384 protein-coding genes, 2 tRNA genes, 13 pseudogenes and 6 riboswitches (1 of these 405 cut by a window edge) are annotated in these 461,373 nt (G+C 61.7%); of the genes and pseudogenes, 209 read left to right on the forward strand and 190 right to left on the reverse strand.

What is annotated here, in order from left to right:
- The 10 genes from O987_RS11410 to O987_RS11455 all read right to left on the reverse strand — a co-directional run.
- A protein-coding gene (locus O987_RS11410) for a nitrite reductase (RefSeq protein ID WP_235214346.1) crosses the window boundary here: on the reverse strand, positions 1 to 469 show its beginning. It extends 803 nt beyond the left edge of the window; the window shows 469 of its 1,272 coding nt (coding positions 1-469); its start codon is at positions 467 to 469; the stop codon falls past the left edge of the window.
- 197 nt (positions 470 to 666) lie between these two features.
- Positions 667 to 906, reverse strand: a riboswitch (cobalamin riboswitch).
- Positions 907 to 1,081: 175 nt separating this feature from the next.
- The gene (locus O987_RS11415) at positions 1,082 to 1,669 is read right to left on the reverse strand and encodes a vWA domain-containing protein (protein WP_043372278.1); all 588 of its coding nucleotides are present in this window, start codon (positions 1,667 to 1,669) and stop codon (positions 1,082 to 1,084) included.
- A 77-nt stretch (positions 1,670 to 1,746) separates the two neighbouring features.
- Entirely contained in the window at positions 1,747 to 3,057 is a 1,311-nt protein-coding gene (locus O987_RS11420) for an ATP-binding protein (protein ID WP_043372280.1), read from the reverse strand.
- The gene (gene cobN, locus O987_RS11425) at positions 3,054 to 6,878 is read right to left on the reverse strand and encodes a cobaltochelatase subunit CobN (RefSeq protein WP_043372282.1); all 3,825 of its coding nucleotides are present in this window, start codon (positions 6,876 to 6,878) and stop codon (positions 3,054 to 3,056) included. Before cobN ends, O987_RS11420 begins: the two co-directional genes overlap by 4 nt.
- Before the next feature lie 64 nt (positions 6,879 to 6,942).
- On the reverse strand, positions 6,943 to 7,998 hold the full coding sequence (cobW, locus tag O987_RS11430; RefSeq protein WP_043372284.1) for a cobalamin biosynthesis protein CobW: 1,056 nt from the start codon (positions 7,996 to 7,998) through the stop codon (positions 6,943 to 6,945).
- A gap of 33 nt (positions 7,999 to 8,031) precedes the next feature.
- Positions 8,032 to 8,853, reverse strand: a complete 822-nt coding sequence (locus O987_RS11435; RefSeq protein ID WP_043372286.1) for a (2Fe-2S) ferredoxin domain-containing protein — start codon at positions 8,851 to 8,853, stop codon at positions 8,032 to 8,034.
- Positions 8,850 to 9,920, reverse strand: a complete 1,071-nt coding sequence (locus tag O987_RS11440; protein WP_043372288.1) for an ABC transporter substrate-binding protein — start codon at positions 9,918 to 9,920, stop codon at positions 8,850 to 8,852. Before O987_RS11440 ends, O987_RS11435 begins: the two co-directional genes overlap by 4 nt.
- Entirely contained in the window at positions 9,920 to 11,944 is a 2,025-nt protein-coding gene (locus O987_RS11445; RefSeq protein WP_235214348.1) for a TonB-dependent receptor, read from the reverse strand. The genes O987_RS11440 and O987_RS11445 overlap by 1 nt, the downstream gene beginning before the upstream one ends.
- Positions 11,945 to 12,195: 251 nt before the next feature.
- A riboswitch (cobalamin riboswitch) is annotated at positions 12,196 to 12,454 on the reverse strand.
- A 49-nt stretch (positions 12,455 to 12,503) separates the two neighbouring features.
- Complete coding sequence (locus O987_RS11450) at positions 12,504 to 13,301, reverse strand: ABC transporter ATP-binding protein (RefSeq protein ID WP_019044132.1); 798 nt, start codon at positions 13,299 to 13,301, stop codon at positions 12,504 to 12,506.
- Positions 13,298 to 14,362 (reverse strand): FecCD family ABC transporter permease, encoded by a 1,065-nt coding sequence (locus O987_RS11455; protein WP_043372294.1) that lies wholly within the window; start codon positions 14,360 to 14,362, stop codon positions 13,298 to 13,300. Before O987_RS11455 ends, O987_RS11450 begins: the two co-directional genes overlap by 4 nt.
- A gap of 236 nt (positions 14,363 to 14,598) precedes the next feature.
- Positions 14,599 to 14,843: riboswitch (cobalamin riboswitch) on the reverse strand.
- Between the two features lie 313 nt (positions 14,844 to 15,156).
- On the opposite strand from O987_RS11455, the pseudogene O987_RS11460 reads away from it, so the two are divergent.
- Both O987_RS11460 and O987_RS11465 read left to right on the forward strand, forming a co-directional pair.
- Positions 15,157 to 15,652, forward strand: a pseudogene (locus O987_RS11460) (DUF2721 domain-containing protein).
- Positions 15,653 to 15,666: 14 nt separating this feature from the next.
- The gene (locus tag O987_RS11465; protein ID WP_003055871.1) at positions 15,667 to 15,996 is read left to right on the forward strand and encodes a hypothetical protein; all 330 of its coding nucleotides are present in this window, start codon (positions 15,667 to 15,669) and stop codon (positions 15,994 to 15,996) included.
- A 1-nt stretch (position 15,997) separates the two neighbouring features.
- On the opposite strand, the gene O987_RS11470 is transcribed toward O987_RS11465, so the two are convergent.
- Positions 15,998 to 16,918 (reverse strand): HTH-type transcriptional regulator ArgP, encoded by a 921-nt coding sequence (locus O987_RS11470; protein ID WP_043372296.1) that lies wholly within the window; start codon positions 16,916 to 16,918, stop codon positions 15,998 to 16,000.
- A gap of 91 nt (positions 16,919 to 17,009) precedes the next feature.
- On the opposite strand from O987_RS11470, the gene O987_RS11475 reads away from it, so the two are divergent.
- Positions 17,010 to 17,660: a LysE/ArgO family amino acid transporter gene (locus O987_RS11475; protein ID WP_043372297.1), complete on the forward strand. Its 651-nt coding sequence runs from the start codon at positions 17,010 to 17,012 to the stop codon at positions 17,658 to 17,660.
- 58 nt (positions 17,661 to 17,718) lie between these two features.
- Here the strand turns inward: O987_RS11475 and O987_RS11480 are convergent, their stop codons facing one another.
- Complete coding sequence (locus O987_RS11480) at positions 17,719 to 18,027, reverse strand: hypothetical protein (protein ID WP_003055867.1); 309 nt, start codon at positions 18,025 to 18,027, stop codon at positions 17,719 to 17,721.
- Between the two features lie 155 nt (positions 18,028 to 18,182).
- Positions 18,183 to 18,659 carry an Lrp/AsnC family transcriptional regulator gene (locus tag O987_RS11485; protein WP_003055864.1) on the reverse strand — a complete coding sequence of 159 codons (477 nt, stop codon included), beginning with the start codon at positions 18,657 to 18,659 and terminating at the stop codon, positions 18,183 to 18,185.
- A gap of 88 nt (positions 18,660 to 18,747) precedes the next feature.
- Here O987_RS11485 and O987_RS11490 point away from each other — a divergent pair, with 88 nt between their 5' ends.
- The 4 genes from O987_RS11490 (at position 18,748) to O987_RS11505 (ending at position 25,006) form a co-directional block, all read left to right on the forward strand.
- Positions 18,748 to 19,647: an EamA family transporter gene (locus O987_RS11490; RefSeq protein WP_043372299.1), complete on the forward strand. Its 900-nt coding sequence runs from the start codon at positions 18,748 to 18,750 to the stop codon at positions 19,645 to 19,647.
- Positions 19,648 to 20,109: 462 nt separating this feature from the next.
- On the forward strand, positions 20,110 to 22,032 hold the full coding sequence (locus tag O987_RS11495) for a PrkA family serine protein kinase (RefSeq protein WP_003055859.1): 1,923 nt from the start codon (positions 20,110 to 20,112) through the stop codon (positions 22,030 to 22,032).
- 74 nt (positions 22,033 to 22,106) lie between these two features.
- Positions 22,107 to 23,375 (forward strand): YeaH/YhbH family protein, encoded by a 1,269-nt coding sequence (locus O987_RS11500; RefSeq protein ID WP_003055857.1) that lies wholly within the window; start codon positions 22,107 to 22,109, stop codon positions 23,373 to 23,375.
- The gene (locus O987_RS11505) at positions 23,372 to 25,006 is read left to right on the forward strand and encodes a SpoVR family protein (RefSeq protein ID WP_043372302.1); all 1,635 of its coding nucleotides are present in this window, start codon (positions 23,372 to 23,374) and stop codon (positions 25,004 to 25,006) included. Before O987_RS11500 ends, O987_RS11505 begins: the two co-directional genes overlap by 4 nt.
- Before the next feature lie 198 nt (positions 25,007 to 25,204).
- Here O987_RS11505 and O987_RS11510 read toward each other — a convergent pair whose 3' ends face one another.
- Complete coding sequence (locus O987_RS11510; RefSeq protein ID WP_003055852.1) at positions 25,205 to 25,990, reverse strand: MetQ/NlpA family ABC transporter substrate-binding protein; 786 nt, start codon at positions 25,988 to 25,990, stop codon at positions 25,205 to 25,207.
- A 157-nt stretch (positions 25,991 to 26,147) separates the two neighbouring features.
- Here O987_RS11510 and O987_RS11515 point away from each other — a divergent pair, with 157 nt between their 5' ends.
- Entirely contained in the window at positions 26,148 to 26,387 is a 240-nt protein-coding gene (locus O987_RS11515) for a DUF3820 family protein (protein ID WP_003055849.1), read from the forward strand.
- A gap of 87 nt (positions 26,388 to 26,474) precedes the next feature.
- On the opposite strand, the gene O987_RS11520 is transcribed toward O987_RS11515, so the two are convergent.
- Entirely contained in the window at positions 26,475 to 28,304 is a 1,830-nt protein-coding gene (locus tag O987_RS11520; RefSeq protein ID WP_043372305.1) for a sensor domain-containing diguanylate cyclase, read from the reverse strand.
- A gap of 400 nt (positions 28,305 to 28,704) precedes the next feature.
- Here O987_RS11520 and O987_RS11525 point away from each other — a divergent pair, with 400 nt between their 5' ends.
- The 6 genes and pseudogenes from O987_RS11525 to O987_RS11550 all read left to right on the forward strand — a co-directional run bounded on the left by O987_RS11525 (position 28,705) and on the right by O987_RS11550 (position 35,336).
- The gene (locus tag O987_RS11525; RefSeq protein ID WP_003055845.1) at positions 28,705 to 29,211 is read left to right on the forward strand and encodes a sigma-70 family RNA polymerase sigma factor; all 507 of its coding nucleotides are present in this window, start codon (positions 28,705 to 28,707) and stop codon (positions 29,209 to 29,211) included.
- Positions 29,212 to 29,217: 6 nt separating this feature from the next.
- Entirely contained in the window at positions 29,218 to 30,171 is a 954-nt protein-coding gene (locus tag O987_RS11530; protein ID WP_043372307.1) for a FecR domain-containing protein, read from the forward strand.
- A gap of 109 nt (positions 30,172 to 30,280) precedes the next feature.
- Entirely contained in the window at positions 30,281 to 32,722 is a 2,442-nt protein-coding gene (locus O987_RS11535) for a TonB-dependent siderophore receptor (protein WP_043376366.1), read from the forward strand.
- 286 nt (positions 32,723 to 33,008) lie between these two features.
- Positions 33,009 to 33,299, forward strand: coding sequence for a DUF3649 domain-containing protein (locus O987_RS11540; protein ID WP_043372309.1), 291 nt, complete (start codon positions 33,009 to 33,011; stop codon positions 33,297 to 33,299).
- A gap of 2 nt (positions 33,300 to 33,301) precedes the next feature.
- Positions 33,302 to 34,989: pseudogene (locus tag O987_RS11545) on the forward strand (PepSY-associated TM helix domain-containing protein).
- A complete protein-coding gene (locus O987_RS11550; protein WP_043372311.1) occupies positions 34,986 to 35,336 on the forward strand; it encodes a DUF3325 domain-containing protein in 351 nt (116 codons plus the stop codon). Before O987_RS11545 ends, O987_RS11550 begins: the two are co-directional and overlap by 4 nt.
- Positions 35,337 to 35,565: 229 nt before the next feature.
- On the opposite strand, the gene O987_RS11555 is transcribed toward O987_RS11550, so the two are convergent.
- The 6 genes from O987_RS11555 to mfd all read right to left on the reverse strand — a co-directional run bounded on the left by O987_RS11555 (position 35,566) and on the right by mfd (position 43,372).
- Positions 35,566 to 36,039, reverse strand: coding sequence for a hypothetical protein (locus O987_RS11555; RefSeq protein ID WP_043372312.1), 474 nt, complete (start codon positions 36,037 to 36,039; stop codon positions 35,566 to 35,568).
- Between the two features lie 315 nt (positions 36,040 to 36,354).
- Complete coding sequence (locus O987_RS11560; protein ID WP_043372314.1) at positions 36,355 to 36,912, reverse strand: NADPH-dependent FMN reductase; 558 nt, start codon at positions 36,910 to 36,912, stop codon at positions 36,355 to 36,357.
- Positions 36,913 to 37,055: 143 nt separating this feature from the next.
- A complete protein-coding gene (gene serB / locus O987_RS11565; protein ID WP_019044125.1) occupies positions 37,056 to 37,769 on the reverse strand; it encodes a phosphoserine phosphatase SerB in 714 nt (237 codons plus the stop codon).
- 158 nt (positions 37,770 to 37,927) lie between these two features.
- Positions 37,928 to 38,950 carry a Bug family tripartite tricarboxylate transporter substrate binding protein gene (locus O987_RS11570; protein WP_043372316.1) on the reverse strand — a complete coding sequence of 341 codons (1,023 nt, stop codon included), beginning with the start codon at positions 38,948 to 38,950 and terminating at the stop codon, positions 37,928 to 37,930.
- Between the two features lie 168 nt (positions 38,951 to 39,118).
- Positions 39,119 to 39,790: a hypothetical protein gene (locus O987_RS11575; protein ID WP_043372318.1), complete on the reverse strand. Its 672-nt coding sequence runs from the start codon at positions 39,788 to 39,790 to the stop codon at positions 39,119 to 39,121.
- A 90-nt stretch (positions 39,791 to 39,880) separates the two neighbouring features.
- Positions 39,881 to 43,372, reverse strand: a complete 3,492-nt coding sequence (gene mfd / locus O987_RS11580; protein ID WP_003055830.1) for a transcription-repair coupling factor — start codon at positions 43,370 to 43,372, stop codon at positions 39,881 to 39,883.
- A 276-nt stretch (positions 43,373 to 43,648) separates the two neighbouring features.
- On the opposite strand from mfd, the gene ispD reads away from it, so the two are divergent.
- Positions 43,649 to 44,416, forward strand: coding sequence for a 2-C-methyl-D-erythritol 4-phosphate cytidylyltransferase (ispD, locus tag O987_RS11585; RefSeq protein WP_003055828.1), 768 nt, complete (start codon positions 43,649 to 43,651; stop codon positions 44,414 to 44,416).
- A 122-nt stretch (positions 44,417 to 44,538) separates the two neighbouring features.
- A complete protein-coding gene (ispF, locus tag O987_RS11590; RefSeq protein ID WP_003055826.1) occupies positions 44,539 to 45,021 on the forward strand; it encodes a 2-C-methyl-D-erythritol 2,4-cyclodiphosphate synthase in 483 nt (160 codons plus the stop codon).
- A 34-nt stretch (positions 45,022 to 45,055) separates the two neighbouring features.
- Here ispF and O987_RS11595 read toward each other — a convergent pair whose 3' ends face one another.
- The 3 genes from O987_RS11595 to ompR form a co-directional block, all read right to left on the reverse strand.
- Positions 45,056 to 45,451: a GFA family protein gene (locus O987_RS11595; RefSeq protein WP_043372320.1), complete on the reverse strand. Its 396-nt coding sequence runs from the start codon at positions 45,449 to 45,451 to the stop codon at positions 45,056 to 45,058.
- Positions 45,452 to 45,512: 61 nt separating this feature from the next.
- Positions 45,513 to 47,015, reverse strand: coding sequence for a sensor histidine kinase (locus tag O987_RS11600; protein ID WP_003055822.1), 1,503 nt, complete (start codon positions 47,013 to 47,015; stop codon positions 45,513 to 45,515).
- Positions 47,016 to 47,203: 188 nt separating this feature from the next.
- Positions 47,204 to 47,935, reverse strand: a complete 732-nt coding sequence (gene ompR / locus O987_RS11605) for a two-component system response regulator OmpR (protein ID WP_003055820.1) — start codon at positions 47,933 to 47,935, stop codon at positions 47,204 to 47,206.
- A 312-nt stretch (positions 47,936 to 48,247) separates the two neighbouring features.
- On the opposite strand from ompR, the gene O987_RS11610 reads away from it, so the two are divergent.
- Positions 48,248 to 48,997, forward strand: a complete 750-nt coding sequence (locus O987_RS11610; RefSeq protein WP_043372322.1) for an SIMPL domain-containing protein — start codon at positions 48,248 to 48,250, stop codon at positions 48,995 to 48,997.
- A gap of 147 nt (positions 48,998 to 49,144) precedes the next feature.
- Here O987_RS11610 and O987_RS11615 read toward each other — a convergent pair whose 3' ends face one another.
- Entirely contained in the window at positions 49,145 to 49,927 is a 783-nt protein-coding gene (locus tag O987_RS11615) for a 3-hydroxybutyrate dehydrogenase (protein WP_043376368.1), read from the reverse strand.
- 75 nt (positions 49,928 to 50,002) lie between these two features.
- Between O987_RS11615 and O987_RS11620 the strand changes: the two genes are divergently transcribed.
- The 14 genes from O987_RS11620 to O987_RS11685 all read left to right on the forward strand — a co-directional run bounded on the left by O987_RS11620 (position 50,003) and on the right by O987_RS11685 (position 64,553).
- Complete coding sequence (locus O987_RS11620) at positions 50,003 to 51,019, forward strand: alpha/beta fold hydrolase (protein ID WP_200879599.1); 1,017 nt, start codon at positions 50,003 to 50,005, stop codon at positions 51,017 to 51,019.
- Entirely contained in the window at positions 51,016 to 53,247 is a 2,232-nt protein-coding gene (locus O987_RS11625) for a RelA/SpoT family protein (RefSeq protein ID WP_003055808.1), read from the forward strand. Before O987_RS11620 ends, O987_RS11625 begins: the two co-directional genes overlap by 4 nt.
- 105 nt (positions 53,248 to 53,352) lie before the next feature.
- Positions 53,353 to 53,429 (forward strand) — tRNA-Val (locus tag O987_RS11630).
- Positions 53,430 to 53,770: 341 nt separating this feature from the next.
- The gene (locus tag O987_RS11635; RefSeq protein WP_043372325.1) at positions 53,771 to 54,703 is read left to right on the forward strand and encodes a LysR substrate-binding domain-containing protein; all 933 of its coding nucleotides are present in this window, start codon (positions 53,771 to 53,773) and stop codon (positions 54,701 to 54,703) included.
- A 165-nt stretch (positions 54,704 to 54,868) separates the two neighbouring features.
- A complete protein-coding gene (locus O987_RS11640; protein WP_043372326.1) occupies positions 54,869 to 55,870 on the forward strand; it encodes a Bug family tripartite tricarboxylate transporter substrate binding protein in 1,002 nt (333 codons plus the stop codon).
- The gene (locus tag O987_RS11645) at positions 55,863 to 56,282 is read left to right on the forward strand and encodes a Zn-ribbon domain-containing OB-fold protein (protein WP_003055801.1); all 420 of its coding nucleotides are present in this window, start codon (positions 55,863 to 55,865) and stop codon (positions 56,280 to 56,282) included. The genes O987_RS11640 and O987_RS11645 overlap by 8 nt, the downstream gene beginning before the upstream one ends.
- Complete coding sequence (locus O987_RS11650; RefSeq protein ID WP_043372328.1) at positions 56,279 to 57,442, forward strand: thiolase; 1,164 nt, start codon at positions 56,279 to 56,281, stop codon at positions 57,440 to 57,442. The genes O987_RS11645 and O987_RS11650 overlap by 4 nt, the downstream gene beginning before the upstream one ends.
- A gap of 13 nt (positions 57,443 to 57,455) precedes the next feature.
- Positions 57,456 to 58,142, forward strand: a complete 687-nt coding sequence (locus O987_RS11655) for a 3-oxoacid CoA-transferase subunit A (RefSeq protein ID WP_043372330.1) — start codon at positions 57,456 to 57,458, stop codon at positions 58,140 to 58,142.
- On the forward strand, positions 58,139 to 58,798 hold the full coding sequence (locus O987_RS11660) for a 3-oxoacid CoA-transferase subunit B (protein WP_043372332.1): 660 nt from the start codon (positions 58,139 to 58,141) through the stop codon (positions 58,796 to 58,798). Before O987_RS11655 ends, O987_RS11660 begins: the two co-directional genes overlap by 4 nt.
- Before the next feature lie 81 nt (positions 58,799 to 58,879).
- The gene (locus O987_RS11665) at positions 58,880 to 61,000 is read left to right on the forward strand and encodes a 3-hydroxyacyl-CoA dehydrogenase NAD-binding domain-containing protein (protein WP_043372335.1); all 2,121 of its coding nucleotides are present in this window, start codon (positions 58,880 to 58,882) and stop codon (positions 60,998 to 61,000) included.
- Positions 60,997 to 61,410, forward strand: a complete 414-nt coding sequence (locus tag O987_RS11670; RefSeq protein WP_043372337.1) for a PaaI family thioesterase — start codon at positions 60,997 to 60,999, stop codon at positions 61,408 to 61,410. Before O987_RS11665 ends, O987_RS11670 begins: the two co-directional genes overlap by 4 nt.
- A gap of 137 nt (positions 61,411 to 61,547) precedes the next feature.
- On the forward strand, positions 61,548 to 62,720 hold the full coding sequence (locus tag O987_RS11675; protein ID WP_043372339.1) for a CaiB/BaiF CoA transferase family protein: 1,173 nt from the start codon (positions 61,548 to 61,550) through the stop codon (positions 62,718 to 62,720).
- 71 nt (positions 62,721 to 62,791) lie between these two features.
- Positions 62,792 to 63,769: a Bug family tripartite tricarboxylate transporter substrate binding protein gene (locus tag O987_RS11680; RefSeq protein WP_043372340.1), complete on the forward strand. Its 978-nt coding sequence runs from the start codon at positions 62,792 to 62,794 to the stop codon at positions 63,767 to 63,769.
- A gap of 10 nt (positions 63,770 to 63,779) precedes the next feature.
- Positions 63,780 to 64,553 carry an enoyl-CoA hydratase gene (locus O987_RS11685; protein ID WP_043372342.1) on the forward strand — a complete coding sequence of 258 codons (774 nt, stop codon included), beginning with the start codon at positions 63,780 to 63,782 and terminating at the stop codon, positions 64,551 to 64,553.
- A gap of 179 nt (positions 64,554 to 64,732) precedes the next feature.
- Here the strand turns inward: O987_RS11685 and O987_RS11690 are convergent, their stop codons facing one another.
- The 4 genes from O987_RS11690 to O987_RS11705 all read right to left on the reverse strand — a co-directional run bounded on the left by O987_RS11690 (position 64,733) and on the right by O987_RS11705 (position 69,986).
- Positions 64,733 to 67,282, reverse strand: coding sequence for a TonB-dependent siderophore receptor (locus O987_RS11690; protein ID WP_043372345.1), 2,550 nt, complete (start codon positions 67,280 to 67,282; stop codon positions 64,733 to 64,735).
- Between the two features lie 140 nt (positions 67,283 to 67,422).
- Complete coding sequence (locus tag O987_RS11695; RefSeq protein ID WP_003055771.1) at positions 67,423 to 68,376, reverse strand: FecR domain-containing protein; 954 nt, start codon at positions 68,374 to 68,376, stop codon at positions 67,423 to 67,425.
- 1 nt (position 68,377) lies between these two features.
- Entirely contained in the window at positions 68,378 to 68,857 is a 480-nt protein-coding gene (locus tag O987_RS11700) for a sigma-70 family RNA polymerase sigma factor (protein WP_050785846.1), read from the reverse strand.
- 199 nt (positions 68,858 to 69,056) lie between these two features.
- Positions 69,057 to 69,986 carry a LysR family transcriptional regulator gene (locus O987_RS11705; protein WP_235214352.1) on the reverse strand — a complete coding sequence of 310 codons (930 nt, stop codon included), beginning with the start codon at positions 69,984 to 69,986 and terminating at the stop codon, positions 69,057 to 69,059.
- Positions 69,987 to 70,054: 68 nt separating this feature from the next.
- Between O987_RS11705 and O987_RS11710 the strand changes: the two genes are divergently transcribed.
- Positions 70,055 to 71,056: a tripartite tricarboxylate transporter substrate binding protein gene (locus O987_RS11710; protein ID WP_043376375.1), complete on the forward strand. Its 1,002-nt coding sequence runs from the start codon at positions 70,055 to 70,057 to the stop codon at positions 71,054 to 71,056.
- Between the two features lie 29 nt (positions 71,057 to 71,085).
- Positions 71,086 to 72,711 (forward strand): FAD-dependent monooxygenase, encoded by a 1,626-nt coding sequence (locus tag O987_RS11715; RefSeq protein ID WP_043372347.1) that lies wholly within the window; start codon positions 71,086 to 71,088, stop codon positions 72,709 to 72,711.
- A 160-nt stretch (positions 72,712 to 72,871) separates the two neighbouring features.
- On the opposite strand, the gene O987_RS11720 is transcribed toward O987_RS11715, so the two are convergent.
- Positions 72,872 to 74,128, reverse strand: a complete 1,257-nt coding sequence (locus O987_RS11720; protein ID WP_043372349.1) for a hydantoinase/carbamoylase family amidase — start codon at positions 74,126 to 74,128, stop codon at positions 72,872 to 72,874.
- Positions 74,125 to 74,796 (reverse strand): orotate phosphoribosyltransferase, encoded by a 672-nt coding sequence (locus tag O987_RS11725; protein ID WP_003055759.1) that lies wholly within the window; start codon positions 74,794 to 74,796, stop codon positions 74,125 to 74,127. The genes O987_RS11720 and O987_RS11725 overlap by 4 nt, the downstream gene beginning before the upstream one ends.
- 175 nt (positions 74,797 to 74,971) lie before the next feature.
- Here O987_RS11725 and O987_RS11730 point away from each other — a divergent pair, with 175 nt between their 5' ends.
- Positions 74,972 to 75,892 carry a LysR family transcriptional regulator gene (locus O987_RS11730; RefSeq protein ID WP_043372351.1) on the forward strand — a complete coding sequence of 307 codons (921 nt, stop codon included), beginning with the start codon at positions 74,972 to 74,974 and terminating at the stop codon, positions 75,890 to 75,892.
- Positions 75,893 to 75,966: 74 nt separating this feature from the next.
- On the opposite strand, the gene O987_RS11735 is transcribed toward O987_RS11730, so the two are convergent.
- The 3 genes from O987_RS11735 to O987_RS11745 are packed head-to-tail and all read right to left on the reverse strand — an operon-like array spanning position 75,967 to position 77,190.
- Positions 75,967 to 76,386, reverse strand: a complete 420-nt coding sequence (locus O987_RS11735; protein ID WP_043372353.1) for a YeeE/YedE family protein — start codon at positions 76,384 to 76,386, stop codon at positions 75,967 to 75,969.
- A 19-nt stretch (positions 76,387 to 76,405) separates the two neighbouring features.
- A complete protein-coding gene (locus O987_RS11740; protein ID WP_043372355.1) occupies positions 76,406 to 76,849 on the reverse strand; it encodes a YeeE/YedE family protein in 444 nt (147 codons plus the stop codon).
- Positions 76,846 to 77,190 carry an ArsR/SmtB family transcription factor gene (locus tag O987_RS11745; protein WP_003055749.1) on the reverse strand — a complete coding sequence of 115 codons (345 nt, stop codon included), beginning with the start codon at positions 77,188 to 77,190 and terminating at the stop codon, positions 76,846 to 76,848. The genes O987_RS11740 and O987_RS11745 overlap by 4 nt, the downstream gene beginning before the upstream one ends.
- 94 nt (positions 77,191 to 77,284) lie before the next feature.
- On the opposite strand from O987_RS11745, the gene O987_RS11750 reads away from it, so the two are divergent.
- On the forward strand, positions 77,285 to 78,190 hold the full coding sequence (locus O987_RS11750) for an MBL fold metallo-hydrolase (protein WP_043372357.1): 906 nt from the start codon (positions 77,285 to 77,287) through the stop codon (positions 78,188 to 78,190).
- Here the strand turns inward: O987_RS11750 and O987_RS11755 are convergent, their stop codons facing one another.
- The 4 genes from O987_RS11755 to O987_RS11770 all read right to left on the reverse strand — a co-directional run bounded on the left by O987_RS11755 (position 78,191) and on the right by O987_RS11770 (position 83,434).
- On the reverse strand, positions 78,191 to 79,678 hold the full coding sequence (locus O987_RS11755) for an MBL fold metallo-hydrolase (RefSeq protein WP_235214358.1): 1,488 nt from the start codon (positions 79,676 to 79,678) through the stop codon (positions 78,191 to 78,193).
- A gap of 17 nt (positions 79,679 to 79,695) precedes the next feature.
- Positions 79,696 to 81,093, reverse strand: a complete 1,398-nt coding sequence (locus O987_RS11760; RefSeq protein ID WP_043372362.1) for a DUF1254 domain-containing protein — start codon at positions 81,091 to 81,093, stop codon at positions 79,696 to 79,698.
- 124 nt (positions 81,094 to 81,217) lie between these two features.
- The gene (locus tag O987_RS11765; protein WP_043372364.1) at positions 81,218 to 82,603 is read right to left on the reverse strand and encodes a DUF1329 domain-containing protein; all 1,386 of its coding nucleotides are present in this window, start codon (positions 82,601 to 82,603) and stop codon (positions 81,218 to 81,220) included.
- Between the two features lie 420 nt (positions 82,604 to 83,023).
- Positions 83,024 to 83,434: a hypothetical protein gene (locus tag O987_RS11770; RefSeq protein WP_043372366.1), complete on the reverse strand. Its 411-nt coding sequence runs from the start codon at positions 83,432 to 83,434 to the stop codon at positions 83,024 to 83,026.
- A 328-nt stretch (positions 83,435 to 83,762) separates the two neighbouring features.
- Here O987_RS11770 and O987_RS11775 point away from each other — a divergent pair, with 328 nt between their 5' ends.
- The 4 genes from O987_RS11775 (at position 83,763) to O987_RS11790 (ending at position 86,938) form a co-directional block, all read left to right on the forward strand.
- Positions 83,763 to 84,809 carry a methionine ABC transporter ATP-binding protein gene (locus O987_RS11775; protein ID WP_043372368.1) on the forward strand — a complete coding sequence of 349 codons (1,047 nt, stop codon included), beginning with the start codon at positions 83,763 to 83,765 and terminating at the stop codon, positions 84,807 to 84,809.
- A gap of 5 nt (positions 84,810 to 84,814) precedes the next feature.
- Positions 84,815 to 85,480 (forward strand): methionine ABC transporter permease, encoded by a 666-nt coding sequence (locus O987_RS11780; protein ID WP_003055731.1) that lies wholly within the window; start codon positions 84,815 to 84,817, stop codon positions 85,478 to 85,480.
- Between the two features lie 143 nt (positions 85,481 to 85,623).
- Complete coding sequence (locus tag O987_RS11785; RefSeq protein ID WP_043372370.1) at positions 85,624 to 85,932, forward strand: single-stranded DNA-binding protein; 309 nt, start codon at positions 85,624 to 85,626, stop codon at positions 85,930 to 85,932.
- Between the two features lie 205 nt (positions 85,933 to 86,137).
- Complete coding sequence (locus tag O987_RS11790; protein WP_043372372.1) at positions 86,138 to 86,938, forward strand: MetQ/NlpA family ABC transporter substrate-binding protein; 801 nt, start codon at positions 86,138 to 86,140, stop codon at positions 86,936 to 86,938.
- A 179-nt stretch (positions 86,939 to 87,117) separates the two neighbouring features.
- Here the strand turns inward: O987_RS11790 and O987_RS11795 are convergent, their stop codons facing one another.
- The 7 genes from O987_RS11795 to O987_RS11825 all read right to left on the reverse strand — a co-directional run bounded on the left by O987_RS11795 (position 87,118) and on the right by O987_RS11825 (position 95,287).
- Complete coding sequence (locus O987_RS11795; protein WP_051962168.1) at positions 87,118 to 87,831, reverse strand: nitroreductase; 714 nt, start codon at positions 87,829 to 87,831, stop codon at positions 87,118 to 87,120.
- A gap of 25 nt (positions 87,832 to 87,856) precedes the next feature.
- Entirely contained in the window at positions 87,857 to 89,071 is a 1,215-nt protein-coding gene (locus tag O987_RS11800) for a thiolase family protein (protein ID WP_043372373.1), read from the reverse strand.
- 5 nt (positions 89,072 to 89,076) lie between these two features.
- A complete protein-coding gene (locus O987_RS11805) occupies positions 89,077 to 90,588 on the reverse strand; it encodes an AMP-binding protein (protein WP_043372375.1) in 1,512 nt (503 codons plus the stop codon).
- On the reverse strand, positions 90,585 to 91,178 hold the full coding sequence (locus O987_RS11810) for a biotin transporter BioY (protein ID WP_003055723.1): 594 nt from the start codon (positions 91,176 to 91,178) through the stop codon (positions 90,585 to 90,587). The genes O987_RS11805 and O987_RS11810 overlap by 4 nt, the downstream gene beginning before the upstream one ends.
- A 10-nt stretch (positions 91,179 to 91,188) precedes the next feature.
- A complete protein-coding gene (locus O987_RS11815) occupies positions 91,189 to 91,782 on the reverse strand; it encodes an energy-coupling factor transporter transmembrane component T family protein (RefSeq protein ID WP_043372377.1) in 594 nt (197 codons plus the stop codon).
- The gene (locus O987_RS11820; protein WP_043372379.1) at positions 91,775 to 92,524 is read right to left on the reverse strand and encodes an energy-coupling factor ABC transporter ATP-binding protein; all 750 of its coding nucleotides are present in this window, start codon (positions 92,522 to 92,524) and stop codon (positions 91,775 to 91,777) included. Before O987_RS11820 ends, O987_RS11815 begins: the two co-directional genes overlap by 8 nt.
- A 618-nt stretch (positions 92,525 to 93,142) precedes the next feature.
- The gene (locus tag O987_RS11825) at positions 93,143 to 95,287 is read right to left on the reverse strand and encodes a TonB-dependent receptor family protein (protein WP_043372381.1); all 2,145 of its coding nucleotides are present in this window, start codon (positions 95,285 to 95,287) and stop codon (positions 93,143 to 93,145) included.
- A gap of 310 nt (positions 95,288 to 95,597) precedes the next feature.
- Positions 95,598 to 95,689: riboswitch (TPP riboswitch) on the forward strand.
- Between the two features lie 70 nt (positions 95,690 to 95,759).
- Between O987_RS11825 and O987_RS11835 the strand changes: the two genes are divergently transcribed.
- From O987_RS11835 to O987_RS11860, 6 genes and pseudogenes are all read left to right on the forward strand, one after another.
- Positions 95,760 to 96,854 (forward strand): long-chain-fatty-acid--CoA ligase, encoded by a 1,095-nt coding sequence (locus O987_RS11835; RefSeq protein WP_043372384.1) that lies wholly within the window; start codon positions 95,760 to 95,762, stop codon positions 96,852 to 96,854.
- Positions 96,851 to 98,317, forward strand: coding sequence for an acyl-CoA reductase (locus O987_RS11840; protein ID WP_043372385.1), 1,467 nt, complete (start codon positions 96,851 to 96,853; stop codon positions 98,315 to 98,317). Before O987_RS11835 ends, O987_RS11840 begins: the two co-directional genes overlap by 4 nt.
- Positions 98,318 to 98,342: 25 nt before the next feature.
- Complete coding sequence (locus tag O987_RS11845) at positions 98,343 to 99,080, forward strand: ABC transporter ATP-binding protein (RefSeq protein ID WP_235214392.1); 738 nt, start codon at positions 98,343 to 98,345, stop codon at positions 99,078 to 99,080.
- On the forward strand, positions 99,077 to 99,865 hold the full coding sequence (locus O987_RS11850) for an ABC transporter permease (RefSeq protein WP_043372388.1): 789 nt from the start codon (positions 99,077 to 99,079) through the stop codon (positions 99,863 to 99,865). Before O987_RS11845 ends, O987_RS11850 begins: the two co-directional genes overlap by 4 nt.
- Positions 99,866 to 99,887: 22 nt before the next feature.
- Entirely contained in the window at positions 99,888 to 100,886 is a 999-nt protein-coding gene (locus tag O987_RS11855; RefSeq protein WP_003055708.1) for an ABC transporter substrate-binding protein, read from the forward strand.
- A 174-nt stretch (positions 100,887 to 101,060) separates the two neighbouring features.
- Positions 101,061 to 101,841: pseudogene (locus tag O987_RS11860) on the forward strand (SDR family oxidoreductase).
- Between the two features lie 40 nt (positions 101,842 to 101,881).
- Here the strand turns inward: O987_RS11860 and O987_RS11865 are convergent.
- Entirely contained in the window at positions 101,882 to 102,283 is a 402-nt protein-coding gene (locus O987_RS11865; RefSeq protein WP_012838155.1) for a hypothetical protein, read from the reverse strand.
- Between the two features lie 219 nt (positions 102,284 to 102,502).
- Entirely contained in the window at positions 102,503 to 103,120 is a 618-nt protein-coding gene (locus tag O987_RS11870; protein ID WP_003055701.1) for an FMN-dependent NADH-azoreductase, read from the reverse strand.
- A 194-nt stretch (positions 103,121 to 103,314) separates the two neighbouring features.
- Here O987_RS11870 and O987_RS11875 point away from each other — a divergent pair, with 194 nt between their 5' ends.
- Complete coding sequence (locus O987_RS11875) at positions 103,315 to 104,259, forward strand: LysR family transcriptional regulator (protein WP_003055699.1); 945 nt, start codon at positions 103,315 to 103,317, stop codon at positions 104,257 to 104,259.
- A gap of 88 nt (positions 104,260 to 104,347) precedes the next feature.
- Here the strand turns inward: O987_RS11875 and O987_RS28760 are convergent, their stop codons facing one another.
- From O987_RS28760 to O987_RS29430, 3 genes are all read right to left on the reverse strand, one after another.
- Complete coding sequence (locus O987_RS28760; RefSeq protein WP_003055697.1) at positions 104,348 to 104,731, reverse strand: hypothetical protein; 384 nt, start codon at positions 104,729 to 104,731, stop codon at positions 104,348 to 104,350.
- Between the two features lie 408 nt (positions 104,732 to 105,139).
- On the reverse strand, positions 105,140 to 105,904 hold the full coding sequence (locus O987_RS11880) for a response regulator transcription factor (RefSeq protein WP_003055695.1): 765 nt from the start codon (positions 105,902 to 105,904) through the stop codon (positions 105,140 to 105,142).
- Positions 105,905 to 106,389: 485 nt separating this feature from the next.
- A complete protein-coding gene (locus O987_RS29430) occupies positions 106,390 to 106,569 on the reverse strand; it encodes a hypothetical protein (protein ID WP_232536166.1) in 180 nt (59 codons plus the stop codon).
- Between O987_RS29430 and O987_RS11885 the strand changes: the two genes are divergently transcribed.
- From O987_RS11885 to O987_RS11910, 6 genes are all read left to right on the forward strand, one after another.
- On the forward strand, positions 106,487 to 107,110 hold the full coding sequence (locus O987_RS11885; protein ID WP_232536044.1) for a hypothetical protein: 624 nt from the start codon (positions 106,487 to 106,489) through the stop codon (positions 107,108 to 107,110). The two genes, O987_RS29430 and O987_RS11885, sit on opposite strands and share 83 nt — an antisense overlap.
- Positions 107,111 to 107,182: 72 nt before the next feature.
- Positions 107,183 to 107,923 carry a hypothetical protein gene (locus O987_RS29225; RefSeq protein ID WP_003055693.1) on the forward strand — a complete coding sequence of 247 codons (741 nt, stop codon included), beginning with the start codon at positions 107,183 to 107,185 and terminating at the stop codon, positions 107,921 to 107,923.
- A gap of 30 nt (positions 107,924 to 107,953) precedes the next feature.
- Positions 107,954 to 108,286 carry a hypothetical protein gene (locus tag O987_RS11895; protein ID WP_043372396.1) on the forward strand — a complete coding sequence of 111 codons (333 nt, stop codon included), beginning with the start codon at positions 107,954 to 107,956 and terminating at the stop codon, positions 108,284 to 108,286.
- A 634-nt stretch (positions 108,287 to 108,920) separates the two neighbouring features.
- A complete protein-coding gene (locus O987_RS11900) occupies positions 108,921 to 109,574 on the forward strand; it encodes a cytochrome b/b6 domain-containing protein (protein WP_003055692.1) in 654 nt (217 codons plus the stop codon).
- On the forward strand, positions 109,571 to 110,353 hold the full coding sequence (locus O987_RS11905) for a molybdopterin-dependent oxidoreductase (protein WP_043372398.1): 783 nt from the start codon (positions 109,571 to 109,573) through the stop codon (positions 110,351 to 110,353). The genes O987_RS11900 and O987_RS11905 overlap by 4 nt, the downstream gene beginning before the upstream one ends.
- A 79-nt stretch (positions 110,354 to 110,432) precedes the next feature.
- Positions 110,433 to 110,729, forward strand: coding sequence for a hypothetical protein (locus tag O987_RS11910; protein ID WP_003055689.1), 297 nt, complete (start codon positions 110,433 to 110,435; stop codon positions 110,727 to 110,729).
- Between the two features lie 247 nt (positions 110,730 to 110,976).
- Here O987_RS11910 and O987_RS11915 read toward each other — a convergent pair whose 3' ends face one another.
- The 3 genes from O987_RS11915 to O987_RS11925 all read right to left on the reverse strand — a co-directional run bounded on the left by O987_RS11915 (position 110,977) and on the right by O987_RS11925 (position 112,922).
- The gene (locus O987_RS11915) at positions 110,977 to 111,705 is read right to left on the reverse strand and encodes an anti-sigma factor (protein WP_043372400.1); all 729 of its coding nucleotides are present in this window, start codon (positions 111,703 to 111,705) and stop codon (positions 110,977 to 110,979) included.
- Positions 111,702 to 112,280 (reverse strand): sigma-70 family RNA polymerase sigma factor, encoded by a 579-nt coding sequence (locus O987_RS11920; RefSeq protein ID WP_003055687.1) that lies wholly within the window; start codon positions 112,278 to 112,280, stop codon positions 111,702 to 111,704. Before O987_RS11920 ends, O987_RS11915 begins: the two co-directional genes overlap by 4 nt.
- 66 nt (positions 112,281 to 112,346) lie before the next feature.
- A complete protein-coding gene (locus O987_RS11925) occupies positions 112,347 to 112,922 on the reverse strand; it encodes a DUF3455 domain-containing protein (protein ID WP_043372402.1) in 576 nt (191 codons plus the stop codon).
- Between the two features lie 410 nt (positions 112,923 to 113,332).
- Between O987_RS11925 and O987_RS11930 the strand changes: the two genes are divergently transcribed.
- From O987_RS11930 to O987_RS27990, 15 genes and pseudogenes are all read left to right on the forward strand, one after another.
- On the forward strand, positions 113,333 to 113,611 hold the full coding sequence (locus tag O987_RS11930) for a hypothetical protein (protein WP_019042659.1): 279 nt from the start codon (positions 113,333 to 113,335) through the stop codon (positions 113,609 to 113,611).
- Positions 113,612 to 114,417: 806 nt separating this feature from the next.
- A complete protein-coding gene (locus O987_RS11935) occupies positions 114,418 to 116,169 on the forward strand; it encodes a ShlB/FhaC/HecB family hemolysin secretion/activation protein (protein WP_419177856.1) in 1,752 nt (583 codons plus the stop codon).
- A 9-nt stretch (positions 116,170 to 116,178) separates the two neighbouring features.
- Positions 116,179 to 129,909 carry a hemagglutinin repeat-containing protein gene (locus tag O987_RS11940; protein WP_043372406.1) on the forward strand — a complete coding sequence of 4,577 codons (13,731 nt, stop codon included), beginning with the start codon at positions 116,179 to 116,181 and terminating at the stop codon, positions 129,907 to 129,909.
- The gene (locus O987_RS28765; RefSeq protein WP_144244923.1) at positions 129,906 to 130,352 is read left to right on the forward strand and encodes a DUF6911 family protein; all 447 of its coding nucleotides are present in this window, start codon (positions 129,906 to 129,908) and stop codon (positions 130,350 to 130,352) included. The genes O987_RS11940 and O987_RS28765 overlap by 4 nt, the downstream gene beginning before the upstream one ends.
- A 43-nt stretch (positions 130,353 to 130,395) precedes the next feature.
- Positions 130,396 to 132,285 carry a hemagglutinin repeat-containing protein gene (locus tag O987_RS29435; RefSeq protein WP_235214393.1) on the forward strand — a complete coding sequence of 630 codons (1,890 nt, stop codon included), beginning with the start codon at positions 130,396 to 130,398 and terminating at the stop codon, positions 132,283 to 132,285.
- 149 nt (positions 132,286 to 132,434) lie between these two features.
- Positions 132,435 to 132,695 (forward strand): hypothetical protein, encoded by a 261-nt coding sequence (locus O987_RS11950; protein WP_003055680.1) that lies wholly within the window; start codon positions 132,435 to 132,437, stop codon positions 132,693 to 132,695.
- 206 nt (positions 132,696 to 132,901) lie between these two features.
- The gene (locus tag O987_RS29440; RefSeq protein WP_235214394.1) at positions 132,902 to 135,142 is read left to right on the forward strand and encodes a hemagglutinin repeat-containing protein; all 2,241 of its coding nucleotides are present in this window, start codon (positions 132,902 to 132,904) and stop codon (positions 135,140 to 135,142) included.
- A gap of 506 nt (positions 135,143 to 135,648) precedes the next feature.
- Positions 135,649 to 136,626 (forward strand): pre-toxin TG domain-containing protein, encoded by a 978-nt coding sequence (locus tag O987_RS11960; RefSeq protein WP_144244924.1) that lies wholly within the window; start codon positions 135,649 to 135,651, stop codon positions 136,624 to 136,626.
- Between the two features lie 2 nt (positions 136,627 to 136,628).
- The gene (locus tag O987_RS29760) at positions 136,629 to 137,150 is read left to right on the forward strand and encodes a cyclic-phosphate processing receiver domain-containing protein (protein ID WP_307133619.1); all 522 of its coding nucleotides are present in this window, start codon (positions 136,629 to 136,631) and stop codon (positions 137,148 to 137,150) included.
- A gap of 209 nt (positions 137,151 to 137,359) precedes the next feature.
- The gene (locus O987_RS27985; RefSeq protein WP_200879600.1) at positions 137,360 to 138,514 is read left to right on the forward strand and encodes an EndoU domain-containing protein; all 1,155 of its coding nucleotides are present in this window, start codon (positions 137,360 to 137,362) and stop codon (positions 138,512 to 138,514) included.
- A gap of 76 nt (positions 138,515 to 138,590) precedes the next feature.
- The gene (locus O987_RS28770; RefSeq protein WP_144244925.1) at positions 138,591 to 138,971 is read left to right on the forward strand and encodes a hypothetical protein; all 381 of its coding nucleotides are present in this window, start codon (positions 138,591 to 138,593) and stop codon (positions 138,969 to 138,971) included.
- A 167-nt stretch (positions 138,972 to 139,138) separates the two neighbouring features.
- The gene (locus O987_RS28775; protein ID WP_144244926.1) at positions 139,139 to 139,618 is read left to right on the forward strand and encodes a hypothetical protein; all 480 of its coding nucleotides are present in this window, start codon (positions 139,139 to 139,141) and stop codon (positions 139,616 to 139,618) included.
- A 205-nt stretch (positions 139,619 to 139,823) separates the two neighbouring features.
- Positions 139,824 to 140,072 carry a hypothetical protein gene (locus tag O987_RS28780; protein WP_144244927.1) on the forward strand — a complete coding sequence of 83 codons (249 nt, stop codon included), beginning with the start codon at positions 139,824 to 139,826 and terminating at the stop codon, positions 140,070 to 140,072.
- Positions 140,073 to 140,117: 45 nt separating this feature from the next.
- Positions 140,118 to 140,870: pseudogene (locus tag O987_RS11975) on the forward strand (hemagglutinin repeat-containing protein); the annotation flags it as partial.
- A pseudogene (locus O987_RS27990) lies at positions 140,869 to 141,383 on the forward strand (IS5 family transposase); the annotation flags it as partial. The pseudogenes O987_RS11975 and O987_RS27990, both read left to right, overlap by 2 nt.
- A gap of 39 nt (positions 141,384 to 141,422) precedes the next feature.
- On the opposite strand, the gene uraH reads toward O987_RS27990, so the two are convergent.
- Entirely contained in the window at positions 141,423 to 141,836 is a 414-nt protein-coding gene (uraH, locus tag O987_RS11980) for a hydroxyisourate hydrolase (RefSeq protein WP_003055671.1), read from the reverse strand.
- A 54-nt stretch (positions 141,837 to 141,890) separates the two neighbouring features.
- A complete protein-coding gene (locus O987_RS11985; RefSeq protein ID WP_051962297.1) occupies positions 141,891 to 142,391 on the reverse strand; it encodes a GlcG/HbpS family heme-binding protein in 501 nt (166 codons plus the stop codon).
- 156 nt (positions 142,392 to 142,547) lie between these two features.
- Here O987_RS11985 and O987_RS11990 point away from each other — a divergent pair, with 156 nt between their 5' ends.
- Positions 142,548 to 143,222: a heavy metal response regulator transcription factor gene (locus O987_RS11990; protein ID WP_043372417.1), complete on the forward strand. Its 675-nt coding sequence runs from the start codon at positions 142,548 to 142,550 to the stop codon at positions 143,220 to 143,222.
- A complete protein-coding gene (locus O987_RS11995) occupies positions 143,219 to 144,586 on the forward strand; it encodes a heavy metal sensor histidine kinase (RefSeq protein ID WP_019043680.1) in 1,368 nt (455 codons plus the stop codon). The genes O987_RS11990 and O987_RS11995 overlap by 4 nt, the downstream gene beginning before the upstream one ends.
- A gap of 203 nt (positions 144,587 to 144,789) precedes the next feature.
- Here the strand turns inward: O987_RS11995 and O987_RS27995 are convergent, their stop codons facing one another.
- The gene (locus O987_RS27995) at positions 144,790 to 145,581 is read right to left on the reverse strand and encodes a MipA/OmpV family protein (protein ID WP_003055667.1); all 792 of its coding nucleotides are present in this window, start codon (positions 145,579 to 145,581) and stop codon (positions 144,790 to 144,792) included.
- A gap of 425 nt (positions 145,582 to 146,006) precedes the next feature.
- Here O987_RS27995 and O987_RS12005 point away from each other — a divergent pair.
- Positions 146,007 to 147,140 (forward strand): annotated as a pseudogene (locus O987_RS12005) (IS3 family transposase).
- A gap of 139 nt (positions 147,141 to 147,279) precedes the next feature.
- Here O987_RS12005 and O987_RS12010 read toward each other — a convergent pair.
- Positions 147,280 to 148,206 (reverse strand): LysR family transcriptional regulator, encoded by a 927-nt coding sequence (locus O987_RS12010; protein ID WP_003055658.1) that lies wholly within the window; start codon positions 148,204 to 148,206, stop codon positions 147,280 to 147,282.
- Positions 148,207 to 148,359: 153 nt separating this feature from the next.
- Between O987_RS12010 and O987_RS12015 the strand changes: the two genes are divergently transcribed.
- On the forward strand, positions 148,360 to 149,571 hold the full coding sequence (locus tag O987_RS12015) for an MFS transporter (RefSeq protein WP_043372421.1): 1,212 nt from the start codon (positions 148,360 to 148,362) through the stop codon (positions 149,569 to 149,571).
- Between the two features lie 253 nt (positions 149,572 to 149,824).
- On the opposite strand, the pseudogene O987_RS12020 reads toward O987_RS12015, so the two are convergent.
- The 4 genes and pseudogenes from O987_RS12020 to O987_RS12030 form a co-directional block, all read right to left on the reverse strand.
- Positions 149,825 to 150,112 (reverse strand): annotated as a pseudogene (locus tag O987_RS12020) (transposase); the annotation flags it as partial.
- A gap of 667 nt (positions 150,113 to 150,779) precedes the next feature.
- Positions 150,780 to 150,920: pseudogene (gene rdgC / locus O987_RS28785) on the reverse strand (recombination-associated protein RdgC); the annotation flags it as partial.
- 107 nt (positions 150,921 to 151,027) lie between these two features.
- Positions 151,028 to 152,182 carry a GGDEF domain-containing protein gene (locus O987_RS12025; RefSeq protein WP_235214362.1) on the reverse strand — a complete coding sequence of 385 codons (1,155 nt, stop codon included), beginning with the start codon at positions 152,180 to 152,182 and terminating at the stop codon, positions 151,028 to 151,030.
- A 700-nt stretch (positions 152,183 to 152,882) separates the two neighbouring features.
- On the reverse strand, positions 152,883 to 153,350 hold the full coding sequence (locus O987_RS12030) for a hypothetical protein (protein WP_043372423.1): 468 nt from the start codon (positions 153,348 to 153,350) through the stop codon (positions 152,883 to 152,885).
- A 603-nt stretch (positions 153,351 to 153,953) separates the two neighbouring features.
- On the opposite strand from O987_RS12030, the gene O987_RS12035 reads away from it, so the two are divergent.
- Entirely contained in the window at positions 153,954 to 154,169 is a 216-nt protein-coding gene (locus tag O987_RS12035; RefSeq protein ID WP_200879601.1) for a crAss001_48 related protein, read from the forward strand.
- Positions 154,170 to 154,199: 30 nt separating this feature from the next.
- On the opposite strand, the pseudogene O987_RS29765 reads toward O987_RS12035, so the two are convergent.
- A pseudogene (locus tag O987_RS29765) lies at positions 154,200 to 154,449 on the reverse strand (hypothetical protein).
- Positions 154,450 to 154,639: 190 nt separating this feature from the next.
- On the opposite strand from O987_RS29765, the gene O987_RS29770 reads away from it, so the two are divergent.
- Together O987_RS29770 and O987_RS29060 are read left to right on the forward strand one after the other, a co-directional pair.
- Positions 154,640 to 156,406: a methyl-accepting chemotaxis protein gene (locus O987_RS29770; protein WP_043372425.1), complete on the forward strand. Its 1,767-nt coding sequence runs from the start codon at positions 154,640 to 154,642 to the stop codon at positions 156,404 to 156,406.
- A 165-nt stretch (positions 156,407 to 156,571) separates the two neighbouring features.
- Positions 156,572 to 156,730: a hypothetical protein gene (locus O987_RS29060; protein ID WP_155496402.1), complete on the forward strand. Its 159-nt coding sequence runs from the start codon at positions 156,572 to 156,574 to the stop codon at positions 156,728 to 156,730.
- 167 nt (positions 156,731 to 156,897) lie between these two features.
- On the opposite strand, the pseudogene O987_RS28005 reads toward O987_RS29060, so the two are convergent.
- Positions 156,898 to 157,107 (reverse strand): annotated as a pseudogene (locus O987_RS28005) (DUF1348 family protein); the annotation flags it as partial.
- Between the two features lie 48 nt (positions 157,108 to 157,155).
- On the opposite strand from O987_RS28005, the gene O987_RS29455 reads away from it, so the two are divergent.
- The gene (locus tag O987_RS29455; RefSeq protein ID WP_235214363.1) at positions 157,156 to 157,323 is read left to right on the forward strand and encodes a TetR/AcrR family transcriptional regulator; all 168 of its coding nucleotides are present in this window, start codon (positions 157,156 to 157,158) and stop codon (positions 157,321 to 157,323) included.
- Between the two features lie 635 nt (positions 157,324 to 157,958).
- Here O987_RS29455 and O987_RS12060 read toward each other — a convergent pair.
- The 3 genes from O987_RS12060 to O987_RS12070 form a co-directional block, all read right to left on the reverse strand.
- Positions 157,959 to 158,546, reverse strand: coding sequence for an NADPH-dependent F420 reductase (locus O987_RS12060; protein ID WP_043372427.1), 588 nt, complete (start codon positions 158,544 to 158,546; stop codon positions 157,959 to 157,961).
- A 46-nt stretch (positions 158,547 to 158,592) separates the two neighbouring features.
- Positions 158,593 to 159,201, reverse strand: coding sequence for an FMN-dependent NADH-azoreductase (locus O987_RS12065; protein ID WP_043372429.1), 609 nt, complete (start codon positions 159,199 to 159,201; stop codon positions 158,593 to 158,595).
- Between the two features lie 144 nt (positions 159,202 to 159,345).
- On the reverse strand, positions 159,346 to 159,720 hold the full coding sequence (locus O987_RS12070; protein ID WP_326998634.1) for a YceI family protein: 375 nt from the start codon (positions 159,718 to 159,720) through the stop codon (positions 159,346 to 159,348).
- Between the two features lie 118 nt (positions 159,721 to 159,838).
- Between O987_RS12070 and O987_RS12075 the strand changes: the two genes are divergently transcribed.
- From O987_RS12075 to O987_RS12105, 7 genes are all read left to right on the forward strand, one after another.
- Positions 159,839 to 160,741 (forward strand): LysR family transcriptional regulator, encoded by a 903-nt coding sequence (locus O987_RS12075; RefSeq protein ID WP_043372431.1) that lies wholly within the window; start codon positions 159,839 to 159,841, stop codon positions 160,739 to 160,741.
- Between the two features lie 79 nt (positions 160,742 to 160,820).
- On the forward strand, positions 160,821 to 161,792 hold the full coding sequence (locus O987_RS12080) for an integrase core domain-containing protein (protein ID WP_043372433.1): 972 nt from the start codon (positions 160,821 to 160,823) through the stop codon (positions 161,790 to 161,792).
- A gap of 630 nt (positions 161,793 to 162,422) precedes the next feature.
- Positions 162,423 to 163,019, forward strand: a complete 597-nt coding sequence (locus O987_RS12085; protein WP_043372435.1) for an RBBP9/YdeN family alpha/beta hydrolase — start codon at positions 162,423 to 162,425, stop codon at positions 163,017 to 163,019.
- 217 nt (positions 163,020 to 163,236) lie between these two features.
- Positions 163,237 to 164,238 (forward strand): sulfate ABC transporter substrate-binding protein, encoded by a 1,002-nt coding sequence (locus O987_RS12090; RefSeq protein ID WP_003079689.1) that lies wholly within the window; start codon positions 163,237 to 163,239, stop codon positions 164,236 to 164,238.
- Positions 164,239 to 164,406: 168 nt separating this feature from the next.
- The gene (cysT, locus tag O987_RS12095) at positions 164,407 to 165,264 is read left to right on the forward strand and encodes a sulfate ABC transporter permease subunit CysT (RefSeq protein ID WP_003055648.1); all 858 of its coding nucleotides are present in this window, start codon (positions 164,407 to 164,409) and stop codon (positions 165,262 to 165,264) included.
- Positions 165,264 to 166,304, forward strand: coding sequence for a sulfate ABC transporter permease subunit CysW (gene cysW, locus O987_RS12100; RefSeq protein WP_003055646.1), 1,041 nt, complete (start codon positions 165,264 to 165,266; stop codon positions 166,302 to 166,304). Before cysT ends, cysW begins: the two co-directional genes overlap by 1 nt.
- Before the next feature lie 29 nt (positions 166,305 to 166,333).
- The gene (locus tag O987_RS12105; RefSeq protein WP_003055644.1) at positions 166,334 to 167,461 is read left to right on the forward strand and encodes a sulfate/molybdate ABC transporter ATP-binding protein; all 1,128 of its coding nucleotides are present in this window, start codon (positions 166,334 to 166,336) and stop codon (positions 167,459 to 167,461) included.
- A 104-nt stretch (positions 167,462 to 167,565) separates the two neighbouring features.
- Here the strand turns inward: O987_RS12105 and O987_RS29460 are convergent, their stop codons facing one another.
- The gene (locus tag O987_RS29460) at positions 167,566 to 167,718 is read right to left on the reverse strand and encodes a hypothetical protein (RefSeq protein ID WP_235214428.1); all 153 of its coding nucleotides are present in this window, start codon (positions 167,716 to 167,718) and stop codon (positions 167,566 to 167,568) included.
- On the opposite strand from O987_RS29460, the gene O987_RS12110 reads away from it, so the two are divergent.
- On the forward strand, positions 167,683 to 168,123 hold the full coding sequence (locus O987_RS12110; protein WP_235214365.1) for a disulfide bond formation protein B: 441 nt from the start codon (positions 167,683 to 167,685) through the stop codon (positions 168,121 to 168,123). The two genes, O987_RS29460 and O987_RS12110, sit on opposite strands and share 36 nt — an antisense overlap.
- A gap of 118 nt (positions 168,124 to 168,241) precedes the next feature.
- Here O987_RS12110 and O987_RS12115 read toward each other — a convergent pair whose 3' ends face one another.
- Both O987_RS12115 and O987_RS12120 read right to left on the reverse strand, forming a co-directional pair.
- Positions 168,242 to 168,958: a glutathione S-transferase gene (locus O987_RS12115; protein ID WP_003055638.1), complete on the reverse strand. Its 717-nt coding sequence runs from the start codon at positions 168,956 to 168,958 to the stop codon at positions 168,242 to 168,244.
- Between the two features lie 139 nt (positions 168,959 to 169,097).
- Positions 169,098 to 169,961, reverse strand: a complete 864-nt coding sequence (locus tag O987_RS12120) for a LysR family transcriptional regulator (RefSeq protein ID WP_003055635.1) — start codon at positions 169,959 to 169,961, stop codon at positions 169,098 to 169,100.
- Between the two features lie 113 nt (positions 169,962 to 170,074).
- Between O987_RS12120 and bla the strand changes: the two genes are divergently transcribed.
- From bla to O987_RS12175, 9 genes are all read left to right on the forward strand, one after another.
- Positions 170,075 to 170,980 (forward strand): class A beta-lactamase, encoded by a 906-nt coding sequence (gene bla / locus O987_RS12125; protein WP_043372438.1) that lies wholly within the window; start codon positions 170,075 to 170,077, stop codon positions 170,978 to 170,980.
- Positions 170,981 to 171,178: 198 nt separating this feature from the next.
- A complete protein-coding gene (locus tag O987_RS12130) occupies positions 171,179 to 171,646 on the forward strand; it encodes a sigma-70 family RNA polymerase sigma factor (protein ID WP_003055630.1) in 468 nt (155 codons plus the stop codon).
- Entirely contained in the window at positions 171,643 to 172,638 is a 996-nt protein-coding gene (locus O987_RS12135; protein WP_043372440.1) for a FecR family protein, read from the forward strand. Before O987_RS12130 ends, O987_RS12135 begins: the two co-directional genes overlap by 4 nt.
- A 145-nt stretch (positions 172,639 to 172,783) precedes the next feature.
- A complete protein-coding gene (locus O987_RS12140) occupies positions 172,784 to 175,261 on the forward strand; it encodes a TonB-dependent siderophore receptor (protein WP_235214367.1) in 2,478 nt (825 codons plus the stop codon).
- 502 nt (positions 175,262 to 175,763) lie between these two features.
- Positions 175,764 to 176,273 (forward strand): RadC family protein, encoded by a 510-nt coding sequence (gene radC / locus O987_RS12150; RefSeq protein ID WP_043372445.1) that lies wholly within the window; start codon positions 175,764 to 175,766, stop codon positions 176,271 to 176,273.
- A gap of 277 nt (positions 176,274 to 176,550) precedes the next feature.
- Positions 176,551 to 176,934 (forward strand): hypothetical protein, encoded by a 384-nt coding sequence (locus O987_RS12155; protein WP_043154531.1) that lies wholly within the window; start codon positions 176,551 to 176,553, stop codon positions 176,932 to 176,934.
- A 761-nt stretch (positions 176,935 to 177,695) separates the two neighbouring features.
- Positions 177,696 to 179,720 carry a ParB/RepB/Spo0J family partition protein gene (locus O987_RS12165; RefSeq protein ID WP_043372449.1) on the forward strand — a complete coding sequence of 675 codons (2,025 nt, stop codon included), beginning with the start codon at positions 177,696 to 177,698 and terminating at the stop codon, positions 179,718 to 179,720.
- Between the two features lie 811 nt (positions 179,721 to 180,531).
- Positions 180,532 to 180,846 carry a DUF736 domain-containing protein gene (locus O987_RS12170; RefSeq protein WP_034019509.1) on the forward strand — a complete coding sequence of 105 codons (315 nt, stop codon included), beginning with the start codon at positions 180,532 to 180,534 and terminating at the stop codon, positions 180,844 to 180,846.
- A 435-nt stretch (positions 180,847 to 181,281) separates the two neighbouring features.
- Positions 181,282 to 182,238, forward strand: a complete 957-nt coding sequence (locus O987_RS12175) for an IS110 family transposase (RefSeq protein WP_043372453.1) — start codon at positions 181,282 to 181,284, stop codon at positions 182,236 to 182,238.
- A gap of 44 nt (positions 182,239 to 182,282) precedes the next feature.
- Here the strand turns inward: O987_RS12175 and chrA are convergent, their stop codons facing one another.
- The 3 genes from chrA to O987_RS12190 form a co-directional block, all read right to left on the reverse strand.
- Positions 182,283 to 183,512 carry a chromate efflux transporter gene (gene chrA, locus O987_RS12180; RefSeq protein ID WP_043372455.1) on the reverse strand — a complete coding sequence of 410 codons (1,230 nt, stop codon included), beginning with the start codon at positions 183,510 to 183,512 and terminating at the stop codon, positions 182,283 to 182,285.
- Complete coding sequence (locus O987_RS12185; protein ID WP_043372456.1) at positions 183,509 to 183,811, reverse strand: PadR family transcriptional regulator; 303 nt, start codon at positions 183,809 to 183,811, stop codon at positions 183,509 to 183,511. Before O987_RS12185 ends, chrA begins: the two co-directional genes overlap by 4 nt.
- A 134-nt stretch (positions 183,812 to 183,945) precedes the next feature.
- Positions 183,946 to 184,236, reverse strand: coding sequence for a helix-turn-helix domain-containing protein (locus O987_RS12190; protein WP_043376396.1), 291 nt, complete (start codon positions 184,234 to 184,236; stop codon positions 183,946 to 183,948).
- Between the two features lie 296 nt (positions 184,237 to 184,532).
- Between O987_RS12190 and O987_RS12195 the strand changes: the two genes are divergently transcribed.
- The 10 genes from O987_RS12195 to O987_RS29835 all read left to right on the forward strand — a co-directional run bounded on the left by O987_RS12195 (position 184,533) and on the right by O987_RS29835 (position 192,589).
- Complete coding sequence (locus tag O987_RS12195) at positions 184,533 to 184,883, forward strand: DUF2958 domain-containing protein (RefSeq protein ID WP_043372458.1); 351 nt, start codon at positions 184,533 to 184,535, stop codon at positions 184,881 to 184,883.
- Between the two features lie 343 nt (positions 184,884 to 185,226).
- Positions 185,227 to 185,994, forward strand: a complete 768-nt coding sequence (locus tag O987_RS12200) for a DUF2285 domain-containing protein (protein WP_043372459.1) — start codon at positions 185,227 to 185,229, stop codon at positions 185,992 to 185,994.
- Positions 185,995 to 186,106: 112 nt separating this feature from the next.
- On the forward strand, positions 186,107 to 186,391 hold the full coding sequence (locus tag O987_RS12205) for a helix-turn-helix transcriptional regulator (protein ID WP_004883058.1): 285 nt from the start codon (positions 186,107 to 186,109) through the stop codon (positions 186,389 to 186,391).
- Positions 186,392 to 186,405: 14 nt separating this feature from the next.
- Complete coding sequence (locus O987_RS12210; protein WP_419177857.1) at positions 186,406 to 187,263, forward strand: replication initiator protein A; 858 nt, start codon at positions 186,406 to 186,408, stop codon at positions 187,261 to 187,263.
- Between the two features lie 265 nt (positions 187,264 to 187,528).
- Positions 187,529 to 188,167 (forward strand): ParA family partition ATPase, encoded by a 639-nt coding sequence (gene parA / locus O987_RS12215; protein WP_043372464.1) that lies wholly within the window; start codon positions 187,529 to 187,531, stop codon positions 188,165 to 188,167.
- Positions 188,164 to 188,448 carry a hypothetical protein gene (locus O987_RS12220; protein ID WP_043376397.1) on the forward strand — a complete coding sequence of 95 codons (285 nt, stop codon included), beginning with the start codon at positions 188,164 to 188,166 and terminating at the stop codon, positions 188,446 to 188,448. The genes parA and O987_RS12220 overlap by 4 nt, the downstream gene beginning before the upstream one ends.
- Complete coding sequence (locus O987_RS12225; protein ID WP_043372466.1) at positions 188,445 to 188,990, forward strand: DUF2840 domain-containing protein; 546 nt, start codon at positions 188,445 to 188,447, stop codon at positions 188,988 to 188,990. Before O987_RS12220 ends, O987_RS12225 begins: the two co-directional genes overlap by 4 nt.
- Positions 188,987 to 189,586, forward strand: coding sequence for a S26 family signal peptidase (locus O987_RS12230; protein ID WP_043372468.1), 600 nt, complete (start codon positions 188,987 to 188,989; stop codon positions 189,584 to 189,586). Before O987_RS12225 ends, O987_RS12230 begins: the two co-directional genes overlap by 4 nt.
- Positions 189,587 to 190,046: 460 nt before the next feature.
- Complete coding sequence (locus O987_RS12235) at positions 190,047 to 192,029, forward strand: relaxase/mobilization nuclease domain-containing protein (protein WP_043372471.1); 1,983 nt, start codon at positions 190,047 to 190,049, stop codon at positions 192,027 to 192,029.
- 452 nt (positions 192,030 to 192,481) lie between these two features.
- Positions 192,482 to 192,589 (forward strand): hypothetical protein, encoded by a 108-nt coding sequence (locus O987_RS29835; protein ID WP_419177860.1) that lies wholly within the window; start codon positions 192,482 to 192,484, stop codon positions 192,587 to 192,589.
- Positions 192,590 to 192,703: 114 nt separating this feature from the next.
- Here O987_RS29835 and O987_RS12245 read toward each other — a convergent pair whose 3' ends face one another.
- On the reverse strand, positions 192,704 to 193,507 hold the full coding sequence (locus tag O987_RS12245) for an outer membrane protein OmpK (protein WP_080731513.1): 804 nt from the start codon (positions 193,505 to 193,507) through the stop codon (positions 192,704 to 192,706).
- Positions 193,508 to 194,401: 894 nt separating this feature from the next.
- Between O987_RS12245 and O987_RS12250 the strand changes: the two genes are divergently transcribed.
- The 5 genes from O987_RS12250 to O987_RS12270 all read left to right on the forward strand — a co-directional run bounded on the left by O987_RS12250 (position 194,402) and on the right by O987_RS12270 (position 198,900).
- Positions 194,402 to 195,319, forward strand: coding sequence for an isopenicillin N synthase family dioxygenase (locus O987_RS12250; protein ID WP_051962173.1), 918 nt, complete (start codon positions 194,402 to 194,404; stop codon positions 195,317 to 195,319).
- A 64-nt stretch (positions 195,320 to 195,383) separates the two neighbouring features.
- A complete protein-coding gene (locus O987_RS12255) occupies positions 195,384 to 196,355 on the forward strand; it encodes a 2-oxoglutarate and iron-dependent oxygenase domain-containing protein (protein WP_034046937.1) in 972 nt (323 codons plus the stop codon).
- Positions 196,356 to 196,456: 101 nt separating this feature from the next.
- Complete coding sequence (locus tag O987_RS12260) at positions 196,457 to 197,566, forward strand: S-(hydroxymethyl)glutathione dehydrogenase/class III alcohol dehydrogenase (protein ID WP_043372482.1); 1,110 nt, start codon at positions 196,457 to 196,459, stop codon at positions 197,564 to 197,566.
- Positions 197,567 to 197,576: 10 nt separating this feature from the next.
- Positions 197,577 to 198,407 (forward strand): S-formylglutathione hydrolase, encoded by an 831-nt coding sequence (fghA, locus tag O987_RS12265; RefSeq protein WP_043372485.1) that lies wholly within the window; start codon positions 197,577 to 197,579, stop codon positions 198,405 to 198,407.
- A gap of 94 nt (positions 198,408 to 198,501) precedes the next feature.
- Positions 198,502 to 198,900 (forward strand): VOC family protein, encoded by a 399-nt coding sequence (locus O987_RS12270; protein ID WP_043372488.1) that lies wholly within the window; start codon positions 198,502 to 198,504, stop codon positions 198,898 to 198,900.
- A gap of 383 nt (positions 198,901 to 199,283) precedes the next feature.
- On the opposite strand, the gene O987_RS12275 is transcribed toward O987_RS12270, so the two are convergent.
- Together O987_RS12275 and O987_RS12280 are read right to left on the reverse strand one after the other, a co-directional pair.
- Entirely contained in the window at positions 199,284 to 200,279 is a 996-nt protein-coding gene (locus O987_RS12275; RefSeq protein ID WP_043372490.1) for a PDR/VanB family oxidoreductase, read from the reverse strand.
- A 37-nt stretch (positions 200,280 to 200,316) separates the two neighbouring features.
- The gene (locus O987_RS12280) at positions 200,317 to 201,399 is read right to left on the reverse strand and encodes an aromatic ring-hydroxylating oxygenase subunit alpha (protein WP_276147565.1); all 1,083 of its coding nucleotides are present in this window, start codon (positions 201,397 to 201,399) and stop codon (positions 200,317 to 200,319) included.
- A 90-nt stretch (positions 201,400 to 201,489) separates the two neighbouring features.
- Between O987_RS12280 and O987_RS12285 the strand changes: the two genes are divergently transcribed.
- Entirely contained in the window at positions 201,490 to 202,443 is a 954-nt protein-coding gene (locus tag O987_RS12285) for a LysR family transcriptional regulator (RefSeq protein WP_200879603.1), read from the forward strand.
- Here the strand turns inward: O987_RS12285 and O987_RS12290 are convergent.
- From O987_RS12290 to O987_RS12305, 4 genes are all read right to left on the reverse strand, one after another.
- Positions 202,440 to 203,393, reverse strand: coding sequence for a LysR family transcriptional regulator (locus O987_RS12290; protein WP_043372493.1), 954 nt, complete (start codon positions 203,391 to 203,393; stop codon positions 202,440 to 202,442). The genes O987_RS12285 and O987_RS12290 overlap by 4 nt on opposite strands.
- 471 nt (positions 203,394 to 203,864) lie before the next feature.
- Positions 203,865 to 204,917 (reverse strand): BMP family ABC transporter substrate-binding protein, encoded by a 1,053-nt coding sequence (locus O987_RS12295; RefSeq protein ID WP_235214397.1) that lies wholly within the window; start codon positions 204,915 to 204,917, stop codon positions 203,865 to 203,867.
- 336 nt (positions 204,918 to 205,253) lie between these two features.
- Positions 205,254 to 205,700 carry a VOC family protein gene (locus O987_RS12300; protein ID WP_034046921.1) on the reverse strand — a complete coding sequence of 149 codons (447 nt, stop codon included), beginning with the start codon at positions 205,698 to 205,700 and terminating at the stop codon, positions 205,254 to 205,256.
- A 16-nt stretch (positions 205,701 to 205,716) separates the two neighbouring features.
- Complete coding sequence (locus O987_RS12305) at positions 205,717 to 206,700, reverse strand: isopenicillin N synthase family dioxygenase (RefSeq protein ID WP_043372496.1); 984 nt, start codon at positions 206,698 to 206,700, stop codon at positions 205,717 to 205,719.
- 447 nt (positions 206,701 to 207,147) lie between these two features.
- On the opposite strand from O987_RS12305, the gene O987_RS12310 reads away from it, so the two are divergent.
- The 16 genes from O987_RS12310 to O987_RS12385 all read left to right on the forward strand — a co-directional run bounded on the left by O987_RS12310 (position 207,148) and on the right by O987_RS12385 (position 222,393).
- Complete coding sequence (locus tag O987_RS12310; RefSeq protein WP_043372498.1) at positions 207,148 to 208,491, forward strand: nucleobase:cation symporter-2 family protein; 1,344 nt, start codon at positions 207,148 to 207,150, stop codon at positions 208,489 to 208,491.
- 109 nt (positions 208,492 to 208,600) lie between these two features.
- Positions 208,601 to 209,545, forward strand: coding sequence for a LysR family transcriptional regulator (locus tag O987_RS12315; protein ID WP_043372501.1), 945 nt, complete (start codon positions 208,601 to 208,603; stop codon positions 209,543 to 209,545).
- Positions 209,542 to 209,805 (forward strand): EexN family lipoprotein, encoded by a 264-nt coding sequence (locus O987_RS12320; RefSeq protein ID WP_043372503.1) that lies wholly within the window; start codon positions 209,542 to 209,544, stop codon positions 209,803 to 209,805. The genes O987_RS12315 and O987_RS12320 overlap by 4 nt, the downstream gene beginning before the upstream one ends.
- Positions 209,806 to 210,035: 230 nt before the next feature.
- Positions 210,036 to 212,039: a conjugal transfer protein TraG gene (locus O987_RS12325; RefSeq protein WP_043372506.1), complete on the forward strand. Its 2,004-nt coding sequence runs from the start codon at positions 210,036 to 210,038 to the stop codon at positions 212,037 to 212,039.
- Positions 212,036 to 212,500, forward strand: coding sequence for a ribbon-helix-helix protein, CopG family (locus tag O987_RS12330; protein ID WP_043372509.1), 465 nt, complete (start codon positions 212,036 to 212,038; stop codon positions 212,498 to 212,500). Before O987_RS12325 ends, O987_RS12330 begins: the two co-directional genes overlap by 4 nt.
- Complete coding sequence (gene trbB, locus O987_RS12335; RefSeq protein WP_043372512.1) at positions 212,497 to 213,573, forward strand: P-type conjugative transfer ATPase TrbB; 1,077 nt, start codon at positions 212,497 to 212,499, stop codon at positions 213,571 to 213,573. Before O987_RS12330 ends, trbB begins: the two co-directional genes overlap by 4 nt.
- Positions 213,570 to 213,956 (forward strand): TrbC/VirB2 family protein, encoded by a 387-nt coding sequence (locus O987_RS12340; RefSeq protein WP_043372514.1) that lies wholly within the window; start codon positions 213,570 to 213,572, stop codon positions 213,954 to 213,956. Before trbB ends, O987_RS12340 begins: the two co-directional genes overlap by 4 nt.
- The gene (locus tag O987_RS12345) at positions 213,953 to 214,225 is read left to right on the forward strand and encodes a VirB3 family type IV secretion system protein (RefSeq protein ID WP_004883097.1); all 273 of its coding nucleotides are present in this window, start codon (positions 213,953 to 213,955) and stop codon (positions 214,223 to 214,225) included. Before O987_RS12340 ends, O987_RS12345 begins: the two co-directional genes overlap by 4 nt.
- A 10-nt stretch (positions 214,226 to 214,235) precedes the next feature.
- Entirely contained in the window at positions 214,236 to 216,686 is a 2,451-nt protein-coding gene (trbE, locus tag O987_RS12350) for a conjugal transfer protein TrbE (protein WP_043372517.1), read from the forward strand.
- The gene (gene trbJ / locus O987_RS12355; protein WP_043372520.1) at positions 216,683 to 217,420 is read left to right on the forward strand and encodes a P-type conjugative transfer protein TrbJ; all 738 of its coding nucleotides are present in this window, start codon (positions 216,683 to 216,685) and stop codon (positions 217,418 to 217,420) included. The genes trbE and trbJ overlap by 4 nt, the downstream gene beginning before the upstream one ends.
- A 12-nt stretch (positions 217,421 to 217,432) precedes the next feature.
- A complete protein-coding gene (locus O987_RS12360; protein ID WP_043372523.1) occupies positions 217,433 to 217,759 on the forward strand; it encodes a hypothetical protein in 327 nt (108 codons plus the stop codon).
- A complete protein-coding gene (gene trbL, locus O987_RS12365; RefSeq protein WP_043372526.1) occupies positions 217,756 to 219,120 on the forward strand; it encodes a P-type conjugative transfer protein TrbL in 1,365 nt (454 codons plus the stop codon). Before O987_RS12360 ends, trbL begins: the two co-directional genes overlap by 4 nt.
- A gap of 30 nt (positions 219,121 to 219,150) precedes the next feature.
- Positions 219,151 to 219,855: a conjugal transfer protein TrbF gene (gene trbF, locus O987_RS12370; protein WP_043372529.1), complete on the forward strand. Its 705-nt coding sequence runs from the start codon at positions 219,151 to 219,153 to the stop codon at positions 219,853 to 219,855.
- Positions 219,852 to 220,856, forward strand: coding sequence for a P-type conjugative transfer protein TrbG (gene trbG, locus O987_RS12375; RefSeq protein ID WP_043372531.1), 1,005 nt, complete (start codon positions 219,852 to 219,854; stop codon positions 220,854 to 220,856). The genes trbF and trbG overlap by 4 nt, the downstream gene beginning before the upstream one ends.
- Before the next feature lie 2 nt (positions 220,857 to 220,858).
- Positions 220,859 to 222,127: a TrbI/VirB10 family protein gene (locus tag O987_RS12380; protein ID WP_043372534.1), complete on the forward strand. Its 1,269-nt coding sequence runs from the start codon at positions 220,859 to 220,861 to the stop codon at positions 222,125 to 222,127.
- The gene (locus O987_RS12385; protein WP_043372537.1) at positions 222,124 to 222,393 is read left to right on the forward strand and encodes a DUF2274 domain-containing protein; all 270 of its coding nucleotides are present in this window, start codon (positions 222,124 to 222,126) and stop codon (positions 222,391 to 222,393) included. The genes O987_RS12380 and O987_RS12385 overlap by 4 nt, the downstream gene beginning before the upstream one ends.
- A 106-nt stretch (positions 222,394 to 222,499) precedes the next feature.
- Here the strand turns inward: O987_RS12385 and O987_RS12390 are convergent, their stop codons facing one another.
- The 4 genes from O987_RS12390 to O987_RS12405 all read right to left on the reverse strand — a co-directional run bounded on the left by O987_RS12390 (position 222,500) and on the right by O987_RS12405 (position 225,662).
- Positions 222,500 to 223,285, reverse strand: a complete 786-nt coding sequence (locus tag O987_RS12390) for a hypothetical protein (protein ID WP_043372541.1) — start codon at positions 223,283 to 223,285, stop codon at positions 222,500 to 222,502.
- 52 nt (positions 223,286 to 223,337) lie between these two features.
- Entirely contained in the window at positions 223,338 to 223,661 is a 324-nt protein-coding gene (locus O987_RS12395; protein ID WP_043372545.1) for a helix-turn-helix domain-containing protein, read from the reverse strand.
- Positions 223,654 to 224,025, reverse strand: coding sequence for a type II toxin-antitoxin system RelE/ParE family toxin (locus O987_RS12400; protein ID WP_043372548.1), 372 nt, complete (start codon positions 224,023 to 224,025; stop codon positions 223,654 to 223,656). Before O987_RS12400 ends, O987_RS12395 begins: the two co-directional genes overlap by 8 nt.
- Before the next feature lie 347 nt (positions 224,026 to 224,372).
- Positions 224,373 to 225,662, reverse strand: coding sequence for a tyrosine-type recombinase/integrase (locus O987_RS12405; RefSeq protein WP_080731514.1), 1,290 nt, complete (start codon positions 225,660 to 225,662; stop codon positions 224,373 to 224,375).
- A 286-nt stretch (positions 225,663 to 225,948) separates the two neighbouring features.
- On the opposite strand from O987_RS12405, the gene O987_RS12410 reads away from it, so the two are divergent.
- The 4 genes from O987_RS12410 to O987_RS12425 all read left to right on the forward strand — a co-directional run bounded on the left by O987_RS12410 (position 225,949) and on the right by O987_RS12425 (position 229,893).
- Complete coding sequence (locus O987_RS12410) at positions 225,949 to 227,595, forward strand: PepSY-associated TM helix domain-containing protein (protein WP_043372552.1); 1,647 nt, start codon at positions 225,949 to 225,951, stop codon at positions 227,593 to 227,595.
- A complete protein-coding gene (locus O987_RS12415) occupies positions 227,592 to 227,909 on the forward strand; it encodes a hypothetical protein (protein WP_003055623.1) in 318 nt (105 codons plus the stop codon). Before O987_RS12410 ends, O987_RS12415 begins: the two co-directional genes overlap by 4 nt.
- Positions 227,906 to 228,262 (forward strand): DUF3325 domain-containing protein, encoded by a 357-nt coding sequence (locus O987_RS12420; protein ID WP_043372556.1) that lies wholly within the window; start codon positions 227,906 to 227,908, stop codon positions 228,260 to 228,262. The genes O987_RS12415 and O987_RS12420 overlap by 4 nt, the downstream gene beginning before the upstream one ends.
- A 206-nt stretch (positions 228,263 to 228,468) precedes the next feature.
- Complete coding sequence (locus tag O987_RS12425; protein WP_043372559.1) at positions 228,469 to 229,893, forward strand: chloride channel protein; 1,425 nt, start codon at positions 228,469 to 228,471, stop codon at positions 229,891 to 229,893.
- A gap of 322 nt (positions 229,894 to 230,215) precedes the next feature.
- Here the strand turns inward: O987_RS12425 and O987_RS12430 are convergent, their stop codons facing one another.
- Both O987_RS12430 and O987_RS12435 read right to left on the reverse strand, forming a co-directional pair.
- Entirely contained in the window at positions 230,216 to 232,609 is a 2,394-nt protein-coding gene (locus O987_RS12430) for an adenosylcobalamin-dependent ribonucleoside-diphosphate reductase (RefSeq protein WP_003055617.1), read from the reverse strand.
- A gap of 244 nt (positions 232,610 to 232,853) precedes the next feature.
- Complete coding sequence (locus O987_RS12435) at positions 232,854 to 234,545, reverse strand: 2-isopropylmalate synthase (RefSeq protein ID WP_043372562.1); 1,692 nt, start codon at positions 234,543 to 234,545, stop codon at positions 232,854 to 232,856.
- A 269-nt stretch (positions 234,546 to 234,814) separates the two neighbouring features.
- Here O987_RS12435 and O987_RS12440 point away from each other — a divergent pair, with 269 nt between their 5' ends.
- Positions 234,815 to 235,630: an AraC family transcriptional regulator gene (locus O987_RS12440; protein WP_043372567.1), complete on the forward strand. Its 816-nt coding sequence runs from the start codon at positions 234,815 to 234,817 to the stop codon at positions 235,628 to 235,630.
- A gap of 133 nt (positions 235,631 to 235,763) precedes the next feature.
- Here O987_RS12440 and argA read toward each other — a convergent pair whose 3' ends face one another.
- The 18 genes from argA to O987_RS12530 all read right to left on the reverse strand — a co-directional run bounded on the left by argA (position 235,764) and on the right by O987_RS12530 (position 252,519).
- On the reverse strand, positions 235,764 to 237,110 hold the full coding sequence (gene argA / locus O987_RS12445) for an amino-acid N-acetyltransferase (protein WP_043372571.1): 1,347 nt from the start codon (positions 237,108 to 237,110) through the stop codon (positions 235,764 to 235,766).
- Between the two features lie 283 nt (positions 237,111 to 237,393).
- Positions 237,394 to 237,852, reverse strand: a complete 459-nt coding sequence (locus tag O987_RS12450; protein WP_043372573.1) for an SRPBCC family protein — start codon at positions 237,850 to 237,852, stop codon at positions 237,394 to 237,396.
- Positions 237,853 to 237,964: 112 nt separating this feature from the next.
- Positions 237,965 to 238,522 (reverse strand): class I SAM-dependent methyltransferase, encoded by a 558-nt coding sequence (locus tag O987_RS12455; protein ID WP_003055611.1) that lies wholly within the window; start codon positions 238,520 to 238,522, stop codon positions 237,965 to 237,967.
- 45 nt (positions 238,523 to 238,567) lie between these two features.
- Positions 238,568 to 239,461: a phosphatase PAP2 family protein gene (locus tag O987_RS12460; RefSeq protein WP_043372578.1), complete on the reverse strand. Its 894-nt coding sequence runs from the start codon at positions 239,459 to 239,461 to the stop codon at positions 238,568 to 238,570.
- Positions 239,462 to 239,605: 144 nt separating this feature from the next.
- The gene (locus O987_RS12465; protein ID WP_003055609.1) at positions 239,606 to 240,517 is read right to left on the reverse strand and encodes a type II secretion system F family protein; all 912 of its coding nucleotides are present in this window, start codon (positions 240,515 to 240,517) and stop codon (positions 239,606 to 239,608) included.
- A gap of 27 nt (positions 240,518 to 240,544) precedes the next feature.
- The gene (locus O987_RS12470) at positions 240,545 to 241,534 is read right to left on the reverse strand and encodes a type II secretion system F family protein (RefSeq protein ID WP_003055608.1); all 990 of its coding nucleotides are present in this window, start codon (positions 241,532 to 241,534) and stop codon (positions 240,545 to 240,547) included.
- 21 nt (positions 241,535 to 241,555) lie between these two features.
- Positions 241,556 to 242,977, reverse strand: a complete 1,422-nt coding sequence (locus O987_RS12475) for a CpaF family protein (RefSeq protein ID WP_003055607.1) — start codon at positions 242,975 to 242,977, stop codon at positions 241,556 to 241,558.
- A gap of 29 nt (positions 242,978 to 243,006) precedes the next feature.
- Positions 243,007 to 244,167: an AAA family ATPase gene (locus tag O987_RS12480; protein WP_043372583.1), complete on the reverse strand. Its 1,161-nt coding sequence runs from the start codon at positions 244,165 to 244,167 to the stop codon at positions 243,007 to 243,009.
- A 17-nt stretch (positions 244,168 to 244,184) separates the two neighbouring features.
- Complete coding sequence (locus O987_RS12485; RefSeq protein WP_003055604.1) at positions 244,185 to 244,634, reverse strand: TadE/TadG family type IV pilus assembly protein; 450 nt, start codon at positions 244,632 to 244,634, stop codon at positions 244,185 to 244,187.
- Positions 244,631 to 245,074, reverse strand: coding sequence for a TadE/TadG family type IV pilus assembly protein (locus tag O987_RS12490; protein ID WP_003055603.1), 444 nt, complete (start codon positions 245,072 to 245,074; stop codon positions 244,631 to 244,633). Before O987_RS12490 ends, O987_RS12485 begins: the two co-directional genes overlap by 4 nt.
- 5 nt (positions 245,075 to 245,079) lie before the next feature.
- On the reverse strand, positions 245,080 to 246,339 hold the full coding sequence (locus O987_RS12495) for a pilus assembly protein TadG-related protein (RefSeq protein WP_043372586.1): 1,260 nt from the start codon (positions 246,337 to 246,339) through the stop codon (positions 245,080 to 245,082).
- Between the two features lie 98 nt (positions 246,340 to 246,437).
- Positions 246,438 to 246,635, reverse strand: coding sequence for a Flp family type IVb pilin (locus tag O987_RS12500; protein ID WP_003055601.1), 198 nt, complete (start codon positions 246,633 to 246,635; stop codon positions 246,438 to 246,440).
- Between the two features lie 46 nt (positions 246,636 to 246,681).
- The gene (locus O987_RS12505; RefSeq protein ID WP_003055600.1) at positions 246,682 to 246,891 is read right to left on the reverse strand and encodes a Flp family type IVb pilin; all 210 of its coding nucleotides are present in this window, start codon (positions 246,889 to 246,891) and stop codon (positions 246,682 to 246,684) included.
- 138 nt (positions 246,892 to 247,029) lie between these two features.
- Positions 247,030 to 247,347 (reverse strand): lipoprotein, encoded by a 318-nt coding sequence (locus tag O987_RS12510; RefSeq protein WP_043372589.1) that lies wholly within the window; start codon positions 247,345 to 247,347, stop codon positions 247,030 to 247,032.
- Between the two features lie 14 nt (positions 247,348 to 247,361).
- Entirely contained in the window at positions 247,362 to 248,924 is a 1,563-nt protein-coding gene (locus tag O987_RS12515; RefSeq protein ID WP_003055598.1) for a type II and III secretion system protein family protein, read from the reverse strand.
- Positions 248,925 to 248,990: 66 nt separating this feature from the next.
- Positions 248,991 to 249,836, reverse strand: a complete 846-nt coding sequence (gene cpaB / locus O987_RS12520; protein ID WP_043372591.1) for a Flp pilus assembly protein CpaB — start codon at positions 249,834 to 249,836, stop codon at positions 248,991 to 248,993.
- Between the two features lie 32 nt (positions 249,837 to 249,868).
- Positions 249,869 to 250,459, reverse strand: a complete 591-nt coding sequence (locus O987_RS12525) for an A24 family peptidase (protein ID WP_003055594.1) — start codon at positions 250,457 to 250,459, stop codon at positions 249,869 to 249,871.
- Positions 250,460 to 251,325: 866 nt separating this feature from the next.
- On the reverse strand, positions 251,326 to 252,519 hold the full coding sequence (locus O987_RS12530) for an MFS transporter (protein ID WP_043372593.1): 1,194 nt from the start codon (positions 252,517 to 252,519) through the stop codon (positions 251,326 to 251,328).
- A 132-nt stretch (positions 252,520 to 252,651) separates the two neighbouring features.
- Between O987_RS12530 and O987_RS12535 the strand changes: the two genes are divergently transcribed.
- From O987_RS12535 to O987_RS12545, 3 genes are all read left to right on the forward strand, one after another.
- Entirely contained in the window at positions 252,652 to 253,932 is a 1,281-nt protein-coding gene (locus O987_RS12535; RefSeq protein WP_043376409.1) for an XAC2610-related protein, read from the forward strand.
- 476 nt (positions 253,933 to 254,408) lie between these two features.
- Positions 254,409 to 256,319, forward strand: coding sequence for a TonB-dependent receptor (locus O987_RS12540; protein ID WP_235214398.1), 1,911 nt, complete (start codon positions 254,409 to 254,411; stop codon positions 256,317 to 256,319).
- Between the two features lie 16 nt (positions 256,320 to 256,335).
- Positions 256,336 to 258,189: an enterochelin esterase domain-containing protein gene (locus O987_RS12545; protein WP_043372595.1), complete on the forward strand. Its 1,854-nt coding sequence runs from the start codon at positions 256,336 to 256,338 to the stop codon at positions 258,187 to 258,189.
- A 92-nt stretch (positions 258,190 to 258,281) separates the two neighbouring features.
- On the opposite strand, the gene O987_RS12550 is transcribed toward O987_RS12545, so the two are convergent.
- The 4 genes from O987_RS12550 to O987_RS12565 form a co-directional block, all read right to left on the reverse strand.
- Complete coding sequence (locus tag O987_RS12550) at positions 258,282 to 259,946, reverse strand: zinc ribbon domain-containing protein (protein ID WP_043372597.1); 1,665 nt, start codon at positions 259,944 to 259,946, stop codon at positions 258,282 to 258,284.
- A gap of 65 nt (positions 259,947 to 260,011) precedes the next feature.
- Positions 260,012 to 260,668 carry a hypothetical protein gene (locus O987_RS12555; RefSeq protein WP_003055581.1) on the reverse strand — a complete coding sequence of 219 codons (657 nt, stop codon included), beginning with the start codon at positions 260,666 to 260,668 and terminating at the stop codon, positions 260,012 to 260,014.
- Positions 260,669 to 260,673: 5 nt separating this feature from the next.
- On the reverse strand, positions 260,674 to 261,486 hold the full coding sequence (locus tag O987_RS12560; RefSeq protein WP_043372600.1) for a double zinc ribbon domain-containing protein: 813 nt from the start codon (positions 261,484 to 261,486) through the stop codon (positions 260,674 to 260,676).
- A gap of 482 nt (positions 261,487 to 261,968) precedes the next feature.
- Positions 261,969 to 263,147, reverse strand: coding sequence for a metallophosphoesterase (locus O987_RS12565; protein WP_043372602.1), 1,179 nt, complete (start codon positions 263,145 to 263,147; stop codon positions 261,969 to 261,971).
- Positions 263,148 to 263,411: 264 nt separating this feature from the next.
- Here O987_RS12565 and hrpA point away from each other — a divergent pair.
- Positions 263,412 to 267,466 (forward strand): annotated as a pseudogene (hrpA, locus tag O987_RS12570) (ATP-dependent RNA helicase HrpA).
- A 38-nt stretch (positions 267,467 to 267,504) separates the two neighbouring features.
- On the opposite strand, the gene O987_RS12575 reads toward hrpA, so the two are convergent.
- Positions 267,505 to 268,431 (reverse strand): LysR family transcriptional regulator, encoded by a 927-nt coding sequence (locus O987_RS12575; RefSeq protein WP_003055576.1) that lies wholly within the window; start codon positions 268,429 to 268,431, stop codon positions 267,505 to 267,507.
- A 176-nt stretch (positions 268,432 to 268,607) separates the two neighbouring features.
- Between O987_RS12575 and O987_RS12580 the strand changes: the two genes are divergently transcribed.
- The 4 genes from O987_RS12580 (at position 268,608) to O987_RS12595 (ending at position 275,595) form a co-directional block, all read left to right on the forward strand.
- Entirely contained in the window at positions 268,608 to 269,444 is an 837-nt protein-coding gene (locus O987_RS12580) for an alpha/beta hydrolase (RefSeq protein WP_043372605.1), read from the forward strand.
- A 179-nt stretch (positions 269,445 to 269,623) separates the two neighbouring features.
- Positions 269,624 to 270,865 carry an efflux RND transporter periplasmic adaptor subunit gene (locus tag O987_RS12585; protein WP_003055574.1) on the forward strand — a complete coding sequence of 414 codons (1,242 nt, stop codon included), beginning with the start codon at positions 269,624 to 269,626 and terminating at the stop codon, positions 270,863 to 270,865.
- 22 nt (positions 270,866 to 270,887) lie between these two features.
- Entirely contained in the window at positions 270,888 to 274,118 is a 3,231-nt protein-coding gene (locus O987_RS12590; protein WP_043372607.1) for an efflux RND transporter permease subunit, read from the forward strand.
- Positions 274,119 to 274,131: 13 nt separating this feature from the next.
- Positions 274,132 to 275,595 (forward strand): efflux transporter outer membrane subunit, encoded by a 1,464-nt coding sequence (locus O987_RS12595; RefSeq protein ID WP_019043694.1) that lies wholly within the window; start codon positions 274,132 to 274,134, stop codon positions 275,593 to 275,595.
- Between the two features lie 209 nt (positions 275,596 to 275,804).
- Here O987_RS12595 and O987_RS29465 read toward each other — a convergent pair.
- Positions 275,805 to 276,080, reverse strand: a pseudogene (locus tag O987_RS29465) (LysR family transcriptional regulator); the annotation flags it as partial.
- A gap of 509 nt (positions 276,081 to 276,589) precedes the next feature.
- Here O987_RS29465 and O987_RS12605 point away from each other — a divergent pair.
- Together O987_RS12605 and O987_RS12610 are read left to right on the forward strand one after the other, a co-directional pair.
- On the forward strand, positions 276,590 to 277,990 hold the full coding sequence (locus tag O987_RS12605; protein ID WP_043376415.1) for an MBL fold metallo-hydrolase RNA specificity domain-containing protein: 1,401 nt from the start codon (positions 276,590 to 276,592) through the stop codon (positions 277,988 to 277,990).
- A 77-nt stretch (positions 277,991 to 278,067) separates the two neighbouring features.
- Positions 278,068 to 278,556 carry a hypothetical protein gene (locus tag O987_RS12610; protein ID WP_370458236.1) on the forward strand — a complete coding sequence of 163 codons (489 nt, stop codon included), beginning with the start codon at positions 278,068 to 278,070 and terminating at the stop codon, positions 278,554 to 278,556.
- Here O987_RS12610 and O987_RS12615 read toward each other — a convergent pair.
- The gene (locus O987_RS12615) at positions 278,553 to 279,065 is read right to left on the reverse strand and encodes a pyridoxamine 5'-phosphate oxidase (RefSeq protein ID WP_043372613.1); all 513 of its coding nucleotides are present in this window, start codon (positions 279,063 to 279,065) and stop codon (positions 278,553 to 278,555) included. The two genes, O987_RS12610 and O987_RS12615, sit on opposite strands and share 4 nt — an antisense overlap.
- Positions 279,066 to 279,247: 182 nt before the next feature.
- Here O987_RS12615 and O987_RS12620 point away from each other — a divergent pair, with 182 nt between their 5' ends.
- Positions 279,248 to 280,936 carry a long-chain fatty acid--CoA ligase gene (locus O987_RS12620; protein WP_003055544.1) on the forward strand — a complete coding sequence of 563 codons (1,689 nt, stop codon included), beginning with the start codon at positions 279,248 to 279,250 and terminating at the stop codon, positions 280,934 to 280,936.
- Between the two features lie 17 nt (positions 280,937 to 280,953).
- Here O987_RS12620 and O987_RS29010 read toward each other — a convergent pair.
- The 8 genes and pseudogenes from O987_RS29010 to O987_RS12660 all read right to left on the reverse strand — a co-directional run bounded on the left by O987_RS29010 (position 280,954) and on the right by O987_RS12660 (position 291,896).
- A tRNA-Sec gene (locus tag O987_RS29010) sits at positions 280,954 to 281,050 on the reverse strand.
- 184 nt (positions 281,051 to 281,234) lie between these two features.
- Positions 281,235 to 283,160 carry a selenocysteine-specific translation elongation factor gene (gene selB / locus O987_RS12625; protein WP_043372616.1) on the reverse strand — a complete coding sequence of 642 codons (1,926 nt, stop codon included), beginning with the start codon at positions 283,158 to 283,160 and terminating at the stop codon, positions 281,235 to 281,237.
- Positions 283,161 to 283,255: 95 nt separating this feature from the next.
- Positions 283,256 to 284,695: an L-seryl-tRNA(Sec) selenium transferase gene (selA, locus tag O987_RS12630; protein WP_043372618.1), complete on the reverse strand. Its 1,440-nt coding sequence runs from the start codon at positions 284,693 to 284,695 to the stop codon at positions 283,256 to 283,258.
- 88 nt (positions 284,696 to 284,783) lie between these two features.
- Positions 284,784 to 285,752, reverse strand: a complete 969-nt coding sequence (fdhE, locus tag O987_RS12635; RefSeq protein WP_043372621.1) for a formate dehydrogenase accessory protein FdhE — start codon at positions 285,750 to 285,752, stop codon at positions 284,784 to 284,786.
- Between the two features lie 102 nt (positions 285,753 to 285,854).
- A complete protein-coding gene (locus O987_RS12640; protein WP_003055537.1) occupies positions 285,855 to 286,481 on the reverse strand; it encodes a formate dehydrogenase subunit gamma in 627 nt (208 codons plus the stop codon).
- Positions 286,478 to 287,407: a formate dehydrogenase subunit beta gene (fdxH, locus tag O987_RS12645; RefSeq protein ID WP_003055535.1), complete on the reverse strand. Its 930-nt coding sequence runs from the start codon at positions 287,405 to 287,407 to the stop codon at positions 286,478 to 286,480. The genes O987_RS12640 and fdxH overlap by 4 nt, the downstream gene beginning before the upstream one ends.
- Positions 287,408 to 287,419: 12 nt before the next feature.
- Positions 287,420 to 290,485, reverse strand: coding sequence for a formate dehydrogenase-N subunit alpha (fdnG, locus tag O987_RS12650; protein ID WP_144244928.1), 3,066 nt, complete (start codon positions 290,483 to 290,485; stop codon positions 287,420 to 287,422).
- Positions 290,486 to 290,719: 234 nt separating this feature from the next.
- Positions 290,720 to 291,896: pseudogene (locus O987_RS12660) on the reverse strand (AI-2E family transporter).
- 220 nt (positions 291,897 to 292,116) lie between these two features.
- Between O987_RS12660 and O987_RS12665 the strand changes: the two are divergent.
- From O987_RS12665 to O987_RS12685, 5 genes are all read left to right on the forward strand, one after another.
- The gene (locus O987_RS12665; RefSeq protein ID WP_003055529.1) at positions 292,117 to 294,996 is read left to right on the forward strand and encodes a 2-oxoglutarate dehydrogenase E1 component; all 2,880 of its coding nucleotides are present in this window, start codon (positions 292,117 to 292,119) and stop codon (positions 294,994 to 294,996) included.
- A gap of 63 nt (positions 294,997 to 295,059) precedes the next feature.
- Complete coding sequence (gene odhB, locus O987_RS12670; RefSeq protein WP_003055528.1) at positions 295,060 to 296,298, forward strand: 2-oxoglutarate dehydrogenase complex dihydrolipoyllysine-residue succinyltransferase; 1,239 nt, start codon at positions 295,060 to 295,062, stop codon at positions 296,296 to 296,298.
- Positions 296,299 to 296,379: 81 nt separating this feature from the next.
- On the forward strand, positions 296,380 to 297,807 hold the full coding sequence (gene lpdA, locus O987_RS12675) for a dihydrolipoyl dehydrogenase (protein WP_003055526.1): 1,428 nt from the start codon (positions 296,380 to 296,382) through the stop codon (positions 297,805 to 297,807).
- A 151-nt stretch (positions 297,808 to 297,958) separates the two neighbouring features.
- The gene (gene zapE, locus O987_RS12680) at positions 297,959 to 299,056 is read left to right on the forward strand and encodes a cell division protein ZapE (protein WP_003055525.1); all 1,098 of its coding nucleotides are present in this window, start codon (positions 297,959 to 297,961) and stop codon (positions 299,054 to 299,056) included.
- A gap of 68 nt (positions 299,057 to 299,124) precedes the next feature.
- A complete protein-coding gene (locus O987_RS12685) occupies positions 299,125 to 299,880 on the forward strand; it encodes a hypothetical protein (protein WP_043376419.1) in 756 nt (251 codons plus the stop codon).
- A 70-nt stretch (positions 299,881 to 299,950) separates the two neighbouring features.
- Here O987_RS12685 and O987_RS12690 read toward each other — a convergent pair whose 3' ends face one another.
- The gene (locus tag O987_RS12690; protein WP_003055519.1) at positions 299,951 to 300,724 is read right to left on the reverse strand and encodes a PP2C family protein-serine/threonine phosphatase; all 774 of its coding nucleotides are present in this window, start codon (positions 300,722 to 300,724) and stop codon (positions 299,951 to 299,953) included.
- A gap of 136 nt (positions 300,725 to 300,860) precedes the next feature.
- On the opposite strand from O987_RS12690, the gene O987_RS12695 reads away from it, so the two are divergent.
- The gene (locus O987_RS12695) at positions 300,861 to 302,945 is read left to right on the forward strand and encodes an ATP-dependent DNA helicase (protein ID WP_043372630.1); all 2,085 of its coding nucleotides are present in this window, start codon (positions 300,861 to 300,863) and stop codon (positions 302,943 to 302,945) included.
- A 52-nt stretch (positions 302,946 to 302,997) separates the two neighbouring features.
- Here O987_RS12695 and O987_RS12700 read toward each other — a convergent pair whose 3' ends face one another.
- The gene (locus tag O987_RS12700; protein ID WP_029158697.1) at positions 302,998 to 303,789 is read right to left on the reverse strand and encodes an outer membrane protein assembly factor BamD; all 792 of its coding nucleotides are present in this window, start codon (positions 303,787 to 303,789) and stop codon (positions 302,998 to 303,000) included.
- A gap of 237 nt (positions 303,790 to 304,026) precedes the next feature.
- Here O987_RS12700 and dnaE point away from each other — a divergent pair, with 237 nt between their 5' ends.
- The 3 genes from dnaE (at position 304,027) to clpA (ending at position 310,513) form a co-directional block, all read left to right on the forward strand.
- Positions 304,027 to 307,560: a DNA polymerase III subunit alpha gene (gene dnaE / locus O987_RS12705; protein ID WP_043372632.1), complete on the forward strand. Its 3,534-nt coding sequence runs from the start codon at positions 304,027 to 304,029 to the stop codon at positions 307,558 to 307,560.
- 200 nt (positions 307,561 to 307,760) lie between these two features.
- Positions 307,761 to 308,126, forward strand: coding sequence for an ATP-dependent Clp protease adapter ClpS (clpS, locus tag O987_RS12710; RefSeq protein WP_029158698.1), 366 nt, complete (start codon positions 307,761 to 307,763; stop codon positions 308,124 to 308,126).
- Between the two features lie 62 nt (positions 308,127 to 308,188).
- Positions 308,189 to 310,513, forward strand: coding sequence for an ATP-dependent Clp protease ATP-binding subunit ClpA (gene clpA / locus O987_RS12715; protein WP_003055511.1), 2,325 nt, complete (start codon positions 308,189 to 308,191; stop codon positions 310,511 to 310,513).
- A gap of 167 nt (positions 310,514 to 310,680) precedes the next feature.
- On the opposite strand, the gene O987_RS12720 is transcribed toward clpA, so the two are convergent.
- The 9 genes from O987_RS12720 to cyoA form a co-directional block, all read right to left on the reverse strand.
- On the reverse strand, positions 310,681 to 310,932 hold the full coding sequence (locus tag O987_RS12720) for a hypothetical protein (protein WP_043376422.1): 252 nt from the start codon (positions 310,930 to 310,932) through the stop codon (positions 310,681 to 310,683).
- An 84-nt stretch (positions 310,933 to 311,016) separates the two neighbouring features.
- The gene (locus O987_RS12725) at positions 311,017 to 311,436 is read right to left on the reverse strand and encodes a hypothetical protein (RefSeq protein WP_043372634.1); all 420 of its coding nucleotides are present in this window, start codon (positions 311,434 to 311,436) and stop codon (positions 311,017 to 311,019) included.
- A 156-nt stretch (positions 311,437 to 311,592) separates the two neighbouring features.
- The gene (locus O987_RS12730) at positions 311,593 to 312,129 is read right to left on the reverse strand and encodes a response regulator transcription factor (protein WP_003055506.1); all 537 of its coding nucleotides are present in this window, start codon (positions 312,127 to 312,129) and stop codon (positions 311,593 to 311,595) included.
- A 15-nt stretch (positions 312,130 to 312,144) separates the two neighbouring features.
- Positions 312,145 to 313,446 (reverse strand): ATP-binding protein, encoded by a 1,302-nt coding sequence (locus O987_RS12735; protein ID WP_043372636.1) that lies wholly within the window; start codon positions 313,444 to 313,446, stop codon positions 312,145 to 312,147.
- A gap of 116 nt (positions 313,447 to 313,562) precedes the next feature.
- Positions 313,563 to 314,345 carry an SURF1 family protein gene (locus O987_RS12740; protein WP_003055503.1) on the reverse strand — a complete coding sequence of 261 codons (783 nt, stop codon included), beginning with the start codon at positions 314,343 to 314,345 and terminating at the stop codon, positions 313,563 to 313,565.
- Positions 314,346 to 314,353: 8 nt separating this feature from the next.
- Complete coding sequence (gene cyoD / locus O987_RS12745; protein ID WP_003055502.1) at positions 314,354 to 314,779, reverse strand: cytochrome o ubiquinol oxidase subunit IV; 426 nt, start codon at positions 314,777 to 314,779, stop codon at positions 314,354 to 314,356.
- Positions 314,780 to 315,412 (reverse strand): cytochrome o ubiquinol oxidase subunit III, encoded by a 633-nt coding sequence (cyoC, locus tag O987_RS12750; protein ID WP_003055501.1) that lies wholly within the window; start codon positions 315,410 to 315,412, stop codon positions 314,780 to 314,782.
- On the reverse strand, positions 315,405 to 317,411 hold the full coding sequence (gene cyoB / locus O987_RS12755; RefSeq protein ID WP_043372638.1) for a cytochrome o ubiquinol oxidase subunit I: 2,007 nt from the start codon (positions 317,409 to 317,411) through the stop codon (positions 315,405 to 315,407). The genes cyoC and cyoB overlap by 8 nt, the downstream gene beginning before the upstream one ends.
- A gap of 62 nt (positions 317,412 to 317,473) precedes the next feature.
- Entirely contained in the window at positions 317,474 to 318,529 is a 1,056-nt protein-coding gene (cyoA, locus tag O987_RS12760; RefSeq protein WP_003055498.1) for a ubiquinol oxidase subunit II, read from the reverse strand.
- Positions 318,530 to 318,867: 338 nt separating this feature from the next.
- Between cyoA and O987_RS12765 the strand changes: the two genes are divergently transcribed.
- Positions 318,868 to 320,208, forward strand: a complete 1,341-nt coding sequence (locus tag O987_RS12765) for an MFS transporter (RefSeq protein WP_043372640.1) — start codon at positions 318,868 to 318,870, stop codon at positions 320,206 to 320,208.
- A 123-nt stretch (positions 320,209 to 320,331) separates the two neighbouring features.
- Here the strand turns inward: O987_RS12765 and O987_RS12770 are convergent, their stop codons facing one another.
- A complete protein-coding gene (locus O987_RS12770; protein ID WP_043372643.1) occupies positions 320,332 to 321,330 on the reverse strand; it encodes a Bug family tripartite tricarboxylate transporter substrate binding protein in 999 nt (332 codons plus the stop codon).
- A gap of 188 nt (positions 321,331 to 321,518) precedes the next feature.
- Between O987_RS12770 and O987_RS12775 the strand changes: the two genes are divergently transcribed.
- Positions 321,519 to 322,430, forward strand: a complete 912-nt coding sequence (locus O987_RS12775; RefSeq protein WP_003055493.1) for a LysR family transcriptional regulator — start codon at positions 321,519 to 321,521, stop codon at positions 322,428 to 322,430.
- 145 nt (positions 322,431 to 322,575) lie between these two features.
- On the opposite strand, the gene O987_RS12780 is transcribed toward O987_RS12775, so the two are convergent.
- Entirely contained in the window at positions 322,576 to 323,364 is a 789-nt protein-coding gene (locus tag O987_RS12780) for an IclR family transcriptional regulator domain-containing protein (RefSeq protein ID WP_003055491.1), read from the reverse strand.
- A gap of 180 nt (positions 323,365 to 323,544) precedes the next feature.
- Here O987_RS12780 and pobA point away from each other — a divergent pair, with 180 nt between their 5' ends.
- The 4 genes from pobA to O987_RS12800 all read left to right on the forward strand — a co-directional run bounded on the left by pobA (position 323,545) and on the right by O987_RS12800 (position 327,255).
- Positions 323,545 to 324,720 carry a 4-hydroxybenzoate 3-monooxygenase gene (pobA, locus tag O987_RS12785; RefSeq protein WP_003055490.1) on the forward strand — a complete coding sequence of 392 codons (1,176 nt, stop codon included), beginning with the start codon at positions 323,545 to 323,547 and terminating at the stop codon, positions 324,718 to 324,720.
- A gap of 508 nt (positions 324,721 to 325,228) precedes the next feature.
- A complete protein-coding gene (locus O987_RS12790) occupies positions 325,229 to 326,008 on the forward strand; it encodes a 2OG-Fe dioxygenase family protein (protein WP_043372644.1) in 780 nt (259 codons plus the stop codon).
- Between the two features lie 189 nt (positions 326,009 to 326,197).
- Positions 326,198 to 326,671, forward strand: coding sequence for a hypothetical protein (locus tag O987_RS12795; RefSeq protein WP_043372645.1), 474 nt, complete (start codon positions 326,198 to 326,200; stop codon positions 326,669 to 326,671).
- Positions 326,672 to 326,817: 146 nt separating this feature from the next.
- Positions 326,818 to 327,255 carry a universal stress protein gene (locus O987_RS12800; RefSeq protein WP_029158699.1) on the forward strand — a complete coding sequence of 146 codons (438 nt, stop codon included), beginning with the start codon at positions 326,818 to 326,820 and terminating at the stop codon, positions 327,253 to 327,255.
- 66 nt (positions 327,256 to 327,321) lie between these two features.
- Here O987_RS12800 and O987_RS12805 read toward each other — a convergent pair whose 3' ends face one another.
- Both O987_RS12805 and O987_RS12810 read right to left on the reverse strand, forming a co-directional pair.
- Positions 327,322 to 327,837: a bacteriohemerythrin gene (locus O987_RS12805; protein WP_029158700.1), complete on the reverse strand. Its 516-nt coding sequence runs from the start codon at positions 327,835 to 327,837 to the stop codon at positions 327,322 to 327,324.
- Between the two features lie 127 nt (positions 327,838 to 327,964).
- Entirely contained in the window at positions 327,965 to 328,948 is a 984-nt protein-coding gene (locus O987_RS12810; protein ID WP_003055485.1) for a Bug family tripartite tricarboxylate transporter substrate binding protein, read from the reverse strand.
- On the opposite strand from O987_RS12810, the gene O987_RS12815 reads away from it, so the two are divergent.
- Positions 328,947 to 329,411, forward strand: coding sequence for a hypothetical protein (locus tag O987_RS12815; protein ID WP_043372646.1), 465 nt, complete (start codon positions 328,947 to 328,949; stop codon positions 329,409 to 329,411). The genes O987_RS12810 and O987_RS12815 overlap by 2 nt on opposite strands.
- A 4-nt stretch (positions 329,412 to 329,415) precedes the next feature.
- Here the strand turns inward: O987_RS12815 and O987_RS12820 are convergent, their stop codons facing one another.
- The 13 genes from O987_RS12820 to O987_RS12880 all read right to left on the reverse strand — a co-directional run bounded on the left by O987_RS12820 (position 329,416) and on the right by O987_RS12880 (position 344,736).
- On the reverse strand, positions 329,416 to 330,180 hold the full coding sequence (locus O987_RS12820; protein WP_003055484.1) for an SDR family NAD(P)-dependent oxidoreductase: 765 nt from the start codon (positions 330,178 to 330,180) through the stop codon (positions 329,416 to 329,418).
- Between the two features lie 80 nt (positions 330,181 to 330,260).
- On the reverse strand, positions 330,261 to 330,974 hold the full coding sequence (locus O987_RS12825) for an ABC transporter ATP-binding protein (protein WP_003055483.1): 714 nt from the start codon (positions 330,972 to 330,974) through the stop codon (positions 330,261 to 330,263).
- Complete coding sequence (livG, locus tag O987_RS12830; protein ID WP_003055481.1) at positions 330,974 to 331,741, reverse strand: high-affinity branched-chain amino acid ABC transporter ATP-binding protein LivG; 768 nt, start codon at positions 331,739 to 331,741, stop codon at positions 330,974 to 330,976. The genes O987_RS12825 and livG overlap by 1 nt, the downstream gene beginning before the upstream one ends.
- Before the next feature lie 55 nt (positions 331,742 to 331,796).
- Complete coding sequence (locus O987_RS12835; RefSeq protein WP_003055480.1) at positions 331,797 to 333,035, reverse strand: high-affinity branched-chain amino acid ABC transporter permease LivM; 1,239 nt, start codon at positions 333,033 to 333,035, stop codon at positions 331,797 to 331,799.
- Positions 333,035 to 333,958, reverse strand: coding sequence for a high-affinity branched-chain amino acid ABC transporter permease LivH (livH, locus tag O987_RS12840; protein WP_003055478.1), 924 nt, complete (start codon positions 333,956 to 333,958; stop codon positions 333,035 to 333,037). The genes O987_RS12835 and livH overlap by 1 nt, the downstream gene beginning before the upstream one ends.
- A gap of 97 nt (positions 333,959 to 334,055) precedes the next feature.
- Positions 334,056 to 335,177, reverse strand: coding sequence for a high-affinity branched-chain amino acid ABC transporter substrate-binding protein (locus tag O987_RS12845; protein ID WP_003055476.1), 1,122 nt, complete (start codon positions 335,175 to 335,177; stop codon positions 334,056 to 334,058).
- Positions 335,178 to 335,527: 350 nt separating this feature from the next.
- Positions 335,528 to 336,190 carry an RluA family pseudouridine synthase gene (locus O987_RS12850; protein ID WP_043372647.1) on the reverse strand — a complete coding sequence of 221 codons (663 nt, stop codon included), beginning with the start codon at positions 336,188 to 336,190 and terminating at the stop codon, positions 335,528 to 335,530.
- A 32-nt stretch (positions 336,191 to 336,222) separates the two neighbouring features.
- Entirely contained in the window at positions 336,223 to 338,403 is a 2,181-nt protein-coding gene (locus O987_RS12855) for a PAS domain-containing hybrid sensor histidine kinase/response regulator (protein WP_034399997.1), read from the reverse strand.
- 251 nt (positions 338,404 to 338,654) lie between these two features.
- A complete protein-coding gene (gene gcvP, locus O987_RS12860) occupies positions 338,655 to 341,558 on the reverse strand; it encodes an aminomethyl-transferring glycine dehydrogenase (RefSeq protein ID WP_043372650.1) in 2,904 nt (967 codons plus the stop codon).
- Positions 341,559 to 341,648: 90 nt separating this feature from the next.
- Positions 341,649 to 342,200: a MolR family transcriptional regulator gene (locus O987_RS12865; protein ID WP_043372652.1), complete on the reverse strand. Its 552-nt coding sequence runs from the start codon at positions 342,198 to 342,200 to the stop codon at positions 341,649 to 341,651.
- A 47-nt stretch (positions 342,201 to 342,247) separates the two neighbouring features.
- A complete protein-coding gene (gcvH, locus tag O987_RS12870) occupies positions 342,248 to 342,622 on the reverse strand; it encodes a glycine cleavage system protein GcvH (RefSeq protein WP_003055467.1) in 375 nt (124 codons plus the stop codon).
- A 122-nt stretch (positions 342,623 to 342,744) separates the two neighbouring features.
- Positions 342,745 to 343,881: a glycine cleavage system aminomethyltransferase GcvT gene (gene gcvT, locus O987_RS12875; protein WP_200879604.1), complete on the reverse strand. Its 1,137-nt coding sequence runs from the start codon at positions 343,879 to 343,881 to the stop codon at positions 342,745 to 342,747.
- A 64-nt stretch (positions 343,882 to 343,945) separates the two neighbouring features.
- A riboswitch (glycine riboswitch) is annotated at positions 343,946 to 344,071 on the reverse strand.
- A 19-nt stretch (positions 344,072 to 344,090) separates the two neighbouring features.
- A riboswitch (glycine riboswitch) is annotated at positions 344,091 to 344,200 on the reverse strand.
- 89 nt (positions 344,201 to 344,289) lie between these two features.
- Entirely contained in the window at positions 344,290 to 344,736 is a 447-nt protein-coding gene (locus tag O987_RS12880) for an energy transducer TonB (protein ID WP_235214371.1), read from the reverse strand.
- Positions 344,737 to 345,030: 294 nt separating this feature from the next.
- On the opposite strand from O987_RS12880, the gene O987_RS12885 reads away from it, so the two are divergent.
- The 3 genes from O987_RS12885 (at position 345,031) to O987_RS12895 (ending at position 348,008) form a co-directional block, all read left to right on the forward strand.
- The gene (locus tag O987_RS12885) at positions 345,031 to 345,564 is read left to right on the forward strand and encodes a 2,4'-dihydroxyacetophenone dioxygenase family protein (RefSeq protein ID WP_003055461.1); all 534 of its coding nucleotides are present in this window, start codon (positions 345,031 to 345,033) and stop codon (positions 345,562 to 345,564) included.
- Positions 345,565 to 345,654: 90 nt separating this feature from the next.
- A complete protein-coding gene (locus tag O987_RS12890; RefSeq protein ID WP_051962176.1) occupies positions 345,655 to 346,911 on the forward strand; it encodes an MFS transporter in 1,257 nt (418 codons plus the stop codon).
- Entirely contained in the window at positions 346,908 to 348,008 is a 1,101-nt protein-coding gene (locus tag O987_RS12895) for a 2,3-butanediol dehydrogenase (RefSeq protein WP_043372658.1), read from the forward strand. Before O987_RS12890 ends, O987_RS12895 begins: the two co-directional genes overlap by 4 nt.
- Before the next feature lie 28 nt (positions 348,009 to 348,036).
- On the opposite strand, the gene O987_RS12900 is transcribed toward O987_RS12895, so the two are convergent.
- Both O987_RS12900 and O987_RS12905 read right to left on the reverse strand, forming a co-directional pair.
- On the reverse strand, positions 348,037 to 349,017 hold the full coding sequence (locus tag O987_RS12900; RefSeq protein ID WP_043372662.1) for a helix-turn-helix domain-containing protein: 981 nt from the start codon (positions 349,015 to 349,017) through the stop codon (positions 348,037 to 348,039).
- Between the two features lie 155 nt (positions 349,018 to 349,172).
- On the reverse strand, positions 349,173 to 350,285 hold the full coding sequence (locus O987_RS12905; RefSeq protein WP_235214372.1) for an MBL fold metallo-hydrolase: 1,113 nt from the start codon (positions 350,283 to 350,285) through the stop codon (positions 349,173 to 349,175).
- 150 nt (positions 350,286 to 350,435) lie between these two features.
- Here O987_RS12905 and O987_RS12910 point away from each other — a divergent pair, with 150 nt between their 5' ends.
- Entirely contained in the window at positions 350,436 to 350,765 is a 330-nt protein-coding gene (locus O987_RS12910) for a hypothetical protein (protein WP_003055445.1), read from the forward strand.
- 68 nt (positions 350,766 to 350,833) lie between these two features.
- Here the strand turns inward: O987_RS12910 and O987_RS12915 are convergent, their stop codons facing one another.
- From O987_RS12915 to O987_RS12935, 5 genes are all read right to left on the reverse strand, one after another.
- The gene (locus O987_RS12915; RefSeq protein ID WP_003055444.1) at positions 350,834 to 352,447 is read right to left on the reverse strand and encodes a DHA2 family efflux MFS transporter permease subunit; all 1,614 of its coding nucleotides are present in this window, start codon (positions 352,445 to 352,447) and stop codon (positions 350,834 to 350,836) included.
- A 15-nt stretch (positions 352,448 to 352,462) separates the two neighbouring features.
- Entirely contained in the window at positions 352,463 to 353,776 is a 1,314-nt protein-coding gene (locus O987_RS12920; protein ID WP_043372666.1) for an HlyD family efflux transporter periplasmic adaptor subunit, read from the reverse strand.
- Between the two features lie 151 nt (positions 353,777 to 353,927).
- Complete coding sequence (locus tag O987_RS12925) at positions 353,928 to 355,412, reverse strand: efflux transporter outer membrane subunit (RefSeq protein WP_043372668.1); 1,485 nt, start codon at positions 355,410 to 355,412, stop codon at positions 353,928 to 353,930.
- Between the two features lie 61 nt (positions 355,413 to 355,473).
- Complete coding sequence (locus tag O987_RS12930) at positions 355,474 to 356,049, reverse strand: MarR family winged helix-turn-helix transcriptional regulator (RefSeq protein WP_080731637.1); 576 nt, start codon at positions 356,047 to 356,049, stop codon at positions 355,474 to 355,476.
- A gap of 220 nt (positions 356,050 to 356,269) precedes the next feature.
- Positions 356,270 to 356,740 (reverse strand): CopD family protein, encoded by a 471-nt coding sequence (locus O987_RS12935; RefSeq protein WP_003079451.1) that lies wholly within the window; start codon positions 356,738 to 356,740, stop codon positions 356,270 to 356,272.
- 153 nt (positions 356,741 to 356,893) lie between these two features.
- Here O987_RS12935 and O987_RS12940 point away from each other — a divergent pair, with 153 nt between their 5' ends.
- On the forward strand, positions 356,894 to 357,151 hold the full coding sequence (locus tag O987_RS12940) for a hypothetical protein (RefSeq protein ID WP_043372670.1): 258 nt from the start codon (positions 356,894 to 356,896) through the stop codon (positions 357,149 to 357,151).
- Between the two features lie 118 nt (positions 357,152 to 357,269).
- Here the strand turns inward: O987_RS12940 and katG are convergent, their stop codons facing one another.
- Both katG and O987_RS12950 read right to left on the reverse strand, forming a co-directional pair.
- A complete protein-coding gene (gene katG, locus O987_RS12945; protein ID WP_043372672.1) occupies positions 357,270 to 359,471 on the reverse strand; it encodes a catalase/peroxidase HPI in 2,202 nt (733 codons plus the stop codon).
- 343 nt (positions 359,472 to 359,814) lie between these two features.
- A complete protein-coding gene (locus O987_RS12950) occupies positions 359,815 to 360,357 on the reverse strand; it encodes a PAS and helix-turn-helix domain-containing protein (RefSeq protein ID WP_003055436.1) in 543 nt (180 codons plus the stop codon).
- Positions 360,358 to 360,431: 74 nt separating this feature from the next.
- On the opposite strand from O987_RS12950, the gene O987_RS12955 reads away from it, so the two are divergent.
- The 7 genes from O987_RS12955 (at position 360,432) to O987_RS12985 (ending at position 369,945) form a co-directional block, all read left to right on the forward strand.
- The gene (locus O987_RS12955) at positions 360,432 to 361,130 is read left to right on the forward strand and encodes a CoA transferase subunit A (RefSeq protein WP_034375901.1); all 699 of its coding nucleotides are present in this window, start codon (positions 360,432 to 360,434) and stop codon (positions 361,128 to 361,130) included.
- Between the two features lie 3 nt (positions 361,131 to 361,133).
- Entirely contained in the window at positions 361,134 to 361,610 is a 477-nt protein-coding gene (locus O987_RS12960; RefSeq protein WP_043372674.1) for a DUF3806 domain-containing protein, read from the forward strand.
- A 30-nt stretch (positions 361,611 to 361,640) separates the two neighbouring features.
- Positions 361,641 to 362,279 (forward strand): 3-oxoacid CoA-transferase subunit B, encoded by a 639-nt coding sequence (locus O987_RS12965; protein WP_003055433.1) that lies wholly within the window; start codon positions 361,641 to 361,643, stop codon positions 362,277 to 362,279.
- Positions 362,280 to 362,472: 193 nt separating this feature from the next.
- Complete coding sequence (locus O987_RS12970) at positions 362,473 to 363,825, forward strand: HD-GYP domain-containing protein (RefSeq protein ID WP_043372675.1); 1,353 nt, start codon at positions 362,473 to 362,475, stop codon at positions 363,823 to 363,825.
- A 283-nt stretch (positions 363,826 to 364,108) separates the two neighbouring features.
- Positions 364,109 to 365,032 carry a translesion DNA synthesis-associated protein ImuA gene (imuA, locus tag O987_RS12975; protein ID WP_051962177.1) on the forward strand — a complete coding sequence of 308 codons (924 nt, stop codon included), beginning with the start codon at positions 364,109 to 364,111 and terminating at the stop codon, positions 365,030 to 365,032.
- 1 nt (position 365,033) lies between these two features.
- The gene (locus tag O987_RS12980) at positions 365,034 to 366,542 is read left to right on the forward strand and encodes a hypothetical protein (protein WP_043372676.1); all 1,509 of its coding nucleotides are present in this window, start codon (positions 365,034 to 365,036) and stop codon (positions 366,540 to 366,542) included.
- Positions 366,535 to 369,945: an error-prone DNA polymerase gene (locus O987_RS12985; RefSeq protein WP_043372677.1), complete on the forward strand. Its 3,411-nt coding sequence runs from the start codon at positions 366,535 to 366,537 to the stop codon at positions 369,943 to 369,945. Before O987_RS12980 ends, O987_RS12985 begins: the two co-directional genes overlap by 8 nt.
- Positions 369,946 to 369,981: 36 nt before the next feature.
- Here O987_RS12985 and O987_RS12990 read toward each other — a convergent pair whose 3' ends face one another.
- Positions 369,982 to 370,890, reverse strand: coding sequence for a LysR substrate-binding domain-containing protein (locus O987_RS12990; protein WP_043372679.1), 909 nt, complete (start codon positions 370,888 to 370,890; stop codon positions 369,982 to 369,984).
- A 114-nt stretch (positions 370,891 to 371,004) separates the two neighbouring features.
- Between O987_RS12990 and O987_RS12995 the strand changes: the two genes are divergently transcribed.
- From O987_RS12995 to O987_RS13035, 9 genes are all read left to right on the forward strand, one after another.
- Complete coding sequence (locus O987_RS12995; protein WP_043372683.1) at positions 371,005 to 371,985, forward strand: Bug family tripartite tricarboxylate transporter substrate binding protein; 981 nt, start codon at positions 371,005 to 371,007, stop codon at positions 371,983 to 371,985.
- On the forward strand, positions 371,982 to 373,229 hold the full coding sequence (locus tag O987_RS13000) for a CaiB/BaiF CoA transferase family protein (RefSeq protein ID WP_043372685.1): 1,248 nt from the start codon (positions 371,982 to 371,984) through the stop codon (positions 373,227 to 373,229). The genes O987_RS12995 and O987_RS13000 overlap by 4 nt, the downstream gene beginning before the upstream one ends.
- Positions 373,226 to 374,455, forward strand: coding sequence for a CaiB/BaiF CoA transferase family protein (locus O987_RS13005; protein WP_043372687.1), 1,230 nt, complete (start codon positions 373,226 to 373,228; stop codon positions 374,453 to 374,455). Before O987_RS13000 ends, O987_RS13005 begins: the two co-directional genes overlap by 4 nt.
- A 25-nt stretch (positions 374,456 to 374,480) precedes the next feature.
- Positions 374,481 to 374,990 (forward strand): MaoC family dehydratase, encoded by a 510-nt coding sequence (locus tag O987_RS13010; protein WP_043372689.1) that lies wholly within the window; start codon positions 374,481 to 374,483, stop codon positions 374,988 to 374,990.
- Positions 374,991 to 375,069: 79 nt separating this feature from the next.
- Positions 375,070 to 376,077, forward strand: a complete 1,008-nt coding sequence (locus O987_RS13015; protein WP_043372691.1) for a Bug family tripartite tricarboxylate transporter substrate binding protein — start codon at positions 375,070 to 375,072, stop codon at positions 376,075 to 376,077.
- Positions 376,078 to 376,091: 14 nt separating this feature from the next.
- Positions 376,092 to 377,249, forward strand: coding sequence for an acyl-CoA dehydrogenase family protein (locus tag O987_RS13020; protein WP_043372693.1), 1,158 nt, complete (start codon positions 376,092 to 376,094; stop codon positions 377,247 to 377,249).
- 14 nt (positions 377,250 to 377,263) lie between these two features.
- On the forward strand, positions 377,264 to 378,301 hold the full coding sequence (locus O987_RS13025) for an acyl-CoA dehydrogenase family protein (RefSeq protein WP_043372695.1): 1,038 nt from the start codon (positions 377,264 to 377,266) through the stop codon (positions 378,299 to 378,301).
- A gap of 31 nt (positions 378,302 to 378,332) precedes the next feature.
- Positions 378,333 to 379,121, forward strand: coding sequence for a crotonase/enoyl-CoA hydratase family protein (locus O987_RS13030; RefSeq protein WP_004340721.1), 789 nt, complete (start codon positions 378,333 to 378,335; stop codon positions 379,119 to 379,121).
- Between the two features lie 277 nt (positions 379,122 to 379,398).
- Positions 379,399 to 380,949, forward strand: coding sequence for a methyl-accepting chemotaxis protein (locus O987_RS13035; RefSeq protein ID WP_043372696.1), 1,551 nt, complete (start codon positions 379,399 to 379,401; stop codon positions 380,947 to 380,949).
- Between the two features lie 183 nt (positions 380,950 to 381,132).
- Here O987_RS13035 and O987_RS13040 read toward each other — a convergent pair whose 3' ends face one another.
- A complete protein-coding gene (locus tag O987_RS13040) occupies positions 381,133 to 383,346 on the reverse strand; it encodes an AsmA family protein (RefSeq protein ID WP_043372697.1) in 2,214 nt (737 codons plus the stop codon).
- Positions 383,347 to 383,624: 278 nt separating this feature from the next.
- Complete coding sequence (locus O987_RS13045) at positions 383,625 to 384,575, reverse strand: LysR family transcriptional regulator (RefSeq protein ID WP_043372698.1); 951 nt, start codon at positions 384,573 to 384,575, stop codon at positions 383,625 to 383,627.
- A gap of 113 nt (positions 384,576 to 384,688) precedes the next feature.
- On the opposite strand from O987_RS13045, the gene O987_RS13050 reads away from it, so the two are divergent.
- The 7 genes from O987_RS13050 to O987_RS13080 all read left to right on the forward strand — a co-directional run bounded on the left by O987_RS13050 (position 384,689) and on the right by O987_RS13080 (position 393,330).
- Positions 384,689 to 385,804, forward strand: coding sequence for an aryl-sulfate sulfotransferase (locus O987_RS13050; RefSeq protein ID WP_003055409.1), 1,116 nt, complete (start codon positions 384,689 to 384,691; stop codon positions 385,802 to 385,804).
- Between the two features lie 29 nt (positions 385,805 to 385,833).
- A complete protein-coding gene (locus O987_RS13055; protein WP_043376437.1) occupies positions 385,834 to 386,829 on the forward strand; it encodes a Bug family tripartite tricarboxylate transporter substrate binding protein in 996 nt (331 codons plus the stop codon).
- Positions 386,830 to 386,908: 79 nt separating this feature from the next.
- Positions 386,909 to 387,826 (forward strand): pseudouridine synthase, encoded by a 918-nt coding sequence (locus O987_RS13060; protein WP_043372706.1) that lies wholly within the window; start codon positions 386,909 to 386,911, stop codon positions 387,824 to 387,826.
- Positions 387,827 to 387,910: 84 nt separating this feature from the next.
- Positions 387,911 to 388,459, forward strand: a complete 549-nt coding sequence (locus O987_RS13065) for a TetR/AcrR family transcriptional regulator (RefSeq protein WP_043372707.1) — start codon at positions 387,911 to 387,913, stop codon at positions 388,457 to 388,459.
- 5 nt (positions 388,460 to 388,464) lie between these two features.
- Entirely contained in the window at positions 388,465 to 390,645 is a 2,181-nt protein-coding gene (locus tag O987_RS13070; RefSeq protein WP_043372709.1) for an MFS transporter, read from the forward strand.
- 16 nt (positions 390,646 to 390,661) lie between these two features.
- A complete protein-coding gene (locus tag O987_RS13075; RefSeq protein ID WP_003055402.1) occupies positions 390,662 to 391,885 on the forward strand; it encodes an HlyD family secretion protein in 1,224 nt (407 codons plus the stop codon).
- Positions 391,882 to 393,330 (forward strand): efflux transporter outer membrane subunit, encoded by a 1,449-nt coding sequence (locus tag O987_RS13080; RefSeq protein ID WP_043372712.1) that lies wholly within the window; start codon positions 391,882 to 391,884, stop codon positions 393,328 to 393,330. Before O987_RS13075 ends, O987_RS13080 begins: the two co-directional genes overlap by 4 nt.
- Before the next feature lie 46 nt (positions 393,331 to 393,376).
- Here O987_RS13080 and O987_RS13085 read toward each other — a convergent pair whose 3' ends face one another.
- From O987_RS13085 to O987_RS13095, 3 genes are all read right to left on the reverse strand, one after another.
- Positions 393,377 to 394,090, reverse strand: coding sequence for a ribosomal protein L7/L12 (locus O987_RS13085; protein ID WP_043372715.1), 714 nt, complete (start codon positions 394,088 to 394,090; stop codon positions 393,377 to 393,379).
- Positions 394,091 to 394,127: 37 nt separating this feature from the next.
- A complete protein-coding gene (locus O987_RS13090; RefSeq protein ID WP_043372718.1) occupies positions 394,128 to 394,892 on the reverse strand; it encodes a YwqG family protein in 765 nt (254 codons plus the stop codon).
- Between the two features lie 126 nt (positions 394,893 to 395,018).
- A complete protein-coding gene (locus O987_RS13095) occupies positions 395,019 to 395,801 on the reverse strand; it encodes a type 1 glutamine amidotransferase (RefSeq protein ID WP_003055394.1) in 783 nt (260 codons plus the stop codon).
- Positions 395,802 to 396,020: 219 nt separating this feature from the next.
- Here O987_RS13095 and O987_RS13100 point away from each other — a divergent pair, with 219 nt between their 5' ends.
- Positions 396,021 to 397,934, forward strand: a complete 1,914-nt coding sequence (locus tag O987_RS13100) for a potassium transporter Kup (RefSeq protein WP_019043189.1) — start codon at positions 396,021 to 396,023, stop codon at positions 397,932 to 397,934.
- A 51-nt stretch (positions 397,935 to 397,985) separates the two neighbouring features.
- On the opposite strand, the gene O987_RS13105 is transcribed toward O987_RS13100, so the two are convergent.
- Entirely contained in the window at positions 397,986 to 398,315 is a 330-nt protein-coding gene (locus tag O987_RS13105) for a carboxymuconolactone decarboxylase family protein (RefSeq protein WP_003055390.1), read from the reverse strand.
- A gap of 213 nt (positions 398,316 to 398,528) precedes the next feature.
- Between O987_RS13105 and O987_RS13110 the strand changes: the two genes are divergently transcribed.
- From O987_RS13110 to O987_RS13120, 3 genes are all read left to right on the forward strand, one after another.
- Complete coding sequence (locus O987_RS13110) at positions 398,529 to 400,202, forward strand: VRR-NUC domain-containing protein (protein WP_043376439.1); 1,674 nt, start codon at positions 398,529 to 398,531, stop codon at positions 400,200 to 400,202.
- Positions 400,199 to 402,622: a helicase C-terminal domain-containing protein gene (locus O987_RS13115; protein WP_043372720.1), complete on the forward strand. Its 2,424-nt coding sequence runs from the start codon at positions 400,199 to 400,201 to the stop codon at positions 402,620 to 402,622. The genes O987_RS13110 and O987_RS13115 overlap by 4 nt, the downstream gene beginning before the upstream one ends.
- Positions 402,623 to 402,713: 91 nt before the next feature.
- A complete protein-coding gene (locus tag O987_RS13120; protein WP_043372722.1) occupies positions 402,714 to 403,841 on the forward strand; it encodes a suppressor of fused domain protein in 1,128 nt (375 codons plus the stop codon).
- A gap of 78 nt (positions 403,842 to 403,919) precedes the next feature.
- On the opposite strand, the gene O987_RS13125 is transcribed toward O987_RS13120, so the two are convergent.
- On the reverse strand, positions 403,920 to 404,345 hold the full coding sequence (locus O987_RS13125; RefSeq protein WP_043372724.1) for a TOBE domain-containing protein: 426 nt from the start codon (positions 404,343 to 404,345) through the stop codon (positions 403,920 to 403,922).
- 141 nt (positions 404,346 to 404,486) lie between these two features.
- On the opposite strand from O987_RS13125, the gene O987_RS13130 reads away from it, so the two are divergent.
- Both O987_RS13130 and O987_RS13135 read left to right on the forward strand, forming a co-directional pair.
- Entirely contained in the window at positions 404,487 to 405,020 is a 534-nt protein-coding gene (locus tag O987_RS13130; protein WP_003055383.1) for a GNAT family N-acetyltransferase, read from the forward strand.
- 178 nt (positions 405,021 to 405,198) lie between these two features.
- Positions 405,199 to 405,480 carry a YkvA family protein gene (locus O987_RS13135; protein WP_043372725.1) on the forward strand — a complete coding sequence of 94 codons (282 nt, stop codon included), beginning with the start codon at positions 405,199 to 405,201 and terminating at the stop codon, positions 405,478 to 405,480.
- A 75-nt stretch (positions 405,481 to 405,555) separates the two neighbouring features.
- On the opposite strand, the gene O987_RS13140 is transcribed toward O987_RS13135, so the two are convergent.
- Positions 405,556 to 406,629: a linear amide C-N hydrolase gene (locus O987_RS13140; protein WP_043372727.1), complete on the reverse strand. Its 1,074-nt coding sequence runs from the start codon at positions 406,627 to 406,629 to the stop codon at positions 405,556 to 405,558.
- Positions 406,630 to 406,809: 180 nt separating this feature from the next.
- Here O987_RS13140 and O987_RS13145 point away from each other — a divergent pair, with 180 nt between their 5' ends.
- Positions 406,810 to 407,205, forward strand: a complete 396-nt coding sequence (locus O987_RS13145; RefSeq protein WP_235214374.1) for a hypothetical protein — start codon at positions 406,810 to 406,812, stop codon at positions 407,203 to 407,205.
- Positions 407,206 to 407,287: 82 nt separating this feature from the next.
- Here the strand turns inward: O987_RS13145 and O987_RS13150 are convergent, their stop codons facing one another.
- Both O987_RS13150 and O987_RS13155 read right to left on the reverse strand, forming a co-directional pair.
- Complete coding sequence (locus O987_RS13150; RefSeq protein WP_043372732.1) at positions 407,288 to 408,919, reverse strand: ATP-binding cassette domain-containing protein; 1,632 nt, start codon at positions 408,917 to 408,919, stop codon at positions 407,288 to 407,290.
- Between the two features lie 168 nt (positions 408,920 to 409,087).
- Positions 409,088 to 409,990 (reverse strand): LysR family transcriptional regulator, encoded by a 903-nt coding sequence (locus O987_RS13155; protein WP_043372734.1) that lies wholly within the window; start codon positions 409,988 to 409,990, stop codon positions 409,088 to 409,090.
- 410 nt (positions 409,991 to 410,400) lie between these two features.
- Between O987_RS13155 and O987_RS28040 the strand changes: the two genes are divergently transcribed.
- Positions 410,401 to 410,796, forward strand: a complete 396-nt coding sequence (locus tag O987_RS28040) for a VOC family protein (protein WP_080731519.1) — start codon at positions 410,401 to 410,403, stop codon at positions 410,794 to 410,796.
- Positions 410,797 to 410,820: 24 nt separating this feature from the next.
- Complete coding sequence (locus O987_RS13165) at positions 410,821 to 411,582, forward strand: DUF2625 domain-containing protein (RefSeq protein WP_235214375.1); 762 nt, start codon at positions 410,821 to 410,823, stop codon at positions 411,580 to 411,582.
- Between the two features lie 126 nt (positions 411,583 to 411,708).
- Here the strand turns inward: O987_RS13165 and O987_RS13170 are convergent, their stop codons facing one another.
- The 3 genes from O987_RS13170 to O987_RS13180 all read right to left on the reverse strand — a co-directional run bounded on the left by O987_RS13170 (position 411,709) and on the right by O987_RS13180 (position 414,000).
- Positions 411,709 to 412,251, reverse strand: coding sequence for a DUF1697 domain-containing protein (locus O987_RS13170; RefSeq protein WP_043372740.1), 543 nt, complete (start codon positions 412,249 to 412,251; stop codon positions 411,709 to 411,711).
- Between the two features lie 275 nt (positions 412,252 to 412,526).
- The gene (locus O987_RS28800; protein WP_051962178.1) at positions 412,527 to 413,222 is read right to left on the reverse strand and encodes a hypothetical protein; all 696 of its coding nucleotides are present in this window, start codon (positions 413,220 to 413,222) and stop codon (positions 412,527 to 412,529) included.
- Between the two features lie 79 nt (positions 413,223 to 413,301).
- Positions 413,302 to 414,000, reverse strand: a complete 699-nt coding sequence (locus O987_RS13180) for a hypothetical protein (RefSeq protein ID WP_003055371.1) — start codon at positions 413,998 to 414,000, stop codon at positions 413,302 to 413,304.
- Between O987_RS13180 and O987_RS29150 the strand changes: the two genes are divergently transcribed.
- On the forward strand, positions 413,885 to 414,196 hold the full coding sequence (locus O987_RS29150) for a hypothetical protein (protein WP_162473288.1): 312 nt from the start codon (positions 413,885 to 413,887) through the stop codon (positions 414,194 to 414,196). The two genes, O987_RS13180 and O987_RS29150, sit on opposite strands and share 116 nt — an antisense overlap.
- Before the next feature lie 524 nt (positions 414,197 to 414,720).
- Here the strand turns inward: O987_RS29150 and O987_RS13190 are convergent.
- From O987_RS13190 to dsrO, 3 genes are all read right to left on the reverse strand, one after another.
- Positions 414,721 to 417,927, reverse strand: coding sequence for a tetrathionate reductase subunit A (locus O987_RS13190; protein ID WP_043376443.1), 3,207 nt, complete (start codon positions 417,925 to 417,927; stop codon positions 414,721 to 414,723).
- 107 nt (positions 417,928 to 418,034) lie between these two features.
- Complete coding sequence (nrfD, locus tag O987_RS13195; RefSeq protein ID WP_043372744.1) at positions 418,035 to 419,075, reverse strand: NrfD/PsrC family molybdoenzyme membrane anchor subunit; 1,041 nt, start codon at positions 419,073 to 419,075, stop codon at positions 418,035 to 418,037.
- A gap of 13 nt (positions 419,076 to 419,088) precedes the next feature.
- Positions 419,089 to 419,937: a sulfate reduction electron transfer complex DsrMKJOP subunit DsrO gene (gene dsrO, locus O987_RS13200; RefSeq protein ID WP_043372746.1), complete on the reverse strand. Its 849-nt coding sequence runs from the start codon at positions 419,935 to 419,937 to the stop codon at positions 419,089 to 419,091.
- 581 nt (positions 419,938 to 420,518) lie between these two features.
- Here dsrO and O987_RS13205 point away from each other — a divergent pair.
- Genes O987_RS13205 through O987_RS13215 form a run of 3 tightly spaced genes read left to right on the forward strand, consistent with a single transcriptional unit; the run spans position 420,519 to position 421,633 of the window.
- Positions 420,519 to 420,830, forward strand: a complete 312-nt coding sequence (locus O987_RS13205; protein WP_003055367.1) for a DUF883 family protein — start codon at positions 420,519 to 420,521, stop codon at positions 420,828 to 420,830.
- Positions 420,831 to 420,855: 25 nt separating this feature from the next.
- The gene (locus tag O987_RS13210) at positions 420,856 to 421,257 is read left to right on the forward strand and encodes a phage holin family protein (protein ID WP_019043180.1); all 402 of its coding nucleotides are present in this window, start codon (positions 420,856 to 420,858) and stop codon (positions 421,255 to 421,257) included.
- Between the two features lies 1 nt (position 421,258).
- Positions 421,259 to 421,633 carry a hypothetical protein gene (locus tag O987_RS13215; protein WP_003055365.1) on the forward strand — a complete coding sequence of 125 codons (375 nt, stop codon included), beginning with the start codon at positions 421,259 to 421,261 and terminating at the stop codon, positions 421,631 to 421,633.
- Positions 421,634 to 421,737: 104 nt separating this feature from the next.
- On the opposite strand, the gene O987_RS13220 is transcribed toward O987_RS13215, so the two are convergent.
- A complete protein-coding gene (locus O987_RS13220) occupies positions 421,738 to 422,796 on the reverse strand; it encodes a quinone-dependent dihydroorotate dehydrogenase (protein WP_029158554.1) in 1,059 nt (352 codons plus the stop codon).
- Positions 422,797 to 422,830: 34 nt separating this feature from the next.
- Here O987_RS13220 and rpiA point away from each other — a divergent pair, with 34 nt between their 5' ends.
- Positions 422,831 to 423,529, forward strand: a complete 699-nt coding sequence (gene rpiA, locus O987_RS13225) for a ribose-5-phosphate isomerase RpiA (RefSeq protein ID WP_012838302.1) — start codon at positions 422,831 to 422,833, stop codon at positions 423,527 to 423,529.
- Positions 423,530 to 423,647: 118 nt separating this feature from the next.
- Here rpiA and O987_RS13230 read toward each other — a convergent pair whose 3' ends face one another.
- From O987_RS13230 to O987_RS13250, 5 genes are all read right to left on the reverse strand, one after another.
- Positions 423,648 to 424,346, reverse strand: a complete 699-nt coding sequence (locus O987_RS13230; RefSeq protein ID WP_051962179.1) for a glutaredoxin family protein — start codon at positions 424,344 to 424,346, stop codon at positions 423,648 to 423,650.
- A 219-nt stretch (positions 424,347 to 424,565) separates the two neighbouring features.
- Positions 424,566 to 426,617 carry a M3 family metallopeptidase gene (locus tag O987_RS13235; RefSeq protein ID WP_043372747.1) on the reverse strand — a complete coding sequence of 684 codons (2,052 nt, stop codon included), beginning with the start codon at positions 426,615 to 426,617 and terminating at the stop codon, positions 424,566 to 424,568.
- 195 nt (positions 426,618 to 426,812) lie between these two features.
- Positions 426,813 to 427,667, reverse strand: coding sequence for a bifunctional methylenetetrahydrofolate dehydrogenase/methenyltetrahydrofolate cyclohydrolase FolD (folD, locus tag O987_RS13240; RefSeq protein WP_003055356.1), 855 nt, complete (start codon positions 427,665 to 427,667; stop codon positions 426,813 to 426,815).
- Positions 427,668 to 427,814: 147 nt separating this feature from the next.
- Positions 427,815 to 428,468 carry a response regulator transcription factor gene (locus O987_RS13245; protein WP_003055354.1) on the reverse strand — a complete coding sequence of 218 codons (654 nt, stop codon included), beginning with the start codon at positions 428,466 to 428,468 and terminating at the stop codon, positions 427,815 to 427,817.
- The gene (locus O987_RS13250) at positions 428,465 to 431,032 is read right to left on the reverse strand and encodes a PAS domain-containing sensor histidine kinase (protein WP_003055353.1); all 2,568 of its coding nucleotides are present in this window, start codon (positions 431,030 to 431,032) and stop codon (positions 428,465 to 428,467) included. Before O987_RS13250 ends, O987_RS13245 begins: the two co-directional genes overlap by 4 nt.
- 309 nt (positions 431,033 to 431,341) lie before the next feature.
- On the opposite strand from O987_RS13250, the gene aceE reads away from it, so the two are divergent.
- The 6 genes from aceE to O987_RS13280 all read left to right on the forward strand — a co-directional run bounded on the left by aceE (position 431,342) and on the right by O987_RS13280 (position 441,158).
- Positions 431,342 to 434,056, forward strand: a complete 2,715-nt coding sequence (gene aceE, locus O987_RS13255) for a pyruvate dehydrogenase (acetyl-transferring), homodimeric type (RefSeq protein WP_003055351.1) — start codon at positions 431,342 to 431,344, stop codon at positions 434,054 to 434,056.
- Positions 434,057 to 434,074: 18 nt separating this feature from the next.
- Positions 434,075 to 435,745 carry a dihydrolipoyllysine-residue acetyltransferase gene (gene aceF, locus O987_RS13260; RefSeq protein ID WP_043372749.1) on the forward strand — a complete coding sequence of 557 codons (1,671 nt, stop codon included), beginning with the start codon at positions 434,075 to 434,077 and terminating at the stop codon, positions 435,743 to 435,745.
- Between the two features lie 115 nt (positions 435,746 to 435,860).
- A complete protein-coding gene (locus tag O987_RS13265; RefSeq protein WP_043372751.1) occupies positions 435,861 to 436,736 on the forward strand; it encodes a hypothetical protein in 876 nt (291 codons plus the stop codon).
- A 93-nt stretch (positions 436,737 to 436,829) separates the two neighbouring features.
- Complete coding sequence (gene lpdA / locus O987_RS13270; RefSeq protein WP_043372753.1) at positions 436,830 to 438,668, forward strand: dihydrolipoyl dehydrogenase; 1,839 nt, start codon at positions 436,830 to 436,832, stop codon at positions 438,666 to 438,668.
- A gap of 163 nt (positions 438,669 to 438,831) precedes the next feature.
- Positions 438,832 to 439,308, forward strand: coding sequence for a GFA family protein (locus O987_RS13275; protein ID WP_080731520.1), 477 nt, complete (start codon positions 438,832 to 438,834; stop codon positions 439,306 to 439,308).
- Between the two features lie 434 nt (positions 439,309 to 439,742).
- Positions 439,743 to 441,158, forward strand: a complete 1,416-nt coding sequence (locus O987_RS13280) for a GntP family permease (protein WP_080731521.1) — start codon at positions 439,743 to 439,745, stop codon at positions 441,156 to 441,158.
- A 134-nt stretch (positions 441,159 to 441,292) separates the two neighbouring features.
- Here the strand turns inward: O987_RS13280 and O987_RS13285 are convergent, their stop codons facing one another.
- The 9 genes from O987_RS13285 to O987_RS13325 form a co-directional block, all read right to left on the reverse strand.
- Positions 441,293 to 441,760 carry an OsmC family protein gene (locus O987_RS13285; protein WP_003055340.1) on the reverse strand — a complete coding sequence of 156 codons (468 nt, stop codon included), beginning with the start codon at positions 441,758 to 441,760 and terminating at the stop codon, positions 441,293 to 441,295.
- Positions 441,757 to 443,166 carry an LLM class flavin-dependent oxidoreductase gene (locus O987_RS13290; RefSeq protein WP_200879605.1) on the reverse strand — a complete coding sequence of 470 codons (1,410 nt, stop codon included), beginning with the start codon at positions 443,164 to 443,166 and terminating at the stop codon, positions 441,757 to 441,759. The genes O987_RS13285 and O987_RS13290 overlap by 4 nt, the downstream gene beginning before the upstream one ends.
- Before the next feature lie 35 nt (positions 443,167 to 443,201).
- Positions 443,202 to 444,284: an NrtA/SsuA/CpmA family ABC transporter substrate-binding protein gene (locus O987_RS13295; protein ID WP_003055336.1), complete on the reverse strand. Its 1,083-nt coding sequence runs from the start codon at positions 444,282 to 444,284 to the stop codon at positions 443,202 to 443,204.
- A gap of 50 nt (positions 444,285 to 444,334) precedes the next feature.
- Positions 444,335 to 445,066 (reverse strand): ABC transporter ATP-binding protein, encoded by a 732-nt coding sequence (locus O987_RS13300; RefSeq protein ID WP_235214399.1) that lies wholly within the window; start codon positions 445,064 to 445,066, stop codon positions 444,335 to 444,337.
- A gap of 68 nt (positions 445,067 to 445,134) precedes the next feature.
- Positions 445,135 to 445,893, reverse strand: coding sequence for an ABC transporter permease subunit (locus tag O987_RS13305; RefSeq protein ID WP_003055333.1), 759 nt, complete (start codon positions 445,891 to 445,893; stop codon positions 445,135 to 445,137).
- A gap of 449 nt (positions 445,894 to 446,342) precedes the next feature.
- On the reverse strand, positions 446,343 to 447,725 hold the full coding sequence (locus O987_RS13310; protein ID WP_043372760.1) for an MFS transporter: 1,383 nt from the start codon (positions 447,723 to 447,725) through the stop codon (positions 446,343 to 446,345).
- Positions 447,726 to 448,255: 530 nt separating this feature from the next.
- Entirely contained in the window at positions 448,256 to 450,112 is a 1,857-nt protein-coding gene (locus O987_RS13315) for a DUF2201 family putative metallopeptidase (RefSeq protein WP_043372762.1), read from the reverse strand.
- A complete protein-coding gene (locus tag O987_RS13320) occupies positions 450,112 to 451,179 on the reverse strand; it encodes an AAA family ATPase (protein WP_043372764.1) in 1,068 nt (355 codons plus the stop codon). Before O987_RS13320 ends, O987_RS13315 begins: the two co-directional genes overlap by 1 nt.
- 87 nt (positions 451,180 to 451,266) lie before the next feature.
- The gene (locus O987_RS13325) at positions 451,267 to 452,205 is read right to left on the reverse strand and encodes a LysR family transcriptional regulator (RefSeq protein ID WP_051962180.1); all 939 of its coding nucleotides are present in this window, start codon (positions 452,203 to 452,205) and stop codon (positions 451,267 to 451,269) included.
- Between the two features lie 177 nt (positions 452,206 to 452,382).
- Between O987_RS13325 and O987_RS13330 the strand changes: the two genes are divergently transcribed.
- The 5 genes from O987_RS13330 to O987_RS13350 all read left to right on the forward strand — a co-directional run bounded on the left by O987_RS13330 (position 452,383) and on the right by O987_RS13350 (position 459,158).
- Positions 452,383 to 453,726 carry a DUF3100 domain-containing protein gene (locus O987_RS13330; protein ID WP_003055320.1) on the forward strand — a complete coding sequence of 448 codons (1,344 nt, stop codon included), beginning with the start codon at positions 452,383 to 452,385 and terminating at the stop codon, positions 453,724 to 453,726.
- A gap of 15 nt (positions 453,727 to 453,741) precedes the next feature.
- Positions 453,742 to 454,917 (forward strand): M20 aminoacylase family protein, encoded by a 1,176-nt coding sequence (locus O987_RS13335; protein ID WP_003055318.1) that lies wholly within the window; start codon positions 453,742 to 453,744, stop codon positions 454,915 to 454,917.
- Positions 454,918 to 455,076: 159 nt separating this feature from the next.
- A complete protein-coding gene (locus O987_RS13340; protein ID WP_235214376.1) occupies positions 455,077 to 456,600 on the forward strand; it encodes a cation:proton antiporter in 1,524 nt (507 codons plus the stop codon).
- The gene (locus tag O987_RS13345) at positions 456,590 to 457,750 is read left to right on the forward strand and encodes a YbdK family carboxylate-amine ligase (protein ID WP_043372768.1); all 1,161 of its coding nucleotides are present in this window, start codon (positions 456,590 to 456,592) and stop codon (positions 457,748 to 457,750) included. Before O987_RS13340 ends, O987_RS13345 begins: the two co-directional genes overlap by 11 nt.
- 178 nt (positions 457,751 to 457,928) lie before the next feature.
- Entirely contained in the window at positions 457,929 to 459,158 is a 1,230-nt protein-coding gene (locus tag O987_RS13350; RefSeq protein ID WP_043372770.1) for a GGDEF domain-containing protein, read from the forward strand.
- 6 nt (positions 459,159 to 459,164) lie between these two features.
- Here O987_RS13350 and O987_RS13355 read toward each other — a convergent pair whose 3' ends face one another.
- From O987_RS13355 to O987_RS13365, 3 genes are all read right to left on the reverse strand, one after another.
- The gene (locus O987_RS13355; RefSeq protein ID WP_003055311.1) at positions 459,165 to 459,479 is read right to left on the reverse strand and encodes a DUF2322 family protein; all 315 of its coding nucleotides are present in this window, start codon (positions 459,477 to 459,479) and stop codon (positions 459,165 to 459,167) included.
- 61 nt (positions 459,480 to 459,540) lie between these two features.
- Positions 459,541 to 460,293, reverse strand: a complete 753-nt coding sequence (locus O987_RS13360) for a hypothetical protein (RefSeq protein WP_043372772.1) — start codon at positions 460,291 to 460,293, stop codon at positions 459,541 to 459,543.
- A gap of 89 nt (positions 460,294 to 460,382) precedes the next feature.
- Entirely contained in the window at positions 460,383 to 461,234 is an 852-nt protein-coding gene (locus O987_RS13365) for a DUF2167 domain-containing protein (protein WP_003055309.1), read from the reverse strand.
- Between the last annotated feature and the right edge of the window lie 139 nt (positions 461,235 to 461,373).

A 461,373-nucleotide genomic window follows, 5' to 3' on the forward strand; every position in this document is an offset into this window, starting at 1 on the left:
TTTGGAGATGGCACTGCGGGTCGTCGACCAGCATGTCGAATTTGCCGGGCAGGGCAGACATGTCCTGCTGTTGCAGGGTCAGGGGACTTAGATCCCGCGCCACTGCCACGGAAAGGGCCAGAGCCAGTGCGTGGGTGCGATCTCCTCTGGCGTAGAACGGCGTGCAGTGCACGGCAGGCGCCAGATCTGCCTGTTCATCAGCAGGAGCCAGTCTGGAGACAACGAGCGCCGCGCGCAGGGCAGGCAGCGCCGATTCGCGCACGCCGCGCAATTGCAGATTGCCGAGGCGCGTCAGCTCGATCTGGCCTGAGGCGTGGGTTCGTGCGAGCTCGGCCAATACCAGCCATTGAGCGGCGCTGAGAGACGCGCAGCGAGGGCGCACGCGAACGATCCAGCCGTCCTGTGCCTGCATGGGCTTCCAGGTGCTGGGGCACCAGCCGCGAATCTGGATGGGCTCAGGGCTGGACAAGCGCTGCTCCAGGCGAAGCGGCCAGGGCACGGCCGGCCCACTGGGACAAATCTGACTGGCAAATTCCATGCAACATAGGTCATCCACGGTCGGTTTGGCCGATACCCGGGCCAGACAAAGGAAATGTGCAGAGGGAAATGAAGAGGTGATGAGCCGCACGCAGGCGTCGGCATATCACAAGCCACATGCAATCCCGCTGCGCCTTGTACACATCAGGCCGGTCTCCGGACTTACAGAGCCCACCTGAGGGTGGCATGTCGATGCGCCTTCCCGCTTTCGCAGTGGCGGCCATGGCCGTGGGCCAGAGCGTGCATCGCCATATCTCTGATTACCGTTGCGGGTGCAGTGCAGGATTGATGGAGATTCCATTCACCTGCTTCTCGTTTCACCTCCGCGCGCAGAGCACGCCATGAGGCACCTGTGGTGGCGCGATCTTACGCGATAAACCTGGTGCACACGGCCCAATTCATCGGCCTGGTGGCAGCTTTCCTGCCGCCTGTGCGGCTACCTGGTATCGATAAGACGAGCAGGCGGAGCGGCGTGATGTCTTGTCAGATGATTATCAAAGTAGATAGCTACTGGCGCTTTTCTGCTAAGCGATAGAGGTCTTTTTCAGGTGAATTCCAGCGGTAGCCGAAGGGTGTTCGGCCAGACCTTTGCCAGTCGCTCGGCACCGCCAAACCGACGCGTGCTCTGGCCCGCAGCGTTTTCACAGTCCACCAGAATCTGTGCCACGGCAGGTACGGGGCCGCGCTCCAGCTGCAGCACATCGGGGCTGCGGAAGTCGCTGAGCAGCCACAGGCAGGATGGTTGCCGGGAGTATCTGGCCGCCATCTGCCAGCCTGAATCCAGGGCCTGGGCCAGCGGTGTGCCGCCACCGCCGCGTAGCGGCTCGATCAGTTCGGCATTCCAGCGTGGCGCCCGCGTGGGCTCCAGCAGCCAGTGCAGGCGGCCTGCGCCGAAGCACAGCAGGGCCACGGCTTCGCGCTGCAGATAGGCCCGGCGCAGCCACTGCAGCAGCAGGCCCTTGGCCTGGGCAAACGCGCCGCTCTCCACCATCGAGGCCGAGCAGTCCAGCAGGAACAGGTGTTGCCTGCGCACCGTTCCCTCGGGCTGGTGCCAGCGCAGATGGGCGGGTGCCAGTGGCAGCCCCTGGCGCTGGCGCAGGGTGGCAGTCCAGTCAATCGATGCCCCTGGCATCTTGTGGACGCTGGATACGGCATGGCTGGCCAGGGCCAGACCTTGGTTGGCGGAGCCGACTTGCCCCCGGCCGGCGCTCAGCGCAGCAGACCGGAGGCCCGGGCTTTTTTTGCGGCCAGGGCCTCCAGGGCTGCCTGTGCCATGGCGTCGGCCTGTTGAGGCTCGAAGACGACGCTGCTCACGGCTTGAGCCTGACCCCAGCCGGCAGGCGGCTGTTCGAGGCCCGGGCCGGCGTCTTGAGGCAAGGAGCCGGTGGCGCCGGGCTCGCGGGAGGCCGTTGAAGGGGATGCTGACGCCTGGATACCAGGCTCTGTGCGGTCTTTGCGATCCGTGCTGGATGGCGCAGCGGGCACGGCCGAAGCTGTGCCTGCGGGAGTCTGCTGGGGCTGACTGGCGCTGCCCGGGTCTGGCTGGGCAGCACGATGCTGCAGTACCAGTGGCGCGACTTCGGCCACATGGGCTGGCGTGATGCTGTGACTGCCTTGCCAGGCTGCCAGGGCGCGCGCAGCGCGCAGCATGACCAGGTCGGCACGCAGTCCGTCCACCTGGGCGGCAATGCATTGCAGGGCCACGGCCTCGTGGACGTCATCGCTCCAGGCCAGCTCCGAGGCATTGCGGCAACGGCTGCGGGCCTGCGCCAGCCGCTGGCGGATCTCCTGCTGGCGGGCCGCATGGGATTGCACAAAGCCCTGGGGGTCCAGGTCAAAGCGCAGCCTGGCCTTGACGATGCTGCTGCGCAGCTGCGGGTCCTGGGGATTGTCCAATTGCACACAAAGGCCCAGGCGGTCCAGCAACTGCGGGCGCAGCATGCCTTCCTCGGGGTTCATGGTGCCGACCAGCACAAAGCGTGCAGCATGGCTGTGCGAGATCCCGTCGCGCTCTATGCGATTGATGCCGGAGGCTGCCACATCAAGCAGCACATCGACGATGGCATCGGGCAGCAGATTGATCTCATCGACATAGAGAACCCCTTCGTGCGCCTTGGCGATCAGGCCCGGAGCAAAAGCCACCTCATGGCCCGCCAGAGCCTTGGACAGGTCCAGACTGCCGGTCACATGCTCGATGGAGGCGCCTAGCGGCAGGGTGACGAAAGGTGCAGGTGCCAGCAGATCCGCCAGCGCACGTGCTGCCGTGGACTTTGCCGTGCCGCGCGGGCCCCGGATGAGCACGCCGCCCAGCTGTGGCTCGATCGCTGCCAGCAGCAGAGCCTGCACGAGTGCGGGCTGTCCCTGTATGGCAGACAAGGGAAAGACCCTCTGAGCGGCTTCGCCACTTCCTCCCTGCGGGGGGAGGAGGCCTTCGCTGCGAGGCGCTGCGGCCGGCTTAGGCTCTTGCTTGGTGCCCCTGGCTTGGTGCAGGCCGGTTTCACAGGAATTGAACTCTTTCATTGGGAAACCTGTCCTTCCATGAATTCTTCGTGCTCCAGCATCTGGGCCAGCAGGCTCTGGCGATGCTCGCCGGGCTGCTCCCACATGCCGCGGTCTATGGCTTCCAGCAGGCGCGAGACGATATCGCCCAGCGCCTGTGGATTGTGCTGGCGCAGAAACTGGCGCACGCTCTCATCTTCCACATAGGCCTGGGTGACCATGGCGTAATGCTGGTCCGAGACCAGCGCGGTGGTGGCATCGAAGCCGAACAGATAGTCCACCGTGGCCGCCATCTCGAAGCCGCCCTTGTAGCCGTGGCGCATGGCGCCCGCAATCCACTTGGGATTTGTGACGCGGGCGCGTACCACGCGGCCGATTTCCTCAGCCAGGGAGCGAATCCTGGCAGACTGAGGATTGCCATGGTCGCCATGATAGACGGCAGGGTCGCTGCCGCCCAGGTGCCGCACGGCCGCCACCATGCCGCCCTGATGCTGGTAGTACTCGCTGGAGTCCAGCAGGTCATGCTCGCGGCTGTCCTGGTTCTGCAGCACCACGTCCAACGCCTGCAGACGCCGCTCCAGCGCGGCGCGGGCTGGCACGCCATCGGCCTGCTGGCCGTAGGCATAGGCACCCCAGTGCAGGTAGTGGCGTGCAAAGTCGCCCGCATCGGTCCACTGGCCGCTACGCAGCATCTCGTGCATGCTGGCGCCGTAGCTGCCTGTGGGCGCTCCGAAAACGCGCCACAGCGCCTGTTCGCGGGCCGCGTCGGTGCTCAGGCCCTGGTCAATGGCGGTTTGCGTGTCACGCAGCATGCGGGCGCGGATAGGGTTGTCCTCGGCGTCCTCATCCAGCTCGGCCACGGCACGTACCGCGGCATCGAACATCTGCACCACGTTGGGAAAGGCATCGCGGAAGAAGCCGCTGATGCGCAGCGTCACGTCAACGCGCGGGCGACGCAGCCCAACGGCAGGAATGACTTCAAAGTCGGTCACGCGCTGGCTGCCGGCCGCCCATTTGGGACGCACCCCGATCAGGGCAAAGGCCTGGGCGATATCGTCACCGCCGGTACGCATGGTGGCTGTTCCCCAGACGGAAAGACCGATGGCTTGCGGATATTCGCCATGCTCCTGTAAATAACGCTCCAGCAGGCGCTGAGCGGACTGCTGCCCCAGCGCCCAGGCAGTCTGGGTGGGGATGGCGCGGGTGTCCACGGTGTAGAAGTTGCGACCCGTGGGCAAGGTGTCGCAGCGCCCGCGCGAGGGTGAGCCGCTCGGGCCCGGCGGCACAAAGCGTCCTTGCAGTGCGCGCGAGAACTGCAATAGCTCCTGAGGGCCGCAGGCGTCCAGTGACGGTGCAATCTGCTGCTCTATGCGCGTCAGCACTTGTCGTGTGTGCGGCCAGTCGCGGGCCAGCTCGGGCCGGGCAATGACCTGCAGGGCCAGCAGCTCGAGCCGTTCGCGCGTGTCGCCGCCATGGCGCCAGGCACCGGCATCCTGCTGCTGCAGCGCGGCCGGACGCGGGCCGTTCCAGGGTGCGGCGGCATCCATGTCCAGCGGGTTCCAGTCCATGGCCGGCAGCAGGTCGGCGGCCAGTGCGTTGAGCAGGCCCTGCTCGTTGCCACCACTGCCCGGATAGCGCGCCAGAGACAGCAGGGTGGATTCGCGCAGCTGGCCCTGGGGCGAGCGGCCGAAGATATGCAGACCGTCGCGGATCTGGGTTTCCTTGAGTTCGCACAGATAGGCGTCGATGCGTTCCAGCAGTTGCTCGTCGGCATCGGGCTGCGCACCTGCCGCTTCGAGGCCAAGTTCGCGCAGCAGATCCTGCTGCCTGGCGCAGTCCAGAATCTGCTTGCGCAGCATGCCGGAGCGACGCAGATCGACCAGCAGGGCTTCGTAGTATTCGTCCACCAGGCGTTCCAGCTCCTGCATGGGACCGTGGTTTTCGGCGCGCGTGAGCGGCGGCATCAGATGGTCGATGATGACGGCCTGGCTGCGGCGCTTGGCCTGCGCCCCTTCGCCCGGGTCGTTGACGATGAAGGGGTAGACATGCGGCAGCGGGCCGAGAATGGCATCGGGCCAGCATTGCTGGGACAGCGCCAGGCTCTTGCCCGGCAGCCATTCCAGATTGCCATGCTTGCCTACATGGACCATGGCGTCCACGCCGAACACATCGCGCAGCCAGAAGTAGAACGCCAGATAGTGATGGGGCGGCACCAGCTCGGCGTCGTGGTAGCTCGCGTAGTCATTGCGTCCATCGAGAGAACGTGCGGGCTGTATGCCGACAAAGACATGGCCCAGCTGCAGGCCCGCAATCATGAACCAGCCATCGCGCAGCATGGGGTCCTGCTCGGGCGCACCCCAGCGCTCGGCTATGGCCTGGGCCATATCGCCGGGCAGCTTTGCCAGGCGCTGTTGATAGGCCTGCAGCGAATAGCCCTGGCTTGCGGAACGCAGAGGCCATTTTTTCGGGTCATTGGCAATGCCCCGCTGCAGCAGGCCCATCAGAGCCAGACCGGAGTCAGGCCGCGCAGCAGCATCGCCCAGCTGCCAGCCGTCACGTGCCAACTGATCCAGCAGGGCGATGACGGATTCCGGCGTATCGAGGCCCACGCCACTGCCCATCCGTGCCTCGCTGCCCGGGTAGTTGGCCAGTATCAGCGCGGCTTTCTTCTGCGCTGCGGGCTTGCTGCGCAGCCGACACCAGCGCCAGGCCAGGTCGGCAATCCAGGCAATGCGGTCGGGCTCGGCCTGGTAGCTGATCACATCGGCTTGCGTCAGCTCGCAGCGATGGGCCAGGCCCTTGAAGCTCATGGCGCGCGTCATGATGCGGCCGTCCATCTCGGGCAGCACCACCTGCATGGCAATGTCGCGCGGGCGCAGGCCCTGGCTGTCAGCCAGCCAGTCCTCGCGGTTGCTGCCGCTGGCGATGACCTGCAGCACGGGAATGTCGCCCGCAAGCGCATCGGCCGCCTCGCCGGTGCGCGCATGTTCTCCGAGGGCCGCAAACGCCGTGGTGTTGAGAATGATCTGCACCTGGTGGGTGAGGCACAGGGAGCGCAGCGTCTGCAGGCACAGCCCGTCCTTGAGCGACTCCAGGGCCAGCGGCAGCGGGTTCAGGCCGCGTGCGAGCAGGGCGTCAGCCATGAGGTCGAAGGCCTCTGTATTGGCCGCCAGCAGATGCGAGCGGTAGAACACCAGCATCGCCACGGGGGCGCCCGGGGTCCAGCGCGCCTGCAGATCGTCCAGGCCCGGAAGGTGCCCGGCATCGTCGGCCAGCCAGCTTTGTGGCACATGCACGGCCACGGGGGGCAGCACCCGCACGGGTGCGCCCTCGCGGCCCTGGTTCAGGCCCCAGGCTGCCGCCATACGCAGGAACTCGCGCGCATTGCCAAGGCCGCCGGCGCGCAGATATTGCCACAGCGCACGGCTTTGCTCGGGCTCCAGCGTGCCCTTGGCCAGCAGTTCGGGATCTTCCTGGTTGTCGCCAGAGAACATGGCCAGCTTCTGGCCCTTGCGGCGCGCCAGCTTTTGCAGCTGCTCCAGGCCGTAGGGCCAGGTGGATTCGGCTCCCAGATGGTCGACGATGACCAGTCTTGCATGCTGCAGCACCTCGTCGATATACAGATCGAGCGAGGCGCTCTGGCGCAGATGCAGCAGATTGGCGAGCCGCAGCGTGGGGACATCGGCTTCGGCTTGCTGCCACATCCGGTAGGCATCGGCCAGCAGCGACAGCGTGGTGTCGGCGGAACTGAGCACCACCATGTCGGCAGGCGTCTGGTCCAGACGGGTGATGATGCTGTCGTCTTCGACAAAGCCGCCAGGGCGGGAGCTGAGCAGGTGCATGATTCAAAAACAGTAGCTGATGGCGCTTTTCAGCAAAGGGCTAGAGCCGGCTTTGGCTAATTTCTCAGACTTCGGCGCTTTTAAGCGTCCGCTGCAGCACGGCCGCGTCCAGCTGCTTGCCGATGAACACCAGGCGCGTGGCTGCAGCTTCGCCCTCGGCCCACGCACGGTCGAAATAGGCATCGAAGCGGCGGCCCACGCCCTGCACCAGCAGACGCATCTTCTTGCCCGGCAGAGCGGCAAAGCCCTTGACGCGCAGCACGCCATGCTGCTCCACGATGGACTGCAGGGCCTGCATCAGGCGCTCGCGGTCCACGGCGCCCAGGTCCAGGTGCAGGGAGTCGAAGGCATCGTGGTCATGGTCTTCGTCATGGTCATGGTGGCTGTGCTTGTCGTCGATCGACAGCTCGGCGGCGCGATGCTGGCCCAGCAGCACGCTCAAGGGCACCTGGCCCTGCACGGCTTCGATCATCTTCACGCTGGCAGGTACTTCTTCGGCCACCAGGGCACGTACCTGGCCGAGTTGTTCGGCCGTGACCAGATCGGCCTTGGACAGCACCACCAGGTCGGCGGCAGAGAGCTGGTCCTCGAACAGCTCATGCAGGCTGGCGTCATGGTCCAGATTGGGGTCGGCCTGGCGCTGCTCGTCGACGGCATGCGGGTCATGGGCAAACTGGCCGGCGGCCGCAGCGGGCGTGTCGACCACAGTGACCACGGAATCGACGGTGAAGACATTGGCAATATCGGGCCACTGGAAGGCCTGGACCAGGGGCTTGGGCAAGGCCAGGCCGCTGGTCTCGATCAGCAGCACATCGATATCTGCACGGCGCTCGGCCAGGGCCTTCATGACGGGGAAGAACTCTTCCTGCACGGTGCAGCACATGCAGCCGTTGGCCAGCTCGTAGATCTGGCCCGACTGCGTATCCGCGCCACCTTCTTCCTTGCAGCCTATGGCGCAGGTCTTGAGGATTTCGCCGTCAATGCCCAGTTCGCCGAACTCGTTGACGATGACGGCCACGCGCAGGCCCTTGGCCTGCTCGAGGATATGGCGCATCAAGGTGGTCTTGCCGCTGCCGAGAAAGCCGGTGACGATGGTGGCGGGGATCTTGGTGGTTTGCATGGATCTATCTCCGGTGAAGGAAAGCAAGAAAAATCAGGGGCGTTCGAGGAAAGCTGGTCCGTGGACATGGCATTGCGGGTTGACGCGCGCATCAAGCACATGGCCTGTGAGCGTCGACGCCAGATTGTCGGCATCCATGGGGCCGTACCAGACGCCGTCGGGGTAGACGATCATCAACGGGCCATGGTTGCAGGGGTACTGGCAGCCGGTCTGCAGCGGCTGCAGCCGGTTTTTCAGTCCCGGGGTTTCACGTATCGTGCGCGTCAGTGTGGGCCATAGCTGCAGCGCTCCCTTGGCCGCGCAGCGCGGGCCCACGCACCACAGCACATGCTGGCGGTGCTCGGGCACCAGCGACCAACCCTTGGGGTCGTGCTCCCATGGATCGTCGCCCAGCACCTCGGGCACATCGGGCTGGCGCAGTGCATCTTCCACGGACCGGGCCAGCAACTCGGTCAGTCCGGGTAGCTGCAGCAGTGGTTGACCAAATACCAGGCGCGGACAAGGATGTGAGGAATCACGTGCCGCGCGCCAGCGCATGATGAGCTTGTGCAGCCAGCGGCGCAGCGAGGCTTCGTCAGGCACCATCACGGGCAGGATCAGAATGCTGCGGGCCTCGGCACACAGGTCCAGCGCCTCACCCAGCGTGGGCTGGGCGCGGTCCACATAGGCCGTGGTCACCTGCTGCACAGGCTGGCCTGAGGCCCTCATGTCGGCCTCCAGCCGCGCGGCCAGATCGCTGAGCTCCGTCAGGCCTGCGGTATAGGCGCCGCCCCGGCTAAGCAGGATGATGGCCAGCGAAGGCACTGCGGCCTGCTTGAGGTCGGCAGGTCGGGTGGAGGGGAGATGCTTGTTCACGGCAGCTCTCCTGCAGAAAACTCCACACGTTGGACGCTGATCTCGCGCTCGGGGTGCAAGGCGGCTGCCAGGCGCTGTGCGGCTTCGGTATTGCGCGGGCCGGGCGTGGCTTCGGCATAGCTCATCACGAAGAACCGGCGATTGCGAATGGCGGAAACCGCCTCAAGTTCCTTTTTATGCAGCAGGAAGTCGATCTTGCCCTGGGCGTCGGGTTGGCCGTAGTCAATGATCACGATCCACTCTGGGTCGCGCTCGATCACGTCTTCCCAGTTGCCGCGCTGCCAGTTCTGGCTCAGGTCTGCAAAGATATTGCTGGCTCCAGCCTCGTCCAGCATGGCCTGCGGCATGCCGAAGTGGCCGACGGTGACGGGAATCTCCTGGCCGCTGTCGTAGACAAAGACGCGCGGCAGCGTGCGATTGCCTTGCATCTGCTGGCGCAGCTGGGCCTGGGAGGCCCGCAGTTTGTCTATGCGTGGCTGGGTCTGCGGGAGGACGCCAAAGATGCGGCTGATGTTCTCCATGTCCAGCAATGCATCGTCCAGTGCGATGCGCTCGCGCTTTTGCACGCGGATGCAGGACTCGGACAGCACATAGGAGGCGATGCCGTGGCTGGCCAGGCGCTCCGGGGTCACGGCACCTTGGCGAAAGCCATAGCTCCAGCCGCCAAAGACAAAGTCGGCTTCGGCGCCCAGCAATACCTCCAGGTTCATGCCCTGGGATGAAAGATCGGGCAGACGCTGCAGCCAGGGCTTGAGCTGGGGGCTGATCTCCTTGCTGGAAGGGATGCCCGAGTAGCCGACCAGGCGCCGGCCCAGACCGAGATAGAGAAAGCTCTCGGTGATGTTGACGTCATGGGTGACGGCGCGCTGGGGAACCTTGTCGTAGCGCACCGTCTGCCCGCACACCGGCAACTCCAGTGCTGGCTGATGCTGGCGCATCGGTACCGCAACCGACTGCGGCTCGGGTGCTTTGCCGCAACCAGCCAGCAGCAGCGATGCCGCCAGAAGCGCCGAGGCGCAGGGACGATTCAAGCCAAGAGCTTGCATGGCAACAGGCCTGGGCAGCATCAGAAGCGCATCAGCGCGGACAGTTCCACGCTGCGCCCGCGTCCCAGCAGCCACTGGTTGCCACTATAGGCATAGGTGGCATAGAGGCGGTTGGTCAGGTTGCGGCCCACCAGGCGCAGCGTGGTGCGCGGGTTCATATCCCAGCTCAGCACGGCGTCGGTCACCACATAGGAAGGCATGCGAACGGTGTTGGCGTTGTCACCAAAACGGTCGCCCACATAGCGCATGCCCAGCGATGCCTGCCAGGGGCCGGTGCGGTAGTGACCCCAGAGGTTGGCAGTCACGCGCGGCACGTTGCTGGGGCGGTTGCCTGCACGGTCCACGCCCTTGCTGCCTTCGAGCAAACGGTCGAACTTCGCATCCACATAGGCAATATTGCCTTCGAAGCGCAGCGTCTTGCTGGCATGGATGAGGCCAGTCAGTTCAATCCCCTTGGACGACTGCTTGCCACCCTGGACCGACAGTGCCGGACGATCGGGGTCGCGGGTGATGATGTCGTCCTTGACGATGCGATAGGCCGCCACGGTCCATTCGCCACGCCCATCGGCCAGTTGCTGCTTGTAGCCGACCTCGATCTGGCGGCCCTGGCTGAGGCTGAAGCCGGTTTGCGACTGGGCAATTGCCAGCAGGCTGGTGACGGGGTCATGGCCGGTACTGGTCTGCACATAGGCGCTGCTGAGCGCATCGAACTTGTGGGTCAGGCCCAGGCGCCAGGAGGTGCCGTTCAGCGGCTTGTCAAAGCCCGAGCCGTCCTGAATATTGTTGCGCGAGAAGGCATACCAGTCACGGCGCATGCCGGCCATCAACAGCCATTGCTCGCTGATCTTCCAGGCATCTTCAAGATACAGCGCATTCTGGCGGAGGCTGGAGTTCATGCGCGGCAGATAGGCATCGGGGCTGTCCCAATAGCCATGCTGCGGGTTGAAGGCTGAAACCGTGGACTTCCCGGTGTAGGGAGAGTTGCTGGTACTGGTGAACTGGGCGTTGGAGATGTCCCAGCCCACGGCGATCTGGTGGCTGGCGGCCTTGAGGTTCAGCCCCATGCGATTGCCCGTCTGCTGCACATCGTGGCCGATTTCCAGATAGTCGGATCGCCCCACCTGGCCGGTGGCTGGCTGGTAGTCGTAGGCCTCGATGTTCTTCCAGTGGCGATCGGACTTGAAATGATAGAGTTCGTTGCGCACCGTCAGCGCGTCGCTGGCACGCCACTGGGCCTTGGCACGGAAGCGCTGGTCCTTGAACTGGTCGATGGCATCGAGCACGTTGTAGTTCTTGTTGCGCAGCTCCTTGACGATCTGCCCGTCGACCACGGGCGAGCCGAAATAGCGCTCGGGCTTTTGCTGGCTGATGTCGGCACTGAGGTCCACGGTCAGATCGCTGCGCGGCGTCCAGCGCAGTGCGCTCATCAGCTTGCCGCTGCTGGCCTTGCCCAGTTCGCGCTCGCCGTCGGTGCGGTCGCCATAGGCATCGAGACGGTAGCTCAGGGTCTCGCCCAGTGCGCCGCCAGCGCCGATGCCGGCGTAGGCCTTGCCGTGACTGCCTGCTCCCAGCAGCACTTCGGTGGAGCGCTCGCGGCTGGGCTGCTTGCGGATGGCATTCATGGTGGCACCTGTGGTGCCGCTGCCATACATCAGCGATGCGGGGCCACGCAGCACTTCGATGCGCTCATAGCCCCAGCTGTCGCCGGGATAGTTGACGGTGCCCGAGGCCACGCCCAGCATGATGCCGTCCTCGGCAATGCCGATGGAGTTCACGCCATTGAAGCCGCGGCTTGAAAAGGACAGCCCCCCATTGCCGGGGGCGCCCGATGTGCTCAGGCCCACGGTGCGGGTGACGGTGTCGGAGACCCTGTAGTCCGCACGCTCGTCCATTTGCAGCGAAGACACGCCGCTGACGCTGGCCGGAAGATCCAGCACGGGTACGTTTACATGGGAGGCCGTGGTTGACGGCTGGCTGGTCTGCAACTCATGCGAGGGCAGGCGGTTTTCCCGCACCGTGACTTCGGGCAGGGACTGCTGGGCCATGCCGACGGCGGGGCAGAGCAAAAGCAGCTTGAGTGCGGTGTTGCCTAGATGGCGCAGCTGAGGCTTGGAGTTGAGGGCGGAATGAAGAGCAGCAAAGGTTTGTGGATGAGAGCACATATCACGAGGCCGAAACTGCCTGAAGGGATAGCTGTGCCGCAGACAGGTCCGCCTTTCTCAGACATGACGCAATCCACTTTCTGGCCGCTATCCGCACCCCGCAGACAGTTTTCGTAAATACCGCCCCGAGGGGCGGAGTTGAGTCATCGGCAGGCCGGTCTCCGGGCTCACAGGCAATTCATTGCTGAATTCACGACTCGCCTTCCCGAAATATGCAGACCGTCGCGATGCGAGGGGCCGGATCATGTCCAGTGGCTGCAAGCGCTGATGCGCTCGCATGAGTGTGTTGACCTGCTTACCGTTGCGGGGGCAGCCAAGGCTTCCTGAGCTTGCGATCAGACCTTGTTCCCGTTTCACTCGCTTCAAGCGAGCACCTTCCGAAACGAAGCGCCATCAAGGCGCCGCGAGAGTTTATCAGTCCCCGGGCGAAACGCGCAGGGAATTAGAGCAACTCGTCCGGCATGAACTCGATCAGCGGTCTGCCGCTGCGCTCGCTCAGGCGTACCTGGGCACGCACGCCGTAGACTTCGGCAATGGCCTGCGCGGTCAGCACCTGGGCCGGCGTGCCCTGCGCCACCAGTTCTCCTGCCTTGAGCAGGTACAGACGGTCGCAGTAGTGGGCGGCCAGTGGCAGCTCGTGCAGCGCGGCCAGCGTGGTCAGGCCCAGGCTGCGGATCAGGTTCATCAGCTCGAACTGGTGGCGTACGTCCAGGTGGTTGGTAGGCTCGTCCAGCACCAGCAGCCTGGTCTGCTGGGCCAGTGCCCTGGCCATGAGCACGCGCTGCTTTTCGCCCCCTGACAGGGTGGAGAACATGCGCTGCGCCAGCGACTGGGCACGGACCTGGGCCAGGGACTGGGCGACGATGCGGAAGTCCTGCTCGCTGTCCCGGGCGAAAGAGCTCTGGTGCGGCATGCGACCCATGAGCACCACATCGCAGACGCGCAGATCAAACTCGCTGGCGTTTTCCTGGGTCAGCACCGCCATGGAGCGGGCATTGTCGCGAGCGCTGCGCAGCCAGACGTCCTGTCCGTCTATGCAGACCGCACCGCTGGCAGGCCTGAGCATGCGGTAGATCATGCGCAGCAGGGTGGACTTGCCGCTGCCGTTGGGGCCGAGCAGGCCGACCAGTTCGCCATGCCTGATATGCAGGCTGATGTCCTTGACTATGGAGGCAGCCGCCGTCTGCCAATGCAGGCGGCTGGCCTCCAGCAGGCAGGAGGAGCTGGATGCGGAACTCACGGATTGCCCTTTTCCCGCACGCTCTTGCGGCACAGCATCCATACAAAGAAGGGGCCGCCCAGCAGCGAGGTGATGACCCCGACAGGTACTTCGGCGGGGGCAAAGCTGATGCGAGAGAACACGTCGACCCAGATCAGGAAGATGGCACCTGTGAGAGCGGCCACAGGCAGCACGCGCCGGTGCTCGGAGCCGACCAGCATGCGGGCGACATGGGGCACGATGAGACCGACAAAGCCGATCGGACCCGTCAGCGCGACCAGCACGCCCGTCACCATCGACACCAGAACGAATAGCCAGCGCCTGGTGCGGGTGGTGTCCACTCCCAGCGTGGCGGCGGTCTCTTCGCCTGCCAGCAATGCATTGAGTGAGCGGGCCTGTGTCAGCAGCAGGGCCACGCCAGCCGCCAGCAAGGCAGCCGGCAGGCCCAGCTCCTGCCAGCGGGTTCCGGCCAGGCTGCCCAGGGTCCAGGTGAGCACGGAGTTGGCCAGCTCGCGCTGATCGGCCGTCAGCACAATCAGGCTGGTGACGCCGCCCAGGCAGTAGGCAATGGCCACGCCGCCCAGAATGAGTCGCGATGCCTGCAATCGTCCATTGGCATGGGCCAGGAAGTACACGGCCACACAGGCCAGCAGTGCGCCGCTGAAAGCGCCCAGCGGCAAGGCCAGTTCGCCGGCAAATGCCAGTGCGCCGAAGGCCAGCACGCTTACGGCCCCGACCGACGCACCGGATGAAACGCCCAGCAGATAAGGGTCGGCCAGCGGGTTGCGCACCATGGCCTGCATGGCCACGCCCACCAGCGCAAGGCCTGCGCCGGTCAGGGCTGCCAGCAATACACGCGGCAGGCGCACGCGCCAGACAATCTGGTACTGGGCGCTGCTCCAGCTGCCTGAAGGCCAGTCCAGGCCCAGGCGCTGACCCAGCTCATAAGCCGTGATCTGCCAGGCTTGCCCGGGGGCGATCCGTACCGGCCCCAAGGTGATGGCCAGAGTCAGAGACAGCAGCAGCACTGCCGTCAACATGGCCAGCCATAGCTTCAGCTGATGGCGTTGCTGGACGAACATCTGTGTCAACGGCTGGGTCATGGCTGCAGCCGGGCGGGGCCCCAGGTGGGCATGGCGCCAGCGGGCCCAAAGCGCGAGGCGAAAGCCTGTGCAAGGTGTCTCATTGTCATTAGCCAGGGCAGACGGTTTGCGTGCCGGTGACGAGATCGGGCGGAGGGCGGGCCTCGCAGCCTGTTGCCGTCACGCTGCTCCCCGCAGACGCTCGTTGCACATGCCGACTGCCGGAACTGGGTCCGGGTGGTCAGCGCTCAACAGGCCGGTATCCGGGCTGGCAGATTGCGCGAGGCATGTCACTTCGCCTTCCCGGCGTTGCCGCGCACCTCGTAGAAGAGGCCACGTAGAACACCAGTGACAGACTCCTGCAAGCGCAAAAGCCATGAAGTGGTTTGATCTGCTTACCGTTGCGGGGGCAGCCAAGGCTTTGAACCTTGTTCCCGTTTAACCCGATGAAGCACCGGGCACCTGTCGCATGGAGAAAAAGCCTGCTGCACGGGCGTGCCGAGACTTGTTTCAACGAAAAATTATATAGCAGCGCATCCAGATATGGTCTGGTAGTTCAGGGCGATTCCTTTGGGGCAGCGAGGCACGGCACAAGGTAGGCGCCGCGTTCAGCGAGGCGCTGGTGCAAGTTCAGGCACTGTGGCGACGCCGCCCGTGATCGATATCCGATACCCAAACAGGCTGCAGCCGCCTGCAATGTCGCCGGCGGCTGTTTTTGAGTGGCCGCAGTCAAAACTGAGCTGATATTTATGCACAAAATAGAGGCTGAGAAAGCCCCCGATTCTGAGGACATCATGAGCATCTGGTCTATCGACGCACAGACCGTCACCCACAGCATTCAGCTCGCTGTTGCGCCGGTTTTTTTTTCTGACTGCCGTGGCCGGCATGATTGGCTCCGTAGCGGGGCGGCTGGCCCGCATCATTGATCGCGCCCGCAAGCTGGAGGAAAGCCTGCGCACGCTGGACGATCACGATCTGATCGCCCGCCACCTCAAGGAGCTGCATTTTCTGCGCGAGCGCGGGCGGCTGGCCAACGTCTCCATCGCGCTGCTGACGCTGTGCGGCATGTGCATAGGGCTGACCATCGTGCTGCTGTTCGTGGGCCAGGCCTACGGCGTCAGCGGCCACGGCTATGCCGTGTTCAGCTTCCTGCTGGGGGTGCTGGTCTTTGTGCTGGCGCTGTGCTGCTTCCTCTGGGAGACCATCATGGCGACACGCATTCTGGACTTTCATATGCTGACCCAGGCCAGGGCGGCCGCGCGCCATGTGGAGTCCGAGCATCGCCCCTGATTGCACCGCGAGACATGTTTTTCCTGCCTCTGATCCTGGTGCCCATCGTCTTCCTGATGGCACTCGCTCGCCTCTACCAGATTCCCGTGCAGCTGCGTTCGGGCCGGTTGCGGCTGGTCGAGCGCGGCAGGCCGGTCTTGCGCCTGGCCACCTTGCTGGCCTATGCCGGACTGCTGACGGGCAGCGGGGCATTGCTTGCGGCCTTGGTGCATGCAGGCTTTTTCGCGGCCGACCGGTGGTCGGCCTATCTGCACCTGGCGCCTTATCTGGCGCTTTACCCCTTGCTGTATCTGGCGGCTGCATGGGTGTTCTATTACGGCCTGAAAAAGACTGCTGCTGCCTGAGCTAGTCCTGCATGGGCTCCAGCCAGGCGGCCGCGGCATGGATGATGCAGTCGGTCAGTCGCCGCAGGCTGGCCTGGGCATTGCGGGTATGGGCCCAGTACATGGGGATGTGGAGATCCCTGCCAGGGAGAAGTTCCATCAGATCGCCACTGGCCAGCTGTGGGGTGATCAGCTGGGCCGGGTGCATGCCCCAGCCCATGCCCAGTTCCACGGCACGGGTGTAGCCCTGGTTGGAAGGCAGAAAGTGACGCGCATTGTTGCGCCGTCCGTCCAGCCCCAGACCATGGAGCCATTGGTCCTGCAGGCTGTCCTTGCGGCCGTAGTACATCATGGGCGCCTTGGCCAGCATCTGGGCCAGCTCCTGGTCCGACTCGGCCTGGGCCAGGTGACGCTGCACAAACTCCGGGCTGGCCACGGCGATATAGCGCATGCGACCCAGCGGCCAGGTGTTGCAGCCAGCTATCGCCGAGCCCGTGGCCGTGACGGCGGCCATGACTTCGCCTTCCTTGATGCGTTTGGCCGTGTGGTCCTGGTCGTCGATGCTGATGTCCAGCAACTCGTTGCCGTCCTGCGTGAAAGCCGCCATGGCATCCATGAACCAGGTCGACAGGGAGTCGGCATTGACTGCCAGCTTCAGCGTGGGCAGGGCGGTCTGGCCTTCGGGGACCAGCTCGGGGTTCTTGCGGCGCAGATCGTTTTCCAGCAGCGCCACCTGCTCCACATGCAGGCACAGGCGCCGGCCGGCCTCCGTGCCGCTGCAAGGCGTGCCGCGCAACACCAGCACCTGGCCCACGCGCTCTTCCAGCAACTTGATGCGCTGGGAGATGGCGGAGGGGGTGACATGCAGCTTGCGCGCCGCACGCTCGAAGCTTCCCTCACGCAATACCGCGCCAAGCGCTTCCAGTCCTGCGTAGTCAAACATTAGAAATTCTTCATTGGATTGAGTAAATGTAATTTTACTTAATTGCCGGTCAGAGCAAGAATCCGGGCCGGTTTGGAGGAGTCAACGGCTCATGGACATGACAACTAATTTTTATTCCGCCTGGATGGCAGGCTTCACGGTGTGCGCATCGCTCATTGTTTCCATCGGTGCCCAGAACCTGTATGTGCTGCGTCAGGCAGTGCAGGGCGAACATGTGAAGGCCTGCGTGGCTCTGTGTGTGCTCAGCGACGCTTTGCTGGTTGCGCTGGGTGTGGCCGGCATGGCCCAGATGCTGACCAGCTATCCGGCATTGGCCCAGTATCTGACGCTGGGCGGAGCCGCATTCTTGCTGGCCTATGGTCTTTTCGCCTTGAGGCGCATGTGGCTGGCCCCGGATGCAGCCATGGAGGCTGGCGAGCGCAGGGCGGCACCGCGCGGGATGATGAGCGTGCTGGCTGCGCTGGCGGCCATCACCTTGCTCAACCCCCATGTCTACCTGGATACGGTGCTGCTGATGGGCTCGATCGGTGCCCAGCAGGAAGGTGCGGGCCGCTGGTCCTACGTAGTGGGAGCTGCCTCGGCCAGCTGTCTCTGGTTTGTGCTGCTGGCGATGGCAGGGCGCCGTCTCAAGCACCTGTTTGCCAACCCCGGCGCCTGGCGCGTCATGGATGGCATTACCGGCGTGATGATGCTGGGTCTGGCCTGGTGGGTGGCGAGCAGCGCCTTTGGAATGGACGTCTGAGTTCCAGGTCGAGCCAGCGCTTCGCACTGCGGATTGCTGCGCAGGCGCTGGCTGCGGTTCAAGCCGCTGCGGCCTGCTCCCACAGGCCCACGGCTTCGATGAGGTTCCAGCTATTGCATTCGATACGGTAGTGGCCTGTGGCTCCGGTTTTCTGGCTCTGGCCCTCGATCACCACAATATGCTTGCCATGACGCTGGGCTTGCGAGATCGGGCGGATCTTGTCGTAGTTGTGCTTTTCGGCAATGTCGCCGCGAAAGGCAATCGTCACCTGCTCGCGCCGGGGGAAGTAGTCCTTGGCATATTTGTCCAGCGTGCGATCGGCAACCAGCGTGGCCATATCGGGCGAGGTGGCGGAAGAAGTGTTCATCGTGTCTCCTCAAGAGTGGACTCTTGTTGTGCGCAGAATCTGAGCCGGTTTATGACGCAATTGTTGCATTTTGTTTCCGGCAGCGCCAGTGCCAATCACCATGGCAGATGGCAGCCCTCGTTCTGCACCAACTCGGGCCACACGGCAGAACTGCCTCATGGCGCGGACAGCGGCAGTTGCAGACCTGTCTTGATGCGTTCCAGTGCGATCGAGGTGCTGTAGCGGCGAATGTTCTCGTCACCTTCGAACAGGCGTTTGCAGATGGCCTGGTAATCATCCATGTCGGTTGCCGTGACGACCAGGATGTAGTCGGTTTCGCCCGTCACATAAAAGCATTGCTGCACGGCCGCTTCATCGGCGATCCTGGCCCTGAAGCCGCGCGACAGATCCGGCCTGTCGTTGACCAGCTGCACGGTGATGATCGCGGTCAGCGTGCGGCCCACCTTGACGGGCTCCAGCACGGCCACGTTGGCGGCAATCACCCCGGTTTCCTGCAATCGCTTGATGCGCCGCTGCACGGCCGGCGCCGAGAGGTTGATCTGCTCCGCAATCAGGCGCTGCGGCATGAGGTTGTCACGCTGGAGCAGGGCAAGAATCGCGTGGTCAAAGGAGTCCAGGTCGGCAGCAGGCATGGTGCGGGATAGGTTGAGAGCGAAACTTGCAGATTCAGGGCCGAAAACGAGCAAATTTCGCGGGTGACATGCAATATCGTACCCACCTATGTCAAAAAACAGCTGGAATCATTGGTGGCCCGTGTTGGCCGTATTGGGCTCGGTCACTGCACTCGGGCTGGGAACTTCGCTGGCCAAACAGCTGTTTCCCCTGGTCGGTGCCCAGGGTACCTCGGCATTGCGGGTGGGCTTTGCCGCGCTGATTCTGGTGTGCGTCTGGCGGCCCTGGCGCTGGTCGCTCAACCGCCAGCAGGCACAGGCTCTGCTGATTTTCGGCATGGCGCTGGGCGGCATGAACCTGATGTTCTACATGGCGTTGCGCGATATTCCGTTTGGCCTGGCCGTGGCCATAGAGTTTTCAGGGCCGCTGGCCGTGGCCATCTACTACTCACGCCGTGCACTGGACTTTGTCTGGCTGGCGCTGGCGGTTGCCGGGCTGGCCATGATTCTTCCTCTGAGCGGCAATGCTTCGGGCCTGAACCTGTCGCCGGTGGGCATTGCCTGCGCGCTCGGAGCCGCCATCTGCTGGGCCTCCTACATCGTGCTGGGGCGCAGGCTGGGCCATATTCCCAGTGGCCAGGCAGTCTCCCTTGGCTTGCTGTGCGCAGCTTTGGTGGTGGTGCCATTTGGTGTGGCCGAGGCCGGGCTCAAGCTGCTGACACCGTCGATATTACTGTTCGGGCTGATGGTGGCGGCCATCTCCAGTGCCTTGCCCTACACCTTGGAAATGCTTGCCCTGCGCCGCCTGCCGCCCGCAACCTTTGGCATTGCACTGGCGACCGAGCCGGCCATTGCGGCACTGATGGGAATGCTGCTGCTCAGCGAGAATCTGACTGCCACTCAGTGGACCGCGATTGCCTGCATCATGGCAGCAGCCATGGGTAGTGCCGTGACGCGGCCAGGCAGCAAACCTCCTGCCGTAGATGCATCGGCAGCCACTTCCGGATGAATATCCATGCTATGAAAAGAGGTGCTGTAAGCGCTTGCTAATCAAAGCTTTGAATAATTATTTCTAGTGAATAACCCTAGAAATTTGCGCAGCAAGCTCTTTTTTCTGTAGCTGGATGGGTCTGAAACGCTGCCTGGGCAGCGTTTTTTTTGCACATCGGCCTGGCTGCCGGCAGCCGTTTTCTGAGATCCCGGAAGTCGCCGAAATCCTGAATACTGGCAGACAGATAGCGTGCTTCATGACCCAGGTGAAGCCAGTCCTCTATGCTCATTTTGAGTCCTGCTTTTGACCGTTTTTTGCGCTATCCGGTTTGCGGTTTTGGCTGTCGTGGCTACTGCGTATTTGTAGGAATCTCGGTCTATTCAAATTAGGAGCGAGGTGCTACAACGGACGCACACGGTAACGAATGCCTTGCAACTTTGCGGCACTGATTCGAGCCCTGGTGCCGCCACGGGAGGTCATATGGATGTCATCAGCAATTCCGCAGCACGCTATGTCCGCCTGCGTGAAGAAGAAATGTCGCTGGACGAGTACCTTAGCCTTTGCCAGCGTGATCCCATGGCCTACGCCGGAGCCTCGCAGCGCATGCTGTCCGTCATCGGTGAACCCGAAATGGTGGATACCCGCAACGATCCTGTGCTGTCGCGTCTGTTTGCCAACAAGGTCATCCGTCGCTACCCCGCGTTTTCTGAGTTCTACGGCATGGAAGATGCCATCGAGCAGGTGGTGAGCTTCTTTCGCCATGCGGCCCAGGGTCTGGAGGAACGCAAACAGATTCTGTATCTGCTGGGACCTGTTGGCGGCGGCAAAAGCTCGATTGCAGAGCGTCTCAAATACCTGATGCAAAAGGCTCCGTTCTATGCGCTCAAGGGATCGCCGGTGAACGAGTCGCCGCTGGGTCTGTTCGACCCCGTGGAAGACGGACCGATTCTGGAAGAAGAGTTCGGCATTCCGCGCCGCAATCTGCAGCATGTGCTCTCGCCCTGGGCCGTGAAGCGGCTGGAGGAGTTTGGCGGAGACATTCGCCAGTTCCGCGTGGTCAAGCGCTACCCCAGCATTCTCAAGCAGATCGGCATTGCCAAGACCGAGCCCGGCGACGAGAACAACCAGGATATTTCCAGCCTGGTGGGCAAGGTGGACATACGCAAGCTGGAAAATTTCTCTCAGGACGACACCGACGCCTACAGCTACTCGGGCGGCCTGTGCCTGGCCAATCAGGGTCTGCTGGAATTTGTCGAAATGTTCAAGGCACCCATCAAGGTGCTGCACCCCTTGCTGACCGCCACCCAGGAAGGCAATTACAAGGGCACGGAGGGGTTTGGAGCCATTCCGTTCGACGGCGTGGTGCTGGCCCACAGCAACGAAAGCGAGTGGAAGGCCTTCCGCAACAATCGCAACAACGAGGCCTTCCTCGACCGCATCTACATCGTCAAGGTGCCTTACTGCCTGCGCGTGAGCGAGGAGGTCCGCATCTATGAAAAGCTGATCCGGGAGTCTTCGCTGGCCAACGCCATCTGCGCGCCCGGCACGCTCAAGATGATGGCGCAGTTCTCCGTCCTCACACGTCTCAAGGAGCCGGAGAACTCCAGCATCTTCAGCAAGATGCAGGTCTATGACGGTGAAAGCCTCAAGGACACGGACCCCCGTGCCAAGAGCTACCAGGAATACCGCGACTATGCGGGCGTGGATGAAGGCATGGAGGGCATCTCCACCCGCTTTGCCTTCAAGATCCTGGCCAAGGTCTTCAACTACGACAGCACCGAAGTGGCGGCCAACCCCGTGCACCTGATGTATGTGCTGGAGCGGCAGATCGAGCGGGAGCAGTTCCCCGCCGAACTGGAGACCAAGTACATAGGCTTCATCAAGGAATATCTGTCCCAACGCTATGCCGAATTCATCGGCAAGGAAATCCAGACCGCCTATCTGGAGAGCTACAGCGAGTACGGCCAGAACATCTTTGACCGCTACGTCACCTACGCCGACTACTGGATTCAGGACAGCGAGTACCGGGACACCGATACGGGCGAGGTGTTTGACCGCAATGCGCTCAATGCCGAACTGGAGAAGGTGGAAAAGCCTGCCGGCATTGCGAACCCCAAGGACTTCCGCAATGAGATCGTCAACTTTGTGCTGCGGGCCAGGGCCAACAACCAGGGCAAGAACCCGAGCTGGACCAGCTACGAAAAGCTGCGCGTGGTGATCGAGAAGAAGATGTTCTCCAACACCGAGGAGCTGCTGCCTGTCATCAGCTTCAACGCCAAGGCCAGCGCCGAGGACGCGCGCAAGCACGAGGACTTCGTCACCCGTATGGAGGCCAAGGGCTATACGCCCAAGCAGGTGCGCCTGCTCTGCGAGTGGTATCTGCGCGTGCGCAAGAGCAGCTGACCGAGGGACCGGTGGTCGTCCTGGGCGGCCACCGGCGCGATGATTGAGAACAGTCCCTGGAGATGGGAGCACAGATGGCACTGCATATCATCGACCGCAGGCTTGCAGGCAAAAACAAATCGGTGGGCAACCGCGAGCGGTTTGTGCGGCGTTTCAAGGAACAGATCGCGGAAGCGGTACGCAAGGCCGTGTCTGCGCGCGACATCCGCCATATCGACCAGGCGGAAACGGTCACCATCCCGAAAAAGGACATTCAGGAGCCTGTCTTCAGGCATGGACAGGGCGGTATCCGCGATGTCGTGCTGCCTGGCAACCAGGAACATGTGCGCGGCGATCGCATTGCCCGCCCGCCCAGCGGGGGCGGTGGTTCAGGCTCGCAGGCCAGCGACAGCGGCGAGGGGCAGGACGACTTCACCTTCACGCTGACCAAGGAAGAGTTCATGGATCTCTTCTTTGAAGATCTGGCCCTGCCGCGCCTGCTGCGCAACCATATCGGCAACACCCTGCAATACAAGACCAGGCGCGCGGGCTACAGCCATGACGGCACGCCCAGCAATCTGGCATTGGTGCGAACCATGCGCGGTGCCCTGGGGCGACGCATTGCACTGACCAAGGCCGCGCATCGAGAGCTCAAGGAGCTGGAAGATCAGCTCGAAGCCTTGCTGGCCCAGGATGACGGCACCAGCGAGGCGGTAGCCGAGTTGCAGCGTCAGATCGACGCCCTGCGTGAGCGCATAGGCGGAGTGCCATTTCTCGAACAGCTGGATCTGCGGTTTCGCAACCGCAGCAAGGTGCCTGTGCCCAGCAGCCAGGCCGTGATGTTCTGCGTGATGGACGTGTCAGGCTCCATGGATCAGGAGCGCAAGGAGCTGGCCAAGCGCTTCTTCATTCTGCTGTACCTGTTTCTCACCAGGCATTACGACAAGATCGAGATCGTCTTCATTCGCCATCACACCCAGGCGGCAGAGGTCAGCGAAGACGAGTTCTTCCACTCCACCGAGAGCGGTGGCACGGTGGTCAGCAGCGCGCTGGTTCTGCTCGAGCAGATCATCAGGGCCCGTTACCCGGTCAATGACTGGAATATCTATGTGGCCCAGGCCAGCGATGGGGACAATTTCAGCGACGACGGAGGAAAATGCCACAGCATCCTCGCCGAAAGAATACTGCCGCTGGTTCGCTACTACGCTTATCTGCAGGTAGTGCTTGAAGAGCAGAGCCTTTGGGATGAGTACAACCGTCTGCTGCCGCTGTTTCCCCATTTCGCCATGCGCAAGGTATCGGCCGCCAACGAGATCTATCCGGTGTTCCGTGATCTCTTCAAAAAGGATGGGGTATCGATATGAACCTCAATCTCTATCCCGTGCTGGATCTCAGGGCCAGCAAAAGAGCCGGCAATTCGCACGCGCAGGGGGAGTCGCGTTACCGCGATGTGCCACAGGCGCCGCTGGTGGCGTCCCAGCGGCCGTCGTCTCCGCTGCCCGATCCCAGCGACTGGACTTTCGAGCTCATCGAGCAGTATCACGCGGCGATTGCTGCCACGGCCGAGCGCTATGGTCTGGACACCTATCCGAACCAGTTGGAGATCATTACGGCCGAGCAGATGATGGATGCCTATTCCAGCGTCGGCATGCCTGTCAACTACAGGCACTGGAGCTATGGCAAGGAATTTCTGGCCACGGAGCGCCGCTACCGGCGCGGCCATATGGGGTTGGCCTACGAGATCGTCATCAATGCCAATCCCTGCATCAGCTATCTGATGGAGGAGAACAGCACGGCCATGCAGGCCTTGGTGATTGCGCATGCGGCCTATGGGCACAACAGCTTCTTCAAGAACAATTATCTGTTTCGCATGTGGCCCGATGCCGGCAGCATCATCGACTATCTGGTCTATGCGCGCGACTATGTGTCGCAATGCGAGGAGCGCTACGGGCTGGACACCGTGGAGCAGTTGCTGGACTCCTGCCATGCACTGGCGAATTTTGGCGTGGACCGCTATTGCCGGCCTTCGCACAAGAGCCTGTCGCGCGAGCGTGCCGAGCGCGAGGAGCGTGAGGCCTATGTGCAGCAGCAGGTCAACGTGCTGTGGCGCACCCTGCCTGCCCGAAGGGACAAGGACAAGGACAGTACGGTGCCGGGCAGCGAGCGCTTTCCCCGCGAGCCCGAAGAGAACATCCTGTATTTCATCGAGAAAAACGCTCCCTTGCTCGAGCCCTGGCAGCGCGAGATCGTGCGCATCGTGCGCAAGATCGCCCAGTATTTCTACCCGCAGCGTCAGACCCAGGTGATGAACGAAGGCTGGGCCACGTTCTGGCATTACACCTTGCTCAACACCTTGTATGACGAAGGCTGGCTGACCGATGGCGTGATGCTGGAGTGGCTGTCATCACATACCAATGTGATCTACCAGCCGCCGGCCGGACACCGGGCCTTCAGCGGCATCAACCCCTATGCGCTGGGCTTTGCCATGTACCGCGATATCCGGCGCATCTGCGAGAAGCCGACCGAGGAGGACCGGCGTTGGTTTCCCGATCTGGCCGGAACGCCCTGGCTGCCGGCTCTGCACCATGCCATGCGCAATTACAAGGACGAGAGCTTTGTCGGCCAGTTTCTGAGCCCGCAGCTGATGCGTGACATGCGTTTGTTCTCTTTGCATGACGATCCCGAGGAGCGTGATGTGCTGGTCAGCGCCATCCATGACGAAGATGGCTATCGCACGCTGCGCCAGTTGCTGTCCCAGCAATACGACCTGGGTACGCGCGAGCCCAATATCCAGGCCTGGAGCGTGAATCTGCGTGGCGACCGCAGTCTGACGCTGCGGCATACCCAGTACCAGGGCAGGCCGCTGGCCGAGGATGCGCAGGAAGTGCTCAAGCATGTCGCCAGGCTATGGGGGTTTGGCGTGCACCTGGAAAGTGTCAACGGTGATGGCGAGACACCGGTGCTGGTGCATTCGGTGCCAGCTCCCTCGCATTGAGATATTGCAATTGAAAATGGCTTCAAACGCTTTCCTCTAAAGCGCTGTAAGCTATCAAACTGAAAGCAAAAAGCGCTGCCGTAGCAGCGCTTTTCTCGGCTCGGGCCTTCAGCTGCAGTCTGCGGTCGGGTCTGCCCGGCCCCGGGACTATGCAGCCCAGCCGCTACACCCTGCGAAGAAGGACGCGGCCTTTGCGCATCAGAACGCAGGAACCACGGCACCCTTGTACTTTTCCTGGATGAACTTCTTGGTGTCTGCAGAGTGCAGAGCGCTCATCAGCTTGGCAATGTCGGCGCCGTTGGCGCGGTCCTTGCGGGCCACCACGATATTGGTGTAGGGCGAGTCGGCACCTTCGATGAACAGGGCGTCCTTGGTGGGATTGAGCTTGGCTTCGATGGCGTAGTTGGTGTTGATCAGAGCCAGGTCGACATCAGCCAGTGCGCGGGGCAGCAAGGGCGCTTCCAGTTCCTTGAACTTCAGCTTCTTGGGGTTCTTGACGACGTCCAGAGCCGTGGGGGTCAGGCTCTTGGGATCCTTGAGCTCGATCAGGCCATGCTTGGCCAGCAGAATCAGCGCGCGGCCGCCGTTGGAGGGGTCGTTGGGAATGGCCACGGTAGCTCCATTCTTCAGATCCTTGATGTTCTTGATCTTGCTGGAATAGGCGCCGAAGGGCTCCACATGCACCTTGCCGTTGGGCACGGCCACCAGCGAGGTCTTGCGGTCCTTGTTGTAGCTGTCCAGATAGGGCTGGTGCTGGAAGAAGTTGGCATCCAGCTGCTTGTCTTCCACTGCGGCATTGGGCTGGACGTAGTCGCTGAACTCCTTGATTTCCAGATCGATGCCCTGAGCCTTCAGTGCGGGCTTGATGTGGTTGAGGATTTCGGCGTGAGGCACGGCCGTGGCGCCCACCTTGAGCACGTCAGCGGCCTGGGCCGACAGCGCCAGAGTGGCAATAGCGATAGCAGAAAGAGCTTTCTTCAACATTGGTTCTGACTTTCTTCAGCAAGTTGCGATAAATCCCGGGCCTTGTCTGGGCCGCAGTGAACTAAGGTGCATAGTCTAGTGCCCTGTACCAAGGCCTGCAGGACATTTTTCTTATTTGGTTATAAGAGCGTCGTTTTTTATACAAAGCCAGTCTGTCATGAATCCCGAAATGCTGGAGCGCCTGGTGCGCGTGTCTATGCCCTATGGCAAGTACAAGGGCCGCCTGATTGCCGATCTGCCCGGCAACTACCTCAACTGGTTTGCCCGCGAGGGCTTTCCCAAGGGGGAGATCGGCCAGTTGTTGGCCTTGATGCAGGAGCTCGACCACAACGGACTCGGTGCCTTGCTGGAGCCGATTCGCAGGGCCGCAGGCCTGCCGCCCAGGGCGCAGGAGTAAGCCGAAAGAGGGTTGTCGGCCAGGCAAGGGCCGAAGGCCAAGAGATGAATTCGACATGCCCAGGCTGCAGCGGGGCAGCGCCAGGCTTCAGGTTCCGGAGCTTTGCGCTAGGTCCGAATGCTGAACAATGCGTCCCTTGCCTGCATGCTTGGCCGCATACATGGCCTCGTCCGCAGTCTGCAGCAGGTTTGCCGTGGAGCTGCCTTCCATGCTGATGGAGATGCCGATGCTGCTGCCGACCTGAACCATCACTCCACCTTGAAGCGCGATCGGCTGGCGCACGGCCTCCATGCAGCGCTTCATCACGGACATGGCTTCTTTGGGCATGTGCAGGCCGGATAGCAGCACCACGAATTCATCCCCGCCCAGGCGGGCGACGCAGTCGCCAGCCCGGGCCTGGGCCAGCAGACGGGCCGCGACCACGCGCAGGACCTCGTCGCCTGCGTCATGGCCCTGGGTGTCGTTGACCTGTTTGAAGCCGTCGAGATCCATGAAGCACACGGCAACCATCTGACCGTCGGCCAGCTCCTGATTCAGCGTTTCCTCAAGCGCGCGGCGGTTGGCCAGGCCCGTCAGCGCGTCGTGATTGGCAAGGTGGTTGGCGGCCTGTTCGCCGCGCTTGAGGGCATCGATGTCCACCAGGATCCAGAGCGACTCTTCGGCGTTGAGCAATGTTCCCGATGCATCGACCCACAAAAGCTTGCCTTCGGCATTGCGCATCTGGAACTGCGCATGGAATTTTCCCCGGGCGAGCAAGGAGCTATAGGCTTTCTCGCCGATGCGCCTGTAGGAGGCTTCGTCCGGGTACAGCATGCGCGTGGACGCGCCCTGCAGTGCCGCAGCCGACTGCTTGAGCAGACGGCGCATGGCCGGGTTGGTCCAGACGATTTTGCGCTCGCGCAGGCGGGCCATGCCGATCAGATCATTGTCGATGACCAGCTCCTGCTCCTTGCGGATGCGGCGTTCGCGCTGCTGCAGACGGTATAGCGCGACCGAGCCCAGGGCGATGAACGCGATGCACAGGCCGGCCAGACCCCAGGCCCGCCAGGCCGAGGCACGCCACATGGCCATATAGGCTTCGGTTCCAAGTCCCGTGAACACCGTCAGCGGATATTCGGGCAGACGGTGGTAGGCCGTGATGCGCTCCACGCCATCGATCAGGGTCGGCGTGATGTACCAGCCTTCCTCGCGGCTTTGGTCGATGGCACGGTGGTATTCGGGCGAGACTGCGGCCTTGCCGATGCCGGACTCGGCGTCCTGGCTTTCGGCCGGATAGCGCGCGACCAGCCGGGCCTGATCGGTGCGCAACGCCATGGCGCTGCTCGCACCAAAGGACTGCCGCTGGAACAGCTGGTGAAAATGCTCTGCCGCGACAATCGCATAGACGATGCCCTGGAACTGACGGTCATCGGACTGAAGACGCCGGGCCAGCACGATGGACCATTTCCCGAAGGAGTGGCTGATCAGGGGCTCGGACACCACCATCCGGTCTGTTTCGCGGGCTTGGGCGAAATAGTCGCGGTCGGCCACCGAAAACGGCAGATCAGCTTCGCTGGGCGTGATCAGCACCTGGCCCGTGCTGTCAGTGGTGCGCAAGGCCGTGACAAAAGGGATCAGTGCACGCTGCTCCTGCAGCATTTCATACAGGGCAGAGTTGGCGGCGGGCAGGCCGTCAGAGCTGCGTGCACGATAACGGCTGGCAATCGCCGACAAGGCGTTCTCGACCAGTCTTACCTCGGCAGCCAGCTCCAGGCTCAGGCTGCTCGCCTGGTGTCTGGTGACGGCCACTCCCAGCTCCATGTCCGCGCGGTAATTGGCATGCACGCCCAGCCAGGTGGCAAAGCACAGCAGGGCGGCTACCAGCAGGTTGCCGAGCACGAGGCGACGCAAAAGCCGGTGAGGATGAAAGCCTGTCATCTTGATTCTGGAGTTTCCTGATTGGCAGCCCGGACCGCAAGCGACGCGGTCACCTGTCAAGTAAAACATCGCCGAGCTCGGCAGTGCAATAGCCATCGGAAAGTCTATCGGAGGCTGCAGCTCGCAATCGTGCGCCGCCGCCGCGCCCGATGATTGTTTGCCTTTTGCCACGCCATCCAGTTGCCCCGATCTCTTGGCGAGCCCCGCTGAGGCCTGGGCTTGCGCGCAGCGATCCCCGCGTGGCGGCTTGCGATCTTGCTGCTGCCCGGCGTCCGGCCTCGGTGCGCCGGGCTGAAAGACGAAGCCAGATTCCTGCGGGTAAATAGTGACGCTTTTGCCTGCATTGAAAATGAGAATTGATATCATTTGAGCTTTGCCAGAGCTTTATCTCCATCGCACCATGTCCGCTGTCGAATCCGTCATCCACCGCGAAGTCACTGCGCTTTACATCGACCATCACGGCTGGTTGCAGGGCTGGTTGCGCAAAAAGGTCGGCAATGCCTTCGATGCGGCCGATCTGGCGCAGGACACCTTCGTGCGCATCCTTGGTGTGCGCGAGCCGCAGGAGATAGAGTCGCCGCGTGCCTATCTGACCACGGTGGCCAAGGGCGTGCTGGTCAACTGGTGCCGGCGCCAGGCGCTGGAGCGCGCCTATCTGGATGCGCTGGCCCTGCTGCCCGAGCCCGAAGTGCCTTCGCCCGAGCACCGGGCCCTGGTGCTGGAGGCCTTGCATGAGATAGATGCCATGCTCGATGCCTTGCCGCCCCTGGTGCGCCGCACCTTCCTGCTGTCGCAGCTGGAAGACATGAGGTACGACGCCATTGCGCTGCAACTGGGCGTGTCGCTGAGCAGCGTCAAGCGATACATGGCCCAGGCTTTCAGGCATTGCCTGGCGCTGATGGATTGAAGCGTCATGGAGGCACACCTGCTTGACGAAGCTGCGGACTGGCTGGTCCGCCTGAACGATGAAGGCTTGACGGCTGCTGAACATGCTGCCTTCGAGCGCTGGCGCCGTACCAGCGCCGAGCATGAAGGCGCCTGGATGCGGGCCGAGCGGCTGATGGGCAAGCTCGGTGGCCTGCCGACCGCGCTGGCCATGCCGACGCTGGACCGATCGCAGCGCCGCAGCCGAAGAGCCGCCGTGGCCAGGCTGGCGGTTCTGCTGGCCGCCGTGCCTGGTGGCTGGATGAGCTGGCGCATGGCGCAGCAGCAGGGCTGGACGGCCGATCTGCGTACTGTCACGGGCGAGCAGCGCAGCGTGACGCTGGCCGATGGCAGCCGTTTGCTGCTGGATACGGCAAGCGCCGTGGATATCCGTTTCGATGCTCACCAGCGCCTGATCCATCTGCGTCGAGGCTCCATCCTGCTGGAAACCGCCGCCGATCCCAGCGGCGTGGACCGGCCCTTGCTGGTGGCGACGGCCGTGGGGCGTCTGCGGGCACTGGGCACGCGCTTTTCGGTGCAGCAGGACAGCGAGGGCCAGTTCGTGGACCTGGCCGTGACGCAGGGCGCAGTCGAAGTCACCCCACACGCAGCCTCACGACCTGCGCAGGTGGTGCCCGCCGGCAACTGGGCGCGCTTGACAGCCCAGGGCGCCGGAGCGCTGCAGACGGCGAGTGCGCAGCAACTGGCCTGGGCGCAGGGCATGCTGGTGGCGGATGCCATGCCCATGGCCGAAGTCTGCGCGCGGCTGGCACGTTACCGCTCCGGTGTGCTGCACTGCGCTCCCGAGGTGATGGCCATCAAGGTCTCGGGAGCCTATCCCCTGGCCGATACCGACCGGGCACTGGCCATGCTGGCCGAGACCTATGCCGTGAGCGTGCACCAGCGCTGGCGCGGCTACTGGGTCACGGTGGCGGCGCGCTGAGTCCGCCGGCTCGGCCGCAAAAAAAGATGCAGGCAACTGAGACTTTTTCGCAAGTTGTTTGGCAAGCAAGGTGAACCACTCACTTTTTGCTTCCAAAGGACTGCTTTTCATGCCTGCTTCCATGGCTTCCCGTTCCCTGCCGAATCCTGTATTCAGCCCCGTTGCGCGCGCCGCCCGACTTGCCCTGCTGGGCTGGACGCTGGCAGCAAGCGCCGTGCAGGCTGCCGAGCCGCCGGTCGCCGGCCAGGTCCAGACCTACCGGATAGAGGCAGGCCCGCTGGGCCGGGTGCTGTCCGAGGTGGCGGCCACGGCCGGCATGGCGCTGTCCTTCGACCCTGCGCTCACCCAGGGCCGGCAAAGCCCGGTTCTGGCTGGCAGCTACACGCCGCGCGAGGCATTGCAGCGGTTGCTGGCAGGCAGTGGTCTGGAGCTGGTCTCGCGTCCCGGCGGCAGCTACACCCTGCAAAGGCAGGCCGTGTCTCCCATCTCGGGTGAGGAGGGCAGCACGCTGTCCGAGGTGCGCGTGACGGCCCAGGCCGAGCGCAGCGGCACCACGGAAGGCACGGGAAGCTACACCCAGACGGGGCCAAGCCGCACGGCCACCGGCCTGAGCCTGACGCTACGCGAGACGCCGCAGTCGGTCAGCGTGATGACGCGCCAGCGCATGGATGACTTCAAGCTGGAGACGCTGGCCGATGTGCTGGAGCAGACGCCGGGCATTGGCGTCTATCGCCAGAACAACGCGACGGACTTCCAGGCCCGCGGCTCGGAGGTGAATCTGCAGGTCGACGGCATGTCCCAGCTCAGCAACGGCTGGTACTTCGTCACCAGCACCATGTATGCGCTGGACGATATGGCCGAGATGGACCGTGTCGAGGTGCTCAAGGGCTCGTCGGGACTGGTTGTCGGCAAGGGCGGCTATGGTGCCACCGTCAACCTGATCCGCAAGCGTCCCACGCGTGAGTTCCAGGCCAGCGTGCGCGCCAATGCCGGCAGCTGGGATACCTACCGTGCGCAGGCCGATATAGGCGGCTCGCTCAACGAGGCCGGTACGTTGCGTGGCCGCGTGGTGGCCTCCATGACGGACGCGGGCAGCTTCCGCGACAACGAAAAGAGCAACAGCAAGATGCTGTTTGGCACGCTGGAGGCAGATCTCACACCCGATACCCTGCTGAATCTGGGCATCACGCTGCGTCAGCGCGAGGCCCGCGGCTTCGGCACGACCCGGCCCATACAGCGCTACACCGCAGCAGGTGCCGAAGTGGGGCTGATGCCGCGTTCCTTCAACAACGGTGCACCCTGGTCGGGCTATGAACAGGACAGCACCGAGCTGTTCGGCAGCGTGGAGCAGCGTCTGGCCCATGACTGGACGGCAAGCCTGAAGTTCTTCCATCAGAGCGTGAAGATGGACGACATGACACTGGGCTACCTCTGGAACAGCACCACCGCTGCCTATCTGCCCTGGAAGGATGTGGAAAACCGCAACTGGTCGGTCAATCTCGATGTCAAAGGCCCGTTCAGCTTGCTGGGACGCACGCACGAGCTGCTGGCCGGCATGGGCATGTCGCGCTACCACAGCGGCCTGCTCTACGGCAGCTCCAAGAGCGTACCGCTGGCCAATCTGGGCCTGAGCTATGCCCAGGGCGGCGGCGCGCTGGCCCAGCCAGACTTCGGCAACTGGAACTATGACCGCCATGTCTTCAACCAGCGCCAGCGTTATGCCTATGCCGCAGGGCGCTTCCGCCTGGCAGATCCGCTGCAGCTGATTGCCGGCATGCGCGTGACGCAGTACCGCCAGCATGACGTGACGCCCACCTGGTGGAACTACGATATGCGCGAAACCGTCACCACGCCCTATGCCGGCCTGGTCTACGAAGTGCATCCCCAGGTCTCGCTGTACGGCAGCTACGCCACTATCTTCAAGCCGCAAAGCGCTCAGGACGCACAGGGGCGCACCCTGGACCCCGAGCAAGGCAAGACCTTTGAAGTCGGCGCCAAGGGCGAATTCCTGGACAAGCGACTCAACGCCAGCATCGCCCACTTCTGGATGAAGACCGACAACTCGGCCGAGGAAACCGGCGCCTTCACGCCTGGCGGCGATATGGCCTACCGTGCCGTCAACGGCGCCACGCGGCGCGGCTGGGAGCTGGAGCTGTCGGGCGAACTGGCGCGCGGCTGGCAGGTCCAGGGTAGCCTGGTGCAGCAAAACAGCTCGCTGACCAGCTCCAGCCTGTATCCCAAGTACCAGCTCAAGCTCGGCAACACCTACCGCTTCGAAGGCGGTGCGCTGCGCGGTCTGACGCTGGGGGCTGCGACTCGCTGGCAAAGCAAGACTTCGACCAGCGACAGCCACAACACTCTGGCACAGCAGTCCTATGCCGTGCTGGATCTGATGGCCCGCTACCAGGTCGACAAGCATCTGTCGCTGAGCCTGAACGTGAACAATCTGCTGGACAAGAAATACTTTGCCGGCGTCAGCAGTCTGGGCGGCCTTTACTACACCTGGGGTGCACCGCGTAGCGTGAACGTGGGCATGCGCTACGACTTCTGAGGGCTGGCAGCACTCGGGTCCTCGAGTCCGCCGGCCACTTCTGCCTGAGTGCGGCGGTGCGCCAGGCGGGCTATTGCTGGCCCGCCCTGCCATGGTTCAGCCAAAGCCCGGTGCGGGCTGGCGGCGGCAAGCACGCGTCGCTGCAGGCACTGCTGCTCGGTCCGGCCTGTGCCAGTGCGTGGCACGGATGACCCTTTTTGGGTTTTCGTTTGTCATACATAGAGAAAGGGCCTTGCGGCCTGCTTCGCCCCGGGCTGTCCGGGGCCTTCATCTCTTTCCTTATGTCATGACACCATTCTTTCTACGCTTTGTGGGCAGCAGCGTTCTGTCCCGGCTGCTGGCCGCCGTCCTGGGCGGCTATCTGCTGGCCAGCGCCCTGGCCGTATTCCTGGCGACGGTCCTCTCCGAGCCGCGTGCCGAGGCGGTGCTGGCGGGTATGCTGTGGAGTTTCCCCGTGTATCTGCTGGCCGTGATCTGGGCCTTCTCGCCGGTGTCGCCGGGCCGCGTCTGGCTGGGTCTGCTGCTGCCCAGCGTCGTGCTGGCAGGCGCCTCGGCCTGGCTGGCTGGAGGAGCTTGAGCATGGCCGAGCGTAGAAATGCGGGCGGAGCAGGCCAGGGCGGTTTTCGCCAGGCCCAGGCCTGGCTGCACACCTGGTGCGGCCTGTGGTTTTCCTGGTTGCTGTTCGCAGTCTTTTTCACGGGGACGCTGGCGGTCTTCGAGGAGCCCATCTCCCACTGGATGACACCCGAGCATCACGCCCAGGAGCAGGCGCAGGCGGCCGCCCGTGCTTCCGGCCAGCGCGGGGGTGATCTGGGCCAGCGCCTGGCCTGGGGCCTGGCCTATATGGAAAAACACCATCCGGGGGCCGAGATGTGGGAGCTGTGGCCCTCGGATGCCGAGGGTGCTGGCGACCTGCGTGTCTACTGGTTCGATGAAAAGCGCCAGTACGCTGCGGCCGAACTGGATTCCGCCACCGGGCAGCCGCTGGGCAAGGACCAGGCTCACGGCGCCGTGCGAGCCACCAAGGGGGGGGCCACCATTTCGTGGATTTCCACTACCGGCTGCATGCAGGGCAGGCAGGCCTCTGGGTGGTCGGCATTGCGGGCATGGCCATGCTGGTGGCGCTGCTCAGCGGGGTCATCACGCACAGGCGCATCTTCAAGGACTTCTTCACCTTTCGTGCCCGCAAGGGGCAGCGCAGCTGGCTGGATGCCCACAATGCGGTGGCGGTGCTGACGCTGCCATTCCAGATCATGATTGCCTATACGGGGATTGCCATCTCCGCCTCGACCTTGATGCCGGCCGGCATTGCGGTCTATTTCGGCACGGGCAGCCAGGGACTGCGCGACTATGTGGTGGCGCTCAACGAGTCGGACAGGCCGGCACCGTCGGGCCGGTCCATGGCGGTTCCGCAGCTGGAGCCGTTTGTGCAACGCGCCCAGGCGCTGATGGGCCAGCCCGTGCGGGCCGTGGTCGTGGACAACCCAGGCGATGCGGCGGCACGCATCGGCGTCTACGGCTGGAACAGCGAGGAGGAAATGCAGCAGCGTCTGAACCCGACGACCGGCATGGTGATGTTCTCGGCGGCGACAGCCGAGGTGCTGAGGCTGCGCCAGCCTGGCGAGGTGGACGGTGGTGACGCCTCCATGGCCAAGTCGGTGATAGGCAGTCTGCACCAGGTGGAGTTCGGCGGCCAGGCGCTCAAGTGGCTGTATTTCCTCTGCGGGCTGGCGGGCAGCGCCATGATGGCCAGCGGCGCCATCCTGTTCATGGTCAAGCGCCGCGGCAAGCACCTGGGCCGGCAGGCCGGCGAGTTCGGCAGCGCCACGGCGCGCGTGTACCGGCTCGTCGAAGGACTCAATGTTGCGGCCATCGCCGGTCTGGGCCTGGCTTGCATTGGCTATCTGTGGGCCAACCGCCTGGTTCCTGTCGGGCTGTCCCATAGAGCGAGTTGGGAGCTGGCGGTGTTTTTCGGGCTCTGGAGTCTGGCGCTGCTGCATGCTCTGGTGCGTGCGCCCGCAGCGGCATGGCGGGAGCAACTGGGCCTGCTGGCCGCTTTGTGCCTGCTGCTGCCGCTGCTGAACTGGATCACGGTCGGTGACAGTCTGCCTGCGCAGATCGCTCGCGGCGATTGGGAGAGCGCAGGGGTGGAGCTGAGCGCCATGGCCATGGGATTGCTTGCAGCCTGGGCCTGGCGTTATCTGCGGCGCCGCAGCGCCCGTTCGCAAAGCCCGGTTTCAGCGGGCAAGATGGAGGTGGGAGCATGAATGTCTTGCAAGCATCGTGGCTGGCGTTGGCGCTGAGCTTTGCGGGCATGGCGGCGCTGGCGTTTGCCATGGAACGCCACCACGAGCAGCTCACAGCTGCCATGGAGATCTCTGCGGCGCGAGCGCGGCTGCTGCGCGCAGTGGGTGCGGGGCTGCTGGCTGCGGCGGTCATGCCCTGCGTACAGGCCTGGGGCTGGTCCGTAGGCATCGTGGCCTGGCTGGGATGGCTATCGGCAGGCGCATTGCTCGTCGTTGCCCTGATCAGCATCGCTGCCCGCGGGGCCGCTGCGGCTGCCTGCATTCTGGCTGCGGCTGCAGCGATCATGGCCGCTGTCTGGAGCGCCTGAGATCGCGGTGGAGGCCGGCACCAACGGCTACGACCCACTCATGGTTCATGGCCGCGTCCGTGCATCTGGCGTGTGGCGGGCAGATGCTTTTCCGGGTGCTGTGCTGCCGGGGAGCACAAAATCATGCAGAGCGTGATGAAAAAAAGGATGCAAAAAAGGGATGCAGGTGCATCCCTTTTTTTGACAGTGGCCGCAGGCCCGGCGTGCCGGGCTGCAACAAGCCTGTTGATTACTTGACAGCTGCGCGAGCGGCTTCTGCCTTGGCCTTGGCCTCGTCCAGCTGCTTTTGCAGGGCTGCAGCCTCGGCTTCGGCCTTCTTGGCTTCGGCTTCCTTGTCGCCACCGCCCATGGCGCCGGCAATGGCGTTGCCCGCCATGGTGCCGGCCACGGCACCGACGGCAGCGCCGGCCATGGTGCCCATCATCCCGGAGCCACGAGCGGCAGGTGCCGCTGCAGCTGCGGGTGCAGCAGCAGGGGCCGCTGCAGGAGCAGCAGCCTTGGGCGCGGCAGCGGCAGGAGCCACGGGTGCGGGCTGAGCCGGCGCCTTGTTGCCGATGCTGGCAGGGCGAACGGACTTGCTGCTGCCCATGCGCTTGGCCTGAGCCAGGGAAGGCACGGTCAGCGATGCGATGGCGATGGCAATCACGGAGGCAGCAGCACGGTACGAAGTCTTCACGAAATGGTTTCCAGTCATGGTTGTCATAGACGGCCGCCTGCACTCTGACGAGCGAAGGCAACCAGCATGCCCTGCAACGGTTGTCGCAAAAGGCTTGCTTGCTATGGTATTTAAAATCGAGAGGTGGATTTTCAAGGTGCCGAGCTGAAACTGTCCGTAAAAGGACAGGGCTCGGCGCCTGGCGGCCGGGTGTTGTGTGATGTATGAGGCCGCACGCTATTGTAGGAACAGTCTGCATGCGCAAAAGTTCCAGCAGTCTTCAAAGCAGGGAAATAGTCATGAAGTGCCCCGCAGCGCCTGGTGCGTGAGCGGGGCATGCTATCGAATCGGAGGAAGATTGCCTTAGCGCTTCTGGTGCAGCTGCACCCAGTCCAGAAAGCGTGTCATGTACTTGACGAGGAAGTCATGGCTGCCCTGGCTGATCTTGCCGTCGGCGTCGAGCAGCGTGTCGGACCAGCGCACAAAGCCCTCGGGCTGGGGCAGGGTGGGCATGTCCAGCGACACCAGCACATTGCGCAGGTGTTGCTGGGCCATGGCCGTGGCGGCCGCGCCGGGCGAGCTGCCGATCACGGCGGCCGGCAGTCCCGCCCAGACGGATTGGCCATAGGGACGGCTCAGGCCGTCGAGCACGTTCTTGAGCGATGCGGGGATGGAGCGGTTGTATTCGGGTGTCACAAACAGAACGCCGTTGCAGCCGCGAATCTGGGGCTTGAGGTCGTCAAAGGGCTTGAAATCGGGGGTGTTGTCGAAGTCGCGGTTGTAGACCGGCAGGTGGCTGATATCGATGAATTCGAAATCTGCCTTGTCCTGCATGAGTGCAGCCAGGCCCTGGCCGAGCTGGCGGTTGATGGACTGCTTGCTGAGGCTGCCGACGATGACGGCGATTCTGAGTTGGCTCATGCTCTGACCTTTCGACTGGGTTGAGGGAGATGCATGGCACTGTAGCAAAGCTGCCGGGGATGGCTGCGCCGCAGCGGACGCAAAAAAGCCGCTGACCCTGGACGACAGGGCAGCGGCTGATGAGGGCAGGTGCTTGTTCCAGCCTATCGGAGCACTTCCAGCAGGCGATCCAGGCCGCCCTCGTTGATGGCGACCTTGGCCTCGTTGCGCACGCGTGGCTTGGCATGGTAGGCCACGGACAGGCCGGCTGCCTGCATCATGGGAATGTCGTTGCTGCCGTCGCCCACGGCAATGCACTGGCTTGCATCGATACCGATCAGCGAGGCCACTTCCAGCAGGGTGCGGCGCTTTTCCGCACCGTCGCAGATATCGCCCCAGGCCTGCTCGACCAGGCCGCCGGTCAGTGCTCCGCCCTTGATCTCCAGCACATTGGCGCGCACGAAGTCGATATCCAGCAGGCCGCGCACATGCTCGGCAAAATAGGTGAAACCACCCGAGACCAGCAGCACCTTCAGGCCGGCGGCCTTGGCGGCCTTGACCAGGGTTTCAGCGCCCGGCGAGAGTTTCAGGCGTTCGGCCAGAACGCGGGCCATGTCGGCCTCGGTCACTCCGACCAGCTTGCCTACGCGCTGGCGCAGGCTGTCCTTGAAGTCGGTGATTTCGCCGCGCATGGTGGCTTCGGTAATCGCCGCCACTTCGGCCTTCTTGCCCGTGGCGTCGGCGATCTCGTCGATGCACTCGATGGTGATCAGCGTCGAGTCCATATCAAAGGCGATGAGCTTGTAGTCCGCCAGCTTCTGGGGGGCAGTAAAGCCGCGGATCATCAGGCCGGGAGCGAATTCGGTGGCGTCGGTCATTGCGAATCGTGCGAATGAGGGGGTAGCAGAAAGTGGAATGGCGGAGATCAGGCCCGCGCCATTCCTCAAGATGGCCGCCATTATCCGCTGTTGTTGCGGGCTTCGACTTGCCATTCACCCCTGAGTCTGCCCTTGGTGCTGTTCCGGGCGGTGCCTGCTTACTGCGGTTGAATGCCCGCAGCCTTGACCAGCTCGGCATGCAGCCTGATGTCCTGGGCCATGGTCTGCCTGAGCTGCTCGGGCGTCGACGGCGCGACTTCCATGCCGTTTTCACCCAGTTTGGTCTTGATCTCGCTGTCCAGTGCAACGCGCACGGCGCGGTTGAGCTTGTCGATCACGGGCTGCGGCGTCTTGGCCGGTGCGAACAGGCCGACCCAGGCCGATAGGTTGAGGTCGGCAAAACCGCCTTCCGCCATGGTGGGGGTGTTGGGCAGCATGGCCGCGCGCCTGGGCGCCATCAGCGCAAGGGCATGCAGCTTGCCGGCCTGGATATGGGGCAGGGCTTCGGGCAGCACGGCAAACAGCATGTCCACATTGCCGGCCAGTGTGTCGTTGACGGCCGGCGCACCGCCCTTGTAGGGCACGTGCAGCATCTTGGCCTGGGTGCGCGTCTCGAACATCAGCGCGGCCAGGTGCTGCGGGCTGCCGTCGCCGGATGAGGCAAAGGTCAGCTTGCCTGGTGCGGCTTTGGCGGCCGCCACCACGGCAGCCACGCTGGGGAATTTCTGTCTGTCCTTGACCACCAGTACCATGGGCTGATTCACCAGCTTGCTGATGGGCGCGAAGTCGGCCTCGGGGTCATAGGGCAGGGATTTGAAGATGCTCTTGTTGGTGGTCAGGAATGAGGCCGGCGAGACCATCAGCGTGTAGCCGTCCGGGACGGAACGCGCCACGGCCGGCGTGCCGATCTGACCCGAGGCACCGGCGCGGTTGTCCACCACAAAAGGCTGCTTGAGTTCGCTGGCCAGCTTTTGACCCACGACTCGGGCAATCATGTCGGCGCTGCCTCCTGCGGGCAGGGCGACTATGACCTTGACCGCGCGCTCGGGATAGGCGTCCTGTGCCTGGGCCGTGGCGGCAAGGCCTGCCACCAGCGCGCAGGCCAGTGCGGGGCGGGCCATGGCATGAACGGCATGGCGAATTTTGCGGTGAGCGATATTGCGCACGGGTTGGAGCAGCATGCGATCCCTCTCTTTCTCAAGATATGCACCAGCTTGGTGATTGCGGCGGTGCGATAGCCCGATGATGAGCAAGCCTTGTGCCAACTGCCTTGGCGTTTTGCCTGATGGGAAAGATGCGGTTTGCGCAGTGGCCGGGAAAGTGGCAGAGCTCAGCGCACCTCGACGGCCTCAGCTTTCGGGATTGCCAGGCGGCTGCAGATATATGGCATCGGACCAGGTGGCCACCCAGTGCGGGCGAAACACCACGAATACCGCTGTCAGCATGCCGGTTGTCACGCCATCGCTCCAGGCCATGAGCCAGCGCGCCATGTGCGAGAGCTCGTCGTTGACATTGGGCAGCACATGCCCGGCCCATTGGCCGAGCAAGGACGCAATGAATACGCACACAACCGTGCCCAGGAAGCCGCGCAAGAAAATAAAGACAAAGATGTTGTGCCAGCACCAGCGGCGCACTGCTGCCCCCCAGAGCATGGCCAGCGTGGCCGGCACCAGCCCCTGCCAGACCGCCAGGCCCAGAGCGTCCTGCAGTCCGAGTGCGGGAGCCAGTGCAAAGGCAATAGCGCTTGTCGCAATCAGCACCGGCACTGCAAGCGGCCAGCCGATCAGAAGCAGCACCAGCGGTGCACCAGACCAGTGCAGTTGCAAAGGCATTTTGTGCAGCTCTGGCAGCGCCCAGACCCAGGGTAGCAGCACCAGAATGGCCAGCAGCGGCGTGATCAGCGGCGACAGCACCGGGTCATGCATGCCGCCGGGGCCGGCCCGGCTGCCCAGCATGCGCCAGGGACGGCAGAGCAGGGCCAGAAACAAGGCCAGCAGGGCAATGGCGGCTTCAAGAAACATGGCGGCTCGGAAAATCAGGTTCCGCCGCCATCTTGCACCGTCTGCATCGGACCGGGCTCAATAGCCCTGCTGGCTTTGTCAGCAGCCTTGTCAGGCATGAACAGCTGTTTCGCTCTTGAGCGGCTGACCCAGGCTGCGCAGCACATCGCGCACCATCTGGGCTCGGTCCTTGGGGTTCTCCAGCTCTTTTTCGATGCGCAGCTTCTCGTTGCCCGCCAGCTTGATGTGCTTGTTCTTCTGGATCAGGTGAATGATGTTCATGGGATCGATCGGCGGCTGGGGTTTGAAGCTGATGTTGATCACGCCGGGAGCGGCATCGACCTTGACCACTCCATAGGGCTGGCTCAGCACGCGCAGGCGGTGCACGTCGATCAGGGTCTGCGCCTGGGGCGGCAGCTTGCCGAAGCGGTCCACGATTTCCTCGAGCAGGGTATCGATCTGATCGGCCGTCTTGGCCGTGGCCAGCTTCTTGTAGAACGACAGGCGCAGATGCACGTCGCCGCAGTAGTCGTTGGGCAACAGGGCTGGGGCGTGCAGATTGATGTCGGTGGAGGCCGACAGCGGCGAGAGCAGATCGGGTTCCTTGCCGGCCTTGAGGCTGCGCACGGCCTCGGACAGCATCTCGTTATAGAGCTGAAAGCCCACCTCCAGCATATTGCCGCTCTGGTTTTCGCCCAGCACCTCCCCGGCGCCACGAATTTCCAGGTCGTGCATGGCCAGATAGAAGCCCGAGCCCAGCTCCTCCATCTGCTGTATGGCCTCCAGTCGCTGCTGGGCCTGCTTGGTCAGGCCGTCCAGGTCCGGCACCATCAGATAGGCATAGGCCTGATGGTGGCTGCGTCCCACGCGGCCGCGCAGCTGGTGCAACTGGGCCAGACCGAACTTGTCGGCACGGCTGATGAGAATGGTGTTGGCCGATGGCACGTCGATGCCGGTCTCGATGATGGTCGAGCACAGCAATATGTTGTAGCGCTGGGCCACGAAATCGCGCATCACGCGTTCCAGCTCGCGCTCGGGCATCTGGCCGTGGGCCACGGCGATGCGTGCTTCGGGCAGTATTTCCTCCAGCTTCTGCTTGCGGTTCTCTATGGTCTCGACCTCGTTGTGCAGGAAGTAGATCTGTCCGCCGCGCTTGAGCTCGCGCAGCACGGCTTCGCGAATCACGCCCGTGCCCTCGTTGCGCACAAAGGTCTTGATGGCCAGGCGCCGCTGCGGCGCCGTGGCGATCACCGACAGGTCGCGCAGACCCTCCAGCGCCATGCCCATGGTGCGCGGGATCGGGGTGGCCGTCAGCGTCAGCACATCGACCTCGGCGCGCATGGCCTTCATGGCCTCCTTGTGGCGCACGCCAAAGCGGTGTTCCTCGTCGATGATGAGCAGGCCCAGGTTCTTGAACTGCGTGGACTCGGACAGCAGCTTGTGCGTGCCGACCACGATATCCACCGTACCGTCCGAGATGCCCTTGATGGCCGCCGTGATCTCCTTGCCCGAGCGAAAGCGCGACACCTCGGCAACCTTGATCGGCCATTTGGAGAAGCGGTCCACCAGGGTCTGGTAATGCTGCTCGGCCAGCAGCGTGGTGGGGGCCAGGAAGGCGACCTGCTTGCCGCCCATGGCCGCCACAAAGGCCGCGCGCAGTGCGACCTCGGTCTTGCCGAAGCCCACATCGCCACAGACCAGGCGGTCCATGGGCTGGGGGCTGATCATGTCCTGCACCACGGCGTGGATGGCGGCGCGCTGGTCGGCCGTTTCCTCGAAGCCGAAGTCGGCCACGAACTGCTCGTAGTCGGCCGTGGGGAAGCGGAAGGCATGGCCCTGGCGCGCGGCACGGCGGGCGTAGATATTGAGCAGTTCGGCGGCCGAGTCGCGCACCTGTTCGGCGGCCTTGCGCTTGGCTTTCTCCCATTGCGTGCCGCCCAGCTTGTGCAGCGGCGCATCGTCGGGCGAGACGCCGGTGTAGCGGCTGATCAGGTGCAACTGGCTGACGGGCACATAGAGCACGGCATCGGCCGCATATTCCAGGTGCAGAAATTCCTGCAGCGCGGGCGTGCCGTCCGGGTTCTTCTGGCCCATGTCCATATTGATCAGCCCGCGATAGCGGCCTATTCCGTGGTCGGCATGGACGATGGGGTCTCCTACCTTGAGCTCGGACAGGTCCTTGATCAGTGCCTCCACATCGCTGACCTGCTCCTGGCGGCGGCGACGGCGGCCCGTGGGGCTGCTGGCAAACAGCTCGGTTTCGGTGACGAAGTCCAGGCCTTCCTCGACCCAGGCAAAGCCCGTCATCAGGCTGGAGGTGGCGATGCCGACCTTTTCCGTGGCATCGGCCTGGAACTCGGCCAGAGAATCGAACACGGGCGGGTTGACGCCCGAAGCGCGGAAAAAGTCGAGCAGGCTCTCGCGCCTGCCGTCGGATTCGGCCAGAAGCAAGACCCGGCTTGTGCCGGCTGCTATATGTTTTTGCAGTTTGGCCAGCGGGTCATCGGCTCCGCGCAGCACGGAAAGGTCTTCGAGCTTCTGGAAGATGGCGCTGTCGGCCACATCTTCGGTGCCCGGCCGCAATGCCAGCTGGGCATGCTCCTTGCTGCGGGTATAGAACTGGTCGGCGCTGAGAAACAGCGTCTCGGGCGGCAGCGCCGGGTGGTCGGGATCGCCTTGCACCAGGCGGTAGCGGTCCTTGGTGTCCTGCCAGAAGCGCTGGAAGGCCGGCTCCAGATCGCCGTGCAGCACCACGGTGGCCTCGTCGCCCAGATAGTCAAAGACAGTGGCTGTTTCGTCGAAGAACAGCGGCAGGTAGTACTCGATGCCGGCCGTGGCAATGCCGGCACCCATATCCTTGTAGATGCGGCTGCGTGTCGGGTCGCCCTCGAGCAGCTCGCGCCAGCGGCTGCGGAACTTGGCGCGCGCTTCCTCGTCCATCGGGAATTCGCGGCCGGGCAGCAGACGCACCTCGGGCACGGGGTAGAGGCTGCGTTGCGTGTCGGGGTCGAAGGTGCGGATGGAGTCGATCTCGTCGTCGAACAGGTCCACGCGGTAGGGCTGGAGCGAACCCATGGGGAACAGGTCAATCAGGCCGCCGCGTACCGCGTATTCGCCATGGCTGACCACCTGGGACACATGCTGGTAGCCCGCCAGCGTGAGCTGGGCCTTGAGCTTTGCCTCGTCGAGCTTCTGGCCCTGCTTGAATTCAAAGGTATAGCCAGCCAGAAACGAGGGGGGGGCCAGGCGATAGAGGGCCGTGGTGGCGGGCACGATGACCACGTCGGCGCCATGCTGCCTGTCGCGCTGGTTGATGCGCCACAGCGTGGCCAGGCGCTCGCTGATCAGATCCTGGTGCGGCGAGAAGCTGTCGTAGGGCAGGGTTTCCCAGTCGGGGAACAATGCGCAGCGCAGCTCGGGGGCGAAGAAGGCCATCTCCTCCATGAGACGATGGGCGTCGGCGGCATCGGCCGTGACGATGGCCGTGACCCGGCCGTCTTGCTTTTCACGCTCGCCCAGCCTGGCCAGCAGCAGCGCGTCGGCGCTGCCAACAGGGCGGGGCAGGTGAAAGCGTTTACCGGGGGTGAGCTTGGGCAGTTGCATGGTTTTTCACAGACGAGCGCAGGCAGCGGCACACAGGTGCGGGCTGGATGCAAAAAAACGGGGACAGATTGAATGCGGGCGAGTCCGGCCATCAAGGGCTGGGCTCACGGCCCAATCAGCGCGGAGCTGATGGTTGGCGGCGCATTCACTCAAAATGGGGACACCTCAAGGCGATGCAAGTCGAAAGCAGGTCTTCGATGGATCTCAGGGGCTTTCGGACGAAATGCTGATTTTAAAATACTGTGCATGACAGATCGGTTTTTCTCGCCTGAGTCCATGACGGACGACAAGGCAAACGCTGCAGCGGCGTCGTCGCCGGCACCTGCGCCCCGCTGCTGGGGGCTGATTCCCTGCGCGGGTGTCGGTCTGCGCGCCATCGCCGCAGATTCACCGGCCCCCGAGCTGCCCAAGCAATACCAGAACGTTGCGGGCCAGCCCATGGTCATGCACACGCTGGCCGCCATGTTGGCGGTGGAGCGCATGCACCGGGTGCTGCTGGTGGTCTCTGCTGCCGATGGTTTCTGGCAGGGCCGCGCCACGGACGCTCGGCTCGGCATTGCTGCCTGTGGCGGAGCCACCCGTGCCGAGACTGTGAGCAACGGCCTGCAGGAGTTGCTGCGCATGGGGGCCAGCGGCGAGGACTGGGTGCTGGTGCATGATGCGGCGCGCTGTCTGGTCGCATCGGCGCAGGTCAATGCCTTGATCGATGCCTGCCTGCCGGATGCGGTGGGTGGGTTGCTGGCGCTGAAGCTGCCCGACACGCTCAAGCAGCAGGCCGCTGGTGCAGGCCCGGCGCGTGTGGCGCAGACGGTGGAGCGCAGCGACAAATGGCTGGCTCAGACGCCGCAGATGTTCCGTATCGCAGCCTTGCTGGCGGCGCTGCAGGCGGCGGGTGCTGCGGTAACCGACGAAGCCAGCGCCATGGAACTGGCCGGTCACTCACCCAGGCTGGTTTCGGGTGGTGCGCAGAACTTCAAGGTGACCTATCCCGACGACTTCGCGCTGGCCGAGGCCGTGCTGCTGCAGCGCAAGGCGCATGCCTAGACGGATTCGCCATCGACAGGGCTCGGCGGCTGGCAGCACCGTGTCCGAGCCGGGTTGGCATAGATAGTATTTAATTTGATAGCTGCTTGCGCTTTATGAGCAAGAGTTTGACAAGGATTTTTATGAATTTTCGTATTGGTGAAGGCTGGGATGTACATGCCCTGGTTCCTGGGCGCAAGCTGATTCTCGGCGGTGTCGAGGTGCCTCACAGCCTGGGCTTGCTCGGCCATTCGGATGCCGACGTGCTGCTGCATGCAATCACCGATGCCTTGTTCGGTGCAGCGGCCTTGGGCGATATCGGCCGCCATTTCTCGGATACCGACGCGCAGTTCAAGGGGGCGGACTCCGCCGTGCTACTGGCCGAAGCTGCCAGGCGCGTGCGCGCCAAGGGCTTCGAGATCGGCAATATCGACAGCACCATCGTGGCCCAGGCACCCAAGCTGGCACCCCATATCGAGAAGATGCGCGAGCGTATTGCCCAGGTGCTGGAGCTGGATGTTGAGCAGGTCAACGTCAAGGCCAAGACGGCCGAGAAGCTCGGGCCTGTGGGTCAGCTGCAGGCCATGGAGGCCCGTGCAGTGGCCTTGCTGGTAAGGGCTGCCTGACCCTGCTTGACGCCATGGCCGCGGCGAAAGCCGGTCATGAATCCCCGTAGAGGGCTTGCACCTCGGCCCCGGTCAGGGTCGGGGTGTCATTGGCCAGCGCGTAATAGTCGGGCTTTTCGTCGATATAGATCTGCTGTGCCAGTGTCAGCCCCCGGGCATCCTGAAACAGCCCGGCAGACAGAAAATGCTCGTTGCTGGCCAGCAGGCGATAGAAGAGGTGGGTGCCGCAGCTGCTGCAGAAGGCACGCTCGGCCCAAGGCGAGGATGCATAGCGCGTGACCGGGCCGCTGGTCTGCACTGCCGTGCCGCCATGCAGGGTGAAGGCGGGGCCTTCTCCCCAGCGCCGGCACATGCTGCAGTGGCAGACATGAACTTCGTGGGTGTCGGGTGTGGTGACGAGAACGGCTTCGCACAGGCATCGGGCTTGCATGGTGAACTCTCCAGCAAATGGTTGAAAAGGCGATGCCGATTGTGCATGGAGGCGGACCGATTCAGTCTTCCCCTGCCTCGTCGTCTTTCTTGTCGCGCGGCAGATTGCGCTTGACCTGGGGGCGCTGCAGACGCTGTTCGGGCGCCGCACCGGCTGTCACGCCCATGGCGCGCTGCAGCTGCAGATGGGCGACCAGGCCGCCCGTCGATGAGTTGGAAAGGGCAAACATGCCGCCCATACGCTGCACCGTCTTGTCCACAATGGACAGACCCAGGCCTGCGCCTGCGGCTGCCGTGCGCGCCGTGTCGCCGCGGAAGAAGGGCTGGGTCAGGTTGGCCAGTTGCTCGGCAGGCACTCCCTTGCCATGGTCGCGGATGCGGATGACCACCCATTTCTCGCTTTCCTTGGCAACCACGTCCACCTCGGTGGTGTCGGTGGACGGGGTCTTGCCGTAGCGGCGTGCGTTCTCGAAGAGATTGGAGATCACGCGTGCCAGCTCCACCTCGTCGGCCATGACATAGAGGTCCTCCGGCACGTTCATGGTGATCTGCAGTTCGCGGTGGTCCTGCACGGCATAGACGCAGGAGGCAACCACGGCATGCAGGTCCACGGGGCTGAGCATGACGCGATGATCAGGGCGGGCGTAGTCCAGGAACTTGTCGATGGTGGCGTCCAGCTGCACGATGTCGGCCACCATATGCTCGCGCGCCACATCGTCATAGACGCTCATCTCGGTCTCCAGGCGCAGCCGTGCCAGCGGCGTGCGCAGGTCGTGGGAGATGCCGGCCAGCATCACGGCGCGGTCCTGTTCCAGCTTGGCCAGCTTCTGCGCCATGCGGTTGAAGCCGATATTGACCTCGCGGATTTCGCTGGTCACGGCTTCCTCGTCAAGCTGGCTGGCGTCGAAGTCGCCCTCGCGCACGCGGTTGGCCGCATAAGACAACTGCTTGAGCGGCCGGTTGATCAGACGGGCAATGGCGGCCGCGCCGATGAGCGAGAGCAGGGCGGCCGTGATCAGCCAGATCAGCCAGGTCTGGCCGCTGGCGGGAGTGAAGCGCGACTGGTCCATCAGCATCCAGTTGCGGTCGCCATTGATGGTGAAGCCCACCCACAGGCCAGGCTCCCCGTTGACGCTGCGCGCCACCACGGTGCCGTAGCCCAGGCGGGTGGTCAGCTCCTCGGTCAGCTTCTGGCCCAGAGCGTTCTGTTCCAGCAGCTCGAATGAGTCGCCGGGCTCGCGGGGCAGAATGCGCACGCCTTCCTGGTCGGCCATGGTCTTGATCAGGGAGACGCGGTTGATCGCATCCGAATGCTCGAGTGCGGCGCGGCTCAGGTTGACCAGTGAGGCCACCTGTTTGGCCGTCTGCAGTGTGCGCGGCTCGAAATCCAGTGCCCGCAATGTCTGCAGCCAGGCCAGGATGCTGCCCACCAGCAGCAGTGCCAGCAGGCAGAAGGTGCGCCAGAACAGGTTCAGCCCCACAGGGGAGCGCGCTGTACTGCGCCGCTCGTACTCCAGGGGTACGGGGCTGGTGGCGTCGGGCGGCGGATGGTGGAAAGCGCTCATGAACAGCAATGCGGAAATAACTGGACCCGAGGGTACGCCCAATATGGGCAACACGGGTTACGGTTTGTCCAAAAAGTGTCTATCTACTGGTGGTTGTTGAAAGAGCTTGACTTATGGTCCTTATGGACCGGCACCCAAGCACAGCAAGCCGCGCAGCGGGCGGCTTGTTGCAATGCAGGCGGGCAGAATCAGTTCATGCCATCGGGTACGAACACATAGCCCACGCCCCAGACGGTCTGGATATAGCGTGGTGCAGCTGCGTCTTCCTCGATCAGTTTGCGCAGGCGCGAGACCTGCACGTCCAGGCTGCGGTCGAACGGCTCGAATTCGCGGCCACGGGCCAGCAGGGCCAGTTTTTCGCGCGACAGCGGCTGGCGCGGGTGGCGCACCAGGGCCTTGAGCATGGCGAATTCGCCGGTGGTCAGCGGCAGCTCTTCGCCATTCTTTTGCAGCACGCGGGTACCCAGGTCGAAGGTGAAGGGGCCAAAGGTCACCACCTCGTTGTCGCCCGAAGGCGCGCCCGGTGCTTCCTGAGGAGGGCGGCGGCGCAGCACGGCATGGATGCGGGCCAGCAACTCGCGCGGGTTGAAGGGCTTGCCCAGATAGTCGTCGGCGCCGACTTCCAGACCCACGATGCGGTCCACGTCCTCGCCCTTGGCGGTCAGCATGATGATGGGGGTGCGGTCGTTGGCCGAGCGCAGGCGGCGGCAGATGGACAGACCGTCTTCGCCGGGCATCATCAGATCAAGCACGATCAGATCGACAGTCTCGCGCAGCAGGATGCGGTTGAGCGCCTTGCCGTCCTCGGCAATCATGATCTCGAAGCCTTCCTGCGTCAGATAGCGGCGCAGCAGGTCGCGGATGCGTGCATCGTCATCCACCACGAGGATCTTGTCAGTACGGTTGTTCGTCGTTGCCATGATCGTCCTTATCGATTTATTTGTAACTGGCCCATTGTTATCGCTAGATCCAAAAAATCCAGCGAAACAAGCCCAAGTCTTGCCACTTGTTACGATTGTTGCGTTTGTAAATAGAACAATAAATGTTTCTTGAGGAACTTTTCACCAGTATTTTGCCCTATTGTTTCAATGGTTGTTCTGGTGGTGTGTCTAATGTCGGCTGTTCGTACATAAAGTCACACTCTGGGCTGACATGCTGCACAGCAGCGACTTTGCGCAATGGTGAAATGCATGTGTATCTGCATGGCCTGATTTACTTACAAGGTGAACCGCATGAATCAATTTTCCAAGTCTTCCTCTTCTTCTCGCGCAGCGGCTGCCGCCCTTGCGCTGGCTGCGGCCTGTGCCGGTGGCAATGTCTGGGCGCAGGCCGCAGCGCGTGACGCGCAAAGACCCACCAATGTGGTGCAGCTGTCGGCCCAGGGCACGGTGGAGGTCAAGCAGGACTGGATGACGGCGACGCTGTCGGCCAGCAAGGACGGCCGCGATGCCGCTTCGGTGCAGTCCCAGTTGCAGAAGATCGTGGAGTCCGCCATGACCACGCTGCGTAACGATGCGCAAAGTCGGCAGATGGAGTTGAGCACCGGCAATTTCTCCATCTCGCCGCGTTATGGCAACAACGGCAAGATCGAAGGCTGGCAGGGCCAGGCCGAGATCGTGCTGCAGGGGCGTGACTTCGTGCGCATCACCCAGGCGGCGGCCAAGGTGCAGGACATGACATTGGCCAGCATGAGTTTCGGCCTCTCTCGTGAGGCACGGGAAAAGGTGGAGGGCGAAGCCCAGGCCAAGGCGATCGAGAACTTCCGCCAGCGTGCTGCGGCCATCTCCAAGAGCTTCGGCTTTGCAGGCTACAGCCTGCGCGAGGTCAATGTGAGCAGCAGCGGCGGTGGCGGGCATCCCATGCCGCGCCCGCGCATGATGAGCATGGCCAAGGCCAGCTATGCGGATGCCGCGCCCGTGCCGGTGGAGGCGGACCGCGCCGAGGTGACGGTCACCGTCGGCGGCTCGATTCAGATGCAGTGATCGAATCTGCGTCAGGTTCATATGAAAAAAGGAGCAGCTTGCGCTGCTCCTTTTTGATTTTCATCATGATTTGATGCTGAATATGGCTTCTGGCATGCGCTAGATGCTATCTAATTGATAGACGCTTTTGCGCAAGCCCGGCGGTGGCTACTGTGCAGCCCAGCCGCCGTCCATATTCCATGCCACGCCGCGCACATTGTTGGCCGCGGCCGAGCAGAAGAAGACGGCCAGCTCGCCGAGCTCGTCGGGCGTGGTGAACTGCATGGAGGGCTCTTTTTCGCCCAGCAGCTGTCTTGTGGCGTCCTCGTTGCTGATGTGCTGGGCGGCAGCCTTGGCATCCACCTGTTTTTGCACCAGTGGCGTCAGCACCCAGCCGGGGCAGATGGCGTTGCAGGTCACGCCGGTGGTGGCGTTTTCCAGCGCCGTCACCTTGGTCAGGCCGACGATGCCGTGCTTGGCGGCGACATAGGCCGATTTTTCGGCCGAGCCGACCAGGCCGTGCACCGAAGCCACGTTGATGATGCGGCCCCAGTTGGCCTGCTGCATGGCGGGCAGGGCCAGACGCGTGGTGTGAAAGGCGCTGCTGAGATTGATGGCGAGGATGGCATCCCACTTCTCCACGGGGAAGTCCTGCACCTTGGCCACATGCTGAATGCCGGCGTTGTTGACCAGGATGTCGACGCGGCCGAACTCGGCGGCGGCGTACTTCATCATGGCCTCGATGTCGGCGGCCTTGCTCATGTCCGCACCGTGGTAGCCGACCTTGATGTTGGCCGACTTGCCGGCATCCAGTACCTGGGCGCGTGGTGCTTCGACATCGCCAAAGCCGTTGAGCACGATATTGGCGCCCTGGCGTGCGAGAGCGATTGCGATACCTAGGCCGATTCCGCTGGTCGATCCCGTCACGAGAGCGGTTTTGCCTTTCAACATGGACATACAAGGTCTCCGAATGAATTACGATGCGACACAGCCATTATCGGCCCCGGTCCTGAAAACACGTTCTCCATGAATCAACCTACGCTGAATTACGTATCGTGTCCCGGAGCCTCTGCAATGGCTCCCACCTGGGCCAGCGCTCAGCGCCGGGAGCAGCTTGGGGCTCAACCCGAGGGCACCCACCGCATGGCGTACTGGGAGTGGAACCGTACCGGCAATCCAAGACATCCTCATGTCATCGTCTGCGTGCATGGCCTTTCGCGCCAGGGGCGGGACTTTGATGTGCTGGCCGCCGAGCTCAGCCGCTTTGCCCGCGTGATCTGCCCCGATGTGGTGGGACGCGGCGAAAGCGACTGGCTGGCCGACCCCATGGGTTATCAGCTGCCGCTGTACGCGGCCGATATGTTGGCGTTGCTGGCCCAGCTGCATGCTCAGGCGCCGATTGAAACCCTGGACTGGGTCGGCACCAGCATGGGCGGCCTGATCGGCATGGGCATCGTGGGCCAGCCCGGTCTGCCGCTGCCGGTGCCGGTGCGACGGCTGGTGCTCAACGACGTCGGCCCGACCATTGAGTGGGAGTCGCTGGAGCGCATCGGTTCCTATGTCGGCAAAAGCTTGCAGTTTCCCAACTTCGAGAGCGCTGCCGCCGCCATGCGCTTGATTTCCGAAGGATTCGGCCCACATAGCGATGAGCAGTGGAGCCGGCTCTCGCAGGCCATGATCAAGCCAGATCCCCAAGGGGGCGTGGTGCTGCATTACGACCCCCGTATTGCAGTGCCCATGGCCCAGATGACGCGCGAGACCGCCCAGGCTGGTGAGGCCTTGCTCTGGCAGCTTTACGACCAGATCACGGCACAGGTCTTGCTTATCAGAGGGGCCGAGTCCGATCTGCTTTCTGGCCGTACTGCCCAAGCCATGTCCGAGCGTGGCCCCAGAGTGCATTGCACGGAACTGGAAGGCGTGGGACATGCTCCAACGCTGATAGTGCCGGGGCAAGTGGCGTTGATACAAAAGTTTTTACAAGGGGATAAGGGTCTGCCTGCGAGCATCAGTCTTGCGCAGCAGGCCCAAGAGGAAGCTGCATGAAGACCAGCGATACCGTAACCACCGTCTCTGACGCCGCACCCAAGCTCACGGAGCCAACGCCGCATCTGATTACCGCCACTTCCGAGGTTTTGCCCGATCAAGTCAATGCGCTGGCGCGCGCCCGCGCCTTTGCCGAACCGCTGATTGCCGGCGAAGTTATGGAGACCGGTGAAAACACCCTGATCCACGCCGACGCCGTTGCCGCCATCCTCAAGAAAATCGGTGGCTCGGAAACCATGCAGGCGGCCATTTATCTGGTGCACGCCAGCGTGCACCTGAACAAGCCGCAGGAAGTGATTGCCAAGGCGTTTGGCGATAATTTTGCGACCCTGGCGGTCGAAACCATCAAGCTCATCCGCGTGCAACAGCAGGCGCGAGACGCCGAGTTGAGCAGCCAGCATGTCGATGGCGTGGCCACGCAGACCGAGAACGTGCGCAAGATGCTGCTGGGCTTCTCGCGCGATCTGCGCGTGGTGCTGCTGCGCCTGGCGTCGCGCCTGCAGACGCTGCGCTACTACGCGGCCGAGAAGAGTCCGGTCTCGCCCAGCATCGCGCGCGAAGCGCTGTATGTCTTTGCGCCGCTGGCCAACCGTCTGGGCATCTGGCAGATCAAATGGGAGCTCGAAGATCTGGCCTTCCGATTTCTGGAGCCCGATACCTACCGCCAGATAGCGCGTCTGCTCGACGAGAAGCGCGTCGAGCGCGAAGCCTATATGGAGCAGATGCGTGCGCGCCTCGAGGCCGACTTGCGCGCCCACAGCATCAGCGCCTCGGTGCAGGGGCGCCCCAAGCATATCTATAGCATCGTCAAGAAGATGCGCGGCAAGTCGCTGAGCTTCGACCAGCTGTTCGATATCCGTGCCATGCGCGTTATCGTGCCTACGGTCAAGGACTGCTATGCAGCCCTGTCCTGGGTGCATGAGCAGTTCACGCCGCTGGAAAAGGAGTTTGACGACTACATCGCCAAACCCAAGCCCAATGGCTATCAGTCGCTGCACACGGTGGTGCGCGATGAAACCGGCCGCACCATAGAGATCCAGATCCGTACCCAGGCCATGCACGACCATGCCGAACATGGCGTGGCTGCGCACTGGGCCTACAAGGAAGCCGGCACCAAGGGCTATGCGGGCGTGTCGGCGTCCAGCGAATATGACGCCAAGATTGCCGTGCTGCGCCAGTTGCTGGCCTGGGGCAGCGATCTGACGGGCTCGGCCCAGCGTGGCCTGTTCGAAGATCGCATCTATGTGCTGACTCCCGATGCGGCCGTGATCGAGCTGCCGCAAGGAGCCACGCCGGTGGACTTTGCCTACTCGGTGCACACCAGCCTTGGTCATCGCTGCCGCGGCGCGCGTGTGGACGGAGCCATGGTGCCGCTGAACACCGCTCTGGAAAGCGGTCAGACCGTGGAGATCAACACCGCCAAGGAAGACCGGCCCTCGCGCGACTGGCTCAATGCCGACCTGGGATATCTGGTCAGCAACCGGGCCAAGGCCAAGGTGCGCGCCTGGTTCAATGCCCAGGCCACGCACGAAACCGTGTCGCGCGGCCGGGAGGCGGTTGAGAAACTGCTGCAGCGCGAGGGCAAGACGGCGATCAAGCTCGAAGAGCTGGCGGCGCAACTGGGCTTCAAGTCTGCCGATGCACTCTTTGAAGTGGTGGGCAAGGACGAGTATTCGCTGCGCAATATCGAAGTAGTGCTGCGTCCCAGTGAAGAAACGCCAGAGGAAGACGCATTCACGCCGGTGCGCAAGGCGCGCGGCCATGACTCTTCGCGAGGCGGGGTGCTGGTGGTGGGCGTCGATTCGCTCATGACGCAGCTGGCCAAATGCTGCAAGCCAGCTCCTCCGGACGAGATCGGCGGCTTTGTGACCCGCGGCAAAGGCGTGAGCGTGCACCGCTGCGATTGCTCGAATTTCCGCGAGATGATGGCCAAGAGCCCCGAGCGGGTCATCGAGGTTGACTGGGGCACCCCCAAGAATGTGGACAAGGGCGGGCCGGTTTATCCCGTGGACGTCGCAGTCGAGGCAGCCGACCGTCAAGGCCTGCTGCGCGACATCTCGGACGTGTTTGCACGCGAGAAGACCAATGTCATCGGCGTACAGACCCAGTCCGTCAAGGGGACGGCGTGGATGACTTTCACCGTGGAAGTGGCCGACTCGGGCCGCCTCAACAAGGTGCTCGGCATCGTGGCCAGTGTCTCCGGCGTTCGCTCGGCCAGAAGGCGCTGATGTAAGTCCCAATTGCAGCTGGCTGCGCTCGATGACAAGAAAATGTTAGCTCTCAAAAAATGAGTGAAAAACCCGTGCTACAATTGCTTCATCGAACAGAACAACAGGCGCGTAGCTCAGCTGGTTAGAGCACCACCTTGACATGGTGGGGGTCGTTGGTTCGAGTCCAATCGCGCCTACCAAATGTGCAGATAAAACCAGAGTCTGCAGCAAAAAATGCCCGCTGAAAAGCGGGCATTTTTGTTTCCGGGATTCGGCTGGGTACGGAGCAGGTGCGCAATGCCTCCGGACATCGGCCTCGAACGTCAACATCCCGAACGGCATCCAAGACACAGGGCCGTCTGTCGCATCCCGTTTATTGAAGCGCGCGGTGGAGCAGTGAAGCAGGCCTTGCCTGGGCTGTTGCGCGGCGCTGGCTTTTGGTGAAAGACATTGCCGTCATGCAGCTGCTCCTGACTGCAAAGCAGGCGGGTCAGGGTAAAGCCAGCTTATCCCGACAAGTGCCTTCGAATATGATTTTTGAATGCGCTACGAGCTGACCGATCTCCGCCTGTTTCTTGAAATTGCCCAGGCAGGCAGCCTGACCGCGGGGGCATCGGCGGTGTTCATCACCCCGTCTGCTGCAAGTTACCGGCTCAAGAATCTGGAGCAGGCAATGGGCACGATTCTGTTCGAGCGCACTCCCAGGGGAATGGAGCTGTCACCTGCCGGCGACGCTGTGCTGACGCATGTGCGAGAGATCTTTGAAGGTATAGAGCGCATGCAGGGCGATGTGAGCCGCTTTATCTCCGGTATCAAGGGACATGTGCGCCTGGTGGCCAACAGCAGCTCTCTCAACGGCTTTATCACCCATACCCTGGGACGCTTTCTTGTGGCCTACCCAGGTATCGATGCCGAAGTGGACGAACGTCAGAGCGAGACGATTCCATCGGCGGTGCTGGCGCGCGAGGCCGACATCGGTATTTTCGCGGGTGAAACGGATGTCGAGGGCTTGAACATCTATCCGTACGCGGTGGACCGCCTGGTGATAGTCACGCCGAGAGATCATCTGCTCGCGTCGCAGCACAGCATTCGTCTGGCTGCAGCCTTGGACTTCGATTTTGTCTGCACGAGCAGAGCCAGCAGCAACTACCTGTTCTTGCGGGACACGGCCACCAAATACGGGCGGTCGGTGAGAGCCAGATTGCATACCCATGGTTTTGAGTCAGTGCTGTCTCTGGTGGCTTCCGGAGTGGGTGTGGCCATGGTTCCGACCAGCGTGCTGGCGAATCGGCAGCAGGCCAAGCTTCTGGCCGTCATCGAGCTGGACGAACCCTGGGCTTTGCGCAGGCTGAATCTGGCGATTCGCAAAGATGCTCGTTTTCCCAACTTCATCACCGCCTGCATGAATTTCCTTCTGGAAGATCCCCTGGTCGCCGCGACACGAGTGCAGTTGCCGATCCCTGCCATGGAATAGTCGCCTTCACGGCTCTGGGGGCGTGAACAATCCATTTGCCCCGAGTCTCCTATCAAATTCTCAAACAGGGCGTTCGAATCTTTCTGATTGAGCTGTCAGGTAGCGATTCATACACTGAATCAGCGCTGAAAAGCGTTGCTAACTACAGATTGGAAGGAGACACGGATGGCGATTTCACCCCTGGGCAAGGGCTGCCCAATTGCTTATGCCCTGGTGTTGGGATGGGCGGCTGTTTCGGCTTCGACAGGTGTTGCATTGGCGCAATCTCGCACCTATCCGAGCAAGCCTGTCACGATCGTCGTTGCATTTCCTCCGGGTGGAATGACAGATATCGTCAGCCGTGCGTTGGCCAAAGAACTGTCGGAGAACCTCAAACAGCCTTTTGTGATCGAGAACCGCGCTGGCGTGGCTGGTCAAGTGGGAACCGAATATGTCGCCAAGCAAGCGCCAGACGGCTACACCTTGCTGGTGGGCGCTACGGGCTATGTGATTGCTCCAGCCATGAAAAAGGTGGGATATGACCCCCTCAAGAGTCTGGAGCCGGTGGCCGTCCTGGCCAGGTCGCCCAATCTGATCGTGGTGAATCCGAAGGTTCCGGCCAAGACACTTCCCGAGTTTCTGGACTGGGCCAAGACGCAGGGCTCGATTCCCTATGGAACGGCAGGCGCGGCAGGCTCCACGCATCTGGGCGGAGAGTGGCTGGGCAAGGTCACCGGATATCCATTCGTGCATGTCCCCTACAAAGGGGCTGCGCCTGCGACCAATGACGCCGTCGCAGGGCAGATTCCCATGGCCGTCCAGGACTCGATGAGCGTTTCAGCGTTCATCACATCCGGGCGTCTGCGTCCCATCGCCAATATGGCGTCCGAACGCAGCAAGCTGTTCCCTGAGTTGCCGACGATGCAGGAGAGTGGGTTCAAGGGCTTTGATGTGTACACATGGCTGGGCTTGTATGCCCCGGCCGGAACGCCTGCTTCCGTCGTGACGATGCTGAACAAGGAGATCGGCACCATCATGAATTCTCCTGAAATGGTCGAGCGTCTGCGTTTGCAGTACAGCGAACCTCTGGGCGTGATGGATGTCGCCCGAACCCGCAGGTTCGTCGAAGCCGAGGTGAACAAGTGGAAGCGTGTGGTGCAGGAAACCGGTGTGAAGTCCGATGACTGAGGTCGATGCAAGCAAGATGGGCGGGCGTCAGTCTGCTTCGGTGGCTGCCTGCGACAAGCGGTATTTCGATGCCTTGGCCGATGGCCGCTTCGAGGTTCCTCAATGTCGCGAATGTGGACGGTTCCACTTCTTTCCCCGCGTTTGCTGTCCCCACTGCGGCTCGCAGGCCATCGACTGGGTGAGGGCTTCGGGAAGGGCAGTCGTGTATTCGGTGACGATTGTCCGCGCGCGCGAAGGAGCGGATTACACCGTGGTGCTGGTGACTCTCGAAGAAGGTCCCAGGCTCATGAGCCGTGTGGTCGACATCCCCGTCGATGAGGTGCGTATCGGTATGCCTGTTCGGGCCCGCATCGACATGGTGGAAGAAAGCCCTTTGCTGGTATTCGTCGCGGCACCGGGAGGGCAGGAATGAATACAGCATCTCCTAGAGGCTCCATCGCCATCCTCGGTACCGGCCTGGCCGGCATGGGGCATGCGGGTGGTGCCACGGAGCAGGAAATCATCGCACAGGCATCCTGCATGGCGATCGAGCGCAGCGGCCTGCGCAAATCCGATATCGACGGCATCATCACTTCCAGTCTCACCTCGCCCTGGTGGGTGATGCGCATGGCGGAGTACATGGGCATTCGTCCTCGGTTTTCCGACAGCACCATGTTTGGTGGCTCGGCCTTTATCGCAGACCTGAAGATCGCACAAATGGCGATCGATGCGGGGGAGTGCGAGAACGTGCTGATCTGCTACGGAAGCACGCCCCGCAGCGCGCCCAGTAGCTCTCGCGTCAATCAGATGCGCGCCGAGCTGGACCCCCAGCCCTACGAGCATCCCTACAAGGCCTTCAATCCGGTGTCCAGCTACTCGCTGGCGGCGGCTCGCCATATGTATGAGTACGGCACGACACGCAAGCAACTGGCAGCAGTGGCTGTGGCTGCGCGCAAATGGGCACAACTCAATCCGGATGCGTTTTCCAGGAAAACCTTGACGGTCGATGAGGTGATCAACTCCAGGATGATCTCGGACCCGTTGACCGTGCTCGATTGTTGCCTGGTTACGGACGGTGCGGGCGCGATCGTTGTCAGCTCCTCCCAGCGAGCCAGGAGTCTGCATGACAAGCCCATCTATGTACTGGGGAGCGGCTATGCCCACTGGCATCGTCAGATCTCGTGCATGGAAGACCTGACTGCGACACCTGCAGTGGAGTCGGGTCGCAAGGCGTTTGCCCAAGCCGGGCTTGCACCGGCCGACGTGGATGTGGTGCAGCTATACGACGCCTTCACCATCAACCCCATTCTGTTTCTCGAAGACCTGGGCTTTTGCAGCAAGGGCGAGGGCGGAGCTTTCATCGAGGGAGGGCGGATCGAGCCGGGCGGTGCCTTTCCCATGAACACCAATGGCGGAGGTCTGTCGTGCGTGCATCCGGGCATGTACAGCATTTTCCTGGTCATCGAGGCCGTGACGCAACTGCGTGCAGAAGCAGATCTGCGTCAGGTGCAGGGTGCAGAAATTGCGCTGGTGCATGGCAACGGAGGCGTGCTCTCCAGTCAGGCCACAGCCATCCTGTCGTCGGTGCTGTAGAAGGGAGAAGAAAATGATCAACAAGATTCTCGATTCGGCTGCAGAGGCGGTGGCCGACATCGCAGACGGATCCTGCATTCTGGTCAGCGGGTTTGGACTGGCCGGCCAGCCCGGTGAGCTGCTGGATGCTCTTTATGCACAGGGCGCGAGTGAGCTGACGGTGGTCTGCAACAACAGCGGCAGCCGGGATATCGGTCCTGCTCGGCTGATTCGCGCCGGCAGAGTACGCAAGCTGCTTGCCTCCTATCCACGTGGTGCCGAATCAGATGCCTTCGAGAGCGCTTATGCCCAGGGGCGCATCGAGTATGAATGCATCCCCCAGGGGACGCTGGCTGAGCGTCTGCGCGCCGCAGGTGCCGGATTGGGCGGATTTCTGACACCCACAGGATACGGAACAGAGCTGGCTGCGGGCAAGGAGACGCGTGTCATCGACGGCGTCGGCTATGTTTTCGAGCAACCTTTGCATGGCGACTATGCGTTGGTGCAGGCGCATGTGGCCGACCGTTGGGGCAATCTGCTTTATCGCAAGGCGGCTCGCAATTTCGGTCCGATCATGTGCATGGCGGCGAAGGTTTCGATTGTGCAGGTAGCAGAGGTTGCGACGCTTGGAGAGCTGAATCCAGAGAGCATTGTCACTCCCGGAATTTTCGTGCAGCGCGTGGTCGTGAATGCCGCCGCTGCTCAGGAGCGGCGCGCATGAAGCAAGGAATGACACGCCGGCAGATGGCACAGCGTGTGGCCAGGGATATTCCTGCTGGTGCCTACGTCAATCTTGGAATTGGTCTGCCTGTCACCGTACTCGATCACTTCAAGCCGGAAGACGAAATCGTGGTGCACAGCGAGAACGGCATTCTTGGCATGCGTGCGCTGCTCGAAGGCGAGGCGGCAGATCCGGACATGTCTAACGCCGCCAAACTGCCTGTGAATATTCGCGCTGGTGGCAGCTTTTTCCATCATGCAGATTCCTTTGCCATGATGCGTGGCGGGCATCTGGACTTCTGCATTCTGGGTGGCTACGAGGTCTCGGAACACGGTGATCTCGCCAACTGGTCTTTGGGGCAGAAGAACGTGGCGACCGCAGTGGGCGGTGCAATGGATCTGGCGGTGGGGGCCAAGGCCGTCTACGTGCTCATGGAGCATGTCACGCGAGAGGGCAGGCCGCGCATTGTGAGCCAATGCAGCTTGCCCCTGACGGGGCGGCGTGTCGTCAAGCGTGTCTACACCGATCTGGCTGTCATCGATGTTCGGCCCCAGGGACTTGTTGTCATCGACATGCTGGAGGGGGTGGACGAACAGACCCTCGAAGCATGCACAGGGGCCGATTTGCGGTTCGAGCTGAAAAGGGCGCTGCCATGATCGACTCCTCCGACAGCTTCGCACCGCTGAACCAATACCCGTCCGCGATCCGTCCGCTCGTGCAGCACTGAAACAAGATCCATGAACGACTACAAGCAAGCAGCTCAACTTTCCGAAACCGTGCGCTATGAGGAGCACCAGGACGTTGCGCTCATTGTCATCGACAATCCACCTGTCAACGGGCTGGGCGACACGGTACGACGCGGTATTGCCCAAGGCATTGCCCGTGCACAAGCCAGTACCGCCGTGAGAGCCGTGGTGCTGCGTGGGCAGGGCAAGGTCTTCTGCGGCGGCGCGGACATACGCCAGTTCAATACCCCGGCTGCGACGGCGAGCCCCATGTTGCGCCAAGTCAACCGATCCATAGAGCGGTGCACCAAGCCCGTGGTAGCCTGCATTCACGGTGTAGCGCTGGGCGGCGGGCTGGAGCTGGCGCTGGCCTGTCACTACCGTGTCGCGGATTCATCCGCAAGAATGGGGCTGCCTGAGGTGAATCTGGGGCTGGTTCCCGGTGGTGGAGGGACGCAACGGCTTCCTCGGTTGATCGGGGCGGCGGATGCCGTGCGGCTGATCACTTCGGGCAAGCATGTCGAAGCCAAGGAGGCTCTGGAGCTTGGTCTGGTAGATGCAATTTTCGAGGACGATCTGGAGCAGGCCAGCATGATGTTTGCGCTGAGCATGGCGGGCAGTCATCCGGCGCTGCCGGTGCTGGCCGACATCCAGGCGCCCCCGCCCAAGGGCGAGCTGCCAGACTTCGACCGTCTTCGCACAGGTATCAATCCCAAGGCCCGTAACGCGATTGCGCAGCGTGCTGCCATCCAGTGCGTGAGAAGCGCCATGGACTTGCCTTTCGAGCAGGGCCTGGACAAGGAGCGTGAGCTGTTTGAGGAACTGGTTGTCGGAGCGCCTTCCAAGTCCTTGCGTCACATATTCTTTGCCGAGAAGGAAGCGGCCAAATTTGTTGGCAGGGACTGCGATGTGGCGGAGAGGCAGATTTGTCGTGTCGGTATTCTGGGCGCGGGCACCATGGGCGGCGGCATTGCCATGGCGTTTGCGAATGCAGGCATTCCAGTCGTCCTGTGCGAGCGAGAGCAGGCGGCGCTGGACCGCGGTATGGCGATGATCGAGCGCAACTATCAAATTTCCGTATCGCGTGGAGGGCTCACTGCCGAAGCGGTCAAGGAAAGGATGCAGCATATTCAGCAGACATTGGACCTGTCGGCGTTCGCAGAGGTCGATCTGGTCATAGAAGCCGTTTTCGAAGACATGGCGATCAAGCGCGATGTGTTTGTGCAGCTCGACAGGATCTGCAGAAAGGGGACGATTCTTGCCACCAATACGTCGCGGCTGAACATCAATGAGATCGCTGCTGTCACCCAGCGTCCCGAAGATGTCATCGGCCTGCATTTCTTCAGTCCGGCCAATGTGATGAAGTTGCTGGAAGTGGTGCGTGGAGAACGCACCTGCGACGCCGTCATCGCGAGCTGCATGCAGATGGCCGTGGCCATCGGCAAGATCCCCGTGCTGGTCGGCGTTTGCGAAGGCTTTGTGGGAAACCGCATGCTGACAGGGTACTGGCGAGAAGCGGGCTTTCTGCTTGAAGAGGGCGCCACGGTGCAGCAGATCGATGCCGCCATGCAGGCATTCGGCTTCGCGATGGGACCGCTTGCCATGGCCGATCTCGCGGGACTGGACATCAACTGGGCGACACGCAAGCGTCTTGCATCCACGAGGGCATCTCATCTGCGTTATTCCAGGGTTGCTGACAGTATCTGCGAGCAGGGTCGCTTCGGTCAGAAGACCGGTGCCGGCTACTACCGTTACGAAGCCGGCAATCGCACACCAGTTCCTGATCCCTTCGTCGAGGCGCTCATTGCGGAATGCGCACGCGTGGCCGGCATCGAGAGGCGTCGGGTCCGCGATGAGGAAATCGTCGAACGCTGTGTGCTTGCGCTGGTCAACGAAGGTGCGCGCATCGTCGACGAAGGAATCGCTCAACGCGCCTCCGATGTGGATGTGGTGTATGTCAATGGCTATGGCTTTCCTGCATGGCGGGGTGGGCCGATGTTCCATGCGCAGAGCCTGGGGTGGACGCAGGTTCTCGCAAAGATTCGGGATCTGCATGCCCGGCATGGCGAGCACTGGATTGTGGCGCCATGGATTGAACAACAAGCCCTGAACGACATATTGGCCCAGCCATGAGCACCTCCGCTTTCGTACTTCCGCAGGGATTTGAGGAGCATGTGTCACCCAGCAGCTTCGTGCTTGCGCAAGGCCCCATGTACAAGAGGCAGCGAGAAGACGGATCGCGCATCCTAGGCGTGAGGGTGCGCGAGCAGCACCTCAATCTGCACGGCATCGCACATGGTGGCTTTGTGGCGACGGTGGTCGACAACGCCATTGGCTATAACGTGGCGACGGCACTTTCCGGCTCGATAGTGACGGCTCAAATGAACATCGACTACCTGTCTTGTGCACGCCTGGGAGACTGGATCGAGGCCGAGGTACTGATCACCCGCAGGGGCCGGCGTATGTGCTTTGCCGAGTGCACTTTGCGCAATGGCAACGCGTTGATGGCGCGAGCCAGCTGCATTCTCGTGCCCATCTCCTGAGGCGCTGGGGCCACGCCCATTTCAGGCATGTCGTCAGTCCGGAAGAGCGTCCTAATTCCGCGAACTCCGAATGCAAAAATGGCCAATTGACCCTGGGCAAGCCCGCTCCAAGAATACAGAAAAATTTTGGAGATGTGATGCTTGCAAATGCACTCGATGGAGTCCGTGTCGTGGACTTGTCAAGAATTCTGGCTGGGCCATGGTGCACCCAGAATCTGGCTGATCTTGGCGCGAATGTCCTCAAGATCGAACGCCCTGAGACAGGGGACGATACCCGCAGCTGGGGGCCTCCTTTCGTGAGCACTCAAAGCGGTGAACAAGTGGCCGCATACTTCCTCTCATGCAATCGCGGCAAGCAATCCGTCACGCTGGATTTTTCGCGAGAGCCTGAGAAAGCCTGGCTGCTGCGCCAGATCCAGGATGCCGACGTAGTGGTCGAAAACTACAAGGTCGGAACGCTGGCTCGCTATGGTCTTGACTACGACAGTTTAGTGCGTATCAACCCGGGACTGGTCTACCTGTCAGTCACGGGGTTTGGACAGACCGGCCCGTTTGCGCAAAAGCCCGGATATGACTACATCTTCCAGGGCATGGGTGGTTTGATGAGCTACACAGGCATTGCCGATGGTGAAGCGGGGGCAGGCCCCTTGCGCACCGGCGTGGCCGTGGTGGATCTGATGACGGGAATGTATGCCACCAGCGCGGTGCTCGCGGCCTTGGTGCAGCGTGGACGCTCCGGGCTGGGTCAGCACCTTGATATCGCACTGCTGGATGTAGCGGTGGCGATGAATGCCAATCAGGGAGCCAACTTTCTGGTTTCCGGTGAGACGCCGGCGCGCATCGGCAATATGCACCCCAATCTCGCGCCCTATGAAGTCTTTGAATGCAGCGATGGCCACATCATCTTGGCAATAGGCAACGACACTCAGTTTTCGGCCTTTTGCAAGCTCATTAAGAGTGAATGGCATTTACAGCCCGAATTTGCGACAAATGCGGACCGGCTGATGAATCTGGCGCAACTCAGGCCTCTGCTGCGTGCGGTACTGAAGTGCTGGCAAGCCTCCGCCCTGGGGCGCGCGCTTGACGCCAGCGGCATCTCCTGGGGGAACATCAACAGCCTCGAGCAGGTGTTTCAGCACCCTCAGGTGATTCATCGCCAGATGCTCCAGACCGTCGAGCACCCCGAACTGGGCTCGCTTCAGCTCGTGCGCAACCCCATGCTCCCACCGAGCGCCGGCAAAGCAGTATCTCCGCCGCCCACCTTGGGACTGCCCGTCATCACAGCGGCCACTGCTTCCTTTTCAGCCTGAATTCCGGCCGACAACTGATGCCGATACTGACCAAAGCATCTGATCTTGCATTTGTACAACAGGAGACGTGAATGAAGCCTTTGAAGTCCCTGCTCGCCCTGGCCCTGGGTCTTGGCGCCATGTCCATGGCTCAGGCTGCCGGCGCCACTTCCTATCCGGATCGCACCATACGGCTGCTCGTCCCCTACGCCGTGGGCGGCGCGACCGATGTCATCGGGCGCGTGATGGCGCGCTATCTTGGTGAGGCGCTCGGACAATCCATCGTCGTGGAAAACAAGCCTGGAGCCGGGGGAAGCACGGGGTCGCAGTACGCTTCCAAGCAGCCTGCCGACGGCTACACATTGGTCATGATGGTGGAGAGCTCACATGCAGTGAATCCCAATGTCTATGCCAAGCCTGCCTACGATGCGGTGAAAGACTTCACGCCTATCACCAATATTGCCAATGTGCCAGGCGTGATGGTGGTAAATGTTTCGTCGCCGTACAAGACGGCTCAGGATGTGATCGATGAAGCCAGAAAGGCGCCCGCCAGCCTGAACTATGGCTCGTCGGGCAATGGCGGGCTGAGTCATCTGAGCGGCGCCTTGTTCGGCCATACCACCAGGACCCAGATCACCCATGTTCCCTACAAGGGCCTGGGCCCCGCACTCAACGATCTGATCGCCGGCCAGATTGACGTGGTATTTGACAACATGCCCTCATCGGGTGGCCTGATCGCAGGCAATCAGCTGCGCGCCCTGGCGGTCTCCAGTCCCAAGCGTCTGGCCAATCTGCCCAACGTACCTACCTATGCTGAAGTTGGACTGCAGCCCATGAACGATATGTCCTGGTACGGGCTGGGTGCACCTGCCGGGCTGGATGCAGCGGTGTTGAACAAGCTGAGCGTTGCTGCCAGGACCGCGTTACAGAATCCTGAACTGATCAAGACGATAGAACAGCAAGGCGCGGTGGTCGATTACCAATCGCCACAGCAGTTTCGCGACACGGTAGAACGGGCCAACAAGGCATGGGCCAAGCTCATCAAGGACATCGGCTTCAAGAAACTCTGACAGGACAACCATGTATTCGCAAGTCACCTATCTCACCTCGACCACCGCAGTGCTGTCCATCACGGACGCCGGCGTTCTCAACGTGTTGAGCACTCCCGTCATCCAGGGCCTGATCCAGAGGCTCAGCGAACTGGCGGAAAACAAAGAGCTGCATTGTCTTGTGCTGAGAGGCTCGGGCTCGCGGGCTTTCGTCGCGGGAGCCGACATCAAGGAGCTGGCTAGCCTGAATGCCGGTACCGGGCGCGCCTTCATCAGCGGTCTGCGCGATCTCTGCAATGCCGTACGGCACTTCCCGGTGCCCGTCATCGTACGCCTGGAGGGACATACTCTTGGTGGAGGCTTGGAGCTGGCGATGGCTGGCGATTTGCGAATCGCCGCCGATAACGCCGTTGTTGGCATGCCCGAGGTGAAGGTTGGAATCCCATCGGTGATCCATGCCGCTATGTTGCCGGCCCAGATCGGCACAACGCGCGCTGCCTGGCTATTGCTGACCGGAGAGAACATTCCGGCGGCTCAAGCGCGGGAGTGGGGCCTGATCAACGAATGCGTCCCTCAGGAGAAGCTGGATGAGCGCATTCTGGAGGTGGCCGCCGGACTGTCGGAAATCGGCCCGATGGTACTCAGGCAGCAAAAGAAACTGCTGCGCCGCTGGGAGCGCATGGCACTGGATGCAGCGGTTGATGACAGCATTGCCGAGTTCGGCGCGGCTTTCCAGACCGGCGAGCCACAGCAGCATATGAATGCTTTCTTGCGAAGAAAGGCCGAAAAGCAGGAATCCCGTTAGGTCTTCGCCATTCAGCTGCTGAGTCATGCCTGACTCGCAAAGGCTGAAGCCTGCCGGCAGCGGCCTGTTGGCTGAAATATTGGCTGAATCTCAGCGGCACAAGCCTGTGCCCGACTCTGCGGCAGTGGCTTCAGATCAGGCACTGTGGCTGCAGGCCGCTCGGGCTGAATCTGGCACTGCTACCAGGTATGCGCATAGCTGATTCGAACGACGGTGCCAGCTACCGGAAGGCGGCTGGTGTTGTTGTTGCTTCGAAGCAGCTGGCTGTACAGCGGGAAGTAGTTGCGGTTGAACAAATTCTCCACGCCCAGTGAGACGCGGTTCTTCGGGTCGATTTTCCACTGGCTGATCAAATCTACTGTGGTGTAGCCCTTGGTGTCGTAGCGGCCGAAGCTTGTCTTGCCGTCCAGGCGATAGTCTCTGGAGGCATAGGAGGTGGCCTGGACTCGATGGCTCCAACTGGCACTGGGGCGATATTCCACGTATGCGGTCAGTTTGAGGGGCGGAATGCGGTAGCCCGTCATGCTTTGATAGGAGCTTGCACCCTGTGGGAGCTCGCGCCCTTTCATCCAGGTGAGACTGCCGCCGCTGGTCCAGCGGTCATCGTCGCTGAAATAGTCCAGGCTGGCTTCGAGTCCATGGATTTTTTCCTTGGTTCGCAGGAGTGTGAGGCCGTTGTTGAAGCTTTGCACGGCACCGAGGTCGGACTGCGATTGAAAGGCTCCCAGGTTGGCGATGACATTCGAGAACTTCCCGCGCCAGCCAATCTCTACGGTGTCGGTTTTGACGGCCTGCAGATTGGAGTTGCCGATGTTGAAGCCTGCCGTGGCATTGCGCACCACGACCCCGATGTCCGGCAGCTCGAAACCCTGGCTGTATGAGGCATAGAGTTCATGTTCCTTGGCCGGTGTGAAAACCGTGCCCAGGTTATAGGTCCACGAGCCATATTTCACGGTACCGCCTGCCACGGTTTGGGGGCTCGGCAGCTTTGATTGCGACAAAGGGCTGAAGTCGCTGAAGCTGGCTTGGGCGCGGTCGTAGCGGGCACCGCCTTCCACGGACCACTTGTCGCTGAATTTGTGCTGCAGCTGGGCAAAGGTGCCAATGCTGCGCGTGGTGACCGGCGGCATATAGATCAGGCGGCCGATCTTGTTGAACACCAGTCCTTTGCTGGCGTCATAGGCTTTGGGATCAAAGATATCGATCGGCATGTCGGTGCGCTCGTGATTGAAGTCCGCGCCCCAGATCAGCAAGGAATTTTTCTCCTGTCCCAGCGGCGTCTTGATGGTCAGGCGTCCACCGAAGACATCGGAGTTCTGCATCGATTGATCGACGTTGGCACCCCGAACCGCGACGGCTCGGGCGTCGAAGGGCGCAAAGCGCGTGTAGAAATCCCGGTAGTAGAGCTGAGCCGCGAGGGTGCTGCCTGCGAGATCGCGATTCTCGTAGTCAAGTCCCAGCATGGTGTTCTTGATCTGGTTCTGGTCTGCAAGCACCAGACCTTTGATCGGCCTGGCGGCAGCCGTGCCGGCAGGCAGGCGCGCCACCGAGGGGTCGGATGCATAGTCGGTGTCCTGGCTGGCGTTGTAGTGGCTCGCCGAGAACTGCAGCCGTTGATTTGCATCCAGCTTGAAGCCAATCTTGGCCGATGCGTTATAGATGTTGGAGTCGAACAAGTCTCCCTGGCTAGGCTCCGGGGCGATGCGGTTTCCCTTGGCATCGAATGAGCCGCCTGCCTGTTTGGCGCCCAGGCTGACCGAATAGTCGACGACGTCGCCGCCGCCCGACAGGTAATGCTGGACTTCGGCTCCAAGCCCTGCTGCCTTGGGCCTGAACAGCGGTGACGATCCGGTCACCACTGTCTCGGCCTTGGTCTCACCGGGGGGGCGCTTGGTGCGCACGGAGACGATGCCGCCTGCGGCACCACTTCCATAGATGGCGCTGCTGCCGCGCAGCACCTCGATCTGCTCGATGTCGGCAGGATTGATGTTGGCGAGGTTTCGGGAGGAGTCTCGGTTGGTGTTCAGTGGAACACCGTCGACCAGAATCAGCATATTCCGCCCGCGCAGTGTCTGACCATAGTCCGTGATGGTGTGGCTGGAGTCGGCCATGCCCGGAACCACCTTGCTGAGCATGGTGGCCAGGCTGTCGGAGCCTTGCCGAAGCTGTTGAACTTCTTCGCCTTCGAGCAGGCTGATCTGACGTGCCGGGGCCACGAGATTATTCTGGGTACGAGCTGTCACCGTAACGGCGGCAAGCTCCGGTGCGCCTGACTGGTCTGCGGATGCGGAGGCGTCGCTCCGAGGTGTGGAGGACGCCGTAGCCGCCTTGGCAGCCGGTGCAGCTTCCAGTGCGTAGTTGCCCGCGCCCAGCCGGCGGACATGCAGCCCCGAGCTTTCCAGCAAGCGCGCAAAGCCGCTATCGATGGTTTGGGGGCCCGACAGACCGGGGGTGCGCAGATTCTTGAGCAGGTCCGGGTCCATGCTGAGGTTGATGCCTGCCTGAGCGGCAAACTCCATCAGTGCGGGACCGAGCAGGCCGGCGGAGATCTGATAGGTCTGCTGCGCGGGACGGGCAATGGGCTCTGCCGCGTACGTCGCAGGCGCGTACAGGCCCAGGGTCGCGGTGCCAAGGGCAGCGACCAGAGCGCCTTTGACGGCAAGGGTGACCGGATGCAGCGGCACCGCAAGAGAATTTGTGTGGGAGTGCGGCGAGCGCAGTGCAGGCATGTTTTCAGTCCTCGTTGGCTGTCAATGAATGGGTCTTGATGTGCTTGACAGGCGAGCTGGAAAAACCGGACAGTGATGAGATAAAAAATTTGCGCTCCTGTCCGGGAACCATCGATACCGGACGGTGCAGCAGAGCCGCCTCAGGAGGATGTGACCGTCACCCAGTAAGCGGTGCGCTCTTGGGTGCGTATGGGGAGGGCCTGCGTCAGCAGCTCCAGAATGCGGTCCGTGTCGCGTAGCTGGAATACGCCGGAGACGCGTAGTTCGGCGACGCCGGGGTCGCATTGCAGGACCCCCAGGCGGTAGCGTTGCAACTCCGCCAGGAATTCGACCAGGCGCATGCTGTGCGCATGCAGGACGCCTCGGGTCCAGGCGTCTGCATGGGATGGCAGCGGGGTGACGGTGCCTGGATTGCGGACATCGAAGCTCACTTGCTGGCCAGCTTGCACGACCAGAGTCTGCGTGGAGTGGCTGGGCATCACCTGGACCGCTCCTTGCAGAACGGACAGCGTCGTGCTTTGCGCATGCTTGCGCACGATGAATCTGGTGCCCAGCGCCTTTAGTTCACCATCGCTTGTTTGGACGATGAACGGCAGGGCCTGGTAGGCGCTCGTGTGCGAGGTCTCCACCAGAATTTCACCTGCGTAGTGATGAAGCCGACGTGCTTCGCTGTCGAACCGTGCGCTGATGGCAGAGGCGGTGTTCAGCAGTACATGGCTGTTGTCTGCCAGTGTCACCTCGCGTGTCTCGCCCGTGGCTGTCCTGAAGTCCGCATGCCATATCTGCCATGGCAGATAGCGGTATGAGAACCAGCCCAGCATGGGAGTCGCCAAGGCAAGTGCCGTCGCGCGTAGCATATGCCGGCGATTTCCGGCTGAGCGTGGACGATCGAGTACGGCCATGCCAACTGCCGGGGGGACGCTGTCCATGCGAAATTGCAGCTGCTCGATGCGCTGCCAGATTTGCTCGTGCCTCGCACTTAGCTTGCGCCAGCGGGCAAGCTCGGCATTCTCCGTTTCGCTGAAGTCCGAGGCATGTCGGCGAGCCAGCCATTGGGCTGCTTCATCCAGTAGGCGGGTATCTGTTGCAGGCATTTCAGCTATCCAGCATTACACGCAGGCATTGCCGGAAGCCCTGCGCCATATAGCGGGTGACCGTGCGCACACTCAATTGCATATGCGATGCAATCTCTTCGTAAGAGAGCCCTTCCAGCTGGGAAAGCAGAAATGTGGTGCGAACTTTGGCCGGCAGCTCGCCGAGCAACTGATCCAGCTCCTCCAGAGTCTCCAGCAGGATGGCGCGAGCCTCGGCAGACAGTGCTGTTTCTTCGGGCAGCAGATGCAGGGATGCCAGATAGGCCTGCTCAAGCGACCTGCGTTCCAGGTGATTGATCATCAAGCGCCTGGCGACTGTGGTCAGATAGGCTTTGGGCTCGCGGATGTCCTCGATGGCTTGCGATTTTGCAGTCGCCCAGATGCGCGTGAATGTGTCCTGAGCGATGTCTGCTGCATCGTGACGATTGCCCAGCTTGCGCTGCAGCCAGGCGGTCAGCCAGCGGTTGTGCAGTGTGTAAATGCTGCCAAGTGCGTCACTGGCGATGCTGTTGGCAGGGGATGACACAGGAATCTCTCGGGATTGGAAATCCGCTGATTCTACACAAATGATACCCATTCTCATTCATTGGGGCTTGCCAGGCTAACAGAGGCTGGTGTTTGAGTGTGCAGACAAGCGGTGGCGACGAATGGGCTCAGCGCATGAAGCAGTGGGCGCAGCGTCAAGCCAGATCATCCGACGTGGCTATATGCGCTCTCAAGGCTTCTAGGAACTGGGTCTCGGCAAGCTGTCGATCTGCGCCCCTGCGTAGCGCGACGTACATATTGAGGTGAACGGCTGGTTCGGTCAGCATCGCAATGTTCAAGCCGTGCTGCTGGCATTCCTCCCTCATGAAAGAGGGGATGACCGCGTTGCCCAGACCCGCTTTCACCATGGCAATCATGGTGCCCAGAAAATTCATTTCTGCCCGCTCATCCTGGCTGGCCTTGGCGCTGGGAAGGTGCTTGTCAATCAAGGCCTGAATCGGGTTGGAGATCGGCAGAGCGATCATGGGCAGGCCATCCAGAGATTTCCAGCTGCGGCTCTGGATCGGTTTGCTGCGCCGCCTCTCGCCCGGGCTGATGCTCATGAGCCGGAACCGGCACACCGACTCTCTGAGCAGGCCTGCGGCTGGTTTCACAAAAAAGGCCATACCCATATTGGCATGTCCTTCCAGAACGGCTTGCCGAACGGTATCGAGGCTGCCATCCATGACCTGGATTCGTACTTCGGGATGCTTGCGTGCAAATTCGGCAACAACCTTCGGTAATAGGCAGGTGGCGATCACAGGCGTCGCAGCAATCGTCAGGGTCGACCGAGAGGCCGAGGAGCTGCCCTGCAAGGCCAGACCCAGTTGCCGCAGTTCCGTCACTACCCTCTCGGCATAGGGCTGCAGCAGCCGGCCTGCGTCGGTCAATGTCACTGCGCGTGTGGTTCGCTCGAACAGCCTGACTCCCAACTGGCGCTCCAGTTCCTTGACCAGCATGCTCACTCCCGACGGAGACAGGTGGATGCGCTCTGCCGCCGCAGCAAAGCTGCCGCACTTGCATATCTCGAGAAACGCCTGCAGTTGACGGCTCCCGACATTAATCAGCTTTACTGATGAATTCACCAAAAATTCCCGTTTGATTCAAATCAATGGACGCGGTGCAATTGCAGCACAAAACACAAGGAGACACCATGCTTGCACCTTCTTCAGCAGGAGGCTTGCCCCTCAGCCGCCGCAAGGCTCTACTCACCGTGGCTGTCGCAGCAGCTGCGGGCTCCTGCGGGCTTTCGGCATTCGCGAATACGCAAGCTCCCGTGCGGCTGGTTGTGCCGTTCACGCCAGGCACAGGCATCGATCTGATTGCCCGGGTCATCGGTCCCAAGCTCTCGGAGCGCTTTCAGCGCCCCTTCATCGTGGACAACAAGCCTGGGGCCTCGGGCAATATCGGTACCCTGGAGGTAGTCCGGTCCACTCCCGACGGCGCGACTTTGCTTGTTACCGTGAATACGTTGGTGATGAATACCGAGCTCTACCCCAAGATGGGCTATAGCCCGGTTCGCGATCTCAGCGCCATCAGCCAGACCAGCGTAGGTCAATTGGTGCTTGTCACGGGCTCTCAATCCAGGATCACGGATCTGAAGGAACTCATCGGCTATGCACAGAAAAATCCTGGCGTTCTGAACTATGGCTCGCCCGGTGCCGGAACCCCCCACCACCTGGCAACAGAGCTGCTCAAGAGCAAAGCCAGGATATCGCTCACACATGTCAGCTATCGCGGCACGGCCCCGGCCTTGACGGACTTGCTGGGCGGGCAGATTGATCTGATGTTTCTCCCTATCCACGTTGCTTTGCAGCACATCAAGGCAGGCAGGCTCCGTGCGCTTGCGATCAGTTCAGACACGACATCCCCGCTTCTGCCTCAGGTGCCCTCGCTGAGGAGTCTGAACCTGGGCGATATGAATGTGGACATGTGGTATGGCTTGCTGGGCCCCAAGGGACTGCCTCCCGAGTTTGTACGCAGCATCAACGAAGCCCTGAAGAGCATTCTTGCTCAGCCTGAAGTTGCCAAAGCATTCGAGTCCCAGGGCATGACGCCCCAGCACAGCACTCCCCAAGCCTTCCAGGCCTTGATCGACGCCGATGCCAGGCGCTGGGGCAATCTCATCAAGACCCAGGGCATTACTGCCGAATAAGCCAGCCATAACAAGAAGATCAAATGAACATGAATATGCAAGTCAATCAGGCACCAGCGCCAGGCAAGGATGCAGATGTAATCATCGTGGGCGGCGGCCCCGTGGGTATGGGGCTGGCGATAGAGCTGGGTCAGCGCGGCGTTCGCTGTATCGTCGTGGAACGCTACGCCAAGCCGCAACCGATTCCCAAGGGGCAGAACCTGACCCAGCGCACCATGGAGCATTTCCACGTCTGGGGTGCGGAAAAGCAGCTTCGCGCAGCTCGTACCATTCCGCCCGAATACGGCATAGGAGGCCTGACGGCCTACAACACATTGCTGGGGTCTTATTCTTACGACTGGCTCCAGCGCGATCTCGTCAAGCCTTACTATTTCACGGCGAACGAGCGCCTGCCTCAGTACGCCACAGAAGCGGTTCTGCGGGATAGAGCCGCCGAGCTGCCATCTGTTGAGACCTTTTACGGCTGGAACTTCGATACCTTGCAGCAGGACGACGAGGGCGTCTGCGTCACGGTATCCGAAAAGAACGGATCGGATCGCAGGATGCTGCGCGCAAGCTATGTCGTCGGCTGTGATGGAGCCCGATCGGGCGTGCGTCAGCAGGCAGGCATCACCCAGACCAAGACCGACCATGATCGCCTCATGGTACTGCTCGTGTTCCGCTCACAGGGACTGCACAAGTTGCTCGAGCGCTTTCCTGGCAAGTCCTACTACAACGTGCTTCAGCCTGAGCTCAAGGGCTACTGGAAATTCTTCGGTCGCGTCGATCTGGGCAATACCTGGTTCTTCCATGCGCCAGTGCCACCGGGAACCACGGCAGACAACTTCGACTTCCAGGCCTATCTGGAAGATGCTGTCGGAGCGCCTTTCGATGTCGAGTTCGAGCATATAGGCTTCTGGGATCTGCGCTTCATGCTTGCCGACAGTTACCGCTCAGGCCGGGTCTTCATTGCTGGCGATGCAGCGCACAGCCATCCTCCCTATGGCGGCTATGGCGTGAATTCGGGACTGGAAGATGCACGCAATCTCGGGTGGAAGCTGGCAGCCGTGCTGAAAGGCTGGGGCAGCGAAACATTGCTGGACTCCTATGACCAGGAACGCCGCCCGGTATTCAGATCCACCATTGACGACTTTATTGCCAAGTCCATAGAGACCGATCACCAGTTTCTGGACAGCTTTGATCCAGAAAAGGATAGAAGTGCTTTTGAAGCCGCCTGGAGTCAGAGGGCCAATGGGGCAGCAGGCGAGGTGCATGCTTTCGAGCCCAACTATGAGGGCTCTCCCATTGTGCGCAGCACTCGGGCGTCGGCCGTCGGCGATTGCAGCGCCAAGGGCTCACATATATTCACCGCACGTGCCGGTCACCACCTGGCTCCGGCCGCGCTCGGCGATGGCCGGAATATATTCGAGCATCTGGGGCAGGGCTATACGCTGCTGGCCGCCGATACGCCCGCGCAAACGCTTGAGACATTCCGCTATATTGCCGACACCAATCGGCTGCCCCTGAGCATTGTCGAAACTACCAAAACGGATGAGTTTGCGCGCTATGAATCTGACCTGATACTGATTCGACCGGATGCATTTGTGGCCTGGACGAGTGGCGAGAAATTCCTGTCGAACGAGGAGGTGGAAAGTCTGCTCAAGGCTGTCGCCTGAAGGATCGAGGGCCGCTCGATGCCCTTCGCCCGAGTCGCTCCCGGGCCTGTGCGAGGGGCCGCCTAGCTGCCAGGACTGGCGTCCCGGCAGCAGGCGGCAGCGCACAAAGGACTGCCGGCCTGCAAGGCGCCTGGAAGTGCCCGGCCAGAGCGGGCAGGGTTCAGGCAATCAGCGCGCGGGTCAGCAGATCGACTCCTGCCAGGAAATCGTCTATGTCCATGGCCTCATGCGGATTGTGAGAGCCATTTTCGTTGCGGATAAAGACCATGGCCGAGGGTACGCCGGCATTCGCAAACACTGCCGCATCATGGCCGGCTCCGCTGGCCATGCGCTCCGGTTTCATGTCCTGTCCGGCGGCTGCCTCCAGACGGTTCAGCCAATCGGCATCCATGGTGGCGGGCTCCGTGAACAGGCGCTCGTCGAACTCGAAACGCACGCCGCGGGCGCGCTCTATGGCCTGGCACTCTTCGCGCATCAGGGTATAGAAGCGCTCCAGCGTCTGGGTGTCCTGGCTGCGTACCTCGAAGCTGAAGGCCACTTCGCCGGGAATCACGGAAACTGCATGCGATTGCGCCGAGGTGGAACAGATGCCCGTGGTCATCACCATGTCCATGCCCATCTGCAGCAGCACGCGCCAGTGTTCGTCCATGCGCGACAGCAACTCGGCAACCGCCAGCAATGCATCCTTGCGCAACCAGCGCGGCACGGCGCCCGAGTGGCCGGTTTCACCGATGCAGCGGATCAGGTTGTGGCGGACGTTGCCTCGGATGCCGGTGACCAGGGCCACCGGCCAGCCCCGATTGACCATGACCGGACCCTGCTCGATATGCAGTTCCAGATAGGCTGAGACATTGGCGAGATCCAGCAGCGGCTCGGCGCGCTCAATGGCATCGACATCGGCTCCGCAGCGCGACATGGCTTCGCTCAGGATGCCGAGGCCATCGCGGTGAGGCCTCTTCAATGTGGCGGCAGGCAACTTGCCCAGCAGGGACAGAGAGCCCAGATAGGCCTTGCCGTACCAGGCGCTTTCCTCGCCACGCAGGGCCAGCACGCGCAGCGGGGGCGCCTGTTCGTGGCGGCCGCGCAGCTGAAGCAGCATCAGCATACCGGCGACAATGCCTGCCAGTCCGTCGAAGTTGCCGCCCTGCGGCACGGAGTCGGCATGCGAGCCAACCGCGACAAAGGGCTCGGCACGGCTTTCTTCTGGCAGGCTCAGCCACAGGTTGCCGGCTCTATCCCATTCATGGCTCAGGCCCAGATCTTCGGCCCGGTCCTCAAGTATGCGCAGCGCAGCAGTCTCGCCTTCGCCATAGCTTTCGCGGGTTACGCCCAGGCCGTCACGGGTGGCTTCGCGAATTTCCGAGAGCAGGGCTTGCGCCAGTGCGCTGATATCCGTCAGGGTGTTGCAGGCCATCATGCTCCGCTACCTCCGTGGCGGATGGACCAGTCCACAGGCGAGGCCGAGAAGTCCGCCAGCGTGGCTTTTTGCTCCGCATTGAGCTGTCCGCTTGCCAGCAGTGCTTCGTGCAGCTGATTCCAGGTTGCCAGGGCGTGCAGGGACAATGCGTGGTCGGCCAGCGTGCCGGCCTGGGGGGCATAGAGCGCATAGTCGAGCAGAACCAGTACATCCTCGATCACGGGGCCTGCGCGGCGCAAGGCGGCAACCGTACCGGCCTTGGAGCGGCCGTCGGTGGTGACGTCATCCACCAGCAGGACCTTGGCGTTGTCGGGCAGGCGACCTTCGAGCTGGGCCGTGATGTCCCAGCCGACGGGGCGTTTGCGCAGATAGAGCATGGGCAGCTCCAGGCGCTCGGCCAGCCATGCGGCAAAAGCAATGCCCGAGCTTTCGGTTCCCACGATGGCATTGATGCCGCGTGCAGCAATCAGAGGGCGCATGCAGCGGGCCGCGATGTCCATGATTTCACCGCGCAGTGCGACATCGGACATCAGGACTTGCGCATCCACATAGACCGGGCTGGCCCAGCCCGAGGTATAGATAAACGGTTGATGCGAAGCAATGCGTACAGCGCCGAGGCCGACCAGGGCCTGGGCAACGCGTGGCGCGTCGGAAGCGGAAAGAAGCATGTGAGTGTGTGTTTGCAAAGCGGGCATGTTAAGTAGCCAGGCCTGCGGCAAGAAGTGGCTAAAATTCCTCGAGCCGTTCCAAAACGAGATGGCTCGTGCTTTGTGCCTGGGCGTGACCGGGTACCTTTTGCCGAAATCCCCGGCTGCGCCTTCAAATGCCCGCCGGCCATTGACCATGTCCGACTTCACTTCGCCGCGCAGCTTTCTGCGTCAGATCGACCTGTCATCACTGGATCTGTTCGTGCTGATCTGCGAATGCGGCAGCATTGCGCGTGCGGCCGAACAGGGCGGCATGGTCGCGTCGGCCGTGAGCAAGCGTGTTGCCGAACTGGAATCCCTGGCGCGCACTCCCTTGCTGTTGCGCCATGCCCGCGGAGTGCGTCCGACTCCTGCCGGAGAGTTGCTGCTGGCGCACGCCCGCACGATTCTTCTTGGGGTCGAGCATCTGCGCGACGACCTGGGCGAATATGCGCGCGGCATACGCGGGCTGGTGCGTCTCAGTGCCAATGCCTCCGCCGTGGAGCAGTTTCTGCCCGAGGATATTGCGATCTTCGTGAAACATCATCCCGACATCCGCATCGATCTGCGCCAGGCGACCAGCCGCTCGGTGGCACGCGCCGTGCGTGATCACATGGCTGATCTTGGCGTCTGCAGCCCCAGTGACGAAGTCGAGGGGCTGGAGTCCATGCCGTATCGGCGCGAGCGCATGGTGCTGATCATGCCCAGTGATCACGCTCTGGCCCGGCATCCGGAACTGGCCTATGAAGAAGCGCTGGACTACGCCCAGATCGGCTTGCGCGACAGCAGCATCGTTCAGGAGATGCTCAATCGGCAAGCCCGCGCCGGCAGACGCATGCTGCGACAGCGCATCGAGGTTGACAGCCTGAGTGCCATGTGCCGAATGATTGAGTGCGGACTGGGCGTGGGCGTCATGCCCGAAGGTGCCTACCAGCGGCTGGGCGAGGCACGCGCTCTGCATGCCGTGCCGCTGACCGATGCCTGGGCGGAGCGCAGCCTCAAGCTGTATGCCAGCAGCTTTGCCGACCTGCCTGCGCCGGCCAGACATTTTGCCCAGGCCCTGATGCCCAAGGACTGAGGCCGGGCTGACATGGTCAGACGGCGCAGGCAGCCCGGTAGGTGGAGGACTGCCTAGCGTGTGACAGCCAGGTCTCAGCTTGTCCTTGTCGTCCACTGCTGCTGCGCCCACATGCCGACCAGCATGGCGGAGACAAACAGCCAGACCTGTGGTGTGAGCGTCGCGAGATTCATCAACGCGGGGCCGGGGCAAAAGCCCGCCAGTCCCCAGCCTATGCCGAACAGGGCAGAGCCCGTCAGCAGCTTGCGATCAATGACGGTGCTGGCGGGCAGCTGCATGGGTTCGCCCAGCAAAGCCGTGCTGCGGCGCTTGGCCCAGGTGAAGGCAATCAGGCCGACTGCGATGGCGCCGCCCATGACGAAGCCCAGAGAGGGATCCCAGCGACCGAAAAAATCGAGGAAGTTCTGTACCTTGGCCGGGTTGCCCATGCCCGAAAGAATCAGGCCCAGACCGAACAAAAGCCCGCAAGGCAGGGCTGCAATACTGGGGATCATGATGGTCCTTTGTGGCGACTCAAGCGATGACATGGCGCATCACGAACACGGTGATGGCGCCCGTGGCGATAAAGCACAGCGTGGCGGCCAGCGAGCGCACTGACAGGCGCGATAGCCCGCACACCCCGTGACCGCTGGTGCAGCCCGAGCCCATGCGCGTGCCAAAGCCCACCAGCAGTCCTGCGGCGATGATGATCGCCGGGCTGGATGGCAACTCCATGGCTGGCAGTGGGGCAAACAGCGACCAGAGCAGCGGAGCGGCGACCATGCCCAGGATGAAGGCCAGGCGCCAGCCCCAGTGCTTGACTGACGACCAGGTCGGCAACTGCAGCAAGGCTGCGGCGATGCCGCTGACGCCGGCCACCCGGCCCAGCAAGGCAATGAGCAGGGCGGCAGAAAGGCCGATCAGCAGGCCGCCGGCCAGCGATGCCCAGGGCGTGAACTCGCTCCAAAAGATATTCATGTGGTCTCTCCCGGTTGGCAAAACAGTTGGTACAGGGCTTGCATCAGTTGCAGGGCGCGGGCATCGGTCAGCTGATACCAGATGAACTTGCCTTCGCGGCGCGTGCTGACCAGGCCCTCGCGGCGCAGAATGCCCAGTTGCTGGGACAAGGTGGGCTGGGACACGCCGGTCAGCTGCTCCAGCTCACTGACCGTGCGCTCCTGCTGGGCGAGCTGGCACAGCAGCAGCAGCCGGTCTTCGTTGCCGAGCAGCTTGAGCATGGCCACGGCCTCGCCCGCATGGGCGCGCATGGCCTGCAGATCCAGCGCGGCTGGTGCTTCGTCAAAGCTTGATGAGGACATGACTTCTTTCGTCAAAATATTTTCATATATTATATAAAAAAGTATATTGATTGCCGAGTTTCAGAATTTCAGTTGTGCCGTTCAAGGAGTTGCCATGTCAGTCAGCGTGATGCATATCGAGCCGTTTTTTGATACCGCTACCGGCACCCTGAGCTATGTCCTGGCCGACACGGTCAACGCTCAGGCTGCCGTGATTGACCCGGTGCTGGATTTTGAACCGAAGTCGGGCACCCTGAGCAGCCGTTCAGCGGATGCACTGATCGACTATGTGCGCGGCAGAGGCTGGCAGCTGCAGTGGATACTGGAAACCCATGCGCATGCGGACCATCTCTCGGCGGCCCAGCATATTCGCCACCACCTGGGCGGCAAGGTGGCGATCGGTGCCCATATCTGCGATGTACAGGCCGTGTTTCGCAAGATCTATCACTTCGAGCGCAGCTTTCTGCCCGACGGCAGCCAGTTCGACCATCTGGTGCAGCATGGCGAGCGTCTGCCGCTGGGTCAGCTGGAGCTGCTGGCCATGCATGTGCCCGGCCATACCCCGGCCGATATGGCTTATCTGGTGGAAGATGCCGTGTTTGTTGGCGATACCCTGTTCATGCCCGACGTGGGCACGGCCCGTGCCGACTTTCCCGGCGGCGATGCGTCGACGCTCTATCGTTCGATCCGGCACATTCTGGCCCTGCCTGAGCAGACTCGCATCTTTGTCTGTCACGATTACCCTCCGGCGGGGCGCAAGCCGCAATGGCAGACCACGGTGCAGGCCCAGCGCAGCGGCAATATCCATGTGCATGATGGCGTCAGCGAGGCGGAGTTCGTACAGATGCGCACTGCACGCGACGCCACGCTGGAGATGCCCACGCTGATTCTCCCTTCGGTGCAGGTCAATGTGCGGGCGGGCAAGTTGCCGCCCGCACAGGATGATGGCCGTACCTATATTCAGCTACCCATCAATGCCTTTGCCAAGAATGGGCAGCTGCCGCAGGGTCTACAACAGTGATTAATGCGCTGTGCTGCTCTGACTGGCGTTGGCCACGCGTTTGCTGTTCAGCTCATTGAGTCTGAGCTGCAGGCGCACCATGTGCTCGGCATAGACCAGCACTTCCTGCGTGGGCAGAGGCTTGGCGACACGGCGGGCATAGACATTCAGCGCCCCTTGGGCCACCTCGGGGTCATCGCTGTCCGCATACCAGGCCCAGTCGGCCAGATGAGAGGCCAGCTCCGGATTGCTGTCTGCCAGCGCCACTGCACGCTGGATCACCTGCCTGGCACCGCCTGCCAGCTGCACCAGCTCCCTGGCTTCATGGTCCAGAGGCGCCGGGCGCCAGTGCGATGGAATATCGTCCCACCAGCCGCTGTATTCGCTGACCACCATGCGGCCGATGTCCTTGGCCGAGACATAGAGCTCGCGTGCATCGCTGCGCTTGGCCAGCTGCGGCGGTAGCGCCACTTTTTCAATGACCTGATCGCGGCGCGCTCCGCTGTTCAGGCCGGCCACCACCTGGCTGGAGATGCTGTCCAGCATCTGGGCTTGCGCCGGCAAGCGATCCTGGATTTCTTCAGGCCTGGTCATGGCTGGGCCATGAGCGGGCAGCAGCAGCCGGGGCTTGAGCGCGGCCATGTCGCGCAGGGCCTGAGCCCACTCCTCGGGGTAGCGCTGGCGGCGCTTGCCATTTCCCGCATTGGGCAAAAACCCCTGGAAGTAGTCGGCACTGGCCACAATGCCGCGACCGGGTACAGCGACCCAGATCTGGTCTTCGGTCTCGCCGCGCGCATGGGTCAGCACAAAGTCTTCGCCGCCTATGGTGAGCGTGGTCTTGTCCTGGAAGGTCTGTGTGGGGCGCACTGCATCGGCCCAGGTGCGCGGCACGTCGGCCACGCTTTGCTGGTTGTTGCGCGCGATCAGACCGTTGCTGCGCATGTCCAGCTCCATCTGGGCGATGAAGCGCTGCTCGGTCACCACACGCGGCTTCTGGTCCATCAATGCCCAGGCACCAAAGGCATGGTCGGCATGAAAGTGCGTCAGGATGACGGTGTGCAGCGGCTTGTGGCTGAGCTGCTTCAGCGTCTCGGCCAAGGCCGGGCCTGCGGGGGCGTAGCCGCTATCGACCAAGACCAGGCCTTCGTCGGTCTCGAAGACCACCACATTGACGATGGGAAAGCGCAACAGCCAGGTACGCGGAGCCACGGCCTCGACCTTGAGTCTGGCTCGGGCCTCTGCAATGGCTGTCTGGTCGGTTCGGCTGTACATGCTGTTGGCCACTGCATACGACAGCTCGGTGCCAAAGCCACCGCCTTCCATGATGGATTTGACCATCTGCGGATTGGCCTTGAACACCTGGGCGCGGGCAGCAAGCACGGCGGGGCTTTTCGCTCCCGAGCCGCCGCGGTCATCCTGATCGTGGGCGTTGGCCGTGCCCGTACCGAGCTGGCCCAGCGCCAGGGCCGTGACAAAGGCGTATCGGTAGAGACGAGATATTTTTTTCATGTTTGCCATCACTGCATTCATTGGGCGTTGATCCGTTGCACCGGCTCCAGAATCCACGAAGGATCCAGCACCTCTGGCCAGGGCTGGTAGGCGCGGGCCATCAGATAGAACAGGTTCTTCTCGGGCGTGGGCAGCCAGTTGGCACGCTTTTCAGGGCCCGGGTCCGCGGGTTGCAACCAGATGTCCAGGCTGCCGTCGGCGTTGAACTTCATGCCCTTGGTGCGGTCGCCAATGGAGTAGCGGTTGATGGGGTTGTCCACCATGTATTGGCCTCCGGTCACGAATTCATAGAGAGAGATGGACCAGAATGCATCGGCAGGCAGACGACCCTGGGGCAAATGCAGGCGATAGGCCCGGCCCTCGCCCAGTGCCTGGTGGTTGCCGTCGACGCTGGCGGCAAAGTAGGTGGCTTCCGCAGCCGCCAGGCCAAGGATGCCGCCCGACATGGCTGCCGACTGGGCACGCATGGCGTAGTTGTTGCCAAAGCCATCCGGCAGGCGATAAGGGGTCCAGCCGTTTCTGCGCCTGGGGTCAGCCGTCTTGCGATCGGCATTCAGGCGATTCTTGAGTTCGTTTTTCTCGATCTCGGGCGCCAGGTTCAGCCAGCGCTGCTGCACGGCCTCGGGCAGCTTGTCCCAGCTGCAGGCCTTGCCACAGATGCCCACGCTGGCAAAGCGCTGCAGCAGCGCGTGTTCCGTGCCGGGAGGCGGGTTGCGGGCCAGGGCCTCATTGCTCACATCGACAAAGCGCCCCCAGTCCTGGGCTTGCGGCTTGATCTGCGGACGGTCTGCGCCGGTCCTGAGCACAGGTTCCATGCGAAAGCCGTCCTGCACGGCATGAGCGCTCTTGAGGTCATCTTCACCGGTGACCAGCACGCGCAGATTCAGATAGACATCCCGCGTGGGTGCGCGCACGATCTGGTCGACCTGAGGGATCTTGCCGCTCCAGCGCGGGCCGACCAGGGCTACCTTGCGTGCCTTGGTGCCGCCAATGCGCCGGCCCACGTAGGTGAAGGTGTTGAGATCTGCACCAATCATGGCGATCACGTAGTAGCGGCCATGGGTTTCGGGCAGGGACAGCACCAGGGGAGATTCCTCGAGATCCAGCCAGGCGGTGGAGTAGAAGGTGTCGCGAATAGGGCCGTTGGCCCAGCGGTCCTTGGGCGTGGCCAGGTGGCGCGAGTGGCGGAAGTGGTTGAGCGTGGTGGCGGTGGGGGAGCCCTTGACCTCCAGTGCTTCATGCCGCATTTTCATGAATTCCTGATAGGGGTAGGCGTAGAGCATGGCCTCGCGGATCAGGCTGTCCAGAGCCTGCTCTTCGGTGGCGGCGGGCGTCTGGGCATAGGCCATGCCCAGGCAAAGGCCCAATGCCGCAGCCGCCATGGCGCGCAGCCCGGCGCGGTTCAACTTTGACATGAGATTGAAATGGTGTGGTGGTGTTGATGACCGGGGCCGGTGCTTTCTTCATCCCGGCCCAGGCCTTTTTTGCGGCGAGCACCGCGTGCCGCGTGTGTCAGCGGCTCATGGAGGCGGCAGCTGCTCAGGTGCCGGCGTTGCGCGTGGCTTCAGGGGTGAACATGGAGGGATTCATATCTCCCTTGTTGAGCACGGGCCCCTTGGGGCGTTCCTGGAACAAGTTGTAGGCCACATAGCCGCCGCCGATCAGGTCGTGGTAGAAGGCCGTGCCTGCATGCCAGGCGTTGGAGTCGAACGCGTAGTAGTAATTGATGAGGCCTTGCTGCCACAGGTTGCCGCGTGCATCGTAGAAGTCGCTCATCACGGCGTGGCCGGTGTCTTCGTCAAGGAAAAGCACACGCTTGCCATAGAGATGGCGATAGCCTTCCTTGAGCGTGGCTTCCAGCACCCAGACGCGGCGCAGTTCATAGCGCATGTAGTCGGGGTTGGCATGGCCGGGCTTGAGCAGATCGGCGTACTTCACGGTATTGGCGTGAATCCTGTACGCGTTGGCGGGAATGTAGATCTCGTTCTTGCCCAGATTCTTCCAGTTGTAGCGCTCGGGCGAGCCATTGAAGAGACGGTCGGAGTCAATCGTCATCTTGGCGCCCACGCCGCCGCCCATGGGCTGGTCAAAGCCGTACTCGGGGATCTGGCGCACCCGGCGTGTACCCGGGTCATAGCTCCAGCCCAGACGCTTGTCCTTGCCGAAGTTGACCGGCTCACGGCTGACGCTGACCCCGCCTTTTTCGCGCTCGGGCAGCTTGACCGCATTCATGCCCTGGGCCATGGTGCCTTCCAGCGGCTTGCCGGCCTGCTCGGGGGAGTTCAGCAAGCTCATGCTGCGGTTGTCGGCGCGGCCGAAGACGGTGGAGCCATCCTGCATCACGTAGGCGTTGTCACGCAGTGTGTGTTCGGTGAACGAGCGCAGCGGAAACAGGTTGTTGAAGGCCAGCTCCATGCCGGTCTTGGGGAAGGGGAACGGTATGGCCCCCTTGACCGCGTTGTCGGCGCCCATTCCGTCGGCGCTGATCACGGCGTTCTGCGCATTGGCTTTGGCCGAGGCACAGGCAAAGTCCGGATAGCGGAAGTCGCGGTGACCCGGATAGACGGGAATGCTGAAAGTCTTGGGGTAGCGCGCAAACATGGCCTTCTGGCCTTCGGTCAGATTGGCGGCGTACTTGGCAACATTCTCGGCCGTGATGGAGAACAGGGGCTTTTCATTGGCATAGGGGTCCACCGGGTGCTGGCCTGCATGCGGCGTGTACTGAATTCCAGGCGGCGTTCCCAGCCACTTGCCCGTGTATTCGGGTACGCCGCTGGCGGTGCCGGCCTTTTCGGCACCGATACAGGTCAGGGACTTGCCCAGCTTTTCAATTTCTTCGGGGCTGCCTTTGGCGGCGGCTGCACCAGCCATGACGCTGGTCACGGTCAGCGCGATCAGGGCGCGGTAGCTCAGGTTGCTTTCCATCACGAATCCTCAAAGATGTATGTGTGCAGCATTTGCACTATCGATCTGCCCGCGAATCAGGCCAAGGTCTAGTCCAGGTCAGCTAGTCGCTGACTTGACGCCTGTCGATGAATTCAATGTTCAAGCGAGCTTTGCGGCTCACCATCGCTCGTTTGGACTAGCCCCTAAGGCCTAGCGAAGTCACCTCAGAGACAGACTGCCACTCCAGCCCTGCGTTGACCCGCTCGGGTAAGGGAAAACCTATGGCATCAGACCTCGGGAAAACCAAGATGAAGATGCGCTCGAGGGATATCGGGCGTACTGCTTTTGAAAGCGAAAGGCCGCCATGGGCCGGGCGACGTAGGCCGCAAGGACTAGCGTTGTCTGAAGACCCAGGTGGCGAAGTGCCTGCTTTGTTGTCAGGCCTTGTCCGTGCTGGAATCAGCTGCCGGGCATGCCAAACAGGTCATGCGCATCCAGCAGGGCCCAGGCAATCTCGGGCTTGCGCTCGAGCCCCTTGCGGATCGCGGCGGGAATGCTCTGACGTGTTTTGCGGCATAGACCCGGCAGGTCGCCGAGCTCGATCTGGATGCCGCGCATGGTGCGGACCTCGTTGTTGCCGGGGGTGATACGTATCTCCAGGCCCAGGAGCGCGTGAATGCGCTGCTGCATATGCTCGAGATCGACCAGGCTGCTGATGCTCTCCAGGCGCTGCAGCAGCTTTTTCTCTTCCTCGCGCGTGAGCTGCAGAATGCGCAGATCCGCATCCGGCGTGCTCAGCAGCTGCTCGCGCCGGCAGTCGCAGGCGCCGGGAGGGCATTCAACGCGGATGGGCAGAGGGGGCGGCTGCATAGGGCGGCAGAGGAAACCAGGGGCAGATGCAAGCATGCTAAGGCCTGCGATGCCGTGCCGCCAGTGGGGGCAGGCCCGGGCAAGACCGGCATTTGCTGGCTTGCTGGCGGCGCCATAAGTGAATTCACTTGTCCCAGTTGCTCTCAGGTTTGCCTAGACTCAGGCATTATTGAGGGTTACTACTAAAAGTAGGCTGGCTTGATCTGCCGGCATCTACCAGAACGAAAGCCTGCATTGCCCGCTGCCCGGCAGCGCTGCAGCTGGGATGGGAATAATCACTTTTTATAGCGTCAAACGCATTGCTCATGCGTGATTTGCGATATTTTTCATGATAGAAATTCGGGATTTATCCCTGACATACCAAGGCCCCAAGGGCCCGGTGCACGCCTTGCGTGGCATCAATCTGGAAATCGCCTCGGGCGAGGTGTTCGGCATCATCGGCCGCTCCGGCGCGGGCAAAAGCTCGCTGGTGCGTTGCCTGAATCTGCTCAACCGCCCCACGGAAGGCAAGGTCATCGTCAACGGACGTGACCTCATGCAGCTGTCCGATGGCGAGCTGCGCGCCGCGCGCCGCGACATCGGCATGGTGTTCCAGCACTTCAATCTGCTGTCCTCGCGTACCGTGTATGACAACGTGGCCCTGCCGCTGGAGCTGGCCGGTGTTTCCAAGGACGAGATTTACCAGCGTGTGACGCCGCTGCTGGAGCTGGTGGGCCTGGACCATCTGGCCGACCGCTATCCGGCCCAGATTTCCGGCGGCCAGAAACAGCGCGTGGGCATTGCCCGGGCACTGGCCAGCAATCCCAAGGTGCTGCTGAGCGACGAAGCCACTTCGGCGCTGGATCCCGAAACCACGCGCTCCATTCTGGATCTGCTGCGCAAGGTCAACCGCGAGCTGGGCGTGACCGTGGTGCTCATTACCCACCAGATGCTGGTGATCAAGCAGATCGCCGACCGCGTGGCCGTGATCGACGGCGGCGAGATTGCCGAGCTGGGGCCCGTGATCGACGTTTTCACCCGCCCTCAGCAGACGATCACCAAGAGCCTGATCGACGAAATCGTGCCCCAGCAACTGCCCGAGTCGGTGATGAAGCGCGTGAACCAGCTGGCCGCCCAGCTGCAGCCCGGCCAGCAAGGCCAGCTGCTGCGCCTGTCCTATGCGGGCGAGAGCGCCTATCAGCCCATTTTGTCGCACCTGATTCGCGAGCTGGGTCTGGATCTGTCGATTCTGCACGGCCAGATCGACGAGATCCAGGAGCAGACCTTTGGCTCGCTGGCGGTCTACGCCAGCGGCGAGGCCGCCAAGATTGACGCGGCCGTGGAGCACCTGCGTGCCAGCGGTGTGCAAGTGCAGATCGTGTCCAGCAAGGATTGAGAGCGATGTTTGAGAATTTTTCGGAAATGATGCTCCAGCTGCTGCTGGATTCCTTCTGGGAGACGCTGATCATGGTCGGCATCTCGGGCCTGATCGGCGGTCTGATCGGTATTCCGCTGGGCGTCTTCCTGCGCCTGACCGACCATGGCGGCATCTTGCAGAACGGTCCGGCCAACAAGGTCGTGGGCTGGATCGTGAATGCGCTGCGCTCTACCCCCTTCATCATCTTGCTGGTGGCCATCATTCCGCTGACGCGCCTGATCACGGGCTCCTCCATCGGCACCTGGGCGGCCGTGGTGCCGCTGACGATTGCGGCGGCGCCGTTTGTGGCCCGTCTGGTGGAAACCGCCTTGCGCGAGGTCGATGGCGGCCTGATCGAGGCGGCCCAGTCCATGGGCGCAACCACCGGCCAGATCGTCTGGAAGGTGCTGCTGCCCGAGGCGCTGCCCGGCATCGTCGCGGGCCTGACCATCAGCTTCGTCAGCCTGACCGGCTACTCGGCCATGGCGGGCGCCATTGGCGGCGGCGGCCTGGGCGATCTGGGTATCCGCTACGGCTACCAGCGCTTCTTGCCCGACGTGATGCTGGTCGTGGTGATCATTCTGATCTTCTTTGTGCAGGCCATTCAAAGCCTGGGCGATTGGGCCGTGCGACGCCTGAGCCATCGCTGAGCCGCGGTGCACATTACCAAAAATTAAGAAAAGGGGGGCGGCCCGGAAACAGGCTGCCCCCTCTAAAATGCAGGTTCAAGATTTTTTGAAAGGCCGCTCTTGATCAAGGGTGGCCATGATTTTTTCTGGGTAGATAACAGCAAATGATGGATGGTTTGATAACCGGCCGACTCACCGGCGTTCCCGAGAGTCGCGTAGACCGCAACCGCCGCCCCTATATGGTGGCTCGCATGCGGGCCAACGCAGGCGACGGCTCCTCGATTCCCGTGAATATCGTCGCTTTCGACAACGCACCTTGCGCCGTGCTGCGCAGCCTCTGCGAAGGCGATGCGATTGCCCTGCGCGGCAGCTTCACGCCCAAGGTCTGGATCGACAGGCAGGACGAGTCCCATGCCGTGCTCGACGTGGTGGCACAGCAGGTGCTGGCTGCGCCCTCGATGTCCGACCTCTGATGGCCTGCACCGCGCCACACAAGCCCGCTACCGTGAAGGAGCGGGCTTTTTTGTGGGCGCTCAGCCCGCGGCATTCAACGCATCCGGGCTTGCATGGCCAATCCGTAGTTTGCATCTGAGCAATCTGTCTAAGAAACAGCGCTCGGGCAGCTGAAACTGGCGCTACAGTCTTAGCCACTCTCAATCTTCCGTACAAGGAATCTGCATGTTGAACAAGCGCTCGCTTTTGCGCACCACATTGGCCGTGGCTGCTGCGGCCACGCTGGGCTTTGCCGCCCAGGCCCAGGACAAGACCATCAAGATCGGCGTGACCGCCGGTCCTCACGCGCAGATCATGGAAGTGGTGAAGAAGGTCGCCGCCAGGAACGGCCTGAACCTCAAGGTCATCGAGTTCGGCGACTATGTCCAGCCCAATGCGGCACTGGCCGCCGGCGATCTGGATGCCAACAGCTACCAGCACCGTCCCTATCTGGATGCCCAGATCAAGGATCGCGGCTACAAGATCGGCTGGGTGGCCGACACGGTGAATTTCCCCATCGGCATCTATTCCAAGAAGATCAAGGCCTTGTCCGAGCTGTCCACGGGCGCCAAGTTCGGCATTCCCAACGATCCCACCAATGGCGGCCGCGCGCTGCTGCTGCTGCAGACCCAGGGTCTGATCAAGCTCAAGGAGGGCGCGGGCCTGAAGGCCACACCGCTGGATGTGGTCTCCAACCCCAAGAAGCTCAGGTTTGTCGAGCTGGATGCGGCCCAGCTGCCACGTTCGCTGGACGACCTGGAGGCCTCCACCGTCAACACCAATTTCGCGATCTCTGCCGGTCTGAATCCCAAGAAGGATGCGATTGCGCTGGAGTCGGCCAAGAACCCCTATGTGAACATCATGGTGGTGCGCGATGCCGACAAGAACCAGCCCTGGGTCGCCCAGCTGATCAAGTCCTATCACTCCGACGAGGTGCGCCAGTTCATCGACAAGGAGTTCAAGGGCTCGGTCTTCCCGGCGTTCTGATGACCTCCTGAGGCGCTTGCAGGCTGTCTCCTTGATGGGGCGGTCGGGCATCGAACCAGGCGCTGCACTTGCAGCGTTTTTTTACTGCTCTTCATTGCATAGCTGCTAACGCATGTTGTTATTGGGTTTCAGGTAGAAAACAACCTGAAATCCTTTACTGGATTGCGTTGGCTGCTCATTTATTCAAGAGTCTGAAACCACTCGGCGATAGGGGCACGGGTCGTGCGCGTCTGGTTGACGGGGGCGGACTCGTCGGCCCAGCCCAGGGCCAGGCCGCAGACGATGTGCTTGCTGTCGGCCAGGCCCAGCACGCGGCGCACGGTGGCCGGGTACGAGGCCAGGGCGCCGATGGCGCAGCTGCCCAGGCCCATGGCGGCGGCGGCCAGTTGCAGGCCGTAGAGGGTCATGCCCAGGTCCATATAGCCGCCGGGGCCGTAATGGGCGTCGATGGTGACGACCAGCGCCACGGGCGCATCGAAGAAACGGTAGTTGCGCGCAAATTGCGCTTCGCGTCCGGCGCGGTCGTCGCGCGCCACGCCCAGGGCGCCGTAAAGCGCCTGGGCCGAAGCCACCTGGCGCTTGCGCAGCTGCATGGGCATGGGGCGCGGAAAGTAGGCGTAGTCCTCGCATTCGGGCACCTGGCTTTCAACGTCCTGCAGCAGGGCGGCAGTGAGTTGCTCGCGCAGCTTGCCACGCACCGCGATCAGCTGGCCTGGCTGCAGATTGCCGCCGCTGGGCGCCTGGCGCGCCGTCAGCAGCAACTGATGCAGCAGCGCATCTGGCACGGCATCGGGCAGGAAAGCACGTGTCGAGCGGCGCTGCTGCATCAGCGCCATGCCTGCCGGCAAGTCGAAGTCTTCAGATGTTTTTGCGACTGAACCGTTGCTGGACATGAGGTAATAGCTATCAAAAATGAATTCAGGAAGAGGCTTGCAGCCATTGCACCAGGGTTGCCGCGCCAATGCCGCCGGCTCCGGCAATGGCCGCCAGGCCGAGTGTGGCCTTGGGTGTCGATGACTGGGCCTGATACTCAAGCTGGGCCAGGCAGCGCACCAGAGCAATCGCGCCTGACGCGCCGATCGGGTGGCCGCGCGCCAAGCCGCCGCCCGCGCTGTTGATCTGCTCGGGCGCAATGCCCATGGCGGCGCAAAAAGCCAGGCCTTGCACGGCAAAGGCGTCATGCAGTTCGATGGCCGACAGATCCTGTGCCTTCAGCTGTGGGCTTGCCAATGCCTGGCTGCCCCTGGCCAGCACCATCTGGGCTGCTGCAATGGCGACCAGCAGTGGAGTTTCCGGCGCGGCGCCCACGCTGGCGCTGGCCAGCCATTGTGCGCGGGGCTGCAGATTCCAGCGGGCGCAGGCCTCGGGCGTGGCCAGCAGGACCAGGGCCGCACCATCGGCCTTTGCAGAGACGGTCAGGGGGCTGAGGGCGTGGGCGGTGATTTCGTCGACACTCGCACCCTCATAGCTGCCCCGGGCCAGCACCGGCATGCGCGCGGCACGAGCGGGCTGCAGCGCACGCGGATAGGCGTCGGCCGCAAGCCCTGCCACAGGCACGATTTCCTGGGCGAGCTGCGCCCGGGCCGCCAGGGCCCGGTTGTGGCTCAGCAGCGCATACTGCTCCTGCTGGCTGCGGCTGAAGCCATGCGTGAGCGCATAGTCGGCCGCCGATTGCAGCATATCGGGATCGCGCTCGGGATCGGGGGCAAAGGGTGGGCGCTCGTAGCCCTGGGGGTGCTCGCCGGGGTGCAGCGGGCGGGTCTGGCGAATAGGGGCGCGGCTCCAGGCCTCGATGCCACCGGCAATCATCACCTCCGCCTGACCCGATTGCAGCAGACCCACAGCCATGGCCACCGCATCCAGGCCCGAGCAGCACTGGGTATCGATGGTGTGCGCGGCGCAGCCGTCGGGCAGGCCGGCGGCCAGTGCCAGCATGCGCGCCGGGTTGCCGCCAGCGCCCAGAGCGTTTCCGATCACGACCGCGTCGACGGCGTGGGCCGGCAAGCCGCTTTGCTGCAGCAGTGACAGCAGCAGCGGCCGGCCCAGTTCATGGGGGCTGAGCCGAGCCAGGGCCGAGCCGATCGGAGCCACCGGGCTGCGGGCCCAGGCAATGATGGGGGTCTTGCTTGGCATGGGCCTCAACTCTGCCACGGCCGCAATGCGGGGAGCCGGGCAGGGGATATGCCCGCATCGGCAGGCGCTGTCATCCGGGCGCGCAGGGCCTGGGCCAGCTGGCCGTGGTCGGTCTTGCCGCTGGCTGTCTGTGGCCAGTGCTCGCAGATCCACCACTGGCGCGGCACCTTGAAGGCTTCGGTGCGCTCGCGCAGCCACTGGTTCAGCTCCAGGGCCGAAGGCGCCTCGGTCTGGGGTCTCCATTGCAGCACCGCGTGTACCTGCAGACCGCGCAGCGCATCGGCCTGGCCGTGCAGCGAGACCTGGGCAATCGCCGGGTGGCTGGCCAGCAGGTTCTCCACTTCCTCGGGAAACAGGTTCTTGCCCTGGGTGACGATCATGCGGCTCTGGCGTCCTGCCAGGCACAGCATGCCGCGTTCGTCGATATGGCCCATGTCGCGCACGGACAGCCAGTCACCGTCGCGCAGCACGGCCGTGGCGTCATGGGCATCGCCCACATAGTCCATGAACAGCATGGGGCTGCGGATATAGATCAGGCCGTCGCTGGCGTGGCTGGTGCCATGCTCGGCCAGCGCATTCTCGGCGGCATCGCTGCCGGTGGGGCGAATGGATAGCTCCACATTGCTGAATGGCCTGCCCACGGCCTGCGGGCCGCTGGCTTCGTCGGCATCCATCCAGGCCACAAAACTGGCCTCGGAGGCTCCGTAGAACTCGATGATGCGGGCCTGGGGGAACAGGGCGCGCAGCGCCGGCGTGTGGGCGCGCATCCAGCGCGCGCCGCTGATGGTGATCAGTTCGACCTCGGGAATGGGTGCGAGCTGGCGATGCTCCGCCCATTGCAGCATCAGCAGCAACTGGCTGGGCACGGCGACAAGGCAGGGCGTATCCCCGCCCGCCAGGGTCGCGAGACAGCGCGAGGCAGAGAACTTTTCCTGCATGACGGCGCCGCAGCCATACCAGATGCCTTGCATGGCCCCGAACAGAAACAGCGAGTGCGAGATGCGCCCTGGTGCCAGCGTGCGCTGGGCGACGACGGGGCCGAAATCCTGCAGGCCGACGCGAAAGCTTTCCGTCCACGACAGATGGTGGCGCTTGAAGCCCTTGGGCAGGCCGGTGCTGCCCGAGGTAAAGCCGGTATAGAAGGCGGCTGTCGGTGCTGCCGATTCCAGCTCGCAGGGCTGCCCGGGCAGCCAGCCTTCAATGCGCTGGCGCACGGCCGGCTGCCAGTCGGGGTCGGCGACCGCCGCGCAGCGGCCGCTGCGGATCACGGCCAGAAAGTCCACCAGTCGCTCCAGGGTGGAGCGGCTGGCATCCAGCAGCAGCATCTGCGGCGCGCGTTGCGCCACCAGGCGTGCCGAGCGCAGCTCGACCTCCGCGTGCAGCCGGTCAAAGGTCCAGGAGTCGGCCTCGCTCTGCAAGGCCACCAGATCGGGTCGGTGCTGCGCCCAATAGGCCAGCGGGCCATGCACCAGTTGCCAGAAGCCTTGCAGCGGCGCGGCAGCGGACAGTGCCTTCATCGGCGACCGCCAAAGCGCCAGTCCGGCAGACCGCGTGCCACTGTGTGAACAATCAGTGCGCAGAGAATGCATTTGATGAAGTCGCCGGGCACAAAGGCCAGCGTCACGGCAAAAGCCTGGTTCAGGCTCATCTTGGCGATCAGCATCAGGCCCAGCACGCCAAAGGCATGCAGACACAGCAAGCCACCGAGCACGGAGGCGATGAAGGCGCTCAGTGCCGTGCGGCGCGGCGTGCTTTGCGGCAGGGCGGCCATGATGGCGCCTGTCACGGCGGCGGCCAGCGCATAGCCGATCAGATAGCCGGCAGAAGGTGCCATGAAAACGCCGATGCCGCCGCGGCCGCCCGACAGCAGGGGCAGGCCCACGGCTACGGCCGCGAGAAACAGCACCATGGATTGCATGCCGCGCCAGGGTCCGAGCATGACGCCTGCCAGCATCACGCCCAGCGACTGGATGGTGATGGGCACGCCGAACGGCAGGTCGATCTTGGGAATCAGGCCCATCACGGCCATCAGCGCCGCAAACAGCGATACCTGGGCCATGGAGCGTGCGCCGCCGCGCGATACGGTGTGAGAGGGAGTGGTGGTCATCAACAGTCTCCTAGAAACCCAGTCTTGCCCAGAGGGCGTCGGCTACACGGCGCGTGGCCTGCAGCATATGAATCGTCAGCGGTGCAATCAGACGCAGGCCGCCGCTTTTGCCGGTGCGCAGCCGGTATGCTTCGTCCAGCTTCTTCCATTGCACAAAGAAATGCTCGGTAAAGCGCAGCATCAGCGCAAGCTGCATGGCCACGCGCTCGGTGGGGATGCCCAGGCGGGCCAGCGGGGCCAGCAGCCATTCCAGCACCTCGACCAGATCGCTGGGGCGAGTGGTCACGGTCAGCACAATGCCCAGAGTCGAGGCGCAGACCAGCCGCAGACTGCTGAGGGCTGCCAGCACCGGGTTGCCCATGAAGACATGAAAGCCCGCCACCAGCAGCGCCGCGACGATGACCGAGTGCATCAGCCGGCGTGCCACCTGGGTGGCCTGGCCCAGCGATATCCATAGCAGCAAGCAGGCTGCGCCGCAGCCCGCCAGCACCCAGGGGCTGGCTATCAGGAACAGCAGCGTGCCAAAAACCGCCAGCAGCAGGAGCTTGAGGCCGGCCGACCAGCGATGCAGCCAGGTCGCCACTTCGCTGTAGAGACTACCCATGCAGGTCTCCGTGGGAGATTTTCTGCATCAGCTGCTCCCGCACGGAGGTCTCGTAGGCCCCGCAGATGTCGCGGCCCGGACCATCGCCGCGCAGCCGGCCCTGCTCCAGCCAGATCACGCGTTCGAAGTCGCGCACATGATCGAGCACATGGGTGGAGACCAGCACCTGTTGCGGTGCGGCAGCGATATCCTGGGCCAGAAGGGCCTGCCCGGGCAGGTCCAGGCTGGCAAAGGGCTCGTCCAGCAGCAGCAGCTGGGGCGCGGCAATCAGCAGCGAGAGCCAGCACACCTGCTGGCGCTGGCCCTGGCTCAGGCTGCTGACGGCCCGCTCGGCCCAGTGGGCCATGCCGCGTGCGGCCAGCAGCTCGCGCGCCCTGGCTCTGGCCTGCTGCTTGTTCAGACCCTGGGGGCGCAGGCCCAGGGCCAGCTCTTCCTCCACCGTGGGGAAGATGATCTGGTCGTCCGGGTTCTGGAACATCAGGCCGATCAGGCCCGGCCGGTTCTGGCGGGCCTGCAGCAAGGGCATGCCATCCACCAGTACCTGTCCGGCCTGGGGCTGCTCAAGTCCGCAAAGCAGGCGGAACAGGCTCGATTTGCCTGCGCCGTTGTTGCCGATCACGCCGATGCGCTTTTGCGCCAGGCTCAGGTTCAGGCCGTCGAACACCTGGGTCTGGCCGCGCTGCAACCGTATGTCGACCAGCTGCACGCCCTGTTGGGTGGGGCTTTGCAAGCCGTCGCTCATGCGCCAGCTCCTGCTGCAGCAAGGGCAGGGCTGAAAGACGCCGGGCTGGAATGTGGATGGCAAGGAGCGAAAAGGGCTGACATACGGGGAGAGTCTGAAACTGTGCCCCGGCTTCAAACATGCGAGGCAGCGTTGGTGGCGGATTCTAGCGCTGTGAATTTGCTTTCAAAAGACTGCCATCTGAGCTCTTTTTATGTGAATTTCCTATAAGAAATGATTTCTTTACCTGCGGCGGCTGTCTGTTTTCATTGGGGCCGCATTTCGTCGCAGTTGTGCGCCTGATGACAGCGTGTTGCAGAGTGAAGAGTTTCTGTGTGCCGTTCTTGCCTGCTTCAGGGGCTAACTTCGCTCAAGCTGCGCGAGCGCTGGCGAGAAGATTCATGAGGTTGGGCGTGGATAGCCATGTTTTGGCGTGGTTTGCACTGCTGATGAGCGCAAGCTGCAGTGGGCCGCTGCCGTGAGGCAATCAAGCCGGCGCGAGATTGGCGGTTTTCGGACTCAGACAGGCAGATTGCCAGTACCCAAATTTTTCTAAAAAAAATCGCTTTTGAGCCGCCCGGATATAAAAAAGCGGGCACCGGGCCCGCTTGTTGCTGTCCGGCAATGCGGATGACCTGCCTAGAACTGGTAGCTGAGGCTGGTCCCGGCCATCCATTGACGTCCCGGGGCAGGTTCGTAGTAGCGGCCCTCGGGCTTGGTCGCTTCGTTGACGATGACCGAGCCCACATAGTTCTTGTCCGCCAGATTGTCGACGCGGGCAAAAGCACTGAGTTTCCAGGCGCCCAGGCGCCGGGTGTAGCCAACGCTCAGGCTGGCCACGTTGTAGCTGGGGGCGTAGACCTGGTTCTTGTCGTCAGCGGCAATACGGCCCACATGACGCCAGTCCAGGCCCACACGCCAGTCGGTGGCGGGAAGCCATTCCAGTCCCAGGTAGCCCAGATGCCTGGCCGTGCCGGCAATGCGGTTGCCGGCGGGAATGCAGTCCTGGCCCTTGCTGTCGCAATAGCCGCTGCGCAGGCTGGCGTCGAGCAAGGTCAGCGCGCCGTTCAGGCGCAACTGGGGCATCAGCCAGGTGCTGGTGCTCAGCTCCATGCCGCGGCGGCGGGTTTTGCCTGCGTTCTGATAGGAGGCGCGGCCACTGTCGTTGCTGGCCACCACGATTTCATTGTCGGTCTGGGTCTGGAACAGCGCGGCAGACCAATCGCCGCGCAGGCCGGCCACATTGAAGCGTTGCTTGATGCCCAGCTCGGCACTGGTCGATACCGCAGGCTTGAGGCCGAAGTTCAGGCCGCCCACCAGATCGGGGCGGTACGAGATCTCGTTGAAGGTCGGTGTCTCCATGCCGCGACCCAGCGAGGCATAGATATTGGTGTCCTGATTGAGCTCGTGCTGCAGTGAAACAACCGGCAGCAACTTATGGAATCCAGCATTGCCGCTATCGTCCTTGTCAGCCAGGAAATGGTCGCGCGATTGGAACTGCACATTGCTCCAGCGCAGGCCGGCATCGAGCTTCCAGCGCGGGGCAAAGGCCCAGGAGGCTTGTAGATAGGGGTCGATGCTGGTGAGGGTATTGCGCTCGTCGCGCACCAGCTCGCCGACCACGCCCAGCTGGTTGCCGACAAAGTTCTTGTAGCCCTGGCGATCTTCCCTGACGGTATTGGCAGCCAGGCCGGCAATCAGGCCCAGGCTGCCGCTGCCCAGCTCGTACTTGCCGCTCCAGCGTGCATCGATGCCGCCATAGTCGCGCTTTAGGCCGATCACCCCGCCTTTGTACTTGTCCTCAAGTTTGCTGCTGGGAGGGATAGACTGAAACTGCATCATTTCACGCTGACCGGCATAGGCCATGAGGCGCAGCGCCTGGCCTGCACCAAGCTCGCGCTCATAGGTCAGGCCGGCCTGGGTCTGCTTCACGCTTTTGCGCGAGTTCATTTTGATCGCATTGGCGTTGACGTCCTTTGGATTGAGGGCCCATTCGCTGGGTTTGATGCCGCCGGGGTCCTTGGCATCGATGTCCACATGGTTGGCGACCAGGGTCAGCCGGCTGTATTCGTCGGGCCTGACATCGATACGGGCGTTGAACAGGTTTTTGTCCGCTGCGCTCTGGGCTCGGTAGCCGTCGGTGAGAAAACGGCTGGCGCTGAGCACATAGCCAATCCCGTTGGCTTCGCCCTTGGCCTTGAGCCCCAGTCGCTTCTGGCCGTCGCTGCCCAGCGCAAAGCTGCTTTCCACCGAGGGCGCACCCTCGCCGCGTTCGGTATAGGCGTTGATCACGCCGCCAGAGGCGTTGCCGTAGAGCGCGGAGTAGGGGCCGCGCAGCACCTCCACTCGCTCCAGCGAGGCGATATCGATATTGTTGGTCTGGCCCTGGCCATCGGGCATGGTGGAGGGGATGCCGTCCACATAGATCTGTATGCCGCGCACGCCGAAGGTGGAGCGCGCGCCAAAGCCGCGAATCGACAGCTGCAGGTCTTGCGCGTAGTTCTGGCGGTTCTGCAGTTGCAGGCCCGGAGCTGCGCCCAGGGACTCCGAGAGATTGACCTGCAGATTGCGCTCGCGCATGCGCTCGCCATCGAGCACGGTGACGGAGGCTGGGGTCTGCTCCAGTGCAGACTGCTGCAAGGTGCTGCGCACGGTGACTTCGGACAGCTGGGGCAGGTCCGGCTGGGCGGCGGCTTGCTGGGCCAGTGCGGACTGTGCCGTCAGCAGCAGTCCGGCGGCGGCCACAGGCCAGCCTGCCAGATGGCAAAGACGCGAAAAATGCATGTGAATATCTCTGGGGCTTGAGGGGGCGTTGGCTGCCCTGGATGATTTGCAAGCGTCTGCTGACACAGTCCATTACCGCGACACGCCGCGCTTTCAGGCATGGCGCATATGCGCCATTGCCGGCGCCGTGGCAGGTTGCGTCTCAGGCAGCTTGCGGTGCTGGGGCGATTGTATTTGGGCAGCAGTGTTTTGATGTTTTTGCCCTGGATGTCCTTCTTGCCCGTGCTGGAGCCTTACCCCAGGTTACAAGTGACGCGACTTTCATGCACCGGCTCCGGGCCCTTGAAGCGATGCCGTTGGGGTAAGATGGCGCCGCGCTCCGGGGTGCACGCCAGTGCTGAGATCTACACCCGCGAACTTGACCCGGTTCATACCGGCGGAAGAAGAGCTTGCAAGCTGACCTCAGGGCAGTGCGTTCTCGCATGGTCAGCAAGCCTTCGGAGCATGATGTCCCCGCTCTCGAAGGAATTTCATGGACAAGGCCGCTTCGATGGTCGCCGATCTGCTTGCTTTCATCGCAATGGATGACTGCACCGACGACCAGTTCAATCAACTCGCCCTGCGCCTTTTCGCCTACCAGTACGAATGCAATGCGCCGTTTCGCAGCTTTTGCCAGCGACGCGGTGCCACGCTGCGCAATGTCAGGAGCTGGCGCGATGTTCCGGCCGTGCCCATCGATGCCTTCAAGGCCATGGAGCTGCGCAGCGAGCCGCCATCGCCCGCCGAGCGTGTGTTCATGACCAGCGGCACCACAGGCCGCGCCGCACGCGGACGTCATTTCCATCCGCAGCTCGATGTCTACGACCTGTCCATGAAGCGCTATTTCGCCAGACGTTTCATGCAGGGTATGGAGCGCATGCCCATGGGCATTCTGTTTCCCGATGAGCAGGCCATGCCCAATTCCTCGCTGGCCCACTATCTGGCCCTGGCGCGGTCCGAATTCGGCTCGGCCGGCAGCCGCTACTATCTGAACTCGGAAGGGCTGGACATGCCGGCCCTGTGTGCCGCGCTGGAGGCGTCCGAGCGCAGCGGCCAGCCGTTTGCGCTGCTGGGCGCGAGCTTCAGCCTGGTCCATGTCATGGATGCCCTGCGTGAACAGGGCCGCAGCTTTCGCCTGCCTGCAGGCAGCCGGGTGCTGGATACGGGCGGCTACAAGGGGCAGTCGCGCGAGCTGCCGCTCGAGCAGTTCTATGCCGGGCTTTCACAGCTGCTGGGCGTGCCGCGCAGTCTGTGCATCAATATGTATGGCATGACGGAGCTGAGCACCCAGTTCTATGACGATGGCAATGCGGTACTGCCTTCGGTCAAGTCTGGTCCGCACTGGATTCGCTCGCGTCTGGTCGAGCCGATCACCGGCCGTGACGTGGCAGCTGGTGAGCGCGGCATTCTGGTGCATTGCGATCTGGCCAACTACAACGCGGTGACCACCATCCTGACCGAGGATGTGGGCCTGTGGGCCGGCACGCAGGAAAAAGACGGCTTTTTGCTGCTGGGGCGCGCCGAGGGCGCCGCCGCCAAGGGCTGCTCGCTGGCGGTTGAAGAGTTTGTGAAAGCTGCCGGCGCATGAGCGAGCAGCGCAAGCTACAGCGTATCAAGGCAGGCTATCTGCCCGGCCTCGCCGACGATGAAGTGCAGTGGCAGACGCTGGGCTTCGAGTCCCGCGACGGCCAGAGGCTGGAAGTCAGCGTGCCCGTGCTGACGGCGCCGCAGATGCGGGCTCTGGCTGCTCGCGTGCGCGCGGCTGCGTGTGTCCATCTGCGCTCCATGCCGGTGGCCGAGATCATCGATGCCGTCGATCGTGCGATGGCCCGCCTGCTGAATCGCAACGACATCTACCGTCAGCAGGCCGAAGCCTGGCTGCCTGTGGTCAGCGGCTATGACGCCGATATGGTGCGGCTGGGACTGACCGGATTTTTCAAGACCTTTCGTGCAGCGCAGCTCAGGCGCTTTGTGGCCGAGGATTTCGCCAATCCGGCAGTGCTCGATGGCTTTCAACCGGCAGCCAAGGGCGGCGCCGTACGTGCTTTCGGCCCGGACCTGCTGGTGCACAGCTGGGCCGGCAACGTGCCTGCGCTGTCGCTGTGGAGTCTGGTCTGCGGCTTGCTGGTCAAGGCCCCTGCGATCGGCAAGCTGGCCAGTGCCGAGCCCTTGTTTGCGGGCTGGTTTGCGCGCCTGCTGGCCGAGGTGCATCCGCCGCTGGCCGATTGCCTGGCCGTGGTCTGGTGGCGCGGCGCAGGCGGCGAGGAGGCCGACGCGCTCTATGCCGAGGCCGATACGGTGCTGGCCTATGGTGGCAACCAGACTCTGGATGCACTGCGTCGTCGCCTGCCCGTGACGACGCGCTTTTTGCCCCATGGCCACAAGCTGGGCTTCGGCCTGATCGGGGCGCAGGCGCTGGATACGCTCAAGGCTGCGGGCATGGCAAGGCTGGCCGCCTGGGACGTGATGCGCTACGACCAGCAGGGCTGCTACTCGCCCCATGTGTTCTATGTGCAGCGTGGGGCGCCGGTTTCGCCGCGTGCTTTTGCCGATTATCTGGCGGCCGAGCTGGCCAATCTGCAGCGACGATTCGCACGCCGCGAGCTGGATCTGGAAGAAGGGGCGGCGCTGGCCCGCTGGCAGCAGAACATGGAGTGGGGCGGCGAAGCTCACGAGCTGCTGGGGCCTGTGGATGCGCCCTGGAGCGTGGCCTACAGCGAGAGTCTGCAGCCCCTGGCACCGACCGCGCTGTATCGCACGATTGCAGTGGTGGCTGTGGACCGGCTCGATGCCGTGCTGCCCGTGGTGGCCGCTCAGCGCGACTATCTGCAGACCGCCGGCATTGCGGCCGGCCCCGAAGAGCTGTACCGCCTGGGCGGGCTGTTGGGTGCGGTTGGCGTCACGCGTATCAGTGCCATCGGCTCCATGAGCATGCCCGAAGCGGGCTGGCATCATGACGGGCGCTTCAACCTGCTGGATCTGGTGCGCATGACGGAGATCGAGCAGTCGGCAGAACTGGCGGCCCAGCCGCTGGCCTCTTATGCGGACTGAGGGAGTGGATACAGCCGTGGCATTCATGGAGTTCAAGCAGGCCCGATACAGCTACCCGGGACGAGCGCCCGTGGTGGATGGCGTGGACTGGCAGATCGGGGCCGCAGAGATCCACTGCCTGCTGGGGCGCAGCGGCTGCGGCAAGACCACGCTGCTCAAGCTGGCGGCAGGTTTGCTCAGGCCACAGTCGGGCCATGTCTTGCTGGGCGGCAGCGAACTCGCGGCGCCGGGCCCCCAGCTGGGCTTTATGTTCCAGGCGCCGACCTTGCTGGACTGGCATACGGTGATAGACAACGTGCTGCTGCCCGTGTCGTTGCAGCGCAAACCTGGGCTGCAGGATCAACTGGCGGCCATGCAGTTGCTGGAGCAACTGGGCCTTGTCGAACATGCTTCGCTCTATCCGCGCCAGCTCTCGGGCGGACAGCAAAGCCGGGTGGCGCTGGCGCGCGCCCTGATTCTGGAGCCGCCTTTGCTGCTGCTCGACGAGCCTTTTGCGGCACTGGATGCCATCACGCGCGCCGAGCTGCAGGATGATTTGCTGCGCACCTGCCAGCGGCATGGCACGACGGTGCTCTTCGTCACCCACGACATCAACGAGGCCGTCTATCTGGGTGACCGCATTGCACTCATGCATGGTGGCCGCATCGTGGACGACTGGTCGATAGAGCTGCCACAGCCGCGCCAGCAGAGCCTGCGCCACGGTACGGCGTTCAACGACTATTGCGCGCGCATTCGCGCATCCATGGACCGGGGGGGCGCATGAGCGGCCTGCTGAACAAGACACACTGGCTGTCTGCCTCGCTTTTGATAGCTGTCATCGCAATATGGGAGCTGGCTGCGAGGCAATTAGGCTTGTCGGCACTGGTTTTGCCTGCGCCCTCGGCAGTGGCGCTGTCACTGTGGTCGGGTCTGGCGTCCGGCTATTTCTGGCCGCATCTCTGGGCCACCTTGCAGGCCTTGCTGCTGGGCCTGCTCATAGGCAGCGCCGTAGGCCTGCTGGCCGGCATGGCGCTGGCCGAGTCCGAGCTGCTGGAGCGCGTGCTCAAGCCCTATGTGGTGGTCAGCCAGGTCGTGCCCAAGCTGGCTCTGGCGCCGCTGTTCGTGCTCTGGTTCGGCTTCGGCATGCTGCCCACGGTGCTGATCACGGCGCTGATCTGCTTTTTCCCCTTGATGGAAAACACATTGATGGGTCTGCGCCAGGTCGATGCCCAGCGCATGCAGCTGTTTCGCATGCTGGGGGCTACCAGACTGCAGACTCTGCTGCGCCTGAAGCTGCCGACGGGGCTGCCTGCGATTCTGGCCGGGCTGCGCGTGGCCGTGGTGCTGGCGCTGGTCGGCGCCGTGGTGGCCGAGTTCATGGGCGCCAGCCAGGGCCTGGGGGCCGTGGTCATTGCCGCCCAGGGAATGATGGACACCACGCTGATGTTTGCGGCGCTGGTGCTGATTGCCGCCATGGGCCTGCTGCTGTATCAGGCCTGTCTTGTTCTGGAGCGCCGTTTGCTGCGCTCCCATCACTTTTCAACCTCGCAGTCGGGCGACAGGGCCTGATCGCATCTTCAAACCATTTGTCATGCACAACAGCAACCAGACTTCGTTCATCTCCCGCCGCAGCCTGCTCGGCGCCTGTGCAGGCCTGAGCGGCCTTGCCATGACCGGCACCAGCATGGCGGTTCCTCTGCAGGGCAGGATTCGCCTGGCGGGCTGGAGCAAGCCCATCAGCGAGATCACCAATATTCTGGTCGAGCCCGAAAAAGGCTTTTTCAAGGCGAATGGCGTGGAGCTGGCCTATCTGCCCGGAGCAGGTGGTGGCGATGCGATCCGCAACATCCTCAGCGGCCAGGCCGACGTGGCCTTCACCGACCCAGGCTCCTTCTTCATGGCACTGGACAAGGGCGAGAAGCTGGTGGCCATCTACGACATCTATCCGCAGAACGTGTTCAACGTGGTCTCGCTCAAGTCCTCGGGCATTCGCAAGCCCGCAGACCTCAAGGGCAAGAAGATCGGTGTCTACAGCCTTGCCAGCGGCACGCGCCAGAACCTGCTGGTGATGCTGCATCAGGCCGGCCTCAAGGAGTCGGATGTGAGCATTGTCGTGACCGGCCTGCTGAACTTTGCTCCCCTGATGCAGGGACAGGTTGACGCCACGGCCGCCACGGATACCGGCCTGGCCGTGGGTCTGCGCAAGGGCATCGGCGATGTCAACGTGATGCAGGTCAGCGACCACCTCAATATGTCCAGCGACATGTTTGTGGTGCGCGAAGAAGTGTTCCAGCAGAAGAAGGATTTGCTCAAGGCCTTCATCAAGGGCTACCGCGAAAGCGCAGCCTGGATGATGGCGAACCCCGAGGAGGCCTCGGTGCTGGCCAGCAAATATGCCATCGACGGCACGCGCCGCGACATCAATCTGGATGTGATACGCCTGCGAAACGCCTCTTCCATGCCCGCCGTCCAGGGGCAGCCGCTGGGCAGCTTTGATATGGTTGCGCTGCAAAAAGGCGCCGATGCCTATCGTGCGCTGGGCATGGTGCAGCGTCAGATCAAGGTGGCCGATGTGGTTGTTTCGCTGTAAATCTTCCTCTGAGGCGCGTTACTTGGGCGGCCCCGCGCCTTTGCCCTCTCTTTGCGGGAGGGAAGACAGCATCGCTGCGGGGCGGCTTAGCCGTCAAGGCCCCCGCTTGCTGTCCCCTGCCTGGGGCCTGTCAGTGTTGGAGCGGAAATCGTGAATATGAGTCAGTCTTCTTCAATGGGCTTGCGCGGCAAGGTGGTGCTGGTGACGGGAGCCAGCCGTGGCATTGGCGCGGCGATTGCCCTGGCGTTTGCGCGCGAGGGCGCGACGGTGGCCGTCAACTACCTCTCCAATGACAAGGCTGCAGCCGGCACTGTGGATGCCTGCCTGGCCGCAGGCAAGGACTCGGGCGGCGATGCCTGGGCGGTCAAGGCCGATGTGGGCTCGCCAGAGGCGGTGCAGGGCATGGTGGACAGCATAGTGCGCGAAGCGGGGGGGCATCGACATCGTGGTCAACAATGCCTTCAGGCCCTATGCCTTCGATCCCGAGCGGCGCAGCCGGTTTGAGGATCTGCAATGGGCGGACTATCAGGCACAGTTCGATGGTGCCGTGGGCGCAAGCTTCAATGTCTGCCGCGCGGTGCTACCGCTGATGCGCCAGCGCGCGCGCGGCAGCATTGTCAACATCGTCAGCAATCTGGTGGAGCAGCCTGTTGTCGCCTATCACGACTACACGACATCCAAGGGGGCCTTGCTGGCTTTCAGCCGTAACCTGGCCAGCGAGCTGGGGCCTGTGGGCATACGCGTCAACTGTGTGGCGCCCGGTCTGGTCTATCCCACGCAGGGCACGCAGGGCAGCAAGGAGTCTTTCCGGGAGTCGCTGATGGCGGCCACGCCGCTGCGGCGGCTGGCGCGGCCCGAAGATGTGGCGGGGCCGGTGCTGTTTCTGGCCTCGGAACTCAGTGGCTTCATGACCGGGCAGCTGCTGCTGGTAGACGGCGGTCTGGTCATGCGCTGAGCTGGCGTGGGGCAAGCAGGGCTTTTCTGCTGGCCTTGGCTTACTGTTTGGCGGTTGCCTGGGCGTGGTCCATCGCATCGATGATGGCCACACCGGTCTGCTGTACGCCCGGAGCGTTGAAGCCTGGGCCTGGTGTGACGGCAGGGTGGCTGAGCAGCTTCTCGGCCATGCTGGGCGCTGCGGCAGGCGCGCTGGCCTGTACGGGGGAGGGCGGGTTGGCGGCAGGCTTGGCAGTTGCTTGTTCGGTGGAGTCCAGATAGTCGTTATAGCGCTTGTAGGCCTGACGCTCGCTACGAGTCTGTTCCTGCTGCTGCTGTGAATGCTTGAAGTACCGATAGGCGACCGTACCCAGAATCAGTGCTGCCACCAGAAATACGGCAATAGCGGTGACGACGAGGTTTTCGTCGGAGCGCTGAGGCGATTGACGGACGGCGGTGGGCATGGGACGGGAAGCTGGCATCTGGGAAAACGTGACCGGTGGGGCCTGATAAGTATCTAACTGTTTTCAGCGTATCAAAAACAGCGTGTTCAGGCTTTCAGATCGGCATTTTTTTCGAGAACTTCAGTCGGAAATGTCCGAAACCCCGGAGGGGCCCTATCTTGTCGCGCAAAAAAGCCGGTATGCGCTGGGCGATACCGGCTTTTGCAGCTCAGTCAGCTATCAGGCAGCGACAGCTTGTGCCTGCTCGATCTGAGCCTTGGCCGCTTCCATGGCCGCAGCCTTGGCGTCGGGACCCATGGCCACGCCTTCAGCACGAACAATGGTCACGTCGGTCACGCCCATGAAGCCGAAGATCACCTTCAGATAGCTTTCCTGGTGCTCCATGGCCTGGCCTGCTTCGCTGGTGGAGTAAGCACCGCCGCGAGCGGAGGCCACGATGACCTTTTTGTCGCCGGCCAGACCCACGGGGCCGGTGGCGGTGTACTTGAAGGTACGGCCGGCCTGGGCAATACGATCCAGCCATGCCTTCAGCTGCGTGGGAATGGTGAAGTTGTAGAAGGGGGCGCCCACGACGATCACATCAGCGGCCAGGAACTGGCTGACCAGAGCTTCGGAGACAGCGTTTTCCTGGCGTTCGATTTCGGTGGCAGCAGCCTGGCCGGTGCGAAAACCCAGGGATTGTGTGCTCAGGTGGCTGGGGGCGCTCACGGCCAGATCCAGGTAGTCGACCTTGGCTTCGGGGTTGGTCTGCTTGAGGCTGGCAACGATATCGGCCGTCAGTGCGCGTGTCACGGAATTGGAGCCAGTGATGGAAGAGTCGATGTGCAGGATTTGCATGTTGGTATCTATACCTCTAAAAATGAGTCAGAAAACACTTCTTGCCCAGCCCCGATGCTGCGTTGCGGCAAAACAGTGATTGGTTTTGAATTGCAATGGAATAGATTGTAGATTTGTTTATATTCGCCAATAAGTCTGCAAAAATGCGATAGATTGTTCCAAATATCAATTCAATCGATTCCAAGGAAATGTGCATGGTGGATCTCAACGACATGCTGTACTTCGTCGAGGTGGTCGAGCGCGGCGGCTTTGCTGCTGCCGGGCGGGCGCTGGGCATCCCCAAGTCGCGCCTCTCGCGCCGCGTCGCCGAACTCGAGGCCCACCTCGGAGTGCGTTTGCTGCAGCGCACCACCCGCAAGCTGTCTCTTACTCAGGTCGGTGAGACCTTTTTGCGCCATGGTCAGGCCATGCGCGATGCTGCCCTGGCTGCCTCGGATGCCGTGGCCGAAGTCCAGACCGAGCCGCGCGGCACCATTCGCGTGACCTGCCCGGTGACGCTGGCGCAGACGGTGCTGGGTGAGCTGATGCCCGAGTTTCTCAAGCGCTGCCCGCTGGTGCAGGTGGAGATGCAGGTCACCAACCGCCCCGTCAATCTGGTCGAGGAGGGTGTGGATGTCGCATTGCGCGTACGTGCCACGCTGGAGGACAGCGGCTCCATGGTCGTCAAGCGACTCGACAGCTCGCGCCAGATCCTGGTGGCCAGCCCCGATTTGCTGCAGCGCCAGGGTACGCCCCGCACGCTGGAGGACCTGCAACTGCTGGACAGCATGGCGATGACGGCGGTCGACGGCCATTCCAGCCTGCTGCTGGTCGGACCCGAAGGCAAGGAACACCGGCTGCAGCTGCAGCCGCGCTATGTGGTCGATGATTTGCTGACCCTGAAATTTGCCGCACTGGCCGGCAGCGGCATGTGCTGGCTGCCTGACTATATGTGCCAGGATGCCTTGAACCAGGGCACGCTGGTGCAGCTGCTGCCGCAATGGGCGCCCCCGCGCGGCATCGTGCATGCGGTGTTCCCCTCGCGGCGCGGGCTGGCACCGGCAGTCCGGCACTTTCTGGATTTTCTCGGGGAGCGCATGCCAGGCAGCAGCATTTCCGCCGTGCAGAAGGCGGCTGCATCAGTTCCGGTGACGAATTAGCTTCTGCATCGCAAGATACCAAGCTATTGAGGTCATCAGCCGTAGCAGAGCAGATGATTCGACCAATCGTCAGGGGTGACGCTGCTTTTCACCACTCAGAGTCTTCTGCTGCTGCGCCAAGGCTGGTGATTGCCGGTATGGGGGCGGGTTGCTTGGCCTGTGTCGCATACGGATTGGAGCGAGGCGGGTTTATCCATGGACTTGCTACCGACAGAGAAAGCAGAAGCCAGGCGAGTACCAGAAAGCCCTTGGGCCATGCACTCTTTGCACGAGGGTTCGGAAGCAGGGCATATAGACCATATGCGGCAAGCGCCAGTGCAAGAGGCGACAGCCAAGTCTCAAGCCACGCACGCGTCGGATTGTGGCTGTAGTAGATCAACGGGTTGACCAAAGCCACGACGCCCATGCCGGTCAGATGATGAGGAAATGAGAGCGGCTTGGATATCGGCTGTTCGACGGCAGTTGTTTGCATGTTCACTCCTGTGAATGAATGTAACAGAGGCATGTGACACCGTTGAAATTTTGTGTCGTCTACCGGCGAGAAGGCGAATCAAAGGAAGGCGGTTCAGACGCTTGTTCAGGCGCCTGGTACTGTTGGACAAGGCGCGGCATGCTTTGAGGTATGCCGTGCCTAACACCGGCCAAGATCTTGCTGAAGCCTCAGAGTTGCTGGATCACAGCCATGTGAGCGTGACGCGCAGGCGCATCGGAGTTGGGCAACATGGTTGAAAGCCGTCCCTCGAAGGCGCCAGCCCTGTGCGGCTGAGCATTGCTTATCAAAAAGCGTCCTGTCAAATATTTCAAATCTCAATACAGGTTAAGTACATTCTGTAGGCCAAAGCGCTGTTGTCGGCCCAAAGCGTTTGAATATTCGATTCTTTCAAATGATGCCTTTCAATACTGCATACCTGACGGCTTGGGCTCTGGTCCTTACCTGCATCTTTCGGTAGATGTTTTTCACATGCGTTGATACAGTCAATGCACTTATTTCCATGTAGTCCCCAATCTCATGGGTTCTTTTTCCTTGAGCAATCAATCGTAAAACTTCTTTTTCCCTATCCGTCAGCTTTTCGAATTTCTTGTGTTCAAGAGGAATTTCGTTGGGTGCAGAGTATTGAAATATCTTTGGCAGAATTTTCTTCGCAACAATCGGAGATATGGATGCCCCGCCATTGGCCACTTCCAGTACCGCTTGCGAATAACTTCCAAACCATGAATTCTTTAATAGATATCCAACCACCCCTTTTTTGAAAGCATCCATGGCGGCATCGCCTTTTTCGCTGGAGGAAATGGCGATGCTCAATACATTGGGCATTCTCAATTGGACTAACTCCAGCAAATCGGCTCCTTGTCCTTCGCCAAGAGACAGGTCCACGAGAAGCACGTCGAACTCCTCGGCCAAGACACCCTTGCGCGCTTCCCGATAGGAGGAGGCCTGCCCGATCAGGATGGTCCGAGGGTCACGCATGAGCTCCTGCGAGATCACGCTCCTGCTATGTCTGTCTTCGTCAGCCAGGAAAACCCGCACGGGCTGGTTCTTCTGACCTTTCATGTCGGATGGCCAGGTGTATCCCGTGGCAGAGGATGTGACTTCGATGCTGCCCGCATCAAAGTATGGCCCCTTGGGCAAGTCGGAGAGATACATGTGACACCCGATCTGTGTAATGGGAATTGGAAAATCTGCTGAAAAATAAAATTTCATCTCGTAAAAATCTATTAAAAATCCATAAGGAAAAGTATGGTTTAAATTTTTACATTTATTCACTTCAATATTGGGTAGAGAATTGAAAAGCAGTCATGGAAGTTAGATGAAAACCCTTTATTTTTGAAACATAAGAGAAATAATATAAATAGAAATGTGGATTACTTTTTTTAACATTGTAGGAAATTTTCCATAATGCTACTTTTTCAATAGCGCACCATTCATCAAGCGCATCGTACTAATCATTCTCCGCAATTATCTGAGTGGGTGAAATAATAATTGCAAATAGGGTATTACTGTTTCCCAGACATTTTCTGAAACTGCTGCTACCGAAATCATGTTGTGGACCGTGAAAATTTAATCCAGAACTTGAAGACGGTTAAAACCGGCCTTTGCTTAATAATTGGCACAGGTCTCTCTCACATACTTCAGTTGTCTACAAACTCGCTATTCAAAGGAACGATCATGAAAAAGTCTCTGATTGCCATGGCGGTTATTGCGTTGGCTGGTGTTGCATCTGCTGCCGTGAGCAGCTCCAGCATTGCTGCAACTAATACGACGTCAAGTGCATCGTCTGCAACGCTGTCGGGCGCAGCCAGCTCGGGCAACGGAAGTGCGCTGAGCATGAATAGCGCCACCTCCGGCGCAACCTCGAATGCAAACGCTGCTGGCGGCGCTATCGGTGCAGGCAGTTTTGGCATCGGTGGGGCAGCTGTCGGTGGTAGCGCAACGACCTTCGGCAACGTCAAGAGCCTTTCCGCAACCACCGGCAACGGTGTTGCAGGCGGTGTGGCAGCAACCAATGCCAATGCAGGCTCGGGCGCTGCAGCTGGCTACAGCGCCGGCCCGGTGAGCGGCACAGCCTTCGGTGGAGCTTCTTCGCAGACCGCGAATGTCGCTGCAACTGGCGCCGGCCCTGGCGGTGGCCTGGCTTATATCAACAACAACGCGGGCACCACCTCTGGCTACAACGCCACATCGGGAGCCGTTTCCTCACCCTGGGGCGCGCTGACCAATACGACATCGAACGCTGGCTCTGTGGGTACCGTCCACCAGAACGCCGGGGCATGGGGTAATGCCGGCTACCTCTCCAACGGTGGCGGCACTTCCGGTACTGCTGGTGCAGGCTCTACCGCCAATGCCAACTAAGCAAGCTATCCCAAGATAGCTGTGTTTGTCCCGGGCCTGGCCAGCCAGGCTCGGGCGACGTAGGAGCCAAGCATGAAACTCTCAATAGCTCTGTTAAGTCTTTGCGTTCCTTTGTGCAGCTATGCGCAAAGTGCTGGCAGCAGCGCGCAAAGCTCCTCCGAGTCCTCTTCCGTGGGGGCCCAGCAAAATCAATCGGTCACCATTGTCAATCCTGTGGTTGCGCCGATGGAGAGCCGTTCCACGGGTACGATGGAGAGCAGGTCCACCTCGACTTCCGACCAGAACATTACAACGAACGGAACGACAACCCAGAATCTGAACAGCACGGTGTCCGGGACTTCCAAGAACATCGTGGAGTACACGGGCACCTACACCATGAAGAACGTTCCCAGCGTGAACGGCCCCAACCTCACGACCAGCAACGACACCTGCATGGGCAGCAGCAGCGGCAGTGCCAACGGACCCGGCTTTGGCGTGAGCTTCGGCACGACCTGGACGGACGAGCATTGCAAGCGCCTGAAAATGAGCCGCGAACTCTGGAACAAGGGCATGAAGGCCGCCTCGCTGGCGATGGACTGCATGGACCCCGCAGCGCGCGTGGCCCTGGAGATCACGGGCTCGAAATGCCCGCAGTCCATGACTGCAGACGAGCGCCGAAACAACTACGGACCGGATGCCTCGGCACAGGGCAGCACCAATCCTGCTGCGCCGCCTGCAGAGGCTCAGTCAGGCTTGGCACCTGAAGTCACTCGCCCCTCGGTTGTCACCTCCGTGATGGAAGATCCACGTACAGCGCAGCTGTATGACAATTAGTAGGCGTGATTCCTAATCCAGGAGGCCGCTATGGGAAAGACTCTAGCTCTTTTAGCGATGGCACTATGTGGCGCTTCGTCTCTGGCAGCGCCCGATTCCAGGGCGGTCAATGAACCGTTGAGCATTCAGCGCCAGATCTTCGGAAGTGGCGAGCAAGGCGCGACGGGAGCGCAGCAAGCCGAGCCAGTGGGTGACTATGGCGTCTGGCATGTGCCCCAGTACCTGCCCGGTTACCCGACTGCCGCAACCATCTGGCCCCGCGCCATCCCTGTGAAATGCAGGGACAGGCAGTGCGAGGGCTATGTGATCACCCCGCAGATGGGGCCAGGTGAGTACCTGTTTTTCATGCCTACAAGCGAGTAGGCTGTTGATTTCCATTCAAAACTGACTCGCCGGGGATGCGGACAATAGCCTGTGGGGGCAGGTCGTGTGACCTACGACCTCGGTGCGCGCTATGCGACGAAGATCGACAGCAAGCCTGTCACTTTTCGAGCGGCGGTGCTGAACGCATCCAACAAGGCCTATTGAGGGATGCCTCTGCTTTCCAGCCTGGCACTGGGGGCTCCACGCACGTTTGCGCTGTCGGCAACGATGGATTTCTGACCGGATTGGAACCTGGACTCGGCACAGTCACTGCCCTTCAGCATGCGCCGAGTCACAAGGGTCTTGGTCCGGTCTGACTGCAGGCGCCGCCTGTCGACAAGCCATGGTGCAGTTCGGGGTTGGCAATTTGATGTCATCAGTTGCTGTCCCTTTAAGGCGCAAGGGGAGGACTGGTTCTGAGCGGCGGATGACCATCTGGGTGGCATCAACCCAGAGGAGTTTGATCACGCCTGGGCTTGAGGCTGGGAAGTGTCTACTGGAGTCGGGCAGTCCGCTTTCAAGCAGCTGCCTGAATAGTTGATTGATCGGACCTCCGATATCTGCAGCCCAAATATCACGATTTATTGAACTCTCGGTGATGACTTCGAGACCAGGTGCGCCGAACAATGCACCCATGTCCTCCCTCACACGTCAACCGCCGAAACGCAGTGTCTCCGTGCAGCCCCTGTGGCTGCGCATCACCCACTGGCTGAATGCTTTAGCCGTGCTGATCATGGTGATGAGCGGCTGGCGTATCTATAACGCATCACCTATTTTTGACTTTGCCTTTCCAGACAACATCACGCTGGGTGGCTGGTTAGGCGGCGCGCTGCAATGGCATTTCGCCGGTATGTGGCTGTTTGCGCTGAACGGGTTTGCTTATCTGCTGCTGAATCTGATCACTGGAAGGTTTGGGCAGCGAATGTTCCCCGTTTCAGCGCGCGGCATAGTGCGTGACGCCTGGCTTGCGCTGACGGCTCGCTTGTCGCATGCAGACATGAGCCATTACAACCAGGTGCAGCGTGCAGCCTATCTCTTTGCTGTGGTGGATTTGATATTGCTGGTGCTCAGTGGTCTCGTGATCTGGAAATCGGTGCAGTTTCCGCTACTGCGTGAGCTTTTGGGCGGATACGACATGGCCCGCCGCATTCATTTCTATTGCATGACAGCCATTGTCTGCTTTGTCGCCGTTCACCTTCTTATGGTCGTGCTGGTTCCGCGGTCGCTGCTTGTCATGCTGCTCGGTCGCTCCACCTTGCGCTCGGTCAACAAGGAATCCACATCATGAACACTTCCATCTGGCATCGGGACAACGCTGAAGCCGTGGTCGCCGAGGCCCGGAACTTGCTAAACAGACAGTTGCCACAGGCATCGCGCCGGAAGTTTCTTGCGCGCGGGCTCACACTGGGAGGCCTGGGGCTGCTTTCAGGATGCAGCATTGACGACAACGCTACTGCCGAAGCCGCGCTGACGCGGATCTCGCAGTTCAATGATCGGGTGCAGGGCTGGCTTTTTGACTCTTCACGCCTCGCCCCCACTTACCCGGAGTCGATGATCACCCGGCCATTTCCATTCAACGCTTTCTACGACGAAAGCAAGGTGCCAGAAGTGGACGAAGCGAGCTTTCTTTTGGAGGTGACAGGGCTTGTCGCCGACAAGCATCGCTGGACGCTCCATGAATTGCGTGCACTGCCGCAGTACACGCAGGTTACGCGCCACATCTGTGTGGAAGGCTGGAGCGCCATTGGCAAATGGGGTGGTCCACGCTTTGGTGACTTTTTACGTGCCGTCGGTGCAGACCTCGGAGCTCGCTATGTGGGCTTCCAATGCGCCGACGACTACTACACCAGTATCGACATGGCGACGGCGCTGCATCCTCAGACGCTGCTGGCACTCGACTGGGATGGCCAACCACTGCCGCCCAAGTACGGCTTCCCCATGAAGTTGCGCATGCCTACCAAGCTTGGCTACAAGAATCCGAAGCACATAAAGGCCATCTTCGTGAGCAACACCTTCAACCGAGGCTACTGGGAAGACCAGGGCTACAACTGGTTCGGCGGCAGCTGACGCCACACCTGTTTCCTATTTCCCCCGTTCCCCCTGCGGCTCACGCCGCGTTTTCCACCTGAGCCAAGAAAGTACCATCATGAAACACGCATTCACTACCACCGCGCTCTCCGTGTGTCTGGCACTGAGCGCCGCCTCGGCATTTGCAGCCGATGCGATGACCAAGGATTCCATGGGCAAGGATCACATGGCAATGGAAAAGCCTGCCATGGGAAAGGACTCCAAGCACAAAGACGCCATGAGCATGGACAAAGAAATGGGCAAGGGCGCAATGACCAAGGGAGACAAATCTGCCAAGGATCACATGGGCAAGGACAAGATGTCTAAGGATTCGATGTCGAAAGACTCAATGTCCAAGGACGGCATGAGCAAATAATCAGCCGGGGAGTGGCAAGGCGCTCCCTGCAGATTGTCACTCCCGGGCCGCCAACTGTCTTTTGGTCGTACATGATTCGGATGTACTGGGCACCAGGCTCGCCAAGCGGTAATACCGCCGATACGTTGGCGCGAAGCCTTTCATACTTCGTTCGGCTTCGCGCCTCGTCTCAATTCCTTAGCGGCGGTGCCTGTTCCTGGCAAAGCTCAGGGCGGTGGAACGCCTCAAGCTCCCCTCCAACGAAATCTTAGATCTGGACGGCTCGACCGATGAACTGGATAGGGCCTGTGGGGCGCCCAATCGGTGAGCCACCATAGGGTTCCAGGGTCAGCTCGAACAACTGGTTGGGCTGTAGCGGAGGGAGCTTGTCAACCGGAACCTCTATGGCCTCGCCTGGCTTTACCAGACCAAGCGATACCGGCGCGCTCCATCCATCGGCCTTGGTCCAGAATTGCAAGGATTTCTCGGCAGGAACATTGTCGATACCTAGTGGCACCAGACGGAGTCTGCCCTCGACCTGGGCCTGTACCAACCAGCCAGGAGACTGGCTCTGAGGCGCCGCAAGCACCACAAAGTAGCGTGGCGCAGCAGGGGGCGAAGCCTCGCGCAGTACAAGAACAGCCGCCAGTACTGCGGCAGCGGCAAAGCCAGTACCCGTCAGTCCGCGCCATAGAGCGAGGCTCTCCCATTGCCACCAGCGTATTTTGGTCGATGCAGCTTGAGTGCGCTTTGCTGGCGCAATACTTGCGGCGATGCGTTGCCATAGGCTGGCCCCAGGATCGACTGGCTCGGCGATCGAGGTCAGTGGCAACAGACGCTGCTCCCATTCGTCCACCGCTGCCCGAAGGGCGGGCTCGTGCGGCAGGCGCGCTTCAATGGTGCGACGCTGACCAGCACCGAGTGTGCCCAGTACATACTCTCCGGCCTGTGTATGCAGGTCGTCTGGAGGCGTTTGTGGTTGGGTTTCGCTGCTCATTGCATGCATTCCCGCAGTGCGCGCAGTCCGCGCTGAATCCAGGCCTTGACGGTGCCCAGGGGTGCTTGCAACCGCTCGGCAATCTCGCTGTGGCTGCAGCCGTCCACATAGGCGTGCAACAAACAGGCACGGCGCGCTGGCTCCAAGCCGTCAAGGCAATGCCCAAGACGGCCGAGCGACGCCTGCCGTGCAAGCTCATCGCCACCATCCTGCCAGGCTGCAAAGGCTGCCTGTGCATCCAGGTGCGCTGTAGCCGGTTCGTCAAGCACGGTTTCGCGCGCGCCATCGCGTACGCGATTCAGGGCCGCATGCCTGACGATGCTGTAGATCCATCCACGGGCAGAGCCACGGCTGGCGTCAAAACTCGATGCACGCTCCCAGATGGACACAAAAGCGTCGTGAAGCACATCCTCTGCCGCAGCGCGGTCACGAACTATTCTGAGAGCCACACCCAGCAGGTAGCGTGCTTCATGCACATAGATGCGGCGCAAGGCTTCGCGATCACCTTGCGCGCAGGCCTGCAGCGCAGCGGCGTGGTCGAAAGCGTCGTCTTGGAGGGCGGCAGCAGGCGGCACAAATAAAAGCTTGGAAGGAAATAGAGATAGTCCCTTCACGCATTCTAGTCATGCCGCTGCAAAGCCTTACATCGTGGGTTTCCAGAAGATGTAGTCGGCCTGGTACTTGACCATGGTCTTTTGCCCCTTTGTGGCGGTGGTGCAAGGCTTGTCGGCAGGAGCAGTGCCCCCTTGGAGTGCGACGCGCTGGATGTAGCTAACGTCTACCAGCGCTCCGTTACCCATGGCTGGATTGGCCTTCACCAACTGGTATGGCAGGTTGCCGGCACCAGATGGCGCGACGGCTAGCTGCGTAGCGGTGAGCTTGGAGCCGTCGTTGGCTTCCCAGGTGGCGGGAGGGCCATAGTAGCGGCCCACAGTTTTGCCGGAGCGGTCTTTCAGCACCGCATCGGGGCCGACAAAGACCCATTCGGTTTGACCTGGTGCGTTGGCCTTGTCCCTGCATTCGTAAGTGATGTCGCCACTGCCTACCGTTTCCCAAGCGACCTTGTGACCGGATGGAACCTGGATAGACGCCGGCAGCGAGGCCTGGGAGAAGGTACCGGCCGGAGACTGCATCGAGCCGCAGGCAGCGAGCAGGGCTGCGGTGGAGGCAATGGCAGCAATAGCGGTGAGGCGGTATGCGAAGCGAGTGGTCGACATTGAGATTCTCCAATTAGATCGGTTGGAAAGGTTCACTGAGGCAGCACATTGCTTGTGTTGCTATAGCTACTACCCGCGAGACCGATGTTTGGATGCACCGAACGCGAAAATATTTCAGTTGCTTGGGCAGTACTAGGCCTCGGGCGGCTTTCTCGGGCAGCTTGCACGCCGAGCGCTCATTTCCTGGGGTTCAAGACTTGCCCAGAAACATCCGCTCACTCCTTGCGATTAATGATGTTGCTTCTCATTTCTCGAATGACCAGGCTTGCGGGTACCCAGCGTGAAGCACAAGGACACCTCAAGCTTTGCGGGCTGCATCCGGCCCCTGTGCCGATGAGTTGGGCAAACAGGGTCCTGGTGCATCACCCTTAGGAGACCCGGACTGCTTGTGCTGCGCTTGCCGCTCAACGATGGCGCTGGCAAAGGGGAAAATGGGAGACAGCTTTGCTGTTGTGTTCTACAAATTCCCGCTTGATCGCAGCCGCATAGCAGGCGAGGCTGGCGCTGCGATATGGAAGGAAGGGGATCTGCAGCCACTCAGTCAGTCGTTTGAGCTTGGCAACAGAATCATGCTCCACGCAATCCATGGGGAAGACGACCAGGCAGGAGCAAGTCAGCAGGAGATCCAGCAGGCCTTTGAGGTCTTCCTGACCGCCATCGGGTGCAGGAACTCTCCAGCGTTGCGTTGAACACAGTCCCGAATCGTGGGATTGGAGTTAGGTCGCCCGCCTGCATAAAGCACTTTTTGGACCTGCAGCAGTGCCTGGTTACGGGTTGCCGTGGTGGCCTGGCCGTAGCTGGCATCACTGAGATAGTGCAACTCTGCCTCGCAGCGGCAAGGTCCTCTGCCAGATATTGGCTGTGTTGCTTCGCGCTTGCCAGTTCTGCTTTCAGCTGAAGAATCAACTGCTGTGATTCTTGTATGGCGCGTTCGGCATGCACGTGTCGCCGGACTTGCAGATCTTCCATTTGGCGACAGAGGAATGGCATGGCCCGTTCACTGGATTGCATGCGCAGTTGGGCAGTACGTTGTTCAAGCTCCATCGCTTGCTGGCGGAAATCGCTGCATTGCGACGGACGAAGGCATTTTCTTTGCTTACTCGCGCATTCTCACGCGGTAGATGACTGGCATGGCTCCGCGTCTAATCTTCGCCTCATATGTGGATGGCTTATGCAGCAAGCCGAATGCTTGCTGAGTATCTGTTTATTAAACAACGAAAATAGCAATAGGAAAATTCTGATTTTATTTTCCATTTTTGGGGTTGCCGTTAATCAATGCCTGGCTAGGACCAAATTTAGCAATGAGGCAAGACTAGTCAAGTCATGTTCTTCCTGCATTTGTCTCTTGGTGTGATTGAGGCAGAGCCTTGTTCGGTTAGATGGGGCTATTCGATCAAACTCCATCTTTGTCAATTTTTATAAAGAGATATTTCCGCGATGTAGGTTTTGCGTAATAGTCCTCTGGCATAACGTGAATGCTACTCACGCGAAAAAAATGACACAAGAAATACCAAAGTCCTTGATGAGGGAAAAAAAATATAGTCACCGCCTTCATTTAATGCCTCTATTTGCGGCATTGGTGAGCCTGGCTGCTCCCGCTTTTGCGCAGCTTTCCGGCAGCGCCGCCATTGAGCAACAGCAGCTACAGCGGCAGCAAGAGCGCGAACGTGAGCTGCGCGAACGCATGACTCCGAATGCGAACACTTTGCAGCCACAAGTGAAACCCGAAACGCTCGCGATGCCAGATGGCGAAATGCCTTGCTTCGCGCTGCATGCGCTTGAATTGACAGGGCCCAAGCTTGATGCATTGCCTTGGCTCGGGGCTGCGGCAGGCATTGATCTGAGCACCCGGCCCTGCGTAGGGGCCAAGGGGGTCGAGGTCATCCTGGCGAGAATGCAGCAAGCAGTGCTGGAGCATGGCTACGTGACCTCCAGAGTGATGGTGGTCCCTCAAAACCTCAAAGACGGTGTGTTGAACGTCGCTTTCATTCCCGGCGTTCTCAGAGCCATTCGATTTACCCAAGAGAGCACGGCAAGCACATCGCTGTTCGCCGCTTTGCCTTCCAAACCCGGAGAGTTACTGCAGCTTCGTGATATAGAGCAAGGTCTGGAGAATCTCAAGCGAGTACCAACGGCAGATGCCGATATTCAGATCACTCCCGCTGAAGGCCACGAGGCGGAGCCTGGTCAAAGTGATCTGATGATTACTTATAAGAATATCAGCCCCTTGCGCTCGAACGTCGCCATGGATAATGGTGGCACCAAATCAACGGGAAAATTACAAGGTACAGGAACGGTATCCTGGGACAACCCGCTGGGCCTGAATGACCTGATGTACTTCAGCTTCGGCGGAGGCGTTGACAATGGCGGCAGCCGTGGCACCGAAACCCGGGCCGCACAGTATTCCCTGCCTTTCGGGTATTGGTTGCTGGCCCTGTCGGGTTCCTATAACCAATACCACCAGGGCGTTGCGGGTGCTTATCAAAACTACACCTACAGCGGCGAATCCAGCAATCTGGATCTCAAGCTCAGCTGGGTGGTATTCCGCAATGCCTCTTCCAAGACCACGGCCGGCATCAAGGCCTTCCAGCGGACTTCCAACAACTACATCGACGATGTGGAGATCGATGTCCAGCGTCGGCGTACCTCGGGCTTTGAACTGAGCCTGAACCAGCGCAGCTATCTAGGCAATGCCATCCTGGATGCCAATCTGGCCTACAAGCGAGGCACGGGTGCTTTTGCTGCCTTGCATGCGCCAGAGGAGCCCTTTGGTGAAGGCACTTCGCGCATGAAGCTCTATATCGCCGATCTGGCATTGACCAAGCCCTTCGAGCTGGGTGGCACCAAACTCAGATTCACCAGCAACTGGCATGGCCAGTGGAACAAGACACCACTGACCCCGCAGGATCGCCTTGGCATTGGAGGCCGTTATACCGTGCGGAGCTTCGACGGCGAAAGCACCTTGCTGGCCGAACGAGGCTGGTACTGGCGCAACGAACTCAGCGCGCCCTTGAGTCTGGGCGTTGCAGGCAATGCAGAGGCCTTTGTGGGGCTGGATACCGGCCATGTGAGCGGACCTTCCGCCCAATACCTGGTGGGGCAGTCCTTGACCGGCGCTGCCATTGGACTGCGTGGCGCCTGGCGCAACCTCTCCTATGAAGTCTTTGTGGCCACGCCTGTCAAAAAGCCGGAGCACTTCCGAACCTCCCATACCAATCTGGCACTGAGCCTGGCCTACAGCTTCTGAGGCGTCGTCATGAACAAGAATCGTCACCGCGTTATCTTCAACAAAGCCCGTGGCATCCGGATGGTGGTGCAGGAAACAGCTTCCAGCGAAGGCAAGGCCGGCAATGGCAGCACACAGACAGGCGCTTCTGATGCTGGTGCCTTGTCGGCGGGCAGTTTGCGCACTGCCAAGTCCTTCCTGAGCGCTTTCCCGTTCTCTGCTGCAGCCAAGACAGCAGGCATGCTGGCCTTGGCTCTGGGGGCTCCTGCCGGTTTTGCGCAGATCATTGCCGACCCCTCGGCCCCCAATCGACAGCGCCCCACGGTTCTGGAATCAGCCAACGGCACCCCCACGGTCAATATCCAGACCCCTTCTGCAGGTGGCGTCAGCCGCAACACCTACCAGCAGTTCGACATCGGACAAAAGGGAGCCATCCTCAACAACAGCCGCACCAATGTGCAAACCCAGATTGGTGGCTGGGTGCAAGGCAATCCATGGCTGGCCAACGGCAGCGCCCGGGTTATCGTCAATGAAGTCAATTCCGCCGCTCAGTCTCGCCTGATGGGGCCGCTGGAGGTCGCAGGCCAGCGGGCCGACGTCATCATTGCCAATCCTTCGGGTCTGGTGGTCGATGGCCTGTCCTTCATCAATGCCGCTGGAGTGACGCTCACCACGGGTCGCCCTCTGTATGGAGCCAATGGCAGTCTGGACGGCTTCAATGTTCAAGGCGGCCAGATCAGCCTGCAAGGCAGCGGCATGGATGCCACCAAGGCAGATTACGCCAATATCCTGGCCCGGGCCATCTCGCTCAATGCGGGTGTGTGGGCCCAGGAGTTGAAGGTTATCACAGGCGTCAACCAGATCACCACAGACAGCAGCGTCCAGCAAAGCAACCCCAGCCCAGTTGGTGCAGAGTCTGTGAAGCCCGGGTTCGCACTGGATGTCGCCCAACTGGGCGGTATGTACGCGGGCAGGATTTTCATTGTGGGTACCGAGTCCGGCCTGGGTGTCAGAAATGCGGGCACTTTATCAGCGACAACAGGTGGTCTGACCCTGAGTGCCGATGGACAGTTGAGCAATTCTGGTGTGATCGCCAGCAACCATGTCGATGCCAATCTAAATGTATCGAGCAAAGGTATCGACAACAGCGGAACTTTGAGCAGTCAGCGTGATATCACCATCAATGACGGTGGCTCAGGGCTGAGCAACTCAGGAGCCATTCAGGCGGGCCAGCAACTGACAATCCAGGCAGGGCAGCTCACCAACCAAAGCACGGGCAACCTTACGACACAGCGGCTGGACGTCACTGCCCTGGATCTGAACAATGCAGGCTCCATAGCGCAAACCGGCTCTCAAGACTTGCGCATTCAAACTGCGTCATTGAGCAACAGTGGCTCCAAGGCTGTGCTGGGAGCGCCTTCTGCAACGACCAATGGCACAGGCGCAGGTGGCGGTACAGGCACTGATTCGGGTGGGGCGGGCTCAGATGGTGCCAGCACGACAGCTCCCCCCACCTCTGGTCAGGACGGCAGCGCTGTCCAGACATCGCCAGTGGCCCCCGTGGTGCTTGCCACTGGCAATATCAACGTGGTGCAGACCCTCACCAACACAGGCAAGATCGTTGCCAATGGTGCGACTGATGTCTCGACTTCTCAGTCCTTGACCAATAGTGGCAGCGTCAACGCTCGGCAACTTCACAGCGAGGGAAGTCTGGACAATAGCCAGGGGAGTCTGGTCGTTCAAAACTTCTCCGGTTCCCAAACTGCCTTGCAAAACCGGTCAGGCTCGTTCTATGTACAGACTGATCTGAAGCTTGATGCTCAGGGTCTGGATAACTCCAGCGGCACGATTGGTAGCGCCCAATCGCTCACCATCAATGCCAAAGATGGGGTTGTCAACACTGCGGGGACGCTGACCGCAGGCAAAGACCTGACGGTCCAGGCTCAAAGCGTAGGCAATGACAGTGGCCGCATCGTGAGCAATACGGGCAGCGTTTCTCTGGATACATCTGGGGCGCTGAGCAATCTCAAAGGCCAGATCGGCACGGTATCCACAGCAGCTGACGCCCAGGTGTGCATACAGGCGCAATCACTGGAAAACAGCCGAGGTGAGATCTCTCAAAACGGCTCAGGCCAGCTGAGCATTCAGGTTGCTGATGCAGTGCAAAGCAATCAGGGCCTGATCGCCAGCAACGGCAGCACGCAAATCAAGGCCGCTAGCTTCAGCAACGACGCCGGTAACGTCTCCGCCCTCAAAAAACTGGACATCGCCAGCAGCCAGAGCATCAGCAACGTGGCTGGCAGTATGCAAGCAGGCGACGGCTCCACCACGAATGTGTCTGATGGCTCCCTGAAACTCCGAGCAGGTGGGAACATCGACAATCGCAGCGGAACGCTGTTCGCCAACGCGGCCTTGAATGCACAAGCGACCAGCATCGACAACAGCAAAGGATCGCTGGCCACCATGGGTGATATGCAAGTGCATACGTCCGGTGACTCGATCAATAACGCGGGCAAGATTCAGGCCAATGGCAACGTAGACATCCAATCCACGCAAAAGATTGAAAACCAATCTGGCGTGATCGCCAGCGGTGGAAAATTAAACCTCCAGACCCAGAATCTGCAAACCCAGAGAGGTCAAGTCAGCGCAGGCAAAGATGCGACCCTGGTCACTCAAACCCTGGACAACACCGAAGGGTCCATCACTCAGTCATCTCAAGGGCAGTTGTCCATTACCGCCAGCGCCGCTCTGACCAATGGGGCTGGCAAGATCATCAGCAACGGCGACCTCGGTATCTCCGCAGGCCAGACGAACAACCAAAGTGGTGAAATCACCAGCCTGCAAAACGCCCAGATTCAAGTGGTGGACCTGCAAAGTGAGCAAGGTGTGATCCAGTCTGGCGCTGCTTTGGACCTGCAAAGCGCCTCGGACATCAACGCCAGAAAAGGCACGATCCAGTCGCAAGGGCCTTTAAACATTGACGCCAAAGGTCAGCTCATCAGCGCCGAAGGCATGATCCTCAGCAGCGACTCAGCCTCCATTCAAAGCGCAGGTCTGGATAACGCATCGGGCACCATCAGCAGCACGGCATCCATCAAGATTCAAACCGGCGCTCTGCAAAATGATCAAGGCACGCTTGCCGCCAACAATGACCTCAAGCTGATCAGCACAGCCCTGAGCAACCAGTCCGGCCAGATCGGGGCGCAGAGCATTGCCATCGACACCCGGCAAGGAGCGCTGAACAACGACGACGGCAAGATCATTGCCTCTGCGGGCAATCTTGACGTGCAAAGCGGGGCGCTGCACAGCGACAAGGGCTGGATGCAGGCGGCGCAGGACCTGCAGATCCACACCCATGGTCAGGCACTGACCAATACCGGCACCTTGCTGGCCTTGGGCAATGCCACGGTGAACAGTGGCGATCTGCACAACACCGGTGGCACCATTCAGGCGGGGACCAGCCAGAGTGCTGCCACGGGTACTTCCAATCTGACGCTGAACGCAGCAGGTGCACTGACCAATGATCAAGGCACGATTGCCGCCAACAATGACCTCAAGCTGACCAGCTCGGCCTTGAGCAACCAGTCCGGCCAGATCGGTGCGCAGAGCATTGCCATCGACACCCGGCAAGGAGCGCTGAACAACGACAGCGGCAAGATCATTGCCTCTGCGGGCAATCTGGACGTGCAAAGCGGGGCGCTGCACAGCGACAAGGGCTGGATGCAGGCGGCGCAGGACCTGCAGATCCACACCCATGGTCAGGCACTGACCAATACCGGCACCTTGCTGGCCTTGGGCAATGCCACGGTGAACAGTGGCGATCTGCACAACACCGGTGGCACCATTCAGGCGGGGACCAGCCAGAGTGCTGCCACGGGTGCTTCCAATCTGACGCTGAACGCAGCAGGTGCACTGACCAATGATCAAGGCACGATTGCTGCCAACAATGACCTCCAACTCAACAGCACAGCCCTGAGCAACCAGTCCGGCCAGATCGGTGCGCAAAGCATTACCATCGACACCCGGCAAGGAGCGCTGAACAACGACAGCGGCAAGATCATTGCCTCTGCGGGCAATCTGGACGTTCAAAGCGGAGCGCTGCACAGCGACAAGGGCTGGATGCAGGCGGCGCAGGACCTGCAGATCCACACCCATGGTCAGGCACTGACCAATACCGGCACCATGCTGGCCTTGGGCAATGCCCGCATCGACAGCGGTGATCTGGACAATACGGGCGGCACCATTCAGGCCGGCACCAGCCAGTCCTCAGGCAGCTCAAGCCTGAACGTGACGTCGGCGGGAGTGCTCACCAATGATCAGGGCACGATTGCGGCCAACAACGACCTCCAACTCAACAGCACAGCCCTGAGCAACCAGTCCGGCCAGATCGGTGCGCAAAGCATTGCCATTGACACCCGGCAAGGAGCGCTGAACAACGACGACGGCAAGATCATTGCCTCTGCGGGCAATCTGGACGTTCAAAGCGGAGCGCTGCACAGCGACAAAGGCTGGCTGCAGGCTGCGAAGGATCTGCAGATCAACACCCATGGCCAGAGCCTGACCAATACCGGCACCATGCTGGCCTTGGGCAACGCAAGCATCGACAGCGGTGATCTGGACAATACGGGCGGCGCCATTCAGGCGGGGACCAGCCAGAGTGCTGCCACGGGTACTTCCAATCTGACGCTGAATGCAGCAGGTGCAATGACCAATGGTCAAGGCACGATTGCCGCCAACAATGACCTCAAGCTGACCAGCTCGGCCCTGAGCAACCAGTCCGGCCAGATCGGTGCGCAGAGCATTGCCATCGACACCCGGCAAGGAGCGCTGAACAACGACGACGGCAAGATCATTGCCTCTGCGGGCAATCTGGACGTGCAAAGCGGGGCGCTGCACAGCGACAAGGGCTGGATGCAGGCGGCGCAGGACCTGCAGATCCACACCCATGGTCAGGCACTGACCAATACCGGCACCTTGCTGGCCTTGGGCAATGCCACGGTGAACAGTGGCGATCTGCACAACACCGGTGGCACCATTCAGGCGGGGACCAGCCAGAGTGCTGCCACGGGTACTTCCAATCTGACGCTGAACGCAGCAGGTGCACTGACCAATGATCAAGGCACGATTGCCGCCAACAATGACCTCAAGCTGACCAGCTCGGCCTTGAGCAACCAGTCCGGCCAGATCGGTGCGCAGAGCATTGCCATTGACACCCAGCAAGGAGCGCTGAACAACGACAGCGGCAAGATCATTGCCTCTGCGGGCAATCTGGACGTGCAAAGCGGAGCGCTGCACAGCGACAAGGGCTGGATGCAGGCGGCGCAGGACCTGCAGATCCACACCCATGGTCAGGCACTGACCAATACCGGCACCTTGCTGGCCTTGGGCAATGCCACGGTGAACAGTGGCGATCTGCACAACACCGGTGGCACCATTCAGGCGGGGACCAGCCAGAGTGCTGCCACGGGTACTTCCAATCTGACGCTGAACGCAGCAGGTGCACTGACCAATGATCAAGGCACGCTTGCCGCCAACAATGACCTCAAGCTGATCAGCACAGCCCTGAGCAACCAGTCCGGCCAGATCGGTGCGCAAAGCATTACCATCGACACTCGGCAAGGAGCGCTGAACAACGACGACGGCAAGATCATTGCCTCTGCGGGCAATCTGGACGTTCAAAGCGGAGCGCTGCACAGCGACAAGGGCTGGCTGCAGGCGGCGCAGGACCTGCAGATCCACACCCATGGTCAGGCACTGACCAATACCGGCACCATGCTGGCCTTGGGCAACGCAAGCATCGACAGCGGCAATCTGGACAACACGGGCGGCACCATTCAGGCCGGCACCAGCCAGTCCTCAGGCAGCTCAAGCCTGAACGTGACGTCGGCGGGAGTGCTCACCAATGATCAGGGCACGATTGCGGCCAACAACGACCTCCAACTCAACAGCACAGCCCTGAGCAACCAGTCCGGCCAGATCGGGGCGCAGAGCATTGCCATCGACACCCGGCAAGGAGCGCTGAACAACGACGACGGCAAGATCATTGCCTCTGCGGGCAATCTGGACGTTCAAAGCGGAGCGCTGCACAGCGACAAAGGCTGGCTGCAGGCTGCGAAGGATCTGCAGATCAACACCCATGGCCAGAGCCTGACCAATACCGGCACCATGCTGGCTTTGGGCAACGCAAGCATCGACAGCGGTGATCTGGACAACACGGGCGGCACCATTCAGGCCGGAGGCGAGGCATCCGCTGCCGCAGCACTGAGCGTGCAATCCACGGGCACTATCACCAACGCAGGCGGCCATCTTCTGGCAAGCACCGACGTGGGGCTCATCGCCAATGCGCTGGATAACAGCAATGGAGAAGTAGGAGCGGGGCGACATCTGACCGTTCAGACTCAGGCTGCGGTCTCCAACTCTGCTGGCAAGCTGGTGGGTAATGCCGGTGTGGATTTGAAGAGTGCAAGCCTGCTCAACGACCGGCAAGCAGTGATCGGCTCCAGCATGGGCGATGTCAACATCGCTACGGGTGTCCTCGACAACCGCTCTGGGGTCATCACGGCGCAGGGCTCTGCATCCGTCACCAGCCAAAGCCTGGACAATACTCAAGGGCAAATTGGCGCTGGTCGTTTAAGCCTCAATACGCAGGGTCAGCAACTGATCAACACCGATGGCCAGATTTTGGCGAGCAGTGGTGACCTGAGCCTTCAAAGTGGTTGGCTGGACAATCAGCGTGGTCGCATTGCTGCCTTGCAAAATGCCACGCTTACCTCCAACGGTATTCGCAATGATGAGGGACGCATTACAGCAGACTCCCTGCAAATCCAGAGCCGGGATGGGGCCGGTACCTGGAGCGCTGTCTCCAACCAGGGGGGCGCCATCTTGGCCGATCAGCGCCTGCAACTCGATAGTGCTGCGCTGAACAATACGGCAGGTGCCATACAAACCACGGCCTCAATCAGCACGCTTGCGATCGACAGTCATGGCGGCGATATCACCAACCAGCAGTCTGGCAATGCTGGCGGCATCGTGTCTTCGGGCACATTGAATATCGATGCCCAAGAAGGACGCATCAACAACAGCCAGGGTGGCTATATCGGTGCCTCTGGCGATACGCACATCTCAGGCAGTCGCGTCAGCAACCAAGGCGGTGCCATCGCCTCCAACAGCAGCTTGCAAGTGAGCAGCACGGCAGCCGACGGCATTGCCATCGACAACACCAGCGGAGGGTCCATCCAGTCCACGGCAGACATCAAGCTGTATGCCTCCACTGCAGAAATTGCCAACACAGGCGGCTCCATCATCGCCAACAACGACTTGCTGATCCAAAGCAGCGGCAAGGTCAACAACGACCAGGGCGTTATCAAGGCAGGGCATGATCTGTCCGTGGTCGATGCAGGCGTTGCGGGCGGCTCTGCATTGAACAGTGCTACCCAGACCTTGAGCAATCAAGGCGGAACCCTGTTTGCTGGCAATAACTTCGGCATCAAGAACCAGGGACTCTCCGGGGCCGGAAGCTTGCAGGCGCAAGGCGGCATGCAATTGGCGTTCGCTGGTAACTACATCCACCAAGGCGAGTTAAGCGTCAACGGCGACCTGAGTGTCGAAAGCGGTGGCGACTTCACCAATCAGGGCAGCATCAAGGGCGGTAGCAGCGTTACGGTTTCCGGCAATAACGTCGATAACCAAGGTGGTGCAGAAATCAGCTCGGCTGGCGTTACAACCGTCAACGCCAGCCAAACCTTGACCAACCGGGGGCTGATCGACGGCAGCGACACCCGAGTCAACGCCGGTGCCATGGACAATGTGGGCACAGGCCGGATCTATGGGGACCACGTCTCCATCAGCGCTGGCACGCTCAGCAACCGATCCGAGAACGGCACCAGTGCCACTATCGCCTCGCGCGAAGACCTGGATATCGGTGCTGTGGCGGTCAACAACCAGGGCGGTGCTACCTTGCTGAGCCTGGGAAACATGCGTTTCGGAGGTGCGCTGGACGCCAATCGTTTTGCCACGGGTCAGGCACAAGTCATCAACAACACCGGCTCCAGGATCGATGCGACAGGCAGTCTCAGCATGGTTGCAGCAGTGGTGAACAACACCAATGCAGGCATAGAGATTGCGAGGCAGGAGTTTGTGGGCACTCACGCTGGCGAGAGTCTGGTGCAACTGCCTGGGCAGCAGCCGGAAAGCGCCAGCCTGTATCGAGAAGTCTGGAGTGGCACCTTCATTCCCTTCTACGACTACAGTCCTTTCTCACCAACGGTCAATGGCATTCCTGGAAACCGCTCCGATGGGCGGATTTTCAAGCCTGTGCATCCGGATAAATTCCTGACGACCATTCCGGTGGCCTACAAGGAAACGGTGTCCTGCGGCAGCGGCGATGACACAAGCCCTTGCACTTACACGTATACCTACGAACCGGCGGGGTCCACGCGGTTTGCAGAGTACGGTATTGCCGTGCCGGTGGGCTACTCCACGATACCCCCGCAACCCTTGACATATGGAGCTTATGTCGGTGAGTCTGGGACCGTCTATTGGCCTCCCGGCTCAAACCAGGGCGGTTATGAAGCAGCTCAAGCCGTGTATGTGGACTCCATCGCTGCGGCCAAGAATCTGAACGACGCCATATTGGCCCAGATGCAGGAATACAACCGCATCGAGACCAGCTCGCGGGACTACACCATCATTGACGGCGTTACCGAATCGGTTTACAGGGACAGAGTCCTTTCCTCCAAGCCTGGCCAGATCACGGCTGGCGGAAATATCGATATCTCGGGTGCACTGAATAATTCCGACTCCACCGTGATCGCCGGGGGAAGTATCAACGTTGGTCAGTTGAACAACCAATCCACGGTGGAGGGCGTCGAGACCAAGGCGTTGAACGGCACCGCGGTCTTCTACTCTTGGAAATACCACGGTGGATTCAGTAGCTCCCAGGAGCGACGTGCGTCGGCTCCTCAGGCATTTGCCAGCTCCCAGAGCACCACGTTTGAACTGCCCACCGTCGTTTTCCTGCAAAATCAGGCAGGCACAGGCCCTGTTGACAGCGTGGGCGCCAACCACAACACGGGTAGCAATGCCTCGGGTAATAGTGCAACGGCCACCGGAGCGGGTTCCGCTAACGGTAGTGCTGGCTCCATAGCCCAGCAAGGAGGCCCTGGTGCACAAGGGCCCAGTGCATCGGGTCAGCAGGCGGTTGGTCTGCAAAGTGCAGCTGCCGCTTCCGGCGGCGCGGCCAATGAAAGCGAAGCGATTGCTGCCACGCAGGCAAGCCAGCAGGTGGCCCTGGGCACCAACACGGGCAGTATTGGCAGCCTGGCTGGAGCCAACGCTGCGGGCGCCGATGGTGCCGTGCAGTCTGGCGCAGTGAATGCTTCGGCCCTAGCAGGAGCGAGCATCAATGCTGCAGGTTCGTCTGGCGCTGGAGCGGGCGCCACGGGCAACGTGCCAACGCTATCACAGCAACCGATTACCAGCGCCAATGGTGAGCCGGTTGTGGTGCGCACCGTGTCTTCCGGGCCCACGCTGCCCAGCAGCAGCTTGTATGTGGTCAATGCACAAAACGGCAACCATCCCCTGGTGGAAACCGACCCTGCGTTCACCAATCGCCAGAACTGGCTGTCCTCGGACTACATGCTGCAAGCCTTGAGCCTGGACCCCGCCCTGCAGCAAAAGCGTTTGGGCGACGGCTTCTATGAGCAGCAGCTGGTTCAACAGCAGATTGCACAGTTGACCGGGCGCCGCTTCCTTGGGGACTACACCAGCAATGATGCTCAGTATCAGGCACTGCTGCAAAACGGCACCACCTTCGCCAAGGCGCATGGCCTGCGCCCGGGGGTGGAACTTAGCGCAGAGCAGGTGGCGCAGCTGACCAGCGATCTGGTCTGGCTGGTTTCCCAGAACGTCGCCATGGCGGATGGCTCCGTGCAAAGCGTGCTGGTTCCCAAGGTCTATGTAGTGGCCCGACCCGGCGATCTCAGCGCCACAGGCACGCTGATCAGCGGCGACACGATATCCGTGAAAACCGATGGAGATGTCAATAACAGCGGCACAATCGCCGGCCGTCGTGCTGTGCTGATCGCCGCCAACGATATCAACAATATCGGTGGACACATCGTCAGCGACTCTGTCTCTCTGAGTGCTGGGCGTGACATCAATGTGGTGGGGGGAACCGTCTCTGCGGCGCTGCAATTGCTGGCCCAGGCCGGCAACGACATCAACGTCGTCACGACCACGCGCACCACCAGCGGAGGAACAGCGCAGAACGGGTATTCCAATACGGTCATTGATCGGGTCGCAGGCCTCGCTGTCACCAGCCCATTGGATGCAGACCTCGGCCAAGGTGGGGTGATGTCACTGAATGCCGGCAATGACATCAATCTGCAAGCTGCTCAGATTACGAATGCTGTTGAAAATGGAGTGACGCGCATCAATGCTGGCAACGATGTCAATCTTTCGACACTCAACATCTCGACAGACAACCGCATTACCTGGGACCCCAAAAACCATCTGTTCTTTGGCGGTAGCCAGGAGGCAGGCACCCAGATCAATACCCAAGGCACTACGGTCATCCGCGCCGGCAACGATATCAACGCCCGAGCAGCCCAGGTACAGACCACCCAGGACCTTCGCCTGAGCGCAGGCAATGACGTCAACATCACGGCAGGTCAGGCCACGCAATCGCTGGACAACGCCTACTTCACCAAATCGTCGGGCCTGCTCGGCTCCAGCACCAAAACCTTGGTGGACAAGGTCCACCAAACCCAGGCGCAGGGCAGCGGCCTGGGCGGCGACACCATCGCCATCAGCGCAGGGCGGGACATCACCGTGGCTGGCAGCAATGTTGTCTCGGACAACGGCACAGCCCTGCAAGCCGGGCGCCATGTCAACATCGTCGCGGTCGAAGAAACATCCAGCGAACAGCACCTTCGCAAGAGCACCAGCAGCGGACTCCTCGGAGGTGGGGCCGGAATAGGCGTGACCATCGGCAGCCGCATGCAAAGCACTGACCAGGCCATCACCGGCACCAGCGCAGCAGGCTCCACTGTCGGCAGCATCAATGGCAATGTGAACATCGTGGCCGGCGAATCCTACCGCCAGGTCGGCAGTGACGTCATGGCTCCGAAGGCAGACATCAACATCGTCGCCAAAGATATTGCCATCACCGAAGCAGAGCAACGGCAAACGAGCGAAACGCACACCCGCTTCAAGCAAAGCGGCCTGAGCGTCAGCATTGGAAGTGCCGTCATCAGTGCCGGTCAGACGGCACAAAGCATGGCCGAGGCTGCAGGCAAGACCAGCGATGCGCGCATGCAGGCTCTGGCCGCTGGTGCGGCGGCGCTCAATGCCTACAACCAAGGCAAGGAAATCGGTGACGCCGCCGGTGCCCTGGCCTCGAGCAACCCCGCAGCAGCAGGCTCCATCTCCGTCTCGGTCGGCTCCAGCAAGAGCCAGAGCGACAGCTATCAGAGCGGCACAAGCAGCCATGGCAGTAGCGTACAGGCTGGCGGCAACGTCAACCTCATCGCCACCGGTGCAGGCAAAGACAGCAATATCCTTATCCAGGGCAGCGACATCACGGCAGGCAAGGATGCCACCCTGATGGCCGACAACCAGATCAATTTGCTGGCCTCGCAAGACAGCCACAGCGACCGCAGCATCAACAGCAGCTCCAGCGGCAGCATTGGCGTATCCGTTGGCGCGAACACCGGCATCACCGCCAGCGTCAGCCAAGGAAAAGGCCATGCCAACAGCGATGACGTCAGCTACAACAACACCCATATAGCCGCAGGCAATACTGTCACCCTCCAGTCGGGCGGTGACACCCACCTAAAGGGAGCCGTGGTCAGCGGCAAGCAAGTCATCGCCGATGTGGGCGGCGATCTGAAGATCGAAAGCCTGCAAGACAGCAGCCGCTTTGAAGGCAAGCAGCAAAGCAGTGGTGGTTCCATCACGCTCAGCCCGGCAGGCGTGCCCATCGGAGGCAGCATCAACGCGGGACAGAGCAAGGTCAACAGCCACTACCAAAGCGTCACCGAGCAAAGCGGCATACAGGCCGGCGACGGCGGCTTCCAGGTCAGCGTCAAGGGCGATACCGATCTCAAGGGCGGTGTCATCGCCAGCACCCAAGCTGCCGTAGACCAGGACAAGAACCGCTTCAGCACCGAAGGCACGCTCACCACCAACGACCTGAACAACAGCGCTCATTACGAAGGCCAGGCGATTGGCGTCAACGTCAACACCGGCCAGCAAGGCGGCAAGCATGTTGTCAACGGCGTAGGGGCTGGCGTGGGCCAGGACAGCGGCAGCGCCCAAAGCACCACCACGGCAGGCATCTCCGGCATCGCCGGCGACCAGAGCGTGCGCACGGGCGATGCCACGGGCATCGAGCGGATATTTGATCAGAACAAGGTGCAGCGCGAGATCGATGCACAGGTGGCGATCACGGCGGAGTTTGGGAAGCAGGCGAGCAAGGCGGTGGGGGACTATGCCGAGGCACAGATGAAGACTGCGGAGCAGCTGCGAAGCCAGGGCAAAGACGCTGAAGCCGATGCCATCAAGGCGCTATGGGGTGACAACGGTAGCCTGCGTCTGGCCGCGCACACCGTGATTGGTGGATTGACTGGTGGGGTCGGAGGAGCCGCCGGTGCGGCAACCGGTACGCTGACGGCACCGGCAGTGGCGCAAGCACTCAGTGACGCCGGCATTACTGGGCCCTTGGCGGATGTTCTGACAGCAGCGGCCAGCACGGCCGTGGGCGCCGCAACGGGAGGTGTCAGTGGTGGGGCGGCTGCGGGTAATGAGGTGGCGAATAACTATCTTAAGCATGATGAAAGGATGCTGTTGAATCGAGCCCAACAAGCCTGCTATGTTGGCGGGAATTCATCTGCTTGCGATACTGTCACTGCCTTGCAAGAAAAAGACCGAATTAGCGATAAATTGCTAGCCAATGCTGCGGCAACCTGCAGTGGCGCACAGTGCAATGATGTTAGTAACTTCATTCAAGACCAGATGTCGGACCTTGGCTGTGCAATACCTAGTGCATGTCGAGATCAAGGCACGCTTCGTGAATATTGGCGTGTTGCTCAAAGTAAGGCGCAAGGGGTGAATGCTATTTATCCAGAATCATGGATTTTGGATGCTAAAGCATTATGGGATTTGGGAAAATATGGATTAGGGTTGTTATCTCTGGCGACTGGGGCAGAAATTGGATCTAAAGCGAGTTTAGAAGCGCTTGGAAAACTCGGTAGGACGGAGGTTAAGCCAATTACATCTGAGGGTACTGCAAATTCCGCTAAAGGTGCATATCTAAGTAGTGAGCTGCAAAGAGTCCAAGCTTTTGAGCCTAGAATAGGGAGTGTTTTACCGGGAGCAAAATCGCCTATAACTGTAACGGCAGAGGGGAGTATAGATGGAAAATTGGTATTTGATACTAACCAATCAGCCAGACCTGTAAATTTGGCAGATAAAGATAAGCCAACATTGATTTCGGATTTAATTCCGCCAGGGAAACCAAATTCTAATATGGGCAATGCGCATGCGGAAATTGGTGCTATTCAACAAGCATATGATGCAGGTCTTACTCAAGGGAAAAATATGACAATTGTTGTTCGCGGCGAAGCGGTTTGCTCATATTGCCAACAATCATCTAATCTGATTGCTGCTGCAGATCGTTCTGGTTTAAATAAATTACAAGTTGTGGATACAGTGTCTGGTAGAGTTTATATTTGGATTCGTGGATCAAGTGAGTGGAAATGATGTCAGAGAAAATATTTAAATTATGCTTTTTAAGCAGGAAAAATGAACCTCCTGCAAAAAATATAGATGAAGTTGAATGGGAATTTATTAGTGAATCTATGGAGGAAGTTTATGGGTATGGTGGATTTTTATATTTAAAAATAGAGAGCAATGAAAATTCCTATATTAAGGAGTTGCATTTTATTGCTAGAGAAATGGAATTTAGAATTATTGCTATGACACGAGATAAAGATAAGAAGCGCGAGTTATTGGAATGGTGGAATCCATCATTAAGAGAGTATATTGGTGAGTCATTATTTTTAGATGATGCATACGACTCTCGTATGACTTCTAATGACTTAGAGGTCGGAAAAGAAATATTTAGAGATTTTTATGAAAATAGTGATTTGATGCCATGTAATTTGGAGAATTTTCGTTCTCAATGGGATCCATTACCTCATTAGCTCAAGCGGTAGCGACATCACGGCAGGCAAGGATGCCACCCTGATAGCCGACAACCAGATCAATTTGCTGGCTTCGCGAGACACCCACAGCGACCACAGTACGAACAGCAGCTCCAGCGGCAGCATTGGTGTGTCCGTTGGCGCGAACACCAGCATCACCGCCAGCGTCAGCCAAGGAAAAGGCCATGCCAACAGCGATGACGTCAGCTACAACAACACTCATATAGCCGCAGGCAATACTGTCACCCTCCAGTCGGGCGGTGACTCCAATCTCAAGGGAGCCGTGGTCAGCGGCAAGCAAGTCATCGCCGATGTAGGCGGCGATCTGAAGATCGAAAGCCTGCAAGACAGCAGCCGCTTTGAAGGTAAGCAGCAAAGCAGTGGTGGCTCCATCACGCTCAGCCCAGCAGGTGTGCCCATCGGAGGCAGCATCAGCGCGGGACAGAGCAAGGTCAGCAGCCACTACCAAAGCGTCACCGAGCAAAGCGGCATACAGGCCGGCGACGGCGGCTTCCAGGTCAGCGTCAAGGGCGACACCGATCTCAAGGGCGGTGTTATCGCCAGCACCCAGGTTGCCGTAGACCAGGACAAGAACCGTTTCAGCACCGTAGGCACGCTCACCACCAGCGACTTGCACAACAGCGCCCATTACGAAGGCCAGGCGATTGGCGTCAACGTCAACACCGGCCAGCAAGGCGGCAAGCATGTCGTCAACGGGGTGGGGGCTGGCGTGGGCCAGGACAGCGGCAGCGCCCAAGGCACCACCACGGCAGGCATCTCCGGCATCGCCGGCGACCAGAGCCTGCGCACAGGCTATGCCACGGGCATTGAGCGGATCTTTGGTCAGAACAAGGTGCAGCGCGACATCGATGCGCAGGTGGCAATCACGGCGGAGTTTGGCAAGCAGGCCAGCAAGGCCGCAGGAACCTACGCGGATCAGCAGGCCATCGCAGCTCGCAGAGCAGGCAACGAAGCCGAAGCCAAAAAGTGGGATGAAGGCGGCGAGTACCGCAATGCATTGCACACTGGAATTGGCGCGTTGACCGGAGGATTGGGGGGCGCAGTGGGCACAGCCCTCAGTGCATCGGCGCTGCCCAGTATCGGAGAAAGCATTGCGGCACTGAATTTGCCCGATGGGGTGCGAGACGCGCTGAATGCCGCGATAGGCACGGCGTTGGGGGCGGTAGGCGGTGCATCGGGTGCCACAGCGGGCCTGAATCAGGCCGGCAACAACTACATCAGTCACAGCCCGTTCCGACAGGTTCGTCAAACCGTCAGTCAGGAAAATGCCCGGTTGCTGAATGCATGTGGCGCTAACTGCACCCAGGCGGACTTTCTGAACATCGACCAGCAAGTTGCTCAGGTGGAGCGAGCTGCTAATCTGGCAGCCATTGCGCAAGTCAGCTCCATGACCCAGCATCAGGCCCAGGAGCTGGCACAACTGATGTTGGAGTTGGCTCCGGTCTATGGAACGGGAGAGTCGGCACTGCAACTGATCACGGGCCAGAGCAGCCTGACAGGGGAGGAGGCTAGTCGGTTCTGGGCCGCTATTGGTGTAGTGCCGGTGGCGGGAGGCGTGTTGAAGAAAGTGGGAGAACCCGCCTCTGAGGCAATCTCTAAGATATTCAAAGAAATTGGCAATCCTGCTGAAAACTTGCTTGGTGTAGCTAAAGAAGGTGGGGCGGTAGGAAAGGTAGAAGACGTTGCCAACGGTAAGGTCAAGTGGGTCGATGAAAATGCGGGAATGAGTCAGCGAGCTCGTGATTACAATGACACAGCAACTGGAACACGGTCGAACCCTGCTACTCAGTCTGGTCAAGCGCCTGCCCTAGAAAGGACTATGCCTGATGGATCAACGAGAACCGTTAAGTTTGACGGTGTTGATGGTGATGTTTTGGTGGATCGAAAAAATTTCAGTCGTTACTACAAGTAAGGCGAAAGAGCAAGCGCTTCGGCAGTCAGATGCATTGAGTCAGAATGGTTTGACAGGACGCTGGGAGGTTCCTAATCAAAGCCAGGCATCAAGAGCGCAAAAAATGTTTGATGAGCTTGGTATAAAAAATATTTCTGTGAAGGTGGTTCATGAGCCAGGAAATCAATAAATTCGTCGCACAAGCAATCATTGAAAATGCTTTATTTTTTGAATTTTCGGGAGAAAAAATAATTGATCCCGATGCCGCGATTCAGGCGCTTGAACAAATGGCTGCAACATTGCAAATGGCGGACACAGAAACTAAAGCATCGTTGTGTTTGCATTTTAAAAATATTGCAATGCAGTATTCTGGCGAGAAAGCAGATTTTGTCGCGAGCTTAGATGATGCGTTAGGCTTGTTTGACGCATAAGGTGAATGATGCGTTAGAGCAGTCTAGCCAAGGCATTTCTCTGTTTATCTCTAGGACAAGGGTCGCAAAGGATGTACTGCTGTGGCCCTAACACCAGTTGAAGGCCCTGCCTGAGGTAGCGACGGCGCTGAACGATGAAACTCTACGGGCGAACTGCAGGATGCAGCCAAAGGGCTGGCTGACGGTGCCCCTCCAAGGCCGCCTCTATCTCCGTCTCGGTCGGCTCCAGCAAAAGCCAGAGCGACAGCTATCAGAGCGGCACAAGCAGCCATGGCAGTAGCGTACAGGCTGGCGGCAATGTCAACCTCATCGCCACCGGTGCAGGCAAAGACAGCAATATCCTTATCCAGGGCAGCGACATCACGGCAGGCAAGGATGCCACCCTGATGGCCGACAACCAGATCACCTTGCTGGCTTCGCAAGACAGCCACAGCGATCGCAGCACCAACAGCAACTCCAGCGGCAGCATTGGCGTATCCGTTGGCGCGAACACCGGCATCACCGCCAGCGTCAGCCAAGGAAAAGGCCATTCCAACAGCGACGACGTCAGCTACAACAACACCCATATAGCCGCAGGCAACACCGTCACCCTCCAGTCGGGCGGCGACACCCACCTAAAGGGAGCCGTGGTCAGCGGCAAGCAAGTCATCGCCGACGTGGGCGGCGATCTGAAGATCGAAAGCCTGCAGGACAGCAGCCGCTTTGAAGGCAAGCAGCAAAGCAGTGGTGGCTCCATCACGCTCAGCCCGGCAGGCGTGCCCATCGGAGGCAGCATCAACGCGGGACAGAGCAAGGTCAACAGCCACTACCAAAGCGTCACCGAGCAAAGCGGCATACAGGCAGGGGAAGGGGGCTTCCAGGTCAACGTCAAGGGCGACACCGATCTCAAGGGCGGTGTCATCGCCAGCACCCAAGCCGCTGTAGACCAGGACAAGAACCGCTTCAGCACCGGAGGCACGCTCACCACCAGCGACCTGCACAACAGCGCCCATTACGAAGGCCAGGCGATTGGCGTCAACGTCAACACCGGCCAGCAAGGCGGCAAGCATGTCGTCAACGGGGTGGGGGCCGGCGTAGGCCAGGACAGCGGCAGTGCCCAAGGCACCACCACGGCAGGAATCTCCGGCATCGCCGGCGACCAGAGCGTGCGCACGGGCGATGCCACGGGCATCGAGCGGATATTTGATCAGAACAAGGTGCAGCGCGAGATCGATGCGCAGGTGGCGATCACGGCGGAGTTTGGCAAGCAGGCCAGCAAGGCGGTGGGGGACTATGCAAGCCGGAAGTACAACGAACTCAAGGACTCGGACCCCGTAGAAGCGGCGAAGTGGAGCGAGGGCGGAGCCTACCGTGTTGCCATGCATGCTTTGGTAGGAGGGCTGTCAGGAGGAGTACAGGGCTTAATGGGCGCCACTGCCGCCAGTACAGCGGCTCCTTATATTGACCAATTGCAGGAGGGATTCCAGAGCGCACTTCAAAATGCAGGATTGGGAGAGGGAGCCGCTAAAGTGCTTGCTAGCTTGGCGGGCGGCGCAACAGCCACGACGATTGGTGCTGTAGCCAGCGGTGGGTCTGCGGCAGGTGCGGCCACGGCCTTTAATTCGGACATGAATAATCGGCAGTTGCATCCAAGTAAACGCCTGTTGGCTCGTACTCTCGCAGCAAGAAGCAATGGGAAATACACAGTGACACAAATAGAAGATGCCTTGCGAGTCGCGGGAAATACTGAAATTGGGGAAAGTATCGTGGCGGGTATGGTTGTTGATCCCAGTGAGCGCGATGCGATTTATGACAGTGGAGCTGTATGGACCATTGGTAGCACAGGCCAAATGGTTCAAGTCGTACCGAAGCAACCTGCAGCTGATTTATTGCAATTTATCCAAAGCAGTACTGCAGGTCAATATGACTGGTATATGCCATCGTCAAATGGTAATGAACTTGCCTCGACGCCAAGAGATCGGCTGACCGGAGCTCCATTGGATGAGCAGGGGCGCTATAGTCAAATCTTCATTTTAGATGGAAAAAAATACCAACCAAAATATTTTCCATGTGCGAAACCAGAGTGCTTGGGGTCTAATTTGGATAGTTCCGACCCTGGAACTAAAGCGTATATCAAGGCTATGGATGCACAGATATTTAAAGACATTAGTACAGGCGCTAACTATGCAACTCTGATGACTCCCGCTGGGGCTTCAGGTCAAACACTTGCGGCTGTTGGACTAGTTGCATTGGCGGGGAGCGCGTTTACTGATAGCAATGCTCTTGATGAGTTGCTGAAATATGGATCGCAGAAAGGAGGAGAAAAATTATTTGTGGATATTCTTGGGCATACTCCTGCAAATGCAGCAAGAGCAATTGCCATTATTGATCTATCTGGAGGATGGAGTGCATTCGTCGAAAGATTTAAAGTTGATATTTTAGGAATGAGAAAGAAAAGTGAAAATTAAAAAAAATATTCATATAATTGTTATATTTTCTGGTTTATTTATTTCTGTATATTTCTTTAAAGGGTGGGAGAATTTTATTGGATATTTGGGTTTTTTATTTCTGTTTTCATGGAATATATATGCATTTCTAAATGGGAGAAGTATGATTTCCATTCCGAAGATGATAGAGAATGTGAGAATTAATGGGAGTCACGAGGCTAGATATTTTTTGTTCGTGGTTTCATGGGGTATTATTGCAATTTTTAGTGCTGGATACATCTACAAAAGCGCTCTTGCTTAAAAGGACGTCATTGTATAAATCGATGTGCAGCAAGCGTTAGTCTTGATCAGCTTGGGGTAGGCGTTGTTGTGGGCCTTCCAGGGCCGGAGGAGCGTGTGGCCAGCAGGCCATCGCAGCTCGCAGAGCAGGCAACGAAGCCGAAGCCAAAAAGTGGGATGAAGACGGCGAGTATCGCCGTGCATTGCACACTGGAATTGGCGCGTTGACCGGAGGATTGGGAGGCGCAGTGGGCGCAGCCCTCAGTGCATCGGTGCTGCCAAGCATCGGAGAAAGCATTGCGGCACTGAATTTACCTGATGGGGTCCGAGATGCATTGAATGCGGCGATAGGCACGGCTTTAGGGGCAGTGGGCGGTGCATCGGGTGGCGCAGCGGGCCTGAATCAGGCAGGCAACAACTACATCAGTCACAGCCCGTTCCGACAGGTCCGTCAAACCGTCAGTCAGGAAAATGCCCGGTTGCTGAATGCCTGTGGCGCTAACTGCACCAACGCGGACTTTCTGAACATCGACAAGCAAGTGGCTCAGGTGGAGCGAGCTGCTAGTCTGGCAGCCATTGCGCAAGTTAGCTCCATGACCCAGCATCAGGCCCAGGAGCTGGCGCAACTGATGTTGGAATTGGCACCGTTCTATGGAACGGGAGAGTCGGCACTGCAATTGATCACGGGCAACAGTAGCCTGACGGGGGAGGAGGCTAGTCGCTTCTGGGCTGCTATTGAGGTGGTGCCGGTGGCGGGAGGGGTGTTGAAGAAAGCGGGAGAGGCTTCAGTTAGCGAAATATTAAAAGTCTTTAAGAGTTTACATTCCGCAGAAGGTTCTATAAATTCTGCGGTAGCCATTGAGAAAAATGTCCATAAACTCAAGGATTTAACTGTCGATCAGATCATTGAGATAAATAAAAGAACCAGTGGAGGGGGAATTCCATTGACTGGGGCTGTTGAAACAGTAATTTCAAATATGACTTATAGAGAAGGATTTTCGGCTCAGGCGGCAATTATCATCAGGGATATTGCAGGAAGTCATTTATTTCAAGATGGAAATAAAAGAACAGCTCAAGCGGTAGTGGAGTTTTTTGCTGAAAATAATGGTGTTTCTATTAGGCCTGATGCATTAAGAGAGATCATTGATGAAGTTGGAAAAGGTAGTTTGGGTAAGCTATCCTCAACTGAGGCAATTGAGGCTGCAATTAAAAATATTTTAAAATAATAATGAAAATATTTCTTGATGATATTCGTCCTGCTCCGATTGGTTGGGTTAGAGCATATTGGCCAAATCAAGTTATTGATATGCTTAGTAAGAATTATGTGGAAGAAATTAGTTTAGACCACGACTTGGGTGATGACAAGAGAGGAACTGGATATGATGTCCTTGTCTGGATAGAAAATGCAATTTCAAGAGGTGAAATATTTTTGCCAAAAATATCTATTCACTCTGCTAATGTAGCTGCTAGAGTTCGTATGGAAAATGCTGTTAAGAAGATTGAATATATGTCAAATCAAATCGATGTTTTAGAATTGAATAAATTATTTTCAAAATTAGAAGAGATATCCAAAGATGGATATTCGGTAATTATTAAGATAGATTCTGAACGATGGGCTGACTTCCCTCCTGCACCTTATACAACAATTATGTTCTCACCATCTGGTAATAATTTTAAAATGGATTCGTCAAATGTTATTGAAGGAATAAAGTCATGCATTGATTATTATGAAAATAATATGAAGAAATAAAATTTATATTTTATTGGGTAGTATTTTTCTAATTTTCATGAAAAATCATATGTTTAATTGAATTTTCCTCAGGATCAAGGCTATATTTAAGCGAGCTTGAGCAGGCGATAATTGATGAAAACCCCTCCACCACAGCAGGTATCGCCGGCGACCAGAGCGTGCGCACGGGCGATGCCACGAGGAGTGAGCGGATATTTGATCAGAACAAGGTGCAGCGCGAGATCGATGCACAGGTGGCGATCACGGCGGAGTTTGGGAAGCAGGCGACGAAAACTGGTGCGCAGTACGCACAAGACCAACTCAACAAGGCGAGCGGTTTACGTGAAATTGCGAAGCTGGAAGCAGACCAAGCCAAGCGGGCTGCTATTTTGGCCGAGGCTGCACAAATAGAAAGCGCCTGGAAAGACGGTGGAACCAACCGTGTGCTGATGCATACAGGTATTGGTTTGCTGACCGGTGGCGCAGCAGGAGCGGTCGGGGCGGCAGGTAGTGCGGCGGCGACACCACAGTTGTTTGACATGCTGCACGACACCACGCTTCCCCAACCGGTGCGCGACGCTCTTCTGCTGACGGCTGGTGCAGCCATAGGTGCTGCCGCTGGCGGTGTGGAGGGGGCCGTTGCTGGTGCTAACGAAATGGCCAACAACGGCTTGGGAACGGTGGTGAAGAGATTGGGGCTTGGTGGTGTGGCGCTATGTTTGAAAACTCCGGGATGCTTGGCACTCACAGGAGCCACAGGGCTGGAGCTAAGTCGCCTTGCCAACCTCGCCATGAAGAAAAATCCGGGCATGAGCGAAGATGGCGCATATGCGATTGCCGTGGCAGATTATTTGGAAGAACAAGTCAGAGAACGTCCGACTACACCGCCGCCTGTACCAAACCACACGGGCAATGACAAGCCTGTAAATCCCACGCCAGAAGGTTCATCGACTGAATGTCCTGCGGAAGGACCCAAAGAGGGCGCAGCAGTAGGTGGAAAACCACTTGACCCCCAGAAGCCTGAGGATAGTATCCTGCCCGGAAAGCCTGCAGATCCTTTGCAAGGCATTGGGCCAGTCTTTAGTGAAGGTAATAATTATAGTCCTAAAGCTCCGATTGATTTTGATGGGCATGTTATTGGAGCTGAGGTTAAGCCAAATGGTAGTGTTGTCGGTGGTCAATCCACTGCTTTAGGAAATGTTAGAGTTATTCTTGGAACAGAGTCTGCACCAAATGCATATGGTGTTTACATGGCGGAGATTGAAGTTGCTGATCCAAGTAATCCTGGTAAATATCTGGCAAAAACAAATAATAATGGTATATCTACAATGTTCCCTAAATCATGGTCATCCGAAAAAATTAAAATGGAAATAAGTGGACAGTAGTTACTCCGAGTGAGGTTAAAGTCGAAAGTTACTTAAGACCCAAGACTACTGTGTACCCGAAAATGTAAATTAAGCTATGAAAGTATCTTTTTTTTGGATTTTTTCTCAAGATGAGAAATACCCTGATTGCTGCACTGATATTATCAGTGAAGATGGAGTGGATATACTAGCCTGTTTATTAAATGATGATGGGGGGCAAGGCTATAAAAATTCTATCGAATGGATAGATTATGGAATTTCTAAGATTAATAAAGTAATTGGAAATGAATTGAAGGATTTTTCTTGGGATAGGGATAGCTGGGGTGTAAATTTAAGGGATGATATGGCGGTAATATATTCATTATTAGATGACGAGTATTTTGTTACTATGAAAATAAATGATTTTTATGATGTTTTGTTGAGATGGCGAGATTTTTTAAATGAAGATGGGGAAAACAGCGTTGTTGTACAAAAATAATCATAGGCCGATCGAATAAGTCAGCCTAACGTCGTTTTCCTACTAAATGAAAGCAAGACAGCTCCATATTAGGCAGGCGTGTCCGTCGGAGGCAGCATCAACGCGGGACAGAGCAAGGTCAACAGCAACTACCGGTGTTGCGCACGTCCGCGAGCAGTAGTGTGTGCATGAATCTACTGCCGGCAGCAGCAGCGGCATGGTTGGCAGCACAGTTGACCCAGGAGTTCGAGGCGAAACAACCGAGTCTGGCGGACCAAATACCTGGCTACGGTGATGGCTACGGACTGAAGCCGGGGCCAAACCACACGGGCAATGACAAGACCACAAACCCCATACCCGGAGGCTCATCCACGGTATATCCTGCAGATGGATCGAAAGAGGGCGTGGCTGTGGGTGGTAAACCACAGGATCCTCAAAAGCCTGGGGATAATATTCTTCCCGACAGTCCTGCAGATTCTTTGCCTGGGATGGGGCCCGTATTCAGTGAGGGAAATAATAGTTCTGGTAATTTATCATTGGGGCTTCACAAGCCAATTGAAGAACTTATTTCTGATGCAAGCAAGCCAATTAACAGTGGCGGTCTTTCCCAAGCAGCAAGAGCATGGGATAAGCACGACACATCCCGTTCAGGGGGAACGTTTCGGTAATACGGAGGAAAAAATAGAAAGGCAAACGAATGGATATATGGTGTTGTCACCAACCCTGAAACAACTCAAACGCGTCTTCCTAGTGGTGCTGTGAGATACAGGCTCCCTAGTGGCCAAGGCGTGATATTTGAAGCTGATGGCAAAGTCAACTTCGTGGATCCGAGGAAAACCCCTTGAATTTAAATAAATATTTAACAGGTGCTTTATGAGTTTTGAGGGATTTGAAATTTTAGCCCGTGACAAAGATGGTTATGAAAATCTTTTAATGCAGGTAATATTTAATAATCAAATTATATGTGAGCTAAGCAAGCGAGATAATTCGAATGAAATTGAAATTGAGTTTTTCTTTGATGCTGAAATTTATTCCGGGATAAATTTGAAATTTTCATTTGACGAGTTTTTAAAATATTTGAATTTTGCAAAGAATGAGCTTAAAAATTCATGTGGATTATGATATTTCTAATATTCACCAATCCAGTAATGGTACAACCTCAAGGGGGCCGTGGTCAGCGGCAAGCAAGTCATCGCCGATGTGGGCGGCGATCTGAAGATCGAAAGCCTGCAGGACAGCAGCCGCTTTGAAGGCAAGCAGCAAAGCAGTGGTGGCTCCATCACGCTCAGCCCGGCAGGCGTGCCCATCGGAGGCAGCATCAACGCGGGACAGAGCAAGGTCAACAGCCACTACCAAAGCGTCACCGAGCAAAGCGGCATACAGGCAGGGGAAGGGGGCTTCCAGGTCAACGTCAAGGGCGACACCGATCTCAAGGGCGGTGTCATCGCCAGCACCCAAGCCGCTGTAGACCAGGACAAGAACCGCTTCAGCACCGGAGGCACGCTCACCACCAACGACCTGAACAACAGCGCCCATTACGAAGGCCAGGCGATTGGCGTCAACGTCAACACCGGCCAGCAAGGCGGCAAGCATGTCGTCAACGGTGTGGGAGCGGGCGTGGGCCAGGACAGCGGCAGCGCCCAAAGCACCACCACGGCAGGCATCTCCGGCATCGCCGGCGACCAGAGCGTGCGCACGAGCGATGCCACGGGTATCGAGCGGATCTTTGATCAGAACAAGGTGCAGCGCGACATCGATGCGCAGGTGGCGATCACGGCGGAGTTTGGGAAGCAGGCCAGCAAGGCGGTGGGGGACTATGCAAGCCGGAAGTACAACGAACTCAAGGACTCGGACCCCGTAGAGGCGGCGAAGTGGAGCGAGGGCGGAGCCTACCGTGTTGCCATGCATGCTTTGACATGACCAGATCGACTGGAGCCGGGCCAGCATTGATGGCTCCTCGGTGCCAAGCCCCCGGGGGGCCAGGAAACGGGCCCCAACCCCACGGACAGAGGCAAGCTCGGTTCCAAGCGACACATCGTTGTAGATGCCAGAGGCATTCCCCTAGTGATCTTGGTCAGCGGCGCAAACCGGCACGACTCCAAGATGTTCGAGAGGTGCGTGGACGCGATTCCTGCGATTGCAGGCTTGGGAGGGCGCCCTCGCAAAAGACCATCGAAGCTGCACGCCGACAAGGGCTATGACTACAAGCGTTGCCATGCGCACCTGAGGCAACGGGGCATCGCCAGCCGCATTGCCAGGCGAGGCGTTGAGAGTAGCGAGCGACTGGGCAAGCATCGCTGGGTGGTGGAGCGGACGCATGGATGGTTTGCAGGCTTTGGCAAGCTGCGAATCCGCTTTGAAAGGCGGCTGGATATCCACGAAGCGCTGCTGAAACTGGCAGCAGCGATCATCTGTGCGCGCTTCGTGGATCGTGGTGTTAGCCACTCTAAGTGCAGGAAGTCAGCGCTTGGATCAGTTACCTCGGTAGCTAGAGAAACCGTAAGGGCTTAGCAGCAGGGGGATGTGGTAGTGGGGTACCGAGCCGTCGGCGTTGAAGATCACAGGGATTTCTGGAAAGAACGTTGAGGTCTTGTGTTTGTTGAACCATTCCTCTGTCTGGAAGGTCACGCGGTAGCTGCCTTTTTCCATGATGGATTCCGAAGGGTAGAGCGCGGGAATGCGTCCTTGGGCATTGGTGACGCCTTCACTGATTTGCACCCAGTTGTTATCAATCTTTTTTTCCAGCTTCACGTTCACACCAGCCGACGGCAGGCCGTCTTGTAGGTTCAGAACATGAACACTCAAAGGATTCGAGGCAGCCAGGGCGGAGGTGGCGATGGCGGCATTCAACAGCATGCCGGCGATAAGCAGTTTGGTTTTTTGCATGGAAGCTCCTAGGGGTTAGGTCAATGGATCAGAGAAAGAAACTAGTAAGTGCATTCACTTGGAGGTTCCGAGCACTTTGTCGATGGCTTGCAAGGCGCAGCCTTCGTCTATGACGGAGCCACCTGCTCCGCCTACACCGATGGCTCCGATGACCTCGTCGCCAACTTTTACGGGCACTCCACCGCCAATAAGCAGAAGACTGTCAATCGTGTTCAGATTGCTGGACTCGGGGTTCTTACGCGCGTTTTCCGCAACAATGCGTGACAGCGTCTTGGTTGAAAGCGCGGTGAATGCCTTCTTGACAGCGGCGTCGGTGTTATGTGGGCCGACACTGTCGTCGCGTTGCAAGGAAAGCAGATGGCCGCCACGGTCGATCACCGCGGCAACGGCAGAGCGGCCTTGTGAGTGGCATGCAGACATCGTTGCGTCTACCAAAGCATTTGCCAAATTGAGAGACATATTGCTTTGATGCAGTGGCGCGGGCTGAGCGGCAAAGGCATGGACTGAAGCCATGAAAAGAAAAGCGGAAACTGGTTTAATAGAAGGAAAGAGCATTTTTCTCATCCTGTATTCGAGTTGTTTGGCGAATAGATTGAATTTTGTCTGTTTCTCTTAACACCAAGATTGCACGCTCATTACATTTTTTTAATGTTGCTGCAGATATTTAAAGCTATGATTTAAAAATGCTAAAGCTAAGAATATAATTAATCCATGCGTATATTAATCATTGAAGACGAAATAAAGTCTGCGGAGTACCTCAAGAAGGGACTCACGAGCTCAGGCTATCAAGTCGAGGTTTCCAACGATGGAGTCGATGGTCTATTTGTCGCTCAGTCCAGTGAATTTGATTTGCTGATCCTCGATGTCATGCTTCCAGGTATTGATGGCTGGAGTTTTATCCGACGTTTTCGTGAGCGAAGTCAGGTTCCTGTGCTTTTTTTGACCGCGCGAGATTCTGTGGAGGATCGCGTCAAAGGGCTTGAGCTAGGTGCCGATGACTATCTGATCAAACCTTTTTCCTACGCAGAGCTTTTGGCCCGAGTGCGTACTCTATTACGCAGAAATCCTATGCGTCAGCAAGATATATTCCAGCTGGCCGACCTGGAGGTAGATATGCTCAAACGCCGGGCTATACGTGGCGGCCAGCGCATTGACCTGACGAACAAGGAGTTCGCACTGCTGCAGTTGCTGCTGCAGCACAAAGGGGAGGTCATGTCGCGCAGTCAGATCGCCTCTCAGGTATGGGACATGAACTTCGACAGCGACACGAATGTCGTGGATGTGGCCATCCGTCGCCTGCGGGCGAAGATCGATGATGGTTTTGCCGTCAAGCTCATCCAGACCGTGCGTGGCATGGGTTACCGTATTGAGGGCCCGCTGCCGTGATACACCCCAGATACGCCAGTCTTCGGTTACGCCTTGCTTTGCTGTTTGCCTTGGCAAGTGCCGTTTTGTTCGCCTTGATGGGGTTTTATGTTTTCAACGCCCTGCAAAGGGAGGTTGCCTACCGCGATGACATCGCTTTGCTTGGGCGGATTGAACGTATTGAGGATATTATAAAAGATAATAAAAATATTGATTACTTAAAAAATCAGCCTAAGCTTTATTCTAATATGCTTGGCAATAGAGACAATGCTTTGTGGATTATTGGTGAATCAGGTGATTTATTAATTGAAGTTAATCCGGAAAATTTACCGACTCCTGTCATCGGAGAATTAAAACCAACTTCTCTGTTCACAACCACGGGAGCCAACCCCGCTCGCATGGCCTGGGGTCGGGTGAGTAACGGAGATTCAAACGTCTTTATCATCGCGAGCAAATTACTGGCTGAACGAGAGCAGATGATGGCGGCTTATCGCTGGAATCTGGGCGCGGCGTGGCTGGTAGGCGTGCTTCTGGCGTTCGCTGTTGGTTGGGAGGTGGTGCGCCGTGGACTTCTGCCCTTGCACCGATTGAGTCAGCAAGCTGCAGCGGTAAGCCCTCAGCATCTGGGACTGCGTCTGGATGCACAAAAGCAACCGCAAGAGCTGCAAGCCTTGACGGTGGCATTGAACTCCATGCTGGCACGTCTGGAGGAAGGTTATTCAAAGCTTTCTCAATTTTCAGAAGACTTGGCCCATGAGATGCGTACGCCGCTTAACAATCTCATGATTCAGAATCAACTAGCATTGAGCGAGTCCAGAACCTTTGACGAGTATGAGCAGCTACTGGATTCCCAGCAAGAGGAATACGAGCGTTTGGCGCGGATGATCGACAACATGCTCTTTCTTGCTAGGGCAGAAAAGCAAGACTCGACGTTGCATCTGGAGTCCGTGGACTTGGAAAAATTATCGCAACAGCTCGCGGGGTACTTTGAAGGAATGGCCCAAGAGCGGGGAATGCGCATTGAGACAATAGCACATGGCCACCTGCTCGCTGACAACGGCTTGATCCGCCGTGCATTGGCTAATCTGTTGGCGAACGCGATTCGCTATGGTGAAGAAAGTACAGTCATCACCCTTAGTTGCAATACCCAGGCCGCGCAGTGGCTAGATATTGAGGTTCTTAATCAAGGGGTACCCATAGGAGAAGAACACCTCCCCCGCATATTTGACCGCTTCTACCGCTGCGATGCTTCCCGTTCACATCCCGATGATTCAGGCGGGCTGGGCCTCGCGATTGTCCGTTCTATTATGCATATGCATGGTGGAGAAGTGATTATTAACAACTCTAGCGCTGGCACCCAATTTACCCTTCGCTTTCCTAGATAGAGTTAGTGTCCGCCTATTCAGGCAATGCGTATTAGAATGATTGGTGAAACCAATTAAGCATGCGCGGCGTTGACATAAAAATCAAGCCAGCACTTGCATAATGCCAATAAATCACGATGCTTTCTATGACGCAAGATTTTCTTGGGTAGAAATAGAGAGTAGACAATCGTTAAAGACGGATTTCGGATTTAATATCTACCTAGCTAGAAGTTGTAGCCCAAGGCAATTACTGAGGACAGGCTTCCCTTTTGACGCACGATTGGGCTGTTGCGTGCGTCGCCAATCAACTCCGAATACACCAGTGAGCCGACCAAGCTCCACTTGGGATTCATGCGATAGATGACGGAGGTGCCAAGCCGTACATCTCTTAGTCCGGGTCCTGGAGCAAACTCTGCATAACCGCTATTTACTGCCTGCTCTTTAGTGATACCGAAGTAGTCTTGGGCATAACGATTGTTGCTCCATGTTGTGGCGACTGTAGCTGAGAACTGTAGAGATGGACTGATGCGAGTGTTCCAGCCGGCGCCCAGGTCCAGGAGCAGACCATTTCGGTTGTTCCCACTGCCATAGCGGACTGCTGAATTGAGCGTCAAGTTGCTTGTGAGATTGGCGTTGAAGAATGCACCAATTTCTGGGCGAGGATCAATGTCGCCCAGTCCCCGCAGTGCTGCACTGCGCCGCTCTTTGCGTCCGAAGTCCGCTGTAATCCGCGCTCCGTAAGACATCTCAGAACTGCGTGAAGCGTTGTAGCCAACACCGCTCATGACTCCGGCAAAAAAGCCATTACTCCACTGGTACTCAATGCTTGGTAGAACCCGGATTCTGGATTCGTCGGATCCCTGGTATCTATGGCCTCCAATTACTGCTAGGCCGGCGACACCACCTTCTGAGGCATTGGGTGGCATGGTCCGACGATAGAAATCCGACTGGGCATGCACTGTTGCACTGGCTGCCACTAGTGCTGTCATCGTCACTGCTGATGCGAGGGGGTTCATGGTCAATGCCCTTTTTGATGGGGGTCGATCTGGCAAGGGTCAAGGGCCTCACGCGTTCACGTTAGGGCCAACTAGGGTTGATCCGACAAGCTACGAACTACTGCATCTGGCCGTCGAACTAGGCCTAGACCTAGTTCATGAAGCATTCTTACAAATTGACAAGACTGATCAGTTCAAATTATGACTGATTAGTATTTGTAAGCATATCTTTTCGTTTTTCCAAAGCATTGAATAACCTATGAGGTCTTCGGCTATTGCTGCTCTTGATAGCTTTTGAGCGTTCTTGAGTTGTTTCCTTGCTGCCAGAGGTTGCCTCAGATGACCTTCATGGCTGCACCATTCAAGCGTTGAGCCTTAACAAGCTCTAATCGGATACGGAGAGAGCGCTTGGGTTGGAGCGACGTCCCCCCGGATTTGAGTAGCGTATGACTCTGGAGTCCAATCCCGAAGACAGGAGATTGGACGTGAAAAAGAGATTTACAGAAGAACAGATCATTGGCTTCCTGCGAGAAGCGGAGTCTGGACTGCCAGTGGCAGAGCTTTGCCGCCGGCACGGTTTCTCTGAGGCCAGCTACTACCTCTGGCGTAACAAGTTCGGGGGGGGCGTGAGCGTCTCGGACGCAAAACGGCTCAAGGAGCTAGAGCGTTGAAAATGCACGTCTCAAGCGGCTGCTGGCCGAGTCCATGCTGGAGAACGAGGTGACGAAAGAAGCCTTGAGAAAAAAGTGGTGAGCGCACCTGCACGGCGCGAGTTGGTGCGCCACATGATGGACTGTGGACTCAGCGAACGCCGCTCACTGTTCGTCATCGGCATGAGCGCCAGCGCCTACCGTTACAAGCCTGCTGAATACCGAAACGGTGCCTTGAAGGACAAGATCATCGCTCTGGCGCAACGCCATCGCCGTTACGGCGCCGGCATGGTCTATCTCAAGCTCAGGCAAGCTGGCGAGATCGTCAACCACAAACGGGTGGAGCGCCTGTATGCCGAGGCTGGTTTGCAAGTAAGGAAACGCAAGCGCGAGAGGATCCCGCAGGCCGATCGCCACCCGCTACAGCGTCCGATGACAGCCAACCAAGTGTGGTCGATGGACTTTGTCTTTGACCGCACGGCCGAAGGACGCAGCATCAAGAGCCTGACGGTAGTCGATGATGGGACCCACGAGGCGGTAGCCATCGTAGCCGAGCGAGCAATGGGTGGAAACCAGTTGGTGCGCGTCCTGGATCAACTCGCCATCACAAGGGGGCAACCCAAGGCGATCCGAACTGACAACGGCAAGGAGTTCTGCGGTCGAGCCATGCTGAACTGGGCCCACGCCAGGGGTGTTCAGCTGTTCCTCATCGAGCCTGGCAAGCCCAACCAGAACGCCTACATCGAATCGTTCAACGGCCGCTTCAGAGAGGAATGCCTTAAAGAGCATTGGTTCACCAGCTTGGCACATGCCCGTGTGATCGTTGAGGCTTGGCGCCGGGAATACAACGAGGAGCGGCCGAAGAAGGCCCTCGGCGGACTGACGCCGGCAGCTTATGCCCAAAGGCTGATGCACAACTCGTTAAATTAATCCCCGGACTCCAAAGCCCAGTGCTACTGAAAACGGGGGACGTCGCGTGGAAATTAACACTCTCCCCCCAGAGCAGCCGATCAATCTGGTTTTCTCTAAAAGCGATTTGTGCTGGTGCTTTTGGGCACCGAGGACTGGCTCATGATGACGTTGTGCTTGTCACAGTTTTTGTGAGTTGCATCTGCAGGAAGTCCAGAAATACCTGCACCTTTTTGGAATACCTGCGGTTCGGAAGGTAAGCTGCATAGACGCACACGCTATGCTCCTGTGGATTGATTTCATAGTCTTCAAAAAGCCGCCGCAGCCGTCCTACGCGCACGTCTTCCCGGATCAGCCACTCCGCAAGCAGCGAAATGCCGCCACCATCGAGCACGGCCTCGCGCAGGATGTCAGAGTTGTTTACGGCGAGACGTCCCTGTACCTCCACATGCTGTAGCTGTCCGTCGCGGTGACGGAACGACCAACGCTGCGGGCCGGGCTGGTAGCTGAATCGCATGCACTCGTGCTTCGACAATTCTTCGGGTATCAGGGGCGTGCCATGCCGCTGCAGGTACGCATGGCTTGCCACCACATAGCGCCGGTGCTCTGCCAGATTGCGCACGATCAGCTGGGGCTGCAAGGCCGGCGTGCCGATGCGAACCGCGACATCGATCCGCTCCGAGACCAGGTCAACATAGGCGTCGGACAGCACCAGGTCCAGTGAAACGCGCGGATTCTCCCGCAGAAAGCTCGCGATATGCGGTGCCAGGCAAAGACGCGCAAAGGTCGCGGGAAGCGAGACCCTGAGAGGACCGACCGCCTCCGTCCCGGTGTCCGACACACTGCCGTCGGCCTCCTCCAGATCTGACAGCACTCTGGAGACCTGCTCCAGGTAGGCCGCTCCTGCGTCTGTGAGCGTTACCCGACGCGTCGTTCGAGTCAGCAGTGCGGTGCCAAGCGACTCCTCCAGGCCATCTATCAGACGCGTGACGGAGGATGTGGCGACCCCCAGCCGCCGCGCTGCTTTGGAGAAGCCGCCCGATTCGGCCACGTCCAGAAAGGCGCGCAGGGCATGCAATTTGTCCATTTCTATCTTTGCGTAATTTGCAATGGTTGGTTGCAATGATTATGTATTCATTTATTTGGATGCAAATATTAATCTTCCTCCTGTCGTGTTCGAGCAAGCCCAGCAACCAGTCACCGCATTGCTCACCGCCCAACACTTTTCAGGACTACCACCATGACCTCCCTGCACACCACTGCCGACCAGAACTTCGCGCAGTCCTCGCCCTCGGGGCTTCCACTTTCCTTGATCTTCATGCTGGCCAGCGGTGCCGGCCTGTCGGTCGCTTCGCTGTACTACAGCCAGCCCATGCTGGGCGTGCTGGGCTCGGACATCGGTGCCTCGGCCCAGTCGGTCGGGCTGTTGCCCACGCTGACACAGCTGGGCTATGCCCTGGGCATCCTCTTTCTGGCGCCGCTGGGCGACCGGAATGACCGCAGAAAGATCATTCTGACCAAGGCCGTCATCCTGTTTGCTGCCTTGCTGCTCGCGGCACTGTCACCTTCGCTAATGACTCTGCTGCTCGCCAGCATGGTGATCGGTCTGTCAGCAACGATGGCGCAGGACATCGTTCCGGCAGCCGCAACGCTGGCACCGCCTTCGCACCGCGGCAAGATCGTGGGCACGGTGATGACCGGCCTGCTGCTAGGCATCTTGCTGTCACGGGTGGTCAGCGGCTTCGTCGCAGAGCACTGGAGCTGGCGGGTCATGTTCGGTGGCGCTGCCTTGAGCATTGCGTTGGTGGGCCTGGCCGCATGGCGCCAGCTTCCGCGCTTCCAACCCACCACGCACCTTTCCTACTTCGCGCTGTTGCAATCACTTGGCGGGCTGTGGACGCAACATGCGGCGCTGCGCCGGGCCACCTGGGCCCAGGGTCTGTTGTCCATCGGTTTCAGCGCCTTTTGGTCCACCCTGGCAGTCATGCTGCATGGTGAGCCGTTCCATCTGGGAGCAGCGGCAGCAGGTACTTTCGGATTGGCCGGAGCCGCCGGAGCCGTGGCTGCGCCTGTCGCCGGACGTATCGCCGACCGCTACGGCTCGCCGCTCGTCACCCGCCTGGGTACAGGCTTGGTCGCGGTGTCTTTTGCAGCCATGGCACTGGCACCGCTCATGGCGCCCGACGCCCAGTTGTGTCTGCTGGTCTTGAGCGCCATCGGTTTCGACTTGGGCATCCAGGCCTCGCTGATCGCCCATCAAACCATCATCTACGGCATCGATGCCAGCGCTCGCAGCCGGCTCAACGCAGTCCTGTTCACCGGCATGTTCATCGGCATGGCAATCGGGTCAGCACTGGCCGCCTGGCTGTTCGCACAGTTCGGCTGGATGGCGGTGACTGTGCTGGCAACGGCCACGGCTCTGGCAGCGCTTGCACTTCGTCTGAGACCCTAAAGCTCTTGATGGACAGGAAAAACTACTAGGCCCTATCTTAGAACTACTGAATGCGCCCACGTTTGTCTATGACGGCGGCCTAGCAACATTGCTTGCGCTAGATGGTCGAAAGCCGCGAGCCTTCAAGGCTGTGAGTAGTCGCTTGTCAGTTGGTGTGGCAATGACGGGGTTGGGAATCACTTCTAGGCAGGCTAATGCCTAAACCCTTTCCATGAATTGCTGATATCCACCATCATCTGTGCGTGCTTCGAGGGTCATGCTCGCGCAGACGTACCAGCATGGCTTGGTGCAAACGCTGCCAAACGCCATTGGCATTCCAGTCACGCAAGCGCCGCCAGCAGGTCATACCCCTGCCGGAACCCAAGGACTGAGGCAAGTCTTCCCATGGGATGCCTGTTTGCAGCACGAACAGAATGCCATTGAGCGCTGCTTCATCGCTCACGTTGAGCTTGCGTGCGCCACCTTTGACGGAAGGTGTGAAGGAGGGGATCAGGGGCTGCAGCTGTCGCCACAGTTCTTTGCTAACAGGTTGTCTTGCCATGAGGGCCAGAAGCATAAATGCTTCTGGCTGCTCTCAAAGGAAAGTGGCGTTAGCGGCTCTAAGTGTCGACGGTAGCACTTTGCAAGCGAGCGATAAACTGCCTATATCCTCATATTGCTGCCAGTCCGAAATGATCGCAATGCAGCCAGGGCGAGCGCTTTTTTTTGCAAGCCATGCTCAAGTTTTGTCTCGACTTTTCCTATATTTATTTGTACGAGATGAAAACAGCACCGCCGCGCTCCGTGCCGCCGGAAGGCTGGGTGACCTTGCCAAGGCAAGAATCACTTGAAGCAGTAGATGGATAACTTGCTCCTTGCGCCGAACGACAATCCGGGCTTTGGGCAAACTGGCTACGACAGTGGTCAGCGAACTGCAAAGTACCGCCGCAGTCGACGCCTATGCGCCAGGACTGCTGGGATACGCAGGTACTGTGGGAAAGCGTTGAGAAACCTGCAACGGCGGCGAAGCAAGCAAAGCTCCGTGACGTGAAAGGCTTGCGGGTAGTGCGTCTCCATACGTTCAGCCACTCTTGAAGGTCTAGCCTGGGCTTCCTAGGAGGCTAGGCTATGCCCACCAACATTCAGCACAGTGTTGAGAAACTCAAGCATAGAGCGCTAGGCGCTGAGCTCCTCAGGCATAGCCAAGATTAGTTCGCTGCAGAATGGCATCTTGTCATCACCCAGCCCACGGAGCATTCCTGTGTGGCGCCGCACTCCTCAAAGACTGTCCTTTGCAGGGGATCCTCCAGCACCTGCAGATCGCTTTGCCAGTTCGAGCCAATGCGGTAAATGGTCATGCTTTTGAACATCAGGACTACAGAAAAGACAAAGCCCGCGCAGTGGCGTGACAGTGACAGTGACAGTGGCTGGGGGAATGTGGCCTGACGGCTCATTCTTCTGGCTACAGGCAGATGAGCTAGGCGATCACTACGCGGTTACGACCTAGAGCCTTGCCTTGATAAAGGGCCACATCAGCGCGGGAGATAAGCACTTCTGCGGTTTCGCCTATTCGGTATTGAGTCGCACCAAGCGTACAGGTCACCTTTAGCTCCTGATTCACTAACTGTGACCAGGGGTGCGATTCTGTGCATTGCCGTATTCTTTCAAGCAGTACTTCGGCTTGGCTGAGTTGTGTATCGCATAGCACTAGAAGGAACTCCTCACCCCCATAGCGGCCTGCGCAGTCAGTTACCCGGGTCTGTGAAGCAAGAACTTGTCCAAATGCTTTAAGCACCTGATCTCCGACGTCATGGCCCAGGCGGTCGTTGACCTGTTTGAAGAAATCTATGTCTAGCAATGCAATACAAAACGGTGCATCCCGGCGTTGAGCGGCATGAATGCACTGCTGCAGTCGCTCCATGACACCGCGGCGGTTCGCCAATCCCGTCAAATCATCGTTATGCGCGAGGGTCTCAATTTGCTTAAGCGCTGCCGCCAGCTTTTCATTACTCGCGCTGAGACGGTACTGCATGCTGCGAAAGTAGGTGACCATGACACTGCATCGGACGACCGCTCCGAGCATGATGGCCACTATCAGGAACCGCCCGATCAATGTGTCAGTGGTCATGCGCATTTGTGGGCCCACCCAGTAAACGGCCAACGCAATAGCAATAAGTGTACAGCTCCAGGTCAACCAGAAGCTGGTGCGGCGTGGGGCGAGAAAGCCATCGGTGCTGAAAACCAGAAGCATAACCAGTGCCTGGAACGCGACCTGGGGAGCCGCGACAAGTAAGCCCAATACGCCTGTAACCGCAATTAGCTGGTGCCAGAAGAACAAGCCCGGGTCACTTCGAGTCTGGCTCCAGCCGCTGGCGTAGGCCCAGGTGATGAATAGCATCCCGGCTCCTATCCAGAGCCCATACAGCAGCACGGTATGTAGTGGCACATAGCCGGCCCAGCAGTGGCCGAGGAACAGCATGAAGGCATACATATGGCTGACGAGCACTGAAGCGTGCAGCTGCCAGGTGCGCTTTCGCCAGCGTTCGAAATGCTGGGTTTCATCGGCAAGTACTGACGCCGACTTAGGGCCCCACAACGGAGGGGCGCGTGTTTTATCAGTTGAATAAACCATTGGTATTCATTGGCCGCGAAAGCGTAAGGCGACTTATTGTTACAAATAGCAGTGTGCCTGAATTTGTGCCTTGACAACTTTCCGGGAACGACCCGATATAGCTCAATTTCATAGCGACTAGCTAGGCATATCCCAGCGCGATCTCTATTCATTGGAGCGAGCATTTTCGGAGTCACCAAGTCGCTGTGGAAGCGCGCAGCAGTGCTGTGAATGCACATGCGCTTAAACGTCGGCACTCTGAAATGAAAATGGGCCGCAGTTGATAGCCGGGAGCACCGTTCCTGCTTACCTAGGCCTTGAGGGCTTAGCGCAATGTTCAGGAGGCTGTTTGAGGCATAGCGCTACTGGTGGGCAGTGCGTGCGCCCATCACATTTCTGCTAAGGGGCCTTCAACGTGGTGTTGCTCAACACTTCGACGGCCCGTGCACGCTGATGCTCATTGTAAGGACTTGCGGATGAAGCTTTTTGCTTTAAGAGAGGTTGTTGCGCCATCTGGCATGACCACTGTCGCTCACGACGCGGAAGCCGCGCCGTGCTCCCAATAGACGCTAGCCCTGGCCCATTATTGAACTGCCTTAGCTGCTTGAGTGATCACGCCGGATGGCCTTCTTGCCGGGCCGGAGGATAGGAACTGCACACTACTTCGTTCAGAAGGCCGGTAACTCCGCGAGCGGGTGTTGAGGCTGGTTTTTGGGGATTCCTAGAGCAATGTGGGAGGCTCAACATAGCTGCAGAGAGCGTGCTTCTTGATATCAAGTGCAGGGGAGCAGCTCGTCTCCCATAGAGCTTGCCCGTGGCAGTTCTTGATCAAGTTTTTTGCTTTCACAACTTCATCTTCGTTTTCGAGCCTGTCCTCTATAAAGTTCTTGAAGTCCTTGTCCTGAAGCATTTCCACAAGACTTGCCGTGTGCGTGTTGACTTCATAGACAAATGGTTTCTTGCCTGGATAAGACGCTAACTTATCTTGATGAAAGCCTACAAATCCGCAGACAGCATCGCCGTTCTTTCCCAACTTCACGTCTTTGAACTCGGCATGCTCAGGGAAGGCAAGCAGCCGCCTGGCAGCTCGCTTGGCCTCAAGTTTGTGGCTCTCCTCATTCGTGCAAGAGACAAGGACGAAGCCTGAAATGGCGATTGATATGCTGATAGACAGCGTTGATGGACGCATAGCTATTCCAGTATGGCTTTGACTAAACCGGGACTTCGCAACGGTCACAGACACGATTGCTAGTTGGCGTTGGCAGTTAGATGAATAGCTAGATCAAACCGAATTCAAGCGGCTTTCACGAAGATCGCAGTGGCGCTTGGGAAGCGCTTCAAGGCATCTTCCAGTGCGGCGCATGTGCTTGGGAATAGGGCTGTGTAGCAGGCTCCTGCTCCTTTGATGATGCATCGCTTCATTGAAATCTCCTTGAGTCTGTTCAGTTCTTATGAGGCTATCGGTTGATATGTATCAAACTGAAACGCGAAAAATACAGTGGCTCAGATTAACCAGGTGCCGCGCGTTTGTGCGAAGACAGCGCCTGCACGTAAAGCTCAGGTTTGCACCCCTGAGTCGCTCAGGGGCTGGCGTCGCTCGCACACTGGGCTTTTCTGTTCTTGGCATCCCGTCTGCCTCAACCCGTACAGTCCCAGGGGCTGGATTCGCAGCGTCGGACGTGTGTATCGCTGCAGCCCCGCCCACATCTCGTTCATTTGTTTGTCCGCATACGCGGTGCCATCCGGGTTGCCCCTGGCCTATTAGCCTTGTGTGAGTAATCCTTTCGCTCCCATGCACTTAGACGGCTGCACTCTGCCGAGCCACCGGCAGCGTGTGCTGGATGAAAAGCGAGAGCTGGACATCCGATTCATCAGGCTTGACGAGTTCATTCTGCGCGATGCCTTCTTCCGCGAGCTGGAGAAAGACGAGCATGCCTGCATGCACCGCCAGCTCGATGTGATGCGCGAGCTGTCTGTGATCCTGGGCGAGAGAATCTCTGCTTTCTAGCCCTTGCAGCCTTCGCCTGCTGCTTCTTCACTATCCTTCGCCCAACAGCATTTCAGTCCCATCGACCGCAATCATCACGCCCGTGGTGTTGGGGTCAATTTCTATTGGGACGTCCCACAGCTCAGGCTTACCGAACGAATTGACGATGTTGAACTGCCGCAGCTCGTCCGGCGGCATCTTGATCAGGCTGGGGGTAGGCGTTGTTGTGCGCCTTCCAGTCCTGCAGGAACGAGTGGCAAACGCGCTTGTGGACTGTGTGAATCGGTGATTCATCGGTTATGAAGCGATTTTCCCGGAGTAGGCGGCGGCACCTGTGTACCTGCTAGAAGCCGCCACAAGCAGGTGTTGGATAGACGCCCCAAGAATGGCCATTCTTATCGAGCGCGCCATCCAAGCCACTTGCCCTTTAGAAAAAGAGCCTGCAAAGACGCAATTTTCAGGGGATTGGCTTTGCCTCGTAAGAGGAAAATATGCACTTCTGTGCAGGTTCAAAAATGAAAATTTCAACACGTTTAATCTTGCTGGTGGGCGTTATGTCCATGCTGCTTCTTGGCATCGGCCTACTTGGCCTACGGGGTATGGGGGCTAGCAACGATGGCTTGAAAACTGTGTACGAAGACCGCACAGTGGTCCTGGGGCAGCTGGGACAAATCCAAAGCCTGATGATGACCAATGCTTATTTGGTCAGCGCTGCAACGCTGGATGCGAGTCCAGAGGTAGTCCAAGAACTCACCACTGCGGTTGAGTCCAACATAGGCAAGATCACCAAAATTTGGAATGAGTACATGGCCACCTACCTCACACCGGAGGAAGCCGTGATTGCCAAAAAGTTTGCTGAGGCCCGGGGCAAGTACGTCAGTGAGGGTCTGAAGCCCACCGTTGCTGCTCTGCGTGCAGACAATATGCAGGAAAGCCAGCGCATGTCTAACAAAGTTCTGCGGGCGCTGTACGCTCCCGCGAAAGAACAAATAGACGCGTTGATCCAGTTGCAACTTGATGTGGCCAAGTCGGAATACGATGGCGCACTGGAGCGTTACGCTACAGTGCGCATGCTTTCCACCGCATCGATCGTTCTCGGGCTGCTGTTTGCTGTCAGCATCGGATACTTCCTCATCACTGGGATTTCGCGTTCTCTCAAACAGGCCGGAGATCTCTCCCGCGCTATTGAAGCCGGCGACCTGAGTGCACAGGTGTCGATCACTGGCAAGGACGAGGTTGCAAGCTTGCTGCATACCTTGGTGGCCATGCGTGACAGCCTCACCCGAGTGGTATCTAGCGTGCGCCAGGGAGCGGAGGGCGTTGCCACGGCGAGTTCAGAGATCGCTCAGGGTAACCAAGATCTCTCTGCCCGTACTGAAAGCCAGGCCAGCGCGCTGGAGGAAACTGCGGCGTCCATGGAGGAGCTTGACTCCACGGTCAAACAAAATGCCGAATCCGCCGGCCAAGCCAACCAGTTGTCCTTGAATGCCAGCAAGGTTGCTGTGCAGGGTCGTGAAGTGGTCGGGCAAGTGGTCGAAACCATGAAGGGCATCAATGAGTCCAGCCGCAAGATTGCCGACATCATCAGCATCATCGACAGCATTGCATTCCAGACAAATATCTTGGCCCTCAATGCGGCCGTGGAAGCCGCACGTGCTGGCGAGCAGGGGCGAGGATTTGCTGTGGTGGCAAGCGAAGTGCGTTCTCTGGCAGGGCGATCGGCCGAAGCGGCCAAAGAGATCAAGACACTGATCGGCGCCAGCATGGGATGGGTAGATCAAGGTACCGCCCTTGTAGACAAGGCGGGCGAGACGATGACTGAGGTGGTGAGCTCTATACGCCGCGTCACCGACATAATGCGTGAAATAAGTGCCGCCAGCAGCGAGCAGAGTGCTGGCGTTTCGCAAGTAGGCGAAGCTGTCATGCAGATGGATCAGGTCACTCAACAGAATGCCGCGTTGGTGGAACAGATGGCCGCTGCTGCCAGCAGTCTCAAAGCTCAGTCGCAGGACTTGGTGCAAGTGGTCGCTGTATTCAAGCTCAGCGACGATGGCGGGAGCCGCGCCGAAGCACTCAACGCTTGTACGCATTCCGTAAAGATCCAAGCGCCAGTGTCGAAAGCACCTACCGTTCCAATCGCCGGGGGGAGGATCGCCGCGTTGGCGAAAAAACCCTCAGCTAGTTCCGCACCCGTCCGTATTGCTAAAGCCGCGCCTCCGGTCTCCACTGTCAATGATGGTGACTGGGAAGCTTTCTAATTTAGATCGCTGTTGAGTAGCTAAATTGCGGAAAATATCGCTCGCATAGGCCTTCGCGGACCTGCACTCGGCAATCATAAAGGTGCAGGTGAGCGAGCTTTGTTTGCCGGGCCAAGGCCGAAATACACAAATGCCGGCTCCCATCCCCTTTTGAGTCGAATGCACATGCCCGATCCCAAGTTGCAGGCCGACCAGCAGGACAAGCGCAGCTTGATACCGATTGAGATGGAGTATCTGGACCAGTGGCTAGAGCGGAGCCAGAAAGAGGTGTCCGATCTACTACGCCTGGCGCCGTTCGGCGTATTCGATGCTGCCCCGGCCTAGTTCGAGCTGCCTACTATTCGGCCAGAAGCTGTCGTCAGGTAGGTAGCCGTGAACGGCAGGTCTAGGCTGTCTTCAGTCGCTCAACTCAAAGATATCAATAACTGCTAATGTACAAAGCAGTCATTGAAGCGAGACATCAACGGATGTCCGCTCCAAACCTCAAAGCAGTCATTGGACTGTCGCGACTTTCTCTCAAGGAAAGCCTGCGCTTCGGCTCGGTTGTTGGCGAACTCAGCGCGGTTGCGCCACTTCGTATTCGGCGTGTAGGCTAAGGAAACCTTGGCTGCGTCGCGTGTGTTCCAGCCGTCTTCCGCCAAGCGAACTTTCTGTACGGCAGTCTCGTGTGTGAATGGGGGCAGGGGTGGGCGTGTTTCCATGATTGACCTCTATGTAGGTATGTAGAACGATCTGTCTACAATGTCCACATGAACTCTAAAAAACAGTCTTTTGCCGCACTGCCTCCACATGAGCGAATCTTGGTAGCTGCCCATGATCTTTTTTATAGCGAAGGAATCAGAGCGACGGGTGTTGACCGGATCATTGATCGGTCGTCGGTCAGCAAGGTTACGTTCTATAGGCAATATTCGAGCTAAGACGAGTTGATTCGTGCTTATCTCGATTACCGACACCAAGGGTGGATGTCTTGGTTCAAGAGCAGCTTGGCGCAAGAGTCCCGTGACGGAGCGAGCCCGACTGAGGCGCTGCTTCGTACTCTCAGTGGTTGGTTTAGTCAGACCCGCTTTCGAGGCTGCGCTTTCCTGAATGCTGCTGCAGAGCTGGGATCTACTGATCCCGGGATTCTGGAAGTTGTGCGACAGCACAAAAAAGAGATGGCGTGCGTTGTGGATGAGCTGTTCGACCACCACGCTGTCTCTGTAGGCTAGTCGCTTTCGCTGCCCGTGGATGGCGCTATCGTGCACGTACAGATGGGCCAGCCACTTGAGGAAGTGCTTGAAAACCTCAAAGTCGTCGTTGAAAGAATCGTCGTCAGGTAAGACCGCATGTGACCTCTGCAGCTAAGCTCGACATGAGCCTTGGGGCTCAAGTCAAAGGGTGGGTCAGTTTGAGATGGAATTGGTGGATTGCGGTCTTATAGTGCTGGCAACGCTTACTTTGAGTTCAAACCTCTGAGCAAGAGCTTTGCCGATACTGCCAGTGCCGATGATGGAGTAATGCATCATGGAGGTATATCAGGTTCAGAGGAATGCTTGCAGCTTGCGCCGCTGCTTTAGCCAAGCTTGACGAGGTTCTGAAGAATCAGCGGGCCGCCCATGCCAATCAGCATTCCACCTTCATTGACTTTGCCTAGCGCGACAGGAGCGAAACCCAAATCGCCAACGAGCTTGGCTACCGAGGATTGGGCGCCCTCGTCGTTACTCGACACGAACATGACGCGGTGGCCTCCATTCACAGCGGGGTCTTGAGCCAGAAGCTTTGCCGGCAGCTGATTTAGCGTCTTGACAACCTTAGCGCCGGGAAAAGCTGTTGCCACGACATCCGTCGAGGCACGCCCGGCGAGTTCTTCCGGCGAGACTCCGTATGTGTTCATTGCATCAATGACGACCTTCCCTGCCCAGCTCGAGAGCGCGCGGGCGACTGTGGTGTGCGCGCGGAACGGAACGGCGAGGATGACAACCTCGGCCTTGAGCGCTTCCTGCAGCGTCAACGGAACGACCTTTTCGCCGAGTTCATTGGCAAGCTGCGCGATGGAGTCCGGTCCACGAGTGTTGGCGATGCCAACAGTGATTCCGCTTCGGGCGAATTGACGAGCCAGGGCAGTGCCGACGTTGCCTGAGCCGATGATGGAGTAAGTCATGATGGTTTCCTTGAGAAGAATTGGGGTGTGATGCTTGCAGCCCGACTCAGTCTGTAATGGCTGCGATGTTTTCCAGGGCACGGGATATAGCCACATCCTTTGCTTCGGGGCTGAACGCGATACCTTCGGCGCGTACTACCTTCACATCGGTCACGCCCAGGAAGCCCAACAAGCCGATGAGGTAGCTCTCTTGGTGTTCGAGCGCTGCAGCTGGACTGCCCGCGGAGTACACGCCACCTCGCGCAGATGCGATGAATGCTCTCTTACCTTTGAGAAGACCCTCGGGCCCAGTCGCGGTGTATTGGAAGGTCTTTCCGGCCACGGCGACTCGGTCAATCCAGGCCTTGAGCGGCGTCGGAATCGACAGGTTGTACATGGGGGCACCAATGACGATGACATCAGCCGCGAAAAGCTCGTCCATGTAGGCGTTGCCCTTGACTAGGTCGGCGTTGATGGTGGCATCGTCGCTGGACGTACCCATTCGCGCGGCCATGTGAGCGCCCGTGAGGTGCAGAGCGGGCTCTGCCGCCAAGTCACGGTAGGTGACCTCGACGTTCGGGTGAAGCTCCTTTTGGCGTGCAACGAATTGCGCGGTCAGGCGACGGCTGACGGACATGGCGCCGAGGGCGCTGGAATCGAGATGGAGAACTTGCATAGTGAACCTTTGATGTGGTTGAAAGTTGAACGAAAGACGGCTTACTGCTTGATGGCCTCGACTTGCACTGCAAGCTTCACACTGTCGGGGACACCGAGGTTGATGCCCCAGCCCATGCCCCATTGACTGGGCTGAATCGTGGTTTCAAGGTCTGCCGCCGCAGACCTCGCGCTTGAGCATTGGGTTCACGTAGCAGTTGAAGTGGCTGGCCTTGAGCGAAACAGGGACGGTCTTGCCCAGCATGGTCAACTGACCTGCCACTTCCTTCACCTTGTCGCCGCTGAATCTGAAGTTGCTGGCAACAAACTTCGCTGTCGGGAAATTGGCGGTGTTGAAAAAGCTTTCGCTCTGCAGGTGCTTGTCGAAAGCGGCCGTGCCGGTATCGATGGAGCAGGTGTTGAGGGCCAGTTCGACCTTGCTAGCTACGTGGCTGTAGTCTCCTGTATCCCCAGACGCTGGTAGCGCCGCCATTTGACCGGCTACCACAATGTCATGTGAATCGAGATGGGTCCTTGTCATTTCATATCCTCTACAGCGATGTCTGCATTGGTATGAATGATGAAGATTACTAACCCACCTGAGAAGACGGTATATTGAGATTCGAAATATCTGTTTTAGAGATAGAAGGAGCTCTCAAATGCTTGATGGCGTATCCCTAGACCAGCTCAGAACCTTCATTGCCGCAGTGGATGAAGGTAGCTTTTCGGCAGCCGCCCGAAAACTCAATCGCGTCCAGTCAGCGGTGAGCGGCTGGGTCTCTGGGCTGGAAGACCAGATTGGTGTTGTGCTCTTTGACCGCACAGGTCGATTTCCGAAGCTGACGGCGGAAGGGGTACTTCTGCTAGCAGACGCACGGACCATCGTGTCAGGGGTGGACAAGCTGAAGGCTCGCGCCAAGCTCATGGCGTCAGGCCTTGAGACCGAGCTGTCGGTGGTTATCGATGTGTTTTTTCCGACCACGCTTATCAGCGCAGCAGCGAAGGCGTTCGCAACCCAGTTTCCCCTAACACCGTTGCGACTGTTCGTTGAGGGGCTAGGGGCGGCGTACCAACCTGTGTTGGATGGTCGGTGTGGCCTGGGTATTCTTTCGGCCCTTCCAATTACATTCCCGGCGCTGGTCAGTGAGCGACTGGGCGAAGTTCCGCTTGTTTCGGTCGCAGCCGCTAAGCACCCGCTAGCGAGCTTTAGTGGAAGGATTCCAAAGCAAGAGTTGACGAATCACGTTCAACTCGTACTCACCGATAGGTCAGACCTCATGGCTGGGCGTGACTTCGGAGTGGTTTCGCCGTCGACCTGGCGGCTAGCGGACCTATCAACAAAGTATGCGTTCCTGAGGGATGGCGTCGGCTGGGGTGGCATGCCTCTTCACATGGTCGAGAGAGATATTGATGACGGCACACTGATTGTTCTGGACGTCGATGACATGCCACGAGGTGGCTTCATTTTGAACATGGGAGCCTATTACCAGCCTTCCAACCCGCCTGGCCCTGCTGGTAGGTGGTTCATTGATTACCTCAAGACCTCGCCAGTGGGGATGTGAATGACTTGATAGATTGACGAGATTGTACGGTCCCAGGAAGTCATGGTGCATTCCTTAGCCTGGAACAGGAGAAAGCACTATGGCAATCCGCCGGCATGGCAGCGCCCGCACAACGCCGCGTATCCGCGCAGAACTCCAGCGAGCGACCGGCTCCCGTCGGTCCTTGGCCAAGCTCTACGGCAGCAACCCCAAGACCGTGGCCAAGTGGTGTGCACGCACCTCGGTGCTCGATGAGCCCATGGGTCCTCGGGACACAGCAAGCCAGCATCTTTCCCAGGAGCAAGAACACCTGGCGATTGCATTGCGCAAGCAAGGGCATCTGTCGCTGGACGATCTCATGGGGCAGATCCTGGAGACAGCCGCCTTGCATCGATGCCCGCAGCGTCACGGAATCAGTCGACAGCCCGCAACGCAGTTGCCACGAAGGCACGGAAAGTTTGAAGAAACGACACTGGGCTTCGTGCACATCGACAGCGCCGAAATGAAGGTCTCCAGCGGCAAACAGCGCATGCTCGTCGCCATAGACCGCATCACAAAATTCACGCATGTCGCGTTCTTTGACAGGGCCACGAAAGCCAACGCAGCGCAGCTCCTTCGGCAGGTGCTTGTGGCCTTCCCGTACCGCATACATACCGTTCTGACGGACAACGGCATGGCCTTCACAGGGCAAGAACGCTTCAGAGGCGGCGTCACTGACACATGCATCGGTCACATCTTTGAACGCATCTGCAAGTTCAATGGCGTCGAGAAACGACATACCAAGCCGTACCACCCTTGGACTAACGGCATGGTCGAACGCATGAACCGGATCATCAAGGAATCTACGCTCAAGGCTTACGCGAACGAGGGACTGGAGCAGCGACGGGAGCATGTCCAGGCCTTCGCTCAAAGCTACAACTTTGGCAAGCACTTGAAGGCGCTCAGGTGGAAGACACCATTTCGGGCGATTTGCGAGGCATGGGAAAAAGATCCAAGCCGCTTTAGACTTCATCCGCACCATCTCACTGTGGGACTGAACATCTTAGTGAAACGTCAGGATGGCGACCAATGACGAGCTCTTTTGATCGCTTTCCGTATCGGTAATGCAGCACCCATGATGCTTTGCCAATGCTCGCACTTGCCGCGGTCGGGATGAAGGTAAGGCCATCGTCGATTCCACGATCGACAGTTCCTTGTCTGATCCAAGCCCTAAGAGTCTTGTCGGAAACATTCCTTGTTGGTTCAACCATTTCTCTCTCCAGAATTGCGAAAGCAATCTGGAAGCCAGGTCACTAGCTAGGTGTCATTGCATGCTAGATGCGCTGTGAACGCGCTTCCGTGCTGATCGAGCAAGGTTTGACATGGCTTCCTGCCGGGTCAAAGGGAAGGATCGGTTGTAAGTACGATTCAGTGGAGTGAAAAAAATCCCCCGCGCATTCCCCCACACCATACGTGCGCCTGCCTGAAACCGCTTGCGACCAAATGGTGCAGATGTGCATCTGAAATCAAGAGCTTTGAAGTAAATGTGAGGCGCTATGCGCCTCCTTGACTTGCCCTTGAGCTTATGCCCATAAGGTAACAACAAAACATTCGTTGGGATTTGGGCAGGCCCTGCCCACAATGACTGCCTTGTTATCAGATCAGGAGCACGCCGGGCTTTTTCCTTTGGCACGGCTGGCGCTCCGAGATTACAGGAGGCAGCATGACATCCCCGTTTCGCATCGTGATCGTGCCAGGCTGGCGCAACTCCGGCCCCGGTCATTGGCAAAGCCTGTGGGCAGAGCAGCTGGAGGGAGCCGTGCGTGTACAGCAGCAGGACTGGCTGGTGCCGCACCGCGATGCCTGGGTGGCGGAGCTGGAAAGAGTCTTGCTTTCCGATGAGCGTCCTGCCGTCATCGTGGCTCACAGCCTGGGCTGCATCACGACCGCGCATCTGGGCGAGGCTGCTGCAGCGCGCGTGCACGGAGCCTTGCTGGTGGCGCCGGCCGACCCCGAGCGCCGCGCCCAGTTGGCGGACTTCGCTCCCGTGCCTTATGCGCCGCTGCCCTATCGCAGTGTGCTGGTGGCCAGCAGCAATGATCCGTTCTGCCCCATTCGCCGTGCGGGCGCCTATGCGAGGGCCTGGGGCAGCGAACTGGTGCGTTTGCAGAACGCCGGACATATCAATATCGAATCGGGCTTTGGCGCCTGGCCGCTCGGTCTGGCGCTGCTGCAGTCGCTGACAGAGCAGGGGGGCTGGAGCGCACAGACCCCGGCTTCAGGGCCAAGGTCTGAACCTGCAGCTGCACTTGCGGCCTGAGCCAATAGGCTGCCAGCGCTTTCTATTTATCATTTTTGATAGCTGCATGTGCTTTCTGGTAAAGCGTTTGCGCTATTTCTACTTAAGCTTTGAGCGCTGCTTCATTCTTTATATTGATTTTCGGAATAACAAAGAAAAATATATTCTTTTGAGTTTTAAGGAGTCGTTCGCACAATGTATACATCTATACACATTGCTCAAGAAAAGGCAGCGAACCATGCATTCCGTGAAGCTCAAGACATTGTTGGCATCCATCGCACTGGCAGCAGCAGGCGCTGCCTCGGCGCAAACTCAGCTGCTCAATGTCTCCTATGACGTGGCGCGCGAGTTCTACAAGGATTACAACGCTGCCTTTATCGCCCATTACAAGAAGACCAAGGGCGTGGACATCAAGGTGGATCAGTCCCATGGCGGCTCCAGTGCCCAGGCGCGCGCCGTCAACGACGGTCTGGCTGCCGATGTGGTGACCTTCAACACGACCACCGATGTGGATTTCCTGGCCCAGAACGGCGTGGTCGCCAAGGACTGGAACAAGAAGTTCCCGCACGATGCATCGCCCACGACATCGACCATGCTGTTCCTGGTGCGCAACGGCAATCCCAAGAACATCAAGGACTGGTCCGATCTGGTGCGTCCCGACGTGAAGGTCGTGGTGGTCAACCCCAAGACAGGCGGCAATGGTCGCTACGCCTATCTGGCCGCCTGGGGCTCGGTGCGTGAAAAGGGCGGCACCGATGCGCAAGCGGCCGAATTCGTGCAGAAGCTCTACAAGAACGTGCCCGTGCTGGGCAAGGGCGGCCGCGATGCGACCAGCATCTTCTTGCAGCGCAACATCGGCGATGTGCTGATCACCTTCGAATCCGAAGTCGTGTCCGTGGACCGTGAGTTCGGCCAGGGCAAGGTCGACGCCGTCTACCCCTCGGTGAGCATCGTGGCCGAGAATCCTGTGGCCGTGGTCGAGCGCACTGTCGCCAAGAAGGGTACGACCCAGCTGGCCACCGACTATCTGCAATGGCTGTACTCCGACGAAGCCCAGGAAATCGCCGCCAAGCATGCGATCCGTCCTCGCTCCGAAGCGGTGCTCAAGAAGCACGCCGACCAGTTCAAGCCGATCAAGCAGTTCACCGTGGCCAAGTACTTCGGCTCCCTGACCGAAGCGCAGAAGGTGCACTTCAACGATGGCGGTCAGTTCGACAAGCTGTATACGCCCGGTAAGTAAAGACATCCCCTGAGCGGCTATGCCGCTTCCCCTCTCTCGCTGCGCGGGAGGGGGGGCGACGCCCCAAGCGTAAGGGGCGGCCCTTGCTCGGCGTCCCTATGGGGCGCCTACCTGCTCATAGGTCCGGCATGTTGGCTGCGATCACTTTTTCTACATCGCCTTTTGAATATGTCCTCTGCTGCTCTAGCCCCCCGCAAGGCGCGTAGTGCCAAGCGAGTGTTGCCCGGTTTCGGGCTGACGCTGGGCTACACCATTTTCTATCTGAGCATCATCGTGCTCATCCCGCTGGTGGCCTTGCTGTTCACCAGCTTTTCTCTGACCTGGGAGCAGTTCTGGTCTGCGGTTTCGGCACCCGCCGTGGTCGCTTCGTACGAGCTGTCCTTCACCATGTCCTTTATCGCGGCCTGCGTGAACGTGGTGTTCGGCATGCTGATCGCCTGGGTGCTGGTGCGCTACCAGTTCCCCGGCAAGAAGGTGGTGGATGCGCTGGTCGATCTGCCGTTTGCGCTGCCTACGGCCGTGGCCGGTATCTCGCTGTCGGCGCTGTATGCGGGCAATGGCTGGATCGGACAGTACTTCGAGTCGCTGGGCATTCAGATGGCCTACAACCCCAAGGGCATCGCCATTGCACTGATTTTCATCGGCCTGCCTTTTGTGGTGCGTACCGTGCAGCCGGTGCTGGAAGACTTCGAGAAGGAGCTGGAAGAGGCGGCAACCAGCCTGGGTGCATCGCGCTGGCAGATCTTCTACAAAGTCATCCTGCCGCATATCGGCCCGGCGTTGCTGACCGGTTTCGCCATGGCTTTTGCGCGCGCCGTGGGTGAGTATGGCTCTGTGATCTTCATTGCCGGCAACATCCCCATGGTTTCGGAAATCACTCCGCTGATCATCATGGCCAAGCTGGATCAACACGATGTGGCGGGTGCCACGGCTGTGGCCGTGGTGATGCTGCTGATCTCTTTTGTATTGCTGCTGCTGATCAACGCACTGCAGGCATGGCAGCGCAAGGCGCAGGGAGGCCGCTGATGTCTTCGATTCACGCAGCCATTCAAGCGCTGTTCCCCAATCTGCTGCCCATCTGGGCGCACCTCATCACCATCGTCGCCATTGCCCTGGTGGTGCTGGTTGCGCTGTACAGGATCACGGCCCCACCCAAGAGCGCCAGGCTTGAGAAGATGACCACCACCGAGCCGCGCTGGGTGCGCTGGGTTCTGACCACGGTGGCCCTGCTTTTCATGCTGGTCTTCCTGATCCTGCCGCTGCTGTCCGTTTTTGGCGAGGCGCTGCGCAAGGGCTGGGATGTCTACATCACCTCGCTGGGCGAGCCCGATGCGATCTCGTCCATCAAGCTCACGCTGATCACGGCACTGATTGCCGTGCCTTTGAATCTGGTCTTCGGTGTGGCTGCCGCATGGTGTATTGCCAAGTATGAGTTCAAGGGCAAGGCCTTTTTGACGACCTTGATCGATCTGCCGTTCTCCATCTCGCCCGTGGTTGCGGGTCTGATGTACGTGCTGGTGTTTGGCGCCAATGGCTGGCTGGGCCCGTGGCTGGCCAAGCATGAGATCCAGATCATCTTTGCCGTGCCCGGCATTGTGCTGGCCACCGTGTTCGTGACCTTCCCCTTCATCGCCCGTGAACTGATCCCGCTGATGCAGGCCCAGGGCAGCGATGAGGAGCAGGCCGCCATCGTGCTCGGTGCCTCGGGTTGGCAGACCTTCTGGAATGTCACCTTGCCCAATATCAAATGGGGTCTGGTCTATGGCGTGATTCTGTGCAATGCCCGTGCCATGGGCGAATTCGGCGCCGTGTCCGTGGTCTCCGGCCATATCCGGGGCCAGACCAACACCATGCCGCTGCATGTGGAAGTGCTGTATGCCGACTACCAGGCGGCTGCCGCTTTTGCCGTGGCATCGCTGCTGGCGCTGCTGGCGCTGGTGACGCTGGTGATCAAGTCCCTCGCCGAGTGGCGTGCCGAGCAGCAGGCCAAGGCTGCTGCCGAAGCGCCACCCGAGCGCCCAGGCCAGATCAGCCTCGCAACGAACAAAACCGCCAAGGCAGCCTGAGCTGCCCGGATCAGATCAAGAGATTCATCATGAGTATCGAAATTCGTAATGTCAGCAAGCAGTTCGGCGATTTTCAGGCCCTGCGCGATGTGAGTCTGGATATCAAGTCGGGCGAGCTGATCGCCTTGCTCGGCCCCTCGGGCTGCGGCAAGACCACACTGCTGCGCATCATCGCGGGTCTGGAGACGGCCGATGTGGGCAGCATCCACTTCAGCGGCGAAGACACCACCGATGTGCATGTGCGCGATCGCAACGTGGGCTTTGTGTTCCAGCACTATGCGCTGTTCCGCCACATGACCGTGTTCGAGAACGTGGCCTTCGGCCTGCGTGTCAAGCCGCGCAAGGAGCGCCCCAGCGAGGCCGTCATCAAGGAAAAGGTCATGAAGCTGCTCAAGCTGGTGCAGCTGGACTGGATTGCCGAGCGCTACCCATCGCAGCTCTCGGGTGGTCAGCGTCAGCGTATCGCGCTGGCCCGCGCCCTGGCCGTCGAGCCCAAGGTGCTGCTGCTTGACGAGCCCTTTGGTGCGCTGGATGCCAAGGTGCGCAAGGAGCTGCGCCGCTGGCTGCGTCAGCTGCACGACGAGTTGCATGTGACCTCCATCTTCGTGACCCACGACCAGGAAGAGGCGCTGGAAGTGGCAGACCGCGTGGTGGTCATCAACCAGGGCAAGATCGAACAGGAGGGCACGCCTCAGCAGGTCTGGGACAACCCGGCCACCCCGTTTGTCTATGGCTTCCTGGGTGATGTGAACCTGTTCAAGGGTCGCGCCAGCGACGGCCGTGTCTATCTGGACGAAGGCATGCAGCTTGACAGCAGCGATGCGCGCGGTGCCCAGGACAGCCAGGCTTTTGCCTATGTGCGACCCCATGATCTGGAAGTGGAGCGCTATTCCCCTGGCCAGAATCTCGACGCCCAAGGCCGGCCCACAGGCATCGTGGCCCAGCTTTCTCGCGCCATTGTGGTCGGCCCCATCGCAAGGCTGGAACTTATTCCCTCCGAGACCACACCAAACGCCAGCCATGCCGGTGAGGACGGGTTGATTGAAGCCCAGATTCCCGCACAGCAGTTCAAGGACATGGGTCTGCGCGAAGGTGAAACCCTGGTGGTGACACCGCGCCGGGCCAAGGTGTTCCTGGATGAGGCGGCCGGGATTTGACACCCCCTGAGGCGCTATGCGCCTTCCCCCTCTCTTAGGGGGATGACAGAGTCGCCGCGAGGCGGCTCTGGCTTGCAGTCTTCTGCGAAGGAGTCATGCAGGCATCAGAGGGCGTTATCCTTGGTGCTGGCATGATTTAGAAATTTCGCAGAAAGATAATGATGCTTCAATGGTTTGAAACTGCGCCACGGCGCATCCTGGCGCTCATCAGCGTCGCCTGTGTGGCCATGCTGGCGTTTGGCCTTTACCTGCAGCATGTGGTGGGCCTGGAGCCTTGCCCCATGTGCATCGTGCAGCGTTATGCACTGATTTTGGTAGCAATCTTCACCGGCCTGGCAAGCGTTAGAGGGCAAAAAGGCTGGTGGATGAGTTTTGGTATTCTAGCCCTGTTGAGCAGCGGTTTCGGCGCGTTCGTGGCAGCACGCCAGAGCTGGCTGCAGTGGTATCCCCCCGAGTTTGCGACCTGCGGCCGTGACTTCTATGGAATGATTGAGCACTACTCCTTCAGCCGCTCCATTCCCATGATCTTCCAGGGCTCGGGCGACTGCGCCGCCATTGACTGGACTTTGCTGGGCGGCTCCATTGCCAACTGGTCATTTGTCTGTTTTGTGGCGTTTTTCGTGATTTTGGCGGTGCTGTTGTTCAAGGGCGCGAAGCGCTAATCTTGTTGACGGCAATGCCACAAAAAACCCCGGCAGGCGCAAGCTGCCGGGGTTTTTTGATGCTTGTCAAACGCGTGCCATCGCTGTCAGCCAAGCGTTCGCAGCCATGGCTGCGGCATCAGAGGCTTTCCACGCTCTCGCCCACAAAGGTCGGCCCCTTGCCGCCCGGAACCCAGCCTGGATAGGTTTCCATGACTTCGGCAAACAGGGCCGAGTCAATCCAGCGCTGCAGCCAGTGCTGCAGATGAGGCCAGGGCTGCTCGTTCCACTGCGCTTCGTCGATACGCGCGTACTGCCTTACAAAGGGGCGTAGTGCCATATCGGCCAGGCTGGGGTTCAGGCCGAACAGATAGCCGGTCTCCTCGAGCTGATCGTTCAGGGCCGCCAGCCAGGTCAGCGCATCGGCCTGGGCCTGGTTCACGGCTTCGGCGTCATGGCGCTCGGGGTATTTGCAGCGGTCAAGAGCCTGTTTGAAGAAGCCGTCATTGCGCTCGATCAGAGCCAGCATGTCTTCCAGGCTGCCATGCGTGGGTTGCAGCCAGCCGTCGGGGTCGTTGCCGCGCAGCGCATGCAGCATCACCTCGAGGCTCTGATCGATGACTTTTCCATCCTGGAGCACCAGCACGGGCACCGTGCCCTTGGGCGACGCGTCGAGCAGCGCCTGCGGCTTGTTGCGCAGATTGATTTCACGCAGTTCGCAAGCCAGGCCCGCGTGGGCCAGCGCCAGACGGGCGCGTATGGCATAGGGGCAGCGGCGGAAGGAGTACAGGACGGGCAGGGTGGCGGCGGCAGTCAAGGCAGGTGTCTGATGAAATGAATAAAACCAAAGCGCCATGGCGCTTGCTGGGCGTGTACTTTACCCGTTGCCCTGAAGCCATGCAGACCTGTGCGGCTTGGCGGCTGCTGAGGACTCATGGATTGATAGCATGAAACGCTTGGTAGGAAACGGTTTTGTCCATTGAAGAGCGCTGGTTTCAGTCGGTTTGCAGCTGGGTCATCAGCCATTGTCTGAAGGTCTGCAAGGCGGAGCTGGCCTGGCGTGACTTGAGATAGGTCAGCCAGTAGGCGCCGGTATCGACCTCGTGGGCAAAAGGGCGCACCAGCCGACCTTGCTGCAGCATGTGCTCGAACATGCGCGCGGGCAGCAAGGCAATGCCTGCGCCCTGGGCGGCGGCCTCGGCCAGCGTCAGCGAGGAGTCGAACATGGCTCCGCGTGCCAGCGGCGCAGTCTGGTCCAGGCCGGCAAACCAGCCTTCCCATTCCTGGGTGCGATAGGAGCGCAGCAGGGTTTGCCGGGCCAGGTCGGCAGGCTCGCGCAGCTGCTGTGCCAGCATGGGGGTGCACATGGGAGAGAGCGGAGCCCGCAGCAGCATCTGCGCGTGCGTGCCATGCCAGGCACCGTCGCCAAAGCGCACGGCGGCGTCCAGTCCTTCGCCAGCCAGATCGACGCGATTGTTATTGGTCAGCAGCCGGAGGTCTATATAGGGATGCAACTGCTGGAACTGGCTTAGCCTGGGAATCAGCCAGCCGATGGCAAAAGTGCCGACCACGCCCACGCTCAGGATTTCGCGTGGCCGCGGTTCCGCCACCTGCTGCAGCGATTGTTCTATGCGCTCAAAGCTTTGCGCCACCACGGGCCACAAGGCCTGGCCTTCGTCGGTCAGGGCCAGACCGCGGGGCAGGCGGCGAAACAGCGGCTTGCCCAGGCGTTCCTCTAGATTGCGGATATGTTGGCTGACGGCAGCCTGCGTCACATGCAGCTCCTGTGCGGCGCGGGTCAGGCTTAGATGGCGTGCCGCCGCATCAAACATGCGCAAGGCGTTCAGTGGAAGCTGCATGGGACGATAGAGGTAAAAGTTTTTCTAATGGATGGCGTCAATTATTACTGCTGGTTCACCTGAATACAGCGCGATATGCTTCAAACCATCACAGTTAACTACAAGAGGATCTTATGCAACGACGCAGCATGCTGACAACAGGACTGGCCTTGGGTCTGGGGGCCTGGGGACTGAGCGGCTGTGCTTTTATCTCCAAGCAGCAAGCTGCGGCGGCGAGAACATTGAGCGACGAGCTGGCGGCGCTGGAAATTCAGTCTCAGGGCCGGTTCGGCCTGTATGTGGTCGATACCGTCAGCGGCGCCGAGGCAGGCTGGCGCGGCGACGAGCGCTTTCCCATGTGCAGCACCTTCAAGACCTTGCTGGCCGCCCGTGTGCTCTATTTGGCGCAAAGAAGCGAGATTCGTTTGTGGCGCAAGCTCTATTACTCTCCAGCCGAGGTCGTTGCATGGTCGCCGATATCCGAAAAGCGGGCGGGAGCCAATGGGGGCATGACGGTGCAGGAGCTGTGCGAAGCGATGGTGGTTGTCAGCGACAACACGGCGGCCAATGTGATGCTGGAAGCCAGCGGCGGGCCGGCAGCGCTGACGCAATGGCTGCGCGAAATGGGTGACGGCACCACCAGGCTGGACCGCAACGAACCTTCGCTGAACACTGCGCTGCCCGGCGATGAGCGCGACACCACGACGCCACGGGCCATGGTGCAAAGTCTGCAGAAGCTGTTGCTGGGCGATGTGCTGGAAGGCTATGCCCGTGCACTGCTGCAGCAATGGCTGGCGGACAGCCGTACCGGCGACAAGCGCGTGCGTTCCGGCATGCCGGGCGACTGGAAGGTGGGCGGCAAGACTGGCAGCGGCGAGAGGGGCACGGCCTGCGACACGCTCATCGTCTGGCCTACCGCGCAATCTGCGCCGCTGCTGGTAACGGCCTATCTGACCGGCAGCCCGCTTGATGGGGCAGGGCGTGAAGCCGTGCTGGCCAGGGCTGGCGAAGCGATCAAGCGCTGGTATTACGCGATCTGATCAGCGATGGAGCCGCAGGTTCACAGCTTGTCGCGACACTGGTTCTGCATTGATGCGACGAGGCCTTGATATTTGTCATTCAATGAGATTGATTCTCATTTTCTGATAGAGTCTGCGCTTTCCCGCTCCGTCGCTGCATGCTTTGCGGCTGATCCCAGAGCCTGGGCGGCATGCCTCGCAAGAGGTCGAGGTGTACCCGTGGTTGCGCACTATTACGCAGAACTCGTCAGTTTCTTTGCCCGCTCGCTCAATAGCCGGGATGCGGCCGCGGATGTGGTTCAGGAAAGCTATGCCCGCGTATTTGCCATGCAGTCGCAAGATCTTGCAATACGGGACTTGCGGGCACTGCTGTTTCGCACCGGCAAGAACATCGTGATCGACGATGCGCGCCGCCGCACTGCCGAAGCCCGCATGCTGCAGACCCTGGCCGTGGTGGCTGCAGATGAAGCACCCTCGCCCGAGCGTCAGGCGCAAGGGCGGCAGCAGCTGGTCTTGCTGTCTCGCCGTTTGCAAGCCATGCCGCGCAAGCGCCGCGAGGTGTTTGTGCTGGTGCGCATCTATGGCTTCAGCCATGCCGAAGCCGCAGCACATATGAATATCAGCGAAGCTGCCATCGAAAAGCATGTGGTGCGCGCAGTGTGCGATTGCATGGGGCTGACCTCATGAGTGCCGACGCTTTCTTCGGCAAGCCGGATCGCAAGCGCCTGGAGCACGCCTTGTTGCTGATTGCGCGCCAGCATGGCGCAAGTCCTGATGTGGCGAAGGCCGCAACGGAGGCGCTGGCGCGCTGGAGTGCCAGGGAACCTGCGAACGAACAGGCGGCGCAGGCGGCCATGGCAGGCTGGGCTGCGACACAAGGCAGTGCCTTGCAGGGCGAGATGCCTTTGCCCGGGACTCATTCGGCGCGTGTGCAGCAGACCCGTCGTCGTGCGCTGTCCGTGCTGGGGGTAGCTGGTGTGGCGGGCCTGGCCGGCATGCTTGGCCGCTGGCATTGGCTGCAGCCAACGGAGCAGATGGCGCTGCATACAGGCCATGGTCAGCACCTGAGCCGCCATCTTCCTGACGGCAGCCAGCTTGATCTGGCGCCAGGCACCGACGCATCGGTGCTGCTGTATCGCCAGCGTCGCGAGGTTCATCTCCAGCAGGGCGAAATCCGGCTCAACGTAGCCCATGACGCAGAGCGTCCCCTCGAGGTGCACACGGCCCTGGGCCGCGTACGTGTGCTGGGCACGGTTTTCTCCGTGGCGCTGCGGCCTGCCGGCCTGCAGGTCAGCGTTGCTCAGGGGCGTGTGGCAGTGTGGAAGCAGGGCGCCATGGCCGATCGGCCCCCCGACGCGCTCCTGACCGCAGGCCAGGGCTTGCGCCTGGATGCAGGCGGCCGGCTTGCCCCTTACTCCCTGAACGCGGCGGATGTGGGCGCCTGGAGTGAAGGCTGGCTGGTGTTTGACCATACACCACTGCCCGAGGTCGTGGCGCGCTGGAATGACTACCTGACCCAGCCGCTGGTGCTGGACGATGCAGTTTCTCTGCAAGCCCTGCGATTGACCGGCAGCTTCAAGCTGCGCGAGCCTGCCACCTTCATCGCCAGCCTGCCGCGTTCCCTGCCCGTGCGGGTGCAGTCGCTGCCCGATGGCAGAGTCGCCATCCGACGGCGCTGACGGCAGGCCTGTCCGGCTGAAAATTTTTTGTCCGGTACAAGCCGTTTCATGCGTCTTCACTGTGAAAGCACTTAGACAAGCAATTCACAGGATGCATTTGATGAAAAGAAATCACTCTCATTTTTCTTCTGGACAAGGGGAGGGGATGGCTGCGGGTTCGCATTGCGGCAGTCTGCGCAGCGTGGCTCTGGCCAGTGCCATGGCTTGTCTGGCCTGGTCAGGTCTGGCTGTGTTGCCGACGGCTCATGCCCAGAGCGCCAGCAGCCATACGGCCATGTCCACCTCGCACAGCCTGAGTGTGCCTGCCCAGCCCCTGGGACAGGCATTGAATGCATTGGCCCGCACCTGGGGGGTGTCGATTTCGGTCGACGCAGCCTTGGTGGAAGGCCGTACGGCGCCGGTGCTGCAAGGCGTTCAGACCTTGAACGAGGCGTTGGCAAAGGCGCTGACTGGGAGCGGGCTGGAAGCGGTCCCTGTCGGGGCGGCCATCACCGTGCGTCGCCACAGCAGCCAGACCGGCATGCTGGGCGAGGTGACGGTGACGGCCCAGGCTGAACGCGAAGCCACAGAGGGCAGTGGTTCGTATGCCGCCTCATATGTGTCCCTGGGCAAAGGGCAGGACATCCGGGAGACTCCACAGTCGATCTCGGTGGTGACGCGTCAGCGCATCGAAGATCAGGCCATGAGCAATGTGGGCGAAGTGATGCAGCAGACCACCGGCGTGACGGTGGACTATGGCGGTGCGGGTGGACTGGGTGGTGCGGCCACCAGGTTTCTGTCGCGAGGCTTCGAGATCAGCAATGTGCAGATCGACGGTGCCAGTGTGGACGCGTTCAGCCAGCAGCTGTTCGACCCCAATCTGGCCATGTATGACAGTGTGCAGGTGGTGCGCGGCGCCAATGGCCTGTTCAGCGGCAATGGGGAGCCCGGCGGTGCCATCAATCTGGTGCGCAAGCGTCCTACGGCGCAAAAGCAGATTCTGGGCTCGGTGGGCGTCGGCAGCTGGAATCGCAAACAGGCCGAGCTGGATGTTGCGGGTCCGTTGAATGAAGCAGGGAGCCTGCGTGGTCGTGCCGTGCTCGCGCATTCGGACAAGAACTTTTTCTATCGCGGAGCGGATTCGCAAAACAGCCTGCTCTACGGCATTCTGGAAGCCGATGTGACCAGCTCCACGCGTGTGAGCCTGGGAGCCAGCTACGACAAGCTCAAGGCCACTCCCTGGCGCGAAGGCCTGCCCCGTGCTGCCAATGGCGACGATCTGAAGCTGTCCCGCAAAACCGCGCTGATGGCGGGTTGGAGCCACTACGACAAGAGCGCCAAGGAGATTTTTGCGCAGCTCGACCAGCAACTGGCGGGGGACTGGAAGCTCAAGGCTCAAGTCAATTATCAGAAGGTGGACAGCGATTCACGGCTGGCCAGTCTCAGTGGAGCCGTTGACCCTGCAACAGGTCTTGGCGCCAACTGGACCGGCTTTTCCAACGACTTTCGTTCGGAGAAAAAAAGCCTGGATGTGCATGCCAGCGGCCCGTTCTCGTTGTTCGGCCGCAAGCACCGGTTGCTGCTCGGTGCGGACTGGAGCAAGGTGCGTGACGATCAGGACACTTACTACTCAGAGATGGACACGCCGCTTTCGCTGACCAATGTCTATGAGTTCGATCCTGGCCGGATTCCCTTTGCGGTGCGCGAACGCATGACGCGCAGCTATCCCGGCTACGGTGCCACGCAAAAAGGCTTCTATGGTCGTGCCAATCTGAGCCTGACGGATCAGCTCACCGCCATAGTCGGAGGGCGTTATGCCAGCTACTCCTACGACACGCCGTATATCAACTACAACGCCGACGGCAGTGTCCGGGCCAGCGGCCGCGAATACTACAGCGAAAGCGGCATCTTCACCCCCTATGCGGGCCTGGTCTACGACCTGGGCAAGCAGTGGACAGCCTACGGCAGTGTGACCGAGATCCACAAGTCGCAGGCCAATATGCTGGCAGGCCCTGTACCGGGGGCGGCGCTGGATCCGATCAAGGGCCGAAGTTTCGAGCTGGGCGTGAAGGGAGAGCTCGGCGAGGGCAAGCTCAATACTGCGTTTGCCCTCTACCGGATAGAGCGCAAGGGCCAGGCGGTGCGTGATCCGCGCTATCCGGAAGCCGATATCGGCAACCTGGGCCTGAGCTGCTGCTATGTGGCCCAGGGCAAGATCATCAGCCAGGGCCTGGACATGGAAGTCACCGGCCAGCTGGCGCAAGGCTGGCAGTTGTTTGCCGGCTATACATACAACCACAATCGCAACAAGACCGACCCGTCGCAGCTGGTCTATAGCTCCATCACGCCCAAGCACCTGTTCAAGCTCTGGAGCAGCTATCAGCTGCAGGGCCAGCACTCGCCCTGGACCGTTGGCGGCGGCGTGACGCTGCAAAGCGCCACCTATGTCAGCGGCACGGCCAACAGCTACAACCCGGCATCGGGCCAGTACGATGGCGATGCCGTTCCCTTCCGCTTCACTCAGGCCGGCTACGCCGTCTGGGGGGCCAGCGTGCAATACCGCATCAATCGCAACTGGTCGGCGGCACTCAATGTGCACAATCTGTTCGATAGTTTTGTCAAGCAGAATTTTCAAGCGACCTGATCGCCGGAAAGCCAGTCTCCATGCGGGTTTAGCGCCCGAGCCTCGCTGCCAAAGATGCCCTGCCTGTCTGGTCTAGGAGCCAGATAAGAGCCAAGGGAAAGAACGTCATCAGATAAGCATGGCGTGTTCCAGCGCAGCAGCTTCCCCAATTCTTTGCTTCCCCTTGATGCCAATGCTGACGTCCCGGCGTGCCGCCGTCGGGTTCGCGGGCTGCGCCCCGCGCTTCGTGCCGAATCGCGGCCATCCGGCTTTGACCCCTGACGCCTTCGGCCCTGGCGGGCCTGCGCGCTCCGCTTGCACAAAGGCGAGTGTGTGCATTGGGCGTGGGCGGGTGTAGGCGGTCTTGCTGTCCCCTTCACCGTATCACGGCGTTCTCGCCGTCAAGGGCTGCGCGTGCTTGCACGCTTGCGGCCTGGCGGCCGTCCTTGACCCCTGACTGCTTGCGCTGCGCCGTGCTCTCCACGGTTCCGGGCAATTCCGCCCGAGCAACCGGAGCACGATCATGTCGCAACTGTCCTTTTCCTCGTTCGATTCCTCGCTGATGGTGCGTGACGCACAGGGCCGCTACCTGCTGGCGACTGCCGAGCAGATTCTGGAGGCCGCGCGCCAGGCCATCGAGCGCAAGATGCAACGCGGTACGTCGTTCACGTCGCCGGCGGCGGTCAAGGAGTACCTGCGCGCCAAGCTGGCCGGCTTCGAGCATGAGGTGTTCGCGGTGCTGTTCATGGACACGCAACATCGGCTGATCGAATACGCCGAAATGTTCCGCGGCACCATCGACGGCGCATCGGTGTATCCGCGCGAGCTGGTCAAGGAGGCGCTGCGGCTCAACGCGGCGGCGGTCATCATTTCGCACAACCATCCGAGCGGCAATCCCGAGCCGAGCGGTGCCGACCGGGCGCTGACCCAGCGGCTCAAGGAGGCGCTGGGGCTGGTGGACGTGCGCGTGCTGGATCACGTCATCGTGGCGGGCACCGACACCACATCGTTTGCCGAACGTGGCCTGATCTGACGAAGGGGCTTCGGCCCCTTTTTGCTGCGCCCGGCGCGGGCTGGGCGAAAACGCTGCCTCGAAAATCCGAGACAGCGTTTCGGAAATTCATGGGCCTGCATGGAGGTATGGGGCGGTCTTGCTGTCCCCTTCACCGTATCACGGCGTTCTCGCCGTCAAGGGCTGCGCGTGCAAGCACGCTTGCGGCCTGGCGGCCGTCCTCGACCCCTGACTGCTTGCGCTGCGCCGTGCTGGCGACGGTTCCGGGCAATTCCGCCCGTGAAACTGGAGAATCGTCATGAACGACAAATCGCACGTTTCCCTCGAACAACACGTTTGCCTGGTCTGCGGCGCTCGCTTCGACACCGGCGCGATCCTGCTGGACAAGCGCCTGCGCGCAAGCATGGAGCGCCACACGGCGACAGGCTGGGGCTTGTGCCCTGAACACCAGAAGCTGTCCGACGATGGCTTTGTCGCGCTGGTCGAATGCGACCCGCAGCGCAGCGGCTCGCAGGCCAGCGGCCGCATGAAGCCCGAACAGGCATACCGCACGGGCCGCCTGGCGCACCTGAAACGCGAGGTGTTCGCCGATGTGTTCAACGTGCCGATCGAGGACAAGCAGCCATGCGTGTTCGTTGAACCCGGCGTGATTGAGCAGTTGCAAGCGATGACTGCGCACTGATCGCACGGCGACCATCCGGCGCGTTGTCCTTCGGGGCGACGCGCCTTTTTTTCTGCTGCGCCCGGTGCCGATGCCTTCGCGCCTACGGCGCTGCGCGCTTCGCTTGCACTCCAGGGGAAGGCCATGCGGCCATCCCCGCCGCGCTGCGCTTGGCGCCCCTCGATACCGCCGCCCCGGCTGCGCCGGCGCGGCAACCCTTGCGCACCAGCGGCATTTCATCCTGGGCATCCAGCCCATGCTGTCCATCGTTGATGGCATGAGCGTCCCCGGCCAAGAAACATGGCCGGTCGCGCTGTCGTGCTTCGCATCGGGCCTCGCTGCGCGAGTCTCGCCCCTGGCGGGCTTCCATCGTTCCCTCGCTCCGCTCGGCTGACGCCTTCGGCCCGGATTCCTCGATCCGTGCCTGCGCGCTTCGCTTGCGTGCGGTTCGGCACACAGGGACGGCCGTTGCCATGTCCAGCCGTCTCCCCTGACTTCATCACCTTGTCCGCGACCGTAGCCCGCTCCCGTGTGCCGTCAAGGCGCGCAGGGCCGTGTCCTCGGCTGCGCCTGCGGGCCGCACCAACCCCGCGCTTGTTTCCTTGACGGCCCCCGTCCGCGCGCTCCTTTGGCCGCGGGCGATGAACTCAGGAAAGACGGTGGCAACAGGGCCAACCGGGTTCTTCGTGCCAACCGCACAGAACAGCCGAAAGGCTGGGCTCCGAATCTAGGAATTCGGTGTGCGGCTTGAACAGCAAACCCTTTTCGTTAGGAGAAAGACCATGAGCGCCGTTCTGAAAACCGAAATCCATGCCATCGAAACCGCCGTGCCGCTGGAAGTGGCCGACCCGACCAAGAACCTGATTTTGGTTCCGCTGTCGCGTCTGGTGTCGCGTCCTGCTGGCCCCAACGTGCGCAAGACCCCGCGCATGTCCATCCCCGAACTGGCCGCATCTATCCAGCGTGTCGGCCTGCTGCAAAACCTCATCGTCATTGCTGCCGCCGATGGCGAGCATTACGAAGTCGTGGCCGGTGGCCGCAGGCTGGCCGCGTTGAAGCTGCTGGCGAAGAAGCGCCGCATCAGCAAGGAATGGGAAGTGCCTTGCCTGCTGGTGGCCGATGGCACCGCCCGCACGGCCAGCCTCACCGAGAACGTGCAGCGCGAAGCCATGCACCCCGCCGACCAGTTCGAGGCATTCGCCGCGCTGGTGGCCGAAGGCCGACCCATCGAGGACATAGCGGCAGATTTCAGCGTGTCCCCGCTGGTGTTGCAGCGCCGCTTGAAGCTGGCGAACGTGTCACCCCGCCTGCTGGCCGAGTACCGCGCCGAAGCCGTGACGCTCGATCAGTTGATGGCCCTTGCCATCACCGACGACCACGCCGCGCAGGAAACCGCGTTCTACGACGCGCCGACGTGGCAGCGCAACCCCTCGCAATTGCGCGACCGCCTCACCGAGCGCGAGATTGACGCATACCGGCATCCGCTGGTGCGTTTCGTGGGGCTGGACACCTACGAAGCCGCAGGCGGCGGCATCCGCCGCGACCTGTTCGCGGAAAGTGATGCGGGCGTGTATCTGACCGATGCCACGCTGCTGGAACGGCTGGCGCAAGACAAGCTGGCGGGCATCGCTGCCGAGGTGAAGGCCGAAGGCTGGGCGCGGGTGGATGCCACCCCCGCCGTGACCCACGCCGACCTGCACGCCTTCCAGCGTGCGCCGAGGGAACGCCGCGAACCGAACAAGCGCGAAGCGCAGCGCATCGAGAAGCTGCAAACCAAGATGCACGAACTGGCCGCCGCCGTGGATGACGCGCTGGATGCCGAGGACGAGGAAAAGGCCGATGCCTTGCAGGAAGAAGGCGAAGCCGTGGGCCAACAATTGCAGGCGCTGGAAGATGGATTGAAGGACTACAGCGCGACCGCGAAGGCCGCAGCCGGTGCCATCGTCACCATCGACCGCAGCGGCGAAGCCGTGATTCATCGCGGGCTGATGCGCGAAGCCGAAGCCAAGGCGCTGCGCACGCTGGAACGCTTGCGGCAGGGTTTCGGCAGCGAAAGCGAAGCCGGGAACGACGACGAAGGCGAGGACGGAGACAGCGAAGGGCAGCCCAAGACCGCCGCCATGTCCGACAAGCTGGCGCAGCGGTTGAGCGCCCATCGCACCGCCGCGCTGCAAATCGAAGTCGCCCGGCATCCGCAAGTGTCGCTGGCCGCGCTGGTGCATGGCATGGTGCAGACCGTCTTGCAGGGCAGCCACTACGGCCACGACTTGCCGCTGGGCGTAAGCCTGAAAGTGCAAGACCGGCTGGAAGGCATCGCCCCGGACATACCGGATTCGCCCGCCGCCTTGGCGTTGCGCGAGTTGCAGCAGGTAGCAGGCGAAGGCTTGCCGGAGGACAGCGCCGAACTGTTCGCCGTGCTGCTGGCGAAGTCGCAAGATGAACTGGTGCGCCTGCTGGCGGTATGCGTGGCCGTCACGGTGGACGTGGTGACACCCCGCACCACGCAGCAGCAACCGGGCGCGGAACTGGCGCAGGCCGTGGGGCTGGACATGGCAGCATGGTGGAAGCCCACCAATGAGGGTTATTTCCGGCATGTGCCGAAGGCCGCGATTCTGGAAGCCGTGGAGCAGTACGCCCCGGCGCACGTCACACGGCTGGCGGATGGCACCGGCTGGATGCCTGCCATCTTCAAGACCGAAGGCACCGACGACACCACGGCGCAGGATGCGCCGCAGGCCGTGACGGATGACGAACCGGAAGCCACCGACAACGACGACGAGCAGCAGGTCCACGCGCTTGCCGCCTGATCTTCACCACCACCGGGCGCCCCGGTTCCGGCCGGGGCGCTTTGCTGTTCCATCAGCATCAGCCCCAGGCCGTACCGCCCTGGTGCCGATGGTCAAAATCCGGGCGCGGCGGTGGCCGCACCCGGTTTCAAGGCCCGAAGCCAGAACGCCCCTTCGCCGCCTTCGGGCAGGCTGCGAAGGGGCGGCGCACAAGTGGCCTTGTGCGCGGGAAACCCTCGAAGCCCATAGGTGCGTCGGCGCACAGCGCCGACGACATTCCGAACGCGCCCCGCCGCAATAGGCGGGGCTTGTGGGGCTACGCCCCGGCTTGCTGCCGCAGGTTGCGCGAAAGTGTGCCGTCCTCGACGCTGGAAGTTCGTCGCCTGTACGTCACGAAGGACGGTTCACCGACACGCCGCCCGGCCCTGCAATGGAGCTTCCAGGCCACGCCTCACGCAAGAGGCCGCCTGCTACGTCAGGGGCGCTTGCGCCCTTGTCGCCGGGTGTTGTCCTTGCCCGTGTCAGGGCGCAGGCCGGTGAAGCCGTTACGCGGGGATGCCGAGTCGGCCATGTCTCCATTCGGGAGTGGGCGGCCAGTACGTCCTTGTGTTGTTGTGAATCCTGGCGGTGGCTGGGCTTCATGGCCGCAACCTTCCAGCGAAAACAATTTCCCCTGCGCTGCGCGCATTCCTCGCGGGACAAATTCTTTTCGCTTTCAGGTTCTCCACGTTGTTGCGACCGCTGCGCGGTGCGGCCAGCCCATCCCCCGCCGGGCGGATCACAACAAGGACGCACTGGCGCGACCTTGTTCAACCCGAAAGGAGAAATCATCATGGCAAACATCGGCACCTTCACCGCAGAGAAAGACGGCTTCACCGGCCAGCTCCGCACCCTGACCCTCAACGTCAAGGTCAAGCTCGTTCCCAACGATAAGGGCGAGAACGAAAGCGCCCCGGACTTCCGCCTGCAAGCGGCCGGCCACGACTTCGGCGCGGCGTGGAAGAAAACCAGCGAGGCCGGGCGGGATTACCTGTCGGTGGCCATCGACGATCCTTCATTCCCGGCGACGGTCTATGCCCGTCTGATCGAAGGCGAGAACGGCACACATGACCTGATCTGGTCGCGCAGCAAGCCCAAGGCAGCCTGACGGCCGCCAACCGCACCCCGCCCAGTGCGGCGGGGCGCGATGCTGCCGATCGCAGCATCGCACGCACAGGGTTCCGGCGATCGCCCCATGCCCGGCATCGCATCGGTGATGGCCAATGGCTCGAAGCCCATGGCAGCGGGAACAGCATGGCGTGTCGGCGCGTTGCGCCGCCGGGCTTTCGGGCTGCGCCCCATGCCGCCAATGGCGTCATGTCCATTCGGCTTCAATCCCTTGTATCTTTGAAGTGCGTGTTCGGCAGTGCCGTCACGCCCGGACCTGTCAGGGTTCGGGGTTGGCCGCAGCATGTAGCCCGTCATCCCTCGGTGCCTCTCGAGCCCGTGCGTGAGTCCTGGGCGCATGCTTGCGCCCGATCTCTGAAAGCCCGAACAGTTGCGTGAACGCCGTTCGCATTTGCAAGGAAGGGACGCAGGGATCATGGCCAATCAAGTCGCAGTCGGAATCGACATCTCCAAGAAGACCATGGATGTAGCCATTGGGCACGAGCAGTCCACGGCAATATTCAGCAACGATGGCGCCGGGCATCAAGCGTTGATCGAGGTGCTGAAGAGCCATCAGGTCTCGCTGATCGTGATGGAAGCGACCGGGCAGTACCAACTGGCCTGTGCCTGCGCGCTCCAGGCTGCGGGGTTTGCCGTCGTCGTCATCAACCCTCGGCAAGCCCGGGACTTCGCCAAGGCCATGGGGCGATTGGTCAAGACCGACAGCGTGGATGCCAGGATGCTGGCGGAATTGGCCCAGGTGCTGAATCTGCGGCCTGATCGAGATCGCTTCATCAAGCCAATGCCAGACCAAGCGCAGCAGTATCTGCATGCGTTGGTACTTCGGCGTCGACAGTTGGTGCGCTTGCTGGTCAGCGAGCGCCAACGCAAACACATGGCGCACGCGGAGGTGGTGCAGGATATTGCGGAACTGATGGATATGCTCTCGACTCAGCTTGAGACGCTGGATCGGAAGATTGCGGAACACCTGGCCCAGCACCAATCCAATCTGGCCGCCTTGCTCAAGAGCGTCAAGGGCGTTGGCCCGGCGACGGCTGCGACGCTGATTTCCGAGCTGCCGGAGCTAGGCCAACTCAAGGCCAAGCAGATCTGCGCGCTGGTGGGGGTCGCACCGATGAACCGGGACTCGGGCCAGGCGCGCGGCAAACGCATCATTTGCGGCGGACGGGCCACGGTCAGGAGTGCGTTGTACATGGCCGCCATCGTCGCCATGCGCTACAACGCCGTGATACGGCAGTGCTATGAGCGCCTGCTGGCGGCTGGCAAGCCGAAGAAAGTGGCTATCGTGGCATGCATGCGCAAGCTGTTGGTCATCATGAACGCCATGGTCAAAACCGGGCAGCCATGGAATGAGCCGCTTGCACCGGCATGACTTTCTAGATGGTGGCGGTGTCCCTATGTCCTGGCGCCTGGGCTTCAGATACCCATCGCCATGACCCAGCCCGCGAGCCCGGCCAGCAGCACCACGAGCGCTGGCGGCACACGTCCCACCGTCAGCAGCCCGAACGAGAGCAGTGCCAGCCCGAAATCCGCCTTGCCGTGGATAGCGCTCGTCCACACCGGGTCGTACAGCGCGGACACCAGGATGCCGACCACGCCGGCATTGATGCCCGCCATGGCCGTCTGGATGCCCGCGCGGTGGCGCAGTCCTTCCCAGAACGGCAGCGCACCGACCAGCACGAAGAAGGCCGGCAGGAAGATGGTGCCCAGCAGTGCCAGACCACCGATCCAGCCATGCAGCGGCCCCTGTGCGACGGCGCCGAGATAGGCCGAGAACGTGAACAGCGGCCCCGGCACGGCCTGCGCCGCACCGTAGCCGGCTAGGAAGTCGGCGTTGCTCACGATGCCGCTGGGCACCACGGCGGCTTGCAGCAGCGGCAGCACGACGTGCCCGCCACCAAAGACCAGTGCGCCGGAGCGGTACACGCCTTCTAGCAGCGCGATCGTGGATGAGCCCGTGGCTGCCGCCCATAGGGGTAGCCCGACGAGCGGTGCGGCGAACAGCAGCAGTGCCACGATGCCCAGCTTGCGCGAGACGGGGTAACTGTGGGCTCGGCCGCCGCCGGGTTGCGCGATCTTCAATGTCCACCAGCCCAACAGTCCTGTCATTGCAATGGCGGCAAGCTGGCCTGCAGCCGAGGGCAGGATCATGGTCAGCAGCGCCGCCAGAATGGCTAGGGCAGCACGCGGCCGATCCGGGCACAGTGACTTGGCCATTCCCCAGACAGCTTGCGCCACGATGGCCACGGCTACCACCTTGAGCCCATGCACCCAGCCCGACTGGGCCAGCCCCTGGTACTCCGCGATGCCGAAGGCGAACAGGATCAGCGCAATCGCCGACGGCAAGGTGAATCCCGCCCAGGCCGCCAGCAGGCCCAGCCAGCCCGCGCGGCCCAGCCCCAGCGCCATGCCTACCTGGCTGCTGGCTGGGCCCGGCAGGAATTGGCACAGGGCGACCAGATCGGAGTAGCTGCGGTCATCCAGCCAGTGGCGGCGCTCGACAAACTCCGAGCGGAAATAGCCCAGGTGCGCGATCGGCCCGCCGAAGGAGGTCAGCCCCAGCTTGAGGAAGGCGCCAAAGACTTCGACGGGTGAGCCGCGCGCGGCTGCGGCCTCATGCTGCAAGGTGTTGGTGGAATCTGTCATTTGTGCATTGCCTCCCCGGTGAACTCCCAGATGCGTTCCTTGGCCAGCGCCAAGCCTTCCATGCCCTTGGGCGTGATCGTGTAGAGCTTGCGCACGGTGCGCCCTTCACGCTCCTGGCGGGAGACGAGGTAGCCGTCGCGCTCCATCTTGTGCAGCATCGGGTACAGCGTTCCTGGGGAGAGGCGATAGCCGTGGTGGGCCAGTTCGTCGATCATCCACTGCCCATAGATCTCCTGCTCGGCCGCGTGGTGCAGCACGTGCAGGCGGATCAGCCCCGACAGCAGGTCGTGGTGCTCCATGGCGCGGGGTGTTGGTTTTTCTTTCATATCGAATAACGATAACGAAATTCGATATTATCACGATGCGCTGTCTTGACTTTTAAGACAGGTGCTCACGCCTTCGCGCCTAGCGGCGCTGCGCGCTCCGCTTGCGGCTATGGCTCGGATGCCGCGACCTGGCTTTCCGTTGCAGCCATCAGCACCGCCGTACTGCAATCGAGTGCGCGCGCGATCTTGAAGATGATTGCGAGCGTGGGCATGTGTTCGCCACGCTCGACCTTACCCATGTGCGAACGCTCGATGCCAGCCTGGTACGCCAGCGATTCCTGCGCAATCCCCCGTTCCATCCGTAGCGCGCGCACCGCCGCGCCGAAGGCTTGCGCCAGTTCGGCATCGAAGGTGGTAACGCCGGCCGGTCGGCCTAGCTGAACGGATCGCTTCTGCATAGACAGAAGCGTCGAATCGAAGGACAATTAAAACCACGTTATCTTTAACTCATTGACGAAAAAACGCTGTTCCGTGCTTTTACGGAAATCCGTATCTACGGGTTCCGACAGAACCGGGGAATCGCATCCGTGTCTTTCCGGCTTCCTACAATTCCGCTTCTGCGCTTGCGTGCTTCTACGGATGCGATGGCTTGCGCATCCGTGCTTCCCCACGAAAGCACGAAGACGGTTCGGCGGTTCCGTGCTTCGACGCAGAAGCGCATCCGCGCATCCTCGGTTTCGTGGAGGTTCCTGCCATGACCTTGCCACTTGTCACCACCGACGAACGCGCCCGGCTGCTGGCCCACGGCGCGGCGCTTGCCGCTGGCCAGCGCCTCGACCCGCTGCCCGTGGTGCGGCTGTTCACCCCGGACGCGCATGTGACCTGGCTGCTGGTGTCGCTCGACCCTGCGGATGGCGATACCGCCTATGGCCTGATCGACCTCGGCATCGGCATGCCTGCGCTAGGGACGGTCAAGCTCTCCGACCTGGCCGGCATCGCCGGCCCGCGCAAGCTGCCGGTGCGACGGGATCGCTATTTCCAGGCGCTGCGCCCGCTGTCGGAGTACGTCCGGCTGGCGCAGGAGAACGGCGCGATCACGGACTGATGAAGGCCAGCGCAGCCCGGCCAGCCGGGGCGCATTGTGACTATTTCAGTCTTACCCAAGACCTGCACGGTCTGGATCGGCATCTTTGCACCGAAGCGGTGCGACCCTGCTGCAAACAGTCATGATCTTTTGCGCGGTCTGCGCCACGGTATCCGGTGCCGCGCACCATTTCCGGGTGGCGCAGCCGTCGCATTCAGACGATTTCCGCAACGCGCAGGAGCCAAACGGTCTTGACACCGATAGTTACAGCTTAACCGTTTTTGATGATGACCTGATGGCATTTCGATAGCTCCCGCATCGCGGAAATCGTGGCGACGCACCCCGAACACTGGGAGGTTTCGCCATGACTGATCGCAGCGCCGAACACTGGTATCCGACAGCGGCTTATCTCTATGTCCTGCACCTTGATGGCCCTGCGCTGGCCTGGGAATACTTACGCCGAAATCCCGGCTATCGGCTCGACTGGCTACGCCGTCGTCGCCGGCCGGACGCAGCGCAGGAGTGGGGCCTGCGCCTGCTGGAAGATCCGGCCCTGGATGCGCGTGACGCGCATCCGGCCTGGTTCCCCGATCACGATGCCGTGGTGCAGCTCTACCCCGATGCCGACCCGCCGCCCAAAGCTCATGCCTTCGAGTTCTGGCGTGTCCCTGGCCGCAAGCAACTGATCCACGACGGCAAGCGCCTGGTGCTGGTGTCGCACTGGCCCGGCTGCTGCCTGCGGCTCGCGCTTGCGCCGAGCCTGGAAGACGGCATGGCCTACCTCTACGCCACCCGCGCCTGCGCCACGCCCTGCGCGCGCTATCGCACGCTTGCGGCCGAGCTGGACGCCTTGGCCGTGGCAACGGTTGCCGCGCCTGCGGCGGCGGCCCGTTCCCGGCCCACGACAGCCGCGGTGCTGGAGCTGCACACCTTGCAGGCGCTCGACGCGACCCTGGCGGGCGCGTCCTTGCGCGAAGTCGCCGAAGGGTTGTTTGGCGCGGATGCGGTCGCGGCCGATTGGCACAAGGACAGCGCCTTGCGTGCCCGCGTGCGGCGGCTGGTACGCCGTGGCGAGGCGCTGATGCGCGGCGGCTATCGCCGCCTGGCGCAGCTTCCGCCGCCGTTGCAGTAGGGGGGGACGTTTCGCGTCCCCCGCAGATCGTCCCTTAGCAAGCAGCCTCGCTTTCTCGAAAGTGCCTCTATCCGGCCGCGTGGTGTGGCCGGGCTTGATGGAGGTACATCCCATGCGACCCGCTCCCTTGCGGCCTGCCGCCGCTGCTGTCGCTGCGCCTGCGCAGCCCCAACGCTACCTGACCAACGACGAAGCCGCCGAATACCTGCGCCTGTCGCCGCGCACGCTGGAGAAACAGCGCGTGATCGGCGGCGGCCCGAAGTTCCGCAAGTTCGGCCGCCGCGTCATGTACGCGGTGTCCGACCTCGACGCCTGGGCCGACCAGCGCAGCTACGAAGCGACTTCCGACCCGGAATACGCCGAACGCCACGCGGGCGATTATCGTGATGGTCGCTGATCGCTGGCGCGTGGGTGGCCGTCGCCATGTCCAGCCCGCCAGGGCAAGCCTTGCCGCAGCGCGAACAGCTCGAGCTGTTCCGCGCTCTGCCGGGCGACATGGCACCCCGCGACAGCCAGGACTTGATGGCCTTTCCGTTCTTCTCGCTGGCGAAGTCGCGGCGTACCGCGCCGATCGACTTCCGCGCCGGCGGCATCACCATTCGCGTGGAGGGTACGCAGGAGCACGGCATCGCAACGATATGGGATGCCGACCTGCTGATTTGGGCCGCCTCGCAGATCGTGGAGGCGCGCGACGCGGGCTTGCGCCCGTCGCGCTGGATATGCGCCACGCCCTACGAAATCCTGCGATTCATCGGGCGCGGCACGTCCTTGAACGACTACCTGCGGCTGAAAGCCGCGCTCGACCGGCTGCAATCGACCACGGTGGCCACGTCCATCCGCGAAACCACGGGAAGGCGACTGCATCGTTTCTCGTGGATCAACGAGTGGAAGGAACTGGCCGATGCCAGCGGCGTGCCGCTGGGCATCGAACTGATCCTGCCGGACTGGTTCTATGCGGGCGTGCTCGACGCCGCCTTGGTGCTGACCATCGACCCGGCGTATTTCCGCTTGAAGGGCGGCATCGAACGCTGGCTGTACCGCCTGGTGCGCAAGCACGGCGGCAAGCAGCCGGACGGCTGGCAATTCGACTTCCGGCACCTGCACCGCAAATCGGGCAGCGCGGCGCGCTTCTCCGATTTCGCCTACGACCTGCGCGCCCTGGTGGCGCGGCAGTCGTTGCCCGGCTACGTCCTGGGCATCGAGCGGATGCCGGACGACGGAACGGAGCTGCTGACGTTCCGGCCCGTGCTGCACACGGCACGGGGATAACTGCGGGAAAACTTGTGAATAGCCTCGTGCTATCAGGAGTACCGGGTATCGTGCTATCAGGAGTACGCCTATCGTGCTATCAGGAGTACGAAAACGCCGGAAAGCCAATAACGGCGCGGGTTTGCGGCCCCTCTAACTTACCTAACAAGAAATACATAACTTTTAGTAGAAGCGCGCCGTTTCGGTGGACAACCACCCAACGGCACGGCGAACCGCGTTTTGCACGGCAGGCAAAGCCCGGCTTTCCAGCAGGGAGGGCCGCGCCATGATCCTCGCTCTGCTCAACCAGAAAGGCGGTGTCGGCAAGACGACGCTCGCCACGCACATCGCGGGTGAACTGGCGCTTCGCGGCCAGCATGTCGTCCTGCTCGATGCTGACCCGCAGGGTTCCTCGCTGGACTGGACGCAGCGCAGAAGCCAGCAAGGCTTGCCACGGCTGTTCAGCGCCGTGGGCCTCGCCCGCGAAACGCTGCATCAGGAAGCGCCGGAGCTGGCCCGCCGCGCCGATCATGTCGTCATCGACGGGCCGCCGCGCATCGCCGCCCTGGCGCGCTCCGCGCTGCTGGCGGCCGAGCGCGTGCTGATCCCGGTGCAGCCCAGCCCCTACGACCTTTGGGCCAGCTCGGAAATGGTTTCGCTGATCCGCGAGGCGCAGGTGTTCCGGCCTGCGCTGCGCGCGGCCTTCGTCATCAACCGGCGCGTCAGCGCCACCATCATCGGCCGCGAGGCGCGGCAATCGCTGGCCGAACAGCCGCTGCCCGCGCTGCGTTCGGAGGTGCATCAGCGCATCGTCTTCGCCGACAGCGTGGCCGCTGGCCGGCTCGCACGCGAGACAGCGCCCGACAGTGCCGCTGCCCGCGAAATCACCGCCCTGGTGGACGAACTGCTGCGGTGGCCGACATGACAGCGAAGCAGCCACCCAACAGCAAACGCACGGGCAAGCGCGTCGGCATCGGCGCACGTCCGCCCGCGAATCCGCACGCCGAGGCGTGGATTCGCCAGGGCGATGCTGATGCGCTGGGCAAAGGCGACCTCTACACCGCGCGCCTGACCCTCGACATTACGCCCGCCATGCGGGCGCGCATCAAGGTGTCGGCCTTCACGCAAGGCGTGACCGTGGCCGACTTGCTGCGAGGCCTGCTGGAGCGGGAGTTTCCCGAGCACCGCAGGGAGAACACACCATGACCGCATCCGCTTTGCCTGCCGCGAACGCGGCACCGGCTGCGCCGTTGCCTGCGCTTTCGGCACTCGCCGGACAGGCCGGCAACGTGCCGCTGACGCGCGTTTCGCTGGCCTACCTCGAACATCGCTTCAAGCTCTACCTGCGCTTCGGCGAACCGGTGCGCACGCTCCAGCTCGACCGCTGGCGGCGCTGCGCGGTGTTCCTGCCGGGCGCGATGCTCTGCCGCATCCGCTGGCAGGCCAACGACTACGGCACGATCCGCTGGCAGCTCATGGTGATGCAGGCTTGCACACCGCTGGACGCCGCACAGCGCATCCCCGGTGTGCAGCCGGGCGCGCGCCTGCTACTGCACGCCGGAGGCGATGCCAACGTGCGCGCCGTGCTGGAGCGCATCGACGGCATCGAGGCGCTGGGCATCGCCGCCATCGACGTGTCGCCCGCGTACTGGCGCACGCTGGGCAACCGTCTTGCGGCTCGCCTTGCGCTGCCCGAATACACCGCCGAGCGGCATACCGCCTGGCTGGCCGGGAAGGTGCTGCCATGACGGCCCCGACCACCACGGCCAACGCGCCCGCCGTACCGCCGCGTCCTCGCTCACGCCTGCGCGCTCGCATCGTGCTGGCGACACTGGCCGCCATCGGCTTCGCTGCGCTGGCCTGGGCGGCCTTCGTGTCGCCGCTGCCGCGTCTGACCTACAACCCGTCCGACAGCGTGGCGGTCGGCTGGTATCGCATCGACCCGTTCGACCCGCGCACCGCCTCGCTGCCACGTCCTTTGTCCGTGGACAGCATCGTGCTGGTGCCGCTTCCGGCCACGGCCGCCGCGCTCGCTGCGCAGCGCGGCTACCTGCCGGTGCGCGTGCCGCTGCTCAAACGTGTGGGCGCGGTCGCGCCACAACACGTCTGCATCGTCGCCGGTCAGGTACGCATCGACGGCGTGCCTTCGGCCGCCGTGCTGCCCGCCGACCGGCTGGGCCGGGCGCTGCCGTCCTTGCAGCTTTGCCGCCGCCTTGAACCGGGCGAACTGTTCCTGTTGAGCGTGACGAATCCGGCATCGTTCGACAGCCGCTATTTCGGCCCGGTCAGCGCATCCGCTGTGATCGGCGTTGCGCACCCGGTCTGGCTGGAGACACGCCCGTGATGGTCGCCGATTCGCTGCGCTCCGGCGTGCCATCGGGCATGTCGTTCTCGCTGCTGTTGCCGTGTCGTCGCGCCTGCCGTGCCGGTGCCAATCCTGCGAATTGGGCACCGCACGTCGCGCTGCCTTCGGCGCGGCCGTCCAACGTGCAGGCGTCTTGCCTCGAACGCGCCCGACCTGCGGCCTTCATCGCGTCGATTCGCGCGTTCGCCGGCGCGCTGGCTGCTCACGCAGCAGCGCCGCCGGGCCGACGGTGCCTGGAGCGACAGCGGAAGGCAAAGGCGGAAGGCAAGACAAAAGGACGCGGCACCGGGCCGCGTCGAAAGCCTGTCTGCACATGGGGGTGGCGCGGCACGGAGCGGCTTCGCCGCCGTGCCGCGTGGGGCGCGAGGCCCGCGCCAATGCAGGCATGCCCGCGTGCTTCGCACGACCGGGCACGCCAGAGCTTGCAGGGAGAACGGCGATGACTGACCGCCGCGATGACGATTTCCGCGTGCGCCCCAGCGCCCCGAAGAACCGGGGCAAGGGCCAGGGGCAGAGCTTCGTTTCCAAGGTGCTCAAGCAGGCCGGCAAAGCCAGCAGCGGCAAGTCGGCGGTGCGCCGTCCTGGGGCGGCAGGCACCGGCCAGCGGCCCGGCTCGCGCCTGGGACGCGGCCATACGGCGGCGCGCTTCGCCGGGGCGAAGCTAACGCCCATGTCGCGGCGCGTGACCATCAAGACGCTGCTGGTCAATCACCAGCGGGCCAGTCCGCAATCGCTCGCCAAGCACCTGCGCTATGTTGAGCGCGACGGCGCGGGCCGCGATGGCGAACCGGGCCGGGCCTACGGGCCGCAGGCTGATGAAGCCGACCTGGACGGCTTCAAGGAACGCTGCGCCGACGACCGGCACCATTTCCGCTTCATCGTTTCCCCGGAAGACGGCGTGGAACTGGACGACCTGCGCGGCTACACCCGGCATTTGATGAACCGCATGGAAGCCGACCTGGGCACGCGGCTGGATTGGGTGGCGGTCGATCACTGGAACACCGACAACCCGCACACCCACCTGATCGTGCGCGGGCGCGATGACACCGGCAAAGACCTCATCATCGCGGGCGACTACATCGCCCACGGTTTCCGCCATCGGGCTGCCGAACTGGCAACGGAATGGCTGGGGCCGCGTACCGAACTGGAGATCCAGCAGACCTTGGGGCGCGAGGTGGAGCAGGAGCGATGGACGAGTCTGGATCGCACCTTGCAACGCGAGGCCGGCGAGGATGGCCGGGTGCATGTCGAACGGTTCAACGAACCCCGCTTGCAGCGCCAACGCCTGCTGCTGATCGGCCGCCTGCAACGCTTGCAGCGCCTGGGCCTGGCCGACGAAGTGCAGCCCGGCACCTGGGCCGTCCATGCCGATGCCGAGAAGACCTTGCGCGCCCTGGGCGAACGCGGCGACATCATCCGCACCATGCAGCGGGCCATGAGCGGCCAGCCGCGCGAACTGGCGGTGTTCGAGCCGGGCGACGATGGCCGTACCGTCATCGGCCGCGTCGCCGCGAAGGGGCTGGCCGAAGAGTTGCACGACCGGGGCTATCTGGTCATCGACGGCACGGATGGCAAGGCGCACTACGTCACGCTGAACGCCCGCGACGAGTTGGCGAACTATCCCAAGGGCGCGGTGGTGGAAGTGAAGGGTTCGGCCGACGTGCGCGCCGCCGATAAGAACATCGTCGCGCTGGCGAGCGATGGCCTGTACCGCACCGATCATCACCTGGCCATCGAACAGGGCCGGGCCAAGCCCGGACGTGACCCGCAGGAGGTTGTCGCCGCCCATGTCCGGCGGCTGGAAGCCTTGCGCCGAGCCGGCATCGTGGAGCGCGTGGCCGAAGGGCTATGGAAGGTGCCGGACGAACTGGCCGAGCGTGGCCGCCAGTACGACGCGCAGCGGCTGGGCGGCATTGCCGTGGAACTGAAATCGCACTTGCCCATCGAGCGGCAGGCCCGCGTCATCGGCGCAACCTGGCTTGACCAGCAATTGATCGGCGGCGGCCGAGGGCTGGGCGACCTGGGCTTTGGCGGCGATGCGAAGCAGGCCATGCAGCAGCGCGCCGACTTCCTGGCCGAACAGGGACTGGCGGAGCGGCGCGGTCAGCGCGTGATCCTGGCGCGCAACCTGCTGGGCACGCTGCGCAACCGGGAACTGGCGCAGGCCGCGAAGGACATTGCCGCTGATACCGGCCTGGAGCATCGCCCCGTGGCCGACGGGCAGCGTGTGGCCGGCATCTACCGGCGCTCCGTCATGCTTGCCAGCGGACGCTACGCAATGCTTGATGACGGCATGGGATTCAGTCTGGTGCCGTGGCGGCCGGTGATCGAACAGCGGCTGGGGCAGCAGATTGCCGCGACGGTGCGCGGCGGTGGCGTGTCATGGGAAATTGGGCGGCAACGAGAGTCGTCAATCAATTGAACGGCTACGGATGCGCTGGGCTAGTAGTGCGTTCCGTGGTGGTTCAGGTACAACTTTTTCAGGTAAGTACCTGGCCGAGCGTAGCCGCCAGTACGACGTCCAACGCCTGGGTGGCGTAGCGATGTAACTGAAATTGCACCGACCCATCGAGTTGCAGGCCAGTGTCACCGGCGCCACCTAGCTTGACCAGCAACTAATCGGCGGTGGCCGCGGATTGGGCGACCTAGCTCTGGTGGTGACGCCAAGGCAGGCTATGCAGCCGCCCGCCGACTTCCTTAAAGAACAGGGGCAGGCCGCCAAGGACATTGCCACTGAAGCCGGCTTGGAGCAACCCCCAATAGCCGACGGGCAGCGTGTAGCGGGCATCTACCATCACAGCGCCAAGCTCGCCAGCCGGCGCTGCGCGATGCTCAACGATGACAGGGGAGTTTAGCCTGGTGCCGTGGAAGCCGATGATCGAGCAGCGCTTGGGGCAGCAACTCGCCGCGACGGTGCGCCCTGGAAGGGTGTCATGGCATGTCAAATTGCAGCGTGGCGTCTCAATTTTATATAAGAAATGATGCCTTAGCCCCACTTTGAATCGTCTTTCTGTAGCAGATATCAAGCATCGCGAGATGCTTAGGTCTTCGGCATCAATCTCAAAAATCTTATTAACGCTACATGAATGCCCCCAGTTACAGCGTCCAGTTAATCACAAACTGAGGAACTCTTTCGGTATTGGCGCTATTACCAAATTTATTCTTCCAGTATTGATATTCGATTCCCATGTATACACTGTCGGGCTTTCCCCAGAAGTTTCCAACGTCCAATTTCAGCTGAATCTGCGTCAGGACTTGCTGGCTACAGCTTCCATGAGCCCCAATGATATCCATGTAACCATCAAAGACGAATCGAAAGTCCCCCATGCGAATGGGAGCGCTCCAATACGGCGTGATCTGATATGTGGTTGAGTTCCTACCGCACAACTTGCCTCCACCGAAGCCACTGTATGTTCCGACATCTCTAAAGGCAGCAATGTCGACGTTGAAGTAAGAGAACTTCGGCACGTCGAGTTCAACTCCGAGTCCATACGTAAGCACTTTCGGATTCGAACCAAAAGCGCTGTTTTTGCTACCGAAGTTGTAGCCCGCGTTAAGATTGGCATCCTTGATGAAGCCAAATGAAAAATCTTTTTTCAAGGCCTTGGAAAGACTGAGGTATACACTCCCCTCGCTATACAACTCACTATACCCGGCGTCTTTGCTGTCTGATTTTGCCATCGAAAGAAAGTAGTAGGAGCGACCCCAGCCAAATCCACTTACGTTCTCGAATTGCAATATATCTTTTGAAAACTTCGGGCCGCCTGTAGATCCGTTGTCGTTATAGCTGCTGCCTCGGCGATACTCAAAATTACTTGTGCTCCAGTCGGCAGACATTGCTGACGTGGCCGACATGGCAACCGCCATTCCAACAGTTCCTACTAACGAATTGAACTTCATTTGACCTCCAGGGTGGGTGATTCTTGATTGAACTCCTCGCAGAGTCCAAGCTTTGGTAGAGAGTTGATTTGGAGCGCGCCCTGGAAGGACTGTATTTCTCACCTCCTCGAAGTGGATAGATAAGTAGCCTCAAACCTCCGGTGAAAATATGGAACGCACCACTGGCGTGCCATTTCTTTCACCCCTCCCTGTTGTGGTGCAGGAGCAAGCGAATTTGCTGGTTTTTGGTGCGCAAGCATCAATGAACGCTTGAACTTCAGATCTGTCGCTTAGGATTTTTTAAGTTCACAATTGCGACTGACGAAAATTGAGTGGGGTCAGTAGAAACATCTCCGTCACTTCGGAGAAGGCGCGCACCAGTTGCGAACAAACCAATGGCTGGTTCGACGCTAAGCCGGGCCTAACCTACTAATGCTTGATGGGCTCGCGTGAGCAGATGCTTGCTGCAGTGGCATCGCTGATGGGTGTGGCCCATGCCCACTAGACTGCCGGGAGAAGGCGCGTGCACGACATACGCCGCTGTAACCGTTGATCTTGTTGGAACGAAGATCATGCAAGGTTGCGGGCGTTCGGGGGGAGGCGGACGGGCGCGAGAACGGCGGTTACAGCGACAAGCTAGAACTACGGCGGCAAAGGGAACTCTGCCATAAAACGACACCGCGCCAGCGATGAACAGGATCACACACGGAACCGCCTTCCGTTCCAAATCTGGAACATGATGTTCCCGCCGGACGCTCCTCAATCCGGCCTCCCACGCCTATATTTACATCATGTTATGCAACAAGGGCCCATCCCTGCTTGCCAAGGCGAGGTTCGGGCAAGTGTGAAATTCCTTTGACCGGTGTTTGAAATGATCATCTATAGCCCCCCGCTGCAGCCAAGTTTGTTCCCGTTATCGACCTGGCCGACACCTTTTCCAATAATGCTGAAGCCAAGCGTGCTGTTGCGTGGGAAATTCACAAGGCCTGTCGAGACATAGGTTTCTTCTATATCAAGAACCACGGCATCCCTGAAGGCATGCTTCAAGCACAAATTGAATGTGCACGTCGTTTCTTCAGCCTTCCCCAGAGCGAGAAGGATGAAATTGCGTTGAGCCACTCGCCAACAATGCGCGGATATGAGCCCATGGCTTTGCAGACTCTGGACGAAGGATCGAAGCCAGACATCAAGGAAGGCTTCTATGCCAGCGTCGATAGCAGCCAGTCCTATGTAACCAATGGTGCGTATGACAGCCTCAATCAATGGCCAAAAAGCTATCCGGAGATGCGGGTGCAAGTAGAGGCGTATATTCAGGCGATGACCGGCTTGGGCAAGCATCTGCTGGGCATGTTGGCTCTTTCGCTGGAGCTGCCTGAAAACTACTTCGCTGAAGGAGTTGAACGGCCAATGATCACTAACCGGTTGCTGCACTATCCGCCGCAGCCCCGCGTTGGCGATGGCAACCAGATCGGTGCAGGAGCCCATACCGACTGGGGCATGATCACCATGCTCCTGCAGGATGACGTCGGTGGCCTAGAGGTGCGCAATGCGGACGGCGAATGGATTCGTGCGCCCCATATCCCTAACACCTTCATCATCAACCTGGGCGACATGGTGCCGGTGCTCACCCGCGGGATCTATCGCTCCAACATGCACCGCGTCCTCAACCTCAATCCCGAGCTGCACCGTTATTCGGTTCCAACGTTCTTCGATCCCAATTTTTTCTACCGCATCACACCTCCAGACGGGTTGCCTGCTGACGAATCCTTGCCCGCAGCCTCTCGTACCGTGGGCGAGCACATGGCCGCCATGATGGAAAAAACATACGCGTGATATTGGGCCCCCGGCCAGCTACGGACACTTTTCGCAATATCGCCTAAAACAGTGAGACTTCATCATGGAAACATTGCCAATCATTGATATCAGCCCGCTCTATCAGAATGACCGGGCAGCCTGGAAAAGGGTTGCAGATCAGATCGACGAAGCGTGCTGCACTTGGGGATTTTTCTACATTAAGGGCCACCCCATCGCTGAATCGCGCATCGAGGAATTGTTGGCCGCCGGCCAGAGTTTCTTCAAGCTGCCCTTGGAGGAGAAGCTCAAGATTGATATCACCAAGAGCGTCAGCCATACAGGGTACGGCGCTATTGCTGCCGAGCAGTTGGATCCGAGCCAGCCGGGCGATCACAAGGAAACCTTTGACATGAGTTTCCACCTGCCGGCTGATCATCCGGACGTTGTGGCCGGTAAGCCGTTGCGTGGCCCCAACCGCCATCCCGACCTACCGGGCTGGCAGGAATTATGGGAGCAGCACTATCAGGATATGCACGATCTGGGCCTCACGCTCTTGAAAGCCATTGCGATTGCGCTTGGCACGGACGAGGATTTTTTTGCGAAGCGGTTTGCCGAGCCCATCAGCGCCTTGCGCATGATTCACTATCCGCCACGAGAAGGCGCTGCCAACGCAAGCAAAGGTGCGGGCGAGCATACCGACTATGGGTGCGTCACATTGCTCTACCAGGATCCGGTCGGCGGTCTGCAAGTGCGCAATCTGGAAGGTGAGTGGCTGGATGCGCCGTTCATTCCTGGGACATTCGTCGTCAACATCGGCGACATGATGGCCCGTTGGAGCAACGATCGCTACAAATCCACTCCTCATCGGGTAGTCAGCCCGGAGGGCAAGGATCGCTATTCCATTCCGTTCTTCGCCGAGCCCAACCCGAACACTGTTATTGATTGCCTGCCTGGCTGTTTTGACGAGAGCAATCCGCTCAAGTACGAAACCACGACGTGCATCGACTACATGCTCTGGCGTTTTTCCGAAACCTATTCGCATCGCGGTACGGACGAGCAGACAACGGCTGCCTGAATCGCCATAGGCGTTGCGAGATAAGGATCTCGTCCGCACCTATTCGATGTAAATCCGCAACGCACGGTAACGACCGTGCGCATATCTAGAGAGTCCGCGCCATGAAATCCCGTGCTGCTGTTGCCTTTGAAGCCGGCAAACCCCTGCAAATCGTCGAGATCGACGTCGCTCCGCCCCAGAGGGGCGAAGTGCTGGTGAAGATCACCCACACCGGCGTATGCCACACCGATGCCTTTACCCTGAGCGGCGATGACCCCGAGGGCCTGTTTCCCGCCGTGCTGGGCCATGAAGGCGCCGGCGTCGTGGTCGAGGTCGGTGAAGGCGTGACCAGCGTCAAGCCCGGCGACCACGTGATCCCGCTCTACACCGCCGAATGCGGCGAATGCCTGTTCTGCAAGAGCGGCAAGACCAACCTCTGTGTCTCGGTGCGCGCCACCCAGGGCAAGGGCGTCATGCCCGACGGCACCACGCGCTTCTCCTACAACGGCCAGCCCATCTACCACTACATGGGCTGCTCCACCTTCAGCGAATACACCGTGGTGGCCGAGGTCTCGCTGGCCAAGATCAGCCCTGACGCCAACCCCGAGCAGGTCTGCCTGCTGGGCTGCGGCGTGACCACCGGCCTGGGGGCTGTCAAGAACACTGCCAAGGTGCAGGAAGGCGACACCGTCGCCGTGTTCGGCCTGGGCGGCATCGGCCTGGCCGTGATCCAGGGCGCCAAGCTGGCCAAGGCCGGACGCATCATCGCCGTCGACACCAACCCTGGCAAGTTCGACCTGGCCCGCACCTTCGGCGCCACCGACTGCGTCAACCCCAAGGACTTCGACAAGCCCATCCAGCAGGTGATTGTGGAGATGACCGGCTGGGGCGTGGATCACAGCTTCGAGTGCATTGGCAACGTCAACGTGATGCGCGCCGCACTGGAGTGCGCGCACCGCGGCTGGGGCCAGAGCGTGATCATCGGCGTGGCCGGCGCGGGCCAGGAAATCTCCACGCGTCCCTTCCAGTTGGTGACCGGCCGCAAGTGGCTCGGCACGGCCTTCGGCGGCGTCAAGGGCCGCTCGCAGCTGCCCGGCATGGTCGAAGACGCGATGATCGGCAAGATCCAGCTGGCGCCCTTCGTTACTCACACCATGCCGCTGACCGGCATCAACGAGGCTTTCGATCTGATGCACGAGGGCAAGTCGATCCGCACGGTGATTCGCTACTGAGCCCACGGCGATGGAACGGATCGAACAACACGCCAGCTTCGGCGGCCGGCAGGAAGTGTGGAAGCACGCTTCGGCAACGCTGGGTGGCGAAGCGAAGTTCGGCATCTATCTGCCCGAAGCCGCGCTGCGCGGTGAGGCGCGCCCGGTGCTCTACTGGCTCTCGGGCCTGACTTGCACCGAGCAGAATTTCATCACCAAGGCCGGTGCGCAGGAGCATGCCGCACGGCATGGCTTGATCGTCGTTTCGCCCGACACCAGTCCGCGCGGCACCGATGTCGCGGACGATGCCGCCTACGACCTGGGCCAGGGTGCGGGCTTCTACGTCAACGCCACGCAGCAGCCCTGGGCCGCGCATTACCGCATGCAGGATTACATCGCCGAGGAGTTGCCCGCCTTGGTCGAAAAGGAATTCCCCGCCAGCGATGCGCGTGGCATCTTCGGCCATTCGATGGGCGGCCACGGTGCACTGGTGACGGCGCTGCGCCATCCTGGGCGGTATCGCAGCGTTTCGGCGTTCTCGCCCATCGTGGCGCCCTCGCAAGTGCCTTGGGGCGAAAAAGCCCTGGGCGCCTACCTGGGGGCAGGCCGGGCCGCATGGAAGGAGTGGGACGCCGTGGAATTGATTGGGGCCGCGCAGGAGCGTCTGCCGCTGCTTGTGGATCAAGGCGAGGCCGACGAGTTCCTCGCGGGCCAGCTACGGCCGGAATTGCTGCAAGCGGCCTGCGAGGCCGTGGGCCATCCGCTCACGCTGAATCTGCGGCCGGGTTACGACCACAGCTATTACTTCATCGCCAGCTTTCTGGCGAATCATTTCGCGCATCATGCGGCCCGGTTGGCATGACCGTGGCTGCCTGTAAGGAGTGGGGGCGGCACGATGCACCGTCCGGCTCATCGGCCATCCCCGATTCTCAATTGAAACCTGAAAGGTGACTCTCATGGCTAATCCCGTTATCTCCGGCAACGACGTTTTCTCGCACGTATTCATCGGTGCTGCCGACGTCGCACAATCCACCGCTTTCTACGACGCCGCCCTGGGCGCGCTCGGCATCAAGAACCTCGGGCCGTTCGGCAGCGGCTGGGTTCTGTATGGTCGTGACAAGCCCGCGTTCATCATCGCTCGCCCCGGCAATGGCGAGGCGCCTTCGAGCAATGGCGCAACCATCGGCTTCGCAGCGGCCAGCCCGGCCGAGGTCGATGCGTTCCATGCCGCGGGCCTGGCCGCCGGCGGCGCCGACGAAGGCAAGCCCGGCCCGCGCGGCCACCTGCCCGGTGCTTATGCCGCCTATCTGCGCGATCCGGCGGGCAACAAGGTCACGGCCTACGCTTTCGTCTAAGTAGCAGGCAGCCGCCGTCGGCAACCGTCCGCAACGCAATCGCCATGCAGATCGCCCCCGACTGCATGGCCTCGCTGTTGCTGGCCATCGGCAGGCTTTGCAGCCTTTGTCTGCTCGATCATCGAGAGCGGCACGCAGCGGTCAACCGACCAGCGCACGCCGAGTCCTTCGCGACAAGGGGCTGGAGCCCTATGACGCTGTCTCAGTCCTGCTCTGATGGATATTCTTGCCACGCTCACGCGGCCAAGGCGAAGGGAGCTTACCGGGAGGCAAAGCCTATCGTCCTGGCTCAACACGCGATAAGAGCGTGCCCGATCTCTCCACCAAGATGATGAGATCGGGGACGAGGAAGAAACGCTGCGGAAATGAGGGATTGCCAGCTTCTAAAGGTCGAGTACCAGTCGCGGTGAGTGACTGCGTGAGCAGCACAGCGCGATCTTGGGTTGGGCTACGGATTTCTCGGCGTCGCTTTGCACGCTGTCGCGATGGTCGGGTTCCCCGGCAGTCACCGGCGTAAGGCACGCGCCGCAAATGCCCATTTCGCAAGAGAGCGGTACGTCAATGCCCGCATCCAGCAGCACCGAAGCAATGCTGCGTTCAACAGGAATGCAGAACACCTGCCCGGAGGAACCGATCTCAACCTCAAAGGGAACTTCGTGCATCAAGAGGCCGGCTGTAGCTTCTCCGCCTGCGACCATCGGCGCGAACGCCTCCTGGTGAATCTGCTCGGTACTCCAGCCCTGGACGCTGGTTCGCTGCCGTACTTCGGCCATGAATCCCTGCGGGCCACATACATAGATGTGTGTTTGCCGATCCGGTGTGTGCAGGCACCCAGGCAGGCCCGCCCGTAAGCTGTCACCCTCAGCGCTGCAATGCAGGTAGACAGTGCCATGGCGAAAACCGTGGCTCAGGTGACGACTGAAAGCAACTTCGTGGCGATGGCGAACATAGTAGTGAAGTTCGAAGGACTGGCCTTCGGCATCCAGCGCCAAGGCCATGCTCAACAGCGGGGTGATTCCGATGCCGCCGGCCAACAGCACGGCAGGGGCGTGAGGCCGGAGCGCGAACAGATTTCGCGGCGCGCTAATCGTCAATGATTGCCCGACCCGCAGTTGCTCGTGCACATAGGCCGATCCGCCACGTGAGGAGGCCTCACGGCGGATGCACAGCAGATAGTGGTCAAGCTGCAGCGGGCTGCTTGCGATTGAATACTGACGGACAAGGTTATTAGGAAAATGCAGGTCAACGTGGGTACCGGCCTCGAACGGCGGCAGATTTGAACCCGTCTCGGTCGGCACCAAATGTACGGCCAGATTGCCATGGCCTTGCGCGCTCAAGGCTTCGACGACTACATGAATTGTTGGAGCATCATTGGCCATGCAAGACCTCGAAAAGAGTGGGTGGAAGCTGCTTGCCTCAAACAAGAAAGAACTCGCCAAGGCCCATCCGCTTAAGCCCGCGCCGATATGCGATGGAGCTTCGATCCGCAGGTATGTGTGCCTCCAGGGTCAGATCCAGTGGGAGGCGTTCGGGCTTTTGAGCTTCGACCATTGCACGATCCTCTTCAAAGACGCGCAAGTTGAATGCCTTGATATCCTCGGCCGGAATATGCTTGTTGACATTGCGAATGATCGGCACAAAAAGCTTCGTCTTGCGTGCCGAAACGGGTGACGCCGCATTCATGATGGTTTGAACTTTTCCGCCAGGGAAATGAATAGTGAGCGTGGCAGTGAATGGCAGATGAACCTCGAAATGCCGTAACCAAACAAAGCCTTCCGGGTCTTCGAAGCCTGAACCTTTGGCGTAGTTGGACATGCTGCTGAAATAGTCAGCTATGAAACCCGTCGGGGTTTCACTGGTCTGGTAGTCGGGCACTTGCTGGTTGTTTGGATCGGCAAAGGTTTCCGTATGAACCCAAGCAAAGTGCGCCACGTCGATGAAGCCCTCTATCTGCCGGCCGGCGAAGCCAGCGATATCGAAAGATGGGCAAACCACCTGCACAAAGTCCGGGTCATCCCAGTGCGGTAGCGAAGGAATGTCCGGGGCGCCCGATCCGTCTTCAGCCATCAAGCATGTCCAGATCAATCCGTAGCGCTCGATAGCCGGATAACTGTGCAGATTCAGCTTGGCAGGGGCAGCTTGGTGAGGACTGGCGGGAATGCGATTGCATCTTCCCTCAGTACCAAAGCGAAGGCCGTGATACGGACAAACCAGCCCTTCGCCATCGTGCATGCCCATGCTCAGAGGAACACCCCGGTGCGGACAAACGTCTCGCGCCACGACAACGTTGCCGTGAACGCGATAGGCCACCAGTGCCTCATCCAGCAGAGTGGCTCGGTATGGGGCCTCTCCGATTTCTTCAGCAAGCGCGATGGGATACCAGTGACGTGCCAGCAGACGCCAATCCTCTGGTTCAAACGTGCAGCCGAGAGGCAATGCAATGGCTTTCTTGCTGAGTTGGGGAGGGGCTGTGACATTCATCGTGCGTTGCTCTCTCATGGAAGGTCTTTGATGAGGGCAATTTTGGGTGTTGATGGTGTATCAGTCCATCGCAGATAATCACACCCTCCGTACTAAAAAATGCAACACATGCTGGAGGCCCGTGTGCTCACGTTCTCACGCTTTACTCGCTACTTCATGGAAGTGGCTCGTCTTGGTAGCTTGCGTCGCGCTGCCGAGGTGCTACACGTCTCCGCATCGGCCATCGATCGTCAGATCCTTCTGGCAGAGCAGAAGTACGAAACGGCCTTGTTTGAGCGCTTGCCCAGTGGTATGCGATTGACAGCCGCCGGCGAACTACTGCTGGCCGATCTGCGACGCTGGCACCGGGAGTACGGGCGCACGCTGGAACGTTTTGACGAACTAAGCGGGCTACGACGGGGGCAGGTGCATCTGGCCTGCATAAATGCGTTGGCAACAGGCGTATTGCCAGCCACGTTGACGCGCATGGGGCAAGAGCATCCAGGCATCGCAGTGGACGTTCAGGTGCTGGGTAATGCCCAGATTCCACTGTTAGTGGGGGCTGGAGAAATTGACTTCGGCCTTGTGATGGATCCGCCACCGACGACTCAGTTACAGATGCAGGTGATGCGCAGCATCCCGATAGGCATTGCCATGCCCGCCGGGCACGCATTGGCTGGACATGAGCAGTTGCTGCTTGGACAGACGCTGGATTGGCGACACATCGTGCCAACGGAATCATTGCTTGTTGGCGATCGCGTAAAAGCCTTGTATGCGCGACATGTAGACGCGATACGCTATGCGATTCGTTGCAACAACGTAGAGATGATGCGCGCCCTGGTGCTCAGTGGAGCCGGTATTGCGGTGATGAGCTGGCTGGACGTGTTCCGCGATGTGCAAGAGGGGCGCTTGGCCTTTGTGCCGCTGTCGCAGCGCCAAGCCAAGCCGCTGAGTCTGTGCCTATGTGTTGCACCACAGCGCCAACTATCACGCGCCGCTCAATGGGCAATGGAAAAGATACGAGAGGATCTGAAGGCGTTGAGCCTGTCAAAAGAACAGCCCGACCTGCACGTTGGAGACTAGCTTTTTCTGGTGCGGGGCAGTGTGGACGCAGTGTAGTTGTTTAGACGGTCGAGATCCGACATGCTTTCGGTTAGCAAATTCAAGAACGCACGTAACTTCTTCGAGCCGTAGCGGTTTCGCTGGTATACGCAGTAGATTTTCTTTTTCTCTGGCCTCCAGTCGGGAAGTATGGCCACGAGTCCTCCGCTTTTCACCTCTGGCTGCACAAAGAAGTCGGGTAGCAAGGCGATACCCAAGCCATTCAAACAAAAAGTCTTCATTAGCCAATAGTCGTTGGTTCGAACCGCTATGCGCGAAATATACTTCTGCGACGTTTCTCTGGAGTGAAGCATGACTCGCTCTGAAAATTCAGATTGCCTCAACACAATCGAATCATGCGCCGTGAGTTCCTTCGGCGTCACTGGTAGTCCATGACTCGCCACATATTGAGGGCTGGCATACAGTCCGAATGAAAGCTGCCCCACTGGCTTTGCTATGACATCGGGAACATTCGGTGCCGCGGCGCAGACGTAGCAATCCACTTCATCAAGCTTGGGGGAATCCGCTCTTTCTGCTACATCCAATTCGCAAAGTATGGTGGGATGCCCTTCCAGAAACAGCTTGACTACGTGGCACACGAATGTCGTCGTGAATTGATTGTCGGAAAGCACCTTCAGGCGACCCTGCCCTCCCTGTACCAATTCTTGAACTTCATGGCGCGCAGCCGCCCATCGCCCGCTCAAGTCTGCAAGCAATGCCTCACAATGCGAGTAGAGCGCCAGCCCCGCTTCTGTCGGCACAATCTTTCGAGCAGATCGGATGAGGAGTTGTACGCCCAGCTCGTCTTCCAGGCGCTGAAGTGACCGGCTCAGAGTAGCCTTCGCAACGCCAGTCTGAGCTTCTGCTTTGGTGAGGCTACCTGCTCTCACGATGGAGGCGAAGGCTTCGACAAGTTTGAGTTCGATATTCATCCGGTGCGACCTAGGCTGTACCGCTCATGCAGCTACAAGTGCTCGTGGGAACACATATTGAACCTAGTATGCGCCCACAATCGTTCCAAAAGTGGAACGGTGCGTCGCGTAGAGAGATGGTTCCGGAATGTGGAACCAGCCGCAAATGGATGGGCCGCGGTGATGGGCGAGGTACGCTTGAAGGTTAACGACCGCGTTACGACCACCCCCTAAGGCCTGAACGTCTATTCGCCTGTTGCAACGCGCGTCGCTCGAACCTAGTCCATGCAGGTGCGGCCCCGCATGCTCTACGCCGCCGCCGCTCTGGTGCGGATGGTAGTTGCAGCCTGAAGGGGTTCGGTCATGGGAGATGATCGATCGTGGGAGGCTCCGGCGTGGTCAAATAATCGGAGCCAGGATTCTCCCTGACCGCGCTGCAACATGCTGTGATCACCGAAAGCATCCCTGCGATGAAAGGCTACTGATCTCGACTCACTTACCTGGTGACTTGCCTTCAACGCCCTTGACATAGATGTTCATGGCTTCCAAAAATGCATCTGCCGCATCCTTGTCGCGAGCTACCATTTCCTTTCCTGCTTGGTCGAGAATCGGGCCTTTCCAGACTGAGAACGCGCCACTCTTGAGGCCGCTCTTCACTTCAATCAGCCGAGCCTTCGTTGACGCCGGTACATCCTGAGCAATCCCAACAAGGTCGATGGAGTCCTGCTTGACGCCCCAAAGGCTTGCACCCGTTTTCCATGAGCCATCCAACACCTGCTGGATCGCGTGGGTGTAGTAGGGAGTCCAGTTGATGATTGCCGAACCCAGCACTGCCTTCGGAGCATAGGCGGCCATATCGGAATACACCCCAAACGCACGTTTGCCGCGTTGCTCCGCAGCTTGTGGCACTGCTGCAGATGCCGTGTTTTGCATGAGGACGTCCGCACCTGAGTTGATCAAGGAATTCGCCGCGTCAGTTTCCTTGGGGGGATTGAACCACTCATTGATCCACACGACTTTAGTCGTGATCTTTGGGTTCACCGACTGAGCACCCAACGTGAAACTGTTGATATTTCTGATCACCTCAGGAACCGGTACTGCACCAACGAACCCGAGAATGTTCGACTTCGTCATACTCCCGGCAACAATACCAGCGAGGTAGTAGCCCTCGTAGATTCGACTGTTGACCACACGCATGTTCGGTGAAGTCTTGTAGCCCGAGACGTGCTCGAACTTGACGGCGCTGTGTTCGCCGGAAAGATTCAGCATTGGGCCCATATAGCCAAAGCTGGTTCCGACGAGCACGTTGGCGCCCTGGGAAATCAGATCGCGCATGACGCGCTCCGAGTCGGCACCATCAGCGACTGTCTCAACGTACATGGTCTTGATCTTGTTGCCAAACTTGGCTTGAACTTCCCGCCGTGCCTTTTCGTGTGCAAAGTTCCAGCCACCATCACCGATGGGAGCACTGTAGACGAAAGCAACTTTGAGCGGATCGGCGGCAGATGCCGTCATAGTCGTGACCGAGAGGATAGCTGCCATCATGATGAACCGGATCAGCGACATGGTGATTCCTTGTGTGGGTTGAAGATGACGCCGCGCGTCGTGGTCGTCCTCGACTCAAGCTCGATTTTTGAAGGGTAACTAGAGAGCAATACGCTTCGACGAAATTTGGTGCGGAGCCTGCCATTTTCTTAGCCTCAAACACCCAATCGAATATTCTTATAAATACTGGGAGAATCCCTTTGACCAGTATTTTTTGTGAAGGACTTTGAGGGGAAACTAGGAATTCCACTGCCGAAGCATCGAGTTGGAGCTGAAGATGTTGAGACTGAATTTCTCTCTCCACCCAGCACCCAACTCTCTGTTCTTTCAGTTGGTTTATTCGAATGAAATGGCGGGGGGTTGAATGCCTTCTGGCAATGCCGATGACGTTATTCTTACTACGTTATTCTCAGGGTCACAAAAAACGATCTGCCAATGGCCATAGTATGTGGCGAACGGAGCCTTTACGACACGCCCACCCCATTCCGTGATTTTACGAAACGCACCGTCTACGAGTTCAGGCTTCTCCACCATAAAGGTGATCATTGTGTTAATCGGGAAGTCTGTCTTCTCAGGCTTAATCCTGTCCGCCAATGACAAGAGATCGTAAGCCATCCAGCCATTGAAGCCGAGCTGCACGCCTGCGCCCGTCAATACCCGATAGATCGGCGAGGAAGCCTCCTTGATTTCGTCCCAACCTAGGAGGTGTTTGTAGAAGTCCAATTGCCGATCAATGTCCCGGCAGAATATATTGAACATAGGTTGACATACGAGTTCTTTCATTGTGCATTCTCCATTTTTAAGCAGTTTTTGCTGCGGGGTCACCATAGGTTTTTGCATACATTTTGGCGATGTGTTCTCCAACGGTACGCTCTTCTTGTGAAAATTCCTGTGCGCCCTCGAAATGCGCCAATGGCTTGATCCTGTAGTGATAGCTCGGATCGAAGAACGTTGGAACCGAATAACGGTGCCGCTCGGGATTGAGGTTGAGGACGCGGTGCATGTTGGAGCGATAGATCCCGCGGGTGAGCACCGGCACCATGTCGCCCAGGTTGATGATGAAGGTGTTAGGGATATGGGGCGCACGAATCCATTCGCCGTCCGCATTGCGCACCTCTAGGCCACCGACGTCATCCTGCAGGAGCATGGTGATCATGCCCCAGTCGGTATGGGCTCCTGCACCGATCTGGTTGCCATCGCCAACGCGGGGCTGCGGCGGATAGTGGAGAAGGCGAGTCGTAATCATCGGATTGTCGAGACCATCCGAAAAATAGCCCTCTGGCAATTCAAGCGACAGGGCCAACATGCCCAGCAGATGCTTGCCCAAGCCGGTCATCGCCTGAATATACGCCTCCACTTGCACGCGTATCTCTGGATTGCTATTGGGCCATTGATTGAGGCTGTTGAATTCCCCATTTGTGGTGTAGGCCTGCAGTCCATCTATACCGGCCATGAACCCTTCTTTGAAGTCTGGCCTCGAACCGTCATCCAATGCTTGAATTGCCATTGGCTCGTAACCGCGCATTGACGGCGAGTGCGCCACATTCAACTTGATCTTATCTTCCTGAGGCAGCGAAAAGAATTGCCGGGCACATTCAAGTTGCGCCTGAATCATGCCTTCAGGGATGCCGTGATTCTTGATATAAAAGAAACCAGTTTCTCGACAGGCCTTGTGAATTTCCCACGCCACCGCCTTCTTGTCGGCGATATCTTCGGAAAAGCTACCCGTCAAGTCGATCGCAGGAATAAATTTTGCCGCTGAGGCGGGGGTGTAAATAATCATTGATGCAAGCATCCATATTTAGTTGATCTTCAAATGCAAGGCACGAAGGCTTCGCTTGGAAGATTGCTAATCTATGGCGTTGCGACTCATCACGTAAGGCGTCTAAAGGAAACGATACGTTCCTGTTCTGAAACGACCCGAGCGGCTTGTCTCCTTAGGTAGACGCGTGCCCCAAGCAAGCATGGGGGTGGTGGCCCCCTGCGATGCCGCGCTACCGTGGGGGCTTACGCATGTCATGGACTGATCCGCGCGCACACAACCATTTCAAAAATGGAACGCAGCGTTTCTGCTGATGACTTCCTCAGCGCCAAGTCACCGAATATCCTCAAAATTTTAATTTACACGACACCAAGCTACTTTGAGGTGCTGTCCTAATCTGTTGGGGCATCAAAGGCAGCGCATACGGTGGCCAGAAGATTAAGAAGCACCTACAGACTTGAGGAATAAATGAAGAGTATCCATATCGAGAAGAAAATGAACGCTCCAACACTGCTGCTGCTTGGCGCGCAGCATGTCATGGTGATGTACGCTGGCGCTATCGCCATCCCGCTTGTTCTTGGCGCGGCCCTCGGACTTCCAAAAGATCAAATTGCGTTTCTTATTAGTGCCGACCTGTTCGCCTGCGGGATTGCCACTTTGATTCAATGCATAGGCTTCAAAGGCGTTGGCATCAGGCTTCCTGTAATGATGGGGGTAACTTTTACGGCCATTGGCCCCATGATTGCAATCGGCAGCGATCCGCAAGCGGGGTTGCCTGGCGTTTTTGGAGCGACAATCGCGGCAGGCATTTTTGGCGTACTGGTTGCCCCATTGGTTGGGAAGATGCTGAGGTTCTTCCCTCCTGTCGTAACAGGAACAGAAATCTTGGCAGTTGGGCTTTCTCTAATGGGAGTTGCGGCTGCTTGGTCAGCAGGTGGATATGGCAACCCGGACTTCGGTAGCCCGTTATATCTTTCGATCGCAGGCTTGGTTCTCATATCTGTTTTGGCCTTGGTGAGGTTTACCACTGGCTTTCTCAACAACATTGCAATTCTGCTGGGGTTGATCGGCGGATTCATTGTCTCTAGCGCAGTAGGTCTTGTGTCGTTGAATGAGCTAAGCGATGCACCCTTGTTTGGCTTGATTCTTCCTTTTCATTTTGGGCTGCCGAAATTTAGCTTCTGGGCCATTGCGGCGATGTGCATTGTCATGCTGGTGACGTTTATAGAGTCAACTGGAATGTTCCTTGCCTTGGGCGAGATCGTGGATAAGCCAGTCAGCGAAAAGGATCTCGTTCGAGGATTTCGCGCCGATGGGGCGGGCACGGTAATTGGCGGAATATTCAATACTTTCCCGTATACCTCATATGCACAAAATGTAGGCCTAGTGAGTGTGACCGGGGTAAAGAGTCGTTGGGTATGTGTAGTGGCAGGAGTTATCCTGATGGTTCTTGGGCTTTCTCCCAAGATGGCTGTTCTAGTCGCATCGATTCCTCCTTTTGTATTGGGTGGAGTGGGGATCGTAATGTTTGGCATGGTTGCCGCAACTGGAATTAAAGTTCTGGCGCGAGTCAATCTGAAGAATGTTTATAACTTATATGTCATTGCCATTAGCATAGGCTTGGGCATGATTCCTGTCGTGATGCCGAAGTTCTTCTCCAAACTTCCTCATGAACTGGCCCCCATCTTAGAGAGTCCAATTCTGCTAACCGCAATCAGTGCTATTCTGCTGAACCTTTTTTTCAATGGATTGGGTGATGATAATTCCGCTCGAATCGAATTGATGGAGGTTGCAAAAGATTCTGAGCCATGATTGATGCGCTTGGATAATGGAATCTACCTCGTGATTGATTTCTTCCAAACAAAGCACAGGGACAACAGGCGCCTGCTGAGTTTTTCCTAGTTCTGAGGGGTATTCTTCGGTGGAATTGAGACACTTGCGTTGTTTCCAGGCAGTAGCGGAAGAACTTCACTTCGCCCGCGCGGCTGAGAAGTTGCACATTGAGCAATCGCCGCTGTCCCGCACAATTAAGGAACTAGAGGAAGACCTAGGCGAACAGTTGTTCGTCCGCACCAGTCGCAGCACGCGATTGACGCGGGCGGGTAAGCTATTTCTGGAGCATGTGCCGCGCGTGTTCACCGCCTTGCAGCAGGCCCGAGACAGCGTGAAGGCAGCAGCTAATGGTTTCCACGGCCAACTACGCATAGCGCTATCTGATGGCATCACGCCCTCGCGCTTGCCGGCCTTGCTCGCGCTTTGCCGACAGGAGGAACCGGAGGTTGACATTCGACTATTCCAAGTACCGCTGGCGCAGCAGATCAAGGGGCTGCAAGATGACCTGTACGACGTAGGCTTTGCGCAGTCGGATGAAGTGGGTGAAGGCATTGCTGTCGAAGCGGTGTGGAGTGATCCGCTGATGGTGGCCGTACCGGCGCGGCATCATCTGCTTAAGCACAAGCGCATCCCATTGGACGAGGTGCTGCAATTCCCGCTGGTGCTATCTGACCCACAGGTGTGCGAGGGACATGCGAAGCAGGTTGAACGTGTGCTGCGCCGTTCCGAACGCGAACCTTTGATTGCCGAGCGTGTTGCCTCGTTCGAGTTGATGATGGTGGTGGTATCGGCTGGCTTCGCCCTGGGACTGGCTGGAGGGCCGCACATCGCAGCAAGCCGGGAGCCTGGCGTGGTGGCCCGGCCTTTGGCTGGACGCTCTTCCATGCTGACGACCTACCTGCTGCGGTGCGAAGGCGAGGTTTCCGAAGTGCTGTCGAGATTTATCGAGCGGGTACAAGCAATCGACTTACCGGAAGGCACAAGGGCCCCGCCACCACCTGAACCCGACCCACAGGAGGAAATCGAGTTATGAAGCGAATGATGCCTTTGCTGCTGGTCGCGGTGCTCACCGCTTGCGGCCCAACGGAAGCCCCTCAACAGGCCAACGTGCCGACCGTGGACGAACTAGCCGCCGATGCGGCGCGGTTGAAGGAACTACGCCAGCAATGCAAGACCGACCGCGCAACACTTGATGACGTGTTGTGCAACCGTGTTGCCGAGGCCACGCGCAAACGGTTCTACGGCGATGGAAAGACACCCTACACACCATCAGAAACACCACCGAGGTTCTGATTGCCAGTCCTTCGCAAGAAAGTCTGCTTTTTTTGCTAACACGCCGCAGCGCGCCCGCGCCTGCGGCGTTTTTATTGGTTTCTATACAGCCTGAAGCGATGCTTTTTTCATCAACTATCTTCCGATAACAGTCTTTGACCGGCACCGACCCGGCACTGATCCTCGCGCTATCCGGCACGTCCTTGTGCCGTTCTTGAACGAGGAAAGCGCAGGAATATCGGAGGCCAGTCATGCAAGCTCAGGGCGTGCTGTTTGGGCAGATCGCCGCCGTTTTCGGCATCGTGATCGCCGGCGTATGGAGTGCAACACAATGGACAGCCGCCGCCCTGGGCTATCAACTACGCCTTGGCTCGCCGTGGTTTGATTTCTTCGGAACGCCGATCTATCACCCCTGGCGGCTGTTCGAGTGGTGGTTCTTCTTCGATGCCTATGCGCCGCATGTCTTCGACATAGGCGGGGCCATCGCGGGCAGCAGCGGCCTGGTGGCCGTGGTGGTCGCCATCGCCATGTCTGTCTGGCGCTCGCGGCAATCGCGCATGGTCACGACCTACGGCTCGGCGCGCTGGGCCGATACCGCCGACATTCGCAAAGCCGGGCTGACGCAGCCCACCGGCATCTTCCTCGGCAAGTACCGCAACGAGTACCTGCGCCATGAAGGCCCGGAACACGTACTGACCTTCGCGCCCACGCGCTCGGGCAAGGGCGTCGGCCTAGTCGTTCCCACGCTGCTTTCGTGGCCCGCATCCGCCGTCATTCACGACATTAAAGGCGAGAACTGGCAGATCACCGCCGGCTGGCGCTCTCGCTTCTCGCATTGCCTGCTGTTCAACCCGACGGATGCGAAATCGGCGGCCTACAACCCGCTGCTGGAAGTGCGGCGCGGCGCGCATGAAGTGCGCGACGTACAGAACATCGCGGACATTCTGGTCGATCCCGAAGGCGCGCTGGAGAAGCGCAACCATTGGGAAAAGACCTCGCACGCGCTGCTGGTCGGGGCCATTCTGCATGTGCTCTATGCGGGCGAGGACAAGACGCTGCGCGGTGTCGCCAATTTCCTGTCCGATCCGGCCAGCCCCTTCGAGCTGACCTTGCACCGGATGATGACGACGAAGCACCTGGGCGATGTGCCGCACCCTGTTGTCGCGTCCGCTGCGCGTGAAGTCCTGAACAAATCGGATAACGAACGCTCGGGCGTGTTGAGCACCGCCATGTCGTTCCTCGGTCTGTACCGCGATCCCACGGTGGCAGAAGTCACTTCGCGCTGCGACTGGCGCATCGCTGACCTGATCGCATCCGAGCATCCCGTCTCGCTGTATCTGGTGGTGCCGCCTTCGGACATTTCACGGACGAAGCCGCTCATTCGCCTGATCCTCAACCAGATCGGTCGGCGGCTCACCGAATCGCTCGACGGCAGCGACGGCATCGAGCGCCGCCACAAGCTGCTGCTGATGCTCGATGAGTTCCCGGCGCTGGGGCGGCTCGACTTCTTCGAGACAGCCTTGGCCTTCATGGCGGGCTACGGCATCCGCAGCTTCCTCATCGCGCAGTCACTCAACCAGATCGACAAAGCCTACGGCCAGAACCATTCGATTCTGGATAACTGCCACGTCCGCGTGACGTTCGCCACCAACGACGAACGCACGGCCAAACGGATCTCCGAGACGCTCGGCACCGCGACCGAACTGCGCGCGCAGCGCAACTACGCGGGTCACAGGCTTGCGCCGTGGCTGGGGCACCTGATGGTGTCGCGCCAGGAAACCGCGCGTCCGCTGTTGACGCCCGGCGAAGTCATGCAGCTACCGCCCGACGAATCGGTGGTCATGGTGTCCAGCGTCGCGCCGATCAAAGCCAAGAAGCTGCGCTACTACGCGGACAGCAATTTCAAGCGGCGCGTGCTGCCGCCGCCCGCGCTCGCGGCCGGGCAATACGCCGACGCGCCGCCTGCGCGCCCTGACGACTGGAGCGGCCTGGCGATTCCAGCCGTGCCAACGGCCCCGGCTGCGGGCCCGTCCAGCGATGACGCAGGCACCGCCGATGACGGCGGCCCGCGCCGCCAGCCGGAGCTATCCGAAGTCACCGAATACAGCCCCGAACCACAGCCCGCCGGCAACGACCTGGCGCTGCTCGATGACGACGACGACCTGCCGCTGCCGCTTCCCGGCCAGCTCGACCCGGCCATGCAGCGCACGGCCCGGCTGGCTTCCCTCGACCCGAACGACGGAATCGACCTATGAGCCAATACCGCCTCAATCTGTTCATCCAGCCCGAGCACGCCAAGCGCCTCGAAGAACTGGCCGCCAAGAAAGGCGTGTCCAAGTCGTCCATCGTCGCGGCGGCGCTCGCATCGTGGCTGTCGCCCGATGCCGGCGACCAGCGCGAGGCGGCCATCGCCAAGCGGCTCGATCGCCTGTCGCGCCAGGCCGAGCGCATGGAGCGCGACCAGAACATCCAGATCGAAACGCTGGCGCTGTTCATCCGCTACTTCCTGACGGTCAGCACGCCAGTTCCCGAAGCCCATCAGGACGCGGCGCGCGCCCAGGGCAAGGCGCGCTTCGAGCAATTCGTGGAGCAGCTTGGACGCCATCTGCTGCGTGGCCGAAGCCTGGTGCGCGATGTGGTGGAAGAACTGCACCCTGACCCGGTGCGGATGGATGACGCGGCGGCGCTGGCCGAAGCGCAGGAGCGTGCCTCATGAGCGCCGTTCCGCAGACCCCACCCGAACGCTCATCCACAGCAGCTTCGCTGGATCGCAGAATCCAAATGCTGCGCACGGCTATGGGGCCGGTCATCGCCACCGCGCTGGCCGACCCGGACGTGGTGGAAATCATGCTCAACCCCGACCGCACCCTATGGGTGGATCGCTTGTCGTCGGGCCGTGCGCCACTCGGGATGGAGCTACCCGAGGCCGATGGCGAACGCATCATCCGGCTGGTGGCCGCGCACGTCGGCGCGGAGGTGCATCGCGGGCGGCCGCTGCTGACCGCCGAGCTTCCCGAAACCGGCGAGCGGTTCGAGGGCATCCTGCCCCCGGCCGCGCCTGGCCCGGCCTTCGCGCTGCGCAAGCGCGCCGTGAGCATCATCGGCCTGGATCGCTATGTGGCCGACGGCATCCTGACCACCGGGCAGGCCGAGTTCCTTCGCCGCGCCGTGCGTGATCGCCAGAACATCCTAATCGCCGGGGCCACCAGCAGCGGCAAGACCACGCTCGCCAATGCCTTGCTTGCGGAAATCGCCGCCACCGGCGACCGCGTGCTGGTGCTCGAAGACACCATCGAACTGCAATGCGCCGCCCGCGACCATGTGCCGCTGCGCACCCGCGCCGGTGTCGTGTCCATGACCGAACTGGTACGCGCCACGATGCGCCTGCGCCCCGACCGCGTGGTCGTCGGCGAGGTGCGTGGTGGCGAAGCCCTGGACTTGGTGAAGGTGTGGGGCACCGGCCATCCCGGCGGCATCGCCACCATCCACGCCGGTTCCGCGCTGGGCGCGCTGCTGCGCCTCGAACAGTTGATTCTCGAAGTGGCGGTGAACCCGCCGCGTGCGCTGATCGCCGAGGCGGTCAATGTCGTCATCCACATCGACGGGCGCGGCCACAAGCGCCGCGTCAAGAACATTGCTCGCGTCGTCGGTTTCGATGGCGCGGGCTATCGCCTGGCGAATGCACTGGAGGCGCTGGAAACGCCGTTTCCCGAGCTGACGCCGGTTCCTCTCGCAGCCGATACCGCTGCGCCTTTCCCGTCCCCTGACCAACCTGGAGAACTGCCATGACGCACGCCCATGCTTTCCGTCTTTCCGTAAATTCGCTTTCCCACCTGTCCAGCCTCGCGCGGCTGCGCAGCCTGGCCCGCCCGGCGGGGCAAGGGCTGCTGCTGGCCGCGCTGCTGCTGTTCCTGGCCGGTACGGCGCAGGCCGCCGGTTCTTCGATGCCGTGGGAAGGCCCGCTGCAATCCATTCTGGAGTCGATCCAGGGGCCGGTCGCGCGCATCGTCGCCGTCATCATCATCATCGCCACGGGCCTGGCGCTGGCCTTCGGCGACACGTCGGGCGGCTTCCGCAAGCTGATCCAGATCGTCTTTGGCCTGTCCATCGCGTTCGCCGCATCCTCGTTCTTCCTGTCGTTCTTCAGCTTCTCCGGCGGGGCGGTCGTATGAGTGGGCCGGACAGCTTCGCGGCCGGCTTCGAGGTGCCGCTGCATCGCTCGCTGACCGAACCGCTCTTGATGGGCGGCGCCCCGCGCACCGTGGCGATTGCCAACGGCACGCTGGCCGCCGCCGTCGGGCTGGGCCTGCAACTCTGGATTCCCGGCGTCGTGCTCTGGATCGTCGGCCATTCGCTGGCCGTGTGGGGCGCGCGCGTCGATCCGCAGTTCATGCAGGTCTTCGCCCGGCACATCAAGCACAAGCCGCTGCTGGACGTGTGAGGGGGATGCCATGCTGAACCTTGCCGAATACCGCCAGCGGCCCGCGCTGCTGGCCGACTGGCTGCCCTGGGCCGGACTGATCGCGCCGGGCGTGGTACTGAACAAGGATGGTTCGTTCCAGCGCACGGCGCGCTTTCGTGGGCCGGATCTGGACAGCGCGACACAGGGCGAGCTGATCGCCACCACGGCGCGGCTGAACAACGCGCTGCGCCGGCTGGGTTCGGGCTGGGCCTTGTTCATCGAAGCCGAGCGCCGGCCGGCGGCGGACTACCCGTACTCGGAATTTCCCGAGCCGTTGTCGTGGCTGGTGGACGAGGAACGCCGCGCCGCCTTCGAGGAATCGGGCCACCACTACGAGAGCAGCTATCACCTGACGCTGGCCTACCTGCCGCCGGAGGAATCCCGCGCCCGTGCGGCCAAGCTGCTCTACGAGCACGCGCCGGGCGATGGCGTGGACTGGCGCGGTCGGCTCGATGCCTTCATCGCCGAAACCGACCGCGTGTTCGACCTGCTCGATGGCGTGATGCCGGAAATCGCCTGGCTCGATGACGCGCAGACGCTGACCTACCTGCACGCCACGGTGTCCACACGGCGCTACCGCGTGGGCGTGCCCGAGGTGCCTTTCCACCTAGACGCGCTGCTGGCCGATTCCGCCCTGGTCGGTGGTCTGGCGCCCATGCTGGGCGACCAGCATCTGCGCGTGGTGTCGGTGCGGGGCTTCCCGACCTCGACCTGGCCGGGCCTGCTGGATGACCTCAACCGCCTGGGCTTTGCCTATCGCTGGAGCACCCGGTTCCTCTGCCTCGACAAAGCCGAGGCGGAAAAGGAGCTGGGCCGCCTGCGTCGCCAATGGTTTGCCAAGCGCAAGAACGTCATCGCGCTGCTGCGCGAAACGATCTTCCAGCAGGAATCGCCGCTGGTGGACACGGATGCCAGCAACAAGGCGGCCGACGCGGACGCCGCCTTGCAGGAGCTGGGCAGCGATCAAGTCGCCTTCGGCTACCTCACCGCCACGGTGACGGTACTCGATGCCGACCCGACCGTGGCCGACGAGAAGCTGCGCATGGTGGAGCGCGTGATTCAGGGCCGGGGCTTCGTCACCATCCCCGAAACGCTCAACGCCGTGGATGCCTGGCTGTCCTCGCTCCCCGGCAATGCTTACGCCAACGTGCGCCAGCCCATCGTCTCGACGCTGAATCTGGCGCACATGATGCCGGTGTCGGCGGTATGGGCCGGGCCGGAGAAGAACGAACACCTCGACGGCCCCCCGCTGATCGTGACACGCACCGACGGCGCCACGCCGTTCCGGCTGGTGACGCATATCGGCGACGTGGGGCACACGATGATCGTCGGCCCGACCGGCATGGGCAAGTCGGTCTTGGTCGCCATGATGGCCATGCAGTTCCGTCGCTATCGCGGCTCGCGCGTCTTCGTCTTTGACGTAGGGCGATCCATACGCGCCGCGACCCTGGGCCTGGGTGGCGAGCACTACGATCTCAGTGCTGATGGCGAGATTGCCTTTCAGCCGCTCGCCCGCATCGACCGCGAAGGCTACCGCACCTGGGCCGCCGAATGGATCGAAGGGCGCTTGCTGCACGAAGGCGTGACCGTCGGCCCCGACGAGAAGGCCGCCATCTGGTCGGCGCTCGGCAGCCTGGCCGGTGCCCCCGTGGAGCAGCGCACGCTGACCGGCCTGTCCGTCTTGCTGCAATCGAACGTGATGCGCCAGGCGCTCGCGCCCTATGTGCTCGGCGGCGCTCACGGCAAGTTGCTGGATGCCGACCATGACCGGTTGGGTAGCGCGGATGTGCAGTGCTTCGAGATGGAAGAACTCATGCACAGCAAGGCCGCCGTGCTGGCCGTTCTGAACTACCTCTTTGCCCGCCTGGAAGAACGATTCGATGGCTCACCCACGATGCTTTTTCTCGGGGAGGCGTGGGTCTTTCTAGACGACCCCATATTCGCGGCCCGGCTTCGGCAATGGCTCAAGACCTTGCGGAAAAAGCAGGTTTCCGTCGTCTTCGATACGCAGTCGCTCGCCGACGTCAAAGAGTCATCCATCGCACCAGCAGTCATCGAAAGCTGCGCGAGCAGGATCTTTCTCCCTAACCCGCAGGCCACCGAGCCACAGATTCGCACGATCTACGAGGGCTTCGGCCTCAACAGCCGGCAAATCGAGATCGTCGCCACCGCGCAGCCCAAGCAGGACTACTACTACCAATCGCGCCTGGGAAACCGCCTGTTCGACCTCGACCTGGGGCCGGCCGCGCTCACCTTTGCCGGCGCATCCACACCCCAAGACCAACGCGACATCGACCGCGTGCTGACGCAGGCCGGCGCTCCCGGCTTCGCCGGCGCGTGGCTGCGCCATCGCGGCCTTGATTGGGCCGCCGACCTGCTGCCGTCCTCGCCGGCGGCGGCTTCTTTCCTTTCCCAACCACGACAGGAGAATCTGCCATGAAGACCCGTGTGCTTTCCGTTTCGCTCGCCGCCGCGCTGGCCGGCTCGCTGATGCTCGCCCAGCCGGCGGCGGCACTCACCTTCGTTGATCCCGTCAACCTGGTGCAGAACACGCTGACTGCCATCCGCACGCTGGAGCAGATCAACAACCAGATCAACCAGCTCCAGAATGAAGCGCAGATGCTGATGAACCAGGCGCGCAACCTGGCGAATCTCGACTTCAACATCGTCAACCGCCTGCGCTCGACGCTCGCCACGACCGAACGCCTTATTGCCGAGGCGCAGGGACTGGCCTACGACGTGCAGAACATGGATCGGGAATTTGCCCGGCTGTACCCGGAGCAGTACGCGGCCACCGTCAGCGGCGACCAGATGCTGCGCGATGCCCGCGAGCGGTGGAAAAACACGCTCGACGGCCTGCACACCGCGATGCGGATGCAGGCGCAGGTATCGCAGAACCTGGCGCAAGACGAAAGCGCGCTGGCCGATCTGGTCAGCCAGAGCCAGTCCGCCACCGGCGCGCTGCAAGCGATGCAGGCGACGAACCAGCTTCTCGCCTTGCAGGCCAAGCAGTCCATCCAGGCGCAGCAGCTCCAGATCACGCAAGACCGTGCGGCCTCGCTGGAACTGGCGCGGCAGGCCGCGGCGACCGAGCGCGCCCGCGAAGTGCGGCGGCGCTTCCTCGGCACCGGCACGCCGTACACGCCGCAGTCCGTCAACTTCTACAACAACTGACAGGGGGCGGCCATGCGATGCGTTCCTGTCCTGCTGGCCGTGCTGCTGGCCGCGTGTGGCCAGCAGCCGGCCGAAGACCTGGCCGCGACCTTGGCCGCCGATCCCGTGCGGCTCAAGGCGCTGCGCGCCCAATGCGCGGCCGACCGGCAAGCCGCAGGCGAAGACACCTGCCGCGCCGCCGCCGAAGCCTTCCGGCGGCGGTTCTTCGCCGGCCAGACCGGGCCGGACGAATATCGGACGCTGGCCGAACTGCCGCCGATCCCGGCGAGCTTCGACACGCCCACCGACGACACGCCGGAAGGCGATGCGCCGCTCGCCCCTGCGGAGGACACGCCATGAACGACGTGACCATCATCGACAGATTCCTCGATATCTTCTCGCGCTACATCGACTCGGGTTTCGGGCTGCTGCAAGGCGAAGTGGCGTTCCTGACGGCCACGCTGATCGTCATCGACATGACCATCGCCGGCCTGTATTGGGCCATGAGCCACGCCACCGGCCAGGGCGAGGACGTGATTGCCAAGCTGCTGCGCAAGGTGCTCTACGTCGGTGCCTTCGCCTACATCATCAACAACTTCAATTGGCTGTCGGGCATCGTGTTCCGGTCGTTCGCCGGCCTGGGCCTGACGGCCACCGGCTCGACCTTGAGCATGGAGAACTTTCTCCAGCCGGGGCGGCTGGCGAAGACCGGCATCGACGCTGGCGCTCCGATCCTCGACCAGATTGGGGACATGGCCGGCTTCCCCGAAGTGTTCGTGAATCTCGACCCCATCGTGGTGCTGTTCATCGCTTGGCTGGTGGTGATCCTCTGCTTCTTCGTGCTGGCGGTACAGCTTTTCATCACGCTGATCGAGTTCAAGCTGACCACGCTTGCCGGCTTCGTCTTGATCCCTTTTGCGCTCTGGAACAAGACCTCGTTCCTCGCGGAAAAGGTGCTCGGCAATGTGGTTTCGTCAGGCATCAAGGTCTTGGTGCTGGCGGTCATCGTCGGCATCGGCTCGGGCCTGTTCGCGGAGTTCCAGACCGTGCCGGACGAACCCTCCATCAACCATGCCCTGGTGGTGATGCTGGCCTCGCTCGCGCTGTTGGCGCTCGGCATCTTCGGCCCCGGCATCGCCACGGGCCTCGTGTCCGGTGCGCCGCAGCTTGGGGCGGGCGCGATGGCCGGCGCGGCCGTCGGCGCGGTCGGCACGGGCGTTGCCATCGGTGCCGCCGCGACTGGCGTGGGCGGTGCAGTCATGGCTGGCGCACGCATGGCCCCGGCCGCCGCCAAGCTGGCCGGTAGCGGCGCACGCGCCGCAACGTCGGCGGCCAGCAGCGCCAAGTCCGCATTCCAGGCCGGTTCCGCCGCTGCGGGCGGCGGGGCCAAGGGCGCGGCCGCTGGCCTTGGCAACGTCGCCAAGACCGGCGCACAGGCGGCAAGCCGCCGCGCTGCATCGGGCGCTTCCGCTGCCGGGCAGAAGGTGGCCGACTCCTTCCGTGCTGGCTGGAACGGCGCGGATGCCGGCGCTGCCGGTTCCGGCCAGGCCGCTGCGGGTGAAGGCGCGGACAGCGCGCCGAAGCAGGAGCAACCCGCCTGGGCCAAGCGGATGCACCGCCGCCAGCAGATCACCCATGCCGCGACCACCGCCGCCCACACGCTGCGCGGTGGCGACGGCGGCGGTTCCGGGCAAGGCCCGAGCCTGCGCCCCGATGAATGACTCGATACCTGACCACCAAGGAGAATTCCTATGCGATTCAAGCGACCGCAGGTGCGCTACGCCGATACGCCGCAGCCTGCCACCCCGTACCAATCCGCCGCGCAGGTATGGGACGACCGCATCGGCTCGGCCCGCGTGCAGGCCAAGAACTGGCGATTCATGGCCTTTGGCTGCCTGACGCTCGCGCTGCTGATGGCCGGTGGCCTGGTGTGGCGCTCGGCGCAATCCATCGTCACGCCCTATGTCATCGAAGTCGATCAGTCGGGGCAGGTGCGCGCCGTCGGCGAAGCCGCCACGCCGTACCGGCCCGCCGATGCGCAGATCGCGCACCACCTGGCGCGCTTCGTGACGCTGGTGCGCTCGCTGTCCATCGACCCCATCGTGGTGCGGCAGAACTGGCTGGATGCCTACGACTACACCACCGACAAGGGCGCGGCGGTGCTCAACGACTACGCCAGCAAGAACGATCCGTTCGCCCGCATCGGCAAGGAGTCGGTGACGGTGCAGATCACCAGCGTTGTCCGCGCCAGCGACACGTCTTTCAACGTGCGCTGGACGGAACAGCGGTTCGTCAACGGTGCCGCCGCTGGCACCGAGCGGTGGAACGCCGTGCTTTCCACTGTCCTGCAAACCCCGCGCACCGAACAGCGCCTGCGCAAGAACCCGCTGGGTATCTACGTCAATGGCCTGTCGTGGAGCCGCGAACTGGATTCTTCCGAAGGAGCCAAGCCATGAATGCACTTTTCCGTAAATCCGTTTTGCCGTTGATCCTGCTGGCCTCGACTGTTCTGTTCTCGGGCTGCGCCTCGCAGGGCAAGCCGCCGCCGTCCATCTCGCTCGATGAGCCGGTGCAGGCGCTACCGCTGCCGGAACCGCCCGCGCCGGTGGAAGTGGTCGCCGTGCCTGAACCCTTGGCGCTGCCTGCGCAGTTGAAGCCGCTGCCAGGAACGGATGAATCCAAGCCCGTGCCGGAACCGGCCGACGAAACCGTGCGTGTCTCGCGTGCGAATGCCGAGGCGCGCATTGCGCCGACCCGCGAGGGCTACGTCAATGCGATTCAGGTGTGGCCCTTCACCGATGGCGCGCTCTACCAAGTCTATGCCGCGCCGGGGCGCGTGACCGTGGTTTCGCTCCAGCCTGGCGAGGAACTGGTGACGGTGGCCGCAGGCGATACCGTGCGCTGGATCGTCGGCGACACGTCCAGCGGCAGCGGCGACGCGCTGCGCGTCAATGTGCTGGTCAAGCCGATCCGCTCGGGCCTCAAAACAAACTTGGTCATCACCACCAGCCGCCGGACGTACCTGCTGGAGCTGACCTCGACGGAAAAGGCATGGATGGCGTCGGTGTCCTGGGACTACCCGAAAGACCGGATGCTGGCCTTGCAGCGCCAGTCGCAGGCGGCCAGCGCCGCCGCGCCAGTCGATACCGGCTTGTCGCTGGAGAAGATCCGCTTCCGCTACGCGGTCAGCGGCAGCAATCCGCCGTGGAAGCCGCTGCGCGCCTTCGATGACGGCGAGAAGGTCTACATCCAGTTCCCCGCGGGCATCGCCCAGGGGGAGCTGCCGCCGCTGTTCGTGATCGGCGCGCAGGGTGACGGGCAACTGGTGAACTACCGCTTCCGTTTGCCGTACTACATCGTGGATCGGCTGTTCGGCGCGGCCGAACTGCGCCTGGGCGGTGATGGTGGTGACGTGGTACGCATCGAGCGCACCGATGGCGTGGCGCGGAGGAACTGACCATGAGCCAGGACGACACTCCCGACCTCGCCACGCCGAAGGCTGGCAAGGTAGCGCCCGAGGCGGTGGCGCTGCGCGCCCAGCCGCGCCCGGTCACGCGCTTGAACCGGCGCGTGCTGGCCATCCTTGCCGGCGGCCTGTCGCTCGCCGTGCTCGCGGCGCTGATGTGGTCGTTACAACCACAGCGACGCGGGGCCAATGAGCAGGCCGAGCTTTACAACGTGGATCGCGTCTCCAAGTCTGAAGGGCTGGACGCGCTGCCGGCGGACTACTCTAAGCTGCCGCCGAAGGTGCCGGAGCTGGGGCCACCGCTGCCGGGCGACCTTGGCCCGGCCATCGTGAAGTCGCAGCAGCCGGTGACGGCCGCTTATGCGGCCCCCGGCCATGATCCCAACGACGCGCTGCGCAAGGAAGCCGAAGCGGCAGCGGCATCGTCGGTGTTCTTCCGCTCGGGTTCGCAGAAGGCCGCGCCGGTAGCGCAGACGCAAGTGGCCGCTGCGCCGGGCTTCGCCGCCAATGCGGCGTTCGACCCACTGGCGGCTGGCCCGGCCTCGACGGCGGCCCAGCCTGCCGACCCGACCGCCGTGCAGAACCGGCAAGACCAGAAAGAGGCATTCCAGAAAGGCGGTGCCACGGAAACACGCAATTCCGGCAACCTGACCCTGCCGTCTTCGCCGTATCAGGTCATGGCCGGAACCGTGGTCGCAGGTGCCTTGGTGACGGGCATCAAGTCCGATCTACCGGGCGACGTGATCGCCACGGTGACGGAGCCGGTCTATGACACGGCCACCGGCAAGTTCCTGCTGATCCCGCAGGGTTCGCGCATCCTCGGGCGCTACAACAGCCAGGTCAGCTACGGACAGAGCCGCGTGCAGGTGGTGTGGAACCGGATCATCCTGCCGGACACGTCTTCGCTCACACTCGACAACCTGGCCGGCACCGACCCGGCCGGCTATGCCGGCCTGGAAGACGATGTTGATTGGCATTGGGATCGCATCTTTGCCGGCGCGGCGCTGACGACGCTGCTGGGCGTCGGTGCCGAGCTGGCGGCGCCGGAGAACCGACAGGACGGTGATCGCGTCATCATCGCCGGCCGCGATAGCGCCCAGGACAGCATCAATCAGGTCGGCCAGGAGATGACCCGGCGCAACCTCAACATCCAGCCCACCTTGACGGAGCGCCCCGGCTTGCCGGTACGCATCATCGTCAATCGGGATCTGGTGTTGCGGCCGTACCAGCCGCTTTTCTTCAACAGGGGGGCTTCACGATGACGACGCGCAAGCTGCGGCTGGGGCCGCTGCCGAAAACGGAATCCACGAAGCTGACTTTTGCCTGCCCGGCCAGCCTGAAAGCCGACCTCGACCGCTACGCCGCGCTGCACGCGCAGACGTATGGCGAAGCGGTCGATGCGGCGACATTGATCCCGCACATGCTGGAAGCGTTCATGGCGCGAGATCGGGGATTCAGGAAGGCGCGCGCGGGCAAGCCGCTGCCAGCACGGACGGCGACACCAGCCATGCCAAATACTGGCCCCTGAAACGAAAACCCGCCATCGTGGGCGGGTTCCGCTTGTTTTTCTGGGATTGTCAGACGTACACCGCTTCACCCATCATGTCATTTAATCGGTGCGTGAGGCGGTACGTTCATCGAGTTGCCAGCATCCTGAGTAACAAGGATGACCATTTGATGGCGTCATAGACCAGGGCGGCAATGACGGGTTTGGTTCCATGCACGTCGCCCATGTCGGCCCGCAGCTTTTGCATCACGAAGGCCGCCTGGTTCAAGGAACCGTCGATGTTGGCAGACAGTGGCTTGTAGTCGGGCTCAGCCCAGCCGATGTCGGTCAACTCACCGATCAGGCGGTCTTTCACCTGCAAGGCATCGAGAGACTTCCTGATGCGCTCCTGAAATGACGCCTTGCCTGCATCGCCCAGACCGTGGCGGCTGTAAATGTCGCTGGTCACGGCATCGAGAGCACCGCAGGCCGCAGACAACGCGCCGCTGAGGTCGCCATCACGCAGCCTAGTGGCCGCTTTCTGGATGTCTGCCGCTGCGGCGTCGGGGAGGCTGGCCAACTCGGCAACATCGAAAATCTCGATAGGTATGAGTGCCGTACCGGAGAACTTCCAGCCCACCCTGGACAGCACACGTTCCAGTTCCTCAATGACGTCGGGCTTACGGCGCATCATTTCTTCGCAGCAGATGGAGACAAAGGCGCTGCGGCGCTTGTCGTCCATTGCGCCGACCTGCCTGTCGATCTCGCTCAAGAGCTGCGATTTCGAGGCGCCGTTCTGCGGTTTCTGTTCGAGGTGTGCAAGCCTGGACATATCTAGGTCGCCGTAGCCGACGATCTGCTTAATGTCACCGAAAGTGAACTTTTCAGTCAGTGTCGAGCGGACTGGCCCCCACGGAATGGACTGTGCTGACATTGGTTTTCTCCGTATCGTCGAGCTTCTTGCTCATGTGATGCGCTCCCGGCACTCAGAGCACGGCTTCCAGGCCCTTGCGTTCGATGATGTCCAGCAGCTTCTGCGACGGGCCGCTGGGGCGCTTGTCGCCCACTTCCCACTTGCGGACGGTGGACGCGCTGGTGTTGAGCACCGAGGCCAGCACGGCCTGGCTCAGTTGCAGGCGCTCGCGCAGCGCCTTGATCCTGGCGGCATCGTAGTCCTGCACCGGCTCCAGGCACAGCAGGTCGTACTTCTGCATCTTGCGCTTGTCGATGAACCCCAGGCGGTGCAGGTCGCGGGCGCCTTCATGCACCGCTTCCAGAATTCGGCTCTTGGGTTGGGTTTTTTCAGTCATCGGTGATCTCCAGCAAAGTGCCGTCGGCAGCGGCTGCATCCAGTTGCGCGGCCGTGCGCTCCAACAAATCGGCGGCGTAGTCCTGCAAGGCTTGCAGCTCGGCGTCGCTGATGTTGTCCCGCTCGTTTTTCTCAAACCCGAATACGAAGAACCAGCGGTTGCCCTTGTTGGTGGCGACCAGCGTTCTCACTCCGCCGCGCTTGCCGCGCCCGGCCAATCCGATGCGTTTCTTCACCACGCCACCGCCGAGGTCAGCGTCGATCAGCCCGGCGGCCATCTCAAGGACAGCCTTGCGCAGATCAGAATCGCTCAATGCCGTCTTGCGCATCCACCGCTGGAAGTGACGGGTTTTGAAGATGTGCATCGCTGTTCTCACTATACCACCAAGTGGCATGAATTGTCCATGAAGGGATGGACGCTGCCAGAGCGTTGGGCAGCCTCGCTTGCCGTGGCAGGTGCAGCCCGCCCAAGCCCGCCCAGTAGAACGAAGCCGGTCAGTTCAAGCGGCACCGCGGGCGTCCATCCGCAAATGATGGAAGGATGCCGCAGGCTGGCGCGGCCGGAAACTCGCTGGGGCGTGTTCCGGCGTAGTGGCCGACTGTTTGCGCCCAGGCGAATTGTCGTATCGGTGATACGACAATCCGGCGCCGGGTGCGGTCGGGAATTGTCGCGACACTGTCACGACAATTCCCCGCAGGGCTTGGGCTGGCATTACGCGGCTTCCAGCTTTTCCAGCAGTTCGGGCGAACGCTTGAGCAGCTTGAACAGTTCGGCCAGCGCCTGCGGAAGTTCCGGCGCTTCCTCGGCCTTCGCTGGCGCGGCCTGCTGGCCGCTGGCGATCAGCTTGCGCAGCTTCGCCACCACGTCGCTGGCCTCGCGTTCTTCCTGATCCTGGGTGTGGACGTAGCGCATGAACATGCCCACGGTCTTGTGCGCCGTCAGCGCCATGCCCACCTTGATCGGCACGCCGGAATTGGCAATGTCAGTCGCCGAGCGGTGGCGGATGCCGTGGGTGCCGACATGCGCCAGACCGGCGCGCTTGGCGATCATGACCCACGCATGGTAGTAAACGCCCTTGGACATGGGCCGCTTGTGGTCGCGTGCGGCCGTGATGACGTAGGGCGAATCCTCGTAGCGCGTGGCATGGGTCAGCAGCCGCTGCGCTTCCTCGCTCATGGGCTTGGACATGGGGCCGGTCTTGCTGTCCGGCCAGTTAATGCGGCGGTTCTCGAAGTCGATCCAGTCCCATTGGAGAGCGAGGACTTCCGACATGCGTGCCGCGAACTCGAATTGCAGGCGGATCGCCAGCAGGGTTTCGGGGCGGACGGTGCGCTCGATTTCCGCTTGGTCGAGGTAGCCGAACAGCTTGCCCATTTCCTCGTCGGTGATGAGCCGCGATTCGCCCTTCTCGGGCAGCCCCTTGATGTGGCGGCACGGATTGGAGCCTTCGGGCCGGTAGCCCCACACTTCGGCCAGGTTGAACATCACCCGCAGCAGCGAGTAGGTGCGATTGCCGCAGGTCGGGATGTGCTCCATCTTCTTCATCATCGCGGCAATGTCGGCGCGCTTGACCTCGGAGACTTTGAGCTTGCCGAGCTTCGGGATGATGTGGTTGTCGATGTAGGTCTGGTAGGTCTTCTGCGACGACTTCTTGTTGTGGCGCTTGGAGTGCTCGTCCATGAATCGCTTGCACAACTCCTTCATCGTCGGCACCTTGCGCGCCTCGGTCTTGGCCGCTCCAGGGTCGCGGCCCTGGCGGACTTCCGCCAGCCAGTTCTGCGCCTTGGCGCGGGCCTGCTCGACGGTCAGTTCGCCGAACAGGCCGAGCGAGGGCTTGCGGCGGTCGCCGGCATTGGTACGGTACTGGAGCATGAACACCTTGCGCCCGGCAGGCGTGACCTTGCAGAGAAAGCCGGGCACGAGGGTGTCGCGCAGTTCAACGTCGTGGGCTTCGGGTTCCGCCGAATCGACCACGGATTTGGTGAGCTTGATCTTGGCCATAAATATTCCTAGGGATGACCGATTCCAGGGGCCAAGTAGGAGCCTGGCGAACGGGAATCAGGTCGGGTTGCAGAAAGCACCGGGATATGGTGAATCCGCGTCATCCCTAGGAAAACTCGCTGCGGCGAGGGCTGGCGTAGTCCCGCGTATCTCGGTGCGGAACATATGGTCAAACTGTTCGACAAGACGTACTACAAGACGGTTGGAACCTCGGGCAGCGGCAACTGGTATGGCGAGCCGCGCAGCGTGCTGCTGACCTTGCGTGGCGCATTCTGAGCGGGCCGACATGAGCGGCAAGCCAGCATCTCAGCCCGGACTTCGCCAGACCATGTCATGGCTGCACACCTGGTGCGGCCTGGTGTGCGGCTGGCTGCTCTGCGCCATTTTTCTGACGGGCTCGATCAGCGTGTTCCGTGAACCCGTCACGCTGTGGATGCAGGCAGTGCCACTGGAAGGCAGCGGCCAGCAGCCGCTTTCTCTGAACGAGCGTCTGCAGGCCTTGCGGCTGGCCGAGCAGCACCTGAGCAAGACGGCGCCGGATGCCGGTATCTGGCGCATCGGTCTGCCGCTGCAGACCGGCGAGGGCGTCAAGGTGTTTGCGCGCTCCCTGGACGGCAAAGTGCAGGCCAGCCTGCATGGGCTGACGGGCCAAGTCCTGCCTGAACCCGCCCTGCGCCAGACCGAAGGCGGGCGGCACTTCATGTCCTTTCACTATTCTCTGCAGGGCGGTATCGCGGGCTTCTGGGTGGTGGGACTGGTATCGATGTGCATGATGGTGGCGCTGGTCTCGGGCGTGATCGTGCACCGGCGCATCTTTCAGGACTTCTTCACCTTCCGGCCCGGCAAGGGGCAGCGTTCCTGGCTGGATGCGCACAACGCGTCGGCCGTGCTCACGCTGCCGTTTCTGTTCATGATCGTCTACACCGGACTCGCGCATTTCTACACCAGCTACATGCCCTGGCCGCTGCAATCCCTGTACGGGCAGGAGCGCTCGGCCTACAGCCGCTACGAGTCCGAGCTGAAGGCCAGGCCAGAGGTGAAAGCGGCTTCAGATGCGCCTGCTGTTACCGTTGCCGGTGCGGATCTTGTCGGCCTTGCGCAGCAGGCCCAGTCCTTGCTGGCGCAGCCTGTGGTGGAGGTGTTGGTGCAGCGACCCGAGCACGGTCGGGCCACGGTGCGTTTCATGGAAGGCAAGCCGGATACGGCGGCGACGCGCCAAATGGTCAATGTCGCCAATTCGGCGACCTTCGATGCCGTCGACGGCCAGCTGCTGCAGCTGCCCGCCAGCCCGCCGTCCAGTAGTTTTGCAAGCGATACCTATCCCGTCATCAGCGCGCTGCATCTGGTCACCTTTGGTGGCTGGACGATGAAGTGGCTGTATTTTGTTCTGGGTCTGATCGGCACCGCGATGATTGCCTCCGGATCGATACTGTTTGCAGTCAAGCGTAGAGCAAAAAGCGGTAACGAATGGGGCGTGGCAACCCATTTCATGTACCGCTGTATCGACGCGCTCAATGTGGCAGCGCTGGCAGGCTCGGCACTGGCGTCGATTGCCTATCTCTACGGCAACCGACTGCTGCCGCTGGCGCTGGAGCTGCGCTCCGGCTGGGAAATCCGCGTGTTCTTTGCCGTCTGGGCATTGAGCCTGCTGCATGCGCTGCTGCGCACAACGTACAAGGCATGGCGCGAGCAGCTATGCGCCCTGGCCTTGCTATGTCTGGGCTTGCCGCTGCTCAATGCCATGACTACAGGCCAGCACCTGCTGCTGTATCTGGCGCAGGGTGACGGCCGGCAAGCCGGGGTGGAGCTGACCTGCATGGGGTTGGGCCTGCTGGTGGCCTGGGGGGCATGGCGGCATGAGAAGTCGCGGCTTGGCAAGAGCGTGCGGCAGCCGCGTGCGGCCCGTGGCGCGATCTCAGGAGGTCTCACATGACAGCGGCTGCAATGACCCAGGCAGAGACCAGGCGCTATCACTGGGCCGTGCTGCTGCGCGTGCTGATGGCCACGCTGGGCGGCTATGCGCTCACGGCGCTGGCTTGTGTCGTGCTGGCCCATGCGCTTGTGGCCCTCGGTGCCATGCAGCCTGCACCCGCCGTGCTGTTGTCCACCTTGCTCAGCTTTGTGATCTACACCGTAGTGGCGCTCTGGGTCTTTCATGTGCGCAGCCTGCCGAGAGTGGCGGCATGGATGGCAGGCTCGGCTGCCGTGATGGCGGTCGCGCTGCAGGCGCTGAAAGGCCTGGCATGAGTTTCTGGCCGTTGATGATCTGCGTTCTGGCGCTGTGTCTGGCAGGCATGCTGGTGCTGAGCCAGGCCATGGACAGGCATTGGCATCAGATCGTATCGCGCAGTGAGCCCGGGTCTGTGCAGCGGGCCTTGCTGCGCGTGATGGGGGCGGCGCTGATGATGGCGGCTCTATGGCTCTGCACAGGTTGCTGGGGTGGTGCGGTGGGAATAGTCGTCTGGCTCGGCTGCCTGAGTGTGGCCGCGCTAGGCGTCGCATGGCTGCTGGCCTATATGCCTAGGCATGGCGCAGTGCTTGCGGTCATGGGCGGCCTGGCCGCCTTGGCGTGGACGATCCTGACGCAACCGATGCGATGACAGCGGCCGCCCCGGGATAGACCGCTGCGGTCTATTTGCCCAGTACAGTCCGCCTGGTTCTGGTGGGGACTCCAGGCTCGGGTCGCCATTCGGCACACCTGCGATGCAGGCCGTTGTGGACATTGCCAATCTGCGTAGCCCTGCAGCTGGCGCAGAATGTGGGTATTCGCCCATTTTTGCAGCCGCCCCGAAACGATTGCCCGCCCATGCAGCAAGAGCCAGATTTCTTCCATAACCTCAATGAAGAGATGCGCGACGGAAAGCGCTGGCTGGAGCGGACAATAGTGCTGGCCTATGCTGCGGCAGCAGGCCTGAGCGTGGTGGCATTCACGCTGCTGGCCGAGGCAGCTTTCGGTTTTTTCGAGAGTATCTATCACGGCGTCAACGGCTGGCTGGTGCTGATCTGGATGCCGGCCGTCACGGCTGCCGCCGTCTGGGCCACGCGCAAGTGGGCGCCTGGGGCCAGTGGCTCGGGCATCCCGCAGGTGATTGCCACGCTGGAGCCGTCGGTCGATGCCGGTCTGCGCAAGCGCTTTGTGTCGCTGTGGCTGTCGTTTGCCAAGATCGTGCTGTCCAGTGCGGGATTTCTCGCTGGGCTGTCGATAGGGCGCGAAGGGCCGTCGGTGCAGGTGGCTGCCGGTGTCATGCATTCGGCCCGGCGCTGGCTGGGCCCCAAGTCCGTCATCAACACCCATGCCTTGCTGGTGGCTGGCGGCGCTGCAGGTATTGCCGCCGCCTTTAACGCCCCGCTGGCGGGCGTGGTGTTTGCGATCGAGGAGCTTTCGCGCAAGCTGGAGTCGCGCTCCAGTGGTCTCATCATCGCGGCGATTGTGCTGGCCGGTCTGATGGGGGTCTCGGTCTTCGGCAATCTGAGCTATTTTGGTCGCATCCGCGTGGCTGAACTCGGCTGGCGCGACCTGCTGCCTTGCCTGGCCGTGGCGCTGACCTGCGGCGTGCTGGGCGGCCTGTTCGCCAAGCTCATGACCCATTCGCTGACCTCGTCCACCGAGCGCCTCAACAAGCTCAGGTCGCGCTTTCCGATTCGTTTTGCCGCGGTGCTGGCCCTGCTGATTGCCGTCATCGGCGTGGTCACCGGCGGTGCCACCTTTGGTGCGGGCTCGGAGGCCGTCAAGCATATGCTGCAGGGCGAGGCCGACGTGCCCGAGTTCTATGTCACGCTCAAGTTCATCGCCACCTGGCTATCGGCTTGGGTGGGTGTGCCCGGCGGCATCTTCGCTCCCTCGCTGTCGATTGGCGCAGGTGTCGGGAACAATGTGGCATCGCTTGCTGGGACTACGGATATAGCTCCTGCCTTGATAGCAATGGGCATGGCCGCCTTTCTGGCGGCCGTGACTCAGGCGCCGCTGACGGCTTTCATCATCGTGATGGAGATGGTGGACGGCCACGCTCTGGTGCTCAGCCTGATGGCATCGGCCATGATCGCCAGCATGATCTCGCGCATGATTGCGCGGCCCCTGTACGAGTCGCTGGCCTTGCACATGCTCCAGGTGGCACGGGCTTCCCTGCCCAAGGAGCCTGAGCCCGAGCCTGCGACGGCCCCAGTGGAGACCGCGCAGACGCAGCCCTCCATTGAGCCGGCAAAGGCAGACGCTGAAGGCAAGACCTGCTGAGGTGCGTCCGGCAAGGTGCGGCCTGTAAGCCATGGCCGACGAGGCGCGACAGGGTGCCCTCGGTCATGCGCTCGTCGGCATGGATCATCCTGATGTCCGCGACGACCCGATGCAGCCGGACCGGCGAGAGACATGGCAGCGGCCATGGACTGCTGCAATCTACGCATGCCAGCCCATGAAGCCCTGCCTGCATGGCGCTCGGCAGGCGGGCAGGCTCTCAGCATCCCAACGCACGCAAGCAGCGAATCCCTATGCAGCCGCGCTGCGGGCGACCGCTGCTGGCGGAGCACTTCCGCCAGTCGCCAGTTTGCGGGCCTGTCCGCTAGCCGCAGGCCCCCACATAGCCGCAAGCCGTGCAGAACGCACAGCCGTCCTTGCGGATCATGGCGTGAGCGCCACAGTCGGGACATTTCTTGCCATTGACCGAGCCATTGCCTTCGGGGGCGGCGGCCGGCGTGGCTGCCGTGCTGGGGGCGGGCTGGGGCAAGCCCCGGTTGGCGATGATGCTCTGGATGGCATAGGCCAGCAGGGCCACCTCGCTGTCGTGCCAGAGCGGGATGCGGCTGCCGTCCTCGCGCGTTCTACTGCCATAGCGCACGGGGCCACGGTCCCAGGCCACCTTGCGCAGATCGGCCAGGGCCTTGTCGAGAAAACCGCCACGCGCGGCCAGGCTCAGGCTGCGCATGGTGGCCGTGATCCATTGCTGGCTCTCGCCGGTCTGGCCCACAGGCATGAAGAACTCGATGGGACGCTCCACGCCATCGACCACCATGAAGCTGACGACGAGGTAGAGACGCCTTATGCCGTCATGCGTGAAGTATTCGATCTTGTCGACCACGGCGTTGAGCGGACCTTCGGGGCGGCGCTCTATCACGGCCGTCATGCCGTTGGAGCCTGAGGAATTGATAGCGGCCTGCGCTTTATCTGTAGGCGTTTGAGAGGGTTTTGAGGCAGATTCTGTGGAGAGCACTGCACCCAGCGTATCGTTGGGGCGGTAGGTGGCACAGCCCTTGAGGCCGGCCTCCCAGCATTCCATATAGAGGTGCTTGAAGTCCTCGAAGGGATAGTCGGCCGGGATGTTGACGGTCTTGGATATCGAGGTGTCGATAAAGGGCTGGACGCAGCGCATCATGGCCACATGCTCGCTGGCGCTCAGCTCCAGCGCACTGACAAAGCACTCGGGCAGCGGGGCCTCGTCGCCATGCATGGCCTTGTACAGGCGGTAGGCATGGTCCTGTACGGTATAGAACTGCTCGCCGCCATCGGCCGTGCGCTTTCTGCGTGTGTAGGTCCACGAGAAGGCCGGCTCGATGCCGTTGGACGCGTTGTCGGCAAAGGCCAGCGATACCGTGCCCGTGGGGGCAATGGACAGCAGATGGCTGTTGCGCAGTCCATGTTTTCTGATGTCCGCACGCAGTTCCTTGGGAAGGCGTTTGGCAAAGCCGCTTTTCAGATACTGCTTGGCGTTGAACAGAGGGAAGCTGCCTTTTTCCCGTGCCAGCTCCACCGAGGCGGCATAGGCTGCATCACGCATATTGCGGGCGATGGCCTCGGCCTGTTGCAGGCCTGCATCGCTGGCGTAATGCAGGCCCAGCAGAATCAAGGCGTCGCCCAGCCCTGTGAAGCCCACGCCGATGCGGCGCTTTTGCTGTGCTTCGCGCTGCTGCTCGGGCAGGGGCCAGACGGTGGCATCCAGCACGTTGTCCAGCATGCGCACCTGAACGGCGACGGCGGCGCGAAAGGCTTCCAGGTCGAAGAAGGCCTGCGGTGTGAACGGCTCGCGCACGAATCGCGTGAGTATGACCGGGCCCAGATCGCAGCAGCCGTAAGGCGGCAGGGGTTGCTCGCCGCAGGGATTGGTGGCGGCAATCTGCTCGGCATACCAGAGGTTGTTGTCGGCATTGATGTTGTCGAGGAACAGAATGCCAGGCTCGGCAAAATCATAGGCCGACCGCATGATGGCGTCCCAGAGCGTGCGCGCAGGCTGGCTTTGATAGACCCACAGCCCATCTTCACGACGATGGGCTCCAGCCTGTATCTGTGCATCGCTGGGGCTGGCGACATGGAGCAGCTCCCATTCGGCATCGTCCCTGACCGCCTGCATGAAGGCGTTGCTCACGCCGACCGAGACATTGAAATTGTTCCAGCGGCCTTTTTGACGCTTGGCGGTGATGAACTCCAGCACATCGGGGTGGTCGATGCGCAGCACGCCCATCTGGGCGCCGCGTCGTGCGCCCGCCGACTCCACCGTGGTGCAGGATGCATCGAAGACATCGATGAAGGAGCAGGGGCCCGAAGCATTCGAATTGGTGCCGCGCACCAGCGCACCGCGTGGGCGCAGATTGGAAAAGTCATAGCCCACGCCGCCGCCGCGGCGCATGGTCTCGGCAGCCTGCGACAGCGCCGTGTAGATGCCGGGGTTGCCTTGGGTGTCGAAGCCATTGGTGGCATCGGCGACGGGCTGTACGAAGCAGTTGATCAAGGTGGCCTTGGTGTCCAGCCCCGCAGCCGCCATGATGCGGCCGGCACCGATGGCGCCGAGTTGCAGATTGAGCAGAAATTTTTGCTCCCAATGCGCTTGAAGCTCGGGCTTTTCAACGGCGGCCAGGGCGTGTGCCACGCGGGCAAACAGGTCTTGTTCGGACTGCTCGCCGTCGGCCAGATATTTTTCGGCCAGGACGTCCTGGCTGATGGCCTGGGGAGGGAGTGTGTTCATGGCATGCCTCATGCTAAATGCAGTTCAAATGCAATTCGACTTTGTAGCGCAGACCGCCTGGAAGTGACGTGACGCAGCGCAACATCCGCGGGACTCCAGCTGGCCAGAGGCTGCCGGTGGCAGCTCATGTCTGTCCCAAAATTGTGACAGACCCTTTGGCTCGGGAGTCCATGCGCTGGCAGTCGCTGAAACCCGGCGACAGGGCCGGGGTTGGCATGCGGCGGCCCGTCTGCTCGGGCGGGGCCTAGCGAGGGTTGGGCGCGCGGGTCTGAACCACCTCGCCCTCAAAGCGCGCAGCGGCATTCACGACCGCCATCACCGATGCAGTGACGATGTTCGCATGCATGCCTACGCCAAACCGCGAGCCGGGCACGCCAGGCCAGGCGGCTTCGACGATGGCAAGCGCGCAGGCGTCGGCGCCATTGCCCAGGCTGCGCTCCTCATAGCTGTCGATGCGCAGCGGCAACTCCAGCGCCTCAACCGCGGCAGCGATAGGACCGTTGCCCATGCCGCTGCTTTGCCTGGACTGTCCGTCTGCATTGTGCCAGTGCAGCTCGACACCCTGGCCTTGCTCGCTGTCGAACAACCGGTGGCCTTGGTAGCGCAAGACCGGTGACTGGGTATGGGCATGCAGATAGGTGGCTTCGAACAATGACCAGATCTGCGCGCTGCTCAGCTCGGTTTCGCTGCTGTCGGCCCAGGCCTGGACGATGGCGCTGAATTCGATCTGCATGCGCCTTGGCATGGTGATGCCCCAGTCCTTTTGCAGCAGGAAGGCAATGCCGCCTTTGCCGGACTGGCTGTTGACGCGCACGATGCTGTCGTAGGTGCGACCCAGGTCCTGCGGGTCTATGGGCAGGTAGGGAACGCGCCAGGGAGCATCGGGTTTTTGCGCCGCAAAGCCTTTGGCAATCGCATCCTGGTGCGATCCGGAGAATGCCGTGAACACCAGATCGCCCACATAGGGGTGGCGCGGATGGATGGGCAGGGCCGTAGAGGCTTCGGCAATGCGGGCCACGGCAGCGATATCGGAAAAATCCAGGCCGGGGGCAATGCCCTGCGTGTAGAGGTTCAGGGCCAGGGTCACCAGGTCCACATTGCCGCTGCGCTCTCCGTTGCCAAACAGGCAGCCCTCCACACGCTGGGCGCCTGCCAGCAGGGCCTGCTCGGCGCAGGCCACGCCTGTGCCTCTGTCGTTGTGGGGGTGTACCGACAGCGTGACATGTTCGCGCCGTGCCAGGCGCCGGTCCATCCATTCGATCTGGTCGGCAAACACATTGGCAGTGGAAACCTCGACGGTGGTCGGCAGGTTGATGATCATGGGGCGTTCAGGGCCGGCATCCCAGGCGGCAATGGCGGCATTGCAGACGGCCAGGGAAACGTCCAGCTCGGCCATGCAGAAGGTTTCCGGGGAGTACTGCAGCACCCATTCGGTTTCGGGGTGCTGCTCGGTCAGCTGCCTGAGGTGGCGCACATGGTGCTCCACCATGGCAATGATCTGCGGCACTTCCATGCCAAAGACGATTTCGCGGAAGGCCGGTGCCACGGCGTTGTACAGGTGCACGATCACGCGGCGTGCGCCCGTCACGCTGCGCACCGTGGTGGCAATCAGGTCCTCGCGCAGCTGGGTGATCACCATAGGCGTGACGTCTTGCGGAATCAGCTGCGCGTCGATCAGGTGGCGCACGATGTCGAAGTCGGTCTGGGAAGCGGAGGGAAAGCCGATTTCAATTTCCTTGAAACCGATGGCGACCAGCTCCTGGAACAGCCGCAGCTTGCGCTCGTGGTTCATGGGCTCGAACAGAGCCTGATTGCCGTCGCGCAAATCTGTCGACAGCCATACGGGCGCTTGCGTCAATGTACGGCCGGGCCATTGGCGGTTGGGCAAGTCCACAACGGGAAATGCGCGGTATTTGGTAGAGGGATCAGCCAGCATAGGGACCTTGGAGTAGTAGAAATGATGATCTGGTCTCCCTGCCCGGATTGGGCTGGCTGAGGTCGGGGTCTGGGGAGACCGGAGAGTAGCCATGCGCAAGCGCGTGCGTACGGACCCCGACCAGATGTCAGAGCCAGTAGGCATAGCGGAAGCGGGTGGCGGTGTTTCACGGCAAGGTGCTTGATGGAGGCAGTGCGGCTACTTTAAGCCGCCAGAGGTATAGACTTCTATCGATAGATATTCATTTGTTGTAGGAATTTGGACATCTCATGGGTTTTGCCTCCCCCGAACATGGCGCGCATGCGCTGGATTTGCAGCATGCCCAGGCCTCGTCACTGCCTGTCACGGGCGTGGAGCAGCGCTATCCGCCCGGTCATGTGGTGCCTCAGCACAGCCACGCGCGCGGTCATCTCATCTATGCCTCGGAAGGCGTGTTGCTGGTCGAGTCCCCTGGCGGGCAATGGCTGGTTCCTCCCACCACTGCGGTGTGGCTGCGCCCGGGCATGCTGCACCGGATCACTGCGACCACGGCGGTGCGAGCCTTTGGCCTGTTCATTGAGGAGGCATGGTCGGAACGCCTGCCTGCCCGGGACTGCGTGCTCCATGTCTCGCCGCTGGTCAGGGAGCTGATGGCGGCGCTTGTCGACTTGCCCCATCAGGGGCCGCATCGCCCGCGCGATGCGCTGCTGGGCAATCTGCTGCTGGAGGAGTTGCAGGCGCTGGCGCCGCTGCCGTATTACCTGCCATGGCCGGAAGACATGCTGATGCGGCGCATCTGCGAGAGCATGCTGGGTGCACCGGCGCAGCGCACCACGGTGGAAGCCCTGGCCCGACAGCACGCGCTGACGCCCAAGACGCTGCATCGTCGATTTCTGAAAAGCACCGGTATGAACTGGGGCCGGTGGTATCAGCAGATGCGGCTGATGGCTTCCATCCCCCAGTTGCTGCAGGGCATGCCCATCACGACCGTGGCGCTGGAAAGCGGCTATGAAAGCCATAGCGCCTATTCGGCGGCATTCCGCAAGCAGTTCGGCCGTCCGCCGTCGGAATTCGCAGCTAGGGCGGACAGAGCAGCGCTGCGTTAGCCGCTCCTGCAGCGCCCAGAGCTGCTGCTCGCATAGCCGGGGCCAGCCACTCCAACATCTCTTTGCTTCCAAAGAAATAGCTTCCAACGCTTTCTCATCAAGCGCTGGAAGCCATTTTCAAGAGTGGAGCGGATCAGAGCTTCTTTACCAGCACCTGGCTCTTGCGGCCCCAGTTGTACTTGGCCTTGCGGGCCTCCGGCAGCCATTCGGGCTCCACGGGCTGAAAGCCGCGCTTGATGAACCAGTGCATGGTTCGTGTGGTCAGCACAAACATGGTTTCGCAGCCCAGGGCGCGGGCACGCTGTTCGATGCGTTTGAGCAGCTTCTCGCCATCGCCCGTGCCCTGGCTCTTGGGCGAGACGGTGACGGCGGCCATTTCGGCGGTCTTGGCTTCCAGATAGGGGTGCAGGGCGGCACAGCCGAAGATCACGCCATCGTGTTCGATGACGGTGTAACTGGCGATGTCGCGTTCGATCTCGGTGCGGTCGCGCTTGACCAGCGTGCCGTCGCGCTCGAAGGGCTCGATCAGCTGAATGATGCCGCCCACGTCGTCGATCGTGGCCTCGCGCAGTTCTTCGAGCTTTTCGTCAATCACCATGGTGCCGATGCCGTCGTGCACATAGATCTCCAGCAGCAGCGCTCCGTCGGTCGAGAAGGGCAGGATATGGCTGCGTTCCACGCCATGCTCGCAGGCGCGTACACAGTGCTGCAGATAAAAGCCCACATCGGTAGGCTGCTGTGCATGCGGGAGCTGGGCCAGCAGGCGGCGCGCGGCGTCCAGCGGCAGCTCGGTGTCGATAGGATTGTTCTCGTCGGCCGGGCCGCAGGGGTCCATGCGCACGCCGGGCACTTCGGTCAGGAACAGCAGCTTGTCGGCCTTGAGCTCGATGGCCACGCGGGTGGCCACTTCTTCCATGCTGAGATTGAAGGCCTCGCCCGTGGGCGAGAAGCCGAAGGGCGAGACCAGCACCATGGCTTCGGAGTCCAGGGCGCTGCGAATGCCTTCCACGTCGACCTTGCGCACCAGACCGGAGTGCATGAAATCCACGCCGTCGACGATGCCCACGGGACGGGCTGTGAGGAAATTGCCCGAAATCACGCGTACGCGCGCACCGGCCATGGGCGTGTTGGGCAGTCCCTGGCTGAAGGCGGCCTCGATCTCGTAGCGCAGCTGGCCGGCCGCTTCCTGGGCGCAGTCCAGCGCAATGGAGTCGGTGACACGCATGCCGTTGTAGTAACGCGGCTCCTGGCCCTTGAGGCGCAGTTGCTCGTTGACCTGGGGGCGGAAGCCGTGCACCAGCACGATCTTGACGCCCATGGCCTGGATCATGGCCAGATCCTGGACGATTGAGCTGAGCTTGCCCGCATCAATGGCTTCACCGGTCAGGCCCACCACAAAGGTCTGGTGTCGGAACTTGTGGATATAGGGAGCCACAGACCGGAACCAGGGAACAAAGGTGAAATTGAAGACGGTGGACATGGCAGTGCGCGAAAACCTCGAAATCGGGAAAAAAAGGCCTGCGTCGGGTACTACGCAGGCCTGCGGCGCAAAGTGTAGCGGTTACTAGCGTGCCTGAGCCAGTTGTTGCGGGGTTTTATGCGCGCTGATCGCACAGTTTGTGGCTTTTGTGGCGCGATGTTTTCAAAAAGTGACCACTTGTACCCAGGAGCCGCTCCTGGGGCCTGGCGGAAAGCCAAGCGCAGCAGCTGCGGACGCGGGCTTGCCGACCGTGACGGGGCTAGCCCTGTTGTGCATTGGAGCGCTAGTTCCAGTTGTCGATCTTGGTGTCTTGGGGAGACGGGCTGCCTTTGCCGGTCTCTGTCAGCGCTCTGAGACTGAGCAGGAAGACGGCCCATTTCATGCTGCAATGGGCGGTGAACTCGACTGTTTCGCGCCAGTTCCGGTGGCCGAACAACAGGATGGTGTAGCCGTCCTGGCGGCTCAGTTCGAAGGTCGCCTCGGTACCTATCCATTCTTCGGGACCCTCCGTGAAGCGCCAGTGCACGCTGTGCTCCGTCTTATGCCTGACGAGGTCGAAACAGATTTTCCCGAGCTCCCGACCGTCCTGGTCCGTGAAGCGCGCGCTCATTGCGACTTCGGGCCCCGTGCTTGCACTCATCTCCCGGGTCCACCAGCCGGCTATACCTGCAACGGACGAGATCGCCTGGTAAACATCGCCGATAGGCGCTCTGATACCAATTCTATGAACGATGTCCACCATGTCCTCGGTCTCCTCGTGGATTCAGATGGCTCGACGATACCGATAAATCGGCGCCAGCCTTGCCGCAGTTCCACCCGCAAGGCCAGGTGCGGCAGGCACAGGCAGGGCAGGCTCAGGGGCGTGAGAACACTTCCACCCTCGCCGGCGGCAGATTGCCCCACACAGTTTCGCGGTCTATGCGCTTGAGGCCGGCGCTCTGCCAGGCGGATGCGCCAAACAGCGAGTAGGTGAACTGGATCACTCGGCCATCGCTGGTCAGCGAGCGCGCCCAGGTGTCGGTGATCTTGTGCACTGACTGATGGGGCAGTGAGCGAAGCGGCAGACCCGAGACTACGGCCTTGACCGCTGCACGACCGAGAATCGAGGGCCAGTCACCGGCATCGGCATGAAAAACGCTGATCTGAGGGAATCGCTCGGACAGGTAGCTGGCGAACGAGGAAGACTTTTCTATGATCACCAGTCTGCCGGGCGCGATGCCGCTGCGCAGCAGTGACTCGGTGATGACTCCTGTTCCTGCACCAAGCTCCACCACCAGACCCTCGTCTCCGCCACCCACCAAAGAGGCCATGGTATTGCCCAATCGCGCCGAACTCGGGCACAGGGCACCGATCTCGCGGGGAGACCGTATCACTTCGTTCAGCAGCATGAAGTTGCACGAGATATTTTTCATTCAGAGCTCTCCCGGGTCTGGCCCATTGTGCGGATGAAATTGAAATCATCGCTGCAGGAAATATTGAACGCGCCTCGTCAGATAGATGGAAAAAACGGTAACAACGCCGCTGCCCAGCATGTCCACCAGATAGTGCCCGCCGTTGATGGGCGTGGAGATCAGCATCAGGATGTTCAATGCGAGCACCCAGCGAAAAAGCCGGAGCTGTCTGTAGGCATGGATGAGCAGCAAGGCAATCGTCGTGTGATAGGAAGGGAACGTGACTATGCCTTTCAGATCCCCGAATGCGAACTCGTTCAGGCTTCCCTCCCTGAGCGCCATGAAGTGAGGCAGGTGCACGGCGTTCTCCAGCCCGACGGAGTGGAAGAAAAGAGTCCCTCCGGCGGGCAGCAGTCCCGATAGCAGGGCCGTCAGCATCAAGGCGATGGAAGACGACCACCACAGCTCCTCGTTTCTGTCGTTTCTTGCGCAGTGCGACAGGTAGATGATCGAGAAAAAGACTTGCAGCAGGCCGCTGAAATAGGCCAGCGTGAGCACGGCTCTGAGAAGCGGGTGTTGCTGGACAAAGCCATAGAAGGCCAGCCAGTTGAAGCCCAGAGCCTGATCCAGTCTGGTGAACTGGGCGTCGAGCAGCGGCAGGTTCAGGGTCGCGAAGATATAGGTCAGCATGGCGCCGATCAGCGCTGTCACTATCCACAGGGCTGCGTAGAACGACATCTCGGACAAGGCCAGGCTACGTCCCGAATATCCATAGATCCAGCTGATGCTCAGCAGGATCAGAGTCGTCCAGAACACCGGCTCGGTGCCGGAAAAGACAAGCGGATGGGCATGTATCCACAGCGCTTCTCCGAGAGCCAGGGCGGCCAGGAAAAGCATGGGCGCGAGCTTTTGGGGACTGATCTGCTGCCAGCCATTGACGGTTCCCTGCATCAAGTTCATCGCAAGCTCCGTTGTAGATCCATTCGATCGTCCGTGAAGGACGGCCGCTGCAGACGCTCCAGGCATGGCCAGGGTCGTTCCTGCCAGGCAGCATGCCCGGGTCGTCAGGGGACTGCAGCAGTGTTGCAGCAGTCCGAGTTCGGCCTAGACGCTTCCCGCGATCATGGGCAGCACCATGCGCAGCAGTCTGATGATTGCCGGGCCGAGAACCACCATCACGATGGCGGGGAAGATGCAGGTCACCAGCGGCAGCAGCATCTTGGTGGGGATCTTGGCGGCCAGTTCCTCGGCACGCATCTGACGCTTGTGGCGCAGATCGTCCGAGAACACGCGGATGGAGTCGCCGATGCTGGTGCCGAAACGGTCCGCTTGCGTCAGCATGGCCGTGAAGGCGTGTATCTCGTCCACTCCAGTGCGGGCGGCCAGGTTGCGCAAGGATTTCTCCCGGGTGCTGCCGGCGCGCATTTCCAGATTGGTCCAGTGAAGTTCCTGGGCCAGGGCTTCGCTTTTGATGCGGATCTCGGCAGTCACCTTGCCCAGCGCTGCATCCAGTCCCATGCCTGCCTCCACGCAGACCAGCATGAGATCGGCGGCATCGGGAAAATTCTCGAAGATCTCGCGCTTGCGGCGTGCGGCCATCCAGCGCAGCACCAGATTGGGCAGATAGCAGGCCACAAGCCCGGTGACCAGCGGATAGAGCAGCAGCTGCAGGCTGTCTGTCGTGCCTTGGGCCAGCATCAGCGAATAGACCAGGAACATCATCACCAGAGGCAGCAGCGTCTTGGCGCCAAAATACAGCAAGGGCGCGTTTTCGTGGCGAATGCCGGCATTCAGAAAGCGCAGGCGCAACGGGGTGGCATCACTGCCCGCAGTGGGGGAGGAGAGGTGGGCGAACGGACCCACCAGCTTGACCGCAGTTTCTGTCCAGCTGCCGGACAGAGGGGCTGGGCTCAGCTCTTGCAGGCGCTGTTCTGTGACCGTGGGCGTGACCCAGAAGAACAGGGCTCCTGCAGCCAGCATGAGGGAAGCGAAAGTGAGCAGGGCGACGATTAACATGGCGGACTCCTTGCAGTTGGGATGCACTCATACCCGTATGCGGACAATGCGGCGCAGCATCAACATGCCGATCACCATGAGTCCGGCCAGCCATTGCAGAATGACGATGCCTATGGGGTCAGTCCACAACGTGGACATGAATTCCGGGTTCACGAAATTGAGCAGGGCTGCCAGGGCAAAGGGCATCAGCCCCAGGATCCAGGCCGACATTCGTCCTTCGGAGGACAGAACCCGGATCTTGGCGTGAAGCTTGAGCCGCTCGCGGATCAGACGGCTCAGATTGCTCAGCATCTCGGTCAGGTTGCCGCCCGATTCGCGCTGTATCAATACGGCGACGATGAAGTAGCGCAGATCGGTGATCGGTATTCTTTCCCCGAGATTGTTCAAGGCCTGCTGCAGCGAGGTGCCGTAGTTGATCTCGTCGTGCACCAGGCGGAACTCGCCGGCTATGGGCTCGGACAATTCCTCTCCGGCCATCTGCAGGCCTGCCGAGAATGCGTGGCCGGCGCGCAAGGCCCGCGCGATCAGGTCCAGCGCTTCGGGGATCTGGCGCTCCAGCAGGCCCAGGCGCTGATTGCGCTTGCGCTGCAGATAAAGCCAGGGCAGGCAGCCCAGGACGGCACCGGCGAGCAGCACCAGTTCCATGGGCAGATGGAACATGCTTGCGGCCAGCGCACCCAGGAAAAACAGTATCCCGATGCCGAGCAGCAAACCGGAAACCGTCCATTCCAGGCCCGACTGAACAATCACGCGGTCCAGCTGGTGGGCGCGGGGCATGCTTTGCAGCATCCGCTGCATCCTGGGCATGTCGCTGAGTACGCGTTCCTTGACCAGCTTGGTCGGACTGCTGTGATCGTCGGCGGCGGACAAGGCCCTGAGCCGACGTTCAAGCCGCTTCGCCTCCGGACTCTTGTACTGCTTCCAGACCAGGTGAATGCCTTCGAGCAGCAAAAGCACGGCGGCAAACACCAGCGCAATGATCACCAGGATCGAGTGGGAAGAAAAAAAGGACAGCATGACAGCACCTTTGGGCCGAGTTCATTGATAGTGGCGCTCTGGAGCGAAGATGCTGTCGGGCAGCGCAATGCCGAAGCCTTTGAGCCGGTCGGCGAACTTGGGCCTGACGCCCGAGGCATGGAAATACCCCTGGACTTCGCCGCTGGCACCGACGCCGGTCTGGGTGAAGGCAAAGATCTCCTGCATGGTGACCACATCGCCTTCCATGCCGGTGATCTCCTGGATGCTGGTGATCTTGCGCTTGCCGTCGGTAAGCCGCAGCACCTGCACGATCACCGTGATGGCCGAGGCAATCTGCTGGCGAGCGGCCTGGTGCGGCAGATTGAGGCCAGCCATGCCGACCATGTTCTCCAGGCGTGCCAGCGAGTCACGCGGAGTGTTGGCGTGGATGGTCGTCAGCGATCCTTCGTGGCCGGTATTCATGGCCTGGAGCATGTCCACGGCCTCGGCGCCGCGGACTTCGCCGATGATGATGCGGTCAGGGCGCATGCGCAGTGCGTTGCGCACCAGCGAGCGCTGCGTGATTTCACCGCGGCCTTCTATATTGGGTGGACGCGTTTCCATGCGCACCACATGCGGCTGCTGCAGCTGCAGCTCGGCCGCATCCTCGATGGTGACCACGCGTTCCACGGCGGGAATGTAGCCCGAAAGAATATTGAGCAGCGTTGTCTTGCCGGCGCCCGTGCCCCCGGAGATGATCATGTTCACCTTGGCCTTGGCCAAGGCTTCCAGAGTCAGTGCCATGCCCGGTGTCAGGCTCTTGAGGTCCTGGATCAGGTTCTCCATGCGCAGCGGGATGCGAGCAAAGCGGCGGATCGACATCATGGGACCATCGAGCGCCACGGGCGGGATGACGGCGTTGACGCGCGATCCGTCGGGCAGGCGGGCATCGACCATGGGACTGGACTCATCGATGCGCCGGCCGATGCGCGAGACGATCTTGTCGATGATGCGCAGCAGATGCTTGTCGTCCGCGAAGACCACGGGCGTGAGTTCCAGGCGACCGAGGCGCTCCACATAGATCTGATCGTGGCGGTTGACCAGGATGTCGGAAACCGCAGGGTCGGTCATGAGCAGCTCGAGAGGGCCGAAACCCAGCATCTCGTGCTGGATGTCGCGGATCAGCAGCCTTCTTTCCAGATCGTTGACGACTGCGGCATCTTCCTCCAGCAGGCGTTCGGTCATGCCGGCGATTTCCTGCTGCAGCGTCTGCGTGGGCAGCGACTCCAGCGCAGCCAGATCGAAGCGCTCCAGCATCTTGCCATGAATGCGCGTTCGCAGCGCCAGATAGGCCGGTGAGTGCCCATAGTGCGGTGCAGGGGGCGCAGAGGCAGGCGCTTGCGGCGCGGCGACCTCGGGCGTGTCCGCCGCTTCGGGAACAACCTGCAGCGCCGGCTTGGACGCGCGTGTCGCTGACGTGGCCAGGAAATCTCTGAGTGACATGATGCTCTCCTTGTGCACTAGGGGATGGCTTATGCCCGGCGGAAGATCCGGTTCAAAAAGCCGTTGCTGTCTTCCCGGGCCTGGGGCGCCAGTGCATCGGCCCAGGCGCCCAGTTCGCGGACCACGGCACTGTTGCGACTGGACTCGGCCAGCGGCACGCCCGCATTGATGGTCGCCTGCACCTCCTGTGCGGCGTCTGGAATGCTGCGCCATTGCTGCTCCAGGCCCAGTGCCTTGCGCACTTCGGGCAGGCCGATCTCGCTGCGTCGGTCGACCCGGTTCAGTACCGGATGCAGGCGGCTTTCGGGATAGCCCAGCTCGCGGAACATATGCAGCAGCTTCTGCGCATTGCGCACGGCCGGCACATTGGGCAGGAGCACGGGCACGATGAGCTGGGCCCTGTCGAGCACACGCAGAGCCAGCGGATCGAGCACGCGTCCCATGTCGATCAGCACAAAGTCATAGTGCGCGGCGGCAAGCTGCAGGATGGCATCCACATGCAGCGGCTCCACCTCCATGGCATGCATGGCGTTTTCGGGAGCCGCCAGCACATGCAGCTGAGCGGTGATCTTGACGGTGCTGGCCGTGAGAAAGGACGCATCGAGTCGATGGATGTCACGGGCCACATCTGCCAGGGTCGAGGCGGGCTTGGCTTCATGCAGATAGGCCAGGGTGTCGCCAAACTGCAGATTCAGGTCGATCAGCAAGACCGAGTGCTTACGGGCCAGCATCCAGCCCAGATTGGTGCTCAGGAAGGTCGCTCCGCTGCCGCCCTTGCAGGGCAGCAAGGCCATGATCTGCCCTTGATGGCGGTCAGCCGTGTGATGCTGCCGCTTGGCGGCGATGCGGTGCACGGCATCCAACAGCGCCTGATGTGGAGCCGGTGAGGTCAGCACTTCGCGAACGCCGGCGCGCATGGACTGCAGCAGAAACTCGGGGGTCTGCTGGGCACACAGCAAGATGACGCAGATGTGCGGCTGATGCGTGGTCACATGCTCCACCGGCGCCAGGTCGGCCGGCTCGCAGCACATGCCGTCCACGATCATCAGATCGGGCCGGTGCTGCTCGGCAATCGAAGGCATGCGTGTCTTGCCGCCTTCGAAGGTCTGAACCTGGTGCGATTGCTCCTGCAGCACGCGGGCCATCTCCTGAAGATGGGTGGTGTTGGGAGAGATGATGGCGATTTTCATGATGTAGGCACCCCTGGTTAGCTTGAGCAGGCCGTGCTGCTGTTGATGTCCTGGCGCATGACTTCCCGGGGCAGCGTGCTCGAGAAGCCGGGCATGGGGATGGCCGTTTGCAGGCCCTGACCCACGATGGGTGAAATCCACTGAAATTTCAGTCCCGTGATCGCCACGGTCACACTTTGGCAGCTTGCCGCAGTGCAGCCGGAAGGGGCCCAGCTGACATTGACGGTGCTCACCTGGGGAAGCAGGGCCTGCATGCGCGCAAGCACCTTGGCCTGCTGGGCGGTGTCGTCGCAGACTGCGGCATAGCGTGCCCCTGCGCGCGCGGCTTCGTTGGCCGCCACCCAGGTGAACAGCATGCGGCTGAAATCCACGATGCCGAACAGAAACATCAGGAAGACCAGCAGCGCCAGGGCAAACTCGACGATGGTTGCTCCGCGCTCGGAGCGGGAGTGACGTGGCGTTTTCATGTCTGTGTCCTCATCGTGGCGGCGATATTGCTCAGCGTCAGGCCGCCGTTGGCATCGCCCAGTCGCAGGCCGAAGACGCTGGCGGTCATGGAGCGGAAGCGGTAGCCGGTGACGGTCACGGTGACGGTGTTGATCAGCGGATAGCTTCCGCTGGTCTGCCAGGAGCAGCTCACGGCTGCGGTGTTCAGACCGGGGGCCAGAGGGGTGCTGCCTGCCGTGGTCTGGCCGTACACGACCAGATTCTGGGCCTGGCTGCAGCCGGTGTTGGGCAGCTGCACCGAGAGATAGCGCACCGCATCGCGCACTGACTTGGCGACCGTGTTGTATTCGTAGAGCGCACGGCCGAATTCGGCGACCAGCATGCTCAGCAGCAGCAGAAAGGGCAGGATCAGAGCCAGTTCCACCAGCTCCACTCCGCGTTGCCTATGGTGCTTGGGCATGGTGTTCACCTCACGAGGACGGGAACCAGCGGGCCGGCCGAGCCGCCCGCGAGTCCGCTGGTGGTGCAGGGGCTGCCAGTGGCGCTGGCATTGCCCAGGTATTCGAGCTTGACGTCATCGACCGGAATCTTCATGGGCTCGAGCATGAGCATGCAGGCGAAATCGACCACCTTGCGGCTGGTGTTGACGATGGGCACCGTCACGATGCGGCGGTCCGCGCCATAGGCCTTGTGCTGGGCCGAGGTGGCGACCGAGGAAAAGCCGCCACCCTGCTGTCCGCACTGCGACGGGTTGTTGCCGCAGGGCGTGAACGCCAGGCGCTGGGCGAGAAAATTGGGTGTGCTGCCCGAGCTGCCGTTGTAGGCGCTGCGACCGGCGCTCCAGGTGCTGGTGTCGTAGATATAGCCGGTGTAGTCGGGCCGGCCCACGCTGGGTCCGCTGGAGTTCTTGTAGATGCCGAACCGGTAGTTCCAGATTTCGACGATGGAAGCCTGAACGCCGGGCGTGCCCAGGGTGTCGCCCAGCTTGCTGCCGCAATGGCCGTTGAGCTCGTCTGCGGTCTCGGAGGCGCTATTGGATCCGTCCAGATTGGCCCAGCCGAAGGTGCTGCCCCCGTTGGACTTGGCCAGCAGGGTGAGCCAGTCTCCCACTGTGTAGCCATAGTCGGGCCTGGTTGCTCCAGGCGTTTTGGCCTGCAGTGCCACGGGAATCGGGCAGGCGCTTTGCGCGCTGGCCCGCGTGGCCACTGCATAGGCGCCCACATTGCCGGTGGCCGGAAAGCTGGCGCTGTTGCCGGAAAAGGCCCCCAGGGCCTTCAGCAGCCACATGCCGATATTGGATTGGGTGTGCGTGCACTGCGAATAGACGGCAGCAGTCGCGCTGGTGGTGCTCAGGTAGCTGGCGTCGCGAAAGCTGATATCGGCGGCGGTGATCTGGCCCTGACCGCTCCAGTTGGCCGACTGCAGGTTCACTCCGTTGAGATTGCCGGCAGCAGCACCGGCGCTCACGGCGCGGCTGATGGCATCCGGCTGCTTGTTGAGTTCGCGCGCTGCGGCCAGCGCGCAGCTGTCAAGTGCCGTCTGCAGCTCTGTCCTGACGATGAACAGGCGCCCGAAATCCAGCGCGATGCCCATGAATCCCAGCAGCAGCAAAAGAGCCAGTGCTGCCGTGACGATGATGGCGCCATGCTGCTGATGCCGTGAATGGCGCCGGCTGCGGCTTCCGGCAGGCCGCACCAGGGTTGGGGCAAGAATGCGGGTGCTCATGATGGACTCTCATAGGGCGGCAGAACCGGTGAATGATTGCGGGTCAGAGGCGGTCGGCACGGCAGCAGGACTGCTGCGCCGACCCCTTTGACACGCTCCTAGGTGCAGGTGCCCGTCAGGCAGTTTGTGACCCGTGTGATGAAGTCAGCAAACTGGCCGCCGGCCAGGCTCTGAATTGCCAGTACCAGTGCGATGGACACCACGGCAATGATCAGCGCGTACTCGACGACCTGCGCACCTTCATCGTCCCTGAGCAAGTGCTTCAGACGCAGGCCTGATTGGGTGATGGAGTACATGGCGTTCTCCTGTAAAGGTGTATGTCCGGGACAGCCTGGAGCCGGCTCAAGAGCAGGTCGCGGTTGTCAGGCAGTTCGTGACGCGGGTGATGAAGGAGCTGAAGCCGCCACCGGAGGAGGTCAGAGCCTTGAGCGCGACGACCAGCGCGATGGAGACCACGGCAATGATCAGTGCGTACTCGACGACTTGCGCACCTTCATCGTCACGGGCAAAAGACAGCAGGGAATGGCCAAATTGTTGAGCGATATGGGACATGATGAACCTCAGAGTGTTGATGGATTGAAGACAGTTTCGAAAGGTCGGCGGCTGTGCCGAGGGCTGGCGTGCAAGGCCGGTGTGCGATCGGTGCTCCTTTCGGAATCAATTGGTTGGATGGTGAAAACCGGTGGCTGCTCAGGGCGTGCCGCCGCTGCTGCCGGAGTTGTTGCTGGTCAGCGAGCCGCCGATGTTGATGACGTTGACGGCCTGAGGCGGGCTCTTGTAGCTCTGCTCGTACCGCTCCATGCTGTGGCGGGTGGCGCGACCGTCCATGCCGGTGGCGCCGTCCACGCCGACTCCGGCCGTCTTGCCCGCTTGCGGGTCTATGGTCATCTGCAGGCGGGCATTTCGTACGGCTTCGCCAAAGCGGGCGTCGTAGTGCGGGGTTGTGCTGCTGCAGCCCGCCAGCAGGGCGGCGAGGGCCACGGGAAATAGGATGCTGCGTTCGGTCATGGCTTGCCTCCGGTTCAGGTGGGCGGATTCAGGGGAGCGGGACGGTCGACCGAGGGCCCGGCCGGTGCCTGTGGTTGCAGCTCCTGGGGTGCTGCGGTTGGTGCCGGCATCGGTGTCGCTGCGCCGGGCGGCATGGCAGGTGCGGGCGCCGTCTTCTCTGCGGGCGCGGGCTTGGAGCTTTCCAGTGCGCCGTTCAGATAGACCTCGGCGCGTGAAGGCACCACATGGTTGTCGGTGGGCACCCTGGGGGCTTCGGCCAGAGCCTGTACCAGGCGCGGCGTGATGACGAACATCAGCTCGGTCTGATCGGTCTGGAACTCGGTGCTGCGGGCCAGGGCGCCGAGAACCGGTATCTCTCCCAGTCCCGGAAAGCGCTTGATGGCTTCGGTGATATTGTTTTTGATGAGGCCGGCAATGACCAGGCTTTGTCCGTCATTGAGCTGCACCGTGGTGTCCGCGCGCCTTACCGTCAGGGATGGGATCACGGAGGTGACGCCATTGATGGAGGTGAAGGGCGAGCCGGTCTGCGACAGATCCGAGACCTCGGACACCAGCTTGAGGTTGACGCGCGAGTTGCCGAGCACGGTCGGTGTGAACTTGACGCCGATGCCGAACTCCTTTTCTTCCAGCGTCATGACCGGTACACCGTTGGTATTGGTCTGTGCCACAGGAATGAAGATCTTGCCGCCCGAGAGAAAGCTGGCCTGCTGGCCGCTGATGGCCATGATGTTGGGCTCGGCCAGGATGCGCACCAGGCCGTCATCCTTCTGTCCATCGATGCTGATCGAGCCCCTGCCCAGGCGCATGGCGTTGAGCAGGCCGCCGCCGCCGCTCAGGAAGTTGGAGAGGACGGTGTAGCTGTTCTGGCCGTTGCTGGTGACACGCTGGCCGCTGAGGCTGGAGCCCAGCTTGTCGAGCAAGGTCTTGCTGATTTCGGCAATCTTGACTTCCAGCATCACCTGGTGAGGCGAGGTGGTGCGCAGCAGGTTGACGATCTTCTTGCTGTCGCTGTAGGCGCCGGCCAGCGTCACCACATCGTCCAGGCGCAGCGGATTGCTGATCTCTCCGCTCAGGACCAGGGCATTGTCGGCACCCTGGACGCGGATGCTGCGCTCCTCTGGCATGAGCTCGCTGAGCTTGGCCTGCAGCGGGCCCGGGTCCATGGTGACGATCACGTCCTTGATGAAGCAGGCGCCCTGGGCGTTTTGCAGGATGACGTTCATGGAGCCGGACTTGCGTCCGCGAAAGAACAGGTCCCTGGGGCTGAGCAACTGCACTTCGATATCGCCCATGCCGTTCTGTACCTGCATCTGCGGCTGTCCGTTGGCGGCTGCCTGGCCGGCTCCCGGCGTCTGACCGCTGACCAGGATGCGCGCCATCGGCGAGTTCAGCGGAATGACCACCGATTTACCCAGTGTGACCGTGGTCGGGTCTTCTGTGTGAATGGCCGTGCAGTTCCTGGCGGGCAGGGTGGTGCGAGGAGCTGCGGGAGCGGGAGCGGCCGCGGCCGCAGGGCCGGGCTGGGCAGCTGTGCCCGCAGACTGGGCCAGCACAGGTGCTGAGCTGGCGAGCAGCATGCTAGCTGCTATATATAAGTGATGGTGTTGCACGGCCGACCTCTCTGAGTGGTTGCGGGTAGAAGATCAGAAGCAGTTGAGAGTTCGAGCGCCGCCCTGGATCACTTCGACACAGGTGGCTGTCGAAGCCTGGGGTGCGGGCCTGGCTCGCTGCATCACGGGTTTGGCAGGTGCTGCGACCTTGACCGGGACTGGCACTGGCTCAGGTGTTCCAAACAGCTGGTGCTTGGTGATGCCGACGGTGCTGGTCGGGTCCTTGTCGATCTGGTTGCGCAGCACCAGTGAAAGATTGCCCACGCTGCGTGCAAGATCGAGCTTCTCGGCATCTCCGGGGCTCAGCTCGAGGGTGACGGCGCTCACCACCTTGGGTTTGGTTTCGTCGCGGTCGGCTTCCTGGGCCACAGCCAGGACCAGTACGTTTTCAAGTACGGTCTTGCTGATCTGGCGCGAATCCTCCATCTTGCCGGCCTGCTCCTGCTGGGCATTGACCACCACGTCCACGTAGTTGCCGGGCAGGGCGAAGCCCGCCACACCGACCACATCGTTGACGCGCACCGTCATGGCCCGCTTGCCCGGAGCGATGACGGCTGCCAGTCCGCCCTTGGTGCCGACCGGGGCCAGCTTGCCTTCGAGCACGGCCTCGCCGCGCAGCACGCCGACCTTGACCACGCGGTCCTGCAACTGCTGCATGTCATGGAAAGCGCCATCGGGTATGGAGCCCCGCGGCCAGTCCACGGTGTTCAGCATGTTTGGCAAGATCTTGCCGCCCAGCGGGATGTCGGTGGCAGCAACGACCACTTTGTCGGCGTCCAGGCTGCCGCGCTGGGCGACCCAGTTGGCGGCGTAGACTGCAGCCGCCAGGCTGGCCAGTACGGCGAGGACAAACAGACCCAAAGCTTTGAGGTTTTTCATGGGAGGCTCCCGCTATGCCGTGATGTAAGTGACTAGACCCAGGTGAACTGCCGAGCGACCAGGAACGCCAGGGTTCCCAGGGCGATGCTGACGCCGTAGGGCAGCTTGCCTACCGAATGCGCCGAGCTGGAGCGGGCATCGGGAGCGATCCCTGCCGCGACATTGATGTAGAGCAGCTGGACGGCCTCGGCTGAGTTGCGCAGCAGCTTGCCGGCCATGCGGTGCCAGAGTGCGTAGCCGATGGCTGCCACACCGCCGGTGATGAAGACAAAGATCACGGCCTGCCAGGTGGCTTCGGGTCCGATGAAGCTGCCGACCATGGCCATCAGCTTGACGTCGCCGCCGCCCATGGCATGCAGCAGATACAGCGGCAGCATCAAGACCAGACCCAGTGCCATGCCACCCAGCGCCCAGAAAAAGCCGCCGCCATGGGGGTGGGGGGCCAGCAGGCCATAGAGCAGGGCCAGGGCGATGCCGCCGAAAGTCAGTCGATTGGGGATGCGCCGTGTGCGCAGGTCGCTGATGCTGGCAGCCAGCAGGAGCATCAACAGCATCAGCGAGCGCGGCTCGGTGAACAGGCCAGCCATCAGCTCGGAGGCTGCGCTGAGTTCGGAAGAGGTCATGGTCAATCTCCAGTTCTGTGTTCAGCGAATCCTGTCGAGGCCTCAGATGTCACGCTGGCTGCTGCTGCGTTCAGGTCATCTGGCGGGTGCCGGCATGATTCGGGCGATCTGTGACTAAATACAATTTTTCTATCAACTTCATTCTTTTGTTTAATTTTGTGGAAATGCTATTCCTATAGAAAACGTTTATCAATATTTATGCTCGTAAGAATTTGCCTAATCTGCATGAGGTGCAAATGTGACGCGGTTGTAGGTTGCGTAAGCAATGGTCTCAGCGCTTGCTGACGCAGTCCGGCCATGGCCGGTACCGGATACAGAGGGCGATCGCAGGCCTTGCCTGGAGCCCGCGCGCAGCGGGGCCAGGGAGGCGACAGGGGCGCTGACGCGGTTTTGAAGGGAGGCTGGGCCCGGAGGGGGCAGGGAGGGGGCCCGGGCCGGCCCGGCAAGCGCTGAAATGCACTCCGGGAGTTACCCATGTTTCGAGGGCGGGAGGCCCGCTGCTGAATGGCAAGGCAGGCGCGGGGCGTCGCCATCACGGCCCGGGGCCAGGTCGAGGCGGGACTGAGTAGCCACTTCGAGTGATGAGACCGAGGTAGTCCTCGGCAAGCCGCAGCCGGGCTGGAGGCTGGCGTTTCCTCCCGGCTTGCCGGCGGCGGTCCTGGCGACGGTCTGCTGCGAGCGTTGACCCTGCCGTCAGGCAACGCCGGCTGTGCGCATGCGCCGGGAATGTGATGCTATATAAAATATAGCTGTTAGCGCTTTGAAGGAATGAATTTCATGGTTGAAATAGTTTGATTTTCATACCAGCAATGCGATATAAGCTTCTACTTTGATAGCGGTCCGAGGAGGGAAACACTGGCGCAGCTTCAGGCCTTTGCCCTGCGCTGGCTGTGCAGGCCCAGCAGCACCAGCACGACGGCCACCAGGGGCAGCATGCCGATATTGATGCCGTTCCAGCCGGCGCTGTGCAGCAGCTGCCCTGATCCGAAGGAGGCCACGGCCACCGTGCCGAAGACCAGGAAGTCGTTGAGTGCCTGTACCTTGGCGCGCTCCGAGGGGCGGTAGCACTCGGTCAGCAGCGCGGTGGCGCCGATGAAGCCGAAGTTCCAGCCCACGCCCAGCAAAATCAGCGAGCCCCAGAAGTGGAAGATGTCCAGGCCCATCAAGGCCAGCACGCCGGCCGCGCCTATCATCAGCAGGCCCAGGGCGGTCACGGGCTGCTTGCCATAACGCGCAATCAGCTTGCCGGTAAAGAAGCTGGGCACGAACATGGCCAGAACATGCCATTGGATGCCCATGGCGGCTTCCCCCACGCTGTGGCCGCAGACCACCATGGCCATGGGCGCAGCGGTCATCAGGAACGCCATCAATCCGTAGCTGACCACACCGGCCGCGCAGGCCACGACGAACTGGGGCGTGCGGGCAATCTCGCCCAGAGGCCTGGCGTCGCCGACCACAGCCTTCTTGCTCTGAGGCGGCGGCAGACGCAGGCCCATGAGCAGAGGCAGGGCCAGCAGGGCCAGCGCCGCCTGACTGTAGAAGCTGCCGGCAAACGGCGTGGCCGGCAGGGCATCGCGTGTCCAGATCACCACCTGCGGGCCGATGATGGCGGCAATCAGGCCGCCGATCATCACGCGCGAAATGGCCTTGGCCTGCTGCGCGGGCTCGCTCACCATATCGGTGGCGGCGAAGCGGTAGCTCTGCACGCAGGCCGCATAGAAGCCGGCCAGCGCAGTGCCGATGCAGAAGGTGACGAAGTCGCTGTGTGCAATGCCCTGTGCGGCGACCACGCCGGAGATCACGCCCAGAACGGCTCCCAGCACATAGGCCGCGCGGCGGCCCATGCGGTTCATGATCCAGGCGGCCGGCAGGGTGGAGAGCGCCAGGCCGAGCTGGTAGATGCTGACCGGCAGGGTGGAGGCCGCAGGGTTGGACGACAGCTGCTGCCCGACCAGGCCGCCCAGTGAGATGATGATGGGCGGAGAGGCTCCCCCCAGGGATTGGGCTGCGACCAGCAGGCCCATGTTGCGGCTTTGTTGTGTGTTGTTGTCTGATTGCATAAATCGCTTTGCCTGCCCATGCTTGTGCGCAGATTTGTCACATCTTGCAGTATTCATATTGGCCGCACATTAAAGGGTTTGCTGCGGCATGATGCAGATACGAGCCTGGTGATCGAAGTGAATGGAAGTGATATGACGCTGAAATGCCTGACCGGCCGGGTTGCGGGCCTGAACATCGCTCTGGCGCTCATGAGCTGGGTGTCGATGGCGCATGCCGAGACGGCACAGACCCTGCATGAAGCGGTGGTCTGGTCGGCGAGCTATCGCGGCGAGATCGCCGGCAAGGCCGTCAAGCTGGAGCTGTGGCGGCTCGACGGCGCCGTCGGCGGCAGCTATTGCTACGAGCCCTGCAATCGGCCCGGCGCCACGCTTGATCTGGAGGGTTCTGCAAGCGGACAGCTGACGGAAACGCCCATGACGGGTGCAAGCGATCCCAAGCCTTCGGGCCGCTGGTCGCTGGCGGCTTTGCCGGGCATGGCGCCGCCTCGTCTGCAGGGCCGGTGGCAATCCATGGACGGCAAAAGACGCTGGCCGGTCGATCTGCTGCGCCAGCCCCCGGCTTTTCCCCATGCGCTGCATTACGAGCTGCGCCTGCTGATGAATCAGAAGCTGCGCTCCCTGGCCGACTGCGGCGAACATATGGACCTCCAGGTTACCGCCATCCAGGTGTACGAGCAGGGACGCCTGAAGCAAAGCCTGCCGACCGCCGCCGCAGGCAGCTGCTGGCTGGTGCAGCCAAGCTGGGTGGATGCGAATTTTGACGGCTGGCCGGATCTGACCCAGGCGCTGGTTCTGCCTGCGGGGCCGAATATTCCGCACCGCACCTGGCTTTACGACCCGGCCACACGGAAGCTGGTGCTGGGGCCACAATCCCTGCAGGACATCAGCTCGCCCGCTTTCGATGGCAAGGCCAGGCGCATCTACAGCGAATGGCGTGCCAGCTGCTGCAGCCATGGCGTGGACATCTACGCCTGGAAGCCCGCAGGGCCTGAGCTGGTCGAGCAGGCCGAAAGCCATATGCTGCCGGTGCGCAAGGGCGGCAAGCTCATGGCCTGCTATCAGGTGCCGGGCTATGCGCAAGGCCATGTGCGCTGGCCCAGCGGCCTGTACCAGCGCGGCAGCGACCTGAGCCTGGCGCAGGAGCCTACTGCCGACTGGTGCGATGCCGATCCTGCCGCCACCATGGGCCAGAACCAGGTACAGGTGCTGGCCGAGCCCAGAGCCGGACAGCCCCCCCAGGTTGTCAGGAGCTATGGCGCAAGCTACCGCAAGGTCGATACGCCCCAAGGTGCCCGTTACTGCCCCGATATCGCGGTTTTCGATGCCGACGCCCGCAAGGTGGTGCGCGTGCTGATGAGCGAGAGCGCCGAGCAGGACTGCGAGACGGAAAAGCCCGTCGGCACTCAGCCCTGAAAACGAGTTACCGCTATGCATGGAAATCGCTTGCTGCTATCGTTTTGAGAAGGTTTGCGTGTTATACAATTTAACCAATTGAGATTCATTCTCAACAAGCCTTAGCCACGCACTTCGTTCTAGCCATAGGAGATCGATTCATAACGAGGTCTACATGGCAATCCCGGTTCGTGGCGGCGCAGGCAAGGCGCCGTCGGCTTCAGCGCTCGCATCCACGCAGGTCGTTCCATTCGCGCATTGGCTGTCTTGTGCGGCTTGCCGCAGCCCGCGCTCTGCCGTGGGGCTGGCGGTACTGCTGGCGCTGAGTGCCGCATCCCAGGCACAGACGCCGCCCCCGGACAGTGCAGCCGCAGGAAAAACGCCTGAGCGAAGTCACGGTTTCCGACAGGCAGGACAGCGTGGGTCTGCCTGCGCTTGCCCCTGGCGCCCAGGTCGCCAAAGGGGCGGCGCTGGGGCTGCTGGGCAATGTGGATGTGATGGATGCTGCTTTCAACATCACGGCCTACTCCGAAGAGCTGATCCGCGACCAGAATGCGGCCACGGTAGCTGCCGTGCTGGAAAACGACTCCTCGGTGCGCTTCACCACCAATACCGGCCATGTCAATGAGAACTATGTGATCCGCGGCTTCGACGTCAACGCCAGCGAAGTGGCTTTCAACGGCCTGTACGGCCTGGCTCCCGACAGCCATGTGCCGACCGAGATGATCGAGCGCGTGGAACTGCTCAAGGGCCCGGGAGCGCTGCTCGGCGGCATGGCTCCCAATGGAGCGGTGGGCGGCGTGGTGAATGTGATCAGCAAGAAGCCGCTGGCCGGGGATCTGACGCGGCTGACCACGACCTTCACCTCGGGTTCGCAGTTGCAGGAGCATGTGGATGTGTCGCGGCGCTTCGGCCCCGAGCGCCGTCTGGGAATACGCGTGAACGGCGCGCTGTCCAGCGGGGAAACCGAGGTCGACGATCAGAAGCGCCGCCGCCGCCTGGGTGCCGTGGCGCTGGACTATCAGGGTGATCGCTTCACGCTGGGGCTTGATGCCTATCATTACAAGGTGAACCTGGACAACGGCAGTCCGGTGATGGTGAGCTTTGGCAAGATGAAGAATCTGATTGCGGCGCCGGATGCCAGCAACAATCTGTTCCGCGGCGTCAACACCGAAGTGGAGAACAAGTCCGTGGCGCTGCGCGGCAGCTTCGAGCTCAGCGACCGCTGGCAGCTCTACGGCAGCCTGGGCAAGGCCTGGCATGACTATGCAGGTCAGCCCACGGGCACGCGCGTGGTGCTCAATGCCGTGGGCGACGGCTCCGCCGTGGGCCAGACCTATAACCTGCAGGGCTATACCAACAGCACGGCGCTGGACGCGGGTTTGCGCGGCCGCTTCAAGACCGGCGATGTGGGCCACCAGTTGGTGTTCTCGTTCAACGAGCTGCAGCAGCAGAGCGGGCGCGCGTTGCCCATTGTGGTCAGCAGCAGCTACACCACCAATATCTACGATCCGGTGCTGCCGGTTCTGGCCGGACCGCGCAATGCCGTGCGCCAGGAAAACGACAATGTGATTCGCAGCCTTGCCGTGGCCGATACCCTGAGCCTGCTGCAGGACAGGCTGCAGCTGACACTGGGCGCGCGCCACCAGCGCGTGAACCAGAAGATGAAGGGCTACGACGAGAGCGCCGTCACCCCCATGCTGGGCCTGGTGGCCAAGCCCTGGGGTGAGGATCTGTCCTTTTACGCCAACTACATCGAAGGGCTGAGTCCGGGCCTTGAGGTCGGCTCCACCTACGCCAATGCAGGCGAGACATTCGCGCCCTACAAATCCAAGCAGATGGAGGCGGGCGTGAAGTGGCGCCGCGCAGGCTGGACGAATACGCTGTCGCTGTTCCAGATCGAGAAGCCTTCGACCACCATCGATACCGCTGCCAATACCCTCAAGCTCAACGGCGAGCAGCGCAATCGCGGTGTGGAGTGGAATACCTTTGGTGCTCTGAGCTCCAGCCTGCGCGTGCTGGGCGGCATCACCTACCTGCAGCCCAAGCTGACCAGCACCCAGGGCGGCTCCAACGACGGCCATGACGCATTCGGAGCAGCACGCTGGGCCGCCAATCTCGCAGCAGACTGGGATGTTCCGGCTGTGGCCGGTCTGGCGCTGAACGCACGCCTGGTGCATACGGGCAAGCAGTGGGTCAACTCGGCCAACACCTTGCGTGCCCCGAGCTGGACGCGCTTTGATGTCGGCGCGCGCTACACCACGCGCATTGCCGACAGGAAAGTGGTCTTGCGCGGTACGGTGGACAACGTCTTCGGCCGCAATTACTGGGCCGGCGCCTTTGCCGACAACTTCCTGACCGTGGGCGCACCGCGCACCGTGCGCATCAGCGCGGCCGTGGATTTCTGAGGCGGAGTAAACATCAATGCATGAAGATCATCAAGCGTTGTCTTTGCCGGTGATGCGCCACAGGTCATCGGGCAAGGGACTGCGCTCCTTGCTTGTTCCAAGTCTGCTGGCGGCGGCCAGCGTCGGCATCGCCAACCCGGCCGGTGCGGCCAGACCTTTGCCTGCCGACACCGCTCGGAGCGCGGCCAAGGCGGCCTCGTCGCTTGTGCTGCGCGAGCCGCTCTCAGGTCGGCTGTCACCGGGACAGGTGCTGAGCCTGCAGCTGGAGGCTCCGGCCGGTGCCGTGGTGCGCGGCAATCTGCAGGCGCTGGGCGTGGTGCTTGATGTGCAGACACCTGACGGGCGCCATCTGCGGCGGCTGAGTCAGGGCGAAGGCGTCGATCACGCGTTTACCTGGCTTAGCCGGGGCACGGCAAAGGAGCGTCTGGTGCTGCGTACAGAGAACGTCCAGCCTTATGCATCGACAGCAGGCGGCATGCCGGTGGTGCAGGGCGGGCACAGCGATGCACCGACCCATGCCGCGCCCAGTCCTGGCGCCTACGAGCTGACGATCACCCAGGTGCTGGCACCGTTGGCGGCAGGCCATGTGCCTGCGGCAGAGATCGAACCCGAGCCGCTGCGCAGCCCCAGGCTCAAGGCCTTGCAGGCAAGGCTCGCGCAGGGCGGCGACAGCCGCGGCTTCTGGCAGGAAATGGAGCGCCAGGGAACGCCGCTGATCGAGCCCTGGGATGCCGGGCATCAGCTGGTGAGTTTCGTCTGGCGCGGCGCTGGGCAGTCCGTGCGGCTGTTCGGCAGTCCCTCGGGCAATCATGAGCCGCTGCAGCGCCTCGGAAGCAGCGATGTCTGGTGGGCCAGTTTCGTCATGCCCAGGGATGCGCGTCTCAGCTATGGTTTTGCGCCCGATGTGCCTGCGGTCTCTGCCGATGCCATGATTCAGCGCCGTGCCATTCTGTCCACCTTGCAGCGCGATCCGCTCAATCGCCAGAGCTGGGGGCGGTCTGCGGATCTGCAGGCGGTGCAGGATCGCTTCGACGGTCGCTCCGCGCTGACACTGTCCAAGGCACCGCCCCAGCCCTGGAGCCAGCCCCGTGCCGGCGTGGCTGCCGGCCAGTTGCAGCGTCACTGGCTGGACAGCCAGGCGCTGGGCAACGGGCGCGATATCTGGATCTACAAGCCGCAGGGCTGGCAGCAGTCCGATGCGGCTCAGCGTTCCCTGCTGGTGCTGTTCGACGCACAGGCCTATCTGCGCCAGGTTCCCACGCCCGCCATCATCGACAACCTGATGGCAGACGGCCTTGTGCCTGCAACGGCCGTCGTGCTGGTGGCCAATGGCGCAGACAACGCACGCAGCCGCGAGCTGCCGCCCAATCCGGGGTTTGCCGACTTCATGGGCAGGCAGCTCATGCCCTGGCTCAAGGCACAGGGCATAGCGGCAGCTGCCGAGCGCACGGTGATTGCCGGATCGAGCTTTGGCGGCCTGGCCTCAAGCTATGTGGCACTGCGCCATCCGCAGTGGTTTGGCAATGTGCTCAGTCTTTCGGGCTCCTACTGGTGGGCTCCCAGGGGCGAGTCGCCCAACTGGCTGGCGCGTCAGTATCAGCAATCGCCGCAGCTGCCGATACGCTTTTACCTGGATGCCGGGATCTACGAGGGGGCTCGTGGCGGGCAGGCAGGCATACGCGAGACCAGCCAGGAGCTGGGCGATGTGCTGCGTGCCAAGGGCAACAAGGTCGTGCAGCGTGAGCACAGCACCGGTCATGACTATGTGCACTGGCAGGGGTCGCTGGCCTGCGGGCTGCTGGCGCTGACGGGACGTGAGCCATCGAGCGAGAGGCTCAAGCAGCAGGTCGCACAGTCCTGCGGGCTCTGAGTCCGGGAGGTACGAAAAAAAGGGGCCCGAGGCCCCTTTTTATTGGCCCGCAGCACCTGCTTGTGAAGCGCTGCGGGCTTTCATGCAAGCTGCTACTTGAGCTTGTTGCCGCATTCGCCGCAGAACAGGTCATTCGCTGCCACGGGGGCGCTGCAGGCGGGGCAGCTCGGCGCTGCCTGTGTCTGGCGGGCTTTTTCAGCGGCTTGTGCTTCGGCGCGGACCCGGGCCGCTTCGCGTTCGGCTGCCTGCTGCTCGGCTTGTGCCCTCAGACGCTGGGCCTCGGCTTGCTGACGTGCTTCTTCGGCAGACTGGGCTGCGGCGCGTTCTTCTGCGGCCTGGGCTTCGGCACGCTGGCGTGCGGCCAGTTCGGCAGCCGCACGTTCGTGTGCCGCACGTTCGTGTGCCGCACGCTCTCGGGCAGCCTGCTCGGCGGCCTCGGCTTCGGCCTTCAGACGGGCTGCCTCGGCCTCGGCGCGCAGGCGTGCCGCTTCGGCTTCGCTGCGCTGGCGGGCGGCAGCTTCTTCAGCGTCTTGACGAGCCTTGTCTGCAGCGTCGGCGGCAGCACGCTCACGTGCCTGCTGTTCGGCAAAAGCCTGTTCGGTGGATGCGGCTGCGGCGGCAGTCAGGCCTGCGGCGGCGGCTGCGGCGGCGGCATTGCCGTCGGTGCCGGGCGGGATGTCGGTGGCGGCGGGCTTGGCTGTGGCTTCCTGCAGGCGCTCGCTGGCAGCCTGCTTGGCACGCTCGGCGGCGGCCATGGTGCGTTCTGCGGCAGCCATGGTCTGGGCCTTGGCTTCTTCGGCCTTTTTGCGCACATCGCCAATCAGGCTGTCCAGTGCGCCCTCGGCTTCGGCAGGGTCCACGCTTTCACGGGCCTGCAGATAGATCAGGTTCATGCCCATGATGGCGACCTGGGCCAGCAGGGCTCCCACCACGCAATAGAGAACGCCCAGGCCGGCGATGAGGCCGGTGCTGCCGCCACCCATCATGCCCATGGGATTGAAGCCACCGCCGTAACCACGGCCGTAGCCGCCGCCCATGAACATGCCGGCCATGGAGCCGGCATCTCCGGTAATGCTCATGGCCATCCCGGTCAGGGAGACGGTGGCGGGAACCAGTCCGGCAAAAAGCATGAAGCAGACCAGGCCCAGAATGACGTAGAGCACGACTTCCATCAGCACCACTTCGACCAGTCGCTTGCGTGCAATGCTCAGCACATTGGCCAGCGCAGCCTTGACGGACAGGCCGCTCCAAAGCGCTGGGCCCATCAAGGGGCCGACGACCCAGATCATGGCGATCAGCAAGGCGGCGGCGACCAGCACCAGAATCGGGTGGGCCACAAAGGCCAGAATGCTGCCGAGCACGGGAATCTTGCAGATGAAGTAGATGACGGCAGCCAGCAGGTAGTAGGCCAGTGTGGCAAGCAATACCGCCAGACCGACCAGCAGGAACTTGGGCAGGCACAGCAGGCCGGCCGATGCTGCCGCCGAGAAGGAGCGCACGGGCTCGTTCCTGGCCTTGTCCATGAGCATGATGCCGACGCCCGAAGAGCCGGCCAGCAGCGCGATGACCGACGCCAGCATGAAGATCAGGTACATGAAGAAGCCGGCGTTGACCAGCATCCATGCCGCGCCTGCGATCAGTGCGCCGGTGACCAGCAGCGTCAGAAAGCTCAGCAGCAGCGGTCGCCACTGAGTCAGCCCTTCGGCGGCTCGGGCAAGGGTGGCAAAACGTATTTCTCCCAGGGGTTGCTCTCTCATTTTTCGTCCTGTCTTGTGGTTGAGGCTGGCTGGTCTGGCACGGTGAGTCGCTGGCTGGCCGGGTGTCAAAGCTTGCCGCGGATTTCGCCGGCTTCTATGGTGTAGCGCTCAACGCCGGCGGGCAGACCAGTGTCGATCTTCTTGATGACAGTGACGGGTTTACCGCCCTTGGACTGGGTGGTGCCTGTGGCGGTATTCACGCGCCCGGCCTTGACATCCTCGTCCGACTGATCGACCACGATGCTGGAGGAGCCCCGGTTGTCGGCCAGTTCATTGGCCAGCTCCTTGAGCACGTTCATGGCCTGGGTATATTCCTTGCGACCCTTGGCGGCCAGCGGCATCTCCACGGTCAGGGCGGAGAAGCTGCGCATCTGGTGTGCCTGTCCCGACTGCCCGTCGGCGATGCTGACGGTCCTGGTCTGCACCGGACCGGCTACGGCGCGTTGCTTGGGCGGCAGCTTCTGCATGGCCTGCACGGCCTGGGCCTGCATGCTCTGTGCCTGCTGGGTCTCCTGATCCAGAGCGGCTTGCAGACGCGCAAAGCGCTCGCTCTGTCCGCCCGAAACAGCGGGCGCGCTGCCGCCTGGGCCGCAGCTGGGGTCTGCGGAATTGGTGACGCGCGAGAGCATGCAGCTCAGCGACGTGGAGGCATCTTGCAAGGTGGCGCAGCCGCCGAGCAGGGTGGCGGCGCAGGCGAGCACAGTGAGTTTGAGTTTTTTCATGGCTTTCAATCCAGCAGGTCATCCAGCGATGGTGCGCTGCTCTTCTTGACTGGAGGTGTTCTTGCAGGGGCCTGCACGGGCGGTTTGCCGGATGCCGGGGCAGCGGGCAGCTGCGGGCTGGCCGCTGGCGCGGGTGCCGCGCTGACGGTGTCTGGGGTCGCCGCCACGGGGGCGACTGTCGTGCTGGGCACATTGTCCACGGCAGCCGGGGCACTTTCGGCAGGCGTTGCCTGCGCGGCCGTATTGCCGCCCAGCGGGCCGACCAGGGCATCGGCCTTGGCCTTGTCCTCGGCCGAAATCGCATCCTTGCCGGCCTGGGTCGCACCGGATGCGCTATTGGCGCTACTGCCCGTGCCGGTCAGGCCCTTCATATTGCTGGCCATCATCACACCGCCCGCAATGGCGGCGATCAGCAGCGCCAGCGCTGCCCATTTGATCCAGGCATTGCTGCCGCGCACCGGCTCTTGAGGAAAGGCCGGCGGACGGTGGTCGCGCGGCGCAAGCTTGGCTGCAGGCTCGGGCAACGGCGGCAGGTCCATGGGCTCGATCAGGGGCGGAGCCAGACCGGCTCCGCCGATGGCCTGCGCAGCGCCCGAAGGCCTCTGAGGCGCGGCCGCCAGCACACCGGTGTCGGCGCGGCTCCCGAAAACCATGCCGCAGCGCGTGCAGAAACGGGCGTCGGGCTTGCAGACAGCCTGGCATTGGCTGCAGATTTTTTCAACCGCAGTGATGGCCGCTTCCGGAGCTTGGCGGGTGCCGCAGTTCTTGCAGAACTTGGCATTCGGAGAGAGCGGATTGCCGCATTGGGAACAATTCATGGTCTGCAATCGAGAAAAGAGTCCGCAGCAATGGCCGCTCGGCGGCATTGCGGCGTTGGCAATGCCCGGAATATGGGCCGGTTTCTGCGCAGGGGCCTGAACCGGTACGGACTCTGAAAAATGATTTGTATCTTAGCGGCGCATTGGCCCCGGCCTGCGGTATCGCTTTGTGGGAATGTAAGCAGGCGAGCTTTTGACAGCTTTTTGTCAGGCAGGGCCGCGAATGAATCTGTTGGTGTGTAATGGAGTCACAGGCGCAGTTTCAAGGTTTTCAGGCCTTAAGTGACTGATTCGAAAAGAAGGATCGTAAATCCGCTGCTAAACCCGCTGCTTTATGGCGGCCGGAACTGTCGGGAAAATCCCGGGCTTTGAAATCTGTTTGATTTTTGCAAATGCCTCAGATGGTTGAGATGGTTTTGCGCTGCAGGAATTTCAAGGAAATACAGGCCCCGCACAACTGCGGGAGTTCTCAAGGCCGGTAATCACTGCTGTGCAACCAGCGTCAGCAACTCGATGCGTGGCGCCACGCCGAGGCGTACGGCAAAACCAGCCCACAGGCCTGCGCCGCTGCTGACCAGCAGCTTCATATTGCCAATGTCATATTCGCCGCGCACAAAACCGTTGTTGACGGGGGCCACCAGCCAGCGGTCCATGCCCAGGATCAGTCCGCCGTGGGTATGGCCCGAGATCTGCAGATTCACGCCCTTGTCCGCGTTGTCCCGCGCGAACTTGGGCTGGTGCGCCAGCAGGATATGAAACGCCGCCCCTGCCTTGCGGGCCTGGGCGGCAACCGCATCCACGTCGGGGGGGATGCCTTCGGCCTGCTCGGGATTGGCGTTGTTGGGCGAGGTACGGCCGAACACCGGGTCGCCGATGCCGGACAGGGCCAGCTTGCTGCCCTTGATGCTCAGCAGCTGCGTGCGGTTTTCCAGCAGATTCAGGCCCAGGCGGCGGAACTCGGTCATCCAGGCGTTGTAGCCACTGTAGTACTCGTGGTTGCCCGGTGCCGCCCAGACGCCGTAGCGTGCGCTCAAACCGGCCAGCGGCGCCACATGGGGGCGGCTGGTGGCGACATCGCCGTCCACCATGTCGCCGGGCAGCACAATCAGGTCGGGCGTGGTGGCCAGGGTGCGCTGCACGATGGTCTGCACATAGCTGGCATCGTTGACCGGGCTGGCGTGGATATCGGCCAGCACGGCAATGCGCAGGCCGTGCAGGGCAGCGGGCAGGTTTCTGACCGCGAGCTGCTGCTCATGCACCCGGGGCGGCTGCAGGGCGTTGAAGACGCCGATGGCGCTCAGGCAGCCGGTTGCGATCACAGCGGCCATGGTGAGAGCGGGAAGGTGCAGCAGCTGCGTCAGGCCGGTGCGTCCCATGAGCCGGGCGATGAGCCACAGCAGATCGCGCAGCAGCACGAACAGCGCCAGCATCAGCAGCATGGCCAGAATCCAGCCGCCGGGAACCTGCAGGCGTGCCACCACGGCGTAGGGCAGGGCATTGGTCTGCACGGCCTTGAGCAGCAAGGCCGGCGCGACGCCCAGCAGGCTTGTGATCAGAACCGCCAGCAGGCGGGCCAGACGGGACGTACCGTTGAGGCTGGAGACAGGCCACCAGAGCCAGAGAGCCAGAAGGGGGATGACGAGAGCAGCAGTCGAAACCATGGGCAGCGGAGAAACCAGAACACGACTTGCGCCAAACGGGTTCAGGTCGGGCGATGGCCTCAGAAGGCAGGCCGTTGTCGCATTCTTGTTTGCGTAAGTCCTACAAAAATTGCCGCGAGCATAGCAAGCGTTGCTGTCCCCCGCGATGAAGGCGGCTGCAGCCGCTGTCGGCGGCCCAACGCAGGGCGTTGAAAATGGCGCGGCACGGCTGCTTTTGCCATCACTGCGCAAGACCGGTCAAGGACGGGGATAATCCCAGCCCTTATGTCTTTGAAGATCAACTTCCCCGAGTCGCTCCCCGTATCCAGCCGTCGCCAGGAAATCATGGAGGCCATGGATCGCCACCAGGTCATCATCGTCTGTGGCGAGACCGGCTCGGGCAAGACCACGCAGCTGCCCAAGATCGCACTGGCGCTGGGCAGGGGCAGGCTCAATGCCGTCCCCGATGCCAACGGCCAGGTGCGCGGCCATCTGATCGGCCACACCCAGCCGCGCCGCATTGCCGCCAGCTCGGTGGCCAAGCGCATTGCCGAGGAGCTCAACACCCCGCTGGGCGAAGTGGTGGGCTACAAGGTGCGCTTTCAGGACACGCTGCAGAAGAACGCCTCCGTCAAGCTGATGACCGACGGCATCTTGCTGGCCGAGACCCAGACCGATCCGCTGCTCAAGGCCTACGACACGCTGATCATCGACGAGGCGCACGAGCGCAGCCTGAACATCGACTTTCTGCTCGGCTATCTCAAGCAGATCCTGCCCAAGCGCCCGGACCTGAAAGTGGTGGTGACCTCGGCGACCATCGATGCGGACCGCTTTGCCAAGCACTTCGAATCGAAGAGCGGTCCTGCGCCCGTGATCGTGGTATCGGGTCGTACCTATCCGGTGGAGATGCGCTATCGCCCGTTCGAGGGTGAAAAGGACAAGGATCTGAACGACGCCATTGCCGATGGCGTCGATGAGCTCTGGGCTGGCGGCAAGGGCGGCGATATCCTGATCTTCCTGCCCGGCGAGCGCGAGATTCGCGAAGCCGCCGACCATCTGCGCAAGCATTTGCAGCACTCGCCCACGCTGCGCAGCGCCGAGGTGCTGCCGCTGTTCTCGCGCCTGTCGCAGGCCGAGCAGGACCGTATCTTTGACGGCCATACAGGACGGCGCATCGTGCTGGCCACCAATGTGGCCGAAACCTCGCTCACGGTTCCGGGCATTCGCTATGTGATCGACGCCGGTACGGCACGTGTGAAGCGCTACTCCTTCCGCAGCAAGGTGGAGCAGTTGCTGGTCGAGCCGATCTCGCAGGCTGCGGCCAACCAGCGCGCGGGCCGTTGCGGCCGTGTGGCCAACGGCATCTGCATTCGCCTGTATGACGAAGAGAGCTTTGTCAGCCGCGACCGCTTCACCGACCCCGAAATCCTGCGCTCCTCGCTGGCCGGCGTGATCCTGCGCATGAAGTCGCTGGGTCTGGGCGATGTGGTGCATTTCCCCTTCCTCGAAGCGCCCTCGGGCCGCGCCATTGCCGACGGCTATCAGCTGCTGGCCGAGCTGGGCGCGGTGGACGATCACGGCCATCTGCTGCCCATGGGCAAGGAGCTGTCGCGCCTGCCGCTGGACCCGCGCGTGGGCCGCATGATCCTGGAGGCGCGCGAACGCCGCGCCCTGGCCGAGGTGCTGATCATCGCCTCGGCCCTCAGCGTGCAGGATGTGCGCGACCGGCCCATGGAAGCGCAGCAGCAGGCCGACCAGGCACATGCAAAGTTTGACGACGAGAAAAGCGAGTTCAGCGGCTATCTGCGCCTGTGGAAGTGGCTGTCGGATGCGCGCGGCGGCAAGGTCGTGGCCAAGAGCCGCAAGGAAATGGCGGCCCAGCACGCGCCGGCCGCCAAGCCCGGTGCGCGCAACCAGGCCTTCCTGCCCGTCAGCCAGCGCGCCAGCGGCGCGCAGCTCGAGGGCACGGTTGAGGAGCGGCTGGCGCTGTTCAACCCTGCCGAGCAGGCCCAGCATGACGAGGAGGCCACACACAAGATCAGCAACCGCCAGTGGGAGCAGCTGCTGCGCCAGAACTTCATCAATATCCGCCGCGTGCGCGAGTGGCGCGATATTCATTCCCAGTTGCTGACGGTGGTGAAGGAGCTGAAATGGCTGCTCAACAACGAGGCGGCGGGCTATGAGGCCGTGCACCTGTCCATGCTGTCGGGCCTGCTCGGCAACATCGGCTACAAGGCCGAGGAGAGCGAGAGCTATCTGGGCGCGCACGGCATCAAGTTCCATCCGCATCCCGGCGCCCACCTGAGCAAGAAGCCCGGTCGCTGGATTGTGGCGGCCGAGCAGGTCGAGACCTCGCGCCTGTACGGCCGCGGCATTGCGGCCATAGAGCCGCAGTGGCTGGAAGAGGTGGGCGGGCATCTGCTCAGGAAGCAGCTGCTGGACCCGCACTGGAGCAAGAAGCAGGCCGATGTGGTCGCGCTGGAGCGTGCCACGCTCTACGGCCTGGTGGTCTACAACGGCCGCCGCGTCAGCTATGGCCGCGTCGATCCGCACGAGGCGCGCAATCTCTTCATCCGCCAGGCGCTGGTCGAGGGCGAGTGGGAAACCCAATGGCATTTCCTGCCTGCCAACCTCAAGCTCATGCGCAAGGTCGAGGAGCTGGAACACAAGAGCCGCCGCCAGGACGTGCTCGTCGACGACGAGCTGATCTTTGCCTTCTACGACCAGCATCTGCCCAGGGATGTCTACAGCGGCGCGAGCTTCGACAAGTGGTTCCGCGCCGAGAGCCGCAACCAGCCCGAGCTGCTGCGCCTGTCCAGGGACGAGCTGATGCGGCATGAGGCGGCGGGCATCACCACGGACAAATTCCCCAAGACCGTGAAGCTGGGCGGCGCCGATTGCAGCGCCAGCTATCTGCACAGCCCCGGCGACCCGCGCGACGGCATCACGGTCACCGTGCCGCTGTTCGTGCTCAACCAGGTGTCGGAGGAGCGCGCCGAATGGCTGGTGCCGGGCATGCTCAAGGACAAGATCCAGGCGCTCCTTAAGAGCCTGCCCCAGCGCCCGCGCAGCCGCTTTGTGCCGCTGCCCGAGAGCGCGGCGCGGCTGGCCGAGCTGTTCACGCAAAGCGAACGCTGGGCCCAGGGTGGACTCATCGATGCCTTGCTCAAGCAGGTGCAGGGCGAGACTTCGCTGGATGTGAAGCGCGCCGACTTCAAGCTGGACATGCTCAGCCCGCATCTGTTCATGAACTTCCGCATCACCGACGAGCATGGCCGCCAGCTCGGCCAGGGCCGCAATCTGGGCGCGCTCAAGGCCGAGTGGGCGCCAAGGCACGCGGCGCTTTTCAGGCACTTGCTTCATTAAAGGTAGCTGCTGGCGTAAGTAGTACAAGCATTTCAGGGTCAAAAGTATCTGAAAATGTTACTGGGAAAGCGCAGGCAGCTCCTAAAAATGATAAGTCTGAGACCGGTAAACCAGCCCAGCCGCACGATGCGCGCTACAGGGACTGGAGCTTTGGCGAGCTGCCCGAACTCATGGAAATCAAGAAGGGCGGCACCACGCTGATCGGCTTTCCGGCCCTGATCGACCATGGCGATGCTGTCGGCATCGAGGTCTTCGACGAACCCGAGGTCGCCGCCGCGAAGCACCGCGTGGGTCTGCGCCGCCTGTTCGCGCTGCAGATTCGCGATGCGCTCAAGTATCTGGAGAAGAACCTTCCCGATCTGCAGAAGATGGCCGTGGCCTATATGCCGCTGGGCACGCAGGAGGAGCTGCGCGGCCAGATCATCGACGTGGCCATCGACCGCGCTTTCCTGCAGGAGCCGCTGCCGAGCAACGAGGCCGACTTCAAGCAGCGCGTGCAGGACGGCCGTGGCCGCCTGACGCTGATTGCCAACGAGGTGGCTCGCTTGTCGGCCACGATCCTTGCCGAGTACGCGGCCGCCGCGCGCAAGATCAAGGACACCAAGAACGCGCCCGAGGCCACCAAGGACGCGAGCGAGCAGCTGCAGAAGCTGATGCCCAAGAACTTCATCGCCGTGGCCCCCTGGGCGCAGCTCGGTCATTACGCGCGCTACCTCAAGGCCATTACCTCGCGCCTGGACAAGTACCGGGCCGATCCGGCGCGCGATGCCGCCAAGCTCAAGGAGCTGCTGCCGCTGGAGCAGCGCTACTGGCGGCTGGTGGCCGAGCGCAAGGGCCAGGTCGATGCCCGCATGCAGGAGTACCGCTGGATGCTGGAGGAGCTGCGCGTGAGCTTTTTTGCCCAGGAGCTGCGCACGCCCTATCCGGTCAGCGCCAAGCGGCTGGACAAGGTCTGGGCGCAGCTGCAGCAGTGAGGCCAGCCTGACGGCCTGACGAGTGCGGCCCTGCCTGTCTAGGCGGGCCGGCTTTCGCCCTGCAACAGCGGGTTGCGCGCAAACAGCTCCACCACCCAGTCCACAAAGGCGCGCACCTTGGCGCTGAGGTGGGAGTTGGGCGGATAGACCACGTAGATCGGCAGCAGAGGGTGCTTCCAGTCTTCGAGCACGCGTTGCAGCTGGCCGTTTTCGAGGTATTTGTGAATCTGGAAGCGGCTGAGCTGTCCTATGCCCTGGCCCGCAAGGATGGCGCTGATATAGGCATTGCCTTCGTTGATGCCCAGGTGGGCGGGACTGGCGATCTCTATGACTTCGCCGCCCTTGTGGAACTCCAGTGGATAGCGCCGCGCCGAGACCGGGGAGAAATAGATCACATTGCGATGACCGGACTCCAGATCGCGCGGATGCCGGGGCACGCCGTGGCGCTGCAGATAGTCGGGTGCGGCAACCGTGATGAATTCCAGATTGCCGATGCGGCGCGCCACCAGGGACTGGTCGGAGAGCTCGCCACCGCGGATCACGCAGTCCACGTTGTCGCTGATCAGATCCACGGTGCGGTCGCTCACGCCCAGATCGATCTGTATCTCGGGGTAGCGGGACTGGAACTCGCTCAGATGGGGAATGATGAGCAGACGGGCCACGGTGGTTCCCACATCCACGCGCAGGCGCCCGCGCGGCGTGGTGCGGGCCTGGCTGACGCTGGCCTCGAGGTCGTCGAAGTCGGCGAGCAGGCGCACCGCGCGGTCGTAGTAGGCCGCTCCATCGGCGGTCACGGTGACGCGACGCGTGGTACGGTTGAGCAGCTTCACGCGCAGGCGCTCTTCCAGCGCCTGAACGTTCTTGGTCACACTGGCTTTTGGCATTTGCAGCGAATCGGCTGCACGCGTGAAAGTGCCGGCTTCCACGACCCGCGCGAAAATACGCATGGCCTGTATCTGATCCATGGGATCTCCTTGTCCTCGCGAAAACCCGGACTCGCCGAGGATGCGGGATTCTCACACACAGCTCACCCCGTCATTGTTCGAGAATTGGAAACAGTGTGGCCGCGTTTGCGGGGTTTATGCCATCAATTGCTGTTGCTACATTTCTGTTCCATCACCCGGTCCTGTCCGGAAAAACCATGTCAAACACCAAAGCCACCGCATCGCAGCCGATCTCTCATGCCGACACCACGATTTCCGTGGCCGACGGTGTGCAGGCCCAGGTACGCCTGTATGGCGGCAAGCGACGCGGGGAAGTGGTCCCGCTGGTGCTGCATTTCCATGGCGGCGCCTTTGTGGCCGGGGATCTGGACAACGGCTGCACCGTCGGCAGCTCGCTGGCTGCGGCCGGGGCCTGTGTGGTGTCGCTGGCTTATCCGCTGTCACCCGAGCATCCGTTTCCGCGTCCGCTGGAGCTGGGCTACGAGGTTCTGCTGTGGGCCTACAAGCAACGCACCAAGCTGGCCGGAAAGGGCGCTCCGCTCTATCTGGCCGGTGAAGAGGCCGGCGCCAATCTGGCGGCCGGCGTCTGCATGATGGCGCGCGATCAGCAGCAGCCGCCGCTGGCCGGGCAGATTCTGATCTCTCCCATGCTGGACCCTTGCTCGGCCACGCCTTCGCAGCGTGCCGCCCAGGGCGAGTCCGTCGAATGCAAATGGGCTTCGGGCTGGTGCCAGTACCTGGGCGAGCCGCATGATGCGGAGCACCCCTATGCGGTGCCGGCGAGGGCCCGCCGCCTCGCGGGACTGCCGCCGACGCTGATTCTGGTCGGCGAGGCCGACCCCATGCGGGATGAGGCATTGAACTATGGCGCGCGGCTGGAAGCTGCCGGCCTGAGCGTGTTTCGCCATGTGTTCGCAGAAGCGGGGCAATGGCCGCAGGCACTGCTGGAGCAGCCGCCCGAGTCATGCCCTTGCGCCGCGCAGTTGCAGGAGCAGCTGCGCCAGTTTTTCGAAACCACCCGATGTCGGCTCTGAGCTGATCTCTCCCTGCTGATACCGCTGACCTGATCCGGCCCTCCGGGACGGACGCAGCACGGCTGCGCTTTTTCTTCTCTTCCTTATTCGATTCCTGGCCTGAGCGCTGGAAGGGATGAGTCTTGCCTGCCGCCGAAAGAGCCGCTACCGCTTTCAACCCTTGAACCAAAGACATTGCCATGAACGAGCACTCCAAACTCTCCAATCGCCGCCGGTGGGCCGCCGCCGGCGTCGCCGCTGCCGTGATCGCCACGACCGCCGCCATGCTGGGCCTGCAGGCATCGCACGCGCAAGCGCCGGCTGCGCAAGCCGCAGCGCCGGCCGTGCCGGTCTCGGCAGCCCAGGTTCTGCAGCAGGACGTGACGCTGTGGAATGAATTCTCCGGCCGCCTTGAAGCCGTGCAGCGCGTGGATGTGCAGCCGCGCGTCTCGGGCGCGGTGCAGGCCGTGCATTTCAAGGAAGGCGCGCTGGTCAAGGCCGGTGATCTGCTGTTCACCGTGGACCCGGCTCCCTATGTGGCAGAAGTCGATCGCGCCGAAGCCCAGGTGGTGGCCGCCAAGGCGCGCATGGCCTATACCCAGAGCGAGTCCGAGCGCGCCACGCGTCTGTGGGACGAGCGGGCGATCGCGCAAAAGGAATACGACGAGCGCGTGAATGCCCGGCGCGAGGCCGATGCGAATCTGCGCGCCGCCCAGGCGGCGCTGCAGACCGCAAGGCTGAATCTGGGCTACACCCAGGTCAAGGCTCCGGTGAACGGGCGCGTAGGCCGCATCGAGGTCACGGTGGGCAATCTGGTGAGCTCGGGAGCCGGAGCGCCGGTGCTGACCACCCTGGTGTCGGTGGACCCGATGTATGCCAGTTTCGACGCCGACGAGCAGATCGTGGCCCAGGCGCTGCAGGGCTTGCAGAGCGCAAGCCAGGGACGCAGCACGCGTGCGCTGATTGAAACCATTCCCGTGCAGATGGGCGTGGGCACCAGCGGCGGCACGCCCTATGCCGGTCATCTGCAGCTCATAGACAACCAGGTCGATGCCAAGAGCGGAACGGTGCGTGTGCGCGCCGTGTTCGGCAATGTGGATGGCACGCTCATGGCAGGTCAGTTCGCGCGCATCCGCATGGGGCAGCCCCAGACCACCCAGGCCGTGCTCATCAACGAGCGCGCCGTGGGCACGGACCAGAGCAAGAAATTCGTGCTGGTGATTGGCGAGGGCAACAAGGCAGAGTACCGGGAGGTGCAGCTGGGCGCACCGGTGAACGGCCTGCGTGTGGTCACTTCGGGCCTCAAGGCCGGCGAGCGCATCGTCGTCAACGGACTGCAGCGTGTGCGCCCCGGCGTGATGGTCGCGCCTCAGGACGTGCCCATGGACGCCAAGGCCGAGCTGGCCGATGGCCGCGGCGCCGCCAAGCAACCCACGGTCTGAGAACCCTTAATCCTCCGACACCATGAACCTTTCCCGATTTTTCATCGACCGCCCGATCTTCGCGGGTGTGCTGTCGGTGCTCATCTTTCTCGCTGGCCTGATCGCCATGCGGACGCTGCCGATCTCGGAATACCCCGAGGTCGCTCCCCCCTCGGTGGTGGTGCGCGCCCAGTACCCGGGTGCCAACCCCAAGGTGATTGCCGAAACCGTGGCCACGCCGCTGGAGGAATCCATCAACGGCGTGGAAGGCATGCTCTACATGGGCAGCCAGGCCACGACCGACGGCGTGATGACGCTGACCGTGACCTTTGCCCTGGGCACCGATCCCGACAAGGCCCAGCAACTGGTGCAGAACCGCGTCTCCCAGGCCGAGCCGCGCCTGCCCGAGGAAGTGCGCCGCCTGGGCATCACCACGGTCAAGAGCGCGCCCGACCTGACCATGGTCGTGCACATGGTCTCGCCCAACGGCCGCTATGACATCGACTATCTGCGCAACTATGCCGTGCTCAATGTGAAGGACCGCCTGGCACGCATCCAGGGCGTGGGCCAGGTGCAGATCTTCGGCGGCGGCGACTATTCCATGCGTGCCTGGCTGGATCCGCAGAAGGTGGCGCAGCGCGGTCTCTCGGCCGCCGATGTGGTGGCAGCCATCCGCGGCCAGAACGTGCAGGCCGCGGCCGGCGTGGTCGGCGCTTCGCCCGGTCTGCCTGGTGTGGACATGCAGCTGTCCATCAATGCCCAGGGCCGCTTGCAGACCGAGGAAGAGTTCGGCGACATCATCGTCAAGACCGGCTCCGACGGCGCCGTGACGCGCCTGCGCGACGTGGCCAGGCTGGAGCTGGGCGCGGCCGACTATTCGCTGCGTTCCCTGCTCAACAACGACCCCGCCGTGGGCATGGGCGTGTTCCAGGCTCCGGGTTCGAACGCCCTGGAGATCTCGGCCAATGTGCGCTCCACCATGGCCGAGCTGCAAAAGCACATGCCCGAGGGCGTGGAGTTCCGCATCGCCTACGATCCCACGCAGTTCGTGCGGGCTTCGATCAAGTCCGTGATCCAGACCCTGCTGGAAGCTGTCGCCCTGGTCGTGGTGGTGGTGATCCTGTTCCTGCAGACCTGGCGCGCTTCCATCATTCCGCTGCTGGCCGTGCCGGTCTCGGTGGTGGGCACGTTCGCCGTGCTGCACCTGCTGGGCTTTTCCATCAATGCCTTGAGCCTGTTCGGTCTGGTGCTGGCCATCGGCATCGTGGTGGACGACGCCATCGTGGTGGTGGAGAACGTGGAGCGCAACATCGAGGCCGGTCTGTCGCCGCGCCAGGCCACCTACCGCGCCATGCAGGAGGTGAGTGGGCCCATCATCGCCATCGCCCTGGTGCTGGTGGCCGTGTTTGTGCCGCTGGCCTTCATCAGCGGCCTGACGGGCCAGTTCTATCGCCAGTTCGCAGTGACCATCGCCATCTCGACGGTGATCTCGGCCATCAACTCGCTGACCCTGTCGCCTGCGCTTTCCGCGCTGCTGCTGCGCGGCCACGACGCTCCCAAGGACGCACTGACGCGCGGCATGGAGCGCGTGCTGGGCGGCTTCTTCAGCCGCTTCAACGCCTTGTTCCGCCGCGGCTCCGATGCCTATAGCGGCGGCGTGCAGCGCGTCATCGGCCGCAAGGCGCTGATGCTGGTGATCTATGCCGTGCTGGTGGGCGCGACCTGGGGCCTGTTCAAGCTGGTGCCCGGCGGTTTTGTGCCGGCCCAGGACAAGCAGTACCTGGTCGGCTTTGCCCAGCTGCCCGATGGCGCCACGCTGGACCGTACGGAAGACGTGATCCGCCGCATGGGCGAGATCGTCAAGAACAATCCCAATGTGGAGGACGCCATCGCCTTCCCCGGACTGTCCATCAACGGCTTCACCAACAGCTCCAACTCGGGCATCGTCTTTGTCACGCTCAAGCCCTTTGCCGAGCGCACGCATGCCGACCAGAGCGGCGCTGCCGTGGCGGGCCAGCTCAACCAGGCCTTCGGCAGCATCCAGGAAGCCTTTATCGCCATGTTCCCGCCGCCCCCCGTGGCCGGCCTCGGAACGACGGGCGGCTTCAAGCTGCAGATCGAGGACCGTGCCTCGCTGGGCTACGACGCCATGGACGCGGCCGTAAAGGCCTTCATGGCCAAGGCCTACCAGACACCGGAGCTGGCCGGCCTGTTCACCAGCTGGCAGGTCAACGTGCCCCAGCTCTATGCCGCCATCGACCGAACCAAGGCGCGCCAGCTCGGCGTGCCGGTGACGGATATCTTCGAGACGCTGCAGATCTACCTGGGCAGCCTGTATGCGAACGACTTCAACCAGTTCGGCCGCACCTATAGCGTGCGCGTTCAGGCCGATGCCGCCTACCGGGCGCGCGCCGAAGACGTGGGCCTGCTCAAAGTACGCTCCACCACGGGCGAGATGGTGCCGCTGTCGGCGCTGATGAAGCTCGAACCCAGTTTCGGGCCCGAGCGCGCCATGCGCTACAACGGCTTTCTGGCCGCCGATGTGAATGGCGGGCCCGCGCCTGGCTTCTCCTCGGGCCAGGCCCAGGCCGCCGTCGAGCGCATTGCCGCCGAAACCCTGCCGCCCGGCATAGGTTTCGAGTGGACCGAGCTGACCTACCAGGAAATCCTGGCCGGCAATTCCGCCGTGCTGGTGTTCCCCATCGCCATCCTGCTGGTCTTTCTGGTGCTGGCAGCGCAGTACGAAAGCCTGACCCTGCCGATTGCCATCATCCTCATCGTGCCCATGGGCCTGCTGGCTGCCATGACCGGCGTGTGGCTGAGCGGTGGCGACAACAATGTGTTCACGCAGATCGGGCTCATCGTGCTGGTGGGGCTGTCGGCCAAGAACGCCATCCTGATCGTGGAGTTCGCCCGTGAGCTCGAATTTGCCGGCCGCACCCCCGTGCAGGCCGCCATCGAAGCCAGTCGCCTGCGCCTGCGCCCCATCCTCATGACCTCGCTGGCCTTTGTCATGGGCGTGCTGCCGCTGGTGCTGTCCACGGGCGCGGGTGCCGAGATGCGCAGCGCCATGGGCGTGGCGGTATTCGCCGGCATGATCGGTGTGACGGCCTTCGGCCTGTTCCTCACGCCCGTGTTCTATGTGGTGCTGCGCCGCCTGGCCGGCAACCGTCCGCTGCAGCAGCATGGCAGCCATGTGGCGCCGATCAGCGAGCCGGGTCACGGTGCTTCGGCCCTGCCCATGCCTGCTGCGCCGCGCGGCCATGACGAATAAGCCCCAATCAACCATGGATTCCGATATGAATACGATGCAAGGCATTCGATCCCTGATGCCGTCCCTGAGCGCGCTGACGGCAGCCCTGGTGCTGGCGGGTTGCGCCAGCGCACCGCCCACGGTGGCCGAGCATGCCGGCGTTGCCGTGCCCGCAAGCTTCAGCGCCCAGGCCGCAGCCGCAGGCTGGACACAGGCCGCCCCGGCCGAGGCCCAGTCGCGCGGGGCCTGGTGGCTGGTATTTGCCGACGCCGAACTCAGCGCTCTGGTGGAGCGTGCGGGGCAAGCCAATACCGATGTGCAGACCGCTGCGGCACGCCTGGCCGAAGCCCGCGCGCTGCTGCGCTCGGCCGATGCCCAGCGGCAGCCGCAGATCGGGGCCTCGGGCGGCGCTGTGCGCCAGGCCGGACTGAACACCGCGAGCGGTATGCAGCCCGCCACCCTGGTCACCGCCGGCCTGAACTTCTCCTATGAAGCGGATCTGTTCGGCAGGCTGTCGCGGGCCAGCGAAGCGGCGCGCGAGGATGCCAATGCACGTGAGGCCTTGCTGCAGAGCACGCGCCTGATGGTGCAGGCCGATGTGGCCCAGACCTATCTGCAGCTGCGTTCGCTGCAGACCGAACGCCAACTGGTCGAGCAGAGTCTGGCGGCCTATCGCGAGACTCTGACGCTGATCGAGAAGCGCTTCCGGGCCGGCGATGCGGCCGAACTGGACGTGGCGCGCATGCAGACCGAGGTTTCGGCCACCGAGGCCGAGACGCTGGCGCTGGAGCGCCAGCAGGCGGCCCTCACGCATGCGCTGGCCGTGCTGGTCGGCGATATCGCCACTGGCTTCACGCTGGCAGCGCAGCCGGTGCTGGCAGCGCTGCCGGTGATTCCGGCAGGCGTGCCCGCCACGGTGCTGGCGCGCCGCCCCGATGTGTCGGCGGCCCAGGCTTCGGTGCTGGCGGCCCAGGCGCGTGTGGGCGTGGCCCAGGCCGCATGGTTTCCGGCCATCACGCTCACGGGCAATGGCGGTTATGCCTCACCGGAGCTCGGCGATCTGTTCAAGTGGTCGGCACGCTCCTGGGGCATAGGTGCCTTGCTGTCCCTGCCCATCTTCGACGGCGGCCAGCGGGCCGCACAGGAAGAGGGCGCCCGTGCGCGCCTGGAGGCAGCAGTGGCCGCCCAGCGCGGTCAGGTGCTCGCAGCCTTCCGGGAGGTCGAGGATCAGCTCAGTGCCTTGCGCCTGCTCTCGGGTCAGGCCCATGTGCTGGGGCAGGCCGTGCAGTCTTCGGAGCGCGCCACCCATCTCTCGGATGTGCGCTACCGCAACGGTCTGGTGAGCCAGCTGGAGCTGCTCGATGCGCGCCGCAACGAACTGCGCAACCGGCGCCAGGCCTTGCAGGTGCGTACCGCGCAGTACACGGCCACGGTGGCGCTGATCCGTGCGCTGGGCGGAGGCTGGGACAGCGGCGAGCCGGTGGCGGCACGCGGCTGAGGCCGAGCCGGTCCCTGTTCGCGCGGTGCTGCTGCATCGGTCGGCTCCGTGCCTGGTCAGCCCTGAGCGAGGTGTGATCAGGCCGGAGCCATTGTTTGTGCACAGTCCGGCTCCATGAAGCGCTTGAGACTGGCGCTCTAATATTGCTGGTATTTATGCCTATGGCCCGAAGCTGCAGTGCAGCAGCCCTGGCATGCCTTCGGGTCTCACCGCACGGGCGGATACCCGCCGAGTTCATGGAGCGGAGCCTCCTTGTGAACGAGCAGCTGGTGCAGGGCAGGCAGGACAATCTCCAATGGACCTTGCCAGATAGGCTCGGCAACGATGCCATAGCTGACATCGACCGTATATGCGAGCTAGATCATGAAGTCGCCCGAGCGCAGCCAGCGCAAATGCTCGGCGCTCAAGGGAACTTCGAAAAAGCGAATCTCAATCTCTGCTTCCTCTGCGCGGCACCGTGCGATAAATGCCGACAACTGTGGATCAGTTATCTGTCGCCAGGTACCCGTTGCGAGCGTGCTCAGGCTCCTGGAAGCCCATAGTCTTGGAATGCTGATTTTTTGGGCACGCGATACCTCAGTTCACCAAGCAGTTGGTTGATGATCACTGAATTTCGCGTTGCGCCTATTCCCAAGTCTGGGGAGCCTACGCCATGCTGAAATATTTCCGCGTTCTGCACGAGGATCCGCCCTCGGCCGTCGTCACAACGAACTGCACTGCAACTGCGTTAGCTACAGACCGATCGCTGGCTTGTTGAGCAGAGTCTGGCTGCCTATCGCGAGACTTTGACACTGATCCAGAAGCGCTACCGGGCCGGCGATGCCGCCGAACTGGACGTGGCGCTCATGCAGACCGGGGTTTCGGCCTGCTTGCAGGGACCGGCCTGGCTCGGTGGATTTGACGGACGTCAAGGCAAGGCCTGCGTCTCTGGCTGCTCAGGCGCCAGTGGTGCTAGATTCATCAGCGGTCCATGTGGATCTTCAATGGATGCTTCATGAACATCACTTTTCACGGTGCGGCGCAGTCGGTCACGGGGTCCTGCTTTCTGGTCCAGGCGCATGACTGTCGCTTTCTCATCGACTGCGGCATGGCTCAGGGCGGCCGTGATGCCGACGAGCACAACCAGCAGGCATTTGCTTTTGATCCCGCAAGTCTGGATTTTGTGGTTCTGACCCACGCGCATATCGACCACAGTGGCCTGCTGCCCAAGCTGGTGGCGCGGGGCTTCAAGGGGGATATCTATGCGACCCTGGCCACCAGGGACCTGCTAGAGGTCTTGCTCAAGGACAGCGCCCATATCCAGATGATGGATGCCGATCGGGCGGCGAGGCGTCAGCGCGAAGGCAAGCGAAAGGAGCGCGAGCCTGTGGTTGCGCTGTATTCGCTGGCCCATGTGGCGAGCACGCTGGAGCAGGTTCAGGCCAGGGCTTACGGGCAACGCTTCGAGCCTCATCCCTCGGTGGTCGTGCGGTTTCAGGATGCCGGGCATATTCTGGGCTCGGCGATTGTGGAGCTGTGGCTGGCAGACGGCCAGGGCGGCACGCGCAAGCTGGTGGCCAGCGGTGATCTGGGCCAGCCAGGACGGGTGATTCTGCGCGATCCCACGCCGATCAAGGAGGCCGACCTGCTGCTCATCGAGTCCACCTACGGCGACCGGCTGCACAAGAGTACCGGCGATACCCTGGAGGAGCTGGTCGATGTGGTCACGCGCACGGCACCCCATGGCAATGTGGTGATCCCGGCATTCGCCGTGGGGCGCACCCAGGAGCTGCTCTATCACTTTCTGCAGCTGATCCAGCAGCGGCGCCTGCCGCCGATCGAGATTTTTGTGGATTCGCCCATGGCCGTGGCGGCCACCGATATCACGCTGCGCCACTTCAGCGTGTTTGACGAAGAGGCCCGGCAACTGCTGGGTAGCGTCAAGCGACTCAAGGAGTCGCCGCACATCCATTTCATCAGCGATGTGGAGGACTCCATCAAGCTCAACCGCATCAGGAGCGGCGCGGTCATCATCTCGGCCAGCGGCATGTGCGATGCAGGACGGGTGTTGCATCATCTGAAGAACAATCTGTCCAGACCCGAGTGCGCGGTGGTGATCTGCGGCTTTCAGGCCGAAGGTTCGCTGGGCCGAAGGCTGGTCGATGGTGCCAGGCAGGTGCGCCTGCTGGGCGATGAAGTCGAGGTCCGTGCCGGCATCCATACCCTGGGCGGCTTTTCGGCCCATGCAGACCAGCAGGCCCTGCTGGACTGGGCGGCCGGCTTCGAGCGCCCGCCGCAGCAGACCTTTGTGGTGCATGGGGAGCCGCATGCCGCCCGGGCCTTGGCCACGCTGCTGCACGAGCGCCTGCATTTCTCGGTGCAGGTTCCGCAGCCGGCCCAGGTCTTCGAGTGCTAGAGCATGCCGGGAGTCTTTGACATGTGCAATCCGTCCTGCGTGCGGCCTGTCGCATGATGTTCTGGCGGCGAAGCCTGATGCCGGTCGAGACCGAATTCGTGCAGCGGCTTTTTGGCACTGCGCTCGATGAGTTGCTGCCCGGCATGCGTCTGCATGTGCGGCGCCTGGGCGATACCAGGCGCGCGCTGTCCCTGGGCGGTGGGCGGATCTATCTGCCGCGCAGCTTTTTTGAACAGCAGGACCCGCATCAGCCGCTGCGGCTTTCCCATCCCCTGGTGGCAGGGGTCTTCGCCCATGAATTGCTGCACCAGTGGCAGCGCCTGCAGGGCATGGCCGTGACCTGGGAGGCCCTGGGCCTGCATCTGCGCGCGGCATGCCTGCGGCGCGATCCCTATCACTATCAGCCCTGTGCAGATCCGCAGCAGATGCTGCAGTGCTTTCTGGACGCAAGCGTGGAGCAGCAGGGGCAGATCTGGCAGGACCATGTTCAGGCGCTGGTGCAGGGACAGCCGCTGGCCTGCATGGAACGGGTCGCAGCGCATGTGCGCCAGGCCAGCAAAGACTAGGCCGCCGGGTTGAGGGCGGCTATCAGATCGTGCTCGTCCACATCGCGCGCTGCGCCGAAGCCGGCGACATGCCTGCCGCCTTGCGGCGTGATGCAGACAAAGCGAAAGTCGCCCAGCGCCGTCATGGGTTCGGCTTCGGAAAAGCGCGCCAGATAGCTGGCACGGGCACCTTGCCACAGGGCGCTGTCGCGCGGCGGCGTGGATGCCACGCCTTGAATGCTGATGCGCTCCAGCGCATGCACGGCTTGCTCGGCCGATTCGGGTCTGCTGACCAGCAGGCTGACGGCGGGATGCAGTTCCATGGCCTGTGTGTGGCCGGCCAGCGCGCTGACATGCAGCACCAGGCAGCTGAATTCGCCACTCCAGGCCCAGGGCACCAGGGACAGCCCCGGGGCGGGCAGATATCCGGGGGGCGACGAACCGGCCTGGGGCTGAACGGCCAGGGCGGCGGTGCGCTGACTGGCAAGTAGCTGGCGCAGCGATTGCTGCAGGCGTGATTCATGAGGCATTGGCGCATGGTAAGCCAGGGCGCGGGGCCCCACCAGCGCGAACCGCGCCAGGCCGCGCCGGCCGTCACATGAGTGACCGGCTCTTGGGGGCATCCCGGATGCCGGGCCGTGTCGGCAGGCCTAGTCTTGCGGACTGATTAGTCCGCCCGGACTATGTAACCGCTTTTCTGATTGCCTGACTCATGCCCGCTCATCACCAGTTTTGGCCCAATCGGCTGCCCCATTCGATCACCGTTCCAGCAACCAGCGTCTGGGAGAACCTGTCCGTCAATGCCAGGCGATATCCGGACAAGGCCGCGTTGGTGTTTCTGGGGCGCACCACGACCTATAAGGAGCTGTGCGAGGGCACGGAGCGCATGGCCGCCTATCTGCATGGCCTGGGCGTGCAGAAGGGCGACCGCGTCATCGTGCTGATGCAGAACAGCTCTCAGCTGGTGCTGGCGCATTACGCCATCTTTCGCGCCAATGCGGTGGTGGTGCCGGTCAATCCCATGAATACGGCAGAGGAGCTCAAGCACTACATCACGGACTCCGGCGCCAAGGTGGCCATCACCACGGCCGATCTGGCGCCGGAGCTGGCCAAGGCCAGCAATGCACTGGAGCCTTCCGAGGCGCTGCAGCATCTGCTGGTGACCCGGTTCACCGACGGCTTTGATGCCGATGTGCAGGGGCCGGATGCGCCGCCCGAAGCCTGGCGCAACTGGCTGCTCGGCGAGCGCGAGCCTGCCAGCCTGAACCACGGCCAGGTCCATGCATGGACGCAGGCGCTGGCCTGCAGCGAGCTGCCGCCGCCGCATACAGCGGGCCGTGACGATCTGGCCCTGCTACCCTATACCAGCGGCACCACGGGCCAGCCCAAGGGCTGCATGCACCTGCACCGCAGCATCAACCACAATGCTGTCTCGGGCGCGATGTGGGGCACGGGCACCAGCGAGAACGTGGTGCTGGCCGTCGTGCCCATGTTTCACATCACGGGCATGGTGTCCGTGCTGCACAGTGCCATCTACATGGGGGCGACGCTGATCATCATGCCGCGCTGGGAGCGCGAACTGGCCGGGCGCCTGATCTCGCACTATCAGGTCACGAGCTGGACCAATATCCCGACCATGGTGATCGATCTGCTGGCCAGTCCCAACTTCGCGTCCTTCGATCTGTCCAGCCTCAAATACATAGGCGGCGGCGGTGCCGCCATGCCCCAGGCCGTGGCCCAGCGTCTGCTCGAACAATACGGGCTGCGCTTCTGTGAAGGCTATGGCCTGACCGAAACCGCCGCGCCTTCTCACAGCAATCCGCCCGACCATCCCAAGCAGCAATGCCTGGGCATCCCCTTCATGAGCACCGATGCGCGCGTGATCAGTCCCGACACGCTGGAGGAAGTGCCCCAGGGGGAGCAGGGCGAGATCGTGGTCAACGGCCCCGAGGTGTTCGAAGGCTACTGGCAGCGCCCCGAGGCGACCGAGCAAAGCTTTATGGAGCTGGATGGCAAGCGCTTTTTCCGTACCGGCGACCTGGGACGCGTGGATGAGGAGGGTTATTTCTTCATCACCGACCGGCTCAAGCGCATGATCAATGCCAGCGGCTTCAAGGTCTGGCCGGCCGAGGTGGAGTCGCTGATGTTCCGCCATCCCGGGATTCAGGAGGCCTGCGTGATCTCCGCCAAGGATGCCTATCGCGGCGAAACCGTCAAGGCCGTGGTCGTGCTGCGTGCCGGTCATGAGGCCACGACGGCAGAGCAGATCATCCAGTGGTGCCACGACAATATGGCGGTCTACAAGGCACCGCGCCTGGTGCAGTTCGTGACGGCCTTGCCCAAGAGCGGCAGCGGCAAGGTGATGTGGCGAATGCTGCAGGAGCAGGAAGCTGCAGCCTGAATCCAAGTGAAGGGGAGTGGCGGAAAGCAGCTGGAGTCGAACCAACCCGGGAGCGGCTGACGCCCCCCCACCGGGTTTGAAGCCCGGCCGCGCCACCGGGCACGATTGCCTTCCTTTGAGTCAAGAGTGGCTGCTGCCACTCTTGTAGAAGATAGGACTGCGATTGTAGCCAGCAATCCGGCACTTGACGACGAGCCGCACGACAAGGCCTCATGTCCGGGTCCACCCTGATTTGATAGCTCGTTGCGCAAGCAGGATAAGGAACCTGGACTGATTTGCGCTGGTTCGCCTTGAAGGCTCAGCGTTGCGTGCTATTCCATTGCACGTCAGGGCGCAGCAGATGGGCGTCGCGCACGCGGCGCGTGTAGCCGGTGCGGTCGAAGAATTCGAGAATCTGGATGGCGCGCTTGCGGCCCAGGCCGGTGGCATCGCGGAATGCGCTGGCTTCCACTTCACCCCTGGCGTGCTGGTGGGCGATGTCGGCAACCAGGACGGCAAGCTCATCCATGCGCGCCGGTGCATAGAACAAATCCTTGACGACCTGGAACAGCTGGCCCTGGCGCGAGAGCTTTTTGAGCAGTTGGCGCACCAGTTCTTCGCCTGCGGCATGGTCGCGCGCCAGGTCGCGCACCCAGGGCGGGTCATAGCGGCCTGCCGCGATGGCGGGCAGCAGTTTTTCGGCCAGCGTCTGCTCGGCATTGCTCAGTTGCACGCTGTGCTGCGGCAAATGGAGCCAGGCGCCGGTGCTGGCCAGCAACTGGCTGCTGAGCAGGGCATCGACCAGGCCCTGATAGAGTGCGTCGTAGCTGCTTTGCTGCAGGCCGGGCAAGGCCATGCGCCTCAGCCGGGCTGCGTTGACGCCGGGCTCGTCGGGCGATTTTTCATGAAAGCGCGCCAGGCTGTCGATGATTTGGGTCTGCAGCAACTGCCAGCGCTCGCTGCCCAGTACCAGGGCATCGCCGCCGGCAATGGGTAGCTGGATGGTGTCGGCCAGGCTGGCCTCGGGGAAGGCATGGCCGCTCAGGCGCACCAGCTGCGAGCGCGCAATGCCGTGCGGGGCCTGTGAGATCAGCGGCCTGAAGTCGCTGCGGGCTACGAGTTGCTCCATGGCGTCGAGGTAGGCCATGCGCTCTGCGCTGCGGCGCTTGCGGCTGGGCGCATAGGGGTCAAGCACCATGCCGCCGGCGATGGTGCGGCTGGCCTGGGCGTTGCGCAGGATCAGGCGGTCGCCGGGCAGCGCGAAGACCGGCGCCTCCAGCACCAGTTGCACGCGGGCTTCGGTGCCGGGCTCTATGGCCTGGTCCTGCAGCAGGGCCACATGGCCGGTGGTGCGCCTGGTGCCCAGGTGCACATGGACAGGTGTCCACTGGGCCAGCAAGGGCGCTTCGCTGAGCAGGTGCAGATGAATGTCGAGGCGGTCCGTGGCCTGCAGCAGGCGCGGGTCCATGATCCAGTCGCCGCGTTCGATCTCGTCCTTGCCTATGCCTGCCAGGTTCAGCGCACAGCGCTGGCCGGCGACGCCGCTGTCGCTGCTCTGGTTCTGGGCGTGAATACTGCGCACGCGCACGGCCTGCCCGCTGGCCGAGTGCGCCAGCGTGTCGCCCACGCGGACCTGGCCATTGAAGACCGTGCCCGTGACCACCGTGCCCTGGCCCGGCAGCGTGAAGACACGGTCCACGGCGAGCCGGAACAGGCCGTCCCGGGGTCGGGCCTGCATCATCTGGGCCTGCACCTGCAGGTGCTCGCGCAGGGCCTGTACGCCGGTATTGCCGGGTTCTGCGGCATTGGTCTCGAAGATGGGGCTGTCCGCCAGCGCGGTGACGCCGAGAATGGCGTTGATTTCCCGGTGCACGTCGGCAATGCGCTGCGGCAGCACGCGGTCGACCTTGGTCAGCGCCACGCTGCCGCGCCTGACACCCAGCAGCTGCAGAATTTCCAGATGCTCTATGGTCTGGGGCATGACGCCGTCGTCGGCAGCCACGACCAGCAGGGCGTGGTCAATGCCCACGGCACCGGCGGCCATGGTGTGGACGAATTTCTCGTGGCCCGGCACGTCGATGATGCCCAGCACATCGCCATTGGGCAGCGGGCTATAGGCATAACCAAGCTCTATGGAGATGCCGCGGGCTTTCTCTTCCTTGAGACGGTCGGTTTCCACGCCTGTGAGCGCACGCACCAGCGTGGTTTTGCCGTGGTCGATATGGCCTGCGGTTCCGATGATCATGGTGTGCTTACGGTTCTGATAGCTGCTGGCGCTTGTTTATCAAGCGATGCTAGGTGTTCTTGTAAGAATTTTGGGGCCGAGGTCATGGCGCTGGATCAGGCCAGCAGCGGCAGCTGCGCTGCAAACAGGGCCTGTGCCGGGTTTTCCAGACAGCGCAGATCCAGCCACAGCGCGTCGTCATGCAAGCGCCCGATCACCGGCCGGGGCAGGGCACGAAAGCGCGCTTCGAGCCGGGTCAGCTGGCGACCCGCCTGTTTGCCGCTGGCCGGATAGATCCTGAGGCCGAAACTGGGCAGATTTTCCACGGGCAGGGCGCCGCTGCCGATCTGGCTGTTCATGGCCGCGGTCTCCACCACATAGTCCTGGCCCAGTGCCTGCTGCAGCAGAGGCTGCAGCTGCCCGGCCTGGGCCTGCATGTCGGCGGCCTTGCGTGTGAACAGGCGCAGTGTCGTCAGCTCCTGGGCGAGCTTTTCGGGGTTCAGGTACAGGCGCAGCGTGGGCTCCAGCGCCGCCAGCGTGATCTTGCCCACGCGCAGCGCGCGCTTGAGCGGGTTCTTCTTGATCTGGGCAATCAGCTCCCGCTTGCCGACGATGATGCCGGCCTGTGGGCCGCCCAGGAGCTTGTCGCCGCTGAAGGTGACGATGTCGGCGCCGGTCTCGACCGTCTCGCGCACCGTGACTTCATAGGGCAGCCCCCAGTCGCGCATGTCGATCAGCGTGCCGCTGCCCAGGTCGACGATCATGGGCAGGCTGCTGTCGTGCGCAATGCGGGCCACGTCGGCGTCGCTGACGGCCTTGGTGAAGCCGGTGATGGCGTAGTTGCTGCAGTGCACCTTCATGAGCGCAGCCGTGTTCTCGCCGATGGCCGCCGCATAGTCTTTCTCGTGGGTGCGGTTGGTGGTGCCGACTTCGATCAGCCGCGCGCCGGCGCGGGTCATGACATCGGGGATGCGGAATGCTCCGCCGATTTCCACCAGCTCGCCGCGCGAGACCACCACTTCCCGGCCCATGGCCATGGTGGACAGCACCAGCAGCACGGCAGCGGCGTTGTTGTTGACAACCGTGGCGGCTTCGGCGCCGGTCAGCTCGCAGATCAGCGATTCGACCAGGTCGTCGCGATCGCCGCGGCCACCGTCGTCGAGGTCATATTCGAGATTGGCGGGGGCGCTCATGGCCTGCACCACGGCATCGATGGCGGCCTGCGGTAGCAGGGCGCGGCCCAGATTGGTGTGCAGCACCGTGCCGGTGAGGTTGAAGACGGGTTGCAGGCGTGGTGCGAACCTGGCCTGAAGCTGGCGCTGGGCAGCCTGCGCAATGCTGGCAATGTCGGCCAGCACGCTTTGGCCGGGCTGATCGCCGGCGCCCAGAAGCTGCTGGCGCAGCCCTGTCAGCACATCACGGACCGCCTTGGTGCAGGCGTCCAGGCCGTAGGATTCACGCAATGCCTGCATCTCGCCCGCGAGCAAGACCTTGTCCACGGCAGGAAGCTCGGAGGGATGCGAAATTTCGGGGGCAGTCGCTGCGGTATTGCTCATGGCCAGGGTATGTCGGGTCGTCGAAAAATGGAAAAGGCGGCAGAAAGACCTGCCGCCTTCATTATGCTGGCGCTGGCTGCCGGCGGGATCAGGCTGCGGGGTCCACCAGCTCGTTGTCAGCCTCACCCGACTGCTCTTCGGCCACGGCCACAAACAGCAAAGGATTGGCGCTGGCGCGCTGGAACCCGGTCTCGCTCATCAGCAAGTCCAGCATCAGGCTGGCCAGATCATCGGCCAGAGGCTCGACCATGGGGTTTTTTTCCTGGTTGACGAGCTTGCGGTAGCTGCCGCATTCGTCGCAGGTTTCGGCCAGAACTTCCTCGCTGCCGCCGTCGATGCCCTGGTAGTGGATGCCCTTGGTCGATTCGCAATGCGTGCACTTGACGCGCACCATATGCCACTCGCAGGCGCAAGTGCCGCAATGGGCGTAGCGGTGACCGGCGAGCTTGCCGCCGATGCGGATGACGCTGGCCACGGGTTCGCTGGCGCACACGGGGCAGATGCTGGCAGGTTCGGTGTAAGGCACGTCCTGTACCTGCAGGGCTGCTGCGCGTCTGGCGAAGACCACTTGCAGCGCGGCCATGATGAAAGGCGCCATGCCGATATGGCGGGCCGCCACTTCCTTTTGCAGCAGGCGCAGGGCGATCTCGTCGCGCTCCTGCCGGCTGAGTTCGCGCAGTGAGGTGATCAGCGGCTGCAGGGGTTCGGGCAGACCTTGGTCGCCGGCCAGGGTGTTCAGCATGGCGTCCAGCACGGCATGCCAGGCCGGATCGATATGCTCGGCGGCAGGCAGCAAAGGCATGGAATGCTGCTGCGCGCGCGCCATGCTGCTGGTGTCCAGGGGCTGCAGTTCCACCTGGGAGACTGCGGCATGCTGGGCATCCACGATCTTGGCGGCAAACTGCAGGTAATCCGCGATCGGATTGCCTTGCGCCAGCTGGCGCAGGCGCGCAGCGCGCTCGGCAAACAGGCTGGCCACCTGAGGCAGCAGGATGCGGGGGAAGCTGGTCTTGTCCAGCGCTTCGATCTCGCCGGGTTGAAGAATGCGTTGTTGCATAGAAATAGGGATCCCGAAACTGAAGCCGCCGGCACGCCCAGCAGAGGGCGTCCGGCGGCAATCAACAAGTGTCTAAGAGACTTTATCCAAGGACCGATGCGATCAGTCGTTGTCGCCAGTCATCTTGCGATACCAGCCGCGGTGGTGCTGCTTGGCCCAGGCACGGGTCACTGTGCCATACAACATGGCGCGAATGGTGCCGCGAGTCCAAATAGCCGCGTAGACGTGCATGATGATCAGGCCGATCATCCACACCGCAGCGATGGCATGCACCACCGAAGCGGCACGCACCACGCCCACGGGCAGCGTCCACCAGGCGCGCCACATCAGCACACCGGTGACCGTGATCAGCAGCATGCCGATCACCAGGCCCCAGAACAGCAGCTTCTGGCCACCGTTGTACTTGCCCTGCTCGGGCATGTCGTGGTCGTCGCCATCGATCATCTTGTTGACGTTCTTGAGCCACTCGATATCGCGGGGTTCCACGATGTTGAGCTTGGCAAAACGGCAGGCCATGACGATGAAGAACAAGGCCATCACCACCCCGATATAGGGGTGCAGAATGCGCGTCCAGGGACCGCCTCCGAACAGCTGAGTCAGCGGGAAGAAGGCGGGGTGGAAGAACGCCAGACCGGACAGGGCCAGCAAGATGAAGCAAATGCCTACCACCCAGTGGTTGGCGCGCTCCGATGCGTTGTAGCGCACGAGGTCGCGAGGGTCGCGTTTCATTGGCCGTTCTCCTTGTTCTGCGCTTCGGCGTCCTTGCGCTCCATTTCATCTTCCAGGTCCTTGGACACGTCGTTTGGACCCTTGGTGATGTAGTGGAACAGGCTGCCGACAGCCGCTGCACCGAGGGCGGCCATTGCCAGAGGCTTGGCTACACCCTTCCACAGGGACACCATCGGGCTGATCTTGGGATCGTCCGGCAGGCCCTTGTACAGCGAAGGCTTGTCCGCATGGTGCAGCACGTACATCACGTGCGTGCCACCCACGCCCTGCGGGTCGTAGAGACCGGCCTTTTCGTAGCCGCGCTCCTTGAGGTCCACGACACGGCGGGAAGCCTGCTCCTGCATGGCTTCCTTGGTGCCGAACTGGATGGCTCCGGTAGGGCAGGTCTTGACGCAGGCGGGTTCCTGGCCAACCGCCACGCGGTCCGAACACAAGGTGCACTTGTACGCCTTGTGGTCCTTCTTGGAGATGCGCGGAATGTTGAACGGACAGCCCGTGACGCAGTAGCCGCAGCCCACGCACTGGTCCTGCTGGAAGTCCACGATGCCGTTGGCATATTGGACGATGGCGCCAGGCGAGGGGCAGGCCTTGAGGCAGCCCGGGTCTTCGCAGTGCATGCAGCCGTCCTTGCGGATCAGCCACTCCAGGTTGCCTGTGGCTTCGTTTTCGTACTCGGCAAAGCGCATCACGGTCCACGACTCCGACGTCAGATCCGTCGGGTTGTCGTAGACGCCAGCGGCCACTGTGCCGATTTCGTCGCGAAGGTCGTTCCACTCCATGCAGGCTGTCTGGCAAGCCTTGCAGCCAATGCATTTGGAGACGTCGATCAGCTTGGCAACTTCACCTGCATGCGCACCGCGTGCGCTGGGTGCGGGTGTCGTCGTCGCCGAGCGGCGTTTGATATCGAGAGACATGGTTGAGGACATCAGCGTGGCTCCTTAGATCTTTTCCACCTTCACGAGGAAGGTCTTGGATTCAGGGGTCAAGCTGTTACCGTCACCCACGGAGGCTGTCAGGTTGTTAGCCAGATAGCCCTTGCGTCCCGTCGTGGAGAAGCCCCAGTGAATCGGCACGCCTACGTGATGGATGGTCTTGCCATCGATCTTCATGGGCTTGATGCGCTTGGTCACCACGGCCACGGCCTTGACGAAGCCGCGCTTGGACGAAACCTTGACCTGGTGGCCGGTTTCGATGCCCAGCTCCTTGCCCAGGGCCTCGCCGATTTCCACGAACTGTTCGGGCTGGACGATGTTGTTCAGCTGAACATGCTTGGTCCAGTAGTGGAAGTGCTCGGTCAGGCGGTAGGTCGTGCCCACATGTGGGTAGTCCTTGGGATCGCCCTGGGTGCCCTTGGCGGTTTCCAGGATGCGTATCACGGGGCTGATGACGGCCAGCTTGTTGTTGGGGTACATGGGGTTGTAGCCCAGCGGGTTGTCAAACGCCTCGTAATGCGTGGGGAACGGACCTTCTGCCATGCCCTTGCGGGCAAACAGGCGGGCCACCCCTTCGGGGTTCATGATGAAGGGGTTGATCACCTCGGGATCCAGGCCCACGGCCACGTCCGGCACGTCCGCGCCGCCCCATTGCTTGCCGTTCCACTTGATCAGCACGCGTTCGGGGTTGAACGGCTTGCCCTGGCGGTCGCAGGATGCGCGGTTGTAGAGCACACGGCGGTTGGCAGGCCAGGCCCAGGCCCAGTTCAGCGTATTGCCGATACCGGTGGGGTCGCTGTTGTCGCGGCGCGCCATCTGGTTGCCGGACGAAGTCCAGCTGCCAGCCCAGATCCAGCAGCCGCCCAGGGTAGTGCCGTCATCGCGCATTTCGCCAAAGCCCGCCAGTTGTTCGCCCGCCTTGCGGATGAGCTTGGTGGGGTCCTTGGGGTCGAACAGATCCACCAGCGCACGACCGTTGTACTCCTTGGCCACTTCCTCGGAGGAGGGGTGGTGGGCTTCGGCGTAAGGCCAGTAAAGATTGGTGATGGGCTCGAAGAACTTGCCGCCTTCCTTCTCGTACAGGGCCTTCAGGCGCAGGTGCAGGCCGGACATGATGGCAATGTCGGTCTTGGCCTCTCCCGGAGGTTCGGCAGCCTTCCAGTGCCACTGCAACACGCGCGAGGAACTGACCACGGCACCGTCTTCTTCGGCGAAGCAGGTGGTGGGCAGGCGGAACACCTCGGTCTGGATAGAGGCGGAGTCCACGTCGTTGAACTCACCGTGGTTCTTCCAGAACTCCGAAGTCTCGGTCACCAGCGGATCCATGATGACCAGGAACTTCAGCTTCTTGAGACCTTCGCGCACGCTGTTGCTGTTGGCCAGGGCCGCCAGGGGGTTGAAGCCCTGAGCGATGTAGCCGTTGACCTTGCCCTGAGTCATCATCTCAAAGATCTGCAGCATGTCGTACTGCTTGTCCAGCTTGGGCAGGTAGTCAAAAGCCCAGTTGTTTTCTGCAGTTGCGGCGGGGCCCCACCATGCCTTCATCAGGCTGACGTGGAACTTGGGCGTGTTCGACCAGTAGTTCATCTGGCCGGGGCGCAGCAGTTTGGGCGTGCGCGTGGCGATGTACTGGTTGTAGTCCTGCTCGGCTTCGTTCGGCAGCGTCAGGTACCCGGGAAGCGAAGCGGACAGAATGCCCAGGTCGGTCAGACCCTGGATGTTGGAGTGGCCACGCAGCGCGTTCATGCCGCCGCCAGCGATGCCGATATTGCCCAGCAGCAGCTGGATCATGGCGCCGGTGCGCAGAATCTGCGCGCCCGTGGTGTGCTGGGTCCAGCCCAGTGCGTACATGATGGTGGCGACACGACCTGCTTCGGCAGTCGAAGCAAGCTTCTCGCACACGTGCAGGAATTTCTCCTTGGGCGTGCCGCAGATGGATTCCACCTTCTCGGGCGTGTAGCCGGCGTAGTGCTTCTTGAGCCACTGATAGACGCAGCGAGGGTGTTCCAGCGTGGGGTCGACCTTCACAAAGCCGTCTTCACCCAGCTCGTAGTCCCAGGACGCCTTGTCGTAGGTGCGCTTTTCCGGGTTGTAGCCCGAGAAAATACCTTCGTCGAACGCAAAGTCCTCGCGCACGATGAATGAGAAGTCCGTGTAGTTCTTCACATACTCGTGGTGAATTCTGTCGTTGGTCAGCAGGTAGTTGATCACACCGCCGAGGAAGACGATGTCCGAGCCGGAACGGATCGGTGCATAGAAGTCAGCCACGGATGCCGAGCGGTTGAAGCGCGGATCGACCACCATGAAGTGAGCCTTGTTGTGCTCCTTCGCTTCGGTCACCCACTTGAAGCCGCAGGGGTGTGCTTCGGCGGCATTACCGCCCATGATCAAAATAACGTCCGCGTTCTTGATGTCGACCCAATGGTTCGTCATCGCTCCACGGCCAAACGTCGGGGCAAGACCTGCCACCGTCGGGCCGTGTCAGACACGTGCTTGGTTGTCGAGTGCAAGAAGGCCCCAGGAACGGGCCACTTTGTGCGTGATGTAGCCGGCTTCGTTGCTGGAGGCCGAGGCGGCCAGCATGCCGGTGGTGAGCCAGCGGTTGACCTTCTGTCCTTTTTCGTTGGTTTCAACGAAGTTGGCGTCGCGGTCTTCCTTGAGCAGCTTGACGATGCGGTTCATCGCCTCGTCCCAGGACATGCGCTTCCACTCGGATGAGCCGGGGGCGCGATATTCGGGATACTTGAGGCGGCTTGGACTGTGGACAAAGTCCAGCAGCGATGCACCCTTGGGACACAGTGTGCCGCGATTGACCGGATGATCCGGGTCGCCTTCCACGTGCATCACGGACAGACGGGTGTTCTTGCCACCGTCGCCCAGGGAGTACATCAAGATGCCGCAGCCTACGGAGCAGTAGGTGCAGGTTTGGCGGGTTACGGTGGTGGCGGACAGTTTGTACTGTCGCACCTCAGCAAGAGCGGCTGTGGGTGAGAAACCCATCAGCGCCAAGCTGGAACCCGCCAGAGTCGAACCAGTCACTTTCATGAACTGGCGTCTGGAGAATTGGACCATTGTGGGGTACCTTTTCGTATGAACGCTTATGTGAAAGCAAATTTTACGACCCCCCTCATTTTTGATAGCAGTTACAAACCCTTAATTCTTGAGTAACGTCAAGCGACTTTGCGCTTTGTTTTTCGTTTTTGTATTTATTAATGAGGGTGATAGCCTTCGGCCTGCTCTTCCTTAACCTATCCATTTCCCGGCGGGAAAGCCATCGGTCGACAGGCCGAATTGCACAAAAAAATCCTAGTCTGTGTCGCCTTTTTGTGTTTCGGGCGGCTGCGCTACGAGGGTTGGAGGACCGCTTTCGGCGCGCTGCGGGTCGTCATTCATTGCGCGTTTTGGCGCGATTTCGCGGTTCAGTTGCTCCTCCACCTGCAGCTGCATGGTGGCAAACAGCTCCCAGGCAGCCATGAACAGAGCAGCGATGGCCGGGCCGAGTACAAAGCCCGATAGACCGAACAAGGCCATGCCTCCCAGGGTGGAGATCAGCACCACATAGTCAGGCATCTTGGTGTCCTTGCCGACCAGCAGGGGACGCAGCACGTTGTCCACCAGGCCGATGACCAGCACGCCATAGGCTGCCAGGATCAGGCCCTTGGTGATGGCGCCTGTGGCCAGGAAGTAGATCGCAACCGGTCCCCAGACCAGGCCCGCCCCTACTGCCGGCAGCAAGGACAGAAAAGCCATCACCACGGCCCAGAGCACCGCTCCCTGGATGCCCAGAATCCAGAAAATCAGGCCCCCCAGCGCACCCTGAGCCGCAGCGACGGCCAGATTGCCCTTGACCGTGGCCCGGATGACGGTGATGAACTTGGTCGCCAGCTCGCGTTTGTGCTCGGGCGCCAGGGGCGTGGCTGCCCAGATGCGTGCCACCAGCTCCTTGCCGTCGCGCAGCAGAAAGAAGATGAGGTAGAGCATGACGCCGAAGCCCACGACAAAGCCCAGGGTGTTCTGCCCCAGTCCCACGGCCTTGGTGGCCGCGAGCTTGCTGGCCTGCAGAGCGATATTGGAGAGCTTGGCCTGGATTTCTTCTAGCGTGCCCAGGTGCAGCTTTTCCATCCAAGGCGTCAGCCAGGAGGGCAGGGCATTGAAGATCTGCTCCACATAGCTGCCGGCGGAGAGGTTGCCGCTGCTGACCTGGTCATAGATGGCCGAGGTCTCCTTGATGAGGGACAGCCCTATCAGAGACAGCGGCAAAATCACCATTACCAGACTAATCAGCAAGGTTGCCAGCGCGGCCAGCGTGGGTCTGTTGGGCATGCGCATCAGCAGCTTGCGGTGCAGGGGGGGCGAAGACGATGGCAAACACCACGCCCCAGAAGATGGCAACGGCATATTCCTCGAGAACCAAGCCGAATCCGGCGGTTACTGCTATCAAAAGAAGAATGAATGCACGTTTGTGAAGCGGCAAAAGCGGCATGCGAATCCTTGTTTATGGAGTTCCCGCAATGTAAGCGACTCCCAGGGGTGTAAACATCTTGTCTTTTATAAGACCAAGACTTTGAACAGTGGCACAATGGCTGCCGCAACTCAAGGCCCTTCCCCAGCCACAGTCGCATCCGCCAATCGGTACAGCCGTGTCGCGGGAGGTTCCACAAACCAGCTAATGCTTTCCGAAGGAAAGCGGAGGTCAGCGAGATATGAGCGATCAGTCAACGATCTATCAAGCCTATCAAGGCAACACCTATCTGTTCGGCGGCAATGCGCCCTATGTCGAAGAGATGTACGAGAACTACCTGGCCAACCCCGGCAGCGTTCCCGATTCCTGGCGTGAGTACTTCGATGCCCTGCAGCATGTGCCTGCAGTGGACGGCACCGACAACAAGGACGTTCCCCACCTGCCCGTGATCAACGCTTTTGCCGAGCGCGCAAAGCAGGGTGGCACCAAGGTGGTGGTGGCTTCCGGCGCCGACTCCGAACTGGGTCGCAAGCGCACGGCCGTGCAGCAACTGATCGCAGCCTACCGCAACGTGGGTCAGCGCTGGGCCGATCTGGATCCACTGAAGCGCACCGAGCGCCCCGAAATTCCCGAGCTGGAGCCTTCCTTCTACGGCTTCACCGACGCCGACCAGGAAGTGGTGTTCAACACCAGCAACACCTTCTTCGGCAAGGAAAGCATGACTCTGCGCGAGCTGATGAATGCTCTGCGCGAAACCTACTGCGGCACCCTGGGCGCCGAGTACATGTATGCCACCAATCAGAATCAAAAGCGCTGGTGGCAGCAGCGCCTGGAATCTATCCGCTCCAAGCCCGTCTTCAATGCGGACGAGAAAAAGCGCATCCTGGACCGCCTGACCGCTGCCGAAGGCCTGGAGCGCTATCTGCACACCAAGTATGTGGGCCAGAAGCGCTTCTCGCTGGAAGGTGGCGAGTCCTTCATCGCTGCCATGGACGAGCTGATCAATTCCGCCAGCGCCAAGGGCGTGCAGGAAGTCGTGATCGGCATGGCTCACCGTGGCCGTCTGAACGTGCTGGTCAACACCCTGGGCAAGGCGCCCAAGGATCTGTTTGCCGAGTTCGACCACACAGCTCCCGAAGATCTGCCTGCCGGTGACGTGAAGTATCACCAGGGCTTCAGCTCCGACGTGTCTGCCAAGGGCGGTCCCGTTCACCTGTCGCTGGCCTTCAACCCTTCGCACCTGGAAATCGTCAACCCCGTGGTGGAAGGTTCGGTGCGCTCGCGCATGGACCGTCGCGACGACCCCATGGGCAAGCAAGTGCTGCCCGTGCTGGTGCACGGTGACGCGGCCTTCGCCGGCCAGGGCGTGAACCAGGAAACCCTGGCGCTGTCCGAAACCCGTGGCTACACCACTGGCGGTACGGTTCACATCATCATCAACAACCAGATCGGTTTCACCACCTCTGATCCCCGCGATCTGCGCTCCACGCTGTATTGCACCGACATCGTCAAGATGATCGAGTCGCCCGTGCTGCACGTGAATGGCGATGATCCCGAAGCCGTGTGCCTGGCCATGCAACTGGCCCTGGAATTCCGCATGGAATTCTCCAAGGACGTGGTGGTCGACATCATCTGCTTCCGCAAGCTGGGTCACAACGAGCAGGACACACCTGCACTGACGCAGCCTCTGATGTACAAGAAGATCGCTGCCCACCCCGGCACGCGCAAGCTGTACGCAGACAAGCTGGCGACCCAGGGCCTGGGCGATACGCTGGGCGACGACATGGTCAAGGCCTATCGCGCCGCCATGGACGAAGGTCGTCACACCCAGGACGTGGTGCTGACCAACTTCAAGAGCAAGTACGCCGTGGACTGGAGCCCCTTCGTGGGCAAGACCTGGACCGACGCCGGCGACACCGCTATTCCCTTGACCGAGTGGAAGCGCCTGGCCGAGAAGATCACGACCCTGCCTGCCAGCGTGAACCCTCATGCTCTGGTCAAGAAGGTGTACGACGATCGCGCAGCAATGGGCCGCGGCGATGTGAACGTGGACTGGGGCATGGGCGAAACCATGGCCTTCGGCTCCCTGGTCGCTTCGGGCTATCCCGTGCGTCTGTCGGGTGAAGACTCGGGTCGCGGCACCTTTACGCACCGTCACGCCGTGGTTCATGACCAAAAGCGTGAAAAGTGGGACGAGGGCACTTATATTCCTTTGCAGAACGCTGCCGAGAATCAGGCTCCGTTCGTCGTGATCGACTCCATCCTGTCCGAAGAGGCAGTGCTGGGCTTTGAATACGGCTATGCATCGAACGACCCCAACACCCTGGTGGTCTGGGAAGCCCAGTTCGGCGACTTCGCCAACGGCGCCCAGGTGGTGATCGACCAGTTCATCGCATCCGGTGAAGTGAAGTGGGGCCGTGTCAACGGCCTGACACTGATGCTGCCTCACGGCTATGAAGGCCAGGGCCCCGAGCACAGCTCGGCGCGTCTGGAGCGCTTCATGCAGCTGGCTGCCGACACCAACATGCAGATCGTGCAGCCCACAACGGCCAGCCAGATCTTCCACGTGCTGCGTCGCCAGATGGTTCGTGGCCTGCGCAAGCCGCTGGTCATCATGACTCCCAAGTCGCTGCTGCGTAACAAGGACGCCACGTCGCCCCTGTCCGAGTTCACCTCTGGTGGTTTCCAGACCGTGATCCCCGAGCAGGACGAAACCATCGTCAAGAACGCTGCCAAGGTCAAGCGCATCATCGCCTGCTCGGGCAAGGTGTACTACGATCTGGTCAAGAAGCGTGCCGAGAAGGAATCCAAGGACGTCGCCATCATCCGCGTCGAGCAGCTGTATCCCTTCCCCCACAAGGCGTTCGCCGCCGAAGTGAAGAAGTACGCCAACGCTACTGACATCGTGTGGTGCCAGGATGAGCCTCAGAACCAGGGTGCCTGGTTCTTCATCCAGCACAACATCCACGAGAACATGCGTGAAGGCCAGAAGCTGGGCTACTCCGGTCGCGCTGCGTCCGCTTCGCCCGCCGTTGGCTACGCACATCTGCACCAAGAGCAACAAAAGGCACTGGTGGAAGGCGCATTCGCCAAGCTCAAGGGCTTTGTCCTGACCAAGTAATACAGGCGACACCCCCTGTCCGAGGACAGGGGGCACAAGAAACATCTTTGGAAAGAATTAAAAATGGCAATCGTTGAAGTTAAAGTCCCCCAGCTGTCCGAATCCATCACGGAAGCCACCATGCTGACCTGGAAGAAAAAGGTCGGCGAGGCAGTGGCCATCGATGAAATCCTCATCGAAATCGAAACCGACAAGGTCGTGCTGGAAGTGCCCGCTCCTTCCGCTGGCGTGATCACCGAAATCCTGCAAGGCGATGGCGCAACCGTGGCTGCCGAGCAAGTGATCGCCAAGATCGACTCCGAAGCCGTCGCCGGTGCTGCGGCTCCTGCAGCCGCCCCTGCTGCTGCGACTCCTGCTGCTGCCCCCGTGGCTGCGGCTCCCGCCGGCGCCGACAAGAGCGGCGTGGCCATGCCTGCTGCTGCCAAGATCCTTGCCGACAACAACCTGTCCGCTGCCAACGTGGCTGGCACAGGCAAGGACGGCCGCGTGACCAAGGGCGACGCCCTGGGTGCCATCAAGGCCGGCGCAGCCATCCCCACCGGCGCTCCCAAGGCAGCTCTGCCTCAGGTGGCAGCTCCCGTGACCAAGGAAAGCCTGGGCGACCGTCCCGAGCAGCGCGTGCCCATGACACGTCTGCGTGCCCGTATTGCCGAGCGTCTGCTGCAATCCCAGGCTACCAACGCCATCCTGACCACGTTCAACGAAGTGAACATGGCTCCCGTGATGGAACTGCGCAAGAAGTTCCAGGACCAGTTCACCAAGGAACATGGCGTGAAGCTGGGCTTCATGTCCTTCTTCGTCAAGGCTGCAGTGCATGCCCTGAAGAAGTTCCCCGCAGTCAACGCCTCCATCGACGGCAACGACATCGTCTACCACGGCTACTTCGACATCGGTATCGCCGTGAGCTCGCCTCGTGGCCTGGTGGTGCCCATCCTGCGCAATGCAGACCAGATGAGCTTCGCCGACATCGAGAAGAAGATTGTCGAGTTCGGCCAGAAGGCCAAGGAAGGCAAGCTGGGCATTGAAGAAATGACCGGCGGTACCTTCTCCATCTCCAATGGCGGAACTTTCGGCTCGATGATGTCCACCCCCATCATCAACCCCCCTCAGTCCGCCATTCTGGGCGTGCACGCCACCAAGGATCGCGCCGTGGTCGAGAACGGTCAGATCGTGATCCGTCCCATGAACTACCTGGCCATGTCCTATGACCACCGCATCATCGACGGTCGCGAAGCCGTGCTGAGCCTGGTGGCCATGAAGGACGCGCTGGAAGATCCTTCTCGCCTCCTGTTTGATCTGTAATTCAGCAGATCGAGCTTCTACAAAGCCCACCACCAAAAGCGGTGGGCTTTTTTCGAGTTAAACAGAGAAAAGATTCAAATCATGAGCAAGCAATTTGACGTCGTCGTGATCGGCGCAGGCCCCGGCGGCTACATCGCTGCCATCCGCGCTGCACAACTGGGTTTCAACGTCGCCTGTATCGACGAATGGAAGAACGCCGCTGGCGGCGCTGCTCCTGGCGGCACCTGCACCAACGTGGGCTGCATTCCCTCCAAGGCGCTGCTGCAGTCCTCCGAGCATTTCGAGCATGCCAAGCTGCACTTCGCCGACCATGGCATCTCCACCGGCAAGGTCGAGATGGACGTTGCGCAGATGATCGCCCGCAAGGACGCCATCGTGAAGCAGAACAACGACGGCATCCTGTACCTGTTCAAGAAGAACAAGGTCACCTTCTTCCACGGCCGCGGCTCGTTCGTGAAGGCTGTCGAAGGCGGCTATGAAATCAAGGTTGCCGGCAAGGACGAAGAAGTCATCACCGGCAAGCAGATCGTGGTGGCCACCGGCTCCAACGCGCGCGCCCTGCCTGGCGTGGCCTTCGACGAAGAGAACATCCTGTCCAACGACGGCGCTCTGCGTCTGGGCAAGACTCCCAAGAAGCTGGGCCTGATCGGTGCTGGCGTGATCGGCCTGGAAATGGGTTCGGTCTGGCGCCGCCTGGGCACGGAAGTGACCGTGCTCGAAGGCATGGACAAGTTCCTGCCCGTGGTGGACGAGCAGATCTCCAAGGAAGCCAAGAAGGCGTTCGACAAGCAAGGTCTGAAGATCGAGCTGGGCGTGAAGATCGGCGAAGTCAAGTCCGGCAAGAAGGGCGTGACCGTGGCCTACACCAATGCCAAGGGCGAAGCCCAGAGCCTGGAAGTGGACAAGCTGATCGTGTCGATCGGCCGCACCGCCAATACCAATGGCCTGAACGCCGAAGCCGTGGGTCTGGCTCTGGACGAGCGCGGCGCCATCGTGGTGGACGATCTGTGCAAGACCAATCTGCCGGGCGTGTGGGCGGTGGGCGACGTGGTTCGCGGCCCCATGCTGGCGCACAAGGCCGAGGAAGAAGCCGTGGCCGTGGCCGAGCGCATTGCCGGCCAGCACGGTCATGTGAATTTCGCCACCATCCCCTGGGTGATCTACACCAGCCCTGAAATCGCATGGGTGGGCCGCACCGAGCAGCAGCTCAAGGCCGACGGCGTCAAGTACAAGGCTGGCTCCTTCCCCTTCCTGGCCAACGGCCGTGCGCGCGCCCTGGGCGACACGACCGGCATGGTCAAGTTCCTGGCCGATGCCGAGACCGACGAGATCCTGGGCGTGCACATGGTGGGCCCCATGGTGTCCGAGCTGATTTCCGAAGCCGTGGTGGCCATGGAGTTCAAGGCATCGAGCGAAGACATCGCCCGTATCTGCCACGCTCACCCCTCGCTGTCCGAATCCACCAAGGAGGCGGCCCTGGCCGTGGATAAGCGCACGCTGAACTTCTAAGATTTTTCAGTCTTGCGCGCAGGTTTTGACATGGCTGTGAAGTGCCCGCGCGCAGGCTGAGTTTCTTTTAGAATTCTGCACAAAATGGCTGCTAACGCTTATTGCATAAGCGGTAGCAGCTATTGTTTTTTGAGCATCTGGAGACAAGACGGTGAATGTAAGACAAGCCTACGAGGCGGAGCTGGCCGCCAAGGGTTTTAAAAGCGATCCCGCGCAGCTGCGTGCAGTCGATGCGTTGCAACGCTGCGCTGACGAGTGGACTGTGTACAAGGGCAGGCGCTCCAATGCTCTCAAGAAACTGATCAATCACCCCGACCTGCCAAAGGGCGTCTATATGTACGGTGGGGTGGGGCGCGGCAAGAGCTTTCTGATGGAATGCTTCTTCAACGCCGTGCCCCTCAAGCGCAAGGTGCGCCTGCACTTTCACGAATTCATGCGCGAGGTGCACCGCGAGATGCACCTGATGCAGGGTACGCAGAACCCGCTGGATGCACTCGGCGCCAAGATCTCCAAGAAGTACAAGCTGATCTGCTTTGACGAATTTCATGTGGCCGACATCACCGACGCCATGATTCTCTACAAGCTGCTCGAGTCGCTGTTTGCCAATGGTGTGGGCTTTGTGACGACCTCCAACTTCGAGCCCGACGGCCTCTATCCTGGCGGCCTGCACCGCGACCGCATCCTGCCTGCGATTGCCTTGCTCAAGGAGCGCATGGAAGTGGTGAACGTGGACAACGGCACCGACTATCGCCGTCGCACTCTCGAAGACGCCAAGCTCTATCATTGCCCGCTGGGCCCGGAGGCCGATGCTGCGATGCAGGAGACCTTCGATCGTCTGGCCGAAGCCCATGACGAAGAGCCCGTGATGCAGATCGAGACCCGCAAGATCGCGGCCAAGCGCCGTGCCGGTGGCGTCGTGTGGTTTGACTTCCGCGAACTCTGCGGCGGCCCGCGCTCGCAAAATGACTATCTGGAAATCGCCACGCAGTTTCACACCATCTTGCTGTCCGACGTGCCCGAGCTGCATGTGAACATGGCTTCGGCCGCGCGGCGCTTCACGCTGCTGGTGGACGTGCTCTACGATCGCCATGTCAAGCTCATTCTGTCGGCTGCCGTGCCGCCCGAGAAGATCTATACCGAAGGACCGCTGTCCCACGAGTTCCCGCGCACCGTCTCGCGCCTGAACGAAATGCGCTCCAAGGAATATCTGGCGCTTGAGCGCCGCGTGGTCGACACCAGCTTGACCTGATCGCCAGCAGGCAGCTGCCTGCGGCCTTAAGATGCCAGCCTGTACTTCGAGTTTCCGAGTTGATGACGATGCCCACTCTCCTTGCCCAGCTGATCCGCCGCCGCATTGCGGGCTTTGTACTTGCGCCCCTGGCCGCCGTCTGGCTGGCTTGCGCGCCGGCCATGGCTCAGGTAAAGGCGGATTCGGAACGGCAGACCGACAAGCAGGCTCAGAAGGAGCTTGCCGAGAAGGCGCGTCAGCACCTGCACCAGCAGCGCGAAGCCGAGCGTGACGAAATTCTCAGCAAGCGTGCCGTTATCGAGCAGCAGCGCGTGGCCGACGAAAAGCTCTGCTACCAGAAGTTTGCCGTGGAAGGCTGTCTGGCCGAGGCCCGCAGGGCCGCCCGTGAGAAGGATGCACCGCTGCGCGCGCGCGAACTGGAAATCAACGACACCGAGCGCAAGGAAAAGGCCGCAGCCAAGCTGCAGGCCATCGAAGAGAAAAAAGCCGAGAACGCTGCCGTGCCCATGAAGTCGCAGCAGCGCGACAAGAACGGCAGCAGCCAGCCCAAGGGCTCGGGCGCCAAGCCGGCAGTTGACGAGCAGGCGGCGCAGGCCCAGCGCCAGACCGAGGCCCAGCAGCGTGCCAGCAAGCAGGTCGACTATGTGCGTCGTCACGAGCAAAACCGTGCACAGGCCGATCAGGGGCGCGCCGAGCGCGAGGCCAAGGCCAGGGCGGATTACGACGCCAAGCTCAAGGCTGCGGCCGAGCACAAGGCCAGGGCTTTGCAGCAGGCCAAGGATCGCGGTCAGACCTCGGCGCCGCTGCCTGCTCCTGCGCCCTGAAGGATGGCTGAATCAGGTGCGCCGGGCCTGCATGGCCGCCAGGCATTGGCTGTCTTAACCGGGGCTTTCTTCAGGCGCTGGCTTCAGCGACCGAGGTATCAAGCTTGAGTATGGCCAGCGAGAGATTGTCGCCACTGCCTGCTGCGCGCCGTCTGGCCTTCTCGATCAGAAATTGCGAGGCTTCGCGTGGCGACAGGCCATCGAGCACCGTGCCCAGCTCCTGGGTGGTGAAGTAATGCCATACCCCGTCCGAGCAGGCCATCAGGCTGTCACCGGGCTGCAGTTTTTCAATCATATGGTGGGCCATGGGCGGTGGCGGCTCGGCTCCGAGGCATCCCAGCAGGATGTTGGACCGGGGGTGGTGCTGGGCTTCGATCTCGGTGAGCTCGCCGCGATCGACCAGCGCCTGAACATAGGAATGATCGAGCGAGCGGTGCACGAGGGAAGCGCCGCGAAAATGATAGAGCCGTGAATCGCCCGAGTGCATGAAGTGGCAGCGATTATCGGGCAGCACCACAAAGACAGCGATGGTGCTGTGGGGCTCCTGCTCGGCTGCAATGGCCGTGAGACGGATCACGGTGTGGGCATCCTGCACAATGGTGCGCAGCATGCGGGTGCAGTCTTCCTTGGCGGGCTCGAAGCGTTCGAAAAGCTGGCGTGCCGTCAGCATGACCTGGTCAGAGGCCTTGCGGCCGCCGCTGCGCCCGCCCATGCCGTCGGCTACCACGCCGAGAATGCAGCCCTTGGCATAGGGATGTGCCATGAGCAGGACCTGGTCCTGCTGATATTCCCGGTCGCCGCGGTGAATGCCGGTGGCCGCCTGAATGCGGTAGCTGGATGACATGAATGTGTGCGAATGCGTTCGCGGAGCGCTATTTAACGTTACGTTACATTTTATCGGCCCGAGGCCAGGCCTCGGCGAATATTCGAGATCTTATGTGAGGTCGTACTGACCTGGCTTGTGAGAAGGTGAAACGGTTTTGACTCAATTGCAGGAGGCGGTTGCGCAGGTGTTTGCGCCGCAGGGCGGGCTCGCGTTGGCCGAGCCTGCGTTTACGCCGCGTCCGGGCCAGACCCGCATGGCGCTGGCGGTCGCTGGCGCCATGGAGGCGGGCCAGGTGCTGGTGGTGGAAGCCGGCACGGGCGTGGGCAAGACCTATGCCTATCTGGTGCCGGCCTTGCTCAGCGGTCAGCGGGTGCTGGTGTCCACGGCCACCAAGGCGCTGCAGGATCAGCTGTTTGCCCGTGACCTGCCACGTCTGGTTCATGGTCTGGGCTTGCCGCTGCGTATGGCCAGACTCAAGGGTCGTTCCTCCTATTTGTGCTTGGAGCGGCTGGAGCGCGTGCGTCAGGGGCGTACGGCTCCTCAGGATCCGCAGGTGCTGCGGGCCGTGGCGGAGGTGGAGCGCTGGGCCAGGGTCACGCGCTCCGGTGACCTGGCCGAGCTGACGGCGCTGGACGAGCGCTCCGCCGCCCTGCCTCTGGTGACCTCCACCAAGGACAACTGCCTGGGTTCGGACTGCCCTCACTGGCAGGGCTGCCATGTCAATCAGGCTCGCCAGCAGGCGCTGGAAGCCGACGTGGTGGTGGTCAACCACCATTTGTTGTTTGCCGATCTCGATGTGCGCGATAGCGGCATGGCCCATCTTTTGCCCAATACCGGCGTGGTGGTGATCGACGAGGCTCATCAGCTCAACGACATCGGCGTGCAGTTTGCGGGCGAGGCCCTGTCGAGCCAGCAATTGGTGGGTTATGCCCGTGACGCCCTGCGCCTGACGCAGGAGCACGCACGTGGCATGGCCGACTGGCTGGTGCTCTGTGCCACGCTGGAGCAGGCCATGCGTGAGTTGCGCCTGCAGGCCGGCAAGCCTCCGGTCGGCGGGCGGCTGGCATGGCAGGCCGTGACCCCTCAAGGGCTGGATGCGGTGAAATGGCGCGCGGCCCTGGTGCGCCTGGGCCAGAGTCTGCGTGCCTTGTTGATTCCGCTTGCTGCCCTGGAGGGGGCGGCCGCCGATTTGCAGCGCCTGTACGAGCGCGGTGCAGAGCTGCTGGCGAGGCTTGCGCGCTTTGCATCTGCCGCTGGAGACGAGTGCGTGCGCTGGCTGGAGGTCGGCGCGCAGTATCTGCGCATGCTGGAGTCGCCGCTGTCGATTGCCCGCATCATGCAGCAGCGACTTCTTCGGCGCTCGCTGGAGGATGGCGGCACGGGCCAGGGGGAGGAGCCCGATCCGTCAAGGAAGAAGGCCTGGATTTTCACCTCGGCCACCTTGGGCAATGACGCCCAGCTGAGCTGGTTTGTCGAGTCCTGCGGCCTGCGCGGCGCACAGGTGCTGCAGGTGGAAAGCCCGTTCGACTACCACCGGCAGGCCGGTATCTATGTGCCCCAGCCCTTTGCTGCGGCTGGTAGCGCACAGCACAGTGAGCAGGTCGCCCAGCTGGTGCTGGATGCAGCTCAGCGCCTGGGTGGCCGCACCCTGGTGCTGACCACCACCATCAAGGCCTTGCAGGCCATCAGCGCATCGCTGCGCTCGAATCTGGGGCTGTTTGCCGATCTCGATGTGCTGGTGCAGGGCGAAGCGCCCAAGCTGGCACTGATCCAGCGCTTCATGGCGGCCGGAGCAGGAGCCGGGCGGGGCGCGATTCTGGTGGCTTCCGCCACCTTCTGGGAGGGAGTGGATCTTCCCGGCGATGTGCTGCAGCTGGTGGTGATCGACAAGCTGCCGTTTCCGCCTCCCGACGACCCGTTGGTCGAGGCCCGTTCCCGGCTGCTGGAGAGTGTGGGGCGGGCGGCGTTTCACGATTACATGCTGCCCGAGGCAGCCCTGGCCCTCAAGCAGGGGGCCGGGCGCCTGATTCGCAGCGAAACCGATCGCGGTGTGCTGGTCATCTGTGACAGCCGCCTGGTCACCATGGGCTATGGAGCGAAGCTGATGTCGGCATTGCCGCCCATGCGCGTGCTGACCGGCGCGCCGGAGTTCGACGAGGCGCTGGAGTTGCTGAAGGTGCAAGCCCGCATCAGCGACAGCGAACCGGGAGCTGCGGCGGACTCGGAAACGCGAAAATGAAAAAGGATGCGCACAGGCGCATCCTTTTGTTTCCAGACCCGGAGGGCTCTGTCTACCAGAGCTTCCACCAGGATTCGCTCTTCTTTTCCACGCCTTGCTCGGCATTCGCGCCGTAGCTTTGCTCCAGTACGCGCTTGGCATCGTCGCGCAGCTGTGTCATGCCCAGAGCGTCATAGGACTTGACGAGAATAACCATGGCTTCGCGCACCGAAGGCACGTTCTGGTAGTCCTTGATGGCAGTCTGCGCACGGGCGATGGCTGCGACATAGGCGCCGCGGCTGTAGTAGTAGCGCGCGACATGGACTTCGTACTGGGCCAGCGAGTTCACGATGTACTGCATGCGCTGGCGGGCGTCATCCGAGTACTTGGAGTCGGGAAAACGGGTCACCAACTCGCGGAAGGACTCGAAGGAGTCCTTGGCGGCCTTCTGGTCGCGCTCGGACAGGTCCTGGCGCGTCAGCCAGCCGAACATGCCCAGGTTGTCGTTGAAGTTGACCAGACCCTTGAGGTAGAGGGCGTAGTCCATGGCGGGGCTGGCCGGATGCAGCTTGGTGAAGCGGTCCAGCGTGGCCAGTGCCTGCACTTTTTCGCCGGCCTTGTACTGGGCATAGGCTTTTTCCAGCTGTGCCTGCTGGGCCAGAGGCGTGCCGGCGGCACGGCCTTCCAGCTTTTCGAACAGCGGCACGGCCTTGTCATAGGCACCCGAGGAAGATTCGTCGCGCGCTTCGGTATAGATGCGCTCGGGTGTCCACTTGGCCGTCGGGTCGTCCTTGGTGCTGGAGCATCCCGCCAGCGTGGCGGCGATTAACACGGCAGGGACTAGAGTCAGGGAAATACGCGGCATGGTGGACAGTTTTCTGACAATCATTAGCGGTGATGGGAGGCTGGCCCGTCGCATCTGGCGGCAAGGCGCAAAACCCACACCATACACCACCCGGCCCGGACCTTCCTGAAAAAGGATCGACGCATTGTAATGGGCCGCTGCCCCGCGCCGGCGAGTTGACCGTGTCTTTACGCTGCGGCAGCGAATCTAGTGGCATTGAGCCCGCAAGGACGAAGCGCTCTTTCTACAATAGCGGCCATGTTTGTCCATCTGCGCCTGCACACCGAATTTTCCGTCGTCGACGGAACCACCCGCGTCAATGCCATGATCAAGGCTGCTGCCGAAGACGGGCAGGTGGCGATGGCCATTACCGACTTCAACAACCTGTTTGGCGGCATCAAGTTCTACCGCGAAGGTCGCGGCAAGGGCGTCAAGCCCCTGCTGGGAGCCGAGATCGTGCTCGAGGGGCTGGGCGATGCGCCGCCTTCGCGGGTCATCGTTCTCGTTCAGAGCCGCCAGGGCTACCACAATATCGCCGAGCTGCTGGCGCGCGGCTGGACGCGCAATGTGGTGCGTGACCAGGCGCAGCACAAATGGGAATGGCTGCAGGAGCTGGGCGAGGGACTGATCGTGCTGTCCGGCGCGCAGGCCGGTCCAGTGGGCATTGCCCTGACGCGTGGTGATGAAAAAGGCGCGGCCGAGATTGCCCAGCGCCTGGCCACCATGTTCCCGCACCGCTTCTATATCGAGCTGCAGCGCGCGGGCCGTCCCGATGACGAGTCGCATGTGCTGGCGGCCGTGAAGCTGGCCAGCCGTCTGAACCTGCCGGTGGTCGCGACCCACCCGATTCAGTATGCCAAGCCCGACGATTACGAGGCGCACGAGGCCCGGGTCTGCATCGCCGAGGGCGAGATCCTGGGCAATGCCAAACGGGTGCGCAAGTTCACCCGCGACCAGTATTTCAAGACTGCCGCCGAGATGGAGCAACTGTTCTGCGACATCCCGAGCGCGATCGAGAACACAGTGGAAATTGCCCGCCGCTGCAGTCTGACGCTGGAGCTGGGCAACCCGCAACTGCCCAATTTCCCCGTGCCGTCCGGAATGAGCATGGACGAGTTCTTCCGCCACGAGTCCTACCAGGGGCTGGAAGAGCGTCTGGTGCACCTCTATCCCGATGTGGTCAAGCGCGACGCCCAGCGTGCGCGCTATGTGGAGCGGCTGGAGTTCGAGCTGGGCACCATCATGAAGATGGGCTTTCCGGGCTACTTCCTCATCGTGTCGGACTTTATCAAGTGGGCCAAGGCCAACGGCTGCCCCGTGGGGCCGGGCCGTGGCTCGGGTGCCGGCTCGCTGGTGGCTTATGTGCTCAAGGTGACCGACCTCGACCCGCTGGAATACAACCTGCTGTTCGAGCGTTTCCTGAACCCCGAACGCGTGTCCATGCCCGACTTTGACGTGGATTTCTGCCAGCAGAACCGCGACCGCGTGATCGACTATGTCAAGGATCGCTACGGTCGCGATGCCGTCAGCCAGATCGCCACCTTCGGCACCATGGCCGCGCGTGCGGCCATCCGCGACGTGGGACGCGTGCTGGACATGAGCTACACCTTCTGCGACGGCATCTCCAAGCTGATCCCGAACAAGCCCGGCCTGCATGTCACGCTCAAGTACCCGCCGAATCCGCCCAAGGAAGGCGACAAATACACCTACGCCATCAAGGAGGAGCCCATCCTGGCCGAGCGCATCGAGCGCGAGGAGGACGTCAAGACCCTGATCGAGATGGCGCAGAGCCTGGAGGGCATGACCCGCAACATCGGCATGCACGCCGGCGGCGTGGTGATTGCGCCGGGCCGGCTGGCCGATTTTTGTCCGCTCTACCAGCAGCCCGGCAGTACCTCGGCCGTGGCCATGTACGACAAGGACGACGTGGAAGCCGTGGGCCTGGTGAAGTTCGACTTCTTGGGCCTGGCCACGCTGACGATTCTGGAGATTGCGCGCGAATTCATCATGAAGCGCCACAAGGGCCAGGAGAACTTCCAGTTCGAGAACATTCCGCTGGACGACTACCCGACCTACAAGCTGTTCTCCGACGGCAAGACCGAAGCCGTCTTCCAGTTTGAATCGCGCGGCATGCAGCAGATGCTCAAGGAGGCCAAGCCCTCGCGCCTGGAAGACCTGATTGCGCTGAACGCCCTCTACCGTCCCGGCCCCATGGACCTGATCCCCACCTTCATTGCCCGCAAGCACGGGCAGGAAGTCGTGGAGTACCCGCATCCGCTGGTCGAGTCGGTGCTGGCCGAAACCTACGGCATCATGGTCTACCAGGAGCAGGTGATGCAGACCGCCCAGGTGCTTGGCGGCTACTCGCTGGGCGGCGCCGACTTGCTGCGCCGGGCCATGGGCAAGAAAAAAGTCGAGGAGATGGTCAAGCACCGGGGCATCTTCCGCGAGGGTGCGGCCAAGAACGGGCTGTCCGAGGAAAAGGCCGACGAGGTCTTCGACCTGATGGAGAAGTTCGCGGGCTACGGCTTCAACAAGTCGCACGCGGCAGCCTACTCCCTGCTGGCCTATCACACGGGCTGGCTCAAGGTGCATTACACGGCCGAGTTCTACTGCGGCAATATGACCGTGGAAATGGACAACACCGACAAGCTCAAGGTGTTGTACGAGGATGCGCTCAAGATGGGCATCACCTTCGAGATGCCCGATGTGAACCGCGGCGTGCACCGCTTCGAGCCGGTGACCGACAAGGTCATACGCTACGGCCTCGGGGCCATCAAGGGGACCGGTCAGGCGGCCATCGAAGCCATAGTGGCCGCGCGCAACGGCGAGGGCACAGGCCCCAACGGCCACGAGACGGGGCCGTTCAAGAGCCTGTTCGACTTCTGCCTGCGCGTGGACCGCAGCCGCATCAACAAACGGACGGTGGAAGCGCTGATCAAGGGCGGTGCCTTTGATTCCATCGACATGAACCGCGCATCGCTGATGGCGACGCTGGACACCGCCTTCGGCTTTGCCGCCACCTCGATCGCCAATGCCGATCAGGGCGGTCTGTTCGACATGATGGGCGACGACGCGCTGGGCTCGAGCACGGCGGAGCCGCCCATGGCCGATGTGCTGCCCTGGGGCGTCAAGGAAAAGCTGACGCTGGAGAAGACGGCCATCGGCTTCTATCTGACGGGCCACCTGTTCGACGAGGTCGAGGCCGAAGTGCGCCGCTTCGTGCGCACTCCGATCGGCGAGATGCGCGACAGCCGCGAGCCGCAGACCATGGCCGGCATCATCGGCGGGCTGCGCACCATCAACGGCCAGCGCGGCAAGCTCAGCATCTTCACGCTGGACGACAAATCGGCGGTGATCGAGGCCTCGGTCGACGAAAAAACCATGGCAGCCTGCGCCGATGTGCTCAAGGAAGACGAGTTTGTCGTGGTTTCGGGGCGGCTTCAGCCCGACCGCTTCAGCGGCGGCCTGCGCATGAAGGTGCAGCAGATGTGGAGTCTGGCCGATGCGCGCTGCCGTTTTGCGCGCTATCTGCAGGTCAGCGTGGGGGAGAAGATGCCCGATGTGCCGGCGCTGCTGCGCCAGTTTCCGGCCAAGGTCGAGGAAACCGAGAACGGCAATCTCAACCACGGCGTCAAGGTGCGTCTGGACCTGATCTGCCGCGACGAGCGCGGTTCGGCCAGCTGCGAGCTGGCGCTGGGCGAGGGCAGCCGCTTCTACCCCTCGGACGCCGCGCTGGCGGCCTGGTATGGCTCCGCCGGTACCGGTCAGGTCAAAGTGGTCTATGAATAAAAATCATGGGCTGGCGCAGGCATTGCTTGAGGATGCTTGTCGGATCGCAGCCCATGATTTTTTGATAGCGCAGGGCGCTTGCTGGCTAAGGGATTTCCATGGATTTCCCTTGGTTTTGTCAAATTTGCTTCCGGCCGCCTTGAAATCCCTAACAATGCTATGCATATGCCAGCGCAAAAACATTGCAACGGCTCGCTAGAATGGATTTCATGGCTACCCAACCCCCATCAATTCCCCCGGTCTCGCCAGCGATCAGAACGCCTGACGATGGTGATTCCTTGGTGCTTGAACGCCGCCGCCAGCGGCTGCAGCCGCCACGCATGTACCAGGTCGTGATGCTCAACGACGACTTCACGCCCATGGAGTTCGTGATTGCCGTGCTGCAGGAGCTGTTCGGCAAGGATCGTGAATCGGCCACGCAGATCATGCTCAAGATTCACCTGGACGGCCGCGGTGTCTGCGGCGTCTACAGCCAGGACGTGGCGGCGACCAAGGTCGAGCAGGTGCTGCAGGCGGCCCAGAAAGCGGGTCATCCGCTGCAGGCCACATTCGAGCCTGTTGAATAAGCGCCGACCGCCCTCAGATTAGTTAGCAGAGAGTCAACCAAGCAAGCCGAAAGGAGTCGCACATGATCGCTCAAGAACTGGAAGTCAGCTTGCACATGGCGTTTGTCGAGGCCCGGCAGCAGCGCCACGAGTTCATCACCGTGGAACATCTGCTGCTCGCCCTGCTGGACAACCCCAGTGCAGCTGAAGTGCTGCGCGCATGCGCGGCCAATATCGACGACCTGCGTTCATCGCTGTCCAACTTCATCAAGGACAACACGCCGCAGGTGGACGGCACCGAAGAGGTGGATACGCAGCCCACGCTGGGATTCCAGCGCGTGATTCAGCGCGCCATCATGCATGTGCAGTCCACGGGCAATGGCAAGAAAGAGGTGACGGGCGCGAATGTGCTCGTGGCCATCTTCGGCGAAAAGGACTCGCATGCCGTGTACTACCTGCACCAGCAGGGCGTCACACGCCTGGACGTGGTCAACTACATCGCCCATGGGATCAAGAAGGGCGAGCCGCCCGAGCCTGCCAAGGCCGAATCTCCTTCGGAGAGCGAAGAAGGCGCTGCGGGCGAGCGCAATGAAAAAGCATCGCCGCTGGAGCAGTTCACGCTGAACCTGAACCAGGCCGCCAAGGAAGGCAAGATCGATCCGCTGATCGGGCGCGAGTACGAGGTGGAACGCACCATCCAGATCCTCTGCCGCCGCCGCAAGAACAACCCGCTGCTGGTGGGCGAGGCAGGCGTGGGCAAGACCGCGATTGCCGAGGGTCTGGCCTGGCGCATCACCGAAGGCACGGTGCCCGATGTGCTCAAGGAAGGCGTGGTCTATTCGCTGGACATGGGCGCGCTGCTGGCCGGCACCAAGTACCGCGGCGATTTCGAGCAGCGCCTCAAGGGCGTGCTCAAGTCGCTCAAGGACAAGCCGCACGCCATCCTGTTCATCGACGAAATCCACACGCTGATCGGCGCCGGTGCGGCCTCGGGCGGTACGCTGGATGCGTCCAATCTGCTCAAGCCCGCGCTGTCCAGCGGGCAACTGCGCTGCATCGGTGCGACCACGTTCACGGAATACCGTGGCATCTTCGAAAAAGACGCGGCCCTGTCGCGCCGTTTCCAGAAGGTGGATGTGGTCGAGCCCACCGTGGCCGAGACCGTGGACATCCTCAAGGGCCTGAAGTCCCGCTTCGAGGAGCACCACAGCATCACCTATGAGCAGGACGCCCTGCAGGCGGCGGCCGAGCTGTCGGCCAAGTACATCAACGACCGTCACCTGCCCGACAAGGCCATCGACGTGATCGACGAGGCGGGCGCTGCCCAGCGCATCGCTCCCGAAGCTCAGCGCAAGCAGACCATCGGCAAGGCCGAGATCGAGGCCATCGTGGCCAAGATCGCCCGCATTCCGCCGGCCAATGTCAGCAACGACGACCGCAGCAAGCTGCAGACGCTGGAGCGTGACTTGAAGAGCGTGGTCTTCGGCCAGGACAAGGCGCTGGAAGTGCTGTCGTCGGCTGTGAAGATGGCACGCTCGGGTCTGGGCAAACCGGACAAGCCGATCGGCTCCTTCCTGTTCTCCGGCCCCACGGGCGTCGGCAAGACGGAAGCGGCCAAGCAGCTGGCCTATATCCTGGGCGTGGACCTGATCCGCTTCGACATGTCCGAGTACATGGAGCGTCATGCCGTCAGCCGACTGATTGGCGCGCCTCCCGGCTATGTGGGCTTTGACCAGGGCGGTCTGCTGACCGAGGCCGTGACCAAGAAGCCGCATTCGGTGCTGCTGCTCGACGAAATCGAGAAGGCGCATCCGGACATCTTCAACGTGCTGCTGCAGGTCATGGATCACGGCACGCTGACGGACAACAACGGACGCAAGGCCGACTTCCGCAACGTGATCATCATCATGACCACGAATGCGGGCGCCGAGACCATGAACAAGGCCACCATCGGCTTCACGAATCCGCGTGAGGCTGGTGATGAAATGGGCGATATCAAGCGCCTGTTCACGCCCGAGTTCCGCAACCGTCTGGATGCCATCGTCAGCTTCAAGCCGCTGGACGAGCAGATCATTCTGCGCGTGGTCGACAAGTTCCTGCTGCAGCTGGAGCAACAGCTGGCCGAGAAGAAGGTGGACGTTACCTTCAGCGACGACCTGCGCAAGCATCTGGCCACGAAGGGCTTCGATCCGCTCATGGGGGCACGCCCCATGCAGCGTCTGATCCAGGACACCATCCGCCGCTCGCTGGCCGATGAGCTGCTGTTCGGTCGCCTGACCAACGGCGGACGCCTGGAGGTGGACTGGGACGTCGCGGGCAACGAAGGCAAGGGTGATGTCAAGCTCACCATTACTGAGCTGCCCAAGGACGCCCCCAAGGCCGAGCCCGAGCAGGCGGTCGCCGATTGAGGCGGGCTGATTCAGGCTTTCGCCGGCGCCCATGAGGGGCGCTGAAAACAGAAACCGGCAGTGGAGACACTGCCGGTTTTTTATTGCCCGCCCGGCCTGGATTTGCCTTCTTTTGTCCTGCGGCCCGTGATAGGGCCCTGCATGAATGGCGGGGCAGCGCTGCCTGATCAGTCGCGCAGGTACAGAAGCAGCATGAAGACTGGTGTGCCGATCAGAACGCCGATGATGCAGAACAAGGGGCCGTAAACCAGCAGGCTTATCTCCAGGGCGCGCATGCACCCCGAGAGGCCTTCATTCAGGCAGCTGACCCCGTCGGGCGGCAGAAAGATGCTGTGAAACGGCAGAAAAAGCGCCGCCACGGCGAGGCTGGCAAGCAGTGCCAGAAAGGCAGAGAGAACAAGTCGGCCCAGGGTTTTCATGATGTGCATCTCCGCAGCAACTATAGATGGTGGCGCCCTGAATGCCGGGCTGCTGCGAGAAACGGGACTGGATCCGGCGCCTGCCTAAGGCTTGCCTCCGGTGCCGCGCGCGACCATGCTGACGAAATTGAGCGCGGCGACGATGATGCCCTTGCTCAGCGGCAGCAGGGCAAAAAACAGAAAGAAGAGGTGGTTGACCTGCCACAGCGGCAGGGTCCGTATATGCGCAAGCAGGCGCTGGCCATGCCCACCAGCCACTGTGAAGGCGACGGCTGCTGCGATCAGGGCCAGGAGCAGCAGCGCTGCCGCCCGGGCAGGCGCTGGCGCGCGCTGGAATGCGACCCTGAGAGGGCGGATCAGGCAGCAGCCAAAGACCAGGGCGCACAGAAAGGGCACCAGATGCACGGCTTCGCCGCGCACGAGCCAGGGCAGGGCCAACGCATAGGACAGAACCAGCAGAGCGAGGCCGGTGGCTCCTAGGAGTCGGGGTTGCTGCTGCTTCATGGACGCCTGCCGGTGCGCGGGGACTCAGCCGCGAAGCTAATAAAAAAAGGAGCTGCTATCGCTTGCTGCATAAAGATTTCAGATACTTTTATATTTGAAAGTCAATACTGAAGAGTGGAAGCAGCTATCAACATTGTTGTCTGGGCTTGATGCCGGTCACTTGACCTGGCGCTTTTCCAGCTTGCGCGCCAGCGTGCGCCGGTGCATGCCCAGGCGGCGTGCGGCCTCGGAGATATTGAAGCCGGACTCGGCCAGGGTCTCGTGAATATGCTCCCACTCCAGCGTCTTGATGGAAGTGGTCTGGCTGCTGACTTCCACATCGGTGCGGCCCTCGATGCGGCCGAAGGCGGCTTCGATATCGTCGGTGTTCGAGGGTTTGGCGAGGTAGTGGCAGGCACCGAGCTTGACGGCTTCCACGGCCGTGGCAATGCTGGCGTAGCCGGTGAGCACGACGATCAGCGCATCGGGGTTGTGCAGATGCAGCATCTGCACGCAGTTCAGGCCCGAGGCATTGCCGGCCAGCTTCAGGTCCATGACCGCATATTGCGGCCGGTGCTGGGTCAGCAGCAGCTGCACTTCCTCGCCGCTGGTGGCATGCAGCACGCGGTAGCCCCGGCGCTCGAACGAGCGCTTGAGCGTGCGTGCAAATGCCGCGTCATCTTCAACCAGCAGCAGTAAACGGTCTTCTTCCATGCAAACAACAATGTCTTAAATTGCGAGGGCGGACTGGGGCAGGCTGACCTCCACCAGAGCGCCTCCGCCTTGCTGAGCCGGCAGATTGCCGGCATGAACGCGGCCGCCCAGGGCGCGGGCCACGTTGGTGACAAGAAACAGGCCCAGGCCGCGACCGGGGCGCTCCTGTTTGGTGGAGACATGGCACTGGCCCAGCTGCTGCAGCACGGCGGCATCGAAGCCCGGACCATGGTCGCGCACCTGGATGCGTATCTGGTCGTGATCGCTGCTCAGGGTCAGCTCCACCCAGTCGGGTGAGGCTTCGAGGGCATTGTCCAGCAAATTGCAAATCATTTGCTGCAATGCAGTATCCGAGAGCATGGCGAAGTCCTTCACGCCCTGCTGGTGCAGCGCAAAGTGCTGCAGACTGTTATGGGTCTGCCAGTGGCTGACCACGCCCTGCACAAAGCTGGCGAAGGTGGTGCTCTCCGTGCCTTCGGCCCGGGTCTCGCCGGCCGACAGCAGCACTCCCGAGACGATGGACTTGCAGCGCAGCAGCTGGCGCTGCATTTCCTGCAGGTCCTCGCGCAGATCCTCGTCCTGCATGAGTGCCGGCATATGCTGCCAGTCGCCCAGGATCACGGACATGGTGGCCATGGGCGTGCCCAGCTCGTGGGCCGCGCCGGTGGCCAGCAGGCCCAGGCGCACGATGTGTTCTTCCTCGCTGGCGCGCTGGCGCATATTGGAGATGCGCTTGTCGCGCCGGCGCGTGTTCTCGACGATGCGCGTCAGAAAGACGATGGTCAGGATGCTGGTCAGCGCAAAGCTGATGAGCACACCCACCACGTAGAGGCTGGGCAGGCCTTCTTGGCTGACGAACTGCACATGAAGGGGCTGGTGAAACAGGGTCAGGCCCATGACGCCGACAAAGGAGGCCGCGACCACGCACCAGGTGTAGTGGGCGGGCAGTAGCACGGCACTCAGAATGCCCTGCAGCAGATACAGATAGATAAAGGGATTGCTGGCGCCGCCGCTCAGGTACAGCTGAATGGTCAGGGCCAGCACATCGGCCAGCAGCGCATAGAAGACGCTGCGCGAGGTCACGGGCCGGTGCAGGCCCTGGCTCCAGTAGATATAGGCCAGATTGGTGGCCACCAGGGCCACGAGCACCAGCGCCATGGGCAGCAGGGGCAGGGCAATCTGGAAGCCGTAGTGCACCAGCGAGATGGTGACGACCTGGCCGACCACGGCAATCCAGCGCAGCTGAATCAGCAGCTGCATGTTCTGCCGCTCGGTCAGGCGCTGTACGCGAAACAGGGAATCGGAAATTTGGCTCACCGCTCAATTGTCACCGAGCGCGGCTGCCACGGACGCCTCTGGGGCTATGCGTTCCTGATGTAGGAGCCGCCTGAAAGGGCCAAAAAAAGCGCTCCGGGGAGCGCTTTCAGGGAGCATCAGCTTGCAGCAACTGCCTTGTCATGTCGGCGTACCAGCCAGGCCGCTCCCAGCACCATGATGGCCAGCCCATACCAGGTCAGCGCATAGACCAGATGGCTGTTCGGGAAGCGGATGACCGTCATGCCGGGGCGCAGGACTTCGGTGCCGGCCTCTGCCCGGGCATAGGCCGGGTTGCTGGCGGGCACGCCCTGATCGATGAAGTAGGGGGCGGGCCTGCTCAGACCCTGGGCCTGGGCGATGGCGGCGACATCGCGCGAGTACCACTGGTCGTTCGCGGGATCGTTCTTGCGCAGAAAGCCGCCGCCGGGCTCGCTCATGCGCATCAGGCCGATGACGGTGACGGTCTCGGCGGATGGCCCGGCTTCGGCAATCTGCTTGAGCCATTGGCCGCGCAGCTTCTCGGGCGTGAAGCCGCGGTTGACCAGAACCTGTGTGCCATCGGCCAGCTGCAGCGGCGTCATGAGCCAGAAGCCCGCGCCGGCCTCGGTCAAGGCCTTGGCCAGCACGCTTTGCTTGTCCAGCCATTGACCCTGTGCCTTGACGGGCAGGTACTCGTGGCTGGCTGCATTGATCTGCGGCCACTGGCCGGGCTCGGGCACCGCCACGGGGGCGCTGTGCACGCGCTGCTCCACGCGCTCGATGAGGTCGAGCTTCCAGGCGCGGCGCTGCACCTGCCAGGTGCCCAGAGCCATGAACCCTAAAAACAAGGCGATGCCCACAAACGCGAGCATCGCCTTGGCGAAGGGAGAGCGCTGCCGCGCAGCGCTCTGGTTCTTCATGAGGTCAGTCAAGGTGTGACAGCTGCGGGAGCCGTGTGACCTGCGTGATCTGCATGGCCAGCGGCCTGGTGCATTTCATGACCGGGCATCATGTTGGTGTTCATGTGGAACATGACCCAAAGCGTGCCGGAGATCGCAATCGCCAGGAAGATCACCGTGAAGATGGTGGACAGCATGGTCCAGCCGCCCTGGATCTTGCCGTTCATGTGCAGGAAGTACACCATGTGCACGAGCACCTGGATCACCGCGAACAGGCCCAGCACGGCCACGGCCGTGGTGCGGTCGGTGATGACGTTGTTCATGACCAGATAGAAGGGGATGGCTGTCAGGATGACGGCCAGGATGAAGCCCTTCACATAGTCGCCCATGGTGACGTGCAGGTCGTCGTGATCGTGGTGATCGTCATGACCGGCGTGAATATCGTGTGCGCTCATTTACAGCACCCCCATCAGATACACAAAGGTGAACACACCGATCCAGACCACGTCCAAGAAGTGCCAGAACATGGACAGGCAGTTGATACGGCGCACGTTCTCGTTGATCAGGCCGTGCTTCTTGATCTGGATCATCAGGGTGATCAGCCAGACCAGACCGAAGGTCACGTGGATACCGTGGGTGCCCACCAGCGTGAAGAAGGACGACAGGAAGGCGCTGCTCTGAGGCGTCGCACCTTGATGGATCAGGTGGTGGAACTCATAGAGTTCCACGGCCAGGAAGGCTGCGCCCAGCAGACCGGTGACGGCCAGCCACAGCAGTGTGCCGTTCACGTTCTTCTTCTGCTTTTGCAGCATGGCAAAGCCGAAGGTGATGGACGACATCAGCAGGAAGGCCGTGTTGACGGCCACCAGCGACAGATCGAACAGATCCTTGCCCGAGGGACCGCCTGCATAGCTGCGGCCCAGCACGCCATAGGTGGCGAACAGTGCGGCAAAGATCAGGCAGTCGCTCATCAGGTAGAGCCAGAAGCCCAGCGAGGTGCCGTTTTCCGGATGGGGCTCGTGCGCGAGGTGGTACTCGCGAGTAGCCAGGGCGGCCGCGCCGCCAGCGTTGATATGTGTATTAGACATGGGCTGCTGCAAGCTGCTTGGTACGTGCTTCTTCCGTTGTGGCCACTTCGACCGAAGGGATGTAGTAGTCACGCTTGTAGTTGAAGGTATGAATGATCGAAGCCAGGATGGTCGCGACGAACGAAGCGATCGTCAGAGGCCACATATGCCAGATCAGAGCAAAGCCCAGAACGGTGGACAGGCCGGCAATCACCACGCCGGCGCCGGTATTGGCGGGCATGTGGATGGGCTCGAAGCCGCTCAGCGGACGCTGATAGCCGTGCTTCTTCATGTCGGTCCAGGCGTCGATGTCGTGCACCACGGGGGTGAAGGCGAAGTTGTACTGGGGAGGGGGCGAGGAGGTGGCCCATTCCAGGGTACGGCCTTCCCAAGGGTCGCCGGTCACGTCACGCAGCTCGTCACGCTTCCAGATGGACACGGCCAGCTGGATGAAGAAGCAGCCGATGCCGGCAGCGATCAGGGCAGCGCCGCAGGCGGCGATGATGAACCAGATCTGCAGCGAGGGATCGTCAAAGTGGTTGGCGCGGCGAGTCACGCCCATCAGACCCAGGATGTACAGGGGAGTGAAGGCCACCCAGAAGCCGACCAGCCAGAACCAGAACGAAGCCTTGCCCCAGAACTCGTTGAGTCGGAAGCCGAAAGCCTTGGGGAACCAGTAGTTGATGCCGGCAAACACGGCAAACACCACGCCGCCGATGATCACGTTGTGGAAGTGGGCGATCAGGAACAGCGAGTTGTGCAGCACGAAGTCTGCGGGAGGCACGGCCAGCAGCACGCCGGTCATGCCGCCGATGGCGAAGGTGACCATGAAGCCCACCGTCCACAGCATGGGCACCGAGAAGCGGATGCGGCCGCGGTACATGGTGAACAGCCAGTTGAAGATCTTCGCGCCCGTGGGGATGGAGATGATCATCGTGGTGATACCGAAGAAGGTATTCACGCTGGCACCCGAGCCCATGGTGAAGAAGTGGTGCAGCCACACCAGGTAGGACAGGATGGTGATACACACGGTGGCGTAAACCATCGAGGTGTAGCCGAACAGACGCTTGCGGCTGAACGTTGCCACGATTTCGGAGAACACGCCGAAGCAGGGCAGGATCAGGATGTAGACCTCGGGGTGGCCCCAGATCCAGATCAGGTTCACGTACAGCATGGGGTTGCCGCCCAGCTCGTTCGTGAAGAAGTTGGTGCCGACGTAGCGGTCCAGCGACATCAGCACCAGGGCTGCGGTCAGCACGGGGAAGGAGGCCACGATCAGGGCGTTGGTGCACAGGGCAGTCCAGGTGAAGACGGGCATCTTCATCAGGTTCATGCCGGGAGCGCGCATCTTGATGATGGTCACGATCAGGTTGATACCTGACAAGGTCGTGCCCACACCGGCGACCTGCAGGCCCCAGATGTAGTAATCAAGACCCGTGCTGCCGCTCTGGTGCCCCAGATTGGACAGTGCCAGCCAGCCGGAAGTGGAGAACTCGCCCAGGAACAGGGAGATCATCACCAGCACGGCGCCGCCGGTGGTCATCCAGAAGCTGAAGTTGTTCAGGAACGGGAAGGACACGTCACGTGCGCCGATCTGCAGAGGAACCAGGTAGTTCATCAGGCCGGTCACGAAGGGCATCGCCACGAAGAAGATCATGATCACGCCGTGGGCCGTGAAGATCTGGTCGTAGTGATGGGGAGGCAGGTAGCCCATGTTGTCGCCGAAGGCCATGGACTGCTGCAGACGCATCATCACGGCATCGGCAAAGCCGCGCAGGAACATGACCAGACCGAGGATCATGTACATGATGCCGATCTTCTTGTGGTCGATGGAGGTGATCCAGTCGTTCCACAGCGGAGCCCAGAGGCGGAACTTGGTGATGCCGCCGACCACGACGAGGCCGCCAAGCACCACGGCAATAAAGGTCAAGAGCACGATGGGCTCATGCGTCATGGGAATCTGGTCCCATGTGATACGGCCCAACAGCCAGTGGGAGGCCGGGGTTGTTGTTTCAGACATGTTGAGTCTCTTTTGTCGTATTGGAGCGGCTGAGCGGTGAGCGCATCCGCACCGTGAACTACTTATTGCTGTGCGACAGCTCCGGAGGCGGCGACTTCGTCGAGCAGGGCGACAACGCGGTCAGCGTCTTTGGAAGTGCAGACATCCAGGGGCAGGGTCACGCTGGAGGTCTTGCCGTGGTGTGCAGGTGGCCTGCCGCCGGCGGCGTCGATGGCCATCATTTCGTTCATGCACATCTTGCCGTCTTCCACGCAGCGGTTGAGGACCTTGTTGTACAGGCCTTCGTCCACGCTGGCGAAGCGTTCAACGGGGTTGCGCTCGCTGGGCTTGGCCAGGTCGAGGTAGGCATCGCGCGTCAGGGTCTTGCCTTCGCTCTTGGCCTGGGCCACCCACTGGTCGAACTGCTGGTTTTCCAGACCGTGGAACTTGAAGGTCATGCCGGCAAAGCCAGCGCCGCTGTAGTGGGAGGACTTGCCGCCATAGACACCGGGCTTGTTGATCACGGCATTCAGTTCGGTCTGCATGCCGGGCATGGTGTAGATCATGCCGGCCAGATCGGGAACGTAGAACGCGTTCATGGTGTTGGTGGAGGTCAGCTTGAAGCGGATGGGGCGATCCACCGGGGCAGCCACTTCGTTGACGGTGGCGATGCCTTGCTCTGGGTAGAAGAACAGCCACTTCCAGTCCAGGGACACGACCTGAATCTCCAGGGGCTTGACGTTGGGGTCCAGCGCCTTGGTGGAGGAGATGCGGTCCAGCGGACGATAGGGGTCGAGCTTGTGGGTGCTGATCCAGGTAATGGCGCCCAAAGCGATGATGATGAGCAGGGGAACCGTCCAGATCACCAGCTCCAGCGCAGTGGAGTGGTGCCATTCGGGGTCGTACTTGGCTTCGGTGTTGGACTGGCGGTATTTCCAGGCAAACAGCAGCGTCAAAAAGATGACGGGGACGATGATGAGCAACATCAGCAAAGTGGCCGTAATGACCAGATCGCCTTGCTGCTTGGCGACATCGCCAGCTGGGTTGAGGACGACGGCCTTGCTGCAACCGGCGAGGGTTGCGGTCAAAGCGGCCGCTGAGAGCCACGCGGGCCCACGGATTTCCTTGATTTTTAACATGCTTTAGGCGTGACAAAGTCGCGCTTAGGTGTAAACGCGGATTACTGGATCTCGGCAAATGTAATACCAAACCGGGGGTTGTCCATTGGACATTTTGTCCAAGGTCAAGGGTTGGGTCTTGAAAATACGCTACGCGACAAGGGTTTAGCGCCTTTTGAAGGTGGGCAAACTTTGCGCTGACAGGGCTTGAAATTGTCAAATTCGCCCCAGCAGGCCCCCTCTGCCGAGGGCTGCGCTGACAGGGTTCAGGGCAAAAACTCTATTGCAGCTGCACATGCTTGGGCGTAGAACGGAAAGCGTCCCCGGGACTGAAAAGTAAGACAAGGAGTTGTACCTTTATGACAAGCATGAACCCGTCCGTTGGTCTTACTCAGCAAGACTATGAGAACTCGGAAACCCTGGCCTATGCGGATACCGATGAGGATGTGACCCCTGGCGAGATCGCGGTGGGCGTGATCATAGGGCGCTCTTCCGAGTACTTTGACTTCTTCGTGTTCGGCATCGCCTGCGTGCTGGTGTTTCCCTCGCTGCTGTTTCCCTATCTGTCCAAGCTCGACGGCACGCTGGCCGCGTTTGCCATCTTCTCGCTGGCCTTCGTGGCCCGCCCTGTAGGCACGGCGCTGTCGATGGCCGTGCAGCGGGTCTGGGGGCGTGCCACCAAACTGACATTGGCGCTGCTCCTGTTGGGCGTCTGCACGGTGGGCATGACCTTTCTGCCCAGCTATGAGACAGCCGGCATGAAGGCCGTCTGGGCGCTGGTGATCCTGCGCATCGGCCAGGGCCTGGCGCTGGGCGGCTCCTGGGACGGCTTGCCCTCGCTGCTGGCCATGTCCGCACCGCCGAACAAGCGCGGCTGGTACTCGATGATCGGCCAGCTCGGGGCGCCGCTGGGCTTCATCATTGCGGCAGCGCTGTTTGCCTATCTGTACTCCAGCCTGTCGGCGGACGAGTTCATGAGCTATGGCTGGCGCTATCCGTTCTGCGTGGCTTTTGCCATCAACGTGGTGGCACTGTTTGCCCGCCTGCGCCTGGTCGTGGGGCAGTCCTATACCCAGCTTCTGCAGGAACGTGAGCTGGAGCCCATCAGCGTGACCAGTCTCATGGCCAACGAAGGCCGCAATGTGATGATCGGTGCTTTTGCCGCACTGGCCAGCTTTGCGCTGTTCCACCTAGTGACCGTGTTCCCGCTGTCCTGGATCTCCATGTACTCCGACCAGTCCATGACCGAAGTGCTGGTGGTGCAGATCATCGGCGCGCTGCTGGCTGGCGCGGCCATCATGCTGTCGGGCTGGCTGGCGGACCGAGTGGGTCGCCGCAACACACTGGGCACCATGGCCTGCCTGATCGGTATCTTCAGCTTCCTGGCTCCCTGGCTGCTGGGCAGCGGCAGCACCGGCAACAATGTGTTCATCCTGGTGGGCTTTGTGCTGCTGGGCCTGTCCTACGGTCAGGCATCGGGTACGGTGACTTCCAACTTCTCGTCGCGCTATCGTTACACCGGCGCGGCCCTGTCCACGGATATGGCCTGGCTCATCGGGGCGGCGTTCGCTCCGCTGGTAGCCCTGGGCGTCTCGGCCAAGTTCGGCCTGGTGGCCCTGGGTATCTATCTGCTGTCGGGAGCCTTGTGCACGCTGGCGGCCCTGGGCATCAACCGTGCCATCGAGGCGCGCGATCAATAGGCAGGCAGAGGTCCTTGCTGCAAAACGCCCGGTGCTGCGCATCGGGCGTTTTTTCTGAGGCTGCAGCGCATGAAAAAGCCGCCTTCAAGAGGCGGCTTCTTTACGGATGGGCGGGCTGGATGATCAGTCCAGAGCCAGACCGGCCTTCTTGATCACCTCGCCAAAGCGCTTGCTCTCGGAAGCCATGAAGGCCTTGAATTCGGCGGGTGTGGGGTTGAAGGACTCGTAGCCGAAGGCGGCGAACTTTTCCTTCACGTCCTGGCCGGTCAGCGCCTGACGGACGTCGGTGCGGATCTTCTCGACCACGGCAGCAGGGGTGCCGGGGCGCACGGCCAGGGCGTTCCAGCCGATGGCTGCGAAATCCTTGGGGCCACCCGATTCGGACACCGTGGGCACGTTCTCGAAGCCGGCAATGCGGCTGGGAGCAGCCACCGCCAGGAAGCGCAGCTTGCCGCCACGCACCAGGGGGCCTGCAGTGCCCAGAGAGCCCAGGGCAAAGGTCAGCTCGCCATTGGCAACGCCCTGGTACAGCTGGCTGGTTTCCTTGTAGATCACGTGCTCCATCTTGGTGCCGGTCTGGTTTTCCAGCAGCGCCGAGCCCAGGTGCACGGGGTTGCCCACGGACCAGGAGCCGTAGTTCAGCTTGCCGGGATGCGCCTTGGCATCGGCGATCAGGTCACCGATGGTCTTGTAGGGGCTGTTGACGGGCACGCAGACAAAGAAGTAGTTGCGGAACAAGGGCATCAGGATGTCGAAGTCCTTGTTCAGGTCGTAGGGCAGCTTCTTGAACAGGTGGGGGTAGGCCGCGATGTGGACGTTGTCCAGCTGGATCATGTCCGTGCCGTCGGTCGCGCCGCGCTTGAATTCGTTGATGGCGATGAAGCCGTTGCCGCCGGGGCGGTTTTCCACCACCACGGGCTGGCCCCAGGCACGGCCCAGCTTGTCGGCCACCAGGCGCGAGATGCCATCGGGACCGCCGCCTACGGGGAAGGGGTTGATGATGCGCGAGGACTTGGTGGGCCACTTGTCGCTCTGTGCGAACGAGGGGGCTGCCACGGCTGCGGCAATGGCGCCAAATGCAAATGCAGCTTGGCGACGGCTCATGTTGAGCTTATGGGTCATTTTGTCTCCCTGGAAGGATGTCGATGATGAATTGCGTGTGCACCACGCATTGTTGATATCGTCGGCTGTTATTTATAGATATTCAGGCCCAGTTAATTACATTGTGTCACTTGGGGCATAAACACCTAGGTCTAGCTGAGGCTAGCAGCTATAGCAAAATAGCATAGCTTGTTTTGAAAGGTGTGAGCATGAATCTGCAGCAGATAGAGACCTTTGTTCGGGTGGCCGAAGTGGGGAGCTTCAGCAAGGCTGCGGTATTGCTGGACACCGCCCAGCCGGCGCTCAGCCGTCAGGTGCGGGCCCTGGAAACCGAGTTGCGCGAGACCCTGTTGATACGCACCGGGCGCGGCGTGACGCTGACCGATGCGGGGCGCCGCCTGCTCGAGCATGGTCACGCCATCATGCAGCGCGTGGCCATGGCCAAGGAAGACCTGGGCAGTCAGCGCGACGAGCCCGTCGGGCGTATCACCGTGGGCCTGCCGCCGAGTCTGGCGCGGCGCCTGACCTTGCCCCTGATCGACGGCTTCAGCCGCGAGATGCCCAAGGCCAGGCTGGCGGTGGTCGAAGGTTTCTCCATGAATATCTCGGAGTGGCTGACCTCGGGGCGCATGGATCTGGGCCTGGTCTACACGCCGGAGCCGCATCCGCAGATCGAGGTCTCGCCCGTGCTCGAAGAGCGTCTGTGCCTGATCGGCCCGGCCAGCACGCTGGCAGGGCGCACCAGCATTCCGTTCGAGCATCTGGCCGAGTTCCCGCTGATCATGCCCCAGCACGGGCAGATTTTCCGCAAGCTGATGGAGGCCCAGGCCACGCTGTCACAGGTCAAGCTCAATGTGGTCTGGGAGGTTTCCAGTGTGCCCGCCATTCTGGATCTGGTGCGCGGCGGCTATGGCTATGCGGCGCTGACCGACAGCGCCATGCACAGTCATGCCACGGATGCATCGCTGGTGGAGGTGCCCATCAAGTCTCCGCATATCGTCAGCACCTTGTGCCTGGTGCAGCCCGCCAAGAAGAAGTCCACGCCTCTGATGCGCCGCACGGCCGAGTTGCTGCGCCGTCTCAGCATGCAGGTCTGCTCGGTGGAGAGCGGCCATATCTGAACGCCGCGCCTGTACCGGGGCATTGCCGCTGCTGGTTCATGCTCCTGTTAGTAGAGCTTGTTGCGCTTGTTGAGTAAAGATTTCAGATATATATCTATCTGAAATCGATTTAAGGCGGGCGCTATAAGCTTCTGAAACGATAGCATCAAAGCTGGGGGCGCAAGGTTCTGGCGGCCTCCTGCAGCAGCGGCAGTATTTCCAGCTGCATGGTTTGCGGGCTCATGCGCTTGGCCGATGTCACCACATTCAGCGCTGCCACGGTGCGCCCGCGCATATTGCGCAGTGGCACAGCCACGGCCTGAATCGCCAGTTCATGCTCTTCGAGCGCCATGCAGTAGTCGAGGCGGCGCACCTCGTCGAGCAAGCCCTTGAGCGCCGCACCATCGGAGACCGTGTGCGCCGTCAGCTTGGGTAGGTCATAGGTGGCCAGCCAGTCGTCGAGCTCCGAGCCCGAGAGCGAGGCCAGCAGCACCCGGCCCGTGGACGTGGCATGCGCCGGCAGGCGCGTGCCCAGGTGCAGTCCGTGGGCCATCAGCCGCTCGCCTTTTTCATGCACGGCGCTGCGCGCGACGATGACGACTTCGCGGCCCTCGCGCACCACACAGGAGTAGGACAGTCCGGTCTGCGCTGCCAGCCTGTGCAGCACGGGTTGCACGATGCGCGGCAGCCGGGCCGAGGCCAGATAGCTGCCCGACAGGCGCAGCACCTTGGGCGCCAGCCAGAAATAGCTGCCATCGGATTCCAGATAGCCGAGATAGGCCAGGGTGAGCAGATGGCGCCTGGCGGCGGCGCGCGTGATGCCCGCGCGTTCGGCCGCCATGGTGGCGTTCAGGCGCTGGCGCTCGGTGTCGAAGCTCTCGAGCACGGCCAGGCCCTTGGCCAGGCCGGCAATGAAGTCCGCTGCAGCGATGGTAGGGGTGCCGGGTTCACTCATGCTCGGTTCCGTCGTTCTTGTTTTGCGCGATCTTCGTTCTCATTGTGCGATTATCGCGCAGACATCGATTCTCTCCTTTGTCTTGATGCAGCACAAAACTTAGTCTTGCTGCACAGCGCAATCGGCGTCGTCACGCGCGCCGATCGACAGGTTTTTGAGCCATAACAAGGAGTCATATTCATGCGTACACAAGTCGCCATCATCGGTGCCGGTCCCTCGGGTTTGCTGCTGGGGCAGTTGCTCTACAAGGCGGGCATCGACAACATCATCATCGAGCAGCGCAGCGCCGACTATGTGCTGGGCCGCATCCGCGCCGGCGTGCTGGAGCAGGTGACGGTGGATCTGCTCAAGCAGGCGGGTGCCGACAAGCGCATGAATGAGGAAGGTCTGCCTCACGATGGCATCGAGCTGCTGTTCAAGGGCAAGCGTCACCGCATCGACCTCAACGGCCTGACCGGCGGCAAGCGCGTGATGGTCTACGGCCAGACCGAAGTCACCCGTGACCTGATGGAAGTGCGTGCCCAGGAGGGGTTGACCACGGTGTACGAGGCCAGTCACGTGCAGCCCGTGGACTTCGAGAGCGACAAGCCCAAGGTGCGTTACGAAAAAGACGGCCAGGTGCACGAGATCGAATGCGACTTCATCGCCGGTTGCGACGGCTTTCACGGCATCTGCCGCGCCAGCGCGCCTCAGGACAAGATCAAGACCTTCGAGAAGGTCTATCCATTCGGCTGGCTGGGCCTGCTCTCCGATACGCCGCCCGTGTCGCACGAGCTGATCTACGCCAACACCGAACGCGGCTTTGCCCTGTGCAGCCAGCGCAGCGCCACGCGCAGCCGCTACTATCTGCAGGTGCCGCTGACCGACAAGGTCGAGGACTGGAGCGACGAAGCGTTCTGGGAAGAGCTCAAGAAGCGCCTGGACCCCGAAGCGCGCGCCAATCTGGTGACCGGCCCTTCGCTGGAGAAAAGCATTGCACCGCTGCGCAGCTTTGTGACCGAGCCCATGCGCTTCGGTCGCATGTTCCTGGCCGGCGACGCCGCCCACATCGTGCCTCCCACAGGCGCCAAGGGCCTGAACCTGGCGGCTTCCGATGTGGGCTATCTGTCGCAAGCCTTTGTCGAGTATTACCAGGAGCAGTCCGAAGCCGGCATCGATCGCTACTCCGAGCAGTGCCTGCGTCGCGTCTGGAAGGCCGAGCGTTTCTCCTGGTGGATGACCTCCATGCTGCACAACTTCCCCGGCGAAGGCGAGTTCAACACCAAGGTGCAGGAAGCAGAGCTGGACTACATCGTCCACTCCGAGGCCGGCTCCACCTCGCTGGCCGAGAACTATGTGGGTCTGCCTCTGGTGTAAGAACGTTTTGACGATCTCTACGCAGCCGTGTTGGAGCGCCATCGGGATGAGTTCGAAGCGATGGCTCGCCGCTTGCACCGGCGTGCAAGCAAGAGTCAGCGCGCAGCACATCGCCCGATTTCGCGCCAACCCTTAGGGACAGGTTCCTTGCGCACGCCCGGTCAGAGGCGGTCTGCGGGGTTGCCTCGCCGGCCGCGCGAATCCTCGCAGTAGCGCGGCTATTGCTGCGGTATCGCGCGCGGGGGGCGCCCCCTGGCATCCCCTCCCGCAAAGCCTGTGTCGCGGCACGGGGAGATCGTCAACAGGTTCTACGCCGCAGACCGGCTGGCCTTCGTCACCGTGGTGATGAAGGGCAGGTGTCCGATCCCGGCGCCTTGCGCTCTGCCTGCCTTGCTGTAAGCGAGGCAGGCATTTTTCATCCATGCAATTTGGTTGATGCTGCCTTGCGTAAATTTTGATGCCGGGGCGCAAGCCGCAAGGGCCAGCGAGGAGTAAGCTTGCCGACCTTATGGCGCACATCATGTTTTCCCCTCCCTATATTGCCGCTGCCGAGGCAGCCCAGTCCTTGCGTACGCGCGGCTATGCCGTGCTGCAGCCCGAGGACTTCGCCCAGTGGATGGGCCTGAGCGTGAGCGATCTGCATGCCATGGATGCGGACTGGCAGGGCCTGCCGCCCGACGCCTTCCTCAAGGATGGCGGCCGCTATCGCCGCCGCCGCCATTCCTGCTTTGTCAGCGAAGGCGATCAGGTTCAGCAGGTGCCCCACCGCGCCCACTGGCAGCCCGTGGAATACAACGCTCTGCATGGCGGCATGCAGCGCATGTTCGAGCCCATGCTGGACAGCACGACGACGAGCGCGGCATGGCTGGAGATGATCAATGCTCTGGGGCAACTGGCCGATCAGGTGTTCTGCACCGACGAGCGTCATGAGCGCTGGTTTGTCGAGGCGCACCAGTTCCGCATCGACACCACGGACGGCATAGGACGTCCCACGCCCGAAGGGGCGCACCGCGACGGCGTCGATCTGGTCGCTGTGCTGCTGGTGGGGCGCAAGGGCATCAAAGGGGGCGAGACCCGGGTGTTCGAAGCGACCGGCCCCAACGGCCAGCGTTTTACCTTGACCGAGCCCTGGTCCGTGATGCTGCTCGACGACGCGCGCATGATTCATGAGACCACGCCGATTCAACCTGCCGAGCCCGGTGGCGTGCGGGACACGCTGGTGCTGACCTATCGCCGTGGCAACTTCCAGGGCGCCGAGCTTCAGGAGCAGCCGGCTCAGGCCTCCTGACGGACTCGGACGGGCCGCTTTGGAAAATTTGGGCAAAACTGTAACGTTCTCAATGCATCAAAGTGACGCCCTCGACACTGCATGATGCGGGCTCGTCGCGACGAAGTTCTCACATCGCCGCGTAAGCTCTCATTCAGGCAGCCGGGTCCACCGGCTCACACCACGCCCAGCAAGGCGTGGTTTTTTTATATGAATCGCTTCCACGCCCTTAGCATTTCCGTGCTGACAGCTCTTGTCACGATAGCTGCCTGCCAGCCCTTCGAGGATCGCCCTGCGCAGGCGGCCCAGACCAAGGAACCCACGATCTATTTTCGCAATGGACTGGAAATCTCCCTTGGCGATATCTCGGTGCCGATTCACGGCGTTCAGGAATGTCCCTATGGCCTAGCGGCGCCGGCCGGAGCCGTCGTCGAGATGAATGATGCCAAGTGCATTCGCCTTTCCGACGACACCGAGCAGATCGTCGTGATGCTGGATATGCCCGACGGCGTCGTCCGGGAGGCCTGGACCGTGCGCCGCGATGCGCCCAGCAAGCCGCATGAGCCGGCTTTCAAGAACGTCTCCCTGCTGCGCCCCGACGGCACGCGCATCACGATCACCGACAAGTCCCACAGGCTGCTGGACAAGTGCTACGAATACCAGGCGGCGCATGTCTGCATCTGAGATGCGTTGAACTTTGGGGTTGATTCATGTCAACACGCTGAGGCATGATGAAGGCAGACTGCATGCTATTCCAAGAGCGGCATCGGCCCCGGGTCTCTGGCTTGAGGTACATGTCGCCTGCAACTCGAAAGGAGAAACATATGTCCATGTTCAATCACATTCTGGTTCCGGTCGACGGCTCCAAGCCTTCCATGCTGGCGGCACGCAAGGCCGCCGAGCTCTCCAAGGTCTTTGGCAGCGCCGTGACGGCAGTGTATGTGGTCGATCCCTATCCTTTCACCGGCGTCGGTGCCGACTTTGCCTATGGGCAGTCGCAGTATCTGAGTGCTGCAACGGCCGAGGCAAACACCGCACTGGATGCCGTCAAGGCCATCATGGACGAGGCAGGTGTGCCGGTGAAGACCCTGGTGGGCGAGGGCCATGCCGTGCATGAAGGCATTGTGCGCACCATGGAAAGCGTGGGCGCCGACCTGGTCGTCATGGGCTCCCAGGGGCGGCGCGGCCTTGAGAAGCTGATGCTGGGCAGCGTCACCCAGCGCGTGCTGGGTGCCGTGCGTGTGCCGGTGCTGGTCGTGCGCGAGTGAGCGCCAGGCGGCTGTCCACGTAGCAACGGCTCCCCAGGGAGCCGTTTTTCTTGTGGGCAAGCGTGCTCAGCGATTGAGCAGCCGGGCCAGCCAGCCTTTCTTCCTGCGCTGCAATTCCAGCTCCTGCAGCACTTCGGCCTTGAGCTGCTCCTTCTGTGCCGAGTGTCCGCTTTCCTTGGACATCATGCGCAGATAGACCTTGGCCGAGTCGACATAGCCATGGTCTTCGTTGCGGATATGGTTGAACAGCCAGCGCGAGAGCATGCCGTGCAGTTCGGCGGCCACATCCTCGCCCGCATCGAAACGGGTCTGCATCTCGATCACGCGGCGTGTGAACAGCTCGTGCACCTTTTTGTGCGGCCCGGCGAACATATAGCCGGCGCTCTCGATCAGGCTTTCCTCGAAGACGAAATGCGAGACGGTGTAATCGATCATCTCGCCGATGACATCGCCCAGACCTTCGCGGTCGGGCGAGCTGCGCAGTTCGTAAAGCCGGTTGATGTAGTCGACGATGCGGCGGTGCTGCCGGTCGATCTCTGCAATCCCGGTGTCCAGCTCGGGGACCCAGACCAGCAATGCCATGATGTTCTCCAGAAATTCAAGGATTTCCGCAGAAGTATTCATGAGCTTGTCATATGCCGCATTGATGCAGATCAGGTCGATCCGCTGCGGTAGCGCGGAGGATGCCGATCCTCCGCGCATTGCGGCGTCACTCGATCTTGGCGCCCGAGGACTCCACGATCTGCTTGGACTGCTTGAAGTCGGCCTGGAACATCTTGTCGAAGTTGGCGACACTCATGGACTGGGGCTCGGCGCCCTGGGTCAGAATGGCCTCGCGCACTTCGGGCATGGCCAGCAGCTTGTTCACTTCGAGATTGACCTTGGTCACGATGGACGAGGGCGTGCCCTTGGGCATGAACAGGCCATACCAGGTGCTCACATCAAAGCCCTTGAGGCCCGATTCGGCCAGCGTGGGTGTGTCGGGCAGCGAGCTGGAGCGGCTGGCCGAGGTGACGGCAATCGCGCGCAGCTTGCCGGACTTGATCTGGCCGATGGCCGATGGCACGGACGAGACCAGCAGGTCCACATTGCCGGCCAGCGCATCCATCATCGCGGGGTTGGAGCCCTTGTAGGGAACGTGGGTCAGGTGAATGCCCGAGGCCTTTTCCAGCATCACGCCCGCGAGGTGGATGCTGGTGCCGTTGCCGGGCGAGCCATAGGTGATCTTGGACGGGTTCTTCTTGGCTGCAGCCACCACGTCGGCCAGCGTCTTGTAGGGCGAGTTGGCGGCCGTGGCGATCACGATGGGGGTGTAGGCCACATGGGCCACGGGGATCAGGTCCCTGGTGGGGTTCCAGGGCAGGTTCTTGTAGAGATAGGGGCCGAGGACCACATTGTCCTTCTGGCCCATCACCATGTCGTAGCCCGTAGGGGCTGCTTTCACCGCTTCGGTGATGCCGATGGTGCCACCTGCACCCGCTCGGTTGTCTGGCACCACGGTCCACTTGCTGACTTCGGTGAGCTTGTTGGCAATCACGCGCGAGAGGATGTCGGTGCCGCCGCCGGGCGGGAAGGGCACGATCATGCGCACGGGCTTGTTGGGGTATTCGGCTGCGGGGTCTTGTGCAGCGGCGGAAAAGCTCAGGCCCGCGCTTGCGATCACGGCTGTGCTGATGAGGATTTGGCGAAACATGAAAAAGAAACTCCAGAGACGAACGGGGGAGCGCTGGCCCGCAGAAAAGGGCGGCGCAGTCGCGGCTGGTGTCCGAGTCCTGAACTCAGAAGCCAGAGTCACGGAAGGTGGGCTTTTCGATGATCGGGGAGGGTGGTTCCGCCATCAATGGGTATTTGTCTTTACCGGGGAGCGCGAGCCATGCTGTACGGACATGATCGCCATCCGCACGCGCTGCACCGCAGGGTTGCTGCAGTTGCTAGCACGGAGGCAGCGTACCGATCGGGTGTCGCTGCCGATGTGGCCCACGGGCGCGGATTGCGGCTCTGCGCACGGCGTCGAGGCAGTTGCAGAGCAGTCGAAACATTTTGCCACGCATGGCCGAGGTGCGAAGGCTTGGTTCGTGAATAGGCCGGGCCTGTACCCCGGCTTTGCGGGGACTCGGCAGTGCAGCCAAGGCTTGGATGTCAACGGCTGCGAATGAAGGCTCAGGCCTGACGTACGTCGGCAATCACCTGGTCACCGAAATCGGGCCGCGCCAGCCAGGCCAGCACGCGGTCTGCGGCATCGTCGGCCGAGGTCAGCTGGCCGTTGCTGTGCAGACTGGCAAAACGGGCCACATCCGGAAAATCGGCCGAGGCCGCGCTGCGCAGCTGCACCTGCATATCGGTGTCGATGACGCCGGGGGCCAGAGACACAATGCGCGCGCCGTTGGGTTTGGCCGCTTCTTCCAGCGCCACGCAGCTGCTGAACTGGTCCATGCCCGCCTTGGCCGTGCAGTAACTGGCTTGCGAAGCCATGGCGCGGCGGCCCAGACCCGAGGAGATATTGAGCACCTTGCGGGGAATTTCCCAGCTCTCGGTCGCACCGAGAAAGGCTCCGGTCAGGGCCATGGGCGCTTCAAGACCCACGCGCAGCGCATGGATCATATCGGCCGCAGGCACTTGAGACAGCGGCGCAATCTGCGGAATGACACCGGCGTTGTTGATCAGGGTGATGCTGGCCCATGCGCTGTGGTCCTGCGTTTCCAGCCAGGTCGTGAGGCGCTGCGCGGCTGCGGCGCTTTGCGCCAGATCCTGCTCCCATTGCAATAGCTGCTCGGGCTTGCTGGCGCTGGAGGCCAGGGCGGTGCTGGTCTTGCGGGCAATGCTCAGCAACTGATGGCCTTGTTGCAGCAGCCGTTGTCCCATGGACAGGCCCATGCCACGGGAGCCGCCTGTCAGAATCGTTAAATGCTTGGTCATGCCGGGCATCTTACGGTCGATTCAAGGCAGAAAAGAACAAGCCCCGCAGGGCTGGCGTCCGGCGGGGCCTGCTGCAGGGTCAAAGGCGATCAATGACCCAGATAGGCCTTGCGCACGTCGTCATTGCTCAGCAGGTTGACGCCGCTGTCCTCCAGCACCACCTTGCCGGTTTCCAGCACATAGCCGCGGTCGGCAATCTGCAGGGCACGGTTGGCGTTCTGCTCGACCAGGAACACCGTCACACCCGCTGCGCGGATGGTCTGGATGATCTCGAAGATCTGCGCAATGATGAGCGGAGCCAGGCCCAGCGTGGGCTCGTCCAGCAGCAGCAGACGCGGCTTGCTCATCAGCGCACGGCCTATGGCCAGCATCTGCTGCTCGCCGCCCGACATGGTGCCCGAGCGCTGCGCTGCGCGTTCCTTCAGGCGCGGGAAGAGCTTGAAGACATGCTCGATGCCGTCGGCAATCTCGGTCTTGTTCAGGAAGAATCCGCCCATCTGCAGATTCTCGGTCACCGTCAGATCCTTGAAGACGCGACGGCCTTCGGGCGAGATGGCGATGCCGCGGCGCATGATGTGGTGGGTGGACATCTGGGTGATGTCGTCGCCCTCGAACAGAATGCGTCCGCCGCTGGCGCGCGGATTGCCGCACACCGTCATCAGCAGCGATGTCTTGCCCGCGCCATTGCTGCCGATCAGGGTGACGATCTCGCCCTGATCGACATGCAGGCTGGCATGATCGACCGCGCAGATCGCGCCGTAATGGGTGGAGACCTGCTCCAGTTGTAACATATGCTGGCTCATCAGGCCTCTCCCAGATAGGCCTTGATGACCCGTTCATCATTGCGAATCGCCTCGGGCAGGCCCATGGCGATGGGCTTGCCGTACTCCATGACCAGGATGCGCTCGGACACACCCATGACCAGGCCCATATCGTGCTCGATCAGCAGCACGGCGACGCCGTACTGTTTGCGCAGCTGGTCGATCAGATGCTGCAGGTCCTTCTTCTCCTGGGGGTTCAGGCCGGCAGCGGGCTCGTCCAGCATCAGCACGCGGGGCTTGGTGATCATGCAGCGTGCGATCTCCAGGCGGCGCTGGTGACCATAGGCCAGATTGCCGGCTTCGCGGTTGGCGAACTGGCGCAGGCCCATCACGTCCAGCCACTGGAGTGCGTTGTCGATCTTTTCCTGCTCGGCGCGGCGATAGCCGGGGGTGTTGAACAGGCCGCCGAGCAAGCTGGCACGCGACTGGCGGTGCTGGGCGACGAGCAGGTTTTCCAGCGCCGTCATGCTCTTGAACAGACGCACGTTCTGAAAGGTGCGCACCACGCCGTGGTTGGCGACGTGATGGCTGCTCTGGCCCGCAATGCTCTGGCCGTCCAGCACGACGCTGCCGCCCGAAGGCTGGTAGAAACCACTGATGCAATTGAACACCGTGGTCTTGCCCGCGCCATTGGGGCCGATGATGGCAAACACTTCCTGAGGGCGTACGTTAAAGCCCACGTTGTCCACGGCCAGCAGGCCGCCGAAGCGCATGCACAGGTCTTTGACTTCTAGCAAATACTCGCTCATGCGTTTGCCCTGCCTGTGGTTGTAGTTATTGAAATGATAGCGTTCAGGTGGAATTTCATGACTTCACCTCCACCTGATGTCGCTTCATGGGCAGCAGGCCCTGGGGACGCCAGATCATCATCAGAATCATGACCAGGCCGAAGATCAGCATGCGGTATTCGGAGAATTCGCGTGCCAGCTCGGGCAGTACGGTCAGGATGATGGCAGCGACGATTACGCCAAGCTGCGAGCCCATGCCGCCCAGCACCACGATGGCCAGGATCAGGGCCGACTCGATGAAGGTGAAGGACTCGGGATTGACAATGCCCTGGCGTGCCGCAAAGAAGGCCCCGCCGAAACCCGCGAACATGGCGCCCAGCGTGAAGGCCGAGAGCTTGATCTTCATGGGGTTCAGGCCCAGGGAGCGGCAGGCGATCTCGTCTTCGCGCAGGGCTTCCCAGGCGCGGCCTATGGGCATGCGGATCAGGCGGTTGCTGATGAACAGCGTCACCATGGCCAGCAGCAGCGCCATCAGATACAGCGCGATCACCATGTGCATGGAGTTGAACTCCATGCCGAAGAACTGGTGAAAAGTGGTGCCGTCCTCGGTCAGCGGCGTGCGTGTCATCGGCAGGCCCAGCACCGAGGGCTTGGGGATGCTGGAGATGCCATCGGGGCCGCCCGTGAAGCTGGTCAGGTTGACCAGCAGCAGGCGGATGATTTCACCAAAGCCCAGCGTCACGATGGCCAGATAGTCGCCGCGCAGGCGCAGCACAGGAAAGCCCAGTACGAAGCCGAACAGCGCCGAGGCCGCACCGGCCAGCGGCAGCGCTTCCCAGAACGTCCAGCCGGCCCAGTGGAACAGCAGCGCGTAGGTGTAGGCACCCACGGCATAGAAGCCCACAAAGCCCAGATCCAGCAGGCCGGCAAAGCCGACCACCACATTCAGGCCCAGGCCCAGCATGACGTAAATCATGGCCAGAGTTGCAATGTCGACGGCATTGCGGCCGGCGAAGAAGGGCCAGGACGCGGCCATCATCAGCACCACGAAGATGACGACGTTGCGGGTGCCCGACTTCATCTGCGGCACGGCCGGCAGGTTGAGCGTGGGCAGTTTGCCGGCGAACAGGGGCTTGAGCATCTGCACGACGAAGATGGCCAGGCAGGCCCAGCCGGTCATGCTCCAGTCGGGGGCGATGACGGTGCGAACACCGGCGCGCTCCAGGTGCAGGCTGAAGATGGGGGTGACGACGATGGCCGTCATCACGGTGGCGATCAGCGCATCGCGCAAAGCGGCAGAAAAGCTGTACTTCATCAGACCTTCTCCACTTCAGGTTTTCCCAGCAGGCCCGAGGGACGGAACATCAGGATGGTCACCAGCAGGCCGAAGGCCACGATGTCCTTGTATTCCGACGAGATGTAGGCGGCGGCAAAAGTCTCGGCCACTCCCAGAATCACACCGCCCAGCATGGCACCGGGAATGGAGCCGATGCCCCCAAGCACGGCAGCCGTGAAGGCCTTGATGCCGGCCAGAAAGCCGATGAAGGGATTGAGCTTGCCCACGGCCAGCGCAATCAGCACGCCGCCCACGGCGGCCAGCACGGCGCCCAGCACAAAGGTGAAGGAGATGACCTTGTTGGTGTCGATTCCCAGCAGATTGGCCATGTGCATGTCCTGCGCGCAGGCACGCGAGGCACGGCCCATGCGCGAATGCTTGATGTACATGGTCAGCGCGATCATCAGCACCACGGTCACGGCAATGATGAGCACGCGGGTGTAGGGGATGAAGACCTCGAAATCTCCCATATGGAAGTTGATGGCACCGGGCAGCAGCGAAGGAACGGCCATGTCGCGCGCACCCTGGCCCAGGGCCACCCAGTTCTGCAGGAAGATGGACATGCCGATGGCCGAGATCAGCGCCACCAGGCGCGGGCTCTGGCGCACGGGCTTGTAGGCCACCTGTTCGACCACCAGGCCGTAGACGCCGGTGACGAAGACGGCCACGACCAGCATCAGGCCGATGATGGCCCAGACCGGCAAGCCGCTTTGCGTGCCTATGGCAGAAAGCGTGACCAGGCCTATATAGGCCCCGATCATGTAGATGTCGCCGTGTGCGAAATTGATCATGCCGATGATGCCGTAGACCATGGTGTAGCCAATGGCGATCAGGGCGTAAATGGCTCCGAGTGAGAGCCCGTTGAAAAGCTGTTGTATCAGCTGGGGGAGAATGTCTGACATGTAACGCCACCCTTGAAACAGGAAAAGGCCCGAGGGCCAGATAGCAAATATCCGGAGGCATGGCCCCTGCCATTGCCCCCGGAAGAAGGTGGTGGAATTACTTTGCGAGCGACTTGCTGCCGTCCTTGTGCCACTGGAAGACCTGGAAGTCGAAGGAGTTCAGGTCACCCTGCTTGTTCCAGGAGACGGGGCCCAGCACGGTGTCCACACCGGTGGACTTGTGCATCCAGTCCGCCACCTTGGCAGGGTTGTCGCCGGCGGCCTTGATGGCGGCCAGCAGAGACTGGGTGGCGGCAAACGAGGTCAGCTGGAAGGCGCCCGAAGCATTGCGCTTCTTGTCGGCGAAAGCCTTCACCACAGCCGCGTTCTTGGGGTTGGCGGCAAAGTCGGCGGGCAGGGTCACCAGCATGCCTTCGACGGCAGGGCCGGCGATGGCGTTGACTTCAGGATTGCCCACGCCTTCGGGGCCCATCATCTTGACCTTCAGGCCTTGCTCGGCAGCCTGGCGCAGCAGCAGGCCCATTTCTGGGTGGTAGCCGCCGTAGTAGACAAAGTCCACGCCTGCGCCCTTGAGCTTGGTGATCACGGCGGAGTAGTCGCTGTCGCCGGCGTTGATGCCCTCAAACAGGGCCACGTCGATCTTGGCCTTCTTCAGGTCGTCACGCACGGAGGAGGCAATGCCCTGTCCATAGGACTGCTTGTCATGCAGCACGGCAACCTTCTTGGGCTTGAGCTTCTCGGCAATGAACTTGGCGGCTGCGGGGCCCTGCTGGTCATCACGGCCGATGGTGCGGAAGATGAAGTGGTAGTTCTTGCCGTCGGTCAGTGCGGGGGAGGTGGCCGAGGGAGTGACGACCACCACGCCTTCGTTGTTGTAGATGGGCGCTGCGGCAATCGAGGCACCCGAGCAGACGGGGCCGACCACATAGCCGATCTTGCTGTTGACCACGCGGTTGGCTGCAACAGGGCCTTGCTTGGGCTCGCAGGCATCGTCCACGGGCACCAGTTCGATCTTCTTGCCATTGATGCCGCCAGAGGCGTTGGCCATTTCGACGGCGGTGGTTGCGCCTTCCTTGACCATGTCGCCATACTGGGTCAGCGCACCGGTGGTTGGGATGACCAGGGCGATCTTGATTTGGGCATGCGCGGTGGAGACCAGGGCGGCACCAGCCAGGCCCAGGGCGGCAACAACGGTTTGCATGCGGAACGGAATGCTCATGAGGACTTCCTTAATCTCGAGAGATGTTCGAAAAGCGCGATTGCTGCCATAGCAGTTCGCGCAAAGAAGCTCAGATTAATCGAGTGGTAAACGAAGGCAACAGGGTATGCAGGGGCTGGTGCAGGCTTTCGGTTTTTGCTATGTCGTGCATAGCAGCTATTACCCAGAGGCTATGGCCTTGCCTTCATTTGTAATGTATATGCATGGCCCAAGCCGGAACGGTGCGGCAAGTGTCCGCATCGGCGGTCTTTGGGTGCCGATTCCGGGGGGCCGCGGGCATGGTTTCGAAGGGTCTTTGTTGCAGCGCAGCAACTGTTGCTGCTTGACGGCTGCAGCAGATTTGATGCAGCTTAAAAGTCAGGCTCGCTTTTCGGCATCAGCAAAGTGCCGGTGACCGGATGTACCAGCTCCAGTGCCGTCGCATGCAGCAACAGCCTCGGGCTGGCGCTGGCCACCGTTTCGTCGGCATACAGCGCATCGCCCAGGATGGCGTGGCCCGAGGCGGCCATATGCAGGCGCAATTGATGGGTGCGGCCCGTCAGCGGACTCAGCAGGACGCGGGTGCAGGTCATCTCCTGCTGCCCGGTCTGCTCCAGCGCCTGCCATAGTGTCTGGCTGCTTTTGCCGTTTTCGTGGTTGATGACTCGCAGCGGACGGCGTTCCCAGTCGGCCGCGATCGGCAGATCGATCAGCTGCCAGCCCTGGGCATCGGCGGTTTCCGGACCCGCCTGCAGATCACCGGCCACCACGGCGATATAGCGCTTGTCGACCTGGCGTTCGGCAAAGGCCTGGCCGAGCTGCCGCTGTACGACCGGATTGCGCGCCATGATGACCAGACCCGAGGTGGCCTGATCGAGCCGGTGCACCACCAGCGCATCGCCGAAATGCTGCAGGGCGCGCAGGCTCAGGCAATCTTGCTTGTCCGGGCCGCGACCGGGCACGCACAGCAGGCCAGAGGGCTTGTCCAGCACCAGCAGATGCTCATCTTCATAAACACAGTTCAACGCACTCATTCAAGCACTCATTCAAGCATTTGTCGGTGGTTTCAGGGGTTCAGCAACTCATGAACGGTGGCGCAGAACTCCTGCACGTCGTTGGGCTTGTGGATCAGGGCCCGGGCTCCGGCTGCAATCGCGGCCTGCTCGATCTCGGCCGTCACATAACCGGAGGCCAGCGCCACGGGCAGTTGCGGGCTGACCTGCAAAGCCTGCCTGAGCAGGTCCAGGCCGCTGAAGCCGGGCATGTTGTAGTCGGTGACGATGAGGTCAAAGCGCTCGGGCTCGCTTTCCAGGGCCGCCATGGCCTCGCGCGGGTCGGTGAAGCCCGAGACTTCATAGCCGCGACGGCGCAGCAGGCGCTGGAAAAGAAAGACCAGGGCCTGGTCGTCATCCACATACATCACATGGCTGGCGCGCGTGGCCTGGACCGGCTCGGCCAGCGGCGCTTCGGGCTTGTCCGTGCGCAGCGGTGCCTGCGTAGGGTGACTGCCGCTCGGCTCGCCAAGGGGAAAGTACAGCGTGAAGCAGCTGCCCTGGCCCAGCTCGCTGTGCACATCGACGGCGCCGCCATGGGTGCGCATCACGCCATGTACCACCGACAGACCGAGGCCGGTACCCTGGCCCACCGGCTTGGTGGTGAAAAAAGGCTCGAAGATACGCCGCTGGGTCACGATGTCGATGCCGGGGCCCGAGTCCTGCACCATGAAGACCAGGTATTCGGCCACAGGCAGGCCCAGGCGTTCGCATTGGTAATGGTCGGGCGCGATGCGCATGGCCCGCATCTGGATGAAGCCGCGCTGGTTGCCAATGGCCTGCATGGCGTTGTTGCAGAGATTGAACAGCGCCTGCTCCACCTGGGTGGGGTCGGCCATCAGCGGCGGCAGCCCCTCGCTCTCCAGTACCTGCAATTCTATGGAAGGTGGCAAGGTCACGCGCAGCAGGCGCGCCGTGTCCGACATGACCTCCTGCACCTGAACGGGGCGGCGCTCGGGCAGGTCGTTGCGGCTGAAGGTCAGAATCTGGCGCACCAGATCACGCGCACGGCGACCGGCTTTTTCGATCTCGCGCAGGCTTTCCATGGCGGCCGGGTTGTTGGCGCTGTCGACTTTTGCGAGCTCCACATTGCCCAGAATGGCGCCCACGATGTTGTTGAAGTCATGGGCGATCCCGCCGGCCATGGTGCCCACGGCCTGCATCTTGTGGGATTCGCGCAGCTGGGTTTCCAGCGCATTGCGCTGGGCTTCGGCACGATTGCGGCTGGTCAGGTCGCGCGCAAAGATGGTGGTGGTGTCGCCGCTGCTGTGGTGCTCGAAGGAGACGCTGATTTCCATGGGGATCTCGCGTCCCGCCATGGTCAGACCCGTCATCTCGCCCAGCACGGCCTGCGTGGTCAGCGAGGAAAAGGCCAGCGCCCGTGCAGCATCGGGCAAAAAGCGTTCCAGCGGACTGCCCAGCGCATCCTGGGGCGAGCACAGAAACAGGGCTGCCGCCGTGGGGTTGAAGACGGTGATGCGCTGGTACTGGTCGACGCAGATGATGGCATCCAGCGCAGAGTTGATCACCGACTCCAGCCGTCTTTCGCTGGCATAGAGCTGCTGGTTGCGTTCCTGCAAGGCCTTGCGCTCGGCCAGCAGCGGGCCCTGGTTGACCACGGCGCACAGATACTGCCAGGTGGCCGGGCCGTTTTGCTGTGGCACGATCACGCCCGCCACATGCAGGTCGCCGCAGAGCTCGAATTCGTCGGTGATCCGGAACAGTACCTCGTGGACTTCGGCACGCCCCAGCGCCTTGGCCTGCTCGAAGGCTGTGGTCACGCGCTCCGCATCCTTGAAGTGCACAAAGGGCTTGAAGTTGATCAGCAGCCGATCTTTCTCGGTGGGCTGAAATGCGCGGTGGGCCATGGCATTGGCCTGGACCACCATATCGTATTCGTCGACCACCAGCAGCGGCAGCGGGATGCTGGCAAACAGTGTCTCAAATCGCTCCGACGCACTCTCGGCCACGGCCTGGCTGTAGTTGAGCACCTCGTTCTGCAGCTCCAGCTCGTGCTGGTAGTTGCGCAGCTCTGCCACCAGAGCCTGCAGCGGGTCATCATCGTCGGGCACCAGGGGCTGGGTGCTGGCGTTCAGGCCCAACGGGGCGGCGCCCGGGGCCAGCAGGGCATGCAGGGGCAGACCGCCGTCGATCACAGGCAGCAAGGGTGGGGGCGTGGGTTCGGAGGAGCTCATGAAACAGGCAGAATTCCCGGCAGTGTAAGCCGGTCCCGGCTCCTGCCCTAGAAAAAGCGGATCGTTGCTCATCATCGGCCCATTCAAGACCATGTCCCGCAGCAGCCCTGGAGAGGGCATGGACCTTGGGCACTCATTCACTGATGGCAGGGCGCGTCCTATTGCCGGGTGCATGGGCCTGAATCGGGATGAAAAAAGCCAGTGCGACGGCAGTGCACTGGCTTTGGCGGCGGAAGGCCGGTCTCGGGCTATCAGTTAGCGTAGGCATCCATGGGCACGCAGCTGCAAAACAGATTGCGGTCACCATAGACGTTGTTCACGCGGCCCACGGGGCTCCAGTACTTGGCGCGGCGCAGCGCCGGCAGGGGGTAGGCCGCTGTCTCGCGGCTATAGCCATGCTGCCAGTCTGCGGTCAGCAAGGACTCTGCCGTGTGGGGGGCGTTCTTGAGCGGGTTGTCGTCCCGCGGCAGTCTGCCGGCCTCCACTTCGGCAATTTCGGCGCGGATGGCGATCATGGCCTCGACGAAACGGTCCAGCTCATACAGGCTTTCGCTCTCGGTCGGCTCCACCATCAGCGTGTTGGGCACGGGAAAGGACAGCGTCGGTGCATGGAAGCCGTAGTCGATCAGACGCTTGGCAACGTCCTCGGCCATCACGCCGCAGCTGTCCTTGAAGTGGCGCAGATCCACGATGCACTCATGGGCCACGTGCCCGTATTCGCCCGCGTACAGCGTGGGGAAGTGCTCCTTGAGCCGCGCGCTGATGTAGTTGGCGTTGAGGATGGCGGTCTCGGTTGCCAGCTTCAGGCCCGGTTCGCCCATCATGCGGATATACATCCAGCTGATTGGAAGAACGGCTGCATTGCCCAGAGGCGCTGCGCTGACAGCTCCCACCTGGCGGACAGCGCCTGCGGTGGCATGCCCCGGCAGAAAGGGCACCAGATCCTCGACCACGCATACGGGGCCGACTCCGGGGCCGCCGCCGCCGTGGGGAATGCAGAAGGTCTTGTGCAGGTTCAGATGGCTGACATCTCCGCCGAACTCGCCAGGCGCTGCAAGACCCACCAGGGCGTTCATATTGGCGCCGTCCACATAGACGCGGCCGCCATGGCTGTGCACCAGCTGGCACAGCTCCTTGACCTGGGTCTCGAACACGCCGTGCGTGCTGGGGTAGGTGATCATGATGCAGGCCAGATTGGCGCTGTGCTTCTCGCAGGCCAGCTTCAGATCCGCCATGTCCACGTTGCCGTTGTCGTCACATTGGGTGACCACGACCTGCAGGCCCACCATTTGCGCGCTGGCCGGGTTGGTGCCGTGGGCGCTGCTGGGAATCAGGCAGATATTGCGGTGTGCCTCGCCGCGTGACTCATGGAAGGCCTTGATGGCCAGCAGACCTGCGTATTCTCCCTGGCTGCCCGCATTGGGCTGCAGGCTGATGCCCGCGTAGCCCGTGGCCTGACACAGCCAGTCGCGCAGCTGCCGGTCCAGCTCGGCATAGCCTTGCAGCTGGTTGGAGGGCGCAAACGGGTGGATGTCGGCGAACGCTGGCCAGGTGATGGGAATCATCTCGCTGGTGGCGTTGAGCTTCATGGTGCAACTGCCCAGCGGGATCATGCTGCGGTCCAGTGCCAGGTCCTTGTCGCTGAGGCTGCGGATATAACGCAGCATGGCGGTTTCGGAATGGTGGGTGTTGAAGACCGGGTGGCTCAGATAGGCTGTGCTGCGCTGCAGGGATTCGGGGATCAGCGAGGTCGGGCCTTCGTCCATGGCCTCGATGGTGGGCAGAACCTGGCCCTCCTGGGCAAAGATGCTCCAGAGCAGCTCGACATCGGCCCGGGTCGTGGTTTCGTCCAGGCTGATGCAGAGATATTCATCCCAGGCCTTGCGCAGATTGACGCCTCGGGATACGGCACGGGCCGCCAGGGCATCGGTTGCCTCCCGGGTATGCAGGCTCAGTGTGTCGAAGGCCGTGTCGTGGTGATGGGCGCTGAAGCCCAGCTGGGCCAGGCCCCGGCTCAGGATCGCCGTCAGGCGTGCCACCCGCTGTGCGATGCGCTTCAGCCCCTGGGGGCCGTGGTAGACGGCATACATGCTGGCGATCACGGCCGGCAGGACCTGGGCCGTGCAGATATTGGACGTCGCCTTTTCGCGGCGGATATGTTGTTCGCGCGTCTGCAGCGCGAGGCGGTAGGCGGGCTTGCCATGCACATCGACGCTGACGCCCACCAGGCGACCAGGCAGGCTGCGCTTGTATTCGTCGCGGCAGGCCATGAAGGCTGCGTGCGGGCCGCCTGCGCCCATGGGCATGCCGAAGCGCTGGCTGTTGCCCACGACAATATCGGCACCCCATTCTCCGGGAGGTGTCAGCAGGGTCAGGGCCAGCAGGTCGGTTGCCACGATGGCAGCCGCCTGCTTGGCGTGAATGGCTTGCACATCGGCCTTCCAGTCCACAATCCAGCCGCTGGACGCGGGGTACTGGATGACCGCGGCAAACAGATCGCCTGCCAGCGCAGTTTCCCACTCCTGCTGGCTGTTGGCGATCACCACTTCGATGCCGATCGGCCGGGCGCGGGTCTGGATGACTTCAATCGTCTGCGGGTGCAGATCGCCGGCGAGCACGATGCGATGGCTTCTGGATTTGACAGAGCGCCTGGCCAGCGTCATGGCCTCGGCGGCAGCCGTGGCTTCGTCCAGCATCGAGGCATTGGCAATCGGCATGCCGGTCAGGTCGGTCACCATGGTCTGGAAATTGACCAGTGCTTCCATGCGACCCTGCGAAATCTCGGCCTGGTAGGGTGTGTAGGCTGTGTACCAGGCGGGATTCTCGAGGATGTTGCGCAGGATGACGCCCGGCGTGTGCGTGCCGTAGTAGCCCTGGCCGATAAAGCTCTTCAGCATCTGGTTCTTGCTGGCGATGGCCTTGAGTTCGGCCAGCGCAGCGGCTTCGGTAATCGGCGCCGGAAGATCCATGGGCCTGGCGCGGGCGATGGAGTCGGGCATCACATCGCGAATCAAGGCGTCCAGCGAGGGCTTGCCGATGGCGGCCAGCATTTTTTGCTGCTCCTCGGCGTCCGGGCCTATATGACGGGGGATGAATTCGTGGCTGTTTTCCAGCGCTTGCAGCGAAGCGACGGGGGCGGGAGGCGACATCAGCATGGGAGGGACCTATTCTCAAATACTGTGACTGACGGTTTGCATGCCAGGCATGCGTGAATGCCGTATGCCTGAAGGCATGCGGCCGGTGCTTCAAGCAGCGCTGGCCTGTTCCAGCGCGGTGTTCATCAGGGCCAGGCGTTCACTTTCCTGGTCGGCATATTCCCAATCGGGATATTTGCTGCGTGCCACGGTGTTCAGCCATTGCTGGCAGGCCAGGGCAAGCAGTGCCTGCTGGTGCAGATCGGCATCGATGCTGCCGGTGATCTTGAACTGGCCAAAGGCCGTGGCCACGTGGGCGCGGCAGACCGAGCGCAGATAGCTCTGGTTCATGTCGTCGCTGGCCAGCCATTGGGCCTTGGCCGCATCGTCATGAGCCAGCATGTCCTCGGGCACTGGCAGATCCCAGTCGCTCAGTTGCTGGTGCAAAAAACGCAGCGCCTTGGCGGGCTTGCTGCCCGTCTGCTCCTGGTACCACTCTTCAAGTGCGGCCAGTGTGTCGCTGCCGTCATCGTTGCCGAAGGGGCTGAAGTCGTCACCGCAGTCGTAGTAGAAGTCCTGGGTCGCGATGCGCACAAAGGCCGGGTGGCTGGTCTCGCGGGCGAGACCGACTTCCGGATCGTCGAAATACTGGATGGTGCTCATGGCTGCATGCAAAAACGGCCTTCGCAAAGCGAGGGCCGTTGATACGCTTAGTTGTCCTTGGCGAAGTCGTTGTAGGCGGTCTCTTCCATCAGACCTTCGAGCTCGCCCACATTGCTCATCTTGACCTTGAAGAACCAGCCTGTGGCCAGCGGGTCGCTGTTGGCGAGCGATGGGTCATCGCGCAGGGCTTCGTTGACTTCGACGATCTCGCCGGTCACGGGCATGTAGACATCGGCAGCAGCCTTGACGGACTCGACCACGCCTGCGACATCGCCGGCCTTGAAGGTGGAGCCCACGGCAGGCAGATCCACAAACACCACATCGCCCAGCGCATCCTGTGCGTGTACGGTGATGCCGACGATGGCGGCATTGGTGTCAGCGGCGTTGATCCACTCGTGTTCTTTGGAATACTTGATGCTCATGAAAAGCTCCAGATGGGGGATTCAGGGGAATCGGGTGTTGTTTGAGAAAGGTCCAGATCGCACTTTAGCGGTGTTCTGGCCGCTGTTTGGCAAACTGGCCCGTCTCATCCGCGGCGGCAGACCTAGCCGCGGTAGTAGCGGGTGGGAACGAAGGGCGTGGCGACCACTTTCATGGGCACGGGCTTGCCGCGCACCATGGCGAAGATTTCCGTATCGATGGCGGCGTAGTCGGGCTCGACATAGGCCAGCGCCACGGGCTGGTTGAGCGTGGGGCTGAGCAGGCCGCTGGTAATGTGGCCGATATGCTGCCCGTCCATGTTCTCCAGCACAGCGGGCTCGCGCACGGGAATGCGCTCCAGCGCAATCAGGCCCACGCGCTTGCGGCGCAGCGATTGCGGGTTCTGCAATTGCTCCAGCACGATGGCCGCACCGGGAAAGCCTCCCGCGCGTTCGCCGCCGCTGCGGCGCACCTTCTGCATGGCCCAGTTCAGCGCGGCTTCGACGGGCGTGGTGCTGGTGTCGATGTCGTTGCCATACAGGCAAAGTCCGGCTTCAAGGCGCAGCGAGTTGCGCGCGCCCAGACCGATGGGCGCCACCTCGGGCTGGGCCAGCAGCGCTTCGGCAAAAGCTGTTGCCGCTTCGCCGGGCAGGGAGATTTCAAAACCGTCCTCGCCCGTATAGCCGCTGCGCGTGATGTAGAGCGCATGGCCTTGCCAGTCGAAGTGATTGCCGGTCATGAAGACCAATTGCGCAACACCGGGAATCAGGCGCGAGAGTGCCGCAGCGGCTTGCGGGCCTTGCAGGGCCAGCAGGGCGCGCTCGGGCAGAGGGATGACCTCGCAGCGGTTGGCGATGCGGCTCTGGATATGGGCGATATCGGCCTCTTTGCAGGCGCCGTTGACGATGAGGAACAGATCTTCGCCACGGTTGACGAACATCAGGTCGTCCAGAATGCCGCCTTGCTCATTGAGCAGCAGGCCGTAACGCTGTTTGTGCTGTCCCAGGTCCATGACATCGACGGGCATCAGCGACTCAAGCGCGGCTGCGGCATCGGGGCCGCGCAGCAGCAACTGGCCCATGTGCGAGACATCGAAGAGGCCGGCGGCCTTGCGGGTGTGCAGGTGCTCGGCCATCAGGCCTTGAGGGTATTGCACGGGCATGGAGTAGCCGGCAAACGGCACCATGCGGGCACCCAGTTTCTGGTGCAGGGCAAACAGCGGTGTGGAACGCAGATCGGAAGAGGTGTCAGCAGCAGTCACAGGCAAGCGCTCCGGTGGTCAAACCAAAATGAGTGGCCATGCATGGCTGGGCCATGCGTGGCGGGCTTGCCCTGCTGTCCGCTTTACCTGAGAGATTCACCGCCCTTGCTTTCGCGGGCAGTTTGCTCCTTCGGTGGATGTCGGCGCACATAAGAAATGACGGCCTTCATCTCTCTCCAGCAAGGGACGCTGCAGGTTTGCACACCTTGCAGCGCTTGTCAGTCCTTTTGCCTGAGCGTTTTGACACCGGGTGGGGGTCTGCGCCTTCGGCGGTGCGAGGCAGCTTCAAGCTGCAGGCACTCTCTCCTGACGTTGGCAATTCTAGCGGTGGGCAGGGGACCTGCACCACCGCAATGAGTGGATTTTGGGGTTTTCGAGCACAGATCGTCTGTCACTGAGCTTGCGTTCTCACTGCGGGTCTGTGTTCATGGTGGGCGTGCGAGGGGCGTCGACTTCTTGGCGCGGAAACACCAACTGATAGGGCTGCTCGAAGCAGGACGTCACAGGCTGGCCCTGGCGCATGCCGGGCTTGAATTGCCAGCGTTTGAGCGATTGCAGTATGGACTTCACGATGCGTGGATCGGCATCGGCGGGCTGGTAGGCCACACGGCCGAGCTGACCTTGAGCTGTGACTTCCAGACGGAAGACCACCGTGGTCTCCAATCCGTTCGGAAACCAGTGGGCGCTGATGAAAGGCGTGGTGTGGCGGCGTGGAAGGGGTTGCTGGTCGAGCTGGGCGGGGGGCGTGCAATCTGCATTGATCCAGGCGGGCCAATTTACGGTTTGGCCGCCGGAAGCGGGGGCGGAGTCAGCCTGGGGCTGCAGGGGAGTGATGTCGGCCGCCTTAGGCGCCATGGCAGGGTTGCCGGCGCAGGCACTAAGCAGCACTGCTCCCAAGACGGCCGCGCATGCAGCAAGACAGCGTGAGTGGCGTGAAATATGCATGGCGGCATTCTCGGTCATCCCCGGTCGATTTTCGGACGCGCTCCCGATGTGTGCTGTTCAGCCTGGGGCGTATTTGTGTCCGGCCGGCCTTGTCCAGGGTTTGTCTTGCGGGGTCAAACGCCATGTCCGGAGGAGGCAAAACAGATTTTTTGCCGCAGATAGGATTATGACGTTCATCAAAGAACATTTATCCAAGGAGACAAAATGCCCGAAAAAGCCACGAACGAATTTTGGAAGAATCTGAAGCCGATTTCTGATTGCTTTCAGCCCGATGCGCAGCCGGAAGTTTATATACAGAACGCGCCCACTGAGGACGAGCGCTATTATGTTCCATTCTCAGAGACTGTATTGTCCCGCCCTCTCTGGATTTCTCCATCGCAAAACAAATGGTGCGATATTCTGATGGCCAAGGAAGCGGGTCTGGTCAATCGGCATTACCACCCGCATGAAGTATTTGCCTATACCATTTCCGGGAAATGGGGTTATCTGGAGCATGACTGGACGGCCCGTGCCGGTGATTTCGTCTACGAGACACCGGGGGAAGGCCATACCCTGGTGGCCTATGAACATGAGCAACCCATGCGTGCGTTCTTTATCGTCAAGGGGCCGCTGATCTGGCTCGATGATGACGGAAAGCCGGACGGATATTTCGATGTTCACAGCTACATAGAGCTATGCCGAAAGCACTATGAAAAAGTCGGCATAGGTGCAGATTATGTGGACACGCTTTTTCGATAGCTATCTGAAATTGGCTTGAAAATGCATCAGATGAAAGGCGGGATTTTCTGAATAATGGAATAACCCGCCAAAAACGGAATGGAGAGAGACATGAGACATCGAGATGAAGCCCTAAAAATCGGGTGGGTGAGCTATGAAAACAAGCTGCTGCTCATTCTGTTTTTCACTTTTGGTATCGTTTTTTTTGACCGCCTGGCATTGTCGTTCTTATTTCCTTTTGTCTCCAAGGAACTGGATCTGAACAATGCCCAGCTGGGTATGCTTTCGTCGATCCTGGCATTGGCATGGGCGGCTTCCGGTGCATTCTTCGGGGCCTACACAGACCGCAATGGCAAGCGCAAAACGGTGCTGATTCTTTCGGTACTGATGTTTTCGCTGTGTTCGGCCTTGTCGGGTCTGGTGGGCGGCTTTGTGGGGCTGTTGTTGTTGCGAGCGCTGATGGGTTTGGCGGAAGGGCCGATACTGCCGCTGTCGCAGACTCTGATGGTCGAAGCCTCTACGCCGAGCCGTCGCGGCCTCAACATGGGCTTGCTGCAGGGCTCGTCTGCGGGCTTGCTGGGCGCCGTGATCGCACCGCCGGTGATTGTTGCGCTGGCCGTGGCTTATGGCTGGCGCACTGCGTTCTACCTGACCTGCGTTCCGGGGCTGATTGCCGCAGCGCTTATCTGGCGCCATGTGCGAAGCACAGATAGCAGCGGCCAGGCCGAAGCCGTGCCGACAGGCTCACGCTGGGCTCTGCTGCGTGAGCGCAATATCTGGCTGAGCGTGCTGATCAGCTGCGTCTTCATGGCCTGGTTCGTAATCATCATCTCTTTTGCGCCGACCTATCTGGTCAATGCCAAGGGCTTCGAGCCGGGCACGATGAGTGCGGTCATGAGCTGCATGGGCGTGGCCTGGGTCATCTGGGGTTTCGCAGTGCCTGCCATTTCGGACCGGGTAGGTCGCCGTCCTGCACTGATCTTCTTCTCCTTTGTCGCGGCCTGCTGTCCGATGGCTTTTTTGCATGTGCAGTCACCGGCGCTGTTGGGCGGCTTGCTGTTGCTGACTTACACCGGCCTGGGCTGCTTCACGCTCTTCATGGCCACGATTCCGGCGGAGACCGTTCCGCGAGCGGCCATGGCCACGGCCTTGGGGATGATCATGGGTTTTGGCGAGCTGCTTGGTGGTTTCGTCGCCCCGACGCTGGCCGGGCTGGCAGCCGATCGGTGGGGACTTGATGTGGTGATGTGGGTGGCGGCTGCGGGTGCTCTGCTGGCGGGCATGCTTTCCCTGGGGCTGATTGAAACAGCGCCCAGGCGCGTTGGCAGCGGCTTGCTGGCTGCCGCATTGCAGGAGTCGCAGGCATGAAAGCTCTGAAATGGCATGGCGCTCTCGATCTGCGTCTGGAAGTCATCGAGCGCAGGCCCTTGAAGGCCGGAGAAATCCGCATCGAGGTAGCGTACTGCGGGATCTGCGGCAGTGACATGCATGAGTATCTGCACGGGCCAGACTCGATTCCGGTCAATGTCCCGCATCCCTTGTCCGGCCGTGTTGCGCCCATCGTCATCGGTCACGAATTCTGTGGCACGGTGGTGGAAGTGGCAGCAGATGTGAAAGGGCTCGGCGTTGGCGACAGGATTGCCGTGGAGCCGGAGTACCGCTGCGGGCACTGCATCTATTGCCGCAGCGGGCGCTACAACCTGTGCGAATCCATGGGCTTTGTGGGGCTCATGGGAGATGGTGGCATGGCAGAGGAAGCCGTGGTTCCCGCCTATATGGCGCATGTGCTGCCCCCTTCGCTGAGCTTTAGGCAGGCTGCGGTGGCCGAGCCTGCTGCAGTGGCATTGCATGCTGTGCGCCGAAGCGCGTTGCGCGCTGGCGACGATTGCGTCATCTTCGGCATGGGGGCCATCGGTCTGCTGCTGGTGATGATAGCCAGGCACCATGAAGCGGGCCGCATCATTGCCGTCGACGTCGATGCACGGCGCCTGGGTCTGGCGCGCGAGCTAGGCGCCAGCGACACGGTCGATGCCAGTCAGGGCGATGTGGTGCAGCAGGTGCGTGAACTCACGGGCGGGGTGGGCGTACCAGTCTCGTTTGAAGCGGTGGGCCGCCCGGAAACACTGCAGGGTGCTCTTGGAGTGCTGAGCAAGGGCGGCGAAGCCGTGCTGCTGGGGCTCATGCCCGAGGCGCGTATCGATACCTTCGATCTGGTCAACCGTGAGCTGCGCATTACCTCCAGCCTGGGCTATCGGGGCCTGTATCCGGAACTGCTGGAGCTGATGGCTCGCGGGGTCGTGGACGCAGGCAAGATCGTGACCCACGCCGTAAGTCTGGAAGCTGCCATACAGGACGGTTTTGAGCGGCTGGCGTCTGCAGGGGATGCGATCAAGGTGCTGGTGCAGCCGCAGTCGCTGGAAGTGGACCGAGATGCCGGGTCCGGCGCTCACGCCGGTAGTTCCTGAGTCTTGGTGGTGCCCGCAGCGCCTGCCGCTAAGTCGTAGCCCGGTGCAGACCGGGCTGCTCGCGCATTTGCGTAGGTGTCATGCCGTGGTGCGAGCGGAACCTGCGCGCAAAGTGGGCCTGGCTGGCAAAGCCGCAGCGGTAGGCGATTTCGGCGATGCTGTAGCGGCCCAGGGCAGCCTGGCGCAATTCTATGGCAGCACGCTCCAGGCGGCGTATGAGAATCAGCTCGGTCACGCTGTGTCCCTCGGCCTGCAGCATCCGGTTCAGGTGCCTCAGGGAGACGCCTGAGGCGGCAGCGACTTCGCTCGCATCCAGTGAGTGGCGGTGCAGGTGCTCGTCGATATGGACGCGCGCGGCCAGCAGGTGGGAGGCGCGTAGCGCACTGCTGCCTGCTGCCTCTCCGGCCAGCATGGTGCGCAGCAGGTCGCAGGCCTCGAACTGCAGCCGATCCTGCTCCACCCCTTCCGGGCGGGCCATGGCATTGCCTACCAGCTTCTGGAACGCGTGATTGAGCACGCGTCCGCTGCCTGCCGCTCCCGAAACACAGATCGGGCCGGGAAGTTGCGCGCGGCTGCAGTTGCGGTAGAACCAGTCTGCGGGCGTATCCACGAGGAATTGGTGCATCTGGTGGGTGAAGCCGAACAGATAGGCATGCCGGGTGTCATAGATCACCAGGTCGCCCGGGGCAAGGTGGATGCAGCTGTGCTCCTGATAGAAGAAGGCACCGCTGCTGAGCACCAGGGAGACGAAAACCGACTCCTTGGGATGCTGGCGCACCAGTTGTGGCGTGCGCTCGATGACATGGGCATTGCCGTCGATGTCGGCCATGGCCAGCTGGCCTAACCGCATATTGCTCTGCCGCGCGTTCAGACCTTCGTCGGCGTAGGATGAGCAGCGCAATCCGACCAGAAAAGACGCGTTGTAGGCCTCCCATTGGTCCAGGCGCTGACTGGCGGGAAAGGCATCCGTAGCGATCCGGTTCACCGCGCATGGCGCAAGCGAGGGCATGGGTGTCTCCTTGGCAGGCTCTCATAGCGTTTGCCGACCTGGGGGAGCGATTGGGTGTCGGCAATGCCCTGCAAACTCTACCATGACATGTTTGCGCCCGGATCCGTGGAGTTACGGGAGCATCCTGCGGATCAAGGCCTGGCTGTCTGCGCGCATCAAGGATGGGGGCGGAAGTCTAGTGGCGTTACTTCGCCGGTTGAAGACGGTTGGTGCGAATCCGCCTTCAAGCCGGCGCAGGCGCGCCACCAGGCCGAGCCCGCATGCGGAGCGCCCAGGTCCAGGCGCTCGCCCATCATGGGGGTGGCAATCGCTATGCCGTGCTGTCTGCCCAGGCCCAGGATCTGCTCGAACGGGTCCCACCAGGCATGCATGGCGAGGTTGAACGTGCCGTTGTGTATGGGCAGCAGCCATTGGCCGCCGAGATCCCGGTGAGCCTGCACGGTCTGCGCCGGGTGCATATGGACATAGGGCCAGTGGGCATCGTAGGCGCCGGTCTCCATCAACGTGACATCGAAGGGGCCGAAGCGCCTGCCGATTTCGGCAAAACCGTCGAAGTAGCCGCCATCGCCGCTGAAGAAGACGCGCAGCGGCCTGTCGGCCTGACGATCTTCTATGGTCCAGGACGCCCAGAGCGTGCGGTTGCCGTCGCGCAGGCTACGTCCCGAGAAATGCTGGGCTGGCGTGGCCGTGAAACGCAGGCCGTCGACCTCGCTGCCCTGCCACCAGTCGTGCTGAACGATCTTGTCGGTCGGCACGCCCCAGGCCGCCAATCTGTCTCCCACTCCCAAAGGGCAGAGAAAAATGCCCACCTTGGGCGCAAGCACGCGGATGGTGGCGCGGTCCAGGTGATCGTAGTGATCATGCGACAGCAGCACGCCGCGCAAGGCAGGCAACTCGTCCAGGGTAATCGGCGGGGCATGAAAGCGCCTGGGGCCGGCAAACGACAGTGGAGAGGCACGCTCGGAAAACACTGGGTCCGTCAGCCACCAGCCGCCGCGAAGCTTCATCAGCAAGGTCGAATGGCCCAGGCGATAGAGGCTGCGCTCGGGCGCGAGGTTCAGTTCAGCCGTGCTCAGCGGCAGAACGGGCAGTGCCTTGCCCGGCTCGGAATCGGCCGGCTTGTTGAAGAAGAACTTCCATAGCGTCCCGGCATCGGGCTTGGGGCTGTTGGCCGGACGTGGATGTGTGTTGCGAAAGCGCCCGCCCGAGTATTGAGGCGAGTCCTCGTAGTCGGCGAGGGGGGTGGTGAGGCTCGGTTTTTTAAACAAGATCGGGCGCCTGAGTGGGACATTGGCCGCAGTTTGGGACGGTTTGCAGCGCTGCAAGAGCCGATTTGCAAGAGGCCGTATCGCCGCAGCGGCCATTCCCATGATCGGATGAGTCGAATGCGACACTCGCTGTCCGAGGAGCAAATACACATGAATCCCATGGTTCGCAATCTGGAGGGCATGCTGGCAGCCGGCAAGGACGGTGCGCTGCTGCGCTATACCCTGGGCAAGGCCTATGCCGACGAGGAGCAGATGGCCGTCGCGCGCGAGCATCTGCGCAAGGCAACGGCGCTGGATGCCGAATACTCCGTCGCCTGGAAGCAGCTGGGCAAGGTGGAGCTGGCGCTGGGCGATGCACAGGCCGCGCGCGCCGCCTGGCAGCAAGGGCTGAGCTGCGCCCGGGCCAAGGGCGATGCCCAGGTCGTCAAGGAGTTGCAGGTGTTTTTGCGGCGCCTGGACAAGCAGGCTGCCGGCAGCTAGAACTATCAAAAAAAATAGCTGGAAGTGCTTGTGGATAAAGCGTTTCCAGCCGATTCATCCTGGAATTTTCAGTGTGCGCCGGCGGCCGCGTCGGCGCCTCCTGCGGCAGAGGCCGGGCGCTTGGTGAACCAGATCAGCACGATCAGGCTCAGGAACAGAAAGGACGATGCCAGAAAGATGTCGTCGGCGGCCCGCGTGAAGGCCTGCTGATCGATCAGCCGGTTGATCTGGGCATAGGCCTGCTCGGCACTCATGCCTGCCGCCTGCAGGTTTCTGACCGTGCTCGCAAACGTCCCCTGGCCCTGCACCAGCAGCTCGGTCAGATGCGCATGGTGCATGGAAGCCCGGCTTTCCCAGAGCGTGGTGGCAATCGAGGTGCCCATGGCGCCAGCCGTGATCCGCACGAAGTTGGACAAACCTGCGGCGGCAGGGATGCGATCCGGCGTCAGTCCGCTCAGCGTGATGGTGGTCAGCGGAATGAAGAAGAAGGCCATGGCGCCGCCCTGAATCAGCGTGGGAATCAGGATGTGGGCGAAGTCGGTCTCCACGGTGAACTGCGAGCGCATCCACAGCACCATGGCAAACACGATGAAGGCAATCGTGGCCATCTTGCGCGGGTCCCAGACACCGACCTTGCGACCCACCATGGGCGTGAGCAGGATGGCTAGCAGGCCCACCGGCGCCAGGGCCAGGCCGGCCGAGGTGGAGGTATAGCCCATCCATTGCTGCAGCCACAGCGGCAGCAGCACCACATTGCCGAAGAACAGGCCGTAGGCGATGGACAGCGCGATCGAGCCGGCCGCAAAGTTGCGTCGCTTGAACAGGCGCAGATCGACGACGGGATGGGCGTCGGTCAGCTCCCAGACCACGAACACGGCAAAAGCCACGACAGCGATCACCGCAAAGGCGATGATTTCATTGGAGGCAAACCAGTCGAGCTCCTTGCCCTTGTCCAGCATCAGCTGCAACGCCGCCACCCAGAGCACGAGCAGGGACAGGCCCACGGTGTCGATTGGCAGCTTGCGCGTGGGCGTTTCGCGGTTGCGGTAGATGCTCCAGGTCATGAGGGCCGAGAGCAGGCCCACGGGCACGTTGATGTAGAAGATCCAGGGCCAGGAAATATTGTCCGTGATCCAGCCGCCCAGCAGCGGCCCCACCACGGGCGCGACCAGCGTGGTCACCCCCCAGAGCGATAGCGCCACACCGGCCTTGGCAGGCGGATAGCTGGACAGCAGCAGGGTCTGCGACAGCGGAATCATGGGGCCGGCCACAGCGCCTTGCAGCACGCGGAACAGCACCAGCATCTCCAGCGACGAGGCAAAGCCGCAGAGCCAGGAGGTCAGCACGAACAGCAGCACGCTCATGGTGAACAGGCGCACGGCGCCGAAGCGCTGGGTGAGCCAGCCCGTCAGCGGCACGGAGATGGCATTGGCCACACCAAAGCTGGTGATGACCCAGGTGCCCTGGCTGGGGCTGACGCCCACATCGCCGGAGATGGCCGGAATGGCCACGTTGGCGATGGAGGAGTCCAGCACGTTCATGAAGGTGGCCAGCGATAGCGCCAGCGTGCCCAGGGCGAGCTGCGCGCCCTTGAGCGGGGCGATGACCGGCGGCATGGGGCGGGCCGCCGGAGCCGGTGGCGAGGCGCCCGCTCCGGGGTTGGCAGAAGTCGTGGAAGTCATGGCTGATTCCGCGTCTTATTGCGCAGCTTGGGCTGCGGACTGGGCGGGCTGAGCGGGTGCGGCCGGTGCCGGCAGATCGACCAGCCGGGTCAGTGCAGGCAGCTTGTCGCCCGCGATGATGTGCTGGATGCGCTGCTCGGCCTGTGCCAGGCTGCCGTCATAGACGGTGGTCTGGGCCACGGGCTCGCTGCGCGGCGTGCTGGCCAGGGCCTGGCCGTCCTTGTTGCGGATGTCGACCTTCACGTCCATGGACAGGCCCACACGCAGCGGGTGCTGCTTGAGCGCTTCGGGCTCCAGGCTGATGCGCACGGGAACGCGCTGCACCACCTTGATCCAGTTGCCCGTGGCGTTCTGGGCGGGCAGCAGCGCAAACGCCGCACCCGTGCCCGCGCCCAGGCCCACGACCTTGCCTTCGTAGGTGGTCTTGTCGCCGTAGACATCGGCGGTCAGCTCCACCTTCTGGCCCATGCGCAGATCGGCCAGCTGGCTTTCCTTGAAGTTGGCGTCCACCCAGAGCTTGTGCAGATCGACCACGGTCAGCAGCGGCGAGCCGGCTGCCACGCGCTGGCCCAGTTGCACGCCGCGCTTGGCCACAAAGCCGTCCACGGGCGCGATCAGTCGCGTGCGCTGCAGGGCCAGATAGGCTTCGCGCACCTTGGCTGCGGCCGCCATGACGGCGGGGAAGTCCTCGGCCGTCGTGCCCTTGGTCTGGGCTTCGGCGGCTGTCAGCTGGGCCTTGGCCGCGCGCACGGCGGCTTCCGCGGCCGCCACGGAATTGCTGGCCGCCGTTGCCAGGGCCTTGGCATGGTCAAACTCTTCCTTGCCCACGGCGCCGGTGGCCGTGAGCGGGCGGCGGCGTGTCACATCGTCGTTGGCCTTGGCGGCGTCGGCCTTGAGGCGCAGCAGATCGGCTTCGCGCTGGGCCACCTGTGCGGCCAGCGGGGCGTTGTTGGCATACAGGGTGCGGGTCTGGCGCGCGGTCTGGGCCAGTTGCGACTCGGCCTGGGCCAGTTGCACCAGATAGTCGGCAGGGTCCAGCTGCACCAGCAACTGGCCGGCCTTGACATAGTCGGTATCGTCGGCGCCGATGCTGATCACGGTGCCGCCGACCTGGGGCGTGATCTGCACCACGTTGCCGGCCACATAGGCGTTGTCCGTGGTCTGGTAGTTGCGGGCCACCATCCAGTGCCAGCCTCCCCAGGCGATGGCGGCCACGGCGACAGCGGCCGCCACGATGGTCAGGCCCTTGCGGCGGCCCGCAGGGTTGGCGCTGGGCGTAGCTGCCGCAGGAGCTTGGGGAGCGTTCTGAGTAGGCTTGGTGTCGGTCATGATGTTGGCGCTTTGTTATCTGTGAAGCGGTTTTGCGCTATTGAAAAAGAGGAGCTGCTGACGCTTGTCAATAAAGGAATTGAAAGTGTTTCTGCCTTGAATTCATTGATGGCAGATCGAAAGCAGCTATTAATTTTGTTGAGCCCGATGTTTATTGCAGGGCAACAGCCGGGGTGTCGTCGCTCCAGCCGCCGCCCAGGGCTGCGGCCAGGGCCACACGGGTATCGAGCTCGCGTGCCTGCAGGTCCACGGCCAGGCGGCGCTGGTTGATGAGCTGGGTTTCGGTGTTGAGCACGGTGATCTGGCTGCCCAGGCCGGCCTGATAGCGCTGCACGGCAAAGTCATAGGCCCGCTCGGCCTTGGACAGCGACTCGGTTTGCAGCTGCTGCTGGCGCTTCAGCGATTGCACGGAGGCAATCGCGTCGCCCGCCTGCTTGACGGCATCGAGCACGGCGCCGTTGTACTGGGCGATGGCGGTGTCGAGATCGGCCTGTTTGCCGCGCAACTGGGCGCGCAGGCGCTTGCCGTCGAAGATGGGCAGGCGCAGCGCGGGCGTGATGCCCATCTGGCGCGAGCTGCCCTGCAGCAGATTGTCCAGGCCCAGCGCGTTCAGGCCCACAAAGGCGGTCAGGTTCACATCGGGGTAGAAGTCGGCCCTGGCGGATTCAATGCCTTGCGTGGCCGCTTCCACGCGCCAGCGCGCGGCAACCACATCGGGGCGGCGGCCCAGCAGATCCGCGCCCAGAGCCTGGGGCACGGGCTGGATGCGCAGCACTGACAGTCTGGGCGAGAGCGCATTCTGCGCATCGGGCGCCTGGGCGCAGAGCACGGCAATGGTGCGGCGCGCCAGCGTGATCTGCTCGCCGAGCATCTCGATCTGGGTCTGGGCATCGGGCATGCCTGCCTGGGCCTGGGTCAGCTCCACCTGGCTGTCGAGGCCCGCTCGGGTGCGCTGCTCGCTCAGGTTCAGCAATGACTGGCGCTGGCCCAGCGTGCGTTCTGCCACTTCCTTCTGGGCAATCAGCCGCGCCAGGGCGATATAGCTGCGCGCCACCTGTGCGGCCAACTGGTTGGCGGCGGCAGCGCTGTCGGCCTTGGCGGCGCGCGCCTGGCCCAGCGCGGCCTGCAGGTCCGCGGCATGCTTGCCGAAGAAGTCGGGCGACCAGGACAGGCCGGCCTGCAGATTGCCGCTGTTGTAGATATTGCCCGCGATGGGGGCGGGAATCATGCCGTTGGCCGTGTAGCGCTGGCGTGTGGCGTCGGCGCTCAGCGTTCCGCGCACATCGCTGGCCGTGCTGCTGGCCGTGGCCAGGGCTGCGGCTTTTTCAAAGCGGGCGTTGCTGGCGGCCAGGCTGGGGCTGCCGGCCAGGGCCTGATCGATGAGCTGATTGAGCCGGGCATCGCCCAGACCTGCCCACCATTGGGAGGAGGCCAGTGCCGTGGCATCTGCAGTGCTGAGGCTGGCGGAGTCGTTCAGGCCGACATCGGCCGAGCCCAGTCGCGCCAGCGGCTGGTGTGCCGGTCCTTGCGAGGCACAGCCTGCCAGTGTCAGCGCAGCGGCCAGTGCTGCGGTTGCCAGCAGCGGGCGGCCAGGGGCTTGCTCTGCGGCGGGTTTGCTTGAAGGTCTAGAGGTCATGGAAAAGTGCCAGTGGTTTTTATTGAAATAGGGCGGTGAAAAAAGTAGGCAGCAGGCCAGCCTAGCCCCCCGGGGGGCGGCCTGCCTCGTTCGTTTGGATGGGGGGCTTGGCGGGCTCCTGGGTCAGGGCCTCGCGTAATGCATCGCCGTTGACCAGCATGCGCTGCAGCATGGACAGCATCAGCGTGCATTCGCTGTGGCTGAAGCCGCGCAGATGGCCGTTGAGCACCTTGGTCAGCACCTTGGGCACCTGGGTGGCGACGCTGCGTCCCTCCTCGGTGAGCACCAGATGCACCACGCGCCGGTCGGCGGTGGAGCGCTCGCGGCGCAGCAGCCCCTTGGCCTCGATGCGGTCCAGTGCGCGCGTCACCGAAGCCGGGTCCATGCCGAGATCCTTGGCCAGCGTGCTGCTATTGGTGTCGGCGCAGACCAGCAGCTTGTACAGCGGCAGCCACTGCACATAGGTCAGTCCTTGCTCGGCCAACTGGGCGTCGGCCAGTTGCAGGATGGAGCTCAGGACACGCCGCATGAGAAAGCCAATGCTTTTGTCCGGCGCGTAGACCCCCGCCTGGTAGAAGAAGCTGGATTCGTCCTGCGGGTCGATGATGGGGTCGGTCTGGTTTTGCAATGGCGCCACCAATATTTGCTTGGTCAATGATTGAGCCGGCAATTATTGTGCAGCTGCAAAAAAATGTCAGCAAGGTTTTGAATGGATCCGTACCTGCCTGCGCAGTCTCTGCTTTTGTTGCTATGAAAACAAAAGCAGTTTGCGCATTGTTGGTATGCGCCGGAGCCTTGCCGTACCTATAAAAAAAGCCCGGCCATGAGGACCGGGCTTGCTGAAGGCTGCTGCCGCCTCAGAGCGGAACGCGCAGCACGACCACGATCACCAGGCCCAGGGCCAGATTGAAGGAAACCCATTTGCGGATGCTCTCCAGCGCCTTGCCGCCGGCGGGCCAGTCCTTGAGCTGCACGGCCGCATTCAGGCGCTTGAACAGTGCGAAGCGGATATGACCGAACACGGCCATCATCACCAGGCCCAGAATGCTCATCACAATCCAGTTGACCGGCATGTTGAACTGGCCGCCGGCCTGGGCGGCCATGGCATGAATGCTGCCAATCATGCCGATGCCGGTGGCCAGCACGACGACCACCAGCACCATGACCCAGGCAAAAAAGCGCTGCAGCACACCATGCATCAGCGTCACGCGCTCGGGTGGCTGCAGGCCCTGGACGGCAGGGCGCAGAAAGAAATGCGCGAAAAACATGCCGCCCACCCAGATGATGATGGCCAGAAGGTGCAGAAGTTTGAACAGGATGAAAAGCATGGCTTGTGGGGCTTGATTGGGAAACATCGCAAGCCTAACGGAGATCGGGAGCACACAGGCTGAAATGGCAGGACTTTCGCCAGCCCAGGCCTGATCGGACCTGGCTGCAACCCATAACAGCCAACAACAGCCAACTACAGCGAAGGAGTTCTGATGTCGGAACAAGCCACCGTTGTCGCCTTCAAGCACTCTTCCGGGCGGGTCGCCTTGCGTACCGGTAGCGGCCGCTTTGCGCTGGCCGAGCAGACCGATTCAAGCGCGCTGCGCGAAGGACTGGGTCTGAGCGGCAATATGAGCGAGTCCGGCCCCGAGGTCTGGAGCGATGACAGCGGGCAGAGCCAGTACCAAGTCTTTGTGCTGGGCCGGGATCTGCGGGATCTGTCTCAGGAAGCGGTCGAGCAGGAGGTGTGATGTGTTGCTCCTGAAAAAAAAGCTGCCAGCGTCTGTTTGACAGGCACTGGCAGCTTTTTCTTTTGGGGCTTTCCTGGAGCCGGGGCTTTCGCCCCGGCGCGCCCTGTTAATTCCCCTGTTACTTCTTCAGGTCGAAGCGGTCCAGTTCCATGACCTTGGCCCAGGCAGCGACGAAGTCCTGATAGAACTTCTGCTCGTTGCCCTTCTCGGCATAGACCTCGGCCACGGCGCGCAGAACGGCGTTGGAGCCGAAGACCAGGTCCACGCGGGTGCCGGTCCACTTCTTGGCGCCGCTCTTGCGGTCCACGCCTTCGTAGTTGCCATCTTCCAGGGGCAGCCACTGTGTGCCCATGTCCAGCAGGTTGACGAAGAAGTCGTTCGTCAGCTTGCCCGGAGTCTGGGTCAGCACGCCGTGGTTGCCGGCGGTGTTGATGTTGATGGCACGCAGGCCGCCGATCAGCACGGTCATCTCGGGGGCCGTGAGCGTCAGCAACTGGGCTTTGTCGATCAGCAGGGCTTCGGCGGGTGCCGGGAAACGTCCTTGCAGGTGGTTGCGGAAGCCGTCGGCCTTGGGCTCCAGCGGTGCGAAGGATTCGGCATCGGTCTGCTCGTCGCTGGCGTCGCCGCGGCCGGGAGTGAAGGGCACGCTGATCTTCACTCCAGCGTCTGCGGCCGCTTTTTCTACGCCCGCGCTGCCGGCCAGCACGATCAGGTCGGCCAGAGAGATGCGCTTGTCGCCCTCGGCAGCCTTGTTGAACTCGCGCTGGATTTCCTCGAGCTTGCCCAGTACCTTGGCCAGTTGCGCAGGGTTGTTGGCTGCCCAGTCCTTTTGCGGAGCCAGGCGGATGCGGGCACCGTTGGCGCCGCCGCGCTTGTCCGAACCGCGGAAGGTAGAGGCCGAGGCCCAGGCCGTGGCCACCAGCTCCTGCACCGACAGGCCCGATGCCAGCAGCCTGGCCTTGAGGGAGGCCACATCGGCGTCGTTGACCAGTTCATGCTTGACCGCAGGGATGGGGTCTTGCCAGATCAGCTCTTCCCGGGGTACTTCGGGGCCCAGATAGCGTGCACGCGGGCCCATGTCGCGGTGGGTCAGCTTGAACCAGGCGCGGGCAAAGGCTTCGGCAAAAGCCTGTGGGTTTTCAAGGAAGCGGCGCGAGATCTTCTCGTAGGCCGGGTCCATGCGCAGCGACAGGTCGGTGGTCAGCATGGTGGGCTTTTTGTTGGGGCCGCCATGTGCATCGGGGATGACATCGCCAGCGTCCTTGGCAACCCACTGAATGGCTCCGGCAGGGCTTTTTTCCTGCACCCATTCGTACTTGAACAGGTTCTCGAAGAAGAAATTGCTCCACTGTGCAGGAGTCTGGGTCCAGGTCACTTCCAGGCCCGAGGTGATGGCATCGCCGGCCTTGCCGGACTTGTAGCTGCTGGCCCAGCCCAGGCCCTGAGCTTCCAGGCCGGCGGCTTCGGGCTCGGCGCCCACATGGCTGGCGGGGCCCGCACCATGGGTCTTGCCGAAGGTGTGGCCGCCGGCGATCAGCGCCACGGTTTCCTCGTCATCCATGGCCATGCGGGCAAAGGTGTCGCGGATGTCATGCGCGGCCGAGAGGGGGTCGCCATTGCCGTCCGGGCCTTCAGGGTTGACATAGATCAGACCCATCTGCACGGCGGCCAGCGGGTTCTCGAGGTCGCGCTCGCCACTGTAGCGGCTGTGCGGGTTCTGGGTGGGCGCCAGCCATTCCTTCTCGGCGCCCCAATACACGTCCTGATCGGGTTCCCAGGTGTCCACGCGACCGCCGCCGAAGCCGAAGGTGCGAAAACCCATGGTTTCCAGTGCGACATTGCCACACAGCATCATCAGGTCGCCCCAGGAAATCTGGCTGCCGTATTTTTGCTTGATCGGCCACAGCAGGCGGCGCGACTTGTCGATGTTGACGTTGTCAGGCCAGCTGTTGAGCGGCGCAAAGCGCTGCTGGGCGCGGCCCGCGCCACCGCGACCGTCCTGAATGCGATAGGTGCCGGCTGCGTGCCAGGCCATGCGGATGAACTGGGGGCCGTAGTGGCCGAAGTCGGCAGGCCACCAGTCCTGCGAGTCGGTCATCAGGGCGCGCAGGTCGCGCTTGACGGCTTCATAGTCCAGCTTCTGGAAAGCCTGGGCGTAGTTGAAGTCTTCACCCAAGGGGTTGCTTTTGGCGGAGTGCTGGCTCAGCAAATCCACGCGCAGCTGATCGGGCCACCAGTCCTTGTTGCTGGTGGCGTTGCCTGCGGCGGCGGTTTCGCTGTTCTGTCCCTGGTGGAAGGGGCACTTGGATTCAGTAGTCATGGGGCTCTCCGTTTCAACGATCCGACAGGTCGGTAGGTCCAGGAAACAGATATCAATCAATGATCGATATCAATCAATACAACTCAATAGCCATTAGCGATTGGTTGAGATGAATTATCGGTGCGCGGCTGGCCTGAAGGGCGTGTTGTGCTATTGAAATTACTAAGCAGCGCCATAGGAAGAAATATGGGTCGAGTCTTGAGCCGACGCAAAGTCGGGTTCAGGTACTTCGCAAAGTGACTGAGACTGTGACTTTTTGAGCGTATGCGAGCCTGCCTGTTTGCACAAGCATGAGCCATCAAATCAGGTCGTTGACCTACCCGGCCTCAGCTGTGGCAGCGGCTCAGCCGGCTACCAGCTTGTGCACCAGATCGGCTGCGGTGGAGGCGCCGTATTTGCGCATCAGCCGGGCGCGGTAGATTTCCACGGTGCGATGGCTGATGGCCAGTGCCTTGCCGATTTCCTTGCTGGTCATGCCTTCGAGAAGACGTGCCGCCACTTCGCGTTCGCGGCCCGTGAGCTCGGCCTTGACGGGGCGGTGGGCCGAGAGGTCCTCGAAGCTCCAGATGCCCGAGGCATGGGGATCGTTGCGGTCCAGCGTGCGACCGCTGACATGGCACCAGAATACCTCGCCATTGGCGCGCTTCATGATGCGGTTGTCGGAGTAGATGCCCGTGGTGTTCAGGATGGGAGCGATGCGCGCGCCCAGACGCTCGTATTCGTCAACGCTGGGGTATAGCACCTGGAACGTCTGTCCTATGAGTACCTCGCGCGAGGCATGGAACATTTCACACAATTGCCGATTACAGTCAATCATGATGCGGTTGCGCGAGATGACGAGACCTACAGGGGCGGCATCGAACGCCAGCCGGTAATCCACAACCATGGTACTGCTCTTTACGAAAAACTACTTACTCAAGTACGTAGTATCGTAGCGCATCCAATTTCAAGGAGACATGTGTGAAAAAGCTCTACCCATCCGCAGAAGCGGCGCTGCAGGGCGTGGTGGCCGACGGGCAATTGATGGCCGTTGGCGGCTTCGGCCTGTGTGGTATCCCCGAGGCCCTGATCGATGCGGTTTGCGCCAGCGGCGTCAAGAACCTCACGGTGGCATCCAACAACGCCGGCGTGGACGGCTTTGGCCTGGGCAAGCTGCTGGACACCCGCCAGGTCAAGAAGATGATCTCCAGCTACGTGGGCGAGAACAAGGAGTTCGAGCGCCAGTACCTGGCCGGTGAGCTGGAGCTGGAATTCACGCCCCAGGGCACGCTGGCCGAGAAGATGCGCGCCGGCGGTGCGGGCATTCCCGCCTTCTTCACCAAGACCGGTGTGGGCACGCTGGTGGCCGAGGGCAAGGAATTGCGCGAGTTCGATGGTGAGACCTATGTGATGGAGCACGCCATCGTGGCGGATGTGTCCCTGGTCAAGGCCTGGCGCGCGGACAAGAGTGGCAATCTGCAGTTCCGCCTGACGGCGCGTAACTTCAACCCAGCAGCAGCCACCTGCGGCAAGGTCTGCGTGGTGGAAGTCGAGGAACTGGTGGAAGTGGGCGAGATCGCTCCCGACGACATCCATCTGCCCGGCATCTATGTGCACCGCATCGTGCACAACGCCAATCCCGAAAAGCGCATTGAAAAGCGCACCGTGCGCGAAGCCTGAACCATGGTGGATTCGTCCCATTCGCCCGAGGCTGCCGCCCAGGCCGACCTGCCGGTCTTTCGTGCGCTGGCTGCGCAGGAGCTGGAGCAACTGGACCGCGAGCGCTTGCTGGTGTGCCAGGTCGCGGCCCGTGAACTGGGGCTGAGCGACTGGAGCATGGACCGCTCGGGTCTGGCTCAGTTGCAGCAGTTGCTCGATCGCGGCCTGGTATCGGCCGACAACCTGTTGCTGGCCCGAGGATTGGGCGTGGTGCTGGGGGACGCGCTGAGCTGCGAAATGGACGATATGGACTGGCATATGGTGAGCGACGAGTGGGGAACCGACCCCGTTGTGCGCTACCGCGAGACCAGCATCCAGGTGGGGGCTCGCGACATGGTCCTCAAACGGCTCGAAGACGGCCAGAGTGTTGATCTGCTGCACTTGCTCGATGGTGTGATTTCGCACCTGCAGCCCATGATCGACTCCGGCGACTACCAATAACGTCAATCAAGATTTATTCAGGAGGCTCTTATGCCCTGGACCCAAGACCAGATGGCCGCGCGCGCGGCCAAAGAACTCGAAGACGGTTTCTACGTCAACCTCGGTATCGGCATTCCCACACTGGTGGCCAACCACACGGGTGATAAGGAAGTGTGGCTGCAGTCCGAGAACGGCATGCTGGGCATCGGCCCCTTCCCGACCGAAGACCAGGTCGACGCCGACCTGATCAACGCCGGCAAGCAGACCGTGACCACGCTTCCCGGCTCGGCGATCTTCGGCTCCGACCAGTCGTTTGCCATGATCCGCGGCGGCAAGATCAATCTGTCCATTCTGGGCGCGATGCAGGTGTCCGAAAAAGGCGATCTGGCCAACTGGATGATTCCCGGCAAGATGGTCAAGGGCATGGGCGGAGCCATGGACCTGGTGGCGGGCGTCAAGCGCGTCATCGTGCTCATGGAGCATGTGGCCAAGAAAAAGGACGGTACGACCGACCTGAAGATTCTGCCCAGCTGCACCCTGCCGCTGACGGGTCTCGGCGTGGTGGATCGCATCATCACCGATCTGGGTGTGATGGATGTGACACCCGAGGGCCTGAAACTGGTGGAGCTCGCCGAGGGCGTGAGCTTTGACGAGATCCAGTCCAAGACCGGTGTGACGCTGCTGAAATAAGCGGCGCTGCTCCCGGGCAAGAACCGCTGCGGCGGTTCTTTTTTTATGCTTTTCTGCGGAATCAGCAGAATTAATAGCTGCCGGAGTTGATAGAACAAGCGATGTAAGCTGTTTTTGCTTTAATTGTGGCCCACAAATTATTGCAATCTGCAACAATCGAGTTTGATTGAGCAGACAGAAAAAGAGCGCTTTGATGAGTGAGAACGCTGGTGCGCAGGGGCACGAGACCGATGTACATTTTTTGCGCGCAGTCACCGATATGGCCGAGCATACGGAGGTCATGACAGGCGATGCAATCTATACCGACAAGGGCATGAAATTGGTGGACAAAGGCACACGTGTTGACAGTCGTCTCTATGACCGTCTGGTCATGCACAAGCTGCGTGACCCCATCGATGCCAACCTGATCACGGGCGATCTGGTCGACGTGGCATCCCTGGTCGCTCTGGCGCGCCAGCAATGCGAGCAGGTCGATCTGCTGCATCGCATGGTGGCGTCCATCGGCGATATCGAGCGTCTGCTGGCACCGCTCAAGAGCTTGCTGCTGCCCCAGGCCATTGCCTTCAAGCTCACCGTCATGCGCGAGCAGCGCACCGACCTCTACCAGCACAGCCTGCAGATGACGCTGGTGGCGATCTTTCTGGCGCTCAAGAATGGCTGGACCGAGCGCGAATGCGTGCCGCTGGCCACGGCCGCGCTGCTGCACGATGTAGGCATGCTCTATATGGACCCGGTCTGGACCGACCCGGACCACCGCTTGAGCGGCGAGGAACGCAAGCATCTGGTCGCGCATTCCGTCACCGCCATGCTGGTGGTGCGCAGCACCGAACTGTATTCGCGCGCCGTGGAAATCGCCGTGCTCGAGCACCATGAACGCATGGATGGTTCCGGCTATCCGCGCGGCATCAAGGGCAACGCCATTTCGCCCATGGGGCAGGTGCTGCTGCTGGCCGAGGTGGTCTCGGCCTTCTTCGAGAAATTCACGGATATGCCTGGCCAGCGCCTTTCGCTCATGCTGCGCATGAACCACAAGAGCTATCCGGCCGATCTGGTGCACCTGATTTTGCCGCTGCTCTACGACGAAATCAGTCCCGGCAAGCCGCTGGCGCCGCTGCAGGCCGAGTTCTCGCACAGCATCGCGGCGCTGGAGGCTGCGCTGCGCAAATGGAGCGAGCTCAGGCGCGACTTTCCCGAGCACTGGCAGCAAATGCCCGATGCGCAGGCGGCGGTGGCCGTGGAGACCAGTCTTGCACAACTGCAGAAACAGCTGGCCGAAGCGGGCTCCCACCCCAGCCAGCAGCTCGATGTGCTGAGCTATTTCAAGGATGACGCCCTGGGCATGAGCGAGCTGGCCCTGGTCAACCGCGAGGCCCTGTGGCAGTTGCAGGCCATCATGAACGACTGCCAGCGCCGCTGGCCCACGCTGGGGGAGGGCGGCTCCACGCTGGAAGTTGCCGTGGCCGAATGGTGCGAGGCCTGTGCCCAGTTGATGCCGCAGGCTGGTCGCAGCTCGGCCATGAATGCCGACAGGCAGTCGCTCAATTGACGGCATTGACCACGAGCTTGGCCCGGGACGGCTGCCATCAACTTTGATAGCTGCAGGCGCTTGATGGACGCGCGCTAAGCGGGTATTTCTTCAATATTTTATACATCACGCCGCAGTGCGGCGTGCTTTGCCGCGTCTGCTGGCGGCATTCTGAAAAAGTATTTTTGATAGCGCGTGATGCCCGATCAACAAGGGGAGGCTGCATCTGCTACTGGCCTTAGGGCCTTGTTTTGTACGGAAATTCCGGTAACTGTATATTTGTACAGTATTTGAGAATATTCCTATGCACACCCAGTCCCAGACATATTTGGCCCGTCCTGGCTCACAGCCAGGCATGACGGAGTCTGTCCGGCCGCAGGCTGGTGCAGGGCAGGGCGTGCGGCCGGGTCTGCCAGTTGCGCGCAGTCCGCATTTGTCCGCCATACAGATTCCCGGTGTCTGGCGCGGCACGGACTGGCAGCTGGATGCCTGCCGGAATGTCTGGCCCAGTGGCCATGCAGCGCTGGACTGCGAGCTGCCCGGTGGCGGCTGGCCTGGCAATGCCTTGATTCAGCTGCAGCAACCCGCGCACTGTCATGCGGAGTGGGCCTTGCTGTTGCCCGCGCTGGCCGCAGGAGTGCGACAGCATGCGGCTTCTCGCGGGGATGCGCGGATGGGGCAGCTGGTGCTGGTGGCTCCGCCCTATCTGCCCTTCGCCCCGGCCTTGCAGGCTGCCGGCATTGACGCGAAGCGGCTGTGCGCAGTGCAGCCGGGGCGCAGTGCCCAGGATCTGGCCTGGGCCTGCGAGCAGGCGCTGCATTGCCGGGATGTGTTGGCGGTGCTGGCCTGGTTGCCCGAACTTCCCACGTCCACGCTGCGCCGCTTGCAACTGGCTGCCGCTTCGCAGGGGCGGCCTCTGTGGCTATGGCAGGAGTCGCAGGCCGAGCCGTGCAGCTCTCCCGCCGCATTGCGGTTGAGACTGGAGAGAGTCACGACAGTCTCCGCAACTCAGCAGGCGCCGGGTTTGCAGATACAGATACTGAAGCGCCGTGGGCCTTTGCTGGAGCGCCCCATACAGCTTCCGCTTTCGCAGTGGGCCTGGCAGCCTGTGCTGCAGGCACAGGCACAAAGACATGCGCGCCAGAGCGAGGAGGCTGCCATGCTCATGCAAGGGCGCATGACAGCCGCCGCTCCTGCAACGGCCTCGCCTTGGATGACGGAGGCATGAGATGGGCAGTGCAGAGCACTGGATAGCCTGGCCTCTGGCCTGCCTGAGCGAGTCAAGCCCAGTGCCCGAGAGTGCCTGCTGGTGGGCGCTGGAGTTTTCGCCCCGTGTGGCCTTGCTCGAAGACGCCTTGCTCATGGAGACCAGCATGGTGCAGCGTCTTTGGGGCGGGGCCGAGGTCTTGCTGGCGCGGCTGGACAGTGCTTTTGCGCAAGCCCGCCAGGCCGCTGCGACAGGCCTGCCGGAGTCCGCAGTCGCCAAGCCGCTGTGCGGACGGGGCCGCACGGCCTGGCAGGCGTTGGCACGGCTGCGGCTGCAGCAGGGCCGGCCTTGCGGCTCCGTCTCTGCTCCTTTGGCAGTGCCTGAGTCATCGCCGCATGCCGATGCGCTGCCGCTATGGACGCTGAGCGCCCTGGAGCAGCACAGCGCCGTGCTGCTGCGCCTGGGTTGCCGGTGCTGGGGTGATGTGCGTGCACTGCCGCGCGCGGGATTGTCGCGCCGTATTGGAGCCAAGGCCTTGCGTGCGCTCGACGAGGCCTATGGTCTGCTGCCCCAGCCGCTTGACTGGCTGCAACTGCCTCAGCAGTTCGAGCTGCGCCATGATCTGGGTTATCCGGCCCACCATGCAGATGCCGTGCTCCATGCCGCGCAGCCGCTGTTGCGCGCGCTGCAGTCCTGGCTGCAGGCCCGTCACCATGCGGTGCTGGCACTGCAATTGCGCTGGCACCATGATCTGCGCCGTATCGACGGCCAGGAGCTGCCGGGTTGGGAATCGCTTGTCATCCGCACAGCCCAGCCCACGCAGGGCATGGCGCATCTGCAGCGCCTGCTGCGTGAGCACCTGGGCCAGCAGCGCTGGCGTGCACCGGTGGACATGCTGGAGTTGCAGGCTCTGGAGACGGCTGCCTGGGCTGCCGAGCCGCTGAGTTGCCTGCCTGCCGCCCAGGGCCAGAGCCCGTCGGACAGTCTGGCCTGGCATGAATGGGTGGAACGGCTGAGCGCCCGCTGGGGTGAGGAGGCCGTGCAGATGGTGCAGCCGCTGGCCGACCACCGCCCCGAGCGCATGCAGCGCTGGCAAGCTGCTGCGCCCTTGCTGCAGAGCAAGAATCCGGCTGCAGCAAGAGACGCTAACCAGGCTGGAGCGGGAGCGCAGCCCAGGCAGCAAGGCACGCATCGCGGCCGTCAGCTCGGCTGTGCCGACCCCTGGCAAGCCCTGTGGCCGCCCTGGCTGCTGCCCCAGCCCCAGGCCTTGTCCGTGCAGGGCAATCGTCCCCAATGGCATGGGCCGCTGCAGCTCAGGGCCGGTCCCTACAGGCTGGAGTGCGGCTGGTGGGATGCTGCTGGCGATGCCCAGGCTGCTGCACCGAGCGGCCTCGCCGAGCGTGACTATTTCGTGGCCTATAACGCCGTGGTCGGAAATGTCTGGATCTACCGCGAGCGCGTCCGTAGTGAACACCTGATGGGCATGAGCGCCAGCCCTGCCAGCTGGTTTGCGCAAGGCATGTATGGCTGAGCAGATCATGGTCGAGCCGCCCGCTCCCGCTTTGCGGCTGGCGGGGCCGCCGCCTGCAGCGATATCGGCCAGTCCCGTGGCTCAGGGCATGGGCAGAGGGCCACTGGCCTATGCCGAGTTGCACTGTCTCTCGCATTTCAGCTTCCTGCGCGGTGCTTCATCGCCTGCAGAGCTGGTGCACCGGGCCAAAAGCCTGGGCTATGCGGCGCTGGCGCTGACCGACGAATGCTCGGTAGCCGGTGCCGTGCGCGCCTTTGAAGCGGCGCGGGACTGCGGCCTGCATCTGATCCATGGCAGCGAATTCGCCTGGGGTCCGCTCAGGGTCGTGGTGCTGGTGCGTGATCTGCAGGGCTGGGGCAATCTCTGTGAATTCATTACCGTTGCACGCAGCCGGGCTGCCAAAGGGGACTATCTGGTCGATGAATCCAGCCCCTGGCAGCTGCTGAATCAAGGCTGCGAGTGCCTGCTGCTGCCGCAGCGCGGGAAGCTGGATGCATCTGATTTGATAGCTGTAATCGATTGTCTGAAAAGCGTTTCAGCCTATCTTGATGCTGAAAACCTCTGGCTGGGCGTGGAGCTGCACCTGGCGCCCGACGACAGCCTGTGGCTGCAGACCCTGCAGCAGGCGGGCGCGGCGCTGGGACTGCGCTTGCTGGCCTGCGGCGATGTCCATATGCATGCGCGCTCGCGCAAGCCCCTGCAGGATGTGGTCACGGCTATCCGCATGGGGCGCACCGTGGCTGAATGTGGCTTTGCGCTGCAGCCCAATGCCGAGCGGCATCTGCGCTCGCGTCTGAGACTGGCTTCGCTCTATCCCAGGGCCATGCTGGAGGCGACGCTGGAGTTGGCCGGGCGCTGCAGCTTCACTCTGGACGAGATCCGCTACCACTATCCTCAAGAGAGCGTGCTGCCCGGCATGACGGCCACGCAGACCCTCGCCTGGCTGACCTGGGAGGGCGCGGCGGGGCGCTATCCCCAGGGCATTCCCGAGAAAGTGCACGACCAGTTGCACAAAGAACTGGCGCTGATCGAGGACAAGAAGTACGAGATGTACTTTCTCACCGTGCATGACATCGTGCGCTATGCGCGCAGCGTCGGCATTCTCTGCCAGGGGCGCGGCTCGGCGGCCAATTCTGCGGTCTGCTACTGCCTGGGCATCACCGCAGTAAATCCGCATGGTGGCAATCTGCTGTTCGAGCGCTTTATCAGCAAGGAGCGCGGCGAGCCGCCCGATATCGATGTGGACTTCGAGCATGCGCGGCGCGAAGAGGTCATTCAGTACATCTACGGCAAGTACGGGCGTGACCGCGCCGCGCTCACGGCCGTGGTCAGCTGCTGGCGCAGCCGCAGCGCGCTGCGCGATGTGGGCAAGGCGCTGGGCCTGCCGGCCGATCTGATCGATGCCCTGGCCAAGGGGCAGTATTGGTTCAGCGAGCATGCCCAGGCGCAAGCACAGACGCATGCCGAGACGGCGGATGCGGCAGAGGAGGACCACGTGCCCGAAGCACTGCCCGAAGACTGGGTGCAGCGCAAGCTCCAGGAGGCCGAGGTGCTGGCACGCGAAATGAATTGCGCAGTGGGCGCGCATCGGTTGCGGCTCTGGATAGAGCTGGCCTGGCAGCTCAAGGACAGCCCGCGCCATCTCAGCCAGCATGTGGGCGGCTTCGTGCTGACCGAGGGCAAGCTCACGCGTCTGGTGCCCGTGGAGCCTGCCACGATGGCCAGGCGCTCCGTCATTCAGTGGGACAAGGACGATCTCGATGTCGTGAACCTGCTCAAGGTTGATGTGCTGGCCCTGGGCATGCTCACCATGTTGCGCAATGCCTTGAACGAGCGCGCCCGCTGGCGCGGCGAGCCATGGGAGCTGTACCAGATTCCGCAGGAGGATGCCGCGACCTACGAGATGATTTGCCAGGCCGATACCGTGGGTACTTTCCAGATCGAAAGCCGCGCCCAGATGAGCATGCTGCCGCGCCTGCAGCCGCGCACTTTTTATGATTTGGTGGTCGAGGTTGCCATCGTGCGGCCCGGCCCGATTCAGGGCGGCATGGTCCATCCCTATCTGCTGGCGCGCGAGCGCGAACGCAGAGGGCTGGCGCTGAAGCTCCCAGACCCGGAGCTTGAAAATGCCTTGCTGAGAACCCTGGGCGTGCCCATTTTTCAGGAGCAGGTGATGCAGATCGCCATGGATGCTGCCAAGTTTTCGGCGGGCAAGGCTGATGAGCTGCGCCGCTCCATGGCGGCCTGGAAGCGCAAGGGCGGCGTACACAAGTTCGAGCGCCCGTTGATCGACGGTATGGTGGCGCGTGGTTACAAGCTGGAATTCGCTCAGGCCATCTTTGCGCAGATGCTGGGCTTTGGCGAATATGGCTTCCCTGAAAGTCATGCCTACAGCTTTGCGCTGCTGGCCTATGCGAGCGCCTGGCTCAAGCGCCATGAGCCGGCCATCTTTCTGCAGGCGCTGCTCAATGCCCAGCCCATGGGTTTTTATTCGCCGTCCCAACTGGTGCAGGATGCGCGCCGACACGGAGTGCGCGTGCTGCCGGTCGATGTCTGTCATAGCCACTGGCATTGCACGCTGGACGCCCCTGTGCAAGCCATACGCGGCGTGGCCCAGCCCCAGCCGGCCGTACGCCTGGGGCTGAACCGGGTTGCCAGGCTGGGCAAGGCCGCAGCGCTGCGAATCGAGGGTGAAGCTGCGCAGGCTCCGTGGAAGGACGTGAGCGATCTGGCCATCCGGGCCCGGCTGGACAAGGCGGATATGGAAGCCCTGGCTGCGGCGGATGCGCTGCGCAGCCTGGCCGGTCACCGCCGCCAGCAGATGTGGGATGCTGCTGCGCAGGTCAGTCTGCCGCCCATCTTTGCGCAGGCCGCCATTCATGAGCCGAGGCTTGAGCTGCCCCAGGCCGCCGAGGGTGAGGAAATCATGTTCGACTATGCCGCCACCGGCCTGAGCCTGCGCCGCCACCCGCTGGCCTTGCTGCGTCCCAGGCTGGCACGCCATGGGCTGAAGACTGCAGTCGAGCTGCGTCAGATGCTGCCAGGCCAGAAGGTACGCGCCTGCGGCATCGTTACCGTGCGCCAGCGCCCGCCTACCGCCAACGGCACGCTGTTCATCACGCTCGAAGACGAAACCGGCGTCATCAACCTGGTGGTATGGAGCCAGACCTTTGCCCGCTGGCGCTCTGCGTTGCTGGCTTCGCGTCTGCTGGCCGTGGAGGGCATCTGGCAGCGCAGCACGGCCCCGCAACTGGAGGCGTCGGAATCAGCAGGGAATATGCCTGAGGCCCAGAACGGGGATGGACCTGCGGTTCGCCATCTGGTCGTGATGAAGGCCAGGAATGTGACCCGCTGGCTGGGGCGGTTTGCCGAGGTCGGACTCAACAGCCGGGATTTCCATTGAGCCCGCCGAGGCCGGTGCGCGCTGGCCGCTGCGAATTCAGGGCGCTGCCGGCAGCTTGGCATGTTGCAGCGCATGTTCAATGAGCTTTTCCACGGCCCGGCTGCCCGGTACGGTCGAATGCACCAGTGCTATGCCCACATGAAATCCGGGCGGGTTGTCCAGCAGGGATAGGCATTTCACGCCGCGTGGCTGAACGAGGTGCGATACGCCTGCGACCAGTCCCACTCCCAGGCCGGAAGCCACCAGGCTCATGATGGTCTGCACCTGCATGGCCTCTTGGGCGATGCGGGGGGTGAAGCCCGATTGCTGGCAGCGTAGCTTGGCCAGCGCGGCGAGGCTGGGTACCGTGTCCTGTGGATACATCACAAAGGGCTCGTGCGCCGCTTCGGACAGAGCGATGGCGTCGCGCTGCGCCAGGAGGCTGCTGTCCGAGACGGCCAGCACGAACTCGTCCTGATCCAGCGGCGTGAGTTCAATACCTTCATCAAGCTCCAGCACGGGGTAGCGAAGCAGGCCGGCATCAAAGCGCCGGGTCGTCAGCCCTTCCAGGATTTCGGCACTGGTCGCCTCATAGAACTCCAGTCCCACCTTGGGGTAGCGGTCGCGAAACGATGGGATCAGCCGCGGCAGCAGTTCGTAGGTGGCCGAGCCGACAAAGCCCAGCCGTATCAGGCCGCCCACGCCCTCCCTGGTATCGCGCACAGCCTGGCGACATTGCTCGGCATGAAACAGGGTGGCGCGTGCGCTCTCCAGCATGGCCTTGCCGGCAGGCGTCAGCACGACGCCGGTGCTGGTGCGATCGAACAGGGCGCTGCCCAGTTCCCCCTCCAGCTTGCGAATCGAGATGGACAGCGGCGGCTGAGCCATATGCAACTGCTCTGCGGCACGGTGGAAGTTGCCGGTTTCGGCCAGAGCGATGAACTGGTTCAGTTGCTTCAGGTTCATTGATATTCAATGGATATCAGAAATGAAATTTTTAATATTAGACATTAATTTCTCGCCTGCCTAAAGTGAGCTCACAAGAAAAACACGGCAGCAATTCCGTATCAGGAGACAAACTTGAAGCAAGCACGCAGATACCTGCTGGCGGCCTTGCTGGGCTACGGCCTGCTCGGCGCAGGCATGCCCCCCATGGCTCAGGCCCAGGCCTTCCCTTCCAAGCCGATCAAGCTCATCGTTCCATTTGGTCCGGGCAGCGGCACCGACACCTCGGCACGTTATTTCGGGCGCAAGCTTCAGGAGCTCACAGGCCAGCCCGTGGTGGTGGAAAACAAGGCAGGAGCCAACGGCTTTATTGCTGTCAAGCAGGTGCTGTCGGCACCCGCTGATGGCTATACCGTGTTCATCGGCAGCAATTCAACGCTGGCGGTCAATACGGCGCTGTTCAGGCATCTGCCCTACGACCCCTTAACGGACTTTGCGCCGCTGACCATGATGATGCGCTCGCCGGCCATGCTGGCCGTCGCGCCCCAAGCGGCCTACTCCGACCTGAAGGGCCTGATCAGCCATGCCAGGGCCAACCCGGGGAAGGTGAATTTCGGGGCCGGCTCGGCAGGCTATCAGCTGATGGGCGAGCTGCTCAACGACACAGCCAGGATCGAAACCGTGCATGTGCCGTTCAAGGGCGCAGGGGAGACCACCACGGCCGTCGCTTCAGGGACGGTGGACTACACCTTCGCGGAAGTCACGGCAGTGCAGGAACTGGCCCGGGGAGGGCGCGTCAAGATCCTGGCGGTGGCCTCCGACAAGCGCGTGAGCACCTCCCCCGAGATACCCACGGCCACCGAGGCCGGTCTGCCCGGATTCGAGGCCTACACCTGGGTGGGTGCCATGGTGAGCGCCAGGACACCGGCCGCCGAGACTGCCAGGCTCGCCGAACTTTTCACCGCCATCTCGAAGATGGATGAAACCCGTGCCTTCTACGAGCGTCTGGGGGCCATTCCCATGACCGGCGGCCCGGCACAGATGCATGAATTCCAGAAGAACGAAATCGCGCTGTGGAAGCGCATCGTCGTCAAGGCCAAGGTTCCCCTGCAATGAAAGCCAATGACAGCCGGCCGGCACAGGCGCTGCAGCACATCAAGGTGCTCGATCTTTCGCGGGTATTGGCGGGCCCGTGGGCTGCACAGACCCTGGGTGATCTGGGCGCCGAGGTGATCAAGGTGGAAAGACCCGGCAGCGGTGACGACACGCGTGCCTGGGGCCCGCCCTATGTGGCCGACCCCGAAGGCCTGCCGACGGGGGAGTCGGCCTACTATATGTGCACCAATCGCAACAAGCAGTCGATTTCCGTGGACTTCACCCGCGGCGAAGGCCAGGAGATCGTGCGTCAGCTGGCGGCTCGATGCGATGTGCTGATCGAGAACTTCAAGACTGGCGGTCTGGCGCAGTACGGGCTTGATTATGCGAGCCTTAGTGCCCTGAATCCCCGCCTTGTCTACTGCTCGGTCACGGGCTTTGGCCAGGACGGTCCCTATGCGCATCGTGCGGGCTATGACTTTCTGATCCAGGGCATGGGGGGGCTGATGAGTATTTCGGGCCATGCCGATGGCCAGCCCGGAGGCGGCCCCATGAAGGTTGGCGTGGCGCTGACCGACATCCTCACCGGGCTATATGCCAGCACGGCGATTCTGGCGGCCCTGCAGGCCCGCGAGCATACGGGGCGCGGCCAGCACATAGATCTGGCTTTGCTCGATGTCGGCGTGGCCTGTCTGGCCAACCAGAGCATGAACTATCTGTACGGGGACCAGGTGCCGCAGCGCATGGGCAACGCGCATCCGAACACGGTGCCCTACCAGGCGTTCCCGACCGAAGACGGGCACATGATCCTGGCCGTGGGCAATGACGGCCAGTTTGCCCGTTTCTGCCAAGCGGCAGGCAGGAGCGAATGGGCCGAGGACGAGCGCTTCCGGAGCAATGCGGCGCGGCTGGCCCATAGAGCCGAACTGGTGGAGATGATCCGTCGCGTGACGCTCACGCGCAGTACCAGGGCCTGGGTGCAACTGCTGGAGCAGCATGCGGTGCCATGCGGTCCCATCAACACGGTACGTGAGGTGTTCGAGGATCCGCAGGTCAGGGCTCGCGGCATGCAGATCGCCATGACACACCCCAAGGCGGGACAGGTGCCCCTGGTCGCCAGCCCCATCCGTTTGTCGGACACACCGGTGACGTACCGCCATGCACCGCCTCAGCTGGGGCAGCACACACTAGAGCTGTTGGCGAGCCATCTGGGCCTGTCGGCCCAGCAAATGCAGGCCTATCAGGACAGCGGAGTATTGGGATGAGCAGCCAGGAATCGTTGAAGCACACGTGCAATGCGGGTCAGGACGAGGCCCTGGGGGCATTGTCAGGGGTGCGGGTACTGGACCTTTCCAGCGTGATTTTCGGCCCCATGGCCAGCCAGGTGCTGGCCGACTACGGCGCCGAGGTGATCAAGATCGAGCCGCCGCAGGGCGACTCCACGCGCCACACCGGCCCGGCACTGGAGCCTGGCATGGCGGCAATGTTCATGGGCTCCAACCGCAGCAAGAAAAGCGTGGTACTGGATCTGAAGCAAGAGCAGGCGCAGGCCGCGCTGCATGCGCTTTTGCAGGGCGCCGATGTGCTCATGCACAGCATGCGCCCGCAAAAGCTGGCCAGGCTCGGGCTCGATCCGGACAGTCTGCGCAAGCAATACCCGCGCCTCATCTATGTGGGCCTGCACGGTTTTGGCGAAGACGGCCCCTATGCCGGGCAGCCTGCATATGACGACGTGATCCAGGGCATGAGTGGCCTGGCCGATCTCATGCAGCGCCAGACGGGAGAGGCCCGCTATCTGCCCACGATTGCGGCCGACAAGACCTGCGCTCTGGTGGCCGCGCATGCGGTGCTGGCGGCGCTCTACCAGCGCGAGCGCAGGGGCGAGGGCAGCTATGTGGAAGTGCCCATGTACGAAACCATGGCGGGCTTCAACCTGGTGGAGCATTTCTACGGCATGCACTTCACACCCGCGCAGAGTGGCGCGGGCTATCCGCGCGTGATGGCGCCCTGGCGCAAGCCCTACAGGACGCTGGACGGCCATGTCTGCCTGATGCCTTACACCGATGCGCACTGGCGCCGCTTCTTTGCGGCCGTCGGTCAGCCTCAGCTGGCACAGGACCAGCGCTTTGCCACCCAGGCGATGCGCACCCGCCACATCGCCGAGCTGCTGGAGACGATGAGCGGCTACGTGGCGCAAAAGGACACTGCCTATTGGCTGGCCAGCTGCGAACAGCTGGAGATTCCAGCAGCACCGGTGACTCGCATGGACGATCTGCCCCATGACCCGCACCTGCAGGCCACCGGCTTTTTTGTCGAGAAGAAGGACGCAGCGATGGGGGTTGTGAAATTTCCGCGTTCGTCCGTGCGCATCAACGGTACCCAACCCCCCATAGGCATGCCCCCGCGCCTGGGCGAGCACACACAGACATTGCTGCGCGAGGCAGGCTGGGACGATGCGCGCATTGCCGCCTTGCAGTCGAAGGACTGCTGAACAAACAGCATGAAGCGGAGACAGAATGAGTGTGAGCAATTTGATTTCATCTACTGAAAACCGTGCCGCGGCACTGGCAGACACGCCGCGCATGGGCCAGGGTTTTGTCTGGCAGGACCTGCGTGTAGGCCAGCAACTGCGCACCTTTCGCCGTACGGTGACCGAGACCGACCTGGTCAACTTCATCAACACCACGGGCATGCTCGAGGCGATCTTCATCGAGGACGGCTATGACGGCGGTGCCATTCAGGGACGTCCGGTGCCGGGCGCGCTCACCTATACCTTGATCGAAGGCTTCATCCTGCAAAGCATGATCCAGGGCACGGGCCTGGCCATGCTCGAGTTGCACCAGAAGATTCTGGCTCCTGTGGTGGTGGGCGACACCATTGAGGCGCTGGTCGAAGTGATCGACATCAAGCCAACGAGCAAAGGCGGTCGCGCGGTGGTGAGTTCGCGTATCGAGGTCTACAACCAGCGTCGCCAGCAGGTGATGGTCTATACCGCCGTGCGCCTGCTGGCCGGCCGCAGAGCTTAGGTCCGCGCTGCAGCGGATGCCTTTGCACCGGTGCGCACATCCCTGTGCGCCGAGATGAGAAAACTACAGGAGACACAAGATGAGTTATCGATTTTCACGTCGGTCGTCGCTGCTCGCCGTTGCCGCGCCGGTCGTTGCCGCGTCGGCCGCTGCCGCGCTGGCCGTTTGCGGTGCGGTTCAGGCGCAGGACAACTGGCCCAGCAAGCCGATCACGCTGATCGTCCCTTTCCCGCCCGGCGGTCCCACCGACATGGTGGCACGGGTGCTGGCGCAGCAGGTAGGCCAGCAACTGGGGCAGTCGGTCATCGTGGACAACCGGCCAGGTGCCAACGGCAACATCGGCAATGCGCTGGTGGCCAAGGCGCCGGCCGACGGCTACACCGTGCTCTACAACACCTCCTCGATTGCACTGAGCCCCTCGCTCTACAAAAAGCAGAGCTATGACGTGAGCCGGGACCTGCGCCCCGTGGCCTTGGCGGCGGTGGTGCCGCTGGGACTTGTCGTCAATCCCAAGGTACCTGTCAACACCGTGCAGGAGCTTGTGAAGTACGCCCAGGACCACAAAGGCAAGCTCTCCTACGGCTCGGCGGGCAACGGCAATGTCACGCACCTGGCGGCTTTTCAGGTGGTGCAGCACTACAACATGGATGCAAGCCATGTGCCCTACAAAGGCAGCGCCCCTGCCGACGTGGACCTGGTGGCTGGTCAGATCGATTTCATGACCGACACCATCAATTCGGTGGCACCTTTCATCAAGGACGGCAAGCTTCGGCTGCTGGCCGTCAGCACGGCCGGACGGATTCCCAATTTCCCCAAGGCGCCTACGCTGGCCGAAAGCGGCATGACCGGGTTCGAGGCCGGTGCCTGGCAAGGCGTGATGGTGCCCGCCAAAACGCCCGATGCGATTGTGGAGCGTCTGAATGCCGAGCTGATGAAGGCCCTCAGGAACCCCGGAGTGCTGGAGAAGCTGCGCGTGCAGGGCACCGAGCCCTTGGGATCCACGCCCAAGGCCTACGGCGAATACATACAGAGCGAAATCAGGCGCTGGGCAGGTGTTGTCAAAAGCACGGGCGTGTCCCTGGACTGAGAGAAAGCAAGACGATGACCATTCTCGATGGACTGAGCCTGACAGGCATCCCGCCGGAAGGCGAGGCACTGCGCGCCGAGGTGCGTGCTTTTCTGCAGGACGCGGTCAAAGACATTCCTGCACATGTCCGCGCCAAATCCTGGAGCGGATATGACCCGGCCCTCAGCCGCAAGCTGGGGGAAAGGGGCTGGATCGGCATGACCTTGCCCAAAGCTTATGGCGGAGGCGAGCGCAGCGCGTTTGCCCGCTATGTGCTGGTGGAGGAATGCCTGAACTTCGGTGCGCCCGTGGGTTCGCACTGGATTGCCGACCGACAGAGTGCACCGCTGATCCTCAAATACGGTACGGAAGCGCAAAAGCAGTTCTACATTCCCAGAGTCTGCCGGGGCGAGGTGTTTTTCTGTATTGGCATGAGCGAGCCCAATGCCGGATCGGATCTGGCAAGTGTGAGGACTAGAGCGGTTCCCAACGAGCAGGGTTTCTTGCTCAATGGCCAGAAGATCTGGACCACCAACGCGCATCACTGCCAGTACATGATTGCTCTGGTGCGAACCTCGGGCAGTGCCGAGGATCGTCACAAGGGCCTGTCGCAAGTCATCGTGGACCTGACATTGCCCGGTGTGACGGTGCGTCCCATCCAGGACCTATCGGGTGACAGCCATTTCTGCGAGGTCTTTTTCGAGAATGTGCAGCTGTCTGCCGATGCGCTGATCGGTGCCGAAGGTCAGGGCTGGGAGCAGGTTACCGCCGAACTCGCTTTCGAGCGCAGCGGCCCGGAGCGGCTGTTCTCCAGCATCGTGCTGTTCGATCAATGGCTGCAATATGCACGCACGCCGCAGGGGCGCACCGAGTCCGGCATGCGGCTTGCGGGCAAAGTGCTGACGCAGCTGGCACCGCTGCGCGCGATGTCGATATCCGTGCAGCAGAAGCTGACCCAGGGAGCAAGTCCTGTTGTTGAAGCCGCGCTGGTCAAGGAGCTGGGCACGACACTGGAGCAGATGATCCCGGCGGCCATTGCCGAGGAGCTGTTTGCCCGGCCGGCCGAAGATGTACCGGTGGAGCTGCTGCTGACGCTCAAGTACGTCACCGAAGCTTCTCCCTCGTTTTCCTTGCGCGGTGGCACGCGTGACATCCTGCGCGGCATGATCGCCCGTGGTCTGGGTTTGCGCTGATCGGAGACAAGTTCATGAGCAATAACGATTTGTTTGCAGATGCCGCGCGCAAGGTGCTGGCAGACTGCTGCACCCCTCAGGTGATTCGGGAGATCGAGAGCGCTGGCAGCCGCTCAGCGGCTGTCGCCCGACTATGGCAGCAGCTGGAGGAAACCGGCTTGGCCGATGCCTTGCTGGCCGAAGAAGAGGGCGGTGCCGGTCTGGGTCTGGGCGAGATATTTGGCGTGCTGGAGCAATGTGGAGCCCACGCCCTGCCTCTGCCTCTGGGAGAGACCATGCTGGCACGGGCCATGCTGGTGCAGACGCATATGGACTGCCCGGCCGGCAGCATTGCGCTGGCGCAGGGCGCGATGCAGGCAGATGGCAGTTTGCATTGCGCGCTGGTGCGAGGCGGGCAGGTCACGGACTCGGTGCTGGTGCAAGTGCAAGAAGAAGCCGGGGTCTGGTATCTGCTGAGCGTGGCACAGGCTGAGCTTGTGCCGCACGCTCTGGTGCTTGACGCGTCATTGACCTGGGCGCCCGAGCAGTTGCGGGTCGCCGGCGTCATCCGGCCCGGGCTGCAGTTCGATCCCCGTAGTCTGCAGGCCACCGTGGTGGCCGCGCAGATGGCGGGAGCCATGCGTGACGTGTTCCAGCGCAGCTTGCAATATGCGAACGAGCGTCAGCAGTTTGGGCGTGCTATAGGGAAGTTCCAGGCGATCCAGCATCAGCTGGCAGTCATGAGCGAGCATGTGTTTGCCGCCCGCATGGCGGCTCAGCTCGGTTGCAGCGGTGACGGCATCGTGCCTGACAGATTGCGTGTGGCCGTTGCCAAGGCACGCTGCAGCGAGGCGGCTTTGGTGGTCACGGAGCTTGCGCATGCGATTCATGGCGCGATTGGCTTCACCGAGGAATATGACCTGCAGCTGTTCACCCGCAGATTGCATGCATGGCGACTGACGGCAGGCAGCGAAGCCTATTGGCAGGCATTGGCGGGGCAGGCCCTGATGTCGCACGAGGGCATGACACTGGATCTGATCCGGCGGATCACCGATGTCGAGGCCCTGGCTTGAAGCCGCTCAACAACTATGGAGACCATGGAACATGGCATTTCTGAACATTGAACGCGATGGCGGTATCTTGACCGTCACCATGAATCAGCCGGAGACACGCAATGCGCTGACCGGCAATACGGCGGTTGCGGAGTTCGTGCAGCTCTGTGCAGATGTGCGCCTGGACGCCAGCGTGAAGGTGCTGATCCTGACCGGCGCAGGCTCTATCTTCAGCTCCGGCGGCAATGTCAAGGACATGAGGCGCTATTTCGATGACGCACTCACTCCCGACATGATTCGCGAGGAATACCGGCAGGGAATTCAGCAAATTCCGAATGCCCTCTACCAGCTGGATGTTCCCGTGATCTGCGCGGTCAACGGCCCGGCCATCGGCGCAGGTCTGGATCTGAGCTGCATGTGCGATATCCGGATTGCGTCGGAGAATGCCACTTTTGCGGAGAGCTTTGTCCGCGTGGGCATCGTTCCCGGTGATGGCGGGGCCTGGTTGCTGCCACGCGTGGTGGGGATGTCGAAGGCCAGCGAAATGGCTTTCACAGGAGAGGCGATCAGCGCAGGCCAGGCATTGGCCTGTGGTCTGGTGAGCCAGGTCGTGCCCCCGGATGAACTGCTGCCGGCCGCCAGGGCATTGGCGCTCAAGATCGCCGCCAATCCGGGCGGTGTGATGCGCATGACCAAGCGTCTGCTGCGCGAGGGCCAGAATGCCACGCTGGCTTCGCTGCTCGAAATATCGGCCGGTTATCAGGCAATTGCCCATAAAACGGCAGATCATCGTGAAGCCGTGACGGCCTTTGTCGAGAAGCGGGCTCCTCGTTTCTCATGAGCCGGCAGGCTTGTGTAGCCAGACCAGGTAACAAAGACAGCAAGGGCGCATTTTGCGCCCTTGCTCGTTTTGGCGAAGGCAGCAGCACCTTGCTTGCTGCGTTGATGCTTCAGGCCGGCCAATCCTGCGACGTAATCCCTGGATAATACCGATTACATCATGTTGCGATTTGCTATATGCGAATTACGCTGCAAGCAGCTCGGCCGGGTTGGTCCATTTCATATCAATAAATGGCCGCTTTGCGGGCCATGTATTTTCTAAGAAATGGATGAAAGCGATGAGATTGACCAAGCTGAACATTGGTGCCCGACTGGGCCTGGGGTTCGCAGTGGTGTTGGCGTTTGCTGTGGTGATCACGGTGATCGGCATCTGGCAGCTGCACTCGGTGGGCAAGGCCACGCAGCAAATGATGCAGGAGCCGCTGACCAAGGAGCGACTGATCAGCGACTGGAACAGCAATGTCAGCGTGGCCGTGGCCCGCACCACGGCCATCGCCAAGAGCAGCGACGCAAGTCTGGTGCAGTTTCTGGCAGCGGACGCGGCCGCCACGACCAAGAGCACAGGCAATGTGCTCAAGCAGATCGAGCCCCTGATCTCCGAGCCTGCAGAGCGCGAGATCATGGACAGGATCATGCAGGTGCGCAAGACCTATCTCGCCAGCCGCGACAAGGTCAGCCAGCTCAAGGCCGACGGCATGGCCGAAGAGGCGGAGTCCACGCTGATCAACAGCTATGTACCGGCCGCCCAGAGCTATCTGAAGCTGCTCGGAGAACTGCTGAGTCTGCAGCGCGCCAGCCTCGACGCCAAGGCGGCAGAGGTGGAGCAGATCGAGAGCAGCAGCAAGACATATTTTCTGGTTCTGGCCTTGCTGGCCCTGGCCATCGGCACCGTTAGCGCCTGGCGTCTGACGCAAGGCATCACCGCTCCACTCAAGCATGCGGTCGGTGTGGCACGCCGCGTGGCCGATGGTGATCTGACGGCCCAGATCCATGTGAACAGCAGCGATGAGACCGGGCAGCTCATGCAGGCCTTGCACGATATGAACAGCAGCCTGGATAGGCTGGTGGGGCAGGTGCGTCAGGGCACGGACAGCATTGCCACGGCATCCGGCCAGATTGCGGCGGGCAACCATGATCTGTCTGCGCGCACGGAAGAGCAGGCCAGTTCCCTGCAGCAGACGGCTGCATCCATGGAGCAGCTGACTTCCACAGTCAAGCAAAATGCCGACAACGCCAGTCAGGCCAATCAGCTGGCGCTGTCGGCCTCCGATGTGGCCGTCAAGGGCGGTATGGTGGTGTCGCAGGTGGTGGAGACCATGGGGGCCATCAGCCACTCGTCACGCAAGATTTCCGACATCATCGGCGTGATCGACAGCATTGCCTTTCAGACCAATATCCTGGCGCTGAACGCTGCCGTGGAAGCGGCCCGTGCCGGCGAACAAGGCCGTGGCTTTGCTGTCGTGGCATCGGAAGTGCGTTCCCTGGCCGGCCGCAGCGCAGAAGCAGCCAAGGAAATCAAACTGCTGATCCAGGCTTCGGTGACCAAGGTGGAGGAGGGCAGTGTGCAGGTCAGCCAGGCCGGTCAGACCATGGATGAAATCGTCAGCAGCGTGCAGCGCGTGACGGACATCATGGGCGAGATCACAGCGGCCAGCCATGAGCAGACCAGCGGCATCGAGCAGATCAACCGTGCCGTGGCCGAGATGGATCTGGTGACCCAGCAGAATGCGGCCCTGGTGGAAGAGTCCACGGCTGCAGCCCAATCCATGCAGCAGCAGACAAGCGATCTGTCGCGGATGGTCAGCGTCTTCCGTCTCAAGAGCGTCTGATTCCGTGACGCTGCCGCAGTCCAGGCTGAAAGGCTTGCTGCGGCTGCATCTGCTTTGCTGATCTCTGAAGCATGAAATATGGTGTGGAGAACTTCTGCCATATTTCGTCTGATCGGCTGCCTGCCTTCCTTGCAGCGGGCCAGGACTTGATGCTGAGATCGGGCTGTCTGTTGCCTGCCCGTCTTAGCGATTGCGTACCTGGGTCAGCAATTGCTTGCAGTTCACATCGTCGTCTGCTGCAGGCACCGTCAGCGGCACCAGTGCCAGTGCTGCTGGTGCAAAAACTGCAGCTGCTACCGCAGCACCGGCACGGGCTGCCAAGGGGCCAGGCTCCAGGCCCACATCGGGCTCGGCAAAGCTGCCGCGCACATAGAGCGGCGTGCGCAGCGAGAAGAACTTCCACTTCAGCGATTCGGGGACGATGCGCAGATCGAGCTGCTCCTGTGCCAGATTGATCTGGCCCGTGGCCTCGACCACGGCTTCGGTAGTGGCGAGCTTGGCGGTGCGTGGCCGGGCTATGCCTTGCTGAACATTGAGGTCGGCCACGGCGCAGCGCAGTTGCACTTCCTTGTCGTTGCCAAACAGCTTGGCGATGACGATTGAGCCGACGTTCAGCCCTGCCAGGTCCAACAGTTGCGCGCTGAAAGTGCCATCGCGCACATACAGCCGCAGCGAGCCATTGCCTGTGGCCAGCCACTGGGCCAGTGACTCGCCTTGCCCGGTGAGGGCAACTGCGCCATCGAGCTGGCCCAGGCTTTTTTTCATCTTTTCGATTTTGGGAAACAGCGCGGAGAGCTTGAGCGACTGCACCTGTCCATTGAGCTTGGCGGCTACCGGCTTGGCATGGCTGTCCACGCGGGCATCGATATTCAGCGTGCCTTCGGCGAAGCCGAATTTCAGTGGCGACAGGGTGAGCTTGCCGTTGTCCAGCAGAGCGTGCACGCTGAGATTCTCTATGGGCAGGGCTTCAGGACGCAGGATATGGTTGCTTTCATAGCGCAGATCGAGATCCATCTTGTCCCAGTTCTCGGTCTGGAACTGGACCTGCGGCAGTACCCTGCCGTTGACGGGCTGGGGCTTGCCGGAGCTGCCGGAGGGTGCTGCGCCGATGACCGGACCCAGATCCACCAGCCGCAGTTGTTTGGAGCGCAGCTGCGCTGTCAGCTTGGGCCGGGGCTGGGCCGAGCGGTACTGGAGATCGCCGCTCAGATCGCTCTGCCCCAGCCTGCCCTTAAATTTTTCGTATTGCCAGACGGCCTTGCCTGGCTGAAGGCTGCCGATCAGGTGGCCGCTGGTCTCGAACGGGGGCGTGGCGGGCAGCAGCAGGCCGGTGAGCTCAAACAGGTCGGCCATGCTCTTGCCGAGAACCTTCACTTGAAAGTCCAGACCGTCCAGGGTCTTGGGGTTGTCGAGAAACCCCTCAGCGAAGGCTTGCAGGCTACCGACCTTGGCCGAGATGCGCAGCGGAAAGCGCAGCCTATCCTGGCGCAGATCTAGTACCTGCCCGGCCAGACCCTGGGCCTGAATCTGCGCGCGGGTCTTGCCCTGATGCAGATAGCCAGTGAGGCCGAAGCGCATGCCATAGGGCTGGTCGGCGCTGACCGGTCTGCGCAGCGTGTCGATACGCGCGCGCACGGCCATGTTCTTGATGGCGTCGGACCAGCCCAGCACACCATCGCTGATGCGCAACTGGCCTATGTCAAGGCTCCACTTGGGGCCGCTGCTGGTGGGCTTGTCAAACGTCCAGTTGTTCTCGCCCTTGTCATTGCGGGCCAGCACCATGTCGGGAGCCTGCAGCAGCAAGGAGTCGAGCTGTACATGACGGGCCAGCAGCGGCCAAAGGCGCAGGCTGGCCGTGGCATTCGCGGCGGTGATCATGGTGCGGGCATCGCGCTCGGGCGGTTGCAGGCCGGCATCGGCTATGGCGTCGTCGTCATCTGCGGCTGTCCTTTTTTCGTTCGCTGCCTGGCCTTGCCCGGGCAGGCGACCGGTGTTGAGTTCCTTGGGCGTTGCAGGCAGCACCGGCTGCTTGTCATCGGCTTTTTCAGGTGCCTGTTGCACCAGCCAGCCCTGGGGTTGCGAAAGTGTCAGATCGCTGGCATGCACCACTACGCCGGGCACCCAGTGACGCCATCCCGTATCGAGAGGCTGTGGCCAGGTCCACTGCAGCTGCAGATCGCCATTGATGGCGAATTCGCGGCCTGTGGAACTGCTGACTTTTTCATTGATCCACGGTCTGAGCTTGTTCCAGTCCATGAAGGCAATCAGCAGTGCCGCTGCCAGAATCAGAGCCAGCAGCAGCGCCATCGCAATGGCTGCCCAGCGCAGCCAGCGACGTGCCAGGCGCGAATGTGCAGAAGTGGATTCAGGGGCTGAAGTACTGGTGGTGTCGACCATGGCTGTTGCATCCTTTTTGCCACATGCTATTACGCCTAGGTGAGATGCCTCGTCATCCAATTGCCTGATGCAGGCTTGCCCGCATGTGATCAGCTCAGACGTCGCGACCGATCCGGGACCGGTGTGGCAGTCTGAAGCCTGCTGGTGTCACGAGTGCAAGCATCTGCGGCAAAGGCTGCGGCGCTTCATGAAGTGCTGTGAAGTGCTGCGCCATTGCGCAAAGGCATCCTCGGCGTTGAGGCGCCTGTGCGTCTCCGGTGCCTGCCGATCCTGTGCAGTCAGACGGCAAGATTGCCGATGGACCAGGAAACACCGGTATCAAAGTTTGCCTTCAATTCATCTGCGGCATTTTCTAGCTCTGTCAGAAACATTTCCATTGCGGCTGCCATCGCGTAGCCGGTTCGCTGATAGGCGCAGCTGTGCAGCAGTGCCCCGGCATCGTGCAGCGCACGCCAGCTCAGACGCTCGGCTGCCACGTCTTCCGCCACATTGTCCGGCAGCATGAAGGCCAGTGCCTGGCCGCTTGCCACCAGGCGACGGGCCATGGGGATGCTGCTGGTTTGCACCAGTGGCTGGGTCCGGCTCAGCGCGCCATCGCCCAGGCGTTCCAGCATGCTGCGCAACTCCATGTCGGGATACATCATGATCAGCGGATATGCCAGGCAGTCGCGCAGACGCAGCAGCCGTGGCCGCATGCGCAGAGGGTGGTCCGGAGCCATCACCACCCCCAGGGGCTGGGCCCAGGAGCGCATCTCCTCGACCCCGGCAGGAGGTGTTCGGCGCAGGCAATAGGCCACATCGATCTCGCCCTGCGCCACATGTCGCAGCAACTCTTCTCCAATGCCGGCACGCACGCTGAAAGTGATGTCTGGGTAACGCAGATGCATTGCCGATATCACCTGAGGCACGAGGTATTCGGCTGTTGCGTGGGGAACTCCCACGCTGACATGCCCGTGGCGCAAGGCATTCAGGTCTTCAACCTGGGCCAGTGCATTGTCAAAGTCGCGCTGGCTGCGTCTGACTGCTGCCAGCACGATCTCGCCCGCCACCGTCAGCTGCATGCCTCTGGGGAGTCTGTCGAACAGGGGCTGACCCACCTGCGCTTCGAGATTGAGGATTTGCTGGTTGACCGCTGCAGCGGTCAGGTGCAGCGTTGCCGAGGCCTTGCGAACCGAACCTCGGCGCGCCACCTCGTCAAAGCATCGAAAAGCCTGGGAAATTGCTGGCATGTCCTGAGTGTAAATTTTTTTCTGACACCTCTTAAAAAACAAACAGCTATTCCTGACGCTGTTGAACTTCTAGAGTGGCAGCCATCAATCCCTCAAGTCACAGAAAGAACACCATGGCTACCACCGTTGACCAGGTCACCCAACGCCGACGCGGCACAGGTCTTATTGCTCATGACAGCGCTCTGAGCGCCGGCGGCTACACATTGATCGCCCCCCAGACGGCCGATGGACATGTCTACCTCATAGATATCCATGGTCAGGTGGCTCATGAGTGGAAGCTGCCTGTACGCGCGGGCCGACATGCGGTCATACTGCCTAACGGCAATCTCGGCTACAACGGCAACCATCGTGATTCGCCTGATCTCTACGCACCCTGGTCCATGTGGCATGGCGGTGATTTCTACGAGGTCAGGCCCGACGGGGAGGTGGTCTGGCGCTATGAAGACCCGACACACCACCATGACGCGCAGTGGTTGCCCAATGGCCATCTGCTCTATGCAGCCTGCGCCCCTGTCCCCGAGGGCTTTGCGGAACGGGTGCCCGGCGGCACCTCGCTTGGTGCAGACGAGCTGATGTATGGCGATGTGATCCGGGAAGTGGACCGCACAGGTCGATTGGTCTGGGAATGGAAGGCCTGGGAGCATCTGGAGCCTGAGGACTTTCCCATTCACCCGGGTTTTGGCCGCTATCACTGGCCTTTGGTCAACGGCCTTGGGCTTGCGGCCGATGGAACAGTGCTCATGAGTCTGCGCACCACCTCGGGAATCATTGGCGTGGACAAGGCCAGCGGCAACGTGAAGTTGCATATCCCGCCTTCGGTGGTCTCGCACCAGCATGCTCCGGTTGCGCTGGCAAACGGCCATGTCCTGACCTTTGACAACGGCAACTTCCGCCAGGGAGCCCATGTGGCTTTCTCGCGTGTGCTGGAGATAGATCCCGTTTCCCACGAGATCGCATGGAGCTACCAGGACGAGATGGTCAACGCCTTCTACACCGCCTTCATGGGCAGCGCGCAGCGGCTTTGGAACGGAAACACACACATCACGGAGTCCGCCACGGGGCGATTGTTTGAGGTGACGCCGCAAGGCGAGCTGGTCTGGGAGTTCATCCTGCCCTGGTTTGGCGAGTATCCCGATGCCGCTGCACGACGCACAGGTCCGGGGCGCTTGAATACGGTGTTCCAGACCTGGCGCTACCAGGCAGACCAACTGCCTTGGCTGTCCCGTTGAGCCATTCCAGTCCCAGCAGAAAGATCATCATGCAAATACGACGCAGACAGTTTGCAGCCTGGGCGCTGGGCGCCCCGCTGCTGCAGCAGCTATCACCGGCAAGCCAGGCGGCTGCCCAGCCCTGGCCTGTCCAGGCACTGACGGTGGTGGTTCCCTTCGCACCGGGCGGTAGTGTAGATGTCGCCGCCAGGCTGGCGATGCCGCGCCTGGCAGAGCGCCTGGGCCAGCCCGTGATCATAGAAAACATGGTCGGAGCATCGGGGACTATTGCCACGCAGCGTGTCATCAAGGCCAGGCCCGATGGCTATACCTTGCTCTTCGGTGTGGCCAGCTCGGTGCTGGTTGCCCCCTTGATCTCGCCGACCAAGTTCCGCTACGACGGTCTGCAGGAGCTGAAGCCCGTGGCACCTGTAGCCTCTTCGGTCTTTGTGCTGCTCGCCCGCCCGGGACTCGCTGCGGGCAGTGCGGACGACCTCATTGAACTTGCGCGCCAGAAACCGGGGAGACTGACCCTGGGCACCGATGGCATCGGAACCAGCCTGCACCTGACGGGGGAGCTGATTCAGCAGATGTCCGGTATCGATCTGGTACATGTTCCCTACAGGTCTGGTCCGCAGGTGCTGACCGAGCTGGCAGGTGGTCAGATCGACCTTGCCGTGCTGCCTGTTGCGCTGGCTCAGCCGTTTGTGCAGGAGGGCAAGGTCAAGGCACTCGGCGTGACATCCCGCCAGCGCCTGGCCACGCTGCCCCAGGCACCAAGTCTTTCGGAGACGCCAGCTCTTCGCAATCTGGAGGTCGAGGCCTGGCAGGGCTTGCTGGCTCCCGCGCACACGGATGCCCGGATCGTCAAGCGTCTGGCCGATGAAATCGCGATTCTGCAAGCGGACCCCGAGTTGGCCAGAAAGCTCACGGAAGCCGGCTTCAAGCCCATGCGCATGGGGCATCCCCAGTTCCTGGCCTATCTGGAGAAGGAGAAAAAAGTTCTGGAGAACACCATTCGCAAAGCCAATATCCGAACGGATTAGCCGACGCGAGGTCGCATCGCTGGCGCGGCGATGCCGCCATGAACGCGAGGAGTCGGGCCAGCCACTAAAATCCCGCGCCATGCATAACTCCCACGATCCCAAGGTTCTGCCCGTGCGCGATGGCGTCAGCCCTAGCTGTGTGGTCTTGCCGTCCCAGGGCGGGGGGCTGCTGATCGACTTCTTGTGTGCACGCCTGCCCGCCGTCGGGCGCGTAGACTGGCTGCGTCGCATGGAAGCCGGTCAAGTGGTCAGCGAAACCGGAGAGATGGCCGGCCCGGACGCTGCATTCATGCCGGGGCTGCGCTATTACTACTATCGCGAGCTGAACGGCGAGCCAGAGATTCCGTTTGCGGCTGAAGTCATCCATCGCGATGAGCATCTGCTCATCGCCGACAAGCCACACTTTCTGCCTGTGGTGCCTGCCGGCCAGTATCTGCAGAACACGCTGCTGGTCAGGCTCAAGCGCGAGTTCGATCTGCCCGAGCTGTCGCCGATTCATCGCATCGACCGAGACACCGCGGGGCTGGTGGTGTTCTCGCTGCAGCGCGCCACACGCGGCATCTATCAGGGGATGTTCAGGGACAGGGCCATTCACAAGGTCTACGAGGCCGTGGCTCCTTACCGTGCTGAGCTGAGCTTTCCGCGCGAACACGTGAGCCGTATGGAAGAGAGCGGGCATTTCTTTCGCATGCATGAGGTCGAGGGCGAGCCCAATAGCCGCACCTTGATGGAAATCATCGAACACAACAACGCCTGGGCGCGCTATCGGCTCAGTCCAGTCTCTGGCAAGCGCCATCAGCTGCGTGTGCATATGGCGGCGCTGGGTCTGCCGCTCAGGGGCGATGCCTTCTATCCCGTGGTCGACGACCCGGAGCCGGGCGACTATTCCAGGCCCTTGCAACTGCTGGCACGCAGCCTGGCCTTTGATGATCCGCTGACTGGGCAGCGCCGAGAGTTCACCAGCCGGCGCAGTCTGCAGGCGCTGCCGCGCGACTGAGAACAGTCTTACCCGACCCTTGCAAGGGCAGGGGGAACGTCGAGTGCTGCAATTTATCGGACAAAACTGTCCGATAATGGCGCTATGTCCACCACCCGTCCTCCATCCGCTGAACGCCGCGCCCAGTTGCTGGACGCGGCCGATGTCGTGTTTGCCGAGCATGGCGTGACCGCTCCACTGGATCTCATTGTCGAGCGTGCCCAGGTAGGCCGCGCCACGCTGTATCGTCAGTTCCCGGACCGTCGCGCCATCATGGTGGCGCTGCTGGAGCGCTCTGTCGAGAAGACCCGGGCCGCTGCCATCGCCTGGCGCGACGACGACCAGGCCTTCTTCAAGCTGCTGGCTCTGGTGGGCGAGCGCATCGCCGTCTCCGCCACGCTGGTGGACTACTGGCGCACGGTGGACCAAAGCGATGCAGAGGTCATTGATGCGCGCCAGCAGATGTGGCTGGTGTTCGAAGAGCCCATGAAGCGTGCAGTAGCCAAGGGCCTGTGCAAGCAGGCCTTGAACGCCAAGGATCTGTCCCTGGTGTTCGGCATGCTGGGCGGCGCCCTGCGTGGTGAAACTCCTGCGCAACGCAAACAACTGGCGCGTCGCGCCCTGCAAATCATTCTGGACGGAATCAAGGCCTGAGGTTTATGAGTCAAGCTGCAGCACAAGCCACTGGGGCTCAAGCCAATCAAGAAGGCCCGAAATCTCCCAGCAGCCAGGCTTCAGCTCCTCCCGCCATTCCTCAGGGGCCCGTCATTTTGCTGCGCCGCCCGCCGGATTGGGCCGAGCATGAAAAGCCCGCGCTGCCCGGCTCGCCGGCCATGCCCCATCACGAGCCCTGGGTCCGCGTCTGCTATGGGCTGATTGCGGTCCTGGTCGGGCTGACCGGCGGCCTGGGCAATGCCTTGTTCACCGCCAATCTGCCCACGATTCAGGGACAGATGGGGCTGACCTCGGTCGAGGCCGCCTGGCTTACGGGCGCCTACGTCATGTTCAATATGACGGCCAATCTGCTGGTCTACAAATTCCGCCAGCAGTTTGGCATGCGCCTGTTCACCGAGATCGGCTTGGGCTGCTACGCAGCGCTCAGTGTGCTGCATCTGCTGCTGGGCAGCTACGACAGCCTGATTTTGCTGCGTGCGGCCAGCGGCCTGGCAGCGGCGACCTGCTCCTCGCTGAGTACGCTCTACATGCTGCAGTCGGCACCGCGCACCTATGTGCTCAAGATGCTGGTGATCGGCGTGGGCGTGGTCCAGCTGGCCACGCCGCTGGCCTGGATTCTGTCGCCGGGTCTGCTCTACAACAGCGAGTGGCACAACCTCTATCTGTTTGAAGCTGGCCTGGCACTGATGTCCTTTGCCGCCGTGGTACTGCTCAAGCTGCCTTCGGGCTTGTACATCAGGACCTTCGAGAAGCTGGACTTCGTCACCTTCAGCCTGATGGTGCCGGGCCTGGGCCTGTTGATTGCGGTGCTGGTCCAGGGCTATTCGCGCTGGTGGTTCGATACGCCGGGGCTGGCCTGGATGCTGGTGGCAGCGATAGCGTTGCTCAGCGTCGCGCTTTACATCGAACACCATCGTGCCAACCCCATGTTCCACACGCGCTGGTTCGCGCAGATGCCGACGATTCGTTTCGTGATCGGAGCCATCTTGCTGCGCTTTCTTACGGCCGAGCAAAGCTATGGCGTGGTGGGGTTGATGCGCACGCTGGGCATGACATCCGACCAGATGCAGCCGCTATTCATGGTGATTTTGCTTGGAACGCTTATAGGTGTTGCGCTGTCGGCTATTACTTTCGGTGTTCCCAATATGGGCAAGCAGATTGTGGTGGCGATTGCGCTGTTTGCCGTGGCAGCGTTTCTCGATCACCACCGCAGCAGTGTGGACCGTCCTTCGGACTTTTTCTTCAGCCAGTTTCTGCTGGCGGTGGGTTCGGGCGTCTTCATGGGCCCGCTGATGCTGACCGGCATCATCCAGGGACTGAAGTTCGGCGCCAACCACATGCTCACCGCCGTGGTCACCATCTCCATGACCCAGGCCATGGGCGGTTTGCTGGGTTCGGCCTTGCTGAGCACTTATCAGACCTACCGCGAACAGATCTACTCCGTGGCCCTGGTGGCGCAGATAGACCCGACCGACCCCGTGGTGGCCGAGCGGCTCAAGATACAGAACCAGCTCTACGGCAAGGTGACGCCCGATCCAGCCATGCGCGCCAACCAGGGAACGCTGCAGCTGTCGCAGATCGTGCGGCGTGAAGCCAATGTCAGGGCCTATAACGATGTGTTTGCGCTGACGGCCGCAATCGCCTTGCTGTATCTGCTCTGGAGCCTGGGAGCCTCGGCGCGCGTGCGCCAGGCTGCCGCCATGGTGCGCGCAATGACACGGCAAAGCGGCAACCAGGTGGCGGCAGCCGCCGGGACCGACGGTACGCCCCAGCGCGCGCCTTCGGTGGCGCCGGTTGCAGAGCCTGAGGCAGCGAACGCCCATGAGCCCGACGCATCGCAGCGTTTCACGGTGGTGGTGCAGCCCACGGCCACCGATGCCTATGGCGATGTGGAAGAGAGCGCTCGGACCGAGCCCGCCAGTCCGGAGCGAACCGTGGTGATCCAAGGCGCGCAGGCGACGCGCCTGGCTGCCGCCGCGCAGGCGGCCGAGACTCGCGAGCAGGCCGTGCTGGCCAGCCGCGACCCCCTGCAGGACAACGCCCAGGCGCTCGAGCTCGAGGCCGAACTGGAGCAGGAAATCGACAAGAACGCCCGCAGCAGCCCTGCGGTCGGCGATGGCGGCCGGGATGGCTCCGGCCCCCAGGCAAGGAACTCAGACCGATAACAGCAAGAGATTGAGCATGAGCGACAGTCAACAACCCCATTCCCCCGCCGCCTCTGCGGCGACAGCTGCCCCTTCACCCGCTGCAGCCTTGCCTCCCACGCCAAAGAAGATCAAGCCTTCCTTGCGCAGCGTGCTCATCATGCTGGTGGTGGCCCTGGCAGGCATGCTGCTCGTGCTGCGGGCCTGGAATCTGTGGCCCTTCAACAGCTCGGTGGTGACCACGGACAATGCCTATGTGCGCGGTGCCGTCACCGTGCTGGCTCCGCAGGTCAATGGCTATGTGACCGAGGTACTGGTCAAGGACTACGAGCAGGTCAAGGCCGGCCAGGCGCTGGTGCGCATCGACAGCCGCAGCTATGAAGCGGCCGTCGCCCAGGCCCAGGCACAACTGGCGAACGCGCAGGCGCAGCTGAGCAATTCCGAACAGACACAGGCCCAGAACCGTGCCACGCTGAGCGCCAGCCGTGCCGGTCTGGCTGCCGTGGAGGCAGAGGCCCAGCGCTCGCAGGCGGAGCTCAAGCGCGTGCAGGAGCTGGCCGAGCGAGGCTCCGTGTCTCTGAACGAACGCGACAAGGTGCGCGCCACCTCGCGCCTGGCCGCGACCAACGTGGCCAAGGCCCAGGCCGACATCGCGATCAACCAGGAAAAGATCAAGGCCACGACCGTGGGCCGTGACTCTCTCAAGGCCCAGGTGCAGATGGCTGAAGCGCTGCTGCGTCAGGCCCAGATCAATCTGGACAACACCGTGGTCCATGCGCCCAGCGATGGACAGGTCAGCGAGGTATCGGTGCGCAAGGGCCAGTACGTGGCGGCCGGTACGCAGCTCATGTATGTGGTGCCGCCCACTTACTGGGTGGTGGCCAATTACAAGGAAACCCAGACTGCCCGGGTGCAGATCGGCCAGCTCGTGAGCTTCAGCGTGGACGCGCTGGGCGGCTTGCGCCTCAAGGGCCATGTGCTGGAGATTGCGCCAGCCACGGGTTCGGAGTTCAGTGTGCTCAAGGCCGACAACGCCACGGGCAATTTCACCAAGGTCGTCCAGCGTCTGCCCATCAAGATAGCCATCGACGAGGGCCAGGCCGATGCGGCGCGCCTGCGCCCCGGCATGTCGGTCATCGTGCGCCTCGATACTGCACAAAAAATAGAGCATTCAGCGCAGACCCCACAAGCGATTGAGGCCGATTTGGTTCAAAAATCTCAAGCGCCCGCAGCTTCCGCATCCGAACAGGCCAAGCCATGAGTAACGCCCTTCATACCGTGCGTGCCTTGCCCCTGGCGCTTGCATTCCTGATGGCTGGCTGCAGCGTGCCCAGTCTGACCCGGGCCCCAGACAGTGCTCAGCCTGCGGTGCCGGCCAGCTGGAGCGCGGAACGGGCCGCAGGTGGTGCCAGCGCAGTCCAGACCGGTTGGTGGCAGGCCTTTGGTGATGCGCAGCTGAGTCACTGGGTGGAGCTGGCGCTTGCGCGCAACAACGATGTGCTCACTGCCCTGGCCCGGGTGGAGGAGGCACGCGCGAATCTCGATGTGACGGGTTCGGCGGCCGCACCGCAGCTGTCGCTCAGCGCACCGGGCTCGGCCAACCGCAGCCTGAGCGCGCGAACCGGCCAGATGGTGCATGTGCGTTCGGCCCAGCCGGTGCTGCAAGCGAGCTGGGAGTTGGATCTCTGGGACCGCCTGGGCAGTCTGAGCCGGGCAGCCGATCAGCGTCTGCAAGCCAGCCAGGCGGATCGCGACGCGGTACGCCTGACGGTGGCCGCGACCGTGGCGCAGGCCTATATCGCTCTGCGCTCGCTGCAGGCCCAGCTGGCCGTGGCCGAGGACACGGTGAAATCGCGCGAGGATGCGGTGCGTCTGCTCACCGATCAAGTGCGTGTGGGCTATATCTCGCAGCTGCAGCAGAGCCAGGCGCTGGCCGAACTGGAAAGCGTGCGGCAATCGGTGCAGCAGCTGTCTCTGGCGCTGCAGCGCCAGCGCATAGCACTGATGCAGCTGGTGGGCGGAAGCGGTGATGACCAGGCACAGGCCCTGGTCCTCTCCAGCTTGAGCGAGCATTCCGGGCTTGAGTCCATGGGCTTGCCCGCCATGCCAGCACCTGGCTTGCCGTCGGGCTTGCTGGAGCGCCGCCCTGACATTGCACGGGCCCAGCTGTTGCTGGCGGCCAGCGACAGCAATCTTGCGGCACAGCGCGCGGCCTTTTTGCCGCAGGTGAGCCTGAGTGCGAACTTCGGCAGCCTGTTCATCAACGCGCTGGATTACAACCCGGCCCGGGTCTGGTCGCTGGGCGGCAGCATTCTCGCCCCGCTGTTCAACGGCGGGCGCCTGCAGGGTCAGTTTGATACGGCATCTGCCCAGCGTGATCAGGCCGCCTATGCCTATCGCGGTGTGGTCATCAAGGCCTTTGGCGATGTGGAAAAAGCTCTGGTCAGCTCCCGGCAACTGCAAGCCCAGTGGGAGCATGCCAAGGAACGCGAAAAAGTGCTGGGTCGTACCCTGGGTTTTGCCAAGGATCGGTATGAGGCCGGCTATGCCAGCTATCTGGAGGAGCTGGATGCCCAGCGCAATCTGTTTGCCGTGCAGCAGGAAGTGCTGCGCCTGCGTCAGAGCCAGCTGGAAAACGCCGTGGCGCTGTACCAGGCGCTGGGTGGCGGCTGGCAACTGGCCGATGCAGCTGCCCGGCAACCCTGAATCCGGTTCATGAGCTCCTGAAAAGTGAGCATTCTTCGCTTGTCTGCTATAAGCTCCAAGGCATCTTGAAGTAGTACCAAAGGCCGACGGCAGCCAGGACCAGCGCCAGCAGCCACAGATACCGGCCTTGCCCTCTGGGGACTTCTCCCGGCGATGGCGCTGCGGACGGAAAGTGGTTGGGGGCGCTGGCCCGCACCGATTGCCGTTGCAGGATCTGCCAGTCCAGCGCAATGCCATCCATGGCCGCATCGATATGGTCCTTGGCCTGTGAAAGACCCAGGCCCGTGGCATCGCGCAGCAGCTTGATGGCTTCGATCTTGTTGCCGCGTGCCATGGCATCTTCCACCTCGGCCCTGGTCTCTGCGGGCACCGGGTTCGCGCCGGAAATCAACGCCGCTATGGCCTCTGCATGATCGCCGCTCACGGTGACGCTGGTGGTGGTCTTGCCATTGACGGTCGTGGTGGTGGTCTTGATGGAAGAGAAGGCGCTGCCGGTCACGGTGTCGGCCCGATTCAGCTGGTCCAGCAGCAAAGTGGCATCCTTCATGCCCAGTTTGTCCAGCTGCTCGCGCAACTGCTGCATGGCCTGCGTCCGCTCTGCTGCGCCATGCTGGACAAAGTCCGGCTCGTCGCTGGCTTCCAACAGGTCTCTGGCCTCCTTCAGACCCAGCCCGCCTTGCTCGCGCAGCTGTTTGATGGCTTCGATCTTGTGACCGCCCTGCCAGTGTTTGAGGATTTCTGCTGGAATCTGTGTGGGCATGAGCGGCTCCTTGTGCTTGTGGCGGTCGAACCCGGCATCAGCCGCAGTCCACCTGCAAATGGCTGAAGTCCCCGGCACGCAGCCTGCCATCCGCGATAAAGGCCATGAGGCGTGCGCCATCCTGCCAGCACCAGTGGAATTCCTCATGCGACTGCAGCGTCAGTAGCGAGCGCCAGTGCGAGCTGCCAGGGTATTTCTCGGCCTCGGGCGTGGGATCGTAGCCCAGACTGTCCCAGGAGGGGCGGCCCAGCAGATAGTCGCGAGGCAGATCGCCGCTTTCCTCAAGCCCATGGAGCCAATCCTGTAGTTCATCGAACTCCACTGGCCAGTCCTTGCGCAGCTCCTCGTGGCGAGGAAGATCGATGCCGTTCTCAAACTGCAGCGCACGGCTGTCCGTGCCCCACTGATGGGGAGCCTGGATCTCATGCATGTCGCTGATATCCGGCCAGTAGAACGCCTTGAGATAGTCCTTGTCGCGCCAGAAGATGGCGTCGTCCTCGTCAAAGCCGTAGAACAGCGACAGCAGGCCGCTGGCCGGCAGCTCTGCAGGGCGGCCGGCTCCGCCCGGGAGCTCGGCAAAGTTGATCTGTCCGACAAACAGGTAGTGGCCGTCCGGATGCTCGGGCCAGGCAAAGCCCGTAGGCACCATGGGCTGACCGCCAAAGCGGCTTTGCAGAGGTGCGCCCCTGGTGGGGCCCAGGCGAATAGCGACGGCGGGCTGGGCCAGATTCAGGAAGTATTGCTTGTGCGCCTTCAGCAGTGGCGAGGCATCCAGGTGTTTTTCAAGCGTTGTGAAGTCCATGTAGCTTGGAGCAGTGAGTTTGCAGGCCATTCTGACCCAGACGGCGGCCGTGCCTTGCCAGAGACTGTCCGCTAGATGCAACAAAACGTATGTTCGTTGCATTGCTGGAGGCTGGTGCTTGCAAATTCATAGCTGCATGTGCAGGTACTCATTAGATTTGAGTCGAAATCGGCTCACAGTCTCCGAAGGACTGTTGCACGAAACCGAAACCGGTCTGTCCAGCTGATCGGTCCATGCCTTGTAGGTGCGCAGTGCCATGGCATGCAGCTGGCCTATGTGTTGCGGCAGTCGGGCCAGGATCTGGGCCTCGCTCTGAACGGCCGGGCCCCGGGCCTGCAGCAGCTCATGATGCCCCTCGCCGCACCATTGACGCACGCTGTCTGCAGTCACCTCCAGATGGCCTTGAAACGCCCATTGCCGGCCGTGGACAAAGCCCTTGTTCAGGCAATGCTGCCCGTACATGGTGCGTCTGGCGGCTGTCGGAATGTCGAAAGTGTCGTAATGCCAGTTGAAGATGGTGGCTTGCGCGGGCAGGTTCATCAGTTGCTGGGCGCAGGGGGTGATGCGGACTTCGCTCCAGCCGATGTTCGCGCAGGGGTTGCGCCAGACGCCTGCGCCCATGGCGCGGGCCAGCATCTGCGCGCCAAAGCAGTGTCCCAGAACGGGGATGTCGTGCTGCAATGCACTTTGCAGCAGGCAGCGTTCCTCATCGATCCATTGCAGCTGCTCGTTGGCGCAATGGTTGCTGCCCAGCACGATGATGCCGCGATAGTCGCGCGCATTGGCCGGGGCCGCGCCTTCGGCACAGGGGTCTATCAGCACATGGGCAATGTCTTGCTGGCGCAGGTGGTCGAGCAAAATGCCGGGGCCTTGCGATGCTTCGTGCTGGAGGATGGCGACAGGCTTCATGGGAGGCGGGCTTGCAGGACAAGCCGGTTGTTGTGAAGCCTTGAATCTAGGAATTAAGGCCTCAAGCCCTTGCATGGATTGTGGCCGCTGCTATCAAGATTGCATAAAGAAGGACAGCTCGGCCCGGCGTCATCCAGGCTTTCCAATTTCCGTCAGCGTGCCATACTGGGCTGCCGGCTCCTGGCGCGAGGCGGTCTCTATCACTGCAAAAGCATGGTTATGTCACAGAGCAAACATGGGCTTCAGGGGGATGCAAAAACCGGGCAGGGCAGCAGCCCGTCGGCACTGACACTGGCGGCGCTGGGCGTGGTGTTCGGCGATATCGGCACCAGCCCGCTCTACGCGTTCAAGGAGGCTTTTACCGGCACCCACGGGCTGACGGTGGGTCCCGAGAATGTGCTGGCCGCGCTCTCGGCGCTGCTCTGGGCCGTGATCGTCATCGTCGCCATCAAGTATGTGTGGGTGGTGCTCAGCCACGATAACGATGGCGAGGGCGGCGTGCTGGCGCTGACTGCGCTGGCCCACCGGGTGATGGGGGACCAGTCGCGGCGCTCGCGCTTCGTGGTTGCAGCCGGAGTGTTTGCGGCCGCACTGTTCTATGGTGACGCCATCATCACGCCGGCAATTTCCGTGCTCTCTGCCGTGGAAGGCATGAGCATTGCCACGCCGGAGTTCGAGCATTTCATCGTCCCCATCACCATAGGCATTCTGATCGGGCTGTTCTCCATTCAGATGAAGGGCACCAGCGTGGTGGGGCGCCTGTTCGGCCCGGTCACCATTGTCTGGTTCCTCTGCATTGCCTGGGCAGGTGTGGCCAGCATTGTGCAGACGCCCATGGTGCTGCAGGCCGTCAACCCGCTGCATGCACTTCGCTTCGCCGTGCAGCACACGGATAAGGCCTTCTTCCTGCTGTCGGCCGTGTTTCTGGCCATGACAGGCGCCGAGGCCCTCTATGCCGACATGGGACATTTCGGCAGCCGGGCCGTGCGCCTGGGCTGGTATGGGCTGGTGTTCCCGGCTCTGATGCTCAATTACTTCGGCCAGGGCTCCTTGCTGTTGCGTGATGCGTCGGCGGCCAGCAATCCCTTTTTTCTGTTGGCTTCGCCGTCCTGGCTGCTGATTTTTGTAGTGCTGGCCACTGCCGCCACGGTGATTGCCTCTCAGGCGACCATCTCAGGGGCCTATTCCATGACGCTGCAGGCCAGCCGCCTCGGTTATCTGCCGCGTGTGCGCGTGCTGCACACCTCCGATCAGGAGCAGGGCCAGATCTATATCCCCAGCGTGAACTGGCTGATGCTGCTGGCCGTGATCGCGCTGGTGCTGGCCTTCAAGTCCTCGGGGGCATTGGCGGCGGCCTATGGCATTGCCGTGTCGGGCACCATGCTGATCACCACCATGCTGGTGGGCTTTGTGGTCTATCTGGGGCGCAGTCGCGCAAGATCCGTCACGCTCGCAGCGCTGGCCTGTTTTGCCTTGCTGGAGATAGGCTTTTTTGCTTCCAATCTGACCAAGCTGGAGCAGGGCGGCTGGTTGCCGCTGACTCTGGGCGCCGTCATCTTCATCGCGCTGATGACCTGGCGTGACGGTACCCAGTTGGTGGCCGAGCACAGGCGCCGCCTCGATATCCCCATGAGCGATCTGATGAGCTCGCCCATGAGCGGCGTGCCTGTGGTGTCCGGCACGGCCGTCTATCTGACCTCCGACCCCAAGCTGGTGCCGAATGCGCTCTTCCACAATCTCAAGCATTTCAAGGTCATGCATGAGCAGACGGTGTTTCTCCACGTGATCAACGAGAACACACCCTATGTGCGTGAGGGCGAGCGCCTGAGGCTCAAGCCCATGTGCAACGGGGTCTGGGCGCTGGACATGCATTTCGGTTTTCGCGAGCAGCCCGATATTCCGGCGGCGCTCAAGCGGATGACACCGGATGTCGATGGCGAGATACCGAACCTCGACCCCATGACGACCAGCTTTTTCGTAGCCAGGGTACAGGTGGTGGACGGGCCCGGTGGTCTTTCTGCCTGGCGCTGTGCGCTGTTTGGCTGGATGTCACGCCAGTCGGCCAGCGCGGCCACTTATTACAAGCTGCCTGCGAACCAGGTGGTGGAACTGGGTACGCAGGTCGTGCTTTGAAGGGCCGGGATGGCGAGCCAGTGAATCACTGGCTGCTGTCCTTTGAGAGTCTTACTCGCCCAGCGCATCGAGAGCGCGGGCCGAATAGACCATGGCAGCACCCGCATTCAAGGCCACGGCCACACCCAGTGCTTCGGCAATTTCTTCCCTGCTGGCTCCCGCAGCCTTGGCTGCCTTGGTGTGCACGGCGATGCAGCCGTCACAGCGCGTGGTCACACCCACGGCGATGGCAATCAGCTCGCGTGTCTTGGCATCGAGATGGCCGGTCTTCTTGCCCGCGCCGGACAGGGCCTTGTAGCCCTCCATGGTTCCCGGGCTCAACTCGGCAAACTCTCCCAGCCTGCCTGCCAGCTCCTTGCGGTATTCGTTCCAGTCCAGCATTGCCTGCTCCTTGTTGAATGAAGCGTTGATTGTGTGCCACTGCCACAGGGTGTTCAAGCCACGCGCGTTTCGTCCGCCGAGCTGTAACGCCTGGTTCGGAGGAGTTTGAAGGGATTTCTGAGCTGTATGAAAATACAGGTCTCATGGTCGGCATCCACCCGTCTTTTCGCCAAGCATTTTGTGAGCGTCACCGTGACTGCATCCCAAGCCACCATTCTTCCGCCGCATCGCTTCTACTATCTGCACAACTTCCAGCAGGCGCTGGACTGGTTGGCGCAGCGCTATGGCGATCTGTTCAGCGCGCAGGAGGCTGATTTCATCGCCGGCTTTGCGCGACTGCCGCAGAACTCCAGGGCGCTGCTGGTACGCATGTTGATGCGGCGCGGGCCCTGGTTTCGCGCCAGCAAGCTCGCCTACGAGGAGATTCCGGTGACGGTCGATGCTGCCGCGCCCTTGCTGGAATGTGGCTGGCTCAGTACCACAGAGCCCATGGATGCGGTCGAGCTGTTCAGCCTGCACACCAAACCCGAGCTTCTGCAGATCTTGACTGGCTTTGAGTTGTGCTCTTCCATGCGCAAGGCCGAGATGCTGCAGCGGCTGGCCGAGAGGCAGCCCGAGCCCCGGCCTTATGCCGTCTGGCACCCAGAGGCCGTGGAACCTGTCTGGCGCGTCATGGTGGGCGAGCTGGGAGAGCGTCTGCGGCTGATGTTCTTTGGCAATCTCTACCAGGATTGGTCGGAGTTCGTACTGGCCGACCTCGGTATTTTCCGCTACGAGCCGGTGGCGCTGGATGCTGACTCGCGTGCATTTCAGCGCCGCGAAGATCTGGACTTCTATCTGGAGATATCGGCCCGGCGTCAGGCTCTCGACGAAGGCGTGGAGCCCGCGCAACTGCTGCCTGCGCTTATTGAAAATAATAGCGAAAACCCATGGCTGGACATGCGCCGGGCCAAGGTTTTGCTGAAGCTTGGCCAGGTGTGCGAGAGGCTGCAGGACTGGCCGCTGGCGGCTCAGGCCTACACGGCCAGCCGCTATGCGGGTGCACGTCACCGTCATATTCGCGTGCTGGAGCGCATGCAATGCTTTGATCAGGCGCTGGCTCTTGCCAGCCAGGCACAGGCTGCGCCTGAAAGTGAGGAGGAGCGTCAGCGTGTGGCGCGCATGCTGCCGCGTCTGAGCCGCAGCATGGGACTCGGCGCCATGGGGCGCCAGCCGGCTCTGGCCCCGGCCGTGGCGGCCCTGCGCGGCGATGTGCAGCTGGACCGACCCGCCCAGCCCATGGCGGTGGAGTACGCGCTGCAAGCCCATTGGCATAGCGCCGATGCGCCCGTGTTCTATGTGGAGAACGCGTTGGTCAACTCGCTATTCGGTCTGCTGTGCTGGCCGGCCGTTTTTGCGCCGCTGCCAGGGGCTTTTTTTCATCCCTTCCAGAGTGGGCCGGCCGATCTGGGGGCACCGGATTTTGTGCTGCGCCGCCAGCCTCTGTTTGATGCCTGCCTGGCCGAGCTGGAGGACGGTCGCTACCAGGCCACGATTCGCCAGCGCTTTGCCGACAAGCAAGGAGTTCAGTCGCCGTTCGTATTCTGGGGCACATTGACGCAAGAGCTGCTCGAGTTGGCGCTCGATTGCATGCCTGCCGCCCATCTGCGGATTCTGTTCGCACGGCTGCTGTTGGACCTGAAGGCCAACCGCACCGGCTTTCCCGATCTGGTGCGCTTCTGGCCTCTGCGGTCCGATGCCGGTTCACGCTACGAGCTGGTGGAAGTCAAGGCGCCGGGCGACAAGTTGCAGGACAACCAGATTCGCTGGCTGGCCTATTGCTCGGAGCAGGGCATTCCCGTGCGCGTTTGCCATGTGCAGTGGCGTGACGAAGGTAGCACGCCATGAAGCCAGCGCTTAGCGTGGCAGTACGCGCACTGTGCGAGTTCACGGCGCGCAGCGGCGATCTGGATCTGCGCTTCACGCCCGCGCCCAGTGCGCTGGAGGGCATGGAAGGCCATGCCGTGGTGCAGAAACGGCGTGAGAAAGCGGGCGGCTACGAGGTGGAGCTGGCGCTCAGCGGTCGGTTCCAAGAGCTGCAGGTTCGCGGCCGAGCCGATGGCTTTGATGGCGTGCGGCAGCAACTTGAAGAGATCAAGACCTATCGAGGCCGGCTTGATGGCGTGCGTCCCCATCATCGGGCCTTGCATTGGGCCCAGGCCAGGGTCTACGGTCATTTGCTGTGTCAGGAGCGCGGCCTTGAGCGGATCAAGCTGGCGCTGGTTTATTTCCAGATCGGCAGCGCAGAGGAGACCGTGCTGGTGGAGGAGTGTTCCGCCACCGAACTGCAGGCCTTTTTCGAATCGGTATGTTCCCGCTATCTCGACTGGGCACGCTGCGAAGCCGCCCACCGTCAGGCGCGTAATGAGGCCATGGCGCAGCTGAAATTTCCCATGCCGGCCTTCAGGGCCGGGCAGCGGGAGCTGTCCGTGGCCGTCTATCGCACGGCCCATGCCGGCGCAGGCGGTCGCTGTCTGATGGCTCAGGCGCCGACCGGCATCGGCAAGACCCTGGCCACGATTTTCCCCATGCTCAAGAGCATGGCCGCTGTCATGGCCAAGGGTGTCTCGGAGACTGATGCAGCTGGTCTGGACAAGCTGTTCTTTCTCACTGCCAAGGGCACGGGCCATGGACTGGCGCTGCATGCACTGGGCCAGCTGCAGCAAGCCTTGCCGCGAGCCATGTCGGAGGCTGCCGAGACGCCGGTTGCGCCCTTGCGTGTCTTGGACATGCAGGCGCGCGACAAGACCTGCGAGCATCCCGGCAATGCCTGCCATGGGGAGTCCTGTCCGTTAGCGCGTGGCTTCTTTGACCGACTGCCTGCGGCCAGGCAGCAGGCGCTGCAACTGCCGCTCTGGGATGCTCCGGGATTGCGGACTCTGGCCTTGCTGCATGGCATCTGCCCCTATTACCTGTCGCAGGAGCTGGCGCGCTGGGCCGATGTGGTGGTGGCCGACTACCACTATTACTACGATAGTGCGGCCATGCTGTATGCGCTGGCCTTGCAGCAGGACTGGCGTGTGGGCGTGCTGGTGGACGAGGCGCACAATCTGCTGGAGCGCGCGCGCAGCATGTATACGGCGCCGCTGTCCCAGTTTGATCTGGCACAGGCCCGCCAGGTAGCGACCGGTGCTGTCAAAAAGGCACTCGATGCACTGCAGCGCCAGTGGCAGGTGCTGAACCGGGCCCAGGATCAGGCCAGCTACCAAAGCTACGAGAGCATTCCCGGCGCACTGCTGGGCGCCGTGCAGCGGGCCGTGGGCGCCATCGCGGATCAACTGGCGGAGCAGGAGACCGGTGACCATGCGGCCGCAGTGGGGCAGCACGCACTTGCCGACGATGTCTTGCTGGGTTTTTACTGGGAACTGCTGCATTTTCAGGCTCTGGCCGATCAGTTCGGGCCGCATGCGCTGTTTGATATCCAGCGGCCTCTGCTCTTGGGGCGCGCGGGCAGGCTGCGTGAGCCGTCATCCACGCTGTGCATTCGCAACGTGGTGCCCGCACCGCACCTTGCGGCGCGCCATGCAGCGGCACAGGCCTCGGTGCTGTTTTCAGGCACGCTGAGTCCGCCCGGGTTCTACCGTGACCTGCTAGGACTGCCTGTCGATACCGCCTGGCTCGATGTCCCGGCACCGTTTGCGGCCCGGCAGTTGCAGGTGCATATTGCTCGCCATATCTCCACACGCTGGCGTGATCGCGAAGCGTCTCTGGCACCCATGGCGGATCTGATCGCGCAGCAATATGCGCGTCAGCCCGGCAACTATCTGTGTTTTGTCAGCAGTTTTGAGTATCTGCAGCAAGTCGCCGCTACCGTGGAGCGGCGGCACCCGCAACTGCCGTTATGGCAGCAGCAGCGCGGAATGGACGAAGCCGGGCGGGCCGAATTCCTGGCCCGCTTTGTCGAGGGCGGCCAGGGTCTGGGTCTGGCCGTGCTGGGCGGGGCTTTTTCCGAGGGCGTGGATCTGCCCGGCAGTCGTCTGATCGGTGCCTTTGTTGCCACACTGGGCCTGCCCCAGCTCAACCCTGTCAACGAAGCCATGCAGCGTGCCATGGATCAGACCATGGGAGCGGGGCTGGGCTATGACTACACCTATCTTTACCCCGGCCTGCGCAAGGTGGTACAGGCGGCTGGCCGAGTCATACGCAGTGAGCACGATAGCGGTGTTCTGGTGTTGATGGACGACCGCTTCGCACGCGCCGAGGTGCGTGCGCTGCTGCCTGCCTGGTGGCAGATCGAGGGACCCCGCCGAGATTTCCGGACAGCCTAGCGGCCAGAAACGCTCGCTCACATCTCCGTTTGTAATCCGTGCCAAACGGCCCTCATGCGCCTTGATACTTGGGGCAAAGGAGAAAAAGGCCATGAATTCCCGCGACACCTACGACTCTCAGTCCCAAGCCACCGGGGAAGAGGGCAGCCAGGGATGGGATGCAATCGATGAGGCGCTGCAGACGGTTTATGGCGATCAGCAGCCCGCCCATTTCGGCACGTTGATCAAGTTTCGTCTTGGGGGAGACGATCCGCTGGACGGCGTCAGCGTCTACCGCAGCGAGCAGGGCGCGCCGCACTGGCACTATGTCAGCTACGGCTTCAGCGATTTGTACGGCGACCTGGACGACAGCTACGACATCGCTCCGGGCAAGCCCAGCGGCTATGGTTTCGAGCTGAGCTTCAGATTGCTGCGCGGCGCCAACGAACAGGAAGCACCTAGTTGGCCTGTTAACTTTTTGCAAAATATCGCTCGATATGTGTTTCGTACCGGCAATGTGCTGGCCCCGGGGCACTGGATGACGGCCAATGGCCCGATCAAGGCCGATGCCGACACGCTGCTGACCGAAATGGGCTTTGTGCAAGATCCCGAGTTGCCGGCCATTCACACGCCCTATGGCGACCTGATGTTTCTGCAGCTGGTGGGACTGACCAGTGACGAGTTGCGCGAGGTGCGTCGCTGGAATGTGCAGGGAGCGCTTCAGTCGCTGCAGAGCTATATGCCGCTATGGATCACCGATCTGGCCAGGCCCAGCCTGCATGATCTGCCCGATGTCCAGGCCGCCATCGATGCCGGCGCGGCGCGTGAAGGCTCGAAGACGGGCGTGCTCTACAACGATGTTCTGGGCTTCAGTCACCGCAAGCGCCTGCTGCGCAGTCCTCAGACCGTGATTCGCCTGGGCAGCCTGGGCGTGCGCGACCTCAAGGCCATGCTGCCGGCACGCCTGCCCCATGGCCGTCCGTTGATTCTGGCGGGCGACGGCTCGACGCTGGAGCTGGTGCCCGCCGGCGACAGTGAAGGGGGGCTGCTGGACTGGCATAGCGACCATGAACTCAAGCTCAGCCTGACCCCGGCGCAGATGCAGGCCTGGAAGCAGGTCGTCAAGGGGCGCGACGGTGAGTACACCGTGCCCGGGCTCGACGGTCTGGTCTGGCAGGTCAAGAGCAGTGTGGTGACGGATAGTCATGGGCGCGTGACCGGAAGGTACGAAGAGCGCTAAGCCGCAAAACAGCAACAATCAAGCCATACGCGCGGTCTCGCGCAGTCTTTGGAGGAGCCTGAACGGGCGACTCGTTCTTCAGGGCAGCACTGCCAGCACGACCTGGGACGCCTTGAACAAGGCAGTGGCCGTCTTGCCAACGGCCAGGTCCAGGTTCTCGGTGCTTTCCAGGGTGACCATGGCCACCACCTGCAGGCCTTGGGCATCAATGGTCACTTCGGAGTTCACCGCGCCGGGCTTGATCCGGGTGATCTTGCCTGTGAGCTGGTTGCGTGCCGAAAAGCGTACGCCTTCGCAATCCGTCACCACCATCACGGAGGGCGCCTTGACCATGGCTATCACCGAGCTGCCGGCCTTCAGGCCCAGACTGACTGCACTTCCATGTGTGATGGTGGCCACCAGTTCGGGCTGGTGTTCGGTGCGGATCTGGACCTCATCGGTAACGATGCCATGGCTGATATGGGAGACATGACCCCTGAACTGGTTGCGTGCGCTGCTCTGCATGAGGGTTTCCTTGAAATGCCGCTGGGAACTTGGACCTATTCTTATAGCACCCGGACCAGTGCAGTTAAACGCTGCGAAGCCCGCGACTGCTGCAACCTTGCCCATAATACCGGCTCTGATTTGCGTGCCTGAGGCCAAGAAATGAGTGATCTGAACATCGTGCAATGCACGCACGAACGCCACGCCGCTGCGATTTTGGACATTTTCAACGATGCCATCGTCAACTCCACGGCACTTTACGACTACCAGCCGCGCACGGCGCAAAACATGGTCAGCTGGTTCGAGGCCAAACGTGCGGGAGGATTTCCCGTCATCGGCATCGAGGATGCGCAAGGCCGGTTGCTTGGCTTTTGCAGCTGGGGCAGTTTTCGCGCTTATCCGGCCTACAAGTACACGGTTGAGCATTCGGTCTATGTCCACCCCGAACACCGGGGGCTTGGTTTGGGTCAGCAACTGATGGATTTGCTGATTGCCGAGGCCAGGCAGCGTGGCGACGTGCATGTACTTGTCGGTGCCATCGATGCCGCCAACGCAGGCAGCATCGCGCTGCACAAGCGTCTGGGTTTTGAGTCCGTGGGCCTGATGCCGCAGGTGGGCTTCAAGTTTGGCCGCTGGCTGGATCTGGCCTTCTATCAGCTCACCCTGCAGACGCCGCTGAATCCGGTGGATGGTTGATTGCTCCGAAAAATATAGCTTCAGCGACTGCCTACAAAGCGCTGCAGCGAGTCTTTCCTGAATGGACCGGGTTCCTGGATGCATTTTTTGCCTCCAGAAAATGGCTGCTCTCTTGTTTTTCCTGAGACCGGTCGCAAGCTAAGGGCTGGTGTTTTGTCGCTTTGAAGGGGTCACCGCCATGTGGAAACTGGGCCGTTTGCTGAGTCGCTTTCGCAAAGAACTGCTGCTTGCCTGGGCTGTGCTGCGCGATCCGCGCTCGCCCAGGGCTGCCAAACTCGCCACTGTGCTGGCGGCGCTCTACCTCATCAGTCCCCTAGACGTCGTGCCAGATGCCATTCCTGTTATGGGCTGGCTGGACGACGGCCTGATCGGTTTTTTGCTATTGCAGCTGGCTTTCAGGCTTTTGCCCGCTGAACTGCTGGGCTCACTGCGCGAACGCGTGGGCGTCAAAGCGCTTTGAGCAGCCGTCTCTAAACCATGGCGACCAGCGTTGATACATCGGGCGCTGGTCGCTTTTTCTCATGCCCGCCAGACCTTAGATGCCCAGAAACTGAAAAGGCTTGGAGGGCTTGAATTCCGCAGTGGCATTGCCCGAATAGGTATGGCTCTGGTCGGCGCCCAGGTCCAGCTTCATGACCTTGACGGTTTGCGCATCGAAATCCAGTGCCTTGAGATCGACCCAGAAGGTATTGGGTGTGAGAGCCGACTCGAAAAAGTACAGCTTGCGCTGGTGGTCAAACACCGTACGCCAGCGCGTGGACGAGATATTGGGCTGATCGGGCGTGCTGATGCCGTAGGGCACCGAGACATTACGGATCACGCTGAACACGCTGGCCAGTGCCTTGTTGGGGTTGGGGTCCTTGGGAATGGCATTCACATAGAACGATGCCCGCGCAAAGCGATCGGCTGCGCGGTTGGTACCGGGCAGCATGATCGTGCCGCCGATCTGCTGCCAGTAGCTGTTGAGCGCCAGTTGCTGATCGAAGGTGGGCGAGTTGGTCATCACCTGGTACTTGCGGTCATGGTGAATGACCTGCTTGCCCTGGATGTATTCAACGATGGCGCTGTCGCCGCTGGCGTCCGACATGGACAGGTGCAAGGTGGTCAGGCGGTTTTCTCCGGGCACATTGTCCGAGACGATGGTGAAGGGCTCCTTCTCCAGCGCGACCACGGCCTCCTTCACGGTGGCAAAGTTGTCCAGCACATATTGCGCCCAGGCGGCAATCGTCAGCCCGGGTTTGCTCTTGGCATCAAAGCTCGGATACTGGGACTCCACCAGCCACAGCAGATTGGCGTTGAGGCCGGCTTCGTTGACACCGTCCGTGGTCGAGATGTCATAGCCCGAAGTGATGACGCTGCCGTATCTGGACTTCCAGCGCAGCGTGTTCTGACCGGTCTGGCCGTTGCGCTCCATGCCGCGCGGCAGCACCCAGAGATTGCTGACAATGTCGCTTTTCCAGTCCATGGAGCGGGCCGTCATGATCTGGCCGTCCACACCGTGGTAGACCAGCCGGGTGCAGGCCCAGGCACTAGTCGTGGCGGCTGCAGCGGAAGCGGCGAGCAGCAGGGTGGCCGGCAGGGGGCGAATACGCGGCATTCTGTTTTTCATCAAATCTACTCCTTGCACTGTAAGCATGAATTCGACGTAAGTGACTGCTGCAGGGGCTCCGGCTTGGCAGGGCACGCAGTCCCAGGCGCATAGCCTAACCTGGCTCGGCAAGCTCCACGGCGGCGCCGGCCGGGCACGCCCGAAAGCAGCTGGCATACTGCTTCCATGATGCCAAGGCCTTTGACGACAGTTGTGCTGCTGGCGCTGACAGCGCTGGCAGCTTGTGACTTTGCCGAGCCGCCAGCGCCGCTGAGCCGGCAGGCGCAGGCCACGCGGGATGCGCCGCCGGAGCAGGTCTTCAAGGGCGTGCTGGCAGGTCAGCCGGTGTTCCTGCTGGTCCATGACTGCGAGGGCTTTCTCGTGGAGCCTCTGGAAAAAGACGAAGTCCGCTGGGAAAAGGTGTTGGCCCCCGAGCCATATCCTTTCTTCACCTCCTGCCAGCGGCAGTCGATCCGGCATGAGGCCGGCGCGCTTTCGGTCACGCTGGGGCGCATGGCCTTTGGCGCAGGCGGTTGCTGTGCCACGGGAGGCGATTACCGTTCCACGGACGGCAGGAACTGGAAAAAGATCTCCTGAAGCTCTGAAGTCGAAACCAGGGGCGCCAGGTGCGAGCCCGCAGGCTGGATGCGCAGCGTGCGGACCGAGCCGGCTCCAGCGGTCAGAGCGCGGTCAATGTCCATGTCCCAGCGGCAAAGCTCAGCTGGTGCGTCAACTCCAGAGCCTGAAGCAGCATCGCATCGTGCGAGACGATGAGCAGCGTGCCCGGGTATTGGCGCAATATGCTTTCCAAAGCCTGCAGGGACGGCAGATCCAGGTGGTTGTCGGGCTCGTCCAGCAGCAGCAATTGAGCCGGTTGGTCGCGGTAGAGCGCGCAGGCCATGGCAGCCTTGAGACGTTCACCACCGCTGAGCTGTGCGGTGGGCTGGTCGATATGGCGCGCGTCCAGCCCCAGCTGTGCCAGGCGCATGCGCTGCAGCGACTCGGGCGTGCTCGGACTCGCGGCCAGCAACTGGCCCAGTACCGACGATGCGGGCTGCAGCAGGCTCTGATGCTGGTCGAGTACGGCATGCGTCACATTCAGCTTGCACTCGCCTTCCAGCGGCTGCAGCTGAGTGGCCAGCAGTTGCAGCAGCGTGGACTTGCCGCAGCCGTTTGGTCCGGTGATGGCCATGCGTTGACCGGCGCGCAGCACAAGGCTCAGAGGTGAGTGCCTTGCCACATGAGGCAGTTGCACCTCGCGCAGTTCGGCCACCATGCGATCTCCGAGGTTCGTCAGTCCCTGCGGCAGATGCCAGTGAATGCTCTCGGCCTGCCAGTCCACCTGGCGCTGAAGCGCCAGGGCGGCCTCGCGCACGCTCTGGTTCAGGACTTCACGCGCTGCGGTCTGCTGGGTCGCCAGCTTGCCGCCTGAAGCTTGGGCGCGCTCCTTGCCTGCGTCCAGCAGAATCTTGGCCTGGTTGCCGTTCTTGCCCAGTTTTTCACCGCGTGCCTGCCTGCGACTCTGGCGTTCCTGCTGCGTGCGCAAGGCCTGCTCGGCGCGGCTGCGCTCCAGCTTGAGTCGTGCCAGTTCGTCTTTTGCATTCCGGCTTTGCTGTTGCCGGACTTCTCTATAGAAAGAATAGTTGCCGCCGTAGACGGTGATTGCGCTGGCGCTTAGTTCCGCCACAGAGTCCATGATTTCCAGCAAGACTCTGTCATGGCTGATCAGCAACAGGCCACCGCGCCATTGCTGCAGCTGCTGCGCCAGGGCAGAGCGGCTGGCAGCATCCAGGTGGTTGCTGGGCTCGTCGAGAATCAGAAAATCGGCCTGGGCCAGCTGTGCACCCAGCAGAGCGACCTGCATGGCCTGACCGCCGCTGAGTCGGCTGGCAGGGGTTTGCGGTGACAGCCGGGGCAGGCCGACCCGCTCGAGCTGCGTCTGAAACTGCTGATGTATATCCCAGCGCTCGGCCAGCAGTTCGAAATCGCTGGCTTCGCAACTGCCTTGTTCAATACGCTCCAGTGCCTGCAGTGTGCCGCCCAGGCCTGCGAGCGCAGCAAGACTCAGGTCTGGACGGGACGCCAGCGGGTTCTGCGGCAGATAGTGAATGCGGCCCGCACGCGTCACGCTGCCGCAGCCGGGAGACAACTCTCCGGCCAGGATGCGGGCCAGCACGGTCTTGCCCACGCCATTGCGGCCCACCAGCGCCGAGCGCAGAGAGCCGAAGTTGCAGCACAGATTGGAAAAGAGTGGCCGCCCATTGGGCAGCGTGTAGGAGACGCCATGCAGCGTCAGGTGAGCTTCTGTCATAGAACCATGCGATGAGTTGATGCCGAACATCCCCGGCTGCGTATAACGGTGGCAGCGAAAGGAAGGAGGGATGGTGGCCGTCAGTCAGACGGCGGCATCAATGGCGCATGGGTGAAGAGCCTCGTTGGAAAGTGAGAGTGATCGATTCTAGGCAGTGCGGCGCCGAGGTCAAGCAAGTCGTGGCTGATTGCCGAATTCCGCCAGCACTTTCAGCACGCTGGCGACCGCCGGGTTCAGGGCTGGCAACTGGCGATGGGCGATGGCCATGGGGCGCATCAAGGTGGGTGAGAGATGTCGTATCTGCACGCTGCTCAGTTGCTGCTGCTCTTCCATGGCCTCCAGCGGCAACAGGGCCGCAGCCTGACCGGCTGCCGCCAGGCTTTTGAGCGCTTCGGTATAGGTCAGGGCGATGAAGGGGCGAGGGCTGAGGCCGGCCTGGCCGAACCAGCCAGCGATCAGCCCATGCATTTGCGTGGCGGAGGCAAAGCAGGCCCAGGGGCGGCTTGCCAGCCATTCGGGGCTGATGCGGTCAGGGACCGTCCAGGCTGCGGGCAACAGAGCCACCATGGGATCGTTACGCCAGGGCATGAGCGTGATCTCTGCCGTCTCTGCCTGTGGGCTGGCGACCAGACCTATATCCAGCGTTCCTGCCTTGAGGCGCTGCATGGAGTCGGCCGAGCCCACGGCCTCCAGCCTGATGTCTATGCCGGGGCTGTGACGACTCAGGGACTCGAGCATCAGCGGAAACAGCCGGATGTTGACCCCGGCGGACACGCCTACCTTGACCAGGCCGGCGCGGCCGCTGGCATGGCGCTGCACCTGATCGATCAGGTCGTCGCCGGCCTCTAGCAGCTTGCGTCCTTTCTGCACCAGCACCTGGCCGGCCGACGTCAGTTCTGCCTGGCGCCTGCCGCGCAGCAACAGCGTGGCGTTCATGCGTGTCTCCAGTTCCTTGATGTGCAGGCTGACCGTGGGTGGAGCCAGATGCAGCGCCTGGGCTGCCGCGGCAAAGGTGCCGAGATCGGCGATGGCAATCAGCGTCTGCAACTGGTCGAGATTCAGGTTTCGCATGGGAGTTGAATCAGATTTTCTGAACTGAGTGGTCAGATCATTCAACTTTACAGATGTTTGGCGGCCAAAGACCATTGGTCGACCATGAAAAATCATCGAATTGAAGACCCTGATATGGGCTATGACGCATTGGATGACAGGACCGCAGCTGTGCCCAGGCACGGGCTTGAAGCAGCCGGATCCGGGGAGGCCCGAGCGCGGCGCTGGCTGGCACGAGTCCGGGGTTGGCTGGAGCGTGCCGAGGCACGAGTGATGGCTGGGTTCAGGGTGCCTCCGAATGGCGGCTGAAGAGGGTTTTCAAAGGGCTGCCGCTTGTGGCTGAAGCGCGGAGGCGATGACAGCAATCCGCTTGTCAGCACCAGGTCGGCGTTACATTGCGGGTTGCTGTGTCAGAGAGTCATGGAGAGCTTATGTTGCTCAAGAATATTCAATCCGTCGTGCTGTTCGTCCCCGATATCGACGCTGCAGCCCTCTGGTATGCCGAACTGTTTCAGGTGCAGGTGCAGTATGAGAATCATCACTATGCTTTCATCAGCACGCCGACATGTCTGATCGGATTTCATCCACTTGATAGCAAGTGCCCGGGCGGAGCCGGTGGGACAAGCGTTTATTGGGAGGTGGACGATCTGCATCTGGCACGGCAGGAACTGGAGCGACGAGGAGCAGTCTTGTTTCGTGGCCCGATTGTCACCAGTCTTGGCGCTGTTGTGGCCATGTTGCTCGATCCGTTTGGCTGCACCATAGGTCTGAATCAGGATGGCAGTCAGCCGGTACAGCCAATCCAGAGCTTGCCGGAGGCCAGCTAGCAGCCCAGACCCAGGCACGAGCGAATGCGCAATCAAGCCTGGGTCGAGTGCGGCATTGATCTGCCGTGTTCAGCCTGGCTCAGGACGGGCAGGCTCAGTGTCAAAATATCGACATTGTTTGCTTTTCTTCATGAGGAATCGATGCGTGCATTGGCGGAGCTTCTGGAGCGTGACGAACCGGCTTTGGCGCTGATTCAGGCCTGGGCGCAGGAGGCGAGCATTCCTGTGGAGTGCCTTGCTGCTTCGGAGCAGGGTGACTCCGTCTTGCTGGCATTGCAGGTCACGACGCGCTCGCCGCTGGGGGCAGTCGCACATGGAACCGGCGGAATCCTGGTCGACGGAGGCTGGCTCAGAATGCTGGGCTGCGGGCATGCCAGGCTCACACGCGATATCGCGAGCTGGAATCGCGGGCGTAGAAGTGGGTTCTTGTTGATTGCCGACGATGCGGTGGGCGGATTCTTTGCGATCAACGGCGGAGCGCTCGGTGAAGATCTGGGTGCTGTCCACTATCTGGCCCCGGATACCTGGGCCTGGGAGTCCTTGGGGATCGGGCACACGGCCTTCATGCAATGGGCTTTCACCGAGCGGCTGCGCGATTTCTATCGAGACTTGCGCTGGGAAGGCTGGGAAACCGAAGTGGCCGACATGGGCAATGACGCGTGCCTGAGTTTTTACCCCTTTCTTTTCACGGAACAAGGCAGTGTGCGTTCGAGCTCGCGCAAACCGGTGCCTGCGGCCGAACACTATGCTTTCATGAGCCAGAGTGAATTGCCGGACCTGGGCTGATCCGGGGCAAGTGCCGAGGCAGCTGGGGACAGCCGATCCGGCCAGCGACTCGGCTCCAATCGATTGTGAAGCGGCGAGGGCGACCGGCTGCTGGCCTGCGCTGCGCATCATAGGCTCAGGCTGGAATCAGCGTTTGGCTGACCCCGCTCCAGCACCGTCAAGTGCAGCCGCCATCTCGACCAGTTTGGCAATCGTGTTGAGATTTCTGGCCGTGCCTGAGGCCGCTGCAGGGATCTTGAGTCTGGAGTTGCCCATTCCCGAGCCGTAAGCCACATAGATTTCACGTCGACCCAGTTGCAGTTGTTCGTCGTTGCGACCCGTGACCTGGGACAGCGCGTCTGCAGGAGGTGCCTCCTCAAGAAAGATGGCGACAGCGCGGTTGCCCGGAGACTGGGGAAAGGGATTGGCCTCAAGCACCTGCTTCATCTGCTGGAGCGTTCGCACAAAGACTTCTATGGGCTTTCCCGCGTAGCTGGCCAGGCGTCGCGCCAGGGCCGACTTGAGTTGCTGTGCGGAGCAATCTGCTTTCAGCACCGCGTTGCCACTGGCGATATAGGTCTGTACCTGTGTACAGCCTTCGGCCTCGCACATGGACTTCAACTCTGCCATGGGAAGTTTGCCGGTTCCGCCGACATTGACGGCACGCAGCAGAGCGATATAGATGGGCATGACCGATACCTTGGCGGGATCTCGAAGGAGTAGGCCAGCCTGCGCAGGTGGATGAGCACGATGCGGAGCAAGGGCGCTGACGGAGAGGCTAGCGTAGCGCAATAGCTGGCGAGATATGGCGGCCGGGACTCGGATTTCACATGAGATGCTGAAACTCGGGCAAGGGTTGAGCCGAAGTCAGCCTGGCTTAGGCGAGGCAGGGCCTCGGCAGCAGCCTGCCATTGCCAAGGCGGTGGCAGACCTGGCCGATCACAGCCTCCTGGACTGAACGCTCATCAATTCGGGTAGAGGCTTGCTGTCTGGCTGGACGCGGTTGCCTGCCCAGGCCTGTTATCGGACGCCACCGGAGCGGGGCTGGCCTGCGCAGATGCATCCGGCCCGTAGAGGTTGCGGCGCTCCTCTGCGGTCATGGACTGAGGACATTTGGAGCCCGTGATCTCCAGGGCCATGCGAGCAGCAGGGTCCATGCAGTCCATCGCCAGCGAGGCTGCCTTCATTCCCTTGTTCCAGAGCTCGCGGCTCATTTTCAGGCGCGTGCAATGCTCGTCCGTCCAGGTCGTGCCGAAGCTCAGGCCAAAGCCGGGGCCGTTGGCACTGCCGCTGCTGCTGCCCATGCAGGTGTCGTTGCTGGTCGTGAGATTGGGGCCGTTCACGCTGGGAACGTTCTTTACGGTGTAGCTGCCGCTGTATTCCACGATATTCCTGGATGTACCGGATAGGCTGCTGTTCAGATTCTGGGTGGTTGTGCCGCTGGTCGTTATGTTTTGATCCGAGCTTGAAGTGGAGTGGCTTTCGATGCTGGATACCGATCGACTGTCCGCAGCAGCAACCGGATTGACGATGGTGATGGACTGGTTCTGTTGTGCTCCCACGGACGAAGAGCTGGAGAGGCTTTGTGCACTGCTGTCGGCGCTCTGCGCAAAACCGCACACAGGGACACAAAGGCTTAGCAAGGCGATCGAGGCTTTCATGCTGTTTCTCCCTTGACCCCGAGTCTTGACCTGGCAGGCCTCGACTCGGGGTCAATACAACTGGGTTCGCAGACCTTGTTTAGTTGGCTGCCGAGTTGGCCCATCCATAGGCATTGCCCGAAGTGCCACCGCCGTTGGAGCCACCGATGGCGTTGCCCAGGCTGAAGCCGGTCGTTGTCGCGTTGCCGACAGAGGTCGCACCAGAGTGATTGCTGGTCGAGGTTCCGCCAGGGCCCGAGAGCGCCTGCGAGTTCGCGCCAAAGTAGGAATTGGTATGGGCCGTGCTGTTCACCGCCGCAATGCCATTGCCCATGGACGCGGTGCCAGCGACATTGTTGGTGCTCGAGTTTGCGTAGCCTCCCGCGCCCCCGCTGACCAGCTTGCCCGGGGCCTGGCCCTGGTAGTTGCTGCCCACATCCGAATGTGCGTTGGCATTGGTGGCTCCATAGCCTCCCGCAACGCCGCCCCCGGTAGTCGCCGCAAGGCTGGTGACGGTTCCGGTGGTGGAGGCGCTGCCGCCGACACTGGAGTGTCCTGCGGCCACGGGTCCCCAGGAACCGCTCATGCCGGTACTGTTCCCAAAGCCGCTTGCTTGAGCGCCTGCCGTCGCGCTATTGAAGCTCACAGCACTGCCCGTGCCTGAGCTCGCAACCGAGGAGTAAGTGCCCGACGAGGCATTGCTCCCCGTGTTGGTTGCGGCAAGGCTGGAACTGCTGGCCGCAGCAGATGCCACACCAGCCAATGCAACAACCGCCATGACAATCAAAGACTTCTTCATGATCATTCCTTTGAATGGCCAGTTCTCGGACAACCGGGAAATTTCCAAGCGAAAGACCATTTGCCACAGCCCAATGATCAGTGCCAACCTCCATCACGTTTTGGCCTGGCACATGTTGTTCCAAAACGTTCCTTCGGTTAATGGCAGTTTCAATAAGCCGGATGAAAACAGAAATACCTTGTTTGGGCATGCATAAAGGCCCTGTCAGCTGGGTAGTGCTATTTTTATAATTTATTGAGTTTAAGAACTTCATTGCTATCAACAATGAAGCGTAAATAGACATTTGAGGCATTGTTTTAAATTGTAAGTTTAAAAACAATATGGCCATTGAACTGCAGGGGCTTGATCGGGTGAAAGCTTCCATTCAATGGGGAAAATTATTTCCCCTTTGATTTCAAATACTGTTTATTGGTTGTTTTCAATTGTAAATACTGTGTGATTAAGTGCGATGAAGCAGTATTAACTGAATTTATGAACAATTCGTTTGAACTTTCCGGAGCTCGAATACGCAAGACGGCTTTGCCGAAATCACGAATATGGCCTGCCATGTTCCATATCGGGGTGAATCGGGCCCGGCCTCGGTATTTGCAGCAAGCTGAATCGGTGGATGCGGCAATGGCGCAGATCCAAGCAGTGCTGCGGCTTGCCGGCAGCTCTCCCTGCGCAGGTGCGAGCGATGGATTTTCCGTTTCTACCGCCCGCCAGAGTTTCAAGCCGACATCAAGCTTTTCGAACCTTCACCGGCAATCCTTGCCTGACCACCGCGCCTGATACCCAATCGATCCAGACATTGTCCTTTTCGGGCCGGGTCGGATCGGCAAAGCCCAGAGCATTCAGGTTCACTCCATTGCCATGCTGCGGGTTGGCATGGGTGAGCCGGCCGTCCACCTTGTGGGCCACGGCGCCCAGTTGCTTGTGGCCGTAGCCATGCTCGATAGCGATGGCGCCTGGCGCAATACCGGCGCGCACCAGAGCGACTGCCTGAAGCTTGCCGCCAGGGGTGCTGATTTCGATGGGGTCGCCATTGGCGATGCCCAGCTTTGCCGCGTCGGCCTTGTTGATGCTCACAGGATTGTGCGGGTGCACCTGGCGCAGGCGCGAGGAGGCAATGGACATGCTGCTCATCAGGTTGGACTTGTAGCTGGTCATGGTCAGCGGCCAGTCCTGCTCGGTGAACACGGCACGCATATCCGAGCCATCGGCCAGGCGCGCGGGATACCAGGTCGGGCAGCCGCTGTAGCGCTCGCCGGTCATGGAGTGGCGCATTTTGCTCAATCCCTCGTGCCAGAAGGTGGCCGGGAACTTGGCCTGCAGCTTGAGTTGGTCGTCCTTCCATGCATCTTCGACCTTGTCAAAGCGACCGCCACGGCTCATGACCATGGCGACGCGGCGTACTTCCTCTGGTGCGACACGCTTTTGCAGCGACGGCATCCATTTGTCGAGGCCGGTGATGGCGATGTCGTCATCGCTGGCTTCGGGCACGGGCTTGCCGGCCTGGTAGGCGATGTTGCACATGCCGCGCAGATAGAAGTCTTCGGCGTTTTCCAGATCGAGCGGCTCGCCGTCTTTGGTGGACATGGCATTCTTGCCAAAGCCGGGCAGGCCCAGCTGCTTGGCCACGGCAAATACAAAGCTCTCGAAGCCGATGGGTTGGCCGTCTGCCGTTTTGGTGGTGGCGGCATCAACGGTGGGCCAGCGCACGGTGCTGCTCTTGGCCACCACATCGGCCCAGGGCGCGCCAATGCCCCAGCTCTCATAGGTGACGGTATCGGGCACGATGTAGTCGGCGAGGGCCGAGGTCTCGTTGATGAAGGGGTCGACCGAGACGAACAGCGGCAGCTTTTTCACATCCTTGACAGCATCCGCCAGGGCGTTCTCGAAGCCGCACATGGCATAGATGGGGTTGCTGATGTGGTTGATCCAGGCCTTGACCGGGTAGGGGTAGCCCAGCATGCCCGCGGCCAGCATCTCGCTGCTGAGCCCGCCGGGGGCTGGATACCAGGGGGCCTTGGCGGGGTAAGGGGTCTGGCCCGCTTCCTTTTTGCGCTTGAATTCGCTCGTCTTCTCGTAGGGGAACTTGGTGCGTGACAGGGCCACGCCCTGGGGTTTGACTGCCCCTTCAAACTGCGCGAAGTTGTAGCGCGGGCCGGGGCCAAAGGGGCCGAACGGGCCGGCATCCATTACCCAGCCGCCGCGCACGTTCAAGTTGCCGATGAGGTTGTTGAGCATGGCAATGGCATAGGCGGTGTAGAAGCCCGAGCCGTTCATGGTGCCACCGTGCGAGTTGGCCACGGCTTGCTTGCCATGGCTGGTGAATTCGCGCGCCAGATCCTCGATCTCCTTGACCGGCACGCCGCACAGGGCGGCATATTCTTCCAGCGTCTTCTGGCGCGCCTCGGTGCGCAGTTTGACAAAAGCGGTGCAGACTGCCATCGGGGCCAGGTCCTCGGTGGCGTCCGCAGCGCTGGCGGGCGTGAACTCCCGCTCCACGATCAGCTCTGCCGCAGTGGCGACCGTGTGCGCAGCCAGAGAACCATCGTCCAGCTGCACCACATAGACATCCTCGGCGGGCGTTTTTTCATCAACGGGCTCAGGCAGGGGCAGGCCGATATCGGCTCCGCGCAAGAACTGGCCGTAGCGCGGGTGCCTGGGATCGTTGATCAGCAAGTGGGTGGCGTTGCCCCAGCTGGCTTCGCCCACTGCTGCCATGGCGGCTGGGCCGGGCTGGGTCAGAAACTGCTTGTCATAGCGCTCGTTGTCGATGATCCAGCGGATCAGGCCCATGGCCAGTGCCAGGTCGCTGCCGGGTTTGACGGGCAGCCAGCGGTTGTTGTCACCTGCCGCATGGCTGGACGAAGTGGGTAGCATGGGTGAGACCACCACATATTTATAGGTGTTCTCGCTACGCGAACGGGCCTCGGCCAGCTCCCGCCCCACGCGCTGGAAAGGGTTGCCGGACTGCGCCGGCGAGGTGCCGATGAACAGGCCGAAGCGCGAGTGCTTCCAGTCCGGCTTGCCATGGGGCATGCCGGCCATATCGCCCAGCGCCGCCCCCGTGCCCACACGGTAGGTCTGGCCGCAGTAGGAGCCGTGGTTGGACACATTGATGGTGCCGAACGATTGTTTGGCAAAGCGGTTGACCAGCGGAGTGCGGCCTTCGTTGGCGGCCTCCGTCACCAGCAGCTGGTTGGACTTGGGGCCGTATTCAGGGTTGGCTTCATCGATCAGCGTGTTGACGTCGCGGATGGCGCGCAGACCGTCCACATGGCCTTCGCCAAAGAGGTCGCCGCCTTCGCAGATTTCCTGGACCAGTTCTTCGAGCGTGATGCTCTTCCACTGTCCGGAGCCGCGTGGGCCCACCCGCTTGAGCGGCTTGAGAACGCGGTGTGGGGCTTTTTGATGCTCGAACATGGCCGATCCACGCGCGCAACTGGTGGCGCGGCCTTCCAGGCCGTTGTCACCGCCCAGCATGGCGTAGACCTCGCGCACCGGTGTTTCCATGGGGGCGGGGTGTGTGGTGGCCAGCGGGTGATAGGGGTTGCCGGCAATACGGATGATCCGGTTGTCGGCAGTATCGACGCGCACACGTACGCCGCACTGTGTCCAGCAGCCCAGACACGAGGAGGGGCTGACCACCTGGCCGGGCTGGGTCGTCAGTTTGCCGCTGATGGGATCGATGCGGAATTCGGGCATCAGCGAGTTGCCGCGCGTGGCGCTTTGGGTGGATTTGCCCGAGCTGCCAGTGATCAGCCCCTTGGCTCCCTTGGCCACGGTTTCACCATAGCCTGCGGCAAAAGCCGCCAGACCGCCTGCAACGGCACCGCTGCGCAGCAGCATGCGGCGGCGACCTGCGTCGGTGCGGCCAGCAACGGTGCGGTCGGCCTCGGTGTCTTGTGATTGTTCAGGGGAGAGTTTCTTGTCATTCATGGTCTTGCCCTTGGTATGAGGGAAGGGCAAGCGCAGCAGTGTTTCTATGATATTGATAGCTGCTATCGCTTGCTGTTATTGTGTTTTGGTGGTATTTGGCGTAATTTTTAAGTGATGCCCGCAGGCTCGCGGGCCGGGAACAGCTCCAGTGCCCAGGTGGCCATTGCGACCAGTGCCACGCACAGGCCGGCCACGCCCAGCATGCCCATCAGGCCTTCACCGCCCAGAGGCATGCTGTAGAGATAGAGGCCGGCGCCGAATTTGGGTACGCCCTGCACGCCCATGAACAGTGCCCAGCGGAATGCCCAGGCCGATGCGGCAAGGCCAGTGCCCAGCACCAGGGTGTAGCCCTTGGCTGCCATACGATGCTCGCCGCGCAGCAGCGCCATCACCACGGCTGTACCAAACACGGCCGAGCCCAGCATGGAGATGCGCCAGACAGGGAACTCTCTGAACAGGCGCATCGCCCTATCGAAGGAAGGGCTCTGGCCCGCGATGCCGGCAATTCCCCAGGTCAGGGCGCTGGCAATCAGGCCGGTGGCCAGCCACAGGCCCAGATGGCGCAGTCCTTGCAGGGCTGCTGCATCCGGCTGCAAGGCCCGGGGCAGAAAGCGGTACAGCACAAAACCCATGCCGACGGTCGCCAGCCAGCCGCTGAGCGCCAGATTGATCGGTACCCACAGCGTGTTCCACAGCGGGCGCGCGCGGATGACCATGATTTCGGCCCCCGTGTAGACCACGATGCTGAGCGCGGACAGCACCAGCACAGGCACCAGCAGGCGCATCCATTGCGGCCTGCCCAGCCACCACAGTGCACACATCAGCACGCAAAGCCCGACGAATGCGGGCATAAGCACGGCACCCAGGCTCATCCACGACCAGGGTGTGAGGTGTGCATAGAAATGCCAGAAGCGTGCAGGCTGGTGCAGATCGGCCAGCAGTGCGACAGGTGCGGCAATCGCGCTCACGGCCAGCACCAGCACAGCCGTGGGCAGCAGGCGCTGGCGCAAGCCGCGGGCTGGGCCCAATGCGCAGGCCGAGGCCAGCAGCGCAGCCCCCGTGGCCACACCGACCAGAAAGAAATACTGCACGGCCCAGGGCAGCCAGGCCGCTTCGTAGGCCGGGGTCAGGAGTTCAATGATTTGCATGAGGGAACTCCTTTTACAGATGTTCGGCAACAAGGCGGACCGTGGCCTGGCCGTCCACGCCGTTCACGAACTCATCGGGCAGGCCGATGTAGAAGACATGCGGCTTGGTCTGCATGCCGGGCTTGAGGACTTTGATCTCATCCTTGTGAGCCTCGATGCGCCGGTTGATTTCACTGTGCGCGTCGTTCAGGTCGCCGATCACGCGCGCACCGCCCACACAGCTTTCCACGCAGGCAGGCAGCAGGCCGGCTTCCAGGCGGTGTTCGCAGAAGGTGCATTTGTCGGCAGTCTGCGTTTCATGATTGATGAAGCGCGCGTCGTAGGGACAGGCCTGCACGCAATAGCCGCAGCCCACGCAGCGCTCGTTGTCGACAAGGACGATTCCGTCGGTGCGCTGAAATGTGGCCTGTACCGGGCATACGGGCACGCAAGGCGGTTCGTCGCAGTGGTTGCACAGCCGCGGCAGACTGACCATGGCTGCAGCCGTGTCGCCGGCCTGGTCGATTTCGTACTGCAGCACCGTGGTTCGGAACTGGCCGATGGGGGGCTGGTTTTCGACCGAGCAGCTCACCGTACAGGCTTGGCAGCCGATGCATTTGCGCATGTCGACCAGCATGCCGAAGCGTTTGCCTTCCATGCCGGGGCGCCGTGCGGGCTGGAATGCAGGGTCGCCGGGCCATGCAGCGCGGGCATTTCCCGCAATGCCCAGGCCAGTGGCCATGGCAATCAAGTCCTGCAAGAAGCCGCGCTTGGTGGACGCTGTCACTGCCTGCGCAGGTGCCCGGGCAATGGATCGGGTGCTGCAGGTGCAGGCCGAGCTGCTGGTTGAGCCGTCGGAGAGTTCTTGTTTCTGAAGTGGCATGGCCCTTACTTTCATCGTCGCAGTGGCAACAGAAAACTCTGATGCCTTACATATAAAAAGTATTAAATTAACTTTTTTTATATGTATATGACTATATGAAAGTTGCCATTTGTGCTACTTGATTTGGGTCAAGTATTCGCTTTCCCGGGAGTTTTGGGACTGCAAGTCATGCCAGGACATGACGGTTCGGCAAGCATGCCGGCGCTTCATTAATGAACTGTTAAGCAATCGATACATGGCCATCTGTAATCAGGTTTGCTGGCTTGCCGACGCTGAAGACGAAACTCCGTATCCTGCATGCCTGATGCAGCCCCGAATGCGGGGGCCTAGCTGCCGCCCGGGCAGCAGCGGTGTGGTCTGGCCCCTGAACGCTGGTTAGCGGTCCGGCATGGGGCAGTTTCGTTGCTGTCTGACAGTGCTGAGGGTCCGCGAGTTTCTTGGATGCGGTGTGTTTTCTGTAAGATGTTCACATGCTGCAGGTTTTATGAGCGGCCGGCCCCGATGCTTGCTGCTTCGCAGCTATCTTGGTGCACTGCCCAGTGCATGCGATATTCCAATTTCGTCACATTGAAAGGACCGATATGTCACGCTCTGTTTCCGACGCCGTTTCCACTGCCCAAGACGATCTGGAAAAACTGGTCAGCGATCTGCGCGGTCTGCTGTCTGCCCGTGAACTGGACAAGGTTCCCGAAATCAGCGCGCTGCGTCAGCGCATCGACGACAGCATGGCCAACGTGCGCGAATCTGCCGTGCGTGCCGCCCATGATGCTGCTCGCCAGGCACGTGAAGCTGCTGATGTGGCTGATCGTTACGCTCACGACGAACCCTGGCGCGTTGCCGGTGCAGCGCTGGCCGTGGGCGCTCTGCTGGGCTTCATGCTGGGTCGTCGCTAAGCATTGCCGAGTTGCAAAAGGACAAGTGCCTGTGAATCTGATTTCACTACTAGGTCTTGACTCCCTGATGGAGCGCTGGCGCGCCAACCTGAACGAGGCAGCGATTGCTGCCGAAGACCGGGTTGATCTTGCGCAGCTTGAATGGCAGCAGCACAAGCGCAGCATGCAAACGCTGGCGGTGCTGGCGATTGTGCTGGGCGCTCTCACCGTGGTGGTGCTCATTGTCCTGTCCATGGCTTTGCTCGTGCAGTTCTGGGACAGCGAGCATCGCCAGTTGGCGGCATGGCTGCTGGTCGGCGGCTGGGTTCTGATCTGGGGCCTGGGGCTGTGGCGTCTGCTGGTAGCCGTCAGGCAACTGTCCAGTCCATTCAGGCTGACACGGCGCGAGCTCAGGTCAGACTGGCAAGCGCTGAAGGAGAGGATTTAGCATGAACAGCGTCTCTCCCGATTCGCGATCCGCAGAGCTGGAGCCCGCCAAGCCCGCAGGTATGGATGCTCTGCTCTGGAATGAGGCGACCGCCGAGCAGAAACTGGTGCTATTGCGCATTGCCAAGCAGCGTGCACGCATCAAGGCCAGAGCTGCTGCCAAGGCTCAGACGCTTGCCTTGCGCAGGACAGCGACGCCGCATGTGGACGCGGATGCTCCCTTGCCAGAGCGCCTGTTGTCGTTCGTGCGCCTGCATCCGCTGGCAACGGCCGCAGCGGGTGGCCTGCTCATGGTTCTGGGGCCGGGCAAACTGATTCGCTGGGGCAGTGCTGCGCTGCCCTGGATCCTCAAGCTGCAGCAACGTACGCGCGGCTGAACAGCCCTGAAAAAACAGCCCGTCAGGCATATGCCGGACGGGCTGTTTCTTTTTGGCACGGTCAGAAGGCCAAGCTTCAGGCTCAGTGCAACTTCAGTGAAATTTCAGTGCATATGGGCGATGGCCTGGGCTGCTTCGGTGACCAGGTCGGGGCCGCGATAGATCAAGCCGCTGTAGATCTGCACCACATCGGCGCCCGCGCGGATCTTGCTCACGGCGTCAGCACCGCTGAGGATGCCGCCCACGCCGATGATTGGGAAGCGGCTGCCAAGGGCTGAACGCAGCTGGCGAATGATCTGGTTGCTGGCTTCGAGCACGGGTGCGCCGGACAGGCCGCCGGCTTCTTCGGCATGCTGCAGACCCTTGACGGCGTCGCGGCTGATGGTTGTGTTGGTGGCAATCACGCCATCCATGCCGTGGCGCTCCAGCGTCGCGGCGATCACACCGACCTGTTCCTCATCGAGGTCGGGAGCGATCTTCACGAACACCGGCGTGCGCTTGCCATGCTGGCTGGAAAGCTGTTCGCGGCGATTGGCGACCGCACCCAGCAGCGCATCCAGCGCCTCGTCGCTCTGCAGCGCACGCAGATTCTTGGTGTTGGGGGAGCTGATGTTGACCGTCACATAGTCGGCATGAGGGTACACGCCGTCCAGCGCCTTGATGTAGTCGCTGGTGGCCTCTTCGATGGGGGTAGTGGCGTTCTTGCCGATGTTCAGGCCCAGCAGCATCGCGCCGCCATTGCTTCCTGCTTTGGCGCGCACTTGGGAGCGACGCACATTGGCTAGGAACGCATCCAGGCCTTCGTTGTTGAAGCCCAGGCGGTTGATCAGCGCATTCTTTTCCGGAATGCGGAACATGCGGGGCTTGGGGTTGCCGGGCTGGGGACGGGGCGTGACGGTGCCCACTTCCACAAAGCCGAAACCCATGGCGGCCAGCGCATCGATGCAGCGTGCATTCTTGTCCAGGCCGGCTGCCATGCCGACGCGGTTCGGGAACTTGAGGCCCGCCAGCTCGATGGGGTCGCTGATCAGAGGCCGCTCCCAGGCTTTCTGCAGCAAGGTATTTTGACCCTTGGCCATGAGATTCATGGTGAGGTCGTGGGCCGCTTCGGGGTCCATGCCGAAAAGAATAGGACGCGTCAGTGAGTAAGGAATAAGAGACATGGAGATAATCGCAGGATTACCTGGATTTTCCCTCATGACGACATCTGCTGCACCTCTTTCTCAAGATGAACTGAAAACTTTGGTCGGACAAGCTGCCCTGAAATATGTGGTCGCCGGTGAAATTGTGGGCGTGGGCACAGGCTCCACGGTCAACAAATTCATTGATGCACTGGCCACTATCAAGGACCAGATTCCCGGTGCCGTCTCCAGCTCCGTGGCCAGTACCGAGCGCCTGAAGGCCCTGGGCATCAAGGTGTTCGATGCCAATGAAGTCACCAGTCTGGCCGTCTACATCGACGGTGCCGACGAGATCGACGGCAAGGGCCATATGGTCAAGGGCGGCGGTGCGGCGCTGACGCGCGAGAAGATCGTGGCGGCGCTGGCTCAGCGTTTTGTCTGCATTGCCGATGAGTCCAAGCGCGTGCCAGTGCTGGGCAATTTTCCGCTGCCCGTGGAAGTCATTCCCATGGCGGCTGCCCAGATCGCCCGTCGCTTTGAAGCCATGGGCGCTGACGTGACGGCGCAGATTCGCATGAAGGATGGTGCGCCGCTGGTGACCGACAATGGCCAGCATATTCTGGATGTCCGCGGCCTGAAGATCGCCGAGCCGCTGGCCTTCGAGTCCGAAGTCAACCAGTGGCCAGGCGTGGTGACCGTCGGCGTGTTTGCTCACCAGAAGGCTGCGGTGTGCCTGCTGGGAACCGCTCAAGGCGTGCAGACGCTGGAATACTGAGCGTCAGGCCGCTGCCTTCAAGCCACCTGCTTGCACAGGTGGCTTTTTATGAAATTGATAGCTGCTAACACTTGATGGATAAGCGTTGGCGCATGATTTCATTTGAAATTTATGAGTCCTAGAAGCGCAGACCCGCGGGGTTGTCAGGCGTGGGAGCACCAGGGGCAGGGACAGCGGGTGTCGTGATGCGTGCCGCAGGACGCTCTGCAGGCTTGGCTGCTTCGGTCGCGGCTGGTGCCGGCACGGTCAAGGGCTTGGCTGCGGGGGCTTTGTAGTTCTTTGGCAGCTGGGGCTGCTTGGGGTAGCCGGCAGCGCTCAGGTACTGGTCCCAGCTGTCGGCGCCAAACCCCTTGAGGTGCTGGTTGCCGATGGTGGCAAAGGGCAGGCTGTCCTGCCCACTGAGCTTTTTGAGCGCCGCCACATCGCTGCTGGTGTCTATGCTGCGTTCACTGAACGGGATGCCGCGGTTTTGCAGATGAGACCGGGCCTCGTCGCAGGGCTCGCAGTCCTTGCCCGTGTAGATCGTGACGGGATAGCGGTTGGCAGTCTGGCGCAGCTCGTATGGCAGTTGTGCGCTGGCCGAAGACGCCGCACCATCGGCGCTGCTCACGGCTTCGGTGCTGGGCTTGGCGTTGGGGCTGATGGCCCGGTCGGAGTAGGTGACCCGCCCGTCGGGACCCACGCTGCGGTAGAGATTCTGAGCCGGGCTGACTCCGCTCGCCAATGCGGCAAAGGTGGCTACAAGCGTCGTCAGCAGCAGTGCGTTGCGGGACGTCGGTTTCTCGGCCGAAGGCCGGGCAATGAAAGATCGTGGCATCTCAATTTGATCAATGAAGTGCAATGAAGAGGTCTGAGGGCGCGAACGCCAATGGGCAGAGCATAGCCTGCATGAAGGTCTGTCTGCAGCCAGGCTCCGGTCTGTCTTGATCGGTTCCCGGTGCGCAAGTCAGCCAGTGTCAGTCTAGGCCTTCCGCTCGCAGTCGCGGGCATGAAAAAGCGCCCTGGAAGGGCGCTTTTTTAGGAGGCTGCACAAGACTCAGGCGGCCTGGCTCATGCCTTGGTGGCGCAGCAGGGCGTCAATCTGTGGTTCGCGGCCACGGAAGGCCTTGAAGGATTCCATGGCAGGGCGGCTGCCACCGGCTTCCAGAATCGACTCGCGGTACTTGCGGCCGGTCTCTGGGTTGGGCGAGCCGTCGGCAAGCACGGTTTCTTCGAAAGCCGCATAAGCGTCCGCGCTCAGGACCTCGGCCCATTTGTAGCTGTAGTAGCCAGCGGCATAGCCGCCGGCAAAGATATGGCTGAAGGTGTGGGCCATACGGTTGTAGGCTGGCGATTGCAGCACGGACACCTCGGCGCGAACCTGGTTCAGCAGCGCCATGAAGTCATCTGCCGGGTTGTGCTCGGTGTGCAGCAACATGTCGAACAGCGCGAACTCGATCTGGCGCAGGGTCTGCATGCCGGACTGGAAGTTCTTAGCCGCAATCATCTTGTCGTACAGTGCACGGGGCAGGGCCTCGCCCGTGTCCACATGGGAGGTCATGTGCTTGAGCACATCCCATTCCCAGCAGAAGTTTTCCATGAACTGGCTCGGCAGTTCGACGGCATCCCACTCCACGCCGGCAATGCCCGAGACATCGCGTTCGTTGACCTGTGTGAGCATGTGGTGCAGTCCATGGCCGGTTTCGTGGAACAGGGTGATCACGTCATCGTGCGTCAGCAGCGCGGGCTTGCCATCCACGCCGGACGCGAAATTACAGACCAGATGGGCCACAGGCGTTTGCAGCTGGTGGGTGTCGGGGCGCAGCCAACGCGTGCGCACATCGTCCATCCAAGCGCCGCCACGCTTTCCCTTGCGTGCCTGCGGGTCGAGATAGAACTGGCCGACCAACTGAGGGCCTTGCGCGCTGGAGCGCTCGATGCGGTAGAACTCCACGCAGGGGTTCCATACTGGGGCTTCATCGCGGCGGATGGAGACGTCGAACAGGGTCTCGACAATCTTGAACAGACCGGCCAGCACCTTGGGTGCCGGAAAATACTGCTTGAGCTCCTGCTCGCTGAAGGAATAGCGGGCTTCCTTGAGTTTTTCGCCGATGAAGGCCCAGTCCCAGGGCTTGGGGTCGGCAATGCCGAGGTCGGTCCTGGCAAAGGCGCGCAGATCGGCCACATCCTTTTCGGCATAGGGGCGGGCGCGTTGCGCCAGATCGCGCAGAAAATCTATGACCTGCTGGGGTGAATCGGCCATCTTGGGCACGACCGAGACCTCGCCGAAGTTCTTGTAGCCCAGCAGTTGGGACTCTTCCAGGCGCAGGGCGAGAATTTCCTTCATCACGGCGGTGTTGTCAAAGCGCTTACCGTCGCCCTCGGCCTGGTCGGAGGCCCGGGTCACATAAGCCTGATAGATCTTCTCGCGCAGTGCGCCGCTCTTGGCGAACTGCATCACCGGCAGATAGCTGGGCATCTTCAGCGTCAGCTTGTAGCCTTCCTTGCCATCGGCTTCGGCGCCAGCCTTGGCCGCGGCGATCACATCGGCCGGAACGCCGTCCAGCTCGTCAATCCTGGCGTAGTAGGCAAAGGCATCGGTGGCGTCCAGCGCGTTCTCGCTGAATTTCTGTGCCAGCTCGGCCGAGCGCGCCTGGATCTGTGCAAAGCGTTCTTTGGCTATGCCCTGCAGTTCGGCACCCGAGAGCACAAAGCCGCGCATGGCATGCTCCCAGGCGGCGCGCTGCTCCTTGTTGAGGCTGGCCGGGGCTATGGCCTTGTACTTGGCGTACAGGCGTTCGTCGGCACCCAGATTGGTCCAGAACTCGGTGACCTTTGGCAGGGCTTCGTTATAGGCAGCGCGCAACTCGGGCGTGTCGGCCACGCTGTTGAGATGATTGATGGCCGACCAGGCAGTGCCCAGCTTTTCGGTCGCCACGTCCAGCACGGCAGAGATGGCTTCCCACTGCGCGGGGAAGTCCGGTGCAACCACGGTCTCCAGCGCCTCGCTGGCACGGGCCAGCAAAGTGTCGATGGCGGGCGCCACATCCGCAGGCTGAATGCGGTCAAACAGGGGCAGGGAGGAGGATTCGAGAAGTGGATTGCTCATGCTGTATTAGGTGCCGGCAAGGTCGGGAAAATCAAGCGCTCTCAGGGTATTTATTGCTATCGCCTTCATAGCGTCAGCCTGTGGTCAGAAGCGTGCTTGCGCCTGGGGCGCGAACAGGCGTCGCGACCAAGCGAAGCCGCCGCCCTCTCGGGCGCTCGGCGCCAGAGAGGGGGAGGGCGAAGCGGTTTCGAGGGATCAGCCTGCGGCGCGCTCTGCCGATTCCATGGTGTTGACCAGCAGCATGGTAATCGTCATGGGGCCGACACCACCGGGCACAGGGGTGATGTAGCCCGCCACTTCCTTGACGCCGTTGAAGTCCACATCGCCGCAGAGCTTGCCTTCGGCGTTGCGGTTCATGCCCACATCGATGACCACGGCACCGGGCTTGACCATGTCGGCGGTCAGCACGTCGACCTTGCCCACGGCCGCGACGATGATGTCGGCCTGGCGAGTCATGGCGCCCAGATCGGCGGTGCCGCTATGGGTGACGGTGACCGTGGCGTTGGCTGCCAGCAGCATCATGGCCATGGGCTTGCCCACGATGTTGGAGCGGCCGATGACCACGGCGTGCTTGCCGCGCAGATCCTTCATGCCGATGGATTCCAGCATCTTCATGCAGCCGTAGGGGGTGCAGGCCTTGAAGCCGACCTCGCCGACCATCAGCGCGCCGGCGCTGGCCACATGGAAGCCATCCACATCCTTGGCGGGGGAAATGGTTTCGATGACCTTGTGGTCGTCGATGTGCTTGGGCAGTGGCAGCTGCACCAGAATGCCGTGAATGCTCGGGTCGTTGTTCAGCGCTTCGACACGTGCCAGCAGTTCGGCTTCGGTCATGGATGCATCGTACTTTTCCAGCACCGAGTGGAAGCCCACGTCTTCGCAGGCCTTGACCTTGTTGCGCACATAAACCTGGGAAGCCTGGTTGTCGCCCACCAGAATCACGGCCAGGCCGGGCGTGATGCCCTTGACCTTTAGCGCTGCCGCGCGTGTGGCGACTTCCTTGCGCAGTTGTTCGGAGAGGGCTTTGCCGTCGATGAGTTGGGCTGTCATTGCTGGAGTACCAATAAAAATGCTGCTAGCCCTTGATATACAAGCACTAGCAGCTATCAGAGTAGGAGTTGGCTAAAGCGCGAGGCCTGGCCAGTGCTCCGTGGATTATCTCGCGATTGGAATGGTTTCCAATTTCGCGGGGAGCACTTAATTGACGGCAGCTGCCGCCTTGGCTGCAGCGCTGGTCTGACCCTGGCCCAGTGCGATCTTGAGCAGATCGGCCACGGTGTTGGCGTTGAGCTTTTCCATGATGTTGGCGCGGTGGGCTTCCACGGTCTTGATGGAGATGCCCAGATCGTCGGCAATCTGCTTGTTCAGACGGCCGGCAACGATGCGCTCGAGCACCTGGGCTTCGCGACCCGTGAGCTTGGCCAGCAGCGCATCGCGGCTGGCGGCTTGCTGGTGGCCGGTAAAGGCTTCGCGGGCGTGATCCAGCATGCGCTCGACCAGACCCAGCAGTTCTTCTTCGTTGAAAGGCTTCTGGATGAAGTCCAGTGCGCCTTTCTTCATGGTGTTCACGGCCATGGGCACATCGCCGTGGCCGGTGATGAAGACGATGGGCAGAGGCGACTTGCGCTCAATCAGGCGGTCCTGCAACTCCAGGCCGGTCATGCCGCCCATGCGGATGTCGACGATCAGGCACGCCACTTCACGTGGGTCGTAGCGCGACAAGAAGGTCTCGGCGGAGTCAAAGCAACGCACACGGTAGTCCTTGCCTTCCAGCAGCCATTGCAGCGAATCACGGACTGCTTCGTCGTCGTCAACTACGTAAACAGTGCCTTTTTTGGGAATCAAACTCATGCAATCGTCCTCTTTATGGGTTCGCTTGTCGTGGTGAGTGTTGTCGTCTCCACACCCGTTGCCAACGGTAGCCAGAACGAGAACCGGCAACCAGTGACCTCGCTTCCATTGTAGAGGTTCTCGGCATGCATTCGGCCCTGATGTGATTCGACAATCGAGCGGCAAAGGTTCAGGCCTATGCCCATGCCCTCACTCTTGGTGGAGAAGAAGGCTTCGAACAAGTGTTCCAACACTTCCGGCGGCAGGCCCTTGCCTGTGTCTTCCACGGTGAACTCCACACCCGGCAGGCTTTCAAAGACCTGGGGGCGAACGCGCAATTCCACATTGCGCTGACCCAGCGGGCGGTCGGACATGTCAATTGACTCAGCACTGTTTTTCATCAAATTGATGAGAACCTGCTCGATGAGGATGGCATCGGCCATTACCGGCGGCATGCGCTCGGCGATATGCGAGGTCAGCTGCACATTGCGGCGGCGCAGCTCGATGCCGGCCAGCTCCAGCGCTTCGCTCACCATCTCGTTCACCTGGGCCAGCATGCGATTGGGCTCGCTCTTTTTCACGAAGGAGCGGATGCGCTGAATGATCTGCCCGGCACGCTGGGCCTGATGAGCGGTTTTTTCCAGCGCAAACTTCATCTGGTCCGGCGTGAGCGTGCCGTTTTCCAGGCGTGTCAGCATGCCGGAGCTGTAGTTGCTGATGGCAGTCAGAGGCTGGTTGAGCTCATGCGCCACGCTGGACGCCATCTCGCCCATGGTGATGAGGCGGCTGGCGGTCTGAGCCTTTTCTGCCTGGGCCGCGGCCTGCTCCTCGGCCAGGCGGCGCTGGGTGATGTCGGTGGCAATCACCATCTGGGCCAGGCGGCCATCCACCCAGCTCAGATAGCGCGAGCGGACTTCCAGCCATTTGCTCAGGCTGGGCACGAAGATTTCAGCATTCCCGCTGTGTGCGGCAGTTAGCGTGTCCGTGGGCAGGCCCATGAGGGCGTCTTCGTCCTCTGGCTCGGGCTGGCGTCGAATGGGCAGCTTGCCTGCCTGGGCGACCAGCTGCAGATGCCCTTCAGTGTGCGATCCAAACCATTGGCGGTACAGCTTGTTAGCAAACAGCAGCTCGGCACTGCCAAGAGGTGCTACGGAAACAGAGGCATCCAGCGCTTCCAGCACGATGGTGAAGCGCTCGTACGAGGCAGACAGCTGTTCGCGAATCCGGTTGGGCTCTGTGATATCCGTCATGGACGACATCCAGCCCGTGTGCTGTCCATGCGCATCAATCAGCGGCGATACATACAGGCGTGCGTCGAACAGGCTGCCGTTCTTGCGCTTCACGCGGACCTGGAAACCGCCGACGATGGTCTTGCCCGACAGTTCCTCGCGCAGCTGTGAGTGCAGATTGTCGTAGTCGTTGTCGGGCCAGTAGGAATAGGGTGGAACCTGGCCAACCAGGTCTTTCTCGCTCCAGCCCGTCATCTGGCAGAAGGCCGCGTTCACATAGGTGATGCGGCCGTGCAGATCCAGTGCACGCATGCCGGTCAGCACGGAATTTTCCATGGCCCGGCGGAAGTTGGTTTCGGCAACCAGGGCCTCCTGGGCGCGCTGACGGCGGCGCGTGTGGCGCCAGGTGGCCAGCAGCAGCCAGGCCGTCATGGCCGACAAGGTGCCCACCAGCCAGAACAGGCCGCTGCCGACAACGCCCAGCGAGGTCTGATAGGCCTGTGCGCGCATCATCAGCGCCGTGCCTACGGGAGAGACCGGCACCTCATATTCATTGGCAATGGCGCGCCAGTGCAGCAGCTCGGTAGGCGTCTTGCGCGGCGCCAGTGGCGTGCCGGCCAGCACATGGTCGTCGGCATCGCGCATGGTGATGGCGTAACGCGCCATCACTTCGGTGGGCGTGCCATAGCGCAGCAGACTGTCCACCGAAAATTCGGCCAGCAGCTCGCCCTGGTAGCGGCTGTTGGAGCTGATGGGGACATGCAGCTGCAGCAGCGGAGGCAGCTCGTTGGGCTGGGCTCTTTCCTGCACATAAATAGGCTGCAGCATTTCGCGGGCCTGCTCATAGGCTTGCAGGGTCTCGCCCTGATGCAGGCCTTCGCCGACAGCACGCAGCTGATCCGTGGCCACTGTCGGGGCGGACTGGCTGTACAAAACCTGACGCTTGTCGTTGATCCAGGTGATGGATTGCAGCTCGGGGTATTGGCTGATCAGCGCTTCGGTGCGGCCGTCGAAGTCGGCCTTGCGCATTTCGCGGGTGCCGATGTCGCGCGCCATGCGCATCAGCTGCTCCTGGCGCTCCAGCAGTCGAAGGCGCACGCGTTGCTGGGCATATTCGACATCGCGGCGCAGAGCTTCCTGCTCGCGGTCCACCTCTTCCGTGCGCAAATACCAGAAGGACGCAATGATTGCAGCCATGAACATCAGCACGGATGCCAGCGGCGCGAGAGCGGCGTAACGGTCCTGCCGGGTCGGCGACAGGCTGCGCCACCAACTACGCCACCAGCGCACAGGGGATGCAACGGATTGCGCGCTTTTTGCGTCCTCTTTTTCTCGTTCGTGATTGCTTGTTTGCATGCCTCCAGTGTAGGTGAGAGACCCAGTGGAATCTGTGACTATTTCTGTCGCGTAAAAGACAATCTATAGAGCCGTCACTGTATGTGCATTTGCAACATTTTTTTATATAGTGAAATCACAAAGCACAATTTGAAATTTAAAAAAAATGTGCGAAACTCGCCAGCGATCGACACAGTGAATCGGTTTAATCCGGGGAGCACCCGAAGGTGCTGTGCCACGCGTTATGCGGTGTGGCGCTTGCTGCACCCGTGTGATGCCGCACTCACTGCTTCGTGATAAAGCTACCCCCTCTCGAAGGAGACACTCACAATGACAGCTCAGACTGATCCCAAAGGCGCTGGCTTTCCGGCCGGCCTGGACCAACAAGAATCGCGCGAGTGGATGGATGCCCTCTCCGCGGTGATCGACCGCGAAGGTGCGGACTATGCTCACAAGCTGATCGAGGATCTGCTTGAACACGCTCGCCAGAACAGCGTGGACATGCCTTTCTCGGCCAATACCGGCTATGTGAACACCATCGAGACCGATCAGGAAGAAAAGTGCCCCGGCAACCTCGAAATCGAAGGTCGTCTGCGTGCCTATATGCGCTGGAACGCCATGGCCATGGTGGTCAAGGCCAACCGTATTCACCCCCCCGAAGGTGGTGATCTGGGTGGTCACATCGGCTCCTTCGCTTCGCTGGCCAATATGTTTGCGGCCGGCTTCAACCATTTCTGGCATGCCGAGAACGAAAACCACGGCGGCGACTGCCTGTACATCCAGGGTCACGTCTCGCCCGGCATCTATGCCCGCGCCTACCTGGAAGGCCGCATCTCCGAAGAGCAGCTGCTGAACTTCCGCCAGGAAGTGGACGGCAAGGGTCTGTCGAGCTACCCCCACCCCAAGCTGATGCCCGACTTCTGGCAGTTCCCCACGGTGTCCATGGGTCTGGGCCCGCTGATGGCCATCTACCAGGCACGTTTCCTGAAGTATCTGCACGCACGCGGCATTGCCAACACCGAAAACCGCAAGGTCTGGGTGTTCTGCGGCGACGGTGAAATGGATGAGGTGGAATCCCTGGGCGCCATCGGTCTGGCTTCGCGCGAGAACCTGGACAACCTGGTCTTCGTGATCAACTGCAATCTGCAGCGCCTGGACGGTCCTGTGCGCGGCAACGGCAAGATCATTCAGGAGCTGGAAGGCGAATTCCGCGGTGCCGGCTGGAACGTCATCAAGCTGCTGTGGGGCAAGGGCTGGGACGAACTGCTGGCCAAGGACAAGGACGGCGTGCTCAAGAAGATCATGATGGAGTGCAACGACGGCGACTATCAGGCTTTCAAGGCCAACGATGGTGCCTATGTTCGCCAGCATTTCTTCGGTCGCGATCCTCGAGCCCTGAAGATGGTCGAGCACATGTCCGACGACGAAATCTGGAACCTGCGCCGCGGTGGCCACGATTCGCAGAAGGTCTATGCAGCATTTGCCGCGGCCAACGGCCACAAGGGTCAGCCTACCGTGCTGCTGGTCAAGACCGTCAAGGGCTTCGGCATGGGCAAGATCGGTGAAGGCAAGAACAACGTTCACCAGACCAAGAAGCTGAGCGACGAGGACATCAAGGCCTTCCGCGACCGCTTCAATATCCCGATCCCCGACAGCCAGATCGCGGACATCCCCTTCTATAAGCCGGCCGACGATACGCCGGAAATGAAGTATCTGCACGAGCGCCGCAAGGCTCTGGGCGGCTACCTGCCACATCGTCGCCAGCAAGCTGACGAGCAGTTCACCGCTCCTGCACTGGACACCTTCAAGGCCATCCTGGAGCCCACACCCGAAGGCCGTGAGATATCCACGACCCAGGCTTATGTGCGTTTCCTGACGCAGCTGTTGCGCGACAAGAACATCGGCCCCCGCGTGGTGCCCATCCTTGTGGACGAAGCCCGTACCTTCGGTATGGAAGGCCTGTTCCGTCAGGTCGGCATCTACAACCCCCACGGTCAGCAATACACCCCGGTCGACAAGGATCAGGTGATGTACTACCGCGAGGACAAGGCCGGCCAGATCCTGCAGGAAGGTATCAACGAAGCCGGCGGCATGTCCAGCTGGATCGCTGCGGCCACCAGCTACAGCCATAGCAACCGGGTCATGATCCCGTTCTATGTGTACTACTCGATGTTCGGCTTCCAGCGCATCGGCGACCTGGCCTGGGCGGCTGGCGACCTGCAAGCGCGCGGCTTCCTGCTGGGCGGCACCTCGGGCCGTACCACGCTGAACGGCGAAGGCCTGCAGCACGAAGACGGTCACAGCCACATCCTGGCCAACACCATCCCCAACTGCGTGACCTACGACCCCACCTTCGCTCACGAAGTGGCCGTGATCATGCAAGACGGTCTGCGTCGCATGGTGCAGAACCAGGAAAACATCTTCTACTACATCACGCTGCTGAACGAAAACTACCCCATGCCCGGCCTGGAAGCCGGCACGGAAGAGCAGATCCTCAAGGGCATGTACATGGTCAAGCCTGGCCAGAAGGTGCCCGAGAGCGGCCTGCGCGTTCAACTGCTGGGCTCCGGCACCATCCTGCGCGAATCCTTCTTCGCCCAGGAACTGCTGGAAAAGGACTGGGGCGTTGCCGCCGATGTGTGGAGCTGCCCGTCGTTCAACGAACTGACCCGCGAAGGTCAGGAAGTGGACCGCTTCAACATGCTGCACCCTCTGGAAGCCGCCAAGGTTCCGTTCGTGTCCCAGCAACTGGCTGCCCACCCCGGCCCCGTGATCGCGTCGACCGACTACATGAAGGCCTACGCCGAGCAGATCCGTCCCTACATGCCCAAGGGCCGTACCTACAAGGTGCTGGGTACCGACGGTTTCGGACGTTCGGACTTCCGCGCCAAGCTGCGTGAACACTTCGAAGTCAACCGTCACTACATCGTGGTGGCTGCACTGCGCGGTCTGGCCGATGAAGGCAAGATCAACGCCACGACCGTGGCCGAAGCGATCAAGAAGTACGGCATCAACGTCGACAAGATCAACCCGCTGCACGCCTAAGAAGGGGAGACAGACAACATGGCATTGACAGAAATCAAGGTCCCCGATATCGGCGACTTCTCCGAAGTCGGCGTGATCGAAGTGCTGGTCAAGGTGGGTGACACCATCAAGGTCGAGCAGTCCCTGATTACCGTGGAGTCCGACAAGGCCTCCATGGAAATCCCCTCCAGCCAGGCTGGCGTGGTCAAGGAAATCAAGGTTGCTCTTGGCGACAAGGTCAAGGAAGGCTCCGTGGTCGTGATGCTGGAAACCGCTGATGCGGCTCCCGCTCCTGCCGCCGTAGCGCCTGCCCCTGTGGCTGCTGCACCCGTGGCCGCAGCTCCTGCACCCGTGGCAGCCGCCCCTGCAGCATCTTCCACCGTGGACTTGAAGATCCCTGATATCGGCGACTTCAAGGACGTGGCCGTGATCGAGATGCTCGTCAAGGTGGGTGATACTGTGGCAGTCGAGCAATCGCTGTTCACCGTGGAGTCCGACAAGGCCTCGATGGAAATCCCTTCGCCCTCGGCCGGCACCATCACGGCGCTGACCATCAAGCTGGGTGACACCGTCAACGTGGGCGACGTCGTCGGGCAGATGACAGTGCAGGGCGCAGCCGCTGCCCCCGTGCAGGCTGCCGCTGCCGTGGCTGCACCGGTTGCCGCACCTGTGGCGGCAGCACCTGCACCCGTGGTTGCCGCTCCCGTGGCCACTGCTGCTCCTGTGGCAGCACCTGCGGCCCACAACCCCACCGTGGCTCCCTCGGGTCAGCTGCCCCATGCCTCGCCTTCGGTGCGCAAGTTCGCTCGCGAACTGGGCGTGCCTCTGGCAGAAGTCAAGGGCTCGGGCAACAAGGGCCGCATCACAGCGGAAGACATCCAGTCCTTCACCAAGTCGGTGATGGCTGGCGCCGTGCAGACCCTGGCCCAGCAGGCTGTGGCTCCCAAGTCGTCCGGCGGCAACGTCGGCGGTCTGGAGGTGCTGGCCTGGCCCAAGGTCGACTTCGCCAAGTTTGGCGCGGTCGAGCGCAAGGAACTGTCCCGCATCAAGAAGATCTCGGGTGCCAACCTGCATCGCAACTGGGTGGTCATCCCCCACGTCACCAACAATGACGAGGCTGACATCACCGAGCTGGAAGCCTTCCGCGTGTCCACCAATGCCGAAAGCGCCAAGGCCAAGAGCGACGTCAAGGTGACGATGCTGGCTTTCGTGATCAAGGCCGTGGTGGCTGCGCTCAAGAAGTTCCCCGAGTTCAATGCCTCTCTGGACGGCGACACTCTGGTCTACAAGCAGTACTTCAACATCGGCTTTGCCGCCGACACGCCGAACGGCCTGGTCGTTCCCGTGCTCAAGGACGCCGACAAGAAGGGCATTCTGCAGATCAGCCAGGAAATGGGCGAGCTGGCCAAGAAGGCCCGTGACGGCAAGCTGGGCGCTGCAGACATGCAAGGCGGCTGTTTCTCGATCTCGTCTCTGGGCGGCATCGGCGGCACCAACTTCACGCCCATCATCAATGCGCCTGAAGTCGCCATCCTGGGTCTGTCCAAGGGTGCCATGAAGCCCGTGTGGGACGGCAAGCAGTTCGTGCCCCGTCTGATGCTGCCTCTGAGCCTGTCGTACGACCATCGCGTCATCGACGGTGCAGCTGCCGCACGCTTCAACGCCTACCTGGGCGCTGTGCTGGCCGACTACCGCCGCATCCTGCTCTAAGCAGCTGACAGGCAGGCCGATTTTTTGCGAAATCGGCCTGTGGCGCTTATCTGAATTGCGCAAGCAGCTATCTTTTTAGAGGCCTTGCGCTTCACCTTGCCAGCCCATGAGTGAGATGAAGAACCTGAGACAGCATCCCATCGAGCATCTGCGTGGCGTCATTCCCGGTATCCGGCCTTTTCCGGATACGGCTGACGTTTTCGCCGAGCCGGTCGAGAAGTACGTGCGGCATTTTCTGCCGCTCGTCACCATCGATCTGGCCTTGCTTGACGATACCTGGAGCGGGCCGATTCATCTTGTCGCCCCTTGCGAGCCTTACGAAGGGCAAGTCGGGGAGTGGGGGGGCGAGGAGTTTGGCAACGCGCTGCTCAAGCCTGACTGGCTGGCTTTCAAGCTCAACGATCAAGGCAGGTACGAGCTGCTGGGCGACTGGCGCTACTTCATGCTGGAGCAGGATAGGGCCGACTGGGCGGGAAAATCGCTCGACTGGCGCGAGGTCCGCAGCCAGCATCGTGAACTGGTCAAGCTGGGTGCGCAGCCTCCGTTCGAGCTGCACCACGAGGCCAAGTACTCATGGCGCGATGTGATGGAACTGCATTACGCAACCCAGCACGCGGCATATGAGCAGGCCAGACAGGACTTTCTGGCCCATGGCTGGAATGCGGCGAACGAGTGGGACGACCCCGCTGAAGTTGCCAAGCTGCCGCTGTATGAGCCAGGGACCGATTGCTACGAAACCAGTTCCGGGCGCTATCTGCTCGGCGCGCTGGGCGGCCCTTCCTGGGGCGGCAACTGGAGCAATCTGACGAATGAGCTGCTGAGCGGCACCGGCACGGACGATGGCATTCACCCCATCCACCCAGAAACCGGCGCGCACTTCGAGTTCATCTGCAGTGCCAATGCCGATGCCTTTGCCGCAAGCGGCACCGAAACCCTGCTGTTCTACGAGCCTGAAAGCCGTACCGTATTGCTGACTTTTGACTGGAGCTAAGGCGTCAGCCGCCAGGCTTCAACCCGGAAATATCGTTTTCAGCTGCCCGAGCGAATCGGGCGGCGCAGAGACAAAACCAAGATAGGAGCGCATATGAGCCTCATCGATATCAAGGTACCCAATATCGGCGACTTCGCCGAAGTGGGCGTGATCGAACTGCTGGTCAACCCCGGCGACACCGTGGCCGTGGACCAGTCCCTCATTACCGTGGAGAGCGACAAGGCCTCCATGGAGATTCCTTCCAGCCATGCCGGCGTCGTGAAGGAAATCAAGGTCAAGGTCGGCGACAAGGTTGCCGAAGGCTCGCTGGTGCTGACACTGGAAGCCGCAGCCGACGCAGGCGCACCTGCTCAGGCAGCAGCCCCTGCGCCTGCCGCAGCCGCTCCCGCACCTGTGGCAGCCCCCGTGGCTGCTGCTCCTGCGCCCGTGGCCAGCAACTTTGCCGGCACCGTGGACATGGACTGTGACGTGGTCGTTCTGGGTGGTGGCCCTGGCGGCTATTCGGCAGCCTTCCGCGCTGCTGACCTGGGCCTCAAGGTCGTGCTGGTCGAGCGTTATGCCACCCTGGGCGGCGTCTGCCTGAACGTGGGTTGCATCCCATCCAAGGCACTGCTGCACGTGGCTGCCGTGATGGACGAAGTCAAGCACCTGGAAGTGGCCGGCGTGAAGTTTGCTGCTCCCGAAGTCAACATCGACCAGCTGCGCGGCCACAAGGAAAAGGTCATCGGCAAGCTGACCGGCGGTCTGGGCCAGATGGCCAAGATGCGCAAGGTCACCGTCGTGCGCGGCTACGGCAACTTCGTGTCTGCCAACCACATCGAAGTTGAAGAAACCACCGGTTCCGGCCAGGAAAAGACCGGCAGCAAGAAGGTTGTTCAGTTCAAGAACGCCATCATTGCCGCAGGCTCGCAAGCCGTGCATCTGCCCTTCATGCCCAAGGACCCCCGCGTGGTCGATTCCACCGGCGCCCTGGAACTGAAGGAAGTGCCCAAGCGCATGCTGATTCTGGGCGGCGGCATCATCGGCCTGGAAATGGGCACCGTCTACTCCACGCTGGGCGCGCGCCTGGACGTGGTCGAAATGATGGACGGCCTGATGCAGGGCGCCGACCGCGATCTGGTCAAGGTCTGGCAGAAGATGAACGCGCCACGCTTCGACAACATCATGGTCAACACCAAGACCGTGGGTGCAGAAGCCACGCCAGAAGGCATCAAGGTTACGTTCGCTCCTGCCAAGGACGGCGTCACCGTGCCCGAACCCCAGACCTACGATCTGGTGCTGCAAGCCGTGGGCCGCACGCCCAACGGCAAGAAGATCAGCGCCGAAAAGGCTGGCGTGGCCGTGACCGACCGCGGCTTTATCGACGTCGACATCCAGATGCGCACCAATGTGCCCAACATCTTCGCGATCGGCGACATCGTGGGTCAGCCCATGCTGGCACACAAGGCCGTGCACGAAGCGCATGTGGCCGCCGAGGTCATCGCTGGCGAGCTGCAAGGCAACAAGGAGCTGGCTGCTGCCGCCTTCAACGCCCGAGTGATTCCATCGGTCGCCTACACCGACCCCGAAGTGGCATGGGTGGGCCTGACAGAAGACCAGGCCAAGGCACAAGGCATCAAGGTCAAGAAGGGCCTGTTCCCCTGGGCCGCCTCGGGCCGCGCCATCGCCAACGGCCGCGACGAAGGCTTCACCAAGCTGCTGTTTGATGACTCCCCCGAAGCCCACGGCCACGGCCGCATCCTGGGCGGCGGCATGGTCGGCACGCATGCCGGCGACATGATCGGTGAAATCGCCCTGGCCATCGAAATGGGCGCCGACACCGTGGATATCGGCAAGACCATCCACCCCCACCCAACCCTTGGCGAATCCATCGGCATGGCGGCGGAAGTGGCCCACGGTTCCTGCACGGACGTACCACCAGCACGCAAGTAAGCGTAGCGATCAGGTCTCAGGATCTGTTCAAAACAAAGGCAGCCTTCGGGCTGCCTTTTTGTGTTGATAGCAGCGTCGATTTCCCTGGCAAGCGCTTGAGCCTCGATCGACCTGCACGGATGACTTAAGCTTTGCGCACCCACTATCAGCGAAAGAGACGGCCATGCCCCGCCCAAGCCCCGACTACTCCAGGCCGCTCCAAGCCGCCTGCCACTGCGGCGCAGTGCGTTTTAACGTGCTGCTCAGCGACGGCCTGAATACTGCGCGGCGCTGCAATTGCTCGTTCTGCCGCATGCGCGGTGCCGTGGCCGTGTCGGCCGAGCTGAGCGGAATTGAGGTATTGCAGGGGCAGGATGCGCTGACGCTCTATCAGTTCAACACTGGGCAGGCCAAGCATTTCTTCTGCAAGCATTGCGGCATCTATACCTTTCACCAGCGGCGCTCGTCGCCGCATCAGTACGGCGTGAATGTGGCTTGCATTGACGGCATGAGCCCGTTTGATTTTGCGGAAGTAGTGGTGAGCGAGGGGCGCTCGCACCCCAGTGACCGCCACTCAGGCGCTGCTGCGGGCAAGCCGGTGGCGGCGGGCTGGCTGCGCTATGAAGCCAATGCGCTGCTCGAAGCACAGCTTAAAGAATAGTTTTGATAGCTGTAAGCGATTGATGCATAAAGGTTAGAGCCGATTTTTGCTTGATACTTCGGTCTGGCTGGCAGAGTCAACTTGCTCATTAATTTCCCGATGAGGAAGTATCAATTGCTTTGACCATGCTCTGGTTTGTTCTTTCTCGAGCGGAAATTTTCAAGTCAAGCCGTTTTCTCTGTATTTGATAGCTACTTGTGAGCCTGCAGATTGTTCTAGCGACTAATTTGACTTCAAGGTGTGCAGCGCCGCTGCCAAGGTGCCTATATCTTTGTTGTGCACTGCAACATGCGGCGGCATACTGAGTTGGTGTGAGGCTGGTTCCGTGCCGCTGTTGGCCCGGCCGGCTTTCGCAAAACAGGAGGGGGCATGACGTGTACCGCTGACCGTATCCCAACCAGCGCCGCTGATGTGCCGGGACAGAAAGGCTGCTCATGCTGAGTGTGCTGGCCGTGGCCGTCTCGCTGGCCCTGTTGATGTTTCTGGCCTACCGAGGCGTGACAGTGCTGCTGCTGGCCCCGTTGATGGCGGCCGTGGCTGTGGTGCTGTCGGGCGACGGGCGCTGGCTGCTGCCGCTATATACCGACACCTTCATGACCGCGCTCAGCGGCTATGTGCTGCAGTTTTTACCTTTGTTTTTGCTGGGGGCGCTGTTCGGGCGGCTGATGGCCGATTCGGGGGCGGCCAGTACCTTGGCTCACTGGATTGTGCGTACTCTGGGCAAGAAGTACGCCATACAGACCGTGGTGCTGGCCTGCGCGCTGCTGACCTATGGCGGGGTGTCGCTGTTTGTGGTGGCTTTTGCCATCTACCCGATTGCGCGCAATCTGTTTGAAGAGGCGCAGATTCCCAAGCGCCTCATCCCGGCCACGATTGCGCTGGGCGCGTTCACCTTCACCATGACGGCGCTGCCGGGTTCGCCCGCGATCCAGAACGCCATGCCGATCCCGTACTTCGGCACCAATGTGTTTGCAGCGCCGGGGCTGGGCATTCTGGCGGCGGCGCTGATTCTGGCGGGTGGCCTGTGGTGGCTGAGCCGGCGCGCAGCCACTGCCAAAGTTGCAGGCGAGGGCTATGGCGAACACGACGAAGGCGGCGCGGATACTGTGCTGACGCCCGCGCAGCAAGCGGCCGAGGCCGCACGCCATGCACAAATACCGCTGTGGATGGCACTGCTGCCATTGCTGCTGGTGATCGGCGTGAATGCGCTGTTTACCTACGGCGTTTTTCCACGTCTGGACCTGGGCTTTGTGACGGAACGCTTTCCGGCGCTGGACCCGACCCGGCTGGTGGGACTGTGGGCGCTGGTGATTGCGCTGATCGTAGCCTGTACGGCGCTGGTGTTGCTGCGCCTGGGGCGCTGGCACAGCCTCAAGGACACCATCAATCAGGGCGTGTTTGGATTCATGCTGCCGCTGTTCAATACAGCGTCCGAGGTTGGCTATGGTGCGGTGATTGCATCCCTGGCCGGTTTTGGACTGATTCGCGACGCGGTGTTGAAGGTATCAAGCAACCCCTTGGTGTCCGAAGCGGTGGCCATGAACGTCCTGGCGGGCATTACCGGCTCATCGTCCGGGGGGCTGAGTATTGCACTGCAGACTTTGGGTGCTGATTACCTGGCTATGGCCCAGGCCGCTGGCATCAGTCCCGCGCTGCTGCACCGGGTGGCGGTGATGGCTGCCGGTGGCATGGACACGCTGCCGCACTGTGGCGCCATCATCACCCTGCTGGCAATCTGCAAGCTCAACCACCGGCAGTCTTATGGCGACATTGCGGCGGTAACCATGCTGTTCCCGCTGCCGGCACTGGTGATGGTGATTGCGCTGGGGACCTGGGTGGGCAGCTTCTGAGGTCGATCACTGTCAGCCTGAATGCCTGGGCGTCGGGGCGATAGAAGAGAGCAAGAGGCCGAAGGCTGGCGATGCTCACAGAATGCACTGCCAGTCTTTTGTCCCGCTTTCTCCTTTGGGGCAGTCTCTGAAACTCAGGTTGTTGCTGTAATGCGTGCACTGGCCGGGCCGCCGCGTCGCAAGGTGTTGTAGATCGGGCATTTGCCGGTGAAGTAGTCCAGCAATTGCTGGGCCTGCTGCTGCGTGACGCCGCCGGCCGTGACCGCCAGTTCCAGCCTGGCATAGCGGGTGCCGTCGGCGGTATCGCGCTGAAACAGGACTTCGGCATCGAGACTGCTCAGGGGCCAGCCGAATTCGCGCGCTTTTTCCTGAATCAACCCGAAGCTGCAGGACGCCAGTGACGACAGCAAAAGCTCGCCGGCGGCAATCGCCAAGCCGGGGCCGCCGCTGCTGACCTTGGCGTCGGTGGGCAGCACATTGTGGCGTGCGCTGACGAGGTAGCGGCCTGCGGTGGCTGTCGCCTGGGCCTCGATGCTGACGATCTCGCCTGGGCCGGTTTGCAGATCTGCGTTGTCTTGCGAAGTGCTGGTGGCGAGGCTCATGCGGCAACCTTGTCTGTCGATGGAATGGCGGGAGATTCCACTGTAGTGGAATGTGTTTCGACACGCTCTTTCCAGGCGTGAACGGCGGGGCGTTCCAAGCCCAGGTTTTCGCGCAGGGTTTCGCCGTGGTATTCGGTGCGCAGCAGCTTGCGTTGTTGAAGCTCTGGCACCACGTAGCGCACGAATTCCTCAAACCCGGCAGGCTGGTAGGGGGCCTGGACCATGAAGCCGTCGCAAGCCTGTTCTTCAAACCAGTGCTGCATCTGGTCGGCCACGTCCTTGCCGCTGCCCACCATGCCGCCTTCGTAGCGGTTGCCGTAACGCAGGCCCAGCTCACGCAAGGTCAGCTGTTCGCGGTCGGTGGCTTCGCGCACCTCGTCGTAGTGGCCTTTGACGCCGGGCACGTTGAGGTCGGGCAGCGGCTCGTCCAGCGGGTACTGGCCCAGGTCGATATCGAGGTGATAGGCCAGGGTGGACAGGCCGGGCTCGGCATGGGTCAGGTCGCGCAGCACTTCGCGCTTGGCTTCGGCAATGGCGCGGGTCTCGCCCACCAGCGGGGTGGCGGCGGGCAGGATCTTGAGGCTGTCCGGCGAGCGGCCTTTGCGCACCACGCGCTCCTTCATCTCTTTGTAGAAGCGCTGGGCGCTGTCCAGAGAGTCGTGGCTGGCAAAGATCACATCGGCCCATTGGGCGGCAAAGTCGCGGCCTCGATCCGATGCGCCGGCTTGCACGATCAGCGGGTAGCCCTGGGGCGGGCGCGGCACGTTGAGCGGGCCGCGCACATCGAACCATTTGCCCTGGTGGTGAATTTCGTGCACCTTGGCAGGGTCGGCAAACAGTGGCGCTTCACGATCCGCAACCAGGGCGTCGTCTTCCCAGCTGTCCCAGAGCTGATGGACGACTTCCAGAAACTCGTCGGCGCGGTCGTAGCGCTCGTTCTTGGGGATTTGCTCGCGCAGCGAAAAATTCCTGGATTCGGCGTCCTGGAATGAGGTGACCACGTTCCAGCCGCTGCGTCCGGTGCTTAGATGGTCCAGCGTGGCAAAGGAGCGTGCCAGCTCATAGGGCTGGAAATAGCTGGTCGAGCGGGTGGCCACCAGCCCCAGGTGCCGGGTAGCGCTCGCCATGGACGTCAGCACCAGCGTGGGGTCCAGCCGCATGGAGCCCAGTGCGCCGTAGCGCAGCTGGCTGTCGGTGCTGCTCTGGAAGCGGTCGGGAACGGCCAGAATATCGGCAAAAAAAGCCATGTCGAAACGGCCTCGCTCGAGCGTCTGCGCGATCTTCTGATAGTAGGCTGGGTTGAGCCAGTCGGATTCGGAGCTGGGGTAGCGCCAGCCGCCGGCTCGACCGGGACCGGCAATGATGAAGGCGGCCAGATGCATCTGGCGGGGTGTTGCTTGGGTCATGGCAATGAACTCACTCTTCGGAAGTCGTCAGGGGCTCAGGAGAGGGCGCTGCGGATCTTCTGCGCCACATCGCCGACCTTGCTGCTTTGCAAAAAGCCGACGACATCGGTGCGTTGCGGCAGCACGCCCAGTTGCTGGAAGCTGTCGGCCATTTCCTGGGTTTCGGTGGCGGCCTGCCTGCTCAGCGGGGCCAGCAGATCGGCGGTGGAGTCCGACAGGCGCTTGTCCCGAATCAGTTCGACAAAGACTTTTTCTTCGAGGCTGCCGGGACGGAAGCCGCCTTGTGCAGCCCATAGTTTGGCCGTAGCGTCGGGGCTGGCATTGATCCTGGCCTGCGTCTGCTTGATAAGCCTGACGACATTGAAGACAGCCTGGGGATTGGATTGCAGCGCTTTCTCGCTGGCGACATAAAAGGCCCAGTCATAGGTTCTGACATTGGGCAGCAGGCGGACCTTGTTGCCCAGGCGTGCCTTGGCAATGGCTGCGGCATGTTGCCAGTGGATCCAGCCGTCGATGCTGCCTTGTGCGAGAGCGGTATAGGCATCGACGCCCGACAGGCTGACCGCTTCCACGTCCTTGAGACGCAGACCCGCAGTTTCCAGGTATTTGATCAGGCTGTAGGTGCCGGTGGTGCCGTTCTGATGGGCAATGCGTTTGCCCTTGAGATCGGCGGCGGAGCGTATTGAGGATTCGGCGCGCACCAGAAAGTCCACTTCATCGGCGGGCAAGGCGTAGGCGGCCAGTGGAATCATGGGTACCTTGGCGGCGATGGCATTGACGAGCGCGGTTGCCGTTGCAAAGCTGAAGTCCACCGAGCCAGCCTTGATGGCCTCCATCACCGGCAGCGATGCGGTAAATCCGGGCTGGAAGGTGATGGCCGAGCCTATGGCGCTGTGCAGCTGGCTCTCGGGCAGGCTGCGCAGCGTGGCCCAGACACCGGTACGTCCGTCGCCGATGATGGCCACCCGCAGCGGTGTGCTGTTGGACTGCGCCAGAGCGGCATTGCCGCCCAGGCTCAGCGCGGCCAGTGCCGAGCCGGCTTGCAGTCCGCGCTGCAAGGCCTGGCGGCGGCTCAGTGGTGAGGAGGTCAAAGCCGTGGTGCTGTCGTAAGAGCTCATGATGATTGCCGTGAAGGAAATGAAAGGAATGGGGCGTGCAGGCCCGTGATTCAGGCCGAAGCCGAAGTCGCCTGGGCCGCCTCGTGCAAGGCCTCCTGCACCAGCAACTCGTTGATGAGCCTTGCCTTGAGCGTGGCCAGATCGGCCTGGCCACGATCGCGGGGTATTGCGCCTTCGAGCACCAGATCCCTGGCAATGTCGCCATCGCGCAGCACCAGAATGCGATTGGAGAGCACCACGGCCTCTTCCACGTCATGGGTGACCAGCACCACGGTGCAGGGGTGGTCGCGCAACATGTCGAAGAGCAGCAGTTGCATGGAGACCCGGGTAATGGCGTCAAGAGCGCCAAAGGGTTCGTCCAGCAGCAGGATGTCGGGGCGATGTAGCAGTGCGCGAGCCAGGGCTGCGCGCTGTTTCTGGCCGCCCGAGAGCGTGGACGGAAAATCGTTCTCATGGCCTTGCAGACCGACGGCACGCAATAGTTCCAGAGCTGCAGGCTGTTGCTCGCGAGCGCCAAGCGTGATGTTGTCGAGCACGGTCTGCCAGGGCAGCAGCCGGTCTTCCTGGAACATGACCCGTATCTGGGCTGCGCGCTCCGGCACGGGGCTGCTCAACCGCATGCGTCCGCTGCTGCAGGCTTCCAGACCCGCGATAAGCCGCAGCAGCGTGGACTTGCCGGCGCCGCTCGGACCTATCAGGGAAACGAATTCACCCTGCGTAATATCAAGATCTATATGCTGCAGAACCTGGCGGTGGCCGAACGATTTTCCGATATTGCGCAGAGAAACTGCGCATGCGGAGAAGCCATCTTCTTTGATTTCGGCATTCTGACGGCTTGATAATATTGAAATCATTGACCTGCTGCCTTTTTATATGCGGGATTCCAGCGCAGAACGCGATATTCGATCTGCCGGATAAGCCAGTCTGCCAGCCAGCCTGCCAGTGCATACAGCAATATGGCGAAAATGATGATATCAATGCGCAGCAGTTCGCGGGCGTTCTGAACCATGTAACCAATGCCATTGCGAGAAGCAATGGTTTCGGCAATGACCAGCGTGAGCCATGCAACACCTAATGCATATCGGATACCCACCAGTATGGATGGCATGGCGCCGGGAATGATGATTTGTTTAATCAGCTCTTTGCGGCTGAGACCGTAGGATTTTCCCATTTCCAGCAGCTTGGCATCGACATTCTTGATGCCGCTGGCCGTGTTGATATAGACAGGAAACAGCGTTCCCAATGCGACCAGCAAAATACGCGGCGTTTCATCGATACCCAGCCATAGAATCATCAACGGCACCAGGGCCAGATGCGGAATGGTGCGCAGCATCTGCAGCGAACGGTCAAGCAGATCATGGTTGAACTGACTGAGACCTACGGCCGTGCCCAGTACCAAGCCCGACAACATGCCAATGCTGAAGCCGGCCAGAACCCGACTCAGGCTGACGCCTATATCTGTCCAGAGCGTGTTGTTGGTCCATTGCTCATAGGCGGCATGAGCGACCGTGATAGGACTGGGTAATATGGACTGATCTATCCAGCCACTTGTTGTTGAAAATAGCCAAAGGCTCAGCACAACAAAAGGAATGATCCACGGTGTGAGCATTCTCTTGAAATTGATTGACGTGAATTGCCCTGTGCTTTTCTCTTTGATCAGTTGTCGTATTGCTTGGTCTGAAATCTGCATTGAGTGATATGTGCAAATTGGCCCTATTAACGGAGCCGAAGCCAAGTTTATAACTTAAATATTTAATATGTTAAATGAATAATTTTTTGTTTGTTAATTACGGAATCATCCTTTTGCCAAAGATAATAATATTGTTTGCATATGATGGATTGATCTGCATGTAGCCGGATCTGATGGATCGGATATTGGGCTGTGGCTCGGGTCCATAGCTTTTTCCGGAAACCGGACTCCAGTCAGCAGAGTGCGCCAGCGGAAACGGGCTGTGTGCCGCAATCCTTTGGCAGACACCAGCTTCCTGTTCGGACTCATGCAATGAAAAAAGCCGACCTGAAGGCCGGCCGGCTGCTGTCGTACTGTTTGGCCTCTGTTTAGCGCACGGCCTGGCCATGCCGGGCCTTGGTGGGTCGCACCGCCACCATCAGCACCAGTGCCGATAGGATCAACATGCCCAGCACCAGATAGATGCTGTAGTGCCTGTTGCCGGTGTACTGGGTCAGCAGGCCGGCCAGAGTGGGGCTGGCGGCCGAGCCCAGGTTGCCCAGGCTGCTGATGAGCGCTATGCCGCCTGCGGCCACGGCCGGAGGCAGATAGTCGCTGACCTGGGCAAAGAACAGCGGGGGCAGGGCCGCAAGCCCGATCAGCGTGAAGGCCAGGGCAATCAGAGAGCCTTCGAGATGGCCGTGCATCTGCAGGGTGACGATCAGGCCGGCAATGGCCATGCCGGTGGCGATGAACAGGTGCCAGCGCCGGTCGCCGAATCGGTCGGAGCTGGCGCCAAAGGCAATCATGCCGACAAAGCCCGCCACAAAGGGAATGGCCGAGTAGATGCCGACATGCAGCACGTCCTGCACGCCCAGGCCCTGAATCACGGTGGGCATCCAGAAGACAAACAGATAGGTGGCGCCGTGCATCATGAAATACACCAGTGACAGGGCATAGACCTTGGGGTCGCGCAGCAGCTGGCCCAGAGTGGCGCTGCCATCGGCATCCTTGTGCCCGTTGGTGCCGTGGTGAGTGGCCTGGCCGCTTTCGTTGGCCAGGTTGTATTGCAGACGCGCTTTCTCGGCATCTGTCAGCCATTTGGCGTCGGCGGGCCTGTCCTGCAGGTAGACGTAGAGGATCAGGCCCAGAATGCAGGCGGGGGGGCCCTGGATGAGAAACAGCCACTGCCAGCCATGCAGACCGTCGATGCCATCCATATATTTGAGGATGGCGCCGCACAGCGGTCCGGCCACGATGGCCATGGCCATGACGGCCGAGAGAAAGATGGAGATCACCCGGCCGCGGCGGGCCGAGGGATACCAGTAGGTGAAGTAGAGAATGACGCCGGGAAAGAAGCCGGCTTCGAAGGCGCCCAGCAGAAAGCGTGCGACATAGAACTGCATGGGAGTGGAGACCCAGGCCATGGCCGTGGCGATGAGGCCCCAGACCAGCATGATGCGCATCAGCGTCTTGCGCGTGCCTATCTTCTCCAGCAGCAGGTTGCTGGGTACTTCAAACAGAAAGTAGCCTATGAAGAACAGACCCGCGCCGAATCCGTAGGCGGCGTCGCCGAAATCCAGCGTCTGCTTCATCTGGATCTGGGCATAGCCGATATTGATCCGGTCCAGGTAGGCGACCATGTAGCAGATCAGCAGCAGGGGCAGCAGCCGCCAGCTGACCTTGGCATACAGCGCCTTGTCTGCGTCGATGTCCTGACTGGTATCTTGCCTGGGCGTTGCGCCCGAAATGGTCGTCGCACTTGGGTTCATGCTTGTCTCTTGGAAGTTGTTGTGGGGCGCGGGGTGGGCATCACGAGCTGGATGCAGCAAGCCATGGCCTGGGAGCAGACCCGGCTCGGCCTTTTTTCGTTGTCATGAATGCAAGGGATGCGTCACGGTCCCGCAGCATCAGGCCGCAAGGGCGGAGGCTGCCATGACCTTGCGCCAGCACCGGTAGCTGTGAATGGTGCTGTGGTGGCCTGTCCTGGATTTCTGGGTTCATTTCCTGTTCTTGACCTTCATCGCCTGAACCCGGCTGCGCACCAAGGCTGCATCGACCTTTGCGGGGCAGAGAATCAACGAGTTCGGTGGGCAATGTAGGGCCGGTGGCCTGAATGCACTTGGCGCATTCCGCAATTCAGTTGCCGGATCGTGACATCCAAGGGTAAGCCTTAGGCTCTGCTCTTGCAGCGGCAGGGCGGTAGAGGCTGCCGCGCCCAGGTCTGCCAGCGTGCAGATCGCGCTCGATGAGTTGGCGAGCTGTGCACTGCTGAATGGAGCGGGGATGCTCCGATGCTGAATTAGTCCATCACAAATATGGGCGCTGTTGTGCGAAACGGCAGCCTGCGGCCTGGCGGCAGCAGATAGGCATGCTCGCGCGACACGCGCAGCGGGTCGCATTCGCCGTCGGTGATGATGAGGATGGGCCCGTCCTTGGGAAAGTCATCGGTCTGGAGCAGCCGATCCACGCCCGGCTGCAGCACGGTGCCGCCCCGACCCCTGAGAGCGATGCGCTGGGCCATGTCAGCGGCCGGTAGATAGCCCAGGTCATAGGCTGCGGCGTCGCAGCAGATCAGGCGCACTGCGGGCACGTTCTTGGCCTCGGCATAGCTGGCGATGGCGCCCAGTGCCTTGGCCAGTACATGGCGCTCCATGGAGCCCGAGGTGTCCAGCACCACGCCAAAGGTGCGGCCGTCCAGCCAGCGGCTGTCGGCTTGAATGCGTGGCCTGGGAATATCGGGCGTGGCGCTCTGGCGGCGGCTGATGCGGGCATAGCTGCGCCGCGTTTCTATGGGCGGAAAGTGATGGTCGAACCAGCGCGCCAGCTCTACCTGCCAGTCAATCGGCGGCTGCAGCAAGGCACGGATTTCCTCGATCAGTCCTGCGGGCAGCAGGCCGCGTGCGCTTTGCTCGTGGCGCAGCAGGCCCTTGCCCAGCTGGGTGCGGCAAAACTCGTCGATATCGGTGTAGTCGCCCGTGTTGTGCTGACCGCCTACATTGCGCTCCAGCATGTCGCCCCGGCCACCGGCCAGGGTGCGCAGCTTGCGCATGCGGCGCAGATCGCTTGCGATGCGGTCATAGACCTCCTCGGCGCCGAGGCCGCGCAGCTCCGGGTCGTAGAGCAGGCCGATGCCCGGCGGCTGGCCCACATCCATCTGAATCAGCCAGTCGTTGATGACAAAGTCGCAGGCCACGTTCCACAGAAAAGGTTCGCGCCCGCGTCGGCGCGGCAGATGGCGCAGGGCAACGTGCAGAACTTCGTGGGCAATGACGAAACGCAGTTCCAGCTCGGACAGGCGCGGGCCGGGGTTGATGTAGATGGTGCGCAGCACTTCGTCGACGGCGGCGACGGCAATGTCCTCGCGCTCGCAGATGCCGGCGTCCTCGATGATGTCAAACGCCGCGACCATGCTGCCCAGCAGCGGAAAGCTGTCCATGAACCAGTGTCTTGCGCGGTCCAGCGCACTGCTGGCAGGGCGGCTCTGGCCAAACTCGCGGCGCACGCCTGCCGCCATTTCCACGGACTGGGTGACGGAGCGAGCCAGACCGGCGGCAAACATTTCGGGCCAGTTGCCGTACCTGCGCCAATACGGCTGCGGTTTGCTGGTGGATGAGGCGGGCTCAGGCCACTGCTGCGGCAGGGCCAGGCTGGGGTGAGCGCCGCCCTGACTGGGACCGGCCAAGCTCAGCGACTGTGCCCAGGCGGGTATGCCTTGTTCGCAGAACTGGACGTACCACTGGGCCTCGTCGCGCTGGGGCAGTCCGTCGGGCAGTTCCATGCCTTCGGGCGGACGGCCGAGCTTGATGGTCTGGATGAAGCGGGCCGTGACCACATCGCAGGCCGCGCTCCATTGGACCCAGTGACTGCGGTCTCGCTGAAAAAGCTCCAGCGCGTAGCTGAGCGTGGCCCGCCCCAGGCAATACGCCCATTCCTCGGGACTGGCCAGGCGCTTGGGGTGGATGTCGATCTGGCCGGTAAAGCGTTGGTGGTTGAGGCTGGCCTGTGCCCAGCCATGGGGCGGGCAGCCTGACTGGGCGCCGCGCACAAAGCCCAGGCTGCGGCTGAGTTCGCTAAAGATGGGGTGTGCCTGCAGCATGGCCAGGCCCTGCGTATAGGCCTGGGTGGCAGGGGTGTCGCGCGTTGGGGCTTTGGCCATCAGGCTCTGGCCGTCTCGCGCGCTTCCACCAGGCGTGGCAGGTCGCGCACTATTTCCACCATATACCAGGCTGGCAGGGTCTGGCTGTCGCTCTCAGCGGTGACGATCTGAGCCATTTCCAGGCTGATCTGGGCCAGTTCCTTGAGCATGGCCTTGGAGCGGTGCACGGTTTGCTGCAACTCGCCGCCGCTTTGCTGCTTGTCGGCGGGCAGAATCTTGAGCAGACGCGCACGGAAGGCCTGGGCCAGGAAATACAGCACATCTCTGTCCTGCGGCGCATGGGGCCAGTTGGCGTCGCCCTTGAAAATAGCGTCCAGACGGTGACGGTCGTCGGCCAGCTTATAGAAGGCCTTGAACTGCGCCGCATGCTGGGGCGTGAGGCAGCCGCTGCCCAGGGCTTCGAGCGTCTGCAGATTCAGAGCATCGCCGTAGGAGAGCAAGGCGTCGCTCAGCATATGCCAGGAGCGCGGCGTGGAAAACGCTTCCTCATGCTTGGGCGGCTGGCTCCACAGGTGATCGGGACGCTGGGCCAGGTATTCGAGAACCAGAGTATGCAACTGGGCCTGCTGCGCCCATTGCAACCACTCGCTGGCGCTGACCTTGAGCTGCACATGAATCATGCGGTTGATCAGCGCCGAGGACATGGTGCGCACAATCGCGGAATCCTGAGCCCGGTTGCCAGCCGCAATCACGATGGAGCCCTCGGGCATCACATACTCGCCCACGCGACGCTCCAGGATCAGGCTGTAGAAGGCTTTCTGCACATCCTGGCTGCAGGCGTTGAGCTCGTCCAGGAACAGGCAATAGGGCTGCTCGCGCGCAATCATGGCGGGCGGGCAAAAGCGAGTCACGCCGTCAATGATCTGTGGCACGCCCAGCAAATCCTCGGGCGCGAGCTGGCTACCCAGCAGGGACACACAATCAAGCCCCACGCTTTGCGCAAAGTTTTGCACCAGTGCTGATTTACCAATGCCTGGCGGCCCCCAGATGAACACGGGGCGTACGGTAGCTACGTTGAGAAGGAATTCGCTAAGTTGCGAGGGAGTGAGAGCCAGACTGGTTTGCATGCTGCGTGCAGTCTAAGGCAAGTGCAGCGGTGTCCTCAGCATGCTCAAGCGGCCTGACCTGGAGTCCTGCGGGCCGCGGGTCGCCGCTCATGGTTCCTGGAACGCCTGCATGCCTTGCATGCAATACAGCAGAAAGCGATTGGCGGCTGGGGACAGATGGCGACCGGTGCGAGTGATGAGCTGCATTTCCGCATCCTGAAATGCAGGGTTGTGAATGGGAATGGCGCGCAGGCGCCCGCTTGCCAGCTCGGCCGTGACGGAGCAGGGCGGCAGCAGGGTCACGCCCTGGCCGCTGGTGACAAAGGCCAGCAGCACGCTGATGAGATTGCTGGTCAGCGCGGGGCTGAGATGGATCTTGTCCTTGTGTTCGGCATATTCCACGAGCTGGCGAATGCCATACACGCCTTGAAGCATGGCAATAGGCCATTGGCTGAGCTCCTGCAGCGAGGTATGGCCCGCGCTGGCCAGCGGGTGCTGGGAGTGGACGATGGCATGCATGGGCTGGCGCGCCGCGCCGCGCGTGGTGATATGGCTGTCGGCGGGTGGGTAGTAGACCAGGCCGATCTCGGCCGCATCCTCGCGAATGCGGCGCATGATTTCGGTCGTGCCATAGATTTCCAGCGAGATGCTGACTCCAGGGTATTGCTGGCGAAAATTGCGTATGGGGCCGTCGATCAGCTCCTGCGCAAAGCCCTCGCCGCTGACCACGCTGACACTGCCGCTGTGCAGGCCGCGCAGCGCATCTACCTTGGCCAGCATGTCGTGGCGGTGGGCCGTGTGTTCGCGGTGATAGTCCAGCAACAGCCGGCCGGCTTCGGTGGGCACCACGCCGCTGCGGTGGCGCTCAAGCAGGGCCACCCCCAGTTCCTCTTCGAGCAGGCTGATCTGTCGGCTGACGGCTGAGGGCACGATGCCCAGTTTTTCGGCTGCGGCACGGACAGAGCCGCAGTAGACGGCTTCAAACAGATAGCGGGCGCGGGAGTCTTGGAAGGCGGGCATGCGGCGATTGTCGTCGCCAAATTGCATCTGTATTCATACGTATGTTCACTTTTTTAGAACAGAAAAAGAAGGCGTATGCAATAAATGCATTGTTATATTCAGCGCCCGCATGGGTGAGCGCCAGCTTGGGCTGGCCGTGCCCATTTTCAGGGTTCAAAGCTATTTCAGCGCGTCGGCAGCGGCCGTCGTGCGCAAGGAAAGTTGATGCGTACAGAGGTGCAGCCGGCCAAGGCCGCGTTGAATGTGGGTAGCGTGGTGCAGGTATTTGCGCTGGCGCTGGTGATTGCGGCATTGTCCGAGTGGCTGGGGCCGCTGCCCATTGCGCTGGGCGTGGGCAAGGTGGTGCTGCTGCCCATGATCTGGGCGCTGCTCATCGGTCTGGTGCTGGGACTGCTGCGCAAGCGCATGCCCGGGCCGCTAAAGCTGAGCCTGTACAGCCAGAATCTGGCAGCCGCCGTGCTGTCTTGCGCGCTGTTTCTGTTCATTGCCAAACTGGGTCTGCTGGTCGGTGGCTCGCTGCCCAAGCTGGCCGAAGTCGGCTGGGGGCTGGTGTTGCAGGAGTTGGGCAATCTGGTCGGTTGCGTGGCCCTGGGCATGCCTGTGGCGCTGCTGCTGGGCATCAAGCGCGAAGCGATTGGCGCGACTTTTTCCATCGGCCGTGAACCGGGTCTGGCCATCATCGGCGAGCGTTTCGGCATGGATTCGCCAGAAGGTCGCGGCGTGCTGGCCGAGTACATCACCGGTACGCTGATCGGCGCTATCTTCATCTCGCTGCTGGCCGGCTTTGTCTCAAGCCTCAATATCTTCCACCCGCTGGCACTGGGCATGGGCGCCGGTGTGGGCTCGGGCAGCATGACGGCCGCCGCCGTGGGCGCGATTGCCGCCCAGCATCCCGAGATGAGCGACCAGATTGCCACCTTTGCCGCTGCCGCCAATCTGATTGCGACGACGGTGGGCACTTATCTGACCCTGTTCATCTCGCTGCCCCTGGCGCTGCGTGCCTATCAATGGCTGGAGCCGATTCTGGGCCGCAAGCGCAAGCAGGCTGTGGTGGAGCAGGCTGTAGACCTGTGTGCCGCCAAGGATGAGGAACAGGCACAGGTGCCGGCGCTGGGCCTGGGCATGCGCTTCGCCTCCTGGGTTCTGGTCGGCGCCATGGTGCTGATCGGCAACCGCATCGGCCATGGCGTGCCGGTGATGGATGCGTTGCCAGGTGTACTGCTCATCATTGCCGCCGTGTTTGTCGGTGATCTGATCTATGTGGGCACGCGCCGCGCGCTGCCTGCGGTGTGCTGGATCTCGTTCATCGCGATGGCCATGACCTTCCCGCTGACGCCCTATGCCGCCGAAGTGGCAGCTTTGACCGGCAAGGTCAACTTCCTGGCCATGATCACGCCCATGCTGACGTTCGCGGGCCTGTCGCTGGCTAAGGACATCCCGGCTTTCCGCCGTCTGGGTTGGCGCATCGTGGTGGTTTCGCTGCTGGCCAATGCCGGTGTGTTCCTGGCCGCGACGCTGATCGCCCAGACCTTTGTCCACACGCTGTAAAGTCGGAGCAAGACCATGATGAACACCATCAAGTGGCCCGGCCAGCAGGAACTGCAAGCCTGGCGTCATGACTTTCATCGTCATCCCGAAACCGCGTTTCAGGAGCACCGCACCAGCGCGCGTGTGGCCGAGCTGCTGAAGAGCTTCGGTCTGGAAGTGCACACCGGCCTGGCCGGCACCGGCGTGGTCGCCGTGCTCAAGGGCAGTCTGGGCGCCGGCCCCTCTATCGGCCTGCGTGCCGATATGGATGCGCTGCATGTGACCGAGCTCAACCAGTGCGAGCATGCGTCAACCCATGCAGGTCGCATGCATGCCTGCGGTCACGACGGCCATACCAGCATGTTGCTGGGTGCGGCCCAGGCTCTGGCCTCGGCCCCCGACTTTGCCGGTACCGTGCATTTCATCTTCCAGCCTGCCGAGGAAAACGAAGGTGGCGCGCGCGCCATGATCGAGGAAGGGCTGTTCAAGCGCTTCCCCATGGACGCGGTCTATAGCATGCACAACTGGCCGGGCCTGCCCGTGGGTACGGCGGCAGTGCATTCCACGGCCGTGATGGCGGCCTTCGACATCTTCGATCTGACGCTAACCGGCAAGGGCTGTCATGCCGCCATGCCGCATCTGGGCAAGGATGCGCTGCTGTCGGCTTGCCAACTGGTGACGCAGCTGCCCGCGCTGATCGCTCGCGAGCAGGAGGTGCACAAGCCAGCCGTGCTGAGCGTGACCAGCTTCAACGCCGGGGATACCTATAACGTGATGCCCGAAGTCATCAAGCTGCGCGGTACCGTGCGCTGCTTCGACATGCCTCAGCGCGCGCGTATTGAGCAGCGTTTTCGCGATGCGATTGCAGCGACCTGCGCGCTGCACGGCCTTGAGGCCCAGCTCGACTACCGCGTCAGCTACCCAGCGACCATCAACAGCCCCCAGCATGCCGAAGTTTGCGCCGAGGTGCTGACCAGCGTACTGGGCGAGGGCAAGGTGCGCCGCGATATGGTGCCCAGCATGGCTTCGGAAGACTTTGCCTTCATGGCACAGGAATGCCCGGGCGTCTATATCTGGCTGGGCAATGGCGAGGACAGCGCCTCCCTGCACAACCCCAAGTACGACTTCAACGACGCCAATCTGCCGCTGGGAATGCGTTACTGGGTGGAACTGGTGGGAGCGCTGCTGAAGGGCGGCAAGCTGCCAGCCTGACAGCAGGGTTTTCCATATGAATCAATGCCGGGTCAACGCTTGGTTGAGCCCGGCATTTTTCATGTCCGGAAGGTTTGCAAAACTCTAACAAGCCATGCATTCGGACACAGAAATGTCGGAAGGCTGACACCCTGTAACGCCGTTTGATCTGGCGCCCCTATGATGTTTGTAGCGCTCCTGGTCAGTGCCTGTGGAGATCTGGGCACACTTTGGAGCGTGCGTGGCGGCTGCCGTGATCCCTCGGGCGCAGGGCTGGCCGCGCTAGTAGCAGGTGTTGCATCCCGGCGCATGACTGGGCTTTCACGCGGCGCTGACCGCATCTCTCGCAACGCTGCCTGCACCATTCCTGGTGCCGTGACTTTGTCGCACTGTCCGGGTCTTGATACAGGAGGGCGCTTTATGCCGTTCGGCAATCTTGAGGCGGGCATCTGGCCCGCCGGTTTTCCGCCGCTGCTGAGCTGGTGCGTGCTGGTTGCAGCCGCTGCTATGCTTGGTCATCTGGTTCACCGTTTTACCGGCTATCCGCGCATGCTGGGGTATACGGTGGTGGGCCTGGTGGCCGGATGGGTTGGCTTTGGTGATCTGCCCTGGCCGCTGCAAGGCAGCACGGCCGTGCTGTTGGAGGTGGCTGTGGGCGCAAGCCTGCTGCTGGCAGCCTCTCAGGTTTCATTGCCCTGGCTGTTTCGTCAGCCCTGGTTGCTGCTGCAAAGTCTGGGCGAGTCGCTGGTCACGCTGACGGTGGTGGCTGCGACCTTGCTGGCCCTGGGCTGGGGCTGGGCCGTGGCGCTGGCCGTCGGTGTGATATCCATGGCTGCGTCTCCGGCTGTGTTGCTTCGCATTGCCGATGATCTGCGCGCCAGCGGCGCGGTGACAGACCGCAGCTTGCTGCTGGCTACTATCAGCACCTTGCTGGCGCTGTTCGGCGCTCTGGTGCTGACCGTAGTATTCGTGCCGGTCGCAGCGGCTGCAGGTGGCGGCCTGCAGTTTTCATCGGCGGGGCTGGGCCGCCTGCTGTTCAGCCTGTTGCTGACTCTGTTCTGGGCCTTTCTGGTCACCATTGCCTTCTGGCCAGTCCTTCGTTGGCAGTCATCGCGCAGCGACACCACGGCCTTGTATCTGCTTGCTGCCATGGCTGCGGTCTGCCTGCTGGCCGAGCAATGGGGCGGCTCTGCCGCACTGGGCTTCATGGTCGCGGGTCTGATGCTGCGCAATTTCAGTCCCATGCCGCTGGTCTGGCCCCAGGCCTTTCAGGCGGCCAATGCCATGCTCAATCTGCTGATGTTCGTGCTGGTGGCCAGCATGGCCTCGCAAGTGAACCTGTCTGTGGCGATGGTTTCGGTCGTGGCCAGCGCTGTCCTGGCTCGGATTCTGGGCAAGTTTGGCTCCATCCTTCTGCTGGGGCTAGGTACCGGCATAGGCTGGCGCAGGCAATGGCCTGTGGCCTGCGGGCAATTGGCCTTGTCGGGACTCGCGCTGCTGATGGTGTCGGGGATTGCAATGCAGTGGACGGCTTTCAATGCCAGCGTGGCCCAGCAGGTGGCGGCCATTGCGCTGCCCATGATCGTCTTGTGCGAGGTGCTGGGTGTGCTGCTGGCCGCTACCGCCCTGTGGCGTAGCGGCGATGCCCATCGCGGCGTGGGCCGCGCGGCCTTGCAAAGAGGAGGGAAGCGCCATGACGCATGAAATCGAGCAAAGTCAGCCAGCGGGGGCCGAAGCCGGCGGCCTGGGCGAATTCGCACCTTCTCAGGCCCTGACGCTGGGCGTGGAACTGGAGCTGCAGCTGCTCAACACCCATCACTACGATATGACGCCGTATGCGTCCGATATGCTGGCCCTGCTCAAGAACGTCAAGGTCCCGGGCTCCATCGTGCCTGAGGTGACCTCCAGCATGATCGAGATCTCGACCGGCATCTGTCAGGATGCGCAGGACGCCTACGAGCAATTGGCTGTTACGCGCGATGCCTTGGTCAAGGCGGCCGACCGGCTCAATATCGCGCTGGCCGGTGGCGGCACGCATCCGTTTCAGCAGTGGCACCAACAGCGCATTTACGACAAGCCGCGCTTCAAGGAGCTGACGGCGCTGTACGGCTATCTGACCAAGCAGTTCACCATCTTCGGCCAGCATGTGCATGTGGGCTGCCCCAGTGCCGACGATGCGCTGATGATGCTGCACCGGCTTTCGCGCTACATCCCGCATTTCATTGCACTGTCGGCATCCAGCCCCTTTGTGCAAGGCCAGGACACCGCGTTTGATTCGGCACGTCTCAACTCGGTGTTCGCGTTCCCGCTTTCGGGCCGTGCACCATTTGCCTTGCATTGGGAGGATTTCGAGCGCTACTTTGCCAAGATGGCGGCTACGGGCGTGATTCACAGCATGAAGGATTTTTACTGGGATATCCGGCCCAAGCCCGAGTTCGGTACTGTGGAAGTGCGTGTTTTCGACACGCCGCTGTCCATCCACCGCGCTGCGCAGTTGGCGGCTTATGTGCAGGCGCTGGGTGCCTGGTTTCTCAGCGAGCAGCCCTTTGAGCCCAGCGAAGACGACTATCTGGTCTATACCTATAACCGCTTCCAGGCCTGCCGTTTCGGCTTGGACGGCACTTATGTGGACCCGGCGAGCAGCGAGCAGCTGTCGCTGCGCGAGCACATAGGGCAGACCCTGCAGCGCATCACCAGCCATGCCCCCGCATCCGGCAAGAGCGCGCTGCAGGAGCTGTCCCTGGTTCTGCAGCGCGGCAACGATGCGAGCTGGCTGCGCGAGAGCTATGCCCAGGTGCAGCAATTGCCTGAGGTGGTGCGCCAGGCGTCGCTCAGATTTGCTGGTAGGCCCTGAGCGGTTTTGACATTATCGACTCGGTGCAAGGAGTTACATTTGCAAATACTTACGAGTGCGGATTGAAAGGGCTTGAACAAAGCAAAAGCCAGTCCTGCCTTGTTCATCCGCAGGTCTGACTCCGGGTTGTCCTTGCCTGAGACACGCAGCACCTGCCGTTACCGGCTTAAGTGATTTCATGGTTGCGACCGTCATCCTTGGCATGCTCTGCGTGCATCTGCTGTGTTTTTGCGTGCTGTTCCTGCTGATCGGCCGCAGATTGCCCGACAGGAAAATGGGCATGGAGGTCTTCGCATTGGGCAACCTGTTGCTGGGTTGTGCCTATGTGCTGCAGCTGCTGGGCGGCAAGCCGGGCTGGAGTGCGATGAGTGTCGTCAATCACACGCTGACTCTGTGTGCGCCGGTGGTCTATGCGCTGGGCGCGATGCGCTTCTTCAGTCGTCCTATGCCGGTGTGGCGGCCGCTGCTGATTCTGGCGCTGGCCTATAGTGCGGCGCAGGTGCTGGTGCATTCGACACTGGGTCTGGAGGCGCGCCAGGCCATGCTGGCCGGGGCCTGTGCCTTGCTGTTCCTGGGCATGACGATCTCCCTGCTGCGGGGCACGCGCAGCTTTGCCAGGAACATGGTCGTTGAGATGGTGGTCTTTGCCATTCTGATCGGCGGCATCTGCATTCTCAATGCCATGAAGTTCGTGCTGATCCTGCAGGGCGGCTTGCAGGCCCTGGACATGAACAGCCATTTTCAAATGGTGTTCTATATCTACATGTCATTTCTCGGCACGGTGATCCCGCCAGGCGCCGTCTGGCTCGTCTTGCGGCGCCTTACCGACGAACTCGGCAGCATGGCGGCCCAGGACCCGTTGACCAGGCTGCTCAACCGCCGGGGCCTAGTCCAGGGGCTTGGGGCGCATTTCGCGGCCGCAAAGACCGTGCCCGTCCATCTGTTGATCGTGGATATTGACCATTTCAAGCGCATCAACGACAGCTACGGGCACCAGTTCGGCGACATGGTGCTGTGCCGCGTGGCGGAAGTGATTCGGCAAAGCACGCGCAAGAGCGATCTGAAATGCCGTTTGGGTGGCGAGGAATTCGTGGTTCTCTGCCCGGGGCTGCGGGGAGACGAGGCGCTGCAGCTAGCCGAAAGAATACGCGCAGCGATTGCGGAAATCACGATTCCGGGCATCAGCCTGCATGGCTGCGTCACTTGCACGGCAACGATTGGCGTTTCCAATCCTTTCATTGCTTCGCATGCATTTGAACTCGCACTGCAGCAGGCCGATGCGGCGCTTTATCGAGGCAAACATGCGGGGCGCAATCGTGTTCAGCGTGTGGACCTCGAAGATCTTCGAGCGCAGGAACCGGAGGGACAGGCCGCAAGATCAAGCCCTTTCATCAGTGAAAGGGCTTGACGGCGCTCAGGCTGCAATCACCGTCACGGCATAGCCTTTGCCGCTGGCGATCACGTCCAGCAACCGATCGATATTGGGGTGGGCTCCGGGGCGTGCCTTGGCATCTTCGGTGTGCTCGGCATACAGCTGCAGGCCTTCTTCGGCAGCTTCGACGTTGATGCTGCCATGTTTGGCGTAGAGAGCGTTGTAGATCGTGACCGAGCCAGCTTTGCCGGGCGCATTCGGGATGCTAGCGGCCAGTTGGCCGTCGGAGTCGATCAGCTGCAGCTCGGAGATATGGGCGATGGAGGGAAGTTGCTTGAGATTGTCGGCAAAGGCCATGGTGTGCTCGCAATGGTCGCTGTGATGGAAGCCGCTATTGTGGGGCTGCTTGAGGGATTGTTCAGCATCGGGCGCTGTTTTGCTCGAGCACCCGCAGTGCCTGCTGCATCTGTGCCAGCGTGGGCGCGTATTCGGGCAGCTCGGCAATCTCGTCCATCTCGCGCTGCATCAACTGCTGCACCAGGGCTGCCAGATCCTGCCAGTCAGAGTCGCTCAGCAGGGCCTGGGCCGTCTGCAGCAGGTCGGTCTGTATTTCATATGACAGCGAGAGCTTGCGCACCACATTGAGCGCAAAGGGGGGGCACAGCAGAATCTGAAGCGCTGTCGAGCGTGCGAAGGTCTGGCTGCTGTGGCCCTGCCTGCCATGGCGCAGCGTCAGCCAGCTCAGCCAGGCCGTGCTCAGATAGATGAGCGCAAGTGCGATCAGCTGCAGCAGTTCGGAATGCAGCACCAGCAAGGCGGAAGGAAGGCCGAGAAACAGCAGTGCGGCGAGCAGATACAGCGGCAGTACAAATGCCTTGAAGCTGCGGGCATGTGCCTCCACGGCCGTGGAAGATCCCGCATCGGCGGGCAGCTGGATCTGCGTTGCGCTCCAGCGCTGCCGATAGACGGGCTGGTGGAGCACAAAAACAGGCAGCCACAGCACGCGGTTCTGACGCAGCTCGAAGCCCCGGCTGGCTAGCTGTGCCCGCCAGCCCGAGCGTAGCGGGCGCAGCAAACCCTCGTCGGGCTTGAGCAGCAAGGCCGCGTCATAGAGATAGAACAGGACGATGGCCAGAACTACCTGCAGCTGCGTGGAGATCGTGAAGTACAAGACGGCTTTCCGGGGACAAGACTAACCCCGCGATCTTAGCGATGCGCGGGGCGGGTTACAGACATTGAGGCCGTGGCCCGGAGACCGCCTTATTCAGCGGCCTTCTTGCGGCCAAACAATTTGCCTATGCCTGCGAACAGGGCGACCGCTGCAGCAGCGACGATCTTCCAGCCTGCGGCCAGAAAGCCAGCAATCGCGCCCCACAGGCCTTTCTTGGTGGCCACTGCGGCAGCGCCACCAAGCACCAGGGCGCCCAGACCGATGGCGGCGACCTTGTCACCGTTCTTGAACTCCGCATAGGTCTGGCCGCTGTTGTAGTCGAATCCGGCCAGCACTTTCTTGAACTCCTCGGTGTTCTGGGCCAGGGTCGCGGTATCGGAGACCAGGGTGGCCGTCATCACGCCGCTGCGGCCCAGAATGCGCGAGGTGTAGTTGACATTCTTCTCGCCCGACTCGCCGCGCAGACGCAGACCCCATTCCAGTCGCTTGGTGGCCGTGTCGTAATGTGGTGGAACCTGCCAGCCATCGGTGTACAGAGCTTCAAGACCCAGCTTCTTGCGCTGCTCGTTGCCGGCCTTGTCACCTGACTGCATGGATTTGAGCAAGTCGTCGGCATCAATCTTTTCGTCGTCCTTCACGTAGCCCGTGTCGTCATAGGAGAACACGGCAAACCAGTCCAGCGATTTGGGGGCAATCAGGAAGTGATCACTGCTGGGAGGGTTGCCAAATGCCTGTAGCAGCTTGGAGGTGTCGGCCTCGCCGAGAAAGGCATAGCCAGAGGGAATCTTGACGCTGGCCTTGTCCGCGATTTCACCCTTGCCACTTTCCTGCCAGTGCAGGGCCTTGATTTCGGCGGGTAACTCCTGAGTGGCTTCTGTCTTGGCCCAGACGCCAAGAGACAGTGACAGGCCGACAACGGCGGCCGCGATGGACTTGAACATGCAATGAACTCCCGTGTTATGAATATATTGAGGAAAGCTATTGAGAATAGCGAACTTGATTTCACATACGCATCCGAATCATCTGTCGTTGATTCGCAGGTGAAGCATAACGCGGCTCAAACTGAGCTGACAAAAGAAG

This window comes from Comamonas testosteroni TK102 (assembly GCF_000739375.1).
GTDB classification, from domain to species: domain Bacteria; phylum Pseudomonadota; class Gammaproteobacteria; order Burkholderiales; family Burkholderiaceae_C; genus Comamonas; species Comamonas brasiliensis.

Bases quoted from the DNA above. Each gene is read 5' to 3' on its own strand.
- O987_RS11415 (WP_043372278.1), bottom strand. From the start codon at position 1,669: ATGCCAGGGGCATCGATTGACTGGACTGCCACCCTGCGCCAGCGCCAG.
- O987_RS11420 (WP_043372280.1), bottom strand. From the start codon at position 3,057: ATGAAAGAGTTCAATTCCTGTGAAACCGGCCTGCACCAAGCCAGGGGC.
- cobN (WP_043372282.1), bottom strand. From the start codon at position 6,878: ATGCACCTGCTCAGCTCCCGCCCTGGCGGCTTTGTCGAAGACGACAGC.
- cobW (WP_043372284.1), bottom strand. From the start codon at position 7,998: ATGCAAACCACCAAGATCCCCGCCACCATCGTCACCGGCTTTCTCGGC.
- O987_RS11440 (WP_043372288.1), bottom strand. From the start codon at position 9,920: ATGCTGCCCAGGCCTGTTGCCATGCAAGCTCTTGGCTTGAATCGTCCC.
- O987_RS11445 (WP_235214348.1), bottom strand. From the start codon at position 11,944: ATGGCCCAGCAGTCCCTGCCCGAAGTCACGGTGCGGGAAAACCGCCTG.
- O987_RS11455 (WP_043372294.1), bottom strand. From the start codon at position 14,362: ATGTTCGTCCAGCAACGCCATCAGCTGAAGCTATGGCTGGCCATGTTG.
- O987_RS11465 (WP_003055871.1), top strand. From the start codon at position 15,667: ATGTTTTTCCTGCCTCTGATCCTGGTGCCCATCGTCTTCCTGATGGCA.
- O987_RS11470 (WP_043372296.1), bottom strand. From the start codon at position 16,918: ATGTTTGACTACGCAGGACTGGAAGCGCTTGGCGCGGTATTGCGTGAG.
- O987_RS11475 (WP_043372297.1), top strand. From the start codon at position 17,010: ATGGACATGACAACTAATTTTTATTCCGCCTGGATGGCAGGCTTCACG.
- O987_RS11480 (WP_003055867.1), bottom strand. From the start codon at position 18,027: ATGAACACTTCTTCCGCCACCTCGCCCGATATGGCCACGCTGGTTGCC.
- O987_RS11485 (WP_003055864.1), bottom strand. From the start codon at position 18,659: ATGCCTGCTGCCGACCTGGACTCCTTTGACCACGCGATTCTTGCCCTG.
- O987_RS11490 (WP_043372299.1), top strand. From the start codon at position 18,748: ATGTCAAAAAACAGCTGGAATCATTGGTGGCCCGTGTTGGCCGTATTG.
- O987_RS11495 (WP_003055859.1), top strand. From the start codon at position 20,110: ATGGATGTCATCAGCAATTCCGCAGCACGCTATGTCCGCCTGCGTGAA.
- O987_RS11500 (WP_003055857.1), top strand. From the start codon at position 22,107: ATGGCACTGCATATCATCGACCGCAGGCTTGCAGGCAAAAACAAATCG.
- O987_RS11505 (WP_043372302.1), top strand. From the start codon at position 23,372: ATGAACCTCAATCTCTATCCCGTGCTGGATCTCAGGGCCAGCAAAAGA.
- O987_RS11510 (WP_003055852.1), bottom strand. From the start codon at position 25,990: ATGTTGAAGAAAGCTCTTTCTGCTATCGCTATTGCCACTCTGGCGCTG.
- O987_RS11515 (WP_003055849.1), top strand. From the start codon at position 26,148: ATGAATCCCGAAATGCTGGAGCGCCTGGTGCGCGTGTCTATGCCCTAT.
- O987_RS11520 (WP_043372305.1), bottom strand. From the start codon at position 28,304: ATGACAGGCTTTCATCCTCACCGGCTTTTGCGTCGCCTCGTGCTCGGC.
- O987_RS11525 (WP_003055845.1), top strand. From the start codon at position 28,705: ATGTCCGCTGTCGAATCCGTCATCCACCGCGAAGTCACTGCGCTTTAC.
- O987_RS11530 (WP_043372307.1), top strand. From the start codon at position 29,218: ATGGAGGCACACCTGCTTGACGAAGCTGCGGACTGGCTGGTCCGCCTG.
- O987_RS11535 (WP_043376366.1), top strand. From the start codon at position 30,281: ATGCCTGCTTCCATGGCTTCCCGTTCCCTGCCGAATCCTGTATTCAGC.
- O987_RS11540 (WP_043372309.1), top strand. From the start codon at position 33,009: ATGACACCATTCTTTCTACGCTTTGTGGGCAGCAGCGTTCTGTCCCGG.
- O987_RS11550 (WP_043372311.1), top strand. From the start codon at position 34,986: ATGAATGTCTTGCAAGCATCGTGGCTGGCGTTGGCGCTGAGCTTTGCG.
- O987_RS11555 (WP_043372312.1), bottom strand. From the start codon at position 36,039: ATGACAACCATGACTGGAAACCATTTCGTGAAGACTTCGTACCGTGCT.
- O987_RS11560 (WP_043372314.1), bottom strand. From the start codon at position 36,912: ATGAGCCAACTCAGAATCGCCGTCATCGTCGGCAGCCTCAGCAAGCAG.
- serB (WP_019044125.1), bottom strand. From the start codon at position 37,769: ATGACCGACGCCACCGAATTCGCTCCCGGCCTGATGATCCGCGGCTTT.
- O987_RS11570 (WP_043372316.1), bottom strand. From the start codon at position 38,950: ATGCTGCTCCAACCCGTGCGCAATATCGCTCACCGCAAAATTCGCCAT.
- O987_RS11575 (WP_043372318.1), bottom strand. From the start codon at position 39,790: ATGTTTCTTGAAGCCGCCATTGCCCTGCTGGCCTTGTTTCTGGCCCTG.
- mfd (WP_003055830.1), bottom strand. From the start codon at position 43,372: ATGCAACTGCCCAAGCTCACCCCCGGTAAACGCTTTCACCTGCCCCGC.
- ispD (WP_003055828.1), top strand. From the start codon at position 43,649: ATGACGGACGACAAGGCAAACGCTGCAGCGGCGTCGTCGCCGGCACCT.
- ispF (WP_003055826.1), top strand. From the start codon at position 44,539: ATGAATTTTCGTATTGGTGAAGGCTGGGATGTACATGCCCTGGTTCCT.
- O987_RS11595 (WP_043372320.1), bottom strand. From the start codon at position 45,451: ATGCAAGCCCGATGCCTGTGCGAAGCCGTTCTCGTCACCACACCCGAC.
- O987_RS11600 (WP_003055822.1), bottom strand. From the start codon at position 47,015: ATGAGCGCTTTCCACCATCCGCCGCCCGACGCCACCAGCCCCGTACCC.
- ompR (WP_003055820.1), bottom strand. From the start codon at position 47,935: ATGGCAACGACGAACAACCGTACTGACAAGATCCTCGTGGTGGATGAC.
- O987_RS11610 (WP_043372322.1), top strand. From the start codon at position 48,248: ATGAATCAATTTTCCAAGTCTTCCTCTTCTTCTCGCGCAGCGGCTGCC.
- O987_RS11615 (WP_043376368.1), bottom strand. From the start codon at position 49,927: ATGTTGAAAGGCAAAACCGCTCTCGTGACGGGATCGACCAGCGGAATC.
- O987_RS11620 (WP_200879599.1), top strand. From the start codon at position 50,003: ATGAATCAACCTACGCTGAATTACGTATCGTGTCCCGGAGCCTCTGCA.
- O987_RS11625 (WP_003055808.1), top strand. From the start codon at position 51,016: ATGAAGACCAGCGATACCGTAACCACCGTCTCTGACGCCGCACCCAAG.
- O987_RS11635 (WP_043372325.1), top strand. From the start codon at position 53,771: ATGCGCTACGAGCTGACCGATCTCCGCCTGTTTCTTGAAATTGCCCAG.
- O987_RS11640 (WP_043372326.1), top strand. From the start codon at position 54,869: ATGGCGATTTCACCCCTGGGCAAGGGCTGCCCAATTGCTTATGCCCTG.
- O987_RS11645 (WP_003055801.1), top strand. From the start codon at position 55,863: ATGACTGAGGTCGATGCAAGCAAGATGGGCGGGCGTCAGTCTGCTTCG.
- O987_RS11650 (WP_043372328.1), top strand. From the start codon at position 56,279: ATGAATACAGCATCTCCTAGAGGCTCCATCGCCATCCTCGGTACCGGC.
- O987_RS11655 (WP_043372330.1), top strand. From the start codon at position 57,456: ATGATCAACAAGATTCTCGATTCGGCTGCAGAGGCGGTGGCCGACATC.
- O987_RS11660 (WP_043372332.1), top strand. From the start codon at position 58,139: ATGAAGCAAGGAATGACACGCCGGCAGATGGCACAGCGTGTGGCCAGG.
- O987_RS11665 (WP_043372335.1), top strand. From the start codon at position 58,880: ATGAACGACTACAAGCAAGCAGCTCAACTTTCCGAAACCGTGCGCTAT.
- O987_RS11670 (WP_043372337.1), top strand. From the start codon at position 60,997: ATGAGCACCTCCGCTTTCGTACTTCCGCAGGGATTTGAGGAGCATGTG.
- O987_RS11675 (WP_043372339.1), top strand. From the start codon at position 61,548: ATGCTTGCAAATGCACTCGATGGAGTCCGTGTCGTGGACTTGTCAAGA.
- O987_RS11680 (WP_043372340.1), top strand. From the start codon at position 62,792: ATGAAGCCTTTGAAGTCCCTGCTCGCCCTGGCCCTGGGTCTTGGCGCC.
- O987_RS11685 (WP_043372342.1), top strand. From the start codon at position 63,780: ATGTATTCGCAAGTCACCTATCTCACCTCGACCACCGCAGTGCTGTCC.
- O987_RS11690 (WP_043372345.1), bottom strand. From the start codon at position 67,282: ATGCCTGCACTGCGCTCGCCGCACTCCCACACAAATTCTCTTGCGGTG.
- O987_RS11695 (WP_003055771.1), bottom strand. From the start codon at position 68,376: ATGCCTGCAACAGATACCCGCCTACTGGATGAAGCAGCCCAATGGCTG.
- O987_RS11710 (WP_043376375.1), top strand. From the start codon at position 70,055: ATGCTTGCACCTTCTTCAGCAGGAGGCTTGCCCCTCAGCCGCCGCAAG.
- O987_RS11715 (WP_043372347.1), top strand. From the start codon at position 71,086: ATGAATATGCAAGTCAATCAGGCACCAGCGCCAGGCAAGGATGCAGAT.
- O987_RS11720 (WP_043372349.1), bottom strand. From the start codon at position 74,128: ATGATGGCCTGCAACACCCTGACGGATATCAGCGCACTGGCGCAAGCC.
- O987_RS11725 (WP_003055759.1), bottom strand. From the start codon at position 74,796: ATGCTTCTTTCCGCTTCCGACGCGCCACGCGTTGCCCAGGCCCTGGTC.
- O987_RS11730 (WP_043372351.1), top strand. From the start codon at position 74,972: ATGTCCGACTTCACTTCGCCGCGCAGCTTTCTGCGTCAGATCGACCTG.
- O987_RS11735 (WP_043372353.1), bottom strand. From the start codon at position 76,386: ATGATCCCCAGTATTGCAGCCCTGCCTTGCGGGCTTTTGTTCGGTCTG.
- O987_RS11740 (WP_043372355.1), bottom strand. From the start codon at position 76,849: ATGAATATCTTTTGGAGCGAGTTCACGCCCTGGGCATCGCTGGCCGGC.
- O987_RS11745 (WP_003055749.1), bottom strand. From the start codon at position 77,190: ATGTCCTCATCAAGCTTTGACGAAGCACCAGCCGCGCTGGATCTGCAG.
- O987_RS11750 (WP_043372357.1), top strand. From the start codon at position 77,285: ATGTCAGTCAGCGTGATGCATATCGAGCCGTTTTTTGATACCGCTACC.
- O987_RS11755 (WP_235214358.1), bottom strand. From the start codon at position 79,678: ATGAAAAAAATATCTCGTCTCTACCGATACGCCTTTGTCACGGCCCTG.
- O987_RS11760 (WP_043372362.1), bottom strand. From the start codon at position 81,093: ATGTCAAAGTTGAACCGCGCCGGGCTGCGCGCCATGGCGGCTGCGGCA.
- O987_RS11765 (WP_043372364.1), bottom strand. From the start codon at position 82,603: ATGGAAAGCAACCTGAGCTACCGCGCCCTGATCGCGCTGACCGTGACC.
- O987_RS11770 (WP_043372366.1), bottom strand. From the start codon at position 83,434: ATGCAGCCGCCCCCTCTGCCCATCCGCGTTGAATGCCCTCCCGGCGCC.
- O987_RS11775 (WP_043372368.1), top strand. From the start codon at position 83,763: ATGATAGAAATTCGGGATTTATCCCTGACATACCAAGGCCCCAAGGGC.
- O987_RS11780 (WP_003055731.1), top strand. From the start codon at position 84,815: ATGTTTGAGAATTTTTCGGAAATGATGCTCCAGCTGCTGCTGGATTCC.
- O987_RS11785 (WP_043372370.1), top strand. From the start codon at position 85,624: ATGATGGATGGTTTGATAACCGGCCGACTCACCGGCGTTCCCGAGAGT.
- O987_RS11790 (WP_043372372.1), top strand. From the start codon at position 86,138: ATGTTGAACAAGCGCTCGCTTTTGCGCACCACATTGGCCGTGGCTGCT.
- O987_RS11795 (WP_051962168.1), bottom strand. From the start codon at position 87,831: ATGTCCAGCAACGGTTCAGTCGCAAAAACATCTGAAGACTTCGACTTG.
- O987_RS11800 (WP_043372373.1), bottom strand. From the start codon at position 89,071: ATGCCAAGCAAGACCCCCATCATTGCCTGGGCCCGCAGCCCGGTGGCT.
- O987_RS11805 (WP_043372375.1), bottom strand. From the start codon at position 90,588: ATGAAGGCACTGTCCGCTGCCGCGCCGCTGCAAGGCTTCTGGCAACTG.
- O987_RS11810 (WP_003055723.1), bottom strand. From the start codon at position 91,178: ATGACCACCACTCCCTCTCACACCGTATCGCGCGGCGGCGCACGCTCC.
- O987_RS11815 (WP_043372377.1), bottom strand. From the start codon at position 91,782: ATGGGTAGTCTCTACAGCGAAGTGGCGACCTGGCTGCATCGCTGGTCG.
- O987_RS11820 (WP_043372379.1), bottom strand. From the start codon at position 92,524: ATGAGCGACGGCTTGCAAAGCCCCACCCAACAGGGCGTGCAGCTGGTC.
- O987_RS11825 (WP_043372381.1), bottom strand. From the start codon at position 95,287: ATGCATTTTTCGCGTCTTTGCCATCTGGCAGGCTGGCCTGTGGCCGCC.
- O987_RS11835 (WP_043372384.1), top strand. From the start codon at position 95,760: ATGGACAAGGCCGCTTCGATGGTCGCCGATCTGCTTGCTTTCATCGCA.
- O987_RS11840 (WP_043372385.1), top strand. From the start codon at position 96,851: ATGAGCGAGCAGCGCAAGCTACAGCGTATCAAGGCAGGCTATCTGCCC.
- O987_RS11845 (WP_235214392.1), top strand. From the start codon at position 98,343: ATGGAGTTCAAGCAGGCCCGATACAGCTACCCGGGACGAGCGCCCGTG.
- O987_RS11850 (WP_043372388.1), top strand. From the start codon at position 99,077: ATGAGCGGCCTGCTGAACAAGACACACTGGCTGTCTGCCTCGCTTTTG.
- O987_RS11855 (WP_003055708.1), top strand. From the start codon at position 99,888: ATGCACAACAGCAACCAGACTTCGTTCATCTCCCGCCGCAGCCTGCTC.
- O987_RS11865 (WP_012838155.1), bottom strand. From the start codon at position 102,283: ATGCCCACCGCCGTCCGTCAATCGCCTCAGCGCTCCGACGAAAACCTC.
- O987_RS11870 (WP_003055701.1), bottom strand. From the start codon at position 103,120: ATGCAAATCCTGCACATCGACTCTTCCATCACTGGCTCCAATTCCGTG.
- O987_RS11875 (WP_003055699.1), top strand. From the start codon at position 103,315: ATGGTGGATCTCAACGACATGCTGTACTTCGTCGAGGTGGTCGAGCGC.
- O987_RS28760 (WP_003055697.1), bottom strand. From the start codon at position 104,731: ATGCAAACAACTGCCGTCGAACAGCCGATATCCAAGCCGCTCTCATTT.
- O987_RS11880 (WP_003055695.1), bottom strand. From the start codon at position 105,904: ATGTATCTCTCCGACTTGCCCAAGGGGCCATACTTTGATGCGGGCAGC.
- O987_RS29225 (WP_003055693.1), top strand. From the start codon at position 107,183: ATGAAACTCTCAATAGCTCTGTTAAGTCTTTGCGTTCCTTTGTGCAGC.
- O987_RS11895 (WP_043372396.1), top strand. From the start codon at position 107,954: ATGGGAAAGACTCTAGCTCTTTTAGCGATGGCACTATGTGGCGCTTCG.
- O987_RS11900 (WP_003055692.1), top strand. From the start codon at position 108,921: ATGTCCTCCCTCACACGTCAACCGCCGAAACGCAGTGTCTCCGTGCAG.
- O987_RS11905 (WP_043372398.1), top strand. From the start codon at position 109,571: ATGAACACTTCCATCTGGCATCGGGACAACGCTGAAGCCGTGGTCGCC.
- O987_RS11910 (WP_003055689.1), top strand. From the start codon at position 110,433: ATGAAACACGCATTCACTACCACCGCGCTCTCCGTGTGTCTGGCACTG.
- O987_RS11915 (WP_043372400.1), bottom strand. From the start codon at position 111,705: ATGAGCAGCGAAACCCAACCACAAACGCCTCCAGACGACCTGCATACA.
- O987_RS11925 (WP_043372402.1), bottom strand. From the start codon at position 112,922: ATGTCGACCACTCGCTTCGCATACCGCCTCACCGCTATTGCTGCCATT.
- O987_RS11930 (WP_019042659.1), top strand. From the start codon at position 113,333: ATGGCGCTGGCAAAGGGGAAAATGGGAGACAGCTTTGCTGTTGTGTTC.
- O987_RS11935 (WP_419177856.1), top strand. From the start codon at position 114,418: ATGACACAAGAAATACCAAAGTCCTTGATGAGGGAAAAAAAATATAGT.
- O987_RS11940 (WP_043372406.1), top strand. From the start codon at position 116,179: ATGAACAAGAATCGTCACCGCGTTATCTTCAACAAAGCCCGTGGCATC.
- O987_RS28765 (WP_144244923.1), top strand. From the start codon at position 129,906: ATGATGTCAGAGAAAATATTTAAATTATGCTTTTTAAGCAGGAAAAAT.
- O987_RS11950 (WP_003055680.1), top strand. From the start codon at position 132,435: ATGAGCCAGGAAATCAATAAATTCGTCGCACAAGCAATCATTGAAAAT.
- O987_RS29760 (WP_307133619.1), top strand. From the start codon at position 136,629: ATGAAAATATTTCTTGATGATATTCGTCCTGCTCCGATTGGTTGGGTT.
- O987_RS28770 (WP_144244925.1), top strand. From the start codon at position 138,591: ATGAAAGTATCTTTTTTTTGGATTTTTTCTCAAGATGAGAAATACCCT.
- O987_RS28775 (WP_144244926.1), top strand. From the start codon at position 139,139: ATGAATCTACTGCCGGCAGCAGCAGCGGCATGGTTGGCAGCACAGTTG.
- O987_RS28780 (WP_144244927.1), top strand. From the start codon at position 139,824: ATGAGTTTTGAGGGATTTGAAATTTTAGCCCGTGACAAAGATGGTTAT.
- uraH (WP_003055671.1), bottom strand. From the start codon at position 141,836: ATGCAAAAAACCAAACTGCTTATCGCCGGCATGCTGTTGAATGCCGCC.
- O987_RS11985 (WP_051962297.1), bottom strand. From the start codon at position 142,391: ATGCTCTTTCCTTCTATTAAACCAGTTTCCGCTTTTCTTTTCATGGCT.
- O987_RS11990 (WP_043372417.1), top strand. From the start codon at position 142,548: ATGCGTATATTAATCATTGAAGACGAAATAAAGTCTGCGGAGTACCTC.
- O987_RS27995 (WP_003055667.1), bottom strand. From the start codon at position 145,581: ATGAACCCCCTCGCATCAGCAGTGACGATGACAGCACTAGTGGCAGCC.
- O987_RS12010 (WP_003055658.1), bottom strand. From the start codon at position 148,206: ATGGACAAATTGCATGCCCTGCGCGCCTTTCTGGACGTGGCCGAATCG.
- O987_RS12015 (WP_043372421.1), top strand. From the start codon at position 148,360: ATGACCTCCCTGCACACCACTGCCGACCAGAACTTCGCGCAGTCCTCG.
- O987_RS12025 (WP_235214362.1), bottom strand. From the start codon at position 152,182: ATGGTTTATTCAACTGATAAAACACGCGCCCCTCCGTTGTGGGGCCCT.
- O987_RS12030 (WP_043372423.1), bottom strand. From the start codon at position 153,350: ATGCGTCCATCAACGCTGTCTATCAGCATATCAATCGCCATTTCAGGC.
- O987_RS12035 (WP_200879601.1), top strand. From the start codon at position 153,954: ATGCACTTAGACGGCTGCACTCTGCCGAGCCACCGGCAGCGTGTGCTG.
- O987_RS29770 (WP_043372425.1), top strand. From the start codon at position 154,640: ATGCACTTCTGTGCAGGTTCAAAAATGAAAATTTCAACACGTTTAATC.
- O987_RS29060 (WP_155496402.1), top strand. From the start codon at position 156,572: ATGCCCGATCCCAAGTTGCAGGCCGACCAGCAGGACAAGCGCAGCTTG.
- O987_RS29455 (WP_235214363.1), top strand. From the start codon at position 157,156: ATGAACTCTAAAAAACAGTCTTTTGCCGCACTGCCTCCACATGAGCGA.
- O987_RS12060 (WP_043372427.1), bottom strand. From the start codon at position 158,546: ATGACTTACTCCATCATCGGCTCAGGCAACGTCGGCACTGCCCTGGCT.
- O987_RS12065 (WP_043372429.1), bottom strand. From the start codon at position 159,201: ATGCAAGTTCTCCATCTCGATTCCAGCGCCCTCGGCGCCATGTCCGTC.
- O987_RS12070 (WP_326998634.1), bottom strand. From the start codon at position 159,720: ATGACAAGGACCCATCTCGATTCACATGACATTGTGGTAGCCGGTCAA.
- O987_RS12075 (WP_043372431.1), top strand. From the start codon at position 159,839: ATGCTTGATGGCGTATCCCTAGACCAGCTCAGAACCTTCATTGCCGCA.
- O987_RS12080 (WP_043372433.1), top strand. From the start codon at position 160,821: ATGGCAATCCGCCGGCATGGCAGCGCCCGCACAACGCCGCGTATCCGC.
- O987_RS12085 (WP_043372435.1), top strand. From the start codon at position 162,423: ATGACATCCCCGTTTCGCATCGTGATCGTGCCAGGCTGGCGCAACTCC.
- O987_RS12090 (WP_003079689.1), top strand. From the start codon at position 163,237: ATGCATTCCGTGAAGCTCAAGACATTGTTGGCATCCATCGCACTGGCA.
- cysT (WP_003055648.1), top strand. From the start codon at position 164,407: ATGTCCTCTGCTGCTCTAGCCCCCCGCAAGGCGCGTAGTGCCAAGCGA.
- cysW (WP_003055646.1), top strand. From the start codon at position 165,264: ATGTCTTCGATTCACGCAGCCATTCAAGCGCTGTTCCCCAATCTGCTG.
- O987_RS12105 (WP_003055644.1), top strand. From the start codon at position 166,334: ATGAGTATCGAAATTCGTAATGTCAGCAAGCAGTTCGGCGATTTTCAG.
- O987_RS29460 (WP_235214428.1), bottom strand. From the start codon at position 167,718: ATGCTGCAGGTAAAGGCCAAACGCCAGCATGGCCACACAGGCGACGCT.
- O987_RS12115 (WP_003055638.1), bottom strand. From the start codon at position 168,958: ATGGCGCTTTGGTTTTATTCATTTCATCAGACACCTGCCTTGACTGCC.
- O987_RS12120 (WP_003055635.1), bottom strand. From the start codon at position 169,961: ATGCAGCTTCCACTGAACGCCTTGCGCATGTTTGATGCGGCGGCACGC.
- bla (WP_043372438.1), top strand. From the start codon at position 170,075: ATGCAACGACGCAGCATGCTGACAACAGGACTGGCCTTGGGTCTGGGG.
- O987_RS12135 (WP_043372440.1), top strand. From the start codon at position 171,643: ATGAGTGCCGACGCTTTCTTCGGCAAGCCGGATCGCAAGCGCCTGGAG.
- O987_RS12140 (WP_235214367.1), top strand. From the start codon at position 172,784: ATGGCTGCGGGTTCGCATTGCGGCAGTCTGCGCAGCGTGGCTCTGGCC.
- radC (WP_043372445.1), top strand. From the start codon at position 175,764: ATGTCGCAACTGTCCTTTTCCTCGTTCGATTCCTCGCTGATGGTGCGT.
- O987_RS12155 (WP_043154531.1), top strand. From the start codon at position 176,551: ATGAACGACAAATCGCACGTTTCCCTCGAACAACACGTTTGCCTGGTC.
- O987_RS12165 (WP_043372449.1), top strand. From the start codon at position 177,696: ATGAGCGCCGTTCTGAAAACCGAAATCCATGCCATCGAAACCGCCGTG.
- O987_RS12170 (WP_034019509.1), top strand. From the start codon at position 180,532: ATGGCAAACATCGGCACCTTCACCGCAGAGAAAGACGGCTTCACCGGC.
- O987_RS12175 (WP_043372453.1), top strand. From the start codon at position 181,282: ATGGCCAATCAAGTCGCAGTCGGAATCGACATCTCCAAGAAGACCATG.
- chrA (WP_043372455.1), bottom strand. From the start codon at position 183,512: ATGACAGATTCCACCAACACCTTGCAGCATGAGGCCGCAGCCGCGCGC.
- O987_RS12185 (WP_043372456.1), bottom strand. From the start codon at position 183,811: ATGGAGCACCACGACCTGCTGTCGGGGCTGATCCGCCTGCACGTGCTG.
- O987_RS12190 (WP_043376396.1), bottom strand. From the start codon at position 184,236: ATGCAGAAGCGATCCGTTCAGCTAGGCCGACCGGCCGGCGTTACCACC.
- O987_RS12195 (WP_043372458.1), top strand. From the start codon at position 184,533: ATGACCTTGCCACTTGTCACCACCGACGAACGCGCCCGGCTGCTGGCC.
- O987_RS12200 (WP_043372459.1), top strand. From the start codon at position 185,227: ATGACTGATCGCAGCGCCGAACACTGGTATCCGACAGCGGCTTATCTC.
- O987_RS12205 (WP_004883058.1), top strand. From the start codon at position 186,107: ATGCGACCCGCTCCCTTGCGGCCTGCCGCCGCTGCTGTCGCTGCGCCT.
- parA (WP_043372464.1), top strand. From the start codon at position 187,529: ATGATCCTCGCTCTGCTCAACCAGAAAGGCGGTGTCGGCAAGACGACG.
- O987_RS12220 (WP_043376397.1), top strand. From the start codon at position 188,164: ATGACAGCGAAGCAGCCACCCAACAGCAAACGCACGGGCAAGCGCGTC.
- O987_RS12225 (WP_043372466.1), top strand. From the start codon at position 188,445: ATGACCGCATCCGCTTTGCCTGCCGCGAACGCGGCACCGGCTGCGCCG.
- O987_RS12230 (WP_043372468.1), top strand. From the start codon at position 188,987: ATGACGGCCCCGACCACCACGGCCAACGCGCCCGCCGTACCGCCGCGT.
- O987_RS12235 (WP_043372471.1), top strand. From the start codon at position 190,047: ATGACTGACCGCCGCGATGACGATTTCCGCGTGCGCCCCAGCGCCCCG.
- O987_RS29835 (WP_419177860.1), top strand. From the start codon at position 192,482: ATGATCGAGCAGCGCTTGGGGCAGCAACTCGCCGCGACGGTGCGCCCT.
- O987_RS12245 (WP_080731513.1), bottom strand. From the start codon at position 193,507: ATGAAGTTCAATTCGTTAGTAGGAACTGTTGGAATGGCGGTTGCCATG.
- O987_RS12255 (WP_034046937.1), top strand. From the start codon at position 195,384: ATGGAAACATTGCCAATCATTGATATCAGCCCGCTCTATCAGAATGAC.
- O987_RS12260 (WP_043372482.1), top strand. From the start codon at position 196,457: ATGAAATCCCGTGCTGCTGTTGCCTTTGAAGCCGGCAAACCCCTGCAA.
- fghA (WP_043372485.1), top strand. From the start codon at position 197,577: ATGGAACGGATCGAACAACACGCCAGCTTCGGCGGCCGGCAGGAAGTG.
- O987_RS12270 (WP_043372488.1), top strand. From the start codon at position 198,502: ATGGCTAATCCCGTTATCTCCGGCAACGACGTTTTCTCGCACGTATTC.
- O987_RS12275 (WP_043372490.1), bottom strand. From the start codon at position 200,279: ATGGCCAATGATGCTCCAACAATTCATGTAGTCGTCGAAGCCTTGAGC.
- O987_RS12280 (WP_276147565.1), bottom strand. From the start codon at position 201,399: ATGAGAGAGCAACGCACGATGAATGTCACAGCCCCTCCCCAACTCAGC.
- O987_RS12285 (WP_200879603.1), top strand. From the start codon at position 201,490: ATGCTGGAGGCCCGTGTGCTCACGTTCTCACGCTTTACTCGCTACTTC.
- O987_RS12290 (WP_043372493.1), bottom strand. From the start codon at position 203,393: ATGAATATCGAACTCAAACTTGTCGAAGCCTTCGCCTCCATCGTGAGA.
- O987_RS12295 (WP_235214397.1), bottom strand. From the start codon at position 204,917: ATGATGGCAGCTATCCTCTCGGTCACGACTATGACGGCATCTGCCGCC.
- O987_RS12300 (WP_034046921.1), bottom strand. From the start codon at position 205,700: ATGAAAGAACTCGTATGTCAACCTATGTTCAATATATTCTGCCGGGAC.
- O987_RS12305 (WP_043372496.1), bottom strand. From the start codon at position 206,700: ATGATTATTTACACCCCCGCCTCAGCGGCAAAATTTATTCCTGCGATC.
- O987_RS12310 (WP_043372498.1), top strand. From the start codon at position 207,148: ATGAAGAGTATCCATATCGAGAAGAAAATGAACGCTCCAACACTGCTG.
- O987_RS12320 (WP_043372503.1), top strand. From the start codon at position 209,542: ATGAAGCGAATGATGCCTTTGCTGCTGGTCGCGGTGCTCACCGCTTGC.
- O987_RS12325 (WP_043372506.1), top strand. From the start codon at position 210,036: ATGCAAGCTCAGGGCGTGCTGTTTGGGCAGATCGCCGCCGTTTTCGGC.
- O987_RS12330 (WP_043372509.1), top strand. From the start codon at position 212,036: ATGAGCCAATACCGCCTCAATCTGTTCATCCAGCCCGAGCACGCCAAG.
- trbB (WP_043372512.1), top strand. From the start codon at position 212,497: ATGAGCGCCGTTCCGCAGACCCCACCCGAACGCTCATCCACAGCAGCT.
- O987_RS12340 (WP_043372514.1), top strand. From the start codon at position 213,570: ATGACGCACGCCCATGCTTTCCGTCTTTCCGTAAATTCGCTTTCCCAC.
- O987_RS12345 (WP_004883097.1), top strand. From the start codon at position 213,953: ATGAGTGGGCCGGACAGCTTCGCGGCCGGCTTCGAGGTGCCGCTGCAT.
- trbE (WP_043372517.1), top strand. From the start codon at position 214,236: ATGCTGAACCTTGCCGAATACCGCCAGCGGCCCGCGCTGCTGGCCGAC.
- trbJ (WP_043372520.1), top strand. From the start codon at position 216,683: ATGAAGACCCGTGTGCTTTCCGTTTCGCTCGCCGCCGCGCTGGCCGGC.
- O987_RS12360 (WP_043372523.1), top strand. From the start codon at position 217,433: ATGCGATGCGTTCCTGTCCTGCTGGCCGTGCTGCTGGCCGCGTGTGGC.
- trbL (WP_043372526.1), top strand. From the start codon at position 217,756: ATGAACGACGTGACCATCATCGACAGATTCCTCGATATCTTCTCGCGC.
- trbF (WP_043372529.1), top strand. From the start codon at position 219,151: ATGCGATTCAAGCGACCGCAGGTGCGCTACGCCGATACGCCGCAGCCT.
- trbG (WP_043372531.1), top strand. From the start codon at position 219,852: ATGAATGCACTTTTCCGTAAATCCGTTTTGCCGTTGATCCTGCTGGCC.
- O987_RS12380 (WP_043372534.1), top strand. From the start codon at position 220,859: ATGAGCCAGGACGACACTCCCGACCTCGCCACGCCGAAGGCTGGCAAG.
- O987_RS12385 (WP_043372537.1), top strand. From the start codon at position 222,124: ATGACGACGCGCAAGCTGCGGCTGGGGCCGCTGCCGAAAACGGAATCC.
- O987_RS12390 (WP_043372541.1), bottom strand. From the start codon at position 223,285: ATGTCAGCACAGTCCATTCCGTGGGGGCCAGTCCGCTCGACACTGACT.
- O987_RS12395 (WP_043372545.1), bottom strand. From the start codon at position 223,661: ATGACTGAAAAAACCCAACCCAAGAGCCGAATTCTGGAAGCGGTGCAT.
- O987_RS12400 (WP_043372548.1), bottom strand. From the start codon at position 224,025: ATGCACATCTTCAAAACCCGTCACTTCCAGCGGTGGATGCGCAAGACG.
- O987_RS12405 (WP_080731514.1), bottom strand. From the start codon at position 225,662: ATGGCCAAGATCAAGCTCACCAAATCCGTGGTCGATTCGGCGGAACCC.
- O987_RS12410 (WP_043372552.1), top strand. From the start codon at position 225,949: ATGAGCGGCAAGCCAGCATCTCAGCCCGGACTTCGCCAGACCATGTCA.
- O987_RS12415 (WP_003055623.1), top strand. From the start codon at position 227,592: ATGACAGCGGCTGCAATGACCCAGGCAGAGACCAGGCGCTATCACTGG.
- O987_RS12420 (WP_043372556.1), top strand. From the start codon at position 227,906: ATGAGTTTCTGGCCGTTGATGATCTGCGTTCTGGCGCTGTGTCTGGCA.
- O987_RS12425 (WP_043372559.1), top strand. From the start codon at position 228,469: ATGCAGCAAGAGCCAGATTTCTTCCATAACCTCAATGAAGAGATGCGC.
- O987_RS12430 (WP_003055617.1), bottom strand. From the start codon at position 232,609: ATGAACACACTCCCTCCCCAGGCCATCAGCCAGGACGTCCTGGCCGAA.
- O987_RS12435 (WP_043372562.1), bottom strand. From the start codon at position 234,545: ATGCTGGCTGATCCCTCTACCAAATACCGCGCATTTCCCGTTGTGGAC.
- O987_RS12440 (WP_043372567.1), top strand. From the start codon at position 234,815: ATGGGTTTTGCCTCCCCCGAACATGGCGCGCATGCGCTGGATTTGCAG.
- argA (WP_043372571.1), bottom strand. From the start codon at position 237,110: ATGTCCACCGTCTTCAATTTCACCTTTGTTCCCTGGTTCCGGTCTGTG.
- O987_RS12450 (WP_043372573.1), bottom strand. From the start codon at position 237,852: ATGGTGGACATCGTTCATAGAATTGGTATCAGAGCGCCTATCGGCGAT.
- O987_RS12455 (WP_003055611.1), bottom strand. From the start codon at position 238,522: ATGAAAAATATCTCGTGCAACTTCATGCTGCTGAACGAAGTGATACGG.
- O987_RS12460 (WP_043372578.1), bottom strand. From the start codon at position 239,461: ATGAACTTGATGCAGGGAACCGTCAATGGCTGGCAGCAGATCAGTCCC.
- O987_RS12465 (WP_003055609.1), bottom strand. From the start codon at position 240,517: ATGTTAATCGTCGCCCTGCTCACTTTCGCTTCCCTCATGCTGGCTGCA.
- O987_RS12470 (WP_003055608.1), bottom strand. From the start codon at position 241,534: ATGCTGTCCTTTTTTTCTTCCCACTCGATCCTGGTGATCATTGCGCTG.
- O987_RS12475 (WP_003055607.1), bottom strand. From the start codon at position 242,977: ATGTCACTCAGAGATTTCCTGGCCACGTCAGCGACACGCGCGTCCAAG.
- O987_RS12480 (WP_043372583.1), bottom strand. From the start codon at position 244,167: ATGAAAATCGCCATCATCTCTCCCAACACCACCCATCTTCAGGAGATG.
- O987_RS12485 (WP_003055604.1), bottom strand. From the start codon at position 244,634: ATGAAAACGCCACGTCACTCCCGCTCCGAGCGCGGAGCAACCATCGTC.
- O987_RS12490 (WP_003055603.1), bottom strand. From the start codon at position 245,074: ATGCCCAAGCACCATAGGCAACGCGGAGTGGAGCTGGTGGAACTGGCT.
- O987_RS12495 (WP_043372586.1), bottom strand. From the start codon at position 246,339: ATGAGCACCCGCATTCTTGCCCCAACCCTGGTGCGGCCTGCCGGAAGC.
- O987_RS12500 (WP_003055601.1), bottom strand. From the start codon at position 246,635: ATGTACTCCATCACCCAATCAGGCCTGCGTCTGAAGCACTTGCTCAGG.
- O987_RS12505 (WP_003055600.1), bottom strand. From the start codon at position 246,891: ATGTCCCATATCGCTCAACAATTTGGCCATTCCCTGCTGTCTTTTGCC.
- O987_RS12510 (WP_043372589.1), bottom strand. From the start codon at position 247,347: ATGACCGAACGCAGCATCCTATTTCCCGTGGCCCTCGCCGCCCTGCTG.
- O987_RS12515 (WP_003055598.1), bottom strand. From the start codon at position 248,924: ATGCTGCTCGCCAGCTCAGCACCTGTGCTGGCCCAGTCTGCGGGCACA.
- cpaB (WP_043372591.1), bottom strand. From the start codon at position 249,836: ATGAAAAACCTCAAAGCTTTGGGTCTGTTTGTCCTCGCCGTACTGGCC.
- O987_RS12525 (WP_003055594.1), bottom strand. From the start codon at position 250,459: ATGACCTCTTCCGAACTCAGCGCAGCCTCCGAGCTGATGGCTGGCCTG.
- O987_RS12530 (WP_043372593.1), bottom strand. From the start codon at position 252,519: ATGCAATCAGACAACAACACACAACAAAGCCGCAACATGGGCCTGCTG.
- O987_RS12535 (WP_043376409.1), top strand. From the start codon at position 252,652: ATGACGCTGAAATGCCTGACCGGCCGGGTTGCGGGCCTGAACATCGCT.
- O987_RS12540 (WP_235214398.1), top strand. From the start codon at position 254,409: ATGGATGCTGCTTTCAACATCACGGCCTACTCCGAAGAGCTGATCCGC.
- O987_RS12545 (WP_043372595.1), top strand. From the start codon at position 256,336: ATGCATGAAGATCATCAAGCGTTGTCTTTGCCGGTGATGCGCCACAGG.
- O987_RS12550 (WP_043372597.1), bottom strand. From the start codon at position 259,946: ATGAGAGAGCAACCCCTGGGAGAAATACGTTTTGCCACCCTTGCCCGA.
- O987_RS12555 (WP_003055581.1), bottom strand. From the start codon at position 260,668: ATGAAAAAACTCAAACTCACTGTGCTCGCCTGCGCCGCCACCCTGCTC.
- O987_RS12560 (WP_043372600.1), bottom strand. From the start codon at position 261,486: ATGAATTGTTCCCAATGCGGCAATCCGCTCTCTCCGAATGCCAAGTTC.
- O987_RS12565 (WP_043372602.1), bottom strand. From the start codon at position 263,147: ATGGTTTCGACTGCTGCTCTCGTCATCCCCCTTCTGGCTCTCTGGCTC.
- O987_RS12575 (WP_003055576.1), bottom strand. From the start codon at position 268,431: ATGGATCAGATACAGGCCATGCGTATTTTCGCGCGGGTCGTGGAAGCC.
- O987_RS12580 (WP_043372605.1), top strand. From the start codon at position 268,608: ATGTCAAACACCAAAGCCACCGCATCGCAGCCGATCTCTCATGCCGAC.
- O987_RS12585 (WP_003055574.1), top strand. From the start codon at position 269,624: ATGAACGAGCACTCCAAACTCTCCAATCGCCGCCGGTGGGCCGCCGCC.
- O987_RS12590 (WP_043372607.1), top strand. From the start codon at position 270,888: ATGAACCTTTCCCGATTTTTCATCGACCGCCCGATCTTCGCGGGTGTG.
- O987_RS12595 (WP_019043694.1), top strand. From the start codon at position 274,132: ATGGATTCCGATATGAATACGATGCAAGGCATTCGATCCCTGATGCCG.
- O987_RS12605 (WP_043376415.1), top strand. From the start codon at position 276,590: ATGAACATCACTTTTCACGGTGCGGCGCAGTCGGTCACGGGGTCCTGC.
- O987_RS12610 (WP_370458236.1), top strand. From the start codon at position 278,068: ATGCCGGTCGAGACCGAATTCGTGCAGCGGCTTTTTGGCACTGCGCTC.
- O987_RS12615 (WP_043372613.1), bottom strand. From the start codon at position 279,065: ATGCCTCATGAATCACGCCTGCAGCAATCGCTGCGCCAGCTACTTGCC.
- O987_RS12620 (WP_003055544.1), top strand. From the start codon at position 279,248: ATGCCCGCTCATCACCAGTTTTGGCCCAATCGGCTGCCCCATTCGATC.
- selB (WP_043372616.1), bottom strand. From the start codon at position 283,160: ATGATCATCGGAACCGCAGGCCATATCGACCACGGCAAAACCACGCTG.
- selA (WP_043372618.1), bottom strand. From the start codon at position 284,695: ATGAGCAATACCGCAGCGACTGCCCCCGAAATTTCGCATCCCTCCGAG.
- fdhE (WP_043372621.1), bottom strand. From the start codon at position 285,752: ATGCAACAACGCATTCTTCAACCCGGCGAGATCGAAGCGCTGGACAAG.
- O987_RS12640 (WP_003055537.1), bottom strand. From the start codon at position 286,481: ATGAAACGCGACCCTCGCGACCTCGTGCGCTACAACGCATCGGAGCGC.
- fdxH (WP_003055535.1), bottom strand. From the start codon at position 287,407: ATGTCCTCAACCATGTCTCTCGATATCAAACGCCGCTCGGCGACGACG.
- O987_RS12665 (WP_003055529.1), top strand. From the start codon at position 292,117: ATGAGCGATCAGTCAACGATCTATCAAGCCTATCAAGGCAACACCTAT.
- odhB (WP_003055528.1), top strand. From the start codon at position 295,060: ATGGCAATCGTTGAAGTTAAAGTCCCCCAGCTGTCCGAATCCATCACG.
- lpdA (WP_003055526.1), top strand. From the start codon at position 296,380: ATGAGCAAGCAATTTGACGTCGTCGTGATCGGCGCAGGCCCCGGCGGC.
- O987_RS12685 (WP_043376419.1), top strand. From the start codon at position 299,125: ATGCCCACTCTCCTTGCCCAGCTGATCCGCCGCCGCATTGCGGGCTTT.
- O987_RS12690 (WP_003055519.1), bottom strand. From the start codon at position 300,724: ATGTCATCCAGCTACCGCATTCAGGCGGCCACCGGCATTCACCGCGGC.
- O987_RS12700 (WP_029158697.1), bottom strand. From the start codon at position 303,789: ATGCCGCGTATTTCCCTGACTCTAGTCCCTGCCGTGTTAATCGCCGCC.
- dnaE (WP_043372632.1), top strand. From the start codon at position 304,027: ATGTTTGTCCATCTGCGCCTGCACACCGAATTTTCCGTCGTCGACGGA.
- clpS (WP_029158698.1), top strand. From the start codon at position 307,761: ATGGATTTCATGGCTACCCAACCCCCATCAATTCCCCCGGTCTCGCCA.
- clpA (WP_003055511.1), top strand. From the start codon at position 308,189: ATGATCGCTCAAGAACTGGAAGTCAGCTTGCACATGGCGTTTGTCGAG.
- O987_RS12720 (WP_043376422.1), bottom strand. From the start codon at position 310,932: ATGAAAACCCTGGGCCGACTTGTTCTCTCTGCCTTTCTGGCACTGCTT.
- O987_RS12725 (WP_043372634.1), bottom strand. From the start codon at position 311,436: ATGAAGCAGCAGCAACCCCGACTCCTAGGAGCCACCGGCCTCGCTCTG.
- O987_RS12730 (WP_003055506.1), bottom strand. From the start codon at position 312,129: ATGGAAGAAGACCGTTTACTGCTGCTGGTTGAAGATGACGCGGCATTT.
- O987_RS12740 (WP_003055503.1), bottom strand. From the start codon at position 314,345: ATGAAGAACCAGAGCGCTGCGCGGCAGCGCTCTCCCTTCGCCAAGGCG.
- cyoD (WP_003055502.1), bottom strand. From the start codon at position 314,779: ATGAGCGCACACGATATTCACGCCGGTCATGACGATCACCACGATCAC.
- cyoC (WP_003055501.1), bottom strand. From the start codon at position 315,412: ATGTCTAATACACATATCAACGCTGGCGGCGCGGCCGCCCTGGCTACT.
- cyoB (WP_043372638.1), bottom strand. From the start codon at position 317,411: ATGTCTGAAACAACAACCCCGGCCTCCCACTGGCTGTTGGGCCGTATC.
- cyoA (WP_003055498.1), bottom strand. From the start codon at position 318,529: ATGTTAAAAATCAAGGAAATCCGTGGGCCCGCGTGGCTCTCAGCGGCC.
- O987_RS12765 (WP_043372640.1), top strand. From the start codon at position 318,868: ATGACAAGCATGAACCCGTCCGTTGGTCTTACTCAGCAAGACTATGAG.
- O987_RS12770 (WP_043372643.1), bottom strand. From the start codon at position 321,330: ATGACCCATAAGCTCAACATGAGCCGTCGCCAAGCTGCATTTGCATTT.
- O987_RS12775 (WP_003055493.1), top strand. From the start codon at position 321,519: ATGAATCTGCAGCAGATAGAGACCTTTGTTCGGGTGGCCGAAGTGGGG.
- O987_RS12780 (WP_003055491.1), bottom strand. From the start codon at position 323,364: ATGAGTGAACCCGGCACCCCTACCATCGCTGCAGCGGACTTCATTGCC.
- pobA (WP_003055490.1), top strand. From the start codon at position 323,545: ATGCGTACACAAGTCGCCATCATCGGTGCCGGTCCCTCGGGTTTGCTG.
- O987_RS12790 (WP_043372644.1), top strand. From the start codon at position 325,229: ATGGCGCACATCATGTTTTCCCCTCCCTATATTGCCGCTGCCGAGGCA.
- O987_RS12795 (WP_043372645.1), top strand. From the start codon at position 326,198: ATGAATCGCTTCCACGCCCTTAGCATTTCCGTGCTGACAGCTCTTGTC.
- O987_RS12800 (WP_029158699.1), top strand. From the start codon at position 326,818: ATGTTCAATCACATTCTGGTTCCGGTCGACGGCTCCAAGCCTTCCATG.
- O987_RS12805 (WP_029158700.1), bottom strand. From the start codon at position 327,837: ATGGCATTGCTGGTCTGGGTCCCCGAGCTGGACACCGGGATTGCAGAG.
- O987_RS12815 (WP_043372646.1), top strand. From the start codon at position 328,947: ATGAAAAAGAAACTCCAGAGACGAACGGGGGAGCGCTGGCCCGCAGAA.
- O987_RS12810 (WP_003055485.1), bottom strand. From the start codon at position 328,948: ATGTTTCGCCAAATCCTCATCAGCACAGCCGTGATCGCAAGCGCGGGC.
- O987_RS12820 (WP_003055484.1), bottom strand. From the start codon at position 330,180: ATGCCCGGCATGACCAAGCATTTAACGATTCTGACAGGCGGCTCCCGT.
- O987_RS12825 (WP_003055483.1), bottom strand. From the start codon at position 330,974: ATGAGCCAGCATATGTTACAACTGGAGCAGGTCTCCACCCATTACGGC.
- livG (WP_003055481.1), bottom strand. From the start codon at position 331,741: ATGAGCGAGTATTTGCTAGAAGTCAAAGACCTGTGCATGCGCTTCGGC.
- O987_RS12835 (WP_003055480.1), bottom strand. From the start codon at position 333,035: ATGAAGTACAGCTTTTCTGCCGCTTTGCGCGATGCGCTGATCGCCACC.
- livH (WP_003055478.1), bottom strand. From the start codon at position 333,958: ATGTCAGACATTCTCCCCCAGCTGATACAACAGCTTTTCAACGGGCTC.
- O987_RS12845 (WP_003055476.1), bottom strand. From the start codon at position 335,177: ATGAGCATTCCGTTCCGCATGCAAACCGTTGTTGCCGCCCTGGGCCTG.
- O987_RS12850 (WP_043372647.1), bottom strand. From the start codon at position 336,190: ATGAGTGCGTTGAACTGTGTTTATGAAGATGAGCATCTGCTGGTGCTG.
- O987_RS12855 (WP_034399997.1), bottom strand. From the start codon at position 338,403: ATGAGCTCCTCCGAACCCACGCCCCCACCCTTGCTGCCTGTGATCGAC.
- gcvP (WP_043372650.1), bottom strand. From the start codon at position 341,558: ATGCTGATGTCGCCTCCCGCCCCCGTCGCTTCGCTGCAAGCGCTGGAA.
- O987_RS12865 (WP_043372652.1), bottom strand. From the start codon at position 342,200: ATGAGCACCATCCAGTATTTCGACGATCCGGAAGTCGGTCTCGCCCGC.
- gcvH (WP_003055467.1), bottom strand. From the start codon at position 342,622: ATGAGCATCAAGTATTCCAAAGAACACGAGTGGATCAACGCCGCTGAC.
- O987_RS12880 (WP_235214371.1), bottom strand. From the start codon at position 344,736: ATGGCGCCTAAGGCGGCCGACATCACTCCCCTGCAGCCCCAGGCTGAC.
- O987_RS12885 (WP_003055461.1), top strand. From the start codon at position 345,031: ATGCCCGAAAAAGCCACGAACGAATTTTGGAAGAATCTGAAGCCGATT.
- O987_RS12890 (WP_051962176.1), top strand. From the start codon at position 345,655: ATGAGACATCGAGATGAAGCCCTAAAAATCGGGTGGGTGAGCTATGAA.
- O987_RS12895 (WP_043372658.1), top strand. From the start codon at position 346,908: ATGAAAGCTCTGAAATGGCATGGCGCTCTCGATCTGCGTCTGGAAGTC.
- O987_RS12900 (WP_043372662.1), bottom strand. From the start codon at position 349,017: ATGCCCTCGCTTGCGCCATGCGCGGTGAACCGGATCGCTACGGATGCC.
- O987_RS12910 (WP_003055445.1), top strand. From the start codon at position 350,436: ATGAATCCCATGGTTCGCAATCTGGAGGGCATGCTGGCAGCCGGCAAG.
- O987_RS12915 (WP_003055444.1), bottom strand. From the start codon at position 352,447: ATGACTTCCACGACTTCTGCCAACCCCGGAGCGGGCGCCTCGCCACCG.
- O987_RS12920 (WP_043372666.1), bottom strand. From the start codon at position 353,776: ATGACCGACACCAAGCCTACTCAGAACGCTCCCCAAGCTCCTGCGGCA.
- O987_RS12925 (WP_043372668.1), bottom strand. From the start codon at position 355,412: ATGACCTCTAGACCTTCAAGCAAACCCGCCGCAGAGCAAGCCCCTGGC.
- O987_RS12935 (WP_003079451.1), bottom strand. From the start codon at position 356,740: ATGCTTTTCATCCTGTTCAAACTTCTGCACCTTCTGGCCATCATCATC.
- O987_RS12940 (WP_043372670.1), top strand. From the start codon at position 356,894: ATGTCGGAACAAGCCACCGTTGTCGCCTTCAAGCACTCTTCCGGGCGG.
- katG (WP_043372672.1), bottom strand. From the start codon at position 359,471: ATGACTACTGAATCCAAGTGCCCCTTCCACCAGGGACAGAACAGCGAA.
- O987_RS12950 (WP_003055436.1), bottom strand. From the start codon at position 360,357: ATGGTTGTGGATTACCGGCTGGCGTTCGATGCCGCCCCTGTAGGTCTC.
- O987_RS12960 (WP_043372674.1), top strand. From the start codon at position 361,134: ATGGTGGATTCGTCCCATTCGCCCGAGGCTGCCGCCCAGGCCGACCTG.
- O987_RS12965 (WP_003055433.1), top strand. From the start codon at position 361,641: ATGCCCTGGACCCAAGACCAGATGGCCGCGCGCGCGGCCAAAGAACTC.
- O987_RS12970 (WP_043372675.1), top strand. From the start codon at position 362,473: ATGAGTGAGAACGCTGGTGCGCAGGGGCACGAGACCGATGTACATTTT.
- imuA (WP_051962177.1), top strand. From the start codon at position 364,109: ATGCACACCCAGTCCCAGACATATTTGGCCCGTCCTGGCTCACAGCCA.
- O987_RS12980 (WP_043372676.1), top strand. From the start codon at position 365,034: ATGGGCAGTGCAGAGCACTGGATAGCCTGGCCTCTGGCCTGCCTGAGC.
- O987_RS12985 (WP_043372677.1), top strand. From the start codon at position 366,535: ATGGCTGAGCAGATCATGGTCGAGCCGCCCGCTCCCGCTTTGCGGCTG.
- O987_RS12990 (WP_043372679.1), bottom strand. From the start codon at position 370,890: ATGAACCTGAAGCAACTGAACCAGTTCATCGCTCTGGCCGAAACCGGC.
- O987_RS13000 (WP_043372685.1), top strand. From the start codon at position 371,982: ATGAAAGCCAATGACAGCCGGCCGGCACAGGCGCTGCAGCACATCAAG.
- O987_RS13005 (WP_043372687.1), top strand. From the start codon at position 373,226: ATGAGCAGCCAGGAATCGTTGAAGCACACGTGCAATGCGGGTCAGGAC.
- O987_RS13010 (WP_043372689.1), top strand. From the start codon at position 374,481: ATGAGTGTGAGCAATTTGATTTCATCTACTGAAAACCGTGCCGCGGCA.
- O987_RS13015 (WP_043372691.1), top strand. From the start codon at position 375,070: ATGAGTTATCGATTTTCACGTCGGTCGTCGCTGCTCGCCGTTGCCGCG.
- O987_RS13020 (WP_043372693.1), top strand. From the start codon at position 376,092: ATGACCATTCTCGATGGACTGAGCCTGACAGGCATCCCGCCGGAAGGC.
- O987_RS13025 (WP_043372695.1), top strand. From the start codon at position 377,264: ATGAGCAATAACGATTTGTTTGCAGATGCCGCGCGCAAGGTGCTGGCA.
- O987_RS13030 (WP_004340721.1), top strand. From the start codon at position 378,333: ATGGCATTTCTGAACATTGAACGCGATGGCGGTATCTTGACCGTCACC.
- O987_RS13035 (WP_043372696.1), top strand. From the start codon at position 379,399: ATGAGATTGACCAAGCTGAACATTGGTGCCCGACTGGGCCTGGGGTTC.
- O987_RS13040 (WP_043372697.1), bottom strand. From the start codon at position 383,346: ATGGTCGACACCACCAGTACTTCAGCCCCTGAATCCACTTCTGCACAT.
- O987_RS13045 (WP_043372698.1), bottom strand. From the start codon at position 384,575: ATGCCAGCAATTTCCCAGGCTTTTCGATGCTTTGACGAGGTGGCGCGC.
- O987_RS13050 (WP_003055409.1), top strand. From the start codon at position 384,689: ATGGCTACCACCGTTGACCAGGTCACCCAACGCCGACGCGGCACAGGT.
- O987_RS13055 (WP_043376437.1), top strand. From the start codon at position 385,834: ATGCAAATACGACGCAGACAGTTTGCAGCCTGGGCGCTGGGCGCCCCG.
- O987_RS13060 (WP_043372706.1), top strand. From the start codon at position 386,909: ATGCATAACTCCCACGATCCCAAGGTTCTGCCCGTGCGCGATGGCGTC.
- O987_RS13065 (WP_043372707.1), top strand. From the start codon at position 387,911: ATGTCCACCACCCGTCCTCCATCCGCTGAACGCCGCGCCCAGTTGCTG.
- O987_RS13070 (WP_043372709.1), top strand. From the start codon at position 388,465: ATGAGTCAAGCTGCAGCACAAGCCACTGGGGCTCAAGCCAATCAAGAA.
- O987_RS13075 (WP_003055402.1), top strand. From the start codon at position 390,662: ATGAGCGACAGTCAACAACCCCATTCCCCCGCCGCCTCTGCGGCGACA.
- O987_RS13080 (WP_043372712.1), top strand. From the start codon at position 391,882: ATGAGTAACGCCCTTCATACCGTGCGTGCCTTGCCCCTGGCGCTTGCA.
- O987_RS13085 (WP_043372715.1), bottom strand. From the start codon at position 394,090: ATGCCCACACAGATTCCAGCAGAAATCCTCAAACACTGGCAGGGCGGT.
- O987_RS13090 (WP_043372718.1), bottom strand. From the start codon at position 394,892: ATGGACTTCACAACGCTTGAAAAACACCTGGATGCCTCGCCACTGCTG.
- O987_RS13095 (WP_003055394.1), bottom strand. From the start codon at position 395,801: ATGAAGCCTGTCGCCATCCTCCAGCACGAAGCATCGCAAGGCCCCGGC.
- O987_RS13100 (WP_019043189.1), top strand. From the start codon at position 396,021: ATGTCACAGAGCAAACATGGGCTTCAGGGGGATGCAAAAACCGGGCAG.
- O987_RS13105 (WP_003055390.1), bottom strand. From the start codon at position 398,315: ATGCTGGACTGGAACGAATACCGCAAGGAGCTGGCAGGCAGGCTGGGA.
- O987_RS13115 (WP_043372720.1), top strand. From the start codon at position 400,199: ATGAAGCCAGCGCTTAGCGTGGCAGTACGCGCACTGTGCGAGTTCACG.
- O987_RS13120 (WP_043372722.1), top strand. From the start codon at position 402,714: ATGAATTCCCGCGACACCTACGACTCTCAGTCCCAAGCCACCGGGGAA.
- O987_RS13125 (WP_043372724.1), bottom strand. From the start codon at position 404,345: ATGCAGAGCAGCGCACGCAACCAGTTCAGGGGTCATGTCTCCCATATC.
- O987_RS13130 (WP_003055383.1), top strand. From the start codon at position 404,487: ATGAGTGATCTGAACATCGTGCAATGCACGCACGAACGCCACGCCGCT.
- O987_RS13135 (WP_043372725.1), top strand. From the start codon at position 405,199: ATGTGGAAACTGGGCCGTTTGCTGAGTCGCTTTCGCAAAGAACTGCTG.
- O987_RS13140 (WP_043372727.1), bottom strand. From the start codon at position 406,629: ATGAAAAACAGAATGCCGCGTATTCGCCCCCTGCCGGCCACCCTGCTG.
- O987_RS13150 (WP_043372732.1), bottom strand. From the start codon at position 408,919: ATGACAGAAGCTCACCTGACGCTGCATGGCGTCTCCTACACGCTGCCC.
- O987_RS13155 (WP_043372734.1), bottom strand. From the start codon at position 409,990: ATGCGAAACCTGAATCTCGACCAGTTGCAGACGCTGATTGCCATCGCC.
- O987_RS28040 (WP_080731519.1), top strand. From the start codon at position 410,401: ATGTTGCTCAAGAATATTCAATCCGTCGTGCTGTTCGTCCCCGATATC.
- O987_RS13165 (WP_235214375.1), top strand. From the start codon at position 410,821: ATGCGCAATCAAGCCTGGGTCGAGTGCGGCATTGATCTGCCGTGTTCA.
- O987_RS13170 (WP_043372740.1), bottom strand. From the start codon at position 412,251: ATGCCCATCTATATCGCTCTGCTGCGTGCCGTCAATGTCGGCGGAACC.
- O987_RS28800 (WP_051962178.1), bottom strand. From the start codon at position 413,222: ATGAAAGCCTCGATCGCCTTGCTAAGCCTTTGTGTCCCTGTGTGCGGT.
- O987_RS13180 (WP_003055371.1), bottom strand. From the start codon at position 414,000: ATGAAGAAGTCTTTGATTGTCATGGCGGTTGTTGCATTGGCTGGTGTG.
- O987_RS13190 (WP_043376443.1), bottom strand. From the start codon at position 417,927: ATGAATGACAAGAAACTCTCCCCTGAACAATCACAAGACACCGAGGCC.
- nrfD (WP_043372744.1), bottom strand. From the start codon at position 419,075: ATGCAAATCATTGAACTCCTGACCCCGGCCTACGAAGCGGCCTGGCTG.
- dsrO (WP_043372746.1), bottom strand. From the start codon at position 419,937: ATGCCACTTCAGAAACAAGAACTCTCCGACGGCTCAACCAGCAGCTCG.
- O987_RS13205 (WP_003055367.1), top strand. From the start codon at position 420,519: ATGTCACGCTCTGTTTCCGACGCCGTTTCCACTGCCCAAGACGATCTG.
- O987_RS13215 (WP_003055365.1), top strand. From the start codon at position 421,259: ATGAACAGCGTCTCTCCCGATTCGCGATCCGCAGAGCTGGAGCCCGCC.
- O987_RS13220 (WP_029158554.1), bottom strand. From the start codon at position 422,796: ATGTCTCTTATTCCTTACTCACTGACGCGTCCTATTCTTTTCGGCATG.
- rpiA (WP_012838302.1), top strand. From the start codon at position 422,831: ATGACGACATCTGCTGCACCTCTTTCTCAAGATGAACTGAAAACTTTG.
- O987_RS13230 (WP_051962179.1), bottom strand. From the start codon at position 424,346: ATGCCACGATCTTTCATTGCCCGGCCTTCGGCCGAGAAACCGACGTCC.
- O987_RS13235 (WP_043372747.1), bottom strand. From the start codon at position 426,617: ATGAGCAATCCACTTCTCGAATCCTCCTCCCTGCCCCTGTTTGACCGC.
- folD (WP_003055356.1), bottom strand. From the start codon at position 427,667: ATGACAGCCCAACTCATCGACGGCAAAGCCCTCTCCGAACAACTGCGC.
- O987_RS13245 (WP_003055354.1), bottom strand. From the start codon at position 428,468: ATGAGTTTGATTCCCAAAAAAGGCACTGTTTACGTAGTTGACGACGAC.
- O987_RS13250 (WP_003055353.1), bottom strand. From the start codon at position 431,032: ATGCAAACAAGCAATCACGAACGAGAAAAAGAGGACGCAAAAAGCGCG.
- aceE (WP_003055351.1), top strand. From the start codon at position 431,342: ATGACAGCTCAGACTGATCCCAAAGGCGCTGGCTTTCCGGCCGGCCTG.
- aceF (WP_043372749.1), top strand. From the start codon at position 434,075: ATGGCATTGACAGAAATCAAGGTCCCCGATATCGGCGACTTCTCCGAA.
- O987_RS13265 (WP_043372751.1), top strand. From the start codon at position 435,861: ATGAAGAACCTGAGACAGCATCCCATCGAGCATCTGCGTGGCGTCATT.
- lpdA (WP_043372753.1), top strand. From the start codon at position 436,830: ATGAGCCTCATCGATATCAAGGTACCCAATATCGGCGACTTCGCCGAA.
- O987_RS13275 (WP_080731520.1), top strand. From the start codon at position 438,832: ATGCCCCGCCCAAGCCCCGACTACTCCAGGCCGCTCCAAGCCGCCTGC.
- O987_RS13280 (WP_080731521.1), top strand. From the start codon at position 439,743: ATGCTGAGTGTGCTGGCCGTGGCCGTCTCGCTGGCCCTGTTGATGTTT.
- O987_RS13285 (WP_003055340.1), bottom strand. From the start codon at position 441,760: ATGAGCCTCGCCACCAGCACTTCGCAAGACAACGCAGATCTGCAAACC.
- O987_RS13290 (WP_200879605.1), bottom strand. From the start codon at position 443,166: ATGACCCAAGCAACACCCCGCCAGATGCATCTGGCCGCCTTCATCATT.
- O987_RS13295 (WP_003055336.1), bottom strand. From the start codon at position 444,284: ATGAGCTCTTACGACAGCACCACGGCTTTGACCTCCTCACCACTGAGC.
- O987_RS13305 (WP_003055333.1), bottom strand. From the start codon at position 445,893: ATGCTCACACCGTGGATCATTCCTTTTGTTGTGCTGAGCCTTTGGCTA.
- O987_RS13310 (WP_043372760.1), bottom strand. From the start codon at position 447,725: ATGAACCCAAGTGCGACGACCATTTCGGGCGCAACGCCCAGGCAAGAT.
- O987_RS13315 (WP_043372762.1), bottom strand. From the start codon at position 450,112: ATGGCCAAAGCCCCAACGCGCGACACCCCTGCCACCCAGGCCTATACG.
- O987_RS13320 (WP_043372764.1), bottom strand. From the start codon at position 451,179: ATGCAAACCAGTCTGGCTCTCACTCCCTCGCAACTTAGCGAATTCCTT.
- O987_RS13325 (WP_051962180.1), bottom strand. From the start codon at position 452,205: ATGCAATTTGGCGACGACAATCGCCGCATGCCCGCCTTCCAAGACTCC.
- O987_RS13330 (WP_003055320.1), top strand. From the start codon at position 452,383: ATGCGTACAGAGGTGCAGCCGGCCAAGGCCGCGTTGAATGTGGGTAGC.
- O987_RS13335 (WP_003055318.1), top strand. From the start codon at position 453,742: ATGATGAACACCATCAAGTGGCCCGGCCAGCAGGAACTGCAAGCCTGG.
- O987_RS13340 (WP_235214376.1), top strand. From the start codon at position 455,077: ATGATGTTTGTAGCGCTCCTGGTCAGTGCCTGTGGAGATCTGGGCACA.
- O987_RS13345 (WP_043372768.1), top strand. From the start codon at position 456,590: ATGACGCATGAAATCGAGCAAAGTCAGCCAGCGGGGGCCGAAGCCGGC.
- O987_RS13350 (WP_043372770.1), top strand. From the start codon at position 457,929: ATGGTTGCGACCGTCATCCTTGGCATGCTCTGCGTGCATCTGCTGTGT.
- O987_RS13355 (WP_003055311.1), bottom strand. From the start codon at position 459,479: ATGGCCTTTGCCGACAATCTCAAGCAACTTCCCTCCATCGCCCATATC.
- O987_RS13365 (WP_003055309.1), bottom strand. From the start codon at position 461,234: ATGTTCAAGTCCATCGCGGCCGCCGTTGTCGGCCTGTCACTGTCTCTT.